At 67.3% G+C, this 446,988-nt stretch carries 429 protein-coding genes, 11 tRNA genes and 1 pseudogene (1 of these 441 running past the window's edge); 240 read left to right on the top strand and 201 right to left on the bottom strand.

Going from position 1 to position 446,988, the window contains the following annotated elements:
* From GQR91_RS17675 to GQR91_RS17620, 12 genes are all read right to left on the bottom strand, one after another.
* Positions 1-388, bottom strand: a 388-nt coding sequence (locus tag GQR91_RS17675; protein ID WP_164727765.1) for a catalase, incomplete at its 3' end; no start/stop codon positions are given.
* Between the two features lie 143 nt (positions 389-531).
* Complete coding sequence (locus GQR91_RS17670) at positions 532-1,437, bottom strand: hemolysin family protein (protein WP_149680970.1); 906 nt, start codon at positions 1,435-1,437, stop codon at positions 532-534.
* 11 nt (positions 1,438-1,448) lie between these two features.
* Entirely contained in the window at positions 1,449-1,958 is a 510-nt protein-coding gene (gene ybeY, locus GQR91_RS17665) for an rRNA maturation RNase YbeY (protein ID WP_112381217.1), read from the bottom strand.
* Positions 1,955-2,953, bottom strand: coding sequence for a PhoH family protein (locus GQR91_RS17660; protein ID WP_112381216.1), 999 nt, complete (start codon positions 2,951-2,953; stop codon positions 1,955-1,957). The genes ybeY and GQR91_RS17660 overlap by 4 nt, the downstream gene beginning before the upstream one ends.
* 86 nt (positions 2,954-3,039) lie before the next feature.
* Entirely contained in the window at positions 3,040-4,362 is a 1,323-nt protein-coding gene (gene miaB / locus GQR91_RS17655; RefSeq protein ID WP_149680969.1) for a tRNA (N6-isopentenyl adenosine(37)-C2)-methylthiotransferase MiaB, read from the bottom strand.
* A gap of 218 nt (positions 4,363-4,580) precedes the next feature.
* Positions 4,581-5,333, bottom strand: a complete 753-nt coding sequence (locus GQR91_RS17650; RefSeq protein WP_149680968.1) for a lysophospholipid acyltransferase family protein — start codon at positions 5,331-5,333, stop codon at positions 4,581-4,583.
* Positions 5,330-5,764, bottom strand: a complete 435-nt coding sequence (locus tag GQR91_RS17645; RefSeq protein ID WP_112381213.1) for a Fur family transcriptional regulator — start codon at positions 5,762-5,764, stop codon at positions 5,330-5,332. The genes GQR91_RS17650 and GQR91_RS17645 overlap by 4 nt, the downstream gene beginning before the upstream one ends.
* 119 nt (positions 5,765-5,883) lie before the next feature.
* Positions 5,884-6,354 (bottom strand): GNAT family N-acetyltransferase, encoded by a 471-nt coding sequence (locus tag GQR91_RS17640; RefSeq protein WP_149680967.1) that lies wholly within the window; start codon positions 6,352-6,354, stop codon positions 5,884-5,886.
* A complete protein-coding gene (gene tsaB / locus GQR91_RS17635) occupies positions 6,354-6,992 on the bottom strand; it encodes a tRNA (adenosine(37)-N6)-threonylcarbamoyltransferase complex dimerization subunit type 1 TsaB (RefSeq protein ID WP_149680966.1) in 639 nt (212 codons plus the stop codon). Before tsaB ends, GQR91_RS17640 begins: the two co-directional genes overlap by 1 nt.
* A 4-nt stretch (positions 6,993-6,996) precedes the next feature.
* Positions 6,997-7,587: a malonic semialdehyde reductase gene (locus GQR91_RS17630; RefSeq protein ID WP_174236576.1), complete on the bottom strand. Its 591-nt coding sequence runs from the start codon at positions 7,585-7,587 to the stop codon at positions 6,997-6,999.
* Positions 7,587-8,159 (bottom strand): NifU family protein, encoded by a 573-nt coding sequence (locus tag GQR91_RS17625; protein ID WP_112381210.1) that lies wholly within the window; start codon positions 8,157-8,159, stop codon positions 7,587-7,589. The genes GQR91_RS17630 and GQR91_RS17625 overlap by 1 nt, the downstream gene beginning before the upstream one ends.
* 118 nt (positions 8,160-8,277) lie before the next feature.
* The gene (locus tag GQR91_RS17620; protein ID WP_235903839.1) at positions 8,278-9,153 is read right to left on the bottom strand and encodes an aspartyl/asparaginyl beta-hydroxylase domain-containing protein; all 876 of its coding nucleotides are present in this window, start codon (positions 9,151-9,153) and stop codon (positions 8,278-8,280) included.
* Positions 9,154-9,292: 139 nt separating this feature from the next.
* Between GQR91_RS17620 and GQR91_RS17615 the strand changes: the two genes are divergently transcribed.
* Entirely contained in the window at positions 9,293-12,208 is a 2,916-nt protein-coding gene (locus GQR91_RS17615) for a M16 family metallopeptidase (protein ID WP_149680964.1), read from the top strand.
* Positions 12,209-12,375: 167 nt separating this feature from the next.
* Here GQR91_RS17615 and GQR91_RS17610 read toward each other — a convergent pair whose 3' ends face one another.
* The 3 genes from GQR91_RS17610 to GQR91_RS17600 form a co-directional block, all read right to left on the bottom strand.
* Positions 12,376-14,166 carry an AMP-dependent synthetase/ligase gene (locus GQR91_RS17610; protein ID WP_149680963.1) on the bottom strand — a complete coding sequence of 597 codons (1,791 nt, stop codon included), beginning with the start codon at positions 14,164-14,166 and terminating at the stop codon, positions 12,376-12,378.
* A gap of 61 nt (positions 14,167-14,227) precedes the next feature.
* Complete coding sequence (ggt, locus tag GQR91_RS17605) at positions 14,228-15,985, bottom strand: gamma-glutamyltransferase (protein WP_174236575.1); 1,758 nt, start codon at positions 15,983-15,985, stop codon at positions 14,228-14,230.
* A gap of 46 nt (positions 15,986-16,031) precedes the next feature.
* Positions 16,032-17,060, bottom strand: a complete 1,029-nt coding sequence (locus tag GQR91_RS17600; protein ID WP_149680962.1) for a quinone-dependent dihydroorotate dehydrogenase — start codon at positions 17,058-17,060, stop codon at positions 16,032-16,034.
* A 149-nt stretch (positions 17,061-17,209) separates the two neighbouring features.
* Here GQR91_RS17600 and GQR91_RS17595 point away from each other — a divergent pair, with 149 nt between their 5' ends.
* Genes GQR91_RS17595 through GQR91_RS17560 form a run of 8 tightly spaced genes read left to right on the top strand, consistent with a single transcriptional unit; the run spans position 17,210 to position 23,524 of the window.
* Positions 17,210-17,674: an SUF system Fe-S cluster assembly regulator gene (locus GQR91_RS17595; protein ID WP_112381205.1), complete on the top strand. Its 465-nt coding sequence runs from the start codon at positions 17,210-17,212 to the stop codon at positions 17,672-17,674.
* Entirely contained in the window at positions 17,674-19,137 is a 1,464-nt protein-coding gene (gene sufB / locus GQR91_RS17590; RefSeq protein WP_149680961.1) for a Fe-S cluster assembly protein SufB, read from the top strand. Before GQR91_RS17595 ends, sufB begins: the two co-directional genes overlap by 1 nt.
* Positions 19,137-19,616, top strand: coding sequence for an endonuclease domain-containing protein (locus GQR91_RS17585; RefSeq protein ID WP_149681454.1), 480 nt, complete (start codon positions 19,137-19,139; stop codon positions 19,614-19,616). Before sufB ends, GQR91_RS17585 begins: the two co-directional genes overlap by 1 nt.
* Before the next feature lie 2 nt (positions 19,617-19,618).
* Positions 19,619-20,362: a Fe-S cluster assembly ATPase SufC gene (gene sufC, locus GQR91_RS17580; protein ID WP_149680960.1), complete on the top strand. Its 744-nt coding sequence runs from the start codon at positions 19,619-19,621 to the stop codon at positions 20,360-20,362.
* The gene (locus GQR91_RS17575) at positions 20,359-21,438 is read left to right on the top strand and encodes a SufB/SufD family protein (RefSeq protein WP_149680959.1); all 1,080 of its coding nucleotides are present in this window, start codon (positions 20,359-20,361) and stop codon (positions 21,436-21,438) included. Before sufC ends, GQR91_RS17575 begins: the two co-directional genes overlap by 4 nt.
* A gap of 2 nt (positions 21,439-21,440) precedes the next feature.
* Positions 21,441-22,661, top strand: a complete 1,221-nt coding sequence (locus GQR91_RS17570) for an aminotransferase class V-fold PLP-dependent enzyme (protein WP_149680958.1) — start codon at positions 21,441-21,443, stop codon at positions 22,659-22,661.
* Positions 22,658-23,119 (top strand): SUF system Fe-S cluster assembly protein, encoded by a 462-nt coding sequence (locus tag GQR91_RS17565; RefSeq protein WP_149680957.1) that lies wholly within the window; start codon positions 22,658-22,660, stop codon positions 23,117-23,119. Before GQR91_RS17570 ends, GQR91_RS17565 begins: the two co-directional genes overlap by 4 nt.
* 42 nt (positions 23,120-23,161) lie before the next feature.
* Positions 23,162-23,524 (top strand): HesB/IscA family protein, encoded by a 363-nt coding sequence (locus GQR91_RS17560; RefSeq protein ID WP_149681453.1) that lies wholly within the window; start codon positions 23,162-23,164, stop codon positions 23,522-23,524.
* Here the strand turns inward: GQR91_RS17560 and GQR91_RS17555 are convergent.
* A complete protein-coding gene (locus GQR91_RS17555; protein WP_149680956.1) occupies positions 23,514-24,827 on the bottom strand; it encodes a hypothetical protein in 1,314 nt (437 codons plus the stop codon). The genes GQR91_RS17560 and GQR91_RS17555 overlap by 11 nt on opposite strands.
* 110 nt (positions 24,828-24,937) lie before the next feature.
* The gene (gene acnA / locus GQR91_RS17550) at positions 24,938-27,625 is read right to left on the bottom strand and encodes an aconitate hydratase AcnA (RefSeq protein WP_112381196.1); all 2,688 of its coding nucleotides are present in this window, start codon (positions 27,623-27,625) and stop codon (positions 24,938-24,940) included.
* A gap of 213 nt (positions 27,626-27,838) precedes the next feature.
* On the opposite strand from acnA, the gene GQR91_RS17545 reads away from it, so the two are divergent.
* From GQR91_RS17545 to GQR91_RS17520, 7 genes are all read left to right on the top strand, one after another.
* Positions 27,839-28,054: a hypothetical protein gene (locus GQR91_RS17545; protein ID WP_149680955.1), complete on the top strand. Its 216-nt coding sequence runs from the start codon at positions 27,839-27,841 to the stop codon at positions 28,052-28,054.
* Positions 28,051-28,245 (top strand): hypothetical protein, encoded by a 195-nt coding sequence (locus GQR91_RS19195; RefSeq protein ID WP_112381194.1) that lies wholly within the window; start codon positions 28,051-28,053, stop codon positions 28,243-28,245. Before GQR91_RS17545 ends, GQR91_RS19195 begins: the two co-directional genes overlap by 4 nt.
* 132 nt (positions 28,246-28,377) lie before the next feature.
* Entirely contained in the window at positions 28,378-28,923 is a 546-nt protein-coding gene (locus GQR91_RS17540) for a helix-turn-helix domain-containing protein (RefSeq protein ID WP_160146722.1), read from the top strand.
* Positions 28,924-28,967: 44 nt separating this feature from the next.
* On the top strand, positions 28,968-29,345 hold the full coding sequence (locus GQR91_RS17535) for a hypothetical protein (protein WP_235903838.1): 378 nt from the start codon (positions 28,968-28,970) through the stop codon (positions 29,343-29,345).
* 47 nt (positions 29,346-29,392) lie between these two features.
* The gene (locus tag GQR91_RS17530) at positions 29,393-29,848 is read left to right on the top strand and encodes a hypothetical protein (RefSeq protein ID WP_149680953.1); all 456 of its coding nucleotides are present in this window, start codon (positions 29,393-29,395) and stop codon (positions 29,846-29,848) included.
* Positions 29,845-30,288 carry a hypothetical protein gene (locus GQR91_RS17525; RefSeq protein WP_149680952.1) on the top strand — a complete coding sequence of 148 codons (444 nt, stop codon included), beginning with the start codon at positions 29,845-29,847 and terminating at the stop codon, positions 30,286-30,288. Before GQR91_RS17530 ends, GQR91_RS17525 begins: the two co-directional genes overlap by 4 nt.
* Positions 30,289-30,351: 63 nt before the next feature.
* Positions 30,352-30,726, top strand: a complete 375-nt coding sequence (locus GQR91_RS17520; protein WP_149680951.1) for a phasin family protein — start codon at positions 30,352-30,354, stop codon at positions 30,724-30,726.
* 57 nt (positions 30,727-30,783) lie between these two features.
* Here the strand turns inward: GQR91_RS17520 and GQR91_RS17515 are convergent, their stop codons facing one another.
* Genes GQR91_RS17515 through GQR91_RS17505 form a run of 3 tightly spaced genes read right to left on the bottom strand, consistent with a single transcriptional unit; the run spans position 30,784 to position 36,813 of the window.
* Entirely contained in the window at positions 30,784-32,379 is a 1,596-nt protein-coding gene (locus GQR91_RS17515) for an efflux transporter outer membrane subunit (protein ID WP_149680950.1), read from the bottom strand.
* Positions 32,379-35,582, bottom strand: a complete 3,204-nt coding sequence (locus GQR91_RS17510) for an efflux RND transporter permease subunit (RefSeq protein WP_149680949.1) — start codon at positions 35,580-35,582, stop codon at positions 32,379-32,381. Before GQR91_RS17510 ends, GQR91_RS17515 begins: the two co-directional genes overlap by 1 nt.
* 7 nt (positions 35,583-35,589) lie before the next feature.
* Positions 35,590-36,813, bottom strand: coding sequence for an efflux RND transporter periplasmic adaptor subunit (locus GQR91_RS17505; protein WP_211368629.1), 1,224 nt, complete (start codon positions 36,811-36,813; stop codon positions 35,590-35,592).
* A gap of 189 nt (positions 36,814-37,002) precedes the next feature.
* On the opposite strand from GQR91_RS17505, the gene rpiA reads away from it, so the two are divergent.
* From rpiA to GQR91_RS17470, 7 genes are all read left to right on the top strand, one after another.
* The gene (gene rpiA / locus GQR91_RS17500) at positions 37,003-37,671 is read left to right on the top strand and encodes a ribose-5-phosphate isomerase RpiA (RefSeq protein WP_149680948.1); all 669 of its coding nucleotides are present in this window, start codon (positions 37,003-37,005) and stop codon (positions 37,669-37,671) included.
* A 73-nt stretch (positions 37,672-37,744) separates the two neighbouring features.
* Entirely contained in the window at positions 37,745-39,835 is a 2,091-nt protein-coding gene (tkt, locus tag GQR91_RS17495) for a transketolase (RefSeq protein ID WP_149680947.1), read from the top strand.
* A complete protein-coding gene (tal, locus tag GQR91_RS17490) occupies positions 39,835-40,959 on the top strand; it encodes a transaldolase (RefSeq protein WP_149680946.1) in 1,125 nt (374 codons plus the stop codon). The genes tkt and tal overlap by 1 nt, the downstream gene beginning before the upstream one ends.
* Positions 40,960-41,088: 129 nt before the next feature.
* Positions 41,089-42,072, top strand: coding sequence for a phosphogluconate dehydrogenase (NAD(+)-dependent, decarboxylating) (gene gnd / locus GQR91_RS17485; protein WP_149680945.1), 984 nt, complete (start codon positions 41,089-41,091; stop codon positions 42,070-42,072).
* Positions 42,069-42,890 carry a Cof-type HAD-IIB family hydrolase gene (locus tag GQR91_RS17480; protein ID WP_149680944.1) on the top strand — a complete coding sequence of 274 codons (822 nt, stop codon included), beginning with the start codon at positions 42,069-42,071 and terminating at the stop codon, positions 42,888-42,890. The genes gnd and GQR91_RS17480 overlap by 4 nt, the downstream gene beginning before the upstream one ends.
* Complete coding sequence (locus GQR91_RS17475; RefSeq protein ID WP_149680943.1) at positions 42,887-43,633, top strand: HAD-IIB family hydrolase; 747 nt, start codon at positions 42,887-42,889, stop codon at positions 43,631-43,633. Before GQR91_RS17480 ends, GQR91_RS17475 begins: the two co-directional genes overlap by 4 nt.
* A 14-nt stretch (positions 43,634-43,647) precedes the next feature.
* Positions 43,648-44,136, top strand: coding sequence for a biliverdin-producing heme oxygenase (locus GQR91_RS17470; protein ID WP_249042551.1), 489 nt, complete (start codon positions 43,648-43,650; stop codon positions 44,134-44,136).
* A gap of 148 nt (positions 44,137-44,284) precedes the next feature.
* On the opposite strand, the gene GQR91_RS17465 is transcribed toward GQR91_RS17470, so the two are convergent.
* The gene (locus GQR91_RS17465; protein ID WP_149680941.1) at positions 44,285-46,435 is read right to left on the bottom strand and encodes a histidine kinase dimerization/phosphoacceptor domain -containing protein; all 2,151 of its coding nucleotides are present in this window, start codon (positions 46,433-46,435) and stop codon (positions 44,285-44,287) included.
* Positions 46,436-46,590: 155 nt separating this feature from the next.
* On the opposite strand from GQR91_RS17465, the gene GQR91_RS17460 reads away from it, so the two are divergent.
* The 5 genes from GQR91_RS17460 to GQR91_RS17440 are packed head-to-tail and all read left to right on the top strand — an operon-like array spanning position 46,591 to position 51,921.
* Positions 46,591-47,757 carry an acyl-CoA dehydrogenase family protein gene (locus GQR91_RS17460; protein WP_149680940.1) on the top strand — a complete coding sequence of 389 codons (1,167 nt, stop codon included), beginning with the start codon at positions 46,591-46,593 and terminating at the stop codon, positions 47,755-47,757.
* Positions 47,754-49,349: a carboxyl transferase domain-containing protein gene (locus GQR91_RS17455; RefSeq protein WP_149680939.1), complete on the top strand. Its 1,596-nt coding sequence runs from the start codon at positions 47,754-47,756 to the stop codon at positions 49,347-49,349. The genes GQR91_RS17460 and GQR91_RS17455 overlap by 4 nt, the downstream gene beginning before the upstream one ends.
* A gap of 6 nt (positions 49,350-49,355) precedes the next feature.
* Positions 49,356-49,637 (top strand): barstar family protein, encoded by a 282-nt coding sequence (locus GQR91_RS17450; protein WP_149680938.1) that lies wholly within the window; start codon positions 49,356-49,358, stop codon positions 49,635-49,637.
* 2 nt (positions 49,638-49,639) lie between these two features.
* The gene (locus GQR91_RS17445) at positions 49,640-51,478 is read left to right on the top strand and encodes an acetyl/propionyl/methylcrotonyl-CoA carboxylase subunit alpha (RefSeq protein WP_149681452.1); all 1,839 of its coding nucleotides are present in this window, start codon (positions 49,640-49,642) and stop codon (positions 51,476-51,478) included.
* The gene (locus tag GQR91_RS17440) at positions 51,475-51,921 is read left to right on the top strand and encodes a MaoC family dehydratase (protein ID WP_112381176.1); all 447 of its coding nucleotides are present in this window, start codon (positions 51,475-51,477) and stop codon (positions 51,919-51,921) included. The genes GQR91_RS17445 and GQR91_RS17440 overlap by 4 nt, the downstream gene beginning before the upstream one ends.
* 38 nt (positions 51,922-51,959) lie before the next feature.
* On the opposite strand, the gene GQR91_RS17435 is transcribed toward GQR91_RS17440, so the two are convergent.
* Positions 51,960-54,053 carry a TonB-dependent receptor gene (locus tag GQR91_RS17435; protein WP_149680937.1) on the bottom strand — a complete coding sequence of 698 codons (2,094 nt, stop codon included), beginning with the start codon at positions 54,051-54,053 and terminating at the stop codon, positions 51,960-51,962.
* Positions 54,054-54,198: 145 nt separating this feature from the next.
* Here GQR91_RS17435 and GQR91_RS17430 point away from each other — a divergent pair, with 145 nt between their 5' ends.
* Positions 54,199-54,978: a metallophosphoesterase family protein gene (locus tag GQR91_RS17430; protein WP_149680936.1), complete on the top strand. Its 780-nt coding sequence runs from the start codon at positions 54,199-54,201 to the stop codon at positions 54,976-54,978.
* 828 nt (positions 54,979-55,806) lie between these two features.
* Here the strand turns inward: GQR91_RS17430 and GQR91_RS19190 are convergent.
* From GQR91_RS19190 to rpoB, 4 genes are all read right to left on the bottom strand, one after another.
* Entirely contained in the window at positions 55,807-55,980 is a 174-nt protein-coding gene (locus GQR91_RS19190; RefSeq protein ID WP_162843968.1) for a hypothetical protein, read from the bottom strand.
* 181 nt (positions 55,981-56,161) lie between these two features.
* Positions 56,162-56,572 carry a hypothetical protein gene (locus GQR91_RS19185; protein WP_149680935.1) on the bottom strand — a complete coding sequence of 137 codons (411 nt, stop codon included), beginning with the start codon at positions 56,570-56,572 and terminating at the stop codon, positions 56,162-56,164.
* A gap of 185 nt (positions 56,573-56,757) precedes the next feature.
* Entirely contained in the window at positions 56,758-61,035 is a 4,278-nt protein-coding gene (gene rpoC / locus GQR91_RS17425; protein WP_149680934.1) for a DNA-directed RNA polymerase subunit beta', read from the bottom strand.
* Positions 61,036-61,160: 125 nt separating this feature from the next.
* Positions 61,161-65,318, bottom strand: coding sequence for a DNA-directed RNA polymerase subunit beta (gene rpoB, locus GQR91_RS17420; protein WP_149680933.1), 4,158 nt, complete (start codon positions 65,316-65,318; stop codon positions 61,161-61,163).
* A 283-nt stretch (positions 65,319-65,601) separates the two neighbouring features.
* On the opposite strand from rpoB, the gene GQR91_RS17415 reads away from it, so the two are divergent.
* Together GQR91_RS17415 and GQR91_RS17410 are read left to right on the top strand one after the other, a co-directional pair.
* Entirely contained in the window at positions 65,602-66,738 is a 1,137-nt protein-coding gene (locus GQR91_RS17415) for a hypothetical protein (RefSeq protein ID WP_149680932.1), read from the top strand.
* 298 nt (positions 66,739-67,036) lie between these two features.
* Positions 67,037-67,663, top strand: a complete 627-nt coding sequence (locus tag GQR91_RS17410) for a DUF4253 domain-containing protein (RefSeq protein ID WP_149680931.1) — start codon at positions 67,037-67,039, stop codon at positions 67,661-67,663.
* Positions 67,664-67,819: 156 nt separating this feature from the next.
* Here the strand turns inward: GQR91_RS17410 and rplL are convergent, their stop codons facing one another.
* The 3 genes from rplL to GQR91_RS17395 all read right to left on the bottom strand — a co-directional run bounded on the left by rplL (position 67,820) and on the right by GQR91_RS17395 (position 70,724).
* Positions 67,820-68,194 (bottom strand): 50S ribosomal protein L7/L12, encoded by a 375-nt coding sequence (rplL, locus tag GQR91_RS17405; protein ID WP_112381169.1) that lies wholly within the window; start codon positions 68,192-68,194, stop codon positions 67,820-67,822.
* A 73-nt stretch (positions 68,195-68,267) separates the two neighbouring features.
* A complete protein-coding gene (gene rplJ, locus GQR91_RS17400; RefSeq protein WP_112381736.1) occupies positions 68,268-68,789 on the bottom strand; it encodes a 50S ribosomal protein L10 in 522 nt (173 codons plus the stop codon).
* A gap of 585 nt (positions 68,790-69,374) precedes the next feature.
* Entirely contained in the window at positions 69,375-70,724 is a 1,350-nt protein-coding gene (locus GQR91_RS17395) for a glycoside hydrolase 5 family protein (RefSeq protein WP_211368628.1), read from the bottom strand.
* 222 nt (positions 70,725-70,946) lie between these two features.
* Between GQR91_RS17395 and GQR91_RS17390 the strand changes: the two genes are divergently transcribed.
* Positions 70,947-73,436 (top strand): PhoX family protein, encoded by a 2,490-nt coding sequence (locus GQR91_RS17390; protein WP_149680930.1) that lies wholly within the window; start codon positions 70,947-70,949, stop codon positions 73,434-73,436.
* Positions 73,437-73,552: 116 nt separating this feature from the next.
* Here GQR91_RS17390 and GQR91_RS17385 read toward each other — a convergent pair whose 3' ends face one another.
* From GQR91_RS17385 to GQR91_RS17355, 7 genes are all read right to left on the bottom strand, one after another.
* On the bottom strand, positions 73,553-75,907 hold the full coding sequence (locus GQR91_RS17385) for a TonB-dependent receptor (RefSeq protein ID WP_149680929.1): 2,355 nt from the start codon (positions 75,905-75,907) through the stop codon (positions 73,553-73,555).
* Positions 75,908-76,080: 173 nt separating this feature from the next.
* Positions 76,081-76,629 (bottom strand): septal ring lytic transglycosylase RlpA family protein, encoded by a 549-nt coding sequence (locus tag GQR91_RS17380; protein ID WP_235903880.1) that lies wholly within the window; start codon positions 76,627-76,629, stop codon positions 76,081-76,083.
* 113 nt (positions 76,630-76,742) lie between these two features.
* Positions 76,743-76,976: a hypothetical protein gene (locus GQR91_RS17375; RefSeq protein ID WP_149680928.1), complete on the bottom strand. Its 234-nt coding sequence runs from the start codon at positions 76,974-76,976 to the stop codon at positions 76,743-76,745.
* 109 nt (positions 76,977-77,085) lie between these two features.
* The gene (rplA, locus tag GQR91_RS17370) at positions 77,086-77,778 is read right to left on the bottom strand and encodes a 50S ribosomal protein L1 (RefSeq protein ID WP_112381163.1); all 693 of its coding nucleotides are present in this window, start codon (positions 77,776-77,778) and stop codon (positions 77,086-77,088) included.
* A 4-nt stretch (positions 77,779-77,782) separates the two neighbouring features.
* Complete coding sequence (rplK, locus tag GQR91_RS17365; protein WP_112381162.1) at positions 77,783-78,214, bottom strand: 50S ribosomal protein L11; 432 nt, start codon at positions 78,212-78,214, stop codon at positions 77,783-77,785.
* A gap of 399 nt (positions 78,215-78,613) precedes the next feature.
* Entirely contained in the window at positions 78,614-79,345 is a 732-nt protein-coding gene (locus GQR91_RS17360) for an anti-sigma factor domain-containing protein (RefSeq protein WP_149680927.1), read from the bottom strand.
* Positions 79,332-79,913, bottom strand: coding sequence for a sigma-70 family RNA polymerase sigma factor (locus tag GQR91_RS17355; protein WP_174236574.1), 582 nt, complete (start codon positions 79,911-79,913; stop codon positions 79,332-79,334). The genes GQR91_RS17360 and GQR91_RS17355 overlap by 14 nt, the downstream gene beginning before the upstream one ends.
* Positions 79,914-80,217: 304 nt before the next feature.
* Here GQR91_RS17355 and GQR91_RS19830 point away from each other — a divergent pair, with 304 nt between their 5' ends.
* On the top strand, positions 80,218-80,352 hold the full coding sequence (locus GQR91_RS19830) for a hypothetical protein (protein WP_260173173.1): 135 nt from the start codon (positions 80,218-80,220) through the stop codon (positions 80,350-80,352).
* An 87-nt stretch (positions 80,353-80,439) separates the two neighbouring features.
* Here GQR91_RS19830 and nusG read toward each other — a convergent pair whose 3' ends face one another.
* From nusG to GQR91_RS17340, 4 genes are all read right to left on the bottom strand, one after another.
* The gene (gene nusG / locus GQR91_RS17350; protein ID WP_112381160.1) at positions 80,440-80,976 is read right to left on the bottom strand and encodes a transcription termination/antitermination protein NusG; all 537 of its coding nucleotides are present in this window, start codon (positions 80,974-80,976) and stop codon (positions 80,440-80,442) included.
* 11 nt (positions 80,977-80,987) lie between these two features.
* Entirely contained in the window at positions 80,988-81,185 is a 198-nt protein-coding gene (gene secE / locus GQR91_RS17345) for a preprotein translocase subunit SecE (protein ID WP_112381159.1), read from the bottom strand.
* Positions 81,186-81,368: 183 nt separating this feature from the next.
* Positions 81,369-81,512 (bottom strand): hypothetical protein, encoded by a 144-nt coding sequence (locus GQR91_RS19180; protein ID WP_162843967.1) that lies wholly within the window; start codon positions 81,510-81,512, stop codon positions 81,369-81,371.
* 130 nt (positions 81,513-81,642) lie between these two features.
* Positions 81,643-81,718 (bottom strand) — tRNA-Trp (locus GQR91_RS17340).
* 307 nt (positions 81,719-82,025) lie between these two features.
* On the opposite strand from GQR91_RS17340, the gene rpsL reads away from it, so the two are divergent.
* The 34 genes from rpsL (at position 82,026) to guaA (ending at position 104,578) form a co-directional block, all read left to right on the top strand.
* On the top strand, positions 82,026-82,397 hold the full coding sequence (rpsL, locus tag GQR91_RS17335) for a 30S ribosomal protein S12 (RefSeq protein ID WP_112381158.1): 372 nt from the start codon (positions 82,026-82,028) through the stop codon (positions 82,395-82,397).
* A 68-nt stretch (positions 82,398-82,465) separates the two neighbouring features.
* Positions 82,466-82,936 (top strand): 30S ribosomal protein S7, encoded by a 471-nt coding sequence (rpsG, locus tag GQR91_RS17330; RefSeq protein ID WP_112381157.1) that lies wholly within the window; start codon positions 82,466-82,468, stop codon positions 82,934-82,936.
* A gap of 98 nt (positions 82,937-83,034) precedes the next feature.
* Positions 83,035-85,131 carry an elongation factor G gene (gene fusA, locus GQR91_RS17325; protein WP_112381156.1) on the top strand — a complete coding sequence of 699 codons (2,097 nt, stop codon included), beginning with the start codon at positions 83,035-83,037 and terminating at the stop codon, positions 85,129-85,131.
* A 137-nt stretch (positions 85,132-85,268) separates the two neighbouring features.
* Positions 85,269-86,465, top strand: coding sequence for an elongation factor Tu (gene tuf / locus GQR91_RS17320; RefSeq protein WP_112381155.1), 1,197 nt, complete (start codon positions 85,269-85,271; stop codon positions 86,463-86,465).
* 385 nt (positions 86,466-86,850) lie between these two features.
* On the top strand, positions 86,851-87,159 hold the full coding sequence (gene rpsJ / locus GQR91_RS17315) for a 30S ribosomal protein S10 (protein ID WP_066776796.1): 309 nt from the start codon (positions 86,851-86,853) through the stop codon (positions 87,157-87,159).
* A 258-nt stretch (positions 87,160-87,417) separates the two neighbouring features.
* Positions 87,418-88,155, top strand: a complete 738-nt coding sequence (gene rplC / locus GQR91_RS17310) for a 50S ribosomal protein L3 (protein WP_112381154.1) — start codon at positions 87,418-87,420, stop codon at positions 88,153-88,155.
* Positions 88,156-88,158: 3 nt separating this feature from the next.
* The gene (gene rplD, locus GQR91_RS17305; RefSeq protein WP_149680926.1) at positions 88,159-88,785 is read left to right on the top strand and encodes a 50S ribosomal protein L4; all 627 of its coding nucleotides are present in this window, start codon (positions 88,159-88,161) and stop codon (positions 88,783-88,785) included.
* Positions 88,778-89,095, top strand: a complete 318-nt coding sequence (locus GQR91_RS17300; RefSeq protein WP_149680925.1) for a 50S ribosomal protein L23 — start codon at positions 88,778-88,780, stop codon at positions 89,093-89,095. Before rplD ends, GQR91_RS17300 begins: the two co-directional genes overlap by 8 nt.
* Complete coding sequence (gene rplB, locus GQR91_RS17295; RefSeq protein ID WP_112381151.1) at positions 89,095-89,946, top strand: 50S ribosomal protein L2; 852 nt, start codon at positions 89,095-89,097, stop codon at positions 89,944-89,946. The genes GQR91_RS17300 and rplB overlap by 1 nt, the downstream gene beginning before the upstream one ends.
* Before the next feature lie 3 nt (positions 89,947-89,949).
* On the top strand, positions 89,950-90,228 hold the full coding sequence (rpsS, locus tag GQR91_RS17290) for a 30S ribosomal protein S19 (RefSeq protein ID WP_112381150.1): 279 nt from the start codon (positions 89,950-89,952) through the stop codon (positions 90,226-90,228).
* On the top strand, positions 90,228-90,605 hold the full coding sequence (gene rplV, locus GQR91_RS17285; protein WP_112381149.1) for a 50S ribosomal protein L22: 378 nt from the start codon (positions 90,228-90,230) through the stop codon (positions 90,603-90,605). The genes rpsS and rplV overlap by 1 nt, the downstream gene beginning before the upstream one ends.
* Complete coding sequence (rpsC, locus tag GQR91_RS17280) at positions 90,605-91,312, top strand: 30S ribosomal protein S3 (protein ID WP_112381148.1); 708 nt, start codon at positions 90,605-90,607, stop codon at positions 91,310-91,312. Before rplV ends, rpsC begins: the two co-directional genes overlap by 1 nt.
* 12 nt (positions 91,313-91,324) lie before the next feature.
* Positions 91,325-91,759: a 50S ribosomal protein L16 gene (gene rplP / locus GQR91_RS17275; protein WP_055845527.1), complete on the top strand. Its 435-nt coding sequence runs from the start codon at positions 91,325-91,327 to the stop codon at positions 91,757-91,759.
* A complete protein-coding gene (gene rpmC / locus GQR91_RS17270) occupies positions 91,759-91,959 on the top strand; it encodes a 50S ribosomal protein L29 (protein WP_112381147.1) in 201 nt (66 codons plus the stop codon). The genes rplP and rpmC overlap by 1 nt, the downstream gene beginning before the upstream one ends.
* 12 nt (positions 91,960-91,971) lie before the next feature.
* On the top strand, positions 91,972-92,244 hold the full coding sequence (gene rpsQ / locus GQR91_RS17265; RefSeq protein WP_112381146.1) for a 30S ribosomal protein S17: 273 nt from the start codon (positions 91,972-91,974) through the stop codon (positions 92,242-92,244).
* 187 nt (positions 92,245-92,431) lie between these two features.
* Positions 92,432-92,800, top strand: a complete 369-nt coding sequence (gene rplN / locus GQR91_RS17260; protein ID WP_022687056.1) for a 50S ribosomal protein L14 — start codon at positions 92,432-92,434, stop codon at positions 92,798-92,800.
* Complete coding sequence (gene rplX, locus GQR91_RS17255) at positions 92,800-93,117, top strand: 50S ribosomal protein L24 (protein ID WP_112381145.1); 318 nt, start codon at positions 92,800-92,802, stop codon at positions 93,115-93,117. Before rplN ends, rplX begins: the two co-directional genes overlap by 1 nt.
* Positions 93,110-93,691 (top strand): 50S ribosomal protein L5, encoded by a 582-nt coding sequence (gene rplE / locus GQR91_RS17250; protein WP_149680924.1) that lies wholly within the window; start codon positions 93,110-93,112, stop codon positions 93,689-93,691. Before rplX ends, rplE begins: the two co-directional genes overlap by 8 nt.
* 59 nt (positions 93,692-93,750) lie before the next feature.
* Positions 93,751-94,056 carry a 30S ribosomal protein S14 gene (rpsN, locus tag GQR91_RS17245; RefSeq protein WP_112381143.1) on the top strand — a complete coding sequence of 102 codons (306 nt, stop codon included), beginning with the start codon at positions 93,751-93,753 and terminating at the stop codon, positions 94,054-94,056.
* A gap of 10 nt (positions 94,057-94,066) precedes the next feature.
* Positions 94,067-94,462, top strand: a complete 396-nt coding sequence (rpsH, locus tag GQR91_RS17240) for a 30S ribosomal protein S8 (RefSeq protein WP_112381142.1) — start codon at positions 94,067-94,069, stop codon at positions 94,460-94,462.
* On the top strand, positions 94,462-94,995 hold the full coding sequence (gene rplF, locus GQR91_RS17235) for a 50S ribosomal protein L6 (protein ID WP_149680923.1): 534 nt from the start codon (positions 94,462-94,464) through the stop codon (positions 94,993-94,995). The genes rpsH and rplF overlap by 1 nt, the downstream gene beginning before the upstream one ends.
* Positions 94,995-95,351: a 50S ribosomal protein L18 gene (gene rplR, locus GQR91_RS17230; RefSeq protein WP_112381140.1), complete on the top strand. Its 357-nt coding sequence runs from the start codon at positions 94,995-94,997 to the stop codon at positions 95,349-95,351. Before rplF ends, rplR begins: the two co-directional genes overlap by 1 nt.
* A 2-nt stretch (positions 95,352-95,353) precedes the next feature.
* Entirely contained in the window at positions 95,354-96,142 is a 789-nt protein-coding gene (rpsE, locus tag GQR91_RS17225; protein WP_149680922.1) for a 30S ribosomal protein S5, read from the top strand.
* A 6-nt stretch (positions 96,143-96,148) separates the two neighbouring features.
* The gene (rpmD, locus tag GQR91_RS17220) at positions 96,149-96,325 is read left to right on the top strand and encodes a 50S ribosomal protein L30 (protein ID WP_112381138.1); all 177 of its coding nucleotides are present in this window, start codon (positions 96,149-96,151) and stop codon (positions 96,323-96,325) included.
* 112 nt (positions 96,326-96,437) lie between these two features.
* Positions 96,438-96,962: a 50S ribosomal protein L15 gene (gene rplO, locus GQR91_RS17215; protein WP_112381734.1), complete on the top strand. Its 525-nt coding sequence runs from the start codon at positions 96,438-96,440 to the stop codon at positions 96,960-96,962.
* A gap of 170 nt (positions 96,963-97,132) precedes the next feature.
* Positions 97,133-98,497 (top strand): preprotein translocase subunit SecY, encoded by a 1,365-nt coding sequence (secY, locus tag GQR91_RS17210; RefSeq protein WP_112381137.1) that lies wholly within the window; start codon positions 97,133-97,135, stop codon positions 98,495-98,497.
* A gap of 39 nt (positions 98,498-98,536) precedes the next feature.
* Positions 98,537-99,187 (top strand): adenylate kinase, encoded by a 651-nt coding sequence (locus GQR91_RS17205; RefSeq protein WP_149680921.1) that lies wholly within the window; start codon positions 98,537-98,539, stop codon positions 99,185-99,187.
* 225 nt (positions 99,188-99,412) lie between these two features.
* A complete protein-coding gene (locus GQR91_RS17200) occupies positions 99,413-99,817 on the top strand; it encodes an STAS/SEC14 domain-containing protein (RefSeq protein ID WP_149680920.1) in 405 nt (134 codons plus the stop codon).
* A 7-nt stretch (positions 99,818-99,824) separates the two neighbouring features.
* On the top strand, positions 99,825-100,058 hold the full coding sequence (locus GQR91_RS17195; protein ID WP_149680919.1) for a hypothetical protein: 234 nt from the start codon (positions 99,825-99,827) through the stop codon (positions 100,056-100,058).
* Between the two features lie 158 nt (positions 100,059-100,216).
* Complete coding sequence (rpsM, locus tag GQR91_RS17190) at positions 100,217-100,585, top strand: 30S ribosomal protein S13 (RefSeq protein WP_112381133.1); 369 nt, start codon at positions 100,217-100,219, stop codon at positions 100,583-100,585.
* Positions 100,586-100,687: 102 nt separating this feature from the next.
* Entirely contained in the window at positions 100,688-101,077 is a 390-nt protein-coding gene (rpsK, locus tag GQR91_RS17185; RefSeq protein WP_112381132.1) for a 30S ribosomal protein S11, read from the top strand.
* 86 nt (positions 101,078-101,163) lie between these two features.
* On the top strand, positions 101,164-102,228 hold the full coding sequence (locus tag GQR91_RS17180; RefSeq protein WP_149680918.1) for a DNA-directed RNA polymerase subunit alpha: 1,065 nt from the start codon (positions 101,164-101,166) through the stop codon (positions 102,226-102,228).
* 245 nt (positions 102,229-102,473) lie between these two features.
* Entirely contained in the window at positions 102,474-102,896 is a 423-nt protein-coding gene (gene rplQ / locus GQR91_RS17175; RefSeq protein ID WP_112381733.1) for a 50S ribosomal protein L17, read from the top strand.
* Between the two features lie 128 nt (positions 102,897-103,024).
* Positions 103,025-104,578, top strand: a complete 1,554-nt coding sequence (gene guaA / locus GQR91_RS17170) for a glutamine-hydrolyzing GMP synthase (RefSeq protein WP_149680917.1) — start codon at positions 103,025-103,027, stop codon at positions 104,576-104,578.
* 50 nt (positions 104,579-104,628) lie between these two features.
* Here the strand turns inward: guaA and GQR91_RS17165 are convergent.
* Positions 104,629-104,705, bottom strand: a tRNA-Arg gene (locus tag GQR91_RS17165).
* A gap of 68 nt (positions 104,706-104,773) precedes the next feature.
* Between GQR91_RS17165 and GQR91_RS17160 the strand changes: the two genes are divergently transcribed.
* Positions 104,774-105,514, top strand: coding sequence for a queuosine precursor transporter (locus GQR91_RS17160; protein WP_149681448.1), 741 nt, complete (start codon positions 104,774-104,776; stop codon positions 105,512-105,514).
* Positions 105,515-105,523: 9 nt separating this feature from the next.
* Here the strand turns inward: GQR91_RS17160 and acs are convergent, their stop codons facing one another.
* The gene (gene acs / locus GQR91_RS17155) at positions 105,524-107,452 is read right to left on the bottom strand and encodes an acetate--CoA ligase (RefSeq protein WP_149680916.1); all 1,929 of its coding nucleotides are present in this window, start codon (positions 107,450-107,452) and stop codon (positions 105,524-105,526) included.
* Between the two features lie 173 nt (positions 107,453-107,625).
* Between acs and GQR91_RS17150 the strand changes: the two genes are divergently transcribed.
* Entirely contained in the window at positions 107,626-109,281 is a 1,656-nt protein-coding gene (locus GQR91_RS17150; protein ID WP_149680915.1) for an MFS transporter, read from the top strand.
* A 152-nt stretch (positions 109,282-109,433) separates the two neighbouring features.
* Here the strand turns inward: GQR91_RS17150 and purQ are convergent, their stop codons facing one another.
* From purQ to purC, 3 genes are read right to left on the bottom strand one after another with little or no spacing between them, the layout of a single operon-like run.
* Positions 109,434-110,102 carry a phosphoribosylformylglycinamidine synthase subunit PurQ gene (gene purQ / locus GQR91_RS17145; RefSeq protein WP_112381126.1) on the bottom strand — a complete coding sequence of 223 codons (669 nt, stop codon included), beginning with the start codon at positions 110,100-110,102 and terminating at the stop codon, positions 109,434-109,436.
* Positions 110,102-110,332, bottom strand: a complete 231-nt coding sequence (gene purS / locus GQR91_RS17140; protein ID WP_112381125.1) for a phosphoribosylformylglycinamidine synthase subunit PurS — start codon at positions 110,330-110,332, stop codon at positions 110,102-110,104. Before purS ends, purQ begins: the two co-directional genes overlap by 1 nt.
* On the bottom strand, positions 110,332-111,111 hold the full coding sequence (gene purC / locus GQR91_RS17135; RefSeq protein ID WP_112381124.1) for a phosphoribosylaminoimidazolesuccinocarboxamide synthase: 780 nt from the start codon (positions 111,109-111,111) through the stop codon (positions 110,332-110,334). Before purC ends, purS begins: the two co-directional genes overlap by 1 nt.
* 348 nt (positions 111,112-111,459) lie before the next feature.
* On the opposite strand from purC, the gene GQR91_RS17130 reads away from it, so the two are divergent.
* The 5 genes from GQR91_RS17130 (at position 111,460) to GQR91_RS17110 (ending at position 117,344) form a co-directional block, all read left to right on the top strand.
* Positions 111,460-112,212: an energy transducer TonB gene (locus GQR91_RS17130; RefSeq protein WP_149681447.1), complete on the top strand. Its 753-nt coding sequence runs from the start codon at positions 111,460-111,462 to the stop codon at positions 112,210-112,212.
* A gap of 83 nt (positions 112,213-112,295) precedes the next feature.
* Positions 112,296-112,439 (top strand): hypothetical protein, encoded by a 144-nt coding sequence (locus GQR91_RS17125; protein ID WP_160146721.1) that lies wholly within the window; start codon positions 112,296-112,298, stop codon positions 112,437-112,439.
* Between the two features lie 30 nt (positions 112,440-112,469).
* Complete coding sequence (locus GQR91_RS17120) at positions 112,470-113,321, top strand: hypothetical protein (RefSeq protein WP_149680914.1); 852 nt, start codon at positions 112,470-112,472, stop codon at positions 113,319-113,321.
* A complete protein-coding gene (gene parC / locus GQR91_RS17115) occupies positions 113,311-115,563 on the top strand; it encodes a DNA topoisomerase IV subunit A (RefSeq protein WP_112381119.1) in 2,253 nt (750 codons plus the stop codon). Before GQR91_RS17120 ends, parC begins: the two co-directional genes overlap by 11 nt.
* Positions 115,564-115,670: 107 nt before the next feature.
* Positions 115,671-117,344 (top strand): putative bifunctional diguanylate cyclase/phosphodiesterase, encoded by a 1,674-nt coding sequence (locus tag GQR91_RS17110; RefSeq protein ID WP_235903836.1) that lies wholly within the window; start codon positions 115,671-115,673, stop codon positions 117,342-117,344.
* Here the strand turns inward: GQR91_RS17110 and GQR91_RS17105 are convergent.
* The 4 genes from GQR91_RS17105 to GQR91_RS17090 are packed head-to-tail and all read right to left on the bottom strand — an operon-like array spanning position 117,284 to position 120,246.
* Positions 117,284-118,507, bottom strand: coding sequence for a CCA tRNA nucleotidyltransferase (locus tag GQR91_RS17105; RefSeq protein ID WP_149680913.1), 1,224 nt, complete (start codon positions 118,505-118,507; stop codon positions 117,284-117,286). The genes GQR91_RS17110 and GQR91_RS17105 overlap by 61 nt on opposite strands.
* Positions 118,504-119,118: a CoA pyrophosphatase gene (locus tag GQR91_RS17100; RefSeq protein ID WP_149680912.1), complete on the bottom strand. Its 615-nt coding sequence runs from the start codon at positions 119,116-119,118 to the stop codon at positions 118,504-118,506. Before GQR91_RS17100 ends, GQR91_RS17105 begins: the two co-directional genes overlap by 4 nt.
* Positions 119,115-119,681 carry a DUF1285 domain-containing protein gene (locus GQR91_RS17095; protein WP_149680911.1) on the bottom strand — a complete coding sequence of 189 codons (567 nt, stop codon included), beginning with the start codon at positions 119,679-119,681 and terminating at the stop codon, positions 119,115-119,117. Before GQR91_RS17095 ends, GQR91_RS17100 begins: the two co-directional genes overlap by 4 nt.
* Before the next feature lie 40 nt (positions 119,682-119,721).
* Entirely contained in the window at positions 119,722-120,246 is a 525-nt protein-coding gene (locus GQR91_RS17090) for a GNAT family N-acetyltransferase (protein WP_235903835.1), read from the bottom strand.
* A 116-nt stretch (positions 120,247-120,362) separates the two neighbouring features.
* Here GQR91_RS17090 and GQR91_RS17085 point away from each other — a divergent pair, with 116 nt between their 5' ends.
* On the top strand, positions 120,363-120,734 hold the full coding sequence (locus tag GQR91_RS17085; protein WP_112381115.1) for a dihydroneopterin aldolase: 372 nt from the start codon (positions 120,363-120,365) through the stop codon (positions 120,732-120,734).
* A 4-nt stretch (positions 120,735-120,738) separates the two neighbouring features.
* Positions 120,739-121,014, top strand: coding sequence for a Rossmann fold domain-containing protein (locus GQR91_RS17080; protein ID WP_149680910.1), 276 nt, complete (start codon positions 120,739-120,741; stop codon positions 121,012-121,014).
* On the opposite strand, the gene GQR91_RS17075 is transcribed toward GQR91_RS17080, so the two are convergent.
* Positions 120,990-121,877, bottom strand: coding sequence for a hypothetical protein (locus GQR91_RS17075; protein ID WP_249042550.1), 888 nt, complete (start codon positions 121,875-121,877; stop codon positions 120,990-120,992). The genes GQR91_RS17080 and GQR91_RS17075 overlap by 25 nt on opposite strands.
* 214 nt (positions 121,878-122,091) lie before the next feature.
* Here GQR91_RS17075 and GQR91_RS17070 point away from each other — a divergent pair, with 214 nt between their 5' ends.
* From GQR91_RS17070 to GQR91_RS17055, 4 genes are all read left to right on the top strand, one after another.
* Positions 122,092-122,772 carry an energy transducer TonB gene (locus GQR91_RS17070; RefSeq protein ID WP_112381113.1) on the top strand — a complete coding sequence of 227 codons (681 nt, stop codon included), beginning with the start codon at positions 122,092-122,094 and terminating at the stop codon, positions 122,770-122,772.
* A gap of 50 nt (positions 122,773-122,822) precedes the next feature.
* The gene (locus GQR91_RS17065) at positions 122,823-123,626 is read left to right on the top strand and encodes a MotA/TolQ/ExbB proton channel family protein (RefSeq protein ID WP_112381112.1); all 804 of its coding nucleotides are present in this window, start codon (positions 122,823-122,825) and stop codon (positions 123,624-123,626) included.
* Between the two features lie 118 nt (positions 123,627-123,744).
* Positions 123,745-124,218 (top strand): ExbD/TolR family protein, encoded by a 474-nt coding sequence (locus tag GQR91_RS17060; RefSeq protein ID WP_112381111.1) that lies wholly within the window; start codon positions 123,745-123,747, stop codon positions 124,216-124,218.
* A 26-nt stretch (positions 124,219-124,244) separates the two neighbouring features.
* A complete protein-coding gene (locus GQR91_RS17055) occupies positions 124,245-124,673 on the top strand; it encodes an ExbD/TolR family protein (protein ID WP_149680909.1) in 429 nt (142 codons plus the stop codon).
* Between the two features lie 225 nt (positions 124,674-124,898).
* Here GQR91_RS17055 and GQR91_RS17050 read toward each other — a convergent pair whose 3' ends face one another.
* A complete protein-coding gene (locus GQR91_RS17050) occupies positions 124,899-126,344 on the bottom strand; it encodes a flavin-containing monooxygenase (RefSeq protein ID WP_268878312.1) in 1,446 nt (481 codons plus the stop codon).
* 59 nt (positions 126,345-126,403) lie between these two features.
* Entirely contained in the window at positions 126,404-127,156 is a 753-nt protein-coding gene (locus tag GQR91_RS17045) for a FadR/GntR family transcriptional regulator (RefSeq protein WP_149680908.1), read from the bottom strand.
* A gap of 128 nt (positions 127,157-127,284) precedes the next feature.
* Between GQR91_RS17045 and GQR91_RS17040 the strand changes: the two genes are divergently transcribed.
* On the top strand, positions 127,285-128,223 hold the full coding sequence (locus GQR91_RS17040; protein WP_149680907.1) for a glycoside hydrolase family 43 protein: 939 nt from the start codon (positions 127,285-127,287) through the stop codon (positions 128,221-128,223).
* Here the strand turns inward: GQR91_RS17040 and uxuA are convergent.
* On the bottom strand, positions 128,220-129,389 hold the full coding sequence (uxuA, locus tag GQR91_RS17035) for a mannonate dehydratase (protein ID WP_149680906.1): 1,170 nt from the start codon (positions 129,387-129,389) through the stop codon (positions 128,220-128,222). The two genes, GQR91_RS17040 and uxuA, sit on opposite strands and share 4 nt — an antisense overlap.
* 304 nt (positions 129,390-129,693) lie before the next feature.
* Between uxuA and GQR91_RS17030 the strand changes: the two genes are divergently transcribed.
* The 4 genes from GQR91_RS17030 to GQR91_RS17015 all read left to right on the top strand — a co-directional run bounded on the left by GQR91_RS17030 (position 129,694) and on the right by GQR91_RS17015 (position 132,707).
* Positions 129,694-131,613, top strand: coding sequence for a potassium transporter Kup (locus GQR91_RS17030; RefSeq protein WP_149680905.1), 1,920 nt, complete (start codon positions 129,694-129,696; stop codon positions 131,611-131,613).
* Positions 131,610-132,128 (top strand): 2'-5' RNA ligase family protein, encoded by a 519-nt coding sequence (locus GQR91_RS17025; RefSeq protein ID WP_149680904.1) that lies wholly within the window; start codon positions 131,610-131,612, stop codon positions 132,126-132,128. The genes GQR91_RS17030 and GQR91_RS17025 overlap by 4 nt, the downstream gene beginning before the upstream one ends.
* A 53-nt stretch (positions 132,129-132,181) precedes the next feature.
* Positions 132,182-132,258, top strand: a tRNA-Met gene (locus tag GQR91_RS17020).
* A 206-nt stretch (positions 132,259-132,464) separates the two neighbouring features.
* Positions 132,465-132,707, top strand: coding sequence for a hypothetical protein (locus tag GQR91_RS17015; RefSeq protein ID WP_149680903.1), 243 nt, complete (start codon positions 132,465-132,467; stop codon positions 132,705-132,707).
* Between the two features lie 46 nt (positions 132,708-132,753).
* On the opposite strand, the gene GQR91_RS17010 is transcribed toward GQR91_RS17015, so the two are convergent.
* The 4 genes from GQR91_RS17010 to GQR91_RS16995 all read right to left on the bottom strand — a co-directional run bounded on the left by GQR91_RS17010 (position 132,754) and on the right by GQR91_RS16995 (position 136,728).
* Entirely contained in the window at positions 132,754-132,897 is a 144-nt protein-coding gene (locus tag GQR91_RS17010) for a hypothetical protein (RefSeq protein WP_160146720.1), read from the bottom strand.
* Between the two features lie 239 nt (positions 132,898-133,136).
* Positions 133,137-133,937, bottom strand: coding sequence for a formate dehydrogenase accessory sulfurtransferase FdhD (gene fdhD / locus GQR91_RS17005; protein ID WP_149680902.1), 801 nt, complete (start codon positions 133,935-133,937; stop codon positions 133,137-133,139).
* Positions 133,934-134,440 (bottom strand): molybdenum cofactor guanylyltransferase, encoded by a 507-nt coding sequence (gene mobA, locus GQR91_RS17000; RefSeq protein WP_112381103.1) that lies wholly within the window; start codon positions 134,438-134,440, stop codon positions 133,934-133,936. Before mobA ends, fdhD begins: the two co-directional genes overlap by 4 nt.
* Complete coding sequence (locus GQR91_RS16995) at positions 134,437-136,728, bottom strand: FdhF/YdeP family oxidoreductase (protein WP_149680901.1); 2,292 nt, start codon at positions 136,726-136,728, stop codon at positions 134,437-134,439. Before GQR91_RS16995 ends, mobA begins: the two co-directional genes overlap by 4 nt.
* A gap of 124 nt (positions 136,729-136,852) precedes the next feature.
* Here GQR91_RS16995 and trxB point away from each other — a divergent pair, with 124 nt between their 5' ends.
* Complete coding sequence (gene trxB, locus GQR91_RS16990) at positions 136,853-137,821, top strand: thioredoxin-disulfide reductase (protein WP_149680900.1); 969 nt, start codon at positions 136,853-136,855, stop codon at positions 137,819-137,821.
* A gap of 120 nt (positions 137,822-137,941) precedes the next feature.
* Here trxB and GQR91_RS16985 read toward each other — a convergent pair whose 3' ends face one another.
* Positions 137,942-138,613, bottom strand: a complete 672-nt coding sequence (locus tag GQR91_RS16985) for a prolyl hydroxylase family protein (RefSeq protein WP_149680899.1) — start codon at positions 138,611-138,613, stop codon at positions 137,942-137,944.
* A 120-nt stretch (positions 138,614-138,733) separates the two neighbouring features.
* Here GQR91_RS16985 and GQR91_RS16980 point away from each other — a divergent pair, with 120 nt between their 5' ends.
* The 20 genes from GQR91_RS16980 to GQR91_RS16885 all read left to right on the top strand — a co-directional run bounded on the left by GQR91_RS16980 (position 138,734) and on the right by GQR91_RS16885 (position 156,247).
* A complete protein-coding gene (locus tag GQR91_RS16980) occupies positions 138,734-139,552 on the top strand; it encodes a type II secretion system protein N (RefSeq protein ID WP_149680898.1) in 819 nt (272 codons plus the stop codon).
* Entirely contained in the window at positions 139,549-141,801 is a 2,253-nt protein-coding gene (gene gspD, locus GQR91_RS16975; RefSeq protein ID WP_149680897.1) for a type II secretion system secretin GspD, read from the top strand. Before GQR91_RS16980 ends, gspD begins: the two co-directional genes overlap by 4 nt.
* 215 nt (positions 141,802-142,016) lie before the next feature.
* On the top strand, positions 142,017-143,495 hold the full coding sequence (locus tag GQR91_RS16970) for an ATPase, T2SS/T4P/T4SS family (protein ID WP_112381097.1): 1,479 nt from the start codon (positions 142,017-142,019) through the stop codon (positions 143,493-143,495).
* The gene (gene gspF / locus GQR91_RS16965) at positions 143,488-144,711 is read left to right on the top strand and encodes a type II secretion system inner membrane protein GspF (RefSeq protein ID WP_149680896.1); all 1,224 of its coding nucleotides are present in this window, start codon (positions 143,488-143,490) and stop codon (positions 144,709-144,711) included. Before GQR91_RS16970 ends, gspF begins: the two co-directional genes overlap by 8 nt.
* Positions 144,712-144,718: 7 nt before the next feature.
* Complete coding sequence (gspG, locus tag GQR91_RS16960; protein WP_149680895.1) at positions 144,719-145,186, top strand: type II secretion system major pseudopilin GspG; 468 nt, start codon at positions 144,719-144,721, stop codon at positions 145,184-145,186.
* Positions 145,161-145,643 (top strand): GspH/FimT family pseudopilin, encoded by a 483-nt coding sequence (locus GQR91_RS16955; RefSeq protein WP_149680894.1) that lies wholly within the window; start codon positions 145,161-145,163, stop codon positions 145,641-145,643. The genes gspG and GQR91_RS16955 overlap by 26 nt, the downstream gene beginning before the upstream one ends.
* Positions 145,636-146,082 carry a type II secretion system minor pseudopilin GspI gene (gene gspI, locus GQR91_RS16950; protein WP_149680893.1) on the top strand — a complete coding sequence of 149 codons (447 nt, stop codon included), beginning with the start codon at positions 145,636-145,638 and terminating at the stop codon, positions 146,080-146,082. Before GQR91_RS16955 ends, gspI begins: the two co-directional genes overlap by 8 nt.
* Positions 146,079-146,699, top strand: coding sequence for a type II secretion system minor pseudopilin GspJ (gene gspJ / locus GQR91_RS16945; protein WP_149680892.1), 621 nt, complete (start codon positions 146,079-146,081; stop codon positions 146,697-146,699). The genes gspI and gspJ overlap by 4 nt, the downstream gene beginning before the upstream one ends.
* The gene (gene gspK, locus GQR91_RS16940) at positions 146,668-147,657 is read left to right on the top strand and encodes a type II secretion system minor pseudopilin GspK (protein WP_149680891.1); all 990 of its coding nucleotides are present in this window, start codon (positions 146,668-146,670) and stop codon (positions 147,655-147,657) included. The genes gspJ and gspK overlap by 32 nt, the downstream gene beginning before the upstream one ends.
* Entirely contained in the window at positions 147,654-148,739 is a 1,086-nt protein-coding gene (gene gspL / locus GQR91_RS16935) for a type II secretion system protein GspL (RefSeq protein WP_149680890.1), read from the top strand. Before gspK ends, gspL begins: the two co-directional genes overlap by 4 nt.
* A complete protein-coding gene (gene gspM / locus GQR91_RS16930) occupies positions 148,736-149,206 on the top strand; it encodes a type II secretion system protein GspM (RefSeq protein WP_149680889.1) in 471 nt (156 codons plus the stop codon). Before gspL ends, gspM begins: the two co-directional genes overlap by 4 nt.
* Positions 149,203-149,925 (top strand): type II secretion system protein N, encoded by a 723-nt coding sequence (locus tag GQR91_RS16925; protein WP_149680888.1) that lies wholly within the window; start codon positions 149,203-149,205, stop codon positions 149,923-149,925. The genes gspM and GQR91_RS16925 overlap by 4 nt, the downstream gene beginning before the upstream one ends.
* A gap of 204 nt (positions 149,926-150,129) precedes the next feature.
* Positions 150,130-150,206, top strand: a tRNA-His gene (locus GQR91_RS16920).
* Between the two features lie 25 nt (positions 150,207-150,231).
* The gene (locus tag GQR91_RS16915) at positions 150,232-151,278 is read left to right on the top strand and encodes a Glu/Leu/Phe/Val family dehydrogenase (protein ID WP_149680887.1); all 1,047 of its coding nucleotides are present in this window, start codon (positions 150,232-150,234) and stop codon (positions 151,276-151,278) included.
* Between the two features lie 241 nt (positions 151,279-151,519).
* The gene (gene ccmC, locus GQR91_RS16910) at positions 151,520-152,245 is read left to right on the top strand and encodes a heme ABC transporter permease CcmC (protein ID WP_149680886.1); all 726 of its coding nucleotides are present in this window, start codon (positions 151,520-151,522) and stop codon (positions 152,243-152,245) included.
* Between the two features lie 97 nt (positions 152,246-152,342).
* On the top strand, positions 152,343-152,777 hold the full coding sequence (gene ccmE, locus GQR91_RS16905; protein WP_149680885.1) for a cytochrome c maturation protein CcmE: 435 nt from the start codon (positions 152,343-152,345) through the stop codon (positions 152,775-152,777).
* Positions 152,774-154,690, top strand: a complete 1,917-nt coding sequence (locus GQR91_RS16900) for a heme lyase CcmF/NrfE family subunit (protein ID WP_149680884.1) — start codon at positions 152,774-152,776, stop codon at positions 154,688-154,690. Before ccmE ends, GQR91_RS16900 begins: the two co-directional genes overlap by 4 nt.
* Positions 154,690-155,217, top strand: coding sequence for a redoxin family protein (locus tag GQR91_RS16895; RefSeq protein ID WP_149680883.1), 528 nt, complete (start codon positions 154,690-154,692; stop codon positions 155,215-155,217). Before GQR91_RS16900 ends, GQR91_RS16895 begins: the two co-directional genes overlap by 1 nt.
* Positions 155,217-155,618: a cytochrome c-type biogenesis protein gene (locus GQR91_RS16890; RefSeq protein WP_149680882.1), complete on the top strand. Its 402-nt coding sequence runs from the start codon at positions 155,217-155,219 to the stop codon at positions 155,616-155,618. The genes GQR91_RS16895 and GQR91_RS16890 overlap by 1 nt, the downstream gene beginning before the upstream one ends.
* A complete protein-coding gene (locus GQR91_RS16885) occupies positions 155,618-156,247 on the top strand; it encodes a hypothetical protein (protein WP_149680881.1) in 630 nt (209 codons plus the stop codon). Before GQR91_RS16890 ends, GQR91_RS16885 begins: the two co-directional genes overlap by 1 nt.
* Before the next feature lie 375 nt (positions 156,248-156,622).
* On the opposite strand, the gene GQR91_RS16880 is transcribed toward GQR91_RS16885, so the two are convergent.
* From GQR91_RS16880 to ald, 4 genes are all read right to left on the bottom strand, one after another.
* Positions 156,623-157,540, bottom strand: coding sequence for a hypothetical protein (locus tag GQR91_RS16880; protein WP_149680880.1), 918 nt, complete (start codon positions 157,538-157,540; stop codon positions 156,623-156,625).
* Positions 157,473-158,072 carry a hypothetical protein gene (locus GQR91_RS16875; protein ID WP_149680879.1) on the bottom strand — a complete coding sequence of 200 codons (600 nt, stop codon included), beginning with the start codon at positions 158,070-158,072 and terminating at the stop codon, positions 157,473-157,475. The genes GQR91_RS16880 and GQR91_RS16875 overlap by 68 nt, the downstream gene beginning before the upstream one ends.
* Positions 158,073-158,322: 250 nt before the next feature.
* Positions 158,323-158,535 carry a DUF3072 domain-containing protein gene (locus GQR91_RS16870; protein WP_174236572.1) on the bottom strand — a complete coding sequence of 71 codons (213 nt, stop codon included), beginning with the start codon at positions 158,533-158,535 and terminating at the stop codon, positions 158,323-158,325.
* A gap of 53 nt (positions 158,536-158,588) precedes the next feature.
* Entirely contained in the window at positions 158,589-159,695 is a 1,107-nt protein-coding gene (gene ald, locus GQR91_RS16865; protein ID WP_112381723.1) for an alanine dehydrogenase, read from the bottom strand.
* A 131-nt stretch (positions 159,696-159,826) separates the two neighbouring features.
* Here ald and GQR91_RS16860 point away from each other — a divergent pair, with 131 nt between their 5' ends.
* Positions 159,827-160,270 (top strand): Lrp/AsnC family transcriptional regulator, encoded by a 444-nt coding sequence (locus tag GQR91_RS16860; protein ID WP_149680878.1) that lies wholly within the window; start codon positions 159,827-159,829, stop codon positions 160,268-160,270.
* On the opposite strand, the gene GQR91_RS16855 is transcribed toward GQR91_RS16860, so the two are convergent.
* From GQR91_RS16855 to epsC (GQR91_RS16815), 9 genes are all read right to left on the bottom strand, one after another.
* Positions 160,242-162,800 (bottom strand): sensor domain-containing protein, encoded by a 2,559-nt coding sequence (locus GQR91_RS16855; RefSeq protein ID WP_149680877.1) that lies wholly within the window; start codon positions 162,798-162,800, stop codon positions 160,242-160,244. The two genes, GQR91_RS16860 and GQR91_RS16855, sit on opposite strands and share 29 nt — an antisense overlap.
* Positions 162,801-163,059: 259 nt before the next feature.
* Entirely contained in the window at positions 163,060-166,209 is a 3,150-nt protein-coding gene (locus tag GQR91_RS16850; protein ID WP_149680876.1) for an autotransporter outer membrane beta-barrel domain-containing protein, read from the bottom strand.
* A 70-nt stretch (positions 166,210-166,279) separates the two neighbouring features.
* A complete protein-coding gene (locus GQR91_RS16845; protein WP_235903831.1) occupies positions 166,280-168,661 on the bottom strand; it encodes a TonB-dependent receptor in 2,382 nt (793 codons plus the stop codon).
* A complete protein-coding gene (locus tag GQR91_RS16840) occupies positions 168,661-169,596 on the bottom strand; it encodes a FecR family protein (protein WP_149680875.1) in 936 nt (311 codons plus the stop codon). Before GQR91_RS16840 ends, GQR91_RS16845 begins: the two co-directional genes overlap by 1 nt.
* 33 nt (positions 169,597-169,629) lie before the next feature.
* Positions 169,630-170,124 carry an RNA polymerase sigma factor gene (locus GQR91_RS16835; protein WP_311732261.1) on the bottom strand — a complete coding sequence of 165 codons (495 nt, stop codon included), beginning with the start codon at positions 170,122-170,124 and terminating at the stop codon, positions 169,630-169,632.
* A gap of 82 nt (positions 170,125-170,206) precedes the next feature.
* Positions 170,207-172,627 carry a DUF3772 domain-containing protein gene (locus GQR91_RS16830; protein ID WP_149680873.1) on the bottom strand — a complete coding sequence of 807 codons (2,421 nt, stop codon included), beginning with the start codon at positions 172,625-172,627 and terminating at the stop codon, positions 170,207-170,209.
* A gap of 172 nt (positions 172,628-172,799) precedes the next feature.
* A complete protein-coding gene (locus GQR91_RS16825; protein ID WP_149680872.1) occupies positions 172,800-173,036 on the bottom strand; it encodes a hypothetical protein in 237 nt (78 codons plus the stop codon).
* A complete protein-coding gene (locus GQR91_RS16820) occupies positions 173,036-173,806 on the bottom strand; it encodes a gamma-glutamyl-gamma-aminobutyrate hydrolase family protein (RefSeq protein ID WP_149680871.1) in 771 nt (256 codons plus the stop codon). The genes GQR91_RS16825 and GQR91_RS16820 overlap by 1 nt, the downstream gene beginning before the upstream one ends.
* Positions 173,806-174,756: a serine O-acetyltransferase EpsC gene (epsC, locus tag GQR91_RS16815; RefSeq protein WP_149680870.1), complete on the bottom strand. Its 951-nt coding sequence runs from the start codon at positions 174,754-174,756 to the stop codon at positions 173,806-173,808. The genes GQR91_RS16820 and epsC (GQR91_RS16815) overlap by 1 nt, the downstream gene beginning before the upstream one ends.
* A 171-nt stretch (positions 174,757-174,927) precedes the next feature.
* Between epsC (GQR91_RS16815) and GQR91_RS16810 the strand changes: the two genes are divergently transcribed.
* Both GQR91_RS16810 and GQR91_RS16805 read left to right on the top strand, forming a co-directional pair.
* The gene (locus GQR91_RS16810; RefSeq protein ID WP_149681441.1) at positions 174,928-176,460 is read left to right on the top strand and encodes a tryptophan halogenase family protein; all 1,533 of its coding nucleotides are present in this window, start codon (positions 174,928-174,930) and stop codon (positions 176,458-176,460) included.
* 159 nt (positions 176,461-176,619) lie between these two features.
* A complete protein-coding gene (locus GQR91_RS16805; RefSeq protein ID WP_149680869.1) occupies positions 176,620-179,133 on the top strand; it encodes a TonB-dependent receptor domain-containing protein in 2,514 nt (837 codons plus the stop codon).
* Positions 179,134-179,402: 269 nt separating this feature from the next.
* Here GQR91_RS16805 and GQR91_RS16800 read toward each other — a convergent pair whose 3' ends face one another.
* Genes GQR91_RS16800 through GQR91_RS16790 form a run of 3 tightly spaced genes read right to left on the bottom strand, consistent with a single transcriptional unit; the run spans position 179,403 to position 184,011 of the window.
* Positions 179,403-180,533, bottom strand: a complete 1,131-nt coding sequence (locus GQR91_RS16800) for a glycoside hydrolase family 68 protein (RefSeq protein ID WP_235903830.1) — start codon at positions 180,531-180,533, stop codon at positions 179,403-179,405.
* A gap of 32 nt (positions 180,534-180,565) precedes the next feature.
* Positions 180,566-182,680 (bottom strand): alpha-galactosidase, encoded by a 2,115-nt coding sequence (locus GQR91_RS16795; RefSeq protein WP_149680868.1) that lies wholly within the window; start codon positions 182,678-182,680, stop codon positions 180,566-180,568.
* The gene (locus GQR91_RS16790) at positions 182,677-184,011 is read right to left on the bottom strand and encodes an MFS transporter (protein WP_149680867.1); all 1,335 of its coding nucleotides are present in this window, start codon (positions 184,009-184,011) and stop codon (positions 182,677-182,679) included. Before GQR91_RS16790 ends, GQR91_RS16795 begins: the two co-directional genes overlap by 4 nt.
* Positions 184,012-184,202: 191 nt before the next feature.
* Here GQR91_RS16790 and GQR91_RS16785 point away from each other — a divergent pair, with 191 nt between their 5' ends.
* From GQR91_RS16785 to GQR91_RS16765, 5 genes are all read left to right on the top strand, one after another.
* Positions 184,203-185,441: an MFS transporter gene (locus GQR91_RS16785; RefSeq protein WP_160146717.1), complete on the top strand. Its 1,239-nt coding sequence runs from the start codon at positions 184,203-184,205 to the stop codon at positions 185,439-185,441.
* Entirely contained in the window at positions 185,438-186,436 is a 999-nt protein-coding gene (locus GQR91_RS19915; protein ID WP_149680865.1) for a helix-turn-helix domain-containing protein, read from the top strand. Before GQR91_RS16785 ends, GQR91_RS19915 begins: the two co-directional genes overlap by 4 nt.
* 185 nt (positions 186,437-186,621) lie before the next feature.
* The gene (locus tag GQR91_RS16775; RefSeq protein WP_164727764.1) at positions 186,622-187,434 is read left to right on the top strand and encodes an AraC family transcriptional regulator; all 813 of its coding nucleotides are present in this window, start codon (positions 186,622-186,624) and stop codon (positions 187,432-187,434) included.
* A gap of 81 nt (positions 187,435-187,515) precedes the next feature.
* On the top strand, positions 187,516-188,040 hold the full coding sequence (locus tag GQR91_RS16770) for a phosphoribosyltransferase (RefSeq protein ID WP_149680863.1): 525 nt from the start codon (positions 187,516-187,518) through the stop codon (positions 188,038-188,040).
* 5 nt (positions 188,041-188,045) lie between these two features.
* On the top strand, positions 188,046-188,312 hold the full coding sequence (locus GQR91_RS16765; RefSeq protein WP_149680862.1) for a hypothetical protein: 267 nt from the start codon (positions 188,046-188,048) through the stop codon (positions 188,310-188,312).
* 175 nt (positions 188,313-188,487) lie between these two features.
* Here the strand turns inward: GQR91_RS16765 and GQR91_RS16760 are convergent, their stop codons facing one another.
* Both GQR91_RS16760 and leuA read right to left on the bottom strand, forming a co-directional pair.
* Positions 188,488-189,279 carry a superantigen-like protein SSL4 gene (locus GQR91_RS16760; protein ID WP_149680861.1) on the bottom strand — a complete coding sequence of 264 codons (792 nt, stop codon included), beginning with the start codon at positions 189,277-189,279 and terminating at the stop codon, positions 188,488-188,490.
* A gap of 35 nt (positions 189,280-189,314) precedes the next feature.
* Positions 189,315-190,973, bottom strand: a complete 1,659-nt coding sequence (leuA, locus tag GQR91_RS16755) for a 2-isopropylmalate synthase (protein ID WP_149680860.1) — start codon at positions 190,971-190,973, stop codon at positions 189,315-189,317.
* 286 nt (positions 190,974-191,259) lie between these two features.
* Between leuA and GQR91_RS16750 the strand changes: the two genes are divergently transcribed.
* Complete coding sequence (locus GQR91_RS16750; protein WP_149680859.1) at positions 191,260-191,655, top strand: BLUF domain-containing protein; 396 nt, start codon at positions 191,260-191,262, stop codon at positions 191,653-191,655.
* A gap of 18 nt (positions 191,656-191,673) precedes the next feature.
* Here the strand turns inward: GQR91_RS16750 and GQR91_RS16745 are convergent, their stop codons facing one another.
* The 5 genes from GQR91_RS16745 to miaA all read right to left on the bottom strand — a co-directional run bounded on the left by GQR91_RS16745 (position 191,674) and on the right by miaA (position 196,985).
* Positions 191,674-192,279 (bottom strand): YceI family protein, encoded by a 606-nt coding sequence (locus GQR91_RS16745; protein ID WP_149680858.1) that lies wholly within the window; start codon positions 192,277-192,279, stop codon positions 191,674-191,676.
* Between the two features lie 136 nt (positions 192,280-192,415).
* Positions 192,416-193,435: a ketol-acid reductoisomerase gene (gene ilvC / locus GQR91_RS16740; RefSeq protein ID WP_149680857.1), complete on the bottom strand. Its 1,020-nt coding sequence runs from the start codon at positions 193,433-193,435 to the stop codon at positions 192,416-192,418.
* Between the two features lie 107 nt (positions 193,436-193,542).
* Entirely contained in the window at positions 193,543-194,058 is a 516-nt protein-coding gene (ilvN, locus tag GQR91_RS16735) for an acetolactate synthase small subunit (RefSeq protein WP_112381059.1), read from the bottom strand.
* A gap of 151 nt (positions 194,059-194,209) precedes the next feature.
* The gene (locus tag GQR91_RS16730) at positions 194,210-195,970 is read right to left on the bottom strand and encodes an acetolactate synthase 3 large subunit (RefSeq protein WP_112381719.1); all 1,761 of its coding nucleotides are present in this window, start codon (positions 195,968-195,970) and stop codon (positions 194,210-194,212) included.
* A gap of 88 nt (positions 195,971-196,058) precedes the next feature.
* Complete coding sequence (miaA, locus tag GQR91_RS16725; RefSeq protein WP_174236571.1) at positions 196,059-196,985, bottom strand: tRNA (adenosine(37)-N6)-dimethylallyltransferase MiaA; 927 nt, start codon at positions 196,983-196,985, stop codon at positions 196,059-196,061.
* On the opposite strand from miaA, the gene serB reads away from it, so the two are divergent.
* Positions 196,984-197,868 carry a phosphoserine phosphatase SerB gene (gene serB, locus GQR91_RS16720; protein ID WP_149680855.1) on the top strand — a complete coding sequence of 295 codons (885 nt, stop codon included), beginning with the start codon at positions 196,984-196,986 and terminating at the stop codon, positions 197,866-197,868. The genes miaA and serB overlap by 2 nt on opposite strands.
* 19 nt (positions 197,869-197,887) lie before the next feature.
* Here the strand turns inward: serB and GQR91_RS16715 are convergent, their stop codons facing one another.
* On the bottom strand, positions 197,888-198,874 hold the full coding sequence (locus GQR91_RS16715; RefSeq protein ID WP_149680854.1) for an SPOR domain-containing protein: 987 nt from the start codon (positions 198,872-198,874) through the stop codon (positions 197,888-197,890).
* A gap of 146 nt (positions 198,875-199,020) precedes the next feature.
* On the opposite strand from GQR91_RS16715, the gene GQR91_RS16710 reads away from it, so the two are divergent.
* The 3 genes from GQR91_RS16710 to GQR91_RS16700 are packed head-to-tail and all read left to right on the top strand — an operon-like array spanning position 199,021 to position 201,429.
* A complete protein-coding gene (locus GQR91_RS16710) occupies positions 199,021-199,734 on the top strand; it encodes a ParA family protein (protein ID WP_149680853.1) in 714 nt (237 codons plus the stop codon).
* Entirely contained in the window at positions 199,734-200,183 is a 450-nt protein-coding gene (locus tag GQR91_RS16705; protein ID WP_112381054.1) for a hypothetical protein, read from the top strand. Before GQR91_RS16710 ends, GQR91_RS16705 begins: the two co-directional genes overlap by 1 nt.
* Before the next feature lies 1 nt (position 200,184).
* On the top strand, positions 200,185-201,429 hold the full coding sequence (locus GQR91_RS16700) for an SPOR domain-containing protein (RefSeq protein WP_149680852.1): 1,245 nt from the start codon (positions 200,185-200,187) through the stop codon (positions 201,427-201,429).
* A 7-nt stretch (positions 201,430-201,436) separates the two neighbouring features.
* Here GQR91_RS16700 and GQR91_RS16695 read toward each other — a convergent pair whose 3' ends face one another.
* The 8 genes from GQR91_RS16695 to coxB form a co-directional block, all read right to left on the bottom strand.
* A complete protein-coding gene (locus tag GQR91_RS16695; protein ID WP_149680851.1) occupies positions 201,437-202,606 on the bottom strand; it encodes a BaiN/RdsA family NAD(P)/FAD-dependent oxidoreductase in 1,170 nt (389 codons plus the stop codon).
* Between the two features lie 499 nt (positions 202,607-203,105).
* On the bottom strand, positions 203,106-203,285 hold the full coding sequence (locus GQR91_RS16690) for a hypothetical protein (protein WP_149680850.1): 180 nt from the start codon (positions 203,283-203,285) through the stop codon (positions 203,106-203,108).
* The gene (locus GQR91_RS16685; protein ID WP_149680849.1) at positions 203,285-203,743 is read right to left on the bottom strand and encodes a GreA/GreB family elongation factor; all 459 of its coding nucleotides are present in this window, start codon (positions 203,741-203,743) and stop codon (positions 203,285-203,287) included. Before GQR91_RS16685 ends, GQR91_RS16690 begins: the two co-directional genes overlap by 1 nt.
* A gap of 67 nt (positions 203,744-203,810) precedes the next feature.
* Positions 203,811-204,869: a c-type cytochrome gene (locus tag GQR91_RS16680; protein WP_149680848.1), complete on the bottom strand. Its 1,059-nt coding sequence runs from the start codon at positions 204,867-204,869 to the stop codon at positions 203,811-203,813.
* The gene (locus GQR91_RS16675; RefSeq protein ID WP_149680847.1) at positions 204,866-205,477 is read right to left on the bottom strand and encodes a cytochrome c oxidase assembly protein; all 612 of its coding nucleotides are present in this window, start codon (positions 205,475-205,477) and stop codon (positions 204,866-204,868) included. The genes GQR91_RS16680 and GQR91_RS16675 overlap by 4 nt, the downstream gene beginning before the upstream one ends.
* On the bottom strand, positions 205,474-205,854 hold the full coding sequence (locus GQR91_RS16670) for a hypothetical protein (RefSeq protein WP_149680846.1): 381 nt from the start codon (positions 205,852-205,854) through the stop codon (positions 205,474-205,476). The genes GQR91_RS16675 and GQR91_RS16670 overlap by 4 nt, the downstream gene beginning before the upstream one ends.
* 25 nt (positions 205,855-205,879) lie before the next feature.
* Entirely contained in the window at positions 205,880-208,399 is a 2,520-nt protein-coding gene (ctaD, locus tag GQR91_RS16665) for a cytochrome c oxidase subunit I (RefSeq protein WP_149680845.1), read from the bottom strand.
* Positions 208,396-209,412, bottom strand: coding sequence for a cytochrome c oxidase subunit II (gene coxB, locus GQR91_RS16660; protein WP_375781575.1), 1,017 nt, complete (start codon positions 209,410-209,412; stop codon positions 208,396-208,398). The genes ctaD and coxB overlap by 4 nt, the downstream gene beginning before the upstream one ends.
* Before the next feature lie 163 nt (positions 209,413-209,575).
* On the opposite strand from coxB, the gene GQR91_RS16655 reads away from it, so the two are divergent.
* Entirely contained in the window at positions 209,576-211,276 is a 1,701-nt protein-coding gene (locus tag GQR91_RS16655) for a DEAD/DEAH box helicase (RefSeq protein ID WP_112381044.1), read from the top strand.
* Positions 211,277-211,474: 198 nt separating this feature from the next.
* Here GQR91_RS16655 and GQR91_RS16650 read toward each other — a convergent pair whose 3' ends face one another.
* From GQR91_RS16650 to GQR91_RS16635, 4 genes are all read right to left on the bottom strand, one after another.
* The gene (locus tag GQR91_RS16650; RefSeq protein ID WP_149680843.1) at positions 211,475-212,689 is read right to left on the bottom strand and encodes a dihydroorotase; all 1,215 of its coding nucleotides are present in this window, start codon (positions 212,687-212,689) and stop codon (positions 211,475-211,477) included.
* On the bottom strand, positions 212,686-213,669 hold the full coding sequence (locus tag GQR91_RS16645) for an aspartate carbamoyltransferase catalytic subunit (protein ID WP_149680842.1): 984 nt from the start codon (positions 213,667-213,669) through the stop codon (positions 212,686-212,688). Before GQR91_RS16645 ends, GQR91_RS16650 begins: the two co-directional genes overlap by 4 nt.
* A gap of 65 nt (positions 213,670-213,734) precedes the next feature.
* On the bottom strand, positions 213,735-214,193 hold the full coding sequence (gene ruvX / locus GQR91_RS16640; protein ID WP_149680841.1) for a Holliday junction resolvase RuvX: 459 nt from the start codon (positions 214,191-214,193) through the stop codon (positions 213,735-213,737).
* Entirely contained in the window at positions 214,190-215,299 is a 1,110-nt protein-coding gene (locus tag GQR91_RS16635; protein WP_149680840.1) for a DUF3089 domain-containing protein, read from the bottom strand. The genes ruvX and GQR91_RS16635 overlap by 4 nt, the downstream gene beginning before the upstream one ends.
* A gap of 140 nt (positions 215,300-215,439) precedes the next feature.
* On the opposite strand from GQR91_RS16635, the gene gatC reads away from it, so the two are divergent.
* The 6 genes from gatC (at position 215,440) to GQR91_RS16605 (ending at position 221,557) form a co-directional block, all read left to right on the top strand.
* Positions 215,440-215,742, top strand: a complete 303-nt coding sequence (gene gatC, locus GQR91_RS16630) for an Asp-tRNA(Asn)/Glu-tRNA(Gln) amidotransferase subunit GatC (RefSeq protein ID WP_149680839.1) — start codon at positions 215,440-215,442, stop codon at positions 215,740-215,742.
* The gene (gene gatA, locus GQR91_RS16625) at positions 215,742-217,226 is read left to right on the top strand and encodes an Asp-tRNA(Asn)/Glu-tRNA(Gln) amidotransferase subunit GatA (protein ID WP_149680838.1); all 1,485 of its coding nucleotides are present in this window, start codon (positions 215,742-215,744) and stop codon (positions 217,224-217,226) included. The genes gatC and gatA overlap by 1 nt, the downstream gene beginning before the upstream one ends.
* Positions 217,227-217,462: 236 nt before the next feature.
* Complete coding sequence (gatB, locus tag GQR91_RS16620; protein WP_149680837.1) at positions 217,463-218,935, top strand: Asp-tRNA(Asn)/Glu-tRNA(Gln) amidotransferase subunit GatB; 1,473 nt, start codon at positions 217,463-217,465, stop codon at positions 218,933-218,935.
* A 110-nt stretch (positions 218,936-219,045) separates the two neighbouring features.
* A complete protein-coding gene (locus GQR91_RS16615; RefSeq protein WP_235903829.1) occupies positions 219,046-219,774 on the top strand; it encodes a hypothetical protein in 729 nt (242 codons plus the stop codon).
* Entirely contained in the window at positions 219,771-220,946 is a 1,176-nt protein-coding gene (locus GQR91_RS16610) for a M48 family metallopeptidase (RefSeq protein WP_149680836.1), read from the top strand. Before GQR91_RS16615 ends, GQR91_RS16610 begins: the two co-directional genes overlap by 4 nt.
* Positions 220,946-221,557, top strand: coding sequence for a hypothetical protein (locus tag GQR91_RS16605; RefSeq protein WP_149680835.1), 612 nt, complete (start codon positions 220,946-220,948; stop codon positions 221,555-221,557). Before GQR91_RS16610 ends, GQR91_RS16605 begins: the two co-directional genes overlap by 1 nt.
* A gap of 526 nt (positions 221,558-222,083) precedes the next feature.
* On the opposite strand, the gene GQR91_RS16600 is transcribed toward GQR91_RS16605, so the two are convergent.
* The 3 genes from GQR91_RS16600 to GQR91_RS19175 are packed head-to-tail and all read right to left on the bottom strand — an operon-like array spanning position 222,084 to position 222,683.
* Positions 222,084-222,332, bottom strand: coding sequence for a hypothetical protein (locus GQR91_RS16600; RefSeq protein ID WP_149680834.1), 249 nt, complete (start codon positions 222,330-222,332; stop codon positions 222,084-222,086).
* 14 nt (positions 222,333-222,346) lie between these two features.
* Positions 222,347-222,517: a hypothetical protein gene (locus tag GQR91_RS16595; RefSeq protein ID WP_160146715.1), complete on the bottom strand. Its 171-nt coding sequence runs from the start codon at positions 222,515-222,517 to the stop codon at positions 222,347-222,349.
* A gap of 4 nt (positions 222,518-222,521) precedes the next feature.
* Positions 222,522-222,683: a hypothetical protein gene (locus GQR91_RS19175; RefSeq protein ID WP_162843965.1), complete on the bottom strand. Its 162-nt coding sequence runs from the start codon at positions 222,681-222,683 to the stop codon at positions 222,522-222,524.
* Positions 222,684-222,796: 113 nt separating this feature from the next.
* Here GQR91_RS19175 and GQR91_RS16590 point away from each other — a divergent pair.
* The 6 genes from GQR91_RS16590 to GQR91_RS19170 all read left to right on the top strand — a co-directional run bounded on the left by GQR91_RS16590 (position 222,797) and on the right by GQR91_RS19170 (position 228,254).
* A tRNA-Leu gene (locus tag GQR91_RS16590) sits at positions 222,797-222,881 on the top strand.
* Positions 222,882-222,942: 61 nt separating this feature from the next.
* On the top strand, positions 222,943-224,619 hold the full coding sequence (tig, locus tag GQR91_RS16585) for a trigger factor (RefSeq protein WP_149680833.1): 1,677 nt from the start codon (positions 222,943-222,945) through the stop codon (positions 224,617-224,619).
* Positions 224,620-224,809: 190 nt separating this feature from the next.
* Positions 224,810-225,748 (top strand): glycosyltransferase family 2 protein, encoded by a 939-nt coding sequence (locus GQR91_RS16580; RefSeq protein ID WP_149680832.1) that lies wholly within the window; start codon positions 224,810-224,812, stop codon positions 225,746-225,748.
* A 55-nt stretch (positions 225,749-225,803) separates the two neighbouring features.
* Positions 225,804-226,490, top strand: coding sequence for an ATP-dependent Clp protease proteolytic subunit (locus tag GQR91_RS16575; RefSeq protein WP_112381031.1), 687 nt, complete (start codon positions 225,804-225,806; stop codon positions 226,488-226,490).
* Positions 226,491-226,613: 123 nt separating this feature from the next.
* Complete coding sequence (clpX, locus tag GQR91_RS16570; protein ID WP_112381030.1) at positions 226,614-227,882, top strand: ATP-dependent Clp protease ATP-binding subunit ClpX; 1,269 nt, start codon at positions 226,614-226,616, stop codon at positions 227,880-227,882.
* Positions 227,883-228,086: 204 nt separating this feature from the next.
* Positions 228,087-228,254, top strand: a complete 168-nt coding sequence (locus GQR91_RS19170) for a hypothetical protein (protein WP_162853738.1) — start codon at positions 228,087-228,089, stop codon at positions 228,252-228,254.
* Here GQR91_RS19170 and GQR91_RS16565 read toward each other — a convergent pair.
* The gene (locus GQR91_RS16565) at positions 228,244-229,557 is read right to left on the bottom strand and encodes an MFS transporter (RefSeq protein ID WP_149680831.1); all 1,314 of its coding nucleotides are present in this window, start codon (positions 229,555-229,557) and stop codon (positions 228,244-228,246) included. The two genes, GQR91_RS19170 and GQR91_RS16565, sit on opposite strands and share 11 nt — an antisense overlap.
* Before the next feature lie 147 nt (positions 229,558-229,704).
* On the opposite strand from GQR91_RS16565, the gene pgsA reads away from it, so the two are divergent.
* From pgsA to GQR91_RS16550, 3 genes are read left to right on the top strand one after another with little or no spacing between them, the layout of a single operon-like run.
* Positions 229,705-230,256, top strand: coding sequence for a CDP-diacylglycerol--glycerol-3-phosphate 3-phosphatidyltransferase (gene pgsA / locus GQR91_RS16560; protein WP_149680830.1), 552 nt, complete (start codon positions 229,705-229,707; stop codon positions 230,254-230,256).
* Positions 230,257-230,261: 5 nt separating this feature from the next.
* Complete coding sequence (moaD, locus tag GQR91_RS16555; protein WP_149680829.1) at positions 230,262-230,519, top strand: molybdopterin converting factor subunit 1; 258 nt, start codon at positions 230,262-230,264, stop codon at positions 230,517-230,519.
* Entirely contained in the window at positions 230,516-230,968 is a 453-nt protein-coding gene (locus tag GQR91_RS16550) for a molybdenum cofactor biosynthesis protein MoaE (RefSeq protein ID WP_149680828.1), read from the top strand. The genes moaD and GQR91_RS16550 overlap by 4 nt, the downstream gene beginning before the upstream one ends.
* 21 nt (positions 230,969-230,989) lie before the next feature.
* On the opposite strand, the gene GQR91_RS16545 is transcribed toward GQR91_RS16550, so the two are convergent.
* The 4 genes from GQR91_RS16545 to GQR91_RS16530 all read right to left on the bottom strand — a co-directional run bounded on the left by GQR91_RS16545 (position 230,990) and on the right by GQR91_RS16530 (position 234,228).
* Positions 230,990-231,652, bottom strand: coding sequence for a fasciclin domain-containing protein (locus tag GQR91_RS16545; protein ID WP_112381026.1), 663 nt, complete (start codon positions 231,650-231,652; stop codon positions 230,990-230,992).
* Positions 231,653-231,763: 111 nt separating this feature from the next.
* Positions 231,764-232,366: a fasciclin domain-containing protein gene (locus tag GQR91_RS16540; RefSeq protein WP_149680827.1), complete on the bottom strand. Its 603-nt coding sequence runs from the start codon at positions 232,364-232,366 to the stop codon at positions 231,764-231,766.
* A gap of 125 nt (positions 232,367-232,491) precedes the next feature.
* Complete coding sequence (locus tag GQR91_RS16535; protein WP_149680826.1) at positions 232,492-233,394, bottom strand: hydrogen peroxide-inducible genes activator; 903 nt, start codon at positions 233,392-233,394, stop codon at positions 232,492-232,494.
* A gap of 72 nt (positions 233,395-233,466) precedes the next feature.
* On the bottom strand, positions 233,467-234,228 hold the full coding sequence (locus tag GQR91_RS16530; protein ID WP_112381024.1) for a sulfite exporter TauE/SafE family protein: 762 nt from the start codon (positions 234,226-234,228) through the stop codon (positions 233,467-233,469).
* Between the two features lie 220 nt (positions 234,229-234,448).
* Here GQR91_RS16530 and epsC (GQR91_RS16525) point away from each other — a divergent pair, with 220 nt between their 5' ends.
* Together epsC (GQR91_RS16525) and GQR91_RS16520 are read left to right on the top strand one after the other, a co-directional pair.
* Complete coding sequence (gene epsC / locus GQR91_RS16525) at positions 234,449-235,132, top strand: serine O-acetyltransferase EpsC (protein ID WP_149680825.1); 684 nt, start codon at positions 234,449-234,451, stop codon at positions 235,130-235,132.
* 16 nt (positions 235,133-235,148) lie between these two features.
* The gene (locus GQR91_RS16520) at positions 235,149-235,481 is read left to right on the top strand and encodes a DUF2794 domain-containing protein (RefSeq protein ID WP_112381715.1); all 333 of its coding nucleotides are present in this window, start codon (positions 235,149-235,151) and stop codon (positions 235,479-235,481) included.
* 9 nt (positions 235,482-235,490) lie between these two features.
* On the opposite strand, the gene GQR91_RS16515 is transcribed toward GQR91_RS16520, so the two are convergent.
* The 9 genes from GQR91_RS16515 to GQR91_RS16475 form a co-directional block, all read right to left on the bottom strand.
* Positions 235,491-236,534, bottom strand: coding sequence for a hypothetical protein (locus tag GQR91_RS16515; protein WP_149680824.1), 1,044 nt, complete (start codon positions 236,532-236,534; stop codon positions 235,491-235,493).
* 164 nt (positions 236,535-236,698) lie between these two features.
* On the bottom strand, positions 236,699-237,085 hold the full coding sequence (locus GQR91_RS16510) for a hypothetical protein (RefSeq protein ID WP_149680823.1): 387 nt from the start codon (positions 237,083-237,085) through the stop codon (positions 236,699-236,701).
* A 114-nt stretch (positions 237,086-237,199) separates the two neighbouring features.
* On the bottom strand, positions 237,200-237,892 hold the full coding sequence (phoB, locus tag GQR91_RS16505; RefSeq protein WP_112381020.1) for a phosphate regulon transcriptional regulator PhoB: 693 nt from the start codon (positions 237,890-237,892) through the stop codon (positions 237,200-237,202).
* An 11-nt stretch (positions 237,893-237,903) separates the two neighbouring features.
* Complete coding sequence (gene phoU, locus GQR91_RS16500; RefSeq protein WP_112381019.1) at positions 237,904-238,587, bottom strand: phosphate signaling complex protein PhoU; 684 nt, start codon at positions 238,585-238,587, stop codon at positions 237,904-237,906.
* An 11-nt stretch (positions 238,588-238,598) separates the two neighbouring features.
* Positions 238,599-239,345 (bottom strand): phosphate ABC transporter ATP-binding protein PstB, encoded by a 747-nt coding sequence (gene pstB / locus GQR91_RS16495; protein ID WP_149681438.1) that lies wholly within the window; start codon positions 239,343-239,345, stop codon positions 238,599-238,601.
* 32 nt (positions 239,346-239,377) lie between these two features.
* Entirely contained in the window at positions 239,378-240,592 is a 1,215-nt protein-coding gene (gene pstA, locus GQR91_RS16490; RefSeq protein WP_174236586.1) for a phosphate ABC transporter permease PstA, read from the bottom strand.
* 28 nt (positions 240,593-240,620) lie between these two features.
* A complete protein-coding gene (gene pstC, locus GQR91_RS16485) occupies positions 240,621-241,997 on the bottom strand; it encodes a phosphate ABC transporter permease subunit PstC (protein WP_149680821.1) in 1,377 nt (458 codons plus the stop codon).
* Positions 241,994-243,040, bottom strand: a complete 1,047-nt coding sequence (locus GQR91_RS16480) for a substrate-binding domain-containing protein (protein WP_149680820.1) — start codon at positions 243,038-243,040, stop codon at positions 241,994-241,996. Before GQR91_RS16480 ends, pstC begins: the two co-directional genes overlap by 4 nt.
* A gap of 220 nt (positions 243,041-243,260) precedes the next feature.
* Positions 243,261-244,439: an ATP-binding protein gene (locus GQR91_RS16475; RefSeq protein ID WP_235903828.1), complete on the bottom strand. Its 1,179-nt coding sequence runs from the start codon at positions 244,437-244,439 to the stop codon at positions 243,261-243,263.
* 302 nt (positions 244,440-244,741) lie between these two features.
* Between GQR91_RS16475 and GQR91_RS16470 the strand changes: the two genes are divergently transcribed.
* The 4 genes from GQR91_RS16470 to GQR91_RS16455 are packed head-to-tail and all read left to right on the top strand — an operon-like array spanning position 244,742 to position 247,273.
* Entirely contained in the window at positions 244,742-245,152 is a 411-nt protein-coding gene (locus GQR91_RS16470) for a hypothetical protein (protein ID WP_174236570.1), read from the top strand.
* A 5-nt stretch (positions 245,153-245,157) separates the two neighbouring features.
* Entirely contained in the window at positions 245,158-245,433 is a 276-nt protein-coding gene (locus GQR91_RS19690) for an HPr-rel-A system PqqD family peptide chaperone (RefSeq protein WP_235903827.1), read from the top strand.
* Entirely contained in the window at positions 245,430-246,275 is an 846-nt protein-coding gene (locus tag GQR91_RS16460; RefSeq protein ID WP_149680817.1) for an HprK-related kinase A, read from the top strand. Before GQR91_RS19690 ends, GQR91_RS16460 begins: the two co-directional genes overlap by 4 nt.
* Entirely contained in the window at positions 246,272-247,273 is a 1,002-nt protein-coding gene (locus tag GQR91_RS16455) for a nucleotidyltransferase domain-containing protein (RefSeq protein ID WP_149680816.1), read from the top strand. The genes GQR91_RS16460 and GQR91_RS16455 overlap by 4 nt, the downstream gene beginning before the upstream one ends.
* Here GQR91_RS16455 and GQR91_RS16450 read toward each other — a convergent pair.
* The gene (locus GQR91_RS16450; protein WP_149680815.1) at positions 247,236-247,925 is read right to left on the bottom strand and encodes an HAD-IA family hydrolase; all 690 of its coding nucleotides are present in this window, start codon (positions 247,923-247,925) and stop codon (positions 247,236-247,238) included. The two genes, GQR91_RS16455 and GQR91_RS16450, sit on opposite strands and share 38 nt — an antisense overlap.
* A gap of 63 nt (positions 247,926-247,988) precedes the next feature.
* On the opposite strand from GQR91_RS16450, the gene glmU reads away from it, so the two are divergent.
* From glmU to GQR91_RS16430, 4 genes are all read left to right on the top strand, one after another.
* A complete protein-coding gene (gene glmU / locus GQR91_RS16445; RefSeq protein ID WP_149680814.1) occupies positions 247,989-249,344 on the top strand; it encodes a bifunctional UDP-N-acetylglucosamine diphosphorylase/glucosamine-1-phosphate N-acetyltransferase GlmU in 1,356 nt (451 codons plus the stop codon).
* Between the two features lie 6 nt (positions 249,345-249,350).
* Positions 249,351-251,174 carry a glutamine--fructose-6-phosphate transaminase (isomerizing) gene (glmS, locus tag GQR91_RS16440; RefSeq protein ID WP_112381008.1) on the top strand — a complete coding sequence of 608 codons (1,824 nt, stop codon included), beginning with the start codon at positions 249,351-249,353 and terminating at the stop codon, positions 251,172-251,174.
* 309 nt (positions 251,175-251,483) lie between these two features.
* Complete coding sequence (locus tag GQR91_RS16435; RefSeq protein WP_149680813.1) at positions 251,484-253,361, top strand: putative bifunctional diguanylate cyclase/phosphodiesterase; 1,878 nt, start codon at positions 251,484-251,486, stop codon at positions 253,359-253,361.
* Positions 253,361-255,220 carry a CHASE4 domain-containing protein gene (locus GQR91_RS16430; RefSeq protein WP_149680812.1) on the top strand — a complete coding sequence of 620 codons (1,860 nt, stop codon included), beginning with the start codon at positions 253,361-253,363 and terminating at the stop codon, positions 255,218-255,220. The genes GQR91_RS16435 and GQR91_RS16430 overlap by 1 nt, the downstream gene beginning before the upstream one ends.
* A 1-nt stretch (position 255,221) precedes the next feature.
* Here GQR91_RS16430 and GQR91_RS16425 read toward each other — a convergent pair whose 3' ends face one another.
* Both GQR91_RS16425 and dinB read right to left on the bottom strand, forming a co-directional pair.
* On the bottom strand, positions 255,222-256,343 hold the full coding sequence (locus GQR91_RS16425) for an SET domain-containing protein (protein WP_149680811.1): 1,122 nt from the start codon (positions 256,341-256,343) through the stop codon (positions 255,222-255,224).
* A gap of 67 nt (positions 256,344-256,410) precedes the next feature.
* Positions 256,411-257,508 (bottom strand): DNA polymerase IV, encoded by a 1,098-nt coding sequence (gene dinB / locus GQR91_RS16420; RefSeq protein ID WP_149680810.1) that lies wholly within the window; start codon positions 257,506-257,508, stop codon positions 256,411-256,413.
* 213 nt (positions 257,509-257,721) lie between these two features.
* Between dinB and GQR91_RS16415 the strand changes: the two genes are divergently transcribed.
* The 3 genes from GQR91_RS16415 to GQR91_RS16405 all read left to right on the top strand — a co-directional run bounded on the left by GQR91_RS16415 (position 257,722) and on the right by GQR91_RS16405 (position 260,592).
* The gene (locus tag GQR91_RS16415) at positions 257,722-258,864 is read left to right on the top strand and encodes a hypothetical protein (protein ID WP_149680809.1); all 1,143 of its coding nucleotides are present in this window, start codon (positions 257,722-257,724) and stop codon (positions 258,862-258,864) included.
* A gap of 111 nt (positions 258,865-258,975) precedes the next feature.
* The gene (locus GQR91_RS16410) at positions 258,976-260,403 is read left to right on the top strand and encodes a phospholipase D-like domain-containing protein (protein ID WP_149680808.1); all 1,428 of its coding nucleotides are present in this window, start codon (positions 258,976-258,978) and stop codon (positions 260,401-260,403) included.
* A 3-nt stretch (positions 260,404-260,406) separates the two neighbouring features.
* Positions 260,407-260,592, top strand: coding sequence for a DUF4169 family protein (locus tag GQR91_RS16405; RefSeq protein WP_149680807.1), 186 nt, complete (start codon positions 260,407-260,409; stop codon positions 260,590-260,592).
* Between the two features lie 3 nt (positions 260,593-260,595).
* Here the strand turns inward: GQR91_RS16405 and GQR91_RS16400 are convergent, their stop codons facing one another.
* Together GQR91_RS16400 and GQR91_RS16395 are read right to left on the bottom strand one after the other, a co-directional pair.
* Positions 260,596-261,618, bottom strand: a complete 1,023-nt coding sequence (locus tag GQR91_RS16400; protein ID WP_149680806.1) for a glycosyltransferase family 4 protein — start codon at positions 261,616-261,618, stop codon at positions 260,596-260,598.
* A gap of 4 nt (positions 261,619-261,622) precedes the next feature.
* Complete coding sequence (locus GQR91_RS16395) at positions 261,623-262,480, bottom strand: UDP-2,3-diacylglucosamine diphosphatase (RefSeq protein WP_149680805.1); 858 nt, start codon at positions 262,478-262,480, stop codon at positions 261,623-261,625.
* 196 nt (positions 262,481-262,676) lie between these two features.
* Here GQR91_RS16395 and GQR91_RS16390 point away from each other — a divergent pair, with 196 nt between their 5' ends.
* Positions 262,677-262,832: a hypothetical protein gene (locus GQR91_RS16390; RefSeq protein ID WP_160146714.1), complete on the top strand. Its 156-nt coding sequence runs from the start codon at positions 262,677-262,679 to the stop codon at positions 262,830-262,832.
* Positions 262,833-262,947: 115 nt separating this feature from the next.
* Here GQR91_RS16390 and GQR91_RS16385 read toward each other — a convergent pair.
* Positions 262,948-263,024 (bottom strand) — tRNA-Pro (locus GQR91_RS16385).
* Positions 263,025-263,244: 220 nt separating this feature from the next.
* On the opposite strand from GQR91_RS16385, the gene lepA reads away from it, so the two are divergent.
* The 4 genes from lepA (at position 263,245) to GQR91_RS16365 (ending at position 267,398) form a co-directional block, all read left to right on the top strand.
* The gene (gene lepA / locus GQR91_RS16380; RefSeq protein WP_112380998.1) at positions 263,245-265,056 is read left to right on the top strand and encodes a translation elongation factor 4; all 1,812 of its coding nucleotides are present in this window, start codon (positions 263,245-263,247) and stop codon (positions 265,054-265,056) included.
* A gap of 297 nt (positions 265,057-265,353) precedes the next feature.
* Positions 265,354-266,103 (top strand): molybdate ABC transporter substrate-binding protein, encoded by a 750-nt coding sequence (modA, locus tag GQR91_RS16375; RefSeq protein WP_149680804.1) that lies wholly within the window; start codon positions 265,354-265,356, stop codon positions 266,101-266,103.
* Positions 266,104-266,113: 10 nt separating this feature from the next.
* Positions 266,114-266,803: a molybdate ABC transporter permease subunit gene (modB, locus tag GQR91_RS16370; RefSeq protein ID WP_149681436.1), complete on the top strand. Its 690-nt coding sequence runs from the start codon at positions 266,114-266,116 to the stop codon at positions 266,801-266,803.
* Entirely contained in the window at positions 266,793-267,398 is a 606-nt protein-coding gene (locus tag GQR91_RS16365) for an ATP-binding cassette domain-containing protein (protein ID WP_149680803.1), read from the top strand. The genes modB and GQR91_RS16365 overlap by 11 nt, the downstream gene beginning before the upstream one ends.
* Before the next feature lie 2 nt (positions 267,399-267,400).
* Here GQR91_RS16365 and GQR91_RS16360 read toward each other — a convergent pair whose 3' ends face one another.
* Entirely contained in the window at positions 267,401-269,635 is a 2,235-nt protein-coding gene (locus tag GQR91_RS16360; protein WP_149680802.1) for a glycoside hydrolase family 3 N-terminal domain-containing protein, read from the bottom strand.
* Positions 269,636-269,781: 146 nt separating this feature from the next.
* Between GQR91_RS16360 and GQR91_RS16355 the strand changes: the two genes are divergently transcribed.
* Entirely contained in the window at positions 269,782-272,325 is a 2,544-nt protein-coding gene (locus tag GQR91_RS16355; RefSeq protein ID WP_149680801.1) for a TonB-dependent receptor, read from the top strand.
* Positions 272,326-272,399: 74 nt separating this feature from the next.
* Here the strand turns inward: GQR91_RS16355 and rpsI are convergent, their stop codons facing one another.
* The 3 genes from rpsI to GQR91_RS16340 form a co-directional block, all read right to left on the bottom strand.
* Positions 272,400-272,960, bottom strand: coding sequence for a 30S ribosomal protein S9 (gene rpsI, locus GQR91_RS16350; protein ID WP_149680800.1), 561 nt, complete (start codon positions 272,958-272,960; stop codon positions 272,400-272,402).
* Entirely contained in the window at positions 272,960-273,439 is a 480-nt protein-coding gene (gene rplM / locus GQR91_RS16345) for a 50S ribosomal protein L13 (protein ID WP_112380991.1), read from the bottom strand. The genes rpsI and rplM overlap by 1 nt, the downstream gene beginning before the upstream one ends.
* A gap of 94 nt (positions 273,440-273,533) precedes the next feature.
* Entirely contained in the window at positions 273,534-274,619 is a 1,086-nt protein-coding gene (locus GQR91_RS16340; protein WP_174236569.1) for a COX15/CtaA family protein, read from the bottom strand.
* 153 nt (positions 274,620-274,772) lie between these two features.
* Between GQR91_RS16340 and GQR91_RS16335 the strand changes: the two genes are divergently transcribed.
* From GQR91_RS16335 to GQR91_RS16320, 4 genes are all read left to right on the top strand, one after another.
* The gene (locus GQR91_RS16335; protein ID WP_112380990.1) at positions 274,773-275,156 is read left to right on the top strand and encodes a MerC domain-containing protein; all 384 of its coding nucleotides are present in this window, start codon (positions 274,773-274,775) and stop codon (positions 275,154-275,156) included.
* A 38-nt stretch (positions 275,157-275,194) separates the two neighbouring features.
* Positions 275,195-275,671 carry a Fur family transcriptional regulator gene (locus GQR91_RS16330; RefSeq protein WP_149680799.1) on the top strand — a complete coding sequence of 159 codons (477 nt, stop codon included), beginning with the start codon at positions 275,195-275,197 and terminating at the stop codon, positions 275,669-275,671.
* 90 nt (positions 275,672-275,761) lie between these two features.
* Complete coding sequence (dxs, locus tag GQR91_RS16325) at positions 275,762-277,687, top strand: 1-deoxy-D-xylulose-5-phosphate synthase (RefSeq protein ID WP_149680798.1); 1,926 nt, start codon at positions 275,762-275,764, stop codon at positions 277,685-277,687.
* Complete coding sequence (locus GQR91_RS16320; protein ID WP_160146713.1) at positions 277,684-277,824, top strand: hypothetical protein; 141 nt, start codon at positions 277,684-277,686, stop codon at positions 277,822-277,824. The genes dxs and GQR91_RS16320 overlap by 4 nt, the downstream gene beginning before the upstream one ends.
* 3 nt (positions 277,825-277,827) lie before the next feature.
* Here the strand turns inward: GQR91_RS16320 and GQR91_RS16315 are convergent, their stop codons facing one another.
* Positions 277,828-278,499 (bottom strand): RBBP9/YdeN family alpha/beta hydrolase, encoded by a 672-nt coding sequence (locus tag GQR91_RS16315; protein WP_112380987.1) that lies wholly within the window; start codon positions 278,497-278,499, stop codon positions 277,828-277,830.
* A gap of 142 nt (positions 278,500-278,641) precedes the next feature.
* On the opposite strand from GQR91_RS16315, the gene GQR91_RS16310 reads away from it, so the two are divergent.
* From GQR91_RS16310 to GQR91_RS16285, 6 genes are all read left to right on the top strand, one after another.
* Positions 278,642-279,376, top strand: coding sequence for a TlyA family RNA methyltransferase (locus tag GQR91_RS16310; RefSeq protein WP_112380986.1), 735 nt, complete (start codon positions 278,642-278,644; stop codon positions 279,374-279,376).
* Between the two features lie 144 nt (positions 279,377-279,520).
* The gene (locus tag GQR91_RS16305) at positions 279,521-280,039 is read left to right on the top strand and encodes a TspO/MBR family protein (RefSeq protein ID WP_112380985.1); all 519 of its coding nucleotides are present in this window, start codon (positions 279,521-279,523) and stop codon (positions 280,037-280,039) included.
* Between the two features lie 20 nt (positions 280,040-280,059).
* Positions 280,060-280,383 carry an accessory factor UbiK family protein gene (locus GQR91_RS16300; RefSeq protein WP_149680797.1) on the top strand — a complete coding sequence of 108 codons (324 nt, stop codon included), beginning with the start codon at positions 280,060-280,062 and terminating at the stop codon, positions 280,381-280,383.
* A 112-nt stretch (positions 280,384-280,495) separates the two neighbouring features.
* Positions 280,496-280,999: a type III secretion system chaperone family protein gene (locus tag GQR91_RS16295; RefSeq protein ID WP_112381712.1), complete on the top strand. Its 504-nt coding sequence runs from the start codon at positions 280,496-280,498 to the stop codon at positions 280,997-280,999.
* The gene (locus GQR91_RS16290) at positions 281,000-281,800 is read left to right on the top strand and encodes a pyrroline-5-carboxylate reductase family protein (RefSeq protein ID WP_268878310.1); all 801 of its coding nucleotides are present in this window, start codon (positions 281,000-281,002) and stop codon (positions 281,798-281,800) included.
* Between the two features lie 61 nt (positions 281,801-281,861).
* On the top strand, positions 281,862-282,695 hold the full coding sequence (locus tag GQR91_RS16285; RefSeq protein WP_149680796.1) for a 4-(cytidine 5'-diphospho)-2-C-methyl-D-erythritol kinase: 834 nt from the start codon (positions 281,862-281,864) through the stop codon (positions 282,693-282,695).
* Here the strand turns inward: GQR91_RS16285 and msrB are convergent.
* Positions 282,692-283,174 carry a peptide-methionine (R)-S-oxide reductase MsrB gene (gene msrB, locus GQR91_RS16280; RefSeq protein ID WP_149680795.1) on the bottom strand — a complete coding sequence of 161 codons (483 nt, stop codon included), beginning with the start codon at positions 283,172-283,174 and terminating at the stop codon, positions 282,692-282,694. The genes GQR91_RS16285 and msrB overlap by 4 nt on opposite strands.
* Before the next feature lie 42 nt (positions 283,175-283,216).
* On the bottom strand, positions 283,217-284,209 hold the full coding sequence (locus GQR91_RS16275) for an adenosine kinase (RefSeq protein WP_149680794.1): 993 nt from the start codon (positions 284,207-284,209) through the stop codon (positions 283,217-283,219).
* Between the two features lie 119 nt (positions 284,210-284,328).
* Between GQR91_RS16275 and GQR91_RS16270 the strand changes: the two genes are divergently transcribed.
* Together GQR91_RS16270 and GQR91_RS16265 are read left to right on the top strand one after the other, a co-directional pair.
* A complete protein-coding gene (locus tag GQR91_RS16270) occupies positions 284,329-285,003 on the top strand; it encodes an EI24 domain-containing protein (RefSeq protein WP_149680793.1) in 675 nt (224 codons plus the stop codon).
* Entirely contained in the window at positions 285,000-285,389 is a 390-nt protein-coding gene (locus GQR91_RS16265; RefSeq protein WP_162853737.1) for a hypothetical protein, read from the top strand. Before GQR91_RS16270 ends, GQR91_RS16265 begins: the two co-directional genes overlap by 4 nt.
* A gap of 105 nt (positions 285,390-285,494) precedes the next feature.
* Here GQR91_RS16265 and GQR91_RS16260 read toward each other — a convergent pair whose 3' ends face one another.
* Positions 285,495-286,784 carry a homoserine dehydrogenase gene (locus GQR91_RS16260; RefSeq protein ID WP_149681433.1) on the bottom strand — a complete coding sequence of 430 codons (1,290 nt, stop codon included), beginning with the start codon at positions 286,782-286,784 and terminating at the stop codon, positions 285,495-285,497.
* A gap of 327 nt (positions 286,785-287,111) precedes the next feature.
* On the opposite strand from GQR91_RS16260, the gene GQR91_RS16255 reads away from it, so the two are divergent.
* Both GQR91_RS16255 and GQR91_RS16250 read left to right on the top strand, forming a co-directional pair.
* Positions 287,112-287,693: a 3'-5' exonuclease gene (locus GQR91_RS16255; RefSeq protein ID WP_235903825.1), complete on the top strand. Its 582-nt coding sequence runs from the start codon at positions 287,112-287,114 to the stop codon at positions 287,691-287,693.
* Between the two features lie 81 nt (positions 287,694-287,774).
* Complete coding sequence (locus GQR91_RS16250; protein ID WP_149680792.1) at positions 287,775-288,431, top strand: outer membrane protein; 657 nt, start codon at positions 287,775-287,777, stop codon at positions 288,429-288,431.
* A 43-nt stretch (positions 288,432-288,474) separates the two neighbouring features.
* Here the strand turns inward: GQR91_RS16250 and GQR91_RS16245 are convergent, their stop codons facing one another.
* Positions 288,475-289,701 carry an ABC transporter permease gene (locus GQR91_RS16245; RefSeq protein WP_149680791.1) on the bottom strand — a complete coding sequence of 409 codons (1,227 nt, stop codon included), beginning with the start codon at positions 289,699-289,701 and terminating at the stop codon, positions 288,475-288,477.
* Positions 289,698-290,615 (bottom strand): ABC transporter ATP-binding protein, encoded by a 918-nt coding sequence (locus GQR91_RS16240; protein WP_112380976.1) that lies wholly within the window; start codon positions 290,613-290,615, stop codon positions 289,698-289,700. The genes GQR91_RS16245 and GQR91_RS16240 overlap by 4 nt, the downstream gene beginning before the upstream one ends.
* A 42-nt stretch (positions 290,616-290,657) precedes the next feature.
* Here GQR91_RS16240 and queG point away from each other — a divergent pair, with 42 nt between their 5' ends.
* On the top strand, positions 290,658-291,710 hold the full coding sequence (queG, locus tag GQR91_RS16235) for a tRNA epoxyqueuosine(34) reductase QueG (protein ID WP_149680790.1): 1,053 nt from the start codon (positions 290,658-290,660) through the stop codon (positions 291,708-291,710).
* 43 nt (positions 291,711-291,753) lie between these two features.
* On the opposite strand, the gene GQR91_RS16230 is transcribed toward queG, so the two are convergent.
* The 4 genes from GQR91_RS16230 to wecB all read right to left on the bottom strand — a co-directional run bounded on the left by GQR91_RS16230 (position 291,754) and on the right by wecB (position 295,416).
* Positions 291,754-291,999, bottom strand: coding sequence for a hypothetical protein (locus tag GQR91_RS16230; RefSeq protein WP_112380974.1), 246 nt, complete (start codon positions 291,997-291,999; stop codon positions 291,754-291,756).
* Between the two features lie 119 nt (positions 292,000-292,118).
* Positions 292,119-292,910, bottom strand: a complete 792-nt coding sequence (locus tag GQR91_RS16225) for a metallophosphoesterase family protein (protein WP_149680789.1) — start codon at positions 292,908-292,910, stop codon at positions 292,119-292,121.
* A gap of 120 nt (positions 292,911-293,030) precedes the next feature.
* On the bottom strand, positions 293,031-294,302 hold the full coding sequence (gene wecC / locus GQR91_RS16220; protein ID WP_149680788.1) for a UDP-N-acetyl-D-mannosamine dehydrogenase: 1,272 nt from the start codon (positions 294,300-294,302) through the stop codon (positions 293,031-293,033).
* Complete coding sequence (gene wecB, locus GQR91_RS16215) at positions 294,286-295,416, bottom strand: non-hydrolyzing UDP-N-acetylglucosamine 2-epimerase (RefSeq protein ID WP_149680787.1); 1,131 nt, start codon at positions 295,414-295,416, stop codon at positions 294,286-294,288. Before wecB ends, wecC begins: the two co-directional genes overlap by 17 nt.
* 119 nt (positions 295,417-295,535) lie before the next feature.
* Here wecB and galU point away from each other — a divergent pair, with 119 nt between their 5' ends.
* Positions 295,536-296,405: a UTP--glucose-1-phosphate uridylyltransferase GalU gene (gene galU, locus GQR91_RS16210; RefSeq protein ID WP_112380970.1), complete on the top strand. Its 870-nt coding sequence runs from the start codon at positions 295,536-295,538 to the stop codon at positions 296,403-296,405.
* Between the two features lie 41 nt (positions 296,406-296,446).
* Here galU and GQR91_RS19685 read toward each other — a convergent pair whose 3' ends face one another.
* The 8 genes from GQR91_RS19685 to GQR91_RS16170 form a co-directional block, all read right to left on the bottom strand.
* Positions 296,447-297,841: a sugar transferase gene (locus GQR91_RS19685; RefSeq protein WP_235903824.1), complete on the bottom strand. Its 1,395-nt coding sequence runs from the start codon at positions 297,839-297,841 to the stop codon at positions 296,447-296,449.
* 239 nt (positions 297,842-298,080) lie between these two features.
* On the bottom strand, positions 298,081-298,854 hold the full coding sequence (gene moeB / locus GQR91_RS16200) for a molybdopterin-synthase adenylyltransferase MoeB (RefSeq protein WP_149681431.1): 774 nt from the start codon (positions 298,852-298,854) through the stop codon (positions 298,081-298,083).
* Positions 298,851-299,225, bottom strand: a complete 375-nt coding sequence (locus tag GQR91_RS16195) for a hypothetical protein (RefSeq protein ID WP_149680786.1) — start codon at positions 299,223-299,225, stop codon at positions 298,851-298,853. The genes moeB and GQR91_RS16195 overlap by 4 nt, the downstream gene beginning before the upstream one ends.
* Positions 299,222-299,668: a dUTP diphosphatase gene (gene dut / locus GQR91_RS16190; protein WP_112380967.1), complete on the bottom strand. Its 447-nt coding sequence runs from the start codon at positions 299,666-299,668 to the stop codon at positions 299,222-299,224. The genes GQR91_RS16195 and dut overlap by 4 nt, the downstream gene beginning before the upstream one ends.
* Complete coding sequence (gene coaBC, locus GQR91_RS16185) at positions 299,665-300,852, bottom strand: bifunctional phosphopantothenoylcysteine decarboxylase/phosphopantothenate--cysteine ligase CoaBC (protein ID WP_149680785.1); 1,188 nt, start codon at positions 300,850-300,852, stop codon at positions 299,665-299,667. Before coaBC ends, dut begins: the two co-directional genes overlap by 4 nt.
* Entirely contained in the window at positions 300,849-301,955 is a 1,107-nt protein-coding gene (locus GQR91_RS16180) for a hypothetical protein (RefSeq protein ID WP_149680784.1), read from the bottom strand. Before GQR91_RS16180 ends, coaBC begins: the two co-directional genes overlap by 4 nt.
* A gap of 13 nt (positions 301,956-301,968) precedes the next feature.
* Complete coding sequence (gene ubiB / locus GQR91_RS16175; RefSeq protein WP_149680783.1) at positions 301,969-303,507, bottom strand: 2-polyprenylphenol 6-hydroxylase; 1,539 nt, start codon at positions 303,505-303,507, stop codon at positions 301,969-301,971.
* Between the two features lie 51 nt (positions 303,508-303,558).
* Positions 303,559-304,290 carry a class I SAM-dependent methyltransferase gene (locus tag GQR91_RS16170; protein ID WP_149680782.1) on the bottom strand — a complete coding sequence of 244 codons (732 nt, stop codon included), beginning with the start codon at positions 304,288-304,290 and terminating at the stop codon, positions 303,559-303,561.
* A 59-nt stretch (positions 304,291-304,349) separates the two neighbouring features.
* Here GQR91_RS16170 and mutM point away from each other — a divergent pair, with 59 nt between their 5' ends.
* From mutM to dnaA, 3 genes are all read left to right on the top strand, one after another.
* Positions 304,350-305,165, top strand: coding sequence for a bifunctional DNA-formamidopyrimidine glycosylase/DNA-(apurinic or apyrimidinic site) lyase (gene mutM, locus GQR91_RS16165; protein WP_149680781.1), 816 nt, complete (start codon positions 304,350-304,352; stop codon positions 305,163-305,165).
* An 88-nt stretch (positions 305,166-305,253) separates the two neighbouring features.
* On the top strand, positions 305,254-305,517 hold the full coding sequence (gene rpsT, locus GQR91_RS16160; protein ID WP_112380963.1) for a 30S ribosomal protein S20: 264 nt from the start codon (positions 305,254-305,256) through the stop codon (positions 305,515-305,517).
* Between the two features lie 436 nt (positions 305,518-305,953).
* Positions 305,954-307,423 carry a chromosomal replication initiator protein DnaA gene (gene dnaA, locus GQR91_RS16155; RefSeq protein WP_235903823.1) on the top strand — a complete coding sequence of 490 codons (1,470 nt, stop codon included), beginning with the start codon at positions 305,954-305,956 and terminating at the stop codon, positions 307,421-307,423.
* A gap of 242 nt (positions 307,424-307,665) precedes the next feature.
* Here dnaA and trpS read toward each other — a convergent pair whose 3' ends face one another.
* The 3 genes from trpS to secB are packed head-to-tail and all read right to left on the bottom strand — an operon-like array spanning position 307,666 to position 310,769.
* Positions 307,666-308,670, bottom strand: coding sequence for a tryptophan--tRNA ligase (gene trpS, locus GQR91_RS16150; protein WP_149680779.1), 1,005 nt, complete (start codon positions 308,668-308,670; stop codon positions 307,666-307,668).
* A gap of 3 nt (positions 308,671-308,673) precedes the next feature.
* Positions 308,674-310,245: a murein biosynthesis integral membrane protein MurJ gene (murJ, locus tag GQR91_RS16145; RefSeq protein ID WP_149680778.1), complete on the bottom strand. Its 1,572-nt coding sequence runs from the start codon at positions 310,243-310,245 to the stop codon at positions 308,674-308,676.
* Between the two features lie 8 nt (positions 310,246-310,253).
* Complete coding sequence (gene secB / locus GQR91_RS16140; RefSeq protein ID WP_112380959.1) at positions 310,254-310,769, bottom strand: protein-export chaperone SecB; 516 nt, start codon at positions 310,767-310,769, stop codon at positions 310,254-310,256.
* Between the two features lie 195 nt (positions 310,770-310,964).
* On the opposite strand from secB, the gene GQR91_RS16135 reads away from it, so the two are divergent.
* Genes GQR91_RS16135 through GQR91_RS16125 form a run of 3 tightly spaced genes read left to right on the top strand, consistent with a single transcriptional unit; the run spans position 310,965 to position 313,475 of the window.
* Positions 310,965-311,612: a Tim44/TimA family putative adaptor protein gene (locus GQR91_RS16135; protein ID WP_149680777.1), complete on the top strand. Its 648-nt coding sequence runs from the start codon at positions 310,965-310,967 to the stop codon at positions 311,610-311,612.
* Positions 311,609-312,934 carry a murein transglycosylase A gene (gene mltA, locus GQR91_RS16130; protein WP_235903822.1) on the top strand — a complete coding sequence of 442 codons (1,326 nt, stop codon included), beginning with the start codon at positions 311,609-311,611 and terminating at the stop codon, positions 312,932-312,934. The genes GQR91_RS16135 and mltA overlap by 4 nt, the downstream gene beginning before the upstream one ends.
* Before the next feature lie 25 nt (positions 312,935-312,959).
* The gene (locus GQR91_RS16125; RefSeq protein WP_149681430.1) at positions 312,960-313,475 is read left to right on the top strand and encodes a Smr/MutS family protein; all 516 of its coding nucleotides are present in this window, start codon (positions 312,960-312,962) and stop codon (positions 313,473-313,475) included.
* Here GQR91_RS16125 and dapE read toward each other — a convergent pair.
* The 8 genes from dapE to rpmH all read right to left on the bottom strand — a co-directional run bounded on the left by dapE (position 313,453) and on the right by rpmH (position 319,761).
* Positions 313,453-314,604 carry a succinyl-diaminopimelate desuccinylase gene (gene dapE, locus GQR91_RS16120; RefSeq protein ID WP_149680776.1) on the bottom strand — a complete coding sequence of 384 codons (1,152 nt, stop codon included), beginning with the start codon at positions 314,602-314,604 and terminating at the stop codon, positions 313,453-313,455. The two genes, GQR91_RS16125 and dapE, sit on opposite strands and share 23 nt — an antisense overlap.
* On the bottom strand, positions 314,568-315,230 hold the full coding sequence (locus GQR91_RS16115; protein ID WP_149680775.1) for a glutathione S-transferase family protein: 663 nt from the start codon (positions 315,228-315,230) through the stop codon (positions 314,568-314,570). Before GQR91_RS16115 ends, dapE begins: the two co-directional genes overlap by 37 nt.
* Before the next feature lie 32 nt (positions 315,231-315,262).
* Positions 315,263-316,585, bottom strand: coding sequence for a M28 family peptidase (locus GQR91_RS16110; RefSeq protein WP_149680774.1), 1,323 nt, complete (start codon positions 316,583-316,585; stop codon positions 315,263-315,265).
* Positions 316,586-316,692: 107 nt separating this feature from the next.
* Positions 316,693-317,349 carry a ribosome biogenesis GTP-binding protein YihA/YsxC gene (yihA, locus tag GQR91_RS16105; protein WP_112380955.1) on the bottom strand — a complete coding sequence of 219 codons (657 nt, stop codon included), beginning with the start codon at positions 317,347-317,349 and terminating at the stop codon, positions 316,693-316,695.
* Complete coding sequence (gene yidC / locus GQR91_RS16100) at positions 317,346-319,049, bottom strand: membrane protein insertase YidC (RefSeq protein WP_149680773.1); 1,704 nt, start codon at positions 319,047-319,049, stop codon at positions 317,346-317,348. The genes yihA and yidC overlap by 4 nt, the downstream gene beginning before the upstream one ends.
* Before the next feature lie 18 nt (positions 319,050-319,067).
* Entirely contained in the window at positions 319,068-319,280 is a 213-nt protein-coding gene (gene yidD, locus GQR91_RS16095; protein WP_149680772.1) for a membrane protein insertion efficiency factor YidD, read from the bottom strand.
* 8 nt (positions 319,281-319,288) lie between these two features.
* Entirely contained in the window at positions 319,289-319,570 is a 282-nt protein-coding gene (gene rnpA / locus GQR91_RS16090; RefSeq protein WP_235903876.1) for a ribonuclease P protein component, read from the bottom strand.
* 56 nt (positions 319,571-319,626) lie between these two features.
* Positions 319,627-319,761 carry a 50S ribosomal protein L34 gene (gene rpmH, locus GQR91_RS16085; protein WP_042490346.1) on the bottom strand — a complete coding sequence of 45 codons (135 nt, stop codon included), beginning with the start codon at positions 319,759-319,761 and terminating at the stop codon, positions 319,627-319,629.
* A gap of 175 nt (positions 319,762-319,936) precedes the next feature.
* Between rpmH and GQR91_RS16080 the strand changes: the two genes are divergently transcribed.
* Together GQR91_RS16080 and GQR91_RS16075 are read left to right on the top strand one after the other, a co-directional pair.
* Positions 319,937-321,445 carry a YifB family Mg chelatase-like AAA ATPase gene (locus GQR91_RS16080; protein ID WP_149680771.1) on the top strand — a complete coding sequence of 503 codons (1,509 nt, stop codon included), beginning with the start codon at positions 319,937-319,939 and terminating at the stop codon, positions 321,443-321,445.
* 45 nt (positions 321,446-321,490) lie between these two features.
* Positions 321,491-321,575, top strand: a tRNA-Leu gene (locus GQR91_RS16075).
* Positions 321,576-321,608: 33 nt separating this feature from the next.
* Here the strand turns inward: GQR91_RS16075 and cysS are convergent.
* The 4 genes from cysS to GQR91_RS16055 form a co-directional block, all read right to left on the bottom strand.
* Positions 321,609-323,051 (bottom strand): cysteine--tRNA ligase, encoded by a 1,443-nt coding sequence (gene cysS, locus GQR91_RS16070; RefSeq protein WP_149680770.1) that lies wholly within the window; start codon positions 323,049-323,051, stop codon positions 321,609-321,611.
* A gap of 143 nt (positions 323,052-323,194) precedes the next feature.
* Positions 323,195-324,103: an intradiol ring-cleavage dioxygenase gene (locus tag GQR91_RS16065; protein WP_149680769.1), complete on the bottom strand. Its 909-nt coding sequence runs from the start codon at positions 324,101-324,103 to the stop codon at positions 323,195-323,197.
* 110 nt (positions 324,104-324,213) lie between these two features.
* Positions 324,214-325,602 (bottom strand): sensor histidine kinase, encoded by a 1,389-nt coding sequence (locus tag GQR91_RS16060; RefSeq protein WP_149680768.1) that lies wholly within the window; start codon positions 325,600-325,602, stop codon positions 324,214-324,216.
* Positions 325,586-326,341, bottom strand: a complete 756-nt coding sequence (locus GQR91_RS16055; RefSeq protein ID WP_149680767.1) for a response regulator — start codon at positions 326,339-326,341, stop codon at positions 325,586-325,588. Before GQR91_RS16055 ends, GQR91_RS16060 begins: the two co-directional genes overlap by 17 nt.
* A gap of 266 nt (positions 326,342-326,607) precedes the next feature.
* Between GQR91_RS16055 and rpsU the strand changes: the two genes are divergently transcribed.
* The 4 genes from rpsU (at position 326,608) to GQR91_RS16035 (ending at position 330,494) form a co-directional block, all read left to right on the top strand.
* Complete coding sequence (gene rpsU / locus GQR91_RS16050; protein WP_149681428.1) at positions 326,608-326,814, top strand: 30S ribosomal protein S21; 207 nt, start codon at positions 326,608-326,610, stop codon at positions 326,812-326,814.
* Positions 326,815-326,933: 119 nt separating this feature from the next.
* Complete coding sequence (locus tag GQR91_RS16045) at positions 326,934-327,533, top strand: FKBP-type peptidyl-prolyl cis-trans isomerase (protein ID WP_149680766.1); 600 nt, start codon at positions 326,934-326,936, stop codon at positions 327,531-327,533.
* Between the two features lie 419 nt (positions 327,534-327,952).
* On the top strand, positions 327,953-328,426 hold the full coding sequence (locus GQR91_RS16040; RefSeq protein WP_149680765.1) for a hypothetical protein: 474 nt from the start codon (positions 327,953-327,955) through the stop codon (positions 328,424-328,426).
* A 115-nt stretch (positions 328,427-328,541) separates the two neighbouring features.
* Positions 328,542-330,494, top strand: a complete 1,953-nt coding sequence (locus GQR91_RS16035; protein ID WP_235903821.1) for a glycoside hydrolase family 84 protein — start codon at positions 328,542-328,544, stop codon at positions 330,492-330,494.
* Between the two features lie 21 nt (positions 330,495-330,515).
* Here the strand turns inward: GQR91_RS16035 and GQR91_RS16030 are convergent, their stop codons facing one another.
* On the bottom strand, positions 330,516-331,754 hold the full coding sequence (locus GQR91_RS16030; protein ID WP_149680763.1) for a dienelactone hydrolase family protein: 1,239 nt from the start codon (positions 331,752-331,754) through the stop codon (positions 330,516-330,518).
* Positions 331,755-331,792: 38 nt separating this feature from the next.
* On the opposite strand from GQR91_RS16030, the gene GQR91_RS16025 reads away from it, so the two are divergent.
* Together GQR91_RS16025 and GQR91_RS16020 are read left to right on the top strand one after the other, a co-directional pair.
* Entirely contained in the window at positions 331,793-333,652 is a 1,860-nt protein-coding gene (locus GQR91_RS16025) for a M1 family metallopeptidase (RefSeq protein WP_149680762.1), read from the top strand.
* Positions 333,653-333,873: 221 nt separating this feature from the next.
* Positions 333,874-334,377, top strand: coding sequence for a CHAP domain-containing protein (locus tag GQR91_RS16020; RefSeq protein ID WP_174236568.1), 504 nt, complete (start codon positions 333,874-333,876; stop codon positions 334,375-334,377).
* Between the two features lie 163 nt (positions 334,378-334,540).
* Here the strand turns inward: GQR91_RS16020 and GQR91_RS16015 are convergent, their stop codons facing one another.
* Genes GQR91_RS16015 through GQR91_RS16005 form a run of 3 tightly spaced genes read right to left on the bottom strand, consistent with a single transcriptional unit; the run spans position 334,541 to position 338,710 of the window.
* Positions 334,541-335,839 carry an MFS transporter gene (locus GQR91_RS16015; RefSeq protein ID WP_149680761.1) on the bottom strand — a complete coding sequence of 433 codons (1,299 nt, stop codon included), beginning with the start codon at positions 335,837-335,839 and terminating at the stop codon, positions 334,541-334,543.
* A 22-nt stretch (positions 335,840-335,861) separates the two neighbouring features.
* Positions 335,862-337,346: an alginate export family protein gene (locus GQR91_RS16010; protein ID WP_149680760.1), complete on the bottom strand. Its 1,485-nt coding sequence runs from the start codon at positions 337,344-337,346 to the stop codon at positions 335,862-335,864.
* A gap of 32 nt (positions 337,347-337,378) precedes the next feature.
* Positions 337,379-338,710, bottom strand: a complete 1,332-nt coding sequence (locus GQR91_RS16005; protein ID WP_235903820.1) for a dicarboxylate/amino acid:cation symporter — start codon at positions 338,708-338,710, stop codon at positions 337,379-337,381.
* 206 nt (positions 338,711-338,916) lie between these two features.
* On the opposite strand from GQR91_RS16005, the gene GQR91_RS19825 reads away from it, so the two are divergent.
* The 3 genes from GQR91_RS19825 to GQR91_RS15990 all read left to right on the top strand — a co-directional run bounded on the left by GQR91_RS19825 (position 338,917) and on the right by GQR91_RS15990 (position 343,550).
* Complete coding sequence (locus GQR91_RS19825) at positions 338,917-340,710, top strand: sensor histidine kinase (RefSeq protein WP_149680758.1); 1,794 nt, start codon at positions 338,917-338,919, stop codon at positions 340,708-340,710.
* 8 nt (positions 340,711-340,718) lie between these two features.
* Positions 340,719-342,059, top strand: coding sequence for a sigma-54-dependent transcriptional regulator (locus tag GQR91_RS15995; RefSeq protein ID WP_149680757.1), 1,341 nt, complete (start codon positions 340,719-340,721; stop codon positions 342,057-342,059).
* A 351-nt stretch (positions 342,060-342,410) separates the two neighbouring features.
* A complete protein-coding gene (locus GQR91_RS15990; protein WP_235903819.1) occupies positions 342,411-343,550 on the top strand; it encodes a calcium:cation antiporter in 1,140 nt (379 codons plus the stop codon).
* On the opposite strand, the gene GQR91_RS15985 is transcribed toward GQR91_RS15990, so the two are convergent.
* Together GQR91_RS15985 and GQR91_RS15980 are read right to left on the bottom strand one after the other, a co-directional pair.
* On the bottom strand, positions 343,523-343,810 hold the full coding sequence (locus tag GQR91_RS15985; RefSeq protein WP_112382705.1) for a hypothetical protein: 288 nt from the start codon (positions 343,808-343,810) through the stop codon (positions 343,523-343,525). The two genes, GQR91_RS15990 and GQR91_RS15985, sit on opposite strands and share 28 nt — an antisense overlap.
* Entirely contained in the window at positions 343,786-345,498 is a 1,713-nt protein-coding gene (locus tag GQR91_RS15980) for a M1 family metallopeptidase (RefSeq protein ID WP_162853736.1), read from the bottom strand. Before GQR91_RS15980 ends, GQR91_RS15985 begins: the two co-directional genes overlap by 25 nt.
* 114 nt (positions 345,499-345,612) lie before the next feature.
* Between GQR91_RS15980 and lon the strand changes: the two genes are divergently transcribed.
* The 3 genes from lon to GQR91_RS15965 all read left to right on the top strand — a co-directional run bounded on the left by lon (position 345,613) and on the right by GQR91_RS15965 (position 348,631).
* Positions 345,613-348,009: an endopeptidase La gene (gene lon / locus GQR91_RS15975; protein ID WP_149680756.1), complete on the top strand. Its 2,397-nt coding sequence runs from the start codon at positions 345,613-345,615 to the stop codon at positions 348,007-348,009.
* Positions 348,010-348,224: 215 nt separating this feature from the next.
* Positions 348,225-348,497, top strand: coding sequence for an HU family DNA-binding protein (locus GQR91_RS15970; protein ID WP_112382708.1), 273 nt, complete (start codon positions 348,225-348,227; stop codon positions 348,495-348,497).
* A gap of 59 nt (positions 348,498-348,556) precedes the next feature.
* Positions 348,557-348,631, top strand: a tRNA-Val gene (locus GQR91_RS15965).
* Positions 348,632-348,880: 249 nt separating this feature from the next.
* Here GQR91_RS15965 and GQR91_RS15960 read toward each other — a convergent pair.
* Genes GQR91_RS15960 through gntA form a run of 5 tightly spaced genes read right to left on the bottom strand, consistent with a single transcriptional unit; the run spans position 348,881 to position 352,775 of the window.
* Complete coding sequence (locus tag GQR91_RS15960) at positions 348,881-349,390, bottom strand: hypothetical protein (protein WP_175580842.1); 510 nt, start codon at positions 349,388-349,390, stop codon at positions 348,881-348,883.
* A gap of 49 nt (positions 349,391-349,439) precedes the next feature.
* Positions 349,440-350,363 carry a toxic anion resistance protein gene (locus GQR91_RS15955; protein ID WP_235903874.1) on the bottom strand — a complete coding sequence of 308 codons (924 nt, stop codon included), beginning with the start codon at positions 350,361-350,363 and terminating at the stop codon, positions 349,440-349,442.
* Between the two features lie 15 nt (positions 350,364-350,378).
* The gene (uvsE, locus tag GQR91_RS15950; protein ID WP_149680754.1) at positions 350,379-351,497 is read right to left on the bottom strand and encodes a UV DNA damage repair endonuclease UvsE; all 1,119 of its coding nucleotides are present in this window, start codon (positions 351,495-351,497) and stop codon (positions 350,379-350,381) included.
* Positions 351,494-352,090, bottom strand: a complete 597-nt coding sequence (locus tag GQR91_RS15945) for a DUF1989 domain-containing protein (RefSeq protein ID WP_149680753.1) — start codon at positions 352,088-352,090, stop codon at positions 351,494-351,496. Before GQR91_RS15945 ends, uvsE begins: the two co-directional genes overlap by 4 nt.
* Entirely contained in the window at positions 352,083-352,775 is a 693-nt protein-coding gene (gene gntA, locus GQR91_RS15940) for a guanitoxin biosynthesis heme-dependent pre-guanitoxin N-hydroxylase GntA (protein WP_149680752.1), read from the bottom strand. The genes GQR91_RS15945 and gntA overlap by 8 nt, the downstream gene beginning before the upstream one ends.
* 156 nt (positions 352,776-352,931) lie before the next feature.
* Here gntA and GQR91_RS15935 point away from each other — a divergent pair, with 156 nt between their 5' ends.
* The 4 genes from GQR91_RS15935 (at position 352,932) to GQR91_RS19965 (ending at position 357,573) form a co-directional block, all read left to right on the top strand.
* Positions 352,932-353,618: a Crp/Fnr family transcriptional regulator gene (locus GQR91_RS15935; RefSeq protein ID WP_235903818.1), complete on the top strand. Its 687-nt coding sequence runs from the start codon at positions 352,932-352,934 to the stop codon at positions 353,616-353,618.
* 12 nt (positions 353,619-353,630) lie between these two features.
* Complete coding sequence (locus GQR91_RS15930; RefSeq protein ID WP_112382715.1) at positions 353,631-353,813, top strand: hypothetical protein; 183 nt, start codon at positions 353,631-353,633, stop codon at positions 353,811-353,813.
* A 94-nt stretch (positions 353,814-353,907) separates the two neighbouring features.
* Complete coding sequence (locus GQR91_RS15925; RefSeq protein WP_149680750.1) at positions 353,908-356,043, top strand: M3 family metallopeptidase; 2,136 nt, start codon at positions 353,908-353,910, stop codon at positions 356,041-356,043.
* Positions 356,044-356,166: 123 nt separating this feature from the next.
* Positions 356,167-357,573: a serine hydrolase domain-containing protein gene (locus GQR91_RS19965; protein ID WP_149681426.1), complete on the top strand. Its 1,407-nt coding sequence runs from the start codon at positions 356,167-356,169 to the stop codon at positions 357,571-357,573.
* Here GQR91_RS19965 and GQR91_RS15915 read toward each other — a convergent pair.
* From GQR91_RS15915 to GQR91_RS15885, 7 genes are all read right to left on the bottom strand, one after another.
* Positions 357,536-357,611, bottom strand: a tRNA-Lys gene (locus GQR91_RS15915). The genes GQR91_RS19965 and GQR91_RS15915 overlap by 38 nt on opposite strands.
* A 25-nt stretch (positions 357,612-357,636) precedes the next feature.
* Positions 357,637-357,712, bottom strand: a tRNA-Lys gene (locus GQR91_RS15910).
* Positions 357,713-357,813: 101 nt separating this feature from the next.
* The gene (rodA, locus tag GQR91_RS15905) at positions 357,814-358,926 is read right to left on the bottom strand and encodes a rod shape-determining protein RodA (RefSeq protein ID WP_112382716.1); all 1,113 of its coding nucleotides are present in this window, start codon (positions 358,924-358,926) and stop codon (positions 357,814-357,816) included.
* A complete protein-coding gene (gene mrdA / locus GQR91_RS15900) occupies positions 358,923-360,971 on the bottom strand; it encodes a penicillin-binding protein 2 (RefSeq protein ID WP_205411621.1) in 2,049 nt (682 codons plus the stop codon). Before mrdA ends, rodA begins: the two co-directional genes overlap by 4 nt.
* A 17-nt stretch (positions 360,972-360,988) precedes the next feature.
* Positions 360,989-361,507 (bottom strand): rod shape-determining protein MreD, encoded by a 519-nt coding sequence (locus tag GQR91_RS15895; protein ID WP_112382718.1) that lies wholly within the window; start codon positions 361,505-361,507, stop codon positions 360,989-360,991.
* A complete protein-coding gene (locus GQR91_RS15890) occupies positions 361,504-362,376 on the bottom strand; it encodes a rod shape-determining protein MreC (protein ID WP_112382719.1) in 873 nt (290 codons plus the stop codon). The genes GQR91_RS15895 and GQR91_RS15890 overlap by 4 nt, the downstream gene beginning before the upstream one ends.
* Before the next feature lie 26 nt (positions 362,377-362,402).
* Complete coding sequence (locus GQR91_RS15885; RefSeq protein ID WP_112382720.1) at positions 362,403-363,443, bottom strand: rod shape-determining protein; 1,041 nt, start codon at positions 363,441-363,443, stop codon at positions 362,403-362,405.
* Between the two features lie 163 nt (positions 363,444-363,606).
* On the opposite strand from GQR91_RS15885, the gene mutL reads away from it, so the two are divergent.
* Both mutL and GQR91_RS15875 read left to right on the top strand, forming a co-directional pair.
* Complete coding sequence (gene mutL / locus GQR91_RS15880; protein WP_149680749.1) at positions 363,607-365,379, top strand: DNA mismatch repair endonuclease MutL; 1,773 nt, start codon at positions 363,607-363,609, stop codon at positions 365,377-365,379.
* A gap of 236 nt (positions 365,380-365,615) precedes the next feature.
* Positions 365,616-366,368 carry an SIMPL domain-containing protein gene (locus GQR91_RS15875; protein WP_160146710.1) on the top strand — a complete coding sequence of 251 codons (753 nt, stop codon included), beginning with the start codon at positions 365,616-365,618 and terminating at the stop codon, positions 366,366-366,368.
* A 536-nt stretch (positions 366,369-366,904) separates the two neighbouring features.
* Here GQR91_RS15875 and rplI read toward each other — a convergent pair.
* Genes rplI through rpsF form a run of 3 tightly spaced genes read right to left on the bottom strand, consistent with a single transcriptional unit; the run spans position 366,905 to position 368,130 of the window.
* Positions 366,905-367,492 carry a 50S ribosomal protein L9 gene (rplI, locus tag GQR91_RS15870; RefSeq protein WP_149680747.1) on the bottom strand — a complete coding sequence of 196 codons (588 nt, stop codon included), beginning with the start codon at positions 367,490-367,492 and terminating at the stop codon, positions 366,905-366,907.
* 12 nt (positions 367,493-367,504) lie between these two features.
* The gene (rpsR, locus tag GQR91_RS15865) at positions 367,505-367,729 is read right to left on the bottom strand and encodes a 30S ribosomal protein S18 (RefSeq protein WP_007403456.1); all 225 of its coding nucleotides are present in this window, start codon (positions 367,727-367,729) and stop codon (positions 367,505-367,507) included.
* Entirely contained in the window at positions 367,729-368,130 is a 402-nt protein-coding gene (gene rpsF, locus GQR91_RS15860; protein ID WP_112382724.1) for a 30S ribosomal protein S6, read from the bottom strand. Before rpsF ends, rpsR begins: the two co-directional genes overlap by 1 nt.
* A 240-nt stretch (positions 368,131-368,370) precedes the next feature.
* On the opposite strand from rpsF, the gene fabD reads away from it, so the two are divergent.
* From fabD to mltG, 6 genes are all read left to right on the top strand, one after another.
* Positions 368,371-369,330 carry an ACP S-malonyltransferase gene (fabD, locus tag GQR91_RS15855; protein WP_149680746.1) on the top strand — a complete coding sequence of 320 codons (960 nt, stop codon included), beginning with the start codon at positions 368,371-368,373 and terminating at the stop codon, positions 369,328-369,330.
* A 29-nt stretch (positions 369,331-369,359) separates the two neighbouring features.
* Entirely contained in the window at positions 369,360-369,776 is a 417-nt protein-coding gene (locus tag GQR91_RS15850; protein ID WP_149680745.1) for a GxxExxY protein, read from the top strand.
* Positions 369,777-369,788: 12 nt separating this feature from the next.
* Entirely contained in the window at positions 369,789-370,529 is a 741-nt protein-coding gene (gene fabG / locus GQR91_RS15845) for a 3-oxoacyl-[acyl-carrier-protein] reductase (RefSeq protein ID WP_149680744.1), read from the top strand.
* A gap of 134 nt (positions 370,530-370,663) precedes the next feature.
* Positions 370,664-370,900: an acyl carrier protein gene (locus tag GQR91_RS15840; protein ID WP_019515010.1), complete on the top strand. Its 237-nt coding sequence runs from the start codon at positions 370,664-370,666 to the stop codon at positions 370,898-370,900.
* Positions 370,901-371,003: 103 nt separating this feature from the next.
* Positions 371,004-372,260, top strand: a complete 1,257-nt coding sequence (gene fabF / locus GQR91_RS15835; RefSeq protein ID WP_112382727.1) for a beta-ketoacyl-ACP synthase II — start codon at positions 371,004-371,006, stop codon at positions 372,258-372,260.
* Positions 372,261-372,400: 140 nt separating this feature from the next.
* Positions 372,401-373,366: an endolytic transglycosylase MltG gene (mltG, locus tag GQR91_RS15830; RefSeq protein ID WP_149680743.1), complete on the top strand. Its 966-nt coding sequence runs from the start codon at positions 372,401-372,403 to the stop codon at positions 373,364-373,366.
* A 34-nt stretch (positions 373,367-373,400) separates the two neighbouring features.
* Here mltG and GQR91_RS15825 read toward each other — a convergent pair whose 3' ends face one another.
* Entirely contained in the window at positions 373,401-375,824 is a 2,424-nt protein-coding gene (locus tag GQR91_RS15825; protein WP_149680742.1) for a TonB-dependent receptor, read from the bottom strand.
* Between the two features lie 245 nt (positions 375,825-376,069).
* Between GQR91_RS15825 and GQR91_RS15820 the strand changes: the two genes are divergently transcribed.
* Positions 376,070-376,540: an Hsp20 family protein gene (locus tag GQR91_RS15820; protein ID WP_149680741.1), complete on the top strand. Its 471-nt coding sequence runs from the start codon at positions 376,070-376,072 to the stop codon at positions 376,538-376,540.
* A gap of 236 nt (positions 376,541-376,776) precedes the next feature.
* On the opposite strand, the gene pyrG is transcribed toward GQR91_RS15820, so the two are convergent.
* Together pyrG and secG are read right to left on the bottom strand one after the other, a co-directional pair.
* Complete coding sequence (gene pyrG, locus GQR91_RS15815) at positions 376,777-378,426, bottom strand: CTP synthase (protein ID WP_112382731.1); 1,650 nt, start codon at positions 378,424-378,426, stop codon at positions 376,777-376,779.
* A gap of 110 nt (positions 378,427-378,536) precedes the next feature.
* Entirely contained in the window at positions 378,537-378,893 is a 357-nt protein-coding gene (secG, locus tag GQR91_RS15810; protein WP_149680740.1) for a preprotein translocase subunit SecG, read from the bottom strand.
* Between the two features lie 257 nt (positions 378,894-379,150).
* Between secG and GQR91_RS15805 the strand changes: the two genes are divergently transcribed.
* The 11 genes from GQR91_RS15805 (at position 379,151) to GQR91_RS15755 (ending at position 389,387) form a co-directional block, all read left to right on the top strand.
* On the top strand, positions 379,151-379,486 hold the full coding sequence (locus GQR91_RS15805) for a MarR family transcriptional regulator (protein ID WP_112382913.1): 336 nt from the start codon (positions 379,151-379,153) through the stop codon (positions 379,484-379,486).
* Positions 379,431-379,781 carry an SH3 domain-containing protein gene (locus tag GQR91_RS15800; RefSeq protein WP_235903816.1) on the top strand — a complete coding sequence of 117 codons (351 nt, stop codon included), beginning with the start codon at positions 379,431-379,433 and terminating at the stop codon, positions 379,779-379,781. Before GQR91_RS15805 ends, GQR91_RS15800 begins: the two co-directional genes overlap by 56 nt.
* Positions 379,778-380,689 (top strand): N-acetyl-gamma-glutamyl-phosphate reductase, encoded by a 912-nt coding sequence (gene argC / locus GQR91_RS15795; RefSeq protein WP_149680739.1) that lies wholly within the window; start codon positions 379,778-379,780, stop codon positions 380,687-380,689. Before GQR91_RS15800 ends, argC begins: the two co-directional genes overlap by 4 nt.
* 9 nt (positions 380,690-380,698) lie before the next feature.
* A complete protein-coding gene (gene zwf, locus GQR91_RS15790) occupies positions 380,699-382,162 on the top strand; it encodes a glucose-6-phosphate dehydrogenase (protein ID WP_149680738.1) in 1,464 nt (487 codons plus the stop codon).
* Positions 382,163-382,214: 52 nt separating this feature from the next.
* Positions 382,215-382,922 (top strand): 6-phosphogluconolactonase, encoded by a 708-nt coding sequence (pgl, locus tag GQR91_RS15785; RefSeq protein ID WP_149680737.1) that lies wholly within the window; start codon positions 382,215-382,217, stop codon positions 382,920-382,922.
* On the top strand, positions 382,919-384,739 hold the full coding sequence (gene edd, locus GQR91_RS15780) for a phosphogluconate dehydratase (RefSeq protein ID WP_149680736.1): 1,821 nt from the start codon (positions 382,919-382,921) through the stop codon (positions 384,737-384,739). The genes pgl and edd overlap by 4 nt, the downstream gene beginning before the upstream one ends.
* Positions 384,740-384,816: 77 nt before the next feature.
* Positions 384,817-385,785, top strand: coding sequence for a glucokinase (gene glk, locus GQR91_RS15775; RefSeq protein WP_112382738.1), 969 nt, complete (start codon positions 384,817-384,819; stop codon positions 385,783-385,785).
* A 26-nt stretch (positions 385,786-385,811) separates the two neighbouring features.
* Complete coding sequence (eda, locus tag GQR91_RS15770; protein ID WP_112382739.1) at positions 385,812-386,417, top strand: bifunctional 4-hydroxy-2-oxoglutarate aldolase/2-dehydro-3-deoxy-phosphogluconate aldolase; 606 nt, start codon at positions 385,812-385,814, stop codon at positions 386,415-386,417.
* Between the two features lie 579 nt (positions 386,418-386,996).
* Complete coding sequence (locus GQR91_RS15765) at positions 386,997-388,247, top strand: lipoprotein-releasing ABC transporter permease subunit (RefSeq protein WP_149680735.1); 1,251 nt, start codon at positions 386,997-386,999, stop codon at positions 388,245-388,247.
* Positions 388,240-388,920 carry an ABC transporter ATP-binding protein gene (locus tag GQR91_RS15760; RefSeq protein WP_149680734.1) on the top strand — a complete coding sequence of 227 codons (681 nt, stop codon included), beginning with the start codon at positions 388,240-388,242 and terminating at the stop codon, positions 388,918-388,920. Before GQR91_RS15765 ends, GQR91_RS15760 begins: the two co-directional genes overlap by 8 nt.
* The gene (locus GQR91_RS15755) at positions 388,911-389,387 is read left to right on the top strand and encodes a glutathione peroxidase (protein WP_149680733.1); all 477 of its coding nucleotides are present in this window, start codon (positions 388,911-388,913) and stop codon (positions 389,385-389,387) included. Before GQR91_RS15760 ends, GQR91_RS15755 begins: the two co-directional genes overlap by 10 nt.
* A gap of 40 nt (positions 389,388-389,427) precedes the next feature.
* Here GQR91_RS15755 and GQR91_RS15750 read toward each other — a convergent pair whose 3' ends face one another.
* The gene (locus GQR91_RS15750; protein WP_235903815.1) at positions 389,428-389,976 is read right to left on the bottom strand and encodes an HdeD family acid-resistance protein; all 549 of its coding nucleotides are present in this window, start codon (positions 389,974-389,976) and stop codon (positions 389,428-389,430) included.
* 166 nt (positions 389,977-390,142) lie between these two features.
* Here GQR91_RS15750 and dnaE point away from each other — a divergent pair, with 166 nt between their 5' ends.
* Positions 390,143-393,589: a DNA polymerase III subunit alpha gene (dnaE, locus tag GQR91_RS15745; protein ID WP_235903873.1), complete on the top strand. Its 3,447-nt coding sequence runs from the start codon at positions 390,143-390,145 to the stop codon at positions 393,587-393,589.
* A 266-nt stretch (positions 393,590-393,855) separates the two neighbouring features.
* Here dnaE and GQR91_RS15740 read toward each other — a convergent pair whose 3' ends face one another.
* A complete protein-coding gene (locus tag GQR91_RS15740; RefSeq protein WP_149680731.1) occupies positions 393,856-394,926 on the bottom strand; it encodes a PA0069 family radical SAM protein in 1,071 nt (356 codons plus the stop codon).
* A 54-nt stretch (positions 394,927-394,980) separates the two neighbouring features.
* Between GQR91_RS15740 and GQR91_RS15735 the strand changes: the two genes are divergently transcribed.
* On the top strand, positions 394,981-395,319 hold the full coding sequence (locus GQR91_RS15735) for a VOC family protein (protein WP_112382916.1): 339 nt from the start codon (positions 394,981-394,983) through the stop codon (positions 395,317-395,319).
* Positions 395,320-395,322: 3 nt separating this feature from the next.
* Here the strand turns inward: GQR91_RS15735 and moaB are convergent, their stop codons facing one another.
* Genes moaB through GQR91_RS15720 form a run of 3 tightly spaced genes read right to left on the bottom strand, consistent with a single transcriptional unit; the run spans position 395,323 to position 398,460 of the window.
* Entirely contained in the window at positions 395,323-395,850 is a 528-nt protein-coding gene (moaB, locus tag GQR91_RS15730; RefSeq protein ID WP_149680730.1) for a molybdenum cofactor biosynthesis protein B, read from the bottom strand.
* Positions 395,840-397,669, bottom strand: a complete 1,830-nt coding sequence (locus GQR91_RS15725) for a lytic transglycosylase domain-containing protein (RefSeq protein ID WP_174236567.1) — start codon at positions 397,667-397,669, stop codon at positions 395,840-395,842. The genes moaB and GQR91_RS15725 overlap by 11 nt, the downstream gene beginning before the upstream one ends.
* Entirely contained in the window at positions 397,666-398,460 is a 795-nt protein-coding gene (locus GQR91_RS15720; RefSeq protein ID WP_235903814.1) for a uracil-DNA glycosylase, read from the bottom strand. Before GQR91_RS15720 ends, GQR91_RS15725 begins: the two co-directional genes overlap by 4 nt.
* Before the next feature lie 106 nt (positions 398,461-398,566).
* Between GQR91_RS15720 and GQR91_RS15715 the strand changes: the two genes are divergently transcribed.
* Together GQR91_RS15715 and GQR91_RS15710 are read left to right on the top strand one after the other, a co-directional pair.
* Positions 398,567-400,222, top strand: coding sequence for an electron transfer flavoprotein-ubiquinone oxidoreductase (locus GQR91_RS15715; RefSeq protein WP_149680729.1), 1,656 nt, complete (start codon positions 398,567-398,569; stop codon positions 400,220-400,222).
* Positions 400,194-401,798 (top strand): tetratricopeptide repeat protein, encoded by a 1,605-nt coding sequence (locus tag GQR91_RS15710; protein ID WP_235903813.1) that lies wholly within the window; start codon positions 400,194-400,196, stop codon positions 401,796-401,798. The genes GQR91_RS15715 and GQR91_RS15710 overlap by 29 nt, the downstream gene beginning before the upstream one ends.
* A 61-nt stretch (positions 401,799-401,859) precedes the next feature.
* Here GQR91_RS15710 and GQR91_RS15705 read toward each other — a convergent pair whose 3' ends face one another.
* Positions 401,860-402,384, bottom strand: coding sequence for a MarR family transcriptional regulator (locus GQR91_RS15705; protein ID WP_112382749.1), 525 nt, complete (start codon positions 402,382-402,384; stop codon positions 401,860-401,862).
* 42 nt (positions 402,385-402,426) lie between these two features.
* On the opposite strand from GQR91_RS15705, the gene GQR91_RS15700 reads away from it, so the two are divergent.
* The 7 genes from GQR91_RS15700 to GQR91_RS15670 all read left to right on the top strand — a co-directional run bounded on the left by GQR91_RS15700 (position 402,427) and on the right by GQR91_RS15670 (position 409,000).
* On the top strand, positions 402,427-403,524 hold the full coding sequence (locus tag GQR91_RS15700; RefSeq protein WP_149680728.1) for a branched-chain amino acid aminotransferase: 1,098 nt from the start codon (positions 402,427-402,429) through the stop codon (positions 403,522-403,524).
* Between the two features lie 44 nt (positions 403,525-403,568).
* A tRNA-Gln gene (locus GQR91_RS15695) sits at positions 403,569-403,643 on the top strand.
* A gap of 262 nt (positions 403,644-403,905) precedes the next feature.
* A complete protein-coding gene (locus GQR91_RS15690) occupies positions 403,906-405,093 on the top strand; it encodes a hypothetical protein (RefSeq protein WP_149680727.1) in 1,188 nt (395 codons plus the stop codon).
* An 849-nt stretch (positions 405,094-405,942) separates the two neighbouring features.
* A complete protein-coding gene (locus tag GQR91_RS15685) occupies positions 405,943-406,320 on the top strand; it encodes a plasmid mobilization protein (RefSeq protein ID WP_149680726.1) in 378 nt (125 codons plus the stop codon).
* Positions 406,317-407,135 (top strand): relaxase/mobilization nuclease domain-containing protein, encoded by an 819-nt coding sequence (locus GQR91_RS15680; protein ID WP_149680725.1) that lies wholly within the window; start codon positions 406,317-406,319, stop codon positions 407,133-407,135. Before GQR91_RS15685 ends, GQR91_RS15680 begins: the two co-directional genes overlap by 4 nt.
* A gap of 57 nt (positions 407,136-407,192) precedes the next feature.
* On the top strand, positions 407,193-408,248 hold the full coding sequence (locus GQR91_RS15675; RefSeq protein WP_149680724.1) for an LPD7 domain-containing protein: 1,056 nt from the start codon (positions 407,193-407,195) through the stop codon (positions 408,246-408,248).
* Between the two features lie 113 nt (positions 408,249-408,361).
* Entirely contained in the window at positions 408,362-409,000 is a 639-nt protein-coding gene (locus GQR91_RS15670) for a hypothetical protein (RefSeq protein ID WP_149680723.1), read from the top strand.
* Positions 409,001-409,040: 40 nt separating this feature from the next.
* Here the strand turns inward: GQR91_RS15670 and rtcR are convergent, their stop codons facing one another.
* Positions 409,041-410,633 carry an RNA repair transcriptional activator RtcR gene (gene rtcR, locus GQR91_RS15665; protein WP_149680722.1) on the bottom strand — a complete coding sequence of 531 codons (1,593 nt, stop codon included), beginning with the start codon at positions 410,631-410,633 and terminating at the stop codon, positions 409,041-409,043.
* A gap of 257 nt (positions 410,634-410,890) precedes the next feature.
* Between rtcR and GQR91_RS15660 the strand changes: the two genes are divergently transcribed.
* The 3 genes from GQR91_RS15660 to GQR91_RS15650 all read left to right on the top strand — a co-directional run bounded on the left by GQR91_RS15660 (position 410,891) and on the right by GQR91_RS15650 (position 415,372).
* On the top strand, positions 410,891-412,117 hold the full coding sequence (locus GQR91_RS15660) for an RtcB family protein (RefSeq protein ID WP_149680721.1): 1,227 nt from the start codon (positions 410,891-410,893) through the stop codon (positions 412,115-412,117).
* A gap of 27 nt (positions 412,118-412,144) precedes the next feature.
* Positions 412,145-413,158 (top strand): RNA 3'-terminal phosphate cyclase, encoded by a 1,014-nt coding sequence (gene rtcA / locus GQR91_RS15655; protein WP_149680720.1) that lies wholly within the window; start codon positions 412,145-412,147, stop codon positions 413,156-413,158.
* Positions 413,159-413,413: 255 nt separating this feature from the next.
* Positions 413,414-415,372 carry an AAA family ATPase gene (locus GQR91_RS15650; protein WP_149680719.1) on the top strand — a complete coding sequence of 653 codons (1,959 nt, stop codon included), beginning with the start codon at positions 413,414-413,416 and terminating at the stop codon, positions 415,370-415,372.
* A 39-nt stretch (positions 415,373-415,411) separates the two neighbouring features.
* On the opposite strand, the gene GQR91_RS15645 is transcribed toward GQR91_RS15650, so the two are convergent.
* Positions 415,412-415,993 carry an N-acetylmuramoyl-L-alanine amidase gene (locus GQR91_RS15645; RefSeq protein ID WP_149680718.1) on the bottom strand — a complete coding sequence of 194 codons (582 nt, stop codon included), beginning with the start codon at positions 415,991-415,993 and terminating at the stop codon, positions 415,412-415,414.
* Positions 415,994-416,103: 110 nt separating this feature from the next.
* Complete coding sequence (locus tag GQR91_RS15640; protein ID WP_149680717.1) at positions 416,104-418,125, bottom strand: S8 family serine peptidase; 2,022 nt, start codon at positions 418,123-418,125, stop codon at positions 416,104-416,106.
* Positions 418,126-418,763: 638 nt separating this feature from the next.
* Here GQR91_RS15640 and GQR91_RS15635 point away from each other — a divergent pair.
* The 6 genes from GQR91_RS15635 to GQR91_RS15610 all read left to right on the top strand — a co-directional run bounded on the left by GQR91_RS15635 (position 418,764) and on the right by GQR91_RS15610 (position 421,973).
* A complete protein-coding gene (locus GQR91_RS15635; RefSeq protein ID WP_149680715.1) occupies positions 418,764-419,072 on the top strand; it encodes a hypothetical protein in 309 nt (102 codons plus the stop codon).
* Positions 419,073-419,143: 71 nt separating this feature from the next.
* Complete coding sequence (locus tag GQR91_RS15630) at positions 419,144-419,653, top strand: hypothetical protein (RefSeq protein WP_149680714.1); 510 nt, start codon at positions 419,144-419,146, stop codon at positions 419,651-419,653.
* A 52-nt stretch (positions 419,654-419,705) separates the two neighbouring features.
* On the top strand, positions 419,706-420,197 hold the full coding sequence (locus GQR91_RS15625) for a hypothetical protein (protein ID WP_149680713.1): 492 nt from the start codon (positions 419,706-419,708) through the stop codon (positions 420,195-420,197).
* A 194-nt stretch (positions 420,198-420,391) separates the two neighbouring features.
* Positions 420,392-420,913 carry a sigma-70 RNA polymerase sigma factor region 4 domain-containing protein gene (locus tag GQR91_RS15620; RefSeq protein WP_149680712.1) on the top strand — a complete coding sequence of 174 codons (522 nt, stop codon included), beginning with the start codon at positions 420,392-420,394 and terminating at the stop codon, positions 420,911-420,913.
* Positions 420,910-421,251, top strand: coding sequence for a hypothetical protein (locus tag GQR91_RS15615; protein WP_149680711.1), 342 nt, complete (start codon positions 420,910-420,912; stop codon positions 421,249-421,251). The genes GQR91_RS15620 and GQR91_RS15615 overlap by 4 nt, the downstream gene beginning before the upstream one ends.
* On the top strand, positions 421,248-421,973 hold the full coding sequence (locus GQR91_RS15610) for an ImmA/IrrE family metallo-endopeptidase (RefSeq protein ID WP_149680710.1): 726 nt from the start codon (positions 421,248-421,250) through the stop codon (positions 421,971-421,973). Before GQR91_RS15615 ends, GQR91_RS15610 begins: the two co-directional genes overlap by 4 nt.
* Before the next feature lie 81 nt (positions 421,974-422,054).
* Here the strand turns inward: GQR91_RS15610 and GQR91_RS15605 are convergent, their stop codons facing one another.
* From GQR91_RS15605 to GQR91_RS15595, 3 genes and pseudogenes are all read right to left on the bottom strand, one after another.
* Entirely contained in the window at positions 422,055-422,921 is an 867-nt protein-coding gene (locus GQR91_RS15605; RefSeq protein WP_149680709.1) for a hypothetical protein, read from the bottom strand.
* 361 nt (positions 422,922-423,282) lie between these two features.
* A pseudogene (locus GQR91_RS15600) lies at positions 423,283-424,474 on the bottom strand (IS91 family transposase).
* A gap of 7 nt (positions 424,475-424,481) precedes the next feature.
* Positions 424,482-425,387, bottom strand: coding sequence for a tyrosine-type recombinase/integrase (locus tag GQR91_RS15595; protein WP_149680708.1), 906 nt, complete (start codon positions 425,385-425,387; stop codon positions 424,482-424,484).
* Positions 425,388-425,552: 165 nt separating this feature from the next.
* Between GQR91_RS15595 and GQR91_RS19820 the strand changes: the two genes are divergently transcribed.
* Both GQR91_RS19820 and GQR91_RS15585 read left to right on the top strand, forming a co-directional pair.
* Positions 425,553-426,245: a phytanoyl-CoA dioxygenase family protein gene (locus tag GQR91_RS19820; protein WP_149680707.1), complete on the top strand. Its 693-nt coding sequence runs from the start codon at positions 425,553-425,555 to the stop codon at positions 426,243-426,245.
* 9 nt (positions 426,246-426,254) lie between these two features.
* On the top strand, positions 426,255-426,599 hold the full coding sequence (locus GQR91_RS15585; protein ID WP_211368625.1) for a low molecular weight protein tyrosine phosphatase family protein: 345 nt from the start codon (positions 426,255-426,257) through the stop codon (positions 426,597-426,599).
* Positions 426,600-426,742: 143 nt separating this feature from the next.
* Here GQR91_RS15585 and GQR91_RS15580 read toward each other — a convergent pair whose 3' ends face one another.
* Positions 426,743-429,151: a TonB-dependent receptor gene (locus tag GQR91_RS15580; RefSeq protein WP_235903811.1), complete on the bottom strand. Its 2,409-nt coding sequence runs from the start codon at positions 429,149-429,151 to the stop codon at positions 426,743-426,745.
* 182 nt (positions 429,152-429,333) lie between these two features.
* On the opposite strand from GQR91_RS15580, the gene GQR91_RS15575 reads away from it, so the two are divergent.
* Both GQR91_RS15575 and GQR91_RS15570 read left to right on the top strand, forming a co-directional pair.
* On the top strand, positions 429,334-431,124 hold the full coding sequence (locus GQR91_RS15575; protein WP_149680706.1) for an arylsulfatase: 1,791 nt from the start codon (positions 429,334-429,336) through the stop codon (positions 431,122-431,124).
* 116 nt (positions 431,125-431,240) lie between these two features.
* A complete protein-coding gene (locus GQR91_RS15570) occupies positions 431,241-431,999 on the top strand; it encodes an SUMF1/EgtB/PvdO family nonheme iron enzyme (RefSeq protein WP_235903810.1) in 759 nt (252 codons plus the stop codon).
* A gap of 240 nt (positions 432,000-432,239) precedes the next feature.
* Here the strand turns inward: GQR91_RS15570 and GQR91_RS15565 are convergent, their stop codons facing one another.
* From GQR91_RS15565 to GQR91_RS19960, 3 genes are all read right to left on the bottom strand, one after another.
* A complete protein-coding gene (locus tag GQR91_RS15565) occupies positions 432,240-433,301 on the bottom strand; it encodes a PepSY-associated TM helix domain-containing protein (protein WP_149680704.1) in 1,062 nt (353 codons plus the stop codon).
* Positions 433,301-435,433 carry a TonB-dependent receptor gene (locus GQR91_RS15560; protein WP_149680703.1) on the bottom strand — a complete coding sequence of 711 codons (2,133 nt, stop codon included), beginning with the start codon at positions 435,431-435,433 and terminating at the stop codon, positions 433,301-433,303. The genes GQR91_RS15565 and GQR91_RS15560 overlap by 1 nt, the downstream gene beginning before the upstream one ends.
* A 166-nt stretch (positions 435,434-435,599) precedes the next feature.
* Positions 435,600-435,770 (bottom strand): BrnA antitoxin family protein, encoded by a 171-nt coding sequence (locus tag GQR91_RS19960; RefSeq protein ID WP_375781580.1) that lies wholly within the window; start codon positions 435,768-435,770, stop codon positions 435,600-435,602.
* 378 nt (positions 435,771-436,148) lie between these two features.
* Here GQR91_RS19960 and GQR91_RS15550 point away from each other — a divergent pair.
* Positions 436,149-437,299 (top strand): IS3 family transposase gene (locus tag GQR91_RS15550; protein WP_164727759.1). Its coding sequence is split into 2 segments (ribosomal slippage): positions 436,149-436,413 and positions 436,413-437,299, totalling 1,152 coding nucleotides; the frame shifts between segments, so codons are not numbered across the junction.
* On the opposite strand, the gene GQR91_RS15545 is transcribed toward GQR91_RS15550, so the two are convergent.
* From GQR91_RS15545 to GQR91_RS15525, 5 genes are all read right to left on the bottom strand, one after another.
* Positions 437,253-437,567: a DUF427 domain-containing protein gene (locus GQR91_RS15545; protein ID WP_149683632.1), complete on the bottom strand. Its 315-nt coding sequence runs from the start codon at positions 437,565-437,567 to the stop codon at positions 437,253-437,255. The two genes, GQR91_RS15550 and GQR91_RS15545, sit on opposite strands and share 47 nt — an antisense overlap.
* A gap of 207 nt (positions 437,568-437,774) precedes the next feature.
* Complete coding sequence (locus GQR91_RS15540; protein ID WP_149683628.1) at positions 437,775-439,988, bottom strand: xanthine dehydrogenase family protein molybdopterin-binding subunit; 2,214 nt, start codon at positions 439,986-439,988, stop codon at positions 437,775-437,777.
* Positions 439,985-440,476 carry a (2Fe-2S)-binding protein gene (locus GQR91_RS15535; RefSeq protein ID WP_149683627.1) on the bottom strand — a complete coding sequence of 164 codons (492 nt, stop codon included), beginning with the start codon at positions 440,474-440,476 and terminating at the stop codon, positions 439,985-439,987. The genes GQR91_RS15540 and GQR91_RS15535 overlap by 4 nt, the downstream gene beginning before the upstream one ends.
* Positions 440,473-441,729, bottom strand: a complete 1,257-nt coding sequence (locus tag GQR91_RS15530) for a cytochrome c (protein ID WP_311732287.1) — start codon at positions 441,727-441,729, stop codon at positions 440,473-440,475. Before GQR91_RS15530 ends, GQR91_RS15535 begins: the two co-directional genes overlap by 4 nt.
* 58 nt (positions 441,730-441,787) lie before the next feature.
* Entirely contained in the window at positions 441,788-443,569 is a 1,782-nt protein-coding gene (locus GQR91_RS15525; RefSeq protein WP_149683626.1) for a YbhB/YbcL family Raf kinase inhibitor-like protein, read from the bottom strand.
* 302 nt (positions 443,570-443,871) lie between these two features.
* Between GQR91_RS15525 and GQR91_RS15520 the strand changes: the two genes are divergently transcribed.
* Complete coding sequence (locus tag GQR91_RS15520; protein WP_211368623.1) at positions 443,872-445,047, top strand: CDP-glycerol glycerophosphotransferase family protein; 1,176 nt, start codon at positions 443,872-443,874, stop codon at positions 445,045-445,047.
* Between the two features lie 172 nt (positions 445,048-445,219).
* On the opposite strand, the gene GQR91_RS15515 is transcribed toward GQR91_RS15520, so the two are convergent.
* Both GQR91_RS15515 and GQR91_RS15510 read right to left on the bottom strand, forming a co-directional pair.
* On the bottom strand, positions 445,220-445,798 hold the full coding sequence (locus GQR91_RS15515; RefSeq protein WP_149683625.1) for an NAD(P)H-dependent oxidoreductase: 579 nt from the start codon (positions 445,796-445,798) through the stop codon (positions 445,220-445,222).
* A 15-nt stretch (positions 445,799-445,813) separates the two neighbouring features.
* Positions 445,814-446,988: the 3' portion of an epoxide hydrolase family protein gene (locus GQR91_RS15510; RefSeq protein ID WP_149683624.1), read on the bottom strand. 4 nt of this gene lie beyond the right edge of the window; 1,175 of the gene's 1,179 nt are visible here — the last part of the coding sequence; the start codon falls outside the window, past its right edge; its stop codon occupies positions 445,814-445,816.

The raw sequence follows: 446,988 nt of genomic DNA, 5'->3' as shown, positions 1-446,988 counted from the left end.
CCAGATCCCAGTTGCCCTCCTCGGTATAGAATTTGAACGAGAAGCCGCGCACGTCGCGCTCGGCATCGGCCGCGCCCTGTTCGCCCGCGACGGTGGAGAAGCGCAGGAGCAGGTCGGTCTTCTTGCCGACCTCGTTGAACAGCGCGGCGTTGGTGTATTTGGTGACCGCATCCGAGGTGACGGTCAGCGTGCCGAACGCACCCCAGCCCTTTGCGTGGACGACCCGTTCCGGGATGCGCTCCCGATTCTGGTGCGCCAGCTTCTCGATGAGCTGATAGTCCTGGAGCAGCAGGGGGCCGCGCGGGCCGATGGTGATCGCGTTCTGATTGTCGCCCACCGGCGCGCCGGCGGAAGTGGTGAGCGTCGGGCGCTTCTTGTCGTCTGCCATGGAGTCTCTCCCAAGTTCCGTTCGAATTCTGGAACGGGTAGTGACAGCTTCGGTTCAAACGGCAAAACGCATTGATCGACCGTCTGTGATCGATTGCCTGAATTTTGCGACGGGCGGCATCGGCGGCCTCGTCGCGGGTCGGTTCACTCGTCTTCCGGAGCCGGTATCGGCGGGTGGAGGCGCAGGCGGTGGATGCGGCGTTCGTCCGCTTCCAACACCTCGATCGTCCAGCCGGTGGGGTGTGCGACCAGGGTACCGATGTCGGGCACCTGCCCCGCGATCACCGCGGTGAGGCCGCCGAGCGTGTCGACATCCTCCTCCGCTTCCTCCAGCGCCGGGTCGACCGTGCGGGCGACCTCCGCCAGACCGACGCGGGCGTCGGCATCCCAGGCGCCGCCGTCGAGCGGCACGAGCAGCGCCTGGGGCGCATCGTCATGCTCGTCCTCGATCTCGCCGACGATCTCCTCGATCAGGTCCTCGATCGTGACGAGCCCCTCGGTGCCGGAATATTCATCGAGCACGACCGCGAGATGGACGCGCTTCTGGCGCATGTCGGCGAGCAGATCGAGCGCGCCGCGGGACATGGGCACATAGAGCGGATCGCGGATCAGCCCGGCGATGGTCGCGGGATGCTCCGCCCCGGTCGCCAGGATGTTGAACACGTCCTTGATGTGGACCATGCCGATCACCTCATCCAAGCTTTCGCGGTAGACGGGCAGGCGGCTGTGCCCGGCCTCCGCAAAGATCTGCACGAGATGGTCGAAGGTGGTGCGTTCCTCCACCGCGATGATGTCGGCGCGCGGCACGCCGACGTCGCCGGCGTCGCGCTCGCCGAAATGCAGGAGGTTGCGGACCATCTGCCGCTCCAGCGGGGTCAGGTCGCCCTTGGCATCGGGGCCGGGATCGCCCTCGTGCCGGTCGATCGCCTCCTCAAGCTGCTCGCGCAGCGACTCCTCCTGCTGCTCGCCGAAGATCAGCGAGCGCAGGCCGCTCCATATCCCGTTTTCCTGGGAGTCACCGCCGACGGTGCTACTTTGGCCCTCTGACATGGGAAGGTCTTCTAGTCCTCGCGAACGCTGTAAGGGTCGTCGATGCCGAGCGAGGCCAGCGCGTCGCGCTCGATCGCCTCCATCGCCTCTGCCTCGTCGTCGTCCATATGGTCGTAGCCTAGCAGATGAAGCACGCCGTGCACCATCAAATGGGTGGCATGGGTTTCCACCGCGATGCCGCGCTCGGCCGCCTCCGCGACGCAGACGCCGTGCGCCAGGACGATATCGCCGAGCAGCAGCTCGCCATCATCCGAATTCTGGCTGACGGTTTCGATCAGGTCGGGCTGCACCATCGGGAAGGACAGGACGTTGGTCGGCTTGTCCTTGCCCCGATACTGCTTGTTGAGGTGGTGAACCTCGTCGTCGGAGGTCAGGCGGACGCTGATCTCGACCAGCGCCGGCGTGGTGAGCAGGGGGCCGTGCGGTGTCCGTTCGATCGCGGCGCGCGCGGCGCGGGTGGCGAGGCCGTCCCAGTCCGCATGCGCCCACGGCTCCTCACGGGAGAGTTCGATCTGGATCATGCGTCGGGGCCTTCATACGCCTCGACGATGCGACCGACGATCGGGTGGCGGACCACGTCGGCGGCGGTGAAGCGGCTCATCGCGATGCTCTCCAGCCCCTCCAGCCGGCGAACGGCATCGGCAAGGCCCGAGGCGGCGACGCCGCCTGGCAGATCGACCTGGTTGGGATCGCCGCAGATCACCATCCGGCTGTTCTGGCCGAAGCGGGTCAGGAACATCTTCATCTGCGCCGGCGTGGTGTTCTGCGCCTCGTCGAGAATGACGAAGGCGTCGCCGAGCGTGCGGCCGCGCATGAAGGCGATCGGCGCGATCTCGATCTCGCCACTGGCGATGCGGCGTTCCACCTGCTCGGCGGGCAGGCAGTCGTAGAGCGCATCGTAGAGCGGGCGGAGATAGGGATCGACCTTCTCCTTCATGTCGCCGGGCAGGAAGCCGAGCCGCTCGCCCGCCTCCACCGCCGGGCGCGACAGGATCAGGCGCTGGACCGAGCCGGTGATGAGCTGTGCCACCGCCTGCGCCACCGCCAGATAGGTCTTGCCCGTGCCCGCCGGCCCGAGCGCGAAGATCATGTCGTTGGACACGAGCTCCTTCATGTAATGCGCCTGGGCGGGGGTGCGGGGCACGATCGTCTTCTTGCGGGTCCGGATCATGATCGGCGGGGGCGAGGACCGCTCCGCCGAGACGATGCCGTCCAGCGTCGGTTCCGCCGCCATCGCGATCGAGGCGTCGACCAGACCGGTATCGACCTCCTCGCCGCGACCGATGCGGGCGTAGAGATCGTTCAGCACATCGCGGGCCATCGCCACCTGTTCGGCGGTGCCCTCCAGCCCGACACGGTTGCCGCGCGCGGTGATGTAGACCCCCAGCCGGTTTTCCAGCGCGACCAGATTGCGATCATATTGGCCGAACAGATGGGCAAGCATCTGCGGCTTTTCGAACACCAGTTCCACCCGGCTGCGTTCACCGGCACGGGCGGGAAGGGGCTTACGGCTCATGCGATCCTTTCTTCGCGGATTGCCGTGAAGATGGTGCGCGAACGGGCGGAGCGCCAGTGGGAAAATCGGTTGCCCACGATGCGCAGTCAGGCCGCCGCGCGCAGCGTCTGCGTGCCGGTCAGCGAATTGGGGCCGGCGGCGCTCAACTGCACCGTCACCACGTCGCCGATCGCGTGGTCGCCGATCAGGTGAACCGACTGCAACCAGGGCGATTTGCCGAGCATCTGGCCGGGCAGCTTGCCGCGGCGTTCGATCAGCACGTCGCAGGTGCGCCCGACGCTGGCGAGGTTGAAGGCGTGCTGGTCCCGGTTGAGTGCGGCCTGAAGCCGCTGGAGACGGTCGTCCATCACCTCCGCCTCGACCTGATCGGCCATGTCGGCGGCAGGCGTGCCGGGGCGTGGCGAATATTTGAAGCTGAACGCCTGCGCATAGCCGAGCGCGTCGACGAGGCTGAGCGTGTCGGCGAACTCGGCCTCCGTTTCGCCGGGAAAGCCGACGATGAAGTCGCCGGACAGCGCGATGTCCGGCCGCACCGCGCGGATCCGGTCGATCAGGCGCAGATAGGAGTCGCGGCTGTGCGCGCGGTTCATCGCCTTCAGCACGCGGTCGTTGCCCGCCTGCACCGGCAGATGCAGGAAGGGCATCAGGCTTTCCACATCGCCATGCGCATCGATCAGCCCTTGCGTCATGTCGTTGGGGTGGCTGGTGGTGTAGCGGATGCGGTGCAGCCCCTCGATCCGGTCGAGGGTGCGGATCAGGCCGTGCAGGCCGTGATCCTCGGCATCGTTCCACGCGTTGACGTTCTGGCCGAGCAGCGTGATCTCGCGCGCGCCCGCACCCACCAGCGCCTTTGCCTCGTCCACGATCGCGGCGAAGGGGCGGCTGATCTCCGCACCGCGGGTATAGGGCACGACGCAATAGGTGCAGAACTTGTCGCACCCCTCCTGCACGGTCAGGAAGGCCGACGGGCCGACCTTGCGGCGGCCGGGCAGCTTGCCGAACTTGCTGGCGAGCGGCATGTCGGTATCGAGCGCGGCCTCGCCCTTTGCGGCCTTTGCGACGAGTTCGGGGAGGTTGTGGTACGCCTGCGGGCCGACGACGACGTCCACATTCGCGCGGCGGACGATCTCGTCGCCTTCGGCCTGCGCGACGCAGCCGGCGACGGCGATCATCGGGTCGTGACCCTGCTGGCGCGCGTGTTTGCGCAAGCGGCCGATGTCCGAATAGACCTTTTCGGTCGCGCGTTCGCGGATGTGGCAGGTGTTGAGCACGACGAGGTCGGCCGCGTTCGCATCATCGGTCGCGGTCAGGCCCTGGGCGGCCATCAGTTCGGCCATGCGCTCGCCGTCATAGACGTTCATCTGGCAGCCGAACGATTTGACGTGGAAGGTCTTCGGATTGGACTTCATGGGCGGGGCCCATAGCAGAGTCGCGCGGCCGGCGGGAGGGGCGGCGCGCGGAAGTGGACACTACGTCCCCCCGTCCGTGTCCACTTACCTTTTTTGCAATCGTGCGGTTGGATGAAGGCGCAAGCGGGGAGGGACTGTCCCATGGCTGCGATGTAGCAGAATCGGGGGTTGTAGGACAGCGTCGTTATCAGGCGGCGGTGGCTGTGCTTCGACTTCGCTCAGCACGAACGGGGCTGGGGGGTGTCGCAATCCCTTGGGGCGGCATCCGCGATCCGGCGGCGGGCCGCGGCGGCGATGGCTTTGCGGCCGGGGTGGTCGGCGGGGTCGAAGGGGGGGCAGAAGGTGAGGGTTGCCGTGAAGCGGCCGGGGCGGCGAAGGACGCGGGCGGCGTTCGTCTGGCCATGTTCGCCATCGGGCCAGGCGAGATCGGCCATGGCCGGGCCATAGTCGATGCGCACGGGCTGGACGCGGATGCCGGGCGGGGCGGGGTCGAGGGCGGCGAAGAGGGCGGGCTTGAAGGGGAGCAATGCCCGGCCGTCGCCGGTGGTGCCTTCGGGAAAGATGGCCAGCGGCTGGCCGCGGGCGAGGGCGTCGCGGATCGCCTGCACCTGGTCCGCAATGCCGAGACGGTCGGCGCGCTCGATGAACAGGGTCCGGTTGAGGCCGCACAGCCAGCCGACCAGCGGCGTGCGGGCGAGTTCGGCCTTCGCGACGAAGCTGGTGCCGGTGGCGCCGGCGAGCAGGGGAATGTCGAGCCAGCTCTGATGATTGGCGACGAACATCACGTCGCGGGTCAGCGGCTGGCCGACGATGCGGGCCCGCGCGCCGGCGATGCGCGCGACGCGGGCCAGAAACCGCCGCGGCCAGGGCGAGGCGCGCCGCCCGCTGCGCCAGGCGCCGTGAAGGGCCAGCGCGCCGGCAAGACTGGCGGAAAGGCCGGCGACCCGGATCGCCAGCCGGCCCTGCTTCAACGATCCGGCTTCGGCTGGCGATCGAGGCTGACGCCGTAGAGTTCCATGCGGTGATCGACGAGGCGGAAGCCGAGCTTCTCGGCGATCGCCTTTTGCAGCTGTTCGAGTTCGGGATCGACGAATTCGATGACGCGGCCGGTCTCGACATCGATCAGATGGTCGTGATGCGCCTCGGGCGAAGGCTCGTAGCGGGCGCGACCGTCGCCGAAATCGTGGCGGTCGAGGATGCCGGCCTCTTCGAACAGGCGCACGGTGCGATAGACGGTGGCGATCGAGATGCCGGGGTCGATCGCGGCGGCACGCTCATAGACCTTTTCGACATCGGGGTGATCCTCGGCCTCGGACAGCACGCGCGCGATGACGCGCCGCTGCTCGGTGATGCGCAGCCCCTTTTGCGCGCAGAGCGCTTCCAGATCGATTTTGCGGGCCATGCTTCACTACTCCTTGGGACGCACCATCATATAGGCCCAAAGCGTTTTTGCGAAAAGAGGATAGCGATTCGCAATAAGTGGGACTTTCTGCCCTCTACCCTCCCGGGGGGCTTCCGAAGCTATCCCACCACCCGCGCGTAGGTATGCGCATCATAAGCCACGCCGTCATGGCCCCGGTAATAGCCGCGGCGAATGCCCTGACGCGTGAAGCCGTGACGCTGGTAAAAGGCGATGGCGGGATTGTTCTCGCGCACTTCGAGGTGGAGGTGGGTCACGCCGCGCGCGGCGCAGTCGGTCAGCACACCCTGCATCAGCGCGGTGCCGACGCCGGCGCGGCGATGCGCCGGCGTGACGGCCAGCAGCAGCAGCTCGGCCTCGTCCAGCACGGCGCGGGTGAGGGCGAAGCCGGCGGGAATGTCGTCGACCAGCGCGAAGACCAGGTGGATGCCGGGCATCGCCAGCACGCCCATCGCCTGCGACCGGGTCCATGCCTCGCCCCAGCGGGCCTCGAACGCGGCGGCCATCAGCGCATCCATCACGCCCACGTCGCGCGCATCGCCGGTGCGCAGCGTGAGGCTGCGCGTCGCCATCACGCAGCGACCCCGAGCGCGGTCCTGGGCGTGGGGGGCTTCGCATCGGGCGCCCGGCCATAGATCGGCCGCGGCGGCAGATCGGCCTGGGCGGGAGGCAGGCGATGCGCCTCCGCGGCGTCGGGCAGCGCCTCGATCACGGGCAGGTCGGGGGCGAGCGCGGTCAGCCGGTGGACGCCGTTGCCGACCGCGGTGCGGCCGCCGAGGTCGGCGAGCGCGGCATCGGACTTGCGCGAGGCGGCGGGGGCGAGCGGCGTGAGATCGGCGGCGAAGGGTTGCACGAACACCTCGCCATGCCCGCCCTCCAGCACGACGCACACCTCCGCCAGATCGTGCGCGGCCAGGGCGGCGGCGGCAACGAGCGCGAGCGACTGAAAGCCCGCGACCGGCACCTGCCAGCCAAAGGCGAGGCCGCGCGCGGCGGCGAGCCCGACGCGGATGCCGGTAAAGCTGCCCGGGCCGCAATCCACCAGGATGCGATCCGCCCGGCCGCCGCCATCCAGCGCGGCGATCATCGGCACCAGCTTTTCGGCATGACCGCGGCCGACCACGTCATGCGCATGGTCGATCACCCGCCCGTCCTCGATCAGCGCGACCGAGCAGGCGGCGGTGGCGGTCTCGATGACGAGCGTGCGCAAGGGATCAGGCGATGCGGTTGAAGCGGTCGAAGTCCGGCCGCGGGTTGCGGGGGTGGAGCGTCGAGCGATCGCCGTAACCGAGCGTCGAGATCAGGTTGGTACGCACGCCGGGCTGATCCGCGAAGAAGGCGAGATCGACCTGTCCGGCGTCGAAGCCCGACATCGGACCGGTATCCAGCCCCAGCGCGCGGGCGGCCAGGATGAAATAGCCGGCCTGAAGCGAGCTGTTGCGGAAGGCGGACGCCTCGCGCAGTTCGGCATTGCCGTCGAACCAGCTTTTTGCGTTCACATGCGGATAAAGATCGGGCAGGTGTTCGTGGAAGTTCACGTCCATGCCGATGACGACCGCGACGGGAGCCTTGCGGATCTTGGCCGCGTTCGAGTCGCTGGCGCAGGCGGCGAGCCGGTCCTTGGCCTCCTGGCTGGTGCACCAGACGAGGCGGGCGGGAAGCTGGTTGGCGGAGGTGGGGCCGAACTTCATCAGGTCCCAGATCGCGTGCAGCGCCGAGGTTTCGACGGGCGTATCGAGATAATGATTGAAGGTGCGGGCTTCGCGGAACAGCCGGTCGAGCGCGGCGTCGTCGAGCGGCTGCATCAGACGGCCCTCACTTCGGTGACTTCGGGAACATAGTGGCGCAGCAACTGCTCGATGCCGTTCTTGAGCGTGGCGGACGAGGACGGGCAGCCGGCGCAGGCGCCCTGCATCCGCAGGTACACCTTGCCCTTGTCGAAGCCGCGATAGACGATGTCGCCACCGTCATTTGCCACCGCCGGGCGGACGCGGGTTTCGATCAACTCGCGGATCTGGGCGACGATGTCGGCATCGGCGGGATCGTCGGCAAAGCTTTCTTCCTCGACGGGCACGGCGAAGTCGGCGCTGCCCTGGCGGAAGAGCGGCATGTTGGCGGAGAAATGGTCGAGCAGGATGCCGAGAACGTCGGGCTTCACGTCCGCCCAGTTGATGCCGGGCGCGATCGTCACCGAGACGAAGTCGCGGCCGAAAAAGACGCCGGTGACGTCGCCCAGGTCGAAGATCGCCTCGGCCAGCGGGCTGGCGGTGGCCTCTTCGGGAGTGGCGAAATCGCGGGTGCCGGCGTCCATCACCGCCCGGCCGGGCAGGAACTTCAGCGTCGCGGGGTTCGGCGTGGCTTCGGTTTCGATCAGCATGGGGAGCATGTGGCGCGGCGCGGGGCGGGGATCAAGCGGGTTGGGGGAAAGGGATCGTTTCCGGGGGTTAAGTCGGGGAGGCAATATGCCCTCTCCCCGTGGGGGAGAGGGTGAAAGGTCACACGTCCATCTGTTTCACGGCGGCGTTCCAGGTGTCGATGTTGGTGCGCGCTTCCTGGACGAAGGCGGAGCGGCGGACGAAGCCCATGAACAGGTCGGCGAACCATTTGCCCGGCTGGCGCAGGGGGCGTTCGAACTGGATGAGGAGGACGACGCGGGTGCCGTTCGTCTCGTTCCAGACCTCATGCTGGTAGGTATCGTCGAAGACCAGCGTCTCGCCCTCCGCCCAGCGGACGATGCGGTCGTGGACGCGCATCCGCACATCGCCGTCGCGCGGCACGATCAGGCCGAGATGACAGGTGATCAGCCCCTTGGTGACGCCGCGGTGATCGGGGATGTGGGTGCCGGGCGCGAGGATCGAGAAGAAGGCGGAGTTGAGGCCGGGGATGGAGGCGACGACCTGGGCGGTACGCGGGCAACGCGCAAGATTGTCCGCAATCGGATAGCTGTAGCCCCACAGGAAGAAGGAGCGCCACTTGTTCACCTCCGCGATCGAGCGGTGGTCGGGCGAGATGGTGGCGAGGCTGGGGCTGGCCTGCCCCTGGAGCGCGACGGAGACCGCCTCGTCACGGATCGCCTGCCAGTTGTCGCGCAGGGCGGCGGTCCAGGCGAAGTCGCGGGTGTCGAGGACGGGGTCGTTCGAGACGAGCGAGGACGAGCCGATCAGCCGGTCGAACACGCCGCGGATCTGCTTGCCGAAGCGGATGATGAAGGGGCGGCCGCGTTCGGCCTGCATCGGGGCACCGGGTTGCGGCGCGCCCGAGATCGAGCCGAGATCGGGGGTGACGGCGCGGCCACGGGGTGCGTCGTCCGCGTTCCGCCATAAAAGACGGTCCTGTCCAACTTTTACCTCAACGCCCATCGGATCAACCACTTGTCTGTTGTTGCCGTGCCGTGGCCGGCCAGTATCGGCGCTCTAGTCGCGCTATGGGTCGAAATGATGGCGGGATCGGGCAAGGATGCGGCGGGCGTGGCTGGCGGAGGGGGCCGCGAGCGGGTACAGGGTGGTGCCTATGGCGTTTCCTTCGCGCGCATATCGCGCTCCCGTCCTTCTCTTCCTCGGGCTGGGACTGGCCGGCCTGGCGCCGGTGTCCGGGCAGCAGGCACCGGCCCCGCAGGCCGCCCCCGTCGCGCCGGTGCAGCAACCGGCACCCGCCGCGGTGCCGCCGATCCCCGGCGTCGACCAGACCCCCTGGCTCTACAAGGGGTCGGACCTGCCGCAGGACAAGGCCTGGGCCTTCGGCACGCTGCCCAACGGCCTGCGCTATGCGGTGCGCAAGAACGGAGTGCCGCCGGGGCAGGTGGCGGTTCGGGTGCGGATCGATGCCGGGTCGTTGAACGAGCGGGATTCGGAACGCGGTTTCGCGCACTTCATCGAGCATCTGAGCTTTCGCGGATCGGAATATGTGCCCGATGGCGAGGCCAAGCGCATCTGGCAGCGGTTCGGCGCGACGTTCGGATCGGATTCGAATGCGTCGACCACGCCCACCCAGACCGTCTACAAGCTGGACCTGCCGGGCGCGACCGAGGCGGGGCTGGACGAAAGCCTGAAGATCCTGTCGGGCATGATGGAAAAGCCTGCGCTGACCGACGCGGCGCTGGCCGCGGAACGCCCGGTGGTGCTGGCCGAGCGGCGCGAACAGCCGGGGCCGCAGGTACGCTGGTCCGACAAGCTGCGCGAAACCTTCTTTGCCGGGCAACCGCTCAGCCAGCGCTCGCCGATTGGGCAGGTGGAGACGTTGCAGGCGGCGACCGCGGCCAGCGTGCGCGCGTTCCACGACCGCTGGTATCGGCCCGAGCGGGCGGTGGTCATCATCTCCGGCGACATGGACCCGGCGGTGTTCGCGCGGCTGATCGCCAAGAATTTCGCCGACTGGAAGGGGGTGGGCGAGAAGCCGGTGGACCCCGATTTCGGCACGCCACAGGCGGATCAGCCGCCATCGGCATCGATCGCGGAGCCCGGCCTGCCGCCGGTGGTGGTGATGGGCGTGATGCGGCCATGGCGGTATCAGGACGACACGATCATCTTCAACCAGAAGCGGCTGGTCGACATGCTGGCGACGCGGCTGATTAGCCGGCGGCTGGAGACGCGCGCGCGGGCCGGGGGCAGCTTCCTGCAGGCGGGGGTCAGCCTGGACGACGTGTCGCGATCGGCGAACCTGACCGCGGTGAACATCGTGCCGGTGGGCGACGACTGGGAGGCGGCGCTGAAGGACGTGCGCGCGGTGATCGCCGATGCGATGGCGACCGCGCCGGGGCAGGCCGAGGTCGACCGCGAACTGACCGATTTCGACACCATCATGCGCACCCAGGTGGAGACAGCGCGGGTGGAGGCCGGCGCGCGGCAGGCCGATGACATGGTCGAGGCGCTCGACATCCGCGAAACGGTGACGGGGCCGGAGACGTCCTATGCGATCCTGAAGGACGCGATTGCCAAGAAGATGTTCACGCCGGAGACGCTGCTCGCCTCCACCCGCAAGATCTTCCAGGGGGATGCCACGCGGGCGCTGGTCAACACGCGCAGCCCCGACCCGGGTGTCGCGACGAAGCTGGCGGCGGCGTTGAAGGCGGACGTGTCCGCGCTGGCGGGCAAGCGGCGGCAACAGGCCAACGTCACCTTTGCGCAACTGCCCAGGCTGGGAACGCCGGGCAAGGTCGTCTCGCGCCAGGCGATCCCGGCGCTGGACATGGAACAGGTGGTGTTCGCCAATGGCGTGCGCCTGCTGCTGTTCCCCAACGCGTCGGAAACGGGGCGCGTTTATCTGCGTGCCCGGTTCGGGCAGGGTTATAACGCGCTGCCCGCGAACCGCGAGAGCCCGATCTGGGCGGCGGACCTGGCGTTGATGGCGGGCGGCATCGGCAAGCTGGACCAGGGCGACCTGGACCAGTTGAGCGCCGGGCGCCGGCTGGGGCTGGACTTCGGCATCGAGAATGATGCGTTCGCACTGGGGGCGATCACCTCGCCGAGCGATTATGCCGACAATCTGCAACTGATGGCGGCCAAGCTGGCGGCACCCGCCTGGGACCCGGCACCCCTGACCCGCGCCAAGGCCGTGGTGCGCGCGGCCTATGCCGGGTTCAGCGCCTCGCCCGACGGGGTGATCAGCCGCGATCTGGAGCGGTTGCTGCACGACGGCGATCCGCGCTGGGGAACGCCCACGCCCGAGGTGGTGGCGGGAACGACGCCCGCCGCGTTCAAGGCGCTGTGGGCGCCGCTGCTCGCCTCCGGCCCGATCGAGGTGTCGGTGTTCGGCGATGTGAAGGCGGACGAGGCGATCGCGGCGGTAGGCCGGACGTTCGGCGCGCTGAAGCCGCGTCCGGCGGCGACCGGGGCGGCGCCGGCGATCCGGTTTCCGGCGCATGTCGCGGCGCCCGTCGTCAGGACGCATGACGGAGCGGCGGACCAGGCGGCGGCGGTGATCGCGTGGCCGACCGGGGGCGGGAGTGCTGACTGGCGCGACCGGACGCGGCTCGACGTGCTGGCGCAGGTGTTCTCCGACCGGCTGTTCGACCGGCTGCGCTCCGAGGCGGGGGCGAGCTATACGCCGCAGGTGGCGAGCCAGTGGCCCATCGGCCTGTCGGGCGGCGGGCGGATGATCGCGATCGGGCAGGTGGCGCCGGACAAGGTGGACTTCTTCTTCACCCTGGCGCGCGAGATCGCCGCCGACCTGGTGGCGAACCCGATCGGGGCGGACGAGTTGCAGCGCATCAAGCGGCCGATGGGGCAGTTCATCCTGCGCGCATCCTCCGGCAACCAGTTCTGGTTGCAGCAGCTGGGCGGCGCCTCGTTCGATCCCAAGCGGGTGGAGGCGACGCAGCAGCTGGCGCAGGATTTCGTATCGATCGATCCGGCGCAGTTGCAGGCGGTTGCGGTGAAATATCTGCGGCCGGAGCGGGACTGGACGTTGAAGGTGGTGCCGAAGAAGTGAGGCTGGGCTCCCTCTCCCCTGCGGGGAGAGGGAAGGGGCCCGCTGCCTTCAGGCAGGGGGAAGGGTGAGGGGAAGCCACAGGCGCAGCGCCGCTTGGCAGCCCCTCACCCTCCCACCGCTTCGCGGCGGGCCCCTCCCTCTCCCCGGAGGGGAGAGGGGGTTAGTGGTCACCCCTTGTAGAGCGCGTCCAGTTTCTCGCCGTAGATCTGGCGGATGATGTGGCGGCGGATCTTGAGCGAGGGGGTCATCTGCTGGTTTTCGATCGCGAAGGGTTCGTCGGCCAGGATGAAGCGGCGGATGCGCTCGGTGACGGACAGGTCGCGGTTTACCCGGTCGACCGCGGCGGTGAGCGCGGCGCGATAGTCGAGATCGTCCCATAGCGCGTCCGCCCGGCAGGCGGTGCCGCGCTTCGCACACCATTCCTGCGTCCATTCGGGATCGGGAACGATGAGCGCGACCATATAGGGGCGGCGGTCGCCCGCGATCATCGCCTGAAGGATCTCGGGCTGGAGGGTCAGCATCCCCTCCACCTTCTGGGGCGCGACATTCTCGCCCTTGTCGTTGATGATGATGTCCTTCTTGCGGTCGGTGATCTTGATGCGACCGGCCGCGTCGAACTCGCCGATGTCGCCGGTGTGCAGCCAGCCATCCTGCAGCACGCGGTCGGTTTCCGCCTCGTTATGCCAATAGCCGTGCATGACGAGTTCGCCGCGCACCAGTATCTCGCCATCGTCGGCGATCCGCACCTCGGTATCGGCGAGCGGCGGGCCGACCGTGTCCATGCGCAGGCCCGCGGACGGGCGGTTGCAGGCGATGACGGGCGCCGCTTCGGTCTGGCCATAGCCTTGCAGCACGGTGAGCCCGATCGAGTGGAAGAAGATGCCGATTTCCGGGTTGAGCGGCGCGCCGCCCGATACCATCGCCTTCAACCGGCCGCCAAAGCGTTTGGAGATCTTGGGCTTGAACAGCGTGCCCACCGCCAGTTGGCGGGGGCGGTCGACGAGGCGCAGGCGGCCGTCATAGGATTTCGCACCGAGATCGAGCGCGTGGCCGAGCAGGCGCGCGGCAAGGCCGCCCTTCTTCTCGATGCCCTTGGTGATGCGGGTGCGCAGCACCTCGAACAGGCGGGGCACGACGACCATGATCGTCGGGCGCACCTCCTCGATATTGGCGGCGAGCTTGTCGAGGCCTTCGGCATAATAGATGTGGCCGCCCAGGCCGATGGGCAGGAACTGGCCGCCGGTATGCTCATAGGCGTGGCTGGGGGGCAGGAAGGACAGGAACACCTCCTCATCGTCCCAGGAGAAATCCTCGGCGATGATGCGCACGCAGCCATTGACGTTGTGAAGGATCGCGCCGTGATGCTGCATCACGCCGCGGGGCGCGCCGCCGGTGCCCGAGGTGTAGATGATGCATGCCAGATCGCCGCGCACGAAATCGGCGCGTGCGGCCACCGTGGCGGGGTCCGCGGCATGCTTGTCGATCAGCGCGTCATATTGGAAGCATTCGATCTGGCTTTGCCCCAGGCGCAGCGGCTCGATCCCGATCACCTTTTCGAGATGGGTCGAGCGCAGGACGGCGGGCATCAGCGTGTTGGCGAGCTTCTGCGTCGAGACGATGACCGCGCGGGCGCCCGAATTCTCGATGATGTGCGCGTGGTCGCGCTCGGTATTGGTGGTGTAGGTCGGCACCGTCACGCAGCCGGCGGCCATGATCGCGAGGTCGGCGATGCACCATTCCGGCCGATTCTCGCTGACCAGCATCACCCGGTCGCCACGTTGCAGGCCGATATCGGTCAGCGCGTTGGCAAGGCTGGCGACGGCACGCGCGGCGTCCGCCCAGCTGATCGAGACCCAGGCGCCGTTCTGCTTGCGCGACAGAAAGGGCGCGTCGCCCTTCCCCGCGGCGCGGGTGAAGAACATGGTGACGAGGTTGGGAAAATGTTCCAGCGTTCGCATCGGCCTCTCCTGATCGCCCGCATCATCGTCGGTGCGACGCACGGGGTTCTGTTTTCGTTGCTTATTCCGCCGGGCGGTCGAAGATCGAGCCCTGACGGCGGATGCGGGTGACGTTGCCGGCGACATCGATCGCCACGCCCTCGCTGCGCGGATCGGCGGCGCCGACCCAGCGGCCGTTCACCCGCTCGATGGCGTTGGCCTTCAGGCCGAGGGGGGCGACGCGGACCTGCTCGCCCAGCGCCCGAAGCCGGGGGACGAGGGGTTCGAGGGTGGTGCCCTTCTCCACAGTGGCGACCTGGCCGGGGGCGTAGACGAGGCCGAGGCCGATCGCATCCTGTGCGCTGAGTTTCCAGTCGATGACGCCGATGATCGCCTTGGCGACCTGCGCGATGATGGTCGAGCCGCCCGCCGCGCCGACCGCGAGGCGGACCCGGCCGGCGGGATCGTAGACGATGGTGGGCGACATCGAACTGCGCGGGCGCTTGCCGCCCTCCACCCGGTTGGCGACGAGGCGGCCGTCCTCGACGGGCACGATGTCGAAATCGGTCAGCTCGTTGTTGAGGGAGATGCCGTCGACCGACAGGCCGGAGCCGAAATAGCCCTCGATCGTGGTGGTCACCTGTACCGCGTTGCCGGCGGCGTCGACGGCGGCAAGGTCGGAGGTGCCGGGTACCTCGCTGACGGGCGCACGGACGCGGGGCGGGGCGCCCGGCGGCGTGCCCGGCGAGACGCTTGCCATGGTGCGGTCGGGCGCGATGAGGGCGGAGCGGGTGGCGAGGTAACCGGGGCTGAGCAGGCCCTTGACCGGCACCTGCACGTAGTCGGGATCGGCGAGGTACATGTCGCGGTCCGCATAGGCGAGGCGCGAGGATTCGGCGAACAGGTGCCAGGCGGTGGCGCTGGCGGGGCCGAGCGCGGCCATGTCGAAGCGTTCGAGCTGCTTCAGGATCATCAGCACCGCGACGCCGCCCGCCGATGGCGGCCCCATGCCGCAGATGCGATAGGCGCGGTAGCTGCCGCAGATGGGCGGGCGGGGCCTGGCATCATAGGTGGCGAGGTCGCCGGTGGTCATCCTCGACGGGTTGCGCGCGGCGGTGTTGACGGTGGTGACGATCTTCTGCGCCTGCGGGCCGACATAGAAGCTGTCGGCGCCTTGCGCGGCGAGACGCTCGAACAACGCGGCCTGATCGGGGACGCGGACGGTGGCGCCGACGGGGAGCGGCTGGCCATCGGCGCCGGAGAAGCGCGCGCGGGTCGCGGCATCGACATGGGTGCCGAAGCGGATCAGGCCGCCGCGCAGCCGCTCGCTGACCGTGAACCCCTCCCGCGCGAGGCGGATGGCGGGGCCGAACAGCGTCTTCCACGCCAGCTTGCCCGACCGGCGATGCGCGACCGCCATGCCGCGCAGCGCGCCGGGGACGCCGACGCTGCGGCCGCCGGGGACGGCGTCGCGGTGCGAGAGCGGCGTGCCGTCGGGAGCGTAGAACCAGCGCGGGTCGGCGGCGGCGGGGGCGGCCTCGCGCGCGTCGATGGTGGAAAGCCGGGCCGTGCGGGCGGCGTGGGACACCCAGAAGCTGCCGCCGCCGATGCCGGAATTCTGCGGCTCCACCACGTTCAGCACCAGCATGGTGGCGATCGCGGCGTCGGTGGCGGTGCCGCCCATGCGCAGCATGTCGACCCCGGCCTGCGCGGCGCGGGGGTCGGCGGCGCTGACCATCCCCTGGGTAACGGGGCTCTTTTTAACGGGTCTGGTGGTGGTGCGGGCGGATGCGGTGGCGGGCAGGGCGAGCGCGGCGGCGGCGAGCAGCAGGGTCTTCATCGCGCGCGAACCTACCGGCGCGGGTTGCCTGCGCCAAGCCGTAACGTCAGGCGCCGACCGCCTCCGCCACGCTGGCGAAACCGTCGCGCGCCAGCAGGGCATCGAGCCCTTCCAACATGCGGCCGGGCAGGCCGGGGCCTTCATAGACCAGCGCGGAGTAGAGTTGGACAAGGCTGGCCCCGGCGCGGATGCGGGCATAGGCCTCCTCGGCCGAGCCGATGCCGCCGGCCGCGATCAGCGCGATCTGCGCGCCGGTGGCGCTGCGGAAGGCGGCAAGCTTCTCGCGGGCAAGGGGAGCCAGCGGCGCACCGGACAGGCCGCCGGTCTCGGTGGCATTGGGGGAGGCAAGGCCGGGGCGGGTGATCGTGGTGTTGCCGATGATGATCGCATCCAGCCGGTGGTCGATCGCGGCGCGGGCGATGTCGTCGATCTGCGCCGTGTCGAGGTCGGGAGCGACCTTCAGGAACAGGGGCGTGGCTCCCGCCGCCGCGCGGGAGGCGGCGAGCAGTTCGGCAAGGGCGGCGCCGTGCTGCAGGTCGCGCAGGCCGGGCGTGTTGGGACTGGAGATGTTGATGGTGACGTAATCGGCGACGGGGGCGGCGGCGCGCACGCCGTGCGTATAGTCGGCGATCCGGTCGGCGGCGTCCTTGTTGGCGCCGACATTGATGCCGAGCGTGGCGGTACGCTTCGCGGAGCGCGCGCGGGCAAGGCCGGCATCGAGGCCGCCATTGTTGAAGCCGTAGCGGTTCACCACGCCCTTGTCCTCGACCAGCCGGAACAGGCGGGGTCTGGGGTTGCCGGGCTGGGGCTTGGGCGTGAGGGTGCCGATCTCGACGCTGCCGAAGCCGAGGCCGGAAAAGCCGGTGATCGCCTGTCCATCCTTGTCGACGCCGGCCGCGAGACCGACCGGATTGGGAAAGTCGAGGCCGGCGACGCGGGTGGCGAGGCGGGGGAAGCGGCGCGGATCGACCGCCAGCGGGGCGCCCACCGCCCCCCAGCGCGACAGCATCGCGATCGTCAGGCCGTGCGCGCGCTCGGCATCCATGGCGAACAGGAGGGGGTGGTAGAAGGCCATGGTGGCGGCGTTAGCGCGTCGGGGGCACATGCGCAAAGCCGCTTACTCTGATCGCAACGCTTGGTGCCGCAGCGGCCCGATTTGCGGTTGACGAATCCCGTCCCCATAGCCATCTGCCCAATCGGAACGAAACGGTCTGATTGGAATAGATGCGCCTCTCCAGCCTTGCCGACTATGCGGTCGTGATGATGTCGAGTGCCGCGCGCCTGGATGGCGGCGCGGTGCGGCTGACCGCGACCGTATTGGCAGGCGAAACGGGGGTGCCGCTACCCACCGCGCAGAAGCTGGTCAGCCGGCTGTCGGCGGCGGGCTTGATCGAGAGCGCGCGTGGCACCGGCGGCGGCTTTCGGCTGGCGCGCGAGGCGGAGGCGATCAGTCTTGCCGACATCGTCGAGGCGGTCGAAGGGCCGATCGCGATGACGGCGTGCGTCGAGGCGGGCGCGCATGACTGCGCGATCGAGAAGGATTGCCGCATGAAGCCGCACTGGAACGCGGTGAACCATGCGGTCAGGGGCGCGCTGGCGGGTATCACGCTGGCGACGCTGGCAAGCGGGCCGGAGGCGGTTCGGCAGGATTCAGCAAGCGCGCATGATGGCGCGGGGGTGATGGCATAATGGCGACGAAGAATGCCGAGGCCCATGCGGCCGTATCGAAGAAGTACGAATGGGGCTTTGCCACCGATATCGAGCAGGACTTCGCGCCCAAGGGGCTGAGCGAGGACACGGTTCGCTATATCTCCGCCAAGAAGGGCGAGCCCGAATGGATGCTCGACTGGCGGTTGAAGGCGTTCCGCCTGTGGCAGACGATGGAGGCGCCCGACTGGGCCAAGCTGAACGTGCCGCCGATCGATTATCAGGACGCGTATTACTACGCCGAGCCCAAGGCGAAGGCGACGATCGCCTCGCTTAACGAGCTCGATCCCGAGATCCGGCGGACCTATGAAAAGCTGGGCATTCCGATCGAGGAGCAGAAGGTGCTCGCCGGCGTCGAGGGCGCGCGCAAGGTGGCGGTGGACGCGGTGTTCGATTCGGTGTCGGTGGCGACGACGTTCCGGGCCGAGCTGGAAGCGGCAGGCGTCATCTTCCGTTCGATCTCCGAGGCGGTGCGCGAATATCCCGAGCTGGTCCGCAAGTGGCTGGGCAAGGTGGTGCCGCAGCGCGACAACTATTTCGCGACGCTCAACTCGGCGGTCTTTTCCGACGGAACGTTCGTGTACGTGCCCGAGGGTGTCCGCTGCCCGATGGAATTGTCGACCTATTTCCGCATCAATGCGGAGAATACCGGGCAGTTCGAGCGCACGCTGATCGTGGCTGACAAGGGCGCCTATGTGTCCTACCTGGAGGGTTGCACCGCGCCGATGCGCGACGAGAACCAGCTGCACGCAGCCGTGGTCGAACTGGTCGCGCTGGACGATGCCGAGATCAAATATTCGACCGTCCAGAACTGGTATCCGGGCGACGAGAACGGTGTCGGCGGCATCTACAACTTCGTCACCAAGCGCGCGCTGTGCCAGGGGCGGAACAGCAAGGTAAGCTGGACGCAGGTCGAGACGGGATCGGCGATCACGTGGAAATACCCGTCCTGCGTGCTGGCGGGCGACGGATCGGTGGGCGAGTTCTACTCGGTCGCGGTCACCAACAATCGCCAACAGGCCGATACCGGCACCAAGATGATCCATCTGGGCAAGAACACCCGTTCGACCATCGTGTCCAAGGGTATCTCGGCCGGGCGTTCGGACAATACCTATCGCGGGCTGGTGCGCGTGACGCCGACCGCGGAGAATGTCCGCAACTTCACCCAATGCGACAGTCTGTTGCTGGGCGATCAGTGCGGGGCGCACACCGTGCCCTATATCGAGGTGAAGAACCCCAGCGCGCAGATCGAGCATGAGGCGACGACCAGCAAGATCAGCGAGGACCAGCTGTTCTACGCCATGTCGCGCGGGCTGGACCAGGAGGCCGCGGTCGCGCTGATCGTCAACGGCTTTGCGCGTGAGGTGTTGCAGCAACTGCCGATGGAATTCGCGGTCGAGGCGCAGAAGCTGCTCGGGATTTCGCTGGAAGGTAGCGTGGGGTGATGCTGACGCTGCGCGAGGAGGATGTGCGCCTGGGCTCCCCTCCCCTTCAGGGGAGGGGCCGGGGGTGGGGCGTGTCCGCGGACGCTCTGGTGCGGGTGCAGGGATACGCTGCCGATATGCGGCGCAATCCGACCGGGCCGGAGAAACGCCTCTGGTCATATCTGTCGCGCTCGCAACTCGGAGGCTTCAAGTTCCGGCGGCAGGCGGTAATCGGGGCGTTCATCGCAGACTTTCTCTGCCCTGCCGAAAGGCTCGTGGTCGAGATCGATGGCCATACGCACGATGATGCGGAAGCTGATCGCAGCCGTGATGCTGCGCTGGCCGCACTCGGCTATCGTACGATCCGCTTTACCAATACCGATGTCATGCAGAACGTCGAAGGCGTGCTGACGCGACTATTGGATATTCTGCAAGCCTCGCCCCTGCGGCGGGCGCCCCACCCCAACCCCTCCCCTGAAGGGGAGGGGCTAGAAAGATGACGATGCTGAAGATTGAAAACCTCCACGCCGAGATCGACGGCAAGGAAATCCTGAAGGGCCTGTCGCTGGAAGTGGCCGCGGGTGAGATCCATGCGATCATGGGGCCGAACGGCGCGGGCAAGTCGACGCTCGGCTATGTGCTGGGCGGGCGGCCGGGCTATGAGGTGACCGCGGGATCGGTGACGTTCGACGGGCAGGACCTGTTGGCGCTGGAGCCGCATGAGCGTGCCGCCGCGGGGATGTTCCTGGGCTTCCAGTATCCGGTCGAGATTCCGGGCGTGTCGAACGTGCAGTTCCTGCGCGAAAGCCTGAACGCGCAGCGCGGCAGCCGGGGCGAGAAGCCGCTGTCGGGTGCCGAGTTCCTGAAGCTGGCACGCACGCAGGCCGACGGCCTGGGGCTGGACCAGGAGATGCTGAAGCGGCCGGTCAATGTCGGCTTTTCCGGCGGTGAGAAGAAGCGCAACGAGATGGTGCAGATGGGCATCATCGACCCCAAGTTCGCGATCCTGGACGAAACCGACAGCGGGCTGGACATCGATGCGCTGCGCATCGTCGGCGACGGCATCAACCGCATCATGCGCAAGGCCGACAAGGCCGTGCTGCTGATCACGCATTACCAGCGGCTGCTGGATTATGTGAACCCGGACAAGGTGCATGTGCTGGCCGATGGCCGCATCGTGCGGTCGGGCGGCGCGGAACTGGCGCTGGAACTGGAGCGCGAGGGTTACGCCGGGGTCGCCGCATGAGCGAAACGCTGGAACTTCCCTCGACGCACGACGAAGCGTGGCGCTGGGCCGATCTCGCCGCGTTGAAGGCGGCGGCGGAGAGCGCGCGCGGACCTGCCGAGGACGGTGCGCCACACTTCCTGGACCTGCCCGGCGCACGGCTGCTGTTCGTGGACGGCGTGCTGGACGAGGGCGCGAGCGATCTGCACCGTGTGATGCTGGGCACCGTCGAGGCGGGGGATCATCCGCTCGGGCGTCATGCGCTGGGGCAGGGCTGGTCGCTCAGGCTGGACGAGGATGCCGTCGCCTGGCCGGTGCAGATCGTCCATGTCGCGACGGGTGCCGCCAACCATCTGCCCGCCGAAATCGTGCTGGGCCCGGATGCGGCGGCGCAGGTGGTGGAAACCTATGTCGGGCGGGGCTGGACCAACCGGCTGACGCGCGTGCGGCTGGGCGCGGCGGCGCGGCTGATGCATGCGGTGCGGCTGGTGCAGGACGCCGGGTTCGTGTCGCTGCGCACCGAGGCGGAACTGGGCGAGGGTGCGAGCATCGTTGCGACGCATCTGGGCGCGGGCGATGCCGGGTCGCGGATCGATGCCGGCATCGTGCTGGCGGGCGATGGGGGCTTTGCCGAGTTCGGCGGCGCGCTGCTGACCCGTGGCAGCCAGCGGCAGGAATGCGCGGTGCGGGTGCGCCATGCCGCCCCCAATGGCCAGTCGCACCAATTGTGGCGTGCAGTGGCGGCCGATACCAGCGCGGCCAGCCTGGCGGCGGCGGTCGAGGTGGCGCGGCATGCCCAGAAGACGGATGGCGAGCAATCGCTGCGCGGGCTGCTGCTCCAGCGGACGGCGACGGTGAACCTGAAGCCCGAGCTGGAGATCTTTGCCGACGACGTGAAATGCGCGCACGGCGCAACCGTGGGCGAGCTGGATGCGCGGGCGCTGTTCTACATGCAGAGCCGTGGCATTCCCAAGGCCCGTGCGCAGGCACTGCTGACGCGCGCCTTCGTGGCGGATGCGCTGGAGCGGATCGGTAACGAGGCGGTGCGCGCGGCGTTCGAGGAGGATGCCGACGCCTGGCTGGAAGGAGCCCTGTGAGTATGGTGGACGCCACCATCGCCCGCGAGCAGCCGCTCGACACGCTGGCCGATTTCCCGGCCATTCCATCCGGCTGGGCGTATCTGGATACCGCGGCGACCTCGCAAAAGCCGCAGGTCGTGGTGGATGCGATCACCCGTGCCTATGACACCACCTATGCGACCGTGCACCGGGGCGTGTACCAGCGTTCGGCGGACATGACGGTGGCGTATGAGGCGGCGCGACGGCGGGTGGCGGCGTTCATTAACGCCGGTTCCGATGCCGAGATCGTCTTTACCCGCGGCGCGACCGAGGGGATCAACCTGGTCGCGCAGTGCTGGGCGGGCGTGCAGTTGAAGGCGGGCGACCGCATCATGCTGTCGATGCTGGAGCATCATTCCAACATCGTGCCGTGGCAGATGGTCGCCGAGCGCGTCGGTGCGGCAATCGACGTGGTGCCGTTGACCGAGGATCACCGCATCGACCTGGACGCGATGGCGGCGATGCTGACCCCCCGGCACAAGCTGGTGGCGCTGGCGCATGTCTCCAACGTGCTGGGATCGGTGCTGGACGCGCGGCGTGCCACCGAACTGGCGCACGGCGTGGGCGCGAAGATCCTGATCGACGGGTGCCAGGCGGTGCCGCGGATCGCGGTCGACGTGAGCGAGATCGGGTGCGACTTCTACGTCTTTTCCGCGCACAAGCTGTACGGCCCGACCGGGATCGGCGTGTTGTGGGGCAAGCCCGAGCTGCTGGACGCGATGCCGCCCTATCAGGGTGGTGGGTCGATGATCGACCGGGTGAGCTTTGCGCAGACCACCTACGCGCCCGCACCCGGCCGGTTCGAGGCGGGGACGCCGCACATCGTCGGTGCGCTGGGGTTGCATGCCGCGATCGACTATGTCGAGGGGCTGGGGCTTGAGCGTATCCATGCGCACGAGACCGCGCTGGTGCGCGCGACGCGCGAGGCGCTTTCGGGCATCAACAGCGTGCGCCTGCTGGGCCCGGCGGATTCAGCGGGCATCGTCAGCTTCACCATCGAGGGGGTTCATCCCCACGATATCGGCACCATATTGGACGAGGGCCGGGTGGCGATCCGCGCGGGGCATCACTGCGCGCAGCCGCTGATGGAGGCGTTGGGCGTGCCTGCCACCGCGCGGGCGAGTTTCGGCGTGTATAACGGGCCGCAGGATGTCGACGCGCTGGTCGCCGGCATCGCGCGCGTCACGAGGATATTCGGATGAGCTACGAAGTCGAACAGGTGGACAGCGTGCCGCAGCCGGCCAAGGCGCGGGTGGGCGACGCACAGGAAGCGGATGCAGGCGGCGAGCGTCGGCGGGATTATCTCGACGGGTTCCTGACGCAGAAGCCGGCGGGCGATGCACCGCACGAACCGGGCGGCGCGCTGTATGAAGCGGTGATCGACGCGCTGAAGGACATTTTCGACCCCGAGATTCCGGTCAACATCTATGACCTGGGTCTGATCTACGGCGTCGATATCAGCGCGGACGGCCATGCCGTGGTGATGATGACGCTGACCACGCCGCATTGTCCGGTGGCCGAGTCGATGCCCGGCGAGGTGGAATTGCGCGTCTCGGCCGTGCCGGGGATCGCGACCGCGGACGTGAACCTGATCTGGGATCCGCCATGGGATCCGCAGAAGATGTCCGACGATGCCAAGCTGGAACTCGGCATGCTGTGATGGGCGCTCCTCCCGCGCGGCGGGAGGAGAGGAGATGATATGATGACGGCCACTACCACCACCTTGCGTCCGCGGCCCGCGGCGTTGAACCTGACCCCGTCCGCGCTGGCCCGGATCGCGGACCTGATGGGGCGGGCGCCCGAGGGATCGGTCGGCGTGAAGCTGTCGACACCACGGCGCGGCTGCTCGGGCCTTGCCTATTCGGTGGATTATGTGAGCGAAGCCAAGCCGTTCGACGAGCGCATCGATACGCCTGGCGGCACGCTGTTCGTGGATGGCGGGTCGATCCTGTACCTGATCGGATCGACGATGGATTGGGTGGAGGACGATTTCACCGCCGGCTTCGTCTTCCAGAACCCCAATGCCAAGGGTGCGTGCGGGTGCGGGGAGAGCTTTACGGTCTGATCGTGGTGCGCGGCAGTCGCGGGTGTCTGATGGTCCCCGCCCGCCACTGCGCGACCAGCCATGCCGCGGGCCAAGCCAGCACGGGATAGATCAGGAAGCTGTAGCGCGGCATCGGCTGGAACATGGCGAATTGCAGCGCCAGGGCGGCCACATAGAGGGCAACCGGCGCGAATGTGCGCTGCCCGCGCCAAAGTCCGACGATCAATCCCGCCAGCCCCAGCATCGACACGGTACAGGCGATCAGCGAACGGGCGGCGCGCATGCCCTGCCATCCCGTGAAGTAGAACTGCCACGGCTGCGGGGCGAGAAACTCGACGAGATGGCGGACATAGAGACGCGTCATCGCCCACGGGTGCCGCACCATCCACGTCAGCGTCACGCGTTGCAGGGCGAGCGCATAGGCACGTTCGCCATAGGAGCGTACCGCCCCCTGTGCCCGGCGGCTGGCGGCGGGATGGACCGCAAACAGGCGCGCGTTGAAGCGGTCTTCCGGCGCCGTGGCGTCCAGTGCCTGGGGGTAGTTCGCCATGGGAAGCTCGACACCCAGATTGCTGCGCGACGGCAGCGCGACGCCGATGGCCGTTTCGTTGCGTACCGCCCAGGCCAGCGACATCGCCGAAAACGCCGCGAGGCCGATGGCGAGGACGATCATCGTCGAGCGGATCGCCAGATGCCGCCACGCGGTCCACCCCCAGGCGACCGCCACGGCAATCCCGATCGGTGGCGCGACAAAGGTCAGCAGCGCGCCGGTGAACGCGACTGCCAGCAGACCGACCATGGCGGGCGGGGCGCCCCGCTGCGCGATCATCATCCACCGGAGATGGCATGCGGCCAGCAACAGCGCCGTGCCGCCCTCCCAATAGCGAAAATCGATTACCTCCTGCGGCACGAAGACAGGTAGCAGCAACAGGATCGCCGCACCGCCACGAAGCGCGATCCGCTCCAGGCCGGCATGAGCAAAGGCGGACAGCAGCACGAGATAGGCGATGAATACCTGCCCCACCGACCACAGCGTAAGCACGGCGGCGGAGGCGAGGGTGGCGGTGCCCAGCCACCCCATCACCCATCCCGCGATCGCCGGATTCAGGGGCATCAGATGCGCGGTCGGGCCCTGGCCCGGAAAATAGGCATCGGCAAGCGTGCCGGTCTGCGCGAACGCGATCGCCACATCGCATGCCTCCGCCGCCGACAGCGCGACGAACGGCGCGCCGTGAACGATGGTCAGCCACAACAGGCGGAGCAACAGGCCACAGGCGATCAGCGCCAATACCGCTCGGTCAAAATGTGGGTGCGCGGCCCTCATGCGGCGCCTTCTGCCACCGGGCCGCTAAGATCGGGTAAGCACCCACGAAAAGGCCCGCCCTCCGTGTGTCGGAGGACGGGCCTTTTGCGGATCGGCTGACGCCGCCGCGATTACGCAGCGAGCTTGCGCAGCACGTATTGGAGGATGCCGCCGTTCAGGAAATATTCCAGCTCGTTGACGGTATCGATCCGGCAGCGGGTTTGGAACGTCTCGGAGGTGCCGTCCGCGCGGACCAGCATCACTTCGACCTCCTGGCGGGGACGCAGGCCGGCGACGTTCTGGATGGTGAACGTCTCGGTGCCGTCCAGCTTCAGCGTCTGGCGGGTCACGCCTTCGGCGAACTGGAGCGGCAGCACGCCCATGCCGACGAGGTTCGAGCGGTGGATGCGCTCGAAGCTTTCGGCGATGACCGCGCGCACGCCCAGCAGGTTGGTACCCTTGGCCGCCCAGTCACGGGACGAGCCGGTGCCATATTCCTTGCCCGCGACGACGACGAGCGGCGTGCCGTCCGCCTTGTGACGCATCGCCGCGTCGTAGATCGGCATGACCTCGCCGTCATACTGGGTCATGCCGCCTTCGACGCCCGGTACCATCTCGTTCTTGATACGGATATTGGCGAAGGTACCGCGGACCATGACATGGTCGTTGCCGCGGCGCGCGCCGTAGCTGTTGAAGTCCTTCTTCGAAACCTGGCGCTCCATCAGCCACTTGCCCGCCGGGCTGTCCGCCTTGATCGAGCCGGCCGGGCTGATGTGGTCGGTGGTGATCGAATCGCCCAGGATGGCCAGCGGCTTGGCCTCGATGATGTCGGTGGTCGGCTTCGGCGTCATCTCCATGCCCTCGAAATAGGGCGGGTTGGCGACATAGGTCGACGCGGCGGGCCAGCTATAGGTGTCCGAGCCCGTGACGTCGATCGCCGACCACCGGGCATCGCCGGCATAGACGTTGCCGTAGCGCGAACGGAACATCTCGTCGTCGATGTTGGCATCCATCAGGGTGCGGACTTCCTCGTTCGAGGGCCAGATGTCCTTGAGATAGACGTCCTGGCCGTCCTTGCCCTGGCCGATGGGCGTGTCGCGCATGTCCTGCGTGACGGTACCCTTCAGCGCATAGGCCACGACGAGCGGCGGCGAGGCGAGGAAGTTGGCGCGCACGTCGGGGGACACGCGGCCCTCGAAATTGCGGTTGCCCGACAGGACCGAGGCGGCGACCAGATCATGGTCGTTGATCGCGGTCGAGATGGGACCCGGCAGCGGACCGGAATTGCCGATGCAGGTGGTGCAGCCATAGCCGACGAGGTTGAAGCCGATCGCATCGAGGTCGGCGGTCAGGCCGGCCTTGTTGAGATAGTCGGTGACGACCTGCGAACCGGGGGCCAGCGAGGTCTTCACCCAGGGCTTCGGCTTCAGGCCGAGCGCGTTCGCCTTGCGGGCGACGAGGCCGGCGGCGACCAGCACCGACGGGTTCGAGGTGTTGGTGCAGCTGGTGATCGCGGCGATCACCACGTCGCCGTCGCCGATGTCATGGCCGCGCTCGGCCACGTCGACGCGCTCGGGGCGCTCCTTGTGATAGATCTTGAACAGGTCGCCGTTGAAGACCTCGTCCACCTTGGTCAGCGCGACCTTGTCCTGCGGGCGCTTCGGACCGGCGAGCGACGGCACGACCGTCGACATGTCCAGTTCCAGCGTGTCGGTGAACACGGGGTCCGCCGCATCGTCATGGCGCCAGAAGCCGTTGGCCTTCGCATAGGCCTCGACCAGCGCGATGTTCTCGTCCGAACGCGCGGTCAGGCGCATATAGTCGAGCGTCTTGTCGTCGACGGGGAAGAAGCCGCAGGTCGCGCCATATTCGGGCGCCATGTTGGCGATCGTCGCGCGGTCGGCGAGCGTCATCGACGACAGACCCGGACCGTAGAACTCGACGAAGCGGCCGACCACGCCCTTGGCGCGCAGCATCTGGGTGATGGTCAGCACCAGGTCGGTGGCGGTGATGCCTTCCTGCAGCGCGCCGGTCAGCTTGAAGCCGACGACCTCGGGGATCAGCATCGACACCGGCTGGCCGAGCATCGCGGCCTCCGCCTCGATACCGCCGACGCCCCAGCCGAGCACGCCCAGGCCGTTGATCATCGTGGTGTGGCTGTCGGTGCCGACCAGCGTGTCCGGATAGGCGATCGCGGCGGTGCCGGTCGCGTTCTCGCCAGACTCGGTCGAGGACCAGATTGCCTGCCCGATATATTCCAGGTTCACCTGGTGGCAGATGCCCGTGCCCGGCGGTACCACCGAGAAATTGTCGAGCGCCTTGGAGCCCCACTTCAGGAACTCGTAACGCTCCATGTTGCGCTGATATTCCAGGTCGACATTCTCTTCGAACGCCTGCGGCGTGCCGAACTCGTCCACCATCACCGAGTGATCGATGACGAGGTGGACGGGGACCTGCGGATTGATCTTGGCTGGGTCGCCGCCCAGCTTGGTGATCGCATCGCGCATCGCGGCGAGGTCGACCACGCAGGGAACCCCGGTGAAGTCCTGCATCAGCACGCGGGCCGGGCGATACTGGATCTCGCGGTCCGACCGCTGCGTCTTCTGCCAGTCGACGATCGCCTGGATATCCTCGCGCGTGACGGTCTTGCCATCCTCGAAGCGCAGCAGGTTTTCCAGCAGCACCTTCATCGAGAAGGGCAGGCGGCTGATGTCGCCGAGCTGTTCGGCAGCCTTGGCAAGGCTGTAATAGTCATAGGTCTTGCCCGCGACGTCGAGCGTCGTGCGGGTCTTCAGGCTGTCCTGGCCGATGGCAGTCATGCGCGTCCCTTCAAGGTAAGCCGGCGGCTCGGGGGACGCGGCGGGAGAAGGCCGCGCAAGCGCGCCGGGCTATGAAACCGGTTGCCAGAGGCCCTTAGCAAGGGGTGGGGCCGGGGGGAAGGGCCGCAGGCGGGTAAGTGGAAGGAACCCGAAAAGGTGGGGAACAGGCCGCCCCCATCGGTGGTTGGACCGCGCACTACGGGAGCATCGACGATGAGCAAGCCTTCGGCCATGCCCATGCTGATTCTCTCCGGTCTGGCCGGTGCGCTGGCAAGCGTCACCGCAGGGGTGCTGATCGGCGAGTATACGGTATCGGGCACCAATCCTCTCAGCGTGTCGGCATGGCACGCGCCGGCACCACCGGGCGCGGGACGCGTGTCGGGCAGCGATGCCGATCCGTTCGGTTCGGCAAGCCAGGTCGCATCGTGACGGCCTCCCGCAATCCGCAAGCAGGGCCGGACCGGATCGTCGCCATCGGGCTGTTGACGCAGCGTGACCTCGACGTGCTGGGCTCGGGCTTTCGCCGGTCCTTCTCGGTCGAGGACGATCACGCCTTTGCCGACCTGCTGGAGGCGCTGGACGAGATCGAGGAGGTCTCCGTCACCCTGCCCCCCGGTTGAGGTCCGGCACCCGCCAATTCGCTCCGTTTCGGTGCAACCATGTTCGCCGGCGGGTGTGCGGGTTGGAAAAAACCCGTCCTTGCGGCTAGGGCGGGGCGAAGGCGGCCGGGGCGGTGCGCCGGGATGGGGACCATGACACCCGAACGTTTCAACCTTCTGACCCGCCGGCATCGCGAATGCCTGCGGGGCGTCCGTGAACTGAAGGGCTCCAAGGAGATCGCGGCCGAGCTCGGCCTCGGCAAGTCGACCGTGGACGGATATCTGACGGAGGCGGTGCGCCTGCTCGGCGCGCGCAATCGCCGTGACGCTGCGCTGATGCTCGCCGAACACGAGGCGTCCGCCGACCAAGTCACTGAAAATGAACAGAATACATACCCTGATAAAGTCATGCCTGATTCTGCGCGGCTGGTCGCGCCGCCGGAAGTCATGCCAATCCCATCGGCACCGGATGGGAGTACGGTCGGCGGGGTGGTGTCGGCAGGCCATGCTTCGGCACTGCCCCGTTTGAATCTCCCGATCCGGCGGCGTGGACAGCATCGCAACGATATGGGGCTGGTCGAACGACTGCTCTGGATACCCACCATCGCGGTCGGGCTGGCCATCGGCTTCGGCATGCTGGCGACCGGCCTCGACGTGATGACGCGGGTGATCGACGCGGTGGCGAGCCATGCCCGGTAGCAACGGGTGGCGTACGGCGAGGCCGACGCAGGGGAGATGGCGCGATGAATAACGAGCATGCGGCGGCGGTCGACGTCACGCACCTTTTGTGGAAGCTGGAAGAGCAGCTGGACGCGGCCTTCGCGACCAGCGGCGAACTGGCGGCCGCCCTGCCACGCGCCCGGACGGCGGCGCGGCTGCCCGCGATCGCCGGTCAGCAGGCGTTCGAACTGGTCAGTCAGGCGATGATGGCGATTGGTGCCGCACGCGGCCACACCGTGCAGGGCCACCGTGTCCTGGAAAAGGTCGGCCGGACGATCGGGTACGATGCCGATTACGGCGACACCCGCCCCAAGCCCGATTTCATGCCAGGCGCATCGGTGAAGGTATCCGCATCGGCGAAGACGGGGGCCGATACCGGCCACCTGCGCGTCGCGGCCTGACGCATGCGCGGCATGCCCCGATCGACCCGTGGCCGGCGGGGCATGCCGTGATCCATATCTATGTCTTTCATGCTTTTCAGGCTCTGGTCTGCGTCTATGCGCTGGTCGCCGGTGGCAAACCGGAACGCGCGGTGGCGGTGATGTTGCTGGTCGCGTCCTTTGCAACGCTGGCGCTGCCGTTTGACGCGCGCAGCTTTCATGCGCTGGAGGTGGTGGGCCTGATCATCGATCTCGGCCTGATGGGGGGGCTGGTCGCGGTGGCGCTTGTCGCCAATCGCTTCTGGCCGCTTTGGCTGTCGGCCATTCACCTGCTTGCCATCGGTATTCACGGGGTGAAGGCGCTGGACGCCGACCTGATGCCGTGGATGTATGCCGGGGCGGGGGGCAAGCTGGCCTATCCGATGCTCATCATCCTGGCGGCCGGCGTCATGCGCCACCGCAACCGCATCGTTCAACAAGGCAGCGATCCGGACTGGTCCTGGCCCGTGGAGGCGCGACGATGACCCTGTGCCTGTACCGCTGGTCCGCCAAGGACCGCGACGAATTCGAACGGTTTACGGCGACGCTGACCGATCTCCAGACCCGGGTGCGGGCGGTATCCGGGCATGATACCGGGGTGCCGGTCCCGCGTGGACCCCGACGCCCGAGCCTGATGGAGCGTGCGCAGACGCTGCTCGACCACCGGCGGCACCGGGCCGCGATCGCCGGGGAACTGGCCGAGCTGTTCGCCGACCCGGCCTGGGACCTGTTGCTCGCGCTCTACGTCGCGGGCGGGCGGGAAAAGGCTACGGCGCTGGCAGAGACGGCCGGGATCAGCGGATCGCTGACGGGGCGCTGGATGGCCGTGCTGGAAACGCGCGGCCTGACGCAGCCGGTCGGGGACGAACTGGCCCTGACCGATCGTGGTAAAAGCTTCCTCACGCGCTACCTCGATTCCCTTTAAACGCCGCGCAACCCGTAGCGTCGCTGCGGGTTGATGCAGGATAATACGGGAGAGGAGCAGATTATGGCTGACACGAACGAAGCGGGAAACACCGGCGGCGCCGGCGCGATCGGTGGCGACATGGCATCGGGCATGCGCAACTTTTCGGACCAGATGAAGGGCGCGGGCGATGCGATGAAGGCATCGGGCCAGAAGATGGCCGAGGGCGGCTCCACCATCGGTCTGAAGATGCTCGACCAGGCCGAGTCGAATACGCGCGAAGCGTTCGCCGCCATGCGCGCCGCCGCTGGCGCCAAGGATATCAGCGACGTGATGCGTATCCAGAGCGAGTTCATGCGCGATCAGGGCAATCGCTCGATGGCGCAGGCGCGCGAGATCGGTGAGCTGATCATGCAGTTCGGCCGCGATGCAGTAGGCTCGGCCCGCGGTCAGGGCTGAGCTCAGACGGCCTGCCGACGGGAATGTCGCCGGACCGGGATAAACTTTCCGGTCCGGCTATGGACGTGTTCCGTCGGGGGCCACCTCCACCGGGCCGTCGCGGGTCGCCTCAAGCAGCGAGTCCCCGCCCAGCACTCGGTACAGCGTAACCCGGTTCGACGCCGCGACCAGCTGCGTCGTGATGACCGTCTGTTGCGCGGCATAGAAGGAGCGCTGGGCATCCAGTGTGTTGAGGAACGGCGTGATGCCGCCGCGATAGCTGGCATCCGCCAGCCGTAGCGTGTCGGCCGCGGCCGCCAGGAAGCGCTCGTTTGCGGATAGCTGCTCCGCGATCGTTCCCTGCCGTGCGAGCGCGTCGCTCGTTTCGCGGAATGCGATCTGGATGGCGCGCTCGTAATTGGCGAGTGCCGCATCGCGCTGCGCCTCGGAATAGCGGACGCCGGCCACGCCGGCGCCGGCGCGGAAGATCGGATAGCTGACCGAGGGGGCGACCGAATAGTTGAAGCTGCCGCCCGAAAAGAGGGAGCCGAGCGCGGTGCTGGCAAAGCCGACGAGACCGGTGAGCGAGATGCGGGGGAACAGGGCGGCGCGGGCGGCACCGACCTCGCCGTTCACCGCACGCAGTTCATATTCGGCCTGCACCACATCGGGGCGGCGCAGGAGGATGCCCGAATCCAGTCCGGCCGGCAGCGCGACGATCGCCGGTGCCGCCTCTTCGATCGAGGCCGGCAGCAAGGTCGGGTCGACAGGGGCGCCGACCAGCAGTTGCAGCGCGTTGATGTCCTGCGCGACCAGCGTGCGTTGCTGCGCCAGATCGGCGCGCGCGGTTTCCAGTATCTGCTCGGCCTGACGCAGATCGGTGCGCGGTGCGATCCCGCCGGACAGCCGTGCCTGGGTCAGGCGTACGCTCTGTTCGGCGACGCGGGCGGTGTCCTCGGCGATCTTGAGCAGGCTGCGATCCGCCCCGTAGGTCAGCCACGCGTCCCCGATTTCCCCGACCAGCGACAGCCGTGTCGCGCGCGCCGCCGCCTCCGTCGCGAAATAACGGTCCAGCGCCGCACCGGTCAGCGCCCGGATGCGGCCGAACAGGTCCAGCTCGAACGCGGTCGCGCCCAGATCAACCGAGAAGGCGCTGCCACCCGAAGAACTGGTGACGACGGTGCCGCCCGTCCCCGTACCGCCGCCGGTGCCCGGGGTGGCTCCCGTACCGGCACCGGTGCCGGATCCTGTCCCCGTACCGGTACCGGTTCCTGTGCCCGTACCCGTTCCCGCGCCTGTGCCGCCGCCGCTCGTGGCGGTGCTGCGAGCGCCACGGCCCCCGCCGGAGTAGGTGTAGCGGCCGCTGGCGTCGAGCTGGGGGAGGAGGTCGGCGCGCTGGATGCGGTATTGGGCGCGGGCGGCGGTGATGTTGGCGGCGGCAACACGCAGGTCGCGGTTGGTGGCGAGCGCCTGGGCGATGAGCTGTTGCAGACGGGTGTCGCGGAAGATGTCGCGGTAGGTGACGGCAGGCAGCGTCGCCTCCGACTGGCGGAGATAGGCATCGCCCACCGGCCACGACATCGGGACGGGCAGTTCCGGGCGCACATAGTTCGGCGTCATCGAACAGCCCGCCAGCGCGCCGGACGCGAGGAGAAGGGAGAGCGTTTTCGTCATCAGGCCTGCTCCGCCTCGTTGCCGCGGTGGCCGGTCGGGCGGCCGCGAACCTTGGCCAGACCATCGCGCACCCCGCGCCGGACCAGCACGAAGAACAGCGGAATGTAGAAGATCGCCAGCACGGTGGCGGTCAGCATGCCGCCGATCACCGCGGTGCCGATCGCGATGCGGCTGTTCGCGCCCGCACCCGTCGAGATCGCCAGCGGCAGCACGCCGAAGATGAAGGCGAAGCTGGTCATCAGGATGGGCCGCAGACGGATGCGCGCTGCCTCCAGCGCCGCATCGATCACGCGCTTGCCCTGTTTTTCCGCCTGTTCGGCAAATTCGATCATCAGGATCGCGTTCTTGGCCGCCAGACCCATCGTGGTGAGCAGGCCGATCTGGAGATACACGTCGTTGGTCAGACCGCGCAGCGTGACGAAGGCGATGGCGCCGATCAGGCCTAGGGGGATGATGAGGAGGACGGCGATGGGGATCGACCAGCTTTCGTAAAGCGCGGCAAGGCACAGGAAAACCACGAGAATCGACAGGCCGTACAGGATCGGCGCCTGACCCGCCGACAGGCGTTCCTGGTACGAAAGGCCCGCCCAGGCGACCGACGTGCCCGGAATCTGCGCGGCAAGCTCCGCGATCCGCTCCATCGCGTCGCCCGAGCTTTTGCCCGGCGCCGCCGAACCCTGAAATTCGAAGGACGGGATGCCGTTGAAGCGCGACAGCGTGGTCGGCGCCTGGCCCCAGGCGATCGTCGAGAAGGAGGAGAAGGGCGCCATCTGCCCCGCCGAGCCGCGGACGAACCACTGCTTCAGATCGTCGGGCTGCGACCGGAACGGCGCATCGCCCTGCACGAACACGCGCTTGACGCGGCCGCGGTCGATGAAGTCGTTCACATATTGGCCGCCCCAGGCGGTCGACAGGGTGGAATTGACGCTGGCCTGGGTCAGCCCCAGCGCCGCCAGCTTCTGCTGGTCGATATCGACGCGCAGCGTGGCGATGTCGGGCAGTTCGGTCAGACGCACCGAGGCGAGATCGGGATCGGCATTGGCGGCGGCGAGCAGCTTGTCGCGCGCCTCGGCGAACTTCTCCTGGCTCATGCCCGAGCTGTTCTGCAGCTGCATGGTGAAGCCGTCCGACTGACCAAGGCCGCGGACAGCGGGCGGCACCAGTGCAAAGACCTGCGCATCGCGAAGCCCGCTAAAGGCCGCCGAGGCACGGCCGACGACCGCATCCGCGCTGTTCTCCTTGCCCTTGCGCTGGCTCCAGTCGACGAAGTTGATGAAGCCCTGGCCGGTATTCTGGCCGCTGGTGCCGCCACCGCCGCCGCCGGCGACGGTGAAGAGCACGCGGACGTTCTTGCCCTCATGCTGGGCGAAATACTGCTCCACCTGACGCTGGATCTGGAGCGTGCGCCCCTGCGTCGCGCCGGCAGGCAGGCGGAACTGGACGATCGCGGAGCCCTGATCCTCGGTCGGCAGGAAGCCGGTGGGCAGGCGCAGGAACAGCACCGCAAGCAAGGCCAGCGTGCCGGCATAGATCAGCAGGAACAGCCATTTGCGGTCGACCACATAGCGGACGGCGCCGGTATATTTGTCGACGCCCTTGTCGAAATTGGTGTTGAACCAGGTCTTGGCCCGCTCGAACCCGTGGGCGACGCGCGGGAACTTGCGCTCCAGCCATTCGGCTTCCTCGCCCTCCTGCTTCTTGCGCTTGAGCAGGGTGGCGGTGAGTGCGGGCGAAAGGATAAGGGCGACCAGAACCGACAGGATCATCGCGGCGACGACGGTGACTGAGAATTGCCGGTAGATGACGCCGGTCGAGCCGCCGAAGAACGCCATCGGCAGGAACACCGCCGACAGGACGAGGGCGATGGCGATCAGGGCGACGGTGATCTCGTCCATCGACTTGATCGTCGCGTCGCGCGGGGACAGTTCGGGGTCCTCCTCCATCAGACGCTCGACATTCTCGACCACGACGATCGCGTCGTCGACGAGCAGGCCGATGGCGAGGACGAGGCCGAACAGGGTCAGCGTGTTGATCGAGAAGCCGGCCAGATAGAAGACGCCAAAGGTGCCGAGCAGCACGACGGGCACCGCGATCGTCGGGATGAGCGTCGCGCGCCAGCTTTGCAGAAAGACGAACATGACGATGACGACGAGGATGATCGCCTCGAACAAGGTCTTCACCACCTCGTCGATCGAAAGCTTGATGAAGTCGGTGGTGTCGTTGGCGTAGGCGATTTTCAGGCCGGGCGGGAACCCCTTGGCGACGCGGGCGATCTCCGCCTTCACGGCTTCCGCGGTCTTCAGCGCGTCGGCGCCCGGCGCCATCAGCACCGCGATGCCGGCGCCCGGATGGCGGTTGATCCGGCTGACCGCGGCATAGCTTTCCGCGCCCAGCTCGATCCGGGCGACGTCCGACAGGCGCACGGTGGCGCCGCTGACCAGCGTCTTCACGATGATGTTGCGGAACTGTTCGGGGGTCTGGAGGCGCGACTGGGCGGTCACGGTCGCGTTCAGCATCTGGGTGGTGGGCGAGGGCAGGCCGCCGACCTCGCCGGCCGCGACCTCGGCATTCTGGTTCTGAATGGCGGTGGTGATGTCGGACGGGATCAACTGGTAGCTGTTGAGCCGTTCGGGGTTCAGCCAGATGCGCATCGCATATTGCGAACCGAACACGTTGGTGTCGCCGACGCCCTGGACGCGGCCGAGCGGATCCTGAAGATTGGACACCAGATAGTCCGACACGTCCTGGTTCGTCATCTTGTCGGTTTCGTCATAGACGCCGGCGATGAGCAGGAAGTCCGGGTTGGACTTGCGGACGGTCAGGCCCTGTTGCTGCACCTGTTGCGGCAGACGGGCGACCGCCTGCTGCACCTGATTCTGCACCTGGACCTGCGCGATATCGGGGTCGGTACCCTTTTCGAAGGTGGCGGTGATCGTCACCTGGCCGCGGCTGGACGAGGAGGACGAGAAATAGAGCAGCCCGTCGATGCCGGTAAGCTGCTGTTCCAGCACCTGGGTGACCGAGTTCTGCAACGTCTGCGCCGAGGCGCCGGGGAAGTTGGCGCGGATCGACACCTGTGGCGGGGCGACGTCGGGATATTGCGCGATCGGCAGGCCCATGATGCCGCCGATGCCACCCAGCATGACGAGGATGGCGAGAACCCAGGCGAAGATCGGGCGATCGATGAAGATGCGGCTGATCATGGCCGGGTCAGCCCGCCTTCTGCTTGGACTGCATCTGCTTCATCTGTTCGGGCGATGGCGGGGCGACGCGCTGCGGCGACGCAGCCGCGACGGGCTTTACCGTCTGGCCGGCGCGCAGGTTGTTCAGCCCTTGCGTGATGATCCGCTCGTTGCCGTCGAGGCCGCCGGTGACGACCCAGGCGTCGCCCTGGGTACGATCGGCACGAATGGTCTTTTGCGCGGCCTTGTTGTCCGGGCCGACGACGAACACGGTCGCATTCCCCTTGGGATCGCGCGACACGGCCTGTTGCGGGACGAGATAGGCCCGGCGGTTGATCGCCTGCGCGAAGCGGGCGCGGACGAACATGCCGGGAAGCAGCAACCCTTGCGGATTGGGGAAGCGGGCGCGCAGCGTGACGGTGCCGGTCTGCTGATCCACCACATATTCGGCGAACTGCACGGTGCCGGCGGGGCCGTATTCGCTGCCGTCCTCCAGCTTCAGATGAACCTGCGCGGAGGCGGGAACGATGCCGTCGCGCGTCAGGCTGCGGCGCAAGCCGAGCAGGTCGGCGGCGGATTGCTGGATGTCGACGAACATCGGATCGAGCCGCTGGATCTGCGCCAGCGGATCGGCCTGGTTGGCGGTGACCAGCGCGCCGACGGTGAACAGCGAACGGCCGATGCGGCCGGTGATCGGCGCGGGCACGGTGGTGAATTGCAGGTTGACGCGCGCGGTCTGCAGCGCGGCCTGGGTCTGGGCGACGCTGGCCTGCGCCTGGCGGCTGGCGGCGAGCGCGTTGGTGTAATCCTGCTTCGACACCGCCTCGATCTCGGCGAGCGGGCGGAAGCGTTCGGCCTGGATGCGCGTCGCCTCCGCATTCGCGCGGGCGCTCTGGAGGTTGGCGGCGGCCTCGTTGACGGCGGCGCTATAGACGCGCGGGTCGATCTCGTAGAGCGGCTGGCCGCGCTGGACGAGCGCGCCCTCGGTGAAGAAGCGGCGGCGGATCACGCCGGAGACCTGCGGGCGCACGTCCGAGCTTTCGAACGCAAAGGTCCGCGCGGCGAGTTCGACCACCATCGGGGCATCGGTGGGCTGGAGCGTGACAAAGCCGACCGTGGGCGTGCGCTGACCCGGACCCTTGCCCGCCGCCTTTTGCTCACCGCCGCCGCCACATGCGGCAAGCAGCAGGGCGAGAGTGAGGAGGGCGACACCGGCCGGCAGCCGGCGCCCGCGAATCGATGCTGTGTTCAAGTCGTTCTACCTGTGTCTCGTATCGCGCAGCCGTTTCTGCACGGCCGACGGCGCGGCGCGGGAAATGGGTTGTGCGATCTGACCTAATGGCGGCGAGCGGGACGGAAATGCAAGCCGGTGGACGCGTTATATGTGTCGCAATTTGTCGCAACGCCCGCTTTCCCGAAATACCCAAGGATCAACAGGATCATGACGACCGATACCGACAAGCGGGCCGCCGCCGCCGCCGCCGTGGAGATGGTGCGCGACGGGATGCTGGTGGGGCTGGGCACCGGCAGCACGGCGGCGCACCTGATCGCCCTTCTGGTCGATCGCCGGCCGGCGATCGAGGTGGTCGCCACGTCCGAGGCGAGCGCGCGGGCGGCGCGGGAGGGCGGGCTGGTGGTGCGCGATTTTGCCGGGATCAGCCGGGTCGACCTGACCATAGACGGAGCGGACGAGATCGATTCGATGCTGGTCGCGGTCAAGGGCGCGGGCGGGGCGATGCTGCGCGAGAAGGTGGTGGCCGCCGCGTCCGACCGGATGGTGGTGATCGCCGATGGCAGCAAGCGCGTGGACCGGGTGGGCGCGGCGAAACTGCCGGTGGAGGTTCTGCCCTTTGCCGAGCGCTTCGTGGCGCGCGCGCTCGCCGGGTTGTTTGAGCGGGTGGAAAAAAGGGAGGGGGTGGAGACGGATAACGGCAATGTCATCCTGGACGGCCATGGCTGGCGCGATGCCGATCCGCAGCGGATGGCGGCCGCCGTGGCATCAATCCCCGGCGTGGTGGGGCATGGCCTGTTCCTGTCCGAGGTGGATGCGGCGATCATTGCCGAGGATGGTGTTGTTACGAGACTGGAACGGAGGGCACTTGGCCGTTAAGGCCGAAAACGTCTTGGCAACCAGATCGGATGCGCGGGCGTTCGGTCGCTGACGAGAATGAGGCCCCACTTTCATGACTGACGCAGCCACCACCGCTTCGAGCGCGGACTCGCACCTTCACGAGGACGGTTCGATCGAACGCCTGACGATCGATACGATCCGCACCCTGTCGATGGATGCGGTGCAAAAGGCCAATTCGGGCCACCCCGGCACGCCGATGGCGCTGGCACCGGTCGGGCACACGCTCTGGTCGCGCTATCTTCGCTTCGACCCGGCCCATGCCGACTGGCCGAACCGCGACCGCTTCGTGCTGTCGGTGGGGCATGCGTCGATGCTGCTCTACGCCCTGCTGCATCTGGCGGGGATCGAGGAGATCGATGCGGACGGCAACAAGACCGGCAACCCGGCGATCAGCCTGGATGACATCAAGCAGTTCCGGCAGCTCTCGTCGCGCACGCCGGGCCATCCCGAATATCGCCACACCACCGGGGTCGAGACGACCACCGGCCCGCTGGGCGCCGGTTGCGGCAATTCGGTGGGCATGGCGATCGCCGAGCGCTGGCTGGCGGCGCATTTCAACCGCGAGGGTTTCCCCGTCTTCGACCATGACGTGTACGTGGTATGCGGCGACGGCGACATGATGGAGGGCGTCGCGTCCGAGGCGGCATCGACCGCCGGGCACCTGAAGCTGTCCAACCTGTGCTGGATCTACGACAGCAACCACATCTCGATCGAGGGCGGCACCGACCTCGCCTTTGACGAGGATGTGGGCAAGCGGTTCGAGGCCTATGGCTGGAACGTGCTGCACGTGGACGACGCCAACGACGTGGGCGCGCTGTGCAAAGCGCTGGATACGTTCAAGGCCACGCAGGACAAGCCGACCTTTATCGTGGTGCACTCGGTGATCGGCTATGGCAGCCCCAAGGCGGGCAGCGAGAAGGCGCATGGCGAGCCGCTGGGCGACGAGGCGATCCGCGCGACCAAAAAGGCCTATGGCTGGCCCGAGGATGCGCAGTTCCTGGTGCCGGACGGCGTGCGCGAGTCGTTCCAGGGTGCGATCGAGGCGCGCAGCAAGCCGCTGCGCGACGAATGGGTGGCGATGGTCGATCGCTATCGGCAAGCGCATCCGGAACTGGCGGCCGAGCTCGATGCGATGCTCAAGGACGAGCTGCCCGAGGGCTGGGACGCCGACCTGCCGGTCTATGAGGCGGATGCCAAGGGCGTGGCGAGCCGCGAGTCCGGTGGCAAGGCGCTGAACGCGATCGCGGCCAAGGTGCCGTGGCTGGTCGGGGGATCGGCGGATCTGGCGCCGTCGACCAAGACGCTGATCAAGGATGGCGGGTCGTTCCAGGCGGGCTCCTATGGCGACCGCAACATGCATTTCGGCGTGCGCGAGCATGGCATGGGCGCGATCGTGGATGGCATGGCGCTGTCGCACCTGCGCTCCTACGGCGCGACCTTCCTCGTATTCGCCGACTATATGCGCGCACCGATCCGGCTGGCGGCGATCATGGAGATCGGCGCGATCTTCGTCTTTACGCACGATTCGATCGGTGTGGGCGAGGACGGGCCGACGCACCAGCCGATCGAGCATCTCGCCACGCTGCGTGCCATTCCGGGGCTGGACACGATCCGGCCGGGCGACGCCAACGAGGTGTCGGAGGCGTGGCGCTGCGCGATGACCAACAGCAGCCGGCCCACCGTGCTGGTGCTGTCGCGCCAGCCGCTGCCGACGCTGGACCGGAGCAAATATGCGCCCGCGTCGGACGTGGAGAAGGGCGGCTATGTTCTCGCCGATTGCGACGGCACGCCCGACGTGATCCTGATCGCGACCGGATCGGAACTGGCGCTGGTCACCGAGGCGTATGAAAAGCTGTGCGCCGACGGGGTGAAGGCGCGGGTCGTGTCGATGCCGAGCTGGTATCGCTACGAGATGCAGGACGCCGCCTACAAGGAATCGGTGCTGCCGGGCCATGTCACCGCGCGTCTGGCTGTGGAGCAGGCCGGGTCGATCGGATGGGACCGTTATGTCGGCCTGGCGGGCCGCACGATCACCATGTCGACGTTCGGGGCCTCCGCCCCCATATCCAAGCTGCAGGACAAATACGGCTTCACCGTGGACAATGTCGTCAAGGTGGCGCGCGAACTGCTGGAGACCAAGTGATGAGCACGCTCAAGGACATGAGCGCCGCGGGCTGCGCAGTGTGGCTCGATTTCGTGGATCGCAAGTTCCTGGAGGCGGGCGGGCTGGACGCGCTCGTCGCCGAGGACGGGCTGACCGGCGTGACGTCGAACCCGTCGATCTTCGAAAAGGCGATGGGCCACGGCGACGCCTATGACGGAACGCTGGCCGCGTTCGACAAGGAGAACCCCGGCGCGGCGACGATCGACCGTTACGAGCATCTGGCGATCCAGGACATCAAGGCGGCAGCCGAGACGCTGCGCCCCGTCTACGACCGGCTGGACGCCAAGGACGGCTATGTCAGCCTGGAGGTGTCGCCCTACATCGCCGACGACACCGACGCGACGATCGCCGAGGCCGAGGAGCTGTGGCATGCGGTCGACCGGCCGAACCTGATGATCAAAATCCCCGGCACGCCGGCGGGCGCGCCCGCGATCGCGGCGACGATCGCCAAGGGGATCAACGTCAACGTCACCCTGCTGTTCTCGCAGGAATCCTATGCGCGGGTGGCGGAAGCCTATGCGATGGGGCTGGAGGAGCGGGTGAAGAAGGGCGAGCCGATCGACCGGACCGCCAGCGTCGCCAGCTTCTTCGTCAGCCGCATCGATTCCTCGATCGACAAGGCGATCGACCAGCGCGTGAAGGACGGCGATCCGGAGGCCGAGGCGCTGAAGGCAATCCGCGGCAAGGTGGCGATCGCCAACGCAAAGCTCGCCTATCAATGGTATCTGGACTTCATCAAGTCCGACCGCTGGCAGGCGCTGGCCGCAAAGGGTGCGCAGCCGCAGCGGTTGCTCTGGGCATCGACGGGTACCAAGGATCCGGCCTATCCGGACACGCTGTATGTCGACACGCTGATCGGGCCGGACACGGTGAACACCATGCCGCCCAAGACGATGGACGCGTTCCGCGAGCGTGGCACGGTGGCGAACACGCTGACCGCCGATGTGGACGAGGCGCGCCACGTGCTGGCCGAGGCCGAGCGGCTGGGGCTGGACCTGAACGGCGTGACGGGCCGGCTGGTCGAGGAGGGCGTGGCGTCCTTCACCACCGCATTCGACGATCTGCTGGGTGCGATCGCCAAGAAGCAGCCGGCCGAGGCGTAAAGCCGATCAGGGGAAAGGACCTCAAGCCGGGTTGCGTTGTTCGCAGCCCCTCACCCTCCCCACGGCAGGGCCGTGGGGTCCTTCCCTCCCTGCCGGGTGGCGAGGGCAATATTGAGTAGGAGCGTTTGCATGAAAATCGGTCTGATCGGTCTTGGCCGGATGGGCGGCAACATCGCGCGGCGGTTGATGAAGGCCGGCCATGAGGTCGTCGCCTGGGATCGCGATGCGGCGGCGGTGGAGAAGCTGACCGCAGACGGCGCGCAGGGCGCCAGCGGTATCGCGGACATGGCGACCAAGCTGGACAGCCCCGCCATCTGGTGGGTGATGCTGCCCGCAGGCGGCCCGACCGAGGACACGATCCAGCAGATCTGCGCCGACGCGAAGGCGGGCGACATCGTGATCGATGGCGGCAACAGCTTCTACAAGGACGATATCCGCCGCGCCAAGGAACTGCGGGAAAAGGGCATCGAATATGTCGATGTCGGCACGTCCGGCGGCGTATGGGGCTTGGATCGCGGCTATTGCATGATGATCGGCGGCAGCGAAGAGACGGTGCGCTATCTCGACCCGATCTTCGACACGCTGGCGCCGGGCACGGGCGACATCGTCCGCACGCCGGGTCGCGTCGCCGAAAAGGCCGACCCGCGCGCCGAAAAGGGTTATATCCATGCCGGCCCCGCGGGTGCCGGGCATTTCGTGAAGATGATCCACAACGGCATCGAATACGGCCTGATGCAGGCCTATGCCGAGGGCTTCGACATCTTGAAGTCCAAGAATTCCGACAAGCTGCCGGAAGATGAACGCTTCGACCTGAACCTGACCGACATTGCCGAGGTGTGGCGGCGGGGCAGCGTGATCTCGTCCTGGCTGCTCGACCTGACCGCGAGTGCGCTGGCCAAGGACGAGATGCTGCAACAATTCTCCGGCCATGTCGCGGATTCGGGTGAGGGCCAGTGGACGATCGATGCGGCGATGGAGGAAAAGGTGCCGGCCAATGTGCTGACCGCCTCGCTGTTCGCGCGCTATCGTAGCCGCGTGGAGCATACCTTCGGCGACCAGGTGCTGTCGGCCATGCGCTTCGGCTTTGGTGGCCACACCGAAATCCCGCAATGACGACGCCGATCCGGCTCGTCGTCTCCGATGTCGACGGCACGCTGGTCGATCCCGACAAGACGCTGCGCCCCGCCACGATCGCGGCGGTGCGGCGGCTGGAGGCGGCGGGCGTCGGCTTCACGATCATCAGTGCGCGACCCCGGTCGGGGTTGATGGCGCTGGTCGAGACGCTGGGGGTTGATGCCCCGGTAGGCGCGTTCAATGGCGGGACGGTGTTTCGCCGGGACGGGACGATCGAGGCGCGCTTTCGCGTGCCCGAACCTGTCGTGCGCGGCGCTCTGGAAGCGGCCCGCGACGTGGCCGTCGATATCTGGGTGTTCGCCGCCGATCGCTGGTATGCCAGCAATCCGGAGGGCGAGCATGTCGATCATGAGCGCATCGCCTCCGCCCAGGAGCCGGTGATCACGCAGGATTTCGTTGCGCTGGCAGGCGAGGTCGACAAGATCACCTTTGTCAGCGACGATCCGCCCGTGCTGCGTGCGCTGCATGATCGGATTGCGGGCGTGCACGGTGACGATGCCACCATCGCGCAGTCGCAGACCTATTATCTCGACATCACCGCACTGGAAGCAAATAAGGGCGAGGGTGTCGCGTCGCTCGCCAAGGCGTTCGACGTGGGCCTGGCGGAGGTCGCCGCGATCGGGGACCAGGCGAACGACCTGCCGATGCTGCTGCGCGCCGGCCTGCCCATCGTGATGGGCAATGCGCCCAGTGCCGTAAAGGCACAGGTGGCGACACATACCCTTTCCAACGCCGAAGACGGCGTGGCACACGCCATCAACACCATTATCTTTCCCCGCACCGGAGTTCGTACATGAAGCAGCTCGTCGCCTTCGACCTCGATGGCACCCTGGCCGAAAGCAAGCAGCCGCTGGGCGATCCGATGGGCGAGGCACTGGCCGATCTGCTGGACGTGGCGCATGTCGCGGTGATCTCCGGCGGGGACTGGCCGCAGTTCGACAAGCAGGTGGCGAGCCGCCTGCCCGAGCGTGCCGACCGGTCGAAGCTGTGGCTGATGCCGACGACGGGCACCAAGCTGTTCACCTGGCAGGACGGGCAGTGGACCACGGTCTATGCCGAACTGTTCGACGATGCGACCAAGGCCAAGATCCTGGAGGCATTCGATGCCTCGCTGGAGGCGACCGGCTTCGTGCCCGAGCAGACCTGGGGCGAGCGGATCGAGGATCGCGGCAGCCAGATCACCTTTTCCGCGCTGGGCCAGCAGGCGCCGGTCAAGGAAAAGGAGCATTGGGACCCCAAGTTCGAGAAGCGCAAGGTGATCCAGGCCGACCTGAAGAAGCGCCTGCCGGGCCTGTCGATCAACATGGGCGGCGCGACCTCGATCGACATCACGCAGGAAGGCGTCGACAAGGCGTACGGCCTGAGACGGCTGCGTGACGAGAGCGGCATCCCGCTGGATGCGATGATGTTCATCGGCGATGCGATCTTCCCCGGCGGCAACGATTATCCTGCCAAGGAGCTGGGTCTGGACACGGTGCGGGTGCGCGATCCGGAGGAAACGCTGGCGGTGATCGCCGGGATCGTCGCCTGCCTGAAGTGAGCGGGGCGCTGGCATTGCGCGAACGGACCGCCGCCGCGCATGCGGCGGTGGATGCGGCCTTTGCAGGCTATGACCTGGCGGATGCGGGACACTATCGAGCCTTCCTGATCGCGCATGCGCGGGCTTTGCCCGCAGTGGAGGCGTGGCTTTCGGGCCGCGCGGGGATGCCCGACTGGCGGCCGCGTGCGGGGGCGCTGGCGGAGGATCTGGCGGCGCTTGGCGTCGAAATGCCGGCGCCCTTGCCGTTTGCGTTGCCCGATGACGATGCGGCGGCCTGGGGCGCGCTGTACGTGGTCGAGGGATCCCGGCTGGGCGGGGCGATGCTGGCGCGCGACGTCGGGGCGGGATTGCCGCGGGCGTATCTCTCCGCGGTGTTCGCGCCGGGGGAGTGGCGTTCCTTACGCGCGGCGCTGGATGCGGCGCTGGTGGACGAGGGCGCGCTGGACCGGGCCATTGGTGCAGCGGAGGCGACGTTCGGGTTGTACCAACAGGCTTTGGTGTAGTTCCCTCTTCGCGGAGAGGGGAAGGGGCCCGCTGCCGTAAGGCAGTCGGAAGGGTGAGGGGTGACCAGCGGTGCCGCGCTGCTTGGCGGCCCCTCACCCTCCCACCGCTCGCGCGGTGGGCCCCTCCCTCAAAGGGAAGAGGGGAAGATTAGCTTGGCCGATCCTCGATCGGGGCGGTGACGATCACGCGCAGGCCGGGCTGGTTGTCGACATGGTCGATGGTGCCGGACAGGCGGGACATCATGGCGGTCATCATGCGGCTGCCGAAGCCAGCCCCGTCCCCCGTCTTGCCACGGCCATCGTCGGCCACGATCAGGCGCAGGCGGTTGCGATGCTGTTCCAGCGAAATGGCGATCGGCCCGGCCGCGCCGCCATAGGCATATTTGGTCGCGTTGATGAGCAGTTCGGTGGTCACCAGGCCCAGATTGATCGCCCGGTCGGTGGGCATCAGGACAGGGGCGAGGTCGAGGCGGATCAACTGCGCCCAGTCGGCGCCCAGCGATGCCTTCATGTCGCCGACCAGTTCCTCCAGATAGCGGGCGAGGTCGACCGTCTGGATCTGGTCGTCGCGGTAGAGACGGCGATGGACCAGCGCGACCGCGGACAGGCGCGCCTGCGCCTCCGACAGATGCGCGCGCACGGTGGGGTCGTTCGCCGCCTTGCTTTGCAGCGACAGAAAGGCCGAGACGAGCTGGAGGCTGTTCTGGACGCGGTGGTCCACCTCCTTCATCAGCACGTCCTTCTGCTGGAGCAACGCGTCCTTGTCGGCGAGCGTCCGCTGCAACTCGGTGTTCAGCGTGCGCAGGCGCTGCGTCTGGTGGATGTCGTGCAACGCGCGGCGCAGGCGATGCGCGGCCTCGATCTCCTCCAGCGTCCAGTGGCGGGCGCGACCGCGCACCGTTTCCACCCAGCTTTCGAACGAGGCGCGCGGCGACAGGATTTCGCCGGGCTTCAGGTCGACCGCCTTGTGGGGGTTGCCGGCCCATTCGACTTCCTCGACCTGTTCGGCGCGGAACCAGAGCAGGACGGCGCCGTCATCGACCAGCGGCAGTGCGAGCAGCCCGCTGGCACGGTCCGAATAATCCGCAGCTTCCGGTACATGCTGCGCCAGCTCGTGCGTCGCGAACAGGTCGCTGGTGCCGCGTGCACGCACCCAGCGCGCCAGTTCCTGAATGTCGAACGATCCCGGATGGATGCCGTGACAGGCGACCGCCGGACCCTGGACCAGGGCGAAGCCGTCGCTGCGGAACATCTGGCACAGCTCGTTCGACAGCGCGTCCACCGCCTTGCGCAGCGACCCGCTGGTCGCGATGCGGGGCAGCAGGCTGTCTTCCGCGGCACGCAGGCGCAGGCGCTCGCGATAGGTGTCCGCTTCCTCCTTGGCGCGGATCTGGCGGGCAAGGCCGCTGGCGAGCATCGCGGCGGCGGAGCGGGTGGCGGGCGACAGGCGGCGCGGCGCGGCATTGTGGCACGCGATCAGGCCCCAGAGCAGCCCGTCCTTGACGATCGAGATCGAGGCGGACGCACCGACACCCATATTGTGCAGGTAGCGCAGGTGGATGGGCGATACGCTGCGCAAGCCGACGTCGGACAGGTCGGTGGCCTCGAAGCCGATCGGGCGAAGCGGGGCCGGGGTATAGTCGATCGCCGGGATCGCCCGGGTGCGGTTGCGGATGTATAGCGCGCGGGCCTGTCTGGGGATGTCGGACGCGGGGAAGTGATGGTGGAGAAACGTGCCGGTATCGGGCGCGGCATCCTCGGCAACGACGCGACCGGCATCGTCGTCGAGAAAGCGGTACACCATGACCCGGTCGAAGCCGGTCAGCGCACGAAAGGCGACCGCGGCACGCTCGCACAGCGATTGCAGGTCGCCGGCCCGCTCGAAGGTGGTCGCGGCGGCATCCAGCCAGGGCAGCACGCTGCCCCGACCCCAGGGCGCGTCCCGCTCGGCGGGTTCCAGCTCGACCAGCAGCCGGTCGCCGCCGCGGTGCAGCGCGACCTCGAACTGCTCGGTGGCGGTGGTCAGCGGCTGGGCGGTCAGGGTGGAGCCCAAGCCGACCATGGTGTTGGCGAGAAGCGCGGAGATATCCTGCGCGAGCAGATCGGACAGCGTGCGGCCCAGCCAGTCGGGCGCAAGCCGTTCCTCCAGCGCGCCGGCACCCGCGATCACGGTCAGCGTGGCCGGATCGGCGACCAGCAGCAGGCCGTGGGGCTGGATGGCACCCGGGATATGGATCGGCTCGCGATCGCAGACCGTTAGATCGGCGCCGATCGGCGGCGTTACGGGCAACGTTGCCATGGGTACACATCTCTCACTGGATGCAGCCGCATGCCGGTTTTCGAGCGGCGTTGCAAATTTGGAAGAGAAATGCCGAATACCGTACAAAGACCGCTCTTCCCCTCAAGACCGAATTGAAGCTAGAAGCGAAAGAAAATTACAGACCCGGAGAGGCCATGATCGACGATTTCGACTTCGCGCTCGGCGAGAGCGCGGACATGATCCGCGATGCCACGCGACGCTTCGCCACCGACCGTATCGCCCCGCTGGCCGCGCGGATGGATGCGGAGGACTGGTTTCCCCGCGACATCTGGCCGGAAATGGGCGCGCTGGGCCTGCACGGCATCACCGTCGGCGAGGCGGATGGCGGGCTGGGACTGGGCTATCTGGATCATGTCGTCGCGATCGAGGAAGTCAGCCGCGCCTCGGCCTCGCTCGGCCTTTCCTACGGCGCGCATTCCAACCTGTGCATCAATCAGATCAGCCGCTGGGCAAGCCCCGAGCAGAAGGCGAAATACCTGCCCAAGCTGATCTCCGGCGAACATGTCGGCAGCCTGGCGATGTCGGAGGTGACGGCCGGGTCGGACGTAGTGTCGATGAAGCTGAAGGCCGAGGCGGTCGAGGGCGGGTTCCGGCTGAACGGCACGAAGTTCTGGATCACCAACGCAGCCTATGCCGACACGCTGGTCGTCTATGCCAAGACGGGGGAGGGAAGCCGCGGGATCACCGCCTTCCTGATCGAGCGCGACATGCCGGGCTTCGCAATCGGGCAGAAGATCGACAAGATGGGCATGCGCGGATCGCCGACCGCCGAGCTGGTCTTTACCGACTGTTTCGTGCCGGCGGAGAATGTGATGGGGCCGCTGAACGGCGGCGTCGGCGTGCTGATGAGCGGGCTGGATTACGAGCGCGCGGTGCTGGCGGGCATCCAGCTTGGCATCATGCAGGCCTGCCTCGACGTGGTGGTGCCCTATGTCCGCGAGCGCGAGCAGTTCGGGCAGGCGATCGGGACGTTTCAGCTTATCCAGGCCAAGGTGGCCGACATGTATGTCGCGCTCAATTCCTCGCGCGCCTATGTCTATGCGGTCGCGCGGAGCTGCGACGCGGGGCGGACGACGCGGTTCGATGCGGCGGGCGCGATTCTGCTGGCGAGCGAGAATGCGGTCAAGGTTTCGCTGGAGGCGATCCAGGCGCTGGGCGGGGCGGGCTATACCAAGGACTGGCCGGTGGAGCGCTTCGCGCGCGATGCCAAGCTGCTCGACATCGGTGCAGGGACGAACGAGATCCGCCGCATGCTGATCGGCCGCGAACTGATCGGCGCCAAGCCGAAGGTCGCGCAATGAGGGTGCTGCCGAGCGCGGTGCAGACGGAGGCCGAAGGATTCCGCGCCAATGCCGCGCATAATCGCGCGCTGGCCGAGCGGCTGCGCGCCGATGTTGCGGTCGCCGGGCTGGGCGGCAGCGAGGCGTCGCGCGAGCGCCATGTCGGTCGGGGCAAGCTGTTGCCGCGCGAACGGGTGGAGCGGCTGCTCGACCCCGCCTCGCCGTTTCTGGAAATCGGGCAGCTGGCGGCGAACGGCCTTTATGGCGGGGAGGTGCCCGGCGCGGGCGTGATCGCCGGGATCGGCCGGGTATCGGGGCGGCAGGTGATGATCGTCGCCAACGACGCGACGGTGAAGGGTGGCACCTATTACCCGCTGACCGTGAAGAAGCATCTGCGCGCGCAGGAGATCGCGGCGGAAAACCGGCTGCCCTGCCTGTATCTGGTCGATTCGGGCGGCGCGAACCTGCCGCATCAGGCGGAGGTGTTTCCCGACCGCGACCATTTCGGCCGCATCTTCTTCAACCAGGCGCAGATGTCGGCGGCGGGCATCCCGCAGATCGCGTGCGTGATGGGAAGCTGCACCGCGGGCGGCGCCTATGTGCCGGCCATGTCGGACGAGACGGTGATCGTGCGCGAGCAGGGCACGATCTTTCTGGCCGGGCCGCCACTGGTCAAGGCGGCGACGGGCGAGGTGATCTCTGCCGAGGAACTCGGCGGGGCGGAAACGCATGGCCGGCGATCGGGCGTGGTCGATCATGTCGCGGAGAATGACGAGCACGCGCTGACCCTGTTGCGCGATATCGTCTCCACGCTGCCGCCGCAGATGGCGGCGCCGGTCAACATGGTGCCCCCGCGCGCGCCGCTCTATCCGAAAGAGGAACTGTACGGACTAATCCCGTCGGACGTGCGGGCGCCCTATGACGTGCACGAGGTGATCGCGCGGATCGTCGACGGGTCGGAATTTCATGCGTTCAAGCCGCTCTACGGCACCAGCCTGGTTTGTGGCTTTGCACATATCCATGGCCAGCCGGTCGCGATCCTGGCAAATAACGGCGTGCTGTTCTCCGAGAGCGCACAAAAGGGGGCGCATTTCATCGAGCTGGCATGCCAGCGGCGTATCCCGCTGCTGTTCCTGCAGAATATTGCGGGTTTCATGGTGGGCGGCCGATACGAGGCGGAAGGGATCGCCAAGCACGGGGCCAAGCTGGTGACCGCGGTCGCCACCGCGCAGGTGCCCAAGATCACGGTGGTGATCGGCGGCAGCTTCGGCGCGGGCAATTACGGCATGTGCGGGCGGGCCTATTCCCCGCGCTTCCTGTTCACCTGGCCCAATGCGCGGATCAGCGTGATGGGCGGCAAACAGGCGGCGAGCGTCCTGGCCACCGTCCACCGCGATGCCGCCCGCTGGAGCGAGGAGGAGGCGGATGCCTTCAAGGCGCCGATCCGGGCGAAATATGAGGAAGAGGGCAATCCCTGGTACGCGACGGCGCGGTTGTGGGACGATGGCATCATCGATCCCGCGCAGACGCGCGACGTGCTGGGCCTGGCGCTGGCCGCGACGCTGAACGCGCCGATCCCGGAACGCGCGGCGTTCGGCGTGTTCCGGATGTAGTGCGCGATGGCGATGGATCTGTGCATCGACGGTGAAAGCATCGTGGACGAGGCGGACTTCCATGCCCGCATCCGTGATGCGTCCGGCGTCGAATGGTATGGCGGCAGCCTGGATGCGCTGTTCGACCTGCTGGTTGCCGTTGTCGATCCGCCGATCGCCATTCGCCTGCGCCATGCCGCGGCTGCTCGCCTGACGGTCGGCGCGCGGTTCGATCGTATCCTGACCGTGATCCTGGACGCCATCGCCCTGCGGGGCGGCACCGCGATCACGCTTGTGCTGGAATCCTGATGATGATCTCTACCCTGTTGATCGCCAATCGCGGCGAGATTGCCTGTCGGGTCATTCGCACGGCGCGGGCGATGGGTGTACGTACCGTGGCCGTCTATTCCGAGGCGGACGCGAGCGCGCTGCATGTCGCCTTGGCCGATACGGCGGTGCTGATCGGACCGGCGGCGGCGCGGGACAGCTATCTGCGCGGCGACCGCATCTTGGAGGCGGCACGGGCAAGTGGGGCGGATGCGATCCACCCCGGCTATGGCTTCCTCAGCGAGAATGCCGACTTTGCGCAAGCCGTGATCGATGCCGGGCTGACCTGGGTCGGCCCGAACCCCGACAGCATCCGCGCGATGGGGCTGAAGGATGCGGCGAAGGCGCGGATGATCGCGGCAGGGGTGCCGGTGACGCCGGGCTATCTGGGCGAGGATCAGGGCGAGGCACGGTTGGCGGCGGAGGCCGATGCGATCGGCTATCCCGTGCTGATCAAGGCGGTTGCGGGTGGCGGCGGCAAGGGGATGCGGCGGGTGGACGCGCCCGGCGACTTCGCCGCGGCGCTCGCCTCGTGCCGGCGCGAGGCGGCGGCGTCGTTTGGCGACGATCGCGTCCTGATCGAGAAATATATCCTGTCGCCGCGCCATATCGAGGTGCAGGTGTTCGGGGACGGCCACGGCAATGTCGTGCATCTGTTCGAGCGCGATTGTTCGTTGCAGCGGCGGCATCAGAAGGTGATCGAGGAAGCGCCGGCGCCGGGAATGGACGAGGCGACGCGCGAGGCGGTGTGCGATGCGGCGGTCCGGGCGGCGAAGGCGGTCGACTATGTCGGCGCGGGCACGATCGAATTCATCGCCGATGCGGGCGAGGGCCTGCGCGCCGACCGCATCTGGTTCATGGAGATGAACACCCGGTTGCAGGTCGAGCATCCGGTGACCGAGGCCATCACTGGCGTCGATCTGGTCGAGTGGCAGTTGCGTGTCGCGGCGGGCGAGCGCCTGCCGGCCGCGCAGGCGGAGCTGTCGATCCGGGGGCACGCGATCGAGGCGCGGCTCTATGCCGAAGACCCGGCGCGCGGCTTCCTGCCGTCGATCGGACGGCTGGAGGCGTTCGACCTGGGCGACGGGGCCGGCATCCGCATCGATACCGGCGTGCGGCAGGGCGACGCGGTGACGCCCTATTACGACCCGATGATCGCCAAGGTGATCGCGTGGGAGCACACGCGCGAGGAAGCACGCGTGGCCCTGCGCGACAGGCTGGCCGGCGCGACGGTGTGGCCGGTGCGCAGCAATGCGGGCTTTCTGGTGCGGGCGCTGGAGCATCCGGCGTTCGTGTCGGGGACGGTGGATACCGGCCTGATCGCGCGTGAGGGCGACGCGCTGTTGCCGCCGGCTGAGCCCGATGCGGCCGTGCTGGCGGCGGCGGCGACGGCGATGGTGCAGCCCGGGCCGCTGGCGGGCTTCCGGCTGAATGCCGGGGCGCGGTGCGAGGCGCGGGTGCTGCTGGACGGGCAGGCGGTGACGGTGACGCTGGGGGCGGCGGCAGAGCGGCCGGCGGCACCCTATGTGATGCAGGGCGGGCAGAGCTGGACGCTGGCGCCGTGGCGGGTTGATGGTGCCGCGGCGGGGGGCGCGTCCGACGGGGCGATCCTGTCGCCGATGCCGGGGCGGATCATCGCGGTGGCGGTGGAGCAGGGGGCGCAGGTGGTGCGCGGCCAGCCGCTGGTGACGCTGGAGGCGATGAAGATGGAACATGCGTTGGTCGCGCCGTTTGACGGGGTGGTTGCCGAACTGGACGCGGTGACGGGCGGGCAGGTGGCCGAGGGGCGGTTGCTGGCGCGGATCGAGAAGGACGCGGCATGAGCGGGCGCACATTCGAGGGGTGGACGATCGGCGACCGGATCGAGCATCCGATCCGCCGGACGGTGACCGAGACGGACAACCTGCTGTTTTCCACCATGACGCACAATCCGCAGCCGCTGCACCTGGATGTCGAGGCGGCGCGGGCGAGCGAGTTCGGGCAGATCCTGGTCAACGGCACCTTCACCTTTGCCCTGATGGTCGGGCTGTCGGTGGGGGAGACGACGCTGGGGACGCTGGTCGCCAATCTGGGCTATGACGAGCTGGTGATGCCCCACCCGGTGTTCCTGGGCGACACGCTGCGCGCGACGACCGAGGTGGTGGCGCTGCGCGACAGCCGCTCGCGGCCCGAGGCGGGGCTGGTGACGTTCCGGCACGAGGCGCTGAACCAGCGTGACCAGATCGTCTGCCGATGCCTGCGGACCGCGCTGGTACGGCGGGGCTGAGCGGGCCGGCACCGCAAAACAAGCGGGCTTCCCCCCCGCTACAGGCGGTAGCGCAGGCCGATCCACAGCGTGCGGGGGACGGCGCGCTCGACGATGCCGGCGCCGGAAAAACCGGTTTCCACCGTCTCGTCGCCGATATTCTCGGCCCGGGCCTCGACCGCGAGGGTGGGGGTGAGGGGAAGCGAGGCAAAGGCATCGACCGTGGTTGCGGCGGCCAATGTGCGGCTGTTCTGGTCGTCATCGAACTGGCGGGCGACGTGGCGGACGGTGGCGGTCAGCGCGGCACGCCCCTGCGTATAGCCGAGCGTGCCCGAGACCTGATCGCGCGGCGTCTGCGCCGGGCGCAGATCGTCGAGCGCGGCGGCGGGGCCGGATCCCTCGACACGGGCATTGGTGTGGGACCAGCTTGCGCGGGCGAGCAGAGGGCCGCGCGTCCAGCGGCCGTCCAGCTCGAAGCCGTGGGCGCGGACCGCATCGAGGTTGCGGCGGACCCGGTAGGTACCGCCGGCGGCGACGAAGCCGACGCCGGGGAAGGTACCGGGTCCGGTGCCCGCGGTAACGTTGGCGATGGCGTCGGTCAGCCGGTTGTAGAAATAGGTGGCGGAGACGCGGACACCGGGCAGCGGAGTCAGGTCGATCCCGCCCTCCACCCCGGTCAGATGTTCGGGGTTCAGGTCGGGGTTCGCCGCGGTGGCGTCGGCACCGACCCGAAAAGGACGATAGAGTTCGTTGAGCGTCGGCAGGCGCCAGCCGCGATAGCCGGCGACCCGCAGGGTGACGGGGTCGGCGGGGCGGAAGGCGAGGCCGGCGCGGCCGGTCCATTCGGTACCCGAGCGATCGGCGAAGCGCGCATCGGTCAGCACCACGGAGGTGGCCAGCGTGCGCTCGGCCAGCATGCCGCCCCTGATCTGCCACCCATCGACCCGGCCGCCGGCGGTGAGGGTCAACGCGCCGGCCTCCACGCTGCCATCGGCGAACAGGCCGGCGGTGCGCGAGGCGCCCCCCGCCTCGCGCCGGCGGGTCGGGAGCCCGGCGACGAAGGTGTAGAGTTCCTGCGTCTTGCCCGATACGTCGCGGATATCGGCGCCGAGGCGCAGGGCGACCTGCTCGCCGATCGGGGGCGCGACCTCCAGCCGGGCGCCGAGGCCGGTGGCGGGGGTGTTATACTGGTCCAGCGTCTGCGTGGCGGTGGTGCGGGCGGCGTTGATGGCGGCGAAGCTGGAGGCGAAGGCGCGCGTCTGAAGATAGGCGAGCGCCGACCAGCCCCAACGTCCGCGCCCGACGAGGCGGATGCTGGCGTCGGCGCCCTCCGACTGGTTGGCGGTGAAGGCGATGCCGCGCTCGCGCCGGTCAGTAAAGGCGGAGACGTTCATCTGCACCTCGGTATCGGGTGTGATGCTGGCAACGCCGCGGATCGCGCCCGAGGCCTGTTCGAAGGGGGCGGGGCGATCGACCGGGCCACGCTGCGCGGCGATCGTCGGGATGAAGCCGTCGCCGCGCGTATAGGCGCCGGCGATCGTCGCGAATCCGCCGGGACGGACGAGCGAGGCGGCCCCTTGCGCATCGACCGAGTCGCGGCTGCCATAGGCGGCGTAGAGGTCGACCGGGCTGAGCTGGTCGGGGGTGGCGCTGTCCAGCTCGATCGTGCCGGCGAGCGCGCCGGGGCCCTGATAGCCCGAGCCGCCGCCGCGGGTGACGCGCACCCGGCCGAGGCGACCGGTGGCATAAGCCGGGAAGGCGACCCAGCCGCCGAACGGATCGGTCTGCGGCACGCCATCGAGCAGGAGGAGCGTGCGGCTGGCGGCGTTGCCGCCCAATCCACGCAGGGTGATGCCCTGGCTGGTCGGATTGGCCGAGCGGCTGTCGGAGCGGCGGAACTGTTGCAGGCCGGCGACGTCGGCCAGCATGCTTTCCAGACGGTTGCTGCCGCTTTGCAGGATGCGGTCGCGGTCGATCGTCACCACGTCGAAGGCGCGGTCGCCGGGGGCGTCGTCCAGCCCACGCCCGGTGACGATGATCGGCGCTTCGCTGGCGGCAGGGGCAGGGGCGGGGGCCGTCTGGGCGATGACGGGGGTGGCGCCAAGCAACAGGGGGGTGAGGATCGACAGCGGCTTGGCGGGGTAGGAATGCATCGCGCGTCCATGCAGGGAAGCGTGCCGAGCCGCAACGACCGGGAACGTGCACGCGGACCGGTCGTTGCGGAAATAACAGGAGAATGCCCGCCCTTATGGCCTATGTTATCAATCGACGCGCCGCCCCGACCGCTGGATGCCGGGCATGAAGCGGCTGTTCCACGTCAGCGACGTCCATTTCGGCGCGGAGGACCCGGAGGCGATCGCCTGGTTTTCCGACCTGGTCGCGACGGAAAAGCCCGATGCGGTCATCATGACCGGCGACCTGACGATGCGGGCGACCAAGAGCGAGTTCGCGGCGGGTGGTGCCTGGCTGCGGTCGTTGGGCGTGCCGGTGACGCTGGAGGTCGGCAATCACGACATCCCCTATTACTGGGACCCGTTCCGGCGGCTGTTTTCGCCCTATCAGCGCTATGCCGCGGTGGAGAAGATGATCGAGCAGCCGCTGGACTTGCCCGGCATCACCGTGGTACCGCTGAAGACGACGGCGCGGGCGCAGTGGCGGTGGAACTGGTCCAAGGGGCGGGTGAGCCCCGGATCGCTGTCACGCGCGCTGACGCTGATCGAACAGGCGCCAAGGGGCAACCTGATTTTCGTGGCGGCGCATCACCCGCTGATCGAAGGGGGAACCAAGGGCACTGCAAAGACACGCCACGGCGATGCCGCGCTGACCGCACTGGCGGCGGCGGGGGCCCATGCCGTCCTGACCGGCCATGTCCATGATCCCTTCGACGTGCCGATCGACCGCAACGGGTGGACGATCCGGATGATCGGCGCAGGCACGCTGTCGAAGCGGGTGCGACACTCGCCACCGGCGTTCAACGAGATACGGGTGGATGGCAGCCGGTTCGAGACGCTGTCGCGGACGCTGGATACCCAACCGAAGCAGCCGATCAGCGAGGATAGCCGTCCGGCCGCCGTCTAGAGCAGCGTGCATCAGCGCAGAATGACATCCCCGTGGTCCGTTCGTGTCGAGTAGAGATCGAGTGGCTCCGCAGGAGCGTAGCGAGAGCGCGTATCAAGACAGTGCCACATGCGGCGACGTGTCTCTCGATACGCCGTCTTGATACGCGGCTGCGCCGCTACTCGACGGCTACTCAAGACGAACGGGGGGGGGGGGATCAACCCGATGTCATCCAACGCCGAAGCAGGATGACACCCCCTTGATCCGTTCGTGTCGAGTAGGGATCGAGTAGCTCCGCAGGAGCGTACCGGGAGCGTATCAGGACCGTGGCGCATGAGGCGCGTGTCTCTCGATACGCCGTCTCGATACGCGGCTGCGCCGCTGCTCGACGGCTACTCGAGACGAACGGGGAGGGGGATCAACCTGATGTCGTCCAGCGCTGGAGCAGGATGACGTCACCCTGGTCCGTTCGTGTCGAGTAGAGATCGAGTAGCTCCGCAGGAGCGTATCGAGAGCTCGTATCGAGACAGTGCCACATGCGGCGACGTGTCTCTCGATACGCCGTCTCGATACGCGGCTGCGCCGCTGCTCGACGGCTACTCGAGACGAACGGGACGAGGGGGATCAACCCGATGTCGTGCGACGCCGGAGCAGGATAACGTCACCTGATCCGTTCGTGTCGAGTAGAGATCGAGTAGCTCCGCAGGAGCGTACCCTGAGCGCGTATCGAGACATTGCCGCATGCGGCAATGTGTCTCTTGATACGCGGCCTCGCCGCTAGCCAACACGAATAGGGAAAGGGGTGGATCAACCCGGTGTCATTCGACTCCCGGTCGGACGCGTATGGGTTCAGGCCGATCGGGGCAGCATCGGGCTGCTCATCACCGACTGGCTGTACACGCGGTCGAGATAATGATTGGCGATGATGTAATGGGCGCGCACCGCGGCGGGGTGCGTCGCACGCTGCGCCAGTTGCAGCTCGGCCTCGGCGCGTTGGTAGAAATAGTCCTTGTCTGTCGTCATTGCCTCAACTCCCGCGCCGGCTGTGTCGCATGGGCGCGCGTTTGGCCATCATGCATATTAGGTACGGTCGGGAATTGGCGACGAACGGCATCAGTTTTGTGTCATTCCGAGGCGATAACATACCGGGTTTCAAAGAAACTCTCCGCCGACGCAAGGGCGCCGGCGGGAAGGTCGGATCGGATCAGCGGCAAACCCGCCGGCCGTTCCGAATCTCGTAGGTGCAGGGGCGATAGCCCCGGCCATAATAGTTCGTATTGTCGCCCTGCGAACGGGGATCGACATAGCCGGGCTGGCGCTCGGCGCGACGGATCGCCTGGGCGGTGGTGTCGCGGCGGGGGCCGTCGCGGCGATCCCAGCGATTGTCGCGGCCACGCCGGTCCCAACGATCGTCACGGCCGCGCCAGTCACGACGGTCGTACCGTGCACGCCGATCGTCACGCCGGTAATCGCGGCGGTCGCGATCGCCCTGCCAGCGGCCCTCGTTGCGGTCACCGCGCCAGCTCTGCGCCTGCACCTCGGACGGCTGGAGGGATAGAGCGGTCCCGCTGACCACGAGGCCGAAGGCGGCGACCATCTGCAACAGCTTGTGCATCGTGTTACTCCCTGGACCCAACAGGGATCCGTTGATGGAGCAACCCGCCAAAACGGCCGGCTGTTCCATCTGCCGCTCTAGGCGGGGGCGGGTGAATGGCGGCTGTCGGGCATGTTCATCCCAACAAAAAGGCCGCCGCCCGGTTGCCCGGACGGCGGCCCCTTTTCAGGTCATGAAGCGACCGGTCAGTCGTTCAGATATTCGCCGGCATCGGCATCGGTGCCGGTGCCCGACGGCACGACCTCGGCCAGCGGATCGCTGCCCGTGCCAGTGTCGTCACGCGTGGAGCGTGCATCCTCGGCCGCCTTCTGCTCGGCGGCGTTGATCGGTGCGACGATCGCATCGGCCAGACGACGCTGCTGGACGCGGAGCGCCGCATCGCGGCTGGAGGCCGCCACACGCAGGCGGTTCATGCCGGCGCCGGTGCCCGCCGGGATCAGGCGGCCGACGATGACATTCTCCTTCAGGCCCATCAGCGTGTCCTGCTTGCCCTGGACCGCCGCCTCGGTGAGGACGCGGGTGGTCTCCTGGAACGACGCCGCCGAGATGAAGCTGCGGGTCTGCAAGCTAGCCTTGGTGATGCCGAGCAGGACGGGCTTGCCCTGCGCACGCGCCTCGTTCGGCCCGAGCTTGGCGTTGGTCGCGTCCATTTCCTCGCGATCGACCTGCTCGCCCTTGAGCAGCGTGGTGTCGCCGCCCTCGGTGATCTCGACCTTTTGCAGCATCTGACGAACGATCGTCTCGATGTGCTTGTCGTTGATCTTCACGCCCTGCAGTCGGTACACTTCCTGGATTTCCGACACGAGATACTCGGCCAGCGGCTCGATCCCCATCGTCTCCAGAATGTCGTGCGGGTTGGGCGAGCCGCCGATCAGGTTGTCGCCACGCTTGACGTAGTCGCCTTCCTGGACGTCGATCACCTTGGACTTCGGCACCAGATACTCGACGACGTCGCCGCCATCCTCGGGCTGGATGCCGATCTTGCGCTTGGCCTTGTAGTCCTTGCCGAACACGACCCGGCCGGAGACCTTGGCGATGATCGCTGCCTCCTTGGGGATGCGCGCCTCGAACAGCTCGGCGACGCGCGGCAGACCGCCGGTGATGTCGCGGGTCTTGGCGCTTTCACGCGCGACACGCGCGATCACGTCGCCGCCCTGCACCTGCTGCCCGTCCTCGACCGACAGCGTGGCGCCGGGCGCCAGCATGTACCGGCCTGCCTCGCCGCTGGCATCGTCGTGCAGCGTCAGGCGGGGACGCAGGTCCTCCTTCGACTTGGACGCGGCGCGATACTCGATCACGACGCGCTGGGCGATGCCCGTCGCCTCGTCGACCTGCTCGGTCAGCGTCTTGCCCTCGATCAGGTCCTGGAAGCGGATCGTGCCCGGGTTTTCCGTGATCACCGGCATGGTGAACGGATCCCACTCGGCCATGCGGTCGCCCTTCGACACGATATGCCCGTCGTCGAACAGGACATAGGCGCCGTAGGGGATGCGATCGACCGACAGTTCGCGGCCGTCCATGTCGACGATCGCGATCTCGCCCGAGCGGCTGAGCACCACGCGACGACCGCGCTGGTCCTCGATGATGCGCAGGTCGCGGAACTCGACCGTGCCGTCGACCGCCGCCTCGAGGTTCGACTGCTCGTTTAGCTGTGCCGCGCCGCCGATGTGGAAGGTACGCATGGTAAGCTGCGTACCCGGCTCGCCGATCGACTGCGCCGCGATGACGCCGACCGCTTCGCCGATGTTGACCGGCGTACCGCGGGCGAGGTCACGGCCGTAGCACTTGCCGCACACACCGATCTTCGACTCGCAGACCAGCGGGCTGCGGATCTTGACCGACTGGATGCCGATCTTCTCGATGCCGGCGACCATCGGCTCGTCGAGCAGCGTACCCGTCGGGATGCTGATCTCGTTCGTCTTGGGGTCGACGATATCCTCGGCCGTGGTGCGGCCCAGGATACGCTCGGCAAGCGACGCGATGGTCGAGCCGCCCTGGACGATCGCCTTCATCTCGAGCGCGCGGGACGTGCCGCAATCCTCTTCGATGACGACGCAGTCCTGGCTGACGTCGACCAGACGGCGGGTCAGGTAGCCCGAGTTCGCCGTCTTGAGCGCGGTGTCGGCCAGGCCCTTGCGGGCGCCGTGGGTCGAGTTGAAATATTCAAGGACGGTCAGGCCTTCCTTGAAGTTCGAGATGATCGGCGTTTCGATGATCTCGCCCGACGGCTTGGCCATCAGGCCGCGCATGCCGGCGAGCTGCTTGATCTGGGCCTGCGAACCGCGGGCACCGGAGTGAGCCATCATGTAGATCGCGTTGATCGGCTTTTCGCGACCCGTTTCCTCGTCGCGCTTCACCGCCTTGATCTCGTCCATCATGGCGCCCGCCACTTGGTCGCCGCAACGGCTCCAGGCGTCGATCACCTTGTTGTACTTCTCTTGCTGCGTGATCAGGCCGTCCTGATACTGCTGCTCGTAATCCTTCACGAGCGCACGCGTCTCCTCGACGAGAGCGTCCTTCTCGTTCGGGATGATCATGTCGTCCTTGCCGAACGAGATGCCCGCCTTGAACGCGTGCCGGAAGCCGAGCGCCATGATCGCGTCGGCGAACAGCACGGTCTCCTTCTGGCCGGTGTGGCGATACACCTCGTCGATCACGTCGCCCACATCCTTCTTGGTGAGGAGGCGGTTGACGATCTCGAACGGGACCTTGTGGCTCTTGGGCAGCGTCTCGCCGAGCAGCATGCGGCCCGGCGTCGTCTCGAAGCGCTTGAGATACTGCTGACCGCTCTCGTCGGTCTGCGGCACGCGGCTGATGACCTTGGTGTGCAGCGTCACCGCGCCTGCGTCGAGCGCCTGATGCACCTCCGCCATGTCGGCGAGCAGCATGCCTTCGCCCGGCTCGCCGGTCTTCTCCATCGACAGATAATAGAGACCCAGCACCATGTCCTGCGACGGCACGATGATCGGCTTGCCGTTGGCGGGCGACAGGATGTTGTTGGTCGACATCATCAGGACGCGCGCTTCCAGCTGAGCCTCAAGGCTGAGCGGAACGTGCACGGCCATCTGGTCGCCGTCGAAGTCGGCATTGAACGCCGAGCAGACCAGCGGGTGAAGCTGGATCGCCTTGCCCTCGATCAGCACCGGCTCGAACGCCTGGATGCCGAGACGGTGGAGCGTCGGTGCGCGGTTCAGCATCACGGGATGCTCGCGGATCACCTCGTCCAGGATGTCCCAGACTTCCTTGCGCTCCTTCTCGACCCACTTCTTGGCCTGCTTCAGCGTCATCGACAGACCCTTGGCGTCGAGGCGCGCGTAGATGAACGGCTTGAACAGCTCGAGCGCCATCTTCTTCGGCAGGCCGCACTGGTGCAGCTTCAGTTCCGGACCGGTCACGATGACCGAACGACCCGAATAGTCGACGCGCTTGCCGAGCAGGTTCTGGCGGAAGCGGCCCTGCTTACCCTTGAGCATGTCGGACAGCGACTTCAGCGGGCGCTTGTTGGCGCCGGTGATCGTGCGGCCGCGACGGCCATTGTCGAACAGGGCGTCGACCGCTTCCTGCAACATGCGCTTTTCGTTGCGGACGATGATGTCCGGCGCGCGCAGCTCCATCAGCCGCTTCAGGCGGTTGTTACGGTTAATGACGCGGCGATACAGATCGTTCAAGTCCGACGTCGCGAAGCGACCGCCGTCCAGCGGCACCAGCGGGCGCAGCTCGGGCGGGATGACCGGCACGACCTCAAGGATCATCCATTCCGGACGGTTGCCCGATTCCAGGAAGGACTCGACGACCTTCAGGCGCTTGATGATCTTCTTGGGCTTCAGCTCGGACTTGGTGGTCGCCAGCTCTTCGAGCAGCGCGACCTTCTCGCCTTCGAGATCCAGGCTTTCGAGCATGATGCGCACGGCTTCGGCGCCGATGCCGGCGGAGAAGGCGTCCTCGCCATATTCATCCTGCGCGTCGAGCAGCTCGTCCTCGGTGAGAAGCTGATACTTCTCCAAGGGCGTCAGGCCCGGCTCGATGACGATATAGGCTTCGAAGTAGAGCACGCGCTCCAGCTGCTTCAACTGCATGTCGAGCAGCAGGCCGATGCGGCTCGGCAGCGACTTCAGGAACCAGATGTGGGCGACCGGGGCGGCCAGTTCGATATGGCCCATCCGCTCACGGCGGACCTTCGACACGGTAACCTCGACACCGCACTTCTCGCAGACGATGCCCTTGTACTTCATGCGCTTGTACTTGCCGCACAGGCACTCATAATCCTTGATCGGACCGAAGATGCGCGCGCAGAACAGGCCGTCACGCTCGGGCTTGAACGTGCGATAGTTGATCGTCTCGGGCTTCTTGATCTCGCCGAACGACCACGAACGGATCTTGTCGGGCGATGCGATGCCGATCTGGATCTGGTCGAAAGTCTCGGGCTTTGCGACCGGATTGGCGAAATTGGTCAGTTCGTTCATGTTTCGCTCCAGTTCCCCTCCCGCGTGCGGGAGGGGTTAGGGGAGGGCGTGTCAGTGTCGGGGAGGGTCGCGCCTTATCAGGCCCTCCCCCGACCCCTCCCGCATGCGGGAGGGGAGAAGCAGGCTTATTCCGCCGCGATGGCGATATCGTCGTCGTCGACCTCGGCGGTCCGCAGGTCGACGTTCAGGCCCAGCGAGCGCATTTCCTTGACGAGCACGTTGAAGCTCTCCGGAATGCCGGCCTCGAAGGTGTCGTCGCCCTTGACGATCGCCTCGTAGACCTTGGTGCGGCCGACCACGTCGTCCGACTTCACCGTCAGCATTTCCTGCAAGGTATACGCCGCGCCGTAGGCCTGGAGCGCCCAGACCTCCATCTCGCCGAAGCGCTGGCCACCGAACTGCGCCTTGCCGCCCAGCGGCTGCTGGGTGACGAGGCTGTACGGCCCGATCGAACGCGCGTGGATCTTGTCGTCGACCAGGTGGTGCAGCTTCAGCATGTAGATGATGCCCACCGTGACCTTGCGGTCGAACTTGTCGCCGGTACGTCCGTCGAACAGGTCCGACTGGCCCGACGCGTCGAGACCCGCCAGCTCCAGCATCGCCGACACGTCGCCTTCACGCGCGCCGTCGAACACCGGGGTGCCCATCGGGATGCCGGTCTTCAGGTTGCCGACCAGCTCCATGACTTCCTCGCCCGAGCGGGCGTTGATGTCATCGGCATAATGGTCGCCATAGATCTCGACCAGCCGTTCCTTGACCGGCTCGGGCATCGCCCCCGCCTTGGCGTCCGGATTGGCCTCGCGCCACTCTTCCAGCGCGGTCGCCACCTGCATGCCCAGGTTGCGCGCCGCCCAGCCGAGATGCGTCTCGAAGATCTGACCGACGTTCATGCGCGACGGCACGCCCAGCGGGTTCAGCACGAGATCGACCGGCGTACCGTCCGCGAGGAAGGGCATATCCTCCTGCGGCAGGATGCGGCTGATCACGCCCTTGTTGCCGTGACGGCCAGCCATCTTGTCGCCCGGCTGCAGCTTGCGCTTCACCGCGACGAACACCTTGACCATCTTCAGCACGCCCGGCGGCAGCTCGTCACCACGCTCCAGCTTATCGCGGCGGTCATGGAACTTGTCCGTGATCCGCTTGGCAGCCTCGTCATACTGGGCCTTGACCGCTTCCAGATCGCTCTGGCGCGCATCGTCGGCGACCGCGAACTTCCACCATTCGTGGCGGTCGACGCTTTCCAGCACCTCGGCGTCAATGACCGAACCCTTCTTGACGCCCTTGGGGGCGGCCGTCGCGGTCTGGTCGAGCAGCATCTCGCGCAGGCGGCTCCAGGTCGCCCGGTTGAGGATGGTGCGCTCGTCGTCGGCGTCCTTCTTCAGGCGCTCGATCTCCTCGCGCTCGATCGCCATCGCGCGCTCGTCCTTGTCGATGCCGTGACGATTGAAGACGCGCACGTCGACGATCGTGCCGGCAACGCCCGGCGGCAGGCGCAGCGACGTGTCGCGCACGTCCGATGCCTTTTCACCGAAGATGGCGCGGAGCAGCTTTTCCTCCGGCGTCATCGGCGACTCGCCCTTCGGCGTGATCTTGCCGACAAGGATATCGCCCGGCTCGACCTCGGCACCGACATAGACGATGCCCGCCTCGTCGAGGTTGCGCAGCGCTTCCTCGCCGACGTTCGGGATGTCGCGGGTGATGTCCTCCGGCCCCAGCTTCGTGTCGCGGGCCATCACCTCGAACTCGTCGATGTGGATCGACGTGAACACGTCGTCCTTCACGATCCGCTCGGAGATGAGGATCGAGTCCTCGTAGTTGTAGCCGTTCCAGGGCATGAACGCGACGAGCGCGTTGCGGCCCAGCGCCAGCTCGCCGAACTCGGTCGACGGACCGTCGGCCAGCACGTCGCCGACATTCACCACGTCGCCCACCTTCACCAGCGGACGCTGGTTGATGCAGGTCGACTGGTTCGAACGCTGGAACTTCATCAGCGTGTAGATGTCGACGCCCGACTTGCCCGCATCGACCTCACCGGTCGCGCGGATCACGATGCGTGCGGCATCGACCTGGTCGACGATGCCGGCGCGCTTGGCCGAGATCGCGGCGCCGGAATCGCGCGCCACCGTCTCTTCCATGCCGGTGCCGACGAACGGCGCCTCGGCCTTGACCAGCGGCACCGCTTGGCGCTGCATGTTCGAGCCCATCAGTGCGCGGTTGGCGTCGTCGTTCTCCAGGAACGGAATGAGCGACGCGGCGACCGAGACGAGCTGCTTGGGGCTGACGTCCATCAGCGTCACCGTGTCCGGCAGCGCCATCAGGAATTCGCCGGCCTGACGTGCGGACACCAGTTCCTCGGCGAAGGAGCCATCCTCGTTCAGCTCGGCCGACGCCTGCGCGACGGTGTGCTTCTGCTCCTCCATCGCCGACAGATAGACGACCTCGTTGGTCACCTTGCCATCGACGATCTTGCGGTACGGCGTCTCGATGAAGCCGTACTTGTTGACGCGTGCGAAGGTCGACAGCGAGTTGATCAGACCGATGTTCGGGCCTTCCGGCGTTTCGATCGGGCAGATGCGGCCATAGTGCGTCGGGTGAACGTCGCGGACTTCGAAGCCGGCGCGCTCGCGCGTCAGACCGCCCGGCCCGAGGGCCGAGACGCGACGCTTGTGCGTCACTTCGGACAGCGGGTTGGTCTGGTCCATGAACTGCGACAGCTGCGACGAACCGAAGAACTCGCGCACCGCGGCGACCGCGGGCTTGGCGTTGATCAGGTCGTTCGGCATCACGGTCGACACGTCGACCGACGACATGCGCTCCTTGACCGCACGCTCCATGCGCAACAGGCCGACGCGGTACTGGTTCTCCAGCAGCTCGCCGACCGAGCGCACGCGGCGGTTGCCGAGATTGTCGATGTCGTCGATCTCGCCCTTGCCGTCCTTCAGGTCGACCAGCGTCTTGACCACCGCCAGGATGTCCTCGGTACGCAGCGTCGTCACCGTGTCCGGCGCGTCGAGGTCGAGGCGCATGTTCAGCTTGACGCGGCCCACCGCCGACAGGTCGTAGCGGTCCGGATCGAAGAACAGGCCGGCGAACAGCGACTCCGCGGTTTCTAGCGTCGGCGGCTCGCCGGGGCGCATCACGCGGTAGATGTCGGACAGCGCCTGCTCGCGCTCCTCGGCCTTGTCGGCCTTCAGCGTGTTGCGGATCCACGGGCCGGTGGCGACATGGTCGATGTCGAGCAGCTCGATCGTGTCGACGCCCGCCTTGTCCAGGCTTTCCAGGTTCTCGGCGGTGATCTCATCACCGGCCTCGACATAGATCTCGCCCGTTGCCTCGTTGATGAGGTCATAGGCCGAATAGCGGCCGAAGATTTCCTCGGTCGGGATCAGCAGCTCGGTCAGGCCGTCCTTGCCGGCCTTGTTGGCGGCGCGGGGGCTGATCTTCTGGCCGGCGGCGAACACCACCTCGCCCGAATTGGCGTCGACGATGTCGAACAGCGGCTTCACGCCGCGCCAGTTCTCCGCCTGGAACGGGATGCGCCAGCCGCCGTCGCCGCGCACAAAGGTGAGGCGGTTGTAGAAGTGGTTGAGGATCTCTTCCGAGTTCATCCCCAGCGCATAGAGCAGCGCGGTGACCGGCAGCTTGCGCTTGCGGTCGATACGGACGTTGACGATGTCCTTGGCATCGAATTCGAAATCGAGCCACGAGCCGCGATAGGGAATGACGCGCGCGGCGAAGAGATACTTGCCGGACGCGTGCGTCTTGCCACGGTCATGGTCGAACAGCACGCCCGGCGAACGGTGCATCTGGCTGACGATGACGCGCTCGGTGCCGTTGATGAAGAAGGTGCCGTTCTCCGTCATGAGCGGCATGTCGCCCATGTAGACGTCCTGCTCCTTGATATCGATCAGCGACTTGGCTTCGGTCTCCGGATCGACCTCGAACGTCGCGAGCGTCAGCGTGACGCGCATGGGCGCGGCATAGGTGATGCCACGCTGGCGGCATTCCTCGACGTCGAACTTCGGGTCCTCGAGGACGTAGCCGCCCTCCTTCTTGATATCAAGCTGCGCGGTGCCGGCGAAGTCGGTGATCGGGAAGACCGAGCGCAGCGTCTTTTCGAGGCCGGACACATAGCCGGTCGCAGGATCGGAGCGCAGGAACTGCTCGTAGCTTTCGCGCTGCACCTCGATGAGGTTGGGCATCTGCACGACTTCGTGGATGTCGCCGAACACCTTGCGGATGCGCCGCTTGGCGGTGCCGCTCTCGATCGCCTTGGTTGCCATGGTCTGGTTTTGCCTCGTCAGCCGTATTTTCGCTGCCCGGATACCTCCGGGCGGGACGCACGACGGGACGCCGAAAGGCCGCGCGCAACACTTGTGCGGCGGCATCCGGCGTCCGATGAACCATCAGCTTCCCATTCGACCGACCCGGTGCGCGACGCCGTGTCATTTCCCGAAAGCTGTGGTGGATGAGACGCCATATAGGTTCCGTGTTGGAAACTGTCAAAGGGAATGGCATGGGGCTCGCTCGCCGATCGACCCGTTCAGTCACGAGGATAGCGTTTCCATGACCTCGCCCGGCCCGCGCGCCGCCGCCGGCTTCTTTGCCCTGTTGATGGCCGGCACTGCGGCTGCCCAGACCAGTACCACGCCCGCCGGCCCGCCGGCCGGACTGGAAAGCTTCAGCCTGCCGCCGCAAGCTGCGCCGACCCCTGCGCCGGTGCCCGTGCCCGATACGCCGCGGCTGAACCTGCCCGCCACGCAGCCGACCCCGCGCCCCGCACCCACGCCCCGCGCCGCGCCCACCCTAACTCCGCGTGCGACTCCGACCCCGGCTGCCTCGCCCACACCGCGACCGACGCCGACGCCGCGTGCGACACCCGCACCGCTGCCGTCCGCCACGCCCGCGCCCATCGCCACGCCGGTGCCCAGCGCGCCGCCCTTCGTGCCGGTCGCACCCCCGACGCCGGCTGCCGCCGCGCCCGGCACGGTGGCACCCGAGGCAAATGCGATGCGCGAGGAGCGGGCGCCGATGTGGCCGTGGTTGCTCGGCACGGCGGTGATCGCGCTGGCTGCCGGGATATGGCTGGGTCGTCGCGGTGCGCGGCCCCGTGCACTGCCGGCGCCCGTCGCCGAACCGGTGCGGCCTGCGCCCGTACCGCCGAAGCCGGCGTCACCTCCTCCCGCTCCACCTGCGCCGGTCGCACCCTTGCCGCCGCCGATCCCGCCGGCGCTGATCGCGATCGCCGTTCGACCGCAGCGCGTCGGGCTCAACATGCTCAGCGCGACCGCCGAGGCGGAGGTGACGCTGACCAATAACGGCGCGGTGACGATCGAACGCGTGATACTCGATGCGCGGTTGATGAGCGCGCATCAGGGTCTGGATGCCGAGCTTGCGGCACTGTCGCCGCTGCCGCGCCCCAGCGCGCCGCCCTTCGCGCTGGCACCGGGCGAGAGCCGCACCGTCCGTACGGTGACCGCGCTCGCCCGTGACGCGATCCACGTAATCACCGCCGCCGACCGGCCGATGTTCGTTCCCGTGCTGGCGATCGTGGCGCGGGCAGGGGGTGGCGTCGCCCGGCAAAGCTTCGCACTGGGTATCGAACGCGCGGACTCGGCGAAGCTGTCGCCGATCTGGCTGGATGGGCAGAACCGGATGTATGATCAGGTCGGCGTGCGGCCGCATCGCGCGGCGGCGGGGTGATTCGATCGGCCCCCCGGCCTCCAGCGCGGGGGAAGTCCCGTATGGACACTGGCTTGGCGACGGCGCTTGCAAACAGTCTGCTGCACTGCCCAGACTGTCGCCATGAACGGACCGATCCTTCGCCGCATGGCGCTGTTCGGCATGGCCGGCAGCGCGGCCATCTTCGCTATCCGCCGGCTTGGAGGTTCGGCCGCGCCGCCAGCATCTCCGCGGCAGGACGGTGCTTCGCCTGACAGCCGGGCGATCCGTGCCCGTTTGTTGGCGGCGCTGCCTTATGAGCTAGGGGCGGGGCTGGCCCGTGATCGTGGGAAGCGATAAGGACCTTCGCGCCATCGCCGACCAGTTCAGCATCGACGATCCGACCCTTCCGGGCGGGCCGGCACCCGGCACGCGGCCGCCGCCGTCACCAGCCGAGATCCTGAAGGCGGCGGAGGGGCTGCACATGCCGCAGGATCTGTCCAAATGGTCCGGTGCGGTGGCGGAAGAAGATTTGCGCGCACCCGAGGGCGTGTGGCCCGCGAACGTTTCAGGCGGCGATGACGGCACCGGGCTGACGGTCGCGACGGACGTGCTGACCAATAAGCCTTATGAACGCGTGCATATCCTGCTGATCCCGGCGCGCCATGGCTGGGAGGTGCCGGCCTATCTACGGTACGGCGACTGGAACGCCTGTCCGCCCGCGGAATATCACGTCGCGATGCTGCGTGACTGGCACGCGCGATATGGCGCGGAGCTTGTCGGGCTGAACGGCGATACGATGAATGTGCGGGTCGCGCGCCAGCCGCGTGATCGCGCCGCTGCCCTGGCGTTGGCGCGCGAGCAGTATCGATATTGCCCGGACGTGATCGAACAGGGCGTGGAAAGTGTTGCCGCGCTCGCCGCCGGGCTGATGCACGAAAAATGGTGGTTCTTCTGGTGGGATTGATCGCGGCGTTCGGACGAGAAAAAGGGCGGCATCCCCAGGGGGAGCCGCCCTTTTTCCTGGATCAAGCCATCATGGACATGTCCATGACGCCCGACGGGCCTTTGCCCGCCGGCTGGCCTCGGGATCGGGGCAGCGTGCTGCCTCGATCCCTTCGGCTTACTTGAGCTCGACGGTCGCGCCGGCTTCCTCGAGCTGCTTCTTGATCTTCTCGGCTTCGTCCTTGGCGATGCCTTCCTTGACCGGCTTCGGAGCACCCTCGACGAGCGCCTTGGCTTCGGTCAGGCCGAGACCGGTGATCGCGCGGACCTCCTTGATGACGTTGATCTTCTTGCCACCGTCGCCGGTGAGGATCACGTCGAACTCGGTCTTCTCTTCAGCGGCCGGAGCCGCTGCGCCGCCACCGGCGGCCGGCGCTGCAACCGCTGCCGCGGCCGACACGCCCCACTTCTCTTCGAGCAGCTTCGAGAGCTCGGCGGCCTCGAGAACGGTCAGCTCGCTCAGCTGGTCAACCAGCGCGTTCAGGTCTGCCATGTGTATTCTCCGATATGGGCCGACATGAAGGTTCGGCCCGATAGTGTCAGTTCAAGTCGGTTTCGCCCGAAGATCAGGCGGCTTCCTTGTCCTTGTCGGCATAGGCCGCGAGGACGCGGGCGATCTGCGCCGCGGGAGCCTGGGTGATCGTCGCCAGCTTCGTGGCGGGTGCCACGATGAGGCCGACAATCTTCGCCCGGAGCTCGTCCAGCGAGGGCAGCGTCGCCAGCGCCTGCACGCCTGCAACGTCGAGGACGTTCGCGCCCATCGATCCGCCGACGATCTCGAACTTGTCGGTCGTCTTGGCGAACTCCACGGCCACCTTTGCGGCAGCCACGGGGTCGATCGAGGAGGCAATGCCGACGGGGCCCGTCAGCATGTCCGAGACACCGGCATAGTCGGTGTCCTGGAGCGCGATCTTGGCAAGCCGGTTCTTCGAGACCTTGTAGACGGCGCCGGCTTCACGCATCTTCGTACGCAGGGTCGTCGACTGGGCGACGGTCATGCCGAGGTTGCGGGTGATGACCACCACGCCGACCTCGTTGAAGGTACGGTTCAGTTCGGCGACGGCCTGGGTCTTTTGATCACGATCCATGCCATTCTCCACATTCTGGAAGCGCCGCAAGCGGCCCTTCCGGTTACAAACCGGACGGTGAAACACCCTCCGGGGTGTCCAGCGATGGGGGCATGGGAACCGACGCGGACGAAACCGCGGCAGACCGGCGGGCACAAGCGGCCGAGCCGGTGAAATCCTAGTCCCCGTCTCGGCAGGAGATTAAGCCGGGCATATTCCCGACACCTGCTGTCTTGGACGGAACCCGACGCGAACGCCGGGTGCGTGGGGGCGCTTATACGAATCGGTGGATAAGTCAATCGCCGGGGGGCGGGTTGAGGGGGTTGGAAGAACGTTTGTTCGCGCGGACGCGCGGAGGCGCGGAGGAGTCGCGCTTCGGGGAGCTCGCCTGCGTCCCATTGGCCTGGGAGTGGTTCACGCGAAGACGCGAAGACGCGAAGAGGGCGGGCGAGCCGAAGGCTCATTCACAATCATCGGGCTACGGCTTGTCTCCCGATCGATCGGTCACGCTCGAGGCGCGGCAGGCGAGACCCCTCCGCGCCTCCGCGTCTCCGCGCGAACAAACCTTCTTCTTAACTCTTCGCGTCTTCGCGCCTTCGCGTGAACTCAGATCTTCGCCATCGCCGCCGCGTGCGCGCGGATGATTGCGAGCGTGGAGGCATCGGTGTCGAACACGCCGTACCAGCCCTGCGGCTCGTGCGGGGGGTCGCCCATATAGGCGAGGTCGCCGCGCTGGAACCGGTAGTCGGGATGCGCCGCGCGTGCCTCGCCGTTCCAGGCCCAGAAGTTGGAGCCGGCCAGCGGGCCGCCGGCCTTCGCATCCGCCTCGACCGCAGCGAAGATCTGGCGGTAGAAGCGATCCTTGTAGCTGGTCGGCACGCGGGGATCATGCGCGTCGGCGCCGTCGCGGGGATAGCCGAACTCCTCGATCACCAGCGGCTTGCCAAGGGCACGCGCGATGCGGATGTGCGCCGCAATATAGTCCGCCACCTTGGCCGCACCGGCATCATAGGTGCCGGCCAGATTGCCTGCGTCCATCCAGCTCCAGTTGTTGGGCCAGATATGCGTGGTGAGATAGTCGATCGCGGGCGAGCGATGCGCCTCCAGCACGATGTTCTCGCGCTCCATCGAGCCCTTCAGCCCTTCGGAGCCGGTGCACACCAGTTGCCGCGGCGCCAGTCCCTTGATGTAGCGCGCGGTGCCGTCGATCCAGCGATAGAAATTCGGCAGGTTGGGGATCGCCACGGCGTCCGACCCGCCGGGTCGCGGCTCGTTGGCGAGTTGCCATGCCATGATCGTCGGGTCGGCCGCATAGGCGGTGCCCGTCACGCTGTTCGTCCGGCCGACGACCGCGCGGATATAGTCGCGGTACAGGCTTTGCGCCTGTTCGTTGGCGTAGAAGGCGGCGTTGCGGTTCGGGAATTCCGGCCAGGGATGGGCCGGATCGTTCATGTCGATATAATTGCCGCCATTGACCCAGTAGAGATAGGTCATCATGCCGCCCGACCATTCCCAGAAGTTGGTCAGATAGACGACCGCGGTCATGTCGCGCTTGGCCATTTCGGCCAGCGTCCAGTCCAGCCCCTTGAGCAGATCCTCGTTGTAATTGGCGCTGCGATCGCGAAATCCGGGCGTTACCGAGTTCTTCAACGGGGACAGTTCACCCGAGCCGGCGATGCGCAGGTTGCGGATGCCGAGCGCCTGCAGCCGATCCAGTTCGCGGGTCAGCCGTGCACGATCGCCATAGGATGTCGCCGCCCCCAGCCATGGGGCATACCAGAGATTGGCGCCGGCATAGCGATAGGGTCGGCCGTTGCGCATGAAATGCAGCCCCTCGACCGTGACGAAGCGGTCGCCGGCGCTGCCGCGGCCAGACCCGACACCGCCTGCGCATCCCGCGACCAACACGGCGCCGCCGGCCACCAGCGCACGCCGGCTGATCATCTGCCTCTGCATCCTCAATCCCCTTGTTCGCTCAATCTTGGCGTCGCGCCTTCGCTAAGGGCAACCGGCTGATGCGTAAAGAGAGCGCTCTCATCGCGACGACCGCGGCTGTCATCATGTCGTCACGGCGATGTCATCGCGGCGACGCCGAAGTGCAGCCGTGCTGCCTTTTTGGCAGGCCAAAGGGGCGCGGCACGTCGCGGGCATGAGCGCGGCGATTTCCGGGGGATTTCAATGACCGATCCGATGCAGCCCGTCGCCTATGACGACGGGGATATCGATACCAATTCGACGGCCAATCCGCATCTGAACGACATCATCGCCACGCGCCTGTCGCGTCGCGCGACGCTGCGTCACGGCGTGTCCGCGATGACAGCGGCGTTCTTCGGGGGCGCGCTGCTCGCGGGTTGCGACGAGGAAGACAACGAGGCCGTCACGGCGACCGCGTCGGGCCCGAACGCCGTGACCGGCGGCCGGATGGTGATGCTGACCGGTGCGGTGACCAGCGGGACGCTGTCCAACGCCGCATGGGTCCAGACCAGTGGTCCGGCGGTCGCGCTGACCAACGCCAACTCGCTCAACGCCAGCTTCCGCGCACCCGCGGTCGCCGCCGCGACGCCGCTCGGCTTCCGCCTTGAGACGACCAGTGGCGACGGGGTGACCACCAACACGGCCGTCACGGTGACGGTCAACCCGATCGCGCTCGACTTCACCGCGGTGCCCAAGAGCCTGGCGGACGTCGTGGCGGTCCCGGCGGGCTATGACGTCACCGTGCTGTACCGGCTGGGCGATCCGCTGGCCGCCGGCGTGTCGGCCTATGCCAACAACGGTACCGACTCCAATTTCGCGCAGCGCGCGGGCGACCATCATGACGGCATGAGCTATTTCGGCCTGGCCGCCACCGGCACCGCGCCGAGCGCCAGCAACAGCACGCGCGGTCTGCTGGTGATGAACCACGAGAACATCACCGAGAGCTATCTCCATCCCAACGGCCCCACCGGCCTGAGCGCGGGCAGCGTGCGCCCGACCGCCGAGGTGCTGAAGGAGATGGAATGCCACGGCGTCAGCGTGGTCGAGGTCACGCGGGGAAGCGCGGGCTGGTCCTATGTGCAGGGGAGCAGCCTCAACCGCCGCATCACCCCGTTCACGCCGACCAGCTTCTCCGGCCCGGTGGCGGGCAACGCGCTGCTGTTCACCGCCTTCTCGCCGAACGGCACCGCCGGTCGCGGCACGATCAACAACTGCGCCAACGGCATGATGCCGTGGATGACCTATTGCACCGCCGAAGAAAATTGGGCGGGCTATTTCCGCCGCGATGCGGACGACAATGCCCGGCGTAGCGCGGCATTGGGTACGAAGTCGGTCACCGCGTTCAATCGCTATGGCCTGGGCATCCGCATCGGCAACTACAACTGGACCAGCGCCGCGGCGCCGGCGGCGGGCGATACGCGGATCGCCAAGTTCAACGCCACGGTGGACGCCAGCAAGGCCGCGAACGGCACCGGCGATTATCGCAACGAGCCCAATCAATATGGCTGGATCGTCGAGATCGATCCGTTCGATCCGAACTCCACGCCCCGCAAGCGCACGGCGCTGGGCCGGATGAACCATGAAGGCGTCTGCCCCGGCCGGATGATCGCCGGGGTGAAGCCCGCCTTCTACATGGGCGACGACGCGCAGGGCGAATATATCTACAAGTTCGTGTCGAACACCGCCTGGGCCGCGGCGGATGCGACCGCGGCGAACCGCCTGGCGGTCGGCGACAAGTATCTGGACGCCGGCACGCTGTATGTCGCGCGCTTCGCTGCGGATGGTTCCGGTCAGTGGCTGCCCCTGGTGTTCGGGCAGGGGGTGCTGACCCCGACCGGCTATCCCACCTATGCCTTTGCCGATCAGGCCGATGTGCTGACGCACTGCCGCCTTGCCGCCGATGCGGTGGGCGCGACGCGGATGGATCGTCCGGAATGGACCGCGGTGAACCCGGCCACCGGCGAAATGTACTGCACGCTGACCAACAATTCGTCGCGTCGCCCGACCGGTGCCAACGCGGTCGATGCGGCGAACCCGCGCGCCTATGTCGATACCAAGGTGACCGGCGGCAGCAGCACCGGCAACGTCAACGGCCATGTCATCCGCCTGCGCGAGACGAACGACTCGACCGAGGCGACCGGCTTCACCTGGGATGTCTATGCCTTCGGTGCCGAGGCCGGTGCGGATGCGGCGAACATCAACCTGTCGGGCCTGGATGCGACGAACGACTTCTCGTCGCCGGACGGCCTGTGGTTCAGCGAACCGACCAACACCGCCGGTCAGGCGACACCGGTGATGTGGATCCAGACCGACGACGGTGCCTATACGGACGTCACCAACTGCATGATGCTGGCCGCGATCCCGGGCCGGGTGGGTGACGGTTCGACCAAGTCGGTGACCAGCACCGTACAGGGTGCCAGCGCCACGGTTCAGGCCCGCGTCGGCAAGGCGCCGGGTGCGTCGCTCAAGCGCTTCCTGGTGGGGCCGAAGGGCTGCGAGATCACCGGCATCACCTCCTCGCCAGACGGCACCTCGCTGTTCGTGAACATCCAGCATCCCGGTGAGGGCGGCGATCCGCAGAACATCACCAGCAACTGGCCGGCGAACCAGACGGGCACCGCTGCGGCCGGTGTTCGCCCACGCTCGGCGACGATCGTCATCGCCAAGGCCGATGGCGGGATCGTGGGGATCTGATAACCCGACAGGCCCTCTCCCCGAACAGCAGGGGAGAGGGCCTAAAGAACCTAAAAAGAGAAGGCCCGCTTCCTTTGCAGGGAGCGGGCCTTTTTCGTGTCCGGCGGGTCAGGCGCTCAGCGGAACTTGCCACTGAGCGTGACGCCGATAATCCGCGGTTCGTTGAACACGGCGGCCATGTAGTTCTCGATCACGCCCTTCAGGTTCTTCTCGTTGGTGATGTTGCGTGCGAACACCGCGATCTGCCAGTCGTCGTTCGGTGCGGCATAGCCAACCTGCAGGCCACCTTCGAAGTTGCCGTTCGCATTGAACTCCTTCGTCTTGTACAAGACGAAGTTGGTGAAGCCCTGGATATTCCAGTCGGTCGAGATGAAGACCTTGCTGTCGTCGGCCAGCGGCACATCGTAGCGCGCCGCAAGGTTGACGTTGTATTCCGGCGCGTTGGGCAGCGGGTTGCCGTCGATCTGCGCCAACACGGCGGGGGCGCCGAAAATGGTGCGGGTGATCGTCGGGTCCTGCACGGTGCACACGACCTGTCCGTTCAGCGCGCACACCTGGGCATAGACGCGGCTGTCGCGGATTTCCGAATGCAGCAGGCTGACGCCCGCCGACAGCGCCAGGTTACGCACCGGCAGCCACTGCGCATCGGCCTCCAGCCCGTAGGCCACCGCCTTGTCCGCGTTGAACAACACGCCGTTGCCGTCGGCATCGTTGCCGTTCAACTGGATGTCGCTGACCCGGTAGGCGAAGGCCGACGCGTTCAGGCGCAGGGTGTTGCCGAACAGGTTGCTCTTGAAGCCCGTCTCGAACGACAGGTTCTTTTCCGAGTCCGCCGTGGTGAAGTCGGAGTTGAACACGGCAGAGCGCCCCTGGATCGTCGGGCCGCGGAAGCCGCGTGCGGCGCGGACGTAGACCGACAGGTCCGGGTTCACCTGATAAAGGGCGGACAGGTCCCAGCTCGGCTGCGTGTCCGACAGGCTGACATCGGTACGGCCGCGATAGACGACGCCGCCATCCGGGCGGCCCGGCGCCTTGACCAGGCGGGTCCGCTTGCTGTCCTCGCTGATCCGGCCACCGGCGGTGATCGTCAGGTCGGGCACCACTTCGTAGCTGACCTGACCGAACACGCCCCACGACGTGTTGGTGTTGCGCAGGCGCACCCAGTTGTCGGGATTGTTGGTGTTGGGATTGCCGGGCTGGAGCGGGTTATAGGCTGGCAGCAGCAGGAAGCGGCGCTGGTAGAAGTCCGTCGTGTCGCGGCTGTCGAAATAGATGCCGCCGACCTGCCAGCGGAAGGGACCGGTGCCGTTGGAGGCAAGGCGCACCTCCTGCGTCCACTGGTCGAGATCACGGACCCGGCCGAGGCTCAGGCCATAACCGTTGGCGACGCCGTTGACCGGGAAATTCGCCGCCGCACCGCCATCCGTATCGCCGGCGCTGAAGCCGCTGGTCCGCTCATAGGCGGTGATCGAGGTCAGCGACGCCGCACCCATATCCCAGTTCGCACGCAGCGAGGCGCCTTGCGTCTCATAGGACTGCGGATTGTCGCGCCCCTCGTCCAGCGCGATGCGGTCTCGCGGTTCCCCCGACACGTCGTTCGACCCACGCTTCAGCGCGGCCCGGTGAAACACCGTCGACGTGCCGTCATACCAGCGTGCATGGCCGGACAGGTCGAAGGAGAGCCGGTCGGTCGGGGTGAAGGCGAGTTGCAGGCGCACGTCGCGTTCGGTGAAGCCGCCCATGGCGTTTTCGCGCGGGGTGAGGGTGCCGTCGAGGCTGGGGCCGGCGTAGGTGTTGTCGATCCAGTCGTCGCGGTGCTGTATCAGCGCGGAGACGCGGAAGGCGAGCACGTCCTTGATGATCGGGCCGCCGACGCCCGCGTCGAGGTGCATGGTGTTGTACGAGCCGATCGAGGCGGTGGCGCGGCTCTGAAAGGTCTGGGTCGGCTTGATCGTGTCGATCTTGATGATGCCGGCGGTCGTGTTGCGACCGAACAGCGACCCTTGCGGACCGCGCAGCACCTCGACCTGCGCCACGTCGAACGCCGGGTTCGACTTCAGCACGACATGTTCCAGCACGACATCGTCCTGGATCACCGAGACGGGCTGCGACGCGCCCAGGTAGAAGTCGATATTGCCGAGGCCGCGAATGTAGAAGCGCGGGAAGATGCGACCCGTCGTCGTCTCGGCATAGAGGCCGGGTACGCGACCGGACAGCGCCAGAATGTCCTCGCCGCCGGTCTGGAAGCTGCGCAGATCGGCGCCGCCGACGACCGCGACCGACACCGGCACGCGGTTCAGGCTTTCGGAGCGCCGCTCGGCGGTGACGGTGATGTCCTCAAGGCCCTCGGCGGCAGGCTGGGTATCAGCTGCGCTGGTGGCGGTATCTGCGGTCTGGGCCGCGGCCGGCACGATCGCCAGCACGCCCAGCGCCGAACCCAGCAGGGCGGCGCGCTTGATCCACGATGTCATGATGGTCTGCAATTCCCACGCTCGGGCCCGCCTTCCCGGCGGAGCCCCTTTGATATGTCCCGGTAATCCGGGCCGCTAGGGCTGCATTATGGCGTTTGCGTGACAGATGTGATGCGGGCGAGCAACACTTCGCTCAAATTGCCGTTCACAGAGGCCGGACGCAAGCAGGCGGCCTATGGCGCGCCAGCCGCGGGCAGTGTTGCCGGTGCACCGGCCAGTTGGGCGCGCCACGCCGCGAGCGAGGCGGCAGGCGCATCGGGACGCGGCGGCGCTGCGCGACCCTTGCGGAGTTTGGCGCGGTCGCGTTCGGGTGGATCGACGCGGCGAACGCGGACGGAGGCGATACCGCGTCCCTCTATGCCCAGTTGGCGTGCCGCCCCGCGGCTGAGATCGATGATCCGCCCGCGCACGAAGGGGCCGCGATCGTTGATCCGGACGAGGATGGTGCGACCGGTATCCAGCGCGGTCACCTCGACATAGCTGGGCAGCGGCAGGGTGGTGTGCGCGCCGGCGATCGCCTTTACCCGGAAGCGTTCGCCATTGGCGGTCTGATGACCGGATTCGTTGCCGTACCAGCCGGCCAAGCCCAGCATGTCGTAATCCGGTTCGGCGGCAGGCGTGTAGGTGACGCCGCGAACCGTGTAGGGGCGGCCGATCTTGACCGGAGTGTCGACGGCAGGGCGATAGTGGGTGGTGCTGCACGCGGCCGCGGCCGTGAGCAGGGGGAGGGCAAAGAGCGTTCTGGGGAAGGGCAAGCGGTCGGCTCCTGAGGGGGCGGGCCGGGTTTAGCGTTGATGAACGAGCGTGCCAGCTTTTTGGGGTGGACGTTTTCGTATCAGCGTTGCGCTGCCTGGATGCCCTTCACCTTGCCATCGCGTGTGCGCCGGGCTTCTTCTTCCCGGCGGGGGGAGGGGGTATTCGGCCGGCAGACGCGCCTCAGGGGCTGGCAGGCGATGCCGGGGGTGGAGCAGGCCTGTTTACCGTTCACCGTCCAGCAGGCGCGGCAGATCTGGCGGGTGTCGGTGCAGATGGGCGTGGTGCCGAGCAGCGCGAGGGTCAGCAGGATCATGGGTGCCAGCGTCCGCCTTTCGACAGGAGCGGTCAACAACGAAAAACGCCTGTGCGGAGGGATCCCCGCACAGGCGCTTTCGTGTCGGATCGGTGAACCGAACGAGGGCTTAGGCGCCCGCGATCTCGGCCACGTCAACCTTGATGCCGGCGCCCATCGTGGACGACACGGCGACCTTGCGGACATACTTGCCCTTGGCGCCCGACGGCTTGGCCTTGATGACCGCATCGACCAGCGCGTCGAAGTTCGCGCGCAGGTCCTCGGCCGGGAAGCTCGCCTTGCCGATGCCCGAGTGGATGATGCCGGCCTTCTCGACGCGGTACTCGACCTGACCGCTCTTGGCGGCCTTCACGGCGTCCGCGACGTTCATCGTCACCGTGCCCAGCTTCGGGTTCGGCATCAGGCCTTTGGGACCCAGCACCTTACCCAGGCGACCGACGATGCCCATCATGTCCGGGGTGGCGATGCAGCGATCGAAATCGATGGTGCCGCCCTGGATGGTTTCCATCAGGTCCTCGGCACCGACGACGTCCGCACCGGCCGCCTTGGCTTCCTCGGCCTTGGCACCGCGGGCGAACACGCCGACGCGCACCGTCTTGCCGGTGCCCTTGGGCAGGTTCACCACGCCGCGGACCATCTGGTCGGCGTGACGCGGATCGACGCCCAGGTTCAGCGCGATCTCGATGGTTTCGTCGAACTTCGAGGTCGCACCCGACTTGGCCAGGTTGATCGCCTCGTCGATGGCGTGCAGCTTCTCGCGGTCGACCGTGATCGCCTTCTGCTTCTTGGTCAGCTTGGCCATGTTATCAGCCCTCCACCACTTCGAGGCCCATCGCGCGGGCGGAGCCTTCGATGATCTTGGTCGCAGCCTCGATGTCGTTGGCGTTCAGGTCCTTCATCTTGGTCTGGGCGATCTCGGCGAGCTTGGAGCGCGCGATCTTGCCCGCCGACACCTTGCCCGGCTCCTTCGAGCCCGACTTCAGGTTGGCGGCCTTCTTGATGAGGTAAGTGGCCGGCGCCGTCTTCGTCTCGAACGAGAACGAACGGTCCGCATAGACGGTGATGACGGTGGGCAGCGGGGTGCCCTTCTCGACGTCGCCGGTCTGCGCGTTGAACGCCTTGCAGAATTCCATGATGTTCACGCCGCGCTGACCCAGCGCCGGGCCGATCGGCGGCGAGGGGTTTGCGGAGCCCGCAGGCACCTGCAGCTTGATATAGCCGGTAATCTTTTTTGCCATGTCACTCTCGTTTCGAGTCTAGCGGTACTGGCGGGCGAAGGGCTTTCGCCCCGCACCCTCCCGCGGATTTCCGTCGCTGTCGCTTGGGAAGGCGCGCGCATAGCCGAACGGGGGGCGGAACGCAATGCTGGTGGCTGCTTGCCTGGGCTTGGGCGGTAGAGGCGTATTTCACGCGAAGACGCGAAGACGCGAAGATCAAAAGTGAGGTTCTCGCGCGGAGATGGTGTGCGAGCCGAAGGCTCCTTCGATATCGGGCGAGGCTTGTCTCCCGGTCGAATGGCCAGGAAAGGGTCAGCCGACCGGCCCATCTTTGCGCCTTCGCGTCTTCGCGTGAACAACCCTGCCCGGGGATGTCACCGGGCGGCGCGTCAGAGGCTGCGTTTACCGGCTTCCTGTATTTCAAAGGCGTGTCAGCGGACCCGTTGCGACGACCGGGCCGGTGGGGACGGGCCCCGGCGCGCCGCCCGGCGGTTCGAGCGAGATGGCCAGAACGGCGCCGGGCACCAGCCGGGCGCGGTCGGCGCTGGCGATCGTGATCCTGGCTTCGGGGGTGCGGGCTAGAACGGCGAGAGCGTGAGGGATGCCGTCCGCTCCGATCGCCCATAGCTGCGCACTGCGGTTCGCTGGCGCTATGTCGGCGCCGGACAGGCGGAGCATGCCGGTATCGGGCTCGTAAAGCGCCGGCAGAGGGGCGGCGGGAGCCGCGGGGTCGGCGGCCGGCACGATGGCGGCGATCAGCGGCGCCGTGGCCGTGCGCGCCGGAGGTGGGGGAGGCGCATGTCGGGGCAGCACGAGCATCAGGGCGAGAACCGCTGCGACACCGGCAAGGGCGAGGGTCGCGACGCGCCACCAGGGGGCGACGCCGCGTATCGAATCAGGGGCGCGGCTGGCCGATGGCCCATGGGGCGTGGTCGATGCCATGACCCGCGCTTCCAGCCCCGGTGGTGGCTCGACAGCGGGCCACCAGGCGACGAGGCCTGCCAGCGTCTGGCGCCACCACGCCACCTGTGCCGCGAAATCGCGATCAGTGAGCGCGCGGCGCGTGGCCGCCGCGCGTTCGTCGCCATCCAGCAGATCCAGGGCCAGATCGGCGGCCGTCATGTCGGGATCGACGGGGTCAGTGGTCGCCATCGAGACAGGTCCTCAAGCGCGCGAGCCCGCGATGTACCCAGCTTTTCACCGTGCCCAGCGGCAGCGTCAGCCGGCGAGCGATTTCAGGATAGCGGACCCCATCGAAAAAGGCGATGCGGATCGCCTCGCGCTGGCGCGTCTCCAGCGTGCCCAGACATGCCTGGAGGCGGGCGACCGTTTCCTCGTCCACAAGCCGGTCAACAGGCACCTGCGTGGGATCGGGCAGGGCCAGCGCCGCATCGTCGATCGGGTCGGCGGGATGGCGCGTGCGCCCGCGCTGCCAGTCGATAGCGCGGTTGCGGGCGATCGTGGCAAGCCAGGTGATCGGGCTGGCCCGGCCGGGCTCGAATGCGCCGGCCCGTCTCCAGACGATGACATAGACATCGTGCAACACATCCTCCGCATCCTGACGATCACCACAGATACGAAGGCAAATGCCGAACAGCTTCGCGGAAGTAAGACGATAGACGGTGCGAAAGGCTTCGCGATCCTCGTGACCGGTTGCGACCAGTGCCTCCACCAGACGCGCGCGTGCCGACGCCGCGTGATCCTGCCGATCTGCTGCCACGCGGGGCAGGCTAGGCGCGATACACTTCACCGGCAAGATACGTCAGCGTACGCAAAAGGTATTTTCGTTCAGGCCGATGGGGGAGGTCGAAGCCGATCGATGCAGGATCACCCCGTGAGCAGATGATCGACCGCTTCTTGGGCAATGGGGATTGTGACGTCGTCTGTGCCGGTCGTTTGCCCCGGAACAGCCGGGCAACCTCTTCTCCCCGATATTGCCCGCGCATCCGCTTTATGGCATGATGGCAGCGGCCGGGAGACCCCGGATACAGGTGGCCCCCGGCTCCTTTTGGAGAGGATAGGCCATGACCACGATCAAATCCGTCGGACATCATACCGCCGTCGCCGCGGCAGGCGCAGCCGTGCTGGTCAGTGTGATGTTCTTTGCGCGCTTTGCGGCAGATGCGGTAATCTACGCATCCGAAATGCTGATGCGATAAGGCCGCATCGCCGCGGATACGAAAAGGCCGAGGTGCGGTTGCCCGCGCCCCGGCCCGTCATGCCAGCCCGAATGAGCGGCCGTCTGCTTATTTGGAGCGTTCGACCTGCTCGAAATCGAGTTCGACCGGCGTCGCACGGCCGAAGATCGATACGGACACCTTGACCTTCGACTTGTCGAAATCCAGTTCCTCGACCACACCGTTGAAGCTGGCGAAGGGACCCTCCAGCACCTTGACCGCGTCGCCGATCTCGTAATCGACCTTGATCTTGTGCTTCGGCGCGGCCGCTGCCTCCTCCTTGGAGTTCAGCATGCGCGTGGCTTCGCTCTCGCTGATCGCCTGCGGCTTGCCGCTGGAGCCGAGAAAGCCGGTGACCTTGGGCGTGTTCTTGACCAAGTGATAGACCTGATCGGTCATGTCGAGCTTGGCAAGGACGTAGCCGGGCATGAACTTGCGCTCGACCGCGATCTTCTTGCCGCGACGGGCCTCGGTCACCGTTTCGGTCGGTACCTCGATCTGCTCGACCAGTTGCTCCAGCCCCATGCGGGCCGCTTCGGCCATGATCGAGTCGCGGACCTTGCCCTCGAACCCGGAATAGGCGTGAATGATGTACCAGCGCGCCATCGGCGTGACCTTTACTGAGCGAGGCTGAGCAGGGCGCGGACGAGCGCTTCGAAGAACGAATCGACGCCCAGGAAGAAGATCGCGAGGATCGTCGTCATGATGACGACCATGACGCCGGTCATCACGGTCTCGCGCCGGGACGGCCAAACGACCTTCTTGGTCTCGGCCTTGACCTGGTTGATGAACTCGATCGGAGTCGTCTTTGCCACGGTTGCTCGCACCCTTGGATGGAGATGACGACGGAGGCGTGAAGCCCCGACCGCCGCCCCGTCGGAGCAAGCGGGCGGATACCACCACCGCTGTCGGATGAAGCACGGATGTAGCCGCGCCTTGGATCAGGCGCAAGGGGGCTGGGGAGCGTGCGTGCCGGACCCGCCCTCAGGCGCTTGCGGTCAGTGCCCGTAGCGCTTGATGCCGCGGCGGCGCAGCTTGTCCCGATGCCGCTTGCGAAGGGTGGCGACGACAAAGGGCGCGCCCAGCACGACGATGCCACCGATGATGCCGTAGGCGACGATTTCGCGCGTAATCTCGAACATGGTTAGCGTCTTTTGCAGGCGACAATCATCTTGTCATCTCAAAAAGGCATGCAAAGCTGTTGTATTCCCTCAACGACACCATGCATGCGCGATGCACGTCCGGCGGATTGCCCGTCGATGTCGGAGAAAATGGCAGGAGTGGAGGGACTCGAACCCACGGCCCTCGGTTTTGGAGACCGATGCTCTACCAACTGAGCTACACTCCTAGCCTGCGGCGGCCCTTAGCCGGCGTTTGGGGGCAGGGCAAGCGGTGCTTTTCGCTGGAGGATCAAATATTCGGTGCCGAGCCGTGGGTGTGGTCCCGGCCCTGGGTGGTGGTGCCGTTGACGCTAATCGGGCAACTGCGTATAGGCGCCGCTGCTCGAAGGAGGATTCTCCGGAGGGCAAGCTTGAACATTGCTGGATGCATTTATGGGCCTGGACGGTGGTGAAAAGCCGGCCATCGCCCCTTTTTGTATTCCTATGTGCTGTGAAGGCTCCAGCAAAGTAACCCTAGATGAGGTGAAGGCTTCAATGCCCACGATCAACCAGCTGGTCCGCAAGGGCCGCGAACCGCAGAAGGCCAAGTCCAAGGTCCCTGCAATGGAGCAGAACCCGCAGAAGCGCGGCGTCTGCACCCGCGTATACACGACGACCCCGAAGAAGCCGAACTCGGCTTTGCGCAAGGTGGCCAAGGTCCGCCTGACCAACAGCCGCGAAGTCATCAGCTACATTCCGGGCGAAGGCCACAACCTGCAGGAGCACTCGGTGGTGCTCATCCGCGGCGGCCGTGTGCGCGATCTTCCCGGCGTTCGCTACCACGTGCTGCGCGGCGTGCTCGATACGCAGGGCGTCAAGGATCGTCGTCAGTCCCGCTCCAAGTACGGCGCGAAGCGTCCGAAGTAAGCCGGTCGGGCCCGTGCAAACGGGCATCTGGACCATCCAAGGCTGAAGATTTGTAAGGAAATACGAGAATGGCTCGTCGTCGTCGTCCCGAAAAGCGGGAAATCCTGCCCGATCCCGTATACGGGGATCAGGTCCTGTCGAAGTTCATGAATTCGGTCATGCTGGACGGCAAGAAGTCCGTCGCGGAGCTGATCGTCTACAGCGCACTGGAAACCGTCGAAACCCGCGCCAAGCGCGAGCCGCTGGGCGTGTTCCACGATGCGCTGAACAACATCAAGCCGGGCATCGAGGTCCGGTCGCGCCGCGTCGGCGGTGCGACCTACCAGGTGCCGGTCGAGGTGCGCCCCGAGCGCGCCCAGGCGCTGGCGATCCGCTGGCTGATCTCGGCCGCACGTGCGCGTTCGGAGAACACCATGTCGGCCCGCCTGTCGGGCGAGCTGATGGACGCTGCGAACAATCGCGGCAATGCGGTCAAGAAGCGCGAGGACACGCACCGCATGGCGGAAGCGAACCGCGCATTCAGCCACTACCGCTGGTAAAACGGTCGGTGCCGGCGGTCTTCCGCTGGTAACGCATGCTACCTATATGAGGGGAGCCGGGCCGACCGGCTCCCCCGCACGCTTGAGGAAGATCGATCATGGCCCGCAGCCATCCGCTCGACAGATATCGCAACATCGGCATCATGGCCCACATCGATGCCGGCAAGACGACCACGACCGAGCGCATTCTTTATTACACCGGCAAGTCCTACAAGATCGGCGAAGTGCATGAAGGCACGGCGACGATGGACTGGATGGAGCAGGAGCAGGAGCGCGGCATCACCATCACGTCGGCCGCGACGACCTGTTTCTGGAGCGCTGACGAGGGCAAGGGCCTCGAGCATCGCATCAACATCATCGACACGCCCGGCCACGTCGACTTCACGATCGAAGTCGAGCGTTCGCTGCGCGTCCTCGACGGTGCGGTCGCGTGCTTCGACGGCGTCGCCGGCGTGGAGCCGCAGTCCGAAACCGTGTGGCGTCAGGCCGACAAGTACGGCGTGCCGCGCATGTGCTTCGTCAACAAGCTCGACCGCACCGGTGCCGATTTCTATTTCTGCGTCAACTCGATCATCGAGCGCCTCGGCGCGCGTCCGGCGGTGCTGTATCTGCCGATCGGCATCGAGGGCGGCTTCAAGGGCCTGGTCGACCTGGTCGAGAACCGCGCGATCATCTGGCTCGAAGAGAGCCTGGGCGCGAAGTTCGTCTATCAGGACATCCCCGAGGACATGGCCGAAAAGGCCGCCAAGTACCGCAGCGACCTGATCGAGATGGCCGTTGAGCAGGATGACGCCCTCATGGAGGCGTATCTGGAAGGCAACGAGCCGTCGGTCGCCGATCTCAAGAAGCTGATCCGCAAGGGTACGCTGGAGATGGCGTTCGTGCCGGTCGTTTGCGGTTCGGCGTTCAAGAACAAGGGTGTTCAGCCGCTGCTCGACGCCGTGGTCGACTATCTGCCGTCGCCGCTCGACGTCCCGGCGATCAAGGGCGTGAAGCTCGACGGCGAAACGCCGGACGAGCGTCCTTCGTCGGACAGCGAGCCGTTCTCGGCGCTGGCGTTCAAGATCATGAACGATCCGTTCGTCGGTACGCTGACCTTCGCGCGCATCTATTCGGGCAAGCTCGAATCCGCCTCGACCGTGCAGAACTCGGTCAAGGACAAGAAGGAAAAGGTCGGCCGCATGCTGCTGATGCATGCGAACAGCCGTGAGGACATCCAGGAAGCGTTCGCCGGCGACATCGTCGCGCTGGCGGGCCTGAAGGACACCACCACGGGTGACACGCTGTGTGCGCAGTCCGCGCCGATCATCCTGGAGCGGATGGAGTTCCCCGAGCCCGTGATCGAGCTGTCGGTGGAGCCGAAGACCAAGGCCGACCAGGAGAAGATGGGCGTCGCGCTCAATCGTCTCGCACGCGAGGACCCGTCGTTCCGCGTGTCGTCGGACGCCGAGTCCGGCCAGACCATCATCAAGGGGATGGGCGAGCTCCACCTCGAGATCCTGGTGGACCGCATGAAGCGCGAGTTCAAGGTCGAGGCCAATGTCGGCGCGCCGCAGGTGGCGTATCGCGAGTACCTCAAGAAGCCGGTCGACATCGACTACACGCACAAGAAGCAGTCGGGTGGTACCGGCCAGTTCGGCCGCGTGAAGGTGAAGCTGTCGCCGGGCGAGCGCGGCAGCGGCTTCGTCTTCAAGGACGAGATCAAGGGCGGCAATATTCCCAAGGAATATATCCCCGCGATCGAGAAGGGCTTCCGTGAGACTGCGGAGACCGGATCGCTGGTCGGCTTCCCGATCATCGACTTCGAGGTGCTGCTGTATGACGGCGCCTACCACGACGTCGACTCCTCGGCGCTGGCGTTCGAAATCTGTGCCCGCGGCGCCATGCGCGAAGCGGCCCAGAAGTCGGGCATCACGCTGCTCGAGCCGGTCATGAAGGTCGAGGTCGTCACCCCGGAAGACTATCTGGGCGACGTCATCGGCGACATGAACAGCCGTCGTGGCCAGATCCAGGGCACCGACACGCGCGGCAACGCGCAGACGGTCGAGGCGATGGTCCCGCTGGCGAACATGTTCGGCTATGTGAACGCGCTCCGCTCGTTCACCCAGGGTCGTGCACAGTACAGCATGCAGTTCTCGCACTATGACGAAGTTCCGCAGAACGTTGCGGACGAGGTCAAGGCGAAGCTGGCGTAACGGCTCCTGGTGCGGGGGGCGGACGGGCAACCGGAGCGTCCCCCGCGCAGGGCTGGCATTCGTTGCAAACACCCGCTATGTGGCCGCGTTCGCGTGGCCCCGTCGGCGGCACCGAATTCGAATCAGAAGGTAGGAAAATGGCAAAGGCAAAATTCGAGCGGACCAAGCCGCACCTCAACATCGGCACCATCGGCCACGTCGACCACGGCAAGACCTCGCTGACGGCTGCGATCACCAAGGTGCTGGCCGACAACGTCGCGGGCAACGCGGCGGTTGATTTCGCCAACATCGACAAGGCTCCGGAAGAGCGCGAGCGCGGCATCACCATCTCGACCGCGCACGTCGAGTATGAGACGAACTCGCGCCACTATGCGCACGTCGACTGCCCGGGCCACGCCGACTATGTGAAGAACATGATCACCGGCGCGGCGCAGATGGACGGCGCGATCCTGGTCGTGTCGGCTACTGATGGCCCGATGCCGCAGACCCGCGAGCACATCCTGCTCGCCCGTCAGGTCGGCGTGCCGGCGATGGTCGTATTCATGAACAAGGTCGATCTGGTCGACGACGAGGAAATCCTGGAGCTGGTCGAACTGGAAGTTCGCGAGCTGCTGTCCTCGTACGAGTTCCCTGGCGACGACATCCCCGTCATCAAGGGTTCGGCGACCTGCGCGCTTTCGGGTTCGAACGACAAGTTCGGCAAGGAAGCCGTGCTGGAGCTGATGCAGGCGGTTGACGACTACATCCCGCAGCCGGAGCGTCCGCTGGACAAGCCGTTCATGATGCCGATCGAGGACGTGTTCTCGATCTCGGGTCGTGGTACGGTGGTGACCGGCCGCGTCGAGACCGGTGTTGTCAAGGTCGGTGAGGAAGTCGAGATCGTCGGCATCCACCCGAACGTCCGCAAGACCACCGTCACGGGCGTGGAAATGTTCCGCAAGCTGCTCGACCAGGGCCAGGCTGGCGACAATGTCGGCGCGCTGATCCGCGGCGTGGCTCGCGACGAAGTCGAGCGTGGCCAGGTGCTCTGCAAGCCGGGCTCGATCAAGCCGCACACCGACTTCCAGTCGGAAGTGTACGTGCTGTCGAAGGACGAAGGTGGCCGTCACACGCCGTTCTTCGGCAACTACCGTCCGCAGTTCTACTTCCGTACCACGGACGTGACCGGCACCGTCGAGCTGCCCGAGGGCACCGAGATGGTGATGCCGGGCGACAACGTCGCGCTGGGCATCAAGCTCATCGCGCCGATCGCCATGGACGTCGGCCAGCGCTTCACCATCCGCGAGGGTGGCCGGACCGTCGGCGCCGGTGTCGTCAGCGGCATCAGCAAGTAATCTCCTGACCGAAAGGTCGTGAGAAGGATCGGCCGGCTCCGGAAACGGGGCCGGCCTTTTCCTTTTGCAAGGGGTGCAGGACCGGGAACCTTTTCCACGCGGTTGCGATGCGAAGAGGGTTGCCACCTTCGGGTGGTCGGGATATAGGCGCCTTTCTTGAGTGAATCGGCCGCTCTGGGAAACCGGAGTGGCCGTTCGCTTTTAGTGAGAGCATCGTCGGTATCGCCGGCGATGCCGCAACAACCAGAGTTCGTTTCGGAGCGTTTCATCGGCTTCATCGCTTGTCCCGGTCACCGATCGGGGTCCGCTTGTCGGGTGGTCGGATAAACCGACGCAAGGGATAGGGTCGAAGCTGCGTTCCCGCTCTTTCGCATCGGTAGGGATCATGGACAGCAATATCCGCATTCGTCTGAAGGCGTTCGACCATCGCGTGCTCGATCAGGCGACCGGCGACATCGCCGACACCGCACGCCGTACCGGCGCGCTCATCCGCGGTCCGATCCCGCTTCCCACGCGCATCGAAAAGTTCACGGTCAACCGTGGCCCGCACGTCGACAAGAAGTCGCGCGAGCAGTTCGAGGTGCGTACCTACAAGCGGATGCTCGATATCGTGCAGCCGACCCCGCAGACCGTCGACGCGCTGATGAAGCTCGATCTCGCTGCGGGTGTTGATGTTGAGATCAAGCTGGCGTAAAGCGCCCGCTTCCCGCGGTTGACGTCATCGTCCCGCGGGCCTTTCGCGCATTCCGGGGTTCGCCCTGATCTGCGCGGTACAAGGGATACCGCCCAGCGGTTCGGCTTCGGCCGAAAGGGTGCCGGGGACAGCGTCCCCCGTCTGATCGGCCATGCGCCGATCGCCAGCCCGGGACGGGGGCTCGTTTCGATTTATCCGGGCTGGATATGCCCCCCTTGAATGGTTCTTGGGGGCCTCTGTCGAGGAAGGAACAGGATCATGCGTACCGGCGTGATCGCGAAGAAGATGGGGATGACCCGCCTGTTCCAGGACGATGGTCGGCACGTGCCGGTTACCGTTCTGGCGCTCGAAGGCGTACAGGTCGTCGCCCGCCGCGAGATGGATCGTGACGGCTACACTGCCGTCCAGCTTGGTGCAGGTGTCGCCAAGGCTAAGAATGTCGCCAAGCCGCAGCGCGGCCATTTCGGCAAGGCCGAAGTGGAGCCCAAGGCTATCGTTGCCGAGTTCCGCGTGAACGAGGACGGCCTGCTCGACGTAGGCGCCGAGATCGGTGCCGACCACTTCGTTGCCGGCCAGATGGTCGACATCCAGGGTCGTACGCAGGGCAAGGGCTTTGCCGGTGCGATGAAGCGCTGGAACTTCGGCGGTCTGCGCGCCACGCACGGCGTGTCCGTCTCGCACCGTTCGCATGGTTCGACCGGTAACCGCCAGGATCCGGGTCGCGTCTTCAAGAACAAGAAGATGGCCGGCCACATGGGCGACAAGAACCGCACGCAGCAGAACCTGGAAATCGTGTCGACCGACGTCGAGCGCGGCCTGATCTTCGTCAAGGGCTCGGTGCCCGGATCGAAGGGTGGCTGGCTGATCGTCAAGGACGCGGTGAAGGTCGCGCGCCATGCGGACGCCCCGTTCCCGGCCGCGCTGAAGAGCGTTGCCGCCAACAATACCGCTTCTGCCGAGCCCGCTCCGGAAGCCACCGATGGCCAGGAGGGCTAAGTCGTGAAGGTCAAGGTTTCATCCTTTGCCGGCGCCGACGCCGCGGACATCGAGCTCAACGACGAGGTCTTCGGCCTCGATCCGCGTGCCGACATCCTGCACCGCGTCGTGACCTGGCAGCTTGAGAAGCGTCGCGCCACCGCGCGCGGCACCCGCGAGCGTGCGGACGTCGCCCGTTCGGGCAAGAAGCTCGGTCGCCAGAAGGGCGGCGGTGTGGCACGTCACGGCGATCGCCGCGCACCCGTCTTCATCGGCGGTGGTAAGGCTCACGGTGCCCGTGTTCGCGACTTCGATCCGTCGCTGAACAAGAAGATCCGCGCGCTGGGCCTGAAGATGGCGCTGTCGAGCCACGCAAAGGCCGGCTCGCTGGTCGTGATGGACTCGCTGTCGGTCGAGGGCAACAAGACGAAGACGCTGATCGGCGACATCGCCAAGCTCGGCTTCGGCAAGTCCGCGCTGGTCATCGATGGCGATGCCGTCGAGACGTCGTTCGCTCTGGCCGCAGGCAACCTGAAGGACATCAACGTCCTCCCGGCCGCCGGCGCCAATGTCTACGACATCCTGAAGCATGACACGCTGGTGCTGACGCGCGCTGCTGTCGAGAAGCTGGAGGCCCGTTTCCATGGCTAAGCAGCAGAAGGCGATCGACAACCGTCATTACGACGTGATCGTCGCGCCGCACATCACCGAGAAGGCGACGCTGCTCTCCGAGCACAACGCCGTCGTGTTCAAGGTCGCCGGTGACGCGACCAAGCTGCAGATCAAGGCTGCCGTCGAGGCTCTCTTCGACGTCACCGTGACGGGCGTGAACACGATCGTCCAGAAGGGCAAGACCAAGAAGTGGAAGGGCGCTCCGTACCAGCGCTCCGACATGAAGAAGGCGATCGTGACGCTGAAGGACGGCCAGTCCATCGACGTGACGACGGGGGTCCAGGGCTAATGGCACTCAAGCAATATAATCCGACGAGCCCGGCCCGCCGCGGCCTGATCCTCGTCGACCGTTCGGCGCTCTGGAAGGGCGCCCCGGTCAAGTCGCTGACCGAAGGCAAGCGCAAGACCGGTGGCCGCAACAACAAGGGCCATGTGACGTCGCGCGGTATCGCGGGCGGTCACAAGCAGCGCTACCGCTATGTCGACTTCAAGCGTCGCCGCTGGGACGTCGAGGGCACCGTGGAGCGGATCGAATATGATCCCAACCGCACCGCCTTCATCGCGCTGGTGAACTATGGCACCGACGACGCCGGCAAGGCCGATGTCGCGTACATCATCGCGCCGCAGCGCCTGGGCGTGGGCGACAAGGTGATCGCCGGCAAGAAGACCGACGTGAAGCCGGGCAACGCGATGGAGCTGGGCCAGATGCCCGTCGGCACCATCGTCCACAACGTGGAGATGAAGCCGGGCAAGGGTGGCCAGATCGCCCGTTCGGCCGGCACCTACGTGCAGGTCGTCGGCCGTGACCGCGGCATGGTGATCGTCCGCCTGAACTCGGGCGAGCAGCGCTACATCCGTGGCGAGTGCATGGCGACGGTGGGCGCGGTGTCGAACCCGGACAACGCCAACCAGAACCTGGCGAAGGCGGGTCGCAACCGCTGGCTCGGCCGCCGCCCGCTGACGCGCGGTGTTGCGAAGAACCCGGTTGACCATCCGCACGGCGGTGGTGAAGGCCGGACCTCGGGCGGCCGTCACCCGGTCACCCCGTGGGGCAAGCCGACCAAGGGTGCGCGCACCCGGCACAACAAGGCGACGGACAAGATGATCATCCGTAGCCGTCACGCGAAGAAGAAGGGCTAAGCGATGGCTCGTTCCGTATGGAAGGGTCCTTTCGTGGACCTCCACCTCCTGAAGAAGGCCGAGACTGCGCAGGACGCGTCCGGCCGTTCGGGTCCGATCAAGACCTGGTCGCGCCGCTCGACGATCCTCCCGTCGTTCGTCGGCCTGACCTTCAATGTCTATAACGGCCGCAAGTTCGTTCCCGTCTCGGTGAACGAGGACATGGTCGGCATGAAGCTCGGCGAGTTCGCGCCCACGCGCTACTTCCCCGGTCACGCTGCCGACAAGAAGGGTAAGCGCTGATGTCGAAGCCCGCATCCCCCCGCAAGGTCGGCGAGAAGGAAGCTCTGTCGGTCGGCACGCAGATCCGTGGTTCGGCGCAGAAGCTGAACCTGGTCGCGGGCCTGATCCGTGGCCGCAAGGCTGGTGACGCGCTGAACATCCTGACCTTCTCGAAGAAGGCCATGGCGGTCGACGCGCGCAAGGTGCTGGCGTCCGCCATCGCCAATGCCGAGAACAACCACAACCTCGACGTCGACGCGCTTGTCGTCGCCGAGGCGTCGGTCGGCAAGTCGATCACCATGAAGCGCTTCGCGACCCGCGGCCGTGGCAAGTCCACCCGCATCCTGAAGCCGTTCAGCCGTCTGCGCATCGTCGTGCGCGAGCAGGAAGAAGCCTAATGGGTCATAAGAGCAACCCGATCGGTCTGCGCCTGCAGATCAACCGTACCTGGGACAGCCGCTGGTTCGCGGAAGGCCAGGACTATGGTCGCCTGCTGCTGGAGGATCTGAAGATCCGCCAGTACATCATGAAGACGCTGCCCCAGGCCGCGATCTCCAAGGTGGTGATCGAGCGTCCGGCCAAGCTGTGCCGCATTTCGATCTTCGCGGCACGCCCCGGCGTGATCATCGGCAAGAAGGGCTCGGACATCGAGAAGCTGCGCAAGCAGATCGGCTCGATGACTTCGTCCGACGTGTCGCTGAACATCGTCGAGATCCGCAAGCCCGAGATCGACGCCAAGCTCGTTGCGCAGGGCATCGCCGATCAGCTGGAGCGCCGTATCGCGTTCCGCCGTGCGATGAAGCGCGCCGTGCAGTCGGCGATGCGCCTGGGTGCCGACGGCATCCGCGTCGCCTGCGGCGGCCGTCTCGGCGGTGCGGAAATCGCCCGCTCCGAGAGCTACCGCGAGGGTCGCGTGCCGCTCCACACGCTGCGCGCGAACATGGACTATGCCGAGGCGCAGGCCCACACCGCTTACGGTGTGTGCGGCGTCAAGGTCTGGGTGTTCAAGGGCGAGATCCTGGGTCACGACCCGATGGCGCAGGACCGGCTGATGATGGAGGCTCAGACCTCCGGCGTCCGTCCGGCCCGCGACGATCGTCGCTAAGGAATAGATGAGATGCTGCAACCGAAGCGCACCAAATTCCGCAAGGCCTTCAAGGGCCGCATTCACGGCGACGCCAAGGGTGGCACGAGCCTGAACTTTGGCGCCTATGGTCTGAAGGCCATGGAGCCGGAGCGGATCACTGCCCGTCAGATCGAGGCGGCTCGCCGCGCGATCACCCGTCACATCAAGCGCCAGGGGCGTTTGTGGATCCGTATCTTCCCGGACGTGCCGGTTTCGTCGAAGCCTGCCGAAGTCCGCATGGGATCGGGCAAGGGTTCGCCCGAGTTCTGGGCGGCCCGCGTTAAGCCCGGCCGGATCCTGTTCGAGCTGGACGGCGTCGAAGGCAAGATCGCAGCGGAGGCTTTCGAGCGCGCCGCGATGAAGCTGCCGATCAAGACCAAGGTCGTTGCCCGTCTGGGCGACACCTCGCACCTCGGAGGCGAGTAATGGCCAAGACCGATTATAACGCGCAGAGCGACGACCAGCTCGTCGAGGCGCTGGGCAACCTGAAGCGTGAGCAGTTCAACCTGCGCTTCCAGGCGGCGACCAGCCAGCTGGAGAAGTCCAGCCGCGTGAAGGAAGTCCGTCGCGACATCGCGCGGATCAAGACCCTGCAGGCGCAGCGCACCGCTGCGGCTGCCAAGTAAGGACCGAGACACATGCCGAAGCGCGTGCTGACCGGGGTGATCGTCTCGGACAAGACCGACAAGACGGTTGTTGTCAACGTGGAGCGGAAGGTTCGCCATCCGCTGTACGGCAAGATCATCCGTCGGTCGAAGAAGTATCATGCCCATGACGAGGGCAACGAGTTCAAGGCCGGTGAGACGGTGCGCATCGAAGAGACCGCGCCGATCTCGAAGCTGAAGACCTGGAAGGTGATCGAGCGGGTGAACACCCACGCTACGCCGGAGCGGGCCTCGGCAGAGGGCTGATACGGAACGCCGCCGCCCTGGTTTCGACCGGGCGGCGTTTTCCGTGAAATGGGTAAGGGGCCTTGCGTTCCTTGCCAGGGGCGGCTAGGTGGCCGCTCCCCCTGGTGCGGCTTCGCTGCGCCGGGGGTCGTTTTTTAAAGGCGGGGTAGGGTCGGAATCCACCCCAAGAGAGAAGGAAGCAGGATCCATGATCCAGATGCAATCCAATCTCGACGTCGCTGACAACAGCGGCGCGAAGCGGGTACAGTGCATCAAGGTGCTTGGCGGTTCCAAGCGCCGTACTGCGGGCGTGGGCGACATCATCGTCGTCAGCGTCAAGGAAGCGCAGCCGCGTGGCCGCGTGAAGAAGGGCGACGTGCACCGCGCGGTCATCGTGCGCACCGCCAAGGACATCCGCCGTGCAGACGGTTCGGTGATCCGCTTCGACGGCAACGCCGCCGTTCTGGTCAACAAGAACGAGGAGCCGATCGGCACCCGTATCTTCGGCCCGGTCGTGCGTGAACTTCGTGGCAAGAAGCACATGAAGATCATCTCGCTGGCTCCGGAGGTTCTGTAATGGCCGCCGCAAAGATCAAGAAGGGCGACCGCGTGATCGTCCTGTCCGGCAAGGACAAGGGCAAGACCGGCACCGTGACCGTGTCGATGCCCAAGGACGCCAAGGTCGTGGTCGAGGGCGTCAACGTCGCGACCCGCCACCGCAAGCCCAGCCAGGCGAACCCGCAGGGTGGCCTGGAGCGCATCGAAGCCCCGCTTCACATCTCGAAGGTCGCGCATGTGACCGCCGACGGCAAGCCGACCCGCGTTCGCTTCGAAACGCAGGATGGCAAGAAGGTCCGCGTGGCCGTCAAGACCGGAGACAAGATCGATGGCTGATTACAAGCCCCGGATGAAGGCGATCTACGAGGATCGCATCGTCGCCGCCATGGTCGAGAAGTTCGGCTACAAGAACGTTAACGAAATCCCGCGCCTCGACAAGATCGTGCTGAACATGGGCGTGGGCGAGGCGACGCAGGACAAGAAGCGCGTCGATCAGGCCGCGTCCGAGATGGAGCTGATCGCCGGTCAGAAGCCGGTCATCACCAAGGCGAAGAAGTCGATCGCGCAGTTCAAGCTGCGTGAAGGCATGCCGATCGGCGTCAAGGTGACGCTGCGTCGCGAGCGCATGTACGAGTTCCTCGACCGCTTCATCACGATCGCGCTGCCCCGCGTCCGCGACTTCCGCGGCCTGAACCCGAAGAGCTTCGACGGCCGCGGCAACTATGCCTGCGGTATCAAGGAGCAGATCGTGTTCCCGGAAATCAACTATGACCGTATCGACAAGGTGCGCGGCATGGATGTGATCGTGACGACGACCGCGAAGACCGACGACGAGGCGCGCGAGCTGCTCCGTCTGTTCGGCTTCCCGTTCCCGCAGGAAGAGGCCGCCGAGGAAAAGCAGGCGGCATAATCCCAAACCCCTCCTGCCTCCGGGTGGGAGGGGATCAGTAGAGAGAAGAGCTTAAGTCCATGGCGAAACTGAGTTCAGTCAACAAGAACGAGCGGCGCCGCGCCCTCGTCAAGAAGTATGCGGGCAAGTACGCGAAGCTGAAGGCCGTCGCGAACGACACCAGCCTCGACGAAACCGAGCGTCTGATCGCGCGCCTGAAGATGGCCGAGATCCCCCGCAACGGCAACCCGACCCGCATCCGCAACCGTTGCGAGATCACCGGTCGCCCGCGTGCATATTACCGCAAGTTCCGTCTCGCTCGCGTCATGCTGCGTGATCTCGCCAACAAGGGCATGATCCCCGGCGTCACCAAGTCGAGCTGGTAAGGACCTAGAGATGGCAGTGACCGATCCCCTGGGTGACCTGCTCACCCGCATCCGCAACGGCCAGCGTGCGAAGAAGGACTCCGTCCTCTCGCCGGCGTCGAAGCTGCGCGTCCGCGTGCTCGACGTTCTGCAGCGCGAAGGCTATATCCGTGGCTACAGCGAAGAGCAGATGGGCCCCGCGGCCGGCATCCGCATCGAGCTGAAGTATTTCGAGGGCCAGCCCGCGATCAAGCATATCGCGCGCGTCTCGAAGCCCGGCCGCCGCATCTATTCGGGCGCGCAGGAGCTTCCGCGCGTTCGCAACGGCCTTGGCATCACCATCGTGTCGACGCCGCGTGGCGTTCTGTCCGACGCCGAGGCGCGCGAGCAGAATGCCGGTGGCGAAGTGCTGGCGGAGGTGTTCTGATGAGCCGCATCGGTAAGAAATCCGTCCCGGTTCCGGCCGGCGTGACGGCGAGCATCGAGGGCCGTACTCTCAGCGTGAAGGGGCCCAAGGGCACCCTGACGCTGCCGCTCGCCGACGAGATCACCTATGACGTCCAGCAGGACGGCATCTCGGTGCAGCCCGCGAACGACACCAAGCGCGCTCGCGCCTTCTGGGGCATGCAGCGTACGCTGGTGCAGAACCTGGTGACCGGCGTGACCACCGGCTTCTCGAAGAAGCTGCTGATCACGGGCGTCGGCTACCGTGCCGCGGCACAGGGCAAGACCCTGAAGCTGCAGCTCGGCTACAGCCACGATGTCAACATCGACGTGCCGGAAGGCCTGGAGGTGAAGACGCCCGACAACACCACCGTCGAGATCAGCGGTGCGGACAAGCAGAAGGTCGGCCAGCTGGCCGCCGAGATCCGCCGCTGGCGCAAGCCGGAGCCGTACAAGGGCAAGGGCATCAAGTACGACGGCGAGTTCATCTTCCGCAAGGAAGGGAAGAAGAAGTAATGACCAAGGGTCTCTCTCTTTTCGAGAAGCGCCGTCGGCGCAACCGTACCGCGCTCAAGGCGCGTTCGGGCGGTCGTCCGCGCCTGTCGGTGCACCGTTCGGGCAAGCACATCTATGCGCAGGTGATCGACGACGAGGCGGGTCGTACCGTCGCATCGGCCTCCACGCTGGAGAAGGGCGCGCGCGATACGTCGGGCGCCAACGTTGCAGCGGCAACCGAGGTCGGCAAGCGCGTCGCGGAAGCAGCCAAGGCTGCCGGCGTGACGCAGGTCGTCTTCGATCGTGGCGGCTTCCTCTTCCATGGCCGCGTCAAGGCACTGGCCGAGGCCGCGCGTGAAGCCGGATTGGAGTTCTAAGAATGGCTGACGAGAACAACCAGCCGCAGGTTGCGGCGGGCGCCGAGGGCGGTTCGCAGGACGCACCGCAGAATGGCGGCCAGAACGCCGGCGGCTACAACGCCGGTGGCCAGGGCGGCTTCGGCGGCCAGGGCGGTCGTGGCCCGCGCGGTGGCGGCGGTGGCCGTGGTCGTGGTGGTCCGGGCGGTGGCGATCGTGGCCGTGGCGGCCGTGACGGCAACCGCGGCCGTCGTGACGATCGTCGCGGCGCCGAGGACCAGGGCGAGGATCTGATCGAGAAGCTCGTCCACATCAACCGCGTCTCGAAGACCGTGAAGGGCGGCAAGCGCTTCGGCTTTGCGGCGCTGGTCGTCGTGGGCGACGGCAAGGGCCGCACGGGCTTCGGTCACGGCAAGGCGCGCGAAGTGCCGGAAGCCATCTCCAAGGCGACCGCGGCGGCTAAAAAGGCCATGATCCGCGTTCCGCTGAAGGATGGCCGTACGCTGCACCATGATGGCAACGGCCATTTCGGTGCGGGTCGTGTGACCGTGCGTTCCGCGCCGCAGGGCACGGGCATCATTGCGGGTGGCCCGATGCGCGCCATCTTCGAGAGCCTGGGCGTCGCCGATGTGGTGACCAAGTCGGTCGGCACGTCCAACCCGTACAACATGATCCGTGCTACCTTCGAGGCGCTTGGCGAACAGACCAGCCCGAAGTCGGTGGCGCAGCGTCGTGGCAAGAAGATCGCCGACCTGCTCGGCCGCGGTGGGTCGCAGACCGCCGAGGCTGATGCCGCGGCCGTCACGGAGTAATCCGACATGGCTACCATCAAGATCAAGCAGACCGGTTCGCCGATCCGCCGGACCAAGGATCAGCGCGCGACGCTGATCGGTCTGGGCCTCAACAAGATGCACCGGGTGTCGGAGCTGGAAGACAGCCCCGAAGTCCGCGGAATGATCCGCAAGGTGCAGCACATGGTGGAAGTGCAGGGCTGAGCCCTTTCACTTCACCGGTGACAAACACGGGGAAGGGGGCTAAGCGGCCCCCTTCCTTTTATCCGTTCCCGACGTGGGAACAGCGCGCAAAAAGCGAAAGCGAGTGCATATCATGAAGCTGAACCAACTTTCCGACAACGCAGGTGCCCGCAAGTCCAAGATCCGCGTCGGTCGCGGCATCGGGTCGGGCAAGGGCAAGACCGCAGGTCGCGGCCAGAAGGGCCAGAAGAGCCGTGAGGGCGTGTCCATCGCGGGCTTCGAGGGCGGTCAGATGCCGCTCCACATGCGTCTGCCGAAGCGTGGCTTCAACAACATCTTCGCCAAGGATTATGCCGAGGTGAACCTGGGCGCGATCCAGAAGGCGGTGGATGCCGGCAAGCTGGATGCCAACGGCACCATCGACCATGCCGCGCTCAAGGCGGCAAACCTGGCTCGCGGTGGCAAGGACGGCGTCCGTCTGCTCGCCAAGGGTGAGCTGACCACGAAGCTGTCCTTCCTGGTCGCCGGCGTGTCGGGCAGCGCCCGCGAAGCGGTGGAAAAGGCCGGCGGCGCGGTGGAAGTCATCAAGGTGGTGCCTGCCGCCGAGAAGGCTGCCGCCAAGAAGGGCACCGTCAAGGCTGCCCGCAAGGCCAAGTAAGCCGCTGTTGCCCCGGTGCCACGCCGGGGCATTCAGTGTCGGGCCGTCGCATCCGGGTTGTCGCGCTTTGACCGGCAACCATTAGACAAGGCGGCTCGGCTGCCTATATGAGCGGCGGGGCGGGTCAAAACGCATCCCGCCGCTTTTCGTTTCCAGGATAAACGCAGCTTATGGCATCCGCAGCCGACCAGATGGCGCAAAGCATCAGCCTGGCGAAATTCGCCAAGGCCACCGACCTCAAGAAGCGGCTGTGGTTCACGATCGGCGTGCTGATCGTCTTCCGCCTGCTCAGCTATGTTCCGCTCCCGGGCGTCGACCCGACTGCGCTGGGCATCCTCAGCCAGCGCACCAGCGGTGGCGTGCTCGACTTCTTCAACACCTTCTCCGGCGGTTCGCTGAGCCGCATGTCGCTGATCGCGCTGGGCGTGATGCCGTACATCACCGCCTCGATCGTGGTGCAGCTCGCGACCTCGCTCAGCCCGCAGCTTGCCGCGATCAAGAAGGAAGGTGAGAGCGGTCGCAAGAAGCTTAACCAGTATACGCGTTACGGCACCGTGTTGCTGACGGCGATCCAGGGCTATTTCATCGCTGTCGGTTTGGAGGCGCTGGGCGCCAATTCCGGCGTGCAGGCGGTGATCGAGCCGGGCTTTACCTTCCGCATCGCTGCGGTCGTGTCGCTGATCGGCGGTACGATGTTCCTGATGTGGCTGGGTGAGCAGATTACCAGTCGCGGCATCGGCAACGGCGTGTCGCTGATCATCATGGCCGGCATCGTCGCCCACCTTCCGACTACGCTGATCAATTTGCTGGAGGGTGGCCGCTCGGGCAGCATCGATCCGCTGCGCCTGATCGGTATTATCGTGGCGGTGATCGTGCTGATCCTGTTCATCTGCTTCATGGAACGGGCACAGCGTCGCATCCTGATCCAATATCCCAAGCGCGCGACGCAGCGCGGCATGCAGGCCGACCGCAGCCACCTGCCGCTGAAGCTGAATACCGCGGGCGTGATCCCTCCAATCTTCGCGTCATCGCTGCTGTTGATGCCGCTGACCATCTCGCAATTCGCGGGACAGCGCGTGGCGGGTGAGAGTGCCTGGGGCGATTTCATCATCAGCCTGAACCAGTATCTGCAGCACGGCTCGCCGGTTTACATGCTGCTATACGGCGCCGGTATCATCTTCTTCTCATTCTTCTACACCGCGGTCGTGTTCAACCCGGAAGAAACTGCGGACAACCTGAAGCGCTATGGTGGGTTCATTCCCGGCATCCGCCCGGGCAAGAACACCGAGACCTATCTGGATTACGTGCTGACCCGGATTACCGTGATCGGCGCGGCCTATCTGACGATCATCTGTCTGTTGCCGGAATATCTCGTCTCCGCGTTGCAGATCCCGTTCTATCTGGGCGGCACGAGCCTGCTGATCGTGGTCAACGTGACGATGGACACCGTGACGCAGATCCAGAGCCACTTGCTGGCGCATCAATATGGCGATCTGATCAAGAAGGCGAAGCTGAAGGGCGGGCGTCTCCGCTGAGGCGGCGCCGTCCAGCATAATCGGAAGGGGAAGACGCGCGTGAACATCATCCTGTTGGGGCCGCCGGGGGCGGGCAAGGGGACGCAGGCGCAGCGGTTGGTTGCGGAGCGGGGCATGGTGCAGTTGTCGACGGGGGACATGCTGCGGGCCGCGGTAAAGGCCGGTACGCCGGTCGGTCTGCAGGCAAAGGCGGTCATGGATGCGGGCGAGCTGGTGTCGGATGCGATCGTCTCCGCGCTGATCGGCGAGCGGCTGGACGAGGCGGACGCCAAGGGCGGGGCGATCTTCGACGGCTATCCCCGGACCGCGGCGCAGGCAGAGGCGCTGGACCTGCTGCTCGACGAGCGCGGGCGTGCGCTCGACTATGTGATCGAGCTTGAGGTGGACGAGGATGCGCTGGTCGAGCGGATCACCGGCCGCTTCACCTGCGCCAATTGCGGCACCGGTTATCACGACAGCTTCAAGCCGACCGCGGTCGCGGGCGTTTGCGATGTCTGCGGCGCAACCGAGTTCAAGCGCCGCCCCGACGACAATGCCGAAACGGTGCGCACGCGAATGGCCGAATATCGTGCCAAGACCGCGCCGATCCTGCCGATCTACGAAGCACGCGGGCTGGTGCGGCGTGTCGACGGCATGGCGGACATGGCAGAGGTCGGTCGGGCGGTGAGCGCGATCCTCGACGGCAACTGACCGACGTTGCAACATGACGTAAAGTTCATGTGCCTGTCAGGATCAAATGGTTCGCGGCAGCGTATAGGGGATGCATCGGCGCCCGAACTCCCGGGGGCGCCGCCGGGGCCGGCGGAAGGGGTCTTCCGTCGGCCTTTCGCTTACCGGCGAGGTGCGAAGGCACGCGATCCTGTCTCCATGCCCCGCATTAGCGGTTTGGCAACCGGCGTTGACCAGAAGGGAGGGATGCATACCATCACCTTCCGCCACGATATCAATTTGTTGGATATCGCCTGGATGGGACAGTTCACACGCGAAAGCGCCGCCGATTATGCCCGCGAGGTGCTTCATCGCTTCGCCGCGGAACGCTTCAAGCCAGGCTATCTCCTGCGCATGGACATGACGGCCAGCCCGGTGCAATCCCAAGTCGGCGCGTCGGTGATCCATGAGCAGCTTCGCGGCTTTCCCCGTGCCAGCGCCATCGCGATTGTGACGCCGAGCGCCATCACCCGGATGCAGGTCCGCCGGCTGATGACCCAGCCCTATTTGCAGGTGTTCGATACAGCGGAGCCTGCGCTCGAGTGGCTTTTGGCAGGCGACAGCGCCCGGACTTCGCCAGGCATATCGTCAGGCGTGGCAGGCGCTCTATAAGCGAGGAATGGATACCCTGTCCCTTTTCGGCCTGGTCGCCGTTTCGTTCACGCTGATCTGCTACGCGATGGAAAGCGGGGCACACTGGTGGACCCTCGGCTTTGTTCTGGGATGCCTCGCCGGGTCGGCTTATGGTTTTCTGCAAGGGGCATGGCCGTTTGGCGTGGTCGAGCTGTTCTGGGCGGCGGTTTCGTTCCAGCGATGGCTGCGTCTGCGAAGAATGCGGGAACCTCTCGCTTGACAGAGTGTTGCGAGGCGCCTAACTGACCGTCCTTCCACTGTACCATGGTTTCGGCGCCGCTCTGCGCGTGCGTCGCGATCGTGCGTGGTGGAGCCAACGCGTCGAGATGGGGTGTGCGCTGCCATGCCATGCCCCGTGGAGCTAGGAGAATATATTCCATGGCACGTATCGCGGGTGTCAATATCCCGACCAACAAGCGCGTGGTGATCGCGCTGACCTACATCCACGGCATCGGTCCGGCCAAGGCCAAGGAAATCACGGCCAAGCTGAACATCGCGGCCGACCGCCGCGTCCAGGACCTGTCGGACCAGGAAGTCCTGCAGATCCGTGAGACGATCGACGCCGACCACACTGTCGAGGGTGATCTTCGTCGCGAAACCGCGATGAATATCAAGCGCCTGATGGACCTGGCTTGCTATCGTGGCCTGCGCCACCGCAAGGGCCTGCCGGTCCGCGGCCAGCGCACGCACACCAACGCGCGCACCCGCAAGGGCAAGGCTAAGCCGATCGCGGGCAAGAAGAAGTAAGAACAGTCCCGGGGACTGTTTTCATTCTTCTCCGCCGGAGGCCGGTACGAGGCGGATAGCCTCCCGGCCGCCGTACCACGAGACAAGGTCAGGATTTCATCAATGGCACAAGCACCGCAGCGTCTTCGCCGTCGCGAGCGCAAGAACATCACCGCCGGCGTCGCGCACGTGAACGCCAGCTTCAACAACACCATGATCACGATCACCGACGCGCAGGGCAATGCCATCGCATGGTCGTCGGCCGGCATGATGGGCTTCAAGGGTTCGCGCAAGTCGACCCCGTACGCTGCCCAGGTCGCCGCCGAGGATGCCGGCAAGAAGGCTGCCGAGCACGGTGTCCGCACCCTCGAAGTCGAGGTCAAGGGTCCGGGTTCGGGCCGCGAGTCGGCGCTGCGCGCGCTGCAGGCGGTCGGTTTCCAGATCACCTCGATCCGCGACGTGACCTCGATCCCGCACAACGGCGTCCGTCCGTCCAAGCGCCGTCGCGTCTGATGGCCCACATGGCCGGCTGACGAGCCGGCCGTGCTTTTTCTTGGCTGGAACCGTCCCCGTTCCGGCCCCCAACGCAGGGGAACCCCGTGTCTGTCAATGCAAAGAACTGGCAGGAACTGAAGAAGCCCAACGCGCTCGAAAAGAAGGGCGGCGATGGCAAGCGCAAGGCGACGTTCGTCGCCGAACCGCTGGAGCGTGGCTTCGGCCTGACGCTCGGCAATGCGCTGCGTCGCGTGCTCCTGTCGTCGCTCCAGGGCGCGGCGGTCACCTCCATCAAGATCGAGAACGTGCTGCACGAGTTCTCGAGCCTCGCGGGTGTCCGTGAGGACGTGACCGACATCGTGCTGAACGTGAAGCAGATCGCAATCCGCATGCAGGGCGAAGGCCCGAAGCGGCTCCAGCTTTCCGCCACCGGTCCGGCCGAGGTGAAGGCAGGCGACATCGCGGTGTCGGGCGACATCGAGGTCATGAACAAGGACCTGGTGATTTGCCATCTCGACGAAGGCGCCACGCTCAACATGGAGCTGACCGCCGACATCGGGAAGGGCTATGTTCCGGCAAGCGCCAATCGCCCCGCGGATGCGCCGATCGGCCTGATTCCGGTCGATGCGCTGTACTCGCCGGTGCGCCAGGTGTCGTACAAGGTCGACCCGACCCGCGTCGGGCAGGACCTGGACTATGACAAGCTGACGCTGACGATCGAGACCGATGGCACGGTGACCCCGGAAGACGCGGTGGCCTATGCCGGCCGCATCCTTCAGGACCAGCTTGCGCTGTTCGTCCACTTCGACGACTCCTCGGTCACGCGTGCTGCGCCCGTCGGCCAGGCCGCCGTGCCGGTCGCAGGGGCCGAGCCGCAGAGCGACACGCAGCAGATCAACCGTTACCTCCTCAAGAAGGTGGACGAGTTGGAGCTGTCGGTTCGTTCGGCGAACTGCCTGAAGAACGACAACATCATCTATATCGGCGATCTGGTCGGCAAGACCGAAGCCGAGATGCTGCGCACCCCGAACTTCGGCCGCAAGTCCCTGAACGAGATCAAGGAAGTGCTGTCGTCCATGGGCCTGCGCCTTGGCATGGAAATCCCCGGCTGGCCGCCCGAGAATATCGAGGAAATGGCCAAGAAGCTGGAACAGGAGATCATGGGCTGACGCGCACCGGTGCAGCGTTGCTGCACCGGAGACGCGGTAGGCCCGGCCGGCGGGTTGGCGACAAGCCGACCCGCCGTTCGACGTTGCGGCACGGCTTTTTCGTGGCGTGACTCGACCGGTCGGATCGGTTTCCCCTCAGCATCGACGATGGTGAGGATCAAGACAGGCAGAGGGTGGCCGCCTGAAGTGCCACCGGGTCTGGGGTTTTCCGTAAGACGGCCCCTTAACGAACAAAGGAATTGAACATGCGTCATCGCGTAGGCGGCCGTAAGCTGCAGCGTACCTCGGCCCATCGTACGGCCCTGTTCCGCAACATGTCGGCCGCGCTAATCAAGCACGAGCAGATCACCACCACGCTCGCCAAGGCAAAGGAGCTTCGCCCCTATGTCGAGAAGCTGGTGACGCTGGGCAAGAAGGGCGGCCTGTCCAACCGTCGTCTGGCGCATGCCCGCCTGCTGGACGACGCGCAGCTGGTTAAGCTGTTCGACGTGCTGGCGACCCGCTACGCCGATCGCGCCGGCGGTTATACCCGCATCATCAAGGCCGGTATCCGGGCGTCGGACGCGGCACCGATGGCGATCATCGAGTTCGTCGATCGTGACGTGTCCGCCAAGGGCCAGGACTCGGGCCCGGTGCAGACCGAAGAGGATTTCGACGAGGCCGCCTGAGCCCTCGCGCAATCACCGAGACGAGACGAACGGCCGCTCCCCATATCGGGGGGCGGCCGTTTCGCTTTGTTGAAGGGGAATGGGACGCCGCGGTAGCTTTTGCGGAAAAGCATCGCTATCGGACCGCCATGGAGCATCCCGACAGCATCCTCATCGTCGATTTCGGCAGCCAGGTTACCCAGCTCATCGCCCGCCGTGTGCGCGAAGCCGGAGTCTATTCCGAGATCGTTCCCTTTCAATCCGCCGCCGAAGGCTTTGCGCGCATCCGGCCCGCCGGCATCATCTTGTCCGGCGGCCCTGCCTCGGTGCCCGACGAGAACAGCCCGCGCATCCCGCAGGAAATCCTCGACAGCGGCCTGCCGATGCTGGGCATCTGCTACGGCCAGCAGGCGCTGACCGAGCAATTGGGCGGCAAGGTCGAGAAGGGCGACAGCGGCGAGTTCGGCGAAGCCTATGTGACGATCGACGAGCCTTGTGCGCTGTTCGACGGCCTGTGGGACCTGGGCGATCGTCATCAGGTATGGATGAGCCATGGCGACAAGGTGACGGCGCTGGCGCCCGGCTTCCGTGTCGTCGCCACCAGCCCGGGCGCGCCGTTTGCGATCATCGCCGACGATGCGCGGCGCATCTACGCGATGCAGTTCCATCCGGAAGTCGTGCATACGCCGGATGGCGGCAAGCTGATCGCCAATTTCGCGCGGCATGTGGTCGGCCTGTCGGGCGACTGGACGATGGCCGAATTCCGCGAGGCCAAGATCGCGGACATTCGCAAGCAGGTCGGCACGGGGCGGGTGATCTGCGGCCTGTCCGGCGGTGTCGACTCGGCGGTGGCGGCGGTGCTGATCCACGAGGCGATCGGCGACCAGCTGACCTGTGTGTTCGTCGACCATGGATTGATGCGCTCGGGCGAGGCGGAAGAGGTCGTCGGCCTGTTCCGCGGTCATTACAATATCCCGCTCGTCCATGTGGATGCCGAGGAGCTGTTCATGACCGGCTTGGCCGGGGTGACCGATCCGGAAGCCAAGCGGAAGTTCATCGGCAAGACCTTCATCGACGTGTTCGAGGCCGAGGCCAAGAAGATCGGTGGCGCCGAGTTCCTGGCGCAGGGTACGCTGTATCCGGACGTGATCGAGAGCGTCAGCTTCACCGGCGGCCCGTCGGTGACGATCAAGAGCCACCACAATGTCGGCGGTCTGCCGGATCGCATGAACATGAAGCTGGTCGAGCCGCTGCGCGAGTTGTTCAAGGACGAGGTGCGCGTGCTGGGCCGTGAACTCGGCCTGCCCGAAGCATTTGTCGGGCGGCATCCGTTTCCCGGCCCCGGACTGGCGATCCGCATCCCCGGCGAGGTCAGCAAGGAACGCTGCGACATCCTGCGCAAGGCGGATGCGATCTATCTGGAGGAAATCCGCCGCGCCGGCCTGTACGATGCGATCTGGCAGGCGTTCGCGGTACTGCTGCCGGTACGAACGGTGGGCGTGATGGGCGACAGCCGAACCTACGACCATGTGCTGGCGCTGCGTGCGGTGACATCGGTCGACGGCATGACCGCGCAGGCGTTCGACTTTCCCGGCGACTTCTTGCCGCGGATCGCGACGCGCATCATCAACGAGGTGCGCGGCATCAACCGGGTGACCTACGACTATACGTCCAAGCCACCGGGGACGATCGAGTGGGAATGATCCTCTGAGATGCGGCGGCCCTGGTGCCGCCGTTTTTCATTTGGGAAAGGTGGCGCGCCCGGAGGGATTCGAACCCCCGACCGAGGAGGTAGAAGCTCCTTGCTCTATCCAACTGAGCTACGGACGCGCGGACGTGGCAGCGTTTAGCGCGGTTTGATGCCGGATGGAATGGCGATAAAGTCCTTGTCCATGGACATGGACGTTTCACCGGCCGTGAAGGTCACGGCGCGCGACCTGCGGGGGCGCGATTTCCGCTGGTTCGACTATGTGATGGCGGCGTTCGTCACCATCCTGTTGCTGTCGAACGTGATCGGGGCAGGCAAGGTCGCGACCATCACCCTGCCGCTGCTGGGGCCGTGGCCGTTCGGTGCGGGTATCCTGTTCTTTCCGCTCAGTTACATCATCGGCGACGTGCTGACCGAGGTGTACGGCTATGCACGGACGCGGCGGGTGATCTGGGCGGGGACCGGGGCGGTGCTGTTCATGGCGCTGATGAGCTGGATCGTCGTGGCGCTGCCGCCGGCGCCGAGCTGGACCAACCAGGCCGCGTACGAGACGGTGTTCGGGCAGGTGCCCCGGATCGTGCTGGCCAGCGTCTGTGCGTTCTGGGCGGGCGAGTTCGTCAACGCCTATGTGATGGCGCGCATGAAGCTGTGGTCGGGCGGGCGGCATCTGTGGATGCGGACGATCGGATCGACCGTGGTCGGACAGGGCGTCGACAGCCTGATCTTCTATCCGCTCGCCTTCTGGGGTGCGCAAGGGTGGACGACCGGACTGGTGGTGACGGTGCTGTACACGCAATGGGCGCTGAAGGTCGGGTGGGAGGTGCTGCTGACCCCGCTCACCTATCTGGTAGTCGGCGGGCTGAAGCGCGCTGAGGGCGTCGACGTATTCGACGCGGGCACCGACTTCACGCCGTTTCGTGCCCGCGTCTGAGCGGTCTGCTTATCGCACCCGCTCGGCGACGAGCGTGTTGACCACCGCTGGATCGGCGAGGGTCGAGGTGTCGCCAAGATTGCCGACGTCGTTCTCCGCGATCTTGCGCAGGATGCGGCGCATGATCTTGCCGGAGCGCGTCTTGGGCAGGCCGGGCGCGAATTGCAGCGCATCCGGGCTGGCGATGGGGCCGATTTCCTGCCGGACCCATTGCCGCAATTCGGTGCGCAGCTCTTCCGAAGGCTCCTCGCCGGCGTTGAGCGTCACATACGCGTAGATGCCCTGGCCCTTCACCTCGTGCGGCATGCCGACGACGGCGGCTTCCGCGACCTTGGCATGGGCGACGAGCGCCGATTCCACCTCGGCGGTGCCCATGCGGTGGCCGGAGACGTTGATGACATCGTCCACCCGGCCGGTGATCCAGTAATACCCGTCCGCGTCGCGGCGGCAGCCATCGCCGGTGAAATATTTGCCCGGATAGGTGGAGAAATAGGTCTGGAAGAAGCGATCATGATCGCCCCAGACGGTGCGCATCTGACCGGGCCAGCTGTCGGCGATCACCAGATTGCCCTCGGTGGCACCCTCCAGCACCTTGCCCTCGGTATCGACGAGTTGCGGTTGCACGCCGGGCAGCGGCTTGGTGGCGGAACCGGGCTTGAGATCGGTGGCATAGGGCAGGGGGGCGATGAGCATGCCGCCCGTCTCCGTCTGCCACCAGGTATCGACGACCGGGCAGCGGCCATCGCCGACGACGCGGTGATACCAGTCCCATGCCTCGGGGTTGATCGGCTCCCCCACCGTGCCGAGGAGGCGCAGTGACCGGCGGCTGTATTTCGTCACCCAGTCCTTGCCTTCGCGCATCAGCGCGCGGATCGCAGTGGGGGCGGTGTAGAGGATGTTGACGCCGAGACGATCGATCGTCTCCCACAAGCGGGCATGATCGGGATAGTTCGGCACGCCGTCGAACATCACCGTGGTCGCGCCGTTGGCGAGCGGGCCGTAGACGACATAGCTGTGCCCGGTGACCCAGCCGATATCGGCGGTACACCAATAGACTTCGCCATCGCGGTAGTCGAACACGTCGCGGAAGGTCTTGGTCACCCAGACGAGATAGCCGCCGGTGGTGTGCAGCACGCCCTTGGGCTTGCCGGTGGAGCCGGAGGTGTAGAGGATGAACAGCGGGTCTTCGGCGTTCATCGGTTCGGGCGCGCAGTCGTCCGACACCCCCTGAAGCGCGTCGTGCAGCCAGATATCACGCCCCTCGGTGAAGGCCACGTCGCCACCGGTGCGGCGGATGACGAGGACGTGTTCGACAGACGGGCACTGGGCCAACGCCTTGTCGACATTGGCCTTGAGCGGGATGCGCTTGCCGCCGCGACAGCCTTCGTCAGCGGTGATGACGATGCGCGAATCGCAATCCTGGATGCGGTTCGCCAGGCTGTCGGGCGAGAAGCCGCCAAAGACGATCGAGTGGATCGCGCCGATCCGCGTGCAGGCGAGCATCGCCGCGGCGGCCTCTGCGATCATCGGCAGGTAGAGGGTGATGCGATCGCCCTTCTTCGCGCCGAGATCCTTCAAGACATTGGCGAAGCGGCAGACGTCGCGGTGCAGTTCGCGATAGGTGATCGAGCGGGTTTCGCCGGGCTCGTCGCCCTCCCAGACGATCGCGACCTGATCGCCGCGGGTGGCAAGATGGCGGTCGACGCAGTTGACCGAGACGTTCAATTCACCATCGGCGAACCAGCGGATGCGGAAATCCGCCTCGTTGAATGAGGTGTCCTGCACCTGCCGGAACGGGGTGATCCAGTCGATCGCCTGCGCCTGATCGCGCCAATAGGCGTCGCTGTCCTCGACCGACGCGCGGTATTGCCGTTCATAGTCTGCCCGGTCGATGCTGCCCTCGACGCCGGTGGGTGCGGCATGGATGGTTTCGGTCATGGCCTCTCCTTGTTGAACTATCCCTCGGGCGAGGTGGCTCTCTGGTCAAGCGCGTCGCGGTGGGACCATCGCAGCACTTCCTCTATCGACCGTGCCGGCCGACGCTGTCATCCTTACGCACCGAGGATCGCCCCGTTCCAACAGGGCCGCCCGGAGACAGGAAGAGGATGCACATGGCGACCATCTATGGCGCGGAACGAAGGGGCACGACGCAGAACGAGAAGCTGGTGATCGGCGCATCGTCGCTGGGCACGGTATTCGAATGGTATGATTTCTACCTGTACGGCTTGCTGGCGACGCACATTTCGAAGCAGTTCTTTTCGGGCGTGAACGAGACGACCGGGTTCATCCTGGCACTGGGGGCGTTCGCCGCGGGCTTTGCGGTGCGGCCGTTCGGGGCGCTGGTGTTCGGGCGGATCGGCGACCTGGTAGGGCGCAAGAACACGTTCCTGGTGACGATGGGGATCATGGGGCTGTCCACCTTCGCGGTGGGGCTGTTGCCATCCTATGGCACGATCGGAATCGCGGCGCCGATCATCCTGGTCGGATTGCGGCTGTTGCAGGGGCTGGCACTGGGCGGCGAATATGGCGGGGCGGCGACCTATGTCGCCGAGCATGCGCCCGACGGCAAGCGGGGGCTGTATACCAGCTTCATCCAGACCACGGCCACGCTGGGGCTGTTCGCGGCGCTGCTGGTGGTGATCGGGTTCCGCAACATGCTGGGCGAGGAGACGTTCGGCAGCTTCGGCTGGCGGTTGCCGTTCCTGGTTTCGATCATCCTGCTCGGCGTATCCATGTGGATCCGGTTGCAACTGTCGGAAAGCCCGGTGTTCCTGAAGATGAAGGAAGAGGGCACGACATCGAAGGCGCCGCTGACCGAGGCGTTCGGGCGGTGGGGCAATCTGAAGGTCGTGCTGATCGCGCTGTTCGGGGCGGCGATGGGGCAGGCGGTGGTGTGGTACACCGGGCAGTTCTACGCGCTGTTCTTCCTGGAAAAGATGCTGAAGGTGGATGGCGCCACGGCGAACGTGCTGATGGCGGTGGCGCTTGCCCTGGGCACGCCCTTCTTCGTGATCTTTGGCTGGTTGTCGGACCTGATCGGGCGAAAGCCGATCATCATGGCCGGCTGCGCGCTCGCGGCGGTGACCTATTTCCCGCTGTTCGGCGCATTGACCGGGGCCGCCAACCCGGCGCTGGCGCGGGCACAGGCGGCGGCGCCGGTCAGCGTGGTGGCGCATGGCGGCGACTGTTCGTTCCAATTCGATCCCGTCGGGCGCAACACCTTCGATGCGCGGAGTTGCGACATCGCCAAGTCGTATCTGGCCAAGAACGGCATCAGCTATGCCAATGTCGAGGCGGCCGAAGGGGCGGTGGCGGAGGTGCGGATCGGCGCGCGGCGGCTGGTGGCGCCCGATCCCTCCGTCGTGACCGGCGAGGCACGCAAAGGGGCGGTGGCCGCGTATCAGGCCGCGTTGAAGGGGGCGCTGGCCGAGGCGGGGTATCCGGCCAAGGCGGAGGGCATGAACACGGTCGCGGTGGTGGCGATCCTGTGGTTCATGGTGCTGCTGGTGACCATGGTCTATGGGCCGATCGCGGCGTTGCTGGTCGAGCTGTTCCCGACGCGTATCCGGTACACCTCGATGTCGTTGCCCTATCATATCGGCAACGGGTGGTTCGGCGGGTTCCTGCCGACGACGGCGTTCGCGATGGTCGCGGCGACCGGGGATATCTATTACGGGCTCTGGTATCCAGTGGTGCTGGCGAGCGTGACGCTGGTGCTGGGGGTGCTGTTTTTGCCGGAGACGTTTCGACGGGATATTGGGCAGTGACAGTCGCTTAGGGGGCGTTTGGGGCTGCCCCTCACCCTCCCATCGCTGTGCGATGGGCCCCTCCAGCATCAGGTCGTTCATGCCCCCGGCATGAACTAAACAGCGCGGGGGCGCTGTTTACCTGATGCTCCCCGGGGGAGAGGGGTTCTCAACTACGCGCTGACCGTTTCCAGGACGGCTTCGAACAGGCGGCGGCCGTCGGTGCCGCCATGGGCGGCCTCGATGCGGCGTTCGGGGTGGGGCATCATGCCGAGCACGTTGCCGCGGGCGTTGAGCAGGCCGGCGATGTTGCGCGCCGAGCCGTTGACGGGCTCTGCGTAGCGGAACGCGACCTGGCCTTCGCCCTCCAGCCGGTCGAGCGTGTCGGCGTCGGCGAAATAGTTGCCGTCATGATGCGCGACGGGGACGGTGAGCGTCTCGCCCGCAGCGTAGAGGCGGGTAAAGGCGCTGTCGGCGTTCGCCACCTCCAGCTTCACGTCGCGGCAGACGAAGTTGAGCGCGCCGTTGCGCATCAGCGCGCCGGGCAGCAGCCCCGCCTCGGTCAGTACCTGAAAGCCGTTGCAGACGCCAAAAACCTTCAGGCCCTTGTCCGCCTGTTCGACCACCGAACGCATGATCGGCGAGCGGGCGGCGATCGCGCCGGAGCGCAGATAGTCGCCATAGGAGAAGCCGCCGGGCACCGCGACGAAGTCCAGCCCGTCCGGCAGGTCGCTGTCGCCGTGCCACACCATGGCGGGCTTCACGCCGGTCACCTGTTCCAGCGCCACCGCCACGTCGCGGTCGCAGTTCGAGCCGGGGAATACGATGACCGCGGTCTTCATCAGGCGCGCTCCACCCGGTAATTCTCGATCACCGTGTTGGCGAGCAGCTTGCGGCACATCTCGTCCACCTGCGCGTCGCTGGTGTCGTCGGCGACCTGCATCTCGATCAGCTTGCCGGCGCGCACATCCTCGACCCCGCCGAAGCCGAGCCCTTCGAGCGCGTGGTGGATCGCCTTGCCCTGCGGGTCGAGCACGCCGGGCTTCAGGGTCACGAAAATACGCAGCTTCATCACTTACCCCGGCTCTTGCGGTGTTCTTCCAGATCGAGGACCGAATTGTCGCCGCCATCGGGCAGCAGGCCAAGCCGGCGCGCAACCTCTTGATAAGCCTCGACTTCGCCGCCAAGGTCGCGGCGGAAACGGTCCTTGTCGAGCTTTTCGCCCGAGGTCATGTCCCACAGGCGGCAGCCATCGGGGCTGATCTCGTCGGCCAGGATGATGCGACCGAAGTCATTGTCCCAGATGCGGCCGAATTCCAGCTTGAAGTCGACCAGGCGGATGCCGACGCCGGCAAACAGGCCGCACAGGAAATCGTTCACCCGGATCGCCAGATCGGCGATGTCGTGCATCTCCTCCTGGCTGGCCCAGCCAAAGGCGGCGATATGCTCGTCCGAGATCATCGGATCGCCGAGCGCATCGTCCTTGTAGTAATATTCGATGATCGTGCGGGGCAGCTTCGTGCCCTCCTCGATCCCCAGCCGCTTGGACAGCGAGCCGGCGGCGACGTTGCGCACCACGACCTCGATCGGCACGATCTCCACCTGGCGGATCAACTGCTCGCGCATGTTGAGGCGGCGGATGAAGTGGGTGGGCACGCCGATATGATCGAGCAGCGTGAAGACATGCTCGGAAATACGGTTGTTGAGCACGCCCTTGCCGTTGATCGTCCCCTTCTTCTGCGCGTTGAAGGCGGTGGCGTCGTCCTTGAAATACTGGATCAGCGTGCCGGGCTCGGGGCCCTCGTACAGGATCTTGGCCTTGCCCTCGTAGATCTGGCGGCGGCGAGCCATGTGGCGGTCCCCTGAAAATGAGCGACCCCGGCGCGCGTGGGTGCGAGGCCGGGGCGGAATGCGCGCGCCTATAAAGGAAGGGTGGCGAGCGCGCAATCGGGTGAGGGCGGATGGATCGCGCGCACCGATTCGCGGCCGCCCCGTGTGGGTCTGCGGGACCGGAATGCCGGAAGTGGACACTACGTCCCCCCATCCGTGTCCACTTACCCTTTTTGCAATCGTCGTTCGTGCTGGGATGACGGGGCGGGGCGGCGGGACGCGCATGGCTTTTCCATAGCAGGACGGTGCTGTGTAGGACAGCGCCGGGCCTAGCGATCACGGGCACGACGCCCCAGATCAGTCGCCGTGATGACGCAAGGCGAGCGATGGACGGCGCGGGTGCGGGCGGCGGTGCCGACGATATTGGTCGTGGGGCTGCTTGGTGCGGCGCTGGTTCACGGATTGGGCGTGCGGATCACCGCTCCCGCGGCGGACGAGGGGCTGGCGGTGTTTAGCGTGGCGCCGCCACCGCCGCCGCCGCCCCGCGTGGTGCCCGAGCGGATACCCTCGCAACGGGCAGCCGGTCGGGCCTCGCCGCGCAACCTGCGCTCCGAGGCGACCGAGCTGGTGGCGCCGGTGCCGATCGTGCCGCTGCCGGTGGTGGTGCCGGTCGTGACCGCGCCGGTGGCGCGCACCGGCAACGATCCGACCGCAGGGGCGTCCGACCGGCCGGGACCGGGAACCGGCGCAGGCGGCCAGGGCGATGGCAGCGGCGCGGGCGGCGACGGCGACGGTGATGGCGACGGGTTCGAGACGCCGCCGCGGCGGATCGCGGGACGCATCCGCGACTCGGATTATCCGGAAGCGGCGGCGGATGCCGGTGCCGGGGGTACCGTGTCGGTGCGCTATTATGTGGAAACCAATGGCCGTGCGACGCACTGCGCGGTCACCCGGTCGAGCGGCAACGCGGCGTTGGACGCGGTGACCTGCCGCCTGATCGAGAAGCGCTTCCGCTATGATCCGTCACGCGATGTCGATGGGCGGCCGGTACGCTCGATCATCGTGGTCGATCATGACTGGCAATTCGAGCGGGAGCCGGCTCAACCGTCCGACGGGCGGTGACGGGCAGACTTGGTCGTCCGGTCGGTATTGACTATATCCATGCCATGAGCAGTGGACGCATCAATTCGCCTGGGTCCCTCCGCATGGCCGCCAAGGTGGTGGCTGCTTTTGGCGGAAGTTGGCAAGCGGTGGAAAATGCCTCCGAATTGCGCGAAGACGGCGTGCGGGTGATCCGCCGTAGCGCGATCGAGAAGGCGCAACGCGAGTCGGCCAAGCGTGCATGCTGATGCCCGGCCGCTGATCGGAGATCGGCGGCAATGGGACTGACCTTGGTCGCCATCCTGACGGCGGCAATGTTGTTGCCGGGCATTTTGGCGGTCAGGATCTTCTATCGTGCGGGGCAGACCAACGAGGTCGAGCCTACGGTGCCCAGCCTGGGCAGCACACAAGGCATTGCACTGGTCGGCATGTTCAGCGTGGTCGTGCACTTTCTATATGCATTTCTGCTGCGCGAAGGGCCAGGCTGGTTGCGGGCGACGGGGGTGCAGCTGATCGACCTGCCGGCGCCCAATCCGTATGACATTCTGCGGATGCGGGAAGCCGGGCAGGCGACACCCGATCATGTGTTTGCATTGTTCTTTGGGCTTGCGTGTCTGTGCCTGTTGGCGATGGCCGTGGGGTGGGTGAGCGGCCTGCTGGTCGTGCGTGGCGGTGACCCTGCGATCTTTCATGGGCCGTTGGGCGGATTGTTGACCACCAAGCGCGACGATGACGGGTTCGTCACCGCTTATGTCTTGAGCAAGCTGGAGAAGGACGGACGTGCCGTGGGATACCAGGGAACCGTGGCCAGCCTGTTGCGCGATGACGATCGCTTTCCCGCCAAGGTGTTGTTGCGACAAGTGTCGGTCTTCTATCTGGAATTTGCAGACGACCGACCGGTCCGACGCGAAATGGCGGAGACGATCGACTGGATCGCCCTTTCTGCGGCGGATTGGCACAACATAGCCTTCCGGGTCTTCAAGGTGGTGGACGACATGCAGGAACAGCCCGCATCCACCGGTGGGCCGACCGCACCCTTGCCACGATGGCTTCGTGTACCTGTTATGTTCCTGGCGATTGCGTCCGGCGCGCGTTTGCTGCTAGGCTCGCGGCCGAACCATGGCGACTGACCTTTCCGACAATCCCCCGATCGGCATCCTCGATGCCCCCTTCGACAGTGCGCTGTCCGAGCGTTACCTTGTCTATGCGCTGTCCACGATCACCGCGCGCTCTCTGCCGGACGTGCGCGATGGGCTGAAGCCGGTGCATCGGCGGCTGCTCTGGGCGATGCGGCTGCTGAAGCTGGACCCGGCCTCGGGGTACAAGAAGTGCGCGCGCGTCGTGGGCGACGTGATCGGCAAATATCACCCGCATGGCGACCAGTCGGTCTATGACGCGATGGTGCGCCTGGCGCAGGATTTCGCGCTGCGCTACCCGCTGGTCGACGGGCAGGGCAATTTCGGCAATATCGATGGCGATAACGCCGCGGCGTACCGCTATACCGAGGCGCGGCTGACCAGTGTCGCCACCGACCTGATGGACGGGCTGGACGAGGACGCGGTCGCCTATCGCCCGACCTATAATGGCGAGGAGCAGGAGCCCGAGCTGTTTCCCGGGCTGTTCCCCAACCTCCTGGCCAACGGGGCGAGCGGGATCGCGGTGGGGATGGCGACGAGCATCCCGCCGCACAATGCCGCCGAACTGCTCGATGCCGCGATCCTGTTGATCGACGATCCCGCCGCCGACGACGACGCGGTGCTGGCGCTGGTGAAGGGCCCGGATTTCCCGACCGGCGGGCTGGTGGTCGATCCGCCGGCGGTGCTGCGCGAAAGCTATACCACCGGGCGCGGCGGTTTTCGGGTGCGGGCGCGCTGGGAGATCGAGCGCGAGAAGGGCGGCGGCTGGCAGATCGTGGTCAGCGAGATCCCGTATGGCGTGGCCAAGGGCAAGCTGATCGAACAGATTGCCGGGCTGATCAACGACAAGAAGCTGCCGATCCTGGCCGACATTCGCGACGAATCGGACGAAGCGGTGCGCATCGTGCTGGAGCCGCGGGCGCGCACCGTCGATCCGCAGGTGCTGATGGACGGGCTGTTCCGTTTTTCCGATCTGGAAACGCGCATCAGCCTCAACCTGAACGTGCTGGACAAGGACCGCACCCCGCGCGTCATGTCGCTGCGCGAGGCGCTGGCGGCGTGGGTGGAGCATCAATTCGTGGTGCTGCGGCGGCGGTCCGAGCATCGCCTGGGCAAGATCGCCGACCGGATCGAGCTGCTCGACGGTTATCTGATCGCCTATCTGAACCTGGACCGGGTGATCGAGATCATCCGCACCGAGGACGAGCCCAAGGCGGTGATGATCGCCGAGTTCAGCCTGACCGACCGGCAGGCCGAGGCGATCCTGAACATGCGGCTGCGCTCCCTGCGCCGGCTGGAGGAGTTCGAGATCCGCGGCGAGCGCGATGCGCTGGACAAGGAGCGCGACTCGCTGACCACGCTGCTGGGCTCGGAAGCGCGGCAGCGGACGCGGATGAAGCGCGACCTGGGCAAGGTGCGCGACCGCTATGGCCCGGAAACCGTGCTGGGCAGGCGGCGGACCGGCATCGAGGAAGCGGCACCGACGCGCGACATCCCGCTGGAGGCGATGATCGAGCGCGAGCCGATCACCGTGATCCTGTCGCAGCGCGGATGGGTGCGGGCGATGAAGGGGCATGTCGATCTCGCCTCGGCCGACACCGCCAAGTTCAAGGAAGGTGACGGCCCCGCCTTCGCCTTTCACGCGCAGACCACCGACAAGCTGTTGCTGGCAGCGGAGAACGGGCGTTTCTTCACGCTGCCCGCCGACAAGCTGCCGGGGGGGCGCGGTTTCGGTGAGCCGGTGCGGGCGATGATCGATCTGGACGGATCGGTCGGGATCGTCGGCTTCCTGCCCGCCGCACGCGCGGCCCGGCTGCTGGTGGCGGCGTCGGACGGGCGCGGCTTCGTGGTGCAGACCGGCGACGTGATCGCGGAAACGCGCAAGGGCAAGACGGTGGTGACGACCCGCGCCGGCGCCGTGCTCAAGGTGGTGCGGCCGGTGAAGCCCGAGGACGATTATGTCGCGGCGATCGGTGACAACCGCAAGATGCTGGTGTTCCCGTTGACGGAGTTTGCCGAGCTGTCGCGGGGTACCGGGGTGCAGTTGCAGCGCTATCGCGACGGTGGCCTGTCTGATGCGACGACCTTCGTGTTCAAGGACGGGCTGAGCTGGCCGATGGGCGGCGATACCGGGCGCGTGCGGGTGGAGCATGACCTGTCGGCGTGGCGCACCGCGCGCGGGGCGGCGGGGCGGATGCCGCCGACCGGCTTCCCCAGGGATAATCGCTTCACCTGACTATCATGACTGCGGGTCGTTGGTGCCTGTGAAACGGATGGTCCCGGTGAAAACGGCCTGATGCTTTTAGGTCGCCTTAACGAACCGAGTCGTAGACCGGTCTGGCAATGGCTACCGCTGCACTCGATCCGACCGACTATCCGCTGGGGCTGGACGCCTCCGTCGCGGCGCGGATGATCGACATGATGTCGATCCCGGCCGCGATCGTCGGGCTCGGCAACGGGGCGGTCATCGCCTCTGCGACCAACATCGCGTTCCGGCGCGCCGGGTTCGGCGTGGTGAACGGGCGGGCACGGCTGCTGACCGCGCTGGGCGAGCGGATCGAGGCGTTTCTGGCGTCGGGCGAGCGGCAAAGCGCCTTTGCGCATGCGCATGGCGAGGCGATCGATTGCCGCTTCTTCCAGGTGACGCTGTCGCGATCGAGCCCGATGGTGCGCGACGAATGCATCGTGATGCTGGTCGACCAGACCGCACAGCATCTGAGCGAGCGCTCCCTGCGCCGCGAGATGAAGACCGACGCGCTGACCGGATTGCCCAATCGCGAAGGATTCGGTGACCTGATCGAACAGGCGATGACGGGCAGGCGGCATCACGCGGTGCTGGTGGTCGATCTGCACCGATTCGGGCAGTTGAATGCGTGCATGGGATCGCTGGTCGGCGACGAGCTGCTGATCACGGTGGCGCGCCGGCTCAAGGGGGCGCTGCGCGGGCGCGATACGCTGGGGCGGATCGGCGGCGACGAGTTCGGCATTTTGATGGCGATCGACGACCATGCTGAGGAAGCGCAGATCCTGGCCGAGCGCATCCAGCGTGCATTCGCCGCGCCGTTTCGCCTGACCGATTACGAGATCAGCGTCGAGGGGGCGGTGGGCATCGCCTATGGCTTCGAAGGGGATGATGACGCCGAGGAGATGATCCGCCACGCGCAGTTCGCGGTGAAGCGGGCCAAGGAGAGCGGCCGGTCCGAAGTCTATCAGCCGGCGGCGTTCACCATCGCGCGTGCGCAATTCGCGATGGAAACCGAGCTGCGCCACGCGGTGGAGGAAAAGCGCCTGCGGCTGCATTATCAGCCGATCTGCGACCTGGCATCGGGGCGGATCACCAAGTTCGAGGCGCTGGCGCGGTGGCGGACGCAGGACGGGCGCGAAATTTCACCGACCGAGTTCATCCCCGTGGCGGAGGAATCCGGCCTGATCGTGCCGCTCGGCCGCTGGGCGATCGAGGAAGCGGCGTCGACGCTGGCGGGGTGGGACAGAGCCGCGGGCGGCAATAGCGGCGTGCGCATGGCGGTGAACCTGTCCGCGATCCAGTTGCAGCGCGATACCGTGGTGGACGTGATCGAGCGGACGCTGACCGCCGCCGGGCTGACCGGCGACCGCTTCACGCTGGAATTGACCGAAAGCGTGATGGTGAGCGACCCGGACCGGATCGCGGACACCATGCTGGCGCTGAAGGGACTGGGGGCGACGCTGGCGCTCGACGATTTCGGCACCGGCTATTCGAATCTGGCCTATCTGCAGAAGCTGCCTATCGACATTCTGAAGATCGACCGCAGCTTCGTGACCGGCATGCTCGCCGATCGCGACAAGCTCGCGATCGTGCGCGCGATCCTGGGCCTGGCTCAGGCGCTGGGGATGCGGACCACCGCCGAAGGGGTCGAGACGATCGAGCTGGGCCAGACGCTGGGGGCGCTCGGCTGCAACTACGGGCAGGGTTATGTCTATGCCCGGCCGCTGGATGCGGCGGCCGCCTGGTCGATGCTGGCCGAGCGCAACGCCTGAGCCACCGCATCGTCGGCGAGTTCGAGCACGCGGGGGGCAGGAGGGAAGCCTTCCGCGATCCACTGCGTCTCGATCGCGCGCAACACGGCGGCGACCTGCGGCCCTTTGCGCAAACCCCGTTCGACCAGCGCACCGCCGCCGATCGGCAGCGTCGGCGGGGTCCAGCCGGCCAGTGCCGCCGGGTCGGCCCCGGACAGCAACAGGCGATCGATGGCGAGCGTGGGGCCGTGGCGATAGGCGAGCGCGCGGGCGCCTTCCTCGCCGGGACCCTGGGTGGCGGCGACCAGCCGCTTGCGATCGGTGTTGGACAGCTTCAGCCGCGCGCCCACGCTTTCGGCGGATGCGGCCGGCACCAGTGCGGCCAGCCGGCGAACGGCATCGGCTGCCATACCCGCCTCCGCCTCCCGCCCGGCGAGCAGCGCCAGACGGGCGACGCCGTCGCTGTCGATTTCCGGCAGCACCGCCCGCAGGATGCCGCGATCGACCATCAGGCCGAGGACCGGGACCGCGCCGGCGGTGACCAGCAGCTTCAGCAGTTCGCTCGCGATCCGTTCGCGCGACAGCGCCATCAGGTCGTTGGCGCGCTGCGTGCACGCCTCCAGGCCGGCATCGTCGATCGCATCCCCGAAACGCGCGTGGAAGCGGAAGAAGCGCAGGATGCGCAGGTGATCCTCGGCGATGCGTTGCCGCGGATCGCCGATGAAGCGGACGCGGCCGGCATGAAGATCGGTCAGCCCGTCGAAATAGTCGTACAATTCGCCGGTTACCGGATCGGCATACAGCGCGTTCATCGTGAAATCGCGGCGACCGGCATCCTCGCGCCAATCGTCGGTAAAGGCGACAACGGCATGCCGGCCATCGGTGGTGACGTCGCGGCGCAGCGTCGTCACCTCGACCGGGCCGCCGGGCAGGACCGCAGTGATCGTGCCGTGTGCGATGCCGGTCGGCACCGCCTTGAATCCGGCCGCCGCGACGCGCTCCATCACCGCCTCCGGCGGCAGGGGCGTGGCGAGATCGATATCGGCGACCGCGATGCCCAGCAGCGTGTCGCGCACCGCCCCGCCGACGATGCGGGGGTTGCCCGGTACGGCGGCAAGCGCGGCAGCGAGCGCCGACAGTCCGTCATGCGTCTGCCACGACGCGGTGGAGAGAAGGGTCGTCATGCCGCCGGGCGCACCCAGGCCGGCGTAGCGGCGAGGCGCCGCGACAGGTTGACGATCATCGCCGCGGTGGCGCCCCAGATGCGACGGTCGTTCCACATGATCTCGAAGAAATGGCGATCCTGCCCGCGCCAATGGGCGCTGGCACGCACATGGTTGGCGGGGTCGAGCAGAAAGGCGAGGGGGACCTCGAACACGCTGGCCACCTCGGCCTCGGCCGGCACGAGGGGCAGGTCCGGCGGGACGATGCCGATGACGGGGGTGACCGCATAGCCGGTGACGGTGCGATAGCGATCGGCGATGCCGACCACGGTCACCGCAGCGGGGGGCAGGGCAATCTCCTCCTCCGCCTCGCGCAGCGCGGTGGCGACGATGTCGGCATCCTCCGCATCGGCGCGGCCGCCGGGAAAGGCGATCTGGCCGGCATGACGGCGCAGGGTTTCGGTCCGCTGGGTCAGGATCACGCCGGGGGCGGCGCGGTCGGTGATCGCGACAAGGACGCCGGCATCGGTCAGCGACGACGGATCGACGATGTCATCCGCCATGTCGCCGGCGAGCAGGTCGACCACCGGCGTCTCGGCCATCGCGGCGGCAAGCCGCCAGGCCAGCGTCATGCCGCAGGCTCCAGCGGGAAAAAGGCGTCGTTGCTCCACAGGCCGGGCACCGCATCGTCGCCGGCAAGCGCACGCTCGACCAGTTCGTAATAAACCGGCCGCGCCACCAGCGCCTCCAGCCCGCGGCGGACGTGAAGATAGGGGCGGGGGCCATCCTCGCCCGGTGCGAAGCGCAGCGCATGGTCGGGGCCGGCGGTGACGAGGTCGCCGGTGTTGAGCTGGAAAGCCAGGCGCGCGGTGCGGCCTTGCCCTTCCGCCTGCATCGCCACCGCGACGAAGGGCGCATCCTCCACCGCGATGTCGAGCTTTTCGACCGGCGTGACGAGAACATGGGACCCATCCGCCTCGCGGCGCAGGATGGTGGAGAACAGGCGGACCATGGCCGGGCGACCGATCGGGCTGTTCTGGTGATACCAGGTGCCATCGCGCGCGATCCGCATCTCGCTGTCGCCACAATGCGCGGGCGTCCAGCTGTCGACCGGCGGCAGGCGCGCCTCGTCGACGGCGCGGGCGATCTCGGCCAGGCTCATCGTGGCGATATCGGGGGGAAGATCCATGGGCATCGCCGTGCGAGGTAGGCGCGCGGGCGAGCGGCGTAAAGGTTCAGGCGGGCGCGCGGTGGCGGGGCCCGAGCAGGCCGGGGGCATCCGGTACGTCGCCACCGCGGGCGAGCAGGCGGTGCCGCTCGACCGGGCCGGGCAGGCGCCAGCCAGTGGTATGCTCGGCGGAAAAGCCGAAGAAGCGGCCATAATATTCCGGGTCGCCGATCAGCATCAGGGCGCCGTCGAGGCCGTGTTCGGCGGCGGCCGCCAGCGCACGGGCGACGAGGCGGCGACCGATGCCGTCGCGCTGACGATCGGGCGAAACCGCGACCGGGCCGACCATGACGAGCGGATGCGCGGTGCCGTCGTCGCGGGCGAGCGCGATCGGCCAGCACTGGATCGAGCCGATCAGCGTGCGATCTTCCCGGGCCGCGAAGCCGAGTTCGGGGATCGCCTGCGCGTCGCCGCGGACCTTGTAGGCGGTACGGGTGTGGCGGCCGGCTCCGAACGCGCGGTCGAGCAACGCCTCCACGTCGGCGGCGTCGGCGGGATCGAGCGGGGCGATCGCTATCGGGGAGGTCGTCACGGGCGCAAAATTCCTGGCCGGGCCGGAAGGCCACGAAACGCGCGCGCCTTACCGCGGCGGGCGGCGAACGCAAGCGGCATTGCCTTTGGGGGCCAAGCGAGTAGAGGCCGCTGCCCATGGAAGACAGCCTTCAGCTCGAAGTTCACGATCTCGAAGTCCAGGTGCTGACCGGCATCTATTCGGAAGAGACGCATCTGCCGCAACCGCTGCGCATCTCGTTGACGGTGGACCTGGAATGTCCCGCCCGGTTCGCGCCCGATACGCCGCTGGGCGCGTCGAAAAACTATCTCGACCTGAAACACGCCGCGACCACGGCGTTGCCGGCGGGCGTGCATTTCACCCTGATCGAGGGGGTGGCCGACCATATCTGCGAAACGCTGTTCCTGCAGGATGCGCGGGTGCGGCGGGTGCAGGTGAAGATCGTGAAGCTGGCGATCGCCGAGGATGGCGAGGCGATCGGCATCACGCTGGTCCGCCATCGGCGCTGAACCGGTGCGGGTCGATGCCCATCCCGGTGACGATGTCGCCGGCCTGGTCCGCGGCACGCGCGGCGAATCGGTGGTGCTGGTGATCCAGTCCGGTCGCGACGATCTGGCGCAGGCGCTTGCGCTGGCGGCGATCGGGCCGCTGGCGGTCGAACGCGCGCCGGACCGGATCAACGCGGTTGTGGTGGGCGAGGGGGCGGGGGCCGCCGCGGTGGAGGCCGCGGTGGCGTTTCTCGACGCCGCCCCGTCCACCACGGGTCAGGTATTGGCGGTCGGCACCTGACGCGCACGCCCGCAAGGGCCAAGCGCCGCCAAGACGAAGCGATAATCCTCGCGCGCGATCTCGGCATCGCTGCCCTGCAGCTGATCCGTGCTGGCATCGGGCAGCGTGTCGGGCAGCGCGCAGGCAAGGCGGTACCAGAGCAGCGTGTCGCGCTGCGGCGGGCCGGCGGCCTCGTCCACGATCTCGCTGAGCGCCACCGCCCAACGCGGCTGTTCGCCCGGCCGGCGAAGCACCGACAGCGACACCGGCCGATTGTCCGAGGTCGTGAGGAAGATCTGCGTCTCGCCCTCCCCCGGCAGCGACCCGGGGACATGGAAGGCATTGCCGACGCCGGTGATGACCGGCGGCGCCGCCTGCGCCAGGGCATCGCGGGTAATGGCGCGGGTGCGCGCATCGAGATCCGCGGACCAGGGCAGTTGCGCGTCCGGTGCGACCAGCTGCAACTGATCGGGTGCGGAGGGCACGCGCCGCGCGAACAGCAGTACGCGCATCTTCTTCAGCTTGGGCGCGCGACCGCGTGCGTCCAGCCCGACATCCAGCAGGTAACCGACCCGCGGCGGCACCCCGCCGGCACCGCGTACCAGCGCCGTTACGTCCGCCTCGATATAGAAGCGTTGCTGTCCTGGTGGGACCGAGGCGGCTTCCGCGCCCTTGATCCTGGTCGCCGAACGGATGGTCGCGTCGACGATCACCGGTGCCGACAGGACCAGATCGGCCAGATCGGCATAGCCGGGGCCGGCCGGTGCAATGGCGGCGGCCTGATTCGCGGCAACGGCGGGCTGCGTGCCGATCGCGGCGAATGCGAGCGCCAAGGCGGGCATCGCGGTGGCGGCGACGAAAAAAGAAGAGCTACAGCGCATCATGCGCTTGCACATAGGCGGTTGCGGATTAACGATACAGAAATAATTCCGTCACGGCTGGATTGTAGGATTATTACGTCTGACAAAGCGTTTGCACCACGGCATGGGTCGCGATAGGGTTGAGGCTCTGCCGTGCATGCTATGCGCCTTGGCAGGAGTTTCCGCATTCCCGACCACGGCGAAGCGAAACTGGCAGATTGAGGAGTGTCGTTGCTGAATGGCCTATACTGACCAGAAGATGTCTGGGGGCAAAATCGGCGCCATCGTAATCGTGGTGCTGATCCACGCCGTCCTGGGCTATGCCCTCGTCACTGGTCTTGCGACCAATTTCGTGAAGAAGGCTGCCGAAAAGCTGAATACGTTCGACGTCGAGGAGCCACCGCCCCCGCCGCCGCCGGACGAGCCGCCCCCCCCGCCGCCGGATCAGCCGAACCTGCCGCCGCCGCCGACCACGGTGGTGACGCCGCCGCCGATCGTCAACGTGCCGGTTCCGGCACCGTCGATCTCGACGACGAGCATCATCCCGCTGAGCCAGCCGACGGCGCCGCCCGCTCCGCCTGCTCCGCCCGCCCCGCCTGCGCCGCCTGCGGCTCCGGTGGTCAGCAAGGCTGCGGGTGCAAAGGGTGATCCCGCGCAGTGGATCTCGACGGACGACTATCCGCCGAGCTCGATCCGCGCACAGGAAGAGGGCACGACCGCCATCAAGTGGGACATCAACACGCAAGGCCGTGTGGAGAACTGCGTGGTGACCCAGTCGAGCGGATCCAGAGCGCTGGACGACGCGGCATGCCGCGCGATCACGCGCCGCGGTCGCTACAGCCCCGCCATGGATCAGTCGGGCAATCCGATCCGGTCGAGCTCGTCGCGACGCGTGACGTGGCGCCTGCCGCAAGAGTGACGTTCAGCACCATCCCGTTTTTACGATTTAGTCAGAGGACCTAACCAATCATGCTCACCACCATCCTCGCCGCGGGCGGCGCTGCGGCCGGAGCCGAGGCAAACCCTTACGGCCTCGGCGCTGCGCTTCGCGAAGGCGGCCTGATCTCGCAGTCGGTGTTCACGATCCTCGTGCTCATGTCGGTCGTGTCCTTCTACATCCTGTTCTCGAAGCTGTTCGAGCAGCAGAAAATCATCAACCAGGCGAAGCGCGTCCGTCAGGGCTTCTGGAGCTCGAACTCGCTGCGCGAGGGTTCGGCCAAGCTCGAGAAGAACTCGGCCTACAAGCAGATCGTCGACGACGGTCTGGCGGCTCAGGACCAGCACTCGAAGCTGACCGATCCGGTCGAGGCGCATGACTGGCTGCACGGCTCGCTGGCGCGTTCGGAAGCGGCGATCAACTCGAAGCTGGGTGGCGGTCTCGCCTTCCTCGCGACCGTGGGCGCCACCGCACCGTTCATCGGTCTGTTCGGCACCGTGATCGGCATCTACCGCGCACTGATCAAGATCGGTTCGTCGGGCCAGGCATCGATCGACGCGGTCGCCGGTCCGGTCGGCGAGGCGCTCATCATGACCGCACTCGGCCTGGTCGTCGCGGTTCCGGCCGTGCTCGCCTACAACTGGCTGCAGCGTCGCAACAAGGGCATCGCGGAAGACCTGTCGGCCTTCTCGAACGACGTGCTCGGCTTCCTGGCTTCGAACGGTGCGGTTCGCCCGACGACCGGTTCGGCTGCCGCCGGCAAGCCCGCAACCGTGAAGGCGACCCCCGCCACGACGACCGCCGGCCAGGCCGGTGGTGTTCAGACGCGCGCCTGAACCAAGCAGGGGCAGGGTCGCCGTGGTGGCGGCCCTGCAACCCGGCCGCGGGTATGAACCCTCGGTCGGGCCGGTGTAATCACACCGGCGACAGAATGATGGATAGGATAGCTCGCACATGGCGATGAGCGTTGGAGGGGACTCCTCCGAGAAACCGATGTCGGAGATCAACACGACGCCCCTCGTGGACGTCATGCTGGTGCTTCTCATCATCTTCCTGATCGCGGTTCCCGTTGTGATCCAGTCGGTGCCGCTCAAGCTGCCCGATGTGCGGTTCGACCCGACCACGACCAAGCCGGAAAACGTGTCGCTTTCCGTCACGTCCGAGAACGGCCAGTGCGCGGTCTATTGGAACCTGACCCGGGTCAATTCCAACGAACTGCGCGAACGTGCCGTCACCAAGCTCCAGGCCGAGGTGGATCGGCTTGGCCCGAACATCACGCCGGATCAGCTGCCCGAAGCGCATATCCGCGGGGACGTGAATACGCCCTACCGGTGCATCGGCGGCACCATCTACACGATGCAGCAGGCCGGTTTCGCCCGCGTCGGCTTCATCTCCGAGCCGGCCCCCGGCCAAAACCCGCGCGCCTGACACGCGGCCTGAAGGAGTAGCTTGCCATGGCAATGAGCGCCGGATCTGACGACGGCGAGCCGATGATGGAAATGAACACGACGCCGTTGATCGACGTCATGCTCGTTCTCCTCATCATGTTCATCATCACCATCCCGATCCAGACGCACGCGGTGAAGGTCGACCTTCCGGTCAACTCGAAGAACGCGCCGCAGAACCCCGTCGACCCGCAGAAGAACAAGGTGGGTATCGATGAGGCGGGTGTCGTCACCTGGAACGGGTCGCAGGTCGATGAAGTGACGTTGCGCCAGTATCTCGACCAGTCGGCTGCGATCAATCCCGAGCCGGAACTCCACTTCCAGCCCGCGCCCAACGCGAAGTATGAAGCGGTGGACCGCACGCTCGCGGTGATCAAGCGGTCGGCGGTGACGAAGCTCGGCTTCATCGGCAACGAGCAGTATCGCAACGATTTCTGATCGCTGACGATCAGGTGAAAGAAGACAGGGCGGTCCTTCGGGGCCGCCCTTTTTTGTCTCTGGCTATGGAGATGGTGAAGCTGGGCAAGGCGCGTCCGGAGCATATGCCAGCGCAGTGATCAGGCCTCACACCCCTCCGGCATGAGGAGCGATCGGGCGGGCATCGGGGCGACCCTCCGCCTGTCGAATGTCATCGTTCATGATGCCGAGCGACCGAGGGCCGAGTTAGCGGGCTTCCTGTGGACCCGGCAGGAAGTGCAGGGCGGGGTGGGTTATGGGGTCGCGGGTGAGGTGGCGGGTGTCGCGGGCATAGTCGACGGTCATTTGCCAGGGGGCGGCGTCGCCCTGTCTGGGGAGGGTGTCGAGGGAGCGGGTGACGTAGCCGGCGGCGAAGTCGAGCAGTGGGCGGGTTTCGATCGGACCCCCCGGCCGTTCGGCGACGACGATCCGCGCGTCGCGCGCATCCATCATTTCCAGCAAGCGACAGAAATGGCGGCAGATCAACCCGACCTTCAGCGTCCAGGAGGCGTTGGTATAGCCGACGGTGAAGCTGAAGTTCGGAACGCCGTCCAGCATCATGCCCTTGTAGACCAGGTGCTCCGCCGGATCGATCGTCCTGCCGTCGATCGCGAGGGTCGCGCCGCCGAACAGTTGCAGCTTCAGGCCGGTCGCGGTCACCACGATATCGGCCGCGATCCGCTCGCCCGACGCCATGACGAGGCCCGTTTCGTCGAAGCGGGCGATGGTACCGGTGACGATCGATGCCCGCCCGCCCCGCAGCGCGGCGAAATAGTCGCCATCCGGCACCGCGCACAGCCGCTGGTCCCATGGCGCATAGGGGGGCGTGAAATGGGGATCGAGGGGGAAGCCGGCGGGGAGCGACCGGCGGTTCGCCCAGCGGATGAAGCGGCGGGCGGCGCGGGGGTAGCGCTGGAACAGGGTGTAGACCCAGCGTTGGCGGGCAATGTTGAGGCGGCGGGTGACCGCATAGGCGGTGGCGGCGGGGAGGAGGCAGCGGAGGACGGCATGGATGCGGTCGCGGCTGGGGACGGGGAGGATGTAGGTGGGGGTGCGCTGTACCTGCACGACATGGGCGGCGGTGCGGGCAAGCGCGGGGACGAGCGTGACGGCGGTGGCGCCGCTGCCGATCACCGCGACACGCTTGCCGGTGACGTCGAGGTCCGCGGGCCAATGCTGGGGATGGACGATCGGGCCGGCAAAATCCTGCTGCCCGGCAAAGTCCGGCGCATAGCCCTGCGCATAATCGTAATAGCCGGTGGCGCCGAACAGCCAGCGACATAGCAGGGTGATCGTCTCGTCCCGGTCGGTACGGCGCACCTCAACCCCCCAGAGCGCCTTGCCGCTGTCCCAATCCGCCCGCAGCAGGCGATGACGATAGCGGATGGCGCGATCGACGCCATATTCGGCCGCCGTGTCGCGCAGATAGGACTGGATCGCGGGGCCGTCGGCGATCGCCTGATCGGAGGTCCATGGCCGGAATTCATAGCCGAAGGTGAAGAGATCGGAATCGGAGCGGATGCCGGGATAGCGGAACAGATCCCAGGTGCCGCCGAGATCGCCCCGCGCCTCAAGAATGGCGAAGCGCTTGTCCGGCATCAGGCGGCGCAGATAGCAGGCGCAGCCGATGCCCGACACGCCCGCGCCGACGATGAGGACGTCAAGAATGTCCGGCGGCGCGGCCGGCGATTGCGCGTCCTTGGACGGCCCGGTCAGGCGTGCAGCCTTTTGGCGAGCGCGCCGCGCTGCTCGGCGATTTCGGATTGGGCACGGCGCAGTGCCTCCACCTCGGTTGCGGCGAGGACGTCGTCGATCACCCGGCGCAGATGGTCGCGCATCGCCTTGCGGGCGGCAGCGGAATCGCGGGCACGCAGCGCATCGACAATCAGGCGATGCTCCTCGACGCGGGGGTGAACGCCTTCCCGCCGGGCCTCGGCAAACATATGGGCGCTGAGCGGGGCCCGATCGCGCAGCGTCCACAGCATGTCGACGACCGTGGTGATGACGGTATTCCCCGTCGCCTCGGCGATGCGCAGGTGGAACAGGCGATCGGCCTCCACCGCCTCGGGACTGGAGGAGGCGACCGCGGCCATGTCGCCAAGGATGCGATCGAGTTCGGCCACCGCCTCGTCATCGATCACCGTCGCGGCGACGGCGGCAGCCTCCCCCTCGAACAGGATCCGCGCCTCGATGAGTTCGAATGCGCCGATGTCGAGTTCGGGCTGGTCGGTGGTCTGCGGGGTGATCGCCGTGACGTACAAGCCGGAGCCGTGCCGCGCCTCGACCAGCCCGCGTATCTCCAACGCGATCATCGCCTCGCGGATGGTGGGGCGGCTGACGGAATATTCCTCCGCCAGTTCGCGTTCGCCGGGCAGGCGCATGCCGGTGGTATAGCGCCCCTGGTCAATGGCCTCGACGATCGCATGGACGATGCGCTGGTACAGCTTTTCGCCGCGCTGCTTCATGGGGTTCTCATGTCACGCCGGGGGCGGGGGTACAATAGCCCGCGCGCGCCGGGCGTGGATGGATATGGGCCGGTTGATCTTGTCCGGCAAATCGGCACAGTGTCGCAAAAGGCCAAGGGGGAGAAGGCATGCTGGATCGACGCACATTTTGCGGCCGCGTGGCGCTGGCCGCGACATTGCCGGCCTTTGCGCAGCGTGCCGCGGCGGCACCCGCGGGCGGCGGATACGCCTTCAGCTATTTCCGCAATGCCGACAATGGCGGGGCGGGCATGCGGCTGGCGATCAGCGAGGACGGCTACCGGTACCGTGCGGTGCGCAACGGCGCGCCGATCCTGGTGCCGATGGTGGGCGAGAACAAGCTGATGCGTGATCCGTGCATCGCGCGCGACCCGCAGACCGGGCTTTATCACATGGTGTGGACGACGAGCTGGACGGGCGTGACGATCGGCCATGCCTCGTCGCGCGACCTGATCCACTGGTCCGAGCAGCAGGCGGTGCCGGTGATGGCGGCGTTCCCGGACACGCGCAACAGCTGGGCGCCGGAACTGGTGTGGGACGCGCGGGCGCGGCATTTCGTGATCGTGTGGGCAAGCACGGTCGGCAAGGCCGGAGACGAGGGCGATCACCGGCTGTACGCCACCACGACGCGCGACTTCCGCCGGTTCACCCCGACGCAGCTATTCTACGATCCGGGCTTCAGCGTGATCGACGCGACCTTTCTGGAGCGGGATGGCCGGATGCTGATGTTCGTGAAGGACGAACGCAGGGACCCGCTGCGCAAGGTGATCCAGTGGTGCGAGGTGTCGCTGTCCCCGCCGCGCTTCGGGCCATTGTCGGCGCCGATCACGCCGGCATGGAGCGAGGGACCGACCGCGGTGGTGGTGGATGGCGAGATCGTGCTGTTCTTCGACCGCTACACCGAGAAGCATTATGATGCGGTCGCCTCGCGCGACGGGCGCACGTGGCGCGACGTGTCCGACCGGATCGCGATGCCGGCCGGGGCCAATCATGGCACGATCATTCCGATCGGTGCGGCGCGGTTGAAGGCGCTGGCGGCGCTGGGCTAGGCGCAAGCCCCCTGGACGTGGGCGATGCCCGCCTCCAGCCCGCGCAGTTCGGCGAGGCCGCGCAGGCGGCCGATCAGTGAATAGCCGGGATTGCAGCGACGGGTGAGGTCGTCGGCCATCTGGTGGCCGTGGTCCGGCCGCATCGGGATGCTGCGTCCCTGCGCCCGCGACAAGCGGTGGATCGCGGCGACCACGGCGGGCATGTTCGCGTCGCCGCCAAGATGCGCCGCCTCGTGAAAGGCGTGATCCCCTTCGCGCTGCACCGAGCGGAGATGAAGAAAGCCGATCCGGTCGCCCAGCCGTTCGATCATGCCGGGCAGGTCGTTGTCGGGGTGGGCGCCCAGCGAGCCGGTGCAGAAGCACAGGCCGTTGGAGGGGGCGGGGACGCGGTCGAACAGCGCGGCGAAGTCGGCCTCGGTGCTGGCGATGCGGGGGAGGCCGAACAACGGAAAGGGCGGATCGTCGGGATGGAGGACGAGGCGGATGCCGAGCGCATCGGCGTGCGGGCACACGGCGCGCAGAAAGGCGACATGATTCTCGCGCAGGCGGTCCGCGTCGATGCCGGCATAATCCTGCATCGCGGCCAGAAAGCCCGCGGAGGTGAAGCTTTCCTCGCTGCCCGGCAGGCCGGCGAGGATCGTCGCCTCCAGCGCGTCACGGTCCGCCGGCGACAGCCGCGCGAACAGCGCGGCGGCGGCGGCGACGCGGGCCGGCGGGTAATCCGCCTCGGCACCGGGGCGGCGGAGGATGTGGATGTCGTAGGCGGCGACCGCATCCCATTCGAAACGCAGCGCGAGTGCGCCATCGGGCATGGGGTAAGCGAGATCCGTCCGCGTCCAGTCTAGCAGGGGCATGAAATTGTAGGTGACGACGGTGATACCGCAGGCGGCAAGATTGGTCAGGCTGTCGCGGTAGGCGGCGATGCGTTCCTCCCACAGGGGGCCCCGCGTCTTGATGACATCATCCACCGGCAGGCTTTCGACGACGGTCCAGCCAAGGCCCGCCGCCTCGATCATCGCGCGGCGCGCGGCGATGGTTTCGCGTGGCCAGACCGCGCCGTTGGGAACCTCATGCAGCGCGGTTACCACCTCGCTGGCCCCGGCCTGCCGGATCGCGGCGAGCGAGACCGGGTCGGCCGGGCCGAACCAGCGCATCGCCTGCGTCATCCACGGTCCCGTGGTCCGATCATGCGACGCCGACATCCGCCATTCTCCCGACAAACTCATCTCCGGGCAGGGCTGTAGCGCGATCCTGACAGGCCAGTCTACGAAAAATGGACAGGCCAATATTGATGTTCGATTACAAGCAATTTCGGGGAGGCGATGCATGTCCGGACCCGATACTGTCCCGCGGCGGATCGCAGGTCGCGTTGCTGCGTTTCCAGCCCCATGCTAGAGGCCGCGCCATGCCAGGGGGTATCCGGAACTTCGCCGCGGCGCGCGCCGCCTCGTTCATGAGCCTGCGGGCGATATGAGCGTCTCGCCAACGGGGGTGGCGACCACCGGGCCGGCCGGCCATGACGAACAGCATCACGGCGGCATGATCAAGCTGGCGCTGGGTGCGATCGGCGTGGTGTTCGGCGATATCGGGACCAGCCCGCTTTATGCGTTCCGCGAAACCTTCGCGAGCCCGCACCATCCGCTGCCCGTCGACACCGCGCACATCATGGGCGTCATCAGCCTGATCTTCTGGTCGATGATGATCGTGGTGTCGGTGAAATATGTCGCCATCATCATGCGCGCCGACAATAATGGCGAGGGCGGCAGCCTGGCGCTGCTGGCGCTGGTGTCCGGACAGACCAAGACGAAACGCTGGACGCGGGGGATCATCCTGCTGGGCGTGTTCGCCACCGCGCTGTTCTATGGCGACAGCATGATCACGCCGGCGGTCACCGTCTTGTCCGCGGTCGAGGGGCTCGCCGTGGCGGCGCCGGCCTTTGGCGGGTTCGTGATCCCGATCGCGGTGGCCATCCTGATCGCGCTGTTCTCGATCCAGCGATCGGGGACTGAAAAGGTGGGGTTGTTCTTCGGCCCCGTCATGCTGCTCTACTTCGGGGTGATCGCGGTGCTGGGCGTGATCAGCTTCGTGCAGACGCCGGCGATCCTGTGGTCGCTGTCGCCGCATTATGCGGTGCAGTTCTTCCTGATCGATCCGCTGCGCGGCTTTCTTGCGCTGGGTTCGGTGGTGCTGGCGGTGACCGGCGCCGAGGCGCTGTACGCCGATATGGGGCATTTCGGGCGGCGGCCGATCGGCCTGTCCTGGCTGTTCTTCGTGCTGCCGGCGCTGATGCTGAACTATATGGGGCAGGGTGCGCTGCTGTTCCGCGAGGGCGAGGCGGCGCTGGAAAGCCCCTTCTACATGCTGGCGCCCGACAGCCTGCAATTGCCGCTGGTGATGCTGGCGACGGCGGCCGCGGTGATCGCCAGCCAGGCGGTGATCACCGGCGCCTTCTCGGTCACGCAACAGGCGATCCAGCTCGGCTTCATGCCGCGGCTGCGCATCGAGCATACCTCGGCGACGACGGCGGGGCAGATCTACATCCCGCTCATCAACTGGATGTTGATGGTGATGGTGATCCTGCTGGTGCTGTTCTTCCGCACCTCCTCCAATCTCACATCGGCATACGGAATCGCGGTGACGGGGGCGATGTTCATCGACACCTGCCTGCTGGGCGTGGCGCTGACCCGGTTGTGGAAGTGGCCGCTTTACGCCGCGATGCCGCTGCTCGCGCTGTTCTTCCTGGTGGACGGGGCGTATTTCTTCGCGAACCTGACCAAGGTGCCGGCGGGCGGGTGGTTCCCGCTGCTGGTCGGCTTCATCATCTTCACCTTCCTGACCACCTGGTCGACGGGGCGCAAGCTGATGATCGAGCGGCTGCGCGAAGGCACGATGCCGGTGAAGGTCTTTATCGAATCGGCGGCCAATGCGGCGTCGCGGGTGTCGGGCACCGCGGTGTTCATGACCAGCACGTCGGAGGGCGTGCCCCATGCGCTGCTCCACAATCTGAAGCACAACAAGGTGCTGCACGAACGGGTGATCCTGTTGACCGTCAAGATCGCCGGCCGGCCCTATTGGCCGGACCATGACCGGGCGGCGCTGGAGGAACTGGGGCACGGCTTCTACCGGCTGGTGCTGCGCTTCGGCTTCATGGAGGAGGCGAACGTGCCGGCCGGGCTGAAGCGGGTGGAGATCGAGGGGGGCGCGTTCAAGATGATGGACACCAGCTTCTTCCTGTCGCGCCAGACGCTACTGCCCTCGTCGCGACCGGGCATGATGCTGTGGCGCGAGAAGCTGTTCTCGTGGATGCTGCGCAATGCGGAAAGCGCGATGGAATTCTTTCGCCTGCCGACGAACCGGGTGGTCGAACTGGGCAGTCAGGTGGAGATTTGACCGACGCGCCCGCACCTGCGCCGATCATCGTCTCCGCGCTGTTCGGCCGGCACGACCAGGGCTGGCTGGACGGATTGCGGCGCGAGCATTTTCCGCCCGAGCGCAACCAGCTGGATGCGCATTGCACGCTGTTCCACCATCTGCCGCCGTCGGCGGCGGACGAGTTAAAGCACCGGCTGAACGGCATGACGCGCGGCGTGCGGGCACCACAGGCGAAGGCGGCCGGGCTGATGTCGCTGGGCCGCGGGGTGGCGATCCGCATCGAATCGCCCGAGCTGGTGGCGATCCGGCACGAGCTGGCGGATGCGTTCAGCGGCCTGCTGACCCCGCAGGATGCCGGCGGATGGCGGCCGCATGTGACGATCCAGAACAAGGTCACGCCGGCGACCGCCCGGCTGTTGCTGGCCAATCTGTCGCGCGGGTTCGAGCCGCGGATGGTCGAGGTGATCGGCCTGGGGGCGTGGTGGTATCGCGGCGGCCCCTGGGAGTTGCTGTCGCGACATTTGTTCGCTTGACCGGCCCGAACAGCCTGCTTATAGGCGCCGCTCCGACGATGGTTTGCCTTCAAGGCGGAGTAGCTCAGCTGGTTAGAGCACGGGAATCATAATCCTGGGGTCGGGGGTTCAAGTCCCTCCTCCGCTACCATCGTTCCCGACATTTGTCCCAATTCGGTACTTGCTTTGGCCCCTGGCCGGAGCGATGATCTGGTGTGACGCGGCGGTCCGGATTCTCCCATCCCTGCTCTCGCCGCGTCACGCCTCCGCCTGAAATCGGGAACAACCGGCGTGCCCGGGCGTCGGTAGCGCTGCACCGTGTGGTGCGTGCCCTACCACAGCCGGGAGTATCCAATTATGATCGCAAAGTTTCTGACGGCGGCGGCCGCGTCCGCCATGGTTGCCGCGCCTGTTGCGGCAGCGCCCGCCAATCCGGCGGCCAGCCTGTCGGTGGCCAAGTCGGCGCGTGCGTCGGCACCCAGCGCCAAGAAGAACGAACTGGCCGGCGGCGGCGTGATCGTGGCGGTGCTCGCCGCAGCCGCGGTCGTGGGCGGCATCATCCTGATCGCCGATGACGACGACGATTCGGACAGCAACTGACGCCTGACCTATGATGTGACGGGAGCCCCTGACCGGGCTCCCGTTTTCACAACAGCAGCGCGAACAGCAGGGCGACCGATCCCCAGCCGACAGGCCCGAGCGCGACCAGTATCGCGATCCGCCACCGCGCATGCAGCCGCGGCGCAGGGCGCAGGGCCGGACCAGCCACGATCCGTCCGAAATGCATCATGCCTGTTCACGCTCCCAGGCGGCGACCGCTGTTGCGAGCGCGCAAATAAAGGCGAACGGGCCGCCGCGTGGGGCTGGCTGAGCTTTGGCCATCAACCGCGCAAGGTGGTGTATGTCGGCGGGCGGCGGCACTTCCTCTGCCGCGGTCCATTCGGCGTCCTGTCGCATCGTTGCTGTTCCGTCATCAATGATGCCGCTTCCTGGCGGAGAGACGGTTAAGCGCGGGTAAGACCTGCGCCGCTATTCCGGATCAGTCGTGAACCATCCGAAAGGATCATGTGCGACGAGCATGGCGTCGGGGCGGGCCAGGGCAACCAGGGTGAGGTCGTGGGTGCGCGCGTGGGATAGCGCGAGCGTGGTGGGGGCGGAGATGCCGACAAGGATCGGCGCGCCGATGACCAGGGCTTTATCGACCATTTCGTAGCTGATGCGGGAGGTGACGAGGATAAAGGCGGGGACGGTGGCGCCGGCGAGATGGCCGATCAGCTTGTCGAGGGCGTTGTGGCGGCCGACGTCTTCGCGGACGGCGAGGATGGTGCCGGCGGCGTCGCAGGCGGCGGCGGCGTGGACGGCGCCGGTCTGGACGTTGAGGGGTTGGTGGGCGCGTAGGGTCGCGAGGGCGGCGAAGAGGGCGGGCGCAGGTGCGGTGGGGCGGGCGGCGCGATAGGTGACGGGGCGGGCGACCTGCTCCAGCCCGGAAATGCCGCACAGGCCGCAACTGGTGTCGCTGGTGCGGTGGCGGACACGGTCGTGGATGCGGGCGCGGCAGCGCGCGACGAGCGCGACGCGGACGATCCAGCCCCGTTCGGTTTCAAACGGGTCGATGTCGAGGATGTCGGCAGGCGCATCGATCAGGCGTTCGGTGAGCAGGAAGCCGGTAGCGAAGTCGCCGAAATCCTGCGGCGTCATCATCATCACCGCATAGCCGAACCCGTCGATCTCGATCGCGACCGGCACTTCGCAGGCGATGGCGCGGTCGATGGCGGCCTGGCTGCCATCGACGCGCAGGATCGTCAGCGCCGCGTCTTCCGCAGCGTTCACAGCGTCTCCAGATCGGCGGGGGTGTTGATGTTGGCGAGCGGGACGGGCGAGGGGACGGGGATGGCGCCGACCGAGCGTGCCCAGCCGCGCACCGATCGGTCGCCGTTCAGCCCTAGATGCGCCAGCAGATGCGCGCCGAGCGCCGCCGGCCACAGCCCCAGCACGGGTGCATCGGCGCAGTAGGACGGTTCGCGGTGCAGCAGCGCCTCGATCAGACCATCGGGCAGGCGGGGCATGTCGCAGCCGATCGTCAGCACGCAGCGAAACCCATGTTCCGCGGCATAATCGAGCGCGCCGGCGATGCCGCCCAGCGGCCCGAGCCCCGGTTCGGGCAGGTCCGGCACCCCGCCCTCTCCACCGATCATGACGACGTCGGCGCAGTGCGGCGCGATCAGTGCGCGGGCATGGGCGGCAAGTGATCGCTCGCCGAGCAGCGCCTGCGCCTTGTTCGAGCCGAAGCGGGACGAACGCCCGCCGGTCAACACCGCACCCAGGATCGTCATGAGGGCACGCGCACGCGCACAGGCACCGACTTGCCGGCCGGCACATGGCTCTCCAGGGCGTGGTGCTCGAGGGCGATCAGATAGTTCAGCTCGGGATAATAGCCGCCGATGCACCCCGCCGGGATGTCATAGGCGGTGACGCGCAGATCGCCGACGACGCGTTCCACCCCGTCCTCCGCATCGCTTTCCAGCGCGATCCGGTCGCCGTCCTTCAGGCCCAGCCGGGCAATATCCGCCGCGTTCATCATCGCGACCTGACGCGTCCCCTTGATGCCGCGGAACCGGTCGTCATAGCCGTAGACGGTGGTGTTGAACTGGTCGTTGGACCGCAGCGTGATGAGGCGGAAGCGGCCATCGGCATCGTCGAAGCCGGCGGCGTTGAGTGCGCGCGGCGTGTTGAATTCCGCCTTGCCGCTTTCGGTTTCCCACTGGCGATGCGCGGCGGGATTGCCCTTCCAGAAGCCGCCGGGTTCGAACAGGCGTTCGTTGAAGTTGGCGAACTTGTCGGGATAGACATCCTCGATCGCCTTTCGGACGAGGCTGTAGTCGCCGACCCATGCGTCCCAGGGAACGTTGGGGTTGGGCGGCAACACCGCCTTGGCGAGACCGGCGACGATCGCTGGCTCGGACAGAAGGGTGTCGGACGCCGGGCTGGCCTTGCCGACCGAGCCGTAGATGTGGCTGAACGAATCCTCCATCGACACCGCCTGACGGCCGCTTTCCTGCATGTCGCGTTCCATGCGGCCGAGGCAGGGGAGGATGTAGCTTTCCTCGCCGGGATAGAGGTGGCTCTTGTTCAGCTTGGTGGCGATGCTGACGGTGATCGGCAGCTTTGCCCAGCCTTCCTTCATCTTGGCATGTTCAGGCGTCGCGCGCAGGAAGTTGCCGCCCAGTTGCACAAAGCCCTCGCACGTGCCGTCGATGATCTGCCGGCAGCTTTCCACCGTGTCCCAGCCCTTTTCAATGGGCGGTTCGAACTCGAACAGTTCCTTCAAACGGTCAACGGGGGCCAGCTCGGTCTTCTCGGTGATGCCGACGGTGCGCTGGCCCTGTACGTTGCTGTGGCCGCGGACCGGACCGGGGCCGGCACCCTCGCGACCGATATTGCCGCGCAGCAGCAGGAAATTGACCAGCATGTACAGGCTGTCCATGCCGTAGCGATGCTGGGTGATGCCCATGCCGTAGACGACGATGACGCGCTTGGCCTTCATATAGACCTGCGCGGCCGCCTCGATCGCGTCGCGGGTCAGGCCGCTTTCGCGGGTGATGTCGTCCCATTTCGCAGCGCGGGCGAAGGCGGCAAAATCCTCGAACCGGGTGGTGTGCTGTTCGAGGAAATGATGGTCGAGGACACGCTCGTTGCCGAGCGCACGGGCGCGGTCATCCGCCTCGATCACCAGCTTGCAGATGCCGAGCAGCGCGGAAATGTCGCCGCCGGCGCGGACCTGATGATATTGGGTGGCGATGGTGGTCGAGCCGCCCGTCGTCATCTGCACCGGGTTCTGCGGATCGGTGAAGCGTTCCCAGCCGCGTTCGCGCAGCGGATTGAACACGACGATCTCGACACCGCGGTCGCGGCAGGATTTCAGCGTGTGGAGCATGCGCGGCGCATTGGTGCCGACATTCTGGCCAAAGGCGAAAATGGCGTCGCACTTCTCGTAATCTTCCATCTGGATCGTCGCGACCGGCGAGCCGATCGCGTTTTTCAGACCGACACTGGTCGTCTCATGGCACATGTTGGACGAATCGGGCAGGTTCTGCTGCCCCCACATGCGGGCGAACAGGCCGTACATGAACGAAGTTTCGAGGCTGGCGCGGCCCGACGCGTAGAGCACGACCCTTTTCGGGTCGCAGCGTTTCAGCCTGGCGCCGATCGCGGCGAATGCCTCATCCCACGGCACCGCGACATAGCGGTCGGTGGCGCGGTCATACTTCATCGGGTGGGTCAGGCGGCCGGCCTGTTCCAGATCATGGTCGGGCCATTCGGCCAGCTCGGAGACGCTGTGCTTTGCAAAGAACTCCGGCGTGACGCGCAGGTTGGACAATTCCCAAGCGGTTGCCTTAGCGCCATTTTCACAGAATTCGGCGATGTGCGGCTTGGCGGGTTTGCCCCATGCGCAACTGACACACATGACGCCTTCCGGTTTGTTCTGGCGGCGCAAAGCGTCCAGCACATCGGGGCCAGGACGCTCTTTGGGCACTACCTGTGCCATGCCGCGCATCGAGCCCCAGCCACCGGCCGCGCCGGTATATTCCGTGATCTTCACGTCCTTGTCTTCGTCGCGCATGCATACTTCTCCGCCTAACAAAGGTAACGAAGCGGACCGGCAATCGGTGCCAGCGGGGCAGTTCATTTTTTCGTCGCTTGCGCTTATCTAGGTGCCAGGGAAGAAACAGGATGCAAACGCTCTCATGACGACGCACACCACCCGCATGCTTATTCTGGGTTCGGGGCCAGCCGGCCTGTCGGCCGCGATTTACGGCGCGCGTGCCGGCATGGCGCCGATCGTGGTGCAGGGCATCCAGCCTGGCGGGCAGCTAACCACCACTACCGATGTGGAGAATTATCCCGGCTTTGCCGATGTCATCCAGGGTCCCTGGCTGATGGAGCAGATGCAGAAGCAGGCCGAGCATGTCGGCACGCGCCTGATGTGGGACACGATCACCGAGGTCGATCTGTCCCGGCGCCCGTTCCGCCTGATCGGCGATGGCGGCGACGTGTATGAAGGGGACGTGCTGGTGATCGCGACGGGCGCGCAGGCCAAGTGGCTGGGCCTGGACAGCGAGGACGCGATGAAGGGCAAGGGCGTATCCGCCTGCGCGACCTGCGACGGCTTCTTCTATCGCGGTAAGAAGGTGGCGGTGATCGGCGGTGGCAACACCGCGGTCGAGGAGGCGCTGTACCTGACCAACCATTCGGATGACGTGACGCTGATCCACCGCCGCGACAGCTTGCGCGCCGAGCGCATCCTGCAAGAGCGGTTGCATGCGCATCCGAACGTCAAGGTCCTGTGGAACAAGGAAGTCCGCGAATTCGTGGACGGCGGCGACAATGCCGGGCTGGTCGCGCTGGACCTGGTCGACACGGTGACGGGCGAGCATAGCCGGATCGACGTGGAGGGCGGCTTCGTCGCGATCGGGCATCACCCGGCGACCGAGCTGTTCCGCGGGCATCTGGAGCTGGATGCGGACGGCTATATCGCGGTGGAGGCGGGATCGACCCGCACCAGCGTGGAGGGCGTGTTCGCGTGCGGCGATGTGGCCGACAAGGTGTACCGGCAGGCGGTGACTGCGGCGGGCACCGGGTGCATGGCGGCGCTGGATGCCGAGCGGTTCCTGGCGGCGGCGGAGTTCGCCGAGATGGCCGAGGCGGCGGAATAGGGTTTCTGCTCCCTCTCTCTTTTGGGGGAGGGGGTGCCAAGCCGTGCTGCGCTGCTGGGCGGCCCCTCACCCTCCCACCGCTTTGCGGCGGGCCCCTCCCGGAGGGGAGAGGGGTAGTGGTCAGCCAATCCAGGGCTTCTCTCTGAACCATTTGGTGATGACGTATTTCACCCCGGCGCGCACCTTCATGCCCTGGTGCAGCGTCGCGGCGTTCAGCGAACCGTCCGCTCGGCGGTTGTTCCAGGCGAGGAGCTTGCCGGTTTCGGGCTGAATCGTCTTGTCGACCGACTTGAAGCGGGTCGCGCCGCCCGCCTCGGGCGTGTTGAGGTAGATCATCACCGTCCAGGTGCGATTGCCCGAGCGGCCGCAATAGCGATCGTAATCGATGCCGAGCGGCTCGAAATAATCGGTATGGCCCTTGAACTCCTGACCTACCGCGTAGCGCTGGCCCTGGATCGGCTCGCCATGTTCGGGCGACAGGCCGGTCAGCGCGGCGATGATGCCCTCGGTGGCGATCACCGCAGGATCGGCGGGGTCGAGATCGCCGGTTTCGCTGGTGCGGTAACTGGCATCGCCGTTCGAATCGGAGACGGTGGAGGGGCGGCGCACCGCATCGATGCGCGCGATCAGGGTGGCGCACAGCTCGGCGGGAAGCGCCGCGCGCTTGACGAACAAGGTGAGCTTGGGACTGGGCAGGCGCTGGACGCCCGGTTGACCGAGCAGGCGCTGTACGATCGGTTCGGCGTCGAGGCCACTGCCAAGCGCGGGAATATCGAGGTTCGGCATCGTCATGACAGGCATCCTATCAGCGGCGCGGTGCCGTACCAATGTGACGCCCGTGTTTCGGGGCTTTGACGCAAAGCTGTAACATGGCATGCCTAGGGCGCGTGCGGCGGTTGGGGTGTTTGGTTCATGCGTTTGAAGCTCGACGCGCGGGGTCGCCGGCTGTTGCGGCGCCTGCCCGTCGTCAATGTTTATTCGGTGGCCGAACTGCTGCTGATGGCCGGGCTGGCCATTCAGGCGGCACGGCTGGTGTGGGCGGTGGTGACGCCGGTCGCGCCGCTGGGCGACTGGCGCCCGGCGCAGCCGGTGGTGCCGGGATCGCCCTCCACCATTCTGTCGGGCTTCGATCCCTTTTTCCGCCTGCAAGGGGCGACCCAGGCGCCGGCCACCGTCACCGCGCTGCAACTGACGCTGTTCGGCACGCGGATCGACGAGGCGATGGGCCGCGGCTCCGCGATCCTGGCAGGGCCCGACGGGGTGCAGCAATCGGTGGCGATCGGCGACGAGATCCAGCCGGGTGTGCGGCTGAAGGCGGTGGCGTTCGACCATGTGGTAATCGATCGCGGGGGGGCGGAGGAGACGCTGTATCTCGACCAGTCCGATGCACCGGGTGCGTCGGGGGGTGAGGCGGGGGCGCCGCCGCCGGCCGCCGGCGGGGCCGGGGTGCGGATCGGGCAGTTGCGCAGCGATATCGGGTTCATTCCCCGGCTGGACGGCGGCCGCGTGTCCGGGCTGGTCGTGCGCCCGCAAGGGTCGGGCGCGGCGTTCCGCGCGGCGGGCTTGCAGGAGGGCGATGTGGTGACCGCGATCGGCGGGCGCCCGGTGACCGGGCCGGGCGATATCGACCGCGTCGCCGCCGATTTCGGGCAGGGCGGCAATATTCCTATCACGGTCGAGCGCGGCAATCAGACGCTGCCGCTCGCCATCACGATTGTGGCGGGGCAATGAAGAGACTGGTTCTGGGTTCGGTTCTGGCCATCGCGCTGGCAGCGGGCGCGCATGCGCAAACCACGCTGAACGTGCGCGATGCCGATATCCGCGCGTTCATCGCGGATGCCGCCAAGGTGACGGGGCGGACCTTCATCATCGACAGCCGGGTGCAGGGCAAGGTGACGGTGGTGACCGACCGGCCGCTGTCCCGGTCCGAATATTTCGAGATCTTCCTGTCGACGCTGCGCTCCAACGGTCTGGTCGCGGTGCCGACCTCGGGTGGGGCGTTCCGGGTGCAGCCGCTGGACAATGCCGCCTCGCAGCCGAGCCGGATCGGGGCGGGGGGTGCCAATCGCAACGCCTTTGTCACCGAGATCATCCGGTTGCGATCGGGCGATGCGGCGGCGGCGGTGGAGACGGTGCGGCCGCTGGTCAGCGCGCAAGGCTCGGTTACCGCCAATCGCGGCGGCAACAGCCTGGTCGTGGTGGACTTTGCCGACAATGTGCGGCGCATCCGCGAAGTGGTGCGCCGGATCGACACGGACAATGCCTCGACGCGGGTGATCGCGCTGCAAAATGCCGGCGCGCGCGAGATCGCCAGCGCGTTGCAGGCACTGGCCGGTGGCGGTAGCGGCGGCGCCGCGGTGCAAAGCGGCGGCGGCAACCAGGGTGCGGTGGCGAGCGGCACGGCGGGGGGCGTGTCGGTGGTGGCGATTGACAGCTCCAACTCGGTGGCGCTGCGGGGTGACGCGAGCAGCGTTGCGCGGCTGGCGCAGGTGGCGCGCGAGCTGGACGAAAAGGCGCGCAACGGCACCGAGATCCGCGTCGTGTTCCTGAACAATGCGGATGCCGAGCAGTTGCTGCCGGTGTTGCAGCAGCTGGTCGGGCAGACGCCCGATGCGGTGCAGGAGACGACGCTGTCGCGGGGCAGCTTCTCGCAGACCAACGGGACGACGGGAGCGGCGGGGATCAATTCGACCGCGGCGCGCCAGTCGCAGCCGGTGCAGCAGACGCAGAGTGCGAGCACGCCGGGGAGCGGGGGGCAGACGGGGCAGCAGGCGGCAATCAGTACGCAGGGCGGGCGCACCGCCGCGGTGGTGACGCGCTTCGTGGGTGCGAACGCGATCGTGATCGCGGGACCGGCGGACGTGCAGCGGCAGTTGGGGGAGGTGATCCGGCAACTGGACGTGCGGCGCGAGCAGGTGCTGATCGAGGCGATCGTCGCGGAGGTGTCCGACCAGACGGTCAAGCGGCTGGGGGCGCAGTTCCTGCTCGGCAGCCTGTCGGGCGGGGCGTTCGGCGCGTCGACCTATTCGAACACCGCGCCCAACATCCTGCAGATCGCCGGCGCGGTCGCGGGGCAGCAGATCGGCGGTACAACAACAACGGTGATCGCCTCGGACGGCACCCGCACCGAGACGCGCACCCCCAACCCGGCGTTCGACCAGTTGACGCAGTCGGCGGTGCAGTCGATCCTGGGGACGACGGGCGGCGCGCTGGGCTGGGGCGGGCAGATCGGCGACACCGTGTTCGGCGCGATCATCAATGCGGTGAAGAGCGACACGACATCGAACCTGTTGCAGGTCCCGCACCTGATCACGCTGGACAATCAGCAGGCGCACAGCCTGGTCGGGCAGGAGATCCCGGTGACGACGGGGCAGGCGCTGTCGAACAATTTCGACAATGCCTTCCGCACCGTGCAGCGCCAGAATGTCGGCATCCAGCTCGACGTGAAGCCGCAGGTGAATGCGGGCGGGTCGCTGAAGCTGTATGTCCGCCTGGAGGTGAGTTCGATCGCCGGGCCGGTATCGAGCGACAATTCGGAGCTGATCCTGAACAAGCGCGCGTTCGAGAACGTGTTCACCCCCGATGACGGGCAGATCACGGTGATCGGCGGCCTGCTGGACGATAACGAGCGGCGCACGATCGAGAAGATCCCGTTGCTCGGCGACATTCCGGGGCTGGGCGCATTGTTCCGGTCCAAGGCGCGCAGCCGGGCCAAGACGAACCTGATGGTGTTCATCCGCCCGACGATCCTGCGCACGCCCGAGGATTCGCGGGCGGTGACCGAGCAGCGTTACGGCTATCTGCGCCAGTTGCAGGGCTATGCGCAGCCGGGCGTGGAGCCGTCGATCGACGAACTGGTGCGCGATTACATGAATGCCGCCCCGCCGATCCCGCGCGCGCCGATGCCCGGCAATATCGAGGACCCCAATATCGCGGTGCCGGTACAGCGGCTTCCCGAAACTCCGCGGCGGCGGCGGTGATCATCCGCAAGGGGCATGAGGGGACCGGCGATACGGTGCCTCTACCTTCTTCCCTTCCGCTCGGGGGAGGGCAGGTGCCTTTGGCCGATGCGCCTGCCGCACTTCCCTCCCCCAACCCGTCCCGCGAGCGGGAGGGGCGTGACGGGGTGCCCTCCCGCGAGCGGGAGGGGCGTGACGGGGCGGCAACCCACGAGGGGGAGGGGCGTGATGGCGGGGTGCTGGAGCTGGTTGCGCCGCTGTCCATCCCTTATGCCTTTGCACGCAAGTTCGGGACGTGCCTGGCGGCGCAGGAGCCGCTGGCGGTTGCCTTGCGGGAAGGCAGCGATCCCAAGGCGTTGATCGAGTTGCGGCGGCATCTGGGGCGGCCGTTCGCGGTGTCGGTGGTCGAGCCGGCGGCGTTCGACCGGCTGTTGTCCGATGCCTATGCGATGGACGGACAGGCGACCGCGATGGCGGCGGCGGGGATGGGCGACGAGCTGGACCTGCTGGCCGAAGGATTGCCGACCGCCGAGGACCTTCTGGACACCGCGGACGATGCGCCCGCGATCCGGCTGATCAACGGCATATTGGCCGATGCGGCGCGCAACGGCGTGTCGGACATCCATATCGAGCCGTACGAGACGGGTCTGGTCGTGCGGATGCGGATCGATGGCGTGCTGCGCGAGACGCTGCGCATGCCGCCGCATGTCGCGCCGGTGGTGGTCAGCCGCATCAAGGTGATGGCGCGGCTGGACATTGCCGAGCGGCGCGTGCCGCAGGACGGGCGCATGGGCCTGACGCTGGGCGGCAAGCTGCTCGACGTGCGTGTCTCGACCCTGCCCAGCCGGGCGGGCGAACGGGTGGTGCTGCGTATCCTGGACAAGGAGAATGCGGGCATCGACCTGGATGCGCTGGGGATGAGCCCGGCGATGTACGCGCTGCTGCGCGAGGCGCTGGCCGAACCGAACGGCATCCTGCTGGTCACGGGTCCCACGGGTTCGGGCAAGACGACCTCGCTTTACGCCTCCCTGCGCCTGTTGAACGATGGCAGCCGCAACATCCTGACGGTCGAGGACCCGGTTGAATATGCGGTGGACGGCGTCGGCCAGACGCAGGTCAACGCCAAGGTCGGGCTGACCTTCGCGGCGGGCCTGCGCGCCATCCTGCGTCAGGACCCCGACGTGGTGATGGTCGGCGAAATCCGCGACCGCGAAACCGCCGAGATCGCGGTGCAGGCATCGCTGACCGGGCATCTGGTGCTGTCCACCGTCCACACCAACGATGCGGTGGGCGCGATCACCCGGATGCGCGACATGAAGGTGGAGCCGTTCCTGCTCGCCTCCACGCTGCGCGCCGTGATCGCGCAGCGGCTGGTGCGGCGGCTGTGCCCCGTCTGCCGCCACGGCGTGCCGGCCAGCGAGACGGTGGCGCCGATGCTGGGCATTGCCGGCGACACGATCGTCCATGTCGCGCGCGGGTGCGAGCAGTGCAACGGCACCGGCTACAAGGGCCGGATCGGCGTGTACGAGGCGGTCAGGGTGGACGAAACCGTCCGCCGCCTGATCAACGAGGGTGGCGACGAGCAGGCGATCGCCGCGCACGCCTTCCAGAAGGCGCCGACGCTGGCCTCCTCCGCGCGCGACCTGGTGCTGGCCGGGCAGACCACGGCGGAAGAGGCGATCCGCGTGACGCGGCGCGATGCGACCGATGGCTGATTTCGACTATGTCGCGATCGACACCAAGGGCGCGGAACGGCGGGGGCATGTCGCCGCCGCCGATGCCGACGCAGCGCGCGCGGCGCTGGACCGGCAGCGCCTGTATGTCGTGTCGCTCAAGCCGGGCAGCGCGCCGGTGGCGGGCGCCCGGCCGCTGTTCGGGCTGCAACTGGGCCGCCCGCGCATGTCGGGCAAGCAACTGACGCTGTTCACCCGGCAGCTGGCGACGCTGAACCGCGTGTCGCCGCTGGAGGAAAGCCTGCGCACGATCACGCGCCAGACCGAGACCGACAAGGTGCGCGGCGTGGTGTCGGCGGTGCATGCCGGCGTGGTCGAGGGGCGGCGGCTGGCCGATGCGATGGCGCGCGAGCCCAAGAGCTTTCCGCCCTTGTACCGCGCGATGGTGGCGGCGGGCGAAAGCTCGGGCACGCTGCCGACGATTTTGGAGCGGCTGGCGGCACTGCTGGAGCGGCAGGCGGAGATTCGCGGCAAGCTGATCACCGCGCTTGCCTATCCCACCATCCTCGCGCTGGTGGCGCTGGGCGTCGTCACCGCGCTGATGATGTTCGTCGTGCCGCAGGTGGTGGAACAGTTCGACACGGTGGGGCAGGAACTGCCCTTCCTGACGCGGATGGTGATCGGCGTATCGGACCTGCTGGTCGGGTGGTGGTGGCTGATGCTGCTGTTCGTCGTGCTGGCGGGACTTGGCGGATGGCAGGCGTTGAAGGTGCCCTCCATCCGGCTGTCCTTCGATAGCTGGCTGCTGCGCGTGCCGCTCCTCGGGCGGTTGCTGCGCGACCTGCATGCGGCGCGGATGGCGCGGACGCTGGGCACGATGGTGGCGAGCCGGTTGCCGCTGCTCGAAGGGCTGACGCTGACCGCCGGCACGATCCATAACCGGCGGTTGCGCGTCGCCTCCGACGATATCGTCGAGGCGATCCGCGGCGGCGGCAGCCTGTCCGCCGCGATGCGGCGCGCCAGCGTGTTTCCGCCGCTGCTGACCTATCTGGCGGCGTCGGGCGAAGCGGCGGGGCGGCTGGACGAGATGCTGGAGCGTGCCGCCGACTATCTGGAACGCGAGTTCGACCGCTTCACCGCGACCGCGCTGTCGCTGCTGGAGCCGGCGATCATCGTCGTGATGGGCGGCATCGTGGCCACCATCGTGCTATCCATCCTGCTGCCGATCCTGCAACTGAACACGCTGGCAGGACAATGAGGTGACCATGCGTATCGAGATGAACAAGGCGCTTCGCCTAGCTAAAGCGCGCCGCCGTCGTAATGAGGATGGCTTCACGCTGGTGGAGCTGATGGTGGTGATCGTCATCATCGGCCTGCTGGCGACGATCGTCGCGCTGAACGTGCTGCCCTCCGGCGACACCGCGCGGATCGAAAAGGCCAAGGCCGATATCGCGCAGATCGAGGGCGGGCTGGAACTCTACAAATTGCAGAACCTGACCTATCCGACGACGAGCCAGGGCTTGCAGGCGCTGGTGACGATGCCCGCCGGGCTTTCCGATCCTTCGCGTTATCAGCGGGGTGGCTATCTGAAGAAGCTGCCCGACGATCCGTGGGGCCGGCCGTATCTCTACGCCTCGCCCGGCCAGCATGGCGAGGCGGATATCTGGACCTACGGCGCCGACGGCAAGGAAGGCGGCGAGGGGATCAATGCCGATATCGGCAACTGGCAGTAAGACGGCCGGGCGCCGCCGCGAGGCGGGGTTCACGCTGGTCGAACTGATGGTCGTGGTGACGATCATCGGGTTGGCGTCGGCCGCCGTGGTGTGGGCGATGCCCGACCGGCGCGGACGGCTGGTGGACGAGGCGACGCGCTTTGCGGTGCGGGTGCGTGCGGCGCAGGACAGCGCGGTGGTGAACGCCGCGCCGGTCAGCCTGTGGGTGACGCGCGGCGGCTATGGCTTCGACCGGCGGGTGTCGGGCGGCTGGGTACCGGTGGCGGACAAGCCGCTGCGCGTCGAGCGCTGGGCGGAGGGCACGCGGCCCGAGATCGCGGACACCAGTGGGCGGCTGCGCGTGACGTTCGACGTGACCGGGCTGGCGGATCGCCCCGCCGACCTGAAGCTGGCGCGTGACCGGGTGGAGACGGTGGTGCGGATCGGCGCGGACGGCAGCGTGCGCGTCGATGGGTAACAGTCGCGGCTTTACCCTGATCGAGATCATGGTCGCACTGGCGGTGTTCAGCCTGGCGGCGATGGCGCTGGTGCGGCTGGAGGGCGCGACGATCCGCGGCGCGGGCACGCTGAGCGAGACGATGGTGGCGCAGATGGTAGCGCGCAACGTCGCGATCGAGGCGGTGACCGAGCCGGAGGCGCCGACGCTGGGGCGCAGCGACGGGGCCGAGCCCAATGGCGGGCAGGCGTGCCGCTGGACACGGGTGGTGAGCCCGACCGGCGACCAGCGCGTGGTGCGCATCGACGTGTCGGTGTTCGGCCGCGGCGGCAACACGCTGGGGCAGGTGACGATGATCCGGCCGGCGACGCTGCCGCCGCCGGTGCTGGTCGCGCCGAACCCCGATCCAGGTGGCGGCAGCGACCGGAACCGGCCGAACCGGTCACCGGGCCTGCGATGACGGTCTCGCCCCTCCCGCGGCGCGAGGCCGGCTTTACGCTGGTCGAGGTGATGGTCGCGCTGCTGATCTTTGCGATGCTGGCGTCGGCGGCGGTGGCGATCCTGGCGCTGAGCGTGCGGACGCAGGCGAGCGTCGGCGGACGGCTGGACGATGTGTCCGCGCTTAACCGGACCTTGTCGATCCTGTCGGCCGATCTGGGGCAGGCGGTGGCGCGGCCGGCGCGGGACGAGGCGGGCGTGCTGCGCCCGGCACTGGTCGGCGAGGCGGCGGGGATGACGCTGGTGCGCGGGGGGTGGACCAATCTGGATGCCGCGCCGCGGGCGTCACTCCAGAAGGTGACGTACCGGGTGGCGGGCGATGCGCTGGAGCGGGTGGCGTATCCGATGCTGGACGGGGCGCAGCCGCTGCCGCCGACCGTCCTGTTGCCGCGGGTGCGCGCGCTGCATCTGCGCTACCGTTTCCAGGGGGCGTGGCTGGATCAGTGGCAGGGGGTGCAGGGGGCGGCGTTGCCGCAGGCGGCCGAGGTGACGATCGAGCGGACGGACGGCACCCTTTACCGGCAGATGTTCCTGGTGGGGACGGGTTATGCGCCCGCAAGGCAGGTGGCCGGTGCGTGAGGGCGAGCGCGGGGCGGCGCTGCTGACCGTGCTGATCCTGGTGGCGGTGATCGCGGTCTTGGCCGCGACGGCGCTGGAGAAGCTGCGCCTGTCGACACGGCTGGGCGGCAATGCGCTGGCGGTGGAGCAGGCGCGCGCGTTCGCGCAAGCGGGCGAGGCGCTGGCGCTGGTGCGGATCGGCGGGCTGTTGCAGCGCAGCCCGGACCGGGTGTCGCTGCTGGGCGACTGGAGCGACCGGCCGTTTGGCCTGCCGCTGCCCGGCGGCGGCAGCGCGGTGGCGCGGGTGACGGACGGGGGCAACTGCTTCAACCTGAACAGCCTGGTGCGCAGCCTGCCCGATGCGCCGGGCGTCTATGCCAGCGATCCGCAGCGCCAGGCCGAGTTCATGCGGCTGATGGGCTATGTCGGGGTGCCGGCACAGGTGGCCGCACAGGTGGCGGCGGGGGCATCGGACTGGATCGACACCGACCAGGACCAGCAATCCGGCGGCGGCGAGGACCCGCTCTATCTGTCGCGCGAAACGCCGTACCGGACGCCCGGCACGCTGATGGCGGACGTGAGCGAGCTGCGCGCGGTGAACGGGGTGACGGCGGAGGTGTACGAGACGCTGCGCCCCTGGCTGTGCACGCTGCCGACGAACGAGCCGAGCGCGATCAACGTCAACACGCTGCTGCCCGAACAGGCGCCGATCCTCGCGATGCTGTTCCAGGCGGGGGCGAACCCGGAGACGATCCGGCAGCAATTGCTGCGCCGGCCACCGCAAGGCTTTGCCGAGGCGAGCGCGGCGTGGCAGGGCGTGGGTGGTGAGCCGACGAGCCAACCGGGGGTGAAGACGCAGTGGTTCGCCCTGCGCATCGACGTGACGCTGGGGACGACGCAGATCGAGGAACGCGGGCTGGTCGATGCCCGCACGCTTCCCGTCCGCCTGACCCATCGGCAATGGGGGGAAGATCTATGAGCGCGACCAATCTTGTGTTTCTGCCGCCGCCGGGGGGCGCGCTGCGCTGGATGCGGCTGGAGGATGGCCGCGTCGCGGGAGAGGGCGACGGGCCGCCGCCGGGCGATGCGCCGGCGATCGCGGTGGCGCCGGCGGAGGCGGTGACGCTGCACTGGGCGGAGCTGCCCGCCCGGTCGAGCGCCCAGGCGGCGGCGGCGGCGCGGATCATGGCGGCGGAGGCGAGCGCCGCGCCGATGAGCGAGCTGCACGTCGCGGTGGGCGGGGAAGAGGCAGAGGACGGCGGTCGCGCGATCGGTGTGGTCAATGCCGGCGCGATGGCCGGATGGCTGTCGATGCTGGCGGAGGCCGGGATCGATCCGGTCGCGCTGGTGCCGGCGCCGCTGCTGCTGCCGCGCCCCGACAGCGGCTATGCGCTCGGGTCCGTGGGCTGGCAGGCGGTGGTGCGCGGGCGCCATGCGGGCTTTGCCGACGATGCGGCGCTGACTCCGCTGGTGACTGGCGGCGCGCTGCCCGAGCCGGTGCCCGAGCCCGAGCTGGTCGCGGCGATGGCGGCGGCGGTGGCGGCGGTGCCGCTGGACCTGCGGCAAGGGGTGTTCGCACGACGGCGGCGGCGCGCGATCGACTGGCGGTTGATCCGGCGGCTGGCGCTGATGGGGCTGGCGATACTGGCGCTGACGCTGGCGATCGATCTGGTGCGGATCGCGCGCTACAGCTTTGCCGCCGATGCCGCCGAGGCGCGCGCGGATGCGCTGGCCCGCACCGTGCTGCCGCGGGGCGAGACGGTGACTGATGCCGACCGGCAGCTGGCGGAGCGGCTGGCAGGTGTGCGCGGCCCTGGTCTTGGCTTCAGCCGCAGCGCGGCGGCGGTGTTCGCGGTGGTGCGCGCGGTGCCGGGTACCGAGATCACCGCGCTGGACTTCCAGCCATCGGGCGACATGCGGCTGGGCATCGCGGTTGAGCGCGAGGCGCTGGCCACCGACCTGAAGCGGGCGATCGAGGCGGCCGGGTTTGACGTGCAGGCCGGCACCTTCACCGCGGCCGGCGGGCGGATCACGGGAGAATTCACGGTGAGGGTGCGATGAGCGCGTTGAAGACGTGGTTCGACGGGCGGTCGCTGCGCGAGAAGCGGCTGCTGCTGGTGATGGCCGCGCTGATGGTGGTGACGATCCTGTGGGCCGGGATCGTGCGGCCGGTGGACGACGGGCTGGCGAGTGCGCGCGAGCGGCACAGCGCCGCGGTAGTGCGGCTGGGCGAGACGCAGGCCCGGGTCGAGGCGCTGACCGCCATCCGCCGGCCGCCGCCGCTGACCGGGTCGCTGGCCGACACAGTGCGCGCCGCCGCCGACGAGGCGGGCTTCGCGCTGCAATCGCTGAACGAGGACGGGCCCGGCCGGGTGCGTGCCCAGATCCAGTCGGCGCGGGCGGCGGCGCTGATCCCCTGGCTGAACCGGCTGGAGCGCGGCGGCATATTGGTGGAGCAGGCGACGTTGACCGACAATGGCGACCGCACGGTGGGCGTGACGCTGGTCCTGCGGAGCCGCGCGGCATGAGGCGCATTCGGTTGACGACGCGGCCGTCGGTCCTGTTCGGCGCGATGCTGTTCCTGGCGCTGATCGTGCTGTTGCCGATGCGCATCGTGCTGGGTGCGGCGGCGGCGGGCGAGGAAGGGCTGTCGGCGCGGCGTGTGTCGGGCAGCATCTGGGACGCACGGCTGCGCGAGGCGCGGTTCGGCGACGTGGTGCTGGGCGATGTGAAGGCGCGGCTGTCGCCCTTCGCGCTGCTGATCGGGCGGGCGCGGCTGGTCTTTTCCGGGCCGGGGGGGCTTGCGCCACCACTGGAGGGGGCCGCCGAGATCGGCCGGCATCTGGTGGCGCTGGACGATGTGACGGCGCGCCTGCCGGTGGCGGGGGTGTTCAATCCGCTGCCGGTGGCGAGCCTGGACCTGGAGGGCGTGAGCGTGCGCTTTCGCGACGAGACCTGCGAATCGGCGGACGGGCGCGTGCGGGCGGTGATGGCGACGGAGGACGGCGTGTTGCCGCTGCCGCCGACGCTGTCCGGCATGGCGCGGTGCGACGCAGGCGCGCTGCTCTTGCCGCTGACGGGCACGTCGGGAACCGAGGGGGTGACGCTGCGCATCCGGCCGGACGGGCGCTATACCGCGGACCTGACGCTGGCGGCGGGGGATGCGGCGACGATCGAGCGATTGGGGCGGCTGGGTTTCGCGCCCGGGCCGGGCGGGTACCGACTTTCGGTGCAGGGAAGATTCTGAGCGGCACTCCATACCCCGGACCGCGCGGACCTAAAGGCGACCCGTTCCTGTCGAGACAGCGCCGCAGGTGGCGACATGTCTCTCGATACACCGTCTCGGTACGCGGCTTTGCCGCTACTCGACGGTTACTCGAGACGAACGGGGGTGGGTGGATAGAGCCTTGACGCGCGGGTAACCCCCCGCTAGGGGCGCAATCCTTCAGTGGCGATCGTAGCTCAGTTGGTTAGAGCATCGGTTTGTGGTACCGAGGGTCGCGGGTTCAAGTCCCGTCGGTCGCCCCATTTTTCCCACAGCATCGGAAAAGACATGGCGGACTGGGGCTTCCCTGATTTCGACGGGCACGAGGGCGTTCATCTGTTCAGCGATCCCGCATCGGGGTTGCAGGCGGTGATCGCGGTCCATTCGACGCATCTGGGCCCCGCCGCGGGCGGCGCACGCTTCTGGCACTATGCCACGCCCGATCGCGCGATCACCGATGCGCTGCGCCTGTCGCGCGGCATGAGCTACAAGAACGCGATGGCCGGGCTGACGCTGGGCGGCGGCAAGGGCGTGGTGCTGGCGGCGAATCCCGGCGACACGATCACCACCGCGCAACTGGAAGCCTTTGGCCGCGCGGTCGAATCGCTCGGCGGCCGCTATGTCACCGCCGAGGATGTCGGCATGTCCGAGGAGCGGATGAAGGTGATCGCCGGCCAGACCCGCTATGTGTCGGGCCTGCCGGTCGCATCGGGCGCCGCGGGCGGCGATCCGGGACCCTATACAGCGCACGGCGTGTATCTGGGCGTAAAGGCCGCCGCCAAGCGCGGCCTTGGCACCGACGACGTGAAGGGCGTGCGCGTCGCGATCCAGGGCGTCGGCTCGGTCGGGGGCGGGCTGGCCCGGCTGCTGGCCAGGGACGGCGCGATCCTGACGCTGGCCGATGTCAACGAGGGCCGGGCGCAGGCGCTGGCGGGTGAGCTGGGCGCGGGCGTCGTGGCGGCCGAGCAGATCCTGTTCGAGGACGCCGACATCGTCAGCCCCAATGCGCTGGGTGCCGTGCTGCACGAGGGATCGATCCCGCAGTTGAAGGCGAAGATCGTCGCGGGCGGCGCGAACAACCAGCTGGCGACGCGCGCCGACGGGCGCCGCGTGCACGAGGCGGGCATCCTGTACGCACCCGATTACGTCATCAATGCCGGCGGCATCATCAATGTCGGGCTGGAATATCTGGGCCAGGGCGACGAGGCCGAGGTGATGGCGCGTATCGCGAAGATCCCGGAGCGGCTGGAGCAGGTGTGGAGCGAGAGCGCCGCCAACGGCCATCCGGCGTCGGATGTGGCCGACGAGATCGCGCAGCGGTTGATCGGGCGGTAGGATCGCCTTCCCTCTCCCCTCCGGGGAGAGGGCGGGGCCCGCCGCGGAGCGGTGGGAGGGTGAGGGGCAGACCCGGGCGCAGCATTGCTTGGCAACCCCTCACCCTCCCCACGGCTTAAGCCGCGGGTCCCCTCCCTCTCCCCGGATGGGAGAGGGCCTTATACACGCTGCACCGCATACCCGTCCGGCATGTCCAAACCCCCGTGACGGCGCGGTCAAAGGGCCCTAAGACGGGCGGATCGTGCCGAGCCTTCATGCCCTTGCCAATCCTGCCCGGTTTCTGAAGATCGCCCGTCCGCTGACGGGGGTGTTCTTCTGGCTGGGCGTGCTGCTGATCGCGGTGGGGGTGTGGGCAGGGCTGACGCAGACGCCGCCCGATTACCTGCAGGGTGAGACGGTGCGCATCATGTATATTCATGTGCCGGCCGCCTGGCTGGGCATGGGCGGGTGGAGCAGCCTGGCGATCGCCAGCATCGCCTATCTGGTGTGGCGCCATCCGCTGGCGCAGGTAGCGGCACGCGCGATCGCGGTGCCGGGCGCCGCCTTTGCCGCGATCTGCCTCGTCACCGGGGCGATCTGGGGGCGGCCGACCTGGGGGACGTGGTGGCAATGGGACGGGCGGCTGACCTCGATGCTGCTGCTGTTCTTCGTTTATCTCGGCTATATCGCGCTGGCGCGGGCCGATGCGGAACAGGGCGGCGACGGCCGCATCCCGGCGCTTTACGGCGTGGCGGGCAGCGTGCTGCTGCCGATCATCCGCTATTCGGTGGTGTGGTGGAACACGTTGCACCAGGGCCCCTCGATCGGGCTGACCAAGTCGACGATCGACGGCACGATCCTGTGGCCGCTGCCGATCACCATGGCCGGTTTCACCTTTCTGTTCGGCGGCATCGTGCTCATGCGGATGCGGATGATGCTGGCGCGCACCAAGGCCGAGGCGCGGGCGCGGCGGATGGCGGCGGCATGAACCATTGGAGCTTCGTGTCGGCGGCCTATGCGGTGGCGCTGGGCGGCAGCGGCGTGCTGGCGCTGGTCAGCTGGCTGGCGATGAAGCGCGCCGAGAAATGACCGCAAAGCATCAACGTCTCGGGCTGGCGCTGCTGGCGGTGGCGGCGATCGTCGCGGCCGCGTTGCTGGCGCTGTCCGCGCTGAAGGATCAGGCGGCGTTCTTCTATGCCCCGTCCGATGTCGCCAAACAGGGCCTGCCGCTGGGGCGTGCGGTGCGGCTGGGGGGCATGGTGGCGGCGGGATCGGTGCAGCGCGCCGCCGACGGGGTGACGGTGCATTTCGCCGTGACCGACGGCGTCGCCACCACGCCCGTCGTCTATGCGGGCATCGTACCCGACCTGTTTCGCGAGCGATCGGGGGTGGTGGCGGAAGGCCAGTTCCGGCCCGATGGCGGCTTTGTCGCGACCAACCTCCTGGCCAAGCATGATGAAAAATACATGCCGCCGGAAATGGCGGGCAAGATGCACGAAACGAAGACCCTGAAGCCGTGATCGCAGAGGCCGGGCTTGCCGCCTTGTGGTTCGCCGCGGCGCTGGCGGGATTGCAGATCCTGCTGGCGGTGCTGGGCGTGCGGCGCGGTGACGCCATTGGCGATCAGGCGCGCGACGGCATCCGCGCGGTCGCGATCGTGCAGGGTGCGCTGGCGTTGCTGGCGATGGCGCTGCTGATCGCGCTGTTCCTGCGATCGGACATGTCGGTGCGGCTGGTGGCGGAGAACAGCCATTCGGCCAAGCCGTGGCTGTACAAATTCGCCGGTGCCTGGGGCAATCACGAAGGATCGATGCTGCTCTGGGTGACGATCCTGGGCGTGGCGGGGGCCGCCGTCGCCCGGTTCGAGCGCGTGCTGGACGGGCGAACGCTGGTGGCGACGCTGGGCGCGCAGGCCGGCATCGCGCTCGGCTTCTATGCCTTTTTGCTGTTCTCCTCCAATCCGTTCGACCGGATACCCGCGGCGATCGACGGCATGGGGCTGAACCCGCTGTTGCAGGACCCCGGCCTCGCCTTTCACCCGCCGACGCTGTACGCGGGCTATGTCGGGTTGTCGGTGGCGTTTTCCTTTGCGGTGGGGGCGCTGGTCACGCGCGACGTGGGGCCGGCGTTCGCGCGGGCGATGCGCCCCTGGGTACTGGGCGCCTGGGTGTTCCTGACGTTGGGGATCACCGCGGGATCCTATTGGGCCTATTACGAACTGGGCTGGGGCGGCTGGTGGTTCTGGGACCCGGTGGAGAATGCCTCGCTGATGCCGTGGCTGGCGGCGACCGCGCTGCTCCATTCGGTGAACGTGCTGGCGGCGCGCGACGGCCTCCGGGCATGGACGGTGATGCTGGCGGTGGTCGCCTTCTCGATGTCGATGCTCGGCACGTTCCTGGTGCGCTCGGGCATCCTGACCAGCGTCCATGCCTTTGCCGTCGATCCCAAGCGGGGCGCGTTCATCCTCGCGCTGCTCGCCCTCTATATCGGCGGGGCGCTGGCGCTGTTCGCAGGCCGCATCGGCACGGTGAAGGCGGGAACGGTGTTCGCGCCGGTCAGCCGCGAGGGCGGGCTGGTGGTCAACAACCTGTTGCTGTCGGTGATCCTGGGCGTGGTGCTGATCGGGACGCTGTACCCGATCGTGGCGGCCGCGTTCGGGGTGCAACTGTCGGTGGGGCCGCCCTTTTTCAACAAGGCGGCCGGGCCGATCGCCTTGGCGATGGTGGTGGTGATGGCGGTGGGGCCGCTGCTGCGCTGGCGGCGGGACGACGGCCGCGCGCTGCCGCGGCGGATGGCGGTGCCGGCGGGGGTCGCTGCGGCGGTGCTGGTCGCGCTGCTGGTGCTGGCGCCGATCGGGGTGCTGCCGCTGCTCGGGCTGGCGCTGGCCGCCGGGCTGGCGGTGGCGAGCGTCATGCCGCTGGGCGGGCGCAACCTGCGCCGGACGCCGCTGCCGATCTGGGGCATGGTGGTCGCGCATCTGGGGCTGGCGGTGAGCCTGGCGGGCATGGCGTGCGACAGCGCATTCACCGCCGAGCGGCTGGCGGCGGTGCGCCCCGGCGAGACGGTGACGGTGGGCCCGTGGCGCGTGACGCTGGACGGGATCGCGCCGGTCGTGGGCGAGAACTGGTCCGCCCTGCAGGCGCGGCTGACCGCGCGCACCGGGAATAGCGTGCGGGTGCTGCGCCCGCAGTCGCGCTTCTTCGCGACGCCGCCGACGGTGACCAGCGAAAGCGCGATCCTGACGCGGTGGAACGGGCAGCTTTATACCGTGCTGGGCCAGCCCGATGGATCGGGGCGCTGGCAGGTGCGACTGTGGTGGAAGCCGTTCGTGACGCTGATCTGGGCCGGCGGCGGGATGATCGCGCTGGGTGGGTTGCTGGCGCTGGTCGGGCGGTGGTGGCGGACGCGGCGGCAGCGGAGGGCGTGGAACTGATGCGGCGGTGGTTGCTCTGGGTGCCGTTCGGGGCGTTCGCGCTGCTGTTCGCGGTGGTGGCGAGCGGGCTGTTCCGCCCCGCCGACCGCACGGTGCGCTCGACCCTGGTCGACAAGCCCTTGCCGGCGTTCAAGCTGGGCGCGGTGGTGCCGAACAAGCCGGGGCTGGCGAGCGGCGATTTCGGGCATGGGCAGGCGCGGCTGCTGAATGTCTTCGCGAGCTGGTGCGTACCGTGCATGGCGGAGGCGCCGCAGCTGATGCGGCTGAAGGCGATGGGCGTGCCGATCGACGCGATCGCGATCCGCGACACCGGGCCGGCGGTGCAGGGCTTCCTCAAGCGCTTCGGCGATCCCTATGCGCGGATCGGCAACGACCGGGTGAGCAGGGTGCAGTTGTCGCTCGGGTCTTCGGGCGTGCCCGAGACGTTTCTGATCGATGGGCGCGGGCGAATCGTGCGGCAATATGTCGGCGATATCCAGCCGGATCAGGTGGCGGGGATCGCGGCCGCGGTGAAGGCGGCGCAGTGATGCGGTGGCTGTTACCTTTCGCACTGATGCTGACCGCGCCGGTGGCAGCGCAGGTCGCGGCCCCGGCGGAATATGCCGATACGCAATTGCCCGATCCGGCTCGCGAGATGGCGGCACGCGGATTGATGGAAACGCTGCGCTGTCTGGTATGTCAGGGGCAGTCGATCGCGGACAGCGACGCGCCGATGGCGGGCGACATGCGCGCGCTGGTCCGCCAGCGTATCGCGGCGGGCGAGGAGCCGGCGGCGGTGCGCGACTGGCTGGTCGAGCGGTACGGGGCATATGTGACCTATGACCCGCCGCTGGGGGCGGCGACCTGGCCGTTATGGCTGGCGCCGCTGCTGCTGCTGGGCGTGGGGGCATGGCTGGCGCGGGGCAGTTTCCGGCGGAAGGAGCGCTAATGGGCTGGGCGATGCTGCTGCTGGTCGGGCTGGGCGCGATGGCGCTGGTCGTGGCGTTGCGGCTGGCGCGGCCGTTATGGCCGATGATGGGCGCCGCGCTGATGCTGGGTGCGGCGGGTTATGCGGTGCAGGGGCATCCCGGCGTGGCCGGCGCGCCGGTGTCGCCGCGCGCGGAGGGGCTGGCCGAGGATGACGGGCTGCTGGACATTCGCAGCCGGATGTTCGGGCGGTTCGGACCGGATGCAGCAATCTTTACCGCGGCGGATGCGATGAACCGCTATGGCCGCGACCGCGGCGCGGTGCAGGTGATGCTGGGGTCGATCGGCGGCAATCCCCGCAGCGTGCCGTTCTGGACGCATCTTGGCACGACGCTGGCGCGACATGACGGGAACCAGATGTCGCCGGCGGCACGCTTCGCCTTTGCGCAGGCGCGGCGCCTGGGGCCGCGCGACCCGGCACCGTTGTTCTTCGAGGGGCAGGCGCTGATCCGGGCAGGCGATTTCGCCGCCGCCCGGCCGCTATGGGCGCGCGCGCTGGCCCTGTCCGATCCGCAGGCCGGATATGCACCGGAGGTGGCCAAGCGGTTGATGGTGCTCGACCGGTTGCTGGCGGCGCAGGGCGGGGGGTAGGTGTTTCGGGAGCGGTGTTACGCGATAGGGGTTGGGTGACTTCGTGGAATCATCGTTTCCGCGCAAGAGTGTCCGAAAAGCGGTCGAATTCCGAGAATGCCCGGATTGGGGTAGAAAGCCGATGTCCTGGTTTACGACGAACATCCGCAAATGCTCGTTTGGTTATTCTGGATAGCACCGATCCAGCCATGATCCTGCTACTCTGACACGCTACGCCGCGAGAACGAGCCGCGCGCAATAATGCAGATCGGGCAGGCGTGTCATAATCGTGGGACCGGGCAGGCCGGGTATACGGGGGAAAGGCCGCTCCCTCCGCTTTGATCTACCCTCTCGCATATCTCTAGCGAAAATAGGCCGTAGGCGGTTCGGCTTAGCCTACTTTTTGCGGCGGGTAGATGGTCGCTTCTCCCCTTCCCAATGCAGGTCCGGCCGAACGAACCAGCTAGAGTCCTGATGGTCAAAATGCTTTAGCTCTATGGGCCTAAGGCCTAATGCCTCCCCCAGCATTTTGGGTGACATGATGCGCGTGGTCAGGCCCTTGATAACCGGCCTTTCCCGTTGGGCATTGATAATCCGCAACAGTGATGCTTCCATTGTGAGGAAGCAGTACAAGCCATTCACCTCAGCCGTTCTGATATGCCATGCGTCTTGCGAGTTCTTCTGCCCCATAACTCTGACTAGCTCCAAATACAGCTTGTCAGTGGAACGAGATAGAACGGTCTTTATGTCGTCAGGCGCAGGAACGTTATGGCTAAACGCGGTCATTAGTATCCCGTCTGATGGATCGCCATCGATACTCGGTAGCTCACCTCGACCAAACAGATTGAAGTCAAACCAGCCAACGTCCGCAAAGCGCGCTCTAGGATGGCCTTCACGTTCAAGCAGAAGATGATGAGAGGTCCATAGCTTCGCCCGGCCGATCTTTGCTAGTTGAGCAATGGCAGCGAGATAGCAGATATTCTCATATTCCTCAGAGTTAGAACCCTGTCGATACACAGGAACTTTTGCCGCATAGCCTGTCCCTCTAACCGTAGAGCCAAACCTCTTTTCGCCGGTAGATATCCACCCTGTTTCGTGCGTTACCGTGTGGTGATGTACGTTGCTATCAATCAATATGCCGATAGGATCAGGAGGTAGGGCTTTCTCCGCTACCAAGGTGCTGTTGCGTATTGCGCGCTTACTAGCCCAATTCCGGTACGAAGCCGCCAATTGTTTGATGCGACTATCAAGCACCGAAGCGGCGAGCCTCCTCGTCATACATAGATTGGGAAGTTTTGCGGGCTTCCTCATCATGGCCATCTTCTAGAAGAGGCAATATCTGCCGTAGCAGACTGATACCTGATCCAAGGGTAAGAGGTCCGCCATGATTTTCTGGAAGGGGGTATGGCGGAACGATCCCGAATAGCTTCTCGGCAGTTAGAATAGATGCCTTAAGCGCAGGAACGTTCCTGTTTGAAAAGCGACCCTTAGCAAATACCTGTTCTGTCTCGGCGTCATGTAACGCCTTAGCTATCTTGTTCAACGCAAGCTTGCGTTCGGTCATTCTCTTTTCGGCAGCGGACTTCACTATGTCACTGACGATGCTTCCAGAGGGCTTGCTCTCAACCGTATCCGGCTTGGCGAGCTTCTCCTTTAGGGTCGCTATCTCGTCGGTTTTGAATGAAAGCCGAGCCTCAAAGCTGCTTATCCGTCCATCGTAATACCAGCGGCAGATTTGCCATATGGCCACAGAGAGGATGGCCAATGAGATCACGAACGGAACGGGAGCGGCCACTACCACGGCGAGTTGCGAACCGACTGATTTGATAGTGCCTTCGAAGTCCATCCGCTCACTATGGCGCAGCCTTGGGCAGCTTGCCACGCCCTTAGCAGACTGTTACATAAGGCATTACCAACAGTGACAGCGGCCTATGGAAAATCCGTTGTTTCTCAATGCCTTAGGAGGGTGGCGGTAAAATCCTCTTCTGGGCACTGGCGGTACGTCGACTAATGGACGAGCGTGCTTGGGAACTTGAAATGACGCCTTGAGGGAGCGAGGCGCACCCCGCTCCCCCGGATGCGACAAAGGGTCGGATTTACTGCCCGCGACCGGTCTTGGCCTGCAGTTCGTCGATACGCTTCGACGCATCCGCCTTGGTCAGCGTGTCGTCGAAGGGTTCGCCCGCTTCCTCGGACAGCGTCTTGAGGTAGCTGGCCTGGGCGCCGGTCATCGCCTCGTCGCCGGTGGTCCAGTCGTCGGGGTCCTTCTCGGCGTTGGAGAAGGGTTCGCTCTTGGGATTGTCGGTCATCGCGATCGGTATCCTTTCGCGATGACCAACCAACATGTTCCTTGTCCGTTCCCTTATGCCGTCCATGCCTGGTACGGCAGGTCCAGATCGTCGGCGACCGCCTTGTAGGTGATCTTGCCGTTCATCACGTTCAGGCCGTTGGCGAGGTGCGGGTCGGCGCGCATCGCCGCCTCGGCGCCCAGATTGGCGAGCTTGAGCGCGAAGGGCAGGGTCGCGTTGTTGAGCGCGAAGGTCGAGGTGCGGGCGACCGCGCCGGGCATGTTGGCGACGCAGTAATGCGTCACGCCGTCCACCTCGAATACCGGGTCCTCATGCGTGGTCGCGTGGCTGGTCTCGAAGCAGCCGCCCTGGTCGATCGCGATGTCGACCAGCACCGATCCGCGCTTCATCGTCTTGAGCATGTCGCGGGTGACCAGCTTGGGCGCGGCGGCCCCGGGCACCAGCACCGCGCCGATGACGAGGTGCGCTTGTCGAACCGCCGCGGCGATCGCCGCCTTGCTGGCATAGGCGGTCTTGATCTGGCTGGAGAAGAACATGTCCAGCTCGGCCAGGCGATCGTTGCTGATGTCGTAGATGGTGACGTCGGCGCGCATGCCGACCGCCATCTGCGCGGCGTTGACGCCCGAGACACCGCCGCCCAGGATCGCGACCTTGGCGGGGGCAACGCCGGGCACGCCGCCGAGCAGCACGCCGCGTCCGCCCTGGAACTTCTCCAGATAATGGGCGCCGACCTGTACCGACATGCGGCCGGCAACCTCCGACATCGGCTTCAGCAGCGGCAGGCCGCCGCGCGGGGCGGTGACGGTTTCATAGGCGATGCAGGTGGCGCCCGACTTCATCAACCCTTCCGCCTGCGGCTTGTCGGCGGCGAGGTGGAGATAGGTGAAGAGCAGGTGATCGGGGCGCAGCATCGCGATCTCGCCCGCCTGCGGCTCCTTGACCTTCACGATCATGTCGGCGCCCGCGAAAACCTCGGCCGCGGTGGGCAGGATGGTGGCACCGGCGGCGACGTAATCGGCATCCTCGAAGTCGATGCCGCGTCCGGCGCCGGTTTCGACCACGACGCTGTGGCCGGCGGCGGTCAGCTCCGCCACGGACGGCGGGGTGAGGCCGACACGATATTCGTGGTTCTTGATTTCCTTGGGAACGCCGACGCGCATGACTTGTCTCTCCTGTAACGTGTTGCGCATTGCTGTACCGGCAACAGGATCGGAGAGGCTCGCAAACTCCTCCCGCCTTGCTATGTTCGCTGCATGATATGTGCGTTCAAGACGGGTAACGCAGGATCGTTATGAGCGATGCGATCGAGCGAAAGATTCTGGCACTGTTGACGCAGAATGCCGATCTGACCAGTGCGCAGATCGGGGAGCGGGTGGGACTGTCGCCCAGTGCGGCGCATCGGCGGGTGGCGGCCTTGCGCGAGGCGGGGGTGATCGCGGGGTACCGGGCGGTGCTGAGCCATGCGGCGCGGGGCAGTCCGACGATCGTGCTGGTCAACGTGACGCTGCGCGACCAGCGGCAGGATACGATGGCGGCGTTCGAGCGGGAGATCGCCGACCGGCCGGAGATCGTGCAATGCTTCCTGATGAGCGGGGAGGCGGACTATATGCTGCACGTCGAGGTGCGGCGCGACGACAGTTTCGAGCGCATCCACCGCGAAACGCTGGCGCAATTGCCCGGCGTCACGCGGCTGGCGTCGCATTTCGTCATTCGCGAGGTGGTGCGGCGGGGGTGAGCCGGTCGGCGACCGCGGCGGCGGTCATCGGCATGCCGAACAGGAATCCTTGCGCCGAGGGGCAGTGCTGGGCGCGCAGATAGTCGGCCTGGGCCTGCGTCTCCACCCCCTCGGCGACAACTTCCATGCCGAGGCGGCGGCCGAGCCCGACGATCGCATCGACAATGGCGGCGTCGCCGGAGCCGGCACAGAGATTGCCGACGAAGCTGCGGTCGATCTTGATGACGTCGACGGGAAAGTCCTTGAGATGGGTGAGCGAGGCGTAGCCGGTGCCGAAATCGTCCAGCGCGATGCGTATGCCGCCGGCATGGAACGCCTCCAGCATCGTGCCCACCGCTTCCGCGCCGCGGCCGAGGAACACGGTCTCCGTCACCTCCAGCTCCAGCCGCTCGGGCGGGATGCCGGCATGGTGGAGCCGGTCCATGATCCGCTGCACCAGATTGTCGTGACGGAACTCGGCGGGCGACAGGTTCACCGCGATGCGACCGGGATCGAGGCCGGCGGCGAGCCATTGGCGGATGTCGGCGATGACGCCGTCCAGCATCCGCTCGCCCAGCGCGGGGGCAAGGTCGAAATCCTCGAACGCGGCGGCGATCGTCTCGGGCGCCTGGATGCCGTGATGGCCGTGATGCCAGCGGAGCAGCGCCTCGAACCCGGTGATCCGGCCGTCGTGCAGCGACACCTTGGGCTGGTAGAAGGGCAGGATGCGCGCGTCGCGCACCGCGGCGCGGGCGATGCCGAGCATGGAGGCGCGGCGTTGGAGATGCGCGCGCATCTCCGGCCGGAACAGCGACAGCGTGCCGCGGTGCCGCGCCTTGCCCGCATAGAGCGCGATGTCCGCCGCCTTCAGCAGGTCGGCGGTGTCGCCGCCGTCGCGCGGGTATAGCGAGGCGCCGGCGGTCGCCTGGCAATCGAGGATGTGGTTGTCATGGGCGAAGGGTTCGTGGAGCGCGCGCAGGGCGGCACGCACGGTGTCGCCCACCGTATCCACGTCCTGATCGGGGGCGAGGGGGATGAAGGCGGCGAACTCGTCGCCACCCAGGCGGCCAAGGACCGCATCGTCGCCCAACGCCCGGGCGAGGCGGGCGGCAAAGGTGGAGAGCAGCCGGTCGCCCGCATCATGGCCGATGGTGTCGTTCGTCTCCTTCAGGTGATCGACGTCGAACAGCGCGAGTGCAAGGCGACGACCGCTGGCGCGGGCCCGTTCGATCGCGGCGTCGAGATGCATGGTGAAATGCGCGCGGTTGGGCAGGCCGGTCAGCGCGTCGTGGTTGGCGGTCCAGCGGATGCGGTCCTCCGCCGTCCGCTCCTCGGTCACGTCGCGCACGGTGACGAGGACACGCGCCAGCGTGCCGGATGGAGCCTGGATGCGCCAGCCATCGGTGCGCATCCAGCGTTCCTCGCCGGTGTCGGCGCGGCGGATGCGCAGCGTCACGTCGAAGCGATAGGCGCTGTCGCCGGCGCGAACCGCCTCCACCAGGGCGGACAGCAGGTGGCGATCCTCCGGCACGACGAGCGCGAGTGCGGTGGCCACCTCGGGCGCGGCATCGGGGGATAGGCCGAGCATCGCCTTGAACTCGGGCGACCATTCGCGGCGGTCGCGAACCGCGTCATAGTCCCAGATGCCGAGCCCGGCCGCCTGGGCGGCGAGGCGGAAGCGTTCCTCGCTGGCGCGTAGTGCCTCCTGCGCCAGGGTGCGGTCGTCGATATCCTCCAGCGTGCCGTACCAGCGCACCACGCGCCCCAGATCGTCCAGCCGCGCGGCGGCGCGTGAGCGGAACCAGCGATAGCCCGCCGGGGTGCGCAACCGGTATTCGACATCGACCGGCTGTGCACTGGCGATGGCGGCATGCCAGGCGGCAACGGCGCGACCGACGTCATCGGGGTGTACCGCGTCCAGCCAGCCATGGCCCAATGCGTCGCCCGGCTCACTGGCGGTGACGTCGCACCAGCGGGGGCTGGCCGCCTGAATGGCGCCGTCGGGGCCGGCGGTCCAGCCGATCTGGGGATTGAGTTCGACGGTGTGGCGGTAATGCGCCTCGCTTTCGCGCAACTCCTGTTCGGCGATGCGCTGCGCGGTGATGTCCTGCGCGACGGTGATGGTGGAGGCGACATGGCCGTCCGCATCGCACAGGAAGGAGACATGGACGGCGCACCACACGACGCTGCCATCGGGGCGGCGATAGCGTTTTTCGATGCGGAAGGGTTCGGCGCGTTCGCGTTGCGCGCGGTAGAGCGCGCTGCTACGCGCGACATCGTCGGGATGGGTGAAGGCCTCCATCGACACGCCGTCCAACGCATCGGCGGAGCGCCCGATCAGGTCGCAGAAACAGCCATTGACGGCCAGGACGCGCAGATCGACGTCGCGGTGCAGAATGCCGATGCGCGCACGGCTGAGCACCTCCGACAGCGGTGGCCCGGCCGAGGCGTCCCACGGACCGCCCAGTTCGTGCAGCAGCGGGCTGCGCCGATCGGGACCCAGCGCGGCAGGGGGCAGCCCGGTGACCTTGCCGAAACCTCCGCGATCCAACCGTCCCAACCCCAAGCCCCCCAAATCATCTGCCGGTGATGTCGACCGCGCGACAACGATCAGGCGAGAGTATAGGTATTCAGGTCAGAGGTTTAACAATGGGTGACAGACCCGTTTCGGGTCGATCGCGGTGCTTGGAGAATGCGGCCGGCGCGGCGATGGGGGGCACCGCGCCGTGCAGCGAAGCTGCCTTGTCAGACGGCGCTTCGCTGCTGCTCGACCGCCTTTGAAGAAAGATGCCGGCGCATCCCGCGAGCCATCAGAAGCGGACGAGCAGGCTACCGCGAACCGACAGCGCCAGATCGTCCTGCCGCTCCTCGGCATTGAATTCGCCCGCCAGGCGGAAGCCGTAGGAGCCGCCGATCGCACGGACCCGGCCGATCCAGCCGCTGGTGCGCTGCGTCGGGTCCAGCGTGAAGCGCTGCCCACCCTCGAACTGACCGGTGGTGGCGCCGAGTTCACCGGCAAGGATCTCGCGCCGGCCGCCTTCGACCTCGACGCGGAACCAGCTCTGGTTGACGACCTGACCCATCCAGTTGCGCGAATTGCCAAGGAAATCGATGCCCGCCGCCAGGCTGGCGGTGCCGGCCAGCTCGTCACTGGTGCGCGTGTCGATGCGCAGCGCGAAGCCCTTGCCACCGCCCTGATCGGCATGCGCCTTTTCGCTCAGGCGGTAGTAATCGATCGCAGCGACAGGACGAACGAAGAAGCGTTCGCCGCCCATTTCATAGGACATGGCGCCCGAGGCGGAGAACAGGTCGCCGTTCCAGTCGCTGCGTGCCAGGCGGTTGACCTGGGTGGCGCCGGCCGTGCCGAGGAAGCGGCGCTCGCCATCGAAGTTCACGCGTGCGGCGGAGATGCGGGCATTGGCGGCAAAACTGCCCCAGTTGCCGCGCCAATATCCGGCCGCCTCGTACTGGCCGCTGTTCACGCGGTTGGCGTTGGCCTTCATTGTCTGGCGCCCGTCGAGATAGGCGAGGGCGACGCCGAAATGGCCGATGCCGGTCGCGCGCTCGACGCCGCCGGCCGCGCCCCAGCCCGACACGTCATAGCCGCCGCTGGCGACGCTGCCCGTCTTCAACTGCCACGCAGCGGGCGCGATCCAATAGCCCCAGTCGCCCTCCTGGCGCAGCAGGCCGGTGGGGTCGGCGATGACGCGGGCGATGGCGCGCGATCCCATCGTCACCATCTCGAACGTGCCATCGGCCTGATCGGGCAGCATCTGGTCGACGGTGCGGCGGAACACGGCGCCGTCCGCAATCCCCAGCACGACATTGCCCAATTCGGCATCGGTGGCGAGTGCGGCATAGGCGGCGTCGTACAGCTGCGCGGTCTGGCGACGCAGGCCGAGTTCGGTGGTCGTCTTGCGCGCGATATCGACGCTTACCTGATTCGCAGTGGCGGCCAGCGTCCCCTTGAACAGGAAGGGGATGGAGGTGGTGGACAGGGTCAGCCCCTCCACCCCGGCGAGGGTACCGGCGCGAAGTGCGACGTGGCGACCCTCCACCCCGGTCAGGCTGGTAATGCCGACCGCCAGCGTCGCACCCTTTTCGATGGTCGCGCCGCCGATCACGTCGAGCGCGGGCGTGGTGCGCGTGCTGCCGTCCAGCGTCACGCCCAGCGTCGCCTTGGCGCCCATGGAAAGCGAGGCGATGCGCGCCGGTGCGGTGAGTGCAAGCGTGCCGCCGCCCAGATTGACCGCCAGCCCGGCGGCGTTGGCGAGGGCGCCGCGGAAGCCGGCGGTGTCGCCGATGCGCAGCACGTCCACGCCGCCGCCGAAATCGGCGGTGCCGGCGAAGCGGCTGGTGCCGGCCAATATCATGGTGTCGTTGCCCGCGCCGAAGCGCAGCGTGCCGGCGACGGTGCCGGTCTGGATATCCAGCGTATCGTTGCCGCCGCCGAAGCGGATATCGCCGTTGATCGCGGCGCCGGCCACGCCCGACTGGCGGATGGTGACGTCGCCGGTGGCTGCCGACACATCGATCGCGACCGAACGTCCGGCGGTGGCGAGACCCCCGGTGGCGGCGATCACGCCGCTATTCTCGATCGTCCGGACGGTGCCGGATGCGTCCTGGATGGCGATGGCGGTCGCATCGGCGCCGCCCGCGGTCACCTGGATCGTGCCGCCATTGCGGATCAGCGGCACGGTGGCGCCGGTGTCGATGCGCAGCGCGGTGGCGATCGACTGCGCGGTATCGCCGCCATTGGCCGCGACGGTGCCGGTGACGTTGACCTGCGGCACGCTGGCCCCCGCACCGATGCGGATCGCGGTGGCGCTGGCCCCGTTCGCGACGGCCGCGACGCGCCCTGCGACACCCAGGCCACCGGCGATGGTCACGGTGCCGCCCTGTCCACCGATGACGAGAGCCTGTGCGGTGATGCCCTTGTAGACGCCGCCGGCCTGGATCGTGCCGTCGACCACCATGCCGAAGCCGTCGCTGCGTCCGGCGAGCGCGCCGACCGCGACCGTGCGGTCCGCCGCGCCGACCAGCACGGCGGGGGCAGCGCCGAAGGACGTGACGAGGGCGGTGCCCTCCTGCGCGTCGTCGATGCCGTCCTTGTCCTCGTCGCGGTCACTGGGGCTGGCGTCGCGCGGGGGCACGGCGAAGATGATGCCGCCTGCGACATTGTCCGCGACCAGAAGCGCCGGGCCGCCCTGCAACAGATCGTCGGCATCGAGCTTGTCGACCGAGGCGGGCAGGGTGGTCGAGCGATAGCCGGTCGCGGTCAGCGTGCCCTGAACCTCCAGCCGGCCGCTGACCGGTCCTTCGATCCGCGCGGCGCTAGCGTTCAGGCCGGTGGCGCCGATCGCGCCGGCGAGCCGGACATTGCCGGTGACCGCACCGGTGCGCACGCCGACCGCGCGGTCGCCGGTCACGGTGGTGGTGCCGTTGTGCACGAGGTTGCCGGTCAGCGGGCTGTCGAGCCGGATGCCGGCGGAATCATTGCCCTGGACCGTGATGACGCCGGCCTGCGCATGGGTGATGTCGCCGGCATAGGCGCCGGTGACGCGGATGGCGACGCGGTCGCTGCCCTTGGCGAAGGGGCCGTCGAGATCGCCGTCCTTGTCGTCGTCGGCGGGCTTGTACGTCTCGTCCAGCGTGATCTTGCCGCTGTTGGTGATGCCGCCACCCCCGGCGGTCGCGGCGATGCCGGTCGCGCCATCGGCGTCGCGGATGGCAATCGTGCCCTGGTTGACGACGGCGTTGCGGCTGTCCTGCGTGACCGCGGTGCCGGTGGCGATCTCCACCGATCCCTTGTCGGTGATGGTGATGGCATCCGCCGCGCCGCCCTTGACGTTGGCGGTGCGCAACGGTGCGGTCTGCTTGGTGGCGATGCTGGTCTGCGCGGTGGCGGGCACGGCAGATACGGCGAGCATGGCGGTGGACGCCATGAGGCAGGTACGCATGGAGAAGACCCTTTTTCTGTCCCTTTGTGGAACCAGACGGAGCCGAAAGCGTGCAGCCTTGATCGGGTGGTCAGAAGCGCGCGTCGAGCCCGAGGCGCAGGGTGCGCGGCCGGAGCGGCGTCACCTGTCCCATGCCGACGCGGAACGGGGTGCCGAGCGCGAAGCGGTTGCCGCGCGTGTCGGTCAGGTTGTCGATCGAAAGCGAGATGCCGAAGGGGCCTCTGTTCAGGCGCACGGTGGCGGCGCTGTCGACATAATCGCCCTGCCACTCGCCCAGATAGGGGCCGATGCCGAGACGCGAGCGGCCGACATAGCGCGCCCAGCCATCGACCGCGATGTCCCAATGGTCGTTCAGCGCGGCGCGGTAGCCGACGCCGAGGCGCGCGGTGCCGTCCGCGACATTGGGGATGTCGCCGCCCAGCCGCAGCGCGGAGACCGCGGCCTGCGACAGCGCCTCGGCAACCCAGGGGGAACGCGCGCTGGCGAACAGCGCCGCGCCCGTGCCGAAGGCGGTGACCCGGCTGCTGTTGACCGCGCCGGCGGCGTCGATCTGCCAGCCCGGTGCCGGGCGCCAGCGCAGCCCGAGCGTCGCCGACCAGATGGTGCCGTCGCCGAGATTGGCGGTGGAGGGCAGGCCCCAGGGATCGAGGTAATTGGCCTGTATGCCGTGCCAGCGGCTGCGCGACAGGGCGAATTGCGCGGACCAGCGGCCCGCTTCGTCGCCCAGCCGGGCGCCGGCCTCCAGCGCATAAAGCCGGTCGCTGAGGAAATGGCGCACCGTCTCGCCCTCGATCGCCAGGCCGCCGGGGCGGAACCCCTGCTGATAGCGGGCATAGAGCGTCGCTGCGGGCAGGCGCCAGGTGAGTGCCGCCGAGGGCAGGGCGACGCGCATGGTGCGGGTATCGGTCAGTTCCGGGGCGGCGCGCAGGGCGAGCGGTGCCGCTTCGTCGGCACGGCCGCGCAGCTCGACCTGCGTCAATCGCCCGCCGGCGGTGGCGAGCAGGCGAGGGGTCAGCGCCACCGCGCCCTCGCCGTACAGCGTCGCCTCGGTGACCGACTCGCCGCTGCGGATGGTGGGGGTGAGGCCGATCGGGGGTACGAAGCGGCGGTCGAGGTCGCGGCGATGGTCGATCAGGCTCAACCCCGCGACCCAGCCGCTGCCATCGCGACCCGCCTGCCAGACGCGTGTTTCCGAGGTCAGCATCCGCGTCGTCTGGCGCTGCACCAGCAATTGCGGGTCGCCGCCGGGCAGGGTGGCATCGAAGCGCTCGGTCAGCGACTGGCGGACGATGCCGGTGGCGGAGCGCAGCGACACGCCGCCGATCCGCCCGGTGATCGCCAGCTGGCCCAGGCCGAAGCCGGTGCGATAGCCTTCACGCAGGGCCCGGTTGTTGACCAGCGGCGGTGCCGCCTCGTCGGCATATTGGCTGTCGCGGCCGTCGATCGACTGGCCGGCGCCCGATGCCTCGACATACCAGTCGGGTGCGACCTGCCAGCCGATCGCCGCGCGTCCGCCGGCCATGGCGACGCGGTTGGCGTTGTCGCGGCCGAGCAGGGGTTTGTCGATATAGCCCCCCTCACGTCTGGCGTAGCCGACGATGCGGGTCGCGACGCTATCGGTGACGGGCAGGTTGAGCATCGCGGCGATATCGCCGCCGGGCTCGCCGTCGCTGGTCGAGGACAGGCCGGCGGTCAGGCTGGCGCCGGGGCGGGTGGCGTCGGGGGCGGCGGGGACCATGCGGATGATGCCACCAAGCGCACCCGATCCGTAAAGCGTGCCCTGTGGTCCCTCCAGCACCTCCACCGCACGGACGTCGTAAAGCTGCAGGCTGGGGTCGGCGCCGTTATAACCGAGGCGCAGGTCGCCCCAATATTGGCCGACGATCGCCTGGGCGGGGCCGGTGAAGCTGGAATCGGCGATGCCGCGGATGAACAGCTTGTTGCGGCCCTGTCCGAGATGGGTGGAGCCGACGCTGGCGGTGCGCGAGACGATGCGTTCGGTGCCGCCCGCGCCGCCGCCGAACGCCAGATCGCCGCCATCGATGCGCAGCGCGGTGCCGGGAAACCAGCGCGCCGGCACCGCGCGCTTGCTGGCGACGACGACGATCTCGCCGGGGGGCTCCTCGGTCGGCAGCGGCACAAAGGGGCGCGGCGGCGGGGGTGCCGGTCGGGGGCGGGGGGACAGGCGCCAGATCGTCGCACCCGCCCGCTGAACCTGCGCGCCGCTCGCCTGCGCCAGCCGGTCCAGCGCGGCGCGGGTGGACAGGCGACCGGCGATCGAAGGGACGGGGCGGCTCCACAAGGCGGGGTCGACTGCGATGCTGACGCCGTGCTGTCGACCCAGAACGGCGACCGCCTGGCCCAGTGGGCCGGCGGGCAGCGCGATCCGGGGCTCGCCGGCCATTGCCGGCGCCGCCCCGATCAATCCGGCCGTCAGCAGGAGGTGCCGCATCAGGACCCCGGACCAAGCTCCCACCCGTCGCCGCGGCGGACCATCGCCACATCGACGAGCGCCCCCAGGCTGGCGGGATCGCGGCGGATGCCGTCCAGCGCGACGGTGCCGGTAAAGGGGCGGGTGGCGACCGCGGGGGCGACGGTGATGCGCAGGCCGAGCGCCTGGCCGACCTCTGCCGCGACGGTGCCGAGGGGGGTCGCCAGATAGCTGAGCTGTCCGCGTTCCCACGCCCCGACCGAGGCGACCGCGACGTGCGACACCACGCGGTGCGCGCCCGTCACCTCCAGCCGGTCGCCCGGGCCGAGCGCGAGCCGCTCGCCGGCGGGATCGACCATCACCCCGCCCTCCGCCACCGCGACGCGCAGGCCGGTGGCGGCGCGCGCCACATCGAAGACGGTACCGGTATCGACCAGTTCTTCTCCCCCGACGCGGACGCGGAACGGATGCTGCGCGTCATGCCGGATGGTGAACAGCGCCTGTCCGCGCTCCAGCGCGGCGAGGCGGGTATCGGTGCGGTCGAGGATCAGGCGGGTGCCGCCGGCCAGCGCGATGCGGCTGCCGTCCGCCAGGGCCACGGTGCGGGTGGCGCCGGCCGCCGTCTCCACGGCATAGGGCTGCGCCGCCGGATCGGGGTCGCCGACGACGAAGAACACCGCAGCGGCGGCGGCGGCCGCGGTGGCGACACCGGCGGGCCACCAGCGGCGGCGGCGCGTTGGTGCAAAGGCGGGGGTGGGCGCGGGGACAGAGGCCGGGGCATGACGCAGCAGATCGGTCATGTCCGCCAGGTTCGCGGCGGCATGGTGATAGCGATCGGCGCGCACAGGATCGGCCGCCAGCCAGTCGGTCAGCGCGTCCCAGTCATCGAACGCGGGATCGGCGCTGCGTATCGCCCAATCGCGTGCCGTCTCGTCATCGCCGTCACCTGCCATCATGGCCTCCTGCGGTGAAGGACGGAGACATGGGCGTCAAACCTCATCCCATTGCTCCTTCAGGTCGATGAGCGCGCGGGACGCCTTGCGCAGGTCGCTTTCCACGGTGCTGAGGCTGACGCCGTTTTCCTGCGCCACGTCGCGCTGGGCGACGCCGTCCAGGCGGTGGCGGCGGAACACGCGGGCGACGCGGTCGCCGAGCGACTGGAGGACGCCCTGCGCCTCGGCGGCACGCTCGCGGGCGATCAGGACGCGCTCGCCCGCCGGATCGTCCGACTGGCCGGGGGTGGCGGGGCCGGTAGCATCGCCCCAGGCATCCTCGCGCCGGCGCTGGGCGCGCTCGGCCCGGTAGCGGTCGATCATCAGCGTGTCGGCGGCGCGATAGAGATAGGCGAGCGGCGCGGCGATCGGCCGGGTGGGCGGGGCGGCGGCGACCTTCATCCACAGGTCCTGCAACACATCCTCCGCCGCGTCGCCGGCACCGCGCGCGGCCAGAAAGCGCAGCAGTTGCGGCCGGTTCGCGAGGAACACGGCCTCCAGTCCGGCAGGAGGGGACGGGGGATCGGGCGGCGACACGGCGGCGCGATAGCCGATGGGCGGGGCGTGATCCAGATCAAGCAGGCGGCTGATCGGGACGGATGAGTTCCAGCCGTTGCGGAATGGTGCCGATGTCGATCCCCTGTTCGCGGAAGCGGGCGAGCAGCATCATGAACACGTTGCTGCGCGCGCCGTAAGCCGCGCGCGGTGTCGCGACATGCGCAAAGGCGTTGAACAGGATGCGCCCGTCGGTGATCGCATCGATGAACACGGCGGGCGCGGGATCCGCCAGCACCGCCTCCTCGGCGGTGAAGGCGTCGAGCACGATTCCACGCACCGCCTCCGCATCCGATCCGAGAGGCACGGAGAACTGGATCTGGATGCGGCCCAGCGGGCTCGCCAGCGTCTTGTTGAGCACCGATTTGGTGATGAGTTCGGAATTGGGGACGATCAGGGTGGAATGGTCGGCCAGCTCGATCTCGGTGGATCGCACGCTGATTCGCTTCACATCGCCCTCGTCCAGCCCGACGCGGATCAGATCGCCGATCTTGATCGGGCGCTCGGCCAGCAGGATCAGGCCGGACACGAAGTTGGACGTGATCGCCTGAAGGCCGAAGCCGATGCCGACGGACAGCGCCGACAGCAGCAGCGCGATCCGCTCCATGCCGATGCCGAGCGACGCCAGCGACCAGACCACCGCCAGCGCCACCCCGACATAGCGCGCGACGAGGCTGACCGAGTTGCGCCCCGACCCGTCCAGGTCGGTGGCGGGCAGGTAGCGCGTTTCCAGCCAGCGCATGAACAGGCGGACCAGCGCCAGCCCCAGGAACAGCGCCACGATTCCGCGCAGGATCGTACCCGGCGAAATCGCGATGCCCCCGAACTGGATGCCCTTCGCCAGCGCACCCAGCCGGCCGAACAGCGTGTCCACCCCGCCGCCCGCCCCGAAGGGCGAGACGAGCATGACCAGCGCGACGATCACCAGGGCGATACGCAGGCTGCCCGACAGCAGCAGCCCGAACTGGTCCACCGCGCTGCCGCGCACGCCGAGCGCGCGGGTGAGCATGATGCCGACCCGGCTGTCGCGGGTGAACACGCTGGTCGCGATGTCGTCCACCGCGACGAGGAGCAGATAGACGGCCGATCCCAGCACGGTCGCCCAGGCGATGAACTGCGCGACGATCAGGCTGAACCCGATATAGCCGAGAAGCAGCGCGATCAGCGCGACCCCGACCAGGATCCAGGCAAGCAGGGTGGCGGCACCGAGCCCGGCGCTGGTCGACTGGCTGACGGCATCGTCGCGCGCGGCGCGGTCGGCACGCAGGCGGCCGATGGCGAACAGGAAGGCGGCGATCAGCAGCAGGTGGAGCAAGGCCTCGCCCGCCTGGGTCGCGACGTTCAGCGCGGCGCTGACGCCGACGATGCGGACCGTCGCGGTCGCCAGGATGCTGAGAAAGGCAAGCACCGCCAGCACCCAGGAGAGCGGGCGCAGCCGGGTCGCGGTCTCGTCGTCGAGGGGTGCGATCCGCCACGAGGGCTGGGTCCGCATCAGCACCGCGCCGCTGACCGAGGCGGTGAAGCTGCCGAAGCCGACCGCCAGCACCAGCGCATCGAGCAGATCGCCCCAGCGATCGGGCAGCAGCCCGGACCAGCGTAGCCCCTGCACGAAGAATGTGGCGCCGAGCAGCGGGGCGAGCGTGCCGATCAGCACCCGCCACAGCGCATTGGCGGAGCGGCGGACGCGGTGACCCGGCGCCCCGTCGATCAGGTGACGCTGGCCCAGCCGCTGCACCGCAAGCCGGATCGGCATGGCCAGCGCCAATCCCAGCACCGTGCCGAGCAGCGCCTGCCAGGGGAAACCGCCGCGCCACTGCGCCCGGATCTGGGTGGTCCCCTGGGTCAGGAACAGTTCGACCCGGCGCATGTCGCGGGGAATGGCGGTGAACACGGCGTGCCAGAAACCGGGCGACAGCGGGGAGGCGACGCGGGCCGAGATGGTTTCGTTGAACTGTTCGGCCTTGCTGCGGTCGATTTCGTCGACCAGTTGCTGTGCCTCGACGCCGGCAAGGCGGCCGCGCTTGATCGTGGCGTCGATGGCGGCGCGCTGCCGGTTCAGGTTCGCGCGTTCGCGCCGGATGTCGGGGGCCTCGTTGGCGGTGGCGGCTCCCAGCCCGCCGAGGCGTGCATCGACCAGCTTCAACTGGTCCTCCAGCGCAGTGGCCGCCGCGGTGGCCGCCGCCTGGGCGGCGAGCGCCTTGGTGCGCTGCGTATCGCGGTCGTCGTCGTCGAGGCGTGTGTCGAGTGCGCGGTCGACGGCATGGAGATCGGCCTCCGCCTGCGACAACTGGCCGGACAGGGTGGCGATCGGCGACTGCGCGGCGGCCGGCGTCGTTGGCAGCAGGCATGGGGCGAGCAGGAACAGGGCGAGCGCCAGCCGGTGGAGCAGGGTGACCGAAACCGAGACAGGCGGGAGGAAGGCAGGGAAACGTGGCCGCATGGGCGAGGGTGTAACCGAAGCAAGGCGTGCAGGCCAACGCCCTCTCCCCGACGGGGCGGGAGTGCCACGCGAAAAAACGCCCGGCACGCTTGCGCGCCGGGCGGAGGTTACGCCTAGGGAGCATTCCAGGCGATAGGGGTGCCGCCGGAGAGAAGGGGCGGCGAAAGGGAAATCAGAGGCCGTTGGCGATCGCCGTATTGCCGCCCGCCGTGGCGGACAGATTGTCCTCGCCGGCCGACAGGTTTCCGGCATCGAAATTGTCGATCGCGGTCAGGTTCTCGTCCACGGTCCCCTCGTCCGCGTTCAGCGCGACGGTGTCGGCGGAGTTCTGCGTCGACCCCGAGCCGCCGCAGGCCGCCAGACCGATCGTCGCGACGGCCAGCGTCGCCAGGGTGAAAGCTTTCTTCATCAGGTCCTCCTTGTTGAAACGGGTGTGGGCGCAGGGGCGCCGCCGCGCAGCGCATCCCCGATCAGCGCGAAAAAGGCGCGGCTGTTGGCGCAGCGGTCGGCCTCCCATTCGGGATGCCACTGCACGCCCAGCACCTCAGCTCCGCAGGGGCGGGCGGACACCGCCTCGACCAGGCCGTCATCGACCGCACGGGCCTCGACGCTCAGGCCGCAGCCCAGCCGGTCGATCCCCTGCTGGTGAACCGAATTGACCGACAGGCGGCAGGTGCCGGTGGCACGCGCCAGCCGGCCGCCGTCCGCCAGTTGCACCTCGTGCCGGTGGCCGAACATGGCGGCATAGTCGCCGTCCCAGGGGCCGCGGAAATGCCGGTCGGCGCAATCCCCGCCGGTCAGCGTGCCGCCGAACAGCACGTTGATCTCCTGCAAGCCGCGGCAGATGCCGAAGACGGGTTTGCCGATCTCGATCATGCGGCCGGCCAGGGCGAGGGCGACGGCGTCGCGCTGGGGGTCGGTGGCGTGGCCGGGGGCGAGCGGGGTACCGCCGTAGCGCGCGGGAGAGACGTGGCTGCGCGAGCCGGTGAGGAGCAGTCCGTCGAACAGGGCGGCGAGCTGGCGCGCGTCGGTGGCGTCGCTCATGGCGGGGACGAGGAGGACGGTGGCGTGCGCCAGGGTGGCGAGGGGGGTGATGAAGCGGCTGGCGACCGCCTGGACGGGGCGGCCGGCGACCTCGTTGCAGCACAGGACGCCGATGACGGGGCGGGCACGCTCCATCAGTCGACCGCCTCGGCCAGGGTTTCGCGAATCCGGTCGCGCGCGCCGCGGTCGAGGCGCTGCGCCTCGGGCTGGGTGACGATGGCGTCGGCGGGCACGTCGGACAGCAGCCAGACATTGCCGCCGATGGTGGCCGCGCGGCCGATGGTGACGCGGCCGAGAATGGTGGCGCCGGCATAGACGACGACATCGTCCTCCACGATCGGATGGCGGGCCAGGCGGTCGCGTGGTGTGGCGCGCGCGGCACCCAGCGGGCTGCGCGCGCCGAGCGTCACATGCTGGTAGAGGCGGACGTTCCGGCCGACGATCGCGGTTTCGCCGATGACGACGCCGGTGCCGTGGTCGATGAAGAAATGCTCGCCGATGGTGGCGCCGGGATGGATGTCGATGCCCGTGCGCTCGTTGGCGAGTTCGGAGATCAGCCGCGCGACGATCGGCGCGCCGAGTTCGTAGAGCGGATGCGCGATGCGGTGGTGCAGGCTGGCGATGGCACCGGGATAGCAGAGCAGGATCTCGTCCACGCTGCGCGCGGCGGGATCGCCCAGGAACGCGGCCTCGACATCGCTGTCGACCAGACGGCGGACCTCGCCCAGACCGGCGGCGAACAGGCGGGTGATCGTCGCGGCCTGATCGGCATCGAAGCGGGCCTGCGACTCATGCTGCCAATAGGCCAGCTCGTTCTCGATCTCGCGCTCAAGCTCGCCAAGCGCGGCGATCAGCTTGGCGGCGACGAAATGATCTTCCTCGGTGACGGCGCCGCGAAAACCGCCGAGCCGGCGGGGATAGAGCGCGGCGGCGAGCAGCTCCACCACCCGCTCGACCGCGCCGCGGGCGGGAAAGCGCGCGGTGCTGGCGGGATGGCGGCCCCGCCAGTCGCGGCGGGCGGAGGACAGCGCATCCACCGCGTCGGACAGCGTCGAGCGGGCGGGAATGGCGGTGGTCTGCGTCATCGAAGTCCTCCTTCCTTGCCAACCAGCATATCCCATCATCTTAGTAGGGATAACAAGAAAAGCTATACCCCGGCCAAGCGGGACATTCACTTACAGCATGCGATCGTTTGCGTTGGACTTGCGCGCGGCGCCATCGGCATAGGTGGCGATATGACGGGAGAGAACGGGGACATGCAGGCGGACGGGCAGGCGGACGGGCAGGCAGGCGACGGGGCGATACGCAGCATCCTGATCGTCGGCGGCGGGACCGCGGGCTGGATGACCGCGGCGGCGCTGGCGCACGCCTTGCCACGCGGCTGCACGATCACGCTGGTCGAATCGGATGCGATCGGCACGGTCGGGGTCGGCGAGGCGACGATCCCGCCGATCCGGCTGTTCAACGACACGTTGGGCATCGACGAAGGCGAATTCCTGAAGGCGACAAAGGGCAGCTACAAGCTCGGCATCGAATTCGTCGGCTGGGGGCAGGAGGGGCATCGCTACTTCCACCCGTTCGGCACCTTCGGCAAGCCGTTCGACCTGCTGGCCGTTCACCAGCACTGGCTGCGTGCGCGGCGCGCCGGCTCGACCATCCCGCTCGATGCCCTGTCGATGGCGTGGGGGGCGGCGGCGCGGAACCGCTTTGCACCGCCGCTTGCCGATCCGCGCAGCGTGGGATCGACCTTCGACTATGCCTATCATTTCGATGCGGGGCTTTATGCCGCATTCCTGCGCCGCTTTGCCGAGGCGCGCCGCGTCGTGCGGGTCGAGGGGGAAGTGGGCGATGTCGCACTGGACGGCGAGAGCGGGCAGGTCGCGCATGTCACGCTGACCGACGGGCGACGGCTGGCCGCGGACCTGTTCGTGGATTGCAGCGGCTTTCGCGGGCTGCTGATCGCAGGGGCATTGGGGGTCGGGTTCGAGGACTGGACGCACTGGCTGCCATGCGACCGGGCAGTGGCGGTGCCCAGCGCCAATACCGGGCCGTTGACGCCCTATACCCGCTCCACTGCGCGGGCGGCGGGGTGGCAGTGGCGCATCCCGCTGCAACATCGCACCGGCAACGGCTATGTCTATGCCAGCCGGCATCTGTCGGATGACGAGGCGGCGGCGACGCTGCTGGCCAATCTGGACGGCGAGGCGCTGGGCGATCCGCGGCCCTTGCGCTTCACCACCGGGCGGCGGACGGCATTCTGGCGGCGCAACGTGGTGGCGATCGGTCTGGCGAGCGGCTTCATGGAGCCGCTGGAATCGACCAGCATCCACCTGATCCAGGCGGGTATCGCCAAGCTGCTCGCCTATTTTCCGACGCGTGCGTTCGAACCCGCGGGCATCGCCGAATATAACCGCGTCGCGGTGACCGAAAGCGAGCGGATCCGCGACTTCCTGATCCTGCATTATGTGCTGACCGAGCGCGGCGACACCGACTTCTGGCGTGCATGTGCGGCGATGGACATCCCCGATACGCTCAAGCTGAAGATCGATCACTTCCGCGCGCATGGGCGCCTCGTCGCGCGTGAGATGGACCTGTTCGGCCCGGCAAGCTGGCTGGCGGTGCATATCGGGCAGGGCAACTGGCCGGCAGCGCTCGATCCGCTGATCGCCTATGCCGGCGAGCCGGCCGAGAGCGTGCGCTTCGTCGAGCGGCTGGCCGAGGCGATCGCGCGGGGGGCGGAGACCATGCCCGAGCACGCCGCCTTCATCGCCCGCCGCATCGCCGGCTGATTTTACCGATAAGATGCTGCCGCTGCGGCATTTCCGCAACAGCATCGCCAATCCTGCAATCCATTGCATAAACTGCTTTGCAAACGATTGTTGGATTGGTATTCCGAAATCCTGTTTCGCCTGCCGATGAGAGAGCAGGGCCATGAGAGGAAGAGCTGAATGAGCAAGGTTGCGCTTCGTTGCTGTGCGTCGGGGATCGCGCTGTCCCTGGCGTGGACCATGCCCGCCACGGCGCAGACCGCTCCCGCCGCGACCGAGGCACCGGCCACGGATACCGATGCGGCGCCCCAGGCCGCCGCCGAGCAGAGCGACGACATCGTCGTGACGGCGACCAGCGGCGAGCGTTCGCGCTTCCGCAGCTCGATCTCGGTGTCGCAGGTCAGCCAGGATGCGATCCGCAACTTCACGCCCCGCTCCGAGGCGGAGGTGTTGCGCAACATCCCCGGCCTTCAGCCGTCCGACACCGCCGGCCCCGGCGGTAACGCCAATATCGGCGTGCGCGGCATCCCGGTGTCGACGGGCGGTTCGGAATATGTGGCATTGCAGGAGGACGGCCTGCCCGTCACGCTGTTCGGCGACATCAACTTCGGCAACAACGACTACTGGATCCGCTTCGACCAGAATGTCGAGCGGGTGGAAGCGGTGCGCGGCGGTTCGTCCTCCACCTTCGCCAGCCAGGCGCCGGGTGCGGTGATCAACTATCTGAGCAAGACGGGCGACCGCGCGGGCGGTTCGGCCGCGTTCTCCAAGGGGCTGGATTTCCGCGAGAACCGGGTCGATTTCGATTATGGCGCGCCGATCAGCGACAGCTTGCGCTTCCATGTCGGCGGCTATGCGCGCAACGGCGGCGGCCTGACCAACGAGGATTTCAACATCCTTCGCGGTTATCAGATCAAGGCCAACGTCACCAAGGACCTGCCCGACAATCGCGGCTATGTCCGCCTGCTGTTCAAGCGGCTGGACGAACAGGCACCGACGAGTTCGGCGACGCCGGCCGTGGCGCGGGTCCAGGGTAACAAGATCACCGACTTCACCGCGCTGCCCGGCCTCGATCCGCGCGACGGCTCGACCTACTCGATCTACAACCGCGCCTTCCAGTTTCGCGATTATGACGGGCAGCTTCGCTCCGCCGAGGTAGAGGGTATCCACCCGCGCGTCACCTCGATCGGCGGGCAGTTGCATTACGAGTTCGACAATGGCGTGACGGTGGACGACACCATCCGCTACCAGGACATGAGCGGCAACTTCACCACGCAGTTCGCCAATGCGCTGTCGACGTCGAGCCTGCTGGGATCGACGGTGAACGGCCAGACGGTGGGCGCGATCCGCTATGCCGCCGGGCCGAATGCGGGGCAGCTTTTCACCGGCCAGTTCGTCAACAACAACCCCAACATCAACACACTGATGAAGGACATGGGGAATTTCGCCAACAACCTGACCGTGTCGGGCAAGTATGACGTGCTGGGCGGATCGCTGCGCGCGACGGCGGGCTGGTTCCACATGAGCCAGACGATCCGGCAGGACTGGCACGTCAACCGCCAGTATAGCGAACTGGTCGGCGACAATGCCGCGCCGCTCGACCTGTTCTCCACCACCGGCGCGCGGCTGACCGCGGCGGGGCAGGCGGGGTTCAACGACAATTGGGGCACCTGCTGCGCGCGCCGCGTCGACCTGACCTACACCAACGATGCGCCCTTCGTGTCGCTGTCCTACGAGAATGGCGGCCTGGACCTGGACGGCAGCGTCCGGTTCGACACGGTGAAGGGTGAGGGCACCGCGCAGGGCGGCGTGCAGGGACCGGTGACGGTGGTGAACGGCGCGGCGATCCCGTCGCTGGTGCTGAACCCGACGGTGGAGCGGATCGATTATCGCGACAGCTATGTCAGCTGGTCGTTCGGCGCGCTCTATGCGCTCAACACGCACACCAGCCTGTTCGCGCGGGTCAGCCGCGGTGGCCGCTTCAATGCCGACCGGCGCGTGCTGAGCAACAACTTCAACGCGGACGGCTCGCTCAACACGCAAGGCCGCAACACCTCGGTCAACTTCCTGAACCAGCAGGAAATCGGCTGGAAGCAGCGCGGCGAGGTGATGAGCGGCAGCTATTCGGTCGAGGTTACCGGATTCCGTTCGACACTGACCGAGAATAATTATGACTTCACCCGGCTGACCAATCCGGCACCGAACAACAATCCCAACATCTCGAACAGCTATCGTTCGATGGGTATCGAGTTCACCGGGCGGTTCAACCTGGGCAATTTCCGCCTGGCGGCCGACGCGACCTATATCGAATCGAAGATCACCGACAGCGCCACCGCAGAATTGCGCGGCAATCGTCCGGGCGGGCAGCCCAAGTTCATCTACCTGATCTCGCCATCCTATGATGCGGGCTTCTTTGCCGGCGGCGTCAGCGTCAGCGGCCAGACGAGCGTACCGCTGGACGACTTCAACACGCTGACGGTAAAGGGGTCGACCTTCCTCAACGGCTATCTGAAGCTGCGCCCGACCGATCGGATCGAGGTCGGGCTGAATGCCAACAACCTGCTGAACACGCTGGGCTTCCGTGGCGGCGGTACGGTGGTGCCGCTGGCGCCGGCATCGGCGACCAGCACGCTGTTCCAGGCGACCGCGGTCTATGGTCGCACGGTGACGGCGTCGATCCGGTATAATTTCTGATCGGTAGGTAGGGGGGAAAAGGGCGGGGTCGGCGAGGAGCCGGCCCCGTTTTTTGTTTGCCTATTACCCTCTCCCCTCGGGGGAGAGGGAGGGACTCGCCGCGAAGCGGTGGGAGGGTGAGGGGCAGACCAGTGGCTACCCCTCACCCTTCCCACTGCCTGATGGCAGCGGGCCCCTCCCAGCATCAGGTCGTTCATGCCCCCGGCATGAACTAAATAGCATGGGGTGCTATTTCCCTGATGCTCCCCGGAAGGGAGAGGGTGAGCAAATCACTTGATCGTCACCCGGTCGCCTTCAATCGACAGGCGGAAGAATGGCGCCGCCGTGCCGCCGAACTGTGCGCGGCGTAAGGTCGGATCGGCGGGATCGCACCCTGCCAGCCCCCAGGCGTCGACGAAGCTGATCACGTCCAGCTCGCCCGTCACCCACCAGCAATAGGCCTGATAGGGCTCCGCCGCCGGGTTCGCCGCGACGAGACCGGTGCCGTTCACCGGCCGCCATGGCCCCGCCATCGATTCCGCGACCATCGCGTACAGCCCGGTGACGCCGGGCAGGCCGGGGGCGAAGCGCTTCCCTTGCGTCGACCAGAACAGATAATAGCGCCCGTCGCGGTGTATGACGTGCGGGCGTTCCAGCTCGCTGTTGGTGCCGATCGACTCGACCGGCGGCGCGTTCAGCATCCAGCGGTCGCCCTCGCGCCGCGCCGCGCCGATCACGCCGTCATGCACATCGTCCACCCAGCCGGCCGATCCGACGAACAGCAGATATTCGGCGCCGTCAGCGGGATCGCGGAAATAGCCGGGGTCGCGAAAGCCCTTGATCCGGTCGTCCACCGCCTCGCGCTGATCGGCGACGAGATAGGTGGCGCCATCGGCGGCGACCGATTCGACCGGCTTGGTCCAGTCGCCGGTGCGCGGGGTTCCCGCATCGACCAGGAAGCGCCCTCGTGTCTCGAACAGGCGCTGCTCGAAGGTACGGGGGCCGCCGGGCCGGCCGGAGGCGGTGAAATACAGGGTAAGCGTCTCGGCATCGTCGCCCAGCACCGCACAGCCGGACCATTCGCGGCTGCCGGGTGTGACGCCGGGATCGAACGTCCAGCCATGATCGCGCCAGCCATCGGCGCCGTGGCTGGTCAGGCGGATGCGCGCCGCGTCATGGCGCATGTCGGGATCGGGAAACCGCTCGGTCGCCAGAAAGAACCAGAAGCTGCGACCGTCGACGATCACCGTCGAACCGTCCGCGCGCTGGATCTGCCACATGTCCCACAGGTCCAGCCCCGGCGCGATCGGCACCACGTCGGCCGCGCCGAACACGGGCAGCGACGCGTGCGGCATCTGCTCCGGGATGCCGGCCACGGCGTCGGCGGACCAGTGCGAGGGAAGGGGATCGAGTAACGGCATCGACAATGGTCCTGGCATGGAAGGAGTGACGGTCAGGAAGCACGGGTGAGGCGGAACAGCGCGACGCTTTCCGCCTTCATCGCCGGCATGGGCAGGCCCGCGGTCGCCAGCGCATCGCCGCCGATCACGACGCCGCCGCCTCGCATCGCGGCGAACAGCGGCGCATCGGGCGCGGGGTGGCCGGGCACGGTGGCAATCTCCAGCAGCGCGACGCGTACGTCCCCCGCGCCGGTCAGCATCGGCAGCACGATCGGCGGCGGGCGGCGCAGCGTGGTGGGCGCGACGCGGGTGACGTGCAGGATCAAATCGTCCGGCTCCCCATGCGCCTGCCAGACCAGTCCGTCCGGCCCTTCGCCCAGCCACACGCGCCCGCTGTGCAGCCGGTCGCGCAAAGCCTTGTAGCGGGCGATGCCGGCGGCGAGCAGGCCCGCCTCTTCCGCGGCCATCTCGGCCGGGTCCAGCTCGACGCCGAAATGGCCGGGCAGCGCGACGGCGGCGCGAAACGCCATGCCTTGTGCACGGCCGGTGGAATGGGCGGGTGCGGCGCCGACATGCGCGCCCATCATCTCCGGCGGCATGAACATCAGGAAGCCGCGCTGCATCGACACGCGCGACACCGCGTCGATGCAGTCGCTGGTCCAGAAGCGGTGCGTGCGCGCGGCGATGCCGGCATCGATCCGGCCGCCGCCGCCGGCGCAGGACTCGATCTCCACCGCCGGGTGCGCGGCACCCAGCCGGTCGAGCAGATCATAGACGCCGCTCACCTGCGCCACATAGGCTGCGCGGCCCTCCGCCCCGGCGGCGGGCGCCAGATCGCGGTTATGGTCCCATTTCAGATAGGCGATCGGCAACCCGGTCAGCAGCGCGTCCAGCCGCGCGAACAGATGGTCGCGCACCACAGCCCGGCCGAGGTCGAGGACGAGCTGGTTGCGCGCGGTGATGCGCGGCACGCCGTCCACCGCCAGCACCCAATCGGGATGCGCGCGATACAGGTCACTGTCGGGATTGATCATTTCCGGTTCGACCCAAAGGCCGAACTCCATGCCCAGATCCATGACATGGGTTGCCAGCGGCGCCAGTCCGTCCGGATATTTGCGTGCGTCCGGCTCCCAGTCGCCAAGGGCCGCGGTGTCGTCGTCGCGGCCGCGGAACCAGCCATCGTCCAGCACGAAGCGTTCGACGCCCAGATCGGCGGCGCGCGTGGCAAGTGCCTTCAGCGCCGCCTCGTCATGGTCGAAGTAGAATCCTTCCCAACTGTTGATGTGCACCGGGCGCGGGCGCATCCCCTCCGTCGGCCAGGGCGCGCGGGCGCGGATCGCGGCATGGAACGCCTGTACCGCGCCGTTCAGGCCGGTGTTGGAACAGGTGGCGAGCAGGTCGGGCGTCGTCAGGCTCTCGCCCGGCGCCAGTGATACCTCGCCGGGGGCCAGCGCCATCCCCATCTGCAGGACCCAGTAACCTTCGTCGTCGCGCTCCAACAGCAGGCGGTGATTGCCCGACCAGGCCAGTTGTGCGGCATGGACGCGCCCGGCATGGCGGGTCGCCCCCGGCCCCTCGACGAACAGGCCCGGCGGGCCGGCATGGCCGGTCAGCCCGCGTCGGCCCTCCCGCGTCCAGCCTTGTGCCGGCATCGGCTCTACCGCCTCGACGAATTCGGCATTGTGGCGGCCGGTGAAGTGGCGGATCGCGGTGCAGTCGTGCGGCAGGGGCAGGGTGCCGCTCGCCAGCCAGTCGACGCTCAGCGGCGTGTCGCCGTTGTTGGTCAGCGTGGCGGACAGGGTGAGCATGTCGCCCGCCACCGCGATCCGCTGCACCAGCGTCAGGCCGGCGGCATCGTCACGCAGATGCACGGTAATCGCATCCGCGCCGCAATCGATGTCCTGCGTCGTGAAGCGATGTGCGGAGTGGCGGCCGCCGCGATGCGCGCGCAGCGCCGCCGGGCCGAACCAGCCGGCGCCGTAGGCGGGGACCAGCGCCAGCGGTTGATCGACATCCAGCGAGAAGGAGGCGGGGGCCCGCAGATCGGCCAGCGCCGGCAGCGTCTCGGCGTCCAGCCGGCCGCCCCACCAGCGCCACAGCGGCGGGCCGTCGTCGCGGCATTCCAGCACCATGCTCGTCGTCGGGCCGTGCAGGGCGATGGCGCTCATGCCGCGGTCGCGCCCACCGGCAGGCCGGCGGCATTGCGCTCCCGCACCGAGAAGACGGCGGCGGCGGCGGCGAACATCAGCACGCCGCACAGGCTCAGCACATGACGCGGATCGCCGCCCAGCAGCGGCTGATAGGCAAAGGGCATCGTCGCCGCGAACAGCAGCATCGGGATGACGATCATCATGTTGAAGATGCCCATATAGACGCCGTTGCGCTCCGGCGGGATCGACCCGGCCAGGATCACGTACGGATTGCCCATGATGCTCGCCCAGCCGAGGCCGACGCCGATCGCGGGCACGAACAGCAGCGCCTTGGTCTCGATATGCGGCAGCCACAGCATGCCGATCCCGGCAAGCACCAGACAGGCGGCGTGAAGCGAGGCCGCGCCGATGCGGCGGGCAAGCGGCACCATCGCAAAGGCCGCGATAAAGGCGACGCCGTTGTAAAACGCCGCCATCTCGCCATTGGCCAGCACGGCGGAATGGAAGCCCGACGAATTGGCCTGGGCGGTGCCATAGACCGACCGGCCGATGGCATAGATGATGTACGCCCAGTATCCGGCCATCGCATACCATTGGAACAGGCTCATCAGCGCCAGCTTGCGCATCGCCACCGGCATGTCGCGGATCGCGGTGCCGATCTCGGCCAGCACCGCGCCGGGGGACTTGGACTGCGCGGCGATGCGGGCCTTTTCCTCGGGCTCCAGCGGCAGTTCGGGCACGCGCCGGATCGACCATAGGATGGTGGTCAGCGACAGGACCGCGCCCGCCATGAACGTCACCCGCGCGGTATAGGGGATGTTGTGCGCGTCGACCCAGTCCTGGTTCATCCCGAAGAAGACGAGGATGGAAGGCGTGAGGAAGGCGAGCATCTGGGCCAAGCCGGTGAACGCGCTTTGCGTCAGGAAGCCCAGTCCGTGCTGCGGCGCGTCCAGCCGGTCCGCGACATAGGCGCGGTACGGCTCCATCGTGATGTTGTTGCCCGCGTCCAGGATCCACAACAGCGACGCCGCCATCAGCAGCGACGCGCTCAGCGGCATGAAGAACAGCCCCAGCGCGCACAGCACCGCCCCGAACAGGAAATAGGGGGTGCGCCGCCCGAACCGGCTGTCCGTCCGATCGCTCATCGCGCCGATGATCGGCTGCACCACCAGCCCAGTGATCGGCCCGGCAAGCAGCAGCAGCGGCAGGCTCGCCTCCTCGGCGCCCAGATAGCTGTAGATCGGGGCCATGTTGCCCTGCTGCAGGCCAAAGGAGAATTGCAGGCCGAAAAAGCCCAGGTTCATCTCCAATATGCGGGCGAGCGGCAGATGGGGCTTGGGTTTGCGCATCCGGAACGATCCTCTGTCGGGAAAACCCGTCTTTCGCGGATTTGGCCGCATCCTAGCTGTTTGCACGCAAACCGCAACAATCGTTTGCAGAAGGGTGAACATGCCCGATAACGGGACAGTTTCAACGATTGTCCCGAATTGAGCCCGGCTGCCGACGCTCCTATGCTGACCGGCAAAGGGGGGAGCGAGGGGTGGCAGCACAGCCGGGGGAGGGCGCCGTCGGGCGTCTCGCTATCGCATTGTCACTCGGGCATTTCCTCGCCTTTGTGGATCGTTTCACGCTGGCCGCGCTCATGCCGGTCCTCGGCCCCCGCCTCGCCCTGGACGACGCCGCGACCGGCCTCCTCCTCGGCCCCTGCTTCGCCCTCCCCTACGCCACCGCCGCCCTCCTCCCCCGCAAACCCATGCACGGACTGGCCGGCGGGATCGCCCTGTGGTCGGCGAGCGGTGCGGCGATGGGATTTGTCAATTCGTTCGAAGGGCTTGCGGCCGTCCGCCTTGGTTTGGGGGTTGGGCAGGCGGCGTTCATTCCCGCCGCAATGGCGCTGGTCGCGGCGCGGCCGGGGCGGGCGCGGGCGGCGGGGCTGGCGATGTTCACCATGGCGTCGGCCTTTGGGCGGAACGTTGCGCTGGTGAGTGCGGGGGGCGGGCTGGCGGCGTTGGCGTGGTTCGGGGTGGCGGCGGTACCCTATGGGTGGCGGTGGCTGTGCGTGGTGACGATCCTGCCCAACATCGTGCTGCTGATCGTGCTGATCCGGTGGGGGGCCAAGGTGAGCGGAGCCATGGCGGCGCCGGGGAGCGCGGCCGCGCCGACCCCGACGCCGGCGGGCGGGGTGAGGACGATGCTGCTGTACCTGCTGGCCGCGATGCCGGTGCTGGTGATCCAGAGCCTGGCGGCGTGGCTGCCGACGCTGATGGCGCGGCAGCATGGGCTGGAGCCGGCGAGGGCGGCGATGGTCGGCGGGATCGCCATGCTGATCGGGTCGCCGCTGGGGCAGGGGCTGGGCGGGGTGATGATGGCGCGCTGGCCGCAGGCGCGCGAACGGGGAGGGCCGGCGCTGGTCACGCTGCTCGCGCTGGCGATCGTGCCGGCGCTGGTGGCGGTCGGCGCCGGCACGACCGTGGCGGTGGCGGGGATCACGCTGGCCGCGGCGATGCTGGGGATGAGCGCGTTTGCCGGGTTGTTCATGGTGCAGCAGGAAATCGCCCCGGCGCGCCGGGCACAGGCCAGCGGCGCGTTCCTGACCGTGATCACGCTGGTTGGCATCGGCATCGGGCCGTTGGCGGCGGGCGTGGCGAGCGGGCACAATGCGGGGGGCATCGCCGGGGGACTGATGATCGTGATGATCGCAGCCGCGGCGACCGCGCTCCTGCTGCTGATCGTCAGCCGGAAGATCGGACGTCCGTCCATGGCGTCGGAGGCGCCGTGACTGCGCCCGACCAATGGCAGTTTGACAGCGACGCGCTGTCCCCCGACGACAGCTTCGTCCGCTACCGCGAACTCTACGCGCCGGGCGCGGACGCCGTGCGGTTGAGCCGACCGTTTGCGGCAAAGGTGCGGGCGTGGCGACTGCACCGCGGCCTGTTGTTCGACCGCCGATTGCGCGGGGTGGGTCATGAACGCGACGCCGCTCGCGTGCAGCGCGACTCATTCGACCATTTCACGCTGACCTTTGTCCTGTCGGGCGATCAGGCGGTGGATACGGGCGAAGGCTTTCACCAGCTTCTGCCGGGCGAGGCGCTGCTGCTGGACATGACGCTGCCGATGCGCCTGCGATCCTATGACGCGCATATCGTAACCGTCAGCATTGCGCGCGACCGTCTGGCGGGGGCGGCGGGCCAGTTGGACGGACTGCACGGGGCGATCCTGACCGGGCCGGGCGCGGGGTTGCTGGGCGATTATCTGCGGGCGCTGGTCGACCGGATCGCGGCCTTGTCCGACACGGCGCACGAACCGGCGATGACGGCGCTGTCGGCGCTGGTCGCGGTGGCGCTGGGCAAGGCGGTGGACGAGGATTCCGAGCTGTTGGCGGCCCGGCGCGCAACCGCCCGGATCGAGCGAATCCGCGCGTTGATCGACGCACGGCTGAGCGACCCCGATTTCACCGCCAGCGAGGTCATCGCGACCAGCGACCTGTCGCGCGCTACGCTGTATCGCACGTTTCGGCCTTATGGCGGATTGGCCGGCTATATTCAGTTGCGGCGGCTGGAACGGGTGCGCCGGGCATTGGGCGATCCGCGCGACGAGCGGCCCTTTGCCACCATCGCGCTCGACAGTGGCTTCGAAAGCTCCAGTCATTGCAGTCGCTTGTTCACCGATCGCTTTGGCGTGCGGCCCGGTGCGTATCGGAAGATGATGGCGCTGAATACTGACACTGACGATCCACGCATCGCCATGCGGATGTGGCAGGCGGAAGTCAGATAGCCGGGCGGAGTTTGATCGAGATCAACTTGTCTCACAAGTGAGACGTAGAGGCATTGGCGAAAACTTCACACCTGTGCATGACGGAAAAGGCCCGTTTTCGGGGGGATGACATGGGGGGGCATGTGGGTTTGGCGGTGGAGCGCGAATCCACGCCTGCAGCGCAAGAGGCAGGCGTCCGGGAGAATATGGTTGCCTATCGATTGAAGCCGCCGACGTCGTTGGTGGGGTTGATCGCGGGCGCAGGCATCTATCATGCCGGAGGGGGCGTGGGGCAGGTGGCGGTCGATTGGCTGCTGCCGGGGCCGGCGCAGATCTGCGTGATGCTGGGTGGCGGGCCGATGACTGCGATGATAGGCGCGCGTCGCTTCGATCCGGTGCCATCGGTGGCGCTGTGCGGTCCAACGTCGCAGGTGGTCCGGGTGCAGACGCAAGGGGGGCGGGTGCTGTCGCTGGGGCTGACCGCACAGGCCTGGGCACGGCTGACACGCCACTCCGCCAGCACGGCGCACAACCGCTTCATGCCATTGCATGCGATGCTGCCCACCGGGGCGGCGGCGACGCTGGCGGAGGCGATGGTGGTCGCGGCAACGGGCTCCGATCCGATGGACACGATCGAGGCGGCGCTGGCACCGCTTCTGGCCGTGCCGCATGACGACGAACCGATGATCACGGCGCTGATCGCGGTATTGAACGAGGGCGGGCATCACAGCGCATCGGCGGTCGCCGAGCGGCTGGGCATGTCCGAACATACGTTGCGGCGGATCGCGGTCCGCTATTTCGGGATGACGCCCAAGCTGTTGCTGATGCGCGTCCGCTTCCTGCGGGCGTTCGTGCGGCTGTTCGTGCTGGGGCCGAACGGGAGATATGATCCGCTGGAAGACGGCTATTTCGACGTGCCGCATTTCCTGCGCGATGCCCGCTACTTCCTGGGCATGACGCCCAGGCAGTTCATGGCAATGCCGACGCCGTTCCTGGATGCGGTGTTGCGAAACCGGTAAGGCGGCGGGAAGCGGGATTTTGCGCGGGGCGAGCGGGCGGGCTATGGCGCCAACCCCACGCCCATGCAGGAGTTCGCCCCGATGCCTACCCCCGACCTGACACCGATCGAACAGGCACGGTTCGTTGCCGATACGCTGGCGATCGCCGAGCAGCTGGCGGCGGACACGGCGTGGCGGGCCGACTTCATCGTCGGCATCGGGCGGGGCGGACTGGTGCCCGGTACGTTCCTGAGCCATGCCACCGGCCTGCCGATGCTGTCGGTGGATTATTCCTCGCAGGAACCGGCATTTTCCGCGGACCTGCTGGTGCAACTGGCGCGGCGCACGGCGGGGGGCACGCGGTTGGTGTTCGTGGACGACATCAACGATAGCGGGCGCACGATCCGCTTCATCCGGGCGGCGTTGGCCGATGCGGGAGCGGATATGGCGGCGGTGCGCTTCGCGACGCTGATCGACAACGTCACCTCGACCGAGCGGGTGGATTATTTCGCGCAGCGAATCGACCGGACCGTGTTCAAGAACTGGTTCGTCTTCCCCTGGGAGGCGGTAGCCCCGGCCGAGAGCGTGGTCGAGGATGCGCAGGCCGTGCCTGAGCGGCTGGGCTGACGATCATGCATTTCGACGATCTGCTGCACCATTATTTCGGCACGACCGACCTGTCCGCCCTGTCGCCCGACGCGATGGCGGATGGTGTGGAGCAGGTGAGGATCGCGTTCGGCACCGAGCGCGAACCGGGGCGGCGATTTGCCTTATGGGTATTGCTGGATGCGCTGGGGGCGGCGCCCTTTCCGGCGGATGCTTTCGAGGACCCGGCGCAGCGGCGGGCGGCGGAGGATTATCTGGATGCAATGGGGCGGCTTTCGCCCGACGCAGGATGATCCGGGGGTGTCGAGAGAAGGGTTTCACGCGAAGACGCCAAGTGGTGGCGTTTGGCGGGGTTTTGCGTGACCCTTTGGACGGAAAACCGGCGTTCGCTGTGCTGGATGAGTGAGCCTTGGGCTCGCGGAACATCTTCGCGCCTTCGCGTCTTCGCGTGAACCTGTTCCGGCGGATTTATTCGCCGGGCTTCCGCGTGAAGTCGAAATGGATGCGGACCCAGGCACCGATCATCGGTTTGCCGCCGATGCGTGGGGGGCGGATGCGGAATTGCCAGGCGGCTTCGCGCAAGGTTCGGGCGAGGCCGCTCCCCATGTGCGAATCGCCCAGAACCCGGCAATTTTCCACGCGGTTGTCGGGCGCCGTCTGACAGGCGATTTCCGCCCACGCTTTGGGCGGGATGTTGCGCGGCAGATAGCCGTTCAGTTCGGCGTCGGTCGGCTCGCGCAGCCAGTCGGCCTTGTAGAGCCGCTGACCGCCGGGACCGGCGCCCGGGCCATAGGCGGCAACACTGTCCGCGCCGCTGTCATCGCCCTGCGCCGTGCCTGCGCCCCGGCCAACCGGGCCGGCATTGGGGATGCGCGCGATATCGCTCGCCTCGAACAGCGCTTTGTCGCCCCATAGCCAGGGGGTGGCGGGCGCTTCCTCGGCCGGCTTCGTCCTGGGTTCGATGGGGGTGGGCGGTTGGGGAACCTTGGCTGCGGGCGGTGCGCCGGCGGAGGGACTGGATTTTTCCGCGCTCGGTTGCTTGGTGGGTGCCGGGGCGTCGCCACCCTCGGTTTCCGGCGACAGCGAGAAGCTGTTGGTGGTCGGCCCCTTCTTCTGCGGCGTGAAGCTGGGTGCGAGATGGAGCAGCAGCCAGGCCAGCAGCAGGTGCGCGAGGAGCGTCAGCCCGAGCGAGGCACCGCGGCGGCGGAGAAACAGGCGATGACGCTCCGGCAGATAGCGGAGCAACAAGGCCGGGCTCACGGACGATGGGGACCGTGGCGCCCGGCCGTGCATGGTCAGGCCCGGTTCGCCGCGCTGAGCACCGCACGAACACTGGCGGTGGCGATGTCGGTGTCCATGCCGACGCCGAACACGGTGCGACCGTCGGCGGTGCGGGCCTCGACATAGGCGGCGGCCTGCGCATCGGCGCCGTGGCCGATGGCGTGTTCGTTATAGTCGACGATTTCTAGCGCCGGACCGGTGCTGTCGGCCAGCGCGGCGATCACGCCCGATATCAGGCCGTTGCCGCGGCCGGAGATCGAGCGCTGCTCGCCCTCCACCGCCAGTCGGCCGACGAACAGGCGGTTGCCCGCGCTGCCGCTTTCCTCGTAATCGACCAGTTCGAAGCGGTCGCCGGGGCGGGGCAGATAGGTCGCCTCGAACCGGTTCCAGATATCGGCGGCGTTCAGTTCGCGGCTGGTTTCGTCGGCCATGGCCTGAACATGCTGCGAAAAATCAGCCTGGAGGCGCTTGGGCAGCTTCAACCCCTTGTCCTGCTCGATGACCCAGGCGACGCCGCCCTTGCCGCTTTGCGAGTTGACGCGGATCACCGCTTCATAGCTGCGGCCGAGATCGGCGGGGTCGATGGGGAGATAGGGAACTTCCCACAGGCCGTCATTACGTTGCTCTTGCGCGGCAAAGCCCTTCTTGATCGCGTCCTGATGACTGCCCGAAAAGGCGGTAAAGACGAGATCGCCCGCATAGGGGGTGCGCGGGTGAACGGGCAGGTTGGTGCAGTAGGTGACGGTGTTCACCACCGCATCGATATCCGACAGGTCGAGCCGGGGATCGACACCTTGCGTGTACATGTTGAGCGCGACCGTCACGAGGTCGCAATTGCCGGTCCGCTCGCCATTACCAAGCAGGCAACCCTCGACCCGGTCGGCCCCCGCCATCAGCCCGAGTTCCGCCGCCGCGACACCAGTGCCGCGGTCGTTATGGGTGTGGAGCGAGATGACGACGCTGTCGCGGTTCGGCACGTTGCGGCAGAACCATTCGATCTGGTCGGCATAGACGTTGGGCGTCGCGCATTCGACGGTGGCGGGCAGGTTCAGGATCAGCGGGTTTTCGGGCGTGGGACGCAGCACGTCCATGACCGCCGCGCAGACCTCCACCGAAAAATCGAGTTCGGCGGTGGAAAAGGTTTCCGGGCTGTATTCGAACTGCCAGGCAGTGTTCGGGCGCTTGCCCGCCTCGTCGCGCAGGATCTTGGCGCCGGCGACCGCGATCTCGCGCACCTCGTCGCGGGTCATGCCGAAGACGATCTTGCGCCATGCCGGCGAGACGGCGTTGTAGAGGTGGACGATCGCCGACGTTGCGCCGTCCAGGCTCTCGAAGCTGCGCTCGATCAAATCGCGGCGCGACTGGGTGAGGACCTGGATGGTCACGTCGTCGGGAATGCGGCTCTCGCGAACGAGGCCGGAGATGAAGTCGAATTCGGTGGCGCCGGCGGACGGAAAGCCGACCTCGATCTCCTTCAGGCCGACCTTGACCAGGAGGTCGAACAGGCGGGTCTTCTTTTCCGCATCCATCGGGTCGATCAGCGCCTGGTTGCCGTCGCGCAGATCGGTCGACAGCCAGCGCGGCGCGCGGGTGATGACGGCATCCGGCCATGTCCGGTCGGGCAGGGCGATGGGCGGGAAGGGGCGGTATTTGGTCGTGGGATCGCGGAGCATGATCGAGTCTTCCGGTCGGACCGCGTGGGAGGAAAGATGACGCGGTCGGTTGGCGCTAGCGGTTCATCTTGCCCTTAGGGAAGCGCGCGCGTCACGCCCGTCCACCCTAAGGGCGGATAAGTCGTAGCAGCAGGCCGGCGCGATCGATCATGATGGCGTTCATGGCCGGTGGCCGGGAATTTGTCCACCATTGTCGGCAGGGGGCTTGCAACGAACATTCCGTTAACGAGCGCGGTGTAACCACAAGGCCTTGTTTGCCAGCGTCTTTTATCGATCGGACACCCTCATGCGCCAGCTCGTCTATATCAGCACGGTTCGTCACGGGGTGACCGCAGATGCCGCGGCGATCCTGGCGGCGTCGCGCCGCAACAATGCGCGCGCGGACGTGACGGGGCTGTTGTTCTTCGACGGGAAGCGCTTCCTGCAGGCGCTGGAAGGCGAGGAGGCGGCGGTGAACGCAACGTTCACGCGTATCCAGGCGGATGCCCGGCACCATGCGCTGGTCGTACTGTCCGACCGCAGCGTTGTGGCGCGCAGCTTCGGCGGATGGGCGATGGCGTACCGGGCGCCGGGTGAGGATGATGCGGACGGACTGGCGCGGATCGCGGCGCTGACGGCCAATGCCTCGGCATCGGTGCAGGCGACCTTTGCGAGTTTCGCGCGAATCAAGCGGGCTGCCTGATCCGCGCGGGCAACGGGTTTATTGAGCCGCGAAGGCGGCGTTGATCGTCAGGTCGACCTTGTCGGATACGACGGGGACCGCCATGCCCAGGCCGAAGTCGCTGCGCTTGATGGAGCCGGTGGCGCGGAAACCGATGTTGAGCTTCTTGCTCATCGGGTTGGCACCTGCGCCGATGAAGGTCGCGTTGAGGGTGACGGGCTTGGTGATGCCTTTGATGGTGAGATTGCCGGTGATGACCGCAGTGTTGCCCGAGGGCTTGACCGAGGTGGAGATGAAGCGGGCGGTGGGGTGATTGGCCACGTCGAAGAAGTCGGCGCTCTTCAGGTGTTTGGCGAAGGCGGCGCTGGTGACGGATAGGTCGTCGATCTTGAAGGTGACGTCGACCGTGGTGGCGGCGGGGCGGGCCGGGTCGATGGTCAGGGTGCCGTCCGAGGCGCCGAACTGGCCTTCGAGCATGGTGAAGCCCATGTGGTTGACCTGCCAGGTGACCTGGGTGTGCGCGGCATCGACGGGGTAGGTGCCGGCGGTGACGCGCGAGGCGACGGGGGCGCCGGGGAGCGTCTGGGCGATCGCGGGGGCGGAGGCGAGGGACGCGGCGAGGGCCGCGGCAAGGATCAGGCGCATGGGTGTTCGGTCTCCTGTTGGATGACCGATTTGACCATGAAGCGCGGCGGGCCGAAAGGTCCGGAATGGAAACAGACGGTTGCGCGAGTAGCGCTCCCCCCGCCCGGTGCACGGGCGAGGGGAGGGCCGGTGCGGATCAGTTCTTGGTCTGGTCGACCAGCTTGTTCGCGCCGATCCACGGCATCATCGCGCGCAGCTCGGCACCGGTCTTCTCGATCGGATGCGCAGCGGCCAACTTGCGCGCCGCCTTCAGCTCGGGCTGGCCGGCGCGGTTGTCGAGCACGAACTTCTGCACGAAGCGACCCGACTGGATGTCGGCAAGGACGCGCTTCATCTCCGCCTTGGTCTCGTCGGTGATGATGCGCGGGCCGGTGACGATGTCGCCATATTCGGCGGTGTTCGAGATCGAATAGCGCATGTTGGCGATGCCGCCCTCATAAAGCAGGTCGACGATCAGCTTGGTTTCGTGGAGGCATTCGAAATAGGCCATTTCGGGGGCGTAGCCGGCCTCGACCAGCGTCTCGAACCCGGCCTGGATGAGGTGGGTGACGCCGCCGCACAGCACGGCCTGCTCGCCGAACAGGTCGGTTTCGCACTCTTCCTTGAAGTTCGTCTCGATGATGCCCGAGCGGCCGCCACCGACGCCCGAGGCATAGGCAAGCGCCACGTCATGCGCATTGCCGCTGGCATCCTGATGGATCGCGATCAGGCAGGGCACGCCGCCGCCCTTCACATATTCCGACCGCACGGTGTGGCCGGGACCCTTGGGCGCGATCATGATGACGTCGACGTCTGCGGGCGGCTCGATCAGGCCGAAATGGACGTTCAGGCCGTGCGCGAAGGCAAGCGCGGCGCCGGGCTTCAGATTGCCCTTGATATCCGCCTCGTAGATCGCGGCCTGATGCTCGTCGGGGGCGAGGATCATCAGGATGTCGGCCCAGGCGGCCGCTTCCTTGTTGGGAAGAACCTTGAAGCCGGCGCCTTCGGCCTTGGCAGCGGAGGGCGAGCCGGGGCGCAGCGCGATCGCGATGTTCTTGACGCCCGAATCGCGCAGGTTCTGCGCATGGGCATGGCCCTGCGAACCATAGCCGAGGATGGCGATGTTCTTTTCGGAAATCAGGTTCAGATCGGCATCGCGATCGTAATAGACACGCATTCTGGCACTTCCTTTCTATGGATTGGGGAGCGGGTGGGGTGTTCGCCCTCACCCTCCCATGGCCTTGCCATGGGCCCCGTCCTCTCCCGGTGGGAGAGGGGTTTGGATCAGGCGGCTTCGCGGCCGCGGGCGATGGCGACGATGCCGGTGCGGGCAACCTCGACCAGACCGACCTCGCCCATCAGCTCGACGAACTTGTCGATCTTCTCGATCGTGCCGGTGACTTCGAAGACGAAGGAGCCGATGGTCGCATCGACGACGCGGGCGCGGTAGACCTCGGCCAGGCGCAGCGCCTCGATCCGGTGGTCGCCGGTGCCCTTGACCTTCACCAGCGCCAGCTCGCGTTCGACATGCGCGCCCAGTGCGGTGAGGTCGGTGACCTTGTGGACGGGCACGAGGCGGTCGAGCTGCGCGATGATCTGTTCCATCACCGGCGGCGAGGCGCTGGTGACGATGGTGATGCGGCTGACGCCCTTGTCGGCGGTGATCTCCGACACGGTCAGGCTCTCGATATTATAGCCGCGCGCGGTGAACAGGCCGGCGATCCGGGCGAGGATGCCCGGTTCATTGTCGACAATGACCGCCAGCGTGTGGCGTTCGGTGGCTTCGGTCTTGATGTGCAAAATCGTTCCTCCCGGCCAAGGGGAAGGGGAACCGCTCGCGTAGCGCGTGGTGGAGGGGACACTCCACCGACGCTTTCGCTTGCCATACTCCCCCTCCACCATGCCGCTTCGCGTCACGGTCCCCCTCCCCGTGCCGGGGAGGAAAAAAGTTTCAGACCAGCGCCTTGGCCTCGTCGTCCATGGTGCCCGAGACCTCGTTGGCCTGGAGGATCATGTCCGTGTGCGCCGCGCCGCTCGGGATCATCGGGAAGCAGTTGGCGAGTTTCGCCACGCGGCAGTCGACGATCACCGGGCCGTCATGGTCGAGCATCGCCTGTATACCGTCGTCCAGCTCGTCGCGCTGTTCGATGCGGATACCCTTCCAGCCATAGGCCTCGCCCAGCTTCACGAAATCAGGCAGCGAGTCCGAATAGCTTTCGGCATAGCGGCTTTCATAGGTCAGCTCCTGCCACTGGCGGACCATGCCCATATATTCGTTGTTCAGGATGAAGATCTTGACCGGCAGGCGGTACTGGCTGGCGGTGGCCAATTCCTGGATGTTCATCTGGATCGAGGCCTCGCCCGCGATATCGATGACGAGTGCGTTCGGGTTGCCGATCTGCGCGCCGATCGCGGCGGGCAGGCCGTAGCCCATCGTGCCGAGCCCGCCCGAGGTAAGCCACTTGTTCGGTTTTTCGAAGCCGAAATGCTGCGCGGCCCACATCTGGTGTTGGCCAACCTCGGTAGTGATGATCGGATCGCGGGCGTGCGTCGCCTCCCACAAGGCCCGCACCGCGCGCTGCGGCATGATCGCGTCGCCGACTTCCGGGAAGGACAGGCAGTTGACCGCACGCCATCCGGCGATGCGCCGCCACCAGTCGCCCGTCTCGGGCCGGGGATGCTGGCGCGCCTTCCACACGCGAACCATGTCCTCCATCGCATGGCCGACATCGGCGATGATGGGCAGGTCGACGCGAACATTCTTGTTCACGCTCGACCGGTCGATATCGACATGCACCTTGCGGCTGTTCGGGCTGAACGAGTCGAGGCGGCCGGTGACGCGGTCGTCGAAACGGCTGCCTAGCGCGATCACGAGATCGGCCTGGTTCATCGCCATGTTCGCCTCATAGGTGCCGTGCATGCCCAGCATGCCGAGGAACTGCGGCGAGGAGGCCGGGAAGGCGCCAAGGCCCATCAGCGTCGAGGTGACGGGCGCCCCGCTGATCCGCGCAAGCTCGCGCAACAGTTGTGAGGCGGCCGGACCCGAATTGATGATGCCGCCACCCGTATAAAGGATCGGGCGCTCGGCGGCGGCGAGCATGTCGACCACCTGCTCGATCTCGCTCGGCTCCGCCTTGATACGGGGACGGTAGGTCTTGTGCTGGATGGGCCCCGGCTTCGCATATTTCGCGGTGGCGACCTGCACGTCCTTGGGAATGTCGATCACGACCGGTCCCGGGCGGCCCGAGGTCGCGATATGAAAGGCCTCGTGAACTACGGCGCCGAGGCGCGCGGGGTCCTTCACCAGATAGTTATGCTTGGTGCAGTGGCGGGTGATGCCGACGGTATCGGCTTCCTGGAACGCATCGGTGCCGATCAGCGCGGTCGGCACCTGACCGGTGATGACGACCATCGGGATCGAATCGAGCAGCGCGTCGGTGATGCCGGTGACCGCATTGGTCGCGCCAGGGCCGGAGGTGACGAGCACCACGCCGGGCTTGCCCGTGGCGCGGGCATACCCCTCCGCGGCATGGGTCGCCGCCTGTTCGTGGCGAACGAGGATGTGACGCAGCCGACCGCCGCTTTTCTCCGCATAACGGAACATCGCGTCGTAGATCGGCAGCACGGCGCCACCCGGATAGCCGAAGACGACCTCCACGCCGAGATCGCACAGCGCCTCGACCAGAATATCGGCTCCGCTCTTCTCCGTCATCATCGGTCCTTTCACTGGCACACGGTACGAAACGCTGTAGCGCCTCGTCCAAGGGGCGGCTACCGATGATAAAAGTTCGTGTCAACCATCAGTTTCGTAATAAAATGTCCGCTGCATCGCGGCGCGTTTTATGTTCATGGCCAAAAACGCGGACCCAATCATCGTCCAACTGGTTGCGAAACCACGTATATTGCCGCTTGGCATAGCGTCGGGTGGCGAGTGCGCCGGCGGCGGCGGCCTCGTCGGGAGAAAGGTGTCCGGCGAGCAGCGCGGTAGCCTCGGGCACCCCGATCGCGCGTCGGATGGGCGCGTCTGCGGCAAGGTCGGTGCGGGCGACGAGTGCTGCGACCTCCTCCAGTCCGGTGGCGAGCATGTCGGCGAAGCGGGCGTCGATGCGCGCGAACAGCCAGTCCCGATCGGGGAGGAGAACGAGGGCACGGGGCTCGATCGTGTCGGCGATGCCGCCATGCCTGTGCGCCTGCCATGCGGCGAGTGGACGGCCGGTGGAGCGGACGACCTCCAGCGCGCGGGCGACGCGGGTGGTGTCGGCGGGGTTGAGGCGGGCGGCGGCCGCCGGATCCTCGACCATCAGCGCGGCATGGGCCTGTGCGACGGGTAGGGCGCGAACGGCGGCGCGGACGCTTGCGTCGATGGCGGGAACCGGCGCGATGCCATCCAGCAGGGTACGCAGATAAAGGCCGGTGCCGCCGACCAGGATGGGAAGCCGGTCCTCGGCCAGCGCCTCGGCGATCGCGGCCTTTGCATCGCTGGCCCAGCGGGCGGCGGAGTAGCCGGCATCCGCACCATCGACATGGCCGAACAGGCGGTGGGGCACGCGTGCTTCCTCCTCGACCGGGGGCCTTGCGGTCAGGATGCGCAGGTCGCGGTAAACCTGGGCGGAGTCGGCGTTGATGATCGTGCCGCGGTGCGCCAGCGCAAGGTCCAGCGCGAGAGCGGACTTGCCGCTGGCGGTTGGCCCTGCGATGAGCGCGACCTTCGGTAAAGGAGCCTTCATGTTCACAGCGACGCTGATAGCAGCAGGTGGCCGGCTGGCCGACGGGGATTTGCAGGCGGCGGCGGATCGGCTGGCGGCCGCATCCATCGAGCCGGGGGCGCGGCGCTGGATCGATCGCGGCGTGGCCGCCGATATCGACTTTGCGGGCGACCCGCTGGTGGCTCGCGAAGCGCTGGAGGGCGCGTTCGCCACGACGGATATCGTGGTGCAGCCGAGCGAGGGACGCGAAAAGCGGCTGCTGGTCGCGGACATGGATTCGACCATGATCACGGTCGAGTGCATCGACGAGCTGGCCGATTATGCCGGGATCAAGGCGGAGGTCGCCGAGGTGACCGAGCGGGCGATGCGCGGCGAGCTGGATTTCGGGGCGGCGCTGGATGCGCGCGTCGCGCTGCTGGAAGGGCTGGACGAGCGCGTGATCGCGCAGTGCCTGGCCGAACGCGTGACCCTGATGGCGGGCGCACGGACGCTGGTGCGCACGATGAAGGCGCGCGGCAGCCTGACCGTGCTGGTGTCGGGCGGTTTCACCCGCTTTGCCGAGCCGGTCGCGGCCGAGATCGGGTTCGACCGGGCGATCGCCAATGTGCTGGAAATCGAGGGCGGACGGCTGACGGGCCGGGTGCGCAAGCCGATCGTGGGGTCGGACACCAAGGAGGCGACGCTGCTGGCGGCACTGGCCGAGCGCGGGCTGGAGCCGGGCGCGAGCATGGCGGTGGGCGACGGCGCGAACGACCTGGCGATGATCCGCCGTGCCGGGCTTGGCATCGCGTTCCGGGCCAAGCCGATCGTCGCGGGCGCAGCGGGCGCGCGGGTGGATCATGGCGACCTGACCGCGCTGCTCCATGCGCAAGGGATTGCGCAGAGCGCGTGGGTGGAGGGCTGACCCCTCCACCCGGTCGCGATCAGCCGTTCACCACCACGCAGGGCACGCCGGAGCGGGCACAGGCCTGGGTCGCGGCGGCGCGGGTGGCATAGCCGCCGGCCTGAAGCCGGGTGACGCCGCCGGCGGGGACGTAGAAGGGTTGGGCGCCGGTCAGCCTGGCGCGGACCTTGCCCCACTGCGCCTCGGCATTGGCGCGGTCGCGAAAGGCGCCGAGCTGGATGCGCCACGCACCGGATTTGGCGGGGGTCGCCGCGGGCTTGGCTACAACCGGGGTCGGCTTGGGCGCAGCCGGGGTCGGCTTTGCGGCGACGGGGGTGGGTTTCGGCGCGACAGGGGACGAGGCGGGCAGCGGCGTGGTGCGGATGGCCGGCTGGCGCGGTGCCGGCGGCGTCGCGGCCGGGGTGGCGGCCAGCGTCGGCCGGGGAGCGAGGGTGCGGGCCTGCGCGGCATATTGCTGGGCCAGGCGCGTGCCGCGTTCGCGATCGGCGGGCGTGATATACTGGTCCATCTGCAACAGCGTCTCGGACGCGGCGTTGAGCCCGGCCTGCGACGCGCGGGTCATCAGCGCATAGGCTCGCGGATAGTCGCGCGTCACGCCATCGCCGTTGAAGAGCATGGTGCCGAGCACGAGCTGCGCGCGCGGTTCGCCGCGGCCGACCGACTTTTCCAGCCAGGGCACGGCGTCGCCCTTCTTGCCGGACTGGAACAGGGCGAGGCCATAATTGTCCTGCGCCTGTTCATGGCCCTGCTGCGCGGCCTTGCGGAACCAGCTTTCGGCGAGCGCGGGGTCCAGCGGCACGCCGCGGCCGAGCTTGTAGGCCTGCGCCAGATTGAACTGCGCGTCCGGGTCGCCGGCGACCGCGGGGCCGCGCCATTGTTCGACCGCAGCCTTGTAGTCGCCGCGGCCCCAGGCATCCACGCCGGCTTTCACATCGGCGCCCGCGGGCCATGCCGCGCCCATCGATGCCGCCACCAACAGCAAGCCAAGCATCCGCTTCATCACCATCGACCCTTATTCCTGTTCATCGGCCCTGCGACACGTTCCAACCATAGTGGACCGGATCGGACACGGAACGGTGTTAACCCATCCTTATCGGGCCTGGTGCCACCAGAGCGCTTAACAAAGGGCTCCATAGCGGAGAACGGGGGAATATGCGCGTTCTGGCGATGGCATCGCAAAAGGGCGGGTCGGGGAAGACGACCCTGTCCGGACATCTGGCCGTGCAGGCCGAACTGGCGGGGCAGGGCCCGGTCGTGCTGATCGACATCGATCCGCAAGGGTCGCTGGCGGACTGGTGGAACGAGCGGGAGGCGCCGACGCCCGCCTTTGCGCAGACCAACGTGACAAGGCTGGCGGCCGACCTGGAGACGTTGCGGCAGGAGGGTTTCCGGCTGGCGGTGATCGACACGCCGCCCGCGATCACCATGGCGATCCAGAGCGTGATCGCGGTGGCCGAGCTGATCGTCATCCCGACGCGGCCGAGCCCGCACGACCTGCGCGCGGTGGGGGCGACGGTGGATCTGTGCGACCGGGCGGGCAAGCCGCTGCTGTTCGTGGTCAACGCCGCCACACCCAAGGCGCGGATCACCACCGAGGCGACGCTGGCACTGGCGCAGCATGGCACGGTGGCGCCGGTCACGATCCACCAGCGCACCGATTTCGCCGCATCGATGATCGACGGGCGCACGGTGATGGAGGTGGATGCCAAGGGGCGCTCCGCCGCGGAGGTCGCCGCCTTGTGGACCTATGTGTCGGATCGGCTGGAGAAGAACTTCCGGCGTACCGTGTTCAGCGTGCCCTCTGCCGTGATTGGCGCGGGCGTGCGGCCACAGGCGAACGGCTTTGGCCGGCGGGTGGTGAGCTGATGGCCGCGCAGCCCAAGCCCGCGGCGTCGCTGTCGTCCGGGTTGCTCGCCCGCAAGGGCCAGGCGCGCCCGGCGATGCGGCGGCAGGACGCGGCCGGACCGGACGATCTGGGCTGGAACGACATGGGCGCGGGCGCGCCGGCACCGGACGTGTTGCCGCCCGTGCTGGTCGAACGGGCCGCGCTGGCACGCGAAGTGGCTGGCGGGCCGACCCTGTCGGCGGCGGCCGCCGCGCAAATCGGGCGCGACAGTGCCGCACAGGTGCGCAAGACGGGTCGGGCCGCATTCACGTTGCGCCTGGACGGCGAGCGGCATCTGCGGCTGCGGCTGGCGAGTGCACTGGCGCATCAATCCGCGCAAAGCCTGGTGACGCAGGCGCTGGACCAGTTTCTGGCAACGATGCCCCAGGTGGATGCGCTGGCCGTCCAGGTATCGGCAAAGGACGGCTGATATGACGCGATCGATCATTGCGCTGGGCGTGTCCGCCCTGGTGCTCGGCAGTGCCGTGAGCGGCTGTGCGGTGCAATCGCGCAGCGTGACGCCGGCAGTGGCGAATGGCGGCGATGCGCAGGCGGTGAAGGCAGCGGCCAAGGCGGCGAAGCGTGCGCAGCGTGCTTTGGCGAAGCAGGATGCCGCGGCGGCGGTCGGCTTTGCCGAGGAAGCGGTGCGCCTGCGGCCACGCGATGCCAGATACCGGCTGGTGCTGGCGCAAAGCTATCTGAAGACGGGTCGGTTCGTCGCGGCGCGGGCGGCCTTTGGCGATGTGCTGGCGCTGGAGCCGGACAATGGGCGCGCCGCACTGAACCTGGCGCTGACGACGATCGCGGGTGGCGACTGGCTGGCGGCGCGGGGCGTGCTGGCCGAACATGCCACGCGGATTCCGGCGGCGGACCATGGACTGGCACTGGCGCTGGCGGGTGATCCGGCCGGCGCGGTGGCGATGCTGACCGCGGCGGCGCGCGAACCCGGTGCGGGCGCACAGGTGCGCCAGAACCTGGCGCTGGCGCTGGCGCTGGCCGGCAATTGGCAGATGGCGCGGGTGGTGGCGGCGACCGACATGTTGCCGGCGGATGTCGATGCGCGGATGCAGCAATGGGCGGACTTCGCGCAGCCGCATGGCGCCGCGGACCAGGTGGCGACGCTGTTGGGGGTGACGCCGGTTGCGGACGCAGGGCAGCCCCTGACGCTGGCACTGCACGCGCCGACGCCGGTGGCGCCGCCCCAGCTTGCCGAGAAGGTGGGCGCCGAGCAGATCGAGGACGCGCCGATGCAGCCGGTGCCGCCGGTAACGAGACCGCCGGCGATCGTGTTCGCGGCGCCGCGTGAAGTGGTGCAGTCCCTGCACGGCAGGACCCGCGTCGGCGGGGACCCGGTGGTCCCGCGGCGTGCCGATCCGGCAACGGGGGAATGGTACGTCCAACTGGGCGCCTATGGCAGTGCGGAGGGCGCACGCGAGGCGTGGAGCCGGATCGCGCAGCGGCTTGCCCGGATCGGGGAACATGCGCCGCGCAGCACGACCTTCCGGTCGGCGGACGGCACGGTGTACCGGCTGTCGGTCGGCGGGTTCGCACGGGGCGATGCCGAGGGGCTGTGCCGGCGATTGAAGATGGCGGGCGGCGACTGTTTCGTGCGGCGGCAGGCGGGCGACCGGGTGGCGGCATGGGCGCGCGGCGGGATCATGCTGGCCGCGCGCTGACCGGGCGTCACAGCGTCTGTGCGCAGGCCCAGCCGCTGGCCCATGCCCATTGGAAATTGTAGCCGCCGAGCCAGCCGGTGACGTCCACCGCCTCGCCGATCGCATACAGGCCGGGGACGCGGGTGGCCTGCATATCCTGTGACGACAGCTCGGCGGTGGCGATGCCGCCGACGGTGACCTCCGCCTTGGCAAGCCCCTCGGACCCGTTGGGGGTGAAGGACCAGCGCGACAGCCGATCGGTGGCGGCACGCAAAGCCTTGTCCGTGCAGCCGGCAAGATCGGGGGCGAGGGCGAGGCGATCGGCCAGCGTTTCGGCGAGACGGTCGGGCAGGTGGGTAGCCAATGCCCGGCGCGGCGAGAGGCGCGGCGTCGCGCGCTTGGCGGCGATCAGCCAGTCGGGGTCCATATCGGGCAGGAAGTCGATCGTCACCGCATCGCCGTGGCGCCAATAGGACGAGACCTGCAGGATGGCGGGGCCGGACAGGCCGCGATGCGTGAACAGCGCGGCTTCGCGAAACTGCGCCTTGTGACAGCGGGCGACGACCTCTGTCGCGACGCCCGACAGGCTGCGGAACAGGGTTTCCTCGCCACCCAGCGTAAGCGGGACGAGCGCGGGCCGCGGCTCGACCACCTTCAGGCCGAAGCGACGGGCGAGATCATAGGCGAAGCCGGTCGCGCCCATCTTGGGAATGCTCGGCCCGCCGGTGGCGATAACCAGGCGGTCCGCCTCATGGGTGAGGCCGCCATGGCGGACGCGGAAGCGGCCATCGGCATGGGCGACATCGGTGATCGGCTGGCCCAGTTCGATCCGCACGCCGCCCCGGTCGCATTCGTCGAGCAGCATGATGACGATCTGGCGCGCGGAGCCGTCGCAGAATAGCTGCCCGAGCGTTTTTTCGTGCCAGGCGATGCCGTGCGCCTCGACCAGCGCGAGGAAGTCGGCGGCGGTGTAGCGGCGCAGCGCCGATTTGGCAAAATGCGGGTTCGCCGACAGGAAGCGGTCGGGGGCGGTGCCGATATTGGTGAAGTTGCAGCGGCCGCCGCCCGAGATCAGGATCTTCTTGCCCGGCGCATCGGCATGGTCGAGCACCAGGATGCGCCGCCCGCGCTGGCCGGCGACGGCGGCCGCCATGAGGCCGGCGGCACCGGCGCCGAGAATGATCGCGTCATAGTGCATTGTTGGATTCGCCGGCTTGACGGGGGTGGGGTGGCTGCGGCGACTCGTAAGTGGACACTACACCCCCTGGGCCGTGTCCACTTACCGTTTTTGCAATCGTCGGTTTGAGGGAGGGGGTCGGTCTTTGCGCGGCCGGGGTCATGGCCGGGACATAGGGGATGGGGGGTGTGTAGGACAGCGGATTTGGTTCTTGCGGAGGCGCGGAGGCGCGAAGAGAAGGAAGGAGGTTGGTTCGCGCGGAGGCGCGGAGAGAAGGAAGAAGGTCGGTTCACGCGAAGACGCGAAGGCGCGAAGAGAAGAAAGAAGGTTGGTTCGCGCGGAGACGCGGAGACGCGGAGGTGTTGCGTTCGTGGTGAAGACGCGCCTCCTCTCGTTCGGAAGACGATGTTGAAGCCAATGGGGTTCGAGAGCCTTCGGCTTGGGAAACTCTCCGCGTCTCCGCGTCTCCGCGTGGAACAACCTTCTTTGCGGCTTCGCGGCTTCGCGTGAACCATCTCTCTTAACGCAGCTTCGTGATAGAGAGACCGTCTTCCTTGGCGCGCTGTTTGATCGACTCCTCGCTGCGGGTCATCGCCTTGGATATCGCTTTGAGCGCCATGCCCTTCTTGGCGAGGGTGTGCAGCTTCTGGATCTCGTCGGGGCGCCAGGACTGGCGGTGGCGTTCGAACTTTTCGGCCATCAGATCGGCTCCACGCTGTCGAGGGTGATCGCATCGGCGCGGCCGGCGAAGTCGAGTTGCTCGCCGGGGATGGCGCCGATCAGGGCGCGGGCGAGGGGGGCGGAGAAGGCGATGCGGTCGGCGGCAGGGTCCGCCTCGTCATGGCCGACGATCTCCAGCGTGCGGCTCTGCCCGTTCAGGCGGAAGCGGACACGGGTGCCGATGCCGGCCTCGTCCGACCCGGGCGGGGGTGCGAGTTCGGCGGTGGCAGCGCGCGTGTTCCAGTAGCGGAGGTCGCGCTTGAGCGCGTCCCTGGCGTCGGCGGGGGCCGCGGCGATCCGGCGTTCCAGCTCGGCGACGCGGTCGCGGATCAGCGCCAGACCGCGCGGCGTGACGAGGTTGGGGCCGGGCGGGATCGGCAGCTCGAACTTGGGTTCGAGATGTTCCTCGTCGGATTCTCGGCGAAAGGCTACGCTCATGGATGAACAACGCTTTGGGGCATGGCGCGGGTCCATGGCCGGGGCGGGCGCCGCCCGCAATAGCGGCCTAGCGCTGCCCCGCCAGATAGCGTGCCAGCCGGTCGATCATCTCGTCGGGGATGCGGCGGGCGATGACCGGCATGGTGGCATGGGTCTTGCGCGCGTCGACGACATTCTTGTCACCTTTCCAGTGCCGTAGCCGCTGGGCGAGGTAGAGGGGCTTTTGGCCCGACAGGACGGGGTAGGGTTTGCCGGGGGCGTGGCAGCTGGCGCAGGCGGGAAGTTGCAGGCGCGGGATGCCCTGCTGGACGATGCGGCGTGCCATGGGGTCCGGCGCGGGGGCGGCGGGGGCGAGGCCGGGCATGGCGGCAAAGTGGGTGGCGAGGGCGCGCATCTCCTGCTCGGTCAGCGCGGCGGCGGCGTTCTGCATCACCGCGCTGTGGCGGGCACCGGTGGCGTAGGCGCGCAGGGCGGTGAGCAGATAGGCGGGGCTCTGACCGCCCAGGACGGGGATGTCCGGCTGGTTGCGGCCGCGGCCGTCCGCGCCGTGGCAGGCGATGCAGCCGGTGAGTGTGGCGGTACGGATGCCGCGGACGCCGACGGTGCCGGCAGCGGCGGCATCCTGGGTCAGCGCGCGGTACTGCGCGGGGGTCATGCCCGGCAACGCGCGGACGAAGGCGACCATGGCCCGGATCTCGTCGCCGCGTTCCGGTGCGGGCCAGGCGGGCATGCCGCTATATTTCACGCCGTGTTTCAGGATCCAGTAGAGCTGCTTGTCGGTCCATTGCCGGGCGTTGACGGACAGGTCGGGGGCGGGGGGCGTGGCGGCCTGCATGACGGGGGAGGGACGCTGGCCGGGGGCGCCGTGGCAGGAGGCGCAGGCGCCGGCGAAATGGCCGGCGGCGCTGACGAGGACGCGAGGGGCCTTGGGGTCGTCGGGCGCGGAAAAGGCGGCGTGCGTCTTCACCGAATTGCGCATGACCCAGTGGAGGAACCAGTCGGTGACCGGCCAGTGCCCGCTGGAGGCGGCGACGTTGAAGAGGCCGGACCAGGCAAAGAGCATGCCGGCGGCGAACAGGCCGAACAGCGTGGCGGCGACGCGTTTCCAGGTGAGGCGTATCGTCATGACCGGGCTTCCCGCAGGCGGAGCAGGCTGGCGAGCATGGCAAGCCCGCCGAAGAAATAGGCGGCCGCGCCGATCATCAGCATGACGACGCCGCCGACCTGTTGATCGGCGAGCGGCTCCATGCCGTGCGCGGCGTGGAGGCCGGCATAAAGCGGTCGGGGCGCCAGTCCGATCAGCGCACCGAGCAGGGTCATGTGCATCGAGGTGAGCAGCATCGCCGCCACCCCCCCGGCGCGGCGCGCCCAGCGGGCGTCACCCGCCGCCCCCAGCGCGGCGGACCAGAGCAGCAGGCCGGCGACGAGGAAGCTGGCCTGTTCGGCGATCAGGACGAGCGGGTAAGCCTCGGCCGCGAGGCGGAGTGCGGGTACGTGCCAACTCCACACCACGACCAGTTCGACCACGGACATGGCGAGCGGCGTGACGATGCGGGGAAAGCGCGTCGCGGGATCGGCCGACGTGCCGGCGATGGCGAAGGCGAGCAGGGGCGCGGCCACCGCGACCGCGATCATGTGCCCGGCCATGTGGCCGATCATGCCAAAGCCGCTGCCGGCAAAGGCCCAGCCCAGCAGGAGAAACGCCGCACCGGCGGCAAGGCACAGGCGCCTCATCGGCAATCGTTCAGCAGGATGACGGGCAGCGCGGTGAAGATCACGCCGACAAAGCTGAGCGCGGCGAGAAGCAGCGTGGCGGTGGCGAGAAAGCGCAGCCGGTCGATATCGGTGCCCTGTTCGTGCGGGGGCGGATCGCCCGGCGCGCGCGACTGGACAAAGGCGATCCAGCCCGAGACGAGGATGATCCCGAGCGCCACCACCGTGCCGATGGTGAAGGCGGTGGGAAAGAGCGACCATTCGCCAAGCTTCGCGCAGGACACCGCCGCCCAGATATAGGAAAACAGGAAATGCACCGCCCAGACGCCGGGCGGCACGATGAGCGTCCACAGCGTGACCTTCAGCCGCTTCACGCGGTTGCGGAAGCCGGGTTTCATACGGATCGCTCCTGCGCCCGCCCCATCACGCCACCGCCGGGAACAGGCCGATCGTCGCATAGGCGACAAGGGCGGTGAGGGCGAGGAAGTGCTGATACACGGTGATGTTGCGGATGTCGGCGTCGTAGGTGGGGGTCATGCGCCCCGCGAGGCTGCGGGCGAGCGCATAGCCCTGCATGATCGCACCGATGCCGGCGTGCACCGCGGTCCAGATCGCGAGCGTCCAGACGATGGCGGGGTAGACATGCGCCTCCGGGTTCATCGCATATTGCCATGGGCCGGCCAGCCCGGCGAACAGGCTGGCGAAGGTGGCAAGCAGGCTGGCGACGAGCAGGGTGCGGGCCAGCGTCACCTTGCCGCGGGCATGCACCTCACGGGTCGCGATCGTGCCGGCCCAGCCGACCAGCGTCAGGGCCAGGGCGACCATCGGCCAGACCATGCCGGGGCCGGGAAAGGCGGGCGGCGGGAATTCGGCATGGATCGTCCAGAAGAAATAATAGCCGAAGACGAGGCCGGAAAAGGCGGTGGCGTCGGCCATCATGGTGATGAACATCGCCCACCAGCCCGAGGACGACGGGCCGGAAAGATAGAGCGGCACCTCCAGCCCGTGGCCGATCGGCTTGCACGGCTTCTCCGGGATCTCGGCGGTGCCGGTCCATAGCCACCAGAGCACCATGGCGAGCGTGGCGAAGGCGGCGAACAGCGCGGCCATGTAGAGATGATAGGTGGTCAGGATGAACACCGCGCCGAGCACGATGGCGGTCAGCATCGGCTTCCAGCTCGGCGTGCCGAGGCGGATGACGGCGATGGGGCGCGCATCGAGCACGGTGGTGATGATCGTCTCGCGCCGGCCCTCCTCCGCATCGGGCAGGAAGAAGCGGCCTTCGTCGACCTTCTTCACGAAATCCTTCTGGTCCCAGATCGGATAACGGCTCTCGATCAGGGGGACCGAGCGGATGCCCCAGTCCTCGTCATCGGGCAGGGCCAGCCATTCGAGCGTGCCGGCGTTCCATGGGTTGCGCTTGCCCTTGGGCCGGGTGGGGGAGAGTGCGAGGTCGAGGCAGACGATCGCGACGCCGGCGGCGAACAGATAGGCGCCGATCGTCGAGGCGAGGTTCAACCCGCCGATGCCCAGTTCGGCCGGATAGGTGAAGACGCGGCGGGGCATACCCTCCAGCCCCGACAGGTGCATGGGGAAGAAGGCGAGATTGGCGCCGACGAACATGATCCAGAAGGCGATGCGGCCCATGCGGTCGGACAGTTTCTTGCCGGTGATCAGCGGCCAGTAATAATAGAGGCCGCCGAACAGCGGCAGCAGCGTGCCGCCGATCAGCACGTAATGGAGATGGGCGACGACGAAATAGGTGTCGTGCGCCTGCCAGTCGAACGGCGCGACCGCGACCATCACCCCGGTCAGGCCGCCGACGACGAAGATGGCGAGGCTGCCGGATGCATACAGGAGCGGCGTCGACCATTTCACCTTGCCCGCCCAGAGGGTGGCGATGAAGGCGAAGATCTGGATCCCCGTCGGGATTGCCACCGCCTCGGACGCGGCCGAGAAGAAGGCCAGGCTGATCTTGGGCAGGCCGGTCGCGAACATGTGGTGCACCCACAGGCCGAACGATAGGAAGGCGGTGCCGACCGCAGCCAGCACGATCCACGGATAGCCGAGCAGATGCCTTTGCGCAAAAGTGGGGATCAGCATCGCGAACAGCGCGATCGACGGCAGGAAGACGATATAGACCTCCGGGTGGCCGAAGATCCAGAACAGGTGCTGCCAGAGAAGCGGATCGCCGCCGCGCGCGGCATCGAAGAAGGGCCAGCCGAGCAGCCGCTCCATTTCGAACAGGACGTCGCCGGCGATCAGCGGCGGGAAGGCGAACAGGATCATCACCGCCACGACCAGGATGTACCAGGCATAGAGCGGCATGAGGTTGAGGCGCATGCCCGGCGGGCGGCATTTGAGGACGCCGACGATCAGTTCGACCGCGGCGGCGACCGAGGACACCTCGATGAACGAGAGCCCCAGCATCCAGATGTCGGCGCCCAGCCCGGACAGGTCGGTGCGGGTGGTGAGCGGCGGATACATGAACCAGCCGCCATCGGGCGCGGCGTTGAAGAAGATCGAGCCCGACACGAAGACGCCGCCGATCAGGAACGACCAGTAGCCAAAGGCCGACAGGCGCGGGAAGGGCAAGTCGCGCGCGGCAAGAAGCTGCGGCAGGAGGATGATCGACACCGCCTCGAACATCGGCACGGCGAACAGGAACATCATCATCGAGCCGTGCAGCGTGAACAGCTGGTTGAAGGTGTTGGCCGAGACGAGGTCGTTGTCGGGCACGGCAAGCTGGGTGCGCATGATGAGCGCCAGGACGCCGGCGAACAGCATGAAGCCGAAGGCGGTCAGCGTGTACCACACGCCGACGCGGTTGTTGTTGGTATCCGTCCAGCGCAGGAACAGCCCCTCGGGCGGCTTCCACACGGCCCGCAGGCGTTCCTCCTGCGCGCGGCGGAGGTCCGGATCGTCTTGTGCGTGGAGGCTCATTTGAGGCCCTGAAGGTAGCGGGCGATGGCCGTTGCTTCGGCTTCACGCATCTGGGGGAAGGCGGGCATGCGCACGCCGGGCTTGGTCGCCTCAGGGTGGCGGATGAAGCGGGCGATGTTCTGGGTCGTCGGCTCCAGGATGCCGGCGGCGAGCGTCCGGCGGCTGCCGAAATGGGTGAGGTCGGGGCCGATCGTGCCCGCCTGCGTCGTGCCGCGGATGCTGTGGCAGGCGCCGCAGCCATAGCTGGCGAAAAGTTGCGCGCCGGCACCGGCTTCGGTTTGCGCGGGGCGTGCCTGCGCGGCGAGCCAGGCGTCGAACGCGGCGGGCGGCATGGCGACGACGTCGAACGCCATCAGCGCATGGCTGAGCCCGCAAAATTCGGTGCAGACGCCGCGGTAATGCCCCGGCTTCTCGGCGCGGACGACGAGATTGGTGACGCGGCCGGGGATCATGTCCATCTTGCCGGCAAGGCCCGGCACCCAGAAGCTGTGGATCACGTCTCCGGCGGTGAGTTCGAGCGACACGGTGCGGCCGACGGGCAGGCGCAGTTCGTTGGCGCCCTCGATCGGGCCGCCGGGGGTGCGATACTGGGTGCGCCACCAGAATTGCTGCGCATCGACGCGGATGCGCAGGTCGGCAGGGCCGACAGGGGCGGGCTTCATCATCGGCAGCGAATAGACGAGCAGCCCGCCGAGCAGGATCGTCGGAAAGACGCCGCCCAGCCACAGCACCATGCGCATGCCCTGTTGATGGGTGATCGCACCCTCGGCCGAGGTGACGGCACGGCGCATCAGCCAGAACAGGCCGGCGGCGAGCAGGACGGCACCGATCAACAGTAGGATCAGGAGCGAGCGCAGCGCATCCGCCTCTGCCCCGAACGGCGCGAGCGCGGACTGGTGCGTGTTGCAGCCGGAAAGCCAGGCCAGTCCCGAAACGGGGCACAGCCAACGAAGTGCACCCCCACGACCCCGGGTGCCTATCACCTTGATACGAAAGCCGCTGATCGCCGGCACCCCTTTTGCCCACCCCCCTGTAAAGAGTGGACCCAGCGCCGCGTCTGTGCCATGTGGCCGACGCATTTCACGGGACGCACCTAATCCAGGCTGGTCTGGATAACACTCGGAAGCCGGGAACGATCCTTGGTTTTCGAGATGCGATCCCCATTTCTGGAGCCTCATGCCCTTTTCGTCTCTCCCGACGCTTCTCTCCGAAGCGCTTGGTGCCCGCGGTTACGCGGCACCCACCCCCGTCCAGGCCGCCGTCATCGAGCCGGAGGCCATCGGCCGCGACCTGATCGTGTCCGCACAGACCGGTTCCGGCAAGACCGTCGCCTTCGGCATCGCCATGGCCGGCGAGCTGCTGGAGGACGGCACGCTGCCGCCGCCGCGCACGCCGCTGGCGCTGGTCATCGCACCCACGCGCGAACTGGCATTGCAGGTCAGCCGCGAACTCGCCTGGCTGTACGAAGGGGCGCGCGCGCGCATCTCTACCTGCGTCGGCGGCATGGATGCCAGCCGCGAGCGTCGCTCGCTGAGCAACGGCGCACATATCGTGGTCGGCACGCCCGGGCGTCTCCGCGACCATCTGGAGCGCGGTGCGCTCGACCTGTCGTCCTTGCGCGTCGCGGTGCTGGACGAGGCGGACGAGATGCTCGACATGGGCTTTCGCGAGGATCTGGAAGAGATACTCGACGCAACGCCGAACGAGCGGCGCACCTTGCTGTTCTCGGCCACCATGCCGCGTCCGATCGCGCAGCTGGCCAAGCGGTATCAACGCGATGCGCTGCGCATCGAGACGATCGGCGAGGAACGCGGCCATGCCGACATCGCCTATCAGGCGGTGACGGTGGCGCCGGCCGATATCGAGGCGGCGGTGGTCAACCTGCTGCGCCTGCACGAAGCGGAGACGGCGATCCTGTTCTGCGCGACGCGCGACAATGTCCGGCACCTGCACGCCAGCCTGGTCGAGCGCGGCTTCGCGGCGGTGGCGCTGTCGGGCGAGCATTCGCAGAACGAGCGCAACCACGCGCTGCAGGCCCTGCGCGATGGCCGTGCGCGGGTTTGCGTGGCGACCGACGTCGCGGCGCGCGGCATCGACCTGCCGGGCCTGACGCTGGTGGTGCATGTCGAGATCCCGCGCGATGCCGAGACGTTGCAGCACCGTTCGGGCCGGACCGGCCGCGCCGGACGCAAGGGCACCGCGATCCTGCTGGTGCCGTATCCGCGCCGTCGGCGCGTCGAGGGCATGTTGCGCGGGGCGCGCATCCAGGCGGAATGGCGCCGCCCGCCGACTCCGGAAGAAATCCGCGCGGGCGACCGCGAGCGGCTGCTGGCCGCGCTGCTCCAGCCGGTCGAGGTCGACGACGAGGACAAGGCGCTCGCTGAAAAGCTGATGGCCGAAAAGCCGGCGGACGAGATCGCCGCGGCGCTGGTGCGTGCGCATCGTGCCGCCATGCCGCAGCCCGAGGAGATGGTGGACAGTGGCGAGCGCGACGGCCGCAGCGACCAGCGCGAGCGGCGGGCCGGGTTTGAGGATACCGCCTGGTTCCGGATGAATGTCGGCCGGCGGCAGAATGCCGATCCGCGCTGGCTGATGCCGCTCCTATGCCGTCGCGGGCATATCACCCGCAACGAGATCGGCGCGATCCGCATCCAGCCGAACGAGACTTTGTTCGAAGTGCCGAGCGCGATCGCGGCGCGCTTCGCGGCGGCGCTGAAGCGTACCGCGGCCGAACATGCCGATGACGGGATCGAGATCGAGCCGGCCGAGGGCGGTGCGATGTCGAGCGGTCGCCCGCAGGGCCGTGCGCCGGCGGGTGCGGGTGGCCCCGGCGGTCCGCGTCGTCACGCGCGTGGACCGAAGGGGCCGCGGCGGTAACTTATTTTCCCTCTCCCCGCCGGGGAGAGGGAGGGGCCCGTCGCGTAGCGATGGGAGGGTGAGGGGTTGCCAAGCAGTGTTGCGCTGCTTGGCGGCCCCTCACCCAACCAGCATCAGGTCGGTCATGCCCCCGGCATGACCTGAACAGCGCGGGGCGCTGTTCACCTGATGCTCCCCGGAGGGGAGAGGGCTTTTTGTTTAGGCGATCTCTCGCCCGGCCTTCCATAGCCTGAGCGCCTTGCCCTGTACGGGGAGGCCGTCGAACGGGGTGTTGCCCGCAGACGCGAAGCGGTCGCCGAGGATCTGCCACGGCGCGCCGGCGTCGAACAGCAGCAGGTCGGCGGGCTTGCCCGGCTCCAGCGTGCCGGTATCGAGCCCCAGGATGCGGGCCGGGTTCGTCGCCAGCTTCTCGAACAGTTTAGCCAAGCTCAGCCGCTCGTCGCGGACCAGCATCAGTGCCAGCGGCAGCAGCGTTTCCGCACCCGCCATGCCGGGCGCGGCGTCGACGAAGGGCAGGCGCTTTTCCTCCGGCCCATGGGGGTCGTGGCCCGAGGCGATGACGTCGATCGTGCCGTCCGCCACCGCGGCAAGTGCGGCCTGACGATCGCTTTCGCTGCGCAAAGGTGGTGACAGGCGCGCGAAGGTGCGGAAATCCGTCGTCGCGATGTCGGACAGGTGCAGGTGGGCGGGCGTGATGCCGCAGGTGACGCGCACGCCGCGGCGCTTGGCGGCGCGGACGAGGTCGAAGCCGGCGGCGGTCGTCACCTGGCGGATGTGCAGGCGGGCGCCGGTTTCCTCGGCAAGCATCAGGTCGCGGGCGATGGCGAGCGCCTCGGCGATGGCGGGGGCGGCGGGCAGGCCGAGGCGGGTGGCGGTTTCGCCCTCCGTCGCGACCGCGCCCGCCGCGAGGCCGCCATCCTCGGCATGGGTGATGACCGCGAGATCGAGGTCGTGCGCATAGGCGAGGACCCGGTGCATCACCCCGGCGTCCGCGATCCAGCCGCGCCCGGTGCCGACCGCGCGCGCGCCGGCCGAGGCGCAGATCGCCATTTCGGCCATGTCGGTGCCGGCGAGCCCGCGGGTGGCGGCGGCAATGGGGTGGATCCACAGATCGGGCTTGCCGATCAGCGCGGCGCGCTGGACGATGCCGGGATCGTCGAGCACGGGCGACTGGTCGGGCATCAGGCCGACGCGGACGATGCCGCCGGCGCGGGCGGCGGCGCGGTCGACCTTGAAGATGCCGAGGTCGATCAGGCCAGGGGCGAGCGTCTTGCCCGCGCAGTCGATGACGGTCGCGTCGGCGGGCGCGTCGCCGGTGCCGAGGATGGTGCCGTCCTGCACCAGAAGCGTGGCGCGCTGCTCGCCGCGGACGGGGCAGACCAGGGCGGCGTTGGTGAAGGCGGTGACGGTCATGCCCAGCCCTCCACGCCGCGCGCCCTTCGCGTCAGGACATCCAGGCAGGCCATGCGGACGGCGACGCCCATCGCCACCTGTTCGGTGATCGCCGATTGCGGGCCGTCCGCCACCTCCGAATCGATCTCCACCCCGCGGTTCATCGGGCCGGGATGCATGACCAGCGCATCGGGCTTGGCGCGCTTCAGCCGTTCCGGCGTGAGGCCGTAGCGCAGGCGATATTCGCGGGTGGAGGGGATATAGCCGCCGCCCATGCGCTCATTCTGGACGCGCAGCATCATGACCACGTCGGCATCCTCGATCGCACGGTCGAAATCGGTGAAGGGGGTCACGAACATCCGGTCGATCGCGGCGGGCATGAGGGTGGAGGGCGCGCAGACGCGGACCTCTGCGGCAAGTGCGGTGAGGGCGAGGATGTCGGAGCGGGCGACGCGGCTGTGCAGGATATCGCCACAGATGACGACCCGCTGGCCGGCGACATCGCCTTTGGCGCGGCGGATGGTCAGCATGTCGAGCAGCGCCTGGGTCGGGTGTTCGTGGCGGCCGTCGCCAGCGTTCAGCACCGGGCAGTCGACCTTGTCGGCGATCAGGCGGACCGCGCCGCTCGCCATGTGGCGGATGACGATCACGTCGGCGCGCATGGCGTTGAGCGTCTGCGCGGTGTCGATCAGGGTTTCGCCCTTCTTCACGCTCGATTGCGCGGCGTGCATGTTGACGACATCGGCGCCCAGCCGCTTGCCGGCGATTTCGAACGACAGCAGCGTGCGGGTGGAATTCTCGAAAAAGGCGTTGATCTGTGTGAGCCCGGCGAGCCGCGTGTCGGGCACGTCGCGCGTTCCCCGGCCGATCCACTGCTCGGCTTCGTCGAGCAGGAAGCTGATCTCGTGGGGCTGAAGCCCCTCGATCCCGGTCAGGTGCCGGTGCGGGAACACGGCGCCGCCCGGTAGGACGGCGGCGGGGCGGTGGTCGGAGGTCTGCATCAAAGCCGCCGGGTAGCGAGCGGGCGGGGTGGGGGCAAGAGGGGAGAGGGGAGAGGGGGTTGGGCCTACGCCATGGTCAGGGCGTCGATCGCGGCTTGCAGGATATGGGCGGCGGCGAAGTTGTCGATCTTCTCGGCGCGTTTGGCGCGGCTCATGTCCTGTTCGATCATGAAGCGTTCGACCGCGACGGTGGACCAGCGTTCGTCCCAGAGCAGGACGGGCCCCAGATCCTCACAATTGCGGGCAAAGGCGCGGGTGGATTGCGAGCGGGGGCTTTCCGAACCGTCGAGATTGAGGGGGAGGCCGATGACGAGCCCCCTGACCGACTGCTTGCCGATCAGGTCGGCGAGCAGCGCCTTGTCCTGCGCGAATTTGGTGCGGCGGACGAGGGTGGCGGGGCTGGCAAAGGTCCAGCCGGCGTCGCACAGCGCGGTGCCGATCGTCTTGGTGCCGACGTCGAGGCCGAGCAGGCGGCCGCCGGTGGGAAGCGCCTCGCGAAAGACGTTGCGGTCGAGCGTGATCACCGTGCGAACGCCGCCAGCCGGCGGTTCGCATCCGCGCGGACATTGGCCCAGAACAGGCTGTAGTCGTAGACATGGTAGTTGTTGCCGGGCAGCACATAGGGGCCGACATTGGGGCCGTCGCCGATCAGCAGGAAACCGCGATCGCCGCAGCGGGCGGCAACGCGGTTCGGCAGCAGGTCGGCGGTCTTGAGATCGGGCGAGGGGTAGAGCGTGCCGAGATTGGCGGTGGCGGGTGCCTGCACGTTCGGGGTGCCGGTCAGCGGGTTGGTGCACAGCATCGGCGTGTCGCGGCGCGGGGCGCCGTTGAAGCCCTGCGTCTGATCATACACGTCGAGGATCAGCGATGGGTCCGCCGGCTCGGCAAAGGTCTGCCACGAGAGGATGCAGCCGGTCTGGTCCGCCGTCCCGCAGGCGGGCAGGCCCATGCGCGGCAGATCGGTGGTGACGGAGACGGGCCAGCCGACCACATAGGCGGCGACGATACGGCGGGCGAGGGCGGGGTTGCCCGCCACCCGATCGCGCAGCAGCCGGGTCAGGTGGAGCGCGCCCTGGCTGTGCCCGGCGAGGATGATCGGGCGATCCGGGCCGATCGTGTCCAGAAACGAATCGAACGCCGCGTCGATGTCGCCATAAGCGAGCGCCAGCGCCCGTTCGGCATCCGCCACGCTGGTCAGGAAGGCGCCGAACGTCGCCTGGCGATAGCGCGGCGCCCAGACATCGCCCGCCGCGTTGAACGCGCTGGCCTGGCCGCGCAGGAACAGCGCGGTGCGCTCGTTGGTCTCCGCATCGTCCAGCGGCGCGTTCCAGCTCGCCTTGCTGATATAGGAGGTCGGGTGGATGAAGAAGATCGCGGCCCCCGTGCCGGTCTTGCCCGGCGTGTGGCCGGCGGGCGTCCATTGTGCCGGATTGTTCGGGAGTTCGGGACGCGCGAGCCACAAGGCGGTGCGATCGTAGAGCGACGGCGGGGCCGCCGGCTGTGCCCGGAACGATTCGCCGGGCACCGTCGACCAGCGCAGCAACTGGTTGCCGAACAACCGGTAGGCGAAGGTCGCGGCTATCGCGAGCACGGTGAGGCCCGCGACGACATAAAGGAATTTGCGGGCCACATCATATCTCCGTTGTGCAGTGCAGCAATAGCATCGCCGCCGCAACCGCCAACTCCGTGCCGTAGCGTTGCGCAGGTTGCAATCGGCGTCACGTGGCAAAAGCGTTGCGCGCGGAGTGGCGGCATTGTAGCCGCAGGGGCATGTCCGTAGATACTGCAACCGTGAAACGGATCGCGAGCCTGGCGCGCATCGCGATCACCGACGAGGATGCCAGCCGCCTGGCGCCCGAACTGGGCAACATTCTGGGCTGGATCGAGCAACTGGGCGAGGTCGACACCAATGGGGTCGAGCCGATGACCGCGGTGATCCCCAATACGCTGCGCCTGCGCGACGACGTGGTGAACGCCGATCCGCTGACCGGCGGCGACCTACGCGACGCGCTGATGGCCGGCGCGCCCCAGGCCGAACATGGCTTCTTCACGGTGCCCAAGGTGATCGAATAATGAGCGACGTGACCAATCTGGGCATTGCCGGCATCCGCGACGGCTTCCGCGCCGGCGACTTCTCCGCACGCGAGGTGGCCGAGGCCTTCAACGCGAAGGTGGCGGCTGCCAAGGCGCTGAACGCGTTCCTGGTGGAAACACCCGACCATGCGCTGGCCGCCGCCGACGCCGCCGACAAGGCGCGTGCGGCGGGCGAAGCGTCCAAGCCGCTGGCCGGCGTGCCGATCGGCATGAAGGACCTGTTCTGCACCAAGGGCGTGGCGACCACCGCGGCGAGCCACATCCTGGAAGGCTTCGTGCCGCCCTATGAGTCCACCATCTCGCAGAAGCTGTGGGATGCGGGCGCGGGCATGCTCGGCAAGCTGAACATGGACCAGTTCGCCATGGGTTCGTCCAACGAGACCAGCGCGTTCGGCAACGTCATTTCGCCATGGCGGCGGAGCGACGGCGGCAATGCCGCGCTGGCGCCGGGCGGATCTTCTGGCGGATCGTCCTCGGCGGTCGCGGCGCGGCTGTGCCCGGGTGCGACGGGGACGGACACCGGCGGGTCGATCCGCCAGCCGGCTGCCTTTACCGGCATTTCGGGCATCAAGCCGACCTATGGCCGCTGTTCGCGCTGGGGCACGATCGCCTTTGCCTCCTCGCTCGACCAGGCGGGACCGATGGCGCAGGACGTGCGCGACTGCGCGATCATGCTGGAGGCGATGGCGGGTTTCGACGCCAAGGACGCGACGTCGCTGCAACTGGACGTGCCGAACTGGGAAGCAGGGCTGAACGCGGACCTGAAGGGCAAGCGGGTCGGCGTGCCGCGCGAATACCGGGTCGAGAACATGCCGGCCGAGATCGAGGCGCTGTGGAGCCAAGGTATCGACTGGCTGCGCGATGCAGGCGCCGAGATCGTCGAGGTTTCGCTGCCGCATACGAAGTACGCGCTGCCGGCCTATTACATCATCGCCCCGGCCGAGGCCTCGTCCAACCTCGCGCGCTATGATGGCGTTCGCTATGGCCTGCGCGACCTGCCCGAAGGGGCGGGGTTGCAGGACATGTATGCCGCGACGCGGGCCGACGGCTTCGGCCCGGAGGTGAAGCGCCGCATCATGATCGGCACCTATGTGCTGTCCGCCGGCTTCTACGACGCTTATTACACGCAGGCGCAAAAGGTGCGGGCGCTGATCGCGCGCGATTTCGAGCGGGCGTTCGAGCAGTGCGACGTGCTGTTGACCCCGACCGCGCCGTCCGCGGCGTTCGCGTTGGGCGAGAAGCAGGCCGATCCGATCGCGATGTACCTGAACGACGTCTTCACCGTGCCCGCCAGCCTTGCCGGCCTGCCGGCGATGAGCGTCCCGGGTGGGCTGGATGCGAGCGGTCTGCCGCTGGGCCTGCAGATCATCGGCAAGCCGCTGGACGAGCAGGGCGTGTTGAACGCCAGCCTGGCGATCGAGCAGCGCGCGGGCTTCACCGCGCGGCCCGAGGCCTGGTGGTAGGCCTTGGACGCAGCCGATCTTCTTGAGGCTTGTCTCGAGTTGGTCGGCTGTGTTGTCGAGGCCGCGGGGAATCGTCGTGAACGGGATGACGATGCCCCGGCCCGGCGGCGAAGTGCGGCTGTGTTGAAGAATATGGGGTCGTCGGTCGGGCCCCGTTTGCATGTGTGGAGCAAAGGTCGCCGCGGTGAAGACCTGGCCGGTACCAAGCGCTCCGACGGATTTGGGCAGGAAGCGAAATGACGGAATCAACCTACCGCATCCAGGGTGCCACCGGCGAGTGGGAGGTCGTGATCGGCCTGGAGGTGCACGCGCAGGTGACGAGCCAGGCGAAGCTCTTTTCGGGCGCGGCGACCGCGTTCGGGGCGGAACCCAATACGCAGGTGTCGCTGATCGACGCGGCGATGCCCGGCATGCTGCCGGTGCCGAACCGCGAGTGCATCCGCCAAGCGGTGCGCACCGGCATGGCGATCGATGCGCAGATCAACCGCTGGTCGCGGTTCGACCGCAAGAATTATTTCTATGCCGATCTGCCACAGGGCTACCAGATCAGCCAGCTCTATCACCCGCTGGTCGGCGAGGGGGCGATCGAGATCGCGCTGGACGAGAAGGACCCCGAAGGCTCGGTCAAGTCGATCGGCGTCGAGCGCATCCATGTCGAGCAGGATGCGGGCAAGCTGATGCATGACCAGCATCCGACGCGTTCCTATGTCGACCTCAACCGATCGGGCGTGGCGCTGATGGAGATCGTCAGCCGGCCGGACATGCGGTCGCCGGCGGAAGCGGGGGCTTATTTGCGCAAGCTGCGCGCGATCCTGCGCTATGTGGGTTCCTGCGACGGCAACATGGAAGAAGGCTCGATGCGCGCCGACGTGAACGTCAGCGTGCGCAAAGTCGGCGATGAACTGGGCACGCGGACCGAGACGAAGAACGTCAATTCGGTGCGCTTCGTGATGGCCGCGATCGAATATGAGGCCAAGCGCCAGGTCTCCGTGCTGGAGGATGGCGGCAGGATCGTCCAGGAAACGCGGCTGTTCAACGTCGAGAGCGGCACGACGCGGTCGATGCGGTCGAAGGAAGATGCGCATGATTACCGCTATTTCCCCGATCCCGACCTGCTTCCGCTGGAGCTGGACGAGGCGTTTCTGGAGGAGTGTCGCGCCAGCCTGCCCGAATTGCCCGACGCCAAGCGCAAGCGGTATGAGGGCCTGGGGATCAGCGCCTATGCCGCCAATGTGCTGACCGCCGAGGTGGAGGCAGCGCGCTGGTTCGATGCGCTGCTGGAGACGGGTGCCAAGCCGGTGCCGGCGGCGAACTGGGTGACGTCGGAACTGTTCGGGGCGCTGAACCGGACGGGGAAGGGGATCGAGAACAGTCCGGTGAGCGTGGACCAGGCGGCCGAGCTGCTGGCGCTGGTGGCGGACGGGACGCTGTCGGGCAGTCTGGCCAAGCAGGTGTTCGAGGTGATGCTGGAGACCGGCGACGGCGCGGCCAGAATCGTGGAGGAGCGCGGGCTGAAGCAGACCAGCGACACCGGTGCGATCGAGGCGGTGATCGCGGGCGTGCTGGAGAAGAACCCCAACCAGCTGGGGCAATATCGCGGCGGCAAGGAGGCGCTGTTCGGCTTCTTCGTTGGGCAGACGATGAAGGCGATGGGCGGCAAGGCGAACCCGGCCGTGGTCAACGACCTGCTGAAAAAGGCGCTCGGCTGAGGCTCGGGGGCGGGCGGGCAGCTTGTAAGAAGCTGCGCTTGCCCGCCTCGGCCACCCCGGATTAGGTTTCGTGCGGCTCGTGACGCGGGCCGGAACCGGGGGGTTTTAGCATGTCATCGCGCTGGTTCGCTGCGTTTGCGGCGATGCTTCTCGTCCTGCCGGCAATGGCGGACGCCAAGATCCGCTTCGACCGCAACTTCCGCTTCGACGGTGGCAAGCCGGTGCGGATCATCGTCTTCCGGCCGGACGTGAAGGTGGGGGCGATGGGCGCGGGCGGGGTCGAGGAGGCGAATGCCGACTGGACTGCAGCGGCACGCGACAAGCTGGTCGCCCAGGTCAAGGCGAACCAGCAGGCAGCCGGCAACGAAGCGGTGTTCCTGGCCGAGCAGGACGGCGAGGCGGGGCAGCTGATCGCGGAATATCAGGCGCTGTTCCGCACGGTGGCGGGCGCCATCGTCCAGCACAAGATGAACCCGGCGGCGAGCCTGCCGACCAAGAAGGACCGGTTCGACTGGACGCTGGGCGAAGGCGCAGCGCGGCTGGGGACGATCGGCGGCGGGGACTATGCATTGTTCCTGTCGACGCACGACGCCTATGGCACGGCCGGGCGCAAGGCGTTGCAGATCTTCGCCGCGCTGGCGGTGGGGGCGTTGGTGCAGGCAGGCGTGCACGAAAGCTATGCCGCGCTGGTCGACCTGAAGACCGGCAACATCGTATGGTTCAACGTCGATCCGGGATCGGGCGGTGACGTGCGCACCGACGAGGGCGCGGCCAAGCGGGTCGGGCAGTTGCTGGCCGAGTTTCCGACGGCGCAAGGGCGGCAGGTCGCGGCGAAATGATCGCGCAGGTGCTGGCGGCGCTGGCGCTGCTGGCCACAGGGCCGGCGCAGGGTGGTGCCGCGCAGGCTGGGCCGGGTGCGGGGATCGGCATGGGCTACCAGCCGGCGGACAAGGACGAGCGCGGGCTGTGGATGGAGGTGAACGAGCTGGAGCGCCGGTTCCGGACCAGCGCCTTCGTCATCCGCGATCCGGCGCTCAACGCCTATGTGCGCGGCGTATTCTGCCGGATGGTGGACGCGGCCGCATGCCAGGGGGTGCGCATCTATCTGGTGCGCACTGCGGATTTCAACGCATCGATGGCGCCGACCGGCATGATAATGGTCAATACCGGCCTGTTGCTGCGCGTGCGCAACGAGGCGCAGCTGGCCGCGGTGCTGGGTCATGAATATGCGCATTTCACGCGGCGGCATTCGCTGCGCAACCTGCGCGACATGCGGGGCAAGGCCAATGCGCTGGCGTGGCTGTCGGTGCTGCCGGTGCCGGGGCTGGCGGGCGCGGCGGCGATGGGCGCGGTGCAGTTCGGGCTGATCGGCGCGATCTTCCATTTCTCGCGCGCGATGGAGAGCGAGGCGGACGCGGGATCGGTGCCGTTGATGGTCAAGGCCGGCTATGACCCGCGCGAGGCGGAGAAAGTGTGGGAGCAGTTGCGCGCCGAGCAGGACGCGACCGCCGCGGCACGCCACACCCGCAGCCGCAAGAACGACAATGGCGGGCTGTTCGCCACGCATCCCCCCAGTGCGGAGCGGATCGCGGCCCTGCACGCGCTGGCGGCCGGCGGGACCGGCGAGGACGGGCGCGCGGCGTACAGCGCCGCACTGGCGCCGTGGTGGCCGCAACTGGTGGACGATCAGGTGAAGCTGAACGACACGGGTGCGACCGACTTCCTGTTGACCGCGCTGGCCCATGACGGGTGGACGGCCGACCTGCTCTATGCGCGGGGCGAATTGTACCGCGCGCGGGGGCAGGCGGCGGATCTGGGTCAGGCGGCGGGTTTCTATCGCGAGGCGATCGCCCTGCCGGGTGCGCCGGCCGAGGCGTGGCGCGGGGCGGGGCTGGTGGCGCTGCGCACCGGGCGGGCGGACGAGGGGCGCGCGGCGCTGGCGGAATATCTGCGGCGCAAGCCCGATGCGACGGACAAGGCGATGATCGGCATGATGGCGGAGGGGTTGTGATGCGCAGGGTACAGGGATGGGCGGTGGCGGCCGCGCTGATGATGGCCAGTCCGGCGCTGGCCTATAAGCTGGTGCCGCACGGCGTCCGCGTCGCGGTGGCGAAGTCGGCGCTGACGGTGCAGCCGCCGATCGACTGGAACCGGATGCAGTCACGCCCCGGCCGCAATGCGGAAGCCTGGACGCTGGACGGCATGCCGCTGAACGAGGTGACGTTCTATGGCGGCATTGCGGACGGCCAGACGCTGTTTCGCGAAGTGGACAAGAAGCGCACGCCGTTGCCGCGGTTCGGTGCGACGATGCTGGCGTCGGATGTCGTGCAGTTGTTCGAGAGCAGCTACCGGCTGGCGGGCGGCTCCGCGCTGTTCAGCGTGGACGATGTGGCGCCGGCGACCTTTGCGGGGCGGAAAGGCTTCCGCTTCGCCTATAGCTTCACGCTGAAGGATGAGGAGGTGAAGCGCCGCGGCGAGGCGATGGGGGCGATCGTGGACGGACGGCTGTATCTGATCAGCTTCGAGGCACCGGCGATCCATTATTATGAGCGGAACCTGGCCGATTATCGTGCGCTGGCCGGTACGGCGCAGTTGCCGGGTGCCAGCGTGAAGGTGTCGTGAGCGGGGTCCTATAAGATTGGCACTGGTTCGAGCACGTCCGGTCGCCCTCACCCTTCGCCGCCTTCGGCGTCTTTTCCCTCTCCCGGCGGGAGAGGGAGGGAGCGGTGATGCCGCGGACAGGGTGAGGGCGAACAGGGCGATCGAAAAGCGACTCGCGGGGCTCGATGGATGACCGTTGGAAATGTTTCCAATCGTCGAGGCAACCGGGATGACGCGTTGTACGCAGCGCCTCGACCATAGTCCGCTCGGCGGAAATGGAGCAGGGCGACGTCACCTCAATCCGTTCGTGTCGAGTAGAGATCGAGTAGCTCCGCAGGAGCGTATCGAGAGTCGTATCGAGACAGTGCTACACGGGGCGACGTGTCTCTCGATACGTCGTCTCGATACGCGGCTACGCCGCTACTCGACGACTACTCGAGACGAACGGGGGAGGGATCAATAGGATGTCATCCAACTTCAAGTCGAAATCCAGAGGTTGGAGGCTGTGCTTCGACCTCGCTCAGCACGAACGAAGACAATAACGGGCTTATTGCTGCGTCAGGTCCTGGTTCTTCACGACGCCGCCGGTGCCGCTGTTGCCGTCGAATGCGCCTGCATCGGTGAAGGTGCCGGGTTCGTCGCCGCCCTCGCCGCGCTCGACCGCGTCCGAGCGGGCCTCGACGGCCTGTTCGATGTCGCTGCGCGCGTCATCGTCCTGCGCGGCGGGTGGGCTGTCCGGATGCGTGTCCGGGCGATCTTCGGGAAGGCTGTCGGGATTCGGTTCGGGATCGTTCATGACTGTTCCTTGTTTCAGCGGCTCGTACCGGCAAGACCGCCGGTCTCGGCGCGCATCGCGTCTGTGCCGCCGATGTCGTCGGTGTCGCCGGGCTTGCGGGCGCCGACATCGCTGGCCGTTGCGCCCTCCTCGGGGGTGAGGGGCTGCGGCGGTAGCGGGTCCTGGCCTTGCTCGTCCTGAGCCATGCGATCAGATTTCCGCAGGCTGGCCGGTGCCCGGATCGCCCGACGGGGTGCCGGGGGAGGGCTGGTCGAAATCCGGGCCGGGGGGCGCGATTTCGGGGGGCGGGGCGTCGGGCTGTGCCGGCTGGGTGGGCTGCGGCGGAACCTCGGTCGGGGGCTGCGTGGCCATCAATTCTCTCCTTGGTACGATGGGCAAACGCGCGGGCGCGGCGCGGGTTGCCTGTTCCTCTTGCTCCGCCATGCCATGCTGATATAGACGCGCGCCCATCGGCAGTGTCCTGTGCGGGCGTGGCGGAACTGGTAGACGCGCTGGATTTAGGTTCCAGTATCGTAAGATGTGGGGGTTCGAGTCCCTTCGCCCGCACCAGTCCCGCCGCCCGGCGGGACGGAAAGCCGTCAAGAAATTTCTCCAGATTGAAGGCCTTAGGATGCAGACTGTCGAGACGCTGAACGAGGGGCTGAAGCGCGCCTACACGCTCACCATCACCACCCAGGACATCGACACCAAGGTCGATGCCGAGCTGAAGCGCCTCGCCCCGCAAATCCGCATGCCCGGCTTCCGCCCCGGCAAGGTGCCCGCGAACCTCGTGCGCAAGATGCACGGCCCGGCGCTGCAGCAGGACGCGCTGAACGCGGCGGTGCAGGAAGGCATCCAGTCGCTGATCGCCGACAAGGGCCTGCGCCCCGCGATGCAGCCGCAGGTGGAGCTGGGCGAGGGGTATGAGCCGGGCAAGGATGCGACGCTGACCGTGACGATGGAAGTGCTGCCGCAGGTGCCGGCGCCCGCCATCGACGGCCTGAAGCTGGAGCGTCTGACCGTGCCGGTCGCCGATGCGTCGATCGACGAGCAGCTGAAGAAGTTCGCCGAGCAGCAGAAGCGCTGGGACGATGCCGGCGACAAGGCGGCCGAGCAGGGCGACCTGGTCACCGTCGACTTCGTCGGCAAGACCGCCGACGGCGTCGCCTTCGAGGGCGGCACCGGCACCGATATGGGCGTCGAGATCGGCTCCGGGCGTCTGATCCCCGGTTTCGAGGACCAGATCGTCGGCGTGAAGGCGGGCGAGGAGAAGCAGATCTCCGTCACCTTCCCCGAGGACTATCCCGCCAAGGAACTGGCCGGTCAGCCGGCGACCTTCGACCTGGTCATCAAGTCGGTGAAGACCGCCGGCGAGGCGACCGTCGACGACGAGATGGCCAAGAATCTGGGCCTGGAGGGTCTGGACCAGCTTCGCGAGCTGCTGAAGGGGCAGATCGAGCAGGAGCATAACGGCCTGACGCGCACCTACATGAAGCGCAAGCTGCTCGACCAGCTGGCCGAGGGGCATGACTTCGAAGTGCCGCCGTCGATGGTCGAGGCCGAGTTCTCGCAGATCTGGGCGCAGCTCGAGCATGAAGCGACGCACGAAGCCGATCCGGAAAAGGCCAAGGCCGAGATGGAAGGCGAGCGCGACGATTATCGCAAGATCGCCGAGCGCCGTGTGCGCCTGGGCCTGCTGCTGTCCGAGATCGGCCAGGCAAACGGCGTCGAAGTGACGTCGCAGGAAATGAACCGCCTGATCGCGCAGGCCGCGCAGCAGTATGGCGCGGAAGACCGCCAGCGCTTCATCCAGTACATCCAGCAGGAGCCGATGGCGGCAGCCCAGCTCCGCGCGCCGTTGTACGAGGACAAGGTCGTCGACTTCCTGTTCGGCAAGGCCGAGATCACCGACCGCGAAACCACGCGCGAGGAACTGGAAGCGGCGATCGAGAGCGAGGACGGCTTCGCGACCGGCACGCACATCCACAACCATGATCACGATCACGACCATCATGACCATGGCCACGATCATGACCATGCGCATGGCCATGACCATGATCACGGCACGCCGGTGGCCGAGACCGAAGTGACCGGCGACGCGGAAGACGCGCCCAAGCCGAAGGCCGCCAAGAAGAAGGCTGCGCCCAAGGACGAGACGCCGGCCGCCGAGGGTGAGCCCGCGGCGAAGAAGCCGCGCGCCAAGAAGGCCGCTGCCGCCGAGGGTGAGGCAACGGACGCCGAGGAAGGCGCCGAGGCCGCCCCGAAGAAGCCGCGCGCCAAGAAGGCTGCACCGAAGACCGAGGCGTAAGGTCTTGATGGGTGCCCGTCCTGATCGACGGGCACCGCAGACGCCCTCATCCTTCCGGCGCTGTCGCGCCTCCCTCCCTCTCCCGATGGGAGAGGGAAGGGGCCCAACGCCGAGGGCGGTGGGAAGGGTGAGGGTGATCCGGCCCGACCATCGGCCGCCGGCTTCCTGACCTTCCAGACAGGCGCCCGCCATGTCCGCCGCTTTGCCCCGTATCGCCGTCCTGCTCCCGTGCTACAACGAGGAAGCCGCCATCGCGCAGACGGTTGCCGGGTTCCGCGCCGCGTTGCCGGATGCCGCGATCTACGTTTATGACAACAACTCGTCCGATCGCACCACGCAAGTGGCCGCGGCGGCGGGGGCGATCGTCCGGCGCGAGCGGATCCAGGGCAAGGGCGCGGTGGTCCGGCGCATGTTCGCCGATGTCGATGCCGACATCTATGTGATGGCGGACGGCGATGCGACCTATGACGCCACCTCCGCACCGGCGCTGGTCGCGCGGCTGGTGGACGAGCAGCTGGACATGATCGTCGGCCAGCGGGTCAGCGAGGCGGAACTCGCCTATCGCCGCGGCCACCGCTTCGGCAATGCGATGCTGACCGGCATGCTGGCGCGGCTGTTCGGGCGCAGCTTTTCGGATATCCTGTCGGGATACCGGGTGTTTTCGCGCCGGTTCGTCAAAAGCTTCCCCGTGCTGTCGGTCGGGTTCGAGATCGAGACGGAGATCAGCGTCCATGCACTGGAGCTGAAGATGCCGTGCGCGGAGGTGGCGACGCCCTATTTCGCACGGCCCGAGGGGTCGGCGTCGAAACTGAGCACCTATGGCGATGGCTGGCGCATCCTGCGCACGATCCTGAAGCTGTACCGGATCGAGCGGCCGATGTGGTTCTTCGGCGCGATCGGGGCGCTGCTGGCGGCGGTCGCCGTGCTGCTCGCGGTGCCACTGATGTTGACCTATCTGCAGACGCATCAGGTGCCGCGTTTCCCGACCGCGATCCTGTCGACCGGCCTCATGCTGCTGGCGGCGCTGAACCTGTTCGCGGGGCTGATCCTGGACACGGTGGTGCGCGGACGGCTGGAGGTCCGGCGGCTGGCCTATCTGTCCCATCCGGCACCGTCTGCCGGGGCTTGAACTCCGCTCGCGGTCACGCGACATAGGGGGCCTTCAGGGCATCAGAGAGAGTTTCATGCACAATCCGTTCGAGACCGGCGATTTCGCAAGCCCGCTGGCGCAGGCCGGCGTCGGTCTTCGGCAGACCCAGGCCGGTCTGGTGCCGATCGTCATCGAGCAGTCCAACCGTGGCGAGCGTTCGTTCGACATCTTCTCGCGCCTGCTGCGCGAGCGTATCGTGTTCGTGACCGGCGGTGTTGAGGACGGCATGGCCTCGCTCATCACCGCGCAGCTTCTCTTCCTCGAGTCCGAGAACCCGAAGAAGGACATCTTTATGTACATCAACTCGCCGGGCGGTGTCGTCACGGCGGGCATGGCGATCCACGACACGATGCAGTATATCCGTCCGCGCGTCGGCACGGTGTGCATCGGGCAGGCGGCGTCGATGGGCAGCTTCCTGCTGTCGGCGGGCGAGCCGGGCATGCGCGTCGCGCTGACCAATGCGCGGATCATGATCCACCAGCCGTCGGGCGGCGCACAGGGCATGGCGTCGGACATCGAGATCCAGGCCAAGGAAATCCTGCGCATCCGCCAGCGGATGAACGAGCTATACGCCAAATATACCGGTCAGCCGATCGACGAAATCGAGCGCCGCATGGACCGCGACACCTTCCTGTCGTCGGACGAGGCGAAGAATTTTGGCCTGATCGACGAGGTGTTCGACAAGCGGCCGGTGCCGAGCGAGGACGCCGCCGCGGCATAAGGCGAAACGGGATGAGCCGTTCTGTGTAAACGGCTTATTTCGATTGTGCGTTTACCGGGGTGCGATACGATGGGCACCCCACCAACGGAGCGCATCCGCCGGGCGGATGCGAGAGGTGATTGAATGACGAAACTGAGCGGTGGCGACTCGAAGAGCACCCTCTATTGCTCGTTCTGCGGCAAGTCGCAGCACGAGGTGCGCAAGCTGATCGCCGGACCGACGGTTTTCATCTGCGACGAATGCGTGGAACTGTGCAACGACATCATCCGCGAGGAAACGAAGTCGGCGCTGGTATCCAAGAAGGACGGCGGCGTGCCGACCCCGCAGGAAATCTGCAACGTGCTCGACGACTATGTCATCGGGCAGAAGCAGGCCAAGCGCGTGCTGTCGGTGGCGGTGCACAACCACTACAAGCGGCTGAACCACGGCGCTAAGGGTGCGGACGTCGAACTCGCCAAGTCGAACATCCTGCTCGTCGGCCCCACCGGCTGCGGCAAGACGCTGCTGGCGCAGACGCTGGCCCGTATCCTGGACGTGCCGTTCACGATGGCGGACGCGACCACGCTGACCGAGGCCGGCTATGTCGGTGAGGATGTCGAGAACATCATCCTGAAGCTGCTTCAGGCGTCGGACTACAACGTCGAGCGCGCGCAGCGCGGCATCGTCTATATCGACGAGATCGACAAGATCAGCCGCAAGGCCGAGAACCCGTCGATCACGCGCGACGTGAGCGGCGAGGGCGTGCAGCAGGCGCTGCTGAAGCTGATGGAGGGCACGACCGCCAGCGTTCCGCCGCAGGGTGGCCGCAAGCATCCGCAGCAGGAATTCCTGCAGGTCGACACGACGAACATCCTGTTCATCTGTGGCGGTGCGTTCTCGGGGCTGGAAAAGATCATCGGCGACCGCTTGCAGGGCAAGTCGATCGGCTTCGGGGCCTATGTTGCGGCGCCCGAGGAGAAGCGCACCGGCGAAGTGCTTCGCCAGACCGAGCCGGAGGATCTGCTGAAGTTCGGCCTGATCCCGGAATTCGTCGGCCGTCTGCCCGTCATCGCGACGCTGGAAGACCTGGACGTCGACGCGCTGGTCAAGATCCTGTCCGAGCCGAAGAACGCGCTGGTGAAGCAGTACCAGAAGCTGTTCGAGATGGAGGAGGTGGAGCTGGACTTCACCGACGACGCGCTGGTCACGGTCGCCAAGAAGGCAATCGAGCGCAAGACCGGTGCCCGCGGCCTCCGCTCGATCCTGGAGGCGATCCTGCTCGACACCATGTTCGACCTGCCGGGCATGGACGGCGTGGACGAGGTGATGATCGACAAGGATGTGATCGAGGGCCGCAAGGAACCGATCCGCGTCTATGCCGAGAAGAAGCAGAAGGATGGTGCCGCCGCCTGAGGGTGACGGCGCCAACCTTCTGGACGATCAGGAAAAGCGGCTCGCAAGGGCCGCTTTTTTTGTGCGCGGATGCCAGGTGTCGAAGCAAGCGGCACGACCAGCGGCCTGCCTTATTGATGCCGTGTTTCGGAACGGGACAGCGGGGCTGAAGCCGGCCCATTTTGGGTGGATCGCAAAAGGTAAACGCCACGTTAACGTTTGGCTATGACCAGACGTCTCGTTCTTACCAATGAAGCCGCCGGCCACCCGTTTCGGCGCAGTCTGCCGCCGCCACCACGCGCGCGGCGTGCGCGCAACGACGACAGCGACTGGCGGCTGTTCGCGCTGAGCTTCGCGGCGTTCTTTACCTGCTTCTACAGCTTCATTTTCTGACGGCCGCGCACGGCTCGTCACAGGCGCGGTGCAGCTTGTAGGCGAGCCAGGCAGAGACGAGGCACATTGCCGCGACCACGAACAACATGTCCTGCGGCGTCACGCCGAAGGAGGAAATGCCCAGCACCACCGCGGACCCTATCGTCATCGCGGCGCAGTTGACGATATTGTTGGCCGCCACGGTGCGTGCGGTCTGATCCTTCTCCACGGTCGTGGTCAGGAAGGCGTAGAGCGGCACTACGAACATGCCGCCGAAGACCGCGATGGCGAGCAGGGCGAGCAGGATGCCGATCGCGCGCGGTTCGTGCAGGAAGGTGAGCCAAGTGTAGAGGGTGCCGGCCGGTGCGGGTGTCCAGTGGCGGCTGAGCAGCGAGAACAGCACCACGCTGGCCCCCATCGCGATCACCGAGGCGGGCGCATAGCGGGCCGAAATCTCACCCTTCAGCAGCGTGTTGATGACCACGGACCCGATCGCGACGCCGACCGAGAAGGTGGCGATGGCAAGGCTGGCAACCTCCTTGTCGGCGGTCAGCACGTTCTTCACCAGCGGCGGGAAGATGATGATGAGCATCGAGCCGATGCTCCAGAAGAAGCTGATCGCGATGATCGCGAGGAACAGGCGGCGGATATGCAGCGTCGCCGCGATCAGCCGCCACGAGGCGGTGAAGGGGTTGTAATTGACCTTGAGCGGCGGCCCCGCGCGCGGGGCGGGGGGGACCATGCGGCCGGTGACCCAGCCGAGCGCGGCGACCGCCAGCACGGCGATGCCGGCGCCCTCCACCGAAATCCAGCCGGCGGTGACGGTGCCGAGGAGGATGGCGAGATAGGTTCCCGCCTCCACCAGACCGGTGCCGCCCAACACGTCGTCGGTGCCCAGATGCTGGGGCAGGATGGCGTATTTGATTGGCCCGAAAAAGGTGGAATGGACACCCAGCGCCAGCACGGTGCCGAGCATCAGCGCGAGCCCGGCACTGGTATAGCCCGCCTGCGCGATGAACAGCCCGGTGGCACCCACGGCCATGATCGCGATCTCCGCGGTCTTTACCAGGCGGATGATGCGCGCCTTGTCATGGCTGTCCGCCAATTGCCCGGACAGGGCGGAGAGCAGCACGAACGGCACGATCGACAGGCCGGTGGCCAGCGCGTTGAAATTGGCTTCCTGATGCGCGTCGTTGAAGATCGTGTAGGTGGCGAACAGCACCATCGACGTCTTGAACAGATTGTCGTTGAAGGCGCCGAGGAACTGGGTGACGAACAGCGGCAGGAAGCGCCGCCGCGTAAGGAGCCCGAGGGCATTGAGCATAATGAACGATAGCCCGATCGTGGCAGAAGGATGCCGATACCCATAGCCGAGCCGGGGGCGGGACGCCAACCGCTTATGAACATCGGTGAAGGTTCGCTTCCCGGGAAAAGGGTTTGTCCGGGGCGGAAGGGTGGTTAGAAGACGGGGATGCTCACGCTGCCCAACCTGCTGACGCTTTCGCGGATCGTGGCCGTGCCGCTTCTGGTCGGCCTGTTGTGGTGGCCGCACTGGACGCCCGGTTACGGCATCGCCTTCGCGCTCTACTGCCTGATGGGGATCACCGATTATTTCGACGGCTATCTGGCGCGCGCGCATGGTGCGGTGTCGAAGCTCGGCATCTTTCTCGATCCGATCGCCGACAAGATCATGGTGGCTGCGGTCATCCTGGTGCTGGTCGGCACGCATGACATTGCGGGCATCGATGTCGTCGCGGCGCTGATCATCCTGCTGCGCGAGATCGCGGTGTCGGGGCTGCGCGAATTTCTGGCCCAGTTGCAGGTTTCGGTGCCGGTCTCGCGACTGGCCAAGTGGAAGACGACGCTGCAACTGGTGGCGCTGGGCGGCCTGATCCTGGGCGGGGCGCTGCCGGGCTGGCCATGGGTAAAGGATGTCGGGCTGGCGTCGCTATGGCTGGCGGCGGCGCTGACGCTGGTGACGGGGTGGGATTACCTGCGCGTCGGCCTGAAGCACATGGATTGACCGCGATGCCCATTCACATGCTGTATTTCGCCTGGGTGCGCGAGCGCATCGGGGTGACCGAGGAACGGGTGACGCCGCCGGACGATGTTCGCGACGTCGCCGGGCTGATCGCGTGGCTGGCCGGGCGCAGCGACGGTCACGCCGAAGCCTTTGCCGAGCCGGCGCGACTGCGTGCGGCGGTGGATCAGGATTTCGTGGCGCTGGATGCGCCGATCGCCGGGGCGCGCGAGATTGCGGTGTTTCCGCCGGTGACGGGCGGATGATCCGGATCGTGGTGAGCCCGGCGCCGATCGACCTGCCGAGCGAGATCGCAGCGGCCGAGGCGGGGGGCGCCGGGGCGGTGGCGACCTTTACCGGGCTGGTGCGCGCCGATGACGGCGTCGATTGCCTGGAGCTGGAGCATTATCCGGGGGCGACGGAGGCGGCGCTCACGCGGGTGGCGGAGCAGGCGGTGGAGCGCTGGTCGTTGCAGGGGGCGACGATCGTGCACAGGGTGGGGCCGATGCGGCCGGGAGAGCGGATCGTGTTCGTCGCGGCGGCAGCACCGCATCGGGGCGATGCGCTGGCGGCCTGCGCCTATCTGATCGACCGGTTGAAGACCGATGCGCCGTTCTGGAAGCGCGAAACCCGCGGGGGTACCGCATCCTGGGTCGAGGCGCGGGAGAGCGACACGGCGGCGGCCGCACGGTGGAGTGCGACCGGGGCGGGGTGATCCGCCCCGGTTCGCCCCGGATCAGCCGATCTTGGGGATGCTGATGCCGTTGGTCAGGTGTGCGACACCGTTGGTGGCGCGCACGTCGGCCTGATCGACATAGGCCTTCTGGCCGTTCACGTCGGTCAGCATGATGTTGCCATTGGGGCCGATCTGCGCGGTGAGCGGCTGTCCGGCGAGCGTGGTGAGCGTCGCGGTGCCGCCGCCGGCGGTGATCTGCTGCTTCAACTGGTCGGCGGTCAGGGCGCCCGAGACGACGTGATATTTGATGATGGTTTCCAGCGCGGCCTTGTTCTCCGGCTTGGACAGCGTGTCGAGCGCGCCGGCGGGCATGCGGCTGAACGCCTCGTCGCTGGGCGCGAAGACGGTGAAGGGGCCGGGGCCGGCGAGCTGTGCGTCGAGGCCGGCGGTCTTGACGAGGCGGGCGAGGGTGGCGCGGCCGGGGAGCGTGGACAGGGCCTGGGCCAGCGTGGTGGTGGGCGCAGCGGTCGCGGCACCGGTCGCGGGCGCGGCCGGGGCGGTGCCCGTGGCGGGCGTCGCCGGAGCGGTCTGCGCAGGGGTCGTCGTCTGGGCCGGGTTGGTCGTCGCCGGCGCGGTCGGGGCAGGTGCCGTGGTCTGCGCGGTGGCGCCGGTGGCGAGCATCAGCGAGGCGGCGATTGCGGTCGAGGAAAGACGGACGTTCATCAACAGGGTCTCCCGTGGTTGTGCGGTGCAGCGTGCATCACGCCGCACCGGCGTGTAAAATTTAGAGGCCATGCCGCGCGGCGGACCGAGCCGCCGGCGGGGCGGGTGCCATCACCCCAGATTGGGGACGAGCACGCCGTTCACGACATGGACCAATCCGTTGGACTGTCGCGCATCCGCGACTTCGACATAGCTTTTGTTACCGTTCACGTCGGTCAGGGTGATGACCGACTGCGTCATGGTCGCGGTGAGCGGGTCGCCCGCCAGCGTGGCGAGCGTCGCCGTGCCGCCGCCGGCGTTGATGCGGGCGGTCAGTTCCTGCGCGGTCAGGTAGCCGGCGACGATATGGTAGCGCAGCAGCCTGGCGAGCGAGGCGCGGTTGGCGGGAAGCAGCAGCTGGTCCTGCACGCCCGGTGCCAGACGCGCAAAGGCGGCATCATTGGGCGCAAAGACGGTGAACGGGCCGGGCCCGGCCAGCGTCGCGGTCAACTCCGCGGTCCGCAGCACAGTGGCAAGCGTGGAAAGCGCGGGGGCCGCGGCAACGTTGTCGGCGATGGTGCGCGTCGGAGTCATGGTCGCGCCCCCGACGACGGGATTGGTCGGGGCGGTGACCGGCGCCGTGTCCGTTGCCGGGGTATCGGACGGCGCCACCGGCTTGTCCCGATCCTTGCCACATGCCGCCAGCGACATGGCCAGACCAAGAAGGGGAAGCATCAGGACGCGCAAATGTCGATCTCCAGCGATGTCGCATGACGAACATGCAACCAATGTGGAGATAAGACGAAGATGACGGAGTTTGGTTGCAGAACCGAAACATGGACGGCCCCGCAACGGCGGGATCAATAGGCGTCGGCAAGCACCTGTGCGAGCAGGCGGAAGTCCTTTTCGCGCGGAGACGCGCGGCGCCAGACCAGCGCGATGCTGCGCACCGCATTGGCGGCATCGAGCGGGCGGGCCGAGATGCTGGTGTTGTTCAGGATGCCGGCGCGCACCGCCATTTCGGGCAGCATCGTCATGCCAAGGCCGTTGTCGACCATCTGGACGATGGTGTGGAGCGAGGTGCCGAGCATCGTCGCCTCCGCGCGGATTTCCGGCCGGTTGCAGGCGGCAAGGGCATGGTCCTTGAGACAATGACCATCCTCCAGCAGCAGGAGGCGCGTCTCGTCGATCGCGGACACGGGGATGCGCGGCGTGGGCCGGTCGATGTCGATCGCCTGGAATGCGACAAACAACGGGTCCTCGAACAGGATCTGGCTGGTCACTTCGCCACACGAATAGGGGAGGGCGAGCAGGACGCAATCGGTGCGGCCGTTATGCAGCCCTTCGCAGGCGGGGCCGCTGGGTTCCTCCCGCAGGAACAGCTTCAGGTCGGGATATTGCTCGCGCAGCTGGGGCAGGATGCGGGGCAGCATAAAGGGCGCGATGGTCGGGATCACCGACATGCGCATCTCGCCCGACAGCGGTCGACCGGCGGCGCGGGCCATGTCGCCAAGCTCCTCGGCCTCGCGCAGGACGCGGCGGGCCTTTTCCGTGATCCGCTCGCCCAGCGAGGTGAAGCGGACGACGCGGCGGGTGCGCTCCACCAGGGTGACGCCGATCAGCGTTTCCAGCTCGCGCAGGCCCGCCGACAGGGTGGACTGGGTAACGTAGCACGCCTCCGCCGCACGGCCGAAATGACCATGGTCCTTCAGCGCGACCAGATATTGCAACTGTTTGAGCGTGGGGAGGTAGGTGGCGGCCATGGGAAAGCCAGATACCCGGTTCGTCGGGCGATGCCAGCCGCTTTCGTGGCTGGCGCGCGCGGAGGGGGGCGATCAGGCGAGGGCGCGGTAGAGGCCGTAGATGCTGGTAAGGGTGAGGATCGTGCCGACAAGGGCGAGCAGCGTCTTGGCGGGTACGCGCTTGGCGAGGAGCGCGCCGAAGGGGGCGGCGACGACACCGCCGATCAGCAGGCCGATCGTGGCGAGGGTGAAGGCGGCGAAGCCCAGTTGGGTGATGAAGGTGATCGAGATGGTGAGCGTCAGGAAGAACTCGGCGGTGTTGACCGTGCCGATGGTGGTGCGCGGCGTCGCGCCCTGCACCAGCAGGTTCGAGGTGACGACCGGCCCCCAGCCGCCGCCGCCCGCCGCATCCAGGAAGCCGCCGACCAGACCCAGCGGCTCGACCACCTTGGGCTCCTTGTTGTGCGGCGGATAGTGGAAGGCGCGGACGAGGAGATAGACGCCGATCAGCGTCAGATAGCCCAGGATGAACGGCTTCACCGTGCCGGCATCGATGTTGGACAGGACATAGGCGCCCAGCGCGCCGCCGATGACGCCCGGAATCATCAGGCGCAGGAACAGCTTCCAGTTCACGTTGCGGTGAAGCGCATGGCTGATCCCGGAAACGGCGGTGGTGAAGGTTTCGACTGTATGGACCCCGGCCGAGGCGGCGGCGGGTGGCACGCCAAGGCTGAGAAGCAGCGTGTTCGAGATGACGCCGAACGCCATGCCCAAGGCTCCATCAACGACTTGCGCGGCAAAACCGACGGCGATGAAGGGCAGGATGTCGATCAGGTTCACGCTCGTCGGGTCCATTGATGATCCTTGTCCTGTCGCGGTGCTACCGCCTTTGGCCTACAGCAAGAGCGAACGCCTACAACAAAGATAGACTTTAGCGCCATGCTCGTCGGGAAAGGTTGGCAGGGGGGAACGGCCGGAGGGAGAACGGTCGTCGGGCGGGCAATATCCGGCGAAAGTCTGGATTTCGGGCGTGCAGGTGCATAGATGCGGGATACCCCGATGCAAGGATCCGCGTATGCCGAGCCGTTTGGTGGCTTATCTCGATTCGATCCGGTCGCGCGATCCGGCCCCGCATTCGCGCGCAGAAGTGCTGACCTATCCCGGCGTCTGGGCGCTGGCGGGACACAAGGTCGCGCACCGGCTGTACAAGTCGCGGCTGTTCTTCCTGGCGCGGTGCGTGAACCACATGACCCGGTTCCTGACCGCGATCGACATCCATCCCGGAGCGACGATCGGTCGCAACTTCTTTATCGATCACGGCTTCGTGGTGATCGGCGAGACGGCACAGATCGGCGACGACGTCACCATCTACCAGTGTGTCACGCTGGGCGGCACCAGCCCGGACAATGGCGTGGCGGGCAAACGGCATCCGACGCTGCTCGACGGGGCGATCATCGGGTCGGGCGCGCAGGTGCTGGGGCCGATCACGGTCGGGCGGCGGGCGCGGGTGGGCGCCAATGCGGTCGTCACCAGGGATGTGCCCGAGGGGGCGGTAATGGTCGGCATCCCGGCGCGCGCGACGATGGTGGAGGGTGGCGCCGCGCCCGAGCCGCGCTTCGTGCCCTATGGCACGCCCTGTTCGGACATGTTCGACCCGCAGACGCAGAAGGTCGAGATGCTGCGCTGCGAACTGGAGACGATGCGTCGGCGGCTGGATACGCTGCTTGCCGAGCAGGATGAACGGCGCGACCGGGCCTGATGGGAAGCTGGGCCTGATGGGGGTCGTACCCTTTCCCCGCGCACCGTTGCAGGTCGGGTTCGACCGCCTGGAGCTGACGCGCATCCTGGACCTGTATGGCCGCATGGTCGCGGCGGGGCATTGGCGTGACTATGCGATGGATTTCCACCGCGACGTGGCGACCTTTTCCGCCTTTCGCCGCGCGGCCGAGCGGCCGGAGTTCCGGATCGAGAAGCGCCCCGCCCTGCGCCAGCGCCAGGGCATGTGGGCGCTGATCGGCGAGGGCGGGGCGGTGCTGAAGCGCGGGCATGAACTGGGCCCGGTACTGGCGCCGGTCGAGCGCCGGCTGATGAAGCTGGTGGAGGAATAGGCCGGGCGGTCAGGCCGCGGCCATCTCCACCGGGGGCAGGCGGCGCCCCGCCTTGCCGAGCAGGCCGACGACGCGGCGGCGCATCGGGTGCCAGAAGACCGACAGCGACAGCAGCGCGGCGCCGATGACCAGCGCGGTGAGGGCGGCCGACAGCTCGACCGCGCCGGCGGTACGGAACAGCGACCCCATGGCGAACAGCACATAGACCAGGCTGGAAACGAGCAGCGCCCGGCGGTCGACCGCAAGTGCCACGAAGCCGAAGACCGCGTAGAGGACGAGCGCGGCCAGTGCCGTGTCGATGCCGCTATTCTCGCCGAATACGCCGAGCAGTTGGAACACCGGATGCGCGATCATCGGTGCGGCGGCGAGATGCAGCCAGAAGGCGACATCGGCCCGCCGGGTGCGCCGGGCGGGATCGGACAGGTCCCAGCGCATCGCGAGCGCAAACATCGCAAGGCCGGCGACGAACAACAGCGGCCACATGGCGGCCTGCAGGCCGGGTGCGATGGCAAGGACGGTGCCGAGAACCAGCGCAGCGACGGCGCAGGCGCCGGCCGCGACGGTGATCGGGACCATGAACCGGCGCCAGTGCAGCCAGGCGGCCGCGGCTGCGCCCAGACCGGCAAGGGCGGTGACGATCGCGGTCGTCCGTTCGTCGCCGCTGTTCGGCGCGGCCGACAGAACCAGTGTCGTCAGGGTGGTGGCGATGCTGAATGCCACCCCGCCGACGAACGCGCCGAGCAGGATGATGCTGGGCAGTGCCATGCGGCGGCGCGCGGTGAAGACGATCGCCAGCATCCAGGCCGCGGCGGCGACGAACGCACCCGACAGATACGTCGCGATCGTGTCGCCGATCTGGCCGACCGCGACGAGCAGCAGGACAAGCGCGATCGACACGAAGATGTCGTTGAAGCCAGTGAGCAGGCGGAAATGCTCCTCGTCGACGGCCGGCGCGTGCCGCTCGCGTGCGACATGCGCGCGAAACGCCTGTGCCGCTTCTGCCGAGATCGCCCCGGCCTTTACCGCCGTATCCAGATCGCTTTCGCTATACATCCGCACCTCCCTGTTTCACGGGATGGTGACAGGCGTGTATTACAACGTCAACACACGATTGGATCGTATCATCGGGCGGACGCAAAGGCGGCGGCGATCCGGGTGGGATCGCCGCCGCCTTCGCTACTCATGGACACGGGTGATACGTGCCCGTCCGCCCGGTCTTACTTGCCGCCGCGCTGGCGGCAGCCGTCATACTGGCCCTTCTTGCAGACCGGGTAGCTGTCCTTGGCCGCGGGCGGGGGGAACGCCTCGCTGGGGCTTGGGGCCGGGCGGAACACGACCTGCGAACCCGGCTGCGGCGTGCCCTGCATCGCGCCGCCCTGGGGGGCGTAGCCGCCGGCGGTCGCGGCGCCGCCCGTGGTCTGGGGGCCCATGGTCTGGGCGGCAGGCGGCATCGACTGGGTCGGATCGGCGGCGGGATCCGGTGCCGTCGGGTTCGCGGCGGCGGCGGGATCGGCGGCAGCCTCCGTCTGGGTCTGGGGGGCGGTGTCCTGGGCGATGACAGGCGTCGCGAACATGGCGGTCGCGGCCAGAAGAATGAGCTTCATGCGGATCTCCTATAGCAGAAGTGCAAGTGCGTTAGCGCGATGCCCCAACGCCCTTTGCCGCACTTGGCTCCCTCGTTTCGGCCCCGACCCGGTCTTTCACTTGATTTCGATCAGTCAGATGCCGGTGTCCAGCGAATAGCCCGCCGACCGCACGGTGCGGATGATATCGGGCCGGTCGCCGACGTTGATCGCCTTGCGCAGGCGGCGGATATGCACGTCGACGGTGCGGCTCTCGATGTCCGAATCATGCCCCCAGACCGCATCGAGCAGCCGCTCACGCGAAAAGACCCAGCCGGGATGTTCCAGGAAGTGCTTGAGCAAGCGGAACTCCGTCGGGCCCAGCGCCACGACCTCGCCGGCGCGGCGGACCTTGTGGCCAACCGTATCCATCTCGATATCGGCATAGACCAGTGCCTCGCCAGCGAGCGCCGGGCGCACACGGCGCAGAACCGCCCCGACGCGGGCGACCAGTTCGCGCGGCGAGAAGGGCTTGGTGACATAATCGTCCGCGCCCGTCTCCAGCCCGCGCACCCGGTCCTCTTCCTCGCCGCGTGCGGTGAGCATGATGATGGGCACATTGGCGGTTTCGGCGGCACGCCGCAGGCGACGGCAGACCTCGATCCCGCTGATCCCCTCCACCATCCAGTCGAGCAGGACGATGTCGGGTGCGGTTTCCCGCGCGAGCAGCAGCGCCTCCTCCCCGTCCGGGGTGTGCGTGACCTCGAAATCCTCGCGCTTGAAGTGGAAGACGAGCAACTCGGCGAGTGCCGCATCGTCCTCCACCAGCAACATCTTGACGCGTGCCATGTGCTTGTCCCTCAGTCCTGAGTTCGGCCGCGGTCGCGCTCACCCATGCGGGTGCCGGTTGCCGCGAAATAGACCATTTCCGCCACGTTGGTCGCATGGTCGCCGATGCGTTCGAGGTTCTTGGCGACGAACAGCAGATGCGCGACCTGGCCGATCGTCTTGGGATTTTCGACCATGTAGGTGACAAGCGTGCGGAAGATGGAATCGTAGAAATCGTCGAGCGCGGAGTCGCTGGCGCAGACCTCCAGCGCCTTGGCGGGATCGCGCGCGGCAAAGGCGTCCAGCGCCTCGCGCACCATGGCCGAGGCCATTTTCGCCATCGCGGGCAGGACCGAGATCGGCTCGATCCGGTCCTCGCTTTCGATGAGCGGCACGCGCTTGGCGATGTTCTTGGCATAGTCGGCGATGCGCTCGACCACGTTCGCGATCTTGAGCGCGGCGACGACCTCGCGCAGGTCGTTCGCCATCGGTGCCCGCAGCGCGATGATGCGGACCGACAGGCGCTCCACCTCGGCCTCCAGCGCATCCACCGCCTTGTCGCCGGCGCGCACCTCCTCGGCCAGTACCAGGTCGCTGCGTTGAAGCGCCAGGATCGCGTTGGCGATCGCCGCCTCCGCCATGCCGCCCATCTGGGAAATCAGACCGCGCAGCCGCCCGATATCGGTGTCGAATGCCTTGACCGTGTGTTCTACCATCCTCGCCTCGCTCAACCGTATCGGCCGGTGATATAGTCTTTTGTCCGCTCTTCCCTTGGGTTGGTGAAGATGTCGGACGTTTTGCCATATTCGACCAGCGTGCCGAGATGGAAGAAGGCGGTGCGCTGGGACACGCGCGCTGCCTGTTGCATGTTGTGGGTGACGATCGCGATCGCGTAGCGGCCACGGAGCGCGTGGATCAGTTCCTCGATCTTGGCGGTGGCGATCGGGTCGAGTGCGGAGCAGGGCTCGTCCATCAGGATCACCTCGGGGTCGACCGCGATGGCGCGCGCGATGCACAGACGCTGCTGCTGCCCGCCCGACAGGGCGGTGCCGCTGTCCGACAGGCGGTCCTTCACCTCGTTCCACAGGCCGGCCCGGGTCAGCGACTGTTCAACCACCGCGTCCATGTCGCTGCGCGAACGGGCGAGCCCGTGGATGCGCGGGCCATAGGCGACATTCTCGTAGATCGACTTGGGAAAAGGGTTCGGCTTCTGGAAGACCATGCCGACGCGGGCGCGGAGCTGCACCACGTCCATGGCGGGTGCATAGATATCCTCGCCGTCCAGCCGGATGTCGCCGGACACGCGCGCGGAGGCGACGGTATCGTTCATCCGGTTGAGCGTGCGCAGAAAGGTGGACTTGCCGCAGCCCGACGGGCCGATGAAGGCGACGACCCGGTCCATCTCGATATCGATCGAGACGTCGTCGATCGCCTGCTTGTCCCCATAGAAGACGTTGACGTTGCGGGCGGCCATCTTGGGGCGGGCGGCGGTTTTGGGGGAAGCGGTCACCAGCGGGTCTCGAATCGGTTGCGGAGGTAGATGGCGAGCCCGTTCATCGCGAGCAGCACGACGAGCAGCACGATGATCGCCGCCGAGGTCTTCTCGACGAAGCCGCGATCGACCTGGTCGGACCAGAGGAAGATCTGAACGGGGAGGACGGTGGCGGGGGCGGCGAGGCCGGCGGGGGGGGCCGCGATAAAGGCGCGCATGCCGATCATGAGGAGGGGCGCGGTTTCACCCAGGGCGCGGGCCATGCCGATGATGGTGCCGGTGAGGATGCCGGGGAGCGCCAGGGGGAGGACGTGGTGGAAGACGACCTGGACGGGGGAGGCGCCGATGCCGAGGGCGGCGTCGCGGATCGAGGGGGGGACGGCCTTGATCGCGTTGCGGCCGGCGATGACGATGACCGGCATGGTCATGAGCGCGAGCGTCAGGCCGCCGACCAGGGGCGCGGAGCGGGGGAGGCCGAAGGTGCCGAGGAAGACGGCGAGGCCGAGCAGGCCGAAGATGATCGAGGGCACCGCGGCGAGGTTGTTGATCGACACCTCGATCAGATCGGTCCAGCGATTTTTTGGCGCATATTCCTCCAGATAGAGCGCGGACAGCACGCCGATCGGAAAGGCGAGCGCCAGCGTGACGAGCATGGTGAGCAACGAGCCCTTGAGCGCGCCCCATATGCCGATGCGGGTGGGATCGGTGGCGTCGGCATCGCGCAGGAAGCCGAGATTGAAGCCCGTCGAGATCGCGCCGCGCGCGCGCAGGCGAGCGACGACCGCCTCTGCCTGGGGCGTGCCCTCGCCCTTGGCCGCGACGTCATAGGGGCTGGCGAGCGGCAGGTCGAAGCGGCGCCGTCCATGCAGCAGGGCGGGATCGGCCTTGATCGCATCGCGCACCACCATCCAGGCGCCGGGCGACAGCAGCCCCTCGCCATCGCGGCCGAACACGCGCGTCGGGCTGCGTTCCACCACATCCTGAAGCCCTGCGCCCGCGAGCGCGAGATCGGCCCCGCGGCCGCGCAACTGGGCGGGCATGACGGGGAGGCGCGCGGCGGCGAGGTTGATCGGCACCGTTACCCGCGTCTCGGTAAAGCCGCGCGCGCCTTGCGCCACCATGGTGAAGAGGAGGAAGGCGAGGAACATCGCCGACAGGGCGACGGCGCCCAGCCCCAGCCAGCGGAAGCGGCGTTCCGCGGCATAGCGGCGGCGGATGCGACGCCGCATCTCGGGCGTCGTCCAGTCGGTCGGCTGCCTATTCATACGCTTCCCGGTATTTCTTCACGACGGCGAGCGCGACGATGTTGAGAAGGAGGGTGACGACGAACAGCGTCAGGCCGAGTGCAAAGGCGGCAAGCGTCTTGGGGCTGTCGAACTCGGCTTCGCCGGTCAGCAGGTCGACGATCTGGCGGGTGACGGTGGTCGCGCTGGCAAAGGGATTGGCGGTGAGGGTGGCGACGCCGCTGGCCGCCATGACGACGATCATCGTCTCGCCGATCGCGCGGCTGACCGCCAGGAGGACGCCGCCGACGACACCGGGAAGGGCGGCGGGCAGGAGCACGCGGCCGATCGTCTCCGACGAGGTGGCGCCCATCGCCAGGCTGCCGTCGCGCATGCTGGCGGGAACGGCGGCAAGGCTGTCGTCCGCCATCGAGGACACGAAGGGGATGATCATCACGCCCATGACCAGCCCGGCGGCCAGCGCGCTTTCCGACGAGGCCCAGCGCACGCCCATCGCGACCGCGAGATCGCGCACGGCAGGCGCCACGGTGAGCGCGGCGAAATAGCCATAGACGACGGTGGGCACGCCGGCGAGCATCTCGAGCAGCGGCTTCATCCAGCGGCGCGTGGCTGGGGCGGCATATTGCGTCAGATAGATCGCGCTCATCAGCCCGAACGGGATCGCCACCGCCATGGCGATGACCGCGCCGATGAAGAAGGTGCCCCAGAAGAGCGGCACCGCGCCCAGATTGGCGCCGGGATCGGCGGGGTCGATGACCTGTGGGCTCCAATGCGTGCCGAACAGGAAATCGGTGATCGGCACCACCGAGAAGAAGCGGGCCGCCTCGTACAGCAGCGACAGCACGATGCCGGCGGTGGTCAGGATCGCGACCAGCGAGGCGCCGAGCAGCAGGCCCATGACGATGCGTTCCACCCGTGTGCGCGCGGCAAAGGCGGGCTTGACGCGCAGATAGGCGAAGGTGCCGCCGGCAAAGCCGAGCAGCAGCGCGATGGCGGTCGCGATCCAGTCGTAGCGGGTCTGCGCCGCGGCATAGGCGGGGGCGAGCGCGGTGGACAGTTCGTGAAAGGCGCCGTGGGCACGGCCGGCGGCAAGCGCGCGCGCCTCCGACAGGATCGCGGCCCGCTCGAAACCGGGGGGTGGCAACTGCGTGGCGGGCGGGGTGGCGAGTACCGCATCGGTGACGAGTGCCGGCGCGTTGAGCGCCCAGAGCCCCAGGAACAGCAGCGGCGGGATCATCGTCCACAAGGCGACGTACCAGCCGTGATGGCCGGGCAGCGCACTGAAGCGCTGCGTTGTACCGCGACGGAAACGCGCGGCGCGGACGCGGGCACAGGCCCAGCCGATCAGGCCGAAACCGATGACGAGCAGCAGGATCAGCGGCAGGCTCATCCGTGCAGCGCGCCGGGATCGAGCGGGATTTCATCGGCGATCACCGCGGCGGCGCGCGCCTGCACCGCGGGCGGCGAGGCGATCAGGCCGCGCCGGACGAGCGGGCCGCCCCGGCCCCAGTTCGCGGCATACAGCTTCAGGAAATCGCGCAGGCCCGGAATGGCGCTGAGATGCGCCTTCTTCACATAAAGGTAGAGCGGCCGCGAGCCCGGATAGCGGCCATCGGCGATCGTGTCGTAGCTGGGGGCGACGCCATCTATGGCCACACCGTCGACGGTGCCGGCATTCTCCTCCAGATAGCTGTAGCCGAAGACGCCGATCGCATCGGGGTTCGACTGCAGCTTCTGCACGATCAGATTGTCGTTCTCGCCGGCGTCGATATAGGCGCCGTCCTCGCGCACCGCGGTGCACAGCGTGAGATGCGCGGCGGGATCGCTATGGGCGAGCGTGGCGGCACGCGGGTTCGTCGCCTCGCACCCCTTGACCATGATGAGGTCGGCGAGCGCGTCGCGGGTGCCGCTGGTCGCGGGCGGGCCATAGACCTGGATCGGGATGGCGGGCAGGCGGGGGTCGACATCGGTCCAGGTGCGCGTGCGGTTCGGCCGGCCGCCGGGACGCGCGGCCAGCGCTTTGTAGATGTCGGCGGCGCCCAGTTGCAGCCGCTGTCCGCCATGCGCCTGCGCAAAGGCGATGCCGTCGATGCCGATCTGGATTTCGAGCAGTTCGCGCGCGCCGTGGCGGGCGCAGGCGGCATATTCGCTGGCCTTCATCCGGCGCGAGGCATCGACGAGGTCGGGGTGCCCGGCGCCGATCCCGGCACAGAACAGCTTCATGCCGGCACCGGTGCCGGTCGATTCGATCACCGGGGCCCGGGCATCCGGATTGTTGGCGACGAAGCGTTCGGCGACGATGGTGGTAAAGGGATAGACGGTGGACGACCCGACCGCCGCGATCTGGTCACGCGTGCCCGCACCACCGCCATTGGCCTGATCTTGGCAAGCCGCCAGCGCGAGCGCCGCGGCGATGAGGCAGGGGATGCGCATGAAGGTCCTTGGGGCTCACCGGATGGTGCGAACCTGTCGCTGCCACCGCTTGGCAACCCTTGTGTGACATTGCGGTTACCCTTTTGTGACAGCGCCTTCCTTGGCGAGCGCGCATCTTCTTTCTTCTGCGGCCCGATACGGGATCAAGTCCCGTATCGTCGGTCATGGCGGTGCCATGCCGGCCGTGCCGGCACGTGCGCCTTCGGCGCATCGGCGCGTGCTACGCGCCTCGTGCCGTCAGCAGGGGCAGGCGCACGGTCACGGTGGTGCCGACGCCCACGGTGCTGGCGATCTCCAGCCGGCCGCGATGCCGCTCCACGATATGCTTGACGATGGCGAGGCCCAGCCCGGTGCCGCCCAGCGTGCGGCTGCGCCCGGCATCGACGCGGTAGAAACGCTCGGTAAGGCGCGGCAAGTGGACGGTGGGGACGCCCTCTCCCTGATCGGCGACGATCAGCCGGACGGCGGCGGCATCGGTTTCCAGCGACAAGGCGATCGGCGTGTCGGGCCGACCATATTTCATCGCATTGCCGAGCAAATTGTGCAGCATCTGCGACAATTGCGCACGGTCGCCGGCAACGGGCACCTGTTCCGCGACGATGCAGTTGATGTCCTGTGCGCGGGGCGCGCCGGAGTCGCGCAGTTCCTCGCACACATCGGCGATCAGCAGGCCGAGATCGACCGGCTGGGCGGGCAGGCGGTATTTGTCCGCCTCGATCCGGCTGAGCGAGATCAGATCCTCGACCAGCCGCTGCATGCGCCGCGCCTCGTCGAACATCACCTTCAGGAAGCGGGCGCGCAGGGCGGGTTCCTCGCCCGCCTCGTCGCCCAGCGTTTCGATGAAGCCGAGGATGGAGGCGAGCGGGGTGCGCAGTTCGTGACTGGCATTGGCGACGAAATCGACCCGCATCCGCTCGGCCGCATCCTGGTCGGTCTGGTCGATCAGGTGGACGATACGCTGTCCGTCGGAGGCCTGGCCGACGCGCATCTCCCAACGCTGGTCCGGCGCGCCGAGCCCTACGAGCATGACCGGCTCGTCGGACACCGGCGTGTCGGCGACGAGGCGTTCGGCGGCGGCCGGGTGGCGGATCGCGACGCGCGCATCCTCGTCCACGATATGGTCGCCGAGCAGGTCGCGGGCCGCGGCGTTGGCCATGGTGACGCGCCCGCCATCGACCAGCAGCACGGGTTCGACGATCGCGTCCAGCACCTCGCCCAGATGCGGATCGGTGGCGACGGGCGCCTGCACGCGCGGGCGCTCCTCCGCCTCGCCGCTGCCCGCCAGCAGCGTGGCCGCCAGCCCGCCCACCGCCGCGATCACCGCGGCGGTCAGGCCGGCCAGGACGAAAACGGTGCCGGCCGTGACCAACGCCACCACGACCCCCCAGACGGTGCGCATCCCGAATCCCATGGGCAGCTTCTCTAGAGAGGTTCCCGCCCAGGTTGAACCACCGTCGTCGCCCTTTGGGCGATCGCTTCGCGGCGGGGTGCTTTCGGCCCGGCGCGGCGTTGCTCGTCCGGCACGATGCCATCCGCATCGCGCCTCCCTCCCGCCTTGCGCCGAACCGGAATTTCCTCCGTGCCGGTGATCCAACCTGATCGGGACTCTCTCTAGACGGGACAGGCGGGTCTTGTCGCGCCTCGCGTGCCGCTTGCTGGTGCTTCACGATTGTGAAAGAGCAGGCGCGCTATGGACGCCCGATGACCGACGATACGCCCCCCGACATGCGTCCCGACGCCGAGGACGGCGCCAGCCGCCGCCGGGTGCTGATGCTGGGGGCGGCCGGCGCGACCGCGGTGCTGTCGATCCGGCCGGCGCTGGCGCAGAGCGCGGGGTCGGTGCTGACCTGCGAGATACCGGTGCCCGATCCGGGCCGGGCGGGCAGCTATATCGCGCCGGACGGCCGTCTGGTGCCGGCGCGGACCAAGGGGGCGTTTCCGCCGGTCGCACGGCCGTTCAAGGGCGAGGAGGTGCGCCGCGCCCTCCAGGGCGGGCAGTTGCCCGGCACCGAATGGAACAGCAATCGCGCCTATGTGAACTATATCCGGCGGCTTCAGCGCGGGCAGGGCGGTTTTACCTGCTTCGCCTCGCTCCAGATGCCACGCGGCTGACGCGTGTGGCGCCGCCGCGCTACCGTGCCGCTGCGCCCGATACGCTGCTGACGGCACCGCTCGATCCGTTCGTGGCGGTGTTTCACCGCGCATCGGGCATCACCCATCTGCTGACCGAGCCGGCGCCCGAGATCCTGGCGATGCTGTATCCCGACCCGCTGACCGCGGCGGCGTTGTTCGATCGGCTGGCCGCGGCCTATGACCTGGCCGATGGCGACCGCGACACCTTGGCCGAACGGCTGGACGAACTGGTCGCGACCGGGCTGGTCGAGGCGCTGTGAGGCATAGCCTGTCGCTGAAGGTCGGGCCGGTGGGCTTTCGTGTCGGGTCGGACTGGCGCGCGCCGATCGCGCAACTGGCAGCGCTCTACGAGGGCTATCCATCGGTCGATGTGCCCGATTTCACCGTCCGGCTGGAGGCGCTGCGGCCGTGGCGGCGCTGGGTGCGACCGTCGGTGGCGATCCATGGCGATTACCGGCTGCCCGAAGCGGCGCCCCTGCCGCTGGCGCAAGGGCTGCTGGCGGCGGAGCTGGGAATGAACCTGCAGATGGCGCTGGGCTATCGCCGGCATCTGCTGCTCCATGCCGCGGTCGTGGAGCGGGGCGGGCGGGCGGTGCTGATGAGCGGCGTTTCGGGGGCGGGGAAATCGACGCTGGCGCTGATGCTGGGGCAGGGCGGGTGGCGGTTCCTGGGGGACGAGTTCGCGCTGGTCGATTGTGCGAGCGGGGGGGTGGTTCCGTTTCCGCGGGCGGTGAGTTTGAAGAACGGGAGCATCGCGGTGGCGGCGGAGGGGGCGAGGCTGGGGCCGATGCTGAGGGGGACGCCCAAGGGGGTGATCCGGCATGTCGCCCCGCCGGGCGATGCGGTGGCTCGGATGGCGGAGGGGGCGAGCCCCGCGCTGCTGGTGTTTCCGCGGTTCGGGTTTGCGGGGGCGGTGCGCGGGCTGGACGCGGCGGAGACGTTCGTGCGGCTGACCCAGGCGTCCACCAACTATGCGATGCTTGGGGAGGCGGGGTTCAGGGCGCTGACCCGGCTGGTGGAGGGGGTGCCGGCGGTGGCGATCGACTATCCGGACGGGGCGGCGGGGGTGGCGCAGGTCGAGGCGTTGTTTGCGGCGTTATGACGACGAATTTGCTGACTCGCATACTAAGCAATCCTGCGTGCGCCTCCGAGATGGAGGCGCCGCAGTGGACCGCGATCCTTACAGTTGCGCGGGCCGAGCAGTTGGCGGGCACGCTGGCGCAGCGGCTGGCGGGATTGCCGGTGCCGGCGCGGGTGGCGGCGGTGCTGGCGGATGCGCAGGGCTCGGCGGAGCAGGGCCGGCGGGCGGCGCTGTGGGAGGCGGAGATGGTGCGCCGCGCGCTCGCACCGCTCGGCGTGCCGGTCGTGCTGCTCAAGGGGACCGCCTATGTCGCGGCCGGGCTGGCGGCGGGGCGGGGGCGCAGCATCGGGGACTGCGACATATTGGTGCCGCGCGAGGCTCTCGCGCCGGTCGAGGCGGCGTTGCTGGCGGCGGGGTGGGAATGGGTGAAGCCCGACGCTTACGACGACGCCTATTATCGGCAATGGATGCATGAATTGCCGCCGCTGATCCACCGCGAGCGGGACCGGATGATCGACGTGCATCACACCATCCTGCCGCCGACCGCGCGGCCGACGCCCGATGCCGACGCGCTGATCGCGGATGCAGTGCCGCTGGAAAACGGGCTGTCGGTACTGGCGCCGATGGACATGATCGTCCACGCCGCCGCGCATCTGTTCGCCGATGGCGATCTGGCCGGCGGCCTGCGCAATTTGTGGGACATACACTGCCTGATCGGCGAGTTCGGGACCGGGGGCTTGCACGAGCGGGCGGCGCATCACCAGCTGGGAGGTGCGGTGGCGCGGGCGGTACGGCTGGCGGAAGCGCTATATGGCAGCAAGGGGACGGCCGGGCTGGGCGCGGTCGATCGCCTGTATATGCGCCGGTTGCTGGCCCGCGACGGATGGGGACGCGAGACGCGGCAGGGCGTGCGGTTCGGCTTCTATGTGCGCTCGCACGCCCTGCGGATGCCGCCCGCCATGCTGGCGCGGCATTTGTGGATCAAGTGGCGCCGCCGAGGCGCGCCAGCTTCGGGATGAGTTCGCCATAGCCGTCGATGATCGCGTCGGCGCCCAGTTCCCCGACCGGTTGCATCAGGAAGCCGAAGGAGCAGGCGACGACCGGCAGCCCGGCGGCGCGGGCGGCCTGCACGTCATAGATCGAGTCGCCGACAAAGGCCGCCCGGCCGCCGCCGCAGCGGTCGACCAGCGCCTGGATGGGCACCGGCGAAGGCTTTCCGATGCCCATCGTGTCGCCGCCGATCAGGCAGGCGAAGCGGTCGGCAAGCCCCAGTTCGGCGAGGATACGGGCGGCCAGCGCCTCCAGCTTGTTGGTCATGATGCCGATGGTCACGCCCATCGCCGCCAGTTCGTCGAGCGCGTCCAGCGCGCCGGGGAAGGGGCGGGTGTGGACGGTGATGTTCGCCTCGTAATGGTCCAGCAGGCGGCGCTGGAGGATATCGAGAGTCGCTTCGTCGCAGCCGCCGGTCGCGGCCAGCCCCTGCGCCAGCATGTGGCGCGCGCCGCCGCCGATCATCGGCTTGACCTGTTCGACGGTCAGCGTCGGCCGGTCGATCGAGGCGAGGGCATGGTTGACCGCGGCGGCAAGATCGCCGCTGGTGTCGAGCAGCGTGCCGTCCAGATCGAACCCGATCGTGTCGAATGGGAAACGCGCGGATGAATTTATGTCCATGTCGGGGGCGGGTGCCAGTCGCGCTATGGCGTTGGCAAGCCTTTCGTGGCAGGCGACCGCCCCATGACGCGACCGGTAGCCGCCATCATCCTCGCCGCGGGCAAGGGCACCCGCATGAAATCCGACCTGCACAAGGTTCTCCACCCGATCGCGGGGCAGTCGATGCTGCTGCATCTGCTGGACGCCGCGGGCACGCTGTCGCCCGAACGGACGGTGGTGGTCACCGGCGCCGGGCGCGAGCAGGTGGAGGCGGCGGTAGCGCCGCTGGGCGTATCCACCGCGCTGCAGGCCGAGCAGCTGGGCACCGGCCATGCGGTCGCCCAGGCCGAGGATGCGCTTGCCGGGTTCGATGGCGACGTGCTGATCCTGTATGGCGACGTGCCGCTGGTGCGGGCCGAGACGATGCGCGCGATGCTGGAGCGGCTGAATGCCGCCGACGCGCCGGCGTTGGTGGTGCTGGGCTTCCGCCCGGCCGATCCCGGCGCCTATGGCCGGCTGATCGTCGCCGAGGGCGGCGACCGGCTGGAAAAGATCGTCGAATATAAGGACGCCAGCGACGCCGAGCGGGCGGTGACCCTGTGCAACACCGGCCTGATGGCGGCACGATCGGCCGACCTGTTCGCGCTGCTCGGCCGGCTGGGCAACGACAATGCCGCGGGCGAATATTACCTGACCGACGTTGTCGAGATGTCGGGATCGGCAGCGGTGATCGAGGCGGACGCGGGCGAGGTTACCGGTGTGAACAGCCGCGGCGAGCTGGCCGCGGTGGAAGCGCTGTGGCAGCAGGCGCGCCGGGCCCGCGCGATGGCGGAGGGCGCGACGCTGATCGCGCCGGAAACCGTGTGGTTCGCGCATGATACGGTGATCGGCCGCGACGTAACGATCGAGCCCAATGTCGTGTTCGGCCCCGGCGTGACCGTGGCGGACGGCGTGACCATTCACGGCTTCTGCCATCTGGAAGGTGCGACGATCGGCCCGAAGGCGGAGGTCGGCCCCTATGCGCGGCTGCGCCCCGGTGCGGTGCTGGAGGACGGCGCCAAAATCGGCAATTTCGTCGAGATGAAGAAGGCCGTCCTGGGTCGCGGTGCCAAGGCCAACCACCTGACCTATCTGGGCGATGCCGAGGTGGGCGCGGGCGCCAATATCGGCGCAGGGACCATCACCTGCAATTATGACGGCTATCTGAAATATCGCACGGTGATCGGCGAGGGAGCGTTCATCGGCTCCAACTCCGCACTGGTCGCGCCGGTCACGATCGGCGCAGGCGCGATCGTCGCGGCGGGATCGGTGCTGACCGCGGATGTGGATGCCGATGCGCTGGCGCTGGTCCGGCCGACCCGCGTGACCAAGCCGGGCTGGGCGGCCCGTTTTCGAGAGATCATGCGCGCCAAGAAGAGCGCGGCCAAGACCGGGGAGTAAAAGGCCATGTGCGGAATCGTGGGGATCCTGGGCACCGAGGGCGTGGCCGACCGGCTGCTCGACGGGTTGAAGCGGCTGGAATATCGCGGCTACGACTCGGCGGGCATCGCGACCATCGATGGCGATGCGATCGCCAGGCGGCGGGCGTCGGGCAAGCTGGTCAATCTGGCGCGCGAACTGGCCGAGCATCCGCTGCCCGGCACGACCGGCATCGCGCATACCCGCTGGGCGACGCATGGCGGCCCGACGACCAACAACGCGCACCCGCATGCCACCGAGCATGTCGCGGTGGTGCACAACGGCATCATCGAGAATTTCAAGGCGCTGCGCGAGGAACTGACGGCGCGCGGCCGTACCTTCACCAGCGAGACCGATACCGAGGTGGTCGCCCATCTGGTCAGCGAGAAGGTGGAGCAGGGGCTGGAGCCGGTCGCCGCGGTGCGCGAGGTGCTGCCCCGCCTGCACGGTGCGTTCGCGCTCGCCATCCTGTTCAGGGATGCGCCCGACATGCTGATCGGCGCGCGGCTCGGCTCGCCGCTGGTCGTCGGGTACGGCGAGGGCGAGACCTATCTGGGTTCCGACGCGCTGGCGCTGGCGCCGCTGACCCAGCGTATCGCCTATCTGGACGAGGGCGACTGGGTGGTGTGCACCGCGGGCGGTGCGCAGGTCTATGACCGCGAGAACAATCCGGTCGAGCGGCCGGTGACGATCTCCGGCGTGACCGGCGCCTTGATCGACAAGGGCAATCACCGCCACTTCATGCAGAAGGAAATCTACGAGCAGCCGATCGTCGTCGCGCAGACGCTGCGTTCGTACCTGCAGCGGATGGAGGAGCGGATCACGCTGCCCATCCCGGATTTCGACCTGTCGCAGATCAAGCGCGTGACGATCGTCGCGTGCGGCACCAGCTTCTATGCCGGCATGGTCGCCAAATACTGGTTCGAGCAGTTCGCGCGCGTCCCCGTCGACCTGGATGTCGCGTCCGAGTTTCGGTACCGCGCGCCGGTGATGGAGCCGGGCGGGCTGATGATCGTCATCAGCCAGTCGGGCGAGACGGCCGATACGCTGGCGGCGCTGCGCCACGCCAAGAGCGAGGGGCAGACGATCGCCGCGGTGGTGAACGTGCCGACCAGTTCGATGGCGCGCGAGGCGGACCTGTTGCTGCCCACCCATGCCGGGCCGGAAATCGGCGTGGCATCGACCAAGGCGTTCACCTGCCAGTTGGCGGTGCTGGCCGCGCTGGCCGCCAATCTCGCCAAGGCGAAGGGGCGGCTGACGGCCGAGGAAGAGAAGCATATCGTCCGCCATCTGGCCGAGGCGCCCGCCGCGATCAACGGCGCGCTGGCCTATGACGAGGCGATCGAGGGCATGGCGGGCGTGGTCGCCGCGGCCCGCGACGTGCTGTATCTGGGGCGCGGCACCGATTATCCGCTGGCGCTGGAAGGTGCGCTGAAGCTGAAGGAAATCAGCTATATCCATGCCGAGGGCTATGCCGCGGGCGAGATGAAGCATGGGCCGATCGCGCTGATCGACGAAAATGTGCCGGTGATCGTCATCGCACCGTCCGGCCCGTTGTTCGAAAAGACGGTGAGCAACATGCAGGAGGTGCAGGCGCGCGGCGGCCGCGTCGTCCTGATCTCCGACTATGACGGGATCGAGGCGGCGGGCGACGGCTGCGTCGCGACGATCACCATGCCCAAGGTCCATCCGCTAATCGCGCCGATCGTCTATGCGGTGCCGGTGCAGCTGCTGGCCTATCATGTCGCGGTCGCCAAGGGCACCGATGTCGACCAGCCGCGCAACCTGGCCAAGTCGGTGACGGTGGAATGACCGTTATCAGCTAGGCCGCGATGACTTCACCTTAATCCGTTCGTGCCGAGTAGAGATCGAGTAGCTCCGCAGGAGCGTATCGAGAGCTTGTATCGAGGCACCGCCGGCGAGCTAACCTGTCTCTCGATACGCCGTCTCGATACGCAGCCTTGCTGCTACTCGACGGCTACTCGAGACGAACGGGAAATGGTTCAATCTGAAATCATCATGCTCCACGCCCGTCCGGACGATCGTTTACGGCGCCTTAAGCATCCTTGCCTACCTCATCGGGAAAGCGCCCCGCGGGCGATAGATGAGGAACGGACGGGCATGCGCATTCTGATCGTGGACGACGAGCCGGCGATGCATGCCAGCTATGCCCGCAGCTTCGCGCCGGTGCGCGCGGAGAATGCGGGCGCGCTGGATGCGATGGCCGCCGCGTTGTTCGGCGATGACGCGGCCGGCGACGCGGAAAGCGACGCGCCCGCCTTCACGCTGACCCGGTGCGATCAGGGGCTGGATGCGGTGGCCGAGGTGGAGCGTGCGCTGGCCGAGGGGGCGCCGTATCCGGTCGCCTTTATCGACATCCGCATGCCGCCGGGGATCGACGGGCGCGAAACCGCACGCCGCATCCGCGCGCTGGACCCGGACATCAACCTGGTGATCGTCACCGGCTATTCCGATTTCTCGCCGCTGGAGATCGCCAAGGTCGCCGGGCCGACCGACAAGATCTTCTACATCGCCAAGCCGTTCGAAGTGGCCGAAATCGTGCAGACGGCCACCGCGCTGACCCATCGCTGGCAGGCGGACCGGGAACTGCGCGCCGCGCGCGAGACGCTGGCCGCGCAGGTGAAGCAGCTTGAGGAACAGGGGCTGGAGCTGGCGGCGAACGAGAGCCGCGCGCTGCATCTGGCGACGCATGATTCGCTGACCGAGGCGCCCAACCGGCTCGCCTTCCTGCGCGCGCTGGGCGAGCGGGCGCGCAAGCCCGGACTGTTCGGCACCGCGATGCTGGACCTGGACCGGTTCAAGCTGGTGAACGACACGCTGGGGCATCTGGCGGGCGATGCGCTGATCCGCGAGATGTGTGCCAAGTTGCAGCAGTCGTCGCCCGAGGGTGCGGTGGTGGCGCGGCTGGGCGGGGACGAGTTCGGCGTGCTGTTCGACACGGCCGGGCAGGAGGCCGCGGTGATGGCGTGCGAGCGGATGATCGCGGCCTGCTCGGTCACCTTCAGCGTGCTGGGCAATTCGGTGCGCGGCGGCGCCTCGTGCGGGCTGGTCGCGGTGGACGGACGCGACGACCGCGACCCGCTGGATATCGTGCGCCGCGCCGATCTGGCGCTGAACGATGCCAAGCGATCGGGGCGCGGCGTCGTGCGCCTGTTCGACGACAGCATGGACGACAGCATCCGTTTCCGCCGCGATGTCGAGGATCGGTTGTCCCAGGCGGTACAGCGCGAGGAGTTGAGCCTGGCCTATCAGCCGATCGTGTCGCGCGACGGGCTGGAGATCGACGGGTTCGAGGCGCTGGTCCGCTGGAACACCAACGAGTTCGGGCTGATCAGCCCCGACACCTTTATCCCGATCGCCGAGGAATCGAACCTGATCCACGAACTGGGCGACTGGATCCTGGGCGCGGCGCTCAAGGAATTGCAGCATTGGCCCGGGCAATATGTGTCAGTGAATTTCAGCCCGCGCCAGTTCCGGCGGCACAATTTCGTCGGCCATGTCATGGAAAGCGTGCAGCGTGCGGGCGTATCGCCGGGCCGGGTGCAGATCGAGATCACCGAGACCGCGATCTTTGACGATGCCGAGCGCGCCGCGGAGACGCTCTACAAGCTGCGCCAGATGGGCTTTCGCATCGCGCTGGACGATTTCGGTACCGGCTATTCCAGCCTCTACAATATCCGCAAGTTCGCGCTGGACTGCCTGAAGATCGATCGCAGCTTCATCGACGGGATGGGGCGTGAGCGCGAATCGGCGGCGATCGTCCATTCGATCATCCATCTGGGCCGCGCACTGGGGCTGGGCGTGGTGGCCGAGGGCGTGGAAACCGAGGCGCAGGTACAGGCGCTGCGCGTGGCGGGGGCGAGCCACATGCAGGGCTATTATTTCTCGCAGGCGGTGCCGCCGGAGCGGGCACGCGCGCTGGCCGAGCAACGGTCGATGGCGACGCCGCCGCTGATGGCGTCCGGGGCGACGCGCTGATGCAGCGGCCGCTCGCGCGGCCCATGACGCGGGGCGGGGGCTCGCTGGGGGGCAAGCTGGTCCGGCTGTTGACGCTGGTGGGGGTGGGCGGTGCGATCGCGATCACGCTGCTGCTGATCGGCGTCATCACCCCCAGCTTCAACCAGTTGGAGAACCGGGCGGTCCACGGCCATGTCGAGCGGATGCAGGCGGCGCTGGCCGAATATGCGTCCAAGGTCGAAAGCGCGGTGCGCGATTATGGCGACTGGACCGCCAGCTACGACTATATGGCAAGGCCGAGCGCGGCGTTCGAGCGCGACAGTTTCTCCACGCTCGCCATGGCCAATCTGGGGGTGGAGGGCATGGCCTATGTCGCGCCGGACGGCCGGGTCGTAGTGGCGCGCTGGCGCGACCAGGCGAGCGGGGCCGAGCGGCCGGAGATGCGCGGGCAGCTGATCGCGATGATCGGGCGCGTGCCGTTCGCGCGGGTGCTGGCGGGGCGTAGTTCGGGCCGCTTCTATGCGCGGCTGGGCGATGTGGTGGCCGCCGTCGGCGTGGCGCAGATCCGGCGGTCGGACGGGACGGGAGCCCCGCGCGGCCATGTGCTGATGGCGCGGGTGATCAGCTCGCAGCGCCTGTCCGAACTGCTGCAACTGGACGCACGGATCGATCCGGCCGCGCGGGGCGACAGCGCGGTGGTCGGGCGACGCGCGCGCGCGGTGGACATTGCCGTGCCGATCCGGGGGGCGGACGGGCATGCGGTGGCCGCGGCGCGGTTCAGCGTGCCGCGTGCGGTGTCCAATCTGGGGCGGCGAATGGTGCTGCTGGCGGTGGCGGGCTCGACCATGTTGCTGCTGATCGTGCTGATGGTGCTGCGCCGGGCGATCGCGCGGCTGGTGCTGGCGCCGCTGCGGCGGGTGGAGGCGCATATGCAGCGCGTGCGCGTGTCGGGATCGCTGACGCTGCTGGACGAAGAGGGCGCGCGGAGCGACGAGATCGCCTCGCTCGGCCGCAGTTTCAACGCGATGCTGCGCCAGTTGAAGGACCTGCGCGAGCAGATCGAGATCCAGAGCTTCGCGCTCGGCCGCTCGGAAAGCGCGGTGGCGGTCATGCACAATGTGCGCAATGCACTGAACCCGATCAGCACGATATTGAGCCAGGGGATCGCGCAGGCGCCGCCGGTGGAGCGGGGGATGCTGGACCGGGCGGTGGCGGAGCTGGCGCGGGGGGACGTGTCGCCGGAGCGTCGCGAGAAGCTGGCGGCGTTCGTGGCGGCGGGGCTGGAGGCGCAGGTGCAGGCGCGCGACGCGATGCGCAGCGAGCTGGTGGTGGGGCGCGAGGCGATGGCGCATGTGCTGGACATTATCGGCCAGCAACAGGCGCAGGCCCATGAGCGCCCGCCGCTGGATGCGTGCGACGTGACCGAGATCATCGCGCGCAACGCGACCATCGCGCGCTATTCGGAAGGCGTGTCGATCGCCTTCACCTTTCCGGCGACGCCCGCCCCGGTACTGGCCAGCCGGGTGATCCTGAGCCAGGTGATCGGCAACCTGTTCGGCAATGCCGCGGAGGCGATCGCGGCGACCGGGCGCGATCACGGGTCGATCATCGTCGCGATCGAGCAGACCGGCGAGCGCACCACGATCCGCATCAACGACGATGGCGAGGGGTTCGACGCGGATACGGCCGCGACGCTGTTCCAACGCGGTTTTTCGACGCGGGCGCACAAGTCGGGCGGGCTGGGCCTGCACTGGTGCGCCAATTCGATGGTCGCGATGGGCGGGGCGCTCCACCTGCACAGCCGCGGGCGCGGGCTGGGTGCGGAGGCGGTGCTGACGCTGGCGAGCGTACCCGCCGACGCGCTGGCGACCGCCGCCTGAGCTATGCGGCGCGGGCTTCGCGCGGGATCAGGTGGGGGGCGACGAGGCCGCGTTCCAGATACCAGGCGCGGCGGTCGGCGGGCAGCGTGCCGAAATGCGCGACGACGCCGCGGCAGGCGGGCGCACCGCAGGCGCAGGGCATGCGCCAGTCGGGATCGGCCAGCGTCGTGGAATAATCCCAGGCGATCTCCTCGCCGGGGGCGATGGCGCGTATGGCGATCAGGAACACGCCGTGCGCCGAGAAGCGCAGGCCGGCGTTGGGCGCGCAGCTGTGATTGATGAGGTCGTCGATCCGGCCGGAGGGCCCCAGATAGGTGTCGGCGGCGATCTGCACGAAGCGGTCGGCAGGACCGGCCAGCGCCGCCGGCACGCGCGCGGCCGGCACGCTGGGGCCCGAGAAGCGGATGATCCTGCTACCCTGCGCAAAACCTCTCGTGGCATAGACCGCCTTGCCGAGATGGTTTTCGCGGATGGCGAAGGGATTGCCGCGCGGGATATGGGCATCGCGAATCTGGAGCGGACCGACCGCGCGGCCGAGCGAGCGCAGCGGATTGATCGAGGGCAGGCCGATCATCAACCAGATGCTGGCATGGCAGAGCAGTTCGACGAAGACATAGACATATTCGCCCGCGCCCCCGCCGGGATTGCGCATCGCGACGATCAGCGTCGCCAGATCGCCCATCGTCCACAATCCCCAGGCGGGGGAGCGTTCGCGCTCGGCATCCTCCCACACGCTGCGCCAGGTCGGCCAGAAGCTGACCGGCACCGCCGCGACCACCAGCAGGTGCGCCCAGAAGGCTTCGCGAAAGGCGACCCACAGCAGCAACGCGGCGAGGGCCGCGCCCATGCACAGGCTTTCCCCCGCATCGGGCGCGCGCCAGCGCGAGCGGCGCCACATGACCAGGGTGACGAGGATGCAGGCCAGCGCCGAGAGGGCAAAGATCGTCGCCTGCGGCGTGCCGGGATTGACCGCGGCATAGGTTGCCGCCTCGATCCCCGTCGCCGACGACCAGATCAGCCAGGATGCCCGGTTGGGTTCGACCAGGTGTCGGCGCAGCCCCGCCAGGTAGAGCGCATAGCCGGCAAGGCCGAGCGCCACCGCGCCGATGAACCACATCCCCATGCCCCGCCCCAATCGTGGTAAACGAATGGTAGGCGCAAAGCCGGCCGCTCGTCCAGCCGGGCTACGCCTATAGGGGTAGCCGGGGCTGGATTTCGGTATCGACCGCGTCGGCGGCGGTGAGCCCGGACAGGGTGAGGCCGAGCAGCCTTACGCCGCCGACGACCGGCAGTTGCGCATCGAGCAGCAGCCGGCCAGCGGCGAGGATCGTGGGCCGGTCGCCGACCGGATGGGGAAAGGAGCGGGCGCGGGTGATGGTGCGGAAATCGGCATGGCGCAGCTTCAGCGTCACGGTGCGCCCGGCGATCGCGGCGCGCTCGATCCGCACCCAGGCGGCATCGGCCACCCGTTCCAGCGCGTCGTGCAGGTCGGTGCGGGCGGACAGATCGGTCTCGAACGTGCGCTCCGCCCCGACCGACTTTGGCGTCCGTTCGACCCGCACCGGGCGTTCGTCCACGCCGCGCGCGGCGCGATAGAGATAGTCGGCATAGCTGCCGAAATGCGCCTGCAGGAAGGGCAGCGGCCGGTCGCGCAGATCGGCGCCGGTCAGGATGCCCAGCGCCTCCATCTTGCGCGCGGTGACCGGGCCGACGCCGTGGAAGCGCGAGACCGGCAGGCTGGCGACGAAGGCGGGACCCCTGGCCGGGGGAATGACGCACATGCCGTCGGGCTTGTTCTGGTCCGAGGCCAGCTTGGCGATGAACTTGTTGTAGCTGACCCCGGCGGAGGCGGTGAGATGCGTTTCGGCGTGGATGGCGGCGCGGATCGCCTGGGCGATGGCCTGTGCCGAGCCGAGGCCCATCCGGTCCTCGGTCACGTCCAGATAGGCCTCGTCCAGCGACAGCGGTTCGATGAGCGGCGTATACCGCGCGAAGATCTCGCGGATCTGGTGCGAGACGGCCCGGTACACCTCGAACCGCGGCTTGACGAACACGAGGTCGGGACAACGCCGCACCGCGGTGGACGAGGGCATGGCCGAGCGCACGCCGAAACGCCGTGCCTCGTACGACGCCGCCGCCACCACGCCGCGCGCACGCGATCCGCCGACCGCAACGGGGCGGCCGCGCAGGGCGGGATCGTCACGCTGTTCGACCGAGGCATAGAAGGCGTCCATGTCGACATGGATGATCTTGCGGTTGGCCGCGGGGGTATCCTGCGCGCTGCTCAATGACTTGGCTCTTCCGGGCGACCGACTTTGCGCCACCGGATTTACGCGGCCGCGACGGTGAAAGCCAGTTTTTCGTGAGAACGGTTGGGGAACGCATCCCTGTCAGCCAGCGTAGAAATGAAGATCTGGTTGAGGCCGAGGGCCGGAAAATTCCCGGATCGTCATGCTGGTGGTTTGGCGCCAGATCGACGCCGAACTTCAGGGAGCGCGATCATGACGAAATACTGCGCGGCGGAACTGTTCACGCTGCAAACCGTGCCAGCGGTGGAAGGGAAGCCGGAATGGATGAACCAGCGTGCCCGGCGTCGCCCGGAATATCGCGGCGAGCCGGCCCATCTTGCCGGGCCGGGCATCTACGGCATGTTTCTGGACGATCGGCTGGCCTATATCGGTATCTATGCCGGCTATGCCCAGCGGCCATTCGGCGGATCGGTGCTTGACCGGTGGCACAAGCATATCGCGTATCAAACGCTCAGGGCGCCGGAAGTATCGTTCTCGGCGAAGCAGTTGCAACGCATCACGGACGAGTTGGACGGCCCGGCAATCGAAGCCATTGCCGCATGCCCGTATGACGAACCGCTGATCGGCCGTCATGGTGGCAGTTGCACGTTCGAAAAGGCGCGCTTCGCCGTTCGCCATTGGGACGTATTCGGCCCCGGCAACGAAGACGGCATGCTGAACCGGTTAAGCTTTGTCTATCATCGCTTCCCCCCGTCGCGTGCCGACGAGATACCGATCGACGGCGGACGCGATACGCGCACGCCCAGCGGCTGGGTGAAACGGAACTGGCTGCACGAACCCGAACGCTTGCTGATCGCCGCGTTGCAGCCGCCGTGCAACAGCGGGACGCTTGGCGGGCTCTGCGATGTCGGCCCCGACGAGCTGCTCGCGCGCATTGCCGCGCTTGTCGGTGAACCGCCCGCGGACGGGGTGGCTGCCATGCCGCCGCTGCCGAACCCTTCGTCCCTCCAATCCGAAGAGAACAGCCTGATGCCGCATGATCACGAAGAAACTCCGGGCGAAGCGGCGTTCCGCGCCATGCTGGGCGAGGGCGGGGAGGCGATGCTGGACGACCTGCACGCGCGCTGCCCATCCGGCATGTCGATCGGGTGCACCAACATTCCCGATCTTCGCATCTATCTGGGGCGACGCGTGCTGGTGGCACTGTCGCCGCGTGCCGGCGGTCGCCTGCATTGCGGCACCTATGCGTCGGTATCGGCCTGCCGGGCATTGGGTTTCGACGCGGAACCGGAAAACGGACAGATGACGTCGCGGTTCAGCTTCCTGCCCAATCATCACGATCTGGGCGATCTGCTTGCCGTTGCCGGCGCAGCCGTGGCTGCGATCACCGACTAGCCGGCCGAGCCCGCTCCCTGCGCCATCATCCCGTCATGCCATGCAGTTAGGCGAGGCTTGGCGAGCGCCCGCCGTTTGTGCATGGGGGGTGGGCGCAGCAAGGGAGACGTCATGCGGGTCGGCAAGGAAGTATGGCGCGTCGAGCGGGCCGATCGCATGGCCGTCATCATCGATGCCGATGATTATTTCCGGCTGGCCAGGCGCGCGATGCTCAAGGCCAAGAAGCGCATCCTGTTGATCGGGTGGGATTTCGATGCGCGCATCGTGCTGGACCACCGCGAGGGGCAGCCGCGGCGGCTGGGCGACTTCATCTATTCGCTGGTCCAGCGCGAGCCGGAGCTGGAAATCTTCCTGCTGCGCTGGGACGTGGGTGCGCTGAAGTCGCTGTTCCGCGGATCGACCGCCTTTACCATCCTGAAATGGATGCAGCATCCGCGTATCCATACCAAGCTGGACGGTCATCATCCCACCGCGGCGTCGCATCACCAGAAGATCGTCATCATCGACGACCAGCTGGCCTTTTGCGGCGGCATCGACATGACGGGCGACCGTTGGGACACGCGCGAACACCGCGATCACGAGCCGTATCGCAAACGGTCCTTCGGCATTCCCTACAAGCCGTGGCACGATGCGATCAGCGCGATGCAGGGGCCGGTGGTCGGCGCGCTCGCCACGCTGTTCCGCGACCGCTGGCATGCGGCGGGGGGTAAGGCGATGGCGGCCGAGGTGCCGGGCGTCGATTGCTGGCCGGAGGGGCTGGAAAGCGACTTTTCCGATATCGAGGTCGGGATCGCGCGCACCATGCCCGAGATGCCGGGCGAGCCGGCGGTGCTGGAAAGCGAAGCGCTGTTCATGACGCAGATCGCGAATGCGCGGCGGCATCTCTATGTCGAAAGCCAGTATTTCGCGTCGCGCCGCATTGCGGAAGCGATCGTCAAGCGGCTGGAGGAGACCGATGGGCCCGAGATCGTCATCATCAACCCGCTGACCGCACAAGGCTGGCTGGAGCCGATCGCGATGGATACCGCGCGCGGGCGGCTGATGGAGGCGCTGCGCCGGCGCGATCCGCACCGGCGGCTGCGCATGTATCATCCGTTCACCGCGGGCGGCACGCCGATCTATTGCCATGCCAAGATCCTCATTTCCGACGACCGGGTGCTGCGGCTGGGGTCGTCGAACATGAACAACCGGTCCATGCGGCTGGACACCGAGTGCGACGTGGCGATCGTGGCGCAGACCGATGCGCATGCCGCGTGCATCCTGCGCATCCGCGACGGCCTGATCGCCGAGCATCTGGGCTGTCCGGTCGAGACGGTGACCGAGACGATCGCGGAGACGGGATCGTTGATCGACACGATCGAGCGGCTGCGCGGGCAAGGCAAGACGCTGCGCCCGTTCGAACTGCCCGACCTGAACGCGGTCGAGGAATGGCTGGCGGACAATGAGGTGCTGGACCCCGAAGGGCCGGACGAGATGTTCGAGCCGTTCGCCAAACGCGGGCTGTTCCGCCGCTGGCGGCGGCGCCACCATCGGCGCTGATCGGTGGGCGAGGTCGTCAACCTGCGGCAGGCGCGCAAGCGCCGGGCACGCGATGATGCGGCGGTGACGGCGGCGGAAAACCGCGCGCGCTTCGGCAGGACGAGGAGCGAGGTCGCCGCCGAACGGGCGGAGGAGGCGCGGCGACGGGCGGTGGTGGACGGCGCGCGGCTGGACGAGCCTTCGGACTGACAATCAGGCGGCGCGGCAGGCGTTTCCGAGCGGGACGAGCGCGTCGAGAAACTCCTGCGCGCTGCGGCGCCAGGAGAAGGACCGGCCATAGGCCGCGCACGCCTGTCGATCGCAGGGGAGCGCGCGGAGAATCGCTACGGAGAGGTCTTCGTCGAGGGCGCCGTAATGCGGGCCGATCAGGTCGAGCGGGCCGGTGACGGGCAGGGCGGCGACGGGGGTGCCGCAGGCCAGTGCCTCGATCATGACGAGGCCGAAGGTGTCGGTGCGGCTGGGAAAGACGAACACGTCCGCGCTGCGATAGGCGGCGGCAAGGGCGGCACCGAAGCGGCTGCCGAGGAAATGGGCGTGGGGGAAGCGCTGTTCGAGGGCGGCGCGGGCGGGGCCGTCGCCGACCACGACCTGGCTGCCGGTGGTGGGGGTGGCGAGAAAGGCGTGCAGGTTCTTCTCGATCGCGACGCGGCCGACATAGAGGTGGATGGGGCGGGGGAGCGCGGCGATCACCGCGTCGACCGGTCCGTCGGGCGTGAAGAGGTCGAGGTCGACGCCGCGGCCCCAGCGGCGCACGCGGGGCAGGCCGTGGGCGTTGAGGCTGGCCTCGACGCCGGGGGTGGAGGCGAGCACCGCGGCGGCGGGGGCGTGGAACCAGCGGACATAGCGCCAGATCCAGGCGGCGGGGATGCGGGTGCGCGCCGACACGTAATCGGGGAATTGCGTGTGATAGGCGGTGGTGAAGGGCAGGCGGCGGGCGATGCACCAGCGGCGGGCGGCAAGGCCCAGCGGGCCTTCGGTGGCGATGTGGATCGCGTGCGGGGCGGTGGCGGCGAGGCGGCGGCCGAGTGCGCCGGGGCGAAGGACGGCGAGGCGTATCTCGGGATAGGTGGGGCAGGGGACGGAGGCGTGTGCGTCGGGCGCGAGGATGGCGACGTGATGGCCCATCGCCTGCAACTCGGCCCGGACCGCGCCCAGCGTACGCACGACGCCGTTGACCTGCGGCGCCCAGGCGTCGGTGACGATCGCGATCCGCATGAAATCAGGCCGCTTTCGCCGCGCTGATCGCCTCGGGAGGCGCGGCGCGGCGGGCGATCTCGTCACCCCAGTGAAGCAGTTCCATCCGGCCGTCATGATGCTCGACCAGCGCGGTGCAGCCCTCCACCCAGTCGCCGTCGTTATAATAGGCGATGCCGCCGATCTCGCGCATTTCGGCGGTGTGGATATGGCCGCAGACCACGCCGTCCACCCCGCGCGAGCCGGCGGCATGGGCGACCACCTCCTCGAAATGCGAGATAAAGGCGACGGCGTTCTTCACCTTGGCCTTGGCGTGCTTGGACAGCGACCAATAGGGCATGTTCAACCGCCGCCGGATCCCGTTCACCCAGCGATTGGCGATCATCAGCAGCGTATAGGCATGGTCGCCGACATGGGCGAGCCAGCGATGCGCCAGCGTGATCGCGTCGAACTCGTCGCCGTGCAGCACCAGCAGGCGGCGGCCATCGGCGGTGATGTGGATCGTCTTGCGACAGATGGCGATGCCACCGATGTCCATGCCGGAAAACTGGCGAAACATCTCGTCATGATTGCCGGGGATGTAGACGACGCGGGTGCCGCGCCGGGCGCGCTTGAGCAGGCGGCGGACGACGTCGTTATGCGCGGGCGGCCAGTAGAAGCGGCGCTTCAACCGCCAGCCGTCGATGATGTCGCCGACGAGATACAGCGTGTCGCTGTCGACATGGTCGAGAAAGTCGATCAGCATGTCCGCGTTGCAGCCGCGCGTGCCCAGATGCACGTCGGAAATCCAGATCGTGCGGTAATGCCGGCGACTGCCCGCACGGGCAGCCGTCAGGCGCGGCGTGATGTCGAGAATGTCGGCGGCAGCGTCGATCGGCATCATGGGCTCCCTGCGCTTTTCGCAACGAGCCTCTACGCGCTCACTGTTACGGCGGCGTCGCACTTCGGTGACGCCATCATGTCAGCGGGTGGGCGGCGTTTCAACGTCTCCCAATCTGCATTGATAAGTTTAGCGGAAACCTTTGGTTCGCATCGTCGTTCTTTCGGAACGGTTCGCCGATAGACCAGGGAGTGAAGACATGGCCACGCATTCCGTGCCGATCCGGATTTCCGATTTGCCGCGTGAAGAGCGGCTGACCGCCTTGTACCGCCGCGCCGCCGAAGAGCGGGTTCGTTATGAAGCGAGCCGCAACGCGACCCCGTCGCTGATGGAGCGCCTGCGCGCGCTGTTCTGAGTTCGGCGGGTCTGAGTTCGGCGGGCAGGCAGGTCGATGGAACGGCCTGCGGCTGCGTGCCATGCCCGACGCGGTCTTTCGCGTGTCGGTGAACCGGGAATTTGCAGGATCTAAATGGTCGGGGAGAGAGGATTCGAACCTCCGGCCCCTGCCTCCCGAAGGCAGTGCTCTACCAGGCTGAGCTACTCCCCGACGGAGTACGAACCGATTTGCGAAGCCTTTCGGGAAGGCCGGTCCGTGCTGGAGGCGCGCCTATACCCAGCCGCTCAGCGTGGCGCAAGCAGGTTTTTGAGGGGCGTGCGAAAACTCGGGCGCGCACAAACTCGCGGCGCACGAGGCCATCCTTTTGGCATTTAGGCGAGAGCGGTGCTAACGGCGGGCGAAACCTCTACCCAGGAAGACCCCGACCCCCGTGTCCACTCCGCTCGACAAGATCCGCAACTTCTCGATCATCGCGCATATCGACCATGGCAAGTCGACGCTGGCCGATCGCCTGATCCAGCAAACGGGCGGCCTGACCGACCGCGAGATGTCGGAACAGGTGCTCGACAATATGGAGATCGAGAAGGAGCGCGGCATCACCATCAAGGCGCAGACGGTGCGCCTGGCCTATACCGCGTCGGACGGCGAGACCTACACGCTGAACCTGATGGACACGCCGGGCCATGTCGACTTCGCCTATGAGGTGAGCCGCAGCCTGGCCGCGTGCGAGGGCGCGCTGCTGGTGGTGGACGCCGCACAGGGCGTCGAGGCGCAGACGCTGGCCAATGTGTACCAGTCGATCGAGCATAATCACGAGATCGTGCCGGTCATCAACAAGATCGACCTGCCTGCCGCCGAACCGGAAAAGGTGAAGCAGGAGATTGAGGACGTGATCGGCCTCGACGCGTCGGAGGCGGTGCTGGCGTCGGCCAAGTCGGGGATCGGCATTGCCGAGATCCTGGAAGCGATCGTGAAGAAGGTCCCTGCGCCCAAGGGCGACGTGGATGCGCCGCTGAAGGCGATGCTGGTCGATTCGTGGTACGATCCGTATCTGGGCGTCGTCATTCTGGTGCGCGTGATCGACGGCACGCTGAAGAAGGGCCAGCAGATCAAGTTCATGCAGGCCGGGACGACGCACCTCGTCGATCGGGTCGGCTGCTTCCGCCCCAAGATCGAGCAACTGACCGACCTGGGGCCGGGCGAGATCGGCTTCATCACCGCGCAGATCAAGGACGTGGCGCAGGCCCGCGTCGGCGACACGCTGACCGATGCCAAGCGGCCGGCGGCAGCGGCACTGGAGGGCTTCAAGGAAGTCCAGCCGGTGGTGTTCTGCGGCCTGTTCCCGGTCGATGCCAACGATTTCGAAAAGCTGCGCGAGAGCATCTCCAAGCTGCGGCTGAACGATGCGTCGTTCAGCTTCGAGATGGAGACGTCCGCGGCGCTCGGCTTCGGGTTCCGCTGCGGGTTCCTGGGGCTGCTGCATCTGGAGATCATCCAGGAGCGGCTGACGCGCGAATATGACCTGGACCTGATCACCACCGCGCCCAGCGTGGTGTACGAGATCGAGCTGACGCATGGCGGCGGCACGATCGAGCTGCACAATCCGGCCGACATGCCCGATCCCAACAAGATCGCCACGATCAGCGAGCCGTGGATCGAGGCGACGATCTACGTTCCCGACGAATATCTCGGCTCGATCCTGAAGCTGTGCCAGGACCGGCGCGGCATCCAGAAGAACCTGACCTATGTCGGCGGCCGGGCGCAGGCGACCTACGAATTGCCGCTGAACGAGGTGGTGTTCGACTTCTACGATCGGTTGAAGTCGCTGTCCAAGGGCTATGCGAGCTTCGATTATCACCAGATCGGCGTGCGCGAGGGCGACCTCGTCAAGATGAGCATCCTGGTCAACGAGGAGCCGGTGGACGCGCTGTCCATGATCGTCCACCGCGGCACCGCCGAGACGCGCGGACGCGGCATGTGCGAGCGGTTGAAGGAACTGATCCCACGCCACCTGTTCAAGATCCCGATCCAAGCGGCGATCGGCGGCAAGGTGGTCGCACGCGAGACGATCAGCGCGATGCGCAAGGACGTGACCGCGAAATGCTATGGCGGTGACGCGACCCGTAAGCGCAAGCTGCTGGAGAAGCAGAAGAAGGGTAAGCTGAAGATGCGGGAATATGGATCGGTCAGCATCCCGCAGGAAGCGTTCATCGCCGCGCTGCGCATGGGGGACGATAACTGAGCCGGGCCGTCCCGCTCCTTTTCGGGGCGGGCATTGTCTGGCTTGCCTGAGATCCGCCCTATCCGTTCGCCTCGAGTAGGGATCGAGCTTGTCGAGAGCCCGTATCGAGAGGTGCCCGCCCGTGGCGAGGATCTCTCGATACGCCGTCTCGACAGGCTCGACGGCTACTCGAGACGAACGGGTGGGGGGATCGGTGATCGAAACGAAATGCTGATAGGGTCTTAAGCTGTGCAACCTTGGGGCCGGACCCGCGTCTGGTAATCTATACGGCGGTATATAACGGCAAAGGGGCGTGCGATGCGATGGTGGCGGGCAATGGCGTGCGCGGTGCTGGGGCTGGCATCGGCTGCGACGGCGCAGCCACGCCCGCCGCTGGTGCTGGCGGCGGCCAGCCTGCAGGAATCGATGACGGCGGCGGCGGATGCCTGGGCGGCAAAGGGTCATCCGAAGCCGGTCATTTCGTTTGCCGCGTCTTCCGCGCTTGCCCGGCAGGTGCAGGCGGGGGGCAGGGCGGACCTGTTCGCGTCCGCCGACGAGGCATGGATGGACGTGCTGGACCGTGGCGGCCTGCTCGCATCGGGGACGCGCGCCGCATGGCTGGGCAATCGGCTGGTGGTGGTGGCGCCGGTGGCGAACCCGGTGCGGCTGACGGTGCGGACGCTGGGGCCGACGCTGGCGCGCGGGCCGCTTGCCATGGCCGATCCTGCCTCGGTGCCGGCGGGCAAATATGGCAAGGCCGCGCTCCAGCGGCTGGGGGCGTGGGATGCGGTGGCGCCGCGCGTCGTGCGGGCGGAGAATGTCCGGGCGGCGCTGGCGCTGGTGGAGCGAGGGGCGGCGCCCTACGGCATCGTCTATGCCACCGATGCACGAGCGAGTGCAGGCGTGCGCGTCGCCGGGCTGTTCCCTGCCGCCAGCCATCCGCCGATCCGCTATCCGCTCGCCCGGCTGAAGGCCTCCACCAATCCCGAGGCGGAGGGCTTTCGGCGCTTCCTGCTGTCGAGAGAGGGGCGGGGGATTTTCGTGCGTTACGGGTTTTCGGCGAAGTAGCGGCCGGGTGATGCTGTCGGCGGAGGAATGGGCGATCGTGCGGTTGTCGCTGCTGGTGGGGGGCAGCGCGATGGTGGCGATGCTGCCGGTGGCGTTCGCGCTGGCGTGGGTGCTGGCGCGCGGGCGGTTTCCGGGCAAGGTGCTGCTCGACGGGATCGTCCACCTGCCGCTGGTGGTGCCGCCGGTGGTGACGGGGTGGGCGCTGCTGCTGGCGTTCGGGCCGAACGGGCCGCTTGGCATGTGGCTGGAAAACTGGTTCGGCGTCAGCGTGTTGTTCCGCTGGACGGGGGCGGCGATCGCGGCGGCGGTGATGGCCCTGCCACTGACCGTGCGTGCGATCCGGCTGTCGCTGGAGGGCGTCGACCGGCGGCTGGAACAGGCGGCGCGGACGCTGGGCGCGGGGCGCTGGCGGACGTTCCGGACGATCACGCTGCCGCTGTGCCTGCCCGGTGTGCTCGCGGGTGCGGTGCTGGGTTTCGCGCGGTCGATCGGCGAGTTCGGGGCGACGATCACCTTCGTGTCCAACGTGCCGGGTGAGACGGCGACCCTGCCGCTCGCCATCTATTCGGCGCTGCAACGGCCGGGGGGCGAGACGATCGTGTGGCGGCTGGCGGGGGTCTCCGTCGCCTTGTCGCTGATCGCGCTGGTGGCGTCCGAGATGCTGGCGCGGCGGATGGGGCGGGGTTTGCATGTCCTTTGACGTCGATGTCGCGGTGACGCGCGGCGATGCGCGGATCGCGGCGTCGTTTCGCACCGGCGAGGGCGCGACGGTGCTGTTCGGCCCGTCGGGTGTCGGCAAGACCAGCGTGTTGCAGATGGTGGCAGGGTTGATCCGCCCCGATCGCGGGCATGTCCGTGTCGGGGGCGAGACGCTGTTCGACGCTGGGGCGGGCATCGACGTGGCGGTGGAGCGCCGGCGGATCGGCTATGTCTTTCAGGACCCGCGCCTGTTTCCGCACATGCGGGTGCGCGCGAACCTGCTCTACGGCGCGGGACCGGCGCCGGCGAACTGGGAATCGACGATCGCGATGCTGGGCATCGGCCATCTGCTGGATCGCTGGCCGCGCAACCTGTCCGGTGGCGAGGCGCGGCGGGTGGCGATCGGGCGCGCCCTGCTCAGCGACCCGCGCGTCCTGTTGCTCGACGAGCCCTTGTCCTCGCTCGACCGGGCGCGGCGCGAGGAGGTGATGGCCGCGATCATCGCGGTGCGCGTCACCACGCGGGTGCCGATCCTGATGGTGACGCACGACCCGGAAGAGGCGGCACGCATCGGCACCCAGCGCGTGGATATGTAGCGCTATACCAGTTCGAAGCCGTGCCGCTCGCCACCCGTGGCGTCGGTCGCGACCCACAGGTCGAAGGCGCCGGGTTCGATCACCCAGCCATCCTCCCCCCAGAAGCGCAGGTCGTCGCGGGTGAGGGTGAAGCGCACCGGCTTGCTCTCGCCGGGTTTCAGATCGACGCGGGCGAAGCCCTTCAACTCGCGCACCGGACGGGTGCGGCTGGCGACGCGGTCGTGGATGTAGAGCTGCACCACCTCGGCACCGGCGCGCGTGCCGGTGTTGGTGACGGTGACGGTGACCTCGATCCGGTCGGTCATCCGGGGCGGCACGACGATGTTCGACAGGGCGAAGCGCGTATAGCTGAGGCCGTGGCCGAACGGGTACAGCGCCTCGTTCTTCGTTTCGCGGTAGCGCGCCTTGTATTCCTGCGACCCGGTATCCGGGGCGGGGCGGCCGGTATTCTTGTGGTTGTAGAAATAGGGTTGTTGTCCGCTTTCGCGCGGGAAGCTGGCGGACAGCTTGGCGGACGGGTTCACGTCGCCGAACAGGACATCGGCGATGGCGTTGCCGCTTTCGGACCCCAGGAACCAGGTGGCGAGGATCGCAGGCGCATCCTTGACCGCGCCGTGCAGCGCCAGGGCGCGGCCGTGGCGGAGCAGGACGACGATCGGCTTGCCGGTCGCGGCCACCGCCTCGGCCAGCGCCATCTGTGCCTCAGGGATGACGATCTCGGTACGCGACTGCGCCTCGCCGGACATCAGTTGCGTCTCGCCGAGCGCGAGCAGGACGATATCGGCACCCCGCGCGGCCGCGACCGCGGCGTCGATGCCGCCGGCGATCGGCGCCTCGACCTCCGATCCCTTGACGACGTCCACCGCCAGCTTGCGGTTGCGCAGGCCTTGCGCGACCGAGACGTTCAGCTTCGCATCCGCCATGAACGCCCAGGTGCCCACCACGTTGTCGCGATCCTCGCCGAACGGACCGATCAACGCGATGCGGCCCGGATCGGCCTTGAGCGGCAGCAGGTCGCCCTCGTTCCGGAGCAGCACGATCGAACGGGCGCCCGCCTCGCGCGAGAGTTTCAGCATCGAAGGCGTCGAAACCTGTGTCCGCTCCGCCTTTGCGCTGATCGAGCGATAGGGATCGTCGAGCAGGCCGATCGCGTCCTTGAGTTGAAGGACGCGGCGTACCGCCTCGTCCAAGCGGGCGACCGGCACCTCGCCCTTCTCCACCAGATCGGGAAGCCAGCGATTGAACAGGTCGGAGGCCATCGACATGTCCATGCCGGCCAGGAACGCCTTTTTCGCCGCATCGCGGCCATCGGCGGCATAGCCGTGCGCGACCAGTTCCTCGTCGGCGGTGTAGTCGCCCACCACCATGCCGCGAAAACCCCATTCCCCGCGCAGCAGGTCGGTCAGCAGCCAGCGATTGCCCGAGGCTGGCACGCCGTTCACGTCGTTGAACGACGACATGATGGTGGCGACGCCGGCATCGACGCACGCCTTGAAGGGGGCGAGATGCACCTCGCGCAGCGTCTGCGGCGAGATTTCGGTGTAGTTGTAATCCATCCCGCCCGACACCGCGCCATAGGCGGCGAAATGCTTGGCGCAGGCCGCCAGGCTGTCGGGTGCGCGCAGCGAGCGGCCCTGGAAGCCGCGGACGCGGGCCACCGCCAGTTGCGTGCCGAGATAGACGTCTTCGCCCGATCCTTCCGCCACGCGGCCCCAGCGCTGGTCGCGCGCGACATCGACCATCGGCGCGAAAGTCCAGTGCATGCCGAGCGCGGTCGTCTCCACCGCGGCGGCGCGTGCGGTGCGCTGCGCCAGATCGGGATCGAAGGCGCACGCCTCCGCGATGGGCAGTGGATAGGCAGTGCGCAGGCCGTGGATCACGTCGCCGGCGAAGATCAGCGGGATCTTCAGCCGGGTCTGCATCGCGGCGTCCTGCGCCGCCTTGGCACCGGCATAGCCCACGCCGTTGAACAACATGCCGATCGCCCCCGTCCTGATCCGCGCAAGCTGTGCCGTGGCATCGTTGCGGGCGGGAAGGCCGGGGTTGAAGGGCAGGCCGATGGGGCGGATCTGGTCGGAGAAGCAGGAAAGCTGCCCGGCCTTATCCGCCGGGGTCATGCGGGCGATCAGGGCCTCGATCCGGTCGGACCCTTGCGCCCAGGCCATGCGGCCGAGCGACAGGCCGGCGATGGTCGCACCGGCTTTCAGCACCTGGCGACGGGGGAGGGTGGCGGTCATGGCGGCTCCTGCATCGATTTGCATACCGGGCTAGACCCCGGTGGCAGACGGAGCAAGCCGCGGAACAGCCCAACGCTTATTCATTTGCCCGGTGTCACATCCCCCTGATACACTTATCGGTGGGAGTGATGGCAGGGAGATGCCGCTTGGGGGATCGTGGCATGTGGCAGCGCTGGCTGCTGCTGGGCAGTACGCTCGGCACGCCAGTGACGGCGTTTGCGCAGGATGCGCCGTCGCCTGGTCGGTCTGCCGACGAGATCGTCATTACCGGTGAGCGGCAGCGCAATGCGGTCATCACCGATGCCAAGCCGGTAGGGATGCTCGACGAAGCCGCGATCCGGGCATTGGGCGTGACGAAGATCAGCGACCTGCTACGCGCGGTGCGCGGCCTGACCACCAGCAATAGTGGCGAGGATCCTATCCTGTTGCTGAACAGTCGCCGCATCTCGGGTTGGGAGGAGATGAGCAACCTGCCGCCCGAGGCAATCGAGCGGGTCGACATCCTGCCCGAACCGGTGGCCATCCAGTTCGGTTATCCCCCGACGCGGCGGGTGATGAACATCGTCACCAAGGCCAAGTTCCGTGCCGTGACGGTCGAACAGACGATACGCGGTGCGACGGATGGCGGGGCATTGGGCGTGGAGGGCGATGCCGGATCAACGGTGTTGCAGCATGACCGCAGGTGGATCGTCGCGGTCAACGCATCGCACCGCGACGGATTGACCCAGCGCGAGCGGTCGATCCGACCCGACCCCGATCTGCTCTATGATCCGGTCGGCACGGTGACCGGGATCGGTGGTGGGTCGATCGATCCGGAACTGGACCGGCTGGCGGGGCGGCCGGTGACGCGCGCGCTGGTGCCTTTGGCTGCGGCCATGCGGAGCACGCTGGCGGGCTATGTGCCGGGTGCGACGGCGTCGAGATCGGACGATCCACTCGGCCTGCGGTCGATCGCCCCCGCTGTGCAGCGAATAAAGGTCAACACCAGTTGGTCCGACGTGATCGGCAAAAGCATCACGGCGTCCGCGCAGTTCACGGTGGAGGCCGAGCGGCAATCCGGCACGCCCGGCTATGCCGCGGCGGCCTGGCGCGTGCCCGGCGGGGCAGGGGGGCTGCCCTTCGCCAACGACGTGCTGTTGTATCGCTATCTGGAGGAGGCGGGCCCCTTGCCCGGGGGTGCGCAGTCGCTGAAGCTGTCGGGCGGCGCGACGGTGCAGGGTACCCTGGGCGACTGGAATTGGAACATGACCGGGACCATCGACCGGTTGCGCAACACGAACCTGAGCGCACGGGGCTTTGATCCCGTAACGGCGGAGGCGGCCATAGCGGCGGGCGTCGACCCGTTCGGGGCCGGGATTGTGCGGCAGTCCGGCCCGCTTCTCATCGATCGCACCCGCGGGGTCACGCGCACGATCACCGGCAAGGCGGTGGCCAATGGTCCGCTGCTGCGCCTGCCCGCGGGCAAGGCGATGCTGACCGCGTCGCTGGATTACGCCAATTCATCGGGCACGACACAGTTGCTGTCCGCCGGCACCAACCCGGTCGATCGCACGATCCATACCGCAAGCATCGGCGCGAACCTGCCGATCGCATCCGCGCGGGAGGGGGCGTTGGCGGCAATCGGCGAATTGTCGGCAAACGGCACGGTCGGCGTGTCGAAGGTGTCGGGGTACGGCAGCCTGCTCAACGCCAGCTATGGCTTGCTCTGGTCGCCCTGGTCTCCGGTGCAGTTCACCGCCTCGGTCAGCGAGTCGCGCACGCCGCCGCCCATTGAGCAATTGGTGACGCCGGCGATCAGCCTGCCCGGATCGCCCTTTTTCGATTTCGTCACCGGCACCACCGCCCTGGTGACGACGGTGTTCGGCGGCAATCCGACGCTAGCCCCCGAGCAGCGCCGGATCAACACGCTGGGCGTCGACATCAAGCCGTGGAAGCGCCGCGAGGTCCGCTTCGGCGTCAACCTGACAGACACAGTGATCGAGGACCAGGCCATGACCCTGTCGGCCACGACCCCGGCGATCCAGGCAGCGTTTCCCGACCGGTTCCGTCGCAATGCCGCGGGGCAGTTGATCGCGGCCGATCTGCGTCCGCTCAATCTGGCGCGCGGGCGACAAAGGGCTTTGGCCGGCAGGATCCAGTTTCATGGACCGCTGGGTGCGGCACCGCCGCCGCCGCCCGAACCCGCGCCAGGCGCCCCGCCGCCACCGCCCCCAAAACCGCGCCTGTTCGTTTATGGCAATCTGACGCCGACGCTGATCCTGTCCGATCGCCTGCGCCTGCGCTCCGGCCTGCCCGAACTCGACCTGCTTGCCGGGGAGACGATTACCGGCAGCGGCGGGCGTCCGCGCATCGAGGGATCGGGATGGATGGGGGCCAATTATCGCGGCTTCAGTGCCAATCTGTGGGGGCGGTATCAGTCGGCGACGCAGGTGCGCGGTGCGATACCCGGATCGGACCTGCAGTTTTCAGGACTGTTCGTCTTCAATATCGGCCTGTTGACGGAGATCGGCGTGCTGGCGCCGAACCGCGCCTGGGCGAAGGGCCTGACATTCAACGTACAGGTGGAGAATGTGGCAAACCAGCGGCAGGATGTCCGCGACGCCCTCGGTGCCACGCCGTACCGGTTTCAGCGGGGTTTTCTCGACCCGATCGGGCGATCGGTCCAGATTTCGCTGCGCAAGCTGTTCTGACGCGGTGACCCAACGGAAAAGGGCGGCCCGTTGCCGGACCGCCCTTTCCTGTAACGCAGATCTGAACCTGCGACTTAGCGCTTCGAGAACTGGAAGCTGCGACGTGCCTTGGCACGGCCATACTTCTTACGCTCGACGGCGCGGCTGTCGCGGGTCAGGAAGCCGGCGGCCTTGACGGGGGCGCGCAGGACCGGCTCGTACTTGGTCAGCGCCTGGCTGATGCCGTGCTTGACCGCGCCGGCCTGGCCCGAAAGGCCACCGCCCTTGACGGTGCAGATCACGTCATACTGGCCCTCGCGCTCGGCGACGCCGAACACCTGGTTGATGACGAGGCGCAGCGACGGGCGCGCGAAATAGACTTCCTGATCGCGACCGTTGATCGTGATCTTGCCCGAACCCGGCTTCAGCCAGACGCGTGCAACGGCGTCCTTACGACGGCCGGTGGCATAGGCGCGGCCGAACTTGTCCAGCTCCTGCTCGCGCAGTGGGGCGCGCTGCACGGCGGGCTCGTTGGTCTCGCCGGCGAGATAGGCGTCGGCGCTGGTGGCGGCGCCCGTGTCGGCATCGACGGCCGCATCGCGCTGCTGGTTCAGCGCAGCGCCGAGATCGGCGAGGGACTGACGGTTATCGGACATTATGCGCCCACCTTGTTCTTGCGGTTCATGCCCGCGATGTCGAGGACCTCGGGGTTCTGCGCCTCATGCGGATGCTCGGCGCCCTTGAAGATGCGCAGGTTGCGCATCTGCTCGCGACCCAGCGGGCCGCGCGGGATCATGCGCTCCACGGCCTTTTCCAGAACGCGCTCCGGGAAGCGGCCTTCCAGAACCTTGGCAGCGGTCACGCCCTTGATGCCGCCGGCATAGCCGGTGTGCTTGTAATAGATCTTCTTGGCGGCCTTGTTGCCGGTGAAGCGGATCTTGTCGGCGTTGATGACGATGACATTGTCACCGCAATCGACGTGCGGGGTGAACGACGTCTTGTGCTTGCCGCGCAGGACGTTGGCGATGATCGTGGCCGCGCGGCCGACCACCAGGTCGGTGGCGTCGACGATGTGCCACTTCTTCTCCACCTCGTGCGGCTTGGCCGACTTGGTGGTCTTCATGAGCGCCTTCATGGGCGTTGGACCTTTCGGTTTGAAATGCAGCACGCCGCCCCCGGACAGGAAGCGGCGCGAACGGCAGGTCCAATGATCGAAGAGGCGGTTTAAGTCAAGCTTTCCGCGGGTTTCCTGACGGGTATCTGGATACCGAGAGGGGCGCCGGGGGCGTTCCCAGCCGGTGCGCGGCGGCCACCGTGGCGATCAGCAACAGGGCCGCGTTCAACTGGTGCGCGACCGCCACGTCGATTTGCACACCGCTCAACAGCGTGGCGATGCCGAGGGCGATCTGCACCCCGACCAGTGCCAGCACGACCGCGCCGGTGCGCAGCGCCCCGCCGCGCGCCGTGCGTACGGCGATCCAGGCGAGTCCGGCGGCCGCGACAAAGGCGAACCAGCGGTGGATGAACTGCACGACCACGGGATTGTCGACGGCATTGGCGAGTGCCGGGGAGGCCATCGGCACGCCTTGCGGGAACCAGGCGTCCCCCATCAGCGGCCAACTGGCAAAGGCATAGCCCGCGTCGAGCCCGGCGGTAAGCGCGCCGTAGACGATCTGAACAAAGAGCAGCGCCAGCACGATCCCGGAGCCGCGTGTGAGGCGGGCGGGCGCGGCAAGCGGCGAGCGGCGCAGCGCCATGAGATCCATGGCGGTCCATATGATCCCCGCGAGGATGACGAGCGCGGTGACGAGATGGACGGTCAGCCGGATATGGCTGACATCGGTGCGCTCGACGAGGCCGGAGGCGACCATCCACCAGCCGATCGCACCCTGCAATCCGCCGAGCGCGAGCAGCGCGACAAGGCGCGGCTTGTAGCCGGCGGGAATGCGCCCCCGCACCCAGAACCAGAGCAGCGGCAGGGCAAAGGCCATGCCGATCACCCGGCCCAATACCCGGTGAAGATATTCCCAGAAGAAGATCGCCTTGAACCCGGCCAGCGTCATGTGCTGGTTGAAGGTCGTATATTCGGGGATGCGCTTGTAATTGGCGAACTCCGCCTGCCACTGCGCCTCGTTCAACGGCGGCACGATGCCGGTGATCGGCTTCCATTCGGTGATCGACAGGCCGCTATTGGTCAGGCGGGTGATCCCGCCGACGACGACCATCGCGACGATCAGCGCGGCGACGCCGAACAGCCAATAGGCGATGGAACGGGGACGGGCGGTCGACATGAAGGCGGCACTGGGCTGGAGCATGATGCCCGAACATAGGCGCGTGGGCGGCGGCGGGGAAGGGCCATCGCCGTCGGCACCGCCGTGCACGGTCGCGGAACTTACGCGGCATCGGCCGGATTTTTCGGCGATGTGATGTTGTAACCTCGTTTCTACTCTCCTAGATGCCGTTGCAAGATGATGACGGTGCAGTCCCGCCCCCGTTGGTTCGCCTCGCTCGATCGTATTGCGATCGGCCTGTCGGGGCTGTGCGTCGTCCATTGCCTTGCCACCTCCGTCCTGCTCGCGCTGATGTCGGCGGCGGGGGGCATGTTTCTCCACCCGGCGGTGCATGAGGTGGGGCTGGTGCTGGCGATCATCCTGGGCGCGCTGGCGCTGGGGCGGGGCGCGATGACGCACGGTTACCTGATGCCCGCCGCGATGGGGGCCTTTGGTCTTGGCATCATGGCCGGGGCGATGAACCTGCCGCACGACGGATCAGGCGGGGAGGCGATGTGGACGATCATCGGGGTCGGCCTGCTCGCTTTCGGACATGATCTGAACCGCCGCGCCGAGGCCTGACGCTTGCCGGTCGGGGGCGGCGCACCTAGGTAGGGCCCATGGCGCACGCGCATGATCATCACGAACCCCTTGGCGAAGACCTGTCGCGGGCCGCGCAGGCGACGCTGGAGCGAGCCGGCGAGCAATGGACGACGATGCGCGCAAGCGTGTTCGCGGCGCTGGCGGGCTTTTCCAAACCGGCAAGCGCGTACGACATCGCCGAATCGGTGTCCAAGTCGGAGGGGCGCCGCGTCGCGGCCAACAGCGTGTATCGCATCCTCGACCTGTTCGTGGCGTCCAACCTGGCGAGCCGGGTGGAGAGCGCGAATGCCTATGTCGCCAATGCGCACCCAGACTGCCTGCATGACTGCATCTTCCTGGTTTGCGATTCGTGCGGACAGACGACCCATCTGGACGACGACCATATCACCCGCGGCGTGCGCAGTGCGGCCGCGGCCGCCGGGTTCGCCGCCGAGCGACCGGTGATCGAGGTGCGCGGTCGGTGCGCGGCATGCGGGAGCAAGGCGCGCGCCTGACCCCGTGCGGGGCATTGCCGCCGACATGTCCGGTGATCGGCACGTTCGGTTGCAATCGACACCACCGCTTTGCTGCGATAAGCCGCTCCGATGGCTGACCTTCCCGCTACCCCGTTGCTCGACACGGTGAAGACCCCCGACGACCTGCGCACGCTGGCGCCGGAACAGTTGCGCCAGTTGGCGGACGAGTTGCGCGACGAAACGATCTCCGCGGTGGGCACGACCGGCGGCCATCTCGGCTCCGGCCTGGGCGTGGTCGAGCTGACCGTTGCGATCCATTACGTGTTCAACACGCCGCACGACCGGCTGGTCTGGGACGTCGGGCACCAATGCTATCCGCACAAGATCCTGACCGGGCGGCGCGAACGCATCCGCACGCTGCGCCAGGGCGGGGGCCTGTCCGGCTTCACCAAGCGGTCGGAGAGCGAATATGACCCGTTCGGGGCGGCGCACAGCTCCACCTCGATCTCGGCCGCGCTCGGCTTCGCCGTCGCCAACAAGCTGGCGGGGACGCCCGGCAAGGGCATCGCGGTGATCGGCGACGGCGCGATGTCGGCGGGTATGGCCTATGAGGCGATGAACAATGCCGAGCAGGCGGGCAACCGGCTGGTCGTGATCCTGAACGACAACGACATGTCGATCGCACCGCCCGTGGGCGGGCTTTCGGCCTATCTGTCGCGCATCGTCTCCAGCCGCGAATTCCTCGGCGTGCGCGAAACGCTCAAGCGCTTCGCCAAGAAGCTGCCGCGCCCCTTCCAGAATGCGGCGCGCAAGACCGACGAGTTCGCGCGCGGCATGACCATGGGCGGCACGCTGTTCGAGGAACTGGGCTTTTATTATGTCGGCCCGATCGACGGCCACAATCTCGACCACCTGATCCCCGTCCTCGAAAACGTCCGCGATGCCGAGGAAGGCCCGATCCTGGTCCATGTCGTGACCAAGAAGGGCAAGGGCTATGCCCCGGCCGAGGCGGCGGCGGACAAGTATCACGGCGTGCAGAAGTTCGACGTGATCACCGGCGCCCAGGCCAAGGCGCCGCCGGGGCCGCCGGCCTATCAGAACGTCTTCGGCGCCGCGCTTGCCCGTGAAGCGGCGCACGATCCGACGATCTGCGCGATTACCGCGGCCATGCCGTCGGGCACCGGACTGGACGCGTTCGCGACCAATTATCCGGACCGCTTCTTCGATGTCGGTATCGCCGAGCAGCATGCCGTCACCTTTGCCGCGGGTCTGGCGGCGCAGGGGATGCGGCCGTTCTGCGCGATCTACTCCACCTTCCTGCAGCGGGCGTATGACCAGGTCGTCCACGACGTCGCGATCCAGAACCTGCCGGTGCGTTTCGCGATCGACCGCGCCGGGCTGGTCGGGGCGGACGGGGCGACGCATGCCGGCTCGTTCGACGTCACCTATCTGGCGACGCTGCCCAACATGGTGGTGATGGCCGCGGCGGACGAAGCCGAGCTGGTCCACATGGTCCACACCTGCGTGCAGCATGATGGAGGGCCGATCGCGGTGCGCTATCCGCGTGGCAACGGCACCGGCGTGGCACTGCCCGAGACGCCCGAACTGCTGGAGATCGGCAAGGGTCGCATGGTGCGTGAGGGCAAGAAGGTCGCGATCCTGTCGCTGGGTACGCGTCTGGGCGAGGCGCTGAAGGCGGCCGACCAGCTCGAGGCCAAGGGCCTGTCCACCTCCGTCGCCGACCTGCGTTTCGCCAAGCCGCTGGACGAGGCGCTGATCCGCCGTCTGCTGACCACGCATGAAGTGGCGGTGACGATCGAGGAGGGCGCGATCGGCGGCCTGGGTGCGCATGTGCTGACCCTGGCGTCGGACGAAGGGCTGACCGATGCCGGCCTGAAGATCCGCACGATGCGCCTGCCCGACATCTTCCAGGATCAGGATTCGCCGCAGGTGCAATATGCCGAGGCGGGGCTGGATGCGGACCACATTGTGGAAACCGTGCTGACCGCGCTGCGCCACAACAGCGCGGGGGTGACCGCGGGCGCGCGCGCATGACCGGATGGCGCGCCGTCATCATCCTGACCGCGCTGATGCTGGTCGTGCTGATCGGCGTGAACGTGCGGTTGTGGCGGCGGATGAACGCCGCGGTGCGCAAAGGTCGCGAGGCGGAGAGCCAGTCGCCCCGCGACTGATCCTCACCGGCCCAGATAATGGTTCTGCGCGGCGGCAGTCGCGTTGACCGCCAGGATCGACCGCGCGTCGCTGGGGTGGCGGGCATGGCCGTGGCCGTCGCTGCTCGCCTGGATCACCCGGTCGAGCAGCGCCTGACCCTCGGTCCACCAGCCAAGACCGCTGGCCGCATTGATATGCCCCTGTTCGCCGGCATCGACGAAATGGCTGCCCCAGTTGACCGCAAGGCTGTGCGCACGTTCGATCCCGATCCAGGGATCGTCGCGGCTGGCGACCAGGATCGAGGGGAAGGGCAGGGGCGTCAGCGGGCTGGGCGCGAACCCCTTCAACGCGTCGGGCGCATCCGAGCGATCGACATCGGCCGGCGCCACCAGCAGCGCGCCCGCCACCGGCCAGCCATAGGGCTGCGGCGACAATTCCGCCCACCACGCCACCGCCAGGCATCCCAGCGAATGCGCGGCCAAAATGACGGGGGCTTGCGCCCGCCGGATCGCTTCGTCCAGCTTGGTCACCCAGGCATTACGGTGCGGTGTGTTCCACATGCCCAGTTCGACGCGGACGGTGTCGGGCCGCGCCTCTTCCCACAAACTCTGCCAGTGCGAGCGACCCGAGCCGCCAAGGCCCGGCACGGTCAGGATGGTCGGCTGCGCGGCGTCGAACGGTGCGAACGAACCCATCGTGCATCTCCTGCGCTTTCGTGAGGGAAAGCCCCCGAAAGTCGATACAGCCTACATATTCCTACTGATCTACTAGGCAATGGATGCTGCGACCGGTGGATGGCGGGTTGCGACGGATTGCCGGGGGTGCGACAGACGCGCCATGGCGAAGAAGAGGGTGGATCAGTTGCTCGTCGATCGCGGCCTGGCCGAGTCGCGCGCACGTGCGCAGGCGCTGGTCATGGCCGGGCTGGTGTTTGCCGGCGAGGTGAAGATCGCCAAGCCCGGACAGGCGCTGGCGGAGGACGTGACGCTGGACGTGCGTGGCCGCGATCATCCCTGGGTATCGCGCGGCGGGATCAAGCTGGCGCATGGCCTTGATCATTTCGGCTGGGATGTCGCCAACGCGGTGGCGATCGATGTCGGATCGTCCACCGGGGGCTTTACCGATGTGCTGCTGACCCGTGGCGCGGCCCGCGTCTATGCGGTGGACAGCGGCACGAACCAGCTCGCCTGGAAGCTGCGCCAGGACGAGCGCGTCATCGTCCATGAACAGACCAGCGCCCGCATCCTGACCGAACAGCATATCCCCGAGCCCGTCGACCTGATCGTCTGCGACGCCAGTTTTATCGGCCTGTCCAAGGTGCTGGAGCGGCCGATGACCTTTGCCGCACCCGGCGCCCGGCTGCTGGCGCTGATCAAGCCGCAATTCGAGGCGGGGCGCGAGGAAGTGGGCAAGGGCGGCGTCGTGCGCGACCCCGCGGTCCATGCGCGGGTCTGTGACGCGGTGGTCGAATGGCTGGGGGGCGCGGGGTGGAGCGTTGCCGGCGTGACGCCCAGTCCGATCACGGGGCCAGAGGGCAATATCGAATTTTTGGTCGCTGCGTCCCGGAATTGAACCACTTACGTGGTGATGGGCCTGCCGACTGCAACGAAACTTTGCCATTGGCACTTTACCGATATGGCGTGACCCGCCACACCGGCACAGGTCATAGCGAATGAGGCACGAGTGGGCGCAATTGCTTCCAAGGGTCAGCTGCGGATGTCCTTCCTGCGCTGGGCGATCGTTACCGTACCCGGCGTGTTGCTGCTGGGCTTCGCATCGGGGCGATCGGTACCGTCGGGCAGCGAGAACGGGTGGTATGTCGCGCTGACCAAGCCGGAACTGACCCCGCCGGGATGGGTGTTTCCGGTGGCCTGGACCACGCTGTACATCCTGCTCGGTCTGGCGCTGGCGGTCGTGCTGAACGCGCGCGGCGCCCGGGGGCGTGGTGTCGCGGTCGGCCTGTTCGCCGTGCAACTGGCCTTGAACCTGGCCTGGACGCCGACCTTCTTCGGGGCGCACCGGGTCACGCTGGCCTTTGCCATCATCGTGGCGATGCTGCTGGCGTCGATCGCCACCACCTTCGCCTTTGCGCGCATCCGCCGCGTCGCGGCATGGCTGATGCTGCCCTATCTGGTGTGGATCAGCTTTGCCGGCGTGCTGACCTGGAGCATCGGGCGACTGAACCCCGGTGCCGACACTCTTGTGCCGGGCGCCCGCACCTCCCAAATGCTGTGAAATTTAGCGGGGAATTTGCAATGCAGTCCGACAACCGGATTTTCGACGACTTCGCCAAGATCGTGAATGGCTTTGCCGGCACCGTGGCCGGCATGGGCCGCGAAGCCGAATCGAGCGCGCGCACGCGGGCGCGCGAGTGGATCGGCGGCCTGGATTTCGTCTCGCGCGAGGAGTTCGAGGCGGTGAAGGCGATGGCGGTGGCCGCCCGCGACGAGGCGGAAGCGCTGCGCGCACGTCTCGATGCGCTGGAGGCCGGGCAGGATACGATCGCCGGCACGCAAAAGGATGTCGCGAGCAAGCCGGAAACCACGGCCGAGGCGGCCGCGCCGGAGATCATCCTCTGATCTATCCACAGCTTTCCCGGCGGGTGGGCTTCACAGGCCGATGCCGGGCTTGCGATACGGCGTCGACGCGGGCACGCTGCCCGCGTCACGATCCGTTCGCAGGATGACCTACATGCTCGAACACGCCGACCACGATACCGAAGATGCCGCCCCCATCGACATGCTGGAGGCGTATTACGCCGCGCATGGCTGGGACCATGAACGCCATGAGGACGAGGTGATCGCTACCGTCAAGGGTAGCTGGACCACCTATGAGCTTCGTGCCCTGTGGCGCGAGGACGACAGCGTCCTGCAATTCCTGGCGTTTCCCGACATCAAGGTGACCGATGACCGCCGCGCGGGCGTGTATGAGGCACTGGCCCTCGTCAACGAGCAATTATGGGTCGGCCATTTCGAACTCTGGTCGTCCAGCGGCATCCTGCTCTACCGCCACGCCGCGATGATCGATGGTGGCGACGACGGCACGATCTCGCTCGCCGCGGCCGAATTGCTGGTCGAATCGGCGATCGAGGAATGCGAGCGTTTCTATCCGGTGTTCCAGTTCGTGCTGTGGGGCGGCAAGAGCGCCAAGGAGGCACTGGCCGCCGCGCTGATCGAGACGCAGGGCGAAGCCTGAGTGACGTTTCCTGAAGGGCCGCTCTGGCTGATCGGTTGCGGCAATATGGGTGGCGCGATGCTGCGCGGCTGGCTTGCCGCTGGGCTGGACCCGGCCAGCGTCACCGTCATCACCCGCAGTGGCCGCGGCGCGCCGGAGGGTGTCCGCTCCCTCACCGCCCTGCCGGTGGACGAGACGCCGGCCACGCTGATGCTGGGGTTCAAGCCGCAGCAGCTTGACGACGTCGCACCATCGCTGGCAGGCCTGCATCCGCGGTTGTTGCTGTCGATCCTGGCCGGGGTCGAGGTGGCGGCGCTTGCCGATCGCTTCGCCGCCGATGCCATTGTCCGGATGATGCCGAACCTGCCGGTCGCGATCGGGCAGGGGGTGACGGCGCTCCACACGCCGTCCGCCGACGCCGATGTGCGCGCCGCGGCGGAGGCGTTCGCCACCCCGCTCGGCCATGTCGAATGGGTCGAGGAAGAGGGCCGGTTCGATTCGGTCACCGCGCTTGCCGGGTGTGGGCCGGGTTTTGTGTTCCGCTATATCGACGCCATGGCGCAGGCGGGTATCGCGCTCGGTCTTGATGCCGATCAGGCGCGGAGGCTGGCGATCGCCACCGTTGCCGGCGCGAGCGCGATGGCAGCGGGCGCCGACGTATCGCCCGCGACGCTGGCGGATCGGGTGGCGAGTCCGGGCGGCTCGACGCGGCAGGGGCTCAACGTGCTGGACGATGGCGACGCGCTCGTCCGTCTGATGACCGACACGCTGGCGGCGTCCGACCGACGCAATCGGGAAATGGCGGCGGCGGCCCGGCGATAGGGTTGCCGACTTGGCGGACGGCATCTTGCCAGCGACGGCGCCTGCCCGCACACAGCCGGTCATGTCGCCGATCATCGAAACCGCGCCCGCCAAGATCAACCTGGCGCTGCACGTCCGTCACCGCCGGGCCGACGGCTATCACGAGCTGGAAACGCTGTTCGCCTTTGCCGAGGATGGCGACCGGATCGAGGTGGCGGTTGCCGAGGTGTCGGCGTTCACGATCACCGGTCCGTTCGCGGCGGAATTGGAGGCTGGGGGTGACAATCTCGTCACCCGTGCCGCCGCCGCCTTTTGCGCGCACTTCGGCATCGCGGCGCATCACGCGATCATGCTGCACAAGGTGCTGCCCATCGCGTCCGGCATCGGCGGGGGATCGGCGGATGCCGCCGCGACCCTGCGAGCGCTGGCGCGGCTTCACGGCATCGCGCCCGACCATGCCGATCTGTTCGGCATCGCCGCCGGGCTGGGGGCGGACGTGCCCGCATGTCTGCTCGGCCGTACCACGCTCGGGCGGGGCAAGGGGGATGCGCTGGAGGTGATCGCCGGCATGCCGGGGCGTTCGCTGCTGCTGGTCAACCCCGGCGTCGCGGTGTCGACCGCCGCGGTTTTTGCGCGCTGGGACGGCGTGGACCGGGGGAGGATCGTCGAGGGGGATCTGCTGGCGCGCGCGGTTGCGGGCCGCAATGACCTGGAGGCGCCGGCTCGTGCGCTTGCCCCGGCGATCGACGCGGTGCTGGCGCTGCTGGCCGGTGCGCCCGGCACGCTGCTGTCGCGCATGTCGGGGTCGGGGGCGACCTGCTTTGCGTTGTTCGACGATACCGCGGCGTGCCATGACGCGGCGAATGCCGCGACGGCGCGTGGCTGGTGGACGCTGGAGACGCGGCTGGGCGCCTAGGCGGGTCGGAACGTCATCGCCACGCCGTTCATGCAATATCGCTTGCCGGTTGGCTTTGGACCATCGTCGAAGACATGGCCGAGATGGCTGCCGCAGCGGCTGCAATGCACTTCGGTACGCGCCATCATCATCGATCGGTCGGTGTGGGTGCCGACCGCGCCGCGGATTGGTGCCCAGAAGCTCGGCCAGCCGGTGCCGCTCTCGAACTTGGTGCGCGATGCGAATAGTGGCTGGGCGCAGCCGCGACAGGCAAAGGTGCCGGCCCGGTGTTCGTCGTTGAGCGGGCTGGTGAACGGGCGCTCCGTGCCTTCCCGGCGCAGCACGTCGTAAGCGGGGGCGGGCAGCAGGCGGCGCCATTCGGCATCGCTGTGCATGACCGGGAAGCGTTCCGCCGCGCGTGCCTCGCGACCGCATCCCCACAGCGCAAGGCTGGCGACGCCCAGCGACAGGATGGAGCGACGGTCGGGATCGAATGCCATGCGCGCAAGATGGGATCGCCCCAGCCTGCGCGCAATATCGCATCACAGGGTGGCGGCGAGCGCCTTCAGGTCGACCTGCGGGCGGGCGCCATAATGGCTGATGATCTCCGCCGCGCAGGCCGCGCCCAGCGTCAGCGAGGCGGTCAGGTCGCGTCCTTGCGCCTGTGCGTGCAGGAAGCCCGCCGCGAACAGGTCGCCCGCACCCGTGGTGTCGACCACCTGCTCCACCGGCTGCGCCGGTACCGCGTACCGTTCCCCGCCCCGTACCGCGCACGCTCCCCGCTCCGCCAGGGTAACCACCACCGTCTCCACCTTGTCCTGCACCGCCGCGATCGCCGCCTCGACATCCCCGGTCTCGGTCAACGCCATGATTTCCGCTTCGTTTGCGAACAGGACGTCGATCATCCCGCCGTCGAACAGGCTGTGGAAATCGGCGCGGTGACGCTCGATCACGAACTCGGCCGAAGCGGTAAAGGCGATCTTGCGACCGGCTTCGCGCGCGACCTGGATCGCGGCGCGCATCGCGGCGCGGGGTTCTTCGGGGTCCCAGAGATAGCCTTCGATGTAGAGGTAGGCGGCGTCGGCGATGAGGGCGCGGTCGAGGGCGTTGGCGGGGAGGTAGTGGGAGGCGCCGAGGAAGGTGTTCATGGTGCGCTGGCCGTCGGGGGTGACGAGGATGAGGCAGCGGCCGGTGGAGGGGCCGGCGGGGCGTGCGGGGGTGTCGAAGCGGACGCCGACGGAGCGTATGTCGTGGGCGAAGACCTCGCCCAGCTGATCATCGGCAACCTGCCCGATAAAGGCGCATTTTCCGCCAAGAGCCGCGATGCCGGCCAGCGTGTTGGCGGCCGAGCCGCCGGAAATTTCGCGGCCGGGTCCCATCTTGCCGTACAGCGCATCGGCGTCGTCGGTGGAGAAGACGAGCTGCATCGCGCCCTTCGTCATCCCTTCCTGTGCGAGAAAGGCGTCGTCGGTGTTGGCAAGAATGTCGACCAGCGCGTTGCCGATCGCGACGACGTCGTAGGAAGGTTGAGTCACAAACAGGCTCCGGGAAACAGGCAGAAAGGCGTTGCCGTACCGAGGCGCGTCGATGCGTGCAACGACCGATCCGGCGGGGCGGTTGACAGGGCGGCACCGGGACCGCCATCCCGTCCCCCGTGTTCCGCGCCTTCCTCCGCTCACTGGCCCAGTTGGGCGATCCGCCGATCCTGCGGGTGCTGGCGCTGTCGATGGCGTTGACGCTGGCGCTGTTCGGGGTGTTGGGCGTCGGTGTGTGGTGGGGGGTGCAGGCGATGCTGGCCCACTGGATCGCATGGGAGACGGACGGACTGGCGGCGGTGGTGGCGGTGGTCGTCACCGGGCTGGCGCTGTGGCTGCTGTTCCGGGCGGTGGCGATCGCGGTCGTGGGGCTGTTCGCCGATACGGTGGTGGAGGCGGTGGAGGCGCGGCATTATCCGGCGGCCTTGAAGACCGCCCGACCGGTGTCGTTCGCCAAGGGGGCCGCCATGGGCCTGCGGTCGGGGGCCCGCGTGATCCTGGTCAACCTGATCGCGCTGCCGGTCTATCTGGTGCTGCTGGCGACGGGCGTGGGGACGGCGGCGGTGTTCTTCCTGGTCAATGGCTGGCTGCTCGGGCGCGACCTGGGCGACATGGTGGCGGTGCGTCATCTGGACGATGCGGGGTTGCGTGCCTGGCGCAAGACGACCCGGGCGGAGCGTTTCCTGCTGGGGCTTGCGGGTACGGCGCTGTTCGTGGTTCCGGTGCTGGCGATCCTCGCGCCGGTCCTCGGAGCGGCGATGGCGACCCATCTCTTTCACCGGAACCGGACATGACGACGATAAGGAACGGGCGGCCCGCATGGACGGTGCCGGCAGTGCTGGGCGCGATGCTGGCCGGGTGCGCGACCCCGGCGACCGTGGCGCCGCCGACGGTGGGGCCGGTGGCGGTGCCCTATACCAGCGTCGGACTGGAGCGGGTGGTGGGGCAGGACATGGCCGGACTAGTCAAGCTGTTCGGCCAGCCCGATGCCGATGTGCGCGAAGGCAATGCACGCAAGCTGCAGTTCCAGGGCACGTTCTGCGTGCTGGATGCGTATCTGTACCCCAAGGGATCGGAGCCGCCGCGCGTCACCTATCTGGATGCGCGCGAGCCCGATGGCAGCGCGATCGACCGGGCGAGTTGCGTGGCGGCCCTCGTTCGGCGTGACGGCGGGCGGTAGGCCGGATCTGCCGTTCGGATGCCGCCAAGCCCGTGAGGGAAGGGCTGGGCATGGACTTCGACTTCGCTCAGTCCGAACGGCAGCCGGGTTTCAGAGGCCGCTTCGTCAGCCGAGGATGTGCATCAGCAGCGGCTGGCCGATGACGCTGGAGCTGCCACGCAGGCGTTCCAGCGCCTGCGCGACGGCGCGTTCGGGGCCCTCATGCGTGACGATCGCGACGAGGACGCCGCCGCCCGCGGTCGCGCCGCGCTGGATCAGGCTTTCGATCGAGACACCGGCATCGCGCATCGCCGCGGCGATCTCGGCCAGCACGCCGACCTTATCCTCCACGGTGAAGCGCAGATAGGCGCGGCCACGACGCTCCCCGGCATCGGCGGGCTTTTCTTGCACCAGCGACGCCGCGGGCATCGCGAAGGCGGGGCCGAATTCGCCGCGGGCGATGTCGATCAGGTCGGCGACCACCGCGCTGGCGGTGGGGCCGTCACCGGCACCGGCACCCTGGAAGAGCAGGCGGCCGACGAAATTGCCCTGTGCCACCACCGCATTGGTCGAACCGGTGACGTGCGCCAGCGGATGATCGAGGGGGATGAGATGCGGGTGAACGCGCTGGAACAGGCCATGCGGCCCCGCCTCGCCGACGCCGACGAGGCGGACGCGGTAGCCGAGGGCGGCGGCCTCCGCGATGTCGGCGGCGAGGACGTGGCGGATGCCGCTGATCGCGACATCGTCAAACGCCGGCTGCGTACCGAAGGCGATCGCGGCGAGGATCGACAGCTTGTGCGCGGCATCGACGCCGTCGATGTCGAAGCTGGGATCCGCCTCCGCATAGCCCAGCGCCTGCGCCTCGGCGAGCACCTCGGCAAAGTCGCGGCCTTCGGCTTCCATCTTGGACAGGATGAAATTGCAGGTGCCGTTGAGGATGCCGTAGACGTTGCTGATGACGTTGGCCGCCGCCCCTTCGCGCAGGCCCTTGATGACGGGAATGCCGCCCGCGACCGCCGCCTCGAACTTCAGGGGCACGCCGGCGCCCTCTGCCTTTTGCGCCAGTTCCAGCCCGTGATGGGCGAGCATCGCCTTGTTCGCGGTGACGAATCCGCGGCCGGCGGCAAGGGTGTTGCGCGCCAGCGTGAGCGCCGGGCCGTCCGATCCGCCGATCAGTTCGACCACGACATCGGCCTTTTCATGCGTCGCGAGGGCCGCGGTGTCGTCCACCCAGTCGAAGCGCGACAGATCGACGCCGCGATCCTTGGTCCGGTCGCGCGCGGAGACCGCGACGACCTCGATCGGGCGACCGGCGCGCCGGGTAATCAGGTCGCGATTGGTGTCCAGCAGGCGGATGACACCGCCCCCTACCGTGCCGAGACCTGCCAATGCCACCCGTAGCGCGTCCGCCATCTTCCATCCTTGCTGGTTGAAGTGACCGCCTAGCGGATCGAAACGGTCGCTGTCGAGGCTGTTGGGGATCATTTGTTACGTGGTGGGGCTTGTGCTTCGACTTCAGCGCTCGGCGCTGAAGTTTATCCTGAGCGGGTGGCTTGCCAGCCAGTCGAAGGGCTCAGCACGAACGGGGGGGGCGGTGGTGCAGACGGTCGCGGGGATCAACCTGTCTCTCGATACACCGTCTCGGTACGCGGCTGCGCCGCTACTCGACGGTTACTCGAGACGAACGGGTGTGGGTCGAGGGTGACTAGCGCGGCGGCTGGGGGCGGCGTATAAGGCGGCATGTCCGAACCCGACTTCGTCGTGATCGACGTCGAGACCGCGTGTCAGCGTACCAGCAGCATCTGCCAGATCGGCATCGTCGGCTATCGCGACGGGGTCGAGACGTTCGCCTATGAATCGCTGGTCGATCCGCTGGATGACTTCAGCCCGTTCAACACGCGCATCCATGGCATCGCTGCGCATCATGTGACCGGCCAGCCGACCTTTGCCATGCTCCATGAAATCGTGGCGGGGCATCTGGGGAACCGGATCACGGTGGCGCATTCCAGTTTCGACAAGGGGGCGCTGGGCCGGGCGTGCACGTTGCACATGCTGCCGCCGATCGCGGCGCGCTGGCTGGACAGCGTGGGCGTCGCGCGGCGGGCGTGGCCGGACCTGCCCAACCACAAGCTGGGCACGCTGGCGCGCCACCTGGGGCTGGAGCATCGTCACCATGATGCGCTGAGCGATGCGCGGGCGGCGGGGCAGGTGGTCCTGCAGGCGATGGCCGTGACGGGGTTGACACTGGCCGAGTGGTTCACGCCCCCTCCACGCCGCAAGCGGACTGTTGCGCCGCAGCAACAGATTTCCTCGTTTAGCTGAGGTTCATGCAACCACGCCGGACATTCGCCATTTGAAGCGTCCTCCCCAGCTTATCGGGGGAACGGTCAATGAGGGTATCCCATGCGTAAAATTGCTGTTGCTTTGCTTGTCGCCGGTTCGGCGGTCGCCACCCCCGCACTGGCGCAGTCGGGCGTGAACCCGATCTTCACCGGCCCGCGCGTCGAAGGAACGCTGGGTTGGGACCATGTCGGTGCCGGAAGCAGCGTCGACAACGACAATGACGGTAGCGACCAGAATATCGATGGCCTGCTGTACGGCGGTGGCATCGGTTACGACTTCGCGGCCGGCGGGGCGCTGCTCGGCGTCGAGGGCGAGATCACCGGTTCGACCGCCAAGAGCGATCGCCGCGCCTATGACGACCAGTTCGGGTTCGGCCGGGTGAAGACGGGCCGCGACCTGTATGTCGGTGCGCGTGCGGGCATCATGGCCGATCCGGCAACGCTGATCTACGTCAAGGGCGGCTACACCAACCTGAAGCTGAACGTGCTGGCGGGCAACACCGACACGCAGACCGACACCGGCTTCAAGCTGGACGGCTGGCGCCTGGGTGCGGGTGCCGAGCGTGCGATCAGCGGCAACACCTATGCCAAGCTGGAATATCGCTACTCCAACTACAATCGTGGCCAGATCGACTATGCCAGCGGCGCGACCAGCGCCCGCTTCGACGTGGACACCGACCGTCACCAGGTGGTGGCGAGCTACGGCATCCGCTTCTGAGGCTTTCGGCCCTTCCCGCACAGGCGGGGAGGGCCGTTGCCCTTTACGTGCGGGCCCGTTTCCAGAAGGGCCGCGCGCTGCCCGATTGCAGCACCCCGCGACGGAAGAAGCGCGCCCCCAGCGTCACGAAGATCGCGACCCATAGCGCCTGCCACGCCAGTGCCAGTGCGTGGGGCCACAGCTCCGGGCTGTTGGCGGCATGCCCCGCCATGGCAAAGGGGGAGGACAGCGGAAACACCTCCGCCACCGTCGCGAGCCAGGAGCCGGGACGCCCCGCCGCCGCCGAGGACAGCGCGAACATGCCGACCTGCAACACCGTGATCGGCAGCGACAGCATCTGGATCTCGCGCATGGTCGAGGCCTGTGCGCCGACGCCGAGGAACACCGAGCCGAGCAGCAGATAGGCCATCGCGAAATAGGCGGCGAAGAGCAGCGCGAAGGTGGGGGCGCCGACCGCGGGCGACAGGTCGCCGAATGCGGCGGCGGCGGCGGGCGGCAGGTAGGACAAGGCCTGGCCCACGACGGTGCCCCAGAAGCCGACGAACAGCAACGCGACGCCGAACATGCCGACCAGCTTGCCCAGGAACACGCTTTCCAGCGGTACGGCGGCGGCGAGGATCTCGATCACCTTGTTGCTGCGCTCCTCCGCCATGGTGCCGACGACCTGGCCGGAAAGGAACAGGGTGAGAAAGAAGATGCCGAACACCGCCAGGAAGGCGGAGCGGTTCTGCCCCCCTTGCGATCCGGTGGTGCGGGTCACGGAGGTTTTCGTCGCCTGCACGCGGGGCAGGCCGCCGTCCAGCGCCTCCGAGGCGAGCGTGCCTTGCGCCAGCAGGGTGAGGTAATCGGCGGTGCGTGCGCCGCGCAGACCATACAGGATCGTCGGCCGGTCGAGCGGGCCATAGAGGACGGCGGAGGCGTCATACGCCTTCGATTCGAAGGCGGCACGCGCCTGTGCCGCAGGGTCGGCGGACGGCGTCAGCGTCATCAACGCAGGGGGCGCCTCTTCCTGGCGGAACACGCCGCGCAACCGCGTGTCGACCTCCGCGATCGGGCGGGCCAACCGGTCGGGCACGATGGCGACGATGCGTGTCTTGTCCGATGCGCCGTCGGCGACCGCGGCGGCACCCGCACCCCCGATCGCCCCGAACGAGCCCATGATGAGCGGCGCGAAAAGGAACAGCAGGAAGATGGGGGTGAAGACGGTGGCGACGAAATCGCGGCGCGCGATGGTCAGCGTCTGGCGGATCAGGCGGCGGGCGTTGCTCATGCGGCCTTCTCCAGCGCTTCGCGGCCGACGATGCGGACGAATGCGTCGTGCAGGCGGGGACGTTCGATCGACAGGCCGGAAATGCCGTGCCCGGCCTCGATCAAGCGGACGAGCAGGGGCTCGATCCCGCCATCGGGCAACTGGAAGCGCCAGCCCGATCCTTCGGACCGCGCATCGGCGGGCAGGAGCGCGGCGATGGCGGGATCGGGGCGGCGCGGCTGGTAATGAACCTGTGAGGGAAGGGTGGCGCGGGCCTCGTCCACCGTGCCTTCAAACCGGCGCTTGCCGCCCGCGATGATCGCCAGCCGGTCGCACAGCCGCTCGGCATGCGCCATGACGTGGGTGGAGAACAGGATGGTGGCGCCGCGGTCGCGCTCCGCCAGGATCAGCGCTTCCAGCTTTTCCTGATTGACCGGATCGAGGCCGGAAAAGGGCTCGTCCAGCACGAGGAGCGAGGGGCGGTGGACGACGGAGCCGAGTAACTGGACAAGCTGCGCCATACCCTTGGAGAGCTTGCGGATCTTGGTATCGGCGGCGTGGCCGAGACCGGCGGCGTCCAGCATCTCGACGGCACGGGCGCGGCCGGTTTTCCAGTCGAGGCCCCGCAGCGCCCCCATGAAGGCGATCGCCTCGCGCGCCTTCATCGCAGGGTAGAGGCCGCGTTCCTCGGGCAGATAGCCGACGACGTCGCTGGCATCGCGCGGGTGGCGGGTGTTCAGCAGGGCGCGGTGGCCCTCATCCGGCTCGATGATGCCGAGCAGCATGCGCAGCGTCGTCGTCTTGCCCGCGCCATTGGGGCCGAGCACGCCGTAGACCGCGCCGGTCGGCACCGCGATATCCACGCCGTCCACCACCCGACGGTCGCCGAAGCGTTTCACCAGTCCCGAGGCATGTACCGCCCATCGTTCGTCCATGCCCATGTTCCTCCCGCCTTCACGACGTGGTAGCGGGCGGGGGTGCCCCAAGACAAGCTGGAAACCCGGATCAAGGCCAAGGCGGCCGAACTCGGCTTTGCGAGCATCGGCATCGCGCGTGCCGATGCGGCGCCTCACAGTGCCGCACGGCTGCGCGAATGGCTGGCGGACGGGGCGCATGGCTCGATGATCTGGATGGAGGAGCGCGCCCATCACCGCGAAAGCCCGGCCGGACTGTGGCCCGAGGTGCGCACGGTGATCTCGCTGGGCGTCAGCTATGCGCCGAAGGACGATCCGATGAAGCTGGCGGATGCAGGCGATATCGGGCGGATCTCGGTCTATGCGCAAGGGGCCGACTATCACGACGTGGTGAAGCGGCAGTTGAAGGCGTTGGGGCGGTGGCTGGTGGCGGAGGCGGCGTGCGAGCTGAAGGTGTTCGTCGATACCGCGCCGGTGATGGAGAAGCCGCTGGCGGAGGCGGCGGGACTGGGGTGGCAGGGCAAGCACACCAACCTGGTGAGCCGTGCGCATGGCAGCTGGCTGTTCCTGGGGGCGATCTACACGACGCTGGAGCTGACGCCCGACGTGGCGGGGCGCGATACGTGCGGGTCGTGCGACGCGTGCCAGCAGGCATGCCCGACCGCCGCCTTTCCCAAGCCCTACCGGCTGGATGCCCGGCGGTGCATCTCGTACCTGACGATCGAGCATAAGGGGCCGATCCCGGAGGAATTCCGGGCAGCGATGGGCAACCGCATCTATGGCTGCGACGATTGCCTGGCGGCGTGCCCGTGGAACAAGTTCGCGGTGGCGGCGAGCGCCAACATGGCGTTCCGTCCGCGCGCGGAACTGACCGCGCCGGCGTTGGCCGATCTGCTCGACCTGGACGATGCCGGTTTTCGGCAGGTGTTCGCGGGGTCGCCGATCAAGCGGATCGGGCGGGAGCGGATGGTGCGCAATGCCGCGATCGCGGCAGGGAACAGCGGCGAATACGCGCTGGTGCCGGTGTTGCAGCGACTGACGACGGATGCGTCGGAGACGGTGGCGGAGGCGGCGCGCTGGGCGCTGGAACAGCTAGGAAGACAGGCAAAAAAATAGCGGCCCGAAAGCCGCTATTTCCCTAGCCGAAGCTATGAACAGCTTAGTTGCTGTCGGCGTCGTCGTCCGAGTCGGCGACCACGACGATACCAGCGACAACAGCCGCCGCAGCGAGAACCGCCACGATCACGCCGCCACCGGCCAGCTCGTTCTTCTTGGCCGAAGCCGAACCAGCGCGGGCCGACTTGGCGACCGACAGGCTGGCAGCCGAGTTCGCCGGAGCGGCGAGAGCCGGAGCAGCCGTCATCGACACGGCAGCAGCAGCTACGAGAAACTTTCCAAGACGCATGATGAACTCCCTTTGTGCTCGTCAGGCTGCCCTATGGCAGTGCAGCAAGACCATGACAAGATGCTAGTCGATCGACGCAAATTTGTAATATTTCCATGTTGCGCCGCAGTCACACACGATCAGGCGGCAGAGGCGACATCGGGGGCGAGTATCGCCTCCAGCGTCCAGCTCTGGTCGTCCTGCAACCCCAGGGCGGTCAGCCGGCCGCTGGTATAGGCGCCGGTATCGATGCCGATGCGGTGGGGAAGCCATTCGACCTCCTCGCTGACGGTATGGCCGTGAACGATCCGTTTTTCGAGCAGGCCGCGATGATCGAGAAAGGGATCGCGGATCCAGCGCAGATCGGCCGGACGCTGCGCATCGAGCGCGACGCCGGGGCGGACGCCGGCATGAACAAAGGCATAATCGCCGATCACCACCATCGTCTCCAGCGCACGCAGGAACGCCTGATGCTCGGGCGGCACCAGCTCTCCGAGCCGTTCCGCCACCTCGGCATAATCGAGCCGTTCGTAATCGGGCGCCGACAGGCCATAGCTCAGCATCGTCTCGCGCCCGCCGACGCGGCAGAACAGCCGCAACGCCTTGGCATCGCCGTCCAGCGCGGAGAGCAGGATCTCCTCGTGATTGCCGGCGATCACGCGCACGTCGCGACCGGTTTGCGACAATTGCAGCAGGCGCGTCACCACGCCGGCCGAGTCGTCGCCCCGGTCGACCAGATCGCCCAGAAAGATGAGCGTGGTTTCGGCCGGACCGCGGACCGCGTCATCGGCGTCGATCTGCGCCAACAGCAGGTCGAGCAGGTCGAGCCGACCATGGATATCGCCGATCGCATAAACGCGCTGACCGGCGGGAATGGCCGCGTTGGCATCGGATGACCCGCGCCGGCGGCTTCGAAGGAACTTGGCGATCATCGGGCTGCTTCACTGTGGCAGGACCCATGGCCCATAAGCCCTTGGCCTCCGTACCGCAACGTGCCCGGCGACGATGGTCCCCCGCGCAGCCGGCGCGCAGCCGGCCGGTCAGGCAGCCGGTCAGGCCGGGGCGAGCGGCTGATCGGGCCAGAGCCCGCGCGTGTCGAGCACCCGCTTGCCCCGGCGTTCCTCCAGCGGGATCGAGCGGAACAGGTCGTGATCGACCAGCACGATCAGCACGGGGCAGGTTTCCAGCGCGGTATCGATATCGACCAGCGTGGCACCGGTATCGGCCAGTGTCGGCGGCAGCGCCTGTGCATAGGGCTCGACCACGCGGATGCGGTCGGCATGGCTTTGCGCAAGCGCCTGCACGACGCGCAGCGCAGGGCTTTCGCGGAAATCGTCGATATTGGCCTTGAAGGCGAGGCCGAAACAGGCGACGGGCGCGTCGCCGGTGGCGGCGAGCAATGTCTCCGCCTGTGCGACCACATGATCCGTCTTGCCGTCGTTCACCTCGCGGGCGGTGCGGATCAGCGGGGTCTCTTCGGGCGCGGCGGCGACGAGGAACCACGGATCGACCGCGATGCAATGGCCGCCGACGCCGGGGCCGGGCGACAGGATGTTGACGCGCGGGTGGCGATTGGCGAGGCGGATCACCTCCCACACATCGACGCCGAGCCGGTCGGCAACGAGGCTGAGTTCGTTGGCAAAGGCGATGTTGACGTCGCGAAAGGCGTTTTCGGTCAGCTTCGTCATCTCGGCGGCGCGTGCGGTCGTCGTGACGCAGGCGCCGCGCACGAAGCGGCGGTAGAAGGCGAGCGCCTTTCGCGCACAGCGCGGGGTGATGCCGCCGATCACCCGGTCATTGTCGATCAATTCCACCAGGATGCGGCCGGGCAGCACGCGTTCCGGGCAATAGGCGATGGAGATATCCGGCTGGTCGGTGCAGCGACCGGGGACCTTCAGGTCGGGGCGCAGCTGCGCGATCAGGTCGCGGACCTGTTCGGTGGTGCCAACCGGAGAGGTCGATTCGAGGATGATCGTGTCGCCCGCCTTCAGCACGGCGGCGATGCTGGTCGCCGCTTGCAGGACATAGGCGATGTCGGGCTGGTGATCGTCGGCGAACGGTGTCGGCACGGCGATGACGAAGATGTCGGCGGGTGCCACCTCGGTGGAGGCGCGCAGCGTACCGCGGGCGACGACGCCCGAGACGAGGCCGTCGAGATCGACCTCCTCGATATGGACGCGGCCTTCGTTGACGGTGTCGACCACGGTGGCGCTGACATCGATGCCCAGCACGCGGGCGCCCGTGCGGGCGATCACCGCGGCGGTGGGCAGGCCGATATAGCCCAGCCCCATGACGACGACGTTCAATTCAGGCGCGCCCAGCATCGGCGATGATCCTCGCTATCCGTGTCGCCGCCTGGCCGTCGCCGAAGGGATTGTGCGCGCGGGCCATGGCGGCATAGGCCCCGCTATTGTCGAGAAGCGTGAAGACTTCGGAAACGATGCGGTTTTCATCGGTACCGACCAGCCGGGCGGTGCCGGCCGCGACCCCCTCGGGGCGCTCGGTGGTTTCGCGCATGACCAGCACCGGCTTGCCGAGCGCCGGCGCCTCCTCCTGCACGCCGCCCGAATCGGTCAGGACGATGTCGCAGAGTTCAAGCGCGCGCACGAAATGCGGGTAATCGAGCGGCGGGATGCGCCACACATTCCCGCGCTCGCCCAGCATGGCATCCATGACGCTGCCCACCGAGGGGTTCGGGTGCATGGGGAAGAGAAGGGCGACATCCTCGCGGTCGGCGATGCGGCCGATGGCGCGGGCGATCGCCCCCATGCCATCCCCGAAATTTTCGCGGCGGTGGGTGGTGACGAGGACGAGGCGGCGGCCGGCCAGGCGATCGGCGATGGGGTCGAGCCCGGCGGCCAGCATCGGGTCGGCGGCGATGCGGCCTTGCGTCCAGAGCAGCGCGTCGATGACGGTGTTGCCGGTAACGTGGATGGCGGCCGGATCGATCGTCTCGCGGCGCAGCGCCTCCGCAGCGGTGTCGGTGGGGGCGAAGTGCCAGGTGGCGATGGGCGCGACGATGCGGCGGTTCACCTCCTCCGGCCAGGGATGGTAGATGTCGCCGGAGCGCAGGCCCGCCTCGACATGGGCGACGGGCAGCTTGCGGTAATAGGCGGCCAGTGCGCCGGCCATCGCGGTGGCGGTGTCGCCCTGCACGACGACGAGGTCGGGGCGTTCGGCATCCATGACCTCGCCAAGGCCGGTGAGCAGGCGCGCGGTGAGCCGGTCGAGCGTTTGGCCCGGCTCCATCAGGTCGAGGTCGATATCGGGCGCGAGATCGGCGATCGCCAGCACCTGATCGAGCAGGCCGCGATGCTGCGCCGTGACGCAGGTGCGGACGCGCAGGGCCGGCTGGTCCGCCAGGGCGCGGACCACGGGAAAGAGCTTGATGGCCTCTGGCCGGGTGCCGAAGATGACGAGAACGGTGCGCTGTGTCATGAACCAAGCATAGGCCGGCGTTGTTTAAGAGCGTGTCAATTCTGGACGCAATCGGATTTGCCGCAAGCAGAACCGCGCGCTAGGCGCAATGAACGGAATCTCAGGGAGAATTTCATACGATGACCATCAAGCCGCTCCGCAAGGCCGTGTTTCCGGTCGCGGGCCTGGGCACGCGCTTCCTGCCGGCGACCAAGGCCATGCCGAAGGAAATGCTGACCGTCGTCGACAAGCCGCTGATCCAATATGCGGTGGAAGAGGCGCTGGAAGCCGGGATCGAGCAGATCATCTTCGTCACCGGTCGCGGCAAGGGCGCGCTGGAGGATCATTTCGACGTTTCCTACGAACTGGAAGCGACGATGAAGGCGCGCGGCAAGTCGATGGCGCTGATCGAGGGCATCCGCCAGAAGCCGGGCAGCCCCGTCTATGTCCGCCAGCAGGAGCCGCTGGGCCTGGGCCATGCGGTGTGGTGCGCGCGCGAGATCGTCGGCGACGAGCCGTTCGCGGTGCTGCTGCCCGACGAGCTGATGGTCGGCACCCCCGGCTTCCTGTCGCAGATGGTGCAGGCCTATAACCGGGTCGGCGGCAATCTGGTCGGCGCGCTGGAAGTGGCGGACAGCGAAACCGACAAATACGGCATCATCTCACCCGGTACGCGTGACGGCGCGCTGACCGAGGTGAAGGCGCTGGTCGAGAAGCCGGCGCGAGGGACCGCGCCGTCGAACCTGATGATCCCCGGCCGCTACATCCTGCAGCCCGACGTGATGCGCATCCTGGAAAAGCAGGAAACGGGTGCGGGCGGCGAGATCCAGCTGACCGACGCGATGGCGCAACTGATCGGGACGCAGCCCTTCCACGGCGTGACGTTCGACGGCGACCGGTACGATTGCGGCGACAAGGCGGGGTATGCGCAGGCGAACTTCGCGCTGGCGCTGGCCCGCGCGGATATCGGGCCGGCGGTGCGCGACTTCGCGCGCAATCTGCTGGGTTGAGGTGACGGGCGCGGGGCGGCGACGGTGCCGCCCTGCGCCGCTCAGAATGCGTTGCGGTGGAGAACGACGCGGAAGGTCATCGCGATGATCTTCAGGTCGCGCCAGATCGACCAGCGCTCCAGATATTCCAGATCGGCCTGGAGGCGGTTTTTCAGATCATCCTCGATGATCGTCGCGCCGCGATAGCCGCGCACCTGTGCCAGTCCGGTCAGGCCGGGCTTGGCGGCGTGGCGGTGCCAGTAGCGGCCGTCGACTTCCCAGAACAGCTTCTCGGCCGCGCGGCTGCCCAGCGCATGAGGGCGGGGGCCGACGATGCTCATGTCGCCCTTCAGCACATTGAAGAGCTGGGGCAGCTCGTCCACGCTGGTCTTGCGCAGGATCGCGCCGATGCGGGTGATGCGGTCGTCGTCGCGGCTGGCGGAACGGGCCCCGGCGCTGTCGCAGCCCTCGACCCGCATGCTGCGGAATTTCCAGATGCGGAACATGCGGTTGGCGCGGCCGATGCGAACCTGCTTGAACAGGACGGGGCCGGGGGAGTCGTATTTGATGGCGAGCGCGGCCATGGCGAGCAGCGGGGCGAGCAGCAGGATCGCGGCGAGCGACAGGGTGATGTCGAACACCCGCTTCACGAAGCGTTCGAACAGGCCGAGCGGGCCGGCGGCGACGATGACCGTGGGGGTCTTGGCGTAGGACGAGGCGCCGAGCGGGGCGAGGGTTTCCAGTTCGGGCAGGAACATCTCGGCCTGGACGTTGGCGCCCTTCAGCGCATGCGCCCAGGCGGTGCGCTGCTCGGGCGCGCAGGCGACGATGACGCGGTCCGCGCCGGACAGCGTCTCGGCCAGGCGGTCGTACATCATCGGGTCGTGCCGGTCGGGGTCGAAGCCGTCGGCCGCGTTCAGGATCATCGAGAAGTCGTGGGTCGGCAGGGGCACGCGACCGTCATGCAGCAGCATGACGTTGAACGGGCGACCGCCCACCAGCGCGGGCATGTTGCGCACGAACAGGTAGCGCGAGATCGCGACCATGACGAGGGTGGCGGCGGTGCCGATCGAGACCACCAGCCGCGGAAAGTGATCGGTCGCACGGAAGCAGAAGGCGACCAGGATCACCGCGCAGACGGCGACGGCGGCGGTCTGCACCCCCTTGATCGCGGCGCGCGACGGCTCCTGGAGGTTCCGGGCGTCATAGGCATGCATGTAGAAGGCGGTGAACATGTAGAGCGGCAGCACCGCCGCGACGATGAACGCCCAGTGGGTGGTGCCGGGCTGTGCCTCGCGTGCCCATGCCGCCAGCGCGAAGCCGAGGACGAGGCAGGCGGCATCGAGGGCCACAAGGCCGCAGAACACGCGCGCGCGCAGCGTGGCGGCGGGCGGCTGCCAACGCGATGCCTGTGGCGGCGGCGCGGCCGGAAAAGCCTGTTGGGCGTGATGGGTCATAAGCTGCAACGCTCCCGCCTTCACGTCTGCCGGCGAGTGGCCGGCGGCACGATGATACGCTACTCGAAGCAGGGGGACAGATAAGTTCATCCCGCACCGCAACATGGATGCTGTAGGACGAAACTTCGTCGATCCCAAAGGGGGTTGGCGGGCAGAATGCGGTCAATCCTGTTGACCGGTGCGAAAGGTGCGGCATGCCGATGCCAGGCGCGGTCGCCGAGGCGACTTCGGCCGGTGCTTCAATCGGTTACGGCAAGACTCGAGGGGCCGCAGGCGCGGCAGCCGGGGTCCTTGGGCAGGCGCAGGGTGCGGTAGCGGGCGGCGAGCAGGTCGGCAATCAGGAGCGTGCCGGTCGGGTCCTCGCCAAAGGGGGCGACGGCGCGGATCGCCTCCAGCGCGGCGAGGCTACCGATCATGCCGGTGACGGGGCCGAGAATGCCGGCGTCGGCGCAACTGAGCGCGGCGTCGTCGGGCGTGTCGCCGACGAAGCAGCGGTAGCAGGGGCGGCCGGGCTCCCACCCGCGATAGACGGCGAGCTGTCCCTCGAACTGGCCGACTGCGGCGGAGACGAGGGGGACGCGCAGGGCAAGCGCGGCATCGGCGACGGCGAGGCGGGTGTCGAAATTGTCGCTGCCGTCGATCACCACGTCGGCACGGGCGACGAGCGCGGGGGCTGTCGCGGCATCGATGCGAAGGCGCTGCGTCTCGACCGCGACATGGGGGTTGCGCGCGGCGACAAAGGCGGCGGCGGCGTCGACCTTGGGCTGGCCGACCTGTGTCACATCGTAGAGCGTCTGGCGCTGAAGATTGGACAGGTCGACGCGGTCGTCATCGACCAGGATCAGGCGGCCGATGCCGGCGCCCGCCAGATAGGGGATGGCAGGGGCTCCGATGCCGCCGGCACCGATGAGGAGCACGGTGGCGCCCTTCAGCCGCATCTGCCCGGCGCCGCCGATTTCCTTCAGGATGATCTGGCGGGCGTAGCGGGTGAGTTCGTCGTCGGACAGGCTCACCATTGATAGGTGATCGTCGCCTTGTACCAGCCGGGACGCAGCGAGGCGGTCCGGACCGTACCGGTACGCACCATCGTCGAGACATAGCCGGCGGTATATTGTTCGACGGTGGGGCAATCGATCGCCTGCGGAAGCGCGCGACGCACCGTGCCGTCAGCGGCGAGCAGCAACGCCACGGGAGCGACGACCTGCGAGCGGCCATCGGGGAGCGGATCGGCCTTGCAGCGGCCGGCGGCAACCTCGGCGCGGGCATAGGTGATGCGCTCGCCGGCATTTTCGGGAAGCGGCAGCAGCGGCAGCGCGGTCCAGTCGGCGGGGGGCGTTTCCGCGGCCGGCACCTGAAGCGCGGCGAAGAGCAGGAGCGCGATCACCGGCCGGTCGATCCGAAGCCGCCGGCACCACGATCGGTGTCGTCGAGCGCATCGACCTCGGCAAGCAGCGCGCGCTGTACGGGGGCGGGGACGAGTTGCGCGATACGATCGCCGCGCGACACCTCGAACGGCTCCTGACCGAGATTGGCGAGAATCACCTTCACCTCGCCGCGATAGTCATGGTCGATGGTGCCCGGCGTGTTGAGGCAGGTGACGCCGTGCCTGAGCGCAAGTCCGGAGCGGGGGCGGACCTGTACCTCATAGCCGGCCGGGATGGCGAGCGCGAAGCCGGTCGCGACCGCCGCGCGCGCGCCGGGCGCGAGCGTCAGCGACTCGGCGGCGACCACGTCCAGCCCGGCGGCACCGGCCGTCGCATAAGCGGGGAGCGGCAGGCCCTCGCCATGGGGCAGGCGGCGCAGGCGAAGAGCGATCGGATCGGTCATGACGCACCTTGTAGCGCATTTGCAATGCGTTGCGCGAGCCTGGTCGCGACGGTCGATTTGGGCAGCCGTTCCCAGCTTTCGACGCCGTCCGCGGTGATCAGATGGATGGCATTTGCGTCCGCGCCGAACACGTCGGCCGAGACGTCGTTGGCGACGATCCAGTCCGCGCCCTTGCGGGTCCGCTTGGCGGTCGCATGCGCGACCACGTCCTGCGTTTCGGCGGCGAAGCCGATGACGAGGCGCGGCCGGCGCGGCGAATGGCCAAGGGTGGCAAGGATGTCGGGGTTTTCGACCAGCGTGAGGGCCGGGGGGGCGCCGTCGCCCTTTTTCACCTTCTGGCCGGCGGCCTCGACCCGCCAGTCGGCCACCGCGGCCACCATGACGGCCGCGTCGGCGGGCAGAGCCGCCTCGACCGCGGCGGCCATGTCGAGCGCGCTTTCCACGTCGATCCGCTCGACACCCGGCGGCGTGGGACGCGTGACCGGGCCGGAAATCAGCGTGACGCGGGCGCCAAGGCCGGCGAGTGCCGCGGCGATGGCATAGCCCTGCCGCCCCGAGGAGCGGTTGGCGATGTAGCGGACGGGATCGATCGCCTCGTGCGTCGGCCCGGCGGTGACGAGGATGTGGCGGCCGGAGAGCGATGGTTGCGCGCTGGCGAACTGCGCGTCGACGGCGTTGGCGATCGCCTCCGGCTCGGGCAGGCGACCGGGGCCATATTCGCCGCAGGCCATTGCGCCCTCGTCGGGGGCCATGACGGTGATGCCGTCGGCGCGAAGCTGCGCGACGTTGCGCTGCGTGGCGGGGTGCAGCCACATGCGGACGTTCATCGCAGGGGCCGCGAGCACGGGCTTGTCGGTGGCGAGCAGCAGCGTGGTGGCGAGGTCGTTGGACAGGCCGGCGGCCATGCGGGCGAGCAGGTCGGCGGTGGCGGGTGCGACGACGACCAGATCGGCCTCCCGGCTGAGCCGGATATGCCCCATCTCCGCCTCGTTCTTCAGGTCCCACAGGCTGGTATGGACCTGATCCTCGGTCAGGGCGGCCAGCGTCATGGCGGTGACGAAATGGCTGCCGCCCTCGGTCAGCACGCAGCGCACCGCATAGCCGCGGCGGCGGAGCAGGCGGATCAACTCGCACGCCTTGTAGGCCGCGATGCCGCCGCCGACGATCAACAGGATGCGCTTCATCGTACCACCCGTGTAACCGTGATGCGCCGCGCGTCACGCGCCGAACCGATCAGGTCGCGCAGGCCATCGACGGCGAAGAGCAGGCCGATGGGGACGAGCGGTGCGATCAGCAGTACCCAGTAGAAATTGTCGGCGCGCGCGAAGAGCATCAACAGCAGCGCATAGCCCGCGATGACCGAGCCGGTCCGCCGCGCGACGGCATCGTCCCACGCCACCCAGCCGAACAGCGCCAGCACCACGCCGACCGCGGCGACGACCATGGGCAGCAGGGCGAGCGCGGTGGCGCCGGCGATCGCCTGCACAACAAAGCCGGGGCCCATCAGCCCGGTCCAGCCCGGCGAGACGGGGTCGAGCGGCTTGACGACGAGCGAGACGGCGTAGGCATGGGCCGCGACCGCAACGGCCAGAACGGCGAGCGCGATCCCCCAGCCCCGCAACTCGCGCACAGCACCGCTGCGCCACGCCCATGCGGCCATGACCAGCAGATACAGCGCCGCCGTTTCGCGAATCAGGGCAGCGGCAAGGCCGAGTGCGGCGGCCTCCGCCCAGCGGCCTTGCGCATGGCGACCCAGCGACCAGGCGATCAGCAGTCCGGCCCAGCTTTCGTGGAACCAGGCGAGCGACGGCTGGACGACGACGAACACCCCGGCGAGCAGCACCAGCATGGCGCCACCACGAGCCAGCGGATTGGCGACGGCGACGCGCAGCCGCGGATACCAGCTCGCGATCACCGCCAGGGCCAGCCCCCACAAGGCGGCGAGGAGCAGCCAGTGCGGCAGGGCGGCCTGCACCACCGCCAGCGTCGGCAGGCGAAAGGCGATAAAGGGCCGCAGCGGATAGCCGCCGGCGCGCAACTGCTCCGCCAGCGCAGGGTAGTAGTGGCCGCCATGGCGCAGCGCCTCCACGACGCCGCTGTAGAGCGCGATATCGGTCTGGCCGTTGCTGGGTGTATCGCCGGCCAGCGGCGCGGCACCGAGCGCGGTCAGCCCGATCAGCAAGAGGACGGCGAGTGCCGCCAGCACGACCCGCGCGGTGCGCGCCTCCACCCCGCCGAACCGGGTCGGTTGGGCAAGGATCAGGGGACGGGAGGCGCGGCGGGGCATGATGTCGGCCCGGTTACCGCAACAGCGCCGCCAGCGTGGCGGCGACACCGGCCGCGCCCGACAGAGCGGCGACGAGCGCATAGCGCCAGCCGCCACCGATGCGCACTACCTCGATCTCCTTCAGCGGCGGGGCGGGGGGCTCGCCACCCGGTGCCGGATAGCGCGCCTCGATCCGGCGGACGAGTTCGGGCAGGCGGGCGAGCGTGCGCACGTCCTGAATCAACCGGTCGGCGACGTAAGCTTCCGGCCCCAATTCGGTGCGGATCCATTCGCGCACGAAGGGTGCGGCCGAGTCCCACAGGTTGATGTTGGGATCGAGGCTGGTCGCCACGCCCTCCACCATCACCATCGTTTTTTGCAGGAGCAGCAGATGCGGCTGCGTCACCATGTCGAAATCGCGGGTGATCGAGAACAGGCCGTCCAGCATCATGCCGATCGACATGTCCTTGACCGGCAGGCCGCGCATCGGCTCGCCCACGGCGCGCAGCGCGGTGGCGAATTCGGCGACATTGTGGTGCGCGGGCACATAGCCCGCCTCGAAATGGATTTCGGCCACGCGCTTGTAGTTGCCGGTGATCAGGCCGTAGAGGATCTCGGCCAGCCAGACGCGCGCGCGCCGGTCGATCCGGCCCATGATGCCGAAGTCGATCGCGGCGATCTTGTTGCCGGGCAGCGCGAACAGGTTCCCCTGGTGCATGTCGGCGTGGAAGAAGCCGTCTGCGATCGCCTGGCGCAGGAAGGCTCGAACCAGCGTCTGCGCCAGCCTGGGCAGGTCATATCCCGCATCGACCAGCGCCTGCCGGTTGGACAGCTTGATCCCGTCGATCCATTCGACGGTCAGCACCTTGGCGGTGGAACGCTGCCAATCGATCTTGGGGATAACGAAATCGGGCTCAGCGGTCATCCCCTCGGCGAGTTCGGAGGCAGAAGCCGCCTCGCGCCGGAAGTTCAGTTCGCGCAAGGTCCAGCGGCGGAAATTCTCAACCGTCAGGCGCGGGCGAAGACGGGCGGCCTCGCGGCTCATCCCCTCCACCTGTGCGGCCGCCCATTGATAGGTGTCGATCGCGCGGGTGAAATCGTCCTCCACACCGGGGCGCAGCACCTTGACCGCGACCTGCCGGCCATCGGTGGTGATCGCGCGGTGGACCTGCGCGATCGAGGCGGCGCCGACCGGCATTTTCTCGATCCGCGAGAACAGCGCGGAGGGCGGGCGGCCGAAGCTGGCCTCCATCGCCGCGCAGATCGTCTCGAACGGGACGGGGGGCAACTGATCCTGGAGGCGCAGCAGGTCGTGTGCCGCTTCCTCGCCGACGAGATCGGGGCGGGTGGCGAGCGTCTGGCCGAGCTTGATCGCGGCGGGGCCGATCGCCTGAAACGCGTCCGCATAGGCAGGCTTGGCCGGCTGGCGCGCACCGAAGCGGGCGACGCGCGCCAGCCGGCGGACGGGGGCGGGGGTGTTCGGGTCCCGCTCGATCCCGCGCAGCGCGCCGTGGCGGGCGAGCGTGCGGCCCCATTTCAGCAGGCGCCAGAGATGCGTGACGGACGTGGTCATGCGGTGGTTACTTCCCGTTCCAAAGGCGGAACGGGAGGGTGGCTGCGCGCATCAGATCTTCCAGCCGGAATGGATCGCGACCAGTCCGCCCATGATCGGCTCAACCTTGGTTTCGATGAAACCGGCGTCCCGGATCATCCCCTCGAAGGTCGGCATGTCCGGGAAGCGGCGGATCGATTCGATCAGGTAGCGATAGCTGTCGGCGTCGTTCGCCAGCAATTGCCCGAGGCGGGGCACCAGCTTGTGCGAATAGCTGTCATAGACCTCGGCGAAACCCGGCCACTGGGTGGTCGAGAATTCGAGGCAGAAGAAGCGTCCGCCGCGACGCAGCACCCGGTGCGCTTCGCGCAGGGCCTTGGGAATGTCGGTGACGTTGCGGATGCCGAACGCGATCGTATAGGCGTCGAAGAACCGGTCGGGGAAGGTCAGCGTTTCCGCATTCGCCTCGGTCCAGACCAGGCCGTCAATGCCGCGTTCCTGCGCACGCTTCATGCCGACGTCGAGCATCGCGGGATTGATGTCGGCCACCGTCACGCTGGCGCCCGATTCGGCGAGGCGGAAGGCGATGTCGCCGGTGCCGCCCGCCATGTCGAGGATCTGGTCGGTCCGGCGCGGCTTCACGCGGCGGACGAAGCGGTCCTTCCACAACCGGTGCATGCCGCCCGACATCGCGTCGTTCATCAGGTCGTAGCGGGCCGCGACATTGGTGAAGACGCCGCCGACGCGGGCAGTCTTCTCGGCGGGGGTGACGTCTTCGTAGCCGAAGGAGACGGTTTCGCTCATGACCATTGCCCTAGCCCGCCCTTGAGGCGGGGGCAAACGCTACCTAGTTTTGCAGACACATGCCCGAGCTTCCCGAAGTCGAAACCACCGTGCGCGGGCTGACCCCCGTGCTGTCCGGCCAGCGGTTGACCCTGGTCGAGACGCGCCGCGCCGACCTGCGCCGCGCCTTTCCCGTCGACCTGCGCCAGCGGATGACGGGGGCGGTGGTGACGTCGCTGGGGCGGCGCGCCAAATACGGGCTGATCGATACCGATCGCGGCGACACGATGATCTTTCACTTAGGGATGTCGGGCCGGTGGCGGATCGATCCCGGCGAGGCGCAGCCGCACGACCATCTGGTGATCGAGACGGAGGCCGGGCGGCGGCTGGCGCTGAACGATGCGCGGCGATTCGGCTTTGTTGACCTGGTCCGGACAACGGCGCTGGACGCCTATCCGCCCTTTGCCGCGATGGGGCCGGAGCCGCTGGGGCCGGCACTGACCGGCGCCTATCTGCATGACGCGCTGAAGGGCCGGGCGGCGCCGATCAAGGCGATGCTGCTCGACCAGCAGATCGTGGCGGGGCTGGGCAACATCTATGTGTGCGAGGCGCTGAACGTCGCGGGGATCGCGCCGGGACGTGCGGGCGGCCAGATCGCGCGGGCGCGGCTCGACCGACTGGTGGAGGCGATCCGCAGCGTGCTGGAGGCGGCGATCGCGGCGGGGGGATCGTCTTTGCGCGATTATGTGCGCCCCGATGGCGAACTCGGCTATTTCTCCAAGGAATGGCGCGTCTATGGGCGCGAGGGTGAGGGGTGCCCGTGCGGCACGACCGTGCAGCGCCGCGTCGATTCGGGACGGTCGACCTTCTGGTGCCCTGCCTGCCAGAAAGGTTGACGCCCGCGAGCCGGCCGGGTAAGGGCCGCGGCTTCAAAGACGGTGCGCTGGCATCGCTTTTCCCTTTGTTCGAGATTTAGAGGAAACCATGGCGAACACGCCGCAGGCCAAGAAGCGCATCCGTCGTAACGACCGTCGTGCAGAGATCAACGGAGCGCGCATCGGCCGCATCCGCACCTTCGTGAAGAAGGTGGAAGCCGCGCTCGCCGCCGGCGACAAGCCCGCAGCCACCACGGCGCTGGCCGCAGTGCAGCCGGAGCTGGCACGCGGCGTCGCCAAGGGCGTACTCCACAAGAACACCGCCAGCCGCAAGTTTTCGCGGCTGACGAAGCGCCTCGCCGCGCTCGCCTAACCCGTTCCTCGAACGGGAAAAGATGGACCCGCCGGGGGGCGACCCCGGCGGGTTTTTTCGTCGCCCGCGCGGGAACGAAATCGACCTTCGTGCAACGGCAGGATCTGCCGCGATTCGAATGCGCGGCGGAAACGCAGGCGTGCGCCGGGCCTATGGTTAATCGTGCAATTTCAACGACTTACACGATTGTTGGACGCGTTTCTGCGCTCCAGAGGCTGTCAATCCGGTTTATTTCAGAAATGTGGCCGCGAGCGGACTTGATCGAGAGGCCCCAAGCTTCATAATCAGGCCCTCGCCAGCGGTGACCATCGCTGCGTCATGAACATGAATGTGGGCAAGCCGGGCGACCTGTTGGTCGTCCAACGGGGGCTTTTGTCCTGTATCGATTTACACGGCCGGGCGCCTTTCGCGTGCCCGCCGGAGGTGGAGTGCGCGCGTGACGAATTGGCAAGCCTCGCAAGCGACGTCGGACCAGGCCCGGGCCTGGGCGCGCGTTCGCGCGAGCTTGCGCGAGTCGGCAGGCGCGCGGTTGTTCGACCAGTGGCTGAAGCCGATGGAGCTGATCGAGGGTGACGAGCCCGACACGGTCCGCCTGGCGCTGCCGTCCGCCTTCATGACCAACTGGGTGCGCAGCCATTATGCGGACCGGTTGCATCTGGAATTCAAGGCGGCGCTGCCGGGCCTGCGTGCAGTGGTGGTGGAAACGCGCATGCCGTCGCGCACCGCTGCCGTGCTGACCGCCAGCACGCCGGTGGCATCGGCGCCGCGCACCCTGACCCCGGAAAGCCCGCGACCGGCACCGACGCTGTTCGAGGCACCCGCACCGGTCGCCACTGCACCGGTCCCGGCCGCACCGGCGCCGGTGGTGACGATCACCACCGACCGGCCGCCGCTGGACCCGCGCCTCACCTTCGACCGGTTCGTGGTCGACGGATCGAACCGGGTCGCGTTCAACGCCGCCCTGGCGCTGGCCGAGCCGGGCGTGCCGCGTTTCAGCCCGCTTTTCCTTCATGGCGGCACCGGGCAGGGCAAGACCCACCTGATGCATGCGGTCGGTCATGCCTTTCAGGCGAACGAGCCGGGTGCGGCGGTGCTGTGCATGTCGGCCGAGCGATTCATGTTCGAGTTCGTCGCCTCGATGCGCGCCCGCGATACCTTTGCATTCAAGCAGCGGCTGCGCTCGGCCGACCTGCTGCTGATCGACGATCTGCAGTTCATCGCGGGCAAGGACGCGACGCAGGAAGAATTCTTCCACACGGTCAACGAGATCGTCAGCGCGGGCAAGCGGCTGGTGATTTCGGCGGATCGCTCGCCGCAATCGCTGGACGGGGTCGAGCCGCGCATCCTGAGCCGGTTGGGGGCAGGGCTGGTCGCCGACATCAAGGCGCCCGACCTGGTGCTGCGCCGCACGATCCTGGAGCGCAAGGTGCGCGACCTGCCGGCACAGACGATTCCGCCGGATGTGCTGGATCTGCTCGCCTCGCGCATTCACGCCAATATCCGGGAGCTGGAAGGTGCGCTGAACCGCGTCGTCGCCTATGCGCAGCTGACCGGCGACACGATTGACCTGGAGTTCGCCACCGCCACGCTGGGCGACATGCTGCGTCACACGCAGCGCCGCATCACCATCGACGAGATCCAGAAGCTGGTGAGCGCGCATTTCGAGTTGAAGCCGCTCGATCTGGTTTCCGCGCGTCGCAGCCGCGCCATCGCCCGACCGCGCCAGATCGCCATGTATCTGGCCAAGCGCCTGACGACGCGCTCGCTGCCGGAGATCGGGCGCAAGTTCGGCGGGCGTGATCACTCGACGGTGATCCATGCGGTCAAGAAGATCGAGCAGTTGCGCGATACCGATCGTGACATCGACAATGCGGTGCGCGTGCTGATGCGCGAGCTGGAAGGCTGATCCCTTCGCGGCGTCGCGTGACTTTTTAGTGCAGCATGTGATCGCAGGCGTGGATGAGGTTCACGCGAAGCCGCGAAGCCGCGAAGGGAATGTCGAGGCGATCGTCATGCGGCGGCGCAGAGGGCGCAAAGGCGTTGCGTCCGGGGCGATTACGGGGTTGGTTGCGGGCGCTGCTGCTGTGTCCTGATCGGGGCGCTGGCGCCGACAGGAATATGGGGTGGCAGGCAGCCACCCCTGAAAGGTCAGATTTGCAGGCCGACCGCGTCCTGTGCCGCCCGCAAGGTGGGGGCGGCGAGAGCGCGTGCCTTTTCGGCGCCTGCCTCAAGGGCCTGGGCTACGGCGGTACGGTCGTTCAGCAGGGCGACCATCCGGTCGCGGATGGGGCCGAGTGCGGCGATGGCGACATCGGCGAGGACCGGCTTGAACTGGCCGAAGCCTTTGCCCTGGTGTTCGGCCAGCACGTCGGCCGGAGTCGTGCCGGCAAGCGCGGCGTAGATCGTCACCAGATTGCGCGCCTCTGGACGGTCGGCCAGTTCGGCCATTGTGGCGGGCAGTTCGGTCGGGTCGGTCTTCGCCTTGCGCAGCTTTTGCGCGATCGCGTCGTCGCTGTCGGTCAGGTGGATGCGGCTGGCCTCGGACGGGTCGGACTTGGACATCTTGGCCGAACCGTCGCGCAGGGACATGATGCGCGGTGCCGCCTTGCTGACCAGCGGTTCGGGCAGCACGAACACCTCCGAGCCGAAATCGGTGTTGAACTTGGTCGCGATGTCGCGGGCGAGTTCGAGATGCTGCTTCTGATCCTCGCCGACGGGGACGTGGGTGGTGCGATAGACCAGCACGTCGGCCGCCATCAGCACGGGATAGGCGTAAAGGCCGATGCTGGCGCCTTCGCGGTTCTTGCCCGCCTTGTCCTTGAACTGCGTCATCCGGTTCAGCCAGCCGATGCGCGCCGTGCCGTTGAGGATCCAGGTGAGCTCGCTATGCGCGGGCACACGCGCCTGGTTGAAGAGGATGGAGCGGGCGGGATCGATGCCCGACGCGAGGAGCGCGGCCGCCATCTCGACCGTGTTGTTCGCCAGTTCCTTCGGGTCGATAGCGACGGTCAGCGCGTGAAGATCGGCGAGGAAGAACAGGCAGTCGTCGCCCTCCTTCATCGAATCCTGCATCGCCACCCACTGCTTGATCGCGCCCAGATAGTTGCCGAGGTGGAGATTGCCAGTGGGCTGGATGCCGGAGACGACGCGCATGACTTACCTTTTGATGAGCTTTCTGAGCTCCGCGACCCGGAACGCGCCGGTGGCGAAGCTGGCCGCGGCATAGACGAGGACGCCGGTGCCGACCAGTATGATGAGCGCGCCCCAGCGTTGAAGGCTGGACCCGGTGACATAGGGTTGGAAAAGGTCGTTCAGGAGCCACATGGTGGCGCCCATCAGGAGGGCGGCGACGATGAGGCGGGGAGTGCGGCGGCGGAGTTGCGGGTCGGCGACGAACTGTCTGCGGCGGGCAAGCGTGCGATAGAGCAGGGCGACGTTGACGGTGCTGGCGATTGCGGTGGCGAGGGGCGGGCCCATGTGGCCGAGGGGGCGGATGAAGGCGAGGTTGAGGCCGAGGTTCACCAGCATCGACCAAGTGGCGTAACGCACAGGCGTTTTCGTGTCCGACCGCGCATAATAGCCGGGCGTCAGCACCTTCACGAGAATGTAGGAAGGCAGGCCGATCGAGAAGGCCGCAAGGGCCTGGGCGGTGTAGAAGGTATCGGTCGCGTCGAACCTGCCATGCTGGAACAGCGCGGCGGTGATCGGCGCGCCGCAGACGATCAGCGCTACGGTGGCGGGCAGCGTCAGCAGCAGCGCGAGTTCCATGCCGCGGTTTTGCGTTTCCATCGCTTCGGCGTCGCGCCCGCTGCTCAGCAGACGCGAGATGGTGGGAAGCAGCACGGTGCCCAGACCGATGCCGATCAGGCCGAGCGGCAACTGGTTCAGCCGGTCCGCCGTGTAGATATAGGACACGGAGCCTTCGGGCAGCAGGCTGGCAGCAAGCGCGGTGGAGACGACTAGGTTGATCTGCACCGCACCGGCGCCTGCCGCGGCAGGGCCGATCAGCGCCAGAAGCCGCTTCACGTCCGGGTTGATCGTCGGCCGCTTCAGGCGAAGGCGGACGCCGGCGCTGCGACAGGCCCACCACAGCCAGGCGAACTGGACGATCCCGGCCACCGATACCGCGATCGCCTGGTTGCGCGCGGTGAACAGCGGTTCGTGGTCATGGAACGCGAGCAGGGCGACGATCAGCGTCAGGTTGAGCAGGATCGGCGCCGCGGCATTCACCCAGTAGCGGTTCAGCGAATTGAGAATGCCGCCGAGCAGCGAGACGAGGCTGATGAACAGCAGATAGGGAAAGGTCAGCCGGTTGAGCAGCACGATATAGTCGAACTGCGCCGGCGTGCCGCGTGCATAGCCGAACGTCTGTATCCAGGTGACGGGCCAGGCCAGCACCAGGATGATCGCGGTGAAAAGCAGGAGGATCGGCAGCAGGACGGACAGCGCATCCTCGGCAAAGGCGACGCCGCGGCGCAATCCGCTGCCCTTCTCCGCCGCTTCCCCTTCTGCCACCTTGCGGTTGAACATGGGGATGAAGGCGGCGGAAAAGGCACCCTCTGCAAAAAGGGCGCGGAACATGTTGGGCAGGCGGAACGCGATTAGAAATGCGTCGGAGGCGAAGCCCGCGCCCACGAAACGCAAGAACAGCGAATCGCGCAGAACCCCCAGCACCCGGCTGGCGAGCGTCAGCCCGCCGACCGAGCCCAGCGCCTTGGCAAGGTTCATTTATGGATTCAGGCGTGACCGGTTTCGGGCGTGTTCGGCTGCGCGGTGCCGGCATTGGCCTCGGCCTGCTGCATGTAGAGCTGCGCGAAGTCGATCGGCTCGAGGAGGAGCGGCGGGAAGCCGCCGTCACGCACGGCATCGGCCAGCACGCGGCGGGCGAACGGGAAGAGCAGGCGCGGCGCCTCGCCCAGCATGAAGGGCTGGATCTGGTCGGCGGGCACGTTGCGGAAGCCGAACAGGCCGGCATAGCTGAGGTCGACGATGAACGCGGTCTTGCCCTCGGCCTCGGCGCGAACCTCGATCTTCAGGACCAGCTCGTGCACTTCCTCGCCCACCTGCTGCGCGCCGATGTTGAACTGCACGTCGATGCCGGGCGCGGCCTGGTTCTGGTAGATGGCCGGCGCGTTCGGGTTCTCGAACGACAGGTCCTTGACGTATTGCGAGATCATGCCGGCGGCAGGGGCGGTATCCGCAGCGTCGCCGGCGGTCATGTCGAAGCCCTGCGGGGTGCCCAAATCGTCCATCGTCAATGTCCCATCATCAAGAAGGTGCAGGACCGATTGCACGCGTCATGCGTTCGGCCCGAGTGGCCGAGCGGTTAGCAGTGGCCTGAAGTGGTTTCAACGTTGCTTAACGTGGGCGTGGGTTCGAATCGCACCGGGTTTGAATTTGCGGGCATTGAACCTATGTTGAGGCGGTTATCGAAAGGCTCGCAAGCGTTGTTCTACGTCGTTCTTCTCGCGATGGTCGCCCTTTTCCTGGCCCTGCGGCTCTACAGCGTGCTGGGCAAGCGGACGGGGCATGAGCAGCAGCCGCTGGCACGCGGCGCCGATGACCGCGGCGTACCGGTGACGGTCGCCCGGCCGGTCGAGGTCAGCCTGGAAAAGCGCGAAATGCCGAACCGCAACATCGAGGGGCGGGCCGAGCAGGGCGTGCGCGCGGTGATCGCGGCGGAGCCCGGCTTCGATGTGGCGCAGTTCCTGAACGGGGCGCAGAGCGCGTATCGGATGACGCTCGAATCCTTCTGGAAGGGTGACGAGGAAGCATTGGCGACGCTGGCCGAGCCCGATGTGCAGGCGGTGTTCGCCGAGGCGATCGCAGCCCGCCGCGAATCGGGCGAAACGCTCGACAACCGGCTGGTTTCGATCGAGCGTGCGGTCATCACCGACGCCCAGGTGCAGGGCCGGGAGGCGCGGATCACGGTGCGGTTCGATGCCGACATCGCCGCGGTGACGCGCGACGCCAGCGGGCAGGTGGTTGCGGGGTCGCTGACCGATGCGGTCGAGACGCACGACGTCTGGACCTTCGCGCGGACGCTGAAGAGCAGCGATCCGAACTGGAAGCTTGCCGACACCGACGAAGCGTGAGCGCGTTTCGTTTCGCCGCGACGGCGGCGCTCGCTCTGGCGCTCTCCGCTTGCGCGGGTCGCATCGTCCCATCGGGCGGCCCGGCCGCGCCGGGTGAGCGGCCGACTGCGACTCGCCCCGGTCCGACACGCCCGTCCGCCGGCAAGGCGCCCGAGATCCGCGAACCGGGCCGCGTTGCCAGCGGTCCGGCGCGAATTGTACCGGCGACGCCGCTGCTGGCCGCGCCGTCGATTCCCAATCCTGCCGCCACAACGGCGGCGACCGCCGGGGTGCTGCCGGGGCCTGCCATCGCGACCCTGCCGATCACCGATGCACAGGCCGAGTCGGCGCGGGCGGCCTTTGCCCTGTCCTGTCCGGGGCTGATGCGGCGGGCCGACACGTCGGGGCTGACCCGGGGGGCGGACTGGGGCCCGGCCTGTGCCGCGGCGCGAAGCGGCGGGCGGGCGCGGGATTTCTTTGCACGCTATTTCGAAGCGGTGCAGGTGGGCGACGGCAAGGCTTTCGCCACCGGCTATTACGAGCCGGAAATCCTTGGCTCGCGCGAGCGACGCTCGGGATATGACGTGCCGATCTATGCCCGGCCGCGCGACCTGATCGATGTCGATCTCGGCCAGTTCTCGGACAGCCTGAAGGGGCGCAAGATCCGCGGCAAGGTCGCAGGCACGAATTTCGTGCCGTTCGACGACCGCACCGCGATCGAACAGGGATCGCTGGACGGACGGGCGCCGATCCTTGCCTGGGGCAAGGATGCGGTCGAGGTGTTCTTCCTCCAGATCCAGGGCTCCGGGCGGCTGCGCCTGCCCGACGGGTCGATCATGCGGATCGGATACGACACGCAGAACGGGCGGGATTATACCGGGATCGGGAGCCTGATGCGGCAGCGGGGGCTGTTGCAGCCGGGGCAGGCGTCGATGCAAGGGATCGTGCAGTGGCTGCACGACCATCCCGACGAGGGCCGCGCGCTGATGCGCGAGAACAAGAGTTTCGTGTTCTTCCGGGAACTTGACGGGCCGCCCCAGGGTGCGATGGGCTATGCCGTGACGGGCCAGGTGAGTGCCGCGGCCGATCCCAAATATGTGCCGCTGGGCGCGCCCGTGTTCCTGTCGATGGATCGACAGGACGTGACCGGATTGTGGGTGGCGCAGGATACCGGCGGGGCGATCAAGGGGTCGAACCGCTTCGACACCTTCTGGGGCGCGGGCGAGACGGCACGCAGCGTGGCGGGCGGCATGTCCGGGCGGGGCACGGCGTTCCTGCTGCTCCCCGTGGGCACGCTTGCGCGGTTGCAGGCAGGGGTGGGCGGTGCGGTCCCTCAATTCTGACGAGGCGCTGCTGTGGCAGCGGGTGATGGCGAGCGTGCGCCCGCTGCGCGCCGCCGTCGTGCCCGCGCGCCCGGCGCCGGTGCCGGTCGCCGCGGAAACCCTGCCGACGCCCGGTGCGCCCAAGGTGCGCGGGCGCGTGCCGCCGGTGCGCCAGCCGGCCGTCGCCCCGCCGCCCGTGCGCAAGGGGCCCGGCGAGACGCTGGACGGTGGCTGGGACAAGCGGCTGACCCGCGGCGCGGTGATCCCGGACAGCTCGATCGATCTGCACGGTCATACGCTGGCATCGGCGCATGCGATGCTCGACCGCGGACTGGAGCGCGCGATCGGGCGGGGCGACCGGCTGTTGCTGCTCGTCACCGGCAAGCCACCGCGGCCGGAAAGCGAACGCCCGCATGCGCGCGGTGCGATCCGGGCCGCCATCGCCGACTGGCTGGCGGGATCGCGCCATGCCGATCATATCGCGGCGGTGCGCGGCGCGCATCCCCGCCATGGCGGACAGGGCGCGCTCTATATCGTCATCAGGCGCCCGCGCGAGCGATGATCCCGGCATAGATGCGGGTGAGGGCGTGGAGATCGTCCACCGCCACCGCCTCGTCCACCTTGTGCATAGTCGCGTTGAGCAGGCCGAATTCGACCGTGGGGCAGAGTTTCGACAGGAAACGTGCGTCCGATGTACCGCCGGTGGTGGAAAGCTCGGGCCGCGAACCCGTCTCGTCCTCGATCGCATCGGATACCAGCGTGGAAAAGGCGCCGGGCTCGGTCAGGAACGCCTCGCCCGAGATGCGGCCGGTAACCTCGGCGCCGGGTGCGTGCGCGGCGGCGACGGCCGCGATGCGATCGATCAGCGACTGGCCGCTATGTTCGTCGTTGAAGCGGATCGAGAGGCGGGCCTGCGCGCTGCCGGGGATGATGTTGTGGGCGGGGTTGCCGACATGGAGGTCGGTGACCTCGATGTTGGAGGGCTGGAACCAGGCGTTGCCGGTGTCCAGGGTGATGGCGTCGATCGCGGAGAGGATGGCGATCAGGCGGGTGACAGGGTTGTCGGCAAGGTGGGGGTAGGCGACGTGGCCCTGTCGGCCGGGCACGGTGATCCAGATGTTGACCGAGCCGCGACGGCCGATCTTGACCATGTCGCCGAGGCGGGCGGCGGAGGTGGGTTCGCCGACGAGGCAGAGGTCGGGGCGCAGACCCCGCTCGCGCATGCGGTCGATCAGGGCGCGGGTGCCGTAGGTGGCGGGACCCTCCTCGTCGCCGGTGATGATGAGGCTGACGGGAATGGCGGCGGGCGCGGCGGCGCAGGCGGCGATGAAGGCGGCGACGGCACCCTTCATGTCGACCGCGCCGCGGCCGTAGAGCAGGCCGTCGCGGACCGCGCCGGAAAATGGACTGCCGGTCCAGCCCTCGCCGGCGGGGACGACATCGACATGGCCGGCGAAGGCGAGGTGCGGGCCGGTGCCGCCCCGCACCGCCAGCAGGTTTTCGACCGGGCCGTCCGGCGCCTCGCCGACCACGAACCGGTCGGCCGTGAAGCCGAGCGGGACCAGCGCGGTTTCCAGTATGTCGAACACGGCCCCTTGCGCCGGGGTGACGCTTTCGGTGCGGAGCAGGTCTTGCGCGAGGGTGAGGACGTCGATCACGGCGTCGGCTGCTCGAACCGTTCGATCAGCCATTCCTCTTCCTGCGCGGCGGCGATCCAGTCCTGCATGAACGGATGCTGGAGCACGGCGTCCATATAGCCGGCGGCGAAGCGGGCGATGGGAAGCTGGTAGGTGACGATCCGGGTGACGACGGGGGCGAACATGATGTCCGCGGCGCCAAAGCTGCCGAACAGGAAATCGCCATTGCCGCCGAAGCGGGCGCGCGCCTGCGCCCAAAGCTCCATGATGCGGGCGAGATCGACCAGCACGTCGTCATCGGGGCGGCGCGCCTCATAGACCTGACGGATGTTCATGCTGTGCTTGCGGCGCAGCGCGGTGAAGCTGGCGTGCATTTCCGCCGCCATCGAGCGCGCCATGGCGCGTGCGGCCTCGTCTGCCGGCCAGAAACGGTCACGGCCGACCTTGTCCGCGAGATAGTCGACGATGGCGAGGCTGTCCCAGACCACGGCGTCGCCGTCCCACAGGATCGGCACCTTGCCCGAGGAGGGGGCGAATTCCGCCCCCTCGCGCCTGGCGTCCCAGTCCGCGTCGTAGAGCGGCACGACCACCTCCTCGAAGGGAAGGCCGGACTGCTTGGCGGCGAGCCAGCCGCGCAGCGACCAGGACGAATAGGCCTTGTTGCCGATGATGAGCTTCATGCCACCGTGCCTAGCGGGGGTGGCGGCCGGGCTCAATCCGCCTTGGGGCGACCACCCGGCTTCCATGTCGGTGCCGCGTCGCTGTCGGCGAGATTGCGGATGGGGTCGACCAGCGCGGCGATCGCCTGCGTCATGAAGGGAAAGTCGATCGCCGCGATCGTGTCGGTCGGCTGGTGATAGGTCGGGACGACGGCCCAGCCGGACAGCGTGTGGGCGACGACGCCGCGCAGCGCGAGCGAATAGTTGTCGGAACGACGGAAGAAGTTCTGGTCCGGATAGGGATCGGGCGCGAGGCGCGCGCCGTGGGCGGCGAGGCGCTCGCCGAGGTCGGAGCGTTCGTAGCCGGTCATCATCAGCGCGCCCTTGGGCAGTTTCGGGTCCTGCGCGCCGATCATCTCGAACTCGATATTGGCGGCGATACGCTCGACGGGGACGGGCAGGTGGGTGCCGAAATATTTGGAGCCGAGCAGGCCCAGCTCCTCCGCGCCGAACGCACCGAACAGGATGCCGCGCTTCATCGGCTTGCCGGCGGCAAGCGTCCGGGCGAGTTCGAGAACCGCGACGGTGCCCGAGGCGTCGTCGTTCGCGCCGTGCATGATCGTGCCATCCTCGACTCCCAGATGGTCGAGATGGGCGGACAGCAGCAGGATGCCGGCGGCGGGATCGGTGCCAGGCAGATAGCCGATGGCGTTGGTGGTCTCCGTGCGTTCCTCGCGGAAAGGAAGGTCGAAGCGGATCGTCTGCCGGCCCGCCCGGCGCGCCAGATCGGCGAGGGTAGCCGGTGGCAGCATGGCGATGGTCAGGCCGGGGTCGGCATCGTCGGCCAGCCGGACCCCGAGGGGGCGGCCGACGGCCCAGGCCGGGCCGGGCTTGTCCGGCGCGGGGCCGATGATGAGCGATGCGCCCTTGTCGCGTGCAGCGCCGATGGCGGCCGCGAAATCGTCGGCGAGGCCGGTATAGATCACGATCGGTGTGCCGGTGCGGACGCGCGATGCGGTACGGGCGACCTGTGCGCGCCCGGTGACGGTGCCGCCGGGGGCGCGGCTCAGGGTCAGGCCGGCGATGGGCGCATCCCCCAGCGTCAGGCTGGGCGCGCCGGCGACGAAGCGGCGCAAGACGGGCGCCTTCTGGATATAGCCGGTCATGCCGGGCGGGGGTTTCAGGCCGTAAGCCTGGAACTGGGTGGCGACATAGGCGGCGGCGATCGCTTCGTCGCGCGTCGCGCTGCCGCGGCCGGCGAGTTCGTCACCGGCGAGGAAGGTCTCGTGGGCGCGGACCCAGTCGGCGCTGACCTGCTGGGCAGATAGAGGCGCGCAGGTGGCGAGTGCGAGTGCCGTGAGGCTGAGTTTCAGCATTATCTTCCCCCTTATGTCGTGGGGGCATGCTTATCGGGTTTTGCGGAGGTCGCCAGCCTATGCGTGAGGCTTTTGCCCTCTCCCCGCGGGGGAGAGGGTGCAGAGGATTAACCGATCGCTTCGAGGACGGCGGCGCGGAGTTCGGGGATGCCCATGCCACCCTCGCTGGAGGTGGCGAGGATGTCGGGGTGGGCGGCGGGGCGCTTGCGGGCCTCCGTCTCGGTCGCCTCGCGGACGGCGGCGAGGTCGGTCGCCTTGACCTTGTCGGCCTTGGTCAGGACGATGCGGTAGCTGACCGCCGCCTTGTCGAGCATTTCAAGGATTTCGCGATCAACGTCCTTGATGCCGTGGCGCGCGTCGATCAGCACCAGTGCGCGCTTCAGCGCCTGCCGCCCGCGCAGGAAGTCGTTCACCAGGAACCGCCACTGCTTGAGCATGTCCTTAGGCGCCTTGGCAAAGCCGTAGCCGGGCATGTCGACAAGGCGAAAGACCGGCGGCTGGCCGATGTCGAAGAAGTTCAACTCCTGCGTGCGGCCGGGCGTGTTCGAGGTGCGGGCCAGACCGTTGCGGTTGGTGAGTGCGTTGAGCAGCGACGACTTGCCGACGTTCGACCGGCCGGCGAACGCCACCTCGGGCACCACCGCATCGGGCAGGTGCTGAAGCGCGGGCGCCGATTTCAGAAAGGAGACGGGGCCGGCGAACAGCTTGCGTGCCGCCTCCACCGTCTCTTCGTCAAAGCTGCCCTGCGGGGCAAAGTCGGTCACTTCGTTGCCGCCTGGTTGAGCCCGGGATGACGGGCATAGAGCAAACGCTGTTGCAGGATCGAGATGCAGTTGGTGGTGATCCAGTAGACCTGCAGGCCGACCGCGAACGGCGCCATCACGAACATCAGCACCCAGGGCATGATCGCAAACACCTGCTTCTGCGTGTCGTCCATGGGGGCCGGGTTGAGGCGGAACTGGAAGAACATTGAGATGCCGAGCAGGATGGGCACGACGCCGATCGCGATGAAGTGGGGCGGTGTGAACGGGATCAGGCCGAACAGGTTCACCGGGGTCAGCGGATCGGGCGCGGACAGATCCTTGATCCAGGCGACAAAGGGCTGGTGACGCATTTCGATCGTCAGCATCAGCACCTTGTAGAGCGCGTAGAAGATCGGGATCTGGATCAGCGTCGGCAGACAGCCGGCGAGCGGATTGACCTTTTCCTGCTTGTAGAGCGCCATCACCTCCTGCTGGAGGCGGACCTTGTCGTCCTTGTAGCGTTCCTGCAACGCCTTCATCTTGGGCTGCACCGCGCGCATCGACGCCATGGAGGCGAACTGGCGCTGGGCGATCGGGAACATCAGCAGACGGATGGTGACCGTCAGCAGGATGATCGCGACGCCGAAGTTGCCGACCATGCGGAACAGCCAGTCGAGATAATAGAAGATCGGCTTTTCCAGGACGCGCAGCCAGCCCCAGTCGATCGCATAGTCGAGCTTCGTCACGCCCTGCTTGTCGGTATAGCGGTCGAGCAGGCGAACTTCCTTGGCGCCGGCGAAGAAGCGCGAGGTCTGGGTAATGGCCTGACCCGGCGCGACGCTGCGCGGGGCCACGGCATAATCGGCCTGATAGGTCTTGCCCGCGCCGGCGCGGAACTGGCCGTCGAACTGCGCCGCCTGATCGGGGATCAGCGCGGTCAGCCAGTATTTGTCGGTGAAGCCGAGCCAGCCGCCCTTGGTGGAGAAACGCTGCGGGCCTTCGTCCACATCCGAGAAGTCGGGCTTGTAGTTTGCAGCGCCGTTGTTGACCGACATCGGGCCGGTGTGGATCGTCCAGCTGTCCGGGTCCTTCGACACGCCCGAGCGGTTGACGAGGCCATAGGCGGCGACGGGCACCGGGGCGTTGCCGGCATTGGCGACCGTCTGGCGGACGGTGAACATGTAGCCGTCGTCGACCGCGATCTGGATCTGGAAGCGCTGGCCGGTCGCGTTGGCGGCGGTGAGGGTGACCGGCTGGCCGGGGCGCAGCACGGGGGCGGAGGCGGTCCACACCGCATCGGCGGCGGGCGGGCTCAGTCCCTCGCTGCGCCAGCCAAAGCCGGCGAAATAGGCGTCCGGCGCACCGGCCGGCGACAACAGGCGGATGGGGGCCGAGTTTTTGGCGACCGTTTCCTTGTAGTCGATCAGCACCAGGTCATCGATGCGCGGCCCGCGCAGGTTGATCGATCCGCGCATCTGCGGCGTCTCGATCGCGATGCGCGGGGTTTCGCGAAGCACCACCTGACGCTCGCGGATCGCCGAGGGGGCGTCGGCGGTCGGGTCCGCGCCCGGCTGGGGCAGGGGCCTGGACTTGCCGTCCACGATCTTGGTGGCGGGTGGATTGGCGGTGGGGAAGAACTTGCCCTGGATCAGCGGCCAGCCGAACAGGATCAGCGCCGCGATCACCGCGAACAGGACGAAATTCTTGCGATCATCATTCACGATAGATGCCCCATATCATCAGGGAACCGGATCGGGCCCACACCCGCCCCAGGGATGGCAGCGCGCGATCCGCTTGAGCGCCAGCCAACCCCCCTTGGCTGCGCCATAGCGGGAGAGCGCCTCAATTGCATAGGCCGAACAGCTTGGCTGGAAACGGCAGGTGGGCGGCAGGATGACCGATGGGCCAAGCTGCCACCCGCGGGCGATGAGGATGAGGAGGCGGGCTATCACGCGCTCTGTCACGCGTCCTGGCACGCCCGGCGTGCCCGCCCCAGCGCCTTGACCAGCTCGGCGGTCAGCGCCTGATAGTCGCGCTCGATCCCGCCGCTGCGGCCGATCAGCACATGATCCGCGCCGGGCAGACCGTGCGCGGGCAACAGGTCGCGCGCGAGGGCACGCAACCGGCGCTTCATCCGGTTGCGTACCACGGCGTTGCCGATCTTCTTGGTGACGGTGAAGCCGACGCGCATGCCGGCCTCGCCATCATGGCGCGGGCGCAGCTGGAGCACGAAGCCCGGCATCGCCACGCGCCGCCCGCCATTGGCCGCGAGGAAATCGCGGCGGCGGGTAAGCGTGGTTACGCCGACAGCTTCTTGCGGCCGCGTGCACGACGCGCGCGGATCACTGCACGGCCGCCCGGCGTCGCCATCCGCGAGCGGAAGCCGTGACGACGTGCGCGCACCAGGTTGCTCGGCTGAAAGGTCCGCTTCATGGTTCATTCCTTGAGTACGTCTGAATAGAAAAGGGCCGCCACGGGGACGGCCTTGCTGGGGGTGCGCATAGGCAAAGCAGGTCCCCAAGTCAACGCGCTGCATCATCCGCGGTCCCCGCACGATGCCATCTGTTTCGCTGGTGAAAAAGCGTTACAGATGGGGCGGGGGGAATGCATGGCAACGATCGTGTCCACGGTGGCGTATCTGGGGCTGGAGGCGCGCGCCGTCGAGGTGCAGGTGCAATTGATTCCCGGCCTGCCGGCGTTCAACCTGGTGGGACTGGCCGACAAGGCGGTGGGCGAAAGCCGCGAGCGGGTGCGCGGAGCGATCGCGGCGATGGGGCTGGCCCTGCCGCCCAAGCGGATCGCGGTCAACCTGTCGCCGGCCGACCTGCCCAAGGAGGGATCGCATTTCGACCTGCCGATCGCGCTCGCCTTGCTGGGTGCGATGGGGGTGATCGATGCCGAGACGCTGGCCGAGCATGTCGTGGTCGGCGAACTGGGTCTGGACGGGCGGATCGCCCCGTCGCCGGGCGTGCTGCTCGCCGCGCTGCATGCCGCCGCCGAGGACAAGGCGCTGATCTGTCCGGCGGCGCAGGGGCCGGAGGCGGCATGGGCGGGATCGGTCGCGGTGGTGGCGGCGCCGGATCTGTTGTCGCTCATCAACCACCTGAAGGGGCACCAATTGCTGTCGGCGCCGGTGCCGGGGGCGGTGGACGATGCGGCGTCTGGGCCGGATCTGGCGCAAGTGAAGGGGCAGGAAACCGCCAAGCGTGCGCTGGAGATCGCGGCGGCGGGCGGGCACAACCTGCTGATGTGCGGGCCGCCGGGATCGGGCAAGTCGCTGATGGCGGCGTGCCTGCCGGGCATCCTGCCGCCGCTGGACGCGGCCGAGGCCCTGGAAGTGTCGATGGTGCAATCGGTGGCGGGCACGCTGGCGGGCGGGCGGCTGACGCGGGTGCGGCCTTTCCGCCATCCCCATCACTCCGCATCGATGGCGGCGCTGACGGGCGGCGGGCTGAAGGTGAAGCCGGGCGAGGTGAGCCTTGCGCATCTGGGCGTGCTGTTCCTGGACGAACTGCCCGAATTCCAGCGCGCGGTGCTCGATTCGCTGCGCCAGCCGCTGGAGACGGGCAGCGTCAGCGTGGCGCGGGCCAATGCGCATGTCACCTTTCCGGCGCGCGTGCAGTTGATCGCGGCGATGAACCCGTGCCGCTGCGGTCATCTGGGCGATGCCGCACTCGCCTGCGCACGGGCGCCGCGCTGTGCCGCGGATTACCAGGCCAAGGTGTCGGGGCCATTGCTGGACCGGATCGACATCCATATCGACGTGCAGCCGGTAAGCGCCGTCGACCTGATGCTGCCGCCGCCGGCGGAAGGGTCGGCAGAGGTCGCGGCGCGCGTCGCGGCGGCGAGGGCGGTGCAGGCGGCACGCTATGGCGGGCATGGCGTGCGGACGAATGCCGAGGCGGATGGCGCGCTGCTCGACCGGGTGGCCACGCCGGACGGGGCGGGGCGGGCGCTGCTGGCGCAGGCGGCCGAGGCGATGCGGCTGACGGCGCGGGGTTTTACCCGCATCCTGCGCGTGGCGCGCACCATCGCCGATCTGGACAGCAGCGAAACGGTGCGGCGCCTGCATGTGGCCGAAGCACTCAGCTATCGTCGGCGACCGCCGGTGAATTGATGACTTGCGAAGCGAAGCCCGCTCGTCTAGCGACGCGGCTTCGCTGCCCCTGTGGCGAAATTGGTAGACGCATTCGACTCAAAATCGAACGCCGCAAGGCATGCTGGTTCGAGTCCGGCCAGGGGCACCACAGACCGGTTGAGCAGGACATGCCGACGCCCGGTCAGAGCGTCGGGCGCCAGTCCCAGCCGAGCGGGTCGCCATCCATCACCTCCACGCCGCCGGCCGCTAGTGCGTCGCGAATCGCATCCGAACGGGGGAAATCCTTCGCCGCGCGCGCTTCGCGGCGTTCGGCCAGATGCGCCTCGACCTCCGCTTCCGTCAGCGTCGCCGCGGCGGGACGGACGCGCAGCGCGGCGCGGGTCAGCGTGGTGAGTTGCAGGCCCAGTACCGCGTCGAAATCGTCCAGTGCCGCCAGGCGACGAGCGGGGGCGATGCGCTTGTCGGCGAGCAGCTCGTCCAGCACCGGCAGCGCGCGGGGCGTCGCGAGGTCGTCGGACAAGGCGGCGTCGAGGCGCTGGCGATAGTCCGCTGCATCGCCCTTGTCGGGGGCGTCGCTGCGCGCGCGCAGGACCTCCACCGACTGGACGAGGCGCTTCAGCCGGGTCTGGGCGGCGGCCAGATTGTCCCAGCTGAACTCCATTTCGGAGCGATATTGCGCCTGAAGACACATCAGCCGGTAGGCGAGCGGGTGGAAGCCGCGATCGACCAGCGCCTGAAGCGTGAGGAACGCGCCGGACGACTTGGACATCTTGCCCGAGCGCTCGACCAGGAAGTTGTTGTGCATCCAGATCGTCGCGCCGGTATCCGCCGAGCAGCTGTGCGCCTGGTTCTGCGCGATCTCGTTGGGGTGGTGGATCTCGCGGTGGTCGATCCCGCCGGTGTGGATGTCGAAGCGTTCGCCCAGATACATCTGGCTCATCACCGAGCATTCCAGATGCCAGCCCGGCGCGCCGCGACCCCAGGGGCTGTCCCATTCCATCTGGCGATTCTCGCCCGGGGTGGAGGCGCGCCAGATCGCGAAGTCGGCGGCGTGGCGCTTGCCCTCGACCGGGTCGATGCGGCTTTCGCCCTCGTCGTCCCTGTGCCGCGCGAGGCGGCCATAATCGGGCACGGTGCTGGTATCGAAATACAGGCCGTCGGCGAGCCGGTAGCAGTGCTTCGCCTCGATCGCGACGGCGAAGTCGATCATCGCTTGCACATGGTCGGTGGCGAGCGGGAAGCGGGTCGGCTCCCGGATGCCGAGGTCGGAAAGGTTCTGCTTGAACGCGGCGGTGTAATGGGCGGCGATCGCCCAGATATCCTGGCCGGTCTTTTTGGCGGCGGCTTCCATCTTGTCGTCGCCGGCATCGGCGTCCGAGGTCAGGTGGCCGACATCGGTGATGTTGATGATGTGGGTGAGCGCGCCCCAGCCCATGGCGGGGGCTTTCCAGGTCAGCGTGCGCGACAGCGTGTCGGTAAAGACATAGGCACGCAGATTGCCGATATGCGCATAATTGTAGACGGTGGGGCCGCAGGAATAGACGCGGATGTTTGCCGGGTCGAGCGGCTGGAACAGCTCGGGATTGCGCGTCAGGCTGTTATAGAGGGTGAGCGGCGTCGTCATGGCGCTGCCTTAGCGGGGCGGGCGCCAGCCCGAAAGGGGGCCCCGGTCGACCGTAACGAGGTCGACCGGGGCGGCACGACGACAGGGGGGCGTCGTGCCTTTGTACGGCAGGACCGGGAGCGTTCCTGCCGATCCGGTGAAGATCAGCGCGCGATGCCGATCACGGCCGAGCCGGTATAGCCGGCGGCAACGCTGCCCGTTAGGGTCGGCGTCTGCTGCGCGATCTGGGCAGCCGTGTTGTCACCGAAGACATTGTCGGACGACAGGCTGATGCGGGCGAAGTTAGTGGCACTGCTGGGATAGGTGGTGGTGTCGGCATAAACGGTGGTGCAGACCGCGCTGGGCAGGGCCAATTGCGAGACCAGCACGGCGTAGCGGCCGCTGGTTGCCGCGGTCAGGCTGGAAAAGACTTCGAAATGGATATGCGGCCAGCGTCCGCTGTAGCAGCCGGGAACGATCATGGTGAACGTCACCTCGCCATTTGCGTCGGTCACCTGCACGCCGCGCAGATAGCTTTCGGTCGCGGCGGTGTAGAGCGAGTAGTGGCCGCTGCGATCGCACATCCAAATGTAGACGGCGTAGCCCGATAGCGCGGCGCAGCTGGCGTTGACGTTCACCACCTTCAAGGTGAGGGTGAGTTGGACGCCCGTGGCGACAGTGCTGCTGCTGATGAAGCTGGAGCGGATGTCGGAGCGGACGATGCCGCTGGTGGTGAGAGCGTTGGACGTGGCGCCACTGGACGTGTTCGTACCATCGGCGGGATAAGGGCCGTTGGTTTCCGTAGGATCGGCGATGCAACCGGTGGTGGTCGTCGATGTCGGCGTCGGCGTTGGTGTGGCCGTTGCGGTCGGTGTCGGCGTCGCGGTGGCGGTGGCGCTGCTGACCACGGAAACCGTGTCGGCTTCGCTGCCGCCGCAACCGGCGACCACGGCGGCGGTGCCAACCCCGGCAAACCACTTCAACGCGCGGCGACGGGCGATCATCGCGTTCATCACCTTCAGGTCATGGGCGAGGCCCAGATCATGGTCTTCCACCTCGTGATCGTGCTGCATGTGCATCCTGCTTGCCCCCTGCCAAGTATCATTTCGTCGTCCAGCAAGGTGGCGGGCGCATGTCGCCAGCGTATGTCAGAACACTGAAATATTGTGTCGGCGTGTCGGCGTCAGTGCGACAGGGGCAGCGTGACACTGGCACGCGCGCCGGCGTCATCGGGGCGATTGCCAAGCGTCACTTCGCCGCCATGGCGTTCGGTAATCGCGCGAACGATGGCAAGGCCCAGTCCGGTGCCGCCAGTGGCGCGATTGCGTGACGGATCGCCGCGAACAAAGGGTTCGAACAGGCGGCCCACCTGTGCGGGATCGACGCCGGGGCCGGCATCATCGACGGTGACGGTTACTGTTTCGCCATCAAGGGTCCAGCCGACGATCGCACATTCGCCGTAGCGCACGGCGTTGGCGACGAGGTTCGTGAATAGCCGGCGCAATGCGACCGAATCGCCGCGAACGATGGCGCGGGGGCTGGCGATCAGCGTCACCGGCTCGCCCGCCTGGGCCATATCCTCGACCAGCGAGTCGAGCAGTGCGCCGAGATCGATACGGGCGCGCATCGGTGCCACCGCCTCGTCGCGGGCGAAGCGCAGGGCGGCACCGATCAATGCCCGCATCTCGTCGATGTCAGCGCTGGCGCGAGCATGCGCAGTCTCGGGCAGTTGTTCGATCCAAAAGGCGAGGCGGGAAAGCGGCGTGCCGAGATCATGCGCGATCGCGGCCAGCATGACGGTGCGCTGTTCGGCATGGCCCGCCAGCCGCGCATGCATCGCACGCACCGCCGCAGACAGGCGGCGCACCTCGCGCGAGCGGCTGTCGGGCAGGGGCGGCAGATCGGCACCAGCGCGCGCATGATCGGCGGCGGCGGCCAGTTGGGCAAGGGGGCGCGAGATCGCACGCGCCAGCATCCAGGCCGGGATGGAGAGGAGCAGGATCGCAACCAGCATGCCCGCCAGAACCGCAGCGTGCCAAGGCGTGAACACGCTGTAGGGGGCATTGCGCAGTACGTGCCAGCCATCGGGGCGGCGTAACGCCACCGTGAAGTGACCGCCCAGCCAGTCAGGCCGGATCGAATCGACACCGGGCGGGGGGCGCCCCTCCTCGATCCCGCGGGGAGGCTCGAAAGGAAGGCGATAGGGTACGCCACCCGAATAGACCCGGAGCTGTGCCATGGGCACGCCAAGCAGCTCTGCGAGACGCCGGGCGACGTAGGGGTTGGGCGTTTCGCCGACTTGCGGTTCGGGCGCGGTCGCTTCGCGGTGGACGATCAGGGCGGGGCCGCGCTGATCCGGGCTGCGGCCGGTTTCCAGGGTGGCGGCGAGGACGCTCAGGGGGCGGGGCGGGTCGCGGGGCGGGGGGCCATTGAAGGTGATGACGAACAAGGTCAGCGTCGCGACCATGACCGAGGCGATGACCAGCGCAAAGATCGGCTGTGCCAGACTGGGTGATGCCCGACGGGATGACGGCGGATCGGGCGGTCCGACGGGGTCAGCGCGTCTCAACATCGGCGACGAACATATAGCCTTCGTTGCGCACGGTGCGGATCAGGTCGTCGCCGCCGCGCATGTCGCCACGATTGAGTTTGCGACGCAGCCGGCTGACCTGCACGTCGATCGCGCGATCGAAGTGTTCGGCGGTGACCCCGCGGGCATGATCGAGCAGGAAGTCGCGGCTGAGCACGCGGCGGGGATGATCGACAAAGGTCATCAGCATCCGGAACTCGCCATCCGACAGGTTGATGACGACCTCGTCCGGATCGAGCAACTGGCGCCCGATCGGGTCCAGCCGCCAGCCAGCAAAGCGTTGCAGCGGGCGCGCGGCGGGTGCGGGGGGCTCGATGCGTGCCGGGGCGGTGGCATTGCGGCGCAGAACGGAGCGAATACGCGCCAGCAACTCGCGCGGATTGGCCGGCTTGGCGATGTAATCGTCCGCACCCATTTCCAGTCCCACGATTCGGTCCACTTCCTCGCCGATCACCGACAGGATGATGACCGACGGCGCCGTCGCGCGGTCAAGTGTGCGAAGGATGGACAAGCCGTCCTCTCCCGGCATCATCACGTCCAGCACAATCAGCGAATAGGCCTCGCGCGTCATCTGTGCGCGCATTTCGGTGGCATCGGCGGCGGTATCGACCACATAGCCATGCGCAGCGAGGAAGCCTGCGGTCAGTTCACGAATGCCGGGATCGTCGTCGACGATGAGGAGGCGGGTGGACAGGTCCAAGTCTGCGGCCGTTTGCAACATGCGCCAAGGGATCGGGCACAGGCGTATCGCGCACATGACAGGACTGCAACATCCCGTAACGATCATGCGATGATGGGCCCGTTGTTGCATCTTGGCCACATCGGCGTCGGGTAGCGGATCATGGCGAGACGCGCTTGCCAAGGATGCCCGGTGCTGCTAGGCGCCGCCTGTTCTCGACGCGGACTCGTTCGCGCCGACTATTTGCCATTCAGATTGACCGCTGCTCCGGCATGGACAGCGCCCATCGACCGGAGTTTTTTGGTTTTATGCAGATCATCGTTCGCGACAACAATGTCGACCAGGCTCTTCGCGCGCTGAAGAAGAAGCTGCAGCGCGAGGGCGTGTATCGCGAAATGAAGCTGCGCCGTCATTATGAGAAGCCGTCGGAGAAGCGTGCGCGCGAGCGTGCCGCTGCCGTGCGTCGGTCGCGCAAGCTGGAGCGCAAGCGCGCCGAGCGCGACGGCGCCCGGTAAGCGACCGGCCGGGCATCAGGCCGCGCTCCGTATCCACGGGGCGTGGCCGTCCGGCGTCACGTTTCCCGACCTATCACCGGTGACGGCCGGACCGGCACCGAAGAAGCAGGTGCTAATCGATGTCCACCGTCACCGCCGTGCCGCTGCAGCCCGTCAAGCGCAGCTATCTCATCTATCTGTGGCTGGGGCTGGTGCTCGCCTGCGTCGCGGCCGTCGCGCTGGCCACGCAGGGTGACGACTTCCTGACCCGCAACGCCCGCGGCAAGGGCGTGATGACCACCGCTTCGGGCCTGCAATACAAGGTGCTGGAGCCGGGTCAGCCGGGTGCGGCCAAGCCCACCGATGCCGATGTCGCGCTGGTCCAGTATGAGGGCAAGCTGCTGAACGGCACCACGTTCGACAAGTCGCAGCAACCGACGCCGATGCCGGTTTCGGCGGTGGTGCCCGGCTTCTCCGAAGCGCTGAAGCTGATGCCGAAGGGCGCCAAGTACCGCGTCTGGATCCCGGCCGCGCTGGGCTATGGCGAGCGCGAGGCGGGGCCGATCCCGGCCAATTCGACGCTGGTGTTCGACGTGCAGTTGCTCGACTTCCTGCCGGAAAGCGTCGTGCGGCAGATGCAGATGCGCCAGGGCATGGGCGGCGCGATGCCGGGTGGCGCGGCCCCTGGTGGTGCGATGCCGGGCGGCGCCGTTCCTGGCGCGCCGACGCCGACGAACTGATCGCGGGCGATCGCCAAAGGTTCAGAAGGGCTCCGCCAGATGTGGCGGGGCCCTTTTTGTTGTGCGTGCTGCACATCATCATGAACAGCTACTCGATTCCGCTTTTACGTAAAAGCAGGCTTGCGGCAAGACGCCTATGGCATGGCATGATGCAGAAAGAGGACGGGTTATCATCCATCGTTGGTAAAAAGGTCAATGACTTGGCATTGGGGGTGCATCGACTTCGCTCGTCGGGCGAAGGAATATGTGATTTGATAATTCAGCCTAGGGAAGTTGACATTTCCAGCATATGATACGGAGATGCCTGCGCTCCTTATCTTGCTAGCGACGACGCAACTTGGCTTTGTTTTACAGAAGCCCATGAAATCGTTACGCCGCAAGTGGCGGCCGAACGGGTGAGCGCATGTGGACTGGGTACGGTGTCGGTGCGATCGGATGCGGATCTGGATGCCGACATACTTGTCGTTGCCAAGGCCGATCATGTTACCGAGCAGCAACTTGCCTGTGCCGAAAAGGCGGCAAACTATTATGACGTGGAACTGACGTCGTCGCTTCAGCCTCGGTTCGAGGCACTTCGTGAAGCTCGCATGGCCGCTGTCATGGTCAGTCGCGCCCGTGATTGGCTTCGCAAGCATGATCTTCTCGACCGTCTGCCTGACTATCGCCCCGGCCTGACCGATGACGCGGCATTCGCCCGGAAGATCGAAACGCTCTGCGACGCGCAGGGGGCGCTAGAGTCCGCCGATGGTCCGCGTCTGCTGAATACACAATGGGCCATGCAGCACATGACCCCGCCTGACATGAAGACCGGACCGATGGAATGCCTGTTCAACGCAACAGCGGCGGCAGGGTTTGACGTCGGCTTTATCGGGAATCGGCCAAACACCCCCTGACCGCCGGTCGGCCTTATCGTGCCACCTCATCCCTGACTTGCCGCGACCCGCACATCCTCCTAATCATTGGTCAATAATACCAATTCGATACCGGAGAACAGGGATGACGCGAGGCATGGGCAGGATCGGCGCCAACTCGATGATGGTCGCGGCGGCGGCGCTGGCGGTGATGGCGGCGCCCGCATCCGCACAGCCGGCGACGTTGCCGGCGATCTTCCCCGCGCCGGTATCGATGACGTTGGGGCAAGGGGTGGTCGCCTTGGGTTCCTCGGTGGTGCTGGTCGCCGGCGCCGATGCCGATCCCGCGACGGTGGCACTGGTGCGTGGCATCCTGACCTCGGCCGGAGTCAAGACGATCACGACCGCGCGGCGGGTGCCGGCGACGCTGGACGGGGTGTATGTCGTGGTGGGCACCGGCGGCGATGCGGTGGTGCGCGATGCGCTGGCGCGCAGCGGGGCCAGGATCGGTGATGAGGCCGAGGGCTATACGATCACCAGCGTCGCGCAGGGGCGCGGCGGGCTGATCGCGCTGGCGGGGCGCGATGGCGACGGGGTGTTCCATGCCGCGCAGACATTCCGCCAACTGGCACGGCGCGGCACGATCCCCGCGCTGGTGATCCAGGACCATCCGGCCATGCCCATCCGCGGCACGATCGAAGGTTTCTACGGCGCGCCCTGGACGATGGCGGACCGGACCAAGCATCTGGACTTCCTTGCCAGCGTCAAGGCGAACACCTATGTCTACAGCCCCAAGGACGATCCCTATGCCCGCGATCGCTGGCGCGAGCCCTATCCCGCCGAGACGCTGTCGGCGCTGGGCACGCTGGCCGCGGCGGCGCGGCGCAACCATGTCGACTTCGTTTATGCGATCTCGCCGGGGCCGACGGTGTGTTTTTCCGATGCGGCCGACCTGAGCGCGCTGGAGCGCAAGTTCGATGCGCTGCGCGGGATCGGCGTCCACAGCTTCTATGTGGCGCTGGATGATATCGAATATACCAAGTGGAATTGCGAGCAGGACAAGGCGGCCTTTGGCCCATCGGGTGCGGAGGCGGCGGGGATTGCGCAGTCGAAGCTGTTGAACGCAGTGCAGGCCGATCTCCTTGCCAAGGACCGGGCGTCGCGACCGCTGATCATGGTGCCGACCGAATATTTCGACGCCAAGGAAAGCCCGTACAAGGCGGCACTGCGCAAGCATCTCGACCCGCGCATCGTGGTGCAATGGACCGGCACGGACGTGGTGCCGCCGGCGATCTCGGTGCCCGACGCCAAGGCGGCGACCAAGGCGTTCGGGCGCAAGACGCTGCTGTGGGACAATTATCCGGTCAACGACTATGCGCAGACGACCGGGCGGTTGCTGATGGCGCCCTATGCGCGGCGTGAGGCGGGGCTGGCCAGCGAGTTGACCGGCATCCTGTCCAACCCGATGAACCAGGAGGCGCCGAGCCGGGTCGCGGTGACGGGCGTTGCGGCCTTTGCCTGGAACGACAAGGGCTATGATGCGGAGCGGACCTGGCATGCCGCGGCGCGCGAACTGGCGGGGGGCGATGCCCGCGCGACCGAGGCGTTGCTGGTGTTCTTCGATACGCAGCACATGGCGCCGACCTTTGGCAGCCAGCCCTGGCAGGAGCAGGCACCGCGGCTGAAGGCGGTGCTGGACCGGGTGCGCGAGGCGATCGCGGACGGCGATGCGGCGGCGCGGGCCGAGGCGATCGCCGAACTGCGCGAAACGGCGGATGCGATGGCGGGGGCGCCCGACATCATCCGCTCGGGCACCGTCGATCCGGGCTTTGCGGCCCAGTCGGCCCCGTGGCTGGATGCGATGCAGCGCTGGGGCCGTGCGTTGCGACTGACCGCGGCCGGGCTGGATGCCGCCGACCGGGGCAATGGTGCGGCGGTGCGCTACTTCGCCGATGCCAAACGCATCGCGGGCGAGGCGGCGGCCGTCCAGAGCATTCCCGGCGCGACGCGCTTCGACGGACCGATCAGAATCGCGGACGGCGTGCTGGACGTCTTCGTCGCGGATGCGCCGACGCTGATCGCGCTGCCGCCGGCCGCTCCCGCACGGTAAAGCGGCCGACTGCGGCGATGCTCAAAGGGTGAGCATCGCCGTGGCGGCGGAGGCGGCGTCGGCGCGCTCCGCCAGCGATGCCTGAATGGCGGCGGCGGTGCGCGGCACCTTGCCCTTGTAGGCGATGCGGCCGTTCACCGTCACGGTGACGGGGCGGTCGAGGTTTAGCAGGTGATCCGACAGGCGCAGGGACGTGCCGGCCGGCACGTCTCCGGTCAGGGTGATCGACTGGCCATCTGCGGTCGCGACGATCTTGTCGCCCGCCTTGGCGGCGGCGGCGTCGGGGATCTGCAGCCAGTAGAAGCGGTCGCTGGTCACGTCGTCCTGCACCCAGACGACACGCTTCGGCCAGGGATTGCGGGTGAACTGCGCCATCCAGGGCAGCGCCTCTGCATCCTTGCGGTTCATCCAGTGGGGCAGGCCGGGATAGATGCGCGCCATGTGGACATAGCCGCCCGGGTCTGCGGCGTGCAGGCGGTCCATCTCGGCGGCCTTTTGCGCGGCGATCTTGTTGCGGTCATAGGCACTGTCCGCGCCGCCCATGAAGATGGCGAAGGGCAGGTTGCGCAAGGGTAGCAGCGTCGATTCATTGGGGTGGCCCGCCATCGTCGCGGCGGCGGCGAAGCGGTCCGCCATGCGCGGCGCCAATTGCCAGACGCCGTCGCCGCCGGCGGAATAGCCCATCAGATAGATCTTGTTCGGGTCAACGCCGTTCAGCGCGACCTGCGCGTCGATCAGCCGCTGGAACAGGGGATCGATATGCCCCTCGTGCCACAGGTTCCAGGTGTCGGTGGGCGCGCGGGGGGCGAGATAGATGCCCTCGGCCGGTTCGTAGAGGCGGATCTGGTTGCGCCATTGCTGGTCGTTCACCGCCGGCTCGGCATTGCCGCCGCCGTGCATGGAAATCCAGAGACTGCGACCGCCCTTCGGCGCGGTGCCGAAGACCTTGCTTTCCCATTTCAGCGTCTTGTCGCCGATAGTGATCGACTTTGCCGCAAGCTGGGTCCGATATTCGTCGGCCACCGCCTGAAGGCGGGCGGCCGCCATCTGGTCGAGCATCCGGGCAGCGGCATCGCGGGACAGGCCCCTGGCGGCATGGACGGTCTCCGGTCGTGGCGCAGGGGTCTGGGGAAGCGTCGCAGCGATGGCGGCGGCAAGGACGGGGGTAAGCCAGAAGTGCATGGCGGGGCTTTTAGCGGGCATGGTGGCGGTGTCGATGGTGCGGGCATGGTGGCAGTTCATTTCCCATTCGGCCGGCATCCGCCTAAGGTGCAGCCATACTGACCTTTGGAGTTGCCATGCCTGCCACCGTTCTGGCGCTTGCCCCCATTCTCGCCCTTGCAGCACAGACGGCGCCTGTGCTCGCCACGCCAGAAGCGCGCGACGTGCACAGCCATGCCCGGCCGCTGGAGGCGCGGGTTTCCCATGTCTCGCTGAACCTGTTCGCCGATTTCGACAGCCATGTGCTGCGCGGGGTGGCGACATTGTCGATCGATGCCCGGCCGGGGGCGGGGCAGGTGGTGCTGGACGACAACAACTTGCGCATCGTCTCGGTCACCGATGCGGGTGGCAAGGCGTTGCCCTATACGGTGGGCAAGGGTGACGCGGTGCACGGCGCGCCGCTGACCGTGACGCTGAACGGGGCCAAGACGATCCGCATCGCCTATGCCTCCGCGCCCGAGGCGAAGGCGCTGCAATGGCTGAGCCCGGCGCAGACCGCGGGCAAGACGCAGCCCTTCCTGTTCAGCCAGGGCGAGGCGATCCTGAATCGCAGCTGGATCCCGACACAGGATTCGCCGGGCATTCGCCAGAGCTGGGACGCGACGATCGACGTGCCGGCCAAGCTGACGGCGGTGATGAGCGGCGAGGCGAAGGGCAAGGCGGTGTGCAAGGCGGATCGCTGTACCTATCGTTATGCGATGGACAAGCCGGTGGCGCCCTATCTGATCGCGCTGGCGGTGGGGGATGTTGCGTTTCGGGCGACGGGGGAGCGGACGGGGATCTGGGCGGAGCCGGTGACGCTGGACAAGGCGGCGTATGAGTTCGGGGAGCTGGACAAGTTCGTGGCAGCGGCCGAGGGGCTGTACGGACCCTATCGCTGGGGACGGTACGATGTGCTTGTGTTGCCGCCCTCTTTTCCGTTCGGGGGCATGGAGAACCCGACCCTGACCTTTGCCACGCCGACCGCGATTGCGGGCGACCGCAGCCTGGTCAGCCTGATCGCGCACGAACTGGCGCATAGCTGGTCGGGGAATCTGGTGACGAACGCGACGTGGAACGATTTCTGGCTGAACGAGGGCTTCACCAGCTATTTCGAGAACCGGATCATGGAGTCGCTGTACGGCCAGCGCCGCGCGGCCATGGAGGCCGATCTGGCGTGGACCGACATGCAGGCGGCGGTGAAGGATGCGGGCGGCCCGCAATCGCCCGATACGCGGCTGCACCTGGAACTGGACGCGTCGCGCGATCCCGACGACGGCATGACCCAGATCGCCTATGACAAGGGCGCGACCTTCCTGCGCACGATCGAGGCAACGGTGGGGCGGGCGCGGTGGGATGCGTATCTGCGCCGCTATTTCGACGTGCATGCCTTCCAGCCGCAGACCAGCGCGGGGTTCCTGGCCGATCTGAAGGCCAATCTGTTGAAGCCGGGCGAGGCGGAGCGGATCGGGGTGGACGCGTGGGTGTACCAGCCCGGCGTGCCCGCCAACGCGGTGCATGTGAAATCCGACGCGTTCCCGGCGATCGATGCAGCGGCCAAGGCGTTCGCGGCGGGCGGCCCGGTGTCGGCCGTTCCCGGCGAGGTGACGACGCAGGAATATGTCCGCTTCCTGACGCAGTTGCCGCGCAGCATGCCGGCGGAGCGGCTGCGCGCGCTGGACGAGCGGTTCCACTGGAACGAGACGGGAAACAGCGAGATCCGCTTTGCCTGGCTGCAACTGGCGCTGGCCAATCGCTATCCCCCGGCCAAGGCGTCGGCGGAGGCGTTCCTGACCGGTCAGGGACGGCGCAAGTTCGTCGCGCCGCTGTTTGCGCAGCTATGGGGGCAAGGCGACTGGGGCCGCGCCCTGGCGACGCGCATCTATGCCAAGGCGCGGCCGGGCTATCACGCAGTGACGGCGACCACCGTCGATCGCCTGATGAAGGCGGCGAATTAACCATTCGGTAAGCTTTTGGAAGAGCGCGCGACGATCGGTACATGCCAGGCATGCAGGTCGGCGACGATGAAACACAGTTCGTCGGATAAGGTTCCCGGCGCTCTTCCAAAAAATATCGGCACCCCGTAGCCAAAATTCATCACCTAGATTGGACCGGGGGGTCGCACGTGAGTGGAAAGTCGTTGGCAGCGCGTTTTGCGCTGGTGGTTTCGTGCGGCCTGATGATGGCCACGCCCGCAGCCGCACAATTCTGGCAGTGCGCACCCTATGCCCGCGAAATCTCGGGCATCGACATTCATGGCAATGCGAATACCTGGTGGGGCCAGGCCGAGGGCCGGTACGAGCGCGGCCATACCCCGCAGGCCGGATCGGTGCTGGCATTCGAGGCGACGCGGCGCATGCGGGTCGGCCATGTCGCGATGGTATCGCGCGTGGTGAGCGAGCGCGAAGTGCTGCTGACCCATGCCAACTGGTCGCGCCGCGGTGGCATCGAGCGTGACGTGCGCGCCATCGACATCTCGCCGAACAACGACTGGTCGCAGGTCAAGGTATGGTACGGCCCCAATGGCGGGCTGGGCACCTCCAGCTACCCGACCAAGGGCTTCATCTATGCGGGCCATGCCCCGAAGGCGCCGATGGTCGACGCACTGCCGCCGGTGCAGATCGCCAGCCAGGGCCCCGATCCGATGACGGGGATCTATACCTTTGCGGGTGAGGTTAAGTAACGTTTGAGCCCTCTCCCCAAAGGGGAGAGGAGGGCCCCGTCGCGAAGCGATGGGAGGGTGAGGGGCTGCCAAGCAGCGCTCCGCTTGTGGCAGCCCCTCACCCTTCCCACTGCCTTGCGGCAGCGGGCCCCTTCCCTCTCCCCGGAGGGGAGAGGGCGTAGGATCAGTCTTCCATGATCAGGCTGTTCTTCCGCGTGTCGCGCATGCGCAGGTAGATGACCAGCGAGATCGCGATCATGGCCGTCACATACCAGTAGAAGCCGCGCTCGAACCCGGCATCCTTGAACTTCAGCGCGACGAACTCGGCGGTGCCGCCGAAGATGGTGTTGGCGAGTGCATAGGGCAGCGCGACGCCGAGCGCGCGGATATGCGCGGGGAACAGCTCCGCCTTCACCACGGCGTTGATCGAGGTGTAGCCGGTGACGATGATCAGCGCGGCCATGACGAGCGCCCCGGCGACCCAGGGGTCGCGGGTCGTCTCCAGCGTGGAGAAGATCGGATAGGTGAAGCAGACGCCGGCGATGCCGAACGCGACCATCAGCGGCTTTCGCCCGATCCTGTCCGACAGGCCGCCGGCGAGCGGCTGGAGCAGCATGAAGACGAACAGGGTGGCGGCGTTGATCTGGCTGGCGACCGGGCGGCTGAAGCCTGACGTGTTGACCAGGAACTTCTGCATGTAGATCGAATAGGCGTAGAAGGCGAGCGTGCCGCCCGCGGTTAACAGCATCACCGTCAGCGTTTCGCGCGGATGATGCTTGATGAGCTGCAGGAAGCCGGACTTGGGCGCGCCTTCCTTCTTGGCGTTCTGATAGCTTTCCGTCTCGGCCAGGCCGCGGCGGATGTAGAAGACGACGACCGCCAGCACCGCGCCGATCGCGAACGGGATGCGCCAGCCCCAGGCGTCGAGATCCGCCTCGGGCAGTACCGTCTGGAGGATCAGCAGCACGCAGATGGCGAGCAACTGGCCGGAGATCAGCGTGACATATTGGAAGGACGAGAAGAAGCCGCGCCGGTCCTTGCCCGCCATTTCGGACAGGTAGGTGGCGCTGGCACCATATTCGCCGCCGACCGACAGGCCCTGCATCAGGCGCGCGATGACGAGCGCGGCGGGGGCGAACAGGCCGATCGTCGCATAGCCCGGCGTGACCGCGATGATGAGCGAGCCCGCGCACATCAGGGTGACCGACAGGGTCAGCCCCGCCTTGCGCCCCTTGCGATCGGCATAGATGCCCATGATCCAGGCACCGATCGGGCGCATGATGAAGCCGACCGCGAACACCGCCGCGGCGGACAGCAACTGGGCGGTGCGGTCTTCCGATGGGAAGAAATGCGGCGCGAAATAGAGCGTAAAGGCGGAATAGACATACCAGTCGAACCATTCGACCAGATTGCCGGTCGATCCGCCGATGATCGATTTCAGCCGGTGGTTGCGGGTGTCCGCACCCATTGCGGTTGATGCCATGTCTATTCCTCTTCGTAGGATATCAGAACCGGAAGCTAAACCACCCCGCGGCGAAAAACGAATTGTTCAAGCCGGCCCGGTCGAGCACGGTTTTCGCCTGGAGATGTTCCAGTCGGCCGGTGAAGGACAGGCGGGGCGTGATGCTCCACACCGCCTGAAGCCGGGCGACCTCGGCGATGGCGCGGCCGTCGACGGTTTGCGTGCCCGGCAGCGCGGCACCACTGGCGCGGTACACCGCGTCGTTTTCATCCGGGCGCCAGGCAAAGCCGTATTCGGCCGCGAGGCGCACGCCCTTGATCGGGGTAAAGGTGAAATTCGGTGCGGTGTAGAGCAAGTTCGTCGGCGTCAGGAACAGGCCGTAGCTGTAATAGATGTTGTTGCCGAACAGGCCGCTGGTCGTGTTCAGCGTGCCGCCGTCATAGCTGCCGCCGCCCGAGCCGTAATCGACATGGACGCCGACGCGCGGGGCATCGGCCGTCTTGCCCAGCTTGTAGGTCTGCGCGACGAACGCCTGCCAGCCGGAGATATTCTGGTTGCCGAAGGTGCCGCCCTGATGGTTGACGGTCCAGTCGATGGTGACCGGGCCGATGTCGCCATAGGTGTGCAGGCCGATGAAATAGCGTTCTTCACGCGCGATGCGGCCGCCCCAGGTCGCCGCGCGGTTGCGCAGGCGCCAGACGAACGGATCGGCATACAGCTTCGATCCGCCGAACAGGTCGGTGGGGATCTTGAAGCCGAAGGTCGCGCCGGAGAACCGGACATTGTCGTTCTTGCGGTCGTCGCTCAAGCCTTCATAGCCATAGGCAACGTAGTTCAGGTCGAAGACGTCGAGCCGGGTGGTGGCATTCCGCGCATAGGCGCGGACGCCGTCGAGCACGAAGAACAGCGTGTTGTTGTCGCGCGGCACGGTCAACAGTTGCGGGCCATCGGCAAAGGTCTGGCGACCGGCGCGGATGCCGCTGTCGAAGCCGGCGACATTGCCCTTCACCTCGGCGAAAAGCTGCTGCACGGCCAGATCGTTGCGCAGGTTGGCATTGGGCGTGCCGAGGTTGCGGCCGTTCAGGCTGGCATGACCGACCTCGCCGAAGACGCGGAAATGATCGCCCAGATGGACGTCCGCACCGCCGACCAGGCGAAGAATGTCCTGACGCTGGGCTTCGCGGTCCTGAAGATTGGGGTTGGTCGTCAGGTTGGTGCGGACGCGCGCCTCGCCGGAGAAGGTGACGTAGACATCGCCCTCCTGCGTCAGCTTCACGCATTTCAGCGCATCCAGCGGATCGTCGCGCTTGGCCGGGTCGCACATCCGGCGCCAATCCTCTGCCCAGCGCGACTGGTTGTAGCCGCCGGTGGTGGTGCCGTCGCCGGCGGCCGCGGACGGGTAGGCGCCGGTGGACGGGCTTGCACGCTCCGGGCTGTTGCCGGGGATCGCACTTTGGGCGTTGGCGGCCATGGGGGCGAGCCCCGGGGCGAGGGCGATCGCGGCCCCCGCCAACCAGACGTTCTTCATTCTATTCCTCTCTGAAAGGCGGGAGCGCGGTCTTATGCCGCGTTGATTGCCGGGCCGTTAACGATGGCCGGGGCGGTGCGGCTGTTCAGCGCGGCATCCAGCGCATCCTTGTCGAGCGCGTTTTCCCATCGGGCGACGACCACGGTTGCCACCGCATTGCCGATGAAGTTGGTCAGGCTGCGGCATTCCGACATGAAGCGGTCGATGCCCAGGATCAGCGCCATGCCCGCGATCGGGATGGTGGGCACGATCGAGAGCGTCGCGGCAAGCGTGATGAAGCCCGCACCGGTGACGCCGGCGGCCCCCTTCGAACTCAGCATCGCGACCAGCAGCAGGGCGATCTGCTGACCCAGCGACAGGTCCACACCGCAGGCCTGGGCGATGAACAGTGCCGCCAGCGTCATGTAGATGTTGGTGCCGTCGAGGTTGAACGAATAGCCGGTGGGAACGACCAGGCCGACGACCGACTTCTCGCATCCGGCCTTTTCCATCTTCTGGAGCAGGCTGGGCAGGGCGGCCTCGGACGAGGAGGTGCCCAGGACGAGCAGCAGCTCGGCCTTGAGGTAGCGGATCAGCTTGAACACCGAGAAGCCATTCACCCGCGCGATGGTGCCGAGCACGACCGCGACGAACAGGAAGGCGGTCAGGTAGAAGGTGGCGACGAGCGCGCCGAGATTGACGAGGCTGCCCAGACCGTACTTGCCGATGGTGAAGGCGATCGCGCCGAACGCACCGATGGGTGCCGCGCGCATCAGGATGCCGACCAGCTTGAAGACGACGATGCTCAAACGCTCCAGGCTGCTCAGCAGCGGCTTGGCGGGCTCGCCGATCAGCGCCATCGAGATGCCGAACAGGATGGCGACGAGCAGGACCTGAAGGATGTTGCCCTCGGTGAAGGCGCTGACCAGCGTGTCGGGGATGATGCCGAGCAGGAAGCCGGTGATCGTGGTGTCGTGCGCCTTGGCGGCATAGTCGTTGACCGCGGCGGCATCGAGCGTCGCCGGGTTGATGTTCATGCCGGCGCCGGGCTGGACGACATGGGCGACGATCAGGCCGACGACGAGGGCGAGCGTCGAGACGGTGATGAAGTAGAAGAACGCCTTGCCCGCGACGCGGCCGACCGAGGCGAGTTCGCGCATGCCGGCGATGCCGGTCACCACCGTCAGGAAGATGACGGGGCCGATGATCATCTTGACGAGCTTGATGAAGCCGTCGCCCAGCGGCTTCAGCGAGGCGCCGAAGCTTGGGTAGAGATGGCCGATGATCGCGCCCAGCGCGATGGCGACGAGGACCTGGATATACAGGTGCGACCATATTCTGGCGCGCTTGGGCGCCTCGGCCACGGCATAGTCTTGTGCGATCACGCTTTCGTCATCCTCTGCAAGAATGGGAGGCACCGTTGATCCGGGCTCTTCGAACATGAAGTGTGCGCTGAAAGTGTCCGGGGCATCAACGTGATGGTGGAATGGTGCTAAAACGGCCGAAATCCGCCAGATCCGGTGGCGTGGCCGGTTTTGGATGAGCGAATTTTCGCATGGCGCCGGCGGCATTGCTGCGATAGTCCGCACAAATGGGTTCCTTCTCCGCCAAGTCGATCCGCGTCCGCGTCGCCCTGGCGGCAGTGCTGGTCGTGGCGCTGACCCTGGTCGTGGCTTTGGGGTTGCGGGCCTATGCTTACGGGCAGGCGCTGGACGAGTTGCGCCGCACCGTCGGCCGGGTGGCGCGGCAGCAGGAACGGCTGTTGTCGAGCGAGTTGCAGCGCTTCCGGTTGCTGCCGATCGTGCTGGGCGAATATCCGGACCTGCGCAGTGCGCTGGTCGCGGGGCCGGGCCGGGCGGCGGACCGGATGAACGAGAAACTGGCGCTGCTGGCCGAGCGCACCGGTGCGCCGGTGATCTATGTGGTCAATGCGCAGGGGCGGACGATCGCGGCGTCCAATGCGCAGCAGCCGGACAGCTTCGTCGGGCGCGACTTTGCGTTCCGGCCCTATTTCCGCGGCGCGATGGCGAACGGGACGGCGGAATATTTCGCGCTGGGCAATGTCAGCCGCCGCCCCGGCCTGTTCCTGGCGCGCCGGCTGGGACCGGTGGAGGCGCCGGTGGGCGTGGTGGTCGTAAAGGTCGAGTTCGGCGGACTGGCACGCGCCTGGGCCACCGATGTCGGGCAGACGCTGCTCGTCGATGGGCACGGCGTCGTGGTGGTGGCAACCGATCCGCGCGCGCGCTTTTCCACGCTTCGTCCCTTATCGCCCGGCGAACGCGCGGAAATACGGGAAACGCGGCAGTTCGGCAGCCTGCCCTTGCCGTTGTCCGGCTATCGGTTGGGGAAGCGCGGCGAGGATCGCGATCGGGTGGGGGACAAGGTGCTGTCGGCGGCGGTGCCGGCGCCGCTGCCGGGGTGGCGGCTGATCCATGTGGCGCCGGTCAGGACCGCGCTGCGCGAGGCGGATGCATGGGTGCGGGCGGCGACGGTGCTGGTCGGCGTCGCGCTGGCGCTGCTGGCGGCGGGATGGCTGTGGCGGCAGACGCGCGCGGAGCGGCAGCTGGCGGCAAGGGCGGCCTTGGAGGAGGAGGTGACGCGGCGGACGGCCGAGCTGCGCGAGGCGAACGGGCGACTGACGGTGGAGATCGGCGAGCGCATCCGTGCCGACCAGCGCTTCCGCGCCGCGCGCGAGGAACTGGCGCAGGCCAACCGGCTGGGATCGCTGGGATCGATCACCGCGGGCGTGGCGCACGAGATCAACCAGCCGGTGGCGGCGATCCGCACGCTGGCCGACAATGCCCGCATCTTCCTGGAGCGCGCCGCACCCGAGCGCGCCGGACAGAATCTGGCCTCCATCGTCGAGCTGACCGAACGGATCGGATCGATCGTGCAGGAGATGCGCCGTTTTGCCAGGCGAGGCACGCACGGCATCGGCCCGGTGGCGATCGCCGAGATCGTCGAGGGTACCATGCTGCTGATCGGCGACCGTTTCCGCAGCGCGGGCGTGACGCTGGACCGGCCGATGGCGGGCGAGGCGTTGCCCATGGTGATGGCGGGGCGGGTGCGGCTGGAGCAGGTGCTGGTCAACCTGTTGCAGAATGCGCTGGACGCGGTGGCCGGGCAGGCGGTGCCGAGGGTCGCGCTATATGTGGAAGACGATGGCGGCGACACGGTTGCGATCGTCGTCGCCGATAATGGTTCGGGGCTGGACCCGGCGCTGGCGCCGGTGATCTTCACCCCGTTCGTGACCGGCAAGCCCGACGGGCTGGGCCTGGGTCTGGGGATTGCACGCGATATCATGACGGAATTCGGTGGCATGCTGGAGACGGTTCCATCCAGGCTGGGCGGCGCGGCGTTCCGCGTGACGTTGCGACGGGCGTGAGCGGGGACATGGCGAGCGGGAAGAGCGCGGGCGCGACGATGCGCGTGCTGCTGGTGGATGACGACACGACGCTGCGCGGCGCGCTGGCGCAGTCGTTCGAACTGGCGGGGATCGAGGTGGAGCCGCATGCCGACCCGCAGGGCGCGCTGGCCACGATCGATGCCGATTTCGCCGGCATGGTGGTGACCGACATCCGCATGCCCGGCATGGACGGCACCGAGCTGTTCCGCCGCATCGCGGCGATCGATGCGGATATCCCGGTGATCCTGATGACCGGGCATGGCGACGTGCCGATGGCGGTGGCCGCGCTGAAGCAGGGCGCGTTCGACTTCGTCGCCAAGCCGTTCGCCGCCGATCACCTGATCGCCAGTGCGCAGCGCGCGCTGGAGATGCGCCGGCTGGTGCTGGAGAACCGGCGTCTGCGGCTGGCGGCGGAGGAAGCGCAGGGCGCCTATCCGCTGATCGGCGAGACGCCGGTGATGATGCGGCTGCGCGACATGGTGCGACAGGTGGCGCAGGCCGATGTCGACGTGCTGATCGAGGGGGAGACGGGCACCGGCAAGGAACTGGTCGCGCTGCTGCTCCACCGCTGGAGTGCGCGGCGGACGCGACCCTTCGTCGCGGTCGATTGCGCCGCGCTCCCCGAGACGATCGCGGAGGGCGAACTGTTCGGACAGGCGCATGGCCGCACGCCCGGGCGGATCATGGCGGCCAACCGTGGCACGCTGTTCCTGGACGAGGTCGACAGCATGGCGCTGGCGCTGCAGGGCCGGATGCTGCGCGTGGTGGAGGAGCGCGAGGTGCGCGCGATCGGCGCGGAGGAACGGCAGATGCTGGACCTGCGCATCGTGGCGGCGGCGAAATCGGATCTGGCGGGCGCGGTGGCGGAGGGGCGGTTCCGGGCCGACCTGCTCTACCGGCTGGATGCGGTGCGGCTGCGCGTGCCGCCGCTGCGCGAGCGCCGGGCCGACGTGCCGCTGCTCTTTGCGCATTTCCTGCGCGAAGCGGCGGAGCGGTTCGGGCGCGAGGTGCCGATGATCGACGCCGATGTGGAGGCGCGGCTGTTGTCGCACGACTGGCCGGGCAATGTGCGCGAGGTGCGCAACTATGCGGGTCGCGTCGCGCTGGGTTTGCCGGGGGAGGGTAGCGGCGTGGGGAGCGACGGATCGCTGTCGCTGCCCGAACGCGTCGAGCGGTTCGAGGGGGCGACGATCCGCGCCGCGCTGGAGGAAGGCGGCGGCGACGTGCGCGCCGCGCTGGTGACGCTCGGTATTCCGCGCAAGACCTTTTACGACAAGATCCAGCGGCATGGCATCGACCTGAATGCGTATCGGCAGGGGCGGGGGTAGCGATTACCGGGAGGCGCGATCCTGCGTAGCCCGTTTTTTCGCCAGCGATGGCAGCCAGATGGAAGATCTTCCGTTCGTCTCGATTAGTCATCGCGCTTGTCGAGATGACGTATCGAGAGACCGTTACCCGGGGGCGATGATGTCTCGATACGCGGCCTCGATATGCTCCCCCGGAGCTATTCGACCGCTACTCGACACGAACGGGCTCGGGGGAAATTGGAGGCGGGGGAGCGAGGCGGCTCCACACCACACCCCAGGAAATGCATGATCCATGTTGGACCGTGCGCGCCAAGTGGCCGGTTTTGGCAACTTTCATGCCGTTGTTGCATTGCTGGAATAAAGGGAGACGCAATGACACAGACGACGGCAGACGAGGAACGGATCGTACCCCCGGCCAGCAAGCGGGCCTTGCTGCAACGATTGACGATGCCGTGGTGGACGCTGATCTTCCCCCTGCTCGGCGTCGGCGCGGTCCTGATCTCGCTCTACAAGATGGGAACGCCCGGCCTGATCGCGGCGGCGGTGATCCTGATGGGATGCGTGCTGGCCGCGGTGCATCATGCCGAGGTGGTCGCACACCGGGTGGGCGAGCCGTTCGGCACGCTGGTGCTGGCGGTCGCGGTGACGGTGATCGAGGTGTCGCTAATCGTCAGCCTGATGCTGTCGGATGCGGGCGATGCCTCCACCCTGGCCCGCGACACGGTGTTCGCGGCGATCATGATCATCCTGAACGGCATCGTCGGACTGTGCCTGCTGTCGGGCGGCGTACGGCATGGCGAGCAGCGCTTTTCACTGCGCGGGGCGAGCGCCTCGCTGAACGTGCTGGTGGCGATGGTTGTGCTGTCGCTGGTGCTGCCCAACTATGTATCGAGCGCGCCGGGGCCGACCTATGCCCCGTCGCAACTGATATTCGTCGCGATCGTCAGCCTGATCCTCTACGGCACCTTCGTGTTCGTGCAGACCGGGCGGCACCGGGAGATGTTCCTGCCCGCCGACGAGGACCTGCCGGCGGATGCGCACACCACCGTGCCATCGGGCAGCGACACGCTGGTCGCGCTGGGGCTGTTGCTGGTGGCGCTGGTCGGCGTGGTGCTGCTTGCCAAGGGATTGTCGGCCAAGGTGGAGGAGGCGATCCTGGGCGCGGGCCTGCCACTCGCGATCGTCGGCGTCATCATCGCCGGACTGGTGCTGGCGCCTGAAAGCCTCGCCGCCTACCGCGCGGCCAAGCGTAACCGGTTGCAGACGAGCCTGAACCTGGCGCTGGGCTCGGCGCTGGCGACGATCGGGCTCACCATCCCGTCAGTGGCGATCGTGTCGCTGGCGCTGGACCTGCCGCTGGCGCTGGGGATCGGGCCCAAGGAAATGACGGTGCTGGTCCTGTCGCTGTTTGTCATCACCCTGTCGCTGGGCACCGGGCGGACCACGCTGCTGGGCGGCGCGGTCCATCTGGTGATCTTTGCGGCCTATCTGTTCATCACCGTGGTGCCCTGATCCCGCGCACGCTGCCGGGCCGCCAGTGCGATCCCGGCGGCGAGTTGCAGCGCGCCGTAGAGCCGGCGGCGGGTCGGCCGGCCGGCAAAGGGCCGGACGAGCAGGTCGACCGCCGGGGTGCGCGAGCGCCACAATGCGACATGGCGTTCGGGCTGGAGCAGGCCTAGCAGCCCGTCGCCGATCATGAACACCGCGGCCATCTCCGCCGTGCGGCGAAGGGCGGCCTGCGTGTCGGTCAGTTCTTTCGTGTCGCGCGCCATGCCTGAAACTCCTCGATTGCCGTCGAGCGTTTCAACACGCGAGCCCAGGGATCGATCACCACATGCGCGTCGGCGGGCACGACAAGCGTGCCGGAGCCGTCCGTCATCGGCAATTTTTCGATGCGGTCGCCGACCTGTACCTCGATCGGCATGGGGAAGGGGCGGTCGTTGGCGACCTTCCAGCGCAGCGTCAACCGGTCGCCGTCGCGGGTCTGTTCGAGGTCCGGCAGTGCCGCCTCGCGCAGATAGACATCGAAGAACCAGCGATAATCCCGGCCGGTGACCTGACGGACGAAGCCTTCATATTCCCGGCTCGAGCCGAAGCGGGGCTTGAAGTTGCCGGGCTTCAGATCGGTGCGGCCATAGACGGCGAGGCGGGTGACATCCCAGAAGGCCTTGTCGCCGATCAGGTTGCGCAGGGTGTGGAGCATCCACGACCCCTTCATGTAGATGTCGAGGCCGGGGCCGCCATTGGCCGCCTCGTACACATCCTCCTCGGTGATGACGCGGTCGCGCACGATCGGCACCTTGGCGGCGATCTGGGGGCGTTGCAGGTCCATCATCGCGGCATAGCGGGCCTCGCCCTCGCGCCAGCGGCCATAAGCGGGCTGCATGTAGCTGCCATAACCCTCGTGCAGCCAGAAATCGTCCCAGTTGGCCGCGGTCAGCTGGTTGGCGAACCATTCATGGGTGAATTCGTGCTGGAACAGCCAGTCGAAGCCCTCGACCGCCTTGGCATATTCATTGCCATAGGCGTTGATCGTCTGGTGCTCCATGCCCTTGTGCGGGGTTTCGACCACGCCGACCTTCTCGTCCCCGAACGGGAAGGGGCCGACGAGCGATTCGAAGAAGTCGAGCGTGGGGGCGAATTCGGCGAACAGCTTTTCCGCCTGCGGCTTCTCGCCCGGCAGATACCAGTAATGCATCGGGATCGTGTTGCCGAAGCGGCTCTTGTAGCTGCCGCTGATCTCCTCATAGGGGCCGACATTGAGCGCGATGGCATAGGTGTTGGGATTGCGCGTCCGCCAGTTCCAGCGGGTGCGGCCATCGGGCAGCGTATCGACGCCGAGCAGGCGGCCGTTCGAGGGCGCCTTCAGGCCGGTGGGAACGGTGATGTGCAGCGTCACCTGCTCAGGCTCTGCGGTGGGGAAGTCGAGGCAGGGCCAGAACAGGTCGCAGCCATAGCCTTGCGCGGTGGTGGCGAACCACAGCCTGCCGTCCGGCGTCTTCGACCAGACCACGCCGTCGTCCCATGGCGCGCGGACCGCAACGTGCGGCGTGCCGCGATAGGTGATGCTGGCCCTGATCTTCTGTCCTGTTCCCTTCGCGCGGGGGAGAGGAATGACGAGCTGCCCGTCCGGATTGGACCATGTCCCGGGTTTCAGCGCCACGCCGTCGATCGACACGGCGGAGACCGGCAGGTTCCTGTCCAGGTCGATCAGCAGGCGGGACACCGGCGCGGTGGCGATGAAATCCAGCACCGCGACGCCGGCCAGTTCCTGCGTTTCGGGCAGGACCTCGAACGACAGGTCGGCGGTGTCGAAGCGCAGCGCCAGTTGCTCGGCCGGCCGGATGCCGCCGGAACGCTTGGTCTGCTCGGTCAGCGGCGGCTCCCCCTTTTTAGGGAGCGGCGTCGCCATTGCGGTGGAGGCCAGGAGAATGACGGCAAGCATCGGTATACGATTCATGCGCAAACTTGTTGCCGGTCGTCGCAAGCTTGGCAAGGCGTGATTGATGGATGCTTCACCCTCCCCATATAAGGGAGCATGAGGGTCCCCCCGGCGGGACCCATCGGAGACTCCATGACTCAGACCTACCCCGTACTTCCGCTCCGTGACATCGTCGTGTTCCCGCACATGATCGTGCCGCTGTTCGTGGGCCGTGACAAATCGGTGGCGGCGCTGGAAGCCGCCATGGCCGCCGACAAGGAGATATTCCTGGTCGCGCAGCTCGATCCGGGCGAGGACGATCCCGCCCGCGAGGATCTGTATGAAATCGGCGTATCGGCGACCGTGCTGCAACTCCTCAAGCTGCCCGATGGCACGGTGCGCGTGCTGGTCGAGGGCAAGCAGCGCGCCCGGCTGGTCGAGCTGACCGCGGGCGAGACGCACCTGACCGCCACCGTCGACACGGTCGAGGACAGCGGCGCGGACAATGACGAGATCGCTGCGCTGATGCGCTCGGTGGTCGACCAGTTCGAGAATTATGCCAAGCTGAACCGCAAGCTGCCCGCGGAAACCGCGGTGCAACTGGGCGAGATCGACGAGCCATCGCGGCTGGCCGATGCGGTTGCGGCCAATATCTCGATCAAGGTGGCCGACAAGCAGGCGCTGCTGGTCGAGACCGATCCGGCCAAGCGGCTGGAGATGGCCTATGCCCTGATGGAGGGCGAGCTGGGCGTCCTGCAGGTCGAGAAGAAGATCAAGAGCCGCGTCAAGCGCCAGATGGAGAAGACGCAGCGCGAATATTACCTCAACGAGCAGTTGAAGGCGATCCAGCGCGAGCTGGGCAATGAGAGCGACGAGGGCGACGGCGACGAGATCGCCGAGCTGACGCAGAAGATCGCGACGCTGAAACTGTCCAAGGAGGCGCGCACCAAGGCGACGTCGGAGCTGAAGAAGCTGAAGACGATGGCGCCGATGAGCGCCGAGGCGACCGTGGTGCGCAACTATCTCGACGTGCTGCTCGGCCTGCCATGGGGCAAGAAGTCTAAGATCAAGAAGGACATTCCTGCCGCCGAAGCGGTCCTGAACGAGGATCACTATGCGCTGGAGAAGGTGAAGGACCGGATCGTCGAATATCTGGCGGTCCAGGCGCGCACCAACAAGCTGAAGGGGCCGATCCTGTGCCTCGTCGGCCCGCCCGGTGTGGGCAAGACGTCGCTTGGCCATTCGATCGCCAAGGCGACGGGGCGCGAGTTCATCCGCCAGTCGCTGGGCGGTGTGCGTGACGAGGCCGAGATCCGGGGCCACCGGCGCACCTATATCGGCAGCCTGCCGGGCAAGATCGTGACGAACCTGAAAAAGGCCGGCACGTCCAACCCGCTGTTCCTGCTCGACGAGATCGACAAGCTGGGCCAGGATTTCCGCGGCGATCCGGCGTCGGCGCTGCTGGAGGTGCTCGACCCCGAACAGAACGGCAAGTTCAACGACCATTATCTGGAGATCGACATCGATCTGTCGGACGTGATGTTCGTGTGCACGGCCAACACGCTGAACCTGCCGCAGCCGCTGCTCGACCGGATGGAGATCATCCGGCTGGAGGGCTATACCGAGGACGAGAAGGTCGAGATCGCCGAGCGGCACCTGATCGCCAAGCAGGTCGAGGCGCATGGGCTGAAGGACGGCGAATTCACGCTGACCAACGAAGGGCTGCGCGCGCTGATCCAGCGTTACACCCGTGAGGCGGGCGTGCGGACGCTGGAGCGCGAGGTCGCCAAGCTGGCGAGAAAGGCGCTGCGCCAGATCCTCGAGGGCAAGACGCAGAGCGTGACGATCACGCCCGAGAACCTGCACGAGTTCGCAGGCGTGCAGAAGTACCGCCACGGACTGTCGGAAACCGAGCATCAGATCGGCGCGGTGACGGGGCTGGCCTGGACCGAGGTGGGCGGCGAGCTGCTGACCATCGAAAGCGTGACGGTGCCCGGCAAGGGACAGGTGAAGACGACCGGCAAGCTGGGCGACGTGATGAAGGAGTCGGTGCAGGCTGCCTTCAGCTTCGTGCAGGCGCGCAGCCCGAGCTACGGCATCAAGCCCAGCCTGTTTCACCGCAAGGACATCCATATCCATCTGCCCGAAGGGGCGGTGCCCAAGGATGGCCCGTCGGCGGGTATCGGTCTCGTCACCTCGATCGTCTCCACGCTAACCGGGGTTCCGGTGCGCAAGGAGGTGGCGATGACCGGTGAGGTGACGCTGCGCGGCCGGGTGCTGCCGATCGGCGGATTGAAGGAGAAGCTGCTCGCGGCGCTGCGCGGTGGGATCGAGACGGTGCTGATCCCGCAGGAGAACGAGAAGGATCTCGCCGACATCCCCGCCAACATCAAGGAAGGGCTGAAGATCATTCCCGTTGCGCATGTCGACGAGGTGCTGCGTCTGGCGCTGACCGAACCGTTGGAGGCGATCGACTGGACCGATGCGGACGAACTGGCCGCGCTGCCGCCATCGGGCGTGGCGCCGGCCGGAGGCGAGCTGCACCACTGATGCAGGTTGGCACGGCCGGGAGCGGAGGTTTTCCGTCGCTTCCGGCCGACCGTCCGCTACGGGTCTTTGAAATCTAAACGATTTCGCTACCCATCCTGCCGCACGGGGGCCTACCGGATTTGTTTGACAGCCTGTAAAGGCGTCGCATTATCCACGGCTTTCACGGTCCATCGATTCTTTCGACAGCGAAATGATTCGGCAAGGGGGGTTTCAGAATGAACAAGCAGGAGTTGATCGCCACGGTCGCCGACACGTCGGGACTGGTTCGCGGGGACGCGGTCAAGGCGGTCGAGGCGGTGTTCGATGCGATTTCCGCCGCGCTGAAGAAGGGCGACGAAGTGCGCCTAGTCGGCTTCGGCACCTTTTCGGTTTCCAAGCGCAAGGCGTCCACCGGTCGCAACCCGCGCACCGGCGAACCGATGACGATCAAGGCATCGTCGCAGCCCAAGTTCAAGGCCGGCAAGGGCCTGAAGGACTCGGTGAACTAATCTGCTTTTTGGGCTGGACAGGCGCGCAGGTGCCGCCTAAAGGCCCGTCTCCCGGTTACGGGCGCGTAGCTCAGCGGTAGAGCACACCCTTCACACGGGTGGGGTCACAGGTTCAATCCCTGTCGCGCCCACCATATCCTGGATATGGTTCAACAAAATGGCCGCCCGGTCGCCTTCCTTGGAAAGCGCGACCGGGCGGCCGTTTTGCGTTGTCGTGGCCGCTTTTGTTTGAGTTGCTGGTCGTTTGTGTCGGGGCGCGGCAGTCGGTCTCTCGATACACCGTCTCGATGCGGCTTTGCCGCTACTCGACGGTTACTCGAGACGAACGGGCGAGCATGGGACGTGTTGGCGGCTGCTTCGGCTCCGCTCCGATTCTGGCGATATCAGCCTAGAGGATCGCGGTTGCCGTAGCGGGTTTCGATGAAGCGCAGATTGTCGGCGAAATTGTCGAGATTGTCCTGCGCCATGGTGCGGCATAGCGCGCGAAGCCGGTCGAGCATCTTTTCCAGGCCCTCGGTCAACACATAGCTGGCCGAGCGGCCGGTCTGGCGGAAGATCTCGGCGCGGTGGGCCGGGGGGATATCGGCATAGCTGGAGACGAGTTGCGGCAGGTGGGTGTCGCGCATCTGGCGGACTTCGGTCAGTGCCGAGACGAGCAGCGGATCATCCTTGGCGCGTCGCTCGATCTGGGTGGCGAGGTCGAGCAGTTCGGCGACCTTGGGACGTGCGGCGTCGGGCAGGCGGGGATCGTCGGCGGAAAAGCCGGCGGGCGCGCGATCGGGCGTGAGGGGCACCGATGGGCGGTGGGCGGGCGATGGCGATGACGGCAGGGAGGACGGCGCGGGCTGCGCCGTGCCGAACAGGTCCGAGAAGAATTTCATCAGGCCGCTCACCGCTTACCCCGTATTCACGCGCGCCCCGACGGCGCCCTGCCATGGGTAATCATCGCGCGTCCGCAAATCCAGTCGTGGCGGCAGCGAGCGCGTGACGCATCTGTTCCACCGCGTCGTCCAGAGCGCGGGTGGCGCTTGCCCGGTCCGAACCGGCGGCGGCCTGCGCGGTGCGATCGAGGGCGGTCGCCTGCGCGGTCATCCGCTGCCCCTCGGCAAGTGCGGCGCGGGCGGCCAGGGCGGTGCGCAAGGCGGCCATCATCGTCTGGCCAGCGCGGCCGATCGCGGCGCCGAGCGCTTCATGCCCGTCCAGCAGGATGTCGAGCGTCATCCAGCCCTGGCGGGTGACGATAAGCTGCGTCAACACGTCGCGCAGGCGTTCCTGCACCGTAGCGCCAGCGCGGGTGCGCAACAGGTCGGCGCGGGGTGGATTGTCCACCGCGATCTCGCGTGCGGCCGCCTCGACCGCCTGTTCGGCCAGGCGCAGGAACTGGCCGGCTTCCTCCAGCCGGTGGTCGGCGGCGACCAGCCGTTCGCGGTGGCCGCGTAAGGTGATCGCCTCGCGCAGCAGGGCGTCGCGCTGACGTTCCAGATCGGCAAGGAGGTCGGTGAGCAGGGTGCCGGAGTCGACCGTCGGGACGGGCGGGGGCGGGCGGCCGAACAGCCGGTCGGCAAAGCTCTGTCGCGGCGGCGCCGGCGGGGTGGCAAGTGCCTCCACCTCGGTCCTGAGGCGGGTCAGGATCGTGTCCGCTTCGGCGGCGGCGGGGGTGGTGGATTGGGGGAGCCGGCGGCTCTGTTCGGCCGCATGGGCGATCTCATCGCGGCCCAGTCGGCCGAGCAGGGCGAGCAGGGCATCGTCATCGGCGGCGAGCCATTGGCGCAAAGCCTCGCGAACGCGGCCCTGCACCATGCGGCGGCGATCGGGGTCGAGCGGGGCGAGCGCGGTTTCGGGCGAATCGGCAGGCGGCGAAAGCATCACGCGAATGTGGTATCAGGCGTCGCCCTCGTCCACATCGGGCGCGTCATCGGCATCGGCACCATCCTCCAGTTCGGCTTCGTCCTCGCCGAGTTCGGCGGCATCCTCGGCAGTGATGCCGAAGCGGGCGGCGACGTCGGGGGCGAAGCGCAACATGTCGGGGCGCAGCTTGATGAGGCTGATGTCCTTGGACTTGCCTTCCAGCATCACGTCGAATTCCAGACCCTCGGCGGTGCGCATGAAGGTGCAGAATTCGAACGGGTTGGTGAAGTCGGCATGGCCGGTCCAGATCGGCGGGCGCAACACCGTCTTGACCCGCGCGCCGGGCTTCAGCGGCGCCTTGAGCTGTTCGCCCTTTTTGGGTTTGGCGCCAGGGGCGACCTTTTGCTTGATCTCGCGCAGTTCGGTGCGGGGGCTGGAGAAATGAATCTTGGGCCGGACGCCGGCGGGCCAGCTTGCCATGAATTTTTCGAGCGTGTCGCGCAGGTCGAGCCGCTCGGGATTGAGGCACCAGAAATGCTGATAGTCGAAGATCAGGCGGACGCCGGTGCGCTCGTGAATCCACAGCACGTCGGCCGCCGAGAAGCGGATGTCGTCGTTTTCAAGGACGAGACGGCGGCGAACATGCTCGGGGCACTGCTCCCACCCCGCGATCCAGCGGGCGCGGCTGGCCTCGTGATCGTCGTAGACGCCGCCGACATGGGTGACCATCACGGCTTCGTCGTCCAGCTCCATACGGTCGAGCATTTCGGCCTGGCTGGACAGATCCCAGATGCTCTTCGTGGTCAGCGCCGGATTGGGGGCGTTGAGCAGCACATATTGCGAGGGGTGGAAGGACAGGCGCATGTCGAGCGCGCGCGCCTTGGCGCCGAGCGCGCGCAACTCCGCGTCGCTTTCAGCGACCATGTTGTGGAATTGCGGCATGTCGGGGTGCGTGGCGTAGGGCGCGAGATCCGACGAGAGGCGGTACATGTCGATCTTCTGTGTCGCCAGATAGTCGAGGATGGCGTCGACATATTCGAGCGAACATTTGAGATGCGGATTTTTCTGCCAGCGGCGGGTGTCGTTGGATTTCATCCCCGGCTTGCCCATGACCTTGACGGGGAAGCCGAGGCGTAAGGGGCGATCGGTCATGCGGCGGGGCCGGCGTCGATGCGGTATTGGATCGGCTTGAACGAGCCGCCGTTCGACTGGAGGGCGGAGCAGGCAGTGAGACCGATGACGAGGTCCATCTCGGCGCGGAAGCGGATGAAGTCGCCGGCCTTGCTGAGCGGGGGCTCGACGGTGAAGGTGCCGGTGGCGCCGTCGATCGGCACGTTCATGAAGCAATTGAAGGCGGTGGGGATCATGTCCGGCTCGACGCCGTAGGGCTGCAGCGCGGCAGCGAGATTGCCGAAACAGCCGCGATGGGGATCGGTGTCGCCGTAGATGATGCGGAACGTGTCCTTCGAACAGGGCGTCAGCAGGAAGTCGTGCCGGCCGACCGTGTCCTCCAGGATGGAGAGCATGACGTTGGACCGGTTCGAATAAAGCGGGTCGCCCGTCGTCAGGTAGAGCCGGCTGGCATAATCGAGCGTGCGGCCCGAGGAGATGACCTCGCGCAGATCATCCGCGTTGAACGCGAGCAGGTCGGACACCTGACAGCCTTGCGGATCGATCACGGTCAACTCGGCGCCCTTCGGAAGCCGGAAACCGGCGCCGGAGCGGGGCGGGATCGTCTCAACCATGCGCCGCACCTCCTCCGCGATGAAAGGGGCAGCGCCAGTCGGATGGCACTTCACGACCGCTATACTGGCGCGCCTCGCTGATCTCGCCGTGGCGGGCGAGCATCGGGTTGAGCGAGCCCGCCAGATCGAGATCGCGCGCAAGGATGGAGGCGCGCAGCTTCTCGTAGCGCTGCTGTTCGCGCAGCACCTCGAACTGGTCGTGCAGGTTGAACACCATGGCGGGCGTGGCGAAACGCCGTGCGGGGCGGCTGGCGGCGGGGTGGAGGCCGACAACGAAGAATGCCTCGCCCGCAAAGCTCAGCGAGAAATGCGGATCGTCGGGATCGGTGCTGACGCTGGGGTCGGGTTGGTAGCCGAGCCATTCGTCCTTGTCGGACAGCGACTGGGCACGCGCCCACAGGTGCCGCTCGAACCCGGCCTCGTCCAGATCGCCGGGACCTTCGAACAGGATGACCAGGGTTCGAAACAGCGCACGGTCGGCGCGATATTTGGCAACGGTGGTGGTGAGTGCGGGCAGGATGCGCATATCGTCCCAGGCGGAGCGCAGGTCGCGGGCGACCAGAATGTCCATCTGCCCCTTGGCCAGTGCCGATTTCGCCCCCACGCACGGAAAACTTGCCTCCCGTATCGCGCCGATGAATTCCTCGGCGAGGGGGTGGTCGTTCTGGTAACTGATCGTTCGCATGGCCGATGGAACCCGCGGGGTCCAACAATGTTGCGTCAGATGATGATGTATTGACCTGGATTAAGACGAATGTTCGGTCCCCGAAATACAGGCGGTGAACGAGGAGCGGACAGCATGATAACGGATCTGTTTTTGCGAGGCCGCGGGCGGGAGAGGATGTCAGTCACCGACATCCAAGCGCTGGAGGACTCCGTCGAGGATGTCCGCACGCTGGGCCCTCGCCAGTTGCTGGTCGAGCGGGGGCGCGAGGTGCAGAACAGCACGTTGCTGCTCGAAGGCCTGATGTGCCGGTACATGGACGACCGGGAAGGGCACCGGCAGATCGTGGCGTTCCATGTGCCGGGCGATTTCGTCGACCTGCACGGCTTCACGATGAAGCGGCTGGACCATGACATCGGTACGCTGACCCCGGTCCGCTACGGCGTAGTGCCGCATGCGCGACTCACGACGGTGACCGAGTCCTGGCCGCGCCTGACCCGGTTGCTGTGGTTCTCGACCCTGCTGGATGCCGCAATGCACCGCGAATGGATCTTTCGGCTTGGGCGGCTGGGCGCCGAGGGGCGGGTGGCGCACATGTTCTGTGAACTGCACGCGCGCATGGCGATGATTGAACGGGTGACCGACGGCAGCTTCACCCTGCCCGTCACGCAGGTCGATATCGCGGAGGCGTGCGGGCTGACCAGCGTGCATGTGAACCGCGTGTTGCGGAGCCTGCGCGAGCGCAATGCGTTGACATTCAAGGGTGGCGTTGCGCGTATTCTCGACCTGAAGGTGTTGGAGACGCTGAGCGAATTCGACCCGCTTTACTTGTACGGCTCCGATGTCGAACTCGGGGCCGGCTAGGGAGATGTGCGTATGGCTTCGATCGAGCCGGAGAGTGTGGCGGGGCGGGCGACCGCGGAGAATGGCATCGTCATGCTGGATGGACCGAACGGCGTGGCCGTGGCGATGACGCCAGCGGCGGCGCGCGATACCGGCCGCTCGCTGATCGCTGCGGCGGATGCAGCCGAGGGGCAGGCGCAACCCTCACAGGAATGAACGCCGGCGGTCGCAACAGGCGAAACGGGTCAGGGACCTTTACGCATTGTAGCAGAGGCTTATGGTGGCAGGGTTTTTCCAACGGGAGCCCTTTGTGCGCCATGCCTTTCTCGCCGCCGGACTTGCGGCGTTGATGTCCACCACTGCCATTGCCGGGGAACAGGCCGCTGCACCCGCCGCCGCCCCAGCCGCCAATGCCAATCCGCTGCTTGCCACCTGGACCGGCCCTTATGGCGGCGTGCCGCCCTGGGACAAGGTAAAGCCGGAGCTATTCCCGCAGGCGTTCGAAGTGGCGCTTGCCGAACGGGCGGCGGACTATGCCAGGATCGCCAACGATCCCGCCAGGCCGACCTTTGCCAACACCTTCGTGCCGATGCAGAATGCGGGCGAGCGGCTGGGCCGGGTGATGACGCTGTTCGGCGTGATGACCGGCAACATGAACACGCCCGCCTATCAGAAGATCGACCGCGAATGGTCGCCCAAGCTGGCGGCGGCGCAGGACCGCATCACCTTCGACCCGAAGCTGTTCGCGCGGATCGAGGCGATCTATCAGGCGCGCGACACGAGCGGGCTGAACGCGCAGCAGAAGCGGCTGGTGACGCGCACCTACGACATGTTCGTGCGGCAGGGTGCGAAGCTGGATGCGGCGCAGAAGGCGCAACTGTCGCAATATAACCAGCAACTCGCCACCGCCTTCTCGGAATTCTCCGAAAAGCTGCTCGGCGACGAGGGCAAGGCGATCCTGGTCACCGACGAGCGGCAACTGGCCGGCGTGCCCGACAGCGTGAAGGCGGTCGCCAAGGCGGCGGCCACCGAGCGGGGACAGACCGGCTGGGCGATCGTCAACACGCGCTCCGCGGTCGATCCGGTACTGACCTTCGCGACCGATCGCGCGCTCCGGGAAAAGGTGTGGCGCGGCTTCGTCAATCGCGGCGACAACGGGGACGCCAACGATACGAACGCGACGATCGCGCGGATCGTGAAGCTGCGCGCGGACCGGGCGCACCTGCTCGGCTTCAAGACGCACGCCGACTGGCGGATGCAGGACACCATGGCCAAGACGCCGGCCGCGGCGATGAACCTGATGATGCGCGTCTGGCCCGCCGCCAAGGCGCGGGTGGCCGAAGAGGTTCGCGACATGCAGGCGATCGCGGATAAGGACGGCGGCGCGAAGATCACGATCGAGCCGTGGGATTACCGCTTCTACCAGGAGAAGGTGCGCAAGAGCCGCTACGACCTGGATCAGGCGGAGCTGAAGCCGTATTTCGAGCTGAACAACATCATACAGGGTTCGCTCTATGCCGCCAACCGGCTGTACGGGCTGAACTTCAAGGAGATTACCGGCACCGTACCGGTGTTCGAGCCGAACATGCGCGTGTGGCATGTGACCGACCGGGCGGGCAAGGAAGTGGGCCTGTTCTACCGCGACGATTTCGCGCGGACGGGCAAGCGATCGGGCGCCTGGGCAAACACCTATCGCAGCCAGCGCAACCTGCCGCCGGTGCGCAACGTGCTGTCGTCGAACAACAACAACTTTGCGAAAGGCGCGCCGGGCGAGCCGATCCTGATCAGCCTGGACGATGCCGAGACGCTGTTCCACGAGTTCGGCCATGCGATCCATGCGATGTTGCAGAACGTCTATTATCCGGGGCTGGCGGGCACGCCGCGCGACTTCGTGGAATATCCCAGCCAGGTGAACGAGCATTGGCTGCTGACCCGCGACGTGCTCGACAAATATGCGCGTCACTACCAGACCAAGGCGGCGATGCCGCAGGCGCTGCTCGACAAGATCAAGGCGTCCGAGACGTTCAACCAGGGCTTCGCGACAACCGAATATCTGTCCTCGGCGATCGTGGACATGAAACTGCACACGGTGGCGGACGGGGTGGTCGATCCCGACCGGTTCGAGCGTGAGACGCTGGCCGAGATCGGCATGCCCAAGGAACTGGTGATGCGGCACCGCCTGCCGCAGTTCAATCACCTGTTCTCCTCCGACAGCTATTCGGCGGGCTATTACAGTTATTTGTGGTCCGAGACGATGGACGCGGACACCTTTGCGGCGTTCGAGGAAGCGGGCAGCCCGTGGGACAAGGCGACGGCGGATCGCTTTGCCAAGGTGCTGCTGTCGACGGGGAACGAAACCGACCGGGCGGATGCCTATCGCGCGTTCCGGGGGCGTGACCCGGACGTGAACGCCCTGTTGAAGCAGCGCGGTTTCCCGACGCGGTAAGGACCTTCACCTTCCAACCGGAGCCGGTTTCCGGTTACGTGGGCGCGTCGCCGGTCCTATGATCGGCGGCGCGTTTTCGTGTCGGGGGACGGCATCGCCCCGGCTTAATTTCTGGGGGCGGTCATGCGGATCGGGGGAATTGCCAAGCGGGCCGGGCTGATCCTGCTGGCGGTCGTGATCTGCCTTGCCGCATGGCTGTTGATCGCGCCGCCGACGCTGCTGCGCATCGGCAGCGGCTATACGGCCAAGATCGTCTGCTCCAACGTCTTCCTGGCGGGGCGGGATGCCGATCAGGTGCGACGCATCGACGTGCAGGCGCCGGGCAATCCGCTGTTGCGGCTAATGTCTGTGGATGTCGACCGGGCGCGGCGCGTGGTGTCGGTGGCCATGCTGGGCGTGATCGGGCGCAACCAAGCGGTGTACCGCGAAGGGCTGGGCTGCACCACGGTGCCGGACGGCGATGTGGAGCGGGTGCGCGCGCAGGTCGCGCCATCGCGGCCGATGCTGCCGCCGCCTGCATCATCGGCGTCCTGGCCGACGGGAAGCGCGCCGGGCAACGCCGATCCCGCGGTCGCGGCACTGCTAGCCGACGACGCGCTGGTCGGGCCGGGCATGCGTGCGGTAGTGGTGGTGCGGGACGGGCGGATCGTGGGCGAGCGCTATGCGCCCGGGATCACCGCCGATACGCGACTGATCGGATGGTCGATGACGAAGACGGTGACGGCGGCGCTGGTCGGCACCGTGCTCGACCGGTTCGGGGGCGTGGGCGCACAAGGCCTGCGGCCGGAATGGACCGATGCACGGGCCCGCATCACCTTGGCGCAGTTGCTCGGCATGGAAAGCGGGCTGGCCTTCAACGAGGATTATGGCAGCACGTCCGACGTGAACCGGATGCTGTTCACCGTGCCCGATCCCGCCGGCTATGCCGCGGCCATGCCGCTGGCGGTGACGCCGGGGACGAGGTTCGATTATTCGTCGGGCAGTTCGGTGATCCTCGCACGACTGTTCCGGGATCGGTTCGCACGGCCGGCGGATGCGCTGCGCTGGCCTTATGACAGGCTGTTCGGGCCCGTGGGCATGCGCAGTGCGGTGTTGGAGGTCGATGGACGGGGAACGTTCGGAGGGGCGTCGTTCCTCTATGCCACGGCGCGGGATTGGGCACGGTTCGGGCAGTTGCTGTTGCAGGACGGGGTGTGGGCGGGTGCCCAACTGCTGCCGCGCGGCTATGTCGCGTGGATGCACGCGCCGACCCGGGCGTCGGGTGGGCGATATGGACGCGGACAGGTGTGGCGCCGCCTGCCGCAGGGAATGGACCGGGCGGGCTTGCCGGCCGATACCTACTGGATGCTGGGGCATGACGGGCAGTCGATCGCGATCATCCCCTCGCGCCGGATGGTGGTGGTGCGCATGGGCCTGACGCCGCGATGGGCGGGATATTCGCCTGCACCGCTGGTGCTGGGGGTGAGCGCGGCCGGCCGTAAGAAGGGGAGGGTGGTGGACGCACTTGGGCTCGAACCAAGGACCCGCTGATTAAGAGTCAGCTGCTCTACCAACTGAGCTATGCGTCCGTACCCGTCAGGGGCGGAAAAGGGATGGTGGACGCACTTGGGCTCGAACCAAGGACCCGCTGATTAAGAGTCAGCTGCTCTACCAACTGAGCTATGCGTCCATTCCCGCCAGCGCCGCGATGGAGCGCCTTGGTGAAGCGCCCCGGCATCGGGGAAGCGCGCGGTTAGCACCCGCCGCGAAGTTTGCAAACCCTTTTTTGCCCTACCAGCGCGTTGCGCGACGATTTTCCCGGTCGAGGCTCATCAGGATGCCCAGGCACAGCAGCACCGTCATCTGCGACGACCCGCCATAGCTGACCAGCGGCAGCGGAATGCCGACAACGGGGGCGAGCCCCATGACCATCATCAGGTTGATCGCGACATAGAAGAAGATGGTGGTGGACAGGCCGGCGGCGGCCAGCCGCGCAAAGCGTGTCTTGGCGCGCTGGCCGACATCGATGCCCCAGCGGATGACCAGCAGGAAGGCCAGGATCAGCAGGCAGCCGCCGACCAGACCCCATTCCTCCGCCATGGTGGCGAAGACGAAGTCGGTATGCCCCTCCGGCAGATAGTCGAGATGGCTTTGCGTGCCGTTCAGGAAGCCCTTGCCCCAGATGCCGCCCGAGCCGATCGCGATCTTGGACTGGCTGATATGATAGCCGGTGCCGAGGGGATCGCTTTCGGGATCCATGAAGATCAGGACCCGGTTCCTCTGGTAATCGTGGAGCAGCAGATTGAAGGCCAGTGGTGCGGCGATGGCGACGCTGATCGCGCCGCCGATGAAAAGCCGCAGGGGCACGCCCGCCAGGAACATGACGGTGACGCCGCCGGCGCAGATCATCAGCGCGGTGCCGAGATCGGGCTGCTTCATCACGATGACCGCCGGAATGCCGATCAGCACCGCCGCCGGCCAGATGCCCGACCAGCGCCGTGTCTCGGCGGGGGGCAGCACCTCGTAGAAGCGGGCACAGGCCAGCACGATCAAGGGCTTCATCAACTCGGAGGGCTGAAGGCGGATGAAGCCGACATCCAGCCAGCGCTGGCTGCCGCCGCGTACCGCGCCGAGCAGCTCGACCAGGATCAGCGCAGCGACGATCGCGATATAGCCGGGCACCGCGATCCCCTTCCAGAATCGCTCCGGCAGACGGGCCAGCACCAGCGAGCCGGCGAGCAGCACGAAGAAGCGGATGCCCTGCAGCATCGCCCAGGGCTTCAGCGATCCGCCGGCCGCCGAATAGAGCACGACGAGGCCGAAGCTGCCGATCGCGGTGACCAGCAGGATCACGCGCCACGGTATGCGTGCCAGCGGTTCGGGGATGATCCGGTTGCGGCTCATTCGTCGCCCTCGGGGATGGAGGCTTCCGCGACCGTGTTGCCGGTGGTCTGGGTGGCGCGCGTCTCCGCCTCGCGGTCGGCGGCGGCGGCGGCCGCCTCGACCGCGGGCGCGTCGGTGGGGATGACGGCATCGGTCTTGGTCGCGGGCATCGGCGCGTTGACCGCGCGGTAGGCCGCTTCCTGGAAGGCCATACGCGTCTCGATATTGCCGCCCCAGGTCGGCTCCACCTCGGCCAGGCTTTTGAGCGCGCGTTCGCGGTCGAACAGATAGGTCATGATGTCGCGCCCGATCATCGGCGTGTCGAGGTTGCGGACCGTATGGCCGTTATGTTCGAGCACGATGCCCGCGGCATAACGCGGATTATCGGCAGGCGCGAAACAGACGAGCAGCGCGTGGTCGCGCAGACGGAAGGGCAACTGGCCGTTCTTCAGCACGCCCGCACGCCGCTCCGCCATGGTGATGCGGCGGACCTGCGCGGTGCCTGTCTTTGCCGCCAGACTGACCCCCGGCACATACATGCGCGCCGCACCGCCGGTGCCGCCGCCGTTCACCACCCCGAACATCGCCTCCCGGACGATACGGAAATGATCCTGGTCCAGCGAGAGGAACGGTGCGTTGCGGTGAACGTCGGCGGCCAGCAGGCTGGGCTGTAGCGCGCGGCCTGAGGCGAGCCGCGCCGCCATCACCGCCAGTTGCAGCGGGTTGGCAAGCACATAGCCCTGTCCGATCGAGGCGTTCAGACCGTCGGCGACGGTCCATTTGGTCTTGTACTTGCGCTGCTTCCATTCGGAGTCGGGCACGGTGCCATAGCGCTGGGTCGCGAGCGGCAGGTCGAATTTCTGACCCAGGCCCATCATCCGCGCGACCGGGGCGATCCGGTCATAGCCCATGCGGCGGATCATCTCGTAGAAATAGATGTCGCAGCTTTGCTCGATCGCGCGCTTCAGATCGACGGGGCCGTGCCCGCCGCGCTTGTGACAGTGGAACACGCCGGTGCCGACGCGCATCGCGCCGGAACAGAATACGCGCTCCGACGCCGGCACGCCGGCATGGAGCAGCGCCAGCCCGTTCATCGGCTTGACCGTCGAGCCCGGCGGGTACAGCCCTTGCGTCACCTTGTTCATCAAGGGGATGTGATCGTCGTCCGACAGCATCTTCCATTCGAGATGGCTGATGCCATCGGAAAAGCTGTTGGGGTTGTAGGCGGGCATCGACACCATCGCGAGCATCTCGCCGGTGAGGCAGTCCATCACCACCGCGGAGCCGGAATTGGTGCCGAGACGCCGGGCAACATATTCCTGCAAGCCGGCATCGATCGTCAGGCGCGTATTGTGGCCGGGTATGTCGGGGCGGGTGGCCAGTTCGGCGACCAGCTTGCCGCGCGCGGTGACCTCGACCCGCTTGGCGCCGGGGATGCCGCGCAGCCGCTTTTCCAGCGTCTTTTCTAGCCCGTCCTTGCCCAGCTTGAAACCGGGCGTGACCAGCAGGGGCTCGCGCGTTTCCTTATATTGCTCGGCAGTGGGGACGCCGACATAGCCGGTCAGGTGCGCGACCGCGGCGCCGGCGGGGTAGTAGCGGGCAAAGCCGCGCGTCGGCTGTACGCCGGGCAGTTCGGGCAGGCGGACGCTGACCGCGGCGAAGCGCTCCCAATCCAGGCGTTCGGCGACCTGCACCGGCTTTAGCCCCTTGGCATCCTTCAGGTCGAGGCGCAGGCGCTCCATGTCCTCGGGCGGCAGGCGCAGGATCTGTTGCAGCCGGGCCAGGACCGCGTCCTTGTTCTCCAGCCGCTCCGGGATGATGTCGACGCGGAAATCGGTGCGGTTGTTGGCGATCGGCAAACCGTTGCGGTCGATGATCCAGCCGCGGCGGGGCGGGATCAGCGTGGTGTTGACGCGGTTGCTTTCCGACAGAAGCTGGTACTTCTCGTTCTGCGCGATCGACAGCCACGCCATGCGGCCGGCGAGCAGCAGGCCGATACCCGCTTGCCCCGCACCCAGCACGAAGGCGCGGCGCGAGAAGCTGTAGGCCTGGGCGGCCTCGGTCATCGTGCGGGCGGGGCGCTTCACGCCGCCTCCCGGCCGCGCTTGCGATCGATCCAGGCGACGGTGCGCGCCGCCAGGGGAAAGAGCATGATCGTCATCACGATCTGCGCCACTAGCACGGTATCGACCTGCGCGCCCAAGGGAACCGCGATCAGCCGGCCCATGACCAGGCAAAAGGCGATGCCGCCGGCCGCGATCAGCCAGTCTTGCCAGAAGTCGCGAAACACCAGGCGCTGTTCGATAAGTTCGATGGCGAGAAACGTCGCGGACCAGAGCAATACCGCCGAGCCGAGCGGCTGGCCGCTGGCGAGATCGTCGAACGCCCCCAGCGGCGCCGCCGCCCAGGGGCGCAGCGCGAAGCGGGCGAGCAGCCGCCAGGCGAGCAGCATCAGCAGCCCGAAGGGCGGCAGCACCGGAAAGGTGGCGATCGCCGGCAGGATGGTGACGAGCGACCCCGCCATCACCGTGATCCACGGCAGTGCGCGGGCGCGCCCCGGCGGCAGGCCGGGGTCGAAGGGTTTATAGTCCTGGGGGCTCACGGGCGGGGTGCGGGCGGGGCGGGGGGAAGGGGCAGGAAGGCGCGCTGGACGATCGCGAAATCGAGCGAGTCGGGGCGCGCGAAGGTACGGGCGGGCATGGAATCATTGCCGGTCCGCACCACGCGGGCGACGGGGATGCCGGGCGCGTAGAGGCCGCCGGTGCCGGAGGTGACGAACAGGTCTCCGGTGGCGAAGCGCACATTGGTGGTGTTGACCGAGCGGATATCGACCATGCCGTCGCCGCGGCCGACCGCGAGCGCGGGCAGGCCGTCGCGGGTGCGGCGAACGGGCACGATGCTTTCGGCATCGGTGAGGAGCAGGATGCGGGCGACCGCCGGACCCGTTTCCACGACGCGGCCGATCAACCCGTCGGGCCCGCGCACGGGCATGCCGGGCTCCACACCCTGTGCGCGCCCGGCATTGAGCAGCGCGAAGCGGCGGCCGCTGGACGCGGTGGAGCTGACCAGCCGCGACGTCACCACCGTATCGGCCGAACGGTCGCGAACGGCGAGCAGCGCGCGCAGCCGGCGATTGTCATAGGCGATGGTGCGGGCACGCAGCAGCAGCGCCTCCGACCGCTTCAATTCGGCACGCAGGCGGGTGTTCTCGTCATGGACGAAGAAATAGGTGGCGATCGTATCGGGCACCGACACCACGCCGTCGATCGCCCAGGCGGCGCTGGCGGAGACGGGCGCGGTGACGCTGGCCACCGCCATGCGCATCGCGGCGAAGGCGGGCGGGTTGAACCGCGATGCGACAAGCAACGCCGCCCCCACCAATGCGCCCGCCACCGCGAGCACATAGGCCAGAAACGCTCCATATTGCCGCCGCCGCGAAAACCCCGTGCGACGGTCGCGGGCAGGCGCCATGCGCCGGTCCCCCTGTCCTTCGAGGATTAGCCGTTGAGCAGAACGCCGCGGTACATCGGGTCTTCCAGCGCCCGGCCGGTGCCCAGTGCCACGCAGGTCAGCGGGTCCTCCGCAACGGTGACGGGGAGGCCCGTCTCGTCACGCAGCACCTCGTCCAGACCCTGGAGCAGCGCGCCGCCGCCGGTGAGTACGATGCCCTGATCGACGATGTCGGCGGCCAGTTCGGGCGCGGTGTTCTCCAGCGCGACGCGAACGCCCTCGACGATCGTGGCGACCGGTTCCGACAAGGCCTCTGCGATCTGGCCCTGGTTGATCTGGATTTCCTTGGGCACGCCGTTGACGAGGTCGCGGCCCTTGATGTGGATCACGGTGCCGATGCCGTCGACGGGCGGCTTGGCGCAGCCGACCTCCTGCTTGATCCGCTCCGCGGTCGCTTCGCCGATCAGCAGGTTATGGTTGCGGCGGACATAGCTGACGATCGCCTCGTCCATCTTGTCGCCGCCGACGCGCACCGATGTGGTGTAGGCAAGGCCACGCAGGCTGAGCACGGCGACCTCGGTGGTGCCGCCGCCGATGTCTACGACCATGCTGCCGATCGGTTCGGTCACCGGCATGTCGGCGCCGATCGCGGCGGCCATCGGCTCCTCGATCAGCCACACCTGGCTGGCGCCGGCGTTGGAGGCGGCGTCGCGAATCGCGCGGCGCTCCACCTTGGTCGAGCCCGAGGGCACGCAGATCACGATTTCGGGCCAGCGGGCGAACTTGCGCGGACCGTGCACCTTCTGGATGAAATATTTGATCATCTGCTCGGCGACGTCGATGTCGGCGATGACGCCGTCGCGCAGCGGCCGGATCGCCTCGATCGTGCCGGGGGTCTTGCCCATCATCAGCTTGGCGTCGTCACCGACCGCCTTCACGCGCTTCACGCCGTTCAACGTCTCGACCGCGACGACCGACGGCTCGTTGAGCACGATACCGCGACCGCGCACATAGACCACGGTATTCGCGGTGCCGAGATCGATCGCCATGTCGTGCGACATGAATTTCAGGAAGCGGGGCAGGGGCATCGACACTCTTGTTCCGTCTGGAGGCCGGGGGGACGGCCGTTCGCACATCATCCAGCGAGCCCCAAGGCCTAAGAGCCGGAACAAAACCAGGAGCCAGAACAGGCGCCGGTTCCGTCACGTTTGCGGGTCGCGGGATGCCGCCGCTTGGGCTAGGGAATGATGCATGTCAATACGGCGTCTCCCTGCGCATCTCGTCAATCGTATCGCGGCCGGTGAAGTGGTGGAAAGGCCCGCCAGCGCGTTGAAGGAACTGGTTGAGAATTCGCTGGATGCCGGTTCCACCCGAGTCGCGGTAACGCTGTCCGCGGGCGGCACGCAGCGCATCGAGGTGGCCGATGACGGGTGCGGGATGGATGCCGGCGACATGGCGCTGGCGCTGGAGCGGCACTGCACCTCCAAGCTGCCCGACGAGGCGATCGAGAACGTCACGACCCTGGGCTTTCGGGGCGAGGCGCTGCCCTCGATCGCGTCGGTCGCGCGGGTGACGATCGAAAGCCGGCCGGCGGGGCGGGATGGCTGGTGCCGCGCGGTCGACAACGGCGAGGTGGTGCGCGACGGCCCCGCCGCGACGCCGCCGGGCACGCGGATCGTGGTGGAGGACCTGTTCGCGCGCGTGCCGGCGCGGCGCAAGTTTCTGCGCTCCGCCCGGTCGGAATATGCCGCCTGCCTGGATGCGGTGCGGCGGCTGGCGATGGCGCGGCCCGACATCGCCTTCTCGCTGGAACATGACGGCCGGCGCGTGCTGACCGTGCCGGCGGGGCAGGACCGGCCGGCGCGGGTCGCGATGCTGACCGACAAGGCGCTGGCCGAGAATGCGGTGCCGATCGACTGGGTGCGCGAGGAGCTGGTACTGGGCGGGGTGGCGGGCATCCCAACCTTCAACCGCGGCATCGCCGACCACCAGTATCTGTTCGTCAACGGGCGACCGGTGCGCGACCGCCTGCTGATGGGGGCGATCCGCGGCGCCTATGCCGAGATGATGCCGCGTGACCGGCATGCGGTGGTGGCGCTGTTCCTGGACGTGCCCGCGCATCAGGTGGACGTGAACGTGCATCCCGCCAAGACCGAGGTACGCTTTCGCGACCCGGCGATGGTGCGCGGGCTGATCGTATCGGGCCTGCGCCGCGCGCTGGACGAGGCGGGGCATCGCAGCGTGCAGCGGCCGGCGGAGTCGGCGCTGGCGATGTGGCGCCCGGAACCGGTGGCGCCCGCCCCGGCGGCTGCCTGGCCGGCCGGTCCGACCGAAACGCCGGTGCTGGAGCGGCGATCGTTGTTCGAGCCGCGGCCGCATTTCAACGCACCCCCGCCGCTCGCCCGCGCCGAGCCGGCCTGGGCACCGCCGCCGCAGACCGCCGCGCATCCGCTGGGCGTGGCGCGTGGGCAGGTCGCCAAGACCTATATCGTCGCCGAATCGGAGGACGGGCTGGTGCTGGTCGATCAGCATGCGGCGCATGAACGGCTGGTGCTGGAGCGGATGCGCGCGGCGCTGGCCGGAGGGCGCGTGGCGTCGCAGGCATTGTTGCTGCCGGAGGTGGTGGAACTGGACGAGCCCGCCTGCGACCGGCTGGAGGCGCGGGGGGCGGAACTGGCGGAGTTCGGGCTGGAACTGGAGCGGTTCGGACCGGCGGCGATGCTGGTGCGCGCGACGCCGGCGCTGCTGGGGCAGAGCGATCCCAGGGGGCTGGTCGCCGATCTGGCCGACGAACTGGCGGCGTATGACGAGGCGCTGAGCTTGCGCGAGCGGCTGGATCATGTCGCATCGACCATGGCGTGCCACGGATCGGTGCGGGCGGGACGCATATTGTCGGTCGCGGAAATGAACGCGCTGCTGCGCGAGATGGAGGCGACGCCGCATTCGGGCCAGTGCAACCATGGCCGGCCGACCTGGGTGAAGCTGGCGCATGGCGATATCGAGAAGCTGTTCGGGCGGAAGTGATTCGCGGAGGCCTTTGCCCGGCCGTTTCGCGGAAGTGGACACTACGTCCCCCATCCCGTGTCCACTTACCATTTTTGCAATCGTCCCATGGTGCCGGATGATCGACGGGGACGGCGTGCAGGCCATGACCGCCGCATAGCAGAGTGCGGGCCTGTAGGACAGGCGCGGGCATGAGGGTGGTGGTGTCTGGCGCGGGGGCGGCTAGGATGACCGATCTAACCACAGGGAGGTATGGGATGCGCTGGACGACGGGGTTGATGCTGCTGGCCTTGCCGGCCGCACTGGCGGCGCAGGAGCGCGAGCCGGCGGTGATCCAGGTTGCCGGTACGGGGTCGGTAAAGACCGATCCCGACATGGCGTCGATGACCTATTCGGTGACCGGCGAGGGCGCGACGGCCGATGCCGCATCGCGGGCGCTGGCGACGAAGGCCAAGGCGATCGAGGCGGGGCTGTTGAACCTGCTGGGTCGTGGAACGGTGGTCACGACCAGCAACGTCAACGTGGCGGAGGTGCGCGGGGCGGAGTGCCGGACGAACTATGGTGAGCAAAGGCTGAGCGAGGGCGCCTGTGCGGTGATCGGTTACATCGCGTCGCTGCGTGGCGCGGTGGAGACGGGCGCGGTCGGCAAGGTGGGGACGGGCACGGGGCTGGCGACCCGGCTGGGCGCGCAGCAGGCGCAGATGGGTGGCTTTGCCTTGCGCGATCCGGCGGCGGCGCAGGCCCGCGCGACGCAGGTGGCGGTGCGCGATGCCAAGGCGAAAGCGACGGCGCTGGCCGCGGCGGCGGGCGTGCGGCTGGGTGCGATCCTTGCGCTCAACGACGGTTCGGGGGCGGGGATCGAGGGCGACTTGGTGGAGATCGTCAATACCGGTGAGTTCGTGGCGCCGCCGCCGCCCCCTCCGCCGCCTCCACCCGTTGAGATCGATGTTAAGCCGGCACCGATCGAGACAAGCACACGGGTATCGGTGCGATACGCCATCCAGCCTTGACCGAGGCAGATCGTTCATCTTTGCGCAACCTTTCGGTGGATGACGCATTTTATCGATGAACAAGCACCGTTGATCGCTGGATTACCGTCATGAAGCAGATCGTTCCGATTATCCTCGCCGCCATACCGCTCGCTGCCATGGTCGGCGCCTGCGTGATGTGCCCCTGATCTTCGAGGTATGCATCGTGATGCCGAAAGGCCGTTCGGGGCGATCCGGGCGGCCTTTTTGTTGTGCGGTTTGATCCGGGGGGCGGGGGCCTGGGGGGCGGTCTCTCGATACGCCGTCTCGATACACGGCTGCGCCGCTACTCGACGTCTACTCGAGACGAACGGGGGTGGATGGGGAAGATCAGCCACTGGGGCTTGGCCTTCGACTTCGCTCAGGCCGAACGGACGTTGGGTCAGGTTCTGCGCATGATGCTCTGACCGCGGCGAGTTTCGCCTCCTCCAGACCGGGAGACAGCGCCGGACCCAAGCGAAAGGGCCGCCCGGATTGCTCCGGACGGCCCTTTACGTATCAGACCGGCGAGCGGGCGATTAGGCCTGCTGCTCCTCCGGCTGAACTTCGGCCGTCGCGCCGGGTTCGGCGTTGGGGTCGTAGTCCTCGGTGAAGCCGGCCTCGTCGCGCTCGAACATCTGCGACATGACATCGACGCCCTGCGCCTGCATCTCGGCTTCTTCCGGGCTGCGGGCGACGTTGACCTTGACGGTCACGATGACCTCGGGGTGCAGCGCCACGCGCACCTCGTACACGCCGATCGACTTGATCGGCTTGTCGAGGATGACCTGGCTCTTGGTGACCTTGTGGCCTTCGCCTTCCAGGATCTCGACCAGATCGCGCACCGCGACCGATCCGTAGAGCTGGCCGGTGTTCGACGCCTGACGGATCAGGGTGACGGTCACGTCGCCGAAGGTCTTGGCCTCCGCCTCGGCGTCGGAGCGACGCGCGGCGTTCTCGGCCTCGATCCGGGCGCGGTTCGCCTCGAACACCTTCTTGTTGGCCTCGTTGGCGCGCAGCGCCTTCTTGCGGGGCAGCAGGAAGTTGCGGGCAAAGCCGTCCTTCACCGTCACCACATCGCCGATGCCGCCGAGCTTCTCGACGCGCTCAAGCAGAATAACGTCCATGTGTAGGACTCCTTACTTCACGACGTAGGGCAGGAGCCCCAGGTGACGGGCGCGCTTGATCGCCTGGGCGAGTTCGCGCTGCTTCTTGGCGCTCACCGAGGTGATGCGCGACGGGACGATCTTGCCACGCTCGGACACGAAGCCCTGCAGCAGACGCACGTCCTTATAGTCGATCCGGGGCGCGTCCTTCGCGGAGAAGGGGCAGCTCTTGCGGCGGCGGAAAAACGGGCGGGCCATTATGCGGCTTCCTCTTCACGGTCACGACGGGGGCGTTCGCTGCGCTCGCCACGGTCGGCGCGACGCTCGCGGTCACGCTCCTGCTTGCGCATCATCACCGTCGGGCCGGCTTCATGCTCGTCGACCTTGACCGTCATGTAACGGATCACGTCTTCGTTGATCTGGGTCTGGCGCTCCAGCTCGGCGACCACGCCGGCCGGCGCGTCGATCTCGAGCATCACGTAATGCGCCTTGCGGTTCTTGGCGATGCGATACGCCAGCGAACGCAGGCCCCAGGTCTCGGTCTTGACGACCTTGCCCTGATTGTCCTCGACGATCTTCGTGGCGGCTTCCGCCAGCGCGTCCACCTGCGCCTGTGCCAGATCCTGGCGCGCAAGGAACACGTGCTCGTAAAGAGCCATGCAGCTTACCTTATGTTGGCCGATCGCTGACGCCCGCCCCATGCGGTACGCCCCTCCGGCTGTCGTCCATCGATGTAATGGCGTCGGGGCGGCGGACCGATGCCCGTCGCCCTGACGGTGCGGCCATAGCGATATCGGGGCGAAACGCAAGCTGCGATCGGCCCTTCGACGCTTGCCAGCGTGGAACAGGGTGCCTAACGCCCGCGGATCATTTGCCAACAGGTAAGGCGGTCAAGGATCATGCGCGCGTTCATCTTTCCGGGTCAGGGCAGTCAGGCGGTGGGCATGGGGAAGGCCCTGGCGGGGGCCAGTGCGGTGGCGCGCGAGGTGTTCGGGGAGGTGGACGAGGCGCTGTCGCAGAACCTGTACCGGCTGATGGCCGAGGGACCGGCCGACGACCTGATGCTGACCGCCAATGCGCAGCCCGCGATCATGGCCAATGCGGTCGCCACCCTGCGCGTGCTGGAGCGCGAGGGGGGCGTGCGGCTGTCGGAGAAGGCGGACTTCGTGGCGGGGCATTCACTGGGCGAATACAGCGCCTTGTGCGCAGCCGACGCGCTGGACCTGGCGACAACCGCACGGCTGCTGCGCCTGCGGGGTCAGGCGATGCAGGCCGCGGTGCCGGTGGGCGAGGGAGCGATGGCCGCCCTGCTGGGTGCCGATCTGGACAAGGCGCAGGTGATCGCCGGCGCGGCGGTGGATGCGATCCTGGCCGAGGGTGGCGAGGAACTGGTGTGCACCGTCGCCAACGACAATGATCCGTCGCAGGTGGTGATCTCGGGTCACCGCGCAGCGGTGGAGCGGGCGGTTTCGCTGGCCAAGGAACTGGGTGCCAAGCGCGCGGTGCTGCTGCCGGTTTCGGCGCCGTTCCACTGCCCGCTGATGCAGCCGGCGGCCGATGCGATGGACGCGGCGCTGGCCGAGGCGGACCTGCGCGCGCCGCTGGTGCCGGTCTATGCCAATGTCGATGCGGTGGCGGTGGCCGATCCGGGCGTGATCCGCACGCTGCTGGTGCAGCAGGTGACGGGCATGGTGCGCTGGCGCGAATCGGTGGCGGCGATGACGCAGGCGGGCGTGACGCAGTTCGTGGAGTTCGGCGGCAAGGTGCTGACCCCCATGGTCAAGCGCATCGCGCCGGATGTGGATGCGGTGAGCGTGGTCGGCATGGACGATATTGAGGAATTGCTTAAAAGGCTTTGATGTTCACGCGAAGCCGCGAAGACGCGAAGATGATGGATCTGGAGGCGGCCGCTTCCGATGTCATCGACGTTTCGCTGCGGCTTCATCGTGATCTTGGGCCGGGTTTGCTGGAAAGCGTTTACGAGACGGTGCTTGCGGCCAAGTTGAGCGCGCTGGGCCACAGCGTCGAGCGGCAGATGCCGGTTTCGTTTACGTTTGAAGGGCTTTCGTTTGACGCGGCTTTCCGGGTCGACCTTGTGGTGGCCGGTGCGCTGCTTGTCGAAATCAAATCGGTCGAGCGGCTGAACGCCGCTCATGGCAAGCAGCTGCTGACCTATCTTCGACTGACGAAACAGCCCCTGGGGCTGCTCATCAATTTTGGAGGCGCAACGCTGAAGGAAGGGCTGCGACGTATCGTCAACGGCCACACCGCCTTCGCGTCTTCGCGTCTTCGCGTGAACCAATAAGGATTGCGAAGCATGTTCGATCTGACGGGAATGACGGCGCTGGTGACGGGGGCTTCGGGGGGGATCGGGTCCGCGATCGCCCGGGCGTTGGCGGGGCAGGGGGCGCGGCTGGCGGTGTCCGGGTCGAACGTCGCGAAGCTGGAGGCGTTTCTGGGGGAACTGGGGGGCGATCATGTCGCGCTGCCGTGCGACCTGTCCGACGCCGCGGCGGTGGATGCGCTGGTGCCGCAGGCGGTGGACGCACTGGGCGGCCGGCTGGACATCCTGGTCAACAATGCCGGGGTCACGCGCGACAACCTGACGATGCGGATGAAGGATGACGAATGGGATCAGGTGATCTCCGTCAATCTGGAAGCCGCGTTCCGCCTGATGCGCGCCGCCGCCAAGCCGATGATGAAGGCGCGGTTCGGCCGCGTGATCTCCATCACCTCGATCGTCGGCGCGACCGGCAATCCGGGGCAGGCGAACTATGCCGCGTCCAAGGCCGGCCTGGTCGGCATGTCCAAGGCGATCGCGCAGGAACTGGCGAGCCGCAACGTGACGGTGAACTGCGTCGCGCCGGGCTTCATCCGATCGGCGATGACCGACGTGCTGCCCGAGGCGCAGAAGACCGCGCTGCTGACCAAAATTCCCGCCGGCGACCTCGGCAAGGGGGAAGACATCGGCGCGGCAGTCGTCTATCTCGCCAGCCGCGAGGCCGGTTACGTGACCGGGCAGACCTTGCATGTGAACGGCGGCATGGCGATGTTGTGACCGAAGTCCGATGGGCTTCGAGTGGGCTGTAATCGGGGTCCAGGAGGAACCCGACGGGCTTGCCACAGCGTTTTGCCCGTTCTACGTGCGTTCAGAATACCGTTAAACCCCGCAGGATACGAAGAGGGATTACCATGAGCGAGACCGCCGACCGCGTGAAGAAGATCGTCGTCGAGCATCTCGGCGTCGAAGCCGACAAGGTGACCGAGGACGCGAGCTTCATCGACGATCTCGGTGCCGACAGCCTCGACATCGTCGAGCTCGTCATGGCGTTCGAGGAAGAGTTCGGGGTCGAGATCCCCGACGATGCCGCCGAGAAGATCACGACCGTCAAGGACGCGATCACGTACATCGACGAGCATAAGGGCTGATCCCTTCGGGGATTGACCTAGCCCGTCAAGGGCCGGAATTTAGCGGCTTCCCGACCCCGGCATAGTGGGCGGGGAGCCGTTTTCGTTGTGAATGGAGTGGAATATGCGGCGCGTCGTCGTCACCGGACTGGGTCTTGTCACGCCGCTGGGTGCTGACGTGGAAACCGCCTGGGCCAATCTGATCGCTGGCAAGTCGGGCGCCGGTCCGATCACCCGCTTCGATACCACGGGGCAGAAATGCACCATCGCGTGCGAGGTGAAGCCCAAGGATCACGAATATGGTTTCGACCCCGACAAGCGCGTCGACCACAAGGTCCAGCGCCAGGTCGATCCGTTCATCGTCTATGGCATCGACGCCGCCGGGCAGGCACTGGAAGATGCCGGCCTGACCGAAATGGACGAAGAGACGCGGCTGCGTGCGGGCGTGTCGATCGGCTCGGGTATCGGCGGCCTGCCGGGCATCGAGCTCGAATCGGTCAATCTGGACCAGCGCGGCCCCGGACGGGTCAGCCCGCACTTCGTGCATGGCCGGCTGATCAACCTGATCTCGGGTCAGGTCAGCATCAAGTATGGCCTGATGGGCCCCAACCATGCGGTCGTCACCGCCTGTTCGACAGGCGCACATTCGATCGGTGACGCGGCGCGGATGATCCGCGACGACGATGCCGACATCATGCTGGCCGGTGGTGCGGAGAGCACGATCAACCCGCTGGGCGTGGCGGGCTTCGCGCAGGCGCGCGCGCTGAACATGAGCATGAACGACCGGCCGACCGAAGCCAGCCGCCCCTATGACAAGGGCCGCGACGGCTTCGTGATGGGCGAGGGCGCGGGCGTCGTCGTGCTCGAGGAATATGAGCATGCCAAGGCGCGCGGCGCCAAGATCTATGCCGAGGTCGTCGGTTACGGCATGTCGGGCGACGCCTACCACGTCACCGCGCCGCATCCCGAAGGCAAGGGTGCCGAGAATGCGATGCGCATGGCGCTGCGCAAGGCGGGCATGGAGCCGTCGGACATCGATTACATCAACGCCCATGGCACGTCGACCATGGCGGACACGATCGAACTGGCGGCCGCCAAGCGGGTGTTCGGCGACGACCTGTCGGGTGCGTCCATGTCGAGCACCAAGTCGGCGATCGGCCATCTGCTCGGTGGCGCCGGTGCGGTGGAGAGCATCTTCTGCATCCTCGCGCTGCGGGATCAGATCGTGCCGCCGACGCTGAACCTCGACAATCCCGACGAGGGAACCGAGGGCGTCGACCTGGTGCCGCACACGGCCAAGAAGCGTGAGGTCAAGGCGGTGCTGAACAACTCCTTCGGCTTTGGCGGGACCAACGCCTCGCTGGTGATGAAGGCGATCTAAACGTCGATAGGTCAGGGTGCCGGGCTTGTCCGCGCGCTGACGCTCCCGCAAAGCGGGGGCACAAGGGGCGCTTCGCTTCTGTCGTTCGTTACGGACGGCGAGGCGGGGCGCCTCTGTTTATGACAAGCAGGTGAGGGACGATGCGCAAGCTGGGCTGTCTGTTGGTGCTGATCGCCGCCATCGTGCTGGCGGGGTTCGTCGCGGCGAACATGTGGGCGGGCGCCGGCCCGGCCGAGCGGCCGGTGACGGTGGTGGTGCCGCAGGGCGCCAGCCTGGCACGCGCGGCGACCGAGCTGGAACAGGCCGGGGCGATCCGCTCCGCCACCCGCTTCCGCCTGCTCGCGCGGGTCTTTGGCGGTGGCGGGTCGATCAAGGCGGGCGAGTATGACGTGCCCGCCGGAGCCAGCGCCAGCGAGGTCTATGCGCTGTTGCAGGACGGCAAGGTCCGCCAGCGGATGGTGGTGGTGCCGGAGGGTTACCCGTCGGCCCTGGTGCATGACGCGCTGATGCGGGCGGACGGCCTGACCGGGGAGGTGCCGGTGCCGGCCGAGGGGTCGATCCTGCCGGACAGCTACGCCTTTCAGCGTGGCGACACGCGCGCGGCCGTGGTGACGCGGATGCAGGCGGCGATGAACCGCTATCTGGCAGACGCCTGGGCGAAGCGGAAACCCAACATCGCGGTATCGACGCCCGAACAGGCGATCATCCTCGCCTCGATCGTCGAGAAGGAAACGGGCAAGCCGTCCGAGCGGCGGATGGTGGCGGCGGTCTATGGCAACCGGCTGCGCATCGGCATGCCGTTGCAGGCGGACCCGACGGTGATCTATCCGATCACCAGGGGGCGGCCGCTGGGGCGGCGCATCCTGCGATCCGAACTGCACGCCAAGAATGGGTACAATACTTATGCCAGCGCCGGCCTGCCGGTGGGGCCGATCGCGAATCCGGGGCGGGCGTCGATCGATGCGGTGCTGAACCCCGCGTCGAGCCCGGCGCTGTATTTCGTGGCGGACGGGACGGGCGGGCACGTCTTCGCCAACACGCTGCCCGAACATAATGCCAATGTGGAGAAGTGGTACGCCATCCGCCGCTCGCGAGGCGAGATGTGAGGGGAGGGGGCCGGGGGTGACCGGCCCTCGCTCGTTAAAAGGACTTGGAGACGGTCAGGCCATAGGTGCGCGGATCGCCGGGCTGTCCGACGATCAGGCCGGTCGATCCGGACTGGGTGGCGAGCAGCTCGTAATAATCATGGTCGAAGGCGTTGCGCAGCCAGGCAAAGACGTTCCAGCTGTTCGGTGCCTTGAAGCCCAGGCGGAAATTGGACAGGCTGTAGCCGTTCACGTCGGTATAGGCCGAGCGTGACGGGTTGGACGAGAATTTCGACCGGTAGCTGCCGTCATAGCCGAGGTAGAAGGCACCCTCGACCCCGGCGACGGTAGCGGGCAGGTCGTATTCCGCGCCGTAGGAAAAGGCCCAGCGCGAGATGCCGGGCAGCCACTGGCCCGAGATGTTGCAATTGTCCGGGCTGGCACCGGGGGTACCGGCGGGGGCGGGCGTCTGGCCAGGCTGGAGGGCGGTGCCGCCGGCGAGTTCGGGCGGGCAGGGCGCATCGACGAAGCGGACATATTTCGCATCGGTGAAGGCGCCGTTGGCGTAGAGGTTGAGGCGCGAGGTCGGACGGAAGGCGCTGTCGATCTCGATACCGCGGGTGCGGACCTTGCCGGCATTGGCCAGATAGCCGCGCAGCACGCCGACCTGATTGTTGGTGACGGTGGCCTGATAATCCTCGATCTCGGTCCAGAAGGCGGCGACGTTGACGGTCGCACGGCGGTCGGCGAACTGCGTCTTCAGACCGAGTTCGAAGTGGTTGACCTTTTCCGGGTCGATGCGCGCCGATTCCAGGATCGGGTTGTTGTTGCGATCGAGCGGCAGGCCCGACAGGTTGATGCCGCCCGATTTGTAGCTGCGCGCATAGGTGGCGTAATAATGCACGTCGGGCGTGACGTCATAGGCGACGGTGATGTCGCCGGACACGTTCCAGTTGTCGAAACTGGGCTGGTAGCTTTGCGGGGCGAGGACGCCGCGCTGGTCGGCGGTCAGCGGCGTGTTGGTGCCGTTGGTGACGACCGAGACATAGGAACCGTCCTTCTTGTCATAGTTCAGGCGCAGGCCCGGTGAGATCGACAGGCGATCGGTGGCGTGCCAGGTCAGCTTGCCGAACAGCGCCGCCGACGTGTTCTTGAACCCGATGGTGTTGCGCGAGGTCAGGCCGTCGAGGGTCGCGGGGTTGCGGCCGCCGGCGCTGGTCGGATTGAGCAAAAAGGCGCTGGCGGCGGGGCCCTGTACCTGCAAACCCTGCGTATCGATCGACTGCCAGAAGTAGAAAAGGCCGGCGACGTAATCAAGGCGGCGCTCTCCGGTCGAGGCGATGCGCAGTTCCTGGCTGACCTGGCTCTGCTGCGAGGGGTTGGCCGAGACGGTGGTGATGGGCAGGCCGATGAAATCGCGGTCGTTGGACGGGTCCCAATGCCAGAAGCGCCATGCCGAGACCGAGGTGATCGCGGCCCCGCCGATATCCCAGTTGGCGAGCAGCGACAGGCCGCCCAGTTCCTGCCGGGCGCGCAGATCGGTGTCGACGTCGGTCAGCCGGTCAAAGGCGTTGGTGGAGGGGACGGCATAGCCCTGCGCGGCGGCGAGCGCGGCATATTGGCGGTTGAGCGGACGCTGGGTCGCGCCGGTGCGGGCATAATATTGCACGCAGCAATTGGGGTTCTGGCGGTTGTAATCGCCCGACAGGGTGAGGTCGAGCGTGGGGGTGGCGTGCCAGAGGATCTGGCTCTTCACGCCGACATTGTCCTGGCTGTTCTGCCATTCGTCCTGCCGGACATTGTAGATCGTGCCGCGGCGGGTGGTGACGGAGGCGGAGAGGCGCATCGCGACCAGATCGTCGACCAGCGGGCCGGAAATCGAGGCCTTGCCCTGGAAGAAATCGAGATTGCCGCCGGTGAGTTCGACGCGGCCCTCCGGCGTGAAGCTGGGCGCGCGGGTGGAAATGTTGATCGCGCCGGCGGTGGTGTTCTTGCCGTAGAGCGTGCCCTGCGGCCCGCGCAGGATCTCGATCCGCTCGGTATCGGTGAAGTCGAACGTCGCGGACGCGATGCGGCTGTAATAGACCTGGTCGACATAGATGCCGACGCCCTGTTCGATGCCGTCGTTGGTGAGGCCGAAGGGGGCGCCCAGGCCACGGATATTGGCGGCGGAATTGCGCGGATTGGTGGAATAGAATTGCAGCGTCGGCTGAAGCTGGGTCAGGCGGCTGACGTTATAGGCGCCGGTTTCCGCCAGCGCGGTGCCGCCGATGACCGATATGGCGATGGGCACGGACTGCACGGTTTCGTTGCGGCGGCGTGCGGTGACGACGATGTCGCCGCCGCCCTGCTGCGCGGTGCCGAGGCGTCCCTGCTCGGCGGGGGGCGCGGGGTCCTGCGGTCCTGCCGTCTGGTCCGGCGGGGTCTGCTGGCCGGCGGCGATCTGGCCGGCGAGCAGCAGCGCGAGCGTGAGCGACATGAACGATTTCCCTTGTGATCCCTGGTCGCCGCGTAATCTCTATTGATATGATGGATATTCAACATGGCTGTGCCTTGCCGGCGGCAAAGCACAGCTATTGCGTCGAAATTTGCATCATGGTTCTTGAATGCCGGTTAGCGCGAACCAAATAGGTTCCGTGCGGTGCCGCTACGGGCCGCGCCTGGATGTCGCAGCGAACTGGACATCCCGCAGACGTCAACTCGCTTCTTTTGGAGGTTTTGCAAATGCGACTCGACCTGACCCCTTATCGCCGTTCGACCATCGGCTTCGACCGGCTGTTCGACCTTCTCGAAACCAACGCACGCAGTGCCACGGCCGAGAATTATCCCCCCTTCAACCTCGAGCGTCTGGCCGAGGATCGGTATCGCATCACCATCGCGGTCGCCGGTTTCAGCCGTGACGAGATCGAGATCACCGCGCAGCAGAACCTGTTGCTCGTCGCCGGCCGCAAGGATGAAAAGGCGGGTGCGCCCAACTTCCTGCATGTCGGCATCGCCAATCGCTCGTTCGAGCGGCGCTTCGAACTCGCGGACTTCGTGTTCGTGGAGGATGCGCGCCTGAACGACGGGCTGCTCGTCATCGACCTCGTGCGCGAGGTGCCGGAGGCGATGAAGCCCAAGACGATCGCGATCAAGACGGGCCAGCCGCTCGCCGCGGTGGAGCATGCGGACCAGGGTGAAGCCCAGGCCGCATAAGCCCAAGCTCGGCGCCGACGTCGAACTCCCTTTGATACGGCGCCGCGGGGCGCCCGGGCCGAGAGGTCCGGGCGCTTTGTTTGTTTTGGGCGTTGCGCTGCTGGGCGGCCCCTCACCCCCCATCGCTTTGCGATGGGTCCCTCCAGCATCAGGTCGTCTATGCCCCCGGCATAGACTAAACAGCGCGGGGCGCTGCTTACCTGATGCTCCCCGAAGGGGAGAGGGCTACTTGACAATCACACCAGCCGGCTTTGCTTCAGGGCGGCGCCGATGAAGCTGGCGAACAGGGGGTGGGGGTCGAACGGCTTGGACTTCAGTTCCGGGTGGAACTGTACGCCGACGAACCAAGGATGGTCGGGCCGCTCGACGATTTCGGGGAGCGTGCCGTCGGGCGACATGCCGGAAAAGACGAGGCCGCCCTTCTCTAGCGCTTCCTTGTAGCCGGTATTCACCTCGTAGCGGTGACGATGGCGCTCGGAGATGTCGTTGCTGCCGTAGATGGAGGCGACGACGCTGTTGCCGGCCAGCTTGGCATCATAGGCGCCGAGCCGCATCGTGCCGCCCATGTCGCCGCTCGCCTCGCGCTTTTCCAGCCCGGCGCGGCCCATCCATTCGGTGATGAGGCCGACGACCGGCTGTTCGGTCGGGCCGAACTCGGTGGAGGAGGCATCCGCGATGCCGGCAAGGTCGCGCGCACCCTCGACGCAGGCCATCTGCATGCCGAAGCAGATGCCGAAATAGGGCACGTTGCGCTCGCGGGCGAAGCGGACCGCGGCGATCTTGCCCTCGGCACCGCGCTCGCCAAAGGCGCCGGGGACGAGGATGGCGTGGCACGGCTCCAGATGCTGGGCGACCTCGCCGTGATCGCCCTCGAACAGCTCGGCGTCGATCCAGCGGATGTTGACCTTCACCTTGTTGGCGATGCCGCCATGGACGAGTGCTTCGTTCAGCGACTTGTAGGCATCCTGCAGGCCGACATATTTGCCGACCACGCCGATCGTCACTTCGCCCTCCGGATTGGTGAGGCGGTCGACGATCTCGGTCCAGCGGGCCAGATCGGGGGCGGCGCCGGGTTCGATCCCGAAGGCACGCAGCACCTCCGAATCGAGCCCTTCGGCGTGATATTGCAGCGGCACCGCATAGATGCTGGCCGCGTCGAGCGCGGGAATGACCGCGGAGGACGGCACGTTGCAGAACAGCGCGATCTTGGCGCGCTCCGACGGCGGCAGCGGCTTTTCGCAGCGGCAGACCAGCACGTCGGGCGCGACGCCGAGGGCCGCCAGTTCGCGCACCGAATGCTGGGTCGGCTTCGTCTTCAGCTCGCCGGCGGCGGCGATATAGGGGACGAGGGTGACGTGGATCGAGATCGAGCGGCCACGGCCAAGCTCGTTCTTCAGCTGGCGGATCGCCTCGATAAAGGGGAGCGATTCGATGTCGCCGACGGTGCCGCCGATCTCGCAAAGCACGAAATCCAGATCCTCGCCGTCATCGTCCAGCGTATCGGCCTGGGCGAACGCCTTGATCGCGTCGGTGACGTGCGGGATGACCTGCACGGTCGCGCCCAGATAGTCGCCGCGACGCTCGCGCTCGATGATCGTCTTGTAGATCCGGCCCGAGGTGACGTTGTCCGACTGACGGCTGGCAACGCCGGTGAAGCGTTCATAGTGGCCGAGATCGAGATCGGTCTCCGCCCCGTCGTCGGTGACGTACACCTCGCCATGCTGATACGGGCTCATCGTGCCCGGATCGACGTTCAGATAAGGGTCGAACTTGCGGATGCGCACGCGGTAGCCGCGTGCCTGAAGAAGAGCCGCAAGAGAGGCCGCCATGAGGCCCTTGCCGAGCGACGAGACCACGCCGCCGGTGATGAAAATATACCGCGCCATGGGAGGAACCGCCTAGCTTGGATGGGGGGTAGACGACAACAGCAAAGATGCACGCCCGCATGGGAATGCGGGCGAGCCGTGCCTGTTATCGTGACGAAAAACGAACGGCGTCAGCGCGCCAGCGGAACGGCCGAGTTGTCCGCGGGCTGGACGGGCGCTGCCGCATTGTCGGCCGGAACCGGGGCAGGCGCCGTCTGGGTCGCAGGCGGCGTGCGCGCCAGCGAGGTATCGATCTGCGGCGCGGCGCGGGTGGCCGCATAGACCGCAAGCACGATCGAGAAGCCGACGAACAGCGTCGCCAGCACCGCGGTGGCGCGGGTGAGGAAGTCCGCCGCGCCGCGTGCCGACATCAACCCGGACGGACTGCCGCCCATGCCGAGCCCGCCACCCTCCGACCGCTGCATGAGGATCACCGTGACGAGAGCCGCGGCGATGATAGCGTGGACGACGAGCAGGAAGGCGAACATGGAGGGCTGGATTTCCCGGGCAAAGCTTGTGTGTAACGGCACGCACATAGGCGAGGGGTCGGTGGGGATCAACCGGCGTGCGCCGGACCGATCCGGACCTTTGCCTCACAAACGGTACGCAAACGCAGCGATTCGACGGAAACCTGCCGTGCCAAGCGGCGTTATGACAGCGAAACAACGCCCGGCAAATGCCCGGAACAGCTAGTGGATTCGCGAACGTGGCAGCACCTGTCGAAGCCCAGTCGCTGGCGGTATGGATGACCGCGCTGGTGGACTATGTGCGATCCGGTGAACCGGACCTGACCAATCGACAGATGGCACTGTTGATGGTGGTGTACCTGCGACCCGGCCCGCATACGGTGCGCGGTCTGGCGCGCTGTTTGAACGTGTCGAAGCCGGTGGTGACGCGTGCCTTGAACAGATTGGGCGCCCTCGGCTATCTGCGCCGCCAGCGCGACGATAGCGACAAGCGCAACATCTTCGTCGCACGCACATCTGAAGGGGCGGACTTTCTTGAAGAATTCGGGCATTTCATCGGTGAAGGCGACGCCCCAGCCCGGCACGGCTCCGTCCCGCAGGGCGTTCCAGCTTAGCGGGCCGACCGTTCGCCTGGACCCGCGTACCCATGCGGTGCGCGGCGACCTGGCGGACGTGCGCCTGGCCGAATACGTATTCGCCCCCCATTATGCCGCCCCGGTGCTACGCACGCTGCGACAGGCGACGTGCTTGCGTGTCGCACGCGAGAGGACAAGCGAAGTGATGGCCGATCTGGATGCCGGCACCCGTTTCGAGGTGCTGGAAGTGGCCGGCGGCCTGGCCTGGGGTCTGGCGGCCGAGCAGGGGCTGGCGGGCTATGTCGATGCCGACCTGCTGGACGAGGCGGCATGAGCGCGACCGTCTTCATCGATGGCGCGGCGGGCACCACGGGGCTGGAGATCCGCGAACGGCTGGCGGGGCGCAGCGATCTGTCGGTCGTGACGCTGCCCGAGGAACGGCGCAAGGATGCGGCGGCGCGGGCCGAGGCGCTCAACGATGCCGATTTCGTGATCCTGTGCCTGCCCGACGATGCGGCGCGCGAGGCGGTGTCGCTGATCGCCAACGACCGGACGCGGGTGGTGGATGCCTCCACCGCGCACCGGGTGGCGCCGGACTGGACCTATGGCTTTGCGGAACTGGAGCCGGACCAGGCGGAGAAGATCGCCGGGGCGCGGTTCGTGTCCAATCCGGGCTGCTACCCCACCGGGTTCCTGGCGCTGGTGCGGCCGCTGGTGCGGGCCGGGCTGGTGGCGGCCGATGCCGCGCTGTCGGTTTATGCCGCGTCCGGCTATTCGGGTGGCGGCAAGGCGATGATCGCCGAATATGAGGCGCCGGGCGCGTCCGCCTTCCGCCCCTACGGCCTGGGGCTGGCGCACAAGCATATTCCGGAGATGCAGGCGCATGCCGGGCTGACCCGCGCGCCGATCTTCGCGCCCGCCGTGGTGCCGACCTATCGCGGCATGGTGGTCGAGGTGCCGCTGTTCCTCCACGCCGACTGGGACGCGGTGGAGAATGCGCTGGCCAAGGCCTATGCCGACAGCGCGCTGGTATCGGTGGCGAACGGCGATATCGGCGCGATCGGCATCGAGGAAAATGCCGGAACGGACCGGATGACCTTGCGCCTGTGCGGCAATCGCGCCACGGGACAGGCGCGGCTGGTCGCCACGCTCGACAATCTCGGCAAGGGTGCCGGGGGTGCAGCGGTCCAGAACCTCAACATCATGGCCGGGCTGGACCCGGTCGCAGGGCTAGTCCTGTAAGGAGACACCATGACGCGCAACCCCGTGGGCAAGCTTCTGCTGTTCGGTGCGACCGGCGATCTGGCGCAGCGCATGCTGCTGCCGTCGCTGTACGGCCTTCACGCCGATGGGCTGTTGCCCGACGGGTTGACGATCACGGGCACCGCGCGTTCCGATCATGACGATGCCAGCTTCCGCGCCTTTGCCGCGCACGCGCTGGACACGTTTCTGCCCGCCGACCGCAAGGACGAGGGCGCGATCAAGGGCTTCCTGGAGCGGTTGCAATATCAGGCGCTCGACGCATCCTCGCTGGAAGGCTTCCCGACGCTGGCCGAAAAGGTCGGCGACGTGTCGGGCGGCCTTGCCATCTACCTGTCGACCGCGCCGAGCCTGTTCGAATCGACGATCAAAGGCCTGGAGTCGGTCGGGCTGGCCGGCAACACGGTGCGGATCGGTCTGGAAAAGCCGCTCGGCTACGATCTTGCGTCGTCCAAGGAGATCAACGACGCGGTCGCCTTCGCCTTTCCGGAGGAGCGGACGTTCCGCATCGACCACTATCTGGGCAAGGAAACGGTCCAGAACATCCTGGCACTGCGCTTCGGCAATTTCTTCTTCGAGCCGATCTGGAACGCGCACGGTATCGACAATGTGCAGATCACCATCGCCGAGACGGTCGGGCTGGAAGAGCGCGCAGGCTATTATGAAAGCGCGGGCGCGCTGCGCGACATGGTGCAGAACCATATCCTGCAACTGCTCGCGCTGATCGCGATGGAGCCGCCGGCGCGGTTCGACGGCACCGCGGTTCGCGACGAAAAGGCCAAGGTCTTCCGCTCGCTGCGCCTGATGGAGCCGCAGGAGGTGCCGCACGTGACCGTCACCGGCCAGTATGGCGACGGCGCGGTGGGCGGCAAGATCGTCAAATCCTATGCCGAGGAGCTGGGCAAGCCGTCCTCGACGGAGACCTTTGTCGCGATCAAGGCGCATGTCGACAACTGGCGGTGGCAGGGGGTGCCCTTCTACCTGCGTACCGGCAAGCGCATGGCGACGCGGCGCAGCGAGATCGCGATCCAGTTCAAGCCGGTGCCGCATTCGATGTTCGCGGGGCGCGGCGGGCTGCTCCAGCCCAACACGCTGATCATCCGGTTGCAGCCGGAGGAATATATCCAGCTGCTGGTGATGGCCAAGGAACCGGGGCTGGACCGCGACGGCATCCGCCTGCGCGAGGTGCCGCTGAACCTGTCGATGGACGCCGAGTTCGCGGGCAAGCGCCGCCGCATCGCCTATGAACGGTTGCTGCTCGACCTGATCGAGGGCGACCAGACGCTGTTCGTGCGGCGCGACGAGGTGGAGGCGCAGTGGGCCTGGATCGATTCGATCCGCGCCGGCTGGGACGCCAATGCGATGAAGCCGAAAAGCTATGCCAGCGGAAGCTGGGGCCCATCCGCCGCGATCGCGCTGACCGAGCGCGACGGCGTGACGTGGCAGGACGACTGATACGCGGCTGGCCGCACCAGCGGGCCGGCGCGAATGCACAAGGACAGGATATATGACCGAGATCGAATGGTGGGATTATGAGGACGCGGCCGAGATGGCCGATGCCCTTGCCGGCGATATCCAGTTCATCATCGAGGCGGCGATCGATGCGCGCGGCGCGGCGGTGATCGCGCTGGCCGGCGGCAAGACGCCGCTGCCGATCTATGAAAAGCTGGTCAAGGCCAAGCTGGACTGGAAGCGGGTGACGATCCTGCCGACCGACGAGCGCATCGTGCCGCTGGGCGACCCGCTGTCGAACGTCACCGCGCTGGGCAAGACCTTCATCCCCAAGGGCGCGCGGGTGATCCCGATCGTGCCGGCGGCGACCGAGGACTACAAGGCCGCGGGCCGGTCGGCGGACGCGCTGTGCCAGGATCTGCACTGGCCGCTGGACCTCTGCCTGCTGGGCGTGGGCGGCGACGGGCATACCGCCTCGATCTTCCCCGGTCCTGATTTCGACGAGGCGCTGAACGGCCCCAAGGAGCGCCGCGCGCTGGGCGTGATGCCCGAACCGCTGCCGCCCGAGGCGCCGGTCGCGCGCGTGACGCTGAGCCGCGCGGGCATCGCGTCGGCGCGCGCGCTGATGATCGCGATTTCGGGCAAGGCCAAGAAGAAGGTGCTGGAGGACGCGATCAAGCAGGGTGCGTCGTCCTCCTATCCGATCGGTCGGGTGCTGGCCGAGGTGGAACTGCCCGTCGATATCCATTGGAGCGAACAGTGACGCTGAACGCTGCCGTTTCCGCGGTCACCGACCGCATCATCGAACGGTCGCGGCCGGGGCGTCAGGCCTATCTGGACCTGATCGCACGCGAGGCGGCGACGGCGATCCGGCGACCGAATCTGGGCTGCGCCAATCTGGCGCATGCCTATGCCGGGACGGATGAAGACCGCGAGGCGATGAAGGCCGATCGCGGCATGAACATCGGCATCGTCACCGCCTATAACGACATGCTGTCCGCGCATGCCGTCTATTACCGCTATCCGGAGCTGATGAAGGTCTGGGCACGCGAGGTGGGGGCGACCGCGCAGGTGGCGGGCGGCGTGCCCGCGATGTGCGACGGCGTGACGCAGGGCTATGCCGGCATGGAGCTGTCGCTGTTCAGCCGCGACACCATTGCACTCGCGACCGCGGTGGCGCTGAGCCACGGGACGTTCGAAGGGGCAGCACTTCTCGGCATCTGCGACAAGATCGTGCCCGGCCTGCTGATGGGGGCGCTGCGCTTCGGCCATCTGCCGATGATCCTGATCCCCGGCGGGCCGATGGCGACGGGCCTTGCCAACAAGCAGAAGGCGGCGGTGCGCGAAGCCTATGCGGAAGGCAAGGCGACGCGCGAGGAACTGCTCGACGCCGAGATCGCCGCCTATCACGGCAAGGGCACCTGCACCTTTTACGGCACGGCCAACACCAACCAGATGATGATGGAGGTGATGGGCCTGCACATGCCGGGCGCCGCCTTCGTCAATCCGGGCACCAAGCTGCGCCAGGAGCTGACCCGCGCCGCCGTGCACCGGCTGGCGGGGATCGGGCATCGCGGCGAGAACTGGCGCCCGCTTGGCCACTGCGTCGATGAAAAGGCGATCGTCAACGCAGCGGTCGGCCTGCTCGCGACGGGCGGATCGACCAACCATCTGCTGCACCTGCCCGCCATCGCGCGCGCGGCGGGGATCGTGATCGACTGGGAGGATTTCGACCGGTTGTCGGCCAGCGTGCCGCTGATCGCGCGGGTCTATCCCAATGGATCGGCCGACGTGAACGGCTTCGAGGCGGCGGGCGGCATGCCGTTCGTGATCCGCGAACTGCTGGGCGCAGGGCTGCTCCACGGCGATATCATGACGGTCGCGGGCGAGGACCTGTCGGCCTATGCGAACCGGCCGGTGCTGGACGCGGCGGACGCGCTGGCCTGGGAGCCGGTGGGGGAGAGCGGGGACGAGAGCATTCTGAGGACGGCGGCGGCGCCGTTTTCGGCGGATGGGGGGATGCGTATCCTGTCCGGCAATATCGGGCGGGCGTGCATCAAGGTGTCGGCGGTCGAGCGCGAGCGCTGGGTGGTCGAGGCGCCGGCGCGGGTGTTTGCCGACCAGGCGGACGTGCTGGCGGCGTTCAAGGCGGGCGAGCTGGAGCGGGACGTGGTGGTCGTCATGCGCTTCCAGGGCCCCCGGGCCAACGGCATGCCCGAGCTGCACAAGCTGACCCCGCCGCTGGGCGTGTTGCAGAATCGCGGGTTCCGGGTGGCGCTGGTCACCGATGGTCGCATGTCGGGCGCGAGCGGCAAGGTGCCGTGCGCGATTCATCTGAGCCCGGAAGCGCTGGGCGGCGGGCCGATCGGCCGTATCCGCGACGGCGACATCATCCGGCTGGATGCGGTGGCCGGCACGCTGGACGCGCTGGTCGACCCCGCCGAATGGGAAGCACGGCCGCTGGCCGACGCACCGCCCGCCGCGAGCGGCATGGGTCGCGAGCTGTTCGGCCTGTTCCGCGGTCTGGCGGACGAGGCGGAAAAGGGCGCGTCCGCCGTGCTGGCCGGCGCGGGGCTGTAAGAGAAGGACCGCGTGCAGGCCGCCGCCCGGTCGTGGCGGGCGGCATGCGTGCGATGGCGAGCAGGGGAAGAGGATCAATGGAAGTCGTAGCCGTCGATATCGGAGGCACCCACGCCCGCTTCGCCATTGCCGAGGTGGAAGGGGGCCGCGTCGTCAGACTGGGCGAGGTCAGCACGCAGAAGACGGCCGAGCATGCCTCGCTGCAGACCGCGTGGCAGGCATTCGAGGCCGAGGTCGGCCGGGCGCTGCCGAGAGCGGCGGCGCTGGCCATCGCATCGCCGATCACCGGCGACGTTATCCGCCTGACCAACAATCCCTGGGTGATCCGCCCGTCGCTGATCCCGGAGCGGCTGGGCGCCGACATATATACCGTCATCAACGATTTCGGTGCGGTCGGCCATGCGGTCGCGCAGGTATCCGACGAGCATTTCCTGCACCTGTGCGGGCCGGACGAGCCGCTTCCCGCCACCGGCATCACCACGGTATGCGGCCCCGGCACCGGGCTGGGCGTGGCGCAGGTGTTCAAGACGGGCGGCTATTACCATGTGCTGGAAACCGAGGGCGGGCACATGGACTATTCGCCGCTGGACGGGATCGAGGATGCCTTCCTGCGCCGGCTGCGTCGCACCTTCACCCGCGTGTCCGCCGAGCGCATCTGCTCTGGCCCCGGGATCGTCGCGATCTACGAGACGCTGGCGGAGATGGAGGGGCGCGCCGTGCCCAGCCGCGACGACAAGGCGATCTGGACCGAGGCGCTGGAGGGTACCGATTCGATCGCGCTGGCCGCGCTCGATCGCTTCTGCCTCGCGCTGGGCGCAGTGGCGGGCGACTTCGCGCTGGTGCAGGGCGCTAAGGGCGTGGTGATCGCCGGCGGGCTGGGATTCCGCATCAAGGACAAGCTGATCCGCTCCGGCTTCGATCAGCGCTTCGTCGCCAAGGGCCGCTTCCAGTCGATGATGGCGAAGCTGCCCGTCAAGCTCATCACCCATCCGCAGCCCGGACTGTTCGGCGCCGCCGCGGCGTTCGCGCAGCAGCATACCGCCTGATTTCCGATTCACGGGGAACCGATCCAATGACCGATATCGCCACCATCATGCAGACCAGCGCCGTCATCCCGGTGCTGGTGATCGAGGATGCCGCCACCGCCAAACCGCTGGCCGAGGCGCTGGTCGCCGGCGGCCTGCGCGTGCTGGAAGTGACGCTGCGTACGCCGGCGGCGCTGGAGGCGATGGCCGAGATGAAAAAGGTGCCCGGTGCGATCGTCGGTGCCGGCACGGTCGTGAACGAGCAGCAGTTGCGCGACGTTGCGGACGCGGGGGCCGAATTCATCGTGTCGCCCGGCCTGACCGACCGGCTGGGTCGCGCGGTGATCGACAGCGGCATCGCCTATCTGCCCGGCATCGCCACCGCGGGCGACATCATGCGCGGGCTGGACCTGGGGCTGACCCATTTCAAATTCTTCCCGGCCGAGACGAGCGGCGGGTTGAAGGCGCTGAAGGCGCTGGCGGCGCCCTTCTATCAGGCGCGCTTCTGCCCGACCGGCGGGATCACCGAGGCGTCGGCGCCCGACTGGCTGGCGTTCAAGCCGGTGCTGTGCGTCGGCGGAAGCTGGGTGACCGGTGGGTCGATGGCGGATGTTGAGGCAAAGGCACGGGCGGCAGCGGGTTTGCGGGGGTAGTATCCTCCTTCCCCTCTCCCCGGAGGGGAGAGGGCGCTGGATTGCTCGTCGTTTCCTGATTTCCGTGCCACGCACGCAAGATCATAAACCACATCAATCAGCCACCTGCCGTTCATCTTCGCTGCGCTAGGTAAAAATCCCGTCCAGGGCGCCGGAGTCGGCGGTGGGAACGGCAGTCTGGAAGCTCCCCGTATCCCATGTCGGCTTCGGCGGCATTCCGGCGGAAACAATTGCAGTTCCGCGTGGTTCTGCTGCACGGCATGTTGCCGAAAAAGCAAACGCCCGGACCGTTGCCGATCCGGGCGCCTGCGTGACGATCGCTCGTCAGCCCCCTTGTCCCGCTCTCGCTCCAGCCCCTTGAAAGGCGGGCGGAAGAGCATTCCCCGAACCACGGCCGTTGCCTGTGTCTCAAGTGAGTTCTTGCTAGGTAAGCCACCGGGCTTTGTCACGCGTCATCAAGACGAGCTTACACGATTGCCCGGGCGCTGTGACTTGCGCGCAACATCGCGCGCCATTGCCAGCCCGGCAGGTGCCGCCTAGAGCCTGTATGATGCATTCCAAGGATCGATCGACCCGCCCATGATCCTCTCTCGCTATGAACGGATGATCGCCCGGCGCTACCTGCTGCCCGGCAAGGGGGAAGCCTTTATCTTCCTGGTCGCGTCGATCAGCCTGGTCGCGGTGATGCTGGGCGTCGCCGCGCTCGTCATCGTGATGAGCGTGATGAACGGGTTCCGCGCCGAACTGTTCGACAAGATCGTCGGCCTGAACGGCCATGCGGTGGTGCAGGGCATCGGCGGGCGCCTGCCCGACTGGCAGGACATCGTGCGTGATGCCAAGCGGACGCCGGGCGTGACCAGCGCGGTGCCGCTGATCGAGCAGCCGCTGATGTCCAGCTATAACGGCCGCGTCGAGGCCGTGCTGGTGCGCGGCATGCGCGTCGCCGACATTCGCGGCAACAGTGCGATCGGGTCCAAGATCGTGATGGGTAACCTGTCCAGCGTCACGCCGGGCAGCAACCGGATCGCGATCGGCAGCCGCCTGGCCGAGGCGCTGGGCGCGACGGTGGGATCGGACATCTCGCTGATCAGTCCGCAGGGGCAGACCACGCCGTTCGGCACGATGCCACGCATCGTCAGCTACAAGGTCGGCGCGATCTTCGAGATCGGGGTGTACGATTACGACAAGGCGTATGTCATCATGCCGATCGAGGATGCGCAGACCCTGCTGCTGATGGGCGACGCGGTCGGCATGATCGAGTTGCAGACGGTGAATGCCGACCGGGTCGGGGAGATATTGGCGCCGCTGGCCGACAGGATGGGCGGGCGTGCGGTGATCGCCGATTGGCGGACGATGAACGCGCAACTTTTCGAGGCGCTGGCGGTGGAGCGGGTGGCGATGTTCACCGTCCTGTCGATCATCATCCTGGTGGCCGTGTTCAACATCCTGTCCTCGCTGATCATGCTGGTGCGCGCCAAGACGCGCGACATCGCGATCCTGCGTACCATGGGCGCGACGCGCGGCGGGCTGATGCGCATCTTCATGGTGGTGGGCACCACCATCGGCGCGCTGGGCACGGTCGCGGGCCTGATCCTGGGTGCGATCTTCCTGTTCTATCGGCAGGGGGTGGTGAACATCGTGCAGCTCGTTACCGGTCAGAATCTGTGGGACCCGTCGATCCGCTACCTGACCGAATTGCCGTCCAAGACCGATCCGGTGGAGGTGGTGGTGATCGCGGCGATGGCCCTGATCTTCTCCTTCCTCGCCACGCTCTACCCGGCCTGGAAGGCGGCGAGCACGGACCCCGTACAGGTGCTGCGCTATGAATGAACCCGTTCTCCAGACCACCGGCCTGGCGCGCAGCTTCACGCAGGGCGGGCAGACGATCGACGTGCTGCGCGGCGTGAACCTGTCGATCGCGCCGGGCGAGATCGTCGCGCTGCTCGGGCCCTCCGGATCGGGCAAGTCGACGCTGTTGCAGGCGGTGGGGCTGCTGGAAGGCGGCTTTTCCGGATCGATCCGTATCGCCGGCGAAGAGGTGGCGAAGCTGGACGCGCATGGCCGCACGATCACGCGGCGTGACCGGCTGGGCTTCGTCTATCAATTCCATCATCTGTTGCCCGATTTCAACGCGATCGAGAATGTCGTCCTGCCGCAGCTGGTGCACGGGGCGGAGACGGTGCCGGCGCAGGAGCGGGCGACGGCGTTGCTGACTGCGCTGGGGCTGGGGCATCGGCTGACGCACCGGCCGAGCCAGTTGTCGGGGGGCGAGCAGCAGCGGGTCGCGGTGGCGCGGGCGCTGGCCAATCGGCCGGCGCTGGTGCTGGCGGACGAGCCGACGGGCAATCTGGACGAGCATACTTCGCAGGTGGTGCTGGCCGAATTCCTGCGGCTGGTGCGGGGCGAGGGTTCGGCGGCGCTGGTGGCGACGCATAACGAACGGCTGGCATTGAAGATGGACCGCGTCGTGCGGCTGCATGAGGGGATGCTGGAATGCGCATAACCGATCTGTCCGTGAAGGCAGCGGGCGGTGGCATGGTGTCGCTGTCCGACCATGCGGGGCAGGTGCTGCTGATCGTCAACACCGCGTCCAAATGCGGGTTCACGCCGCAATATGAGGGGCTGGAGGCGCTGCACCGCCGCTATGGGGCGCGAGGGTTTTCAGTGCTGGGCTTCCCGTGCAACCAGTTCGGCGCGCAGGAGCCGGGCGATGCGGCGGAGATCGCGAACTTCTGTTCGACCAGCTATGACGTGACGTTTCCGGTCTTCGCCAAGATCGACGTGAACGGGGCGGATGCGGACCCGCTGTTCGTGCTGTTGAAGGACGAGGCGCCGGGGCTGTTGGGATCGAAGGCGGTGAAGTGGAACTTCACGAAGTTCCTCGTCAACCGCGAAGGGCGCGTGGTGCGACGCTATGCACCGACGACGAAGCCGGAGGAGCTGACGGCGGATATCGAGGAGTTGTTGTAAGGTCAGCCCTCTCCCCCCCTGAGGGAAGAGGGCTTATGGATCAGAGGGCGAAGGCGTCTGCGCCCTTTTTGTGGTTCAGGGCCGAGACGATGGCGGTGATGCCGCCGAACAGGAAGCTGAGGCCGAGGATGTAGCCCGGCAGGGTCAATGCGCTCCACGGGAGCGTTGCCAGCACCACTAGGGCAAGCACGATGTTGAGCGCGCCGAGCGCAAACATCGCGCCGCGCCCGCGTCGCATGCGGCGGCCCCAGACGATCTCCAATATGCCGCGCAGACCCAGCCAGACGGCGACGAGGAGCGTCAGCGACAATGCGCCGGTCGCCGGTTCGAACGCCATGATGAGGCCGATGAACAGCGACAACAGGCCGAAGCCGATCGCATAGCCGCGCCCCTCATGCCCTTGGCCGAAGATGCCGGCGCCGATCGAGACGATGCCGGCGGCGATGAAGCAGGCGCCGATCACCAGCGTCGCGGCCAGCGTCGCCGAGAAGGGCCAGGCGAATGCGGCGACGCCGATCGCCGCGGACAGGATGCCATAGCCCAATATCCAGCCCCAGCCGGACCCGACCCTGGGTGTACCGATGGACATTTGCGGATCCTGGGAGGCGTCGGTCATGCGGGCATTCTTCCTGTGATTCACGATCGCAACGGGTCGATCGGACGAGGGTTCCGTGCTGGTCGAATCATGCGGGTCGGGCTATGGGGATGCGATGCATTCCGGCTATGTCCCGCTCCGCATCTTTTCCTCCTTCACGATGCTCGACGGGGCGATGGACCCCAAGGCGATCGCCGCGCAGGCGAAGACGCAAGGGTTTCCCGCCGCCGGGCTGACCGATCGTAATGGCCTGTATGCCGCCATGGCGTTTTCGGACGCGGCCAAGAAGGCCGGCGTGCAGCCGGTGGTCGGCACGATGCTGGGTCTTGCCCGGCCGGACATGCCCGAGGGCGTGCCGCCGGTGCTGGACTGGATCGCGCTCTATGCGCAGAACGAACGCGGCTACGACAATCTGTGCGCGCTGGTGTCGGCGGCCCATCTGGAGCGGCCGATCGAACTGCCGGCGCATGTCTGCTTCGAGACGCTGGCGCGGCATTGCGACGGGCTGGTGGCATTGACCGCGGGCGGGGAGGGCGGACTGGCGCGGCTGTTCGCGGAGGATCAGCCGGCACGTGCGGGCACCTATGCGGACCGTTTGCAGGCGCTGTTCGGCGACCGGCTGTTCGTGGAGCTGTGCCGCCGCGACGATCCGGTCGAGATGGCGGCCGAGCAGGCGCTGATCGACCTGGCCTATGACCGGGACCTGCCGCTGGTCGCGACGAACCCGTGCTGTTTCACCGACTCCGCCTTCGGCGACGCGCATGACGCGATGTTGTGCATCGCCAATTCCACCTATGTGGAAAGCGAGGACCGGCCGCGTAGCTGTCCGGAGGCATGGCTGAAGCCGGCGGCGCAGATGAAGGCGCTGTTCGCCGACCTGCCCGAGGCGATCGACAACACGCTGATCGTGGCGCAGCGCTGCGCGGTGATGGCGCCGTGGCGGAAGCCGATCCTGCCCAGCCTGGCGGGCGACCGTGACGGCGAGGCGGAGATGTTGCGTCGCGACGCGCGCGCCGGGCTGGAGGCGCGGCTCGACCGCATCGCCGAGCTGGAGGGCGAGGGGGCGCCGGGCTGGCGCGAGGCGTATCACGAGCGCCTGACCTTCGAGGTCGACATCATCATCCAGATGGGCTTTCCCGGCTATTTCCTGATCGTCGCGGACTTCATCAAATGGGCAAAGGACCATGACATTCCGGTGGGGCCGGGGCGTGGTTCGGGCGCGGGTTCGGTCGTCGCCTGGGCGCTGACGATCACCGACCTCGATCCGCTGAAGCTGGGCCTGCTGTTCGAACGCTTCCTGAACCCGGAACGCGTGTCGATGCCCGACTTCGACATCGACTTCTGCGAAACGCGGCGCGGCGAGGTGATCCGCTACGTGCAGGAGAAATACGGCCGCGATCAGGTGGCGCAGATCATCACCTTCGGTAAGCTGAAGGCGCGCGCGGTGTTGAAAGACACGGGCCGCGTGCTGCAGATGAGCTATGGCCAGGTCGACCGGCTGGCCAAGCTGGTGCCCAATCACCCGACCGATCCCTGGGACCTGAAGCGCGCGCTGAACGGCGTGCCCGAGCTTGCCAAGGAATATGCCAACGACAACCAGGTCCGGCGCCTGCTGGACCTGGCGACGAAGCTGGAGGGCCTGCCGCGCCACTCGTCGACGCATGCCGCCGGCGTGGTGATCGGCGACCGGCCGCTGGCGCAACTGGTGCCCCTCTACCGCGATCCGCGATCCGACATGCCGGTGACGCAGTTCGACATGAAATATGTCGAGGGCGCCGGGCTGGTGAAGTTCGACTTCCTCGGCCTGAAAACGCTGTCCGTGCTGCAAAAGGCGGTGAAACTGCTGAACAAGCGCGGGGTCGAGATCGATCTTGCCGCACTGCCCTGGGATGACGAGGCGACCTACGGCCTGCTCCAGAAGGGCGACACGGTGGGCGTGTTCCAGCTGGAATCAGAAGGCATGCGCCGGACGCTGTCCGCGGTCCGGCCGACCAATTTTGGCGACATCATCGCGCTCGTCTCGCTCTACCGGCCGGGGCCGATGGACAACATCCCCTCGTTCGGGCGACGCAAGCAGGGCACGGAGGAGATCGTCTATCCGCATGCGCTGCTGGAGCCGATCCTGGCGGAGACCTACGGCATCTTCGTCTACCAGGAACAGGTGATGCAGGCCGCGCAGATCCTGGCGGGATATTCGCTGGGCGGCGCCGACCTGCTGCGCCGCGCGATGGGCAAGAAGATCAAGGCGGAGATGGACGCGCAGCGCGCGACCTTTGTCGAGGGGTGCCTGAGCGCCAACGGCATTCCCAAGGCCAAGGCGAACGAGCTGTTCGACTTGATCGACAAGTTCGCCGGATATGGCTTCAACAAGTCGCACGCTGCCGCCTATGCACTGCTCGCCTACCAGACGGCGTGGCTGAAGGCGCATCATCCGCATGAATTCTATGCCGCATCGATGTGCTACGACATGGCGCTGACCGACAAGCTGGCGATCTTTGTCGATGATGCGCGCCGCATGGGCGTGACCATGCTGCCGCCGTGTATTCATGCCAGTCAGGCCGAGTTCGATGTCGAGGTGCATGGCGAGGGACTGGCCGTCCGCTATGCGCTGGGCGCGCTGAAGTCGGTGGGCGAGGGCGCCATGGAGAAGCTGGTCGCCGAGCGCACCAGCGGCGGCGCCTTCACGACGCTGGACGCACTGGCGACGCGGGTGGATCCGCGACTGATCAACAAGCGGCAATTGGAGACGCTGGCGGCGGCGGGCGCGTTCGACGGGGTGGAGGCGAACCGCGCCGGGGTGCACGCGGTGGCCGAGACGATCCTGGCGATCGCGGCACGCACCCATGCCGGGCGGACGAGCGGGCAGGGCGGCCTGTTCGGCGACGGGCCGCAGGCGGGCGATGCGATCAAGCTGCCGGCGAATGCGCGGTGGAGCCTTTCGGAAAAGATGGAGCAGGAGAAGGAGGCGTTCGGCTTCTATTTCTCCGCGCACCCCGTCGACCGGCACGCGCATATTGCGCGGATGCACGGCGCGCGCAGCTATACCGCGCTGTCCGAACTGGTGATCCCGGACGACGGTACGCGTGCGGGCGCGACGATGGCGCTGTTGATCGAGGATGCGCGGTGGCGCACCTCGGCGCGAGGCAAGCGCTATATGATGGCGCAGGTATCCGATGCGACGGGGCAGTTCCTGGCGACGTGTTTCGACGATGCGGTGGCCAAGGATCTGGAGGACGCGGCACGGGTCGGCGGATGCGGGCTGGTGACGGTGGAGTTGGACCGCCGACCGGGCGAGGAGGCGCCGCGGGTCAGCATCAAGCGTATCCAGCCGTTCGAGAATCTGGCGTCGCAGGCGCGGTTCGTGCTGGAGGTGGCGATCGGCGATGCAGCGGCGTTCCGCCCGCTCGCCGCGTTGCTGGCCGAGCATCGCGGCGCCAAGGGGGAAGTCCGGGCGCGGCTGGCGCTTCCCGACGGGGGCGAGGCGATGGTGATGCTGGGGCGCGACTTCCTGCTGGACGCGGAACTGGCCGAGCATGTCGAGACGCTGCCGGGGGTGACGGGGGTGGAGATGAAGAGTTCCGACGCGCGGTTGGCGCTGGTAGGTTAGCGCCGAGCGCTATGAGGCCAGGCAGCACTGCTGGTATGCCCCTCACCCTCCCCACGGCTGCGCCGTGGGTCCCCTCTCCCCGGAGGGGAGAGGGATTGTATGGATTACTTGCTTTCGCCTTCGGGCTCTTCGGCGTTGTTGCCGTAGCCGGCACCCGATTCCTGCTCGGTGGGGGTGTCGTCCTGCTGCGGTTCCTGCTCGGGGTCGATCATCATCCGTCTCCTTCGCAGGTTCAACGGCTGGGATGGCCGCGCGATCCTTTGAGGTCAGAACAACTCGCCCTGCGCCCCGGCCGGCTTGCGGAACAGGTCGGTGCGTAAGGTAATGCGCTCACGGTTGAGGCCGTGGCGGCGGCAGGCGATGTGGAAGCGGGTGCGCAGCAGATCCGCCCAAGGGCCGCTGCCCTTCATGCGGTTGAAGAAGTCCGGATCATTGTCGCGCCCGCCGCGCATCGCCTGGATCGTCGCCATCACCTTGCCGGCGCGGTCGGGGAAATGCGCGTCGAGCCAGGCGCGGAACAGCGGCGCGACCTCATGGGGCAGGCGGACGGGAATGAAGAAGGCGTTGCGGGCGCCGGCCTGCGCGGCGCGTTCGATCAGATGCTCCATTTCATGGTCGGTGATTGCCGGGATGACGGGGGCGATCGAGACATAGACGGGCACGCCGGCATCGGCGAGGCGGCGGACCGCGGCGAGACGGCGTTCGGGATGCGGCGCGCGCGGCTCGATGGTGCCGGCGATCTTCGGGTCGAGCGAGGTGATCGACATGCACACCGCCGCGAGCCCGTCAGCCGCCATGGGGCCGAGCAGATCGAGGTCGCGCACCACGCGATCCGACTTGGTGGTGATGGTCAGCGGATGGCGGGTTTCCGCCAGTATCTCAATGACGTTCCGGGTGATGCGCCAGTCGGACTCGATGGGTTGATAGGGGTCGGTGTTGGTGCCGAGTGCCATGGGGGCGGGGGTGTAGGCCGGCCGGGCGAGTTCGGTGCGGAGCAGGGTGGCGGCGTCGGGTTTGGCGAAAAGGCGGCTTTCGAAGTCGAGGCCGGGGGAGAGGTCGTGAAAGGCGTGGGTGGGGCGGGCGAAGCAGTAGATGCAGCCATGTTCGCAGCCGCGATACGGGTTGATCGAGCGGTCGAAGGGGACGTCGGGGGAGGCGTTGCGGGCGATGATCGTGCGGGGGCGTTCGACCGTCACCGTGGTGCGCAGTCGCGGGGCCTCGCCGTCGATCGCCTCGCGGGCGTCGAGCCAGTCACCATCGGCTTCTTGGCCGGGCAGGTTGAAGCGGGTGCTGGCCGCGTTCATCGTGGCGCCGCGCTGGGGGCGAGTCTTTGCCATTGCGCGATGCTATCGGTCGTGTCAGAACATAGCAAGAACAACAGGGGCGAAGCGATGGCACGGTTGAACTATCTGGAACTGCCGGTGCGCGACCGGGAGGCGGCGAAGCGTTTCTATGCGCAGGCGTTCGGCTGGGACTTCAGCGATTTCGGGCCGAGCTATGCGGCGACGATGTCGGGCGATACCGATATCGGGCTGGACGCCGACCGCGACGCGGTGCGCCAGCCGCTGCCGGTGATCGAGGTGGCGGACCTGGAGGCGGCGCTGGCCGCCGTGGCCGGGGCGGGGGGCACGATCAGCGTGCCGATCTTCGCCTTTCCCGGCGGGCGGCGATTCCATTTCCGCGACATGGACGGGCATGAACTGGCCGCGATGCAGCCGGATGCCGGGTGAGGCTCAACGCTCCTGAAGGCGGGGCATCAGCTCGACGAAGTTGCAGGGACGATGGCGGCTGTCGAGCTGGTCCTTGAGGATGCCGTTCCAGGCGTCCTTCACCGCGCCGGTGGAGCCGGGCAGGGCGAAGATATAGGTGCCGCGGGTGACGCAGGCGCAGGCGCGCGACTGGACGGTGGAGGTGCCGATCGTCTGGTAGCTGAGCCAGCGGAAGAGTTCGCCGAAGCCGGGGATCATCTTGTCGGCGACGCGCTCCACCGCCTCCGGTGTCACGTCGCGGCCGGTAACGCCGGTGCCGCCGGTGGTCAGGATGCAATCGACCTCGGGATCGTCGATCCAGGCGTGCAGGCGCGCGACGATCTGTTCCGCCTCGTCGCGGATGATCGCCCGGTCGGCGAGTTCGTGACCCGCCCCGGTCAGCAGGCCGACCAGCGTGTCGCCGGAGCGGTCCTCGGCCAGGCTGCGGGTGTCGGAGACGGTGAGGACGGCGATGCGGACCGGGCGGAAGGTGCGGGTGGGATCAATCGGCACGCGTCACCGTGGTCGATTGCGGACTGACCGCCGCCTGTACCGCGATGGCGGTGGTGGCGTCGGCGGTGGCGCGCGGATTGGGCTTCGCGTTCATGCGGACCGCAGCGGCGCCCGGCAGGCCGGGGAAGCGCGGCCACATGCCCTGCGCCAGTGCGGTGCGGCTGGGCGACCTGGCTTTGCCCGCCTGCCCCTCGTACATCCAGTAGTTGCGCAGCACCGTGGTGACGTAGCCGCGCGTTTCCCAATAGGGGATGCTTTCGATGTAGAGCAGCGGATCGCCGCCGTCATGGACGATGCTGTTCCATTCGCCGACCGGCTTGGGGCCGGCGTTATAGGCCGCGATCACCTTGGGCAGCAGGCCGCCGGTGATGCCCGCCATGTCGCGCAGCCGCTCCAGATGGCGCTGGCCGACATCCATGTTGGTGGACGGCTTGGTCAGTGCGGACTTGTCGATGGAGACGCCGCGTTCACGCGCGAAGTCGGTCGCGGCGGCGGGCATGATCTGCATCAGGCCATAGGCGCCGGCGGGGCTCACCACCTTGTTGCGGAAACCCGATTCCTGAAGCGTGTGGGCATAGACCAGCGCCTTGTCGACGCGCCAGCCGCTGTCCGGCGTCCAGTTCGGGGTGGGGTAGCGTGCCTCGGCGGTGGCGGTGACGCCGGCCGGGCAGTTATGCGCCAGCCAGACGGTGGTCGCCGGCAGGTCGAGCGATTCGGCAAGGCGAACGAGGCTGCGGAATTCGGCGGGGGCACCGATGCGCGCCTGTTGGCGGATCACGGTATCGGCCAGCTCGCTCTCGCCGATTTCCGCCAGCGCGGCGGCGACGCGGATGTTGGGGCGGCGGTCGAGCGCCGCCCAGTCGGTGGCGACCAACTGCCCGCCGGGCTGGGCCTGCGTCTTCAGGCCGAGCGCCTGTCGGGCAAGTTGACCATAGAAGCTTTCGCCGAATTGCGCGGCGGCCTTCAGCCGGCCCTCGATCTTGTCGGGGCGGCCGCACACCATGTCGGCACGCGATGCCCAGTAGAGCGCGGCGGCGCGCAGATCGACGTCGGGGGCGCGGGCGGCAACCCCCTCGAACCCGTTCTCGGCGGCGGCGCAGTCGCCCTGGCGCCAAGCGGACAGCGCGCCGGCCCAGCGGCCCTGGATCGCCCATTCGCCGCTGCCCACCGCCGCCTTGGCGGCCATGGCGCGGGCGTTGGTGTCGTCGCCGCCGAGGAAATACATCCAGGCGACCCGCTGCTGCCACTCGGTCTGCGCTTCGGGCGTGAGGCCGCTGGTGGATTCGAGCAGCGCCTGTGCCGGTGCACCCTGGTCCGCCTTCACATAAGGCTGCATCTGTACCGCGAGGGTGGCGGCGATTTCGTCGCTTTTCACGCTCTTGGCACGGGCGCGGCGGGGCGCGCCGTCGCGCCAGATCAGCGTCTGGGTTTCGGGAAGCGGGGGAAGTTCGCTCGCGCCGCGCGACTTGGCGAGGCGGGCGAGCTGCTCGGCCTGGGGCAGCTCGGGCGCTTCGTTCAGGACGGCGAGCAGCTTGTCGAGATCAACGCGCGGCGATCCCTTGGCGGTGTAGAGCTCGGCGCGAGCGATGGCGTGGAGCGGACCCGGCTTCAGCGCGTCGAGCTGCAGCTGGGCATCGGTCCAGCGGCCGTCGCGGATCGCGCCGAAGATGGCGCGGTAACCGACCTGTTGCGCGTCGTCGAGCAGCGTGGGGATGCGCGGGGTCTTGGCGGTGGTTGCGCTATTGGCCGGTTCGGCGGTGGCCGCCGCCGCGGCCATGGTGGCCGCCAGTGCGCATGCGATCGCCAGCGTGCGCGTCATGCCCCGATATCCTTCATCAGCAACTGCAAATCCCTCCAGGCCTCCGCCTTCGCCACCGGCTTTTCCAACAGGAACCTTGGGTGGAAGCTTGCCACCACACCGGTATCCTGCTCGCCGGTCGACCCCTCGGTGCCGGTTCTATGGTTAAGCCGGTGCAAAATCCCGCGCGCCTGACCCATTTCGGTCCCAAGGATGGCACGGCTCGCCGCATTGCCGAGCAGCAGCAGCCTTTTGGGCGCGACCAGCCCGACATGGTGGCGGGAGACCTCGCCCAGCCGGGTTTCGAGTTCGCGCGGCATGCGGCCGGCGGCGGGACGGCGCGCGCAGACCGCGGCAATATGCACCGCGTCGCGCGACAGGCCGATCGCGGCAAGCATCCGGTCGAACAGGCGACCGGGCGCCCCGGACAGCAATTGCCCCGCCTGTCCGTCGTCGCGGTCCGGGCAGTCGACCAAGATCATCACGGCCGCATCCGCCGGACCGCTGGCGGCCAGCGAGATGCCGGTCCAGCCCTGCTCCGGCGCCTCCGGCCCCATGCGCCAGGTGGCGAATGCCTCCAGCGTGTCGGGCAGGGCGGCGGGCGCCGGCGCGATGGCGGCGGGGGATGCGGGCAGGGTGACAAGGGCGAGGCCCGGCATGGGCGCGAACGCCTCGTCCGTCGGCGTGGCGAGCCAGTCGAACGGATCGTCGCCGACGATCAGGTCCACGCCGGCATCGTGCCACCATTCGAGCGCGCTGGCGGCAAGTGCAGGATCGATGGTCTGGTAAGCCCCCATATTGGGTTCACCCATGCTTCAAGGTTGACGAAAACGTCAATCTGTCGGATCGGCAAAAGGGACAAATTGGTGTTGGCCCGCGCCCGAAAGAAGCGACGCTACCGCCACCGGAGGGATGCGCATGACCGAACGCGAATCAATGCCATATGACGTCGTGATCGTGGGAGCGGGCCCGGCGGGCCTGTCTGCCGCGATTCGTCTGAAGCAGCTGGCCGCCGAGGGTGGCACCGAACTTTCGGTGTGCGTGCTGGAAAAGGGCTCGGAAGTCGGCGCACACATCCTGTCGGGTGCGGTGATCGATCCGCGCACGCTCGATGAGCTGCTGCCCGACTGGCGCGAGGATGGCTGCCCGATGGCCGAGGTGCCGGTGACGCAGAACCATCACTGGATCCTGTCCGCCACGAAGAAGCGCGTGCTGCCGCATCTGTGGACGCCGCCCTTCATGCACAACAAGAACACCTATACCGGCAGCCTGGGCAATTTGTGCCGCTGGCTGGCGGGCAAGGCCGAGGAACTGGGCGTCGAGATCTTCCCCGGCTTTGCCGCGGCCGAGATCCTGTTCCACGACGATGGTCGGGTGAAGGGCGTCGCCACCGGCGACATGGGCGTGGCGCGCGACGGCACGCGCAAGCCGGACTGGCAGCCGGGGCTGGAGCTGCACGCGAAATATACCTTCTTCGCCGAGGGGGTGCGCGGGCATCTGAGCAAGGAGATCATCCGCCAGTTCGACCTCGACCGCGACAGCGAGCCGCAGGTATACGGCCTGGGCATCAAGGAATTGTGGGACATCGACCCCGCCAAGCACGAGCTGGGCAAGGTGGTGCATACGCAAGGATGGCCGCTGGGCGACGATGCCAATGGCGGCGGCTGGATCTATCACCAGGCGAACGGGCAGGTGTCGATCGGCTTCGTCACCTGGCTGAACTATTCCAACCCCTATCTGTCGCCCTTCCAGGAAATGCAGAAGTGGAAGACGCATCCCGAGATCGCCGAGCTGCTGAAGGGCGGCAAGCGCGTGTCCTATGGTGCGCGCGCGATCAACGAAGGCGGGTTGCAGGCGATCCCGAAGCTCGTCTTCCCCGGCGGCGCGCTGATCGGCTGCTCGGCCGGCTTCCTGAACGTGCCGCGGATCAAGGGCACGCATACCGCGATGAAGTCCGGCATGATGGCGGCCGAGGCCGCGTTCGAGGCGGTGCAGGCGGGGCGTGAGGGCGACGAACTGTCCGCCTACCCTGACGCGTTCGAGCGGTCCTGGGTCAAGAAGGAGCTGTCGATCGTCCGCAACACCAAGCCGCTGGTGGCGCGGTTCGGCGACTTCATGGGATCGGGGCTGGCGGGCGTCACCATGTGGCTTGAATATTTCAAGCTGAAGATGCCCTTCACGATGAAGCAGCACCGCGATCACGAAACGCTGTGGCGCAAGGATCAGGTGAAGCCGCCGGTCTATCCCAAGCCGGACGGCGTGCTGACCTTCGACCGGCTGTCGTCGGTGTTCCTGTCGAACACCAATCATGAAGAGGACCAGCCGGTGCACCTGACGCTGAAGGATGCGTCGGTGCCGATCGAACACAACCTGCCGCTCTATGACGAGCCCGCGCAACGATATTGCCCGGCCGGCGTCTATGAAGTGGTGGGCGTCGAGGAGGGCGATCCGAAGTTCGTCATCAACGCGCAGAATTGCGTCCACTGCAAGACCTGTGACATCAAGGACCCGACCCAGAACATCAACTGGGTCGTGCCCGAAGGCGGTGGAGGCCCGAACTATCCGAACATGTAGCCGCATCATCGGGATCGTCCTGGCGTTCTGCCCATCCGTCGCCTTCGCCTCAGCGGATGGGGGCAGGGACGACCTGTCCGCCTATCTGGCGGCGCGGATCGCCGCGGCGCAAGGGCGGCCCGATGCGGCGGCGGCGCGCTTCGGCGAGGTGCTGGCGGGGCGGCCCGACGATCCGGTGATTGCGGTGCGGGCCTATCGCGAAGCGCTGGCCGCGGGCGACGATGCGCTGGTCCGCCGGGCCGCGGCGGTGTTGCAGAGGGCCGATGTCGCGCCGCTGGACGTGGCGCTGATCGCGGTCGCCGATGCCGCGCGGCGGAACGACCCGGCCGCGCTCGATGCGGCGGCAACCCGGCTGGAGCGCGGCGGGCTCGCCATCCTGGCGCCGTCGCTGCATGGCTGGGCGGCGTTTGCGCGGGGCGAGGACCCGAACCCGATCCTGGCCGCGACCAAGGATGTGGTGGCACGGCGCCTGTCGCTGGAAACGCAGGTCCTGCTGTCGATCGCGGCGGGTCGCGACGATGGCGGCGGCGCGCGCATCGCCATCGAGGGCGCGCAGTCGCCGCTCGATATCCGCATCGCCGCTGCACAGTTGCTGTTCCACCGCCATCGCCGCGATGCGGCGCGGGCATTGATCGCGGGAAGCGATCCGACGCTGACCGCGCATCGCCGCGGTATCGGGGCGAAGCCGACGCTGGCTTTCGGGGTATCGCGGCTGCTCGCCCGCGTGGGCGCCGAGATCGCGGGGCAGGGGCCGCGTTCGCTTGCGATCGCACTGGCCCGCGCCAGCCTGTCCGCCGATCCGGGATATGACCGTGCGCGGCTGGTGCTAGCCGACGCCCTGGCGCGTGACGGCAGCGAGGCGCAGGCGCTGGCGGTGCTGGACGCCGTGGGGCGCAAGAGCCCGTTCGTCGAACCCGCCGCGGCCAGCCGCATCGGGTTGCTGGACGCGATGGGCAAGGGCGGCGTCGCACTCGATCTCGCACGGGCCCGCGCGACGGCCCGCAATGCATCGTCGCGCGACTGGCAGGTGTTCGCCGACCTGTTGTCGGAGGACGGCCGCTTTGCCGAGGCGGCCGGCTGGTATGCACGCGTCGTGGCGGCGGAACCGCCGGTGCCCTGGGCGGCGTGGATGCAATATGGCAGCGCGCTCGATCAGGCGGGGCAGTGGGCGCAGGCGGAGCCGGCCCTGGCGCGGGCCGTGGCACTGGCGCCCGACGAGCCGCTGGCGCTCAACTATCTCGGCTATGCCCGGGTGATGCGCGGGCAGGATGTCGCGGGCGCGACGAAGCTGCTGGAGACGGCGAGCCGGATCGCACCGAATAATCCGTCGATTACCGACTCGCTCGGCTGGGCCTATCATATCGCCGGCCAGTCGCACCGGGCGGTGCCGCTGCTGGAGCGTGCGGCGGCGGAGGAACCCGCCAATGCCGAGATCGCCGAGCATCTGGGCGATGTCTACTGGGCGCTCGGCCGCAGGTTCGAGGCGCGTTATGCGTGGCGGGCCGCCGCCTTGTATGCCGAAGCGCCGGACGGCGAGCGGCTTGTCGCCAAGCTCGCCCGCGCGCCGGAGGGGTGAAGGGGTATCCGCATATGGGCGGGATGGTGCCGGTCGTGCCCCACCGGCGGGGGGTCAGGGATCAACCCGGACGTTTGTCCAGCAGGCGCAATTTTTCGATGCGGGTGCGCTCTTCCTCCGGGATCAGTCCTTCCAGCACCGTCCAGAAGCCGGTCACCGCCTGTTGCCCCGCGCGGGCATAGGCCAGGGACAGCTTCTCACGCAGCGCCTCGAACAGCGTGCTTTCCATCGTCAAACCCTCGGGCGTCAGGCGCAGCAGCCTTTGGCGCCGATCCCGGTCGCCGGGCCTCGTCTCCAATAATCCTCGTTCGGTCAGTTCGTTGAGCACGCGGCCCAACGACTGTTTGGTGATGGCCAGTATCGACAGCAATTCGCTGACCGTCATGTCGGGCCGCCGCGCGATGAAGTAGAGCGCGCGGTGATGCGCACGCCCCAGCCCTTGCGCTGCCAACCCGCGATCGATCGATCGCACGATATGGCTGTTGCCGAAATACATGAGTTCCATGCCCTTGCGGAGCTCTGGTTCGCGGAGAAATTGTGCCGATGCGGACTGGTTCAAGGCAGTCATGTTGACCGGTTTAGCCATCGGTCCTACGCGTCCGCAACCTGATTGTTTGAGAGGACCGCCATGCACGCGCCGACGACCGTCCCGTTCCGCTTCGATCCCAGCGCGACCCCGGTCGACGCGAGCGAGCGTGCGGCGCGGCTGGTCGACCCTGGTTTCGGGCGCGTCTTCACCGATCACATGGCGCTGATCCGGTGGGACGATGCGCAGGGCTGGCACGACGCGCAGATCACCGCCCGCAAGCCGCTCACCCTCGATCCGGCCGCCGCGGTCCTGCATTATGCGCAGGAAATCTTCGAAGGGATGAAGGCCTATTCGCTGGAGGATGGCGGTATCGGCCTGTTCCGGCCGGAGATGAACGCGCGCCGGTTCAACGATTCCGCGCGGCGCATGGCGATGCCCGAATTGCCCGAAGCGCTGTTCCTGGAGTCGATCGAACGGCTGGTGCAGGCCGATCGCGACTGGATCCCGACGATGGAGGGCGGCTCGCTCTATCTGCGGCCGTTCATGATCGCCAGCGAGGTGTTCCTGGGGGTGAAGCCCTCGTCCGAATATCTCTACATGGTGATCGCCTCATCGGTCGGCGCCTATTTCAAGGGTGGCGCGCCGGCGGTGTCGATCTGGGTCAGCCAGGGCTATACTCGCGCGGCCCCTGGCGGCACCGGCGCGGCCAAGTGCGGCGGCAATTACGCGGCCAGCCTGCTCGCGCAAAAGGAGGCGATCGCGCAAGGATGCGACCAGGTCGTGTTCCTGGACGCCGCCGAGCGCAAATGGGTCGAGGAACTGGGCGGCATGAACGTCTTCTTCGTCTTCGACGACGGTTCACTGGCGACGCCGCCGCTGAGCGGGACGATCCTGCCCGGCATCACGCGCGATTCGGTGCTGACGCTAGCCCGCGACGCCGGGCTGACGGTGCGCGAGGAGCCTTATTCGCTCGATCAGTGGCGCGCGGACGCGCAGAGCGGTCGTCTGGTCGAAGCGTTCGCATGTGGCACGGCAGCGGTGGTCACGCCGATCGGTAGCGTGGCGGAGCCGGCCGGGCGCTTCACCATCGGATCGGGTGGGCCGGGCCAACTCACCACCAAATTGCGCGAGCAATTGGTCGCGATCCAGCGCGGCCATGCGGCCGACCCGCATCAGTGGCTCCGCCGCCTAGATTGAGGCTTTTCAAGTGGCGCGCCGCCCTTTAAGGCGCGCCACTCCACTGGGGCGTCGCCAAGCGGTAAGGCAACGGTTTTTGGTACCGTCATACGCAGGTTCGAATCCTGCCGCCCCAGCCATCTGCCTGAAATCCCAGCCAATTGGCTGCTAAGTGTTTGAAGATGCTGGCTGACTATCAGGGTCGGCCGTTGGCACCTGCACAATTGTGCATCGGATTGTGCCAATGCGCTGGCCGGGAAGGCCGCGGTTTTGGACTGTCTTCAACACGTTTACCGGCGCGGGCACATTTTCTGGTGGCGCCGAATTCACCGTTTATTGGATAATGGCACCCTAGATGTTCGGCTGTCGCTGCGGACCACCGACCGGAAGGCAGCGCGCAACATGGGGGCGGCGCTCACGGCGGTGACGCCGAGGGTGCTGGAGATGCTCGACAGGCGGGCCAAGCAGAAGACCGATATCACCGAGCAGGAGCTCCAGGCGATCGCCAAGGCGATGTACGAGGAGCGACTGGCCGAGGTGTGCACCCTGCAGCGATCGACGCCATACGATGTCGAGACCCACTCGGCCGCCAATTTGGCGTTCGTCGATTATTTCGAGCGACTGAAGAACCAGGGCGGCCATATGTCCTTCCTGCCGGCCGAAGAGCGCAAACTGGAGGCGGAGGGCTGGAGCGCGCAGCGGATCGTCGACCTGCGCAGGATCATCGCCATGCGAGAGGAGCGCGGCATCGACCCGATCCGGCAGGAGGAGATCGATCGCCATCTTGCCGCTGCGGGTTTCGCAGTCGATGACCGGCTGCGCTGGATGCTGGAGCTAGCCCTCTATCCGGCCTACCGCGACGCCTATGCCGCCGCAGAGGCGCAGCTTCGAAGTGCGGCCACGCCCAGGACGGTGGCGCCTGGCAATTCGGCCACGCCTGCACTGGCGCAGCCGTTGCCTTCGCCCATCGCTGGCGTTCATCCTGCGCCGGTCGGTACGGCTCCGGGGGTGCCAGAGGACTGGCTGCATTGCACCCCAGTCGAGGCGGCGGAACGGATGATCGCCACGACGCCCCGCCTGCTGGAGCATCGCAAGGGCGGCAAGCGCGAGAAGGACAGCGTCGGCGAACAGACGCTGCGCCAGATCCGCTGGGCTGCCGTGCTGCTGCAGAAGTCGTTGCCACCCGGCACGCCGATGTGGCGGGTTACCAAGGCGGACATCGTCAAGCTCGACAAATGGTTCGATCAGCTCTCCGTCAACTATGGCAAGGCGGCTGGCGACCACGACCTCGGGCAAAGCCTGGAACAGGCCGCAGCCGTGTTCGCCGATCGGGTCGAGAATGGCGGCGTACCCATGGATCAGATCGGCTTGTCCACTGGGACCGCCAACAAGCACTTCAACAAGCTGGGCCAATCCACAGCTTCACGCGCAAGGCCGTGCCCATCGCCGAGCCGATCGACTTTGGTGAGTTTACGGCCCCGATCGACAAGGACGAACGCGAGGCGCGGCTGCGCTATACACGTGAGCAGGGCGAGGCGATCTTCCGCCTGCCGCCATGGACCGGCTGCGTCGGCGTCGAGGAGCGACTGAAGCCCGGCTCCAAGGTCATCCACGATGGCCTGTTCTATCTACTGCTGCTGGTCTGGTACACCGGCGCGCGGCGCGAGGAATTGGCCAAGCTCATGCTCGACGATGTCGAGGAGCGGCATGGCATCAACTATCTGCTGATCCGCCCCACCATCACCGGGCGGATCAAGAACAAGTCCGCCCGGCGCGTGATCGTCATTGCCGACGAACTGATCCGGCTTGGCTTCCTGCGCTATGTCGAGGCGATGCGCGCGGCGGGGGAGACGCTGCTGTTCCCCGAATTCGTGCCCGGCGGCGATACCAAGCGAAAGCTGGGCGACGTCTTCTACAAGCTGTGGTGGATCTATATCGCGCCGACCGTGCCCGACCGGAAGCGCGGTCAGGCGATGCACTCCGCCCGCCATACCGTGTCGGACGAGCTGAAGGACCAGGAGGTCTTCATCGAGTTCCGCAACGATCTGCTCGGCCACAAGGGGGCCGGTGGCGAGGGCATGACCCGCTATCCGGGCCGTGCCTCGCTCGAGAAGCTCAAGGCCACGGTGGCGAAGATCCCGATCGTGACCGGCCATCTGCCCGACCAGCGGACCATCCGCCTCCTGCCGCAGAAACTGCGACAGGCGCGCCCAACGCGCGCGAAGGGGGACCGCGCATGACGCGCCCCGAGCCAGCCCGGCGGTCTGGGCAAGTCAGAAGCAAGAGGGTGCGCACCCAGGTGAGAAGGAGCACGCGCTCCAGCTCTCGCCTGCGCGCTGAAGAGGGAGGAAATAAGGTAGCAGGATGGGTGGTGTATGACACCACCACCCGCGGTGCGGGGCCTGCTCCGCGCCGGAGGCTTGTCGCAGGAGAAGCGGCGTGAGCCAGAATGACGCGGGCCGAGCTTCTCGGAAGGCGCGCGGCAAGCGTCCGCCGAGGAAGGATTCCGGCGACCGCATCGTCTTCCGGGTGACCGCCGAGGAGCGGCAGCGCTTGGTCAGCGAGGCCGGCGAAGTGGGGATATCGACCTACGTTCGCGCCCGTCTCTTTGGTGGCGGCGTGCGCAATCGCGATGCCCTGCGCAAGATCGCCGCGCTGCATGTCGCAGGTCGCCGCATCCAGCAGCTGGCCGAGAAGCACTACGTCCATGAGAGCGTGATCGAGGTGACGCTCGGCGATGTGTGTGCCGCGATCCTGGGGTTAGTCGACGAATTGGACGATGTGGTGGATGGCGATGAAAAGGCCGACGCCCCGTGATCGTGAAACGCATCCCGGCGCGCCCAGCCGGACGCAATGCGACCACGGAGCGGGCAAGGCATGCCCGCAACCTCGTCGACTATCTCCGGCAGCCCGAGAAGCAGAGCGAAGAGAAGGATTATCAGGTCGCTTATATGCTGCGCGAGAAGCTCGGCGGCACGAAAGGCGAGCGCCTGTTCCATATCGGTGGTCGCAACTTCGTCAGCACGGCCATCGAGGGGCAACGCGCCGAGATGATCGCCGTCGCGCAAGCGGCAACCCGCAGTCCCAATCCGATCGACCACTGGCTGCTGAGTTGGCGTGAGGGCGAGTTGCCGACGCGCGCCGAGATCGACGAAGCGGTCGGCATGTTCCTCGATCATCTCGGCGTCAGCGACCAGCCGTGCATCTATGCTTGCCATGGCGACACCGACAATCGTCACGTCCATATCGCGCTCAACCGCTATGATCCGCTTGCCCGGCGGATGATCGAGATCAACGACGGCTTCACGCTCGAGGCAGCGCATCAGGCGGTTGCCCTGATCGTCGATCGGTTCGGCTGGCAGGCCGAAGCCGATGCTCGCTATCAGGTGGTCGATGGTCGGCTGGTGATGAGTGCCGGGGCCGCGGCGCGCGTCGATACGGATCGGAAACCGATGTCGCAGAAGGCCGCGGCGTTCGAAACCCGGACGGGCTATCGTTCCGCGCACCGCATCGCCCAGGAGGAAGCCGTGCCCCTGATCCGGGCGGCGCGATCGTGGGACGCGTTGCATCGCTCGCTCGCCGAGGTTGGTATCAGCTATGACACCATCGGGACGAACGGCGTCATCCTGTAGGTTGGAAACGAGAAGGTACGAAAATCGGCCGTCGATCGGTCGATCACCCGCGTGCGCTTGGAAAAGCGCCTTGGGGATTTCGTCCCGCGGACGGCCGCCGTGGAAATTGCGGCCCGTGACGCGAAGGGGGATCGGCTAGCGAAGGCCTTCAGGGCTGATGAATATCGCGGCGAGCTCGAGCGGTGGAAAAGGTGGCAGAAAGCCAAGCGCGACGCCGCATCGTCGGAGCATGCCACCGATCGTGCACGCGCGGCTGCCCTCGCCAGGCAAAAGGTGCTCAAACGGCCCGCGCCAAATCTGGAAAGCTGGTATTATGAGCAAGGGGAAGGTGCCTTTGCCGAAGCGTGGCGTCATCGCCATAGCGCAAGGGCGTTCTCCAGCTTCGGAGTGGGGAGCGGCAAGCGCCCGGCCGATCTGCCGTCGATCGATGGATTTCGAGCCTATCCCTGCTCGGACGGCGTCCGCTACGCCCGGAAAGCCGATGGTCCCACAGCCTTCCTCGACAGGGGTGAGGCAATCGACGTGATCGCACGGAACGAGGCGGCCATGCTCGCCGCGTTTCGTCTTGCCGTCCGAAAATCGGATGGTCGTGTGATTGTGGCCGGCGATCCCGAATTTCGCGAGCGTACCTTCGCCATGGCCGTAAGATATGGCCTCGCCGATGCATTGGCGGACCCTGACCTAGCGCAGCGGTGGCGCGCGCGTCAGCCGTCGCTCCCGCAACCGGATAATGCTCTTGCTGAGCAACTTGCTCCGTCGCCCGCTGCTGCCGTTGGTCCATCGCTTTCGCCCCTCCCGCCGGCGCGACCAATCCAAGGTGCGAAGGACGATGTGCCTGCAAGCCCGGGCCAGATTGTTCCGGCCGCCTCACCATCGGCGAACGTGATCAAACGACCGATGCCCGTCGCGAAACAAACGGCGGTGCCCGAGCCCGTGCCGCAAGCAAAGGTGCTTCCACCGGTATCGACCGGGCCAGACTTGGCGCTGCCCGTGGTGGGCCAAAGCAAGCGCCAAAAAGCGCGTCATGCGAACCCGCCCCGCCTGAGCAAAGGGCAGAGCGATATAGACTTTCCCCCCGGTTTCCCGCCTCATGGGCGAGGGGCCGGGCGCTAGGCGAGCGCCGGAAGCACAAGGAGAGAAGCAGGAGTGCGCCTTGGCGGCTGTACCGTCAGGGTGAAAAAGAAGGCGACGCGTGTGCAGCCCACGCCGCCGGAGTGACAAAGACAATGAAGACCAAGAATGCGGCCGTGGTACCGTGGCACAGCCCGGCCGAGGTCATGGACATGATCTATGACGTGCGCGAACCCGGCTGTGAGGCCGTCGGCTATGCACTGCTGCGCCCGCGATCCCGGCAGAGCGTCAACCGCGTCATGGCGGTGTTCGGCAGCAAGCTGGCGCCGTTCAAGCCGGAAGCCGATGCGCCGCGGACACCGTGCGGCTTGCCCGTCACGGCCCGCGACCATCGACTGATCCTGGCGCAGGGGGCGCCTGATACCCCGCTGTGGCGGCTGTTGGAGGATTATGATGCGAACGTCCGGCCGCATCAGCGGCTGCTCGCCGCGATCCTGACCATCAAAGGCGAGTATGACATGCCTTCGCATGACCTGCTCGACATGGCGTCGGCCTATGCGGCGGTTCATCTGGCGGGCGGTCGCTGCCTGTCGACGATGGCGGTGCTGCACGTGCCCGGTGACGGACTCAGCACCGCCCGGCAGCATGTTCACCTCTGCGTATTGGCGCGGCAGCACCTGCCGAGCGGATGGGCTAGTGAGCACCCCGATCTTGCCGACACGGCCCATCAACTCTGGGCGGACGAGATCAGCGCCTTCCGCACGGGATGGAGCAGGATCACGGCGGCGGCCTGAGTGGCACGGGGCGGCATCGGCCGTCCCGTATCCTACACGGTCAGCGATCGCCCATCACGTCGGTCCAGCTCAGATCGAAGCGGGCGAGGTATTTGCGCAATCGATCGGCGTCATTGGTCGACGTGCGCTGGCGGCGAGAGGCGGCGAACAGGGTACGGCCGGCTTCGGACAGCGAGCGGCTCTCGCGACAGGTCTCCACCACATGGGCCAACTGGACCCGATCGAACGGGTCGAGCGCGTCCAACTGCTCGGGTGACAGCAGATCGGCGAGTGCATCGGGCGCGTCCGCCCCGCCCATCCAAAGGCGCTTGAGCCGCGCGATCTCGGCGGTGACGCAGTCGACATTGATGCGTCCCGACGGACTGAAGGTCGCCATGCGGGTGACGCTGGCGGCAAGGTCGCGGAAGTTGCCCGGCCAGCGCGCCTCAGCACTGGTGGCAAAAGCGAGATAGCGGTCCCGCGCTTCCTTGTTGAAGGTGATGCGGTCGCCCTCACGCTCGGCGTGGCGGTCGAGTTCATAATCGAGATTGGGTGCGATATCCTCGCGGCGCTCGGCAAGGCCGGGCAGCGCGAAGGTCCAGAGGTTCAGCCGCGCATAGAGGTCGTCGCGGAACGTCCCCGCCGCCACGCAGGCGGCAAGGTCGCGATTGGTGCCGGCGATCAGCTGAAAGTCGCTATCGACTTCGCGGTCGGCGCCCACGGGGAGGAAGCGCTTGTCCTCGATCGCGCGCAGGATCATCGCCTGTTCGTCGAGGCCCAGTTCGCCGATCTCGTCGAGGAACAGCACGCCGGTGTCTGCCGTGCGCAGCAGCCCGGCACGGTCCGCAGCGGCGCCGGTGAAGGCGCCCTTGCGGTGGCCGAACAGGGCCGACATCGCGCTATCGCCCTTCAGCGTCGCGCAGTTCACCTCGACCAGCGGCCCCTTCACCTGTCGCTTGACCCGCTTCAGTTCGTAGACGCGCCGGGCGAGCTGGCTCTTGCCCGCGCCGGTCGGTCCCATCAGCAGCAAGGGCGCGCGGCTGCGGACCGCGACCTGCTCGATCTCGTCGATCATCGCGTTGAAGGCAGCGTTACGGGTGTCGATGCCCGATTTCAGGAAGCTGGTGCTCTCGGCGCTGTCGGCAGCGAAGCGCGTGGCGATGCTGTCGTAGCGCGACAGGTCGAGGTCGATGATGTTCCACGTCCCCGCCGCGCCGCCAGGTCCCCGGGCCGGTTGCGTCTGAAGCAGGCGACCCGGCAGATAATGCGCCTCGGTCAGCAGGAACAGGCAGATCTGCGCGACATGCGTGCCGGTCGTGATGTGGACGAGATAGTCTTCCGCATCCGGATCGAACGGATAGGCCCGCGCGAAGTCGAGCAGCTTTCCATAGACCTCCTCGAAATCCCATGGGTCGGTGAAGTCCATCACCTGCATCTCGACCCGCGTTTCCGGCGACACCGAGGCGATGTCGAGCGCCACGAATGCGGCAAGTCGCGCATGCTGGGTCCCGTGGATCAGGACGAGCCGGTCGATCCGTAGGTCTTCGTGCATGGTGAGGCCGACTGTCGGCCGCCATCGGCTCCACCGCCCGGCGTCAAACTTAGCGGCATCGAGCGTCGAGCCGAGAAAACCGATAGCGACAGTGGGCTTCATGACGATACGATAGGATAAACTACGATCCTTGTCGATCGTGTCTGCTCGGGGTGTGGATCAACCCGCTCATGATCGAGAGGCCGGGAAAATCCCCCAATTACGAAGTGATAAGCAAGATTTTCGATCGTCTCGCGGCATTTGGCACGCTCCTCGCAAAGCCATGTTCGTCGGATCGCATGGTATCGAACGGTCCGACACGCGGCAGAGGCGGCCGGAATAGGCCGGCCGCCTCAAAGGTAAGTCCGAGGAGTTAGACGATGACCGCCACCGCTTACGAATACACTGACGTCCCCGGCGGGGTGCCGATCAAGGCCTGGACGCGCGGCGTGCCGGTCGAGGACGGCGCGCGGGCGCAATTGACGCGGGCGGCGCAGATGCCGTTCATCTTCAAGCATGTCGCGGCCATGCCCGACGTTCATATCGGCATCGGCGCGACGGTGGGTTCGGTGATCCCAACCAAGGGCGCGGTCATCCCGGCGGCGGTCGGGGTCGACATCGGCTGCGGCATGATGGCGGCACGGACCTCGCTGATGGCGAGCGATCTGCCCGACCATCTGCAGGGCGTCCGCTCGGCAATCGAGCAGGCGGTGCCGCATGGTCGTAGCGTCGGGCGTGGCAAGCGCGACAATGGCAGTTGGGGCAGCCCGCCGCCCGCGATCGTGTCGGCCTGGGCGACGCTCGTCCAGCGCTTCGACCGGATCTGCGAAAAGCACCCGCGGCTCAAGAACACGAACAACCTCGTGCATCTGGGGACGCTGGGCACCGGCAACCACTTCATCGAGCTGTGCCTCGACGAAGAGGCGCGGGTGTGGGTGATGCTGCACTCGGGATCGCGTGGCGTCGGCAATGCCATCGGCACCTTCTTTATCGAGCTGGCCAAGCAGGACATGCGCAAATGGCACCTGAACCTGCCCGATGAGGACCTCGCCTATTTCCCGGAGGGGACCGACCATTTCGACGATTATGTCGAGGCGGTCGGCTGGGCGCAGGATTATGCGGCGCTCAACCGGAGGATGATGATGACCAACGTCATCGCCGCCCTGCGCAAGGTCATCGCAAAGCCTTTCGAGGCGGAGTTGGAGGCGGTCAACTGTCACCACAACTACGTCACGCGCGAAAATCACTTTGGTGAGAATGTGCTGGTGACACGGAAAGGTGCGGTGCGGGCGGCGAAGGGCGTGATGGGTATCATCCCCGGATCGATGGGCGCCAAGTCGTTCATCGTCCGAGGGCTCGGCAACCCGGACTCGTTCGATAGCTGCAGCCACGGCGCGGGTCGGGTGATGAGCCGGACGGCGGCCAAGAAGCTGGTGACGCTCGACGAGCATATCGCCGATACCGCCGGCGTCGAATGCCGCAAGGACGAGGGCGTGATCGACGAGACGCCCAAGGCCTATAAGCCGATCGAAGCCGTGATGGCCGCCCAGGTCGATCTGGTTGAGATCGTCCACACGTTGAAACAGGTGGTGTGCGTCAAAGGGTGACGCACACCATTGGTCAGAGTGAATATCATGATCGAGATTGATGGCAGCGAGGGCGAAGGTGGCGGACAGATCGTCCGCAATGCGTGCGCGCTGTCGCTTGTTACCGGGGAGCCGGTCCGCATCACGAATGTCCGCGCCAAGCGGTCGAAGCCGGGGTTAATGCGTCAGCATGTCACCGCGATCGAGGCGGCGTGCGCGATCGGCAGCGCGACGTGCGAGGGGCTGGTCGTCGGCTCGTCCGACCTGACCTTTCGCCCCGGCCGGGTGGCGGCGGGCGACTATCGCTTTTCGGTGGGAACGGCAGGATCGACGGGGTTGGTGTTGCAGACGGTGCTGATGCCGCTGCTGCTCGCCGATGGTTCGTCGCGACTGGTGCTGGAGGGCGGCACCCACAACATGCTGTCCCCGCCGTTCGAGTTCATCGAGCGCAGCTTCTTGCCGATCGTCCGCCGGATGGGCGGGCAGGTGGAGGCGCGGCTGGTCCGGCATGGCTTCTATCCGCGCGGGGGCGGGCGGATCGAGGTGGATATTACCCCCGGTGCGCTCCAGCCGATCGAATGCCTGACGCGGGGAGAGGCGCTGGGCGTGTCGGCTTGCGCCTTATTCGCCGGATTGCCCATGTCGATCGCCGAGCGCGAGATCGCCGTGGTCCGCAAGGCGTTCGACTGGTCGGAGCGCGAATGCTTCATGCGCGAGTTGCCGGTAGATCAGGGGCCGGGCAACATCCTGCTACTGGAGGCGAAGTTCGAGCATGTCACCGAGATTGTGAGCGGCTTTGCGCAACTGGGCGTGACGGCGGAACGGGTCGCGAAGACGGCGGTGGGGCGGATGCGCGGCTATCTGGCGTGCGAGGCCTTTGCCGGGCCGTATCTCGCCGACCAGTTGCTGTTACCGATGGCGCTGGCGGGCGGCGGCGTGTTCACCACCGTCAAGCCGAGCGAGCATGCCCGCACGGCGGCGACGGTAATCGAGCGCTTCGCAGGGCGACGCACCCGGTTCGAGCAGCAGGCGGGAGGGGCGCATGCCGTGACGATCGGCTGACGGATTGCGAGCGTAACGACTTTCTGCTATCAACTCTGCGACCCCGCACCAACTGGCGGGCCATACGGAGACATGCTGTGTTCGACCTTGCCGCCTATTGCGGTGCATGGGTCGGCGGTCTCCGGCCTTTCGCGTAAACGTCCCACGACGTTGGCGGCGGGCCGGCATCCGCCCCCGCCGCACCTCACCCTTTCGACAGGAATGACGTCGACGCGTGCGCTTGCGCCGTCGGCCTGAGAGACGCGTGGATACGACATGGACGAACTGGATATCGTCCGGGGCCTGATGCTCCGGACGGCGGGCGCGCTGCCCGCCACGGCACCGCTTGCCAAAGCACTGCTGGAATGGGCGGAGCCGCATCGGCCCTGGCTGCTGCCCGACATGGAAGGCGAATGGAACTGGGAAACCCTGCTCGCCTGTCTCACTGCTCCGCGCGGGGGACCGGTGCGGGCGGAGGCGCTCGAACTGGCGGATACGCTGGCGCGGTTGCTGGGATTGTCGCCGATCGATGCGGGGCTGCTGCGCCTGATGGTCGCGTGCGACCGACTGCCGCGCGTCGGTGCCTTGGCGCGATTGCTCAGCCGTCACGGGCATGACCTGCCGCAACTCCTCGGCGAGACGGCCGGGGCGGGTGCGGAGGACGCGGACCGCGCGGCGCGGCGGGGTGCGGTCACGCGGCTGGGCCTGGCCTGCTTCACGGCAACCCGTGAGGGTGAGGCGGATGTCGAGATCCGCTGGACCTTGCAACGTCTGCTCGACCGGGCTCCGGCGAGCGAAGAGGCGATGCTCGATACGCTGGTCGGTCGGCGGCAGGCGGCCACGCTGGGGCTCGACGCCTTTGTGCATGTCGAACCGATCGACTTTCTCATCCGCCTGCTGCGCGGTGCGCTGAGCGGGGCGGCGGCGGGGGTCAACATCCTGATCTACGGCCCGCCCGGCACCGGCAAGACCGAACTCGCGCGTACGCTGGCGGCGGCAGCAGGCGCGGTGTTGCACGGTGTGGGTGAGGCGGACGAGGACGGCGAGGAACCCCGCCGTTGGGAACGCGTCGCGGCGCTGGCCTTGGCACAACGTCTGCTCGGCGGGCGGGGACCAGCGGTGCTGCTGTTCGACGAGATGGAGGATTTGATCGGCGATGCCAGCCCGTCCGCGGGCGGCGACTGGTTCAGTCGGCGCGAGGGAAGCAAGGTCTTCGTCAACCGGCTGCTGGAGGCCAATCCGGTGCCGGTGATCTGGACGACCAACGCGATCGGCAATGTCGATGCGGCGATCCTGCGGCGGATGAGCTTCGTGCTGCGGCTCGACCTGCCGTCGCGTGCGGCGGCGACGGCGATGCTCGTTCGGGTGGCGCGGGAGGAGCGGGTGATGCCCGGCCCTGCATTCGCCACGTTGCTCGACGCCGCGCCAGAGGCAGCGACGGTTCTGCGGATGGCGGCGCGGGCGGGTAAACTGGCCGGTGAAGAAGATGGCGGCATCGTCGCGGCCGAAGCGCTGGTCCGGGCACTGCGGGGTGGCACGCTGCCGCCGCCTGGCCCGGCGGCGTTCGACCTCGACCTGTTTGAAACCGATCGGCCGGTCGATCGCCTATCCGCGGCCATGGCAGATGGCGGGGCAAGCGACGTGTCGCTGCTACTGACGGGCCCGCCGGGCACCGGCAAGACGGCATTCGCGCATCATCTGGCACGGGCGCTCGACCGGCCGCTGCTGGTCAAGCGTGCATCCGACCTGCTGTCGAAATGGGTCGGCGAGACCGAGGCGCAGATCGCCGACGCCTTTGCCGAGGCGCGGCGGCGGGAGGCCGTGCTGTTGTTCGACGAGGCGGACTCGCTGTTGTTCGACCGCAGTACGGCGCGAACCAGTTGGGAAGTGGGACAGGTCAACGAACTGCTGACGTGGCTCGACCTGCATCCGTTGCCGGTCGTCGCGGCGACGAACCATGAGGCGGGGCTGGACCCGGCGACATTGCGGCGGTTCGTCTTCAAACTCCGGCTGAAACCGCTCGGGGCAGAGCGCGCCGCCGCCGCCTTCCTGCGTTTTTTCGGAGAGCCCGCCCCGGCATGCCTTGGCATGGTAGAGGGGCTGACTCCCGGCGACTTCGCGGTGGTCGCGCGCCAGTTGCGCCACTGGCCAGCGGCGGATGCGCTGGAACTGGTTGAACGGCTACGAGCCGAGGTCGCCGTGAAGCCTGGCCAATCGGTGCGACTTGGCTTTTGATTCGATGGGCGGGGTGGCCGCTGCCACCCCGTTCGGTTGTCAGAATGCGCCCTGGTTGGTCTTAGGCGCCTGCGCCGTTACGGCGGCCTCGAACGCCTGTTTGAGGCGGCGATCGGCATCGGTGCCCGCTTCCAGGATGATGGAATTGATGCCCATGGCGGTGCTGCCCCGCAGCGTCGGCCACGCCGTATTGAGCTCGCCGCCGGTATAGGTCATGCCGCAGATCTTCACCGACTGCGGCGCACACCAGTGCCAGGTAAGCCCCTGATCCGTGACTGCATCAGGCTTGCCGTATCGGGCGGTGAGCTGTGCCTTCATCGCGGCATCGCCCATCGCGGTTCCTGGGATGGTGACTTCGACGCGCGACACACTGTCGCCGCCTGCGATTTGGGCGAACTGGATGTCGGCGCGCTCCTGGTGTGGCCCCATGGCGATGATTTCGGCTATCCCGGCATAGGTTGGATTGGGTGCCGCCGCACCCTTGCGGTTCGCCGCTTCCACCGCAACGCGCTGCGCGAAGGATCCGGTCTTGCGCGTCTCGGTCACCTTGTACCCGGCCTGCTGCAACGCCGCCTTCACCTGCTGCGGCGTGTCGCCGAGATGGATGCCGGCCACGTCCATGGTTGCTGGATCGGCGGCATAGGCGGGTGCGGCGAAGGTGAGCAGTCCGGCTGCAACCGCTGCAAATATTATTCGGTCATACATAGTCATGTCCTTGTGATGATGCTGGATCAGCGGAGGGTCAGGCTGAGAAAGCCAGCGGTGTCCTGCGCGCCGGCGACGTGCCCGGCATCGAAGGCGTGGGCGATGCCAAGCCGCAGTGACGAGGTGGGCGACAGCGTCGCCGACCAACCGAGCGCGACGTCCATCTCGCGTGCGGTCGGTGTCAGGTCGACGCTGGTCAGGCGAGTGGCGAGCACGCCGGTCATCAGGTCATAGGCGACGGGCGCCTCGACCACCGCACGGGCGCGCTCCAGCCGAAGCGGTGATGATAGTCCGAGCGTGACGGTACCGCCGCCGAGACGATGCGCGGCGTCGACCGCGAAGGCGGTGCCGGTCATCGGACCGGTGAAGCGAAGCAGGTCCGATCCGCCATCGACCCGGGTGGTGGCGGCCGTGGCCCGCGCCGACAGCAGCACGCCTGCAACGCTGCGACTGGCCGTCAGGGTGGCCAGCGTCGTTCGGCTGCCGGACAGGGCAAAGCCAGCCGGTCCGCGTAGCCCCAGCACTTGGCCACGTTCGGTCAGGCCCGATAGCTCGACACCGAGCCCAAGTGGCGAGGCGAAAGTGACGCTGCGCAAAGCAGAGCGGCCGTCGCGCGATACGCCGGATGCAAAGGCCGCCGACCAGCCGTCGCCGCTCCACGACGAGGACGTGCCGACCGGCGCGGCGACGACACCGCGCAGGGCAGAACCGGCGATGCCCGCACCTTGCCCGATCCCGACATTGGCGCTGAAGCTGACCGTCTGTCCCGCAACAGGCGAGAAGGCGAAGGTGGCCGGGCGGCCGGAACGCGCCGCGGCCCATGGTCCGGTGGCAGCGGAGGTGAAACCGAACTTTGCGTCGCTCACACTCGTGGCGAGCCACGGCGGATCGATCGTCCCCAGCATCGCGCCTGCAAGCAACTCCGAACCCTGGCTGCGTGGTCCGGTGTTGCCAGTCATGGCGAAGTCGCGGCCATAGCGGTCGAACACCGTCATGCGGGTCACGGTATCGGTCAGTTGGCCACCGCCACCGAAGGGCCCGGACAGGCTGATCGAGGAATAGCGCGCCAGCACCATGTCGGCGGCGGCAAAGGCGCTGCCAGGTGCCTGCGCCTTCATCGCGGCCTCGACGTTGAGCAAACCAGCGCCGAAGATCTGGTCGGTACCCTTGTCGCCGAGTTCGGTCGCGGTATCGAGCAGGATGCGCGAGATCGCCTTGCCGCCGAGTTGCGGCCAGTATTGCTTGAGGAGCGCCGCGGCCCCCGCGATGGCGGGGGCGGCGAAGCTGTTGCCCGTGACCGTGGTGATTTGTCCGTCCTTGCCAACGACGCTGACGTCCGTCGCGACCACCGCCAGCGTGCGGTCGGCAAGATCGCCGGGCAGGCCATTGCCGCTGGGCGGTCGCAACGCACTGTCGACCCGGATGCCGAACAGGAAATTGTCCCTATTCTCCAGATTGCTACCAACGAGGTTGCGGGTGATTGTGCCAGGCGCAGCGCTCTTGTCGTCGACGAAGTTGGACACGGATTGCACGAGCAGCCGGTCGGCCTTGACGACGCTGTCCATGGCGGCACGTTCGTCGGCGGCGATCTGGCCGCCATGATCGCCATTCAGGCTCATGGAGATGACGAACGCCCCTTTCTCTACCGCATAGGTGATGGCGGGCGCGATGCTGGCGGCGTTCGCGCCGCTGCCTTCCTTGATGACGGACGTGGCGGTGACGACCTTGAGATCGGGAGCCACGACCTTCAGCGCGAGCAGCGTCGCGTCATAGGCGACGCCTTGCACGCCCGCGCCATTTTTCGCGGCCAGCGCGACCGAGGCGACCTCGGTGCCATGGCCCTGCACATCGTCGAGCGGGAAGGTCACCGTCTCCGGTGCACAGGTAGCGCAACGCGCGATCCGGCTCTTGAATGTCCTGCTGTCGGGTGAGATGCGGCCAGCGAACTCGGCACTGCTGGCGGCGATGCCGGTGTCGATGACCGCAATGGTCACGCCCTTGCCAGTGATGCCCTTGTCATAGGCAAAGGCCGCTTTCGCACCGACCACGGCGGCGGAAGCCTTGTACTCCGCTATCCGCAGCGCTGGGCGGTGGGGTCGGTGTAGGGGACGGCGTCGGTGTCGGGCTGGGCGTCGGCGTAGGTGCAGGCGTGGGGATTGACCCTGACGAAGCGACGCCACCGCCTCCGCCGCCACAGGCCGCGAGCAGCATCGCGGCCGAAATCACTGATGGTATTTGAAAAGCTTTCCGCCGCTGGCGGCCAAGTCCCGCAACCATACGCACCCCCGTGTCGGGCAATGCATCGGCTTCCCCAGCCGGCGGCACCGCCCCATATGAAAACGAGGCGATGCCGGCCCGTAAGCCGGGGATTGGAAACCTGTGATGAGACAGGCGCGAGCGTCTTTGGGCCCTGGAAGAGCCTTGGACATCCACGCCCGCTCCCCGGCCGAAATCTCTTTCGACCGGGCATGCGGCTACCCATCACGAGGTTTCCACGCCTCGGTCCGCCTGCTGGCGAACGGGGCTGGTGTAGGCCGAACCCGTTAACGAACCAAGTCCCGCCGTGCAGGAATGACGTTCGGGTTGCTACAACATGCGGCAGGTTGGGCCGGTTCTGACAGTACGATTTGGCATATTTCGAGACGCTTACCGTCTCCGGCAGCGACAATCTGCTGGAGAAAAGAAAATGAAGCGCCGCCGCTTCCCCGTCGTCTTTCGCCTGAGCGTGATCCTGCTGCTGACTGCCCTGATCGCGGGGCAATGGTGGCAACGCCAGCCCGCCGGCAGCATCGCCAACTGGGTGCCAGCCATGGTCGAGGTGTACTGCCCTGCTGCTGCCATCCATCGTTCCGGCACCGTCGCGGACAGCGCCCGCACGCTCGATAGCTGGGGCTATGCCGTCATCGGCAACGCCATCTTCCGCGATGGCCGCGACCGCTGTCGCGCGAGGAAGGGGAGATCGGCCGGCGCCGAGCGAAGCCCTGACGAGAAATGAAAATCGAAGGGGTCTGAACCGGACCAGCCGGTCCGGGGATCACGTACGTCCACAAAGGCTCCATGTCCCCCATGATCCACGATGTTTTGCCGACCGCCTCGGTTGCGCTGATGAACTATGTCCTTGCAGCCCTCGGCTGCGACGAACCCGCGCCGCTGTTCGGAAACTCCGGTCTGCCAGGTGCGGTCGAATGCCTCGGCCATAACGTCATCATCGCGATGACCCCCGTCACCGAGCCGATGTTCGACCAGGCGCTGCTGCGCTGTGCCGCGACGCGGCGTCGCGATACGCTGCTGATCCGCCACGGTTTTCACCCCGAGGCCATCGACCCCGTCCGCGTCGACGTCGCGCTGCGCTCGATCACCGGCCCGCTGCTGCTCACCGACCTCAATTTCTTTCGCGACCGCGACCAGGGCCTGCATCTGGTTCCGGCTCGCGGCGGGCTGTCGGTGAAGCTCGGCCGTCACGGTGTCGAGATCGGCACCCGGCTGCCCTGGAACTGCCTGTGGGACCGCGCCGCCGGACTGGAGTGCGCCGCCGCCCAGATCGTGCGCGCCTGCCGGAGCGAGCACCAGGGTTGAGATGAACGGAATGATGAACGGCCCCGATGCGGGGATGAAACAAGGAGATAGAATGATGACCGTCACCACCTTCGAAGCCGCCGTCACCCGCGCCGTCGTCAAGCTGCTGCTCGGTAGCCGCAAGCTCAAGCCCGGCGTCGTCATCACCGGCGGCGATCCGCTCGGGATCGAGGACAAGATCGAGATGGGCCGCCATGCGGTTGAGACCGATGCCGATCTGCTCCACCTCGAATATCGCGCCGGACCGAACCCGGCGCTGACCGGCATCGCGCTGTTCCTGCCGCGCGATGGTCGCTGCCACATCCAGAGCGGCTGTAACTTGTGGCTGTCGAAGTCGGGCAACCGCGGGCTCATCCTGCCGCAGGCCCATGTGCGCGGGCATTTCCGGCTCGCACCGCGCGAGATCGTGCATATCGACGGCAAGCCCGCTGAGGACATGAGCGAGGGCATCGAACGCGCCAGCGCCTGGCTGACCCGACAGGTCATGCGGCCGGGCGTTCAGTATGACGACGATCAGTGCACCCTCTGGGCGCAGGCCGCCTGACGGACCCTGGTCGAGGTCTATCACCCTATACGGACGAGACAGCGAATTCGGACACCTGCCAATAAAATTGTTACCTTCGTGTCCGAATATGCCGCCTCGTCCGTATAGGGTATGAGGAGGCCACCATCTCATCGATCGATCCAGCACCCGTTGCCGATGATGTCGACGACGATCCTCACCTGACGGTCGACGAGATGCGCGAACGCCTGCAGGCGCTGACCAAGGATCAATACCGGCGTCTTGTCCTGCGATCGCAATATCTTGTCCGCGAGCAGCGGATGCTTGCAGCAGATCTCCGCCAGGAGGCGATCTGCCGAGCGCTCGATGGTCGTCGCAAGTGCCGCCAGAGCTGGGATATCGTCACGTTCCTCAACTGGGTCATGCGCAGCATGATCCGCGACGCCTACCGCGACGAAGCGGAAGGACGGACGCTGGTTCTTTACGATGACCTCGACGCGGCGAGCTTGGATAACGACGTGGCCTCGTTCGAGCAGATGACGCACGATCCGATCGACGCTCGACGCACGATCGCGGACATCCGGGAGGCGCTTCGTTCCGACCCAGGATTGCTCGCTTTGCTTGATGCCGTCATCGCCGGAAAACGCGGTGAGGAGCTACAGAACCAGTTCGGGATCGACGAGAAGGGGCTTGCGGCCCTTCGTAAAAGAATGAACCGCGCGATTGGTCGCGCCGGTAAAGCAAAGAGGGTGTCATGACCGACGAAGACGAAGTCGCGCGGCTGCGCCTGCTGGATGAATTTCTCGAAGAGGACGAACCCGACCTCGACGACTGGCACGCCGAGCTCGACGCCGCCGAACTGAAGGTGAAGAAGGCGCGGCTTCACGACATTCGCGCGATGCTCGACCGTGACGCCGGCGCCTCCGTCGTGTCGATCGATCGCGCCCGGCTTCGTGCTGAGTTGCAGAAAGCGATGGCGAGCGACATCGATACGCCGCTGACGCTGGCGGCACGTGGCACCCATCCCGACGACTGGGACACGCTGATCGACGATCTGGCCGAGCTGGAACGGATGGATGCCGACCAGCCGAAATGACGAGCCTGTCGCCAGCGGAACGGCTGCTCCAGGATCTTGGCATCACCGAACCGGATGAGATCGACGTCGAGGTGATCGCCTGGTCCGTCGGCGCGTGGGTTCGCTATCGCGCGCTGCCGCAAGGTGATGCACGGATCGTCGGCATGGTCGACCGGGCCATCATCACGGTCGATGATAGGGCAAGCCGCGTGCGGCAACGCTTCTCGGTCGCGCACGAGCTTGGCCATTGGCACCATCATCGCGGCCAGCGGCTGATCTGCCATGATGCGTCAGGAAATGCGCCGGACCACACTTGCGAGCGAGACGCCGACCGCTACGCCGCCGAACTGCTGATGCCGTGCTCCATGCTCGTGCCGTGGATGGCGGAAGCGCCGATGTCGGTCGCGCTGATGGACAGTGTTGCCCGGCTTTTTCAGGTGAGCAGATTAGCGGCAGCGCTGCGACTGGCCGACATCCACGCTGGCCGGTTCGCCCTCATTGTTGATGAGCCGGACGGGCGTCGTTGGTTCAAGCGATCGCCCGCTTTGCCCAGAGGGTGGCATTTGCGGCTGGATGTCTCGACGGGTAAAGAAGGCAGCGAACCCGTATCCCAACCGAAGCAATGGTCGGTGCCTGCCCAACGTCATTTTCGTGGTCGAAACCTGAGCGGCATACGGCTCCATTGCGAAACGCTTCACGCTGCCTCAGGGCAAAGGCTGACCCTCATCACTGTCCCAGTGTAACGCCAGCTGGCGGCCGTCTGGAAAGCCCAGCCTGCTGCAATCACTGGTGGTAAGCTGACGGTCCGTTTAGGAAAGAGCCGCCTATTGTTTGGTCGCTATCTCATCGTTCGGAGCCATCCATAGCTCCTCATGCGGGAAAGGTAGCCGAATGCTGGCAGACCACTTCTTGCCATCGATCTTGACAGCCCCCTTCTCCCTTCGAGCGGCGAGAAATGAGCGAAGGGCAGGCAACTCGGAGGATGGAATGAAAATGCTGTATGAGTCACCGCGTTTCCGCGTTGCCGGACTTGCGAGAGCAGGCCATCGCTTAGGCCAGATGATTGATGAATCAGGCGCGTGCTCGTAAGGCCAAACCATAACTTCTACTTCTCTAGGAAGCCAAGGATTGGCACTTGGCGCAGAAAAGTTGCGCAATCTATCGAACGCTTCGAGGACAGTGTCTGGCAACTTGGCCCTTACCTGAACGTCGTTCAAGGAACCATACACGGTGATGTATAGCGGCACCTTTCGGCCATACAGGAGCAAATTGTTGCCTGGTTGATCGGTCCAGTTTGCTGCTTCATAGTGACCGGAGAGAGCGACCAATTCTGGACTAGAAAACCCCTCGATCAAGGCATTCAACTCGGTTCGATTTAGCTTGACTGCCCCATAATCGTCCTTTCGCCGAAACAATACCGTTCCATCACTGTAAAGTGCAAAGGTCGGTGAATCCGAACCGACCACCATTTTCCACGGATCAGTCGAAAGCAAGACAATGAGTGGACTTGGCGTGGATGATGCTCGAGCCGTAGCAAGCGCCGCCGGGCGCTCGAAGAAAGCGGCCCGGGATTTATCGGGTTTTATGGCTGCCGTTTTGCCGGGAGGTATCGCGTCTCGGCATCCGGCCAACCCAGCCAGAAGCGAACAGGCAGCAGCCAACGCAATACGGAGCACAAGACGGCTGGCCATCGTCATAGGCTTACCGAATGACCGCTTTAGAGCAAGGAGTTCAAAGGCGCGAATGTCCACTCCTGGATGGAAATCGGGCACCGGCAGGTGTACGATATCCTCCAAAGCAGGAGCCGCGGGTCGCGAGCGGTGGGCTATGGGGAAAGCGGTTTCCCGGAGGCTGGCTGGGCAGTGCGACGTCCGGTGGAATGGGCCGTGCGAGGCCGCGGCGTGGCACTCGGGAAGAACCTGCGGCATGGATATCGGGTAGGACTGACGGTCTGGGTGAGCGTTGATGTGGCTGGCGATGTCGCTGGTGCGAGCGGCACGGACGCCGGAAGCGGGGGGACCGCGTGGCGGGGGAAGATCGAGCCATGCCGGATCATGGTGTGATGGTCCCGGTTGAAATGACGCTGTACGGCGGGGCACGAGCCGGGCACCAGCGTTCGAAGGTCTCGATGACGACCATGCGCCCTCCGCAGCACGGGCATGGCGGGCGGGTATCTTCTGGCTCGTCTGGCACGGCAGCCGGCGGCGGAGTGACCCCGAGCAGTTTGCGGGCGCGTTCGATATGGGCCTTGCGGGTGGGGCCGGCGAGCAGGCCATAGTGGCGGATGCGGTGGAAGCCCTTCGGCAGGACGTGGAGCAGGAAGCGGCGGATGAACTCGTCGGGGCTGAGCGTCATGACCTGCTGCCGCTCGGCCCCCGGCGCGGCGATAATCCTTGTAGCGGAAGGTGACGCCGGTCTGGTCGAAGCGCAGGAGCCGGCTGTTCGAAATAGCGACGCGGTGGGTGTAGCACGACAGATAGGCCAGCACCGTCTCTGGCCCGGCGAATGGCGGCTTGGCATAGACGACCCAACGCTTCTTCCGAACCGGAGCTAGGTGCCGCAGGAAGGTGCGCCGGTTGGCAAGGTGCGCGAGGCTGCCATGGAAGCCGAGCCGCCCGGCGTCGTGTAGCGCCGTCAGCCGGCTCAGGAACAGGCGGCGGAACAGCTTGCCGAGGACACGCACCGGCAGCAGGAACGCCGGGCGTGACGACACCCAGCGGCTGCCATCCGGCGACAGCCCGCCGCCTGGAACAACCATGTGGATGTGCGGATGGTGGGTCATCGCTGAACCCCAGGTGTGCAGCACTGCGGTGATGCCGATGCGCGCGCCGAGGTGCTTCGGGTCGATGGCGATGGTCGTCATCGTCTCCGACGCCGCCTGGAACAGCAGCCCGTAAACCGCCGCCTTGTTCTGGAGGGCGATATCGGCAACCTCGGCGGGCAGCGTGAAGACGACGTGGAAGTAGCCGACCGGCAGCAAGTCGGCCTCGCGCTCGGCGAGCCAGGTGCGTGCGACCGCGCCCTGGCACCGCGGACAGTGCCGGTTGCGGCAGGAGTTGTAGGAGACCCGCCAGTGCCCGCAGTCAGTGCAGGCTTCGACGTGCCCGCGCATGACGGCGGTACGGCAATGCTCGATGGCCGACATGACCTTGAGCTGGTCGAGGCTCAGATGCCCGGCACGAGCAGCCCGGTATGCAGAACCGGCAGCGCGGAAGATTTCGGCGACCTCGATGGAGGCGCGCATGCGGGCGTCACCCGGCCGGCGTCCTGTCGTCCATCAGCGCCATCAACTGGTCGAGCGGCCCGGTCACCGCGCGGATCGTGCGCGTCGCGACCTTGGTGTAGAGCGCGGTGGTCTCGAGCTTGCTGTGCCCGAGCAGCACCTGGATGACGCGGATGTTGACGTCCTGTTCGAGCAGATGCGTCGCGAAACTGTGCCGCAACGTGTGTGGACTGACGCGCTTGCGGATGCCCGCTGCCTCGGCCGCTTCGCAAACGGCGCGGTGCAGCTGCCGGGTCGAGATCGGGTCGGTGTAGCTGCGGCTCGGGAACAACCAGCCGTGCGGTAGCAGGACACTGCGCCGCTTTCCCTCACGCCACCAGAGCCGCAGCAGCTCAAGCAGTTGCGGCGACAGCATCGCATTGCGGTCCTTGCGACCCTTGCCCTTCTCAATGCGGATGAGCATCCGCCTGCTGTCGATGTCGTCGGCCTTGAGGTGCGCCACCTCCGACACGCGCAGGCGGGCGCCGTATGCCACGCCGAGCGCGGCCCGGTACTTGATGCCCGGTGCCGCCTCCAGCAGCCGTCCGGCCTCATCGACGCTCAGTACATCCGGCAGTTTCCGGGGCCGCGGCGCCAGCACCAGCTTGCGCGACAGGTCGGGCCGGTCGAGCGTCACCCCGAACAGGAAGCGCAGCGCCGATACCGTGGCGCCGATAACGGACTCGCTGGTGCCGTGCTCGCGCTGGTGGGCCTGGAAGCGCCGTACATCCTCTGCCGTTGCGGTATCCGGCGAGCGTTTAAGGAACGCCGCGAAGGCGCGAACGTGGCGGACATAGTCATGCTGCGTCCGCGCCCGCATCGAACGCATCGCCATGTCGTCGAGCATTCGCTGACGCAGCGGGGTGACAGGTGCTTCGGTCGGTGACGTCGTCATGACAGGGTTCCTCTTGTTGAAGGAACTCCATCGTCTGCCCCCGATGCCGCAGGGCCAAACCTCAGCGCTGACGCGTTACCTCCACCGCGAACGTCAATGCCGCGCAGCGGCTTCGTGCTGTGAGTCGGGTCGACGCCGAGGGTAGGTCGCGCTAGCCTCAGCCTCATGCTCTCAGCCGTCTGCCGCTCCGCTGACCTTACCCTCAACGATGATGGCGCCCAGCTGTTCGCGCAAGCTCTGGACGAAGGTACGTGCGGTCGCCTCGAGACTGCCTTGGTCGCGCTGCCGACGAGCAGGCCGGGCGTGCGGATAGGGGAGGGGCGGCAGCTGCGACCCTTCCTTGGTAACGCTGGACCGATTGGCGTGATCGCGGTGTCTGCGCTTGGGGAACAGGCTCGCCCCGTACGTGCAATCTTGTTCGACAAGACCGCAGAGAGGAACTGGGCGCTCGGCTGGCACCAAGACCGCACGATCGTCGTCGAGGAGCGTATCGACACGGAGGGGTACGGTCCGTGGACGGTGAAGTCCGGGCTGATCCAGGTGGAGCCGCCATTCGAGATACTCGAGCGCATGGTGACGCTGCGCGTGCACCTGGATGCGATTGACGAGCGCAACGCGCCGCTACGCATCGTGCCCGGCTCGCATAGATTGGGGCGCCTGCCCGAAGCAGAGATCGGACGAGTTGTGACTACCTTAGGCGAGCGGCTCTGTCTTGCCGAACGGGGTGATGTTTGGCTCTACGCCACGTCAATCGTTCACGCCTCGCTAGCGGCCGATCCGCCTCGACGGCGTCGCGTCCTCCAAATCGACTTCTCGGCTGACGCGACCCCAGGCCCGCTCGCCTGGCGCGGCGTGTAGGGGCCAGGGTTGAGGCATCCCCGCATTCGGACGGTGCTGTTCGTGTGCAGTCAGAACAGGCTGCGCAGCCCCACCGCCGAACAGGTGTTCTCGTGCCGGGAGGATCTGGAGATGGACTCTGCCGGCACCAATCACAACGCCGACAATCCGCTCACGGCCGAGTTAATCGCATGGGCCGACGTGATCTTCGTCATGGAGAAGGCGCATCGCAACAAGCTGCTGCCACGCTACCGGGCGGCTCTCGGGGGCAAACGCGTGATCTGCCTCGACATACTGGACGACTACGACTTCATGCAGCCCGAACTCGTCCAGCTACCGAAGACCAAGGTGAGCCGCCACTTGCCTGCGATGTAAGTGGCCCAACCATCAAAGGCTTGATCGACCGGCTCAGCATCGCGACTGAGCTGTCGCGCCGTTCGGCTTAACGAATGGATGAAGTCGGGAAATGAGTGAGGCAGGCTGAACGGCCGAAAGTGGGTCGAAGAGGCGACACAAAGCTAGAATTTCGTTCGCAGCGTCGCTCCATAGGTGCGCGGATCACCCAGAGTGCCGGTGATCGCGCCGGTATTGGCCGCGCCGCGCGAAAGAAAATAAGTCGAGTTGGTGATGTTGCGGCCCCAGAACTGGATGTCGAACAGGCCGTTCAGCGTGCGGATGCCGAAACGGATATTAATCAGGTCATAGGACGGGATGGCGGAATAGCGGCTGAGGCTCGCGCTGGTGTTGGTCGCCGAGCGATAGCTGTAGTCGGATCCTAGATACATTTCGGTATCGTGCGCCCCAGTCAGGCCTAGTGGCGTCCGCACCTCGCCGCCCGTGGAGGCCGCCCATTTGGACACGCCCGGCAGCGGCCGCCCGCTCAGGTTGCAGATCGCTTGGCCGGTGATCTCGATCGGGCAGGGCGCATTGGCGTAGGAGATGTAGCGCGCATCGTCGTAGGTGCCCGAGGCGTAAAGGCTGAGCCAGCGCGTCGGCGCGGCGCGCAAGTCCGCCTCGAACCCACGGGTGCGGACCTTGGCCGCGTTGGTGAAGAAGCTGACGCCGTTGCGCTCGATATCGACGATGGTGGTCTGGTAATCCTTCACGTCGGTCCAGAAGGCGGCGATGTTGGCTGTCACGCGCCCGCCCGCCCAGGTCGTCTTCGCGCCGGCCTCGTAGCTGTCGATCGTCTCTGGGCGGATGACGGGGTTGGCGGCGAACTGACCGGTCGTGGTGATGTTAGCCAAATTCAGGCCGCCGAACTTGTTACCGCGCGCATAGGTGACATAGGTCAGAAGCGGTTCGGCGACCTTCCACGACAGCGTCGCCTGGCCCGACAGGCGACCTGCCTTCGTCTCCGCCTGGTAATAATTGGCGATGCCGTAGCGCGAGCGGATCGTCTGCGCCGCCGCCTGCTGCGCCGGCGTCAGCGCGACGAGCGAGGCGCCGGTCGCGCCCTGGTCGAAATACCCGGATTTCGTCTCGTAGGTGTAGCGCAGGCCGGTGGTCAGATCGACGCCGGGCACGACGTGCCACACCGTCTGCGCGAAGGCGGCATAGCTGTCGGTGACCGGGCGCGAGTGGCTGACGACGTTGTAGCCATTCAGTGCCGCGGCGCCGACGGCCGCATTGGTCGTCGGCGGCAGGAACCAGTCGGCTGCGCGGATGCCATAGAGGTTCACCGCCTCTGCCTCGATCGACTGGTAGAGATAGTAGAGGCCAGCGACGTAATCAACGCGGCGGTCGCCGTTGGAGGCGACGCGCAGTTCCTGGCTGACCTGTTTTTGCTCGTTGCTCTGGTGGAAATCGGCGCCGGCATCCAGGCTGGTGCTGTCCCCGTCGTTATGCGGGTACCAGTTCCACGCGCGATAGGCGGTGACCGAGGTCAGCGTCGCCGCGCCCAGATCCAGATCGGTCGTCACGTTGAGGCCGTGCTGGTTCATCCGATAGCGCGGATCGGCGTCGACGTCGGTCGTCCGCAGTCGCGGATCGGCGGGAACGGGCGTGTAGCCCAGGCGGGCGGCGCGGTCGTAATAGTTGTTCACGAAGTTCGTGCCGTTGGCATAACTGCGGATCGCGCCCAGCAGAATGCTGCTGGCGGTGAAGGAACTCTGCCGTCCCCAGTCGCCAATGATGCGCAGCGTCAGCCGGTCGGTAGGCTTGTAGAGCAGCTGCCCGCGTAGATTCAGGTCGTGGAAGCTCTGGCCATAGCGCCCGTCGAAGTGGTTGAGCGTGAAGCCGTCGCGATCGGTCTTCGACACGAACAGCCGCGCCGCTAGCGTATCGGTCAGCGGGCCGGAGATGTAGGCGTGCAACTGGCGGAAATCGTAATTGCCGATGCTGACGTCGCCGCCGCCCTCGAAATCGAAGGTCGGCTGTTTGGTTGTCACCACCACCGCGCCCGCCGAGGTGTTCTTGCCGAACAACGTGCCCTGCGGCCCGCGCAGCACCTCGATCCGCTCCAGGTCGGCTAGGTCGAACACGGTCTGGCCGGGGCGCGCCAGATAGACGCCGTCGAGATAGACGCCGACCGCCGGCTCCAGCCCGTCATTATAGACGGCGACGTTGTTGCCCAGCCCGCGGATGTTGATGCTGGTATTGCGCGGATTGGTGTTGGTGACGACTAGGCTGGGGGTCAGCTGCTGCAGGTCGCGAAGATTGTAGGTGCGTGTCGATTCGATTTGCGCGGCGCCGAACGCGTTGATCGCGATCGGCACGTCCTGGCTCTTCTCGGTGCGGCGACGGGCGGTGACGAGGATATCCTCGCCGGCACCGGCCTCCGCGCCGCCCCCCGCCGTCTCGGCGGCTGTGCTGCCCGAGCCCTGATCGGCAATGATAGACGCCTCCTGCGCGACGGCCGGCATGGCGGCGAATGCTGCACCGAGAAGGAGGGCGGCGCGGCCTGCGCGGCGAATGCGATGCGGCATGAACGGTCTTTCGGATCGGTGGCTCGGGATGCGGCGACGCCGCGTCTGTATGGCTAGAAAGCTGCACTACCGAAACGAACCAACTAATTCCCATCAATCTGGTAGAGAATCTTTATTGTCGTTCCCTGACCTAGGGTTATGCAGGCGTGTACGTTGCACGCGCGACATCGACGGGAGCAGATATGAGCCGCATTCGATTTCTGGCAGCCGCCGCTATTCCGGCCCTGATTGTGTCCGTCTGCGCCACTGCGACGGCTGCGCCGGCCCAAGCACCGGCGCCGCAGGGCGCGCCCAATTTCCTCGTCATCGTCGCCGACGATCTCGGCTGGTCGGACCTGGGTGCGTTCGGCGGTGAGATCGCGACCCCGAACCTCGATGCGCTGGCGCTGTCGGGCGTTCGCTTCACGGGCTTTCACACCGCGCCGACCTGCTCGCCAACCCGGTCGATGCTGATGAGCGGGGTCGACAATCACGAGGCTGGACTGGGAACGATGGCCGAGCTGCTGAGCGATGCCACGCGCGGCCGGCCCGGTTACGAGGGCTATCTCAACGACCGGGTCGCCTCGATCGCGGAGCTGTTGCACGCGGGCGGCTATGCGACGGTAATGGCGGGCAAGTGGCACCTGGGCCTGACCCCCGATCGCGAGCCGGCGGCGCGCGGGTTTGAGCACAGCTTCGCGCTGCTCCAGGGACTGTCCAATCATTTCGGCGCCGACCAGAACGAGGGCTGGGCCAAGGCGGGGCTCGCTCCCAGCTATCGCGACGACGGCAAGCCGGCCGCATTCCCGGTCGGGAGCTTCTCCGCCGACTATTTCGCCGATCGGCTGATCGGCTATCTCGACGCCGCGGCGAAGGCGGGGGACCGGCGGCCCTTCTTCGCCTATCTGCCCTTCACTGCGCCGCACTGGCCGCTCCAGGCGCCGGACGAGACAATTGCGCGGTACAAGGGCCGCTACGACCAGGGTTACGAGGCGCTGCGCGCCGCGCGACTGGCGCGGCAGAAGCAGCTGGGCCTGGTGCCGGCCGACGCGGTCGCGCACGTCACCGAGCAGGTCCGCCCCTGGGCGTCGCTGAGCGCCGGGGAGCGGGCGATTGAGGCGCGCAAGATGGAGGTCTATGCGGCGATGGTCGACCGGATGGACCAGAATGTCGGCCGAGTGATCGCTGCCTTGAAAGCGCAGGGCCGCTACGACGACACCATCATCCTGTTCTTCTCCGACAACGGGCCGGAGGGCAACGCGATCGAGGCGCCGAGCCCGCGGTTCAAGGTCGCCAGGCCGGGCGACACGCCGCCACCTGGCGGTCCGGACGCGCCGCAGGCGCCCGATCCCGCGCTCGGCATCGACAACAGCTTGGCCAATATCGGCAAGCCAACCAGCTATGTCGGCTATGGCCCCGGCTGGGCGCAGGCCAATTCGGTGCCGTCCTGGCTGGTCAAGGGCTATACGACCGAGGGCGGCATCCGCGTCAGTGCCTTCGCCGCGGGCAAGGGCGTGAGCGGCGGCGGCGGACGCATCGCCACCGCCAATCTCGACGTGCGCGACGTGGCACCGACGCTGCTCGACTATGCCGGGTTGAAACAGCCCGCGCAGTTCGCCGGCCACGCGATCCTGCCGCACGAGGGGCGTAGCCTGCGTCCGGTCCTGTCCGGCGGCGCTGCCGCGGTGCGCAGCCCGACGGATACGCTCGGTTACGAACTCTTCTTCCGTCGTGCGCTGCGCAAGGGCGATTGGAAGGTGGTGTATTTGCCGGCCGGCACCAATCGCTACACGCGCAAGGGCGTTAGCACCGGCCGCTGGCAGCTGTTCGACCTTGCGGCCGATCCCGGCGAGACGCGCGATCTCGCGACGGAACAGCCGGCGCGGCTTGCCGAACTGGTCGCGGCCTATGACGGCTATGCCAGGGCCAAGGGGGTGGTGCCGCTGCCGGCTGCCGATCCGGCACCGGCAACGCCGCCGGGCGCGCGGCCGTGAGAGGTCGGGCCGCGCTATTGCTGGCACTCGTCGCCGCGACCACTGTCGGCGCCCGTACACCGCCCCGATCTTTGTCTCCGTCCGCCCGCTGCCTGACGGTTGATACGCGCCGGTTCGTGGCGGCAGGAACCGTCCTGCTGGGCGAGGATGGTCCGGGTCGTTCGGGCGAGGCGACTAGGGTCGATGCCTTCTGGATCGATGCGCACGAAGTGACCAATCGCCAGTTCGCCGACTTCGTCGCGGCGACCGGGCATGTCACGCGCGCTGAGCGAGACGGCGCCTCGGCGCTGTTCGTGTCGCCCACCGAGCGTGTATCCCTCAACGATGCGTCGCGCTGGTGGCGGTTCGTCAAGGGCGCGGACTGGCGGCATCCGGAGGGGCCCGGCAGCGACTTGGCTGGCAAGGCGGATGTCCCAGTCGTCCATGTCGATCGCGATGATGCGGCTGCCTATGCCCGTTGGGCCGGAGGCACGCTGCCCAGCAGCGCGCAGTGGGAACACGCCGCCCGCGGCGCCCAGCACGCGGGGCGCGACCCACTGAGTTGGGCGTTCAAGAACGGCAAGCCGCGCGCCAATGTATGGGAAGGCGTATTCCCGATCCGCGACACCGGCGATGACGGCTATGCCGGTATCGCGCCGGTGGGTTGCTTCGAGCCGAACGACCTGGGCATCTACGACATGGTCGGCAATGTCTGGGAATGGGTCGCAGGCAACGCCGCGATGGGGCTGGTGAAGGGCGGCAGCTTTCTTTGCGCGATGAACTATTGCGCCAATTTCCGCCCCGCTGCCTACCAGGCGCAGGAACGTGACTTGCCGACATCGCACATCGGATTTCGAGTGGTCTACACCAAGCCTACTGATGAAGTTCGATCTTAGATACTATGTACCTGCGAAATGCTATATGAGGAGACGGATCACGCCATCGTCGCCCTCCGCTTTACCTGAACCCTAGGTTGTATAACGTTTTCGGTGATCAATAAGTTAATTTTGTTCACTAGACGTGCGGCGGCTTTCGGCACGTTCCAAAAGTAGCGGGAATGACCAGCAATGGGTCGTTCGTTAGTCTGGCAAGCTTAGGATCGTGATGTCGGTGGTATGCAGCAGGCCGACAACGTGTCAGCGTCTTCTCCGCTTCTTGCGTTTCGCTTGACCGATATTCCACTGCGTTCGCCCGAACCCGTAAATGGCAAGGCTACCGAGCAGTGCTAGCGCAAGGCCGGAGACACTCATCGCCAGTTTCCATAGGATACCGCCGGTCTTGGCAGCATGGACCGGATAGAGCTTCTCGCGGATGGAGGCCGCAGCGTCACGCGTCGCCGGATGGGCGCGGCCGACAATCGCGAGCGTGGACGGATCGGCATAGACGAATGTTCGCCCGTTGGGTGTCCATTCGAACGATTGGCGAAGTCGCAGCACGAGGGGCGCGCCTGCCTTTCGAGGCCATTGCAGCCGGCGAAGTTCGGCACCCGGAAACATGCTGGCGGCCCTGACGAGCAACGGCGTCAGATCCGCGCGAGCATTTCGCTCTTGGACCGAGGCGACGCTCGGCGGTCGCGGACGTGATTCCGCCAGGAGCGGGCCACCGAGTACAGGAAAGACCATCAGCGCCCCCGTCACCAGCGATACGATCAGCAGCGGTGCGGTTACGACACCCATGTCGCGATGGTGATGGACGATCGCGCCGGGCTTCATCGTTGTCGGCCAGAGCCGAAACTGAAAGCGACTGCGCGTCCGCCACCACAGGATGATCCCCGTCACGACTAAGAACAGACCGATCAGACCGGCGACACCCGTCACAGCTTCGCCGACATCGCCGATCAATAACTGGTGGTGCAGGTCAAACATCCATAGCTCGGGCCGCTGCCACGAGGAGGACCAGCGCGCGACCGTCTCACCAGCCTGGCTCAGATAGGCGCCGCCACCGTCCGCGAAGATGACCTGATGGACGCCCAGGCCATCGCCGGCAAAGGTGATGCGGTCGACCGGTCGTGATCCCTCCGCTAGCGTCGTCGCAATCCGCGCCAGGGTCGCGAGATCGGGACGGACGGGATCGCCGGCATGCGCCACGAACGTCAGGTCGTCTCGCCATACCAGCAGCGTTCCCGTCAGCCCCAGCATGGCCAGCAACAGGCCGCCGATCGCGCCGATCCAGCGGTGAAGCAGCGATAGCGTGCGCATCAGAAACCAGCTTGCCAGCTCAGCGTGAAATTGCGGCCCCGCCCGGTGTAGAAGCGGGCATTGTCGGTTGGCCCCTGCGTATCGCTGTAATAGGTGACGTAGTCGGTATTGCCCAGGTTCTGGACACTCAGCATCACCCGGCCGACCGGCAGCTCGTAGGCGACATAGGCATCGAACAAACGGTAGCCGACGAAATCGTTGGCGATCGGCTGCCCCTGAAACCGGCGTGATAAATACCAGCGCCCCTGCGCACGCGCGCTGAAGCGACCGCTGCTATAGTCGAGGTTGAGGTTCAGACGGTCGGGCGAGATGTTGGCGCCGTCGAGATCGGCGTCGAGCGCACCGTCCGCGTTGGTGTCCGTCCGGCCAGTGACGTGGCTGTAGCCGGTCCCGATCTTCAGGCCGGGCAATGGCATGCGAACATCGAGGTTTAGCTCCAGCCCCTCGATGTCGACCGGCTGACGGTTGACGTTGAAGATGCCGTCGTCATTGCGGACCAGCACCTGTCCCGCCTCGCTCGACGACCAGTAATAGGTGGCGCTGGCGACAAGCGGGCCTTGCGTCACCTCGACGCCCACCTCGCGGTTGTTTGAGATGACCGGCGTCAGGTTGAGGAACCCGTCGATCCGCACGTTCGGCTGGCTGATCCCGCGCAACACACGGCCGATGTCGGCGATTGTATAGCCCTCCGCATAGCTGCCATAGGCACGGATGCCCTTCATCGGCTCCAACACGACGCCACCGTTCCACAAGGCGCGGTCGAACGCCGGCTTGCCGCCGGTGACGAAGCGCGAGCCGGATGTCGCCAGCGTCGTATAGTCGGGTACGTCGAGCCGCACATTTTCGTACCGCACGCCGCCCGCCAGCCGGACGATGCCGTTGAACAACCTGAGGTTGGCCTGACCGAACGGGGCAAGGCTGCGGAAATCGGTCTGCGGCACCCATACCCGATCCGTCTGCACCAGTGTCTGCGCAGTGCGGTCCAACAGTGCGTCGAACCCCGCGGTAAGCGTCAGCGCTTCCAAACCGGGAACAGCGCGCTCGTAGCTCACCTTGCCGCCCAGTTTGCGCGACACGTTGCGCGATTGCTCGAACAGTGTGCCGACCGGTGCGATCCGCGCATCCTGGAAGGTTGCGAGGATGCCGCCCGCGAAGGTGTCGCTCGTGCGGTTGTAGAAGCCCTGCAACGTGAACGCGCCGCCTGCGAGATCGCCGTCCGTCAGTGATGCCGACACCATCTGCGCGACACCGGTGGAAGGCTGTCCCGGCGTTTCGCCGCGGCGGGTCGTCGCGGGGATGCCGCGTGCACGGCTGCCCTCTACCGGCACATAATGGTTGTTGCCTTGCAGCCGGAAGCGGTTGGCGATGACCTCGAACCGGGCGGTATCCGACACATCGACGCCGACGCGACCGAAGAAGGACAGCGTATCGGTGTCCTGTATCTCGCTTTGGTTGCCATCATAGCCGATGCGCCTGCCGCGGCCGTCCAGAAATGCTCCGCGTCGTTCGAAAGCGATGCCGCCGGTGGCGTCGAACCGTCCGCTGCGAAAATTGACGACGCCGGCGACCTTGCCGCCAAGTGAAGCACCCGAGAAGTCGTCGCCGCTGTTGCCCTGAAGAAGCGCTCGACCGCTCCAGCCGTTTTCCCGGGGCGCGCGCACCGTGACTTGGTTGACGACCCCGCCCGTTGCGCCGATCCCCTGAAGCGCGTTGGAACCGTAGATGACCTCAATACGGTCGATGAAGAAGGGGTCGATCGTATAGCCGTCGCGCGCACCATCGCGGATCGGCGTGGTCTGCGGGATGCCGTTGATGGCATAGAGCGGTGAGCGACCGCGCAACGTCTCGCCGACGCCGGTGATCTTCTCGCGCGTGGGCGAGAAGGCGGGCAGCAGCGCCGACACCGCGTCGACCACCGATCCAGACACCGTGACCTGACGTGACAGCGTCTCGCGATCGATTAAATCCACCGTCAGCGGCAGGGCACTGGCGGGCAGGTTTGTCCGCGCGGCCGTCACGACGATGTCTTCCCGGCGGCTGTCCAATGGTTCGCCACCATCCCGTGTCTCCTGTGCGCTTGCGCCGGTGACCCAGATGACGCTCACTGCAAGAGCGCCGAGTACGAGCTTCATACCAATTCCCCTTTCGGAGGCAGATACAAACCCCGCTCAACAACTGCAACCGTGTCGCAATAGCGATTGGTATGGACCGGTGTGTAGCGCCGTAAGAACCGGCCCATATGGACACCGTTGCGCACGTTGCACGTGCTCGCGGCATAGATGGTGTCGTAACCCCGCGTCATGGCCGTGCATCCAGCACATAGCTGCGCAGCACAGGGTTGAGCTCGGTCTGATATCCCCGGTCTTGGGCATGGTTCTTGAATGAGGCGACCACGTCAGCATCAATGCGAGCATGACCGGCTTTTTGATCGGGCGGTGTAACCCGGGCGAACCTGTAGCCAAGCCTCAGCCAAAGCTTCCAAGGTTTCCGCCGTTTCTACGCGGTCCTCGGCAAAGCAGCGCGCTTGTCGAGTGCGGCCTGCAATCCGGGGTTAAACGCCTCCTTGCTCATCGTGGCGTTTTCCCTGCTTTGACGCCTTCTCGTCGCCGAGAAGCATGTCTGATTCTCGTTACCGCCATCAGGGCAGTTCATCGGTCGCAACGTTCTCGCAACGCGAAGATGAACAAGCGTCTGAAGTTGGGGGACGTAGGGGAAGGGTGCGAATGTCTGGTTTTGGGTCACTCCATTGTCACGCCGGATGGGTCGCGTATCTCCGGCAATGCAGACAACTGGTTTGGACTTGCCTCGGCAAAGTGGAGAGTTCCCTTGAAGTGAAAGGCGAACTCAATGACGAAGCAGCGACGGTTCACGAAGGAGTTTGAGGACGAAGCGGATCGGCTGGTGGCGACCAGCGGACGGACGCAGCGCGAAATAGCGGAGGATCTGGGAGTGGGGCTATCGACGCTGGTGCGCTGGATCAGCCGCAGCCGGGATCGTCTGGTGGATACGCCGGATCAAGCGCCGCAGGCGGATATGGCTGCCGAGTTGAAGCGCCTTCGGCGGGAGAATGAGATCCTTCGACAGGAGCGTGACATACTGAAGCGGGCGACCGCTTTTTTCGCCCGGGAGGGAAATCGATGAGGTTCCAGCTCATCGATCGGGCGAGAGAGGATTTCCCGGTCCACCGCCTCTGCCGGGTGCTCGGCGTCAGCCAGAGCGGCTACTTCGCTTGGAAGGATCGCCCGGCCAGTCGGCGTCAGCGCGATGACATGGTGATGCTGGCGCATGTCCGCTCGGCTTTTGCCCTGTCGAACGGCACCTATGGCAGTCCGAGAATGACGCGCGAGTTGCAGGATGATGGCTTTGCCATCGGGCGGCGTCGCACGGCGCGGCTGATGCGCGAGAACGACCTGCGTGCCCGGCAGAAGCGCAGGTTCAAACGCACGACCGACAGCGAACACGCCTGGCCGATCGCGCCGAACATCATCGACCAGGATTTCACCGCGACGGCAACCAACCAGAAGTGGGGCGTCGACATCTCGTACGTCTGGACACGGGAGGGATGGCTCTACCTGGCGGTGGTCATCGACCTCTTCTCCCGCCGCGTCGTCGGCTGGGCTGTCGGCGACCGGCTGCACCGCGATCTGGCGCTGGCTGCCCTGCGCAAGGCGCTCGTCATGCGGCGTCCCCCCAAGGGGCTCATTCATCATTCGGACCGCGGTAGCCAGTATTGTTCGGTGGACTACCAAGCCGAGCTGCGTCGCCACGGCATCCGCATCTCCATGTCGGGAAAGGGAAATTGCTACGATAACGCCATGGTCGAGACATTCTTCAAGACCATCAAATCCGAACTCGTCTGGCCCACCGTCTTCTATACCCGTGCCCAGGCCGAGCAGGCCTTTGCCCGCTATATCGACGGCTTCTACAACCCCGTCCGGCGCCACTCCGCGCTCAACTACACCAGCCCGCCGCAGTTCGAACAAACCGCGCCACGCTGAGCAAATGCCTCTCCATTTGAGCGGGGCAAGTCCACTTCGCTTCGGGCCTGGGATCGGAATAGTACCAAGCGGCATCGGAATCATCGGCATCATCGACATGCAGGCTGTAGTATTGAGCAGTGCCCTTCCACGGGCAGATCGACGTGGTGTTGCTTGGTCGCAGGACCGACTGGTCAACGGCATTGGCAGGGAAATAGTGATTGCCTTCGACGATCACGGTGTCGTCGCTCTTCGCAATGACCGATCCGTTCCAACGAGCCTCGACCATTTTCATGTCTCCTGCGTCTTTGTACGTCGGATCGTAACGCTCCGCTATCAGGCTCGACAACGAATGGGGGACCGCTTTCTCCTTAATCGATGTAGCCAGCAACCCCGTCTACACCGTAAAATTTGAGCAGCACTGCCGCAAAAATCGACATGAACGAAAGTCCGAAATGGGGAAGCGGGCAGGGGCCCTCGATTGGCCGATTGTGGGTCAGAATACCTGAGCACCGGGTCGTGCAACGGGCAGCGACCTGATCCTACTTCCCGCCGCCGCCTCTAAGGCATTCGCGAGGGCTGCGGCGGTCGGTCCTTGCGCACACTCGCCCGTGCCCAGGAACGGCATGCCAGGCCGATCCACAACGTCGACCACGATGCTGCGCGGCGCGTCTGCGAAACGGAGGATGGGATAGGTACTCCAATCGTAGTCAATGCGGCGCCCACCGTCAAAGCCCGCCGCCTCGTACGCAGTCCAGCTGAGCGACTGCACGATGCCGCCTTCCACTTGGTTGCGGATGCCATCGGGATTAACGGCCTCGCCGCTGTCGACCGCGGCCACGGCGCGATGGACGATCAGGCGTCCCTCGTCGGGTACGCGCTCGACGTCGAGTGCAATGGCGATATAAGCTCCATGGTTCTTGTAGCGGGCGAAGGCAAAGCCGCGCCCGCGGTTCGGCGACTCTCTGTACCCCTCCCAGCCGAAGCGCGTAGCGGCACGGCGGATCACCCCCGCCGCGCGCGGATCGTCGAGATGCGCAAGGCGGAAGGCAACCGGATCGCGTCCCACCGCCGCGGCGAGCTCATCCATGAAGCTCTCCACTGCGAAGATGTTGAGGTGAGCGCCGAGCCCGCGCAGCGCCGAGACGCGGATCGGCATGTCGGGAAGGAAGTGACTGACGACCCGGCTGTTCGGAAAGGCGTAGAGCGGGATGGCGTTGCGGTCGCCGCCTCCGTTCGGCTGCGGGATCGGCTTGGGCGGGGTGGGAGGGAAGGGGGGAACCATCTCGCGGCCCGCGAGCAGATCGCCCGCGGCGGTCGGCCGCGTGCTGTGCGTATTGCTCCAGACCTGATGACCCCAGGCGACGATGCGGCCGGAGGCGTCGAGGTCTGCATCAAGCTGCGCCAGCATCGCAGGGCCGAGCGGCTCCCAGCCATGCTCCTGCTCGCGACTCCATTGCAGGCGGACGGGCACGCCGGGCATGGCAACCGCGACCAGCGCGGCGTCGCCAGCGACATCGTCCGCGCCGTTGTGGCCGTAGCAGCCCGCGCCCTCTCGGTGGACGCAGCGAACCCGTTCGGCCGGCATCGCCAGCAGTTCGGCGATGGACACGCGCAGCGGCTCGACACCCTGGCTATGCGTCCAGACGGTGAGACGTCCATCCTCGAATAGCGCCACCGCGCAAGAGGGACCGATCGCGCCGTGCATCAGGTACGGCCGATCGTAGCGCGCCGACAGACGCCGCACCGGGCGGGCGTTCGGCTCGTCGCGCCTGTCCTCGATCGTCTGGCTCTCACGACCCATCCGCAGCAGGGCGTCGGGCAGCGCTCCCGGTGCGTTTGCGCCTGCGTCCGCCTCCCAGCCGCTCCGTGCCGCCATGTGCAGCGCGCGTTCGAGCGGCCACTCGCGCGGGCCGACGATCGCGGCGAAGCCGCCGCGGCGCACGACCTGGTCGACGCCCGGCAGCCGCGCGATCGCCGACAGGTCGAAGCGCCCTCTGGTGCCCGAGCTCGGTCCGCGCAGCACGCGCGCGTGCACCATGCCTGGCAGGCGCATGTCGTGGACATAGGCAGGAAGCCCGGTGAGCTTCGCAGGCAGGTCGACACGCGGCACCGGGCGTCCGATAAGCCGGCGTGCCTCCTGGCGCTTTCTCGGGACGTCCGCGCGTGCGCGCACGGCGAGCGAGGTCGTGCCGACGAGGTCGGCATAGCTGACGCTCCGGCCTTTGCCGTCCAGCACGGCGCCATTGCGTGTGAACAGGTCGGTGGCGGCCACGCCCCAGCGCGCTGCGGCCGCTTCGGCCAGCAGCAGGCGGACATTGGCGGCGGCGTTGGCGACAGCGGTGCCGCTCTGCTCCAGCGTCTGGCTGCCTGCGGTCACCCCCTCGTTCGGGGTCAGTCCGGTATCGGCGGTGATGAGGTCGATTTGCTCGAAAGCGACGTCGAGTTCGTCGGCGGCGAGCTGCGCGATGGCGGTCTTGATGCCGGTGCCGAGCTCCGCCTTGCCGGTGAAGACGGTGACGCGGCCATCGGGGGCGATGCGAATCCATGCGTCGAGGTCGGGGAACTTGGCGAGCGTGCCGGGCAGGTCGGGGGCGACCGTCGGCGGCCCGCCGCTTCCCTCGCCGCCGCCGGTCTGCGCGTGCACGGCGGGGGCCAGCGTGAAGACGACCAGCAGCCCGCCGATCATCTCGCGGCGTGACGGGGTCATGTGACCGGCTCCGCGGGATTAACGACCCCACCACCACGCGAAACCGCAGCCCGTCGCACCGCGCGCAGGATGCGCATATGCGTGCCGCACCGGCACAACGAGGGCGCCATGGCGGAACGCATCTCCTCCTCGGTCGGTGTCGTCGTGCGTCGCAGCAGCGCCTCCGCGCGGGCGATCATGCCCGGGATGCAGTAGCCGCACTGGCCGGCCTGTTCGTGGAGGAAGGCGCGCTGGACGTCACCTGGCGCTTCGGCGGTGCCGAGCCCCTCGACGGTCGTCACCGCGCGATCGCCGATGGCACCGACGGGGAGCAGACACGAGAAGACCGGGCGGTCGTCGACGAGGATGGTGCACGCGCCGCACTGGCCGAGGCCGCAGCCGAACTTGGCCGCGTGCAGCCCCAAGTCGTCGCGCAGGACGTAGAGAAGCGGGGTGGCGGGATCAACGTCCGCCCGGGCGACGGCGCCATTTACGTTCAGCTCGATCATCGGCCCTCCTCCCGCGCCTCGGCCACTTCATTCTCCAGGTCTTTCCACGCCGGTCCGGAGCCATGCCGCGCCTTTAGGTATCTGATGATCTCGGCGATCTGCCTGTCGGTCAGCGCGTCGGCATAGGCGGGCATGTACGGGCCGCTCGCCTCCACCGGCGGGCGCAGCCCCTGAAGGATGATCTGGATGGTGTCGCGCGGGTTGTCCTCGTGCAGCGGCGTGCCGAGCGGTAGCACGGGGCGGCCCGCGACAACCATCGGCGCGCCGGGCTCGTGGCAGGTCGCGCACGCCCCTTCGTAGAGACGGGCACCAGCGGGATGCTGCCGCTCCGCCAGGGCGCGGCGATCGGGCAGCGGGGGTTCCACCTTCGCCGCCGGCGCGTCGCGCATCCACCACGCGTAGTAGCGCGCGAGCGCCCGCACGTCCGCTGGGTCAGCCCGTGCCAGATTGTATGTCACGGGCCCCATCGGCCCTGCGGCTGCCGCGTGATCGCGGCTCAGTCCGGTGCGCAAGTAGGTCTCGAGCCGCTGCGGTGTCCAGGCGCGGACCGCTGGCGAGCGGGCGTTGATCGGCGGCGCGTACCAGCCACCCGACCAGCCGCCGGCATAGGTTTCGGCTCCGCGCTTCTCCTGCTGTAACAGCCCGCGCGGGCTGTGGCAGGCGGAGCAGTGCGCCAGCGTCTCGCCGAGGTAGCGGCCGCGGTTCCACTCGGCCGACTGCGACGGATCGGCACGAACCGGGGCCGGCCGGAAGAACAGCAGCTTCCACCCCGCCAGCAGGGGGCGGAAGCTCAGCGGCGGGATCAGGTCGTTGTTGGGCGGCGTCGCCCGCACCGCGGGGCGCGTCATCAGGAAGGCGTAGAGCGCGTCCACGTCCCCATCGGTTACCCCCGCATAGTGGGTGTAGGGAAAGGCGGGATAGAGGTGGCTGCCGTCGCGGCCCACGCCCTCGCGCATTGCCCGGGCGAAGGCTGCACGCGACCAGCGACCGATGCCGGTGCCAGGATCGGGGGTGATGTTGCTGCCATAGATCGTGCCGAATGGCGTGTTTATCGGATAGCCGCCGGCATAGGGGCGACCGCCTTCGGACTGGTGGCAACTGACACAATTGCCGATCCGCGCCAGATTGGCGCCGCGCGCGACCAGCGCGGGTTCGAACGATCGCGGATCGGGACGCTCGACGGACGCGATGGCGGGGCGATGCGCGATGACTAGCAGGATCGCGAACGCCGCCGCCGCGATCGCGAGCGCCACGCCGGTGATCTTCAGGCGGCGGCTTCGCGTCACAGCGCGAGAGGGGAGCCGGAACGGCTCACTTCGGCTCGGCGTATGTGCCGACGAGGTCGCCAGTCGCGATCACGTGCCCAGCCACGGCGGCGAGCAGTTGGTCTCGCGTGGCACCGAGCGGCAGATCAAGTTGGCGGTCGAGCGCGAGCACTTGGAAGTGGTAGTGATGCGGTGCGTCGCCCTTCGGTGGGCGCGGGCCGTACCAGCCCACGGTGCCGCGCCCGCTCGCGCCCTGCATGATGCCCTCGAGCGGCCCACCATTGAGGCGGTCGCGCTCCTGCAGCCCGGAAGGCAGTTGGGTGGTGCCTGCAGGCACGTTCCAGGCGACCCAGTGGACGACTGGTTTCGCAGAGCCGTCCGGGTCCTCGGCCAGGATGGCGTAGGAGGCGGCGTTAGGGACGGCTGTCCAGTTCAGAGCGGGCGAGATGCCGAGGCCGTATTCGCTGTGCTCACGCGGGATCGCACCGTTGGCGGTGAACGCGGCCGCGCTGACGTTAAGCCTGGCCGAGCCGCTCGACCGTGTCTCGGGACGCGTGAGCGCCAGTGGAACGTTGGTGCCGCGTGCCGCCTGGTCTAGCATCGGGCCGGGCGGTGGTGCCAGCGGCGCGGCCTGGCCGGTCGCGCCGTCATAGGTGATGCGGTAGATCACGCCATTGGCGTCGTCGGAAAGCAGGATCGAGCCGTCGCGCATCACCGCCACGCCGCACGGCCGACCGTACTGGCCCGTGCCGTCGCGGCTCATGAATCCGCTGACGAAGGTTTCGACGCGGGTCGCCTGACCGTTGGCATCGAATCGGATTCGCGCCAGTTCGTAACCCGACGCAGGCTTGCGGTTCCAGCTGCCACGCAGCGCCACGAACGCGTCGCCGGCCACGTCCGGGCCGAAGCCGCCGCCCGGGTGGAAGGCCATCTGCATGCCCGCCGAGTGCGCGACGTGCATCACCACCGGATTAGTCGACGCCGCCGCCCATTGCGCGGCGGTCAGCCCGCCGGGCGGCTCGTCCTGCGGGTTCCGCTTGCCGTCCTCGAAGACGTACGGCCAACCGTAGCGCTTGCCGCGCTCAATCTTGTTAACCTCCTCGCGCTGCAGGTCGTTGCCGAGCCAGTCGATCCCCTGGTCCCAGCCCCACAGTTCGCCGGTGCGCGGATGCCAGCCGAAGCCGATCGTGTTGCGTAGCCCCGACGCCCACACCCGTCGGGTCTTGCCGTCGAGGCTCGCGCGGATCAGCGTCGCATTCTCCTGGCTGGACTCGTCGCAGGCGTTACAGGTCGAGCCTGCGCTGATGTAGAGCATCTTGTCAGGGCCGATCGCGAGCGTGCGGTTGAGGTGCTGCCCAGCGTCGGGCAGATCGTCGATCAGCGTTTCCACGGTGCCGATGCCGCCATCGGGTCGCAGGGCTGCGCGGAACACCTCCTTGGCCGTCATGAAGTAGAGCATGCCGTCGTGGATCGTCAGCCCATGCAGGCCGGGCCGGTTGACGATGACGGTCGGCGAGCCGTCGGCACGCCCGTCGCGGTTCGCGTCAACCAGCCGGACGATGTCCGCCTCGGAACGACGGCTGACGTAGACGGAGCCGTCCGGCGCTACCGCAATGACGCGGGTGTTGCCAAGGCCGCTTGCCCATACGCTGGCATGATAGCCGCGGGGCAGCTTCAGCGAAGCAACGAAGTCGGATCCGGGCTTCAGCGGGGTCAGCTCGTAGAAATGCGCCTGGACCGGGCGCTTGTCGTTGTCTTCCGGACTGCCCTGCGCGACCGCAGGCGAGGCGACGAGGATAAGCGCGAGGGAGAGCGGTGCAACGTTCATGAGATACGATCCCCTTGTATTAGGGGTATAATGCGCGAGCGTCGTTACCGGGCGCACGGAGCGAGAGCCGCGCATCGCGATGAACGAACGGCCGCTTTCGGGAAAGGTCGTAAGGACGCTGTACGGCTTCTAATGGCTCTTCTCAGCGATAGGGCACGGCGGTTGCCCGCCCATAAGCACACGAACCTTACATCGCTACGCGCATTCGATACCTGACGCTCGTTCAGGAAGCTGACCCAGGTATAGGTGATGGTAACGTATTGATCACGCCCGCTTCTTTCAAGTGGTCCCTCGCTACCTATATGGCCGCGATGAATATCGCGTTTCTCTTCATCGCAGAGGCTTATCAAGCTTATCATGGGGCAGCTGTCGCCTTTGAGCTGCTCCAGCGGCCGGAGGTAAGCGTGACCTTCTACTACAACGACCCGGAGGTTCCCCATCACCTTGAGCGCATCAGGCGCGCGTATGGAGTGCCGCCTGTAGCCTATGTCCGCCTTGCCCGGAGCATCAAGACCAAGGCGGTGCAAGCTATGCGTGTGTTTGGTCTGGATAAAGAAGCAGTCCTCCGGTCAAACGAAGCCCAACTTGCGCTCCATGACGCGGTAGTGTCGCTTGAGGATACCGCGGAGATCCTGTTTGGCGACAAACCAGCGCCCAAACGCCCCGCCCGCATCTTGATCGTTCATGGCGCTGGCGACCGATACGTGCCGTCGATGCCCCGCCGGGCTCGGTTCGACTTGATCATAGTCCAGGGCGAGAAAATGAAGCAGCGCTTCCTCGACATGGGTATCGCCCGCGTCGGCCGGATTACCGCGCCAGGCTACCCAAAGCTGGACACCAGCCGGCGTCTGGTAGCAGCCGCACAGCCCTTGTTTGCAAATGACCGGCCAATTGTTCTTTATAATCCTCACAAGGTGCGCGGGCTTCAGTCGTGGAGCAGTTTCATCAAACCCATGCTGCGCGACTTCGCCGCGCAACAGGACTACAATCTGATCGTGGCGCCTCACGTGAAGATGTTTCGGAGGCGCTCGGAATGTGCTCGCAATCGCTGGCGTAGCCGAAGCACGGCAACGATCCTGATAGACCCAGAGTCGGACCGTTCGGTAGACAACAGCTACACCACTGCCGCGGATATTTACGTCGGCGACGTTAGCAGTCAGGTTTATGAGTTCCTCGCCCAGCCAAGGCCGTGCGTGTTTCTGAATCCCCATAAAGTCGATTGGGGCAACGATCCACACTTCAAATTCTGGCATCTTGGTGAAGTCATTGAACGACCCGACGAACTGATGGCAGCTATAAACAGAGCCGCTGGACGCCACCCCGCCTATTTGCGCAGGCAGCGTGAACTTGCCAAAAGCTCGTTAGGAGATACATCGGCGGGAGCTGCATCTCGTGCCGCGTCCGACATTCTTGCATTCCTTGACAAAGGAGCGGCCGTGGGAGCAGCGGGCCGTTCCTGGCCCGCTTCCCCTTATTAACCGCGCAAAGCAGACGTTCCGCCCGGCCTCCCAAATCAAGCCAACCAGACAGCTTTGCGGAACACCCACAAGCCTCGAACACCGAGATGAATGAGCGACCGGAGCCGGGAGGCAGGCAGGGCGCCCGCAGCGACCGCATCTGGGTCCTCAGGATACGCGGCTGCATTGCCTGTCACGCAAGGTGGCGGTCAATAAGGCTGGCCACCTTTGATGGCACCGAGGCAAGATCTTCCATTTGTCCATCGATGAGTTCGGACGTGACCACCGGCGCGCCGCAGAAGTCGAAGATGCCATGATCGATCTGGGCGCGCATCGCATCACGATAGCCATGCTTGGCATAGGTCGCGGCACTGGCCCCAGCCAGCGCGATGAGATGGACGTTCAACCGTCCGAGTTTCTTGACGATACGCCCATCGGCATTCTCTTCGAATGCCCATCCGGACACGAACACACGATCGATCCAGCCCTTGAGCACCGCCGGCATTGACCACCAGTAGACTGGGTGGACGAGGACGAGGTGATCGGCCCGGTCAATCCGCTGCTGCTCTCGGCGCACATCAGGCGGGGTCGGGCCAGCTGCGGTGAATGCTGCATGGTCCGCAGGCCCGAAGACCGGATCGAACCCTTCCGCCACTAGATCGACAAGTTCGACGGAGTGTCCGAGCGCTGTCCCCGCATCGAGGATTGCGGAAGCAACGGAGCAGGTCAGCGACGGGCCGGCAGGATGCGCCATGACGAGGAGGATGTGCATTGCTACTAATCCCGTTTACCGGATTGTGCGGAAGGTCGACCGAATATGCTCGACCAGTGTCTGTGCGTTCTCCATGGCCGCGAAATGTCCGCCCCTGTCCGCCTCGGCGAAGAAGCGTAGGTCCGCGAAGCGCGTTTCAGCCCAGCGCCGCGAGAGCCGAACCTGCTCGCCGGGGAACATGCTCACGCCGGCCGGCAACGGGATCGGATCGTGCGGCATCCCTTGCGCCATCTCCTGGGCGGCCTCCCAGTAGAAGCGTGCCGAACTCGGCCCGGAGTTTGGTAGCCAGTAAAGCATCACGTCGTCGATGAGATGGTCAAGCGGGATCACGCACTCGGGCTGACCATCGCTGTCGGATACGTCCTGGAAAAGCGCGTAGATCCAGCTCGCCAGACCTACCGGAGAGTCGGCCAGCGCAAACGCGATCGACTGCGGGCGCGTGCATTGCAGTTTCATATAGCCCGAGTACTCGCAGTCGTAGCGCTGCGCGTCGTCGAGCATTCGCTGCTCGTCAGGCGTTGCGTCGGCCATCTCCTCGGCAGTCGGCTGGAACAGCACCATGTTAAGGTGGATGCCGCCGAGACCGGGTGCGCGCATGTGGGGCAGCGCTGTCGTCACCGCTGCCCCCCAGTCGCCGCCCTGCGCCATCCACCGGTCACCATAGCCCAGCCGTTGCATCAGCTGACCCCACACTGCAGCGGTGCGACCCACGCCCCAACCCGTCTCAGTCGGCTTGTCCGAAAAGCCGAAGCCCGGGAGTGCCGGGATCACGAGATGAAAGGCGTCGGCGGCATTGCCGCCATGCGATGACGGATCACTGAGTGGTCCGATCAGCTCGCGGAACTCGAGGATCGAACCAGGCCAACCGTGAGTCAGCAGCAGTGGAGTGGCGTTCGCGTGCGGCGACCGGATGTGCAGGAAGTGGATGCCCAGCCCGTCGATGACGGTTCTGCTGCTGCCCCAACCGTTGAGCATGGCCTCAGTGGCACGCCAGTCATAGCCGTTCCGCCAGCGCTCTACCAATCGCCGGATTGTCGGCAAAGCAGGCCCCTGACGCCCATCCGTGATCGTGCCGGCATCGGGCCAGCGCACACGCTCGAGGCGGTCGGCGAGGTCGCTGAGGTCGGCGTCGGGTATGTGGATCGGGAACGCCGTCACCGCATCGGGCCGGGCCTGATTGATCGTGGGGC

The organism is Sphingomonas carotinifaciens (genome assembly GCF_009789535.1).
GTDB lineage: Bacteria > Pseudomonadota > Alphaproteobacteria > Sphingomonadales > Sphingomonadaceae > Sphingomonas > Sphingomonas carotinifaciens.
Note: the sequence above shows the minus strand (reverse complement) of the source record. Positions and strands in the feature narration are given on the sequence as shown.

Excerpts from the sequence above, each read along its gene's own strand:
- nusG (WP_112381160.1), bottom strand. The coding sequence starts at position 80,976 with ATGGCGCGCTGGTACATCATTCACGCCTATTCCGGGTTCGAGGGCAAG.
- GQR91_RS17435 (WP_149680937.1), bottom strand. The coding sequence starts at position 54,053 with ATGCATTCCTACCCCGCCAAGCCGCTGTCGATCCTCACCCCCCTGTTG.
- gatA (WP_149680838.1), top strand. The coding sequence starts at position 215,742 with ATGAGCGACGTGACCAATCTGGGCATTGCCGGCATCCGCGACGGCTTC.
- rpsG (WP_112381157.1), top strand. The coding sequence starts at position 82,466 with ATGGCTCGTCGTCGTCGTCCCGAAAAGCGGGAAATCCTGCCCGATCCC.
- rpsL (WP_112381158.1), top strand. The coding sequence starts at position 82,026 with ATGCCCACGATCAACCAGCTGGTCCGCAAGGGCCGCGAACCGCAGAAG.
- GQR91_RS19830 (WP_260173173.1), top strand. The coding sequence starts at position 80,218 with ATGACCACGATCAAATCCGTCGGACATCATACCGCCGTCGCCGCGGCA.
- GQR91_RS15660 (WP_149680721.1), top strand. The coding sequence starts at position 410,891 with ATGACCGCCACCGCTTACGAATACACTGACGTCCCCGGCGGGGTGCCG.
- GQR91_RS16365 (WP_149680803.1), top strand. The coding sequence starts at position 266,793 with ATGTCCTTTGACGTCGATGTCGCGGTGACGCGCGGCGATGCGCGGATC.
- rpsQ (WP_112381146.1), top strand. The coding sequence starts at position 91,972 with ATGCCGAAGCGCGTGCTGACCGGGGTGATCGTCTCGGACAAGACCGAC.
- GQR91_RS15735 (WP_112382916.1), top strand. The coding sequence starts at position 394,981 with ATGGCACGGTTGAACTATCTGGAACTGCCGGTGCGCGACCGGGAGGCG.
- GQR91_RS17130 (WP_149681447.1), top strand. The coding sequence starts at position 111,460 with ATGACGCAAGGCGAGCGATGGACGGCGCGGGTGCGGGCGGCGGTGCCG.
- guaA (WP_149680917.1), top strand. The coding sequence starts at position 103,025 with ATGGAGCATCCCGACAGCATCCTCATCGTCGATTTCGGCAGCCAGGTT.
- GQR91_RS16830 (WP_149680873.1), bottom strand. The coding sequence starts at position 172,627 with ATGCGGCCACGTTTCCCTGCCTTCCTCCCGCCTGTCTCGGTTTCGGTC.
- dapE (WP_149680776.1), bottom strand. The coding sequence starts at position 314,604 with ATGGCTGATCGAACGGTTCGAGCAGCCGACGCCGTGATCGACGTCCTC.
- GQR91_RS15630 (WP_149680714.1), top strand. The coding sequence starts at position 419,144 with ATGATCCACGATGTTTTGCCGACCGCCTCGGTTGCGCTGATGAACTAT.
- GQR91_RS16745 (WP_149680858.1), bottom strand. The coding sequence starts at position 192,279 with ATGCGCCTGATCCTTGCCGCGGCCCTCGCCGCGTCCCTCGCCTCCGCC.
- GQR91_RS16825 (WP_149680872.1), bottom strand. The coding sequence starts at position 173,036 with ATGAAGAAAGCTTTCACCCTGGCGACGCTGGCCGTCGCGACGATCGGT.
- GQR91_RS17510 (WP_149680949.1), bottom strand. The coding sequence starts at position 35,582 with ATGATCAGCCGCATCTTCATCGATCGCCCGATCTTCGCCTGGGTTCTC.
- rtcR (WP_149680722.1), bottom strand. The coding sequence starts at position 410,633 with ATGAAGCCCACTGTCGCTATCGGTTTTCTCGGCTCGACGCTCGATGCC.
- GQR91_RS15825 (WP_149680742.1), bottom strand. The coding sequence starts at position 375,824 with ATGTCGCTCACGCTCGCGCTGCTGCTCGCCGGCCAGATCGCCGCCGGC.
- GQR91_RS17595 (WP_112381205.1), top strand. The coding sequence starts at position 17,210 with ATGCGCCTCTCCAGCCTTGCCGACTATGCGGTCGTGATGATGTCGAGT.
- GQR91_RS16770 (WP_149680863.1), top strand. The coding sequence starts at position 187,516 with ATGCCTACCCCCGACCTGACACCGATCGAACAGGCACGGTTCGTTGCC.
- GQR91_RS15805 (WP_112382913.1), top strand. The coding sequence starts at position 379,151 with ATGACCGCGCTGGTGGACTATGTGCGATCCGGTGAACCGGACCTGACC.
- glmS (WP_112381008.1), top strand. The coding sequence starts at position 249,351 with ATGTGCGGAATCGTGGGGATCCTGGGCACCGAGGGCGTGGCCGACCGG.
- GQR91_RS15715 (WP_149680729.1), top strand. The coding sequence starts at position 398,567 with ATGACCGAACGCGAATCAATGCCATATGACGTCGTGATCGTGGGAGCG.
- GQR91_RS19175 (WP_162843965.1), bottom strand. The coding sequence starts at position 222,683 with ATGGCCACGCAGCCCCCGACCGAGGTTCCGCCGCAGCCCACCCAGCCG.
- GQR91_RS16880 (WP_149680880.1), bottom strand. The coding sequence starts at position 157,540 with ATGATGAGGAAGCCCGCAAAACTTCCCAATCTATGTATGACGAGGAGG.
- GQR91_RS17540 (WP_160146722.1), top strand. The coding sequence starts at position 28,378 with ATGACACCCGAACGTTTCAACCTTCTGACCCGCCGGCATCGCGAATGC.
- moaD (WP_149680829.1), top strand. The coding sequence starts at position 230,262 with ATGCCCATTCACATGCTGTATTTCGCCTGGGTGCGCGAGCGCATCGGG.
- GQR91_RS16430 (WP_149680812.1), top strand. The coding sequence starts at position 253,361 with ATGCAGCGGCCGCTCGCGCGGCCCATGACGCGGGGCGGGGGCTCGCTG.
- GQR91_RS15625 (WP_149680713.1), top strand. The coding sequence starts at position 419,706 with ATGATGACCGTCACCACCTTCGAAGCCGCCGTCACCCGCGCCGTCGTC.
- GQR91_RS16230 (WP_112380974.1), bottom strand. The coding sequence starts at position 291,999 with ATGCGTCTTGGAAAGTTTCTCGTAGCTGCTGCTGCCGTGTCGATGACG.
- GQR91_RS17545 (WP_149680955.1), top strand. The coding sequence starts at position 27,839 with ATGAGCAAGCCTTCGGCCATGCCCATGCTGATTCTCTCCGGTCTGGCC.
- GQR91_RS16710 (WP_149680853.1), top strand. The coding sequence starts at position 199,021 with ATGCGCGTTCTGGCGATGGCATCGCAAAAGGGCGGGTCGGGGAAGACG.
- uvsE (WP_149680754.1), bottom strand. The coding sequence starts at position 351,497 with ATGACCGATCGCCCCTTACGCCTCGGCTTCCCCGTCAAGGTCATGGGC.
- ggt (WP_174236575.1), bottom strand. The coding sequence starts at position 15,985 with ATGAAGACCCTGCTGCTCGCCGCCGCCGCGCTCGCCCTGCCCGCCACC.
- GQR91_RS16600 (WP_149680834.1), bottom strand. The coding sequence starts at position 222,332 with ATGAACGATCCCGAACCGAATCCCGACAGCCTTCCCGAAGATCGCCCG.
- phoB (WP_112381020.1), bottom strand. The coding sequence starts at position 237,892 with ATGGCACGCGTCAAGATGTTGCTGGTGGAGGACGATGCGGCACTCGCC.
- rplA (WP_112381163.1), bottom strand. The coding sequence starts at position 77,778 with ATGGCCAAGCTGACCAAGAAGCAGAAGGCGATCACGGTCGACCGCGAG.
- GQR91_RS17105 (WP_149680913.1), bottom strand. The coding sequence starts at position 118,507 with ATGACGACCCTTCTCTCCACCGCGTCGTGGCAGACGCATGACGGACTG.
- rpsR (WP_007403456.1), bottom strand. The coding sequence starts at position 367,729 with ATGGCCCGCCCGTTTTTCCGCCGCCGCAAGAGCTGCCCCTTCTCCGCG.
- GQR91_RS15720 (WP_235903814.1), bottom strand. The coding sequence starts at position 398,460 with ATGGGTGAACCCAATATGGGGGCTTACCAGACCATCGATCCTGCACTT.
- GQR91_RS15890 (WP_112382719.1), bottom strand. The coding sequence starts at position 362,376 with ATGGCGCCTGCCCGCGACCGTCGCACGGGGTTTTCGCGGCGGCGGCAA.
- GQR91_RS16475 (WP_235903828.1), bottom strand. The coding sequence starts at position 244,439 with ATGCGCACCGTCTGGGGGGTCGTGGTGGCGTTGGTCACGGCCGGCACC.
- GQR91_RS17455 (WP_149680939.1), top strand. The coding sequence starts at position 47,754 with ATGAGGGTGCTGCCGAGCGCGGTGCAGACGGAGGCCGAAGGATTCCGC.
- GQR91_RS19820 (WP_149680707.1), top strand. The coding sequence starts at position 425,553 with ATGCTCTCAGCCGTCTGCCGCTCCGCTGACCTTACCCTCAACGATGAT.
- GQR91_RS16995 (WP_149680901.1), bottom strand. The coding sequence starts at position 136,728 with ATGCGCGACGAAGACAAGGACGTGAAGATCACGGAATATACCGGCGCG.
- GQR91_RS16895 (WP_149680883.1), top strand. The coding sequence starts at position 154,690 with ATGCGGCGGTGGTTGCTCTGGGTGCCGTTCGGGGCGTTCGCGCTGCTG.
- GQR91_RS17555 (WP_149680956.1), bottom strand. The coding sequence starts at position 24,827 with ATGAGGGCCGCGCACCCACATTTTGACCGAGCGGTATTGGCGCTGATC.
- GQR91_RS17630 (WP_174236576.1), bottom strand. The coding sequence starts at position 7,587 with ATGCAGCCGCTCGACGACGCCGCGCTCGACCGGCTGTTCCGCGAAGCC.
- GQR91_RS16330 (WP_149680799.1), top strand. The coding sequence starts at position 275,195 with ATGGCGCACGCGCATGATCATCACGAACCCCTTGGCGAAGACCTGTCG.
- GQR91_RS17395 (WP_211368628.1), bottom strand. The coding sequence starts at position 70,724 with ATGCAGAGGCAGATGATCAGCCGGCGTGCGCTGGTGGCCGGCGGCGCC.
- trxB (WP_149680900.1), top strand. The coding sequence starts at position 136,853 with ATGACGACGCACACCACCCGCATGCTTATTCTGGGTTCGGGGCCAGCC.
- GQR91_RS16810 (WP_149681441.1), top strand. The coding sequence starts at position 174,928 with ATGCAGGCGGACGGGCAGGCGGACGGGCAGGCAGGCGACGGGGCGATA.
- GQR91_RS15850 (WP_149680745.1), top strand. The coding sequence starts at position 369,360 with ATGATGGATCTGGAGGCGGCCGCTTCCGATGTCATCGACGTTTCGCTG.
- GQR91_RS17565 (WP_149680957.1), top strand. The coding sequence starts at position 22,658 with ATGAGCTACGAAGTCGAACAGGTGGACAGCGTGCCGCAGCCGGCCAAG.
- GQR91_RS16400 (WP_149680806.1), bottom strand. The coding sequence starts at position 261,618 with ATGCGGATCGCGATCGTCACCGACGCCTGGGCGCCGCAGGTCAACGGC.
- GQR91_RS15605 (WP_149680709.1), bottom strand. The coding sequence starts at position 422,921 with ATGGCCAGCCGTCTTGTGCTCCGTATTGCGTTGGCTGCTGCCTGTTCG.
- GQR91_RS17015 (WP_149680903.1), top strand. The coding sequence starts at position 132,465 with ATGATCGCAAAGTTTCTGACGGCGGCGGCCGCGTCCGCCATGGTTGCC.
- GQR91_RS17475 (WP_149680943.1), top strand. The coding sequence starts at position 42,887 with ATGAAGCAGCTCGTCGCCTTCGACCTCGATGGCACCCTGGCCGAAAGC.
- GQR91_RS16820 (WP_149680871.1), bottom strand. The coding sequence starts at position 173,806 with ATGGAGCGTGCCCGCCCCGTCATCGGCGTCCTGTGCTGCAACGAGGTC.
- rpsM (WP_112381133.1), top strand. The coding sequence starts at position 100,217 with ATGGCACGTATCGCGGGTGTCAATATCCCGACCAACAAGCGCGTGGTG.
- cysS (WP_149680770.1), bottom strand. The coding sequence starts at position 323,051 with ATGACGACGCCGCTCACCCTCTATAACAGCCTGACGCGCAATCCCGAG.
- GQR91_RS16415 (WP_149680809.1), top strand. The coding sequence starts at position 257,722 with ATGACGAAATACTGCGCGGCGGAACTGTTCACGCTGCAAACCGTGCCA.
- GQR91_RS17440 (WP_112381176.1), top strand. The coding sequence starts at position 51,475 with ATGAGCGGGCGCACATTCGAGGGGTGGACGATCGGCGACCGGATCGAG.
- miaA (WP_174236571.1), bottom strand. The coding sequence starts at position 196,985 with ATGAAGGCTCCTTTACCGAAGGTCGCGCTCATCGCAGGGCCAACCGCC.
- GQR91_RS16315 (WP_112380987.1), bottom strand. The coding sequence starts at position 278,499 with ATGGGTTCGTTCGCACCGTTCGACGCCGCGCAGCCGACCATCCTGACC.
- GQR91_RS19180 (WP_162843967.1), bottom strand. The coding sequence starts at position 81,512 with ATGTTCGAGATTACGCGCGAAATCGTCGCCTACGGCATCATCGGTGGC.
- rpsN (WP_112381143.1), top strand. The coding sequence starts at position 93,751 with ATGGCGAAACTGAGTTCAGTCAACAAGAACGAGCGGCGCCGCGCCCTC.
- GQR91_RS19965 (WP_149681426.1), top strand. The coding sequence starts at position 356,167 with ATGCGGATCGGGGGAATTGCCAAGCGGGCCGGGCTGATCCTGCTGGCG.
- rplN (WP_022687056.1), top strand. The coding sequence starts at position 92,432 with ATGATCCAGATGCAATCCAATCTCGACGTCGCTGACAACAGCGGCGCG.
- GQR91_RS16360 (WP_149680802.1), bottom strand. The coding sequence starts at position 269,635 with ATGACCGCCACCCTCCCCCGTCGCCAGGTGCTGAAAGCCGGTGCGACC.
- GQR91_RS15955 (WP_235903874.1), bottom strand. The coding sequence starts at position 350,363 with ATGCTTTCGCCGCCTGCCGATTCGCCCGAAACCGCGCTCGCCCCGCTC.
- gatB (WP_149680837.1), top strand. The coding sequence starts at position 217,463 with ATGACGGAATCAACCTACCGCATCCAGGGTGCCACCGGCGAGTGGGAG.
- gspI (WP_149680893.1), top strand. The coding sequence starts at position 145,636 with ATGGGTAACAGTCGCGGCTTTACCCTGATCGAGATCATGGTCGCACTG.
- dut (WP_112380967.1), bottom strand. The coding sequence starts at position 299,668 with ATGACCGATCCGATCGCTCTTCGCCTGCGCCGCCTGCCCCATGGCGAG.
- rplR (WP_112381140.1), top strand. The coding sequence starts at position 94,995 with ATGACCAAGGGTCTCTCTCTTTTCGAGAAGCGCCGTCGGCGCAACCGT.
- GQR91_RS15560 (WP_149680703.1), bottom strand. The coding sequence starts at position 435,433 with ATGAAGCTCGTACTCGGCGCTCTTGCAGTGAGCGTCATCTGGGTCACC.
- GQR91_RS16110 (WP_149680774.1), bottom strand. The coding sequence starts at position 316,585 with ATGCTGAAACTCAGCCTCACGGCACTCGCACTCGCCACCTGCGCGCCT.
- GQR91_RS16860 (WP_149680878.1), top strand. The coding sequence starts at position 159,827 with ATGAGCGATGCGATCGAGCGAAAGATTCTGGCACTGTTGACGCAGAAT.
- GQR91_RS16295 (WP_112381712.1), top strand. The coding sequence starts at position 280,496 with ATGCTCGAACACGCCGACCACGATACCGAAGATGCCGCCCCCATCGAC.
- mobA (WP_112381103.1), bottom strand. The coding sequence starts at position 134,440 with ATGACGATCCTGGGTGCGGTGTTGACCGGCGGGCGTTCGTCCCGCTTC.
- GQR91_RS17040 (WP_149680907.1), top strand. The coding sequence starts at position 127,285 with ATGCTGGATCGACGCACATTTTGCGGCCGCGTGGCGCTGGCCGCGACA.
- tuf (WP_112381155.1), top strand. The coding sequence starts at position 85,269 with ATGGCAAAGGCAAAATTCGAGCGGACCAAGCCGCACCTCAACATCGGC.
- GQR91_RS16675 (WP_149680847.1), bottom strand. The coding sequence starts at position 205,477 with ATGAGGCGCCTGTGCCTTGCCGCCGGTGCGGCGTTTCTCCTGCTGGGC.
- rplM (WP_112380991.1), bottom strand. The coding sequence starts at position 273,439 with ATGAAGGCGCTCATGAAGACCACCAAGTCGGCCAAGCCGCACGAGGTG.
- secB (WP_112380959.1), bottom strand. The coding sequence starts at position 310,769 with ATGGACGATTTGGGCACCCCGCAGGGCTTCGACATGACCGCCGGCGAC.
- GQR91_RS16705 (WP_112381054.1), top strand. The coding sequence starts at position 199,734 with ATGGCCGCGCAGCCCAAGCCCGCGGCGTCGCTGTCGTCCGGGTTGCTC.
- fusA (WP_112381156.1), top strand. The coding sequence starts at position 83,035 with ATGGCCCGCAGCCATCCGCTCGACAGATATCGCAACATCGGCATCATG.
- GQR91_RS15980 (WP_162853736.1), bottom strand. The coding sequence starts at position 345,498 with ATGAATCGTATACCGATGCTTGCCGTCATTCTCCTGGCCTCCACCGCA.
- GQR91_RS19170 (WP_162853738.1), top strand. The coding sequence starts at position 228,087 with ATGACCAGACGTCTCGTTCTTACCAATGAAGCCGCCGGCCACCCGTTT.
- phoU (WP_112381019.1), bottom strand. The coding sequence starts at position 238,587 with ATGGTAGAACACACGGTCAAGGCATTCGACACCGATATCGGGCGGCTG.
- GQR91_RS16840 (WP_149680875.1), bottom strand. The coding sequence starts at position 169,596 with ATGATGGCAGGTGACGGCGATGACGAGACGGCACGCGATTGGGCGATA.
- GQR91_RS16020 (WP_174236568.1), top strand. The coding sequence starts at position 333,874 with ATGATGGCCACGCCCGCAGCCGCACAATTCTGGCAGTGCGCACCCTAT.
- GQR91_RS16480 (WP_149680820.1), bottom strand. The coding sequence starts at position 243,040 with ATGCGCATCCCCTGCCTCATCGCCGCGGCGCTCGCGCTGGCGGCTTGC.
- rpoB (WP_149680933.1), bottom strand. The coding sequence starts at position 65,318 with ATGGCAACCAAGGCGATCGAGAGCGGCACCGCCAAGCGGCGCATCCGC.
- GQR91_RS15690 (WP_149680727.1), top strand. The coding sequence starts at position 403,906 with ATGGGGGCGGCGCTCACGGCGGTGACGCCGAGGGTGCTGGAGATGCTC.
- GQR91_RS15545 (WP_149683632.1), bottom strand. The coding sequence starts at position 437,567 with ATGGTCGAGGCTCGTTGGAACGGATCGGTCATTGCGAAGAGCGACGAC.
- GQR91_RS17010 (WP_160146720.1), bottom strand. The coding sequence starts at position 132,897 with ATGATGCATTTCGGACGGATCGTGGCTGGTCCGGCCCTGCGCCCTGCG.
- GQR91_RS16610 (WP_149680836.1), top strand. The coding sequence starts at position 219,771 with ATGATCGCGCAGGTGCTGGCGGCGCTGGCGCTGCTGGCCACAGGGCCG.
- GQR91_RS16260 (WP_149681433.1), bottom strand. The coding sequence starts at position 286,784 with ATGGCGGACGCGCTACGGGTGGCATTGGCAGGTCTCGGCACGGTAGGG.
- parC (WP_112381119.1), top strand. The coding sequence starts at position 113,311 with ATGGCGACTGACCTTTCCGACAATCCCCCGATCGGCATCCTCGATGCC.
- pyrG (WP_112382731.1), bottom strand. The coding sequence starts at position 378,426 with ATGGCGCGGTATATTTTCATCACCGGCGGCGTGGTCTCGTCGCTCGGC.
- modB (WP_149681436.1), top strand. The coding sequence starts at position 266,114 with ATGCTGTCGGCGGAGGAATGGGCGATCGTGCGGTTGTCGCTGCTGGTG.
- rplX (WP_112381145.1), top strand. The coding sequence starts at position 92,800 with ATGGCCGCCGCAAAGATCAAGAAGGGCGACCGCGTGATCGTCCTGTCC.
- gspJ (WP_149680892.1), top strand. The coding sequence starts at position 146,079 with ATGACGGTCTCGCCCCTCCCGCGGCGCGAGGCCGGCTTTACGCTGGTC.
- GQR91_RS17085 (WP_112381115.1), top strand. The coding sequence starts at position 120,363 with ATGGAAGACAGCCTTCAGCTCGAAGTTCACGATCTCGAAGTCCAGGTG.
- GQR91_RS17465 (WP_149680941.1), bottom strand. The coding sequence starts at position 46,435 with ATGGCAACGTTGCCCGTAACGCCGCCGATCGGCGCCGATCTAACGGTC.
- rplO (WP_112381734.1), top strand. The coding sequence starts at position 96,438 with ATGAAGCTGAACCAACTTTCCGACAACGCAGGTGCCCGCAAGTCCAAG.
- GQR91_RS17120 (WP_149680914.1), top strand. The coding sequence starts at position 112,470 with ATGGGACTGACCTTGGTCGCCATCCTGACGGCGGCAATGTTGTTGCCG.
- mrdA (WP_205411621.1), bottom strand. The coding sequence starts at position 360,971 with ATGACCGAGGCCGCCCAGGCCTACAGCTTCTCGCGCCGCGCCTTCGTG.
- rplK (WP_112381162.1), bottom strand. The coding sequence starts at position 78,214 with ATGGCAAAAAAGATTACCGGCTATATCAAGCTGCAGGTGCCTGCGGGC.
- GQR91_RS16030 (WP_149680763.1), bottom strand. The coding sequence starts at position 331,754 with ATGCCGGCCGAATGGGAAATGAACTGCCACCATGCCCGCACCATCGAC.
- uxuA (WP_149680906.1), bottom strand. The coding sequence starts at position 129,389 with ATGACGCAGGCGATGCGCTGGTTCGGCCCGGCCGACCCGGTCTCGCTC.
- GQR91_RS16670 (WP_149680846.1), bottom strand. The coding sequence starts at position 205,854 with ATGAAACCCGGCTTCCGCAACCGCGTGAAGCGGCTGAAGGTCACGCTG.
- rpsT (WP_112380963.1), top strand. The coding sequence starts at position 305,254 with ATGGCGAACACGCCGCAGGCCAAGAAGCGCATCCGTCGTAACGACCGT.
- rplQ (WP_112381733.1), top strand. The coding sequence starts at position 102,474 with ATGCGTCATCGCGTAGGCGGCCGTAAGCTGCAGCGTACCTCGGCCCAT.
- rplL (WP_112381169.1), bottom strand. The coding sequence starts at position 68,194 with ATGGCAGACCTGAACGCGCTGGTTGACCAGCTGAGCGAGCTGACCGTT.
- GQR91_RS16425 (WP_149680811.1), bottom strand. The coding sequence starts at position 256,343 with ATGGGGATGTGGTTCATCGGCGCGGTGGCGCTCGGCCTTGCCGGCTAT.
- GQR91_RS17600 (WP_149680962.1), bottom strand. The coding sequence starts at position 17,060 with ATGGCCTTCTACCACCCCCTCCTGTTCGCCATGGATGCCGAGCGCGCG.
- GQR91_RS17300 (WP_149680925.1), top strand. The coding sequence starts at position 88,778 with ATGGCTAAGCAGCAGAAGGCGATCGACAACCGTCATTACGACGTGATC.
- GQR91_RS16045 (WP_149680766.1), top strand. The coding sequence starts at position 326,934 with ATGTCCACCGTCACCGCCGTGCCGCTGCAGCCCGTCAAGCGCAGCTAT.
- GQR91_RS16805 (WP_149680869.1), top strand. The coding sequence starts at position 176,620 with ATGAGCAAGGTTGCGCTTCGTTGCTGTGCGTCGGGGATCGCGCTGTCC.
- GQR91_RS16790 (WP_149680867.1), bottom strand. The coding sequence starts at position 184,011 with ATGCGCAAACCCAAGCCCCATCTGCCGCTCGCCCGCATATTGGAGATG.
- acs (WP_149680916.1), bottom strand. The coding sequence starts at position 107,452 with ATGACCGAAACCATCCATGCCGCACCCACCGGCGTCGAGGGCAGCATC.
- GQR91_RS16055 (WP_149680767.1), bottom strand. The coding sequence starts at position 326,341 with ATGTTGCAAACGGCCGCAGACTTGGACCTGTCCACCCGCCTCCTCATC.
- GQR91_RS16025 (WP_149680762.1), top strand. The coding sequence starts at position 331,793 with ATGCCTGCCACCGTTCTGGCGCTTGCCCCCATTCTCGCCCTTGCAGCA.
- rodA (WP_112382716.1), bottom strand. The coding sequence starts at position 358,926 with ATGAGCCGCAACCGGATCATCCCCGAACCGCTGGCACGCATACCGTGG.
- GQR91_RS17055 (WP_149680909.1), top strand. The coding sequence starts at position 124,245 with ATGGCAATGAGCGCCGGATCTGACGACGGCGAGCCGATGATGGAAATG.
- GQR91_RS16395 (WP_149680805.1), bottom strand. The coding sequence starts at position 262,480 with ATGATGCCGATCGACGCTGCCGCCGACATTCTCGACATCACGCCGCGC.
- pgl (WP_149680737.1), top strand. The coding sequence starts at position 382,215 with ATGACCGAGATCGAATGGTGGGATTATGAGGACGCGGCCGAGATGGCC.
- GQR91_RS16265 (WP_162853737.1), top strand. The coding sequence starts at position 285,000 with ATGACGACGATAAGGAACGGGCGGCCCGCATGGACGGTGCCGGCAGTG.
- GQR91_RS16980 (WP_149680898.1), top strand. The coding sequence starts at position 138,734 with ATGCGTTTGAAGCTCGACGCGCGGGGTCGCCGGCTGTTGCGGCGCCTG.
- GQR91_RS19825 (WP_149680758.1), top strand. The coding sequence starts at position 338,917 with ATGGGTTCCTTCTCCGCCAAGTCGATCCGCGTCCGCGTCGCCCTGGCG.
- GQR91_RS16285 (WP_149680796.1), top strand. The coding sequence starts at position 281,862 with ATGTCGCCGATCATCGAAACCGCGCCCGCCAAGATCAACCTGGCGCTG.
- GQR91_RS15540 (WP_149683628.1), bottom strand. The coding sequence starts at position 439,988 with ATGACCCCGTCACGCCGCGAGATGATCGGCGGGCTGCTGGTCGTCTTC.
- GQR91_RS15930 (WP_112382715.1), top strand. The coding sequence starts at position 353,631 with ATGGCTTCGATCGAGCCGGAGAGTGTGGCGGGGCGGGCGACCGCGGAG.
- GQR91_RS17150 (WP_149680915.1), top strand. The coding sequence starts at position 107,626 with ATGGCGACCATCTATGGCGCGGAACGAAGGGGCACGACGCAGAACGAG.
- glk (WP_112382738.1), top strand. The coding sequence starts at position 384,817 with ATGGAAGTCGTAGCCGTCGATATCGGAGGCACCCACGCCCGCTTCGCC.
- GQR91_RS16115 (WP_149680775.1), bottom strand. The coding sequence starts at position 315,230 with ATGAAGCTCATCATCGGCAACAAGGCCTATTCGTCCTGGTCGCTGCGC.
- GQR91_RS16915 (WP_149680887.1), top strand. The coding sequence starts at position 150,232 with ATGGCGGACTGGGGCTTCCCTGATTTCGACGGGCACGAGGGCGTTCAT.
- rplE (WP_149680924.1), top strand. The coding sequence starts at position 93,110 with ATGGCTGATTACAAGCCCCGGATGAAGGCGATCTACGAGGATCGCATC.
- GQR91_RS16615 (WP_235903829.1), top strand. The coding sequence starts at position 219,046 with ATGTCATCGCGCTGGTTCGCTGCGTTTGCGGCGATGCTTCTCGTCCTG.
- GQR91_RS16435 (WP_149680813.1), top strand. The coding sequence starts at position 251,484 with ATGCGCATTCTGATCGTGGACGACGAGCCGGCGATGCATGCCAGCTAT.
- GQR91_RS15645 (WP_149680718.1), bottom strand. The coding sequence starts at position 415,993 with ATGGACGTGGCCGGCATCCATCTCGGCGACACGCCGCAGCAGGTGAAG.
- rpiA (WP_149680948.1), top strand. The coding sequence starts at position 37,003 with ATGACGACCGATACCGACAAGCGGGCCGCCGCCGCCGCCGCCGTGGAG.
- GQR91_RS19185 (WP_149680935.1), bottom strand. The coding sequence starts at position 56,572 with ATGCACAAGCTGTTGCAGATGGTCGCCGCCTTCGGCCTCGTGGTCAGC.
- GQR91_RS17385 (WP_149680929.1), bottom strand. The coding sequence starts at position 75,907 with ATGACATCGTGGATCAAGCGCGCCGCCCTGCTGGGTTCGGCGCTGGGC.
- GQR91_RS15575 (WP_149680706.1), top strand. The coding sequence starts at position 429,334 with ATGAGCCGCATTCGATTTCTGGCAGCCGCCGCTATTCCGGCCCTGATT.
- GQR91_RS15670 (WP_149680723.1), top strand. The coding sequence starts at position 408,362 with ATGAAGACCAAGAATGCGGCCGTGGTACCGTGGCACAGCCCGGCCGAG.
- GQR91_RS16545 (WP_112381026.1), bottom strand. The coding sequence starts at position 231,652 with ATGAACGTCCGTCTTTCCTCGACCGCAATCGCCGCCTCGCTGATGCTC.
- modA (WP_149680804.1), top strand. The coding sequence starts at position 265,354 with ATGCGATGGTGGCGGGCAATGGCGTGCGCGGTGCTGGGGCTGGCATCG.
- GQR91_RS16695 (WP_149680851.1), bottom strand. The coding sequence starts at position 202,606 with ATGCACTATGACGCGATCATTCTCGGCGCCGGTGCCGCCGGCCTCATG.
- GQR91_RS16530 (WP_112381024.1), bottom strand. The coding sequence starts at position 234,228 with ATGGACCCGACGAGCGTGAACCTGATCGACATCCTGCCCTTCATCGCC.
- GQR91_RS16765 (WP_149680862.1), top strand. The coding sequence starts at position 188,046 with ATGCATTTCGACGATCTGCTGCACCATTATTTCGGCACGACCGACCTG.
- epsC (WP_149680825.1), top strand. The coding sequence starts at position 234,449 with ATGCCGAGCCGTTTGGTGGCTTATCTCGATTCGATCCGGTCGCGCGAT.
- eda (WP_112382739.1), top strand. The coding sequence starts at position 385,812 with ATGACCGATATCGCCACCATCATGCAGACCAGCGCCGTCATCCCGGTG.
- GQR91_RS16680 (WP_149680848.1), bottom strand. The coding sequence starts at position 204,869 with ATGACGATACGCCTCACCTGGAAACGCGTCGCCGCCACGCTGTTCGGC.
- GQR91_RS15840 (WP_019515010.1), top strand. The coding sequence starts at position 370,664 with ATGAGCGAGACCGCCGACCGCGTGAAGAAGATCGTCGTCGAGCATCTC.
- GQR91_RS17095 (WP_149680911.1), bottom strand. The coding sequence starts at position 119,681 with ATGCCCATGGATCTTCCCCCCGATATCGCCACGATGAGCCTGGCCGAG.
- GQR91_RS17535 (WP_235903838.1), top strand. The coding sequence starts at position 28,968 with ATGAATAACGAGCATGCGGCGGCGGTCGACGTCACGCACCTTTTGTGG.
- GQR91_RS16750 (WP_149680859.1), top strand. The coding sequence starts at position 191,260 with ATGCGCCAGCTCGTCTATATCAGCACGGTTCGTCACGGGGTGACCGCA.
- secG (WP_149680740.1), bottom strand. The coding sequence starts at position 378,893 with ATGTTCGCCTTCCTGCTCGTCGTCCACGCTATCATCGCCGCGGCTCTC.
- GQR91_RS16310 (WP_112380986.1), top strand. The coding sequence starts at position 278,642 with ATGGCGAAGAAGAGGGTGGATCAGTTGCTCGTCGATCGCGGCCTGGCC.
- GQR91_RS17065 (WP_112381112.1), top strand. The coding sequence starts at position 122,823 with ATGCTCACCACCATCCTCGCCGCGGGCGGCGCTGCGGCCGGAGCCGAG.
- tkt (WP_149680947.1), top strand. The coding sequence starts at position 37,745 with ATGACTGACGCAGCCACCACCGCTTCGAGCGCGGACTCGCACCTTCAC.
- GQR91_RS16250 (WP_149680792.1), top strand. The coding sequence starts at position 287,775 with ATGCGTAAAATTGCTGTTGCTTTGCTTGTCGCCGGTTCGGCGGTCGCC.
- GQR91_RS16015 (WP_149680761.1), bottom strand. The coding sequence starts at position 335,839 with ATGGCATCAACCGCAATGGGTGCGGACACCCGCAACCACCGGCTGAAA.
- GQR91_RS16845 (WP_235903831.1), bottom strand. The coding sequence starts at position 168,661 with ATGCGGCACCTCCTGCTGACGGCCGGATTGATCGGGGCGGCGCCGGCA.
- GQR91_RS16650 (WP_149680843.1), bottom strand. The coding sequence starts at position 212,689 with ATGACCGTCACCGCCTTCACCAACGCCGCCCTGGTCTGCCCCGTCCGC.
- GQR91_RS15990 (WP_235903819.1), top strand. The coding sequence starts at position 342,411 with ATGACACAGACGACGGCAGACGAGGAACGGATCGTACCCCCGGCCAGC.
- GQR91_RS17415 (WP_149680932.1), top strand. The coding sequence starts at position 65,602 with ATGACCTCGCCCGGCCCGCGCGCCGCCGCCGGCTTCTTTGCCCTGTTG.
- gatC (WP_149680839.1), top strand. The coding sequence starts at position 215,440 with ATGTCCGTAGATACTGCAACCGTGAAACGGATCGCGAGCCTGGCGCGC.
- rpoC (WP_149680934.1), bottom strand. The coding sequence starts at position 61,035 with ATGAACGAACTGACCAATTTCGCCAATCCGGTCGCAAAGCCCGAGACT.
- GQR91_RS16925 (WP_149680888.1), top strand. The coding sequence starts at position 149,203 with ATGAGGCGCATTCGGTTGACGACGCGGCCGTCGGTCCTGTTCGGCGCG.
- GQR91_RS16885 (WP_149680881.1), top strand. The coding sequence starts at position 155,618 with ATGGGCTGGGCGATGCTGCTGCTGGTCGGGCTGGGCGCGATGGCGCTG.
- acnA (WP_112381196.1), bottom strand. The coding sequence starts at position 27,625 with ATGACTGCCATCGGCCAGGACAGCCTGAAGACCCGCACGACGCTCGAC.
- GQR91_RS15525 (WP_149683626.1), bottom strand. The coding sequence starts at position 443,569 with ATGAACGTTGCACCGCTCTCCCTCGCGCTTATCCTCGTCGCCTCGCCT.
- GQR91_RS15565 (WP_149680704.1), bottom strand. The coding sequence starts at position 433,301 with ATGCGCACGCTATCGCTGCTTCACCGCTGGATCGGCGCGATCGGCGGC.
- GQR91_RS16510 (WP_149680823.1), bottom strand. The coding sequence starts at position 237,085 with ATGAAGCTCATTCTTCTGGCCGCGACCGCCATGTTCGCGACGCCTGTC.
- GQR91_RS17610 (WP_149680963.1), bottom strand. The coding sequence starts at position 14,166 with ATGCGAACGCTGGAACATTTTCCCAACCTCGTCACCATGTTCTTCACC.
- GQR91_RS15705 (WP_112382749.1), bottom strand. The coding sequence starts at position 402,384 with ATGGCTAAACCGGTCAACATGACTGCCTTGAACCAGTCCGCATCGGCA.
- GQR91_RS16800 (WP_235903830.1), bottom strand. The coding sequence starts at position 180,533 with ATGCCGTTACTCGATCCCCTTCCCTCGCACTGGTCCGCCGACGCCGTG.
- GQR91_RS16775 (WP_164727764.1), top strand. The coding sequence starts at position 186,622 with ATGGTTGCCTATCGATTGAAGCCGCCGACGTCGTTGGTGGGGTTGATC.
- GQR91_RS15820 (WP_149680741.1), top strand. The coding sequence starts at position 376,070 with ATGCGACTCGACCTGACCCCTTATCGCCGTTCGACCATCGGCTTCGAC.
- rnpA (WP_235903876.1), bottom strand. The coding sequence starts at position 319,570 with ATGCCGGGCTTCGTGCTCCAGCTGCGCCCGCGCCATGATGGCGAGGCC.
- rpsK (WP_112381132.1), top strand. The coding sequence starts at position 100,688 with ATGGCACAAGCACCGCAGCGTCTTCGCCGTCGCGAGCGCAAGAACATC.
- GQR91_RS17430 (WP_149680936.1), top strand. The coding sequence starts at position 54,199 with ATGAAGCGGCTGTTCCACGTCAGCGACGTCCATTTCGGCGCGGAGGAC.
- GQR91_RS15595 (WP_149680708.1), bottom strand. The coding sequence starts at position 425,387 with ATGACGACGTCACCGACCGAAGCACCTGTCACCCCGCTGCGTCAGCGA.
- GQR91_RS17645 (WP_112381213.1), bottom strand. The coding sequence starts at position 5,764 with ATGGCCCGCAAAATCGATCTGGAAGCGCTCTGCGCGCAAAAGGGGCTG.
- GQR91_RS15580 (WP_235903811.1), bottom strand. The coding sequence starts at position 429,151 with ATGCCGCATCGCATTCGCCGCGCAGGCCGCGCCGCCCTCCTTCTCGGT.
- GQR91_RS16010 (WP_149680760.1), bottom strand. The coding sequence starts at position 337,346 with ATGAAGAACGTCTGGTTGGCGGGGGCCGCGATCGCCCTCGCCCCGGGG.
- rpsU (WP_149681428.1), top strand. The coding sequence starts at position 326,608 with ATGCAGATCATCGTTCGCGACAACAATGTCGACCAGGCTCTTCGCGCG.
- GQR91_RS15765 (WP_149680735.1), top strand. The coding sequence starts at position 386,997 with ATGATCCTCTCTCGCTATGAACGGATGATCGCCCGGCGCTACCTGCTG.
- GQR91_RS16595 (WP_160146715.1), bottom strand. The coding sequence starts at position 222,517 with ATGGCTCAGGACGAGCAAGGCCAGGACCCGCTACCGCCGCAGCCCCTC.
- GQR91_RS17585 (WP_149681454.1), top strand. The coding sequence starts at position 19,137 with ATGCTGACGCTGCGCGAGGAGGATGTGCGCCTGGGCTCCCCTCCCCTT.
- GQR91_RS17390 (WP_149680930.1), top strand. The coding sequence starts at position 70,947 with ATGACCGATCCGATGCAGCCCGTCGCCTATGACGACGGGGATATCGAT.
- GQR91_RS17625 (WP_112381210.1), bottom strand. The coding sequence starts at position 8,159 with ATGCTGATCGAAACCGAAGCCACGCCGAACCCCGCGACGCTGAAGTTC.
- GQR91_RS16450 (WP_149680815.1), bottom strand. The coding sequence starts at position 247,925 with ATGGACATAAATTCATCCGCGCGTTTCCCATTCGACACGATCGGGTTC.
- murJ (WP_149680778.1), bottom strand. The coding sequence starts at position 310,245 with ATGAACCTTGCCAAGGCGCTGGGCTCGGTCGGCGGGCTGACGCTCGCC.
- GQR91_RS15535 (WP_149683627.1), bottom strand. The coding sequence starts at position 440,476 with ATGATCGAGCTGAACGTAAATGGCGCCGTCGCCCGGGCGGACGTTGAT.
- rplP (WP_055845527.1), top strand. The coding sequence starts at position 91,325 with ATGCTGCAACCGAAGCGCACCAAATTCCGCAAGGCCTTCAAGGGCCGC.
- GQR91_RS16390 (WP_160146714.1), top strand. The coding sequence starts at position 262,677 with ATGGCCACGCATTCCGTGCCGATCCGGATTTCCGATTTGCCGCGTGAA.
- GQR91_RS15755 (WP_149680733.1), top strand. The coding sequence starts at position 388,911 with ATGCGCATAACCGATCTGTCCGTGAAGGCAGCGGGCGGTGGCATGGTG.
- gspL (WP_149680890.1), top strand. The coding sequence starts at position 147,654 with ATGAGCGCGACCAATCTTGTGTTTCTGCCGCCGCCGGGGGGCGCGCTG.
- GQR91_RS17100 (WP_149680912.1), bottom strand. The coding sequence starts at position 119,118 with ATGACGCTGGCCTGGCGGCTTGCCGCCGCGATGGCCGAGACGCCGGTG.
- GQR91_RS17375 (WP_149680928.1), bottom strand. The coding sequence starts at position 76,976 with ATGATCCTGCTGACCCTCGCGCTGCTCGGCACCACGCCCATCTGCACC.
- GQR91_RS15935 (WP_235903818.1), top strand. The coding sequence starts at position 352,932 with ATGTCAGTCACCGACATCCAAGCGCTGGAGGACTCCGTCGAGGATGTC.
- GQR91_RS15620 (WP_149680712.1), top strand. The coding sequence starts at position 420,392 with ATGCGCGAACGCCTGCAGGCGCTGACCAAGGATCAATACCGGCGTCTT.
- gspD (WP_149680897.1), top strand. The coding sequence starts at position 139,549 with ATGAAGAGACTGGTTCTGGGTTCGGTTCTGGCCATCGCGCTGGCAGCG.
- GQR91_RS16870 (WP_174236572.1), bottom strand. The coding sequence starts at position 158,535 with ATGACCGACAATCCCAAGAGCGAACCCTTCTCCAACGCCGAGAAGGAC.
- mutM (WP_149680781.1), top strand. The coding sequence starts at position 304,350 with ATGCCCGAGCTTCCCGAAGTCGAAACCACCGTGCGCGGGCTGACCCCC.
- GQR91_RS17060 (WP_112381111.1), top strand. The coding sequence starts at position 123,745 with ATGGCGATGAGCGTTGGAGGGGACTCCTCCGAGAAACCGATGTCGGAG.
- GQR91_RS16340 (WP_174236569.1), bottom strand. The coding sequence starts at position 274,619 with ATGCTCCAGCCCAGTGCCGCCTTCATGTCGACCGCCCGTCCCCGTTCC.
- wecC (WP_149680788.1), bottom strand. The coding sequence starts at position 294,302 with ATGCTGGGCGCGCCTGAATTGAACGTCGTCGTCATGGGGCTGGGCTAT.
- GQR91_RS15515 (WP_149683625.1), bottom strand. The coding sequence starts at position 445,798 with ATGCACATCCTCCTCGTCATGGCGCATCCTGCCGGCCCGTCGCTGACC.
- GQR91_RS15945 (WP_149680753.1), bottom strand. The coding sequence starts at position 352,090 with ATGGTTGAGACGATCCCGCCCCGCTCCGGCGCCGGTTTCCGGCTTCCG.
- GQR91_RS17160 (WP_149681448.1), top strand. The coding sequence starts at position 104,774 with ATGGACGTTTCACCGGCCGTGAAGGTCACGGCGCGCGACCTGCGGGGG.
- GQR91_RS16320 (WP_160146713.1), top strand. The coding sequence starts at position 277,684 with ATGACCGGATGGCGCGCCGTCATCATCCTGACCGCGCTGATGCTGGTC.
- GQR91_RS17200 (WP_149680920.1), top strand. The coding sequence starts at position 99,413 with ATGCATACCATCACCTTCCGCCACGATATCAATTTGTTGGATATCGCC.
- GQR91_RS17560 (WP_149681453.1), top strand. The coding sequence starts at position 23,162 with ATGACGGCCACTACCACCACCTTGCGTCCGCGGCCCGCGGCGTTGAAC.
- rtcA (WP_149680720.1), top strand. The coding sequence starts at position 412,145 with ATGATCGAGATTGATGGCAGCGAGGGCGAAGGTGGCGGACAGATCGTC.
- GQR91_RS15610 (WP_149680710.1), top strand. The coding sequence starts at position 421,248 with ATGACGAGCCTGTCGCCAGCGGAACGGCTGCTCCAGGATCTTGGCATC.
- GQR91_RS16685 (WP_149680849.1), bottom strand. The coding sequence starts at position 203,743 with ATGAGCGTAGCCTTTCGCCGAGAATCCGACGAGGAACATCTCGAACCC.
- clpX (WP_112381030.1), top strand. The coding sequence starts at position 226,614 with ATGACGAAACTGAGCGGTGGCGACTCGAAGAGCACCCTCTATTGCTCG.
- GQR91_RS17110 (WP_235903836.1), top strand. The coding sequence starts at position 115,671 with ATGGCTACCGCTGCACTCGATCCGACCGACTATCCGCTGGGGCTGGAC.
- GQR91_RS16955 (WP_149680894.1), top strand. The coding sequence starts at position 145,161 with ATGCCGATATCGGCAACTGGCAGTAAGACGGCCGGGCGCCGCCGCGAG.
- GQR91_RS16540 (WP_149680827.1), bottom strand. The coding sequence starts at position 232,366 with ATGCTTCCCCTTCTTGGTCTGGCCATGTCGCTGGCGGCATGTGGCAAG.
- GQR91_RS16245 (WP_149680791.1), bottom strand. The coding sequence starts at position 289,701 with ATGAGCAACGCCCGCCGCCTGATCCGCCAGACGCTGACCATCGCGCGC.
- tal (WP_149680946.1), top strand. The coding sequence starts at position 39,835 with ATGAGCACGCTCAAGGACATGAGCGCCGCGGGCTGCGCAGTGTGGCTC.
- GQR91_RS17660 (WP_112381216.1), bottom strand. The coding sequence starts at position 2,953 with ATGAGCCGTAAGCCCCTTCCCGCCCGTGCCGGTGAACGCAGCCGGGTG.
- GQR91_RS16575 (WP_112381031.1), top strand. The coding sequence starts at position 225,804 with ATGCACAATCCGTTCGAGACCGGCGATTTCGCAAGCCCGCTGGCGCAG.
- secY (WP_112381137.1), top strand. The coding sequence starts at position 97,133 with ATGGCATCCGCAGCCGACCAGATGGCGCAAAGCATCAGCCTGGCGAAA.
- GQR91_RS16985 (WP_149680899.1), bottom strand. The coding sequence starts at position 138,613 with ATGACGATGCCGAACCTCGATATTCCCGCGCTTGGCAGTGGCCTCGAC.
- pgsA (WP_149680830.1), top strand. The coding sequence starts at position 229,705 with ATGCTCACGCTGCCCAACCTGCTGACGCTTTCGCGGATCGTGGCCGTG.
- GQR91_RS16700 (WP_149680852.1), top strand. The coding sequence starts at position 200,185 with ATGACGCGATCGATCATTGCGCTGGGCGTGTCCGCCCTGGTGCTCGGC.
- GQR91_RS17460 (WP_149680940.1), top strand. The coding sequence starts at position 46,591 with ATGATCGACGATTTCGACTTCGCGCTCGGCGAGAGCGCGGACATGATC.
- rpsJ (WP_066776796.1), top strand. The coding sequence starts at position 86,851 with ATGGACAGCAATATCCGCATTCGTCTGAAGGCGTTCGACCATCGCGTG.
- GQR91_RS16550 (WP_149680828.1), top strand. The coding sequence starts at position 230,516 with ATGATCCGGATCGTGGTGAGCCCGGCGCCGATCGACCTGCCGAGCGAG.
- GQR91_RS16605 (WP_149680835.1), top strand. The coding sequence starts at position 220,946 with ATGCGCAGGGTACAGGGATGGGCGGTGGCGGCCGCGCTGATGATGGCC.
- GQR91_RS19685 (WP_235903824.1), bottom strand. The coding sequence starts at position 297,841 with ATGACCCATCACGCCCAACAGGCTTTTCCGGCCGCGCCGCCGCCACAG.
- GQR91_RS19190 (WP_162843968.1), bottom strand. The coding sequence starts at position 55,980 with ATGACGACAGACAAGGACTATTTCTACCAACGCGCCGAGGCCGAGCTG.
- msrB (WP_149680795.1), bottom strand. The coding sequence starts at position 283,174 with ATGGCATTCGATCCCGACCGTCGCTCCATCCTGTCGCTGGGCGTCGCC.
- GQR91_RS15635 (WP_149680715.1), top strand. The coding sequence starts at position 418,764 with ATGAAGCGCCGCCGCTTCCCCGTCGTCTTTCGCCTGAGCGTGATCCTG.
- GQR91_RS16035 (WP_235903821.1), top strand. The coding sequence starts at position 328,542 with ATGGGCAGGATCGGCGCCAACTCGATGATGGTCGCGGCGGCGGCGCTG.
- serB (WP_149680855.1), top strand. The coding sequence starts at position 196,984 with ATGTTCACAGCGACGCTGATAGCAGCAGGTGGCCGGCTGGCCGACGGG.
- GQR91_RS16890 (WP_149680882.1), top strand. The coding sequence starts at position 155,217 with ATGCGGTGGCTGTTACCTTTCGCACTGATGCTGACCGCGCCGGTGGCA.
- fabD (WP_149680746.1), top strand. The coding sequence starts at position 368,371 with ATGCGCGCGTTCATCTTTCCGGGTCAGGGCAGTCAGGCGGTGGGCATG.
- GQR91_RS17360 (WP_149680927.1), bottom strand. The coding sequence starts at position 79,345 with ATGGCGACCACTGACCCCGTCGATCCCGACATGACGGCCGCCGATCTG.
- epsC (WP_149680870.1), bottom strand. The coding sequence starts at position 174,756 with ATGACGCAGACCACCGCCATTCCCGCCCGCTCGACGCTGTCCGACGCG.
- GQR91_RS17075 (WP_249042550.1), bottom strand. The coding sequence starts at position 121,877 with ATGATGCGCTGTAGCTCTTCTTTTTTCGTCGCCGCCACCGCGATGCCC.
- GQR91_RS16080 (WP_149680771.1), top strand. The coding sequence starts at position 319,937 with ATGGCAACGATCGTGTCCACGGTGGCGTATCTGGGGCTGGAGGCGCGC.
- miaB (WP_149680969.1), bottom strand. The coding sequence starts at position 4,362 with ATGAAGTCCAATCCGAAGACCTTCCACGTCAAATCGTTCGGCTGCCAG.
- GQR91_RS15740 (WP_149680731.1), bottom strand. The coding sequence starts at position 394,926 with ATGGCAAAGACTCGCCCCCAGCGCGGCGCCACGATGAACGCGGCCAGC.
- GQR91_RS17525 (WP_149680952.1), top strand. The coding sequence starts at position 29,845 with ATGACCCTGTGCCTGTACCGCTGGTCCGCCAAGGACCGCGACGAATTC.
- GQR91_RS17520 (WP_149680951.1), top strand. The coding sequence starts at position 30,352 with ATGGCTGACACGAACGAAGCGGGAAACACCGGCGGCGCCGGCGCGATC.
- GQR91_RS16180 (WP_149680784.1), bottom strand. The coding sequence starts at position 301,955 with ATGCCCCGCCGCGCCTCCCGTCCCCTGATCCTTGCCCAACCGACCCGG.
- purC (WP_112381124.1), bottom strand. The coding sequence starts at position 111,111 with ATGGCTCGCCGCCGCCAGATCTACGAGGGCAAGGCCAAGATCCTGTAC.
- GQR91_RS16520 (WP_112381715.1), top strand. The coding sequence starts at position 235,149 with ATGGGGGTCGTACCCTTTCCCCGCGCACCGTTGCAGGTCGGGTTCGAC.
- GQR91_RS16335 (WP_112380990.1), top strand. The coding sequence starts at position 274,773 with ATGATGACGGTGCAGTCCCGCCCCCGTTGGTTCGCCTCGCTCGATCGT.
- rpmH (WP_042490346.1), bottom strand. The coding sequence starts at position 319,761 with ATGAAGCGGACCTTTCAGCCGAGCAACCTGGTGCGCGCACGTCGTCAC.
- gspF (WP_149680896.1), top strand. The coding sequence starts at position 143,488 with ATGGCTGATTTCGACTATGTCGCGATCGACACCAAGGGCGCGGAACGG.
- GQR91_RS15615 (WP_149680711.1), top strand. The coding sequence starts at position 420,910 with ATGACCGACGAAGACGAAGTCGCGCGGCTGCGCCTGCTGGATGAATTT.
- fabG (WP_149680744.1), top strand. The coding sequence starts at position 369,789 with ATGTTCGATCTGACGGGAATGACGGCGCTGGTGACGGGGGCTTCGGGG.
- rplJ (WP_112381736.1), bottom strand. The coding sequence starts at position 68,789 with ATGGATCGTGATCAAAAGACCCAGGCCGTCGCCGAACTGAACCGTACC.
- ald (WP_112381723.1), bottom strand. The coding sequence starts at position 159,695 with ATGCGCGTCGGCGTTCCCAAGGAAATCAAGAACCACGAATATCGTGTC.
- gnd (WP_149680945.1), top strand. The coding sequence starts at position 41,089 with ATGAAAATCGGTCTGATCGGTCTTGGCCGGATGGGCGGCAACATCGCG.
- galU (WP_112380970.1), top strand. The coding sequence starts at position 295,536 with ATGACCATCAAGCCGCTCCGCAAGGCCGTGTTTCCGGTCGCGGGCCTG.
- GQR91_RS16060 (WP_149680768.1), bottom strand. The coding sequence starts at position 325,602 with ATGTTGAGACGCGCTGACCCCGTCGGACCGCCCGATCCGCCGTCATCC.
- pstA (WP_174236586.1), bottom strand. The coding sequence starts at position 240,592 with ATGCGGCGTCGCATCCGCCGCCGCTATGCCGCGGAACGCCGCTTCCGC.
- GQR91_RS15650 (WP_149680719.1), top strand. The coding sequence starts at position 413,414 with ATGGACGAACTGGATATCGTCCGGGGCCTGATGCTCCGGACGGCGGGC.
- rplC (WP_112381154.1), top strand. The coding sequence starts at position 87,418 with ATGCGTACCGGCGTGATCGCGAAGAAGATGGGGATGACCCGCCTGTTC.
- ubiB (WP_149680783.1), bottom strand. The coding sequence starts at position 303,507 with ATGACCACGTCCGTCACGCATCTCTGGCGCCTGCTGAAATGGGGCCGC.
- GQR91_RS16300 (WP_149680797.1), top strand. The coding sequence starts at position 280,060 with ATGCAGTCCGACAACCGGATTTTCGACGACTTCGCCAAGATCGTGAAT.
- rplF (WP_149680923.1), top strand. The coding sequence starts at position 94,462 with ATGAGCCGCATCGGTAAGAAATCCGTCCCGGTTCCGGCCGGCGTGACG.
- fabF (WP_112382727.1), top strand. The coding sequence starts at position 371,004 with ATGCGGCGCGTCGTCGTCACCGGACTGGGTCTTGTCACGCCGCTGGGT.
- ilvC (WP_149680857.1), bottom strand. The coding sequence starts at position 193,435 with ATGCGTGTCTATTACGATCGCGATGCCGATCTGAACCTGATTTCCGAA.
- trpS (WP_149680779.1), bottom strand. The coding sequence starts at position 308,670 with ATGCGCGTCGTCTCCGGCATCCAGCCCACTGGCAATCTCCACCTCGGC.
- GQR91_RS16655 (WP_112381044.1), top strand. The coding sequence starts at position 209,576 with ATGCCCTTTTCGTCTCTCCCGACGCTTCTCTCCGAAGCGCTTGGTGCC.
- GQR91_RS15725 (WP_174236567.1), bottom strand. The coding sequence starts at position 397,669 with ATGACGCGCACGCTGGCGATCGCATGCGCACTGGCGGCCACCATGGCC.
- leuA (WP_149680860.1), bottom strand. The coding sequence starts at position 190,973 with ATGCTCCGCGATCCCACGACCAAATACCGCCCCTTCCCGCCCATCGCC.
- GQR91_RS17450 (WP_149680938.1), top strand. The coding sequence starts at position 49,356 with ATGGCGATGGATCTGTGCATCGACGGTGAAAGCATCGTGGACGAGGCG.
- gntA (WP_149680752.1), bottom strand. The coding sequence starts at position 352,775 with ATGCGAACGATCAGTTACCAGAACGACCACCCCCTCGCCGAGGAATTC.
- GQR91_RS17480 (WP_149680944.1), top strand. The coding sequence starts at position 42,069 with ATGACGACGCCGATCCGGCTCGTCGTCTCCGATGTCGACGGCACGCTG.
- GQR91_RS16730 (WP_112381719.1), bottom strand. The coding sequence starts at position 195,970 with ATGACGGAGAAGAGCGGAGCCGATATTCTGGTCGAGGCGCTGTGCGAT.
- zwf (WP_149680738.1), top strand. The coding sequence starts at position 380,699 with ATGACGCGCAACCCCGTGGGCAAGCTTCTGCTGTTCGGTGCGACCGGC.
- ybeY (WP_112381217.1), bottom strand. The coding sequence starts at position 1,958 with ATGATCCAGATCGAACTCTCCCGTGAGGAGCCGTGGGCGCATGCGGAC.
- GQR91_RS16515 (WP_149680824.1), bottom strand. The coding sequence starts at position 236,534 with ATGTATAGCGAAAGCGATCTGGATACGGCGGTAAAGGCCGGGGCGATC.
- GQR91_RS15985 (WP_112382705.1), bottom strand. The coding sequence starts at position 343,810 with ATGGCGCGCGACACGAAAGAACTGACCGACACGCAGGCCGCCCTTCGC.
- GQR91_RS16850 (WP_149680876.1), bottom strand. The coding sequence starts at position 166,209 with ATGCGTACCTGCCTCATGGCGTCCACCGCCATGCTCGCCGTATCTGCC.
- GQR91_RS16170 (WP_149680782.1), bottom strand. The coding sequence starts at position 304,290 with ATGAGCGAAACCGTCTCCTTCGGCTACGAAGACGTCACCCCCGCCGAG.
- GQR91_RS16470 (WP_174236570.1), top strand. The coding sequence starts at position 244,742 with ATGACCGACGATACGCCCCCCGACATGCGTCCCGACGCCGAGGACGGC.
- GQR91_RS15750 (WP_235903815.1), bottom strand. The coding sequence starts at position 389,976 with ATGTCCATCGGTACACCCAGGGTCGGGTCCGGCTGGGGCTGGATATTG.
- GQR91_RS17125 (WP_160146721.1), top strand. The coding sequence starts at position 112,296 with ATGGCCGCCAAGGTGGTGGCTGCTTTTGGCGGAAGTTGGCAAGCGGTG.
- GQR91_RS16255 (WP_235903825.1), top strand. The coding sequence starts at position 287,112 with ATGTCCGAACCCGACTTCGTCGTGATCGACGTCGAGACCGCGTGTCAG.
- rpsI (WP_149680800.1), bottom strand. The coding sequence starts at position 272,960 with ATGTCCGATAACCGTCAGTCCCTCGCCGATCTCGGCGCTGCGCTGAAC.
- coaBC (WP_149680785.1), bottom strand. The coding sequence starts at position 300,852 with ATGAAGCGCATCCTGTTGATCGTCGGCGGCGGCATCGCGGCCTACAAG.
- GQR91_RS15520 (WP_211368623.1), top strand. The coding sequence starts at position 443,872 with ATGGCCGCGATGAATATCGCGTTTCTCTTCATCGCAGAGGCTTATCAA.
- GQR91_RS16240 (WP_112380976.1), bottom strand. The coding sequence starts at position 290,615 with ATGGACGAACGATGGGCGGTACATGCCTCGGGACTGGTGAAACGCTTC.
- rpsE (WP_149680922.1), top strand. The coding sequence starts at position 95,354 with ATGGCTGACGAGAACAACCAGCCGCAGGTTGCGGCGGGCGCCGAGGGC.
- GQR91_RS17670 (WP_149680970.1), bottom strand. The coding sequence starts at position 1,437 with ATGTCAGAGGGCCAAAGTAGCACCGTCGGCGGTGACTCCCAGGAAAAC.
- GQR91_RS17195 (WP_149680919.1), top strand. The coding sequence starts at position 99,825 with ATGGATACCCTGTCCCTTTTCGGCCTGGTCGCCGTTTCGTTCACGCTG.
- gspM (WP_149680889.1), top strand. The coding sequence starts at position 148,736 with ATGAGCGCGTTGAAGACGTGGTTCGACGGGCGGTCGCTGCGCGAGAAG.
- sufB (WP_149680961.1), top strand. The coding sequence starts at position 17,674 with ATGGCGACGAAGAATGCCGAGGCCCATGCGGCCGTATCGAAGAAGTAC.
- GQR91_RS17615 (WP_149680964.1), top strand. The coding sequence starts at position 9,293 with ATGGCGTTTCCTTCGCGCGCATATCGCGCTCCCGTCCTTCTCTTCCTC.
- GQR91_RS15995 (WP_149680757.1), top strand. The coding sequence starts at position 340,719 with ATGGCGAGCGGGAAGAGCGCGGGCGCGACGATGCGCGTGCTGCTGGTG.
- GQR91_RS16305 (WP_112380985.1), top strand. The coding sequence starts at position 279,521 with ATGTCCTTCCTGCGCTGGGCGATCGTTACCGTACCCGGCGTGTTGCTG.
- mutL (WP_149680749.1), top strand. The coding sequence starts at position 363,607 with ATGTCAATACGGCGTCTCCCTGCGCATCTCGTCAATCGTATCGCGGCC.
- purQ (WP_112381126.1), bottom strand. The coding sequence starts at position 110,102 with ATGAAGACCGCGGTCATCGTATTCCCCGGCTCGAACTGCGACCGCGAC.
- lon (WP_149680756.1), top strand. The coding sequence starts at position 345,613 with ATGACTCAGACCTACCCCGTACTTCCGCTCCGTGACATCGTCGTGTTC.
- GQR91_RS15885 (WP_112382720.1), bottom strand. The coding sequence starts at position 363,443 with ATGCCCCTGCCCCGCTTCCTGAAATTCATGTCGCACGACATGGCGATC.
- GQR91_RS16690 (WP_149680850.1), bottom strand. The coding sequence starts at position 203,285 with ATGGCCGAAAAGTTCGAACGCCACCGCCAGTCCTGGCGCCCCGACGAG.
- GQR91_RS17570 (WP_149680958.1), top strand. The coding sequence starts at position 21,441 with ATGGTGGACGCCACCATCGCCCGCGAGCAGCCGCTCGACACGCTGGCC.
- rplI (WP_149680747.1), bottom strand. The coding sequence starts at position 367,492 with ATGGACGTTATTCTGCTTGAGCGCGTCGAGAAGCTCGGCGGCATCGGC.
- GQR91_RS16795 (WP_149680868.1), bottom strand. The coding sequence starts at position 182,680 with ATGAGCGCCATCGCCCTGCACGGCCCGACGACGAGCATGGTGCTGGAA.
- rpsH (WP_112381142.1), top strand. The coding sequence starts at position 94,067 with ATGGCAGTGACCGATCCCCTGGGTGACCTGCTCACCCGCATCCGCAAC.
- rplV (WP_112381149.1), top strand. The coding sequence starts at position 90,228 with ATGTCGAAGCCCGCATCCCCCCGCAAGGTCGGCGAGAAGGAAGCTCTG.
- gspK (WP_149680891.1), top strand. The coding sequence starts at position 146,668 with ATGCGCCCGCAAGGCAGGTGGCCGGTGCGTGAGGGCGAGCGCGGGGCG.
- ctaD (WP_149680845.1), bottom strand. The coding sequence starts at position 208,399 with ATGAGCCTCCACGCACAAGACGATCCGGACCTCCGCCGCGCGCAGGAG.
- GQR91_RS16580 (WP_149680832.1), top strand. The coding sequence starts at position 224,810 with ATGTCCGCCGCTTTGCCCCGTATCGCCGTCCTGCTCCCGTGCTACAAC.
- GQR91_RS17640 (WP_149680967.1), bottom strand. The coding sequence starts at position 6,354 with ATGGCGACGCGCAGCCTCACGCTGCGCACCGGCGATGCGCGCGACGTG.
- GQR91_RS16875 (WP_149680879.1), bottom strand. The coding sequence starts at position 158,072 with ATGGACTTCGAAGGCACTATCAAATCAGTCGGTTCGCAACTCGCCGTG.
- tig (WP_149680833.1), top strand. The coding sequence starts at position 222,943 with ATGCAGACTGTCGAGACGCTGAACGAGGGGCTGAAGCGCGCCTACACG.
- glmU (WP_149680814.1), top strand. The coding sequence starts at position 247,989 with ATGACGCGACCGGTAGCCGCCATCATCCTCGCCGCGGGCAAGGGCACC.
- argC (WP_149680739.1), top strand. The coding sequence starts at position 379,778 with ATGAGCGCGACCGTCTTCATCGATGGCGCGGCGGGCACCACGGGGCTG.
- GQR91_RS17515 (WP_149680950.1), bottom strand. The coding sequence starts at position 32,379 with ATGACGAAAACGCTCTCCCTTCTCCTCGCGTCCGGCGCGCTGGCGGGC.
- wecB (WP_149680787.1), bottom strand. The coding sequence starts at position 295,416 with ATGACACAGCGCACCGTTCTCGTCATCTTCGGCACCCGGCCAGAGGCC.
- gspG (WP_149680895.1), top strand. The coding sequence starts at position 144,719 with ATGCGTATCGAGATGAACAAGGCGCTTCGCCTAGCTAAAGCGCGCCGC.
- GQR91_RS17045 (WP_149680908.1), bottom strand. The coding sequence starts at position 127,156 with ATGAAGCAGCGCGGCGAAAAGCTGTACCAGCGCATCGTCCATGCGATC.
- rpsS (WP_112381150.1), top strand. The coding sequence starts at position 89,950 with ATGGCTCGTTCCGTATGGAAGGGTCCTTTCGTGGACCTCCACCTCCTG.
- GQR91_RS16565 (WP_149680831.1), bottom strand. The coding sequence starts at position 229,557 with ATGCTCAATGCCCTCGGGCTCCTTACGCGGCGGCGCTTCCTGCCGCTG.
- GQR91_RS17575 (WP_149680959.1), top strand. The coding sequence starts at position 20,359 with ATGAGCGAAACGCTGGAACTTCCCTCGACGCACGACGAAGCGTGGCGC.
- GQR91_RS16065 (WP_149680769.1), bottom strand. The coding sequence starts at position 324,103 with ATGCAGCACGATCACGAGGTGGAAGACCATGATCTGGGCCTCGCCCAT.
- GQR91_RS15760 (WP_149680734.1), top strand. The coding sequence starts at position 388,240 with ATGAATGAACCCGTTCTCCAGACCACCGGCCTGGCGCGCAGCTTCACG.
- ccmE (WP_149680885.1), top strand. The coding sequence starts at position 152,343 with ATGACCGCAAAGCATCAACGTCTCGGGCTGGCGCTGCTGGCGGTGGCG.
- GQR91_RS15700 (WP_149680728.1), top strand. The coding sequence starts at position 402,427 with ATGCACGCGCCGACGACCGTCCCGTTCCGCTTCGATCCCAGCGCGACC.
- rpmD (WP_112381138.1), top strand. The coding sequence starts at position 96,149 with ATGGCTACCATCAAGATCAAGCAGACCGGTTCGCCGATCCGCCGGACC.
- dnaE (WP_235903873.1), top strand. The coding sequence starts at position 390,143 with ATGCTCGACGGGGCGATGGACCCCAAGGCGATCGCCGCGCAGGCGAAG.
- pstC (WP_149680821.1), bottom strand. The coding sequence starts at position 241,997 with ATGAGCCTGCCGCTGATCCTGCTGCTCGTCATCGGTTTCGGCCTGATC.
- GQR91_RS17030 (WP_149680905.1), top strand. The coding sequence starts at position 129,694 with ATGAGCGTCTCGCCAACGGGGGTGGCGACCACCGGGCCGGCCGGCCAT.
- GQR91_RS16225 (WP_149680789.1), bottom strand. The coding sequence starts at position 292,910 with ATGATCGCCAAGTTCCTTCGAAGCCGCCGGCGCGGGTCATCCGATGCC.
- GQR91_RS16715 (WP_149680854.1), bottom strand. The coding sequence starts at position 198,874 with ATGGTGATGAAGCGGATGCTTGGCTTGCTGTTGGTGGCGGCATCGATG.
- dxs (WP_149680798.1), top strand. The coding sequence starts at position 275,762 with ATGGCTGACCTTCCCGCTACCCCGTTGCTCGACACGGTGAAGACCCCC.
- GQR91_RS16535 (WP_149680826.1), bottom strand. The coding sequence starts at position 233,394 with ATGGCCGCCACCTACCTCCCCACGCTCAAACAGTTGCAATATCTGGTC.
- GQR91_RS16645 (WP_149680842.1), bottom strand. The coding sequence starts at position 213,669 with ATGCAGACCTCCGACCACCGCCCCGCCGCCGTCCTACCGGGCGGCGCC.
- purS (WP_112381125.1), bottom strand. The coding sequence starts at position 110,332 with ATGAAGCTGCGTATTTTCGTGACCCTGAAGCCCGGCGTGCTCGACCCG.
- GQR91_RS16410 (WP_149680808.1), top strand. The coding sequence starts at position 258,976 with ATGCGGGTCGGCAAGGAAGTATGGCGCGTCGAGCGGGCCGATCGCATG.
- mltG (WP_149680743.1), top strand. The coding sequence starts at position 372,401 with ATGCGCAAGCTGGGCTGTCTGTTGGTGCTGATCGCCGCCATCGTGCTG.
- GQR91_RS15970 (WP_112382708.1), top strand. The coding sequence starts at position 348,225 with ATGAACAAGCAGGAGTTGATCGCCACGGTCGCCGACACGTCGGGACTG.
- rpmC (WP_112381147.1), top strand. The coding sequence starts at position 91,759 with ATGGCCAAGACCGATTATAACGCGCAGAGCGACGACCAGCTCGTCGAG.
- GQR91_RS15875 (WP_160146710.1), top strand. The coding sequence starts at position 365,616 with ATGCGCTGGACGACGGGGTTGATGCTGCTGGCCTTGCCGGCCGCACTG.
- GQR91_RS16455 (WP_149680816.1), top strand. The coding sequence starts at position 246,272 with ATGACGACGAATTTGCTGACTCGCATACTAAGCAATCCTGCGTGCGCC.
- sufC (WP_149680960.1), top strand. The coding sequence starts at position 19,619 with ATGCTGAAGATTGAAAACCTCCACGCCGAGATCGACGGCAAGGAAATC.
- GQR91_RS16125 (WP_149681430.1), top strand. The coding sequence starts at position 312,960 with ATGGCGAGCGTGCGCCCGCTGCGCGCCGCCGTCGTGCCCGCGCGCCCG.
- pstB (WP_149681438.1), bottom strand. The coding sequence starts at position 239,345 with ATGGCCGCCCGCAACGTCAACGTCTTCTATGGGGACAAGCAGGCGATC.
- GQR91_RS17445 (WP_149681452.1), top strand. The coding sequence starts at position 49,640 with ATGATCTCTACCCTGTTGATCGCCAATCGCGGCGAGATTGCCTGTCGG.
- rpsC (WP_112381148.1), top strand. The coding sequence starts at position 90,605 with ATGGGTCATAAGAGCAACCCGATCGGTCTGCGCCTGCAGATCAACCGT.
- rplB (WP_112381151.1), top strand. The coding sequence starts at position 89,095 with ATGGCACTCAAGCAATATAATCCGACGAGCCCGGCCCGCCGCGGCCTG.
- rpsF (WP_112382724.1), bottom strand. The coding sequence starts at position 368,130 with ATGGCTCTTTACGAGCACGTGTTCCTTGCGCGCCAGGATCTGGCACAG.
- GQR91_RS17070 (WP_112381113.1), top strand. The coding sequence starts at position 122,092 with ATGGCCTATACTGACCAGAAGATGTCTGGGGGCAAAATCGGCGCCATC.